Raw genomic sequence first — 432,247 nt, 5'->3', positions numbered from 1 at the left:
AGACCTTGACGGTGAAGGTGGGGTCTGCGTGGCGCAACCTGGCCGCCACCACCTTGGGAGGGAGGCCGGCCCGGAGGGCGAGGGAGGTGTAGGTGTGCCGGAGGCCGTGGGGGGTGATGCGGGAGACCCCGGCCTTTTCCTGCAGGGCGTAGAAGGCCCGCTTGAAGTTGTTGTATTCCATGGGGGTTCCCCGGGTGGAAGGGAACATGAGCCCGTGGTCCTGCCAGTCCGGGGTGGAGGCGCGTTCTTCCTCCAGGCGCTCCCGCCACCAGGCGAGGAGGGCTTGGGTGTCCGGGTCCAGGTAGATGGGGGCCACGCTTCCCGGCGTCTTGGCCGGGCCCAGGGTGCCGTCCCGGCGCAGGGTGTGCCGGACGTGGAGCACGTCCCCCTCCCAGTCCTCCCACCGGAGGGCCAGGGCCTCCCCGGGCCGGAGGCCGGTGGCGAGCATCAGGGCGAAGAGGGGGTAGAGGCGGTGCCCCCGGGCGGCTTCAAGAAACCGGGCCACCTCCTCGGGCTTCCAGGCCTTGGCCGGCCGGACCGCCCCGCCCCGTGGGGGATCCACGGCGTCCATGGGGTTCTGGTCCAGGAGGTCGGCCCGCACGGCGTCCCGGAGGGCGGCCCGCAAAAACTGGTAGATGTGACGGCGGTGGGAAGGAGAGAAGCCGGCGAGTTCGGCGAAGAAGGCGCGGAAGGTGAGGGGGGTCAGGCGGGAGAGGGGCAGGTGAGCGATGGGCTCCACGTGCTTCAGGTACACGTGGTAGTTGCGAAGGGTGGTGGGGCGTAGGTCTCGGGTGGCGGCCCTTTGCTCCACCCAGGAGGCCAGGTAGTCCCCAAGGCGCAGGCCGGCGGGGTCGGGAACCCAGCCCACGCCGGCCTTGGGAAGGAGCTTGGCCAGCTTTTCCGCCACCTCCCGGCGGGTGCGGCCATAGACCCACTTCTTGCGCTGGCGGCCGTCCGGGGTGTACCCGAGGGTCACGAAGCCGGCCCAGCGGCCATCCTTGCGCTGGAAGATGGAGCCTTCTCCCCTGCCTCGTTTACGCTTCATAGGCGGCTTTTGCTCAAAAACCTCTGTCAGTTCCAATCAGAAAGCCAGACCTTCAGCCGGCCATCCGCATCTGGCTTGATGAGGTAGTAAGTGCTGAAGGCTTTGTTGAGCACTTCCTTGGGGGGCCTGTCTTGGCAAACCAGGGTTTGCTGCCACTTCTTGCTGACGTAGACTTCGGCCATGTCGGGCAGGGCTTCCACGGCGGTGATCCGCATGGGTTCAAGCTCTTCGGTCCGAAGCACGCACCCCCGGCTCTGGCGTTCCCGGATGAAGGGGAGAACCTTCCGTTCCAGGAAGTCTGCGAAGGCCCACTCGTAGAGGGGGGCCCAGTCGTTGGTGCTCAAGGCGTAGCGATAGGCTGAGTCGTAGCCCCTCACCACGGCCTCGGGTGAGGAGACCGGGCGTTTGGCCTTTTGGGGCGAAGACCCCTGCGTCAAAAGGAAGAGGAAACCGAGGACTATCAGGATGGCGATGCCCACGTAAAGTGTTTCCTTCCGGGTTTGGGCAAGCCAGTTTTTGAAGTGGATCGCGAGGCCATCCCAAAATCCCGGAGACTTTGGCGCTTCCCAAAGACCGAGCTTGCGCATGGCGGCCTCGGAGGAAGCCGCATGGTAGAGAAGCCTCAACTCCTCGGGTCCCCAGGTCATCACCCCCAGGGCTTCGGCGTTTTCCAAGGCTGGCTTGGTGAACCCCGAGGGGCAGATGAGGATGCCCTTGTGGGCCCTATGGAGGTCTTTGGCCGCATGGGTCAGCCTCACCAGGTTGGCATCTGCGGGCGTGGAAAGGTTTTTGCACTGGATGAGGTAGCGCTTGCCCTGGGGGCTTATGGCTTCCACGTCAAGGCCGTTGTCCGGGGCGTTGGTCTGGCTTGGGCGGGAGGCCTTCCACCCGGGCAGGCGGGCGAAGAGGGCCTGGACCACCACCTCAAGAAGCTCCCCCCTATCCGCCTGGACCAAATAGGCCGGGTCCTCAAGCAGTTTTAGCAGCGGATCGGGCCTCATTTGACTTCGTGGGAAAGACTCCCCTATGAGCCAAGATTCAGTCAAGGTGCCTATTGTTTCTGGGCGTTCCATTCAAGGTAAACGCTCACCATGTTCTGGTTGGAAGGGCACTGGCTCGTGAGGGGGCTGATGGTTTTGCCGATGAAGTAAGTGCCTTGTATCCGACCTTCAAAAGCGATTGAAATGACGGAGTTTCCAGACTGGGAGCTAAATACCATGTTGCCGTTTATGGTGCCGTCCTGTCTTATTTGCGCGGTCACGTCTCCGTAAGCGGCGGGTTGCCCGGGGGTATAAGCTCGGACGGTGCCCGACACATTTGAGCCGCTTTGGTTGAGGGAGAATCTTAACTCCCCTGTGTTTATCGGGTCTTCAGGGCAATCTGCTTTGTTGAGGGGGCGAGTTTTAGCCGTGAGGTCAAGCCACGTGCCGGTGGCGTTTATGGGCGGGTTGGAGCTGCATGCCGCCAGTACCAGGCCGAAGACCACTAAACCCCACCGTATTCCTGATGGTTTCATATCACTTCACCTCCCGGATGCTGATCTTCCGGTAGACCTCCCCAATCACGCGCACCTCCTCGGGTTCCAAAAGCGGGCCTTTCGGGTTGTCCGAAATCAAAATCCAGCGGTTGCCAAGCTTGCGGGCCCGTTTGATGGTGATGCCGTCCCCGATGATCTCCACAGCGTAGACCCGGCCTTCCCGAAGCTCCTTGAGGTTCTGGTCCACCAGGACCAGGTCTCCGTCCCGGAGACCGTCTTCCTCCCCGGTGTCCATGGAGTCCCCTTCCACCTGGATGAGCACGGAGCCCGGGCGTACCAGGGGGCGGGGGACGGGCATGCTCCCGGACTCGGGCCAAGGCCGCCCCGCCACGCCGGAGCCCACCACGGGCACCCAGACCACATCCTCCCGAGGCTCCCCCGAGGGGCGGTAGACCAGGGGCACGTCCAGGCCCGTGGCTTCGGCGAACTCCTCCGGGGTCCAGCGGAGGGCGCTTAGCAGGGCAAGGAACTTTTCCGCCCCAAGATTGAGCGGGTGAACCCGGCCTACCTCGAGGTCGGAGATAGTTTTTTGCGAAAGGATATCGTTCGTGGCGGCTTCTAGGTCTTCTTGAGTGAGGCCAAGCTGCTTGCGGCGGGCCTTTATAGCCTCACCCCATGCTGGTCTTTGGATTGCCCTGGCCCCACCTTTCACCACCACACCACTAAGATAGAGCGTCATATACCACATGTTTACCCTTTGCTCGGTACTGATGCTTGACTAAACATTGAGGCTGAGGTATCCTCCGGGTGAAATGACGAGGCTTTTGACCACTAAGGAGGTCGCCCAGCTCCTTCGGAAAAGCCCTCTCTGGGTACGCCGCCAAATCCGTGCCGGGGCGCTTAGGGCGGTGCGCGTAGGAAGGGAGTACCGGGTCAGGGAGGAAGACCTGGCTCTTTTTTTGGGCTTCAACTCTGATATATCGGTACCGATAGACCAGAGTGGGGAGGCAAAATGACCTCCCTCCTCGCCTTCTACTCCCTCCTCGCCCTCGCCCTCTACGCCCTGCTGGGCGTCTACGTGCGGGCCCGGTACGGCCAGCCCGGGCCCGCCCTAGCCGCCGCCATGGCCTTCCTGGCGGGGCTCATGGTGGCGGTGCTGGTGGTGCTGGCCGTGGGAGGTGCGCGGTGAAGGGGATTCCGAAGTGGCTTTGGAGCTGGGGCTTGGACCTTTTAGGGGGCCTGTTGGCCGGGCTCATCCTGGGCCTGGCCCTTTTGATGGCCCCCGTGCCCGGGAGGTGAACATGCCGAAGCTCATGACGGTTGACGAGGCGGCGAAGTACCTGGGCATCCCGGTTCACCACATCTACCAGGCGGTGCGGGCAAAGCCGGGAAACCCGTTCCACCTGCGGCACGTGCGACTGGGCAAGCGCTTTTACTTCCGGGCGGAGTGGCTGGACGAGTGGACCGAGCGGGTGGCCTCCGAGCCTCCCGCTTCCGTTTTGCGGCTGGAGAGGAGGGCGGAATGACGCTGAGCGAGCAGATCCGGCGGTTGGAGCGGGGCCTGCGGTTGGCCCTTTGGCGCATGGGCGTGGAGCCTGAGGCCACGCGGGCCCGGGAGGCCTGGGAAAGGGCCAGGTGGGCGGCGGCGTTTGAGGAGAGCGCCCCCCAAGGGCGGGCCTACATGGACGCCCTGCGCCTGGTGAACGAGCTGGAACTGTATGAGGCCCTGGCCGGGGTGGAACACGTGCGGGTGCGCCCCGCCCCGGCGGATCGCCCGGGCGAAGCGGCCTTGGCCCGCCTCGAGGCCCTGGGGTACGACGTGCACGTGGAGGACATCTGGGGCCCTCGGGACGGGGAGCGCTGGTGGTGGGCCCGGGCCCGCTACGAGGGGCGGGAGGTGGCCCAGGCCATCGGGGCTACCCGGGAGGAGGCTCTGGAGTGCCTGATGGGGGAGCTGGGACTATGAAGCGGCTGAAGCTTGAGAACCTGCGGCGGATCGCCAGGAGCCACTTTGACGACCTGCGGGTGGAGCGGCTGGAGGGTTCTTTGCGGTGGGAAGCCTCTGGCCGCCACCGCTATTACCAGACCCTTTGGGCGGCCACGGGCCGCACGGAGCGGGAGGCCCTGGAGAACCTCCTTGGGCTTCCCACGGATAAGTCGGATTTTAGCCCTTACAACGCTGTGGAGGAGCTTCTGAACGGGAGGTCGTCATGAACTTGAACCTCCCCCCGGACATGCCGGAGGACATCCGCCGGCAGATAGAAGACCTCGCCCAAAAGAACCCCGGCATGGCCCAGGGGCTCCTGCGCCTCTGGGAGGCGAAGCGGAAGCGGGAGGCGGGCGCTTCTTGGAACGAGACCCCTGCTAAAACGCCCAAGGAGGCCCCCGAGGAGGAGCCCCCTTCCTCGGGGACCCCGGACCGGGCCGGCCTCGAGGCTGCCCCCCCTCAGCGCCCCACCCTGGCCAATACCGACTGGCGGGAGGTGCGCCGCTTTGAGTGGCAGGACCTCCTGGCCAAGGCAGAGCGCACCATAGAGGCCCACGGCTACAAGGAGGTGCTGGGCCCCCTCTTCCCCCTGGTGCGCCTCCTGGTGGCCTACGCCATCTGGGAGGGGGCCCGCCTGGACCCCTCCCGGGAGGCCCACGTCTTCCTCCCCCAGTGGGAGGTGGCCCAGGCCCTGGAGGTCTCCGAGCGCACGGTGGAGCGGTGGCTCCACGACCCCCGCTATGAGAAGTACCGCCGCTACGCCCGCCACTGGATCGCCTGGGAGACCTGGATGACCTCAGGGCGGGCCCTGGAGCAGGAGGGGGCGGTGCGGGGGGGCACCGTGTGGCGGGTCAGGGTGCGCCCCGTCTACCGGGCCATCAAGGTCCTGGCCCCCTACCTCCGCCTCCCCTGGCGGGACCTGGAGGAGGACCGGCGGGAGGGCCGGACGGCCCGGGTGTTGAGTGCCCCCGACTCAATGTCGGGATATAAAGAGGGTCTTCTACTAGGTAAACCCCTAACCCTAAGGATCGTGGTAGGGAAGCCGTTAGCCACCTGGGAAAGCAAAAAAACCCCGTTACCATTAGATCCCGACACTCGCCGGAACTTCCGGGAACTTCTCCGGCTTTCCAGCGTCCCCGGGGGCCGGAACGGCCGCCGGAACTGGGCCCAGCAGGCGGCGTCCGCCATCGCCGCCGCCCTGGGAGACCAGAAGAGCGTGCGCTTCTGGCTCCGGGTGGTCTGGGCCGCCTTAAAGCAGGCCATCTTCGGGGGAGGAGAGGGGGCCATGAGGGTCCTGGCCCGGGTGGTGGGCCTCGCGGCCGAAGCCCGGGCCGATGGCTTCGCCCGGAGCCCTGGGGCCTACGCCCAGGCCCTCCTGCGGCGGGAGGGGTACTGGGACCTGGTGGCCCCCTTCCAGGCCTTCAGAGCGGGGGTGCCCTATGCGGGTTGACAGGGTGCGACTGGATGCGGTGGCGGATATCCTGCGGAACCATCTTCAGGAGGCCTTGGAGCAGCCTGGCCGGCGGGTCCGGTTCGTCCTCCGCACCTCTCCCAGCGATGGGGTGCAGGTCTTCTTGACCCACCGGCCTGATGGCCGGCTGGTCCTCGCCATCCGCCGGCCGGGAGGGAAGGAGGACCCTCGGGAGATCCAGGCCCTGGCCCGGCACATGGGGCTGGAGATACGGGAGGGGCCCATGGAGATGGTGGGCAGGGTACCGAGGCCAAGGGTTGGCCCCAGGAAGTACCTAGTGGCCTTCTGTGAACCTGGAAGGACGGGGTAGGATGGAGGAGGAGGAGAGAATGCAGACCCCCAGCCAGAGAGCCTTTGGACTGGCCCTCCTCCTGGGCATCGTGGCCTATTTCTGGTCCGTCTGGACTCCCAGGGTATCCCAGGCGGTTGAGGCGGAAGAGGCGGGCCCTTCCCCTGTGGTGGACCTCCAGGTGCCTCCCCAGGAGGAGTCCGGGGGCTGTCAGGGCCGCCTGACGGCCCTCTTCCGCTCCGGGGCCGAGGTGGCCTTCCACTACGAGGGGACGGCGGAAGAGGTCAGGGTGACCTGGCCAGGCGGCGAATACCGCGCCCGCACGGCGGACACCTGCACCGGCACGGAGTGCCGCTTCACCCTGCCCCGCCCGGGCATGGCGGACGTGAGAATCGCCCTGGACTCGTGCCCACCGGAGCCCGCCCCTTGACACCTAGAGGCGTGCTATGATGCGGGGGATGGAACTCAAAAAAGGGCGCCCCGGTAGGCGTATCCTGGCCCTCGCCACCCGCAAGCGGAACCCGGTGCCGATTGAGTCTCAGCCGCTGGAAAACCTCCTCTACGCCCTCCTGGGAAGCCCAGTGGCCGCCCGGTCCATCGCCCAGGCCCTGGACGGGGATATCCGCAACTTGCACGGCTGGGACATCCAGGACCTCATGGCCCTGCCCGGGGTGGGGGAGGGGGTGGCGGGCCGCCTCGCGGCCCTAGTGGAACTTGTGCGCAGGCTTGTGAAGCGCTAAGGTTCACTTCGCCCGGGCGGTTCGCCCTGGCGTTCCGGCCCGCCGCTTCGCCCTGGCGGGCCGGGCTTTTTTTGCCCGCCTCTGGACGGCAGGCTGAGGGCATGGCCTATCAGCGGGTGCCCGTGGACCCCAACGCCCCGTTGCAGCCGGGAAAGACCTACGAGATCGTGGCGGCCCACAAAGGGGGGGACGTTTCCCGGGTCACGCGGGCCGATTTGGAGCGGGCCCTGCGGGCCAAGTACGGCCCTGGGGTCCGGGTGTTGGACTGGGGGAAGCGGGGAAGCGATTTGGTCATTCAGCTGAAGGTGGAGGCGGCCCCTTCCTCATCTTCCTCTCTTGGCACCGCTGACCCCTGGGCCGTGCCTCCCGCCTACGGGGGGGCGGGATGCGGGTCCACCAAGTGCCCCCAGCCCATGGGCTACCTGGGCGGGGGGGACATCTACCCGGCCCTCCTGCCCGCCCTGGCCCTCAGCGCCGCCGCGGTGATCGCCGTCCTCTATCTGGTGTGGCGCATCGTGGCCGAGCTGAAGGAGGCGGTGGAGCTGGTGCCGGCCCCGGCCCGGGCGGCCGCCGTGGCGGGCGCGGGGGTGGGCGTGGGGGCCCTCGGGCTGGCCGCCCTGGGTGTGGTGGCCCTGGCCCTTGTTGGTGGAAGGAGAAGGAGGGCGTATGCCTAAGCGGAAGACCAGTAAGACCAAGAGGAAGAAGCGCTCTCGGAGGTAGACCATGCTCCGGCTCAAGCTCCCGGAGGAGGTCATAGGCGAGAAGGCCGTCCTGGAGGAGGAGGGGGAGGCCAGAGAGGTGAAGGCCGTCCCCCTCCAGGGGCCTTTAGACCCCATTCTGGAGGCCGCCGTGGAGTCCCAGCCCCGGGTGGCCGGGCCTAAAGAGGCCTCGCAGGAGGAGCCCGCCAGGCCCGAACCCGAGCCCGAGGAGCCCCCCAGGGGTGCCCCTAAGAAGAGCCCCTTCGGCTTTCTCGCGGCCCTGGGGGCCGGGGCCCTGGTCCTCCTGGGCGTGGCCCTGGCCGGAAAGGGAGGTGCGAGTGCAAACGGTAGTGGAGGAACCCCAGGCGCAAACCCCACCCCCACCGCCCCCGGTGGAGGAAGCGGAAGCGGCCCCGTCATCTGGTAGCTGGGAGCCCCTAGGCGAGGTAGGCGAGGAGGCCCCGGAAGACTTCTCTGAGCTTCCGCCGGCGGAGCCTCCCGTGATCCCCTTCACCGGGGAGGAGATCGCGGGCGGGGCGGCGTTTTTGCTCATGCTCGGGGTGCGGGTCCAGTCGGAGGAGGAAAAGGCCGCGTTTCTGCGGGCTTGGCAGGGGGCCCTCTTCGGCCTCATGCCCCCGGCCCAAGTGCTGGACGTCCTGAAGGTCGGGGAGGCCCTGGCCAAGTACGGCATCGGGAAGAACCGCCTTCCGGGCATGGGGAGCGTGGAGAATCTGCCTCCGTGGCTCCGGATTCTCCTGGGCGGCGGGGTGCTGGCTATAGCGGCGTACGGAGGTGTGCGTGCGGTTATGGATGTACGGGCTAGGGGGGCTATTCCTGCTCCTGCTCCTGGGGAGGAGGTTCATGCCTGAGAACGTCCCCCGCTCTGGCCTTTACTACTGGCCCATCAACCCCAGGAAGGCCAGGCCAGATGTGCGTTACTTGGACCCCGACTACTACCTGGGCGTGAAGAGGCCGGATGGGAGTTGGCTGGTTCCCCCGGGCTACTGGCACACGGGGGTGGACCTGAACGGGCCCGGCGGCGGGGATACGGACTGCGGCCAGCCCGTGCACGCCATGACGGACGGGCGGGTTGTGATCGCCGGCCGCTTCCCCACGTGGGGCGGCGTGGTGGTCCTTTGGCATCCCAGCGCCGGGGTGTGGACCCGCTACGGCCATCTGCGGGACATCCTGGTGCGCCCCGGGGACGTGGTGACGGCGGGCCAGCAGATCGGCACCATCGGCAAGATGACCACAGGGGGCTACTGCCACCTGCACTTTGACGTTTTCGTCAGGGTGCCCCCGGCCTCTGAAGGCGGGTGGCTCTTCTTCCCCAGGGGAGGGGAGGAGGCCAGGCAGAAGGTGCTGGCCTATTGCGTGGATCCGGAAACCTTTTTGGCCAAACAGGCCCAGGCGGGGCGGCTCAAAGAGCCGCCCCTGTGGAGGACATGATGGCTATCCGTTGGCAGAAGATTTGCCGGGTGGTGTACCGGGACGCCAAAGGGCGGTTCATACGCCCCCCCGAGCGCCCCGCCCGGGTGGAGCTGCAGCCCGTGCCCAAGGAGGTGCGGGTGCACAAGGGTGGCGAGGTCGTGGCCATAAAGGAAACGCGAAAAGGGGTACGTGTCCGGTTTGTCCCTGATCGCGAGACCCGCCGGCTCATTCGTGAGGCTAAAGAGAAGAAGGACTACGAGACCCTGCGCCAAATCAGGGACTGGGAACGCGAGGTAACCCGTTTGGCCGCGGAGGACTACCTGCGCGCTAAGCGGGCTGGGGAATGGAGTGCCCGCATGGAGGCTGCTCAGCGTAGCTATAACGCCTCCAAGGGTGGGAAAACCGCCGCGGCCAATAGAAAAAAGGTAGCCCAGATGGCAGAGAAATTGCGGGAGGAAACCACCCCCGCCCTGGTGAGCCGCTACCGCGCCCCTGGGGGAAGCCCCCTGGAAAAGCGGGCCATCGCCATGGTGCTCAAGGAACGGGGGATTGACGTGGCTCAGCAGAAGAAAGGGAGGAAAAAATGACGAACTTCGTAAAGGAGCAGGCTTTCCCCCTGGCCGTTTTCGCTGGGGGGCTCTACTTGGGTTTGGGCCGCATCAAAAACCTGCGGGACGGCCAGGGCTGCCCCAAGTGCGAGACCGCCCAGGCCGTGGTGGCCCTCGCCCTGGCCGCGTGGGCCGGGTGGGAGCTGTGGCAGGCCTACCAGGGCTAGATGGGCGGCAGGCAGACCTTCCGCATCCTCATCGTAGGGAAATCCGGGTCAGGGAAGTCCACCCTGGCCCGGCAGATCGTGCGGGCTATGGAGGGCCGCTTCCGCCGCCTCGTCATCGTCAACCGCAAGACGGAGTTCGGTGATTTGGCAGAGGCCCGTTTCCGCGTGGGGGAGGACGGGGACCCCTGGGCTGTTTTGAAGCGCCACCGCAGGGTCCACTTCCACGTCACCGGCTACGACCCCCGCCCCTTTTTGGATGCCCTGGGCCAGGCCATCATGCGCCTCCAGGACACCCTTCTGCTGCTTGACGAGGCCCACCACTTTTTTCCCCGGGGGCAGGTGCCCAAGGGCCTCTTTGAGGTCCTGACCGGGGGAAGGGAGCACGGGCATTCGGCCATCTTCGTCACCCAGATGCTCCAGGCCGCCACCGGGGGCATAGACCCCGGGGTGCGCCGTCAGGCCTCCCACCTGGTGGCCTTCCGCCTCACGGAACCCCGGGAAGTCCAGGCCCTGGCGGACATGTTCCCCGAGCTGGGGGAGCGGGTCAGGCTCCTCAAGCGCCCCGATGACGGCCTGCCCCCGGAGTACGGGGTGAAGGACCTGGACCGGGACCGGGCGGGCCTGGTCCTCCGGGACCCGAGGGCCCCACAAAGGCGGGTTTTCGTGCCCCTGGACGGCTAAGGGGCACTTCGCCCGGGCGAAGTGCCCGGGCGAAGCGGCCCAAAACTCCCAAGCGCCCCGGCGTATCTCCGGGGCGCTTCGCTCTTTATTCCCCCATCGCCCCCCGCCTACCGTGGGCGGCAGAAGGAGGGCGAATGGCGGATACGGCGGCAATCGCGGCGCAGGACATGCGCAAGCTGGCCTCCACCAGCAACCCCCTGGAGGTGGTGCAGAACCCCATCGTGGTGAGCGTGAGCGTGGGGGTGCTAGGGGCTTATCTGGCGCGGAAGGCGCTCTATACGTCCAGGCGCGACCTCTTTGGCTGGGCGGCGAAGGGCGAGGACGGGCGTGTCCACTACTACGCGGTGGGTCCGGACGGAAAGCCCGACACCAGCAAGGAGGTCCCGAACGCCCGGACCAACAGGGTGTTGCTCAACCTGGGCGGGGTCATCGTGGGCTCACTGCTCATCAACAACAAGCTGACCGAGGACCCCATGGTGGACTACATCGGCTTAGGCGTGGCGGCCGGTTCCTTCGCGAACCTGGTCATGGCGATTTTGGACATTGACTAAGGAGGTAAAGGATGCAGGAGGCTTTTGAGCGGATCAAGCGGCTTCGGCCCGGGGCCCGCCCCATCACCATCCTGAGGAGCGGCCCCGAGTTCCAGGCGTACGGCGGCAGGCAGAAGGTGAAGGTGGGCGAGTTCGTGGTGCCCTCGGGGGCCACTTGGGTCTTTCCCAACCCCGTCCCCGTGGTCCTCAAGCTCTACGATTCCGGCGGCAACCAGCTGCCCCACACCACGGACGTCTTCTTTGCCCGGCGCACCAAGGGCTTTGACTTCCCCGAGTTTTTGGTCAAGGCCCAGTACGCTTCGTACTACGACCTCTCCGAGGCCCAGCAGCGGGACGCCAAGTTCTACCAGAACATCCTGCAGACCGCGAGCCCACTTTACGCCCCTACCCCGCCCCAGGGCATCGTGCTGCGGGAGGGGGACACCCTGGAGATCTACGTGGAGACCGACCCCGGCATCACCGTGAACCTCAACGACTCCCGCACCCGCATTGAGCTGCCCGTGGGCGTGGACAACTCCAACGTGTAGGAGGGACTATGGCGCTCTTGGATAGCCTTCGCAACGCGGTTCGGAGGGGCCTCGGGGTGTTCCAGGACGCCCCTTCCGCCCCCTCCCCCGCGCCTCAGCCGCAGCCCCAGCCGGCGCGGCCCGCTCCGGCGGCGGTCCAGGCCTCGGGGTGGCAGTTCGCCTGGATTGACAACGAGGACTTTGACGCCACCGGCCTGGCCTACCGCCCCAATGAGTATTTCGCCCTGGCCCAGATGCGCACCCCGGACACGGCCCACTTCCGCATTCTGGCGGGAGAGCGGCGCCTGCGCATCTACTTGCGGGGCCTGGCCGCCTTCGCGGGCCAGAATCTGGCCACGGCCCAGGCCCGCACCGTCACCCTGCCCTACCTCATCCCCTCCTTGCAGGGGGCCCCTACCCTGCCCTCCACCTACCACCCAGACGTGGCCGTCTGGGCCAAGGTGGGCGGGGTGTGGCAGCGGTGCCAGATCAATGCCGTCAACTACGCGAGCCAGCAAGTGACCTTCGTGGAGCCCGCCGGCGTGACCGGCACCCAGGACATTGAGGTCTACTACACCCACGCTGACGGGCAGTTCCGCCTCCGGGTGGCCCGGGACGCGGGCGGGGTGGACGACAGCGTGGCCACCGTCTTCAACCAGTCCTTCTCCACCATGCACAGCGTGGACCAGAACAACCTGGAGACCATGCTGGCCTGGCCCCAGCAGGTGGAGCTGGTGCCGGGCACCCGCCTTCTCCTGGAGGTCTTCACCACCCAGGTGCCCATGGTCTGGAACGAGCGGGCCGGCCACTACATCCAGATCGCCGCCATGGGCCGGCGGGTGGAGGTGCTGGACAAGAGCCGCCTTTTGCGCCTGGCTGAGCTGGAGAACCGGGGCGGCCTCTGAGGGGGTGAGCCATGCCGTTCGGCCTCTCCGAATCCTATTCCCCCAGCCTTTCGGGGTACACGCCCCCCTACACCCTCTTGGACTCCGGGGCTTCGGGGTCCTGGGGGTTCAGCCTCTCCAACTCCTACACCCTTCCCCTTACGGGGGGCGTTTCCGGGAGCGCGGGGGACACCCCCCTCTGGGCCCAGATCTTGGGCGGGCTGGGCCAGATTGGGAGCCTCATTGACCCTTACATCTTGACCGAGCAGGAACAGCTGGAGTACCAGCTTCGGCTGGCTCAGGCCCAGGCGGAAGCGGCCAAAGCACAAGCCGCGAGCGTCCAAGCGCAGCCCGTGGTGCCCGTGTGGGTCTGGGTCCTGGTGGGCCTCGGGGTGGTCCTCCTGGTGGTCCTTGCATTGAAGGAGTGAGCATGGACGTTTTTGGCGGACTCATCGGTGGGGTCACCAACCTGCTGGACGACTTCATCTTCACGGATGAGGAGCGCATGGCCTTGGAGGCCCAAAAGGCGGCCGCCCAAGCCCAGATGGAAGCGGCCCGCTTGGCCCAAGAGCGGGCCATGTTGGAGGCCGCCGCCCGAGCCCGCCAGGCCCAGGCCCTCACCGTGGCCGCCGTCACCGTAGGAGCGGCGCTGGTGATGGCCGTGCTGGTTTGGAGGTGGACATGAGCGAGAACACCCTTTTGGGGGTTGCGGCGATAGGAGCGGTGGTCGTGGGAGGACTCATCGCCTGGAGGATGACCGATCCCAACAGGCAGCGTGTGCCGTACGCCCCGGCCCAGCCTGTCGTGCCCCCCTCCTCTCAACCCATTTCTACCCCGACCCCCCAAACCCCCACCATCACCAAGGGGCAGCTTTGCGCGGACCTGAAAGCAAAACTGCAAAAGCTCCAGTCTGCCGCGGACGATGTGAAGAAGAAGATGAACGATCTGGTGGCCAAGGGGTCCAGCGCGGATACGAACTGCTGGAGCTACGCCAAGCGGGAGGCTTGCTTCTGGGAAATCTGCTCCCCTGCCCTGGGCGGGAACTACAACGCCTGCATGGACTACGTGAAGGGGCAGGGGCCCCGGCCGGGAAATCTCTTCAACTACGACGACTCCCGGGCGGTGGACCAGGCGGCCCAGCAGTACGCGGCCCTGAAAGACGAGCTGGAGACCTACCAGGCTCAGATTGAGGGGGTCAAGAAGCAGCTACAGCAGCTGGCCACGGAGGGGGTGGTCTGCTAGTGGAGTGGAAGGACGTCCTGGACATGGGCTTGGGGGCAGTGGCCTTTGCGGCGTTCCTGAAGCTCGTGTTCCGGGATGTGGCCGAGGTGCGGGAGCGTTTGGCCCGGATAGAGGAGAACGGCCGCCGGCAGGCCTATTACCTCTCCCGGGTGGCGAACGCCATGGAGGCCCAGGCTTACCGGCAGGGCCTTCGGGTGAGGGAGGTGAAAGAGGATGGAAAGTAGAGCGCTTTTGCTGGCCCTTTTGGGCTTTGGCGTGGCCGGCTATCTGGCGTATCAGCTGGCCAAGGGGCAGGGGCAGGCTACCGCCGGGCAGACGCCGAAGCAGTCGGAAGCTCCCCCGGCCCAGACGCCGAAGCAGTCGGAAGCTCCCCCGGCCCAGACCGAAACCCCTCCCGTGGTGGTGGGTGACTTCGGCGGCCAGCTGCCCTTTGGGCTGGGCGGTTTGGGGCAGGACGCCCTTTGCCGGGTAGCCCCGAGCCTCTGCGGCTGGTACAACCCGGCCTATGTGGGCAGGCCCGCCCCTCTGCCCGTGGTGCCCCTCTGGTGAGGTGACGGATGCAGGGCGCTTGGATCGTGGCGGTGGCGGTGGCGGCCGGGGCCTACGCGGGCTATGCCCTGGCCCGGCGGGGAGGGGGGCAGTCCCAGGGCGGGCAGCCTTCCCGAAGCTCCCCCCCGTCTGATCGGATCTGCCCGCAGGTGCTGGTCACGTGCCAGGACGGATCTCCTGCTCCCACCCCCTGCGACTGTGAAGGTAGGGGTGGGGTGAAGCGCGTGGGGGTGATGGTGTGAGCGTGCAGGACTTCCTACCTCAGGGGCAGGTCTGGCTCGTCTGGCTCGTCCAAGCTCTCCTCGCGGCCGGGCTCATCGCCCTTCTCTCGGGGCTCATCGTGCGGGTGGTTTCCGCCATCCCCGTGGTGGGGCCCGTCCTCGCGGCGGCGGTGCGGATGCTCTTTGCTAACTACGAGAAATGGCTTTCCGAACGTGTGCCGAAGCTGGCCGAGCAGGCGGTCCTGGCCACGGAGGAGCGCTGGCGGAAGGTGGGCCCCCAGTACGATCCTTCCGCCCGGGCAGAAGCCAAACTCCGGGAGGCCATGGAGGCCCTGCAGCAGATGGCCCCCGGCCTGCCTCGGGACATCGCCCAGCGGCAGATTGAGGCCGCCCTGGCCCGCATCCGGGCTATGGGCATGGAGCAGAAGGCGGGAGGTGGGAGATGACCTTTAGTGACGGCCTTCGCTTTGGCGCCGGCTTCGTGGTGGGTGGGGCCCTGATCTGGGTGGGCCTCCTCCTGGTCCTAGCCCTGGTGGGGGCCCTGGTGGGGAAGAAGGAGTAGCATGCAGGCTCCGTCCTTCTGGCAGTCCTACAAGCAGGGCGTGGGCATCGCCCTCGGGGTGGCCACGGTGTACCTGGTCCTGGTGGCCCTCCTGGGGGCCTTTGTGGTGCGGCCCGCCCTTGAAAACCTGGGCAAGGGCGGCCAGGCTGGGGGGCAAGGAGGTGCAGCGTGCTCAACCTCTTGGGCATAAAGCAAGAAGATTTGGCGGCTTTGCCTGCCCGCCTGCAGGAGGCCATGGGCGAGATGCGGGCAGATATGGCGTGCTTGAAGGACCAGCTGGCCGCCATCCAACGCATCCTTGAATACGAGTTTGGCCGCCCAAGGCGGGACGTGCAGGGCCATGACCCGGCCCGGCTTCCGCTCATCGCTCAGATCGCCCCCGAAATAGGAAGGGTGGCGGTGGTGGACGTGGCGGGGCTCTTGGGAAAGCCCGCCACCCGGGGGCACGTGGTCAACATCGGGGACGCCAAAGCCGCCCTGTGGTTCCGCTACGGCTCCGGGCGGGTGGGGCCCTATGTGCTCATGCCCGCCGCCGCCCTAGACCTCACCTTCCTAGTGGAGGCTTTGGAGGTTTCGGACGTTGGTGAAGGGCCCGTGGCCGTGCAGATCCTGATGCAGTAGGAGGAGGTAATGAGCAAGTACGAGCCCTACCGGCAAAGGTACTTGGACACCCTACGGCGCGAGCGCCTATGCCGCTGAAGACCCAGGTTTACCGCAGAGGCAATACCTACGCGCCGGAGCTTCGCCTGGCCCCCGGCCCCCGAAGCATGGGGGACACGGGGGACGGAAGCTATGCCACCCTCTACGGCTACGCCTGGGCGGGCCTCTTGGACCGCGTGGAGCGGCGCTTCCGCCTCTTCCAGGCCCAGGTGCCCGGGGAGGGGCCCTGGCCCTTGCACGATCCCCGGGGGCCCGAGGTGGCGGTGTGGGTGGAGGTGGAGGTGCCTCCCCTCCCCCACCCGGTGGAGGAGATCCGCCACCTGGCCCTTGCCTTTGATCAAGCTGCCCGGCACGTGGTGGCCTACGAGCGGGAGGGGGAGGTCTGGGTGCGGCAGTGGGATCCCGTGACCCAGGCCTTCGTCCAGCGGGGCCCCTTCCCGGGCGTGGATCCCGTCCTCATCCAGGACGCCACCGTTGGCTACTACCCTCCGGACTCGGACGTGCTCCTCTTCCACCTCTCCCCCGACCGCACGAGCCTGGTCATGCGAGTCCAGCGGGAGCTGTACGCCACGGCCCACACCATCCAGACCTTTGACCAACCTGTGGTGCTGGACCAGGCCGTAGCCTTGCCCTACCAGGTGGAGCTGTTGGGAAGCGCCTTGGACGCCCTGGGGGCCACCGGCTACGCCGTGCGGTCCGAGATATATCCCGTACGGGTTGAGGACGCTCTGGGCCCGGCCAGCCTCTCCGCCCCCACCACGGGCGATTACATCCCCATCGTAGTCACCCTGGACCTCGGGATGGAGGACTTAGGCCAAGCTACCCTTACCGCTCCCGCTACTGGGGACTACATCCCCATCGTGGTCATCGTGGACCTCGGGACGGAGGGCATTGGCTCGGCCACCCTATCGGCACCCGCCACCGGCGACTACATCCCCATCGTGGTCGTTCAGAACCTTGGGACGGAGAACCTTGGCACCGCTACCCTCTCCGCCCCGACCACGGGAACCTACGCCCTGGTAGTGGTGGTCGTGGACTTGAGAGGGGCAAACTACTTCCCCCCTGGCTACGAAGCCCTGGGTTCGGCTACCCTCTCTGCCCCAACCACAGGGAGCTACGAACTCGCCTAAGGAGGAAGCATGGGAAAGATTGTCGTGCCCGGCAAGGAAATCCTGATACCGAGGGTTGTGGTGCGGCCCCTTCTGCCGCCGCCACCGACATTCAGCACCCGCCTGCAACCGCAACACCTGCATTGGCAGGTGGGGCGCTATAAGGAGCGCCTGACCTCTGGCCCGGGCGGGCTCGGGCGGGGGAAGGTTTGGGTCGTTGAGAGGGAAGCCGAACAGCACAACCTCATCCTGAACCAGACCTACGACTCCCTCATGGCCCAGTACGACCTGCTCAGCCTCGCGCGCTACGCCGTTGTGGGTACCGGCTCCACACCTCCGGACCCTACCCAGACTGGGCTTGTCAGCGAGGTAGCTCGGCAAGACTATGGCAGTCTTCTGCCGCATGCATTGGTGTCCGACCACGTTTACGACATCTCCGCAACCATTGAGTTTCCGGAAACCAAAGTCGGCGGCAGAAACCTAACCGAGTGGGGGTTTAGCCCCGTGAGCACGCCGGGAAACAACCTGATGGTCAGAGAGCTTTTCCGCGACGGTAGCAGCAACCCCGTAGTCCTCACCCTGGCTACTGACCAGCGCTTGCGCCTCATTTACAAATACAGGGTTTCCTTCTTCCCCAACACAGCACAGGACGTTTCCATCAACATCAACGGCCTTGGCGTAAAGACCGGGCGGTTTATTTTGGTGCGCGGCAGATACCCAGACTTTTACCACTTACTTCAAATGATGAGTGAGTTCATGACTGGAGTTTCCGTGCAGTTCAGGGTACTGAGCGCATTTCTCCCCCTTAACCCAAGTGATACCAGTTACTACAACGGCACCGAAAACTTCAGCATCAGCTATCAGACTTACACTTCAGGAAGCCGCACAAGAAAAACGCAACCCCTCACCATACCAAACACAGCGGCCAACATTACCTGGGCCACGTTCGGCCTGGGGAAATATGTTGGCCCAGACTACATCACCAACCAAGTCATTGCACGCTTTGTATTTAACTCAGGCCAAGAGTTTACCAAAAGCAACCTGTACAAGATTACCATCGGCGAATGGGTCTTAACCTGGGGGCCGTGATGGTGCCGGTGGGATGGCAAAACCGCACGTTGGTGTTACCTGACCCGACGCCTACCCCGCCCATGGAGGTGGGCGTCTTTCCCCTGGCCCGGCGTGATTTTCGCCACGTGCGCGGGGGTGAGGTAAAGGTCGCGGTGGCCCGGTATGGGGACATCCACGCCTTCGCCTGGTACGTGGGGGGCGGCTGGTTGACGCTGAACCGGGGTAGGAGGCTCAGGACTCGGAGCCATCATGGGGTGGAGGATGGAAGAAAGAAGCAGGGCTAACTGGGGCCTGTGGGCCCTCGGGGCCCTCGGGGCCCTCGGGGTCCTGGCCCTGGCGCGGGCTGGGGCGAGCCCGGCGCGTGGTGGGGGTGGGGGAACCCCTGGTTCTGGAAGCGCCTGCCCCTACCCTCCCCCGGGGCCCCCGCCCTTGGACAAGGACCGGTGGAGCTTGATTGACCGCATTTATGCTCGCATTTCGGAAGTCAACCCCGCCCTGGCCCGGCAGTCCTGCGGGGACTGCGGGGGGCGGAACCTGGCCCAGATCGTGGCCGGGGCCCTGGCCCAGGCGGAAGGGATGGGGGTGCCCCCGGACCTCGTGGTGGCCCTGGCCCGGCGAGAGTCCTCCTTCAACCCCCACGTGGACCGGGTGGCGTACGCCCTCCAGATCAGCAGCAACGGGGCCACCTGCGCCTCGGGGTCCGAGATCGGCCCGCTTCAGGTCAAACCCTGCGCCTTCCGCCAGGTGGGCATGGACCCCACCCTCCTCCTCAACATGCCCATCCCGGCCCGGGTGCAGTACGCCACGGCGGCGGGGATCCGCTATCTGGCGTGGTTGAAGGGGCAGTTTCCCACGTGGTGCGATGTCCTGCACGCCTACAACCGGGGGCCTACCGCTTATAGGCGGGGTAAGCGGAATGACGCCTATGTAGACCAGATCCTGGCCTGGGCGTCCCAATACTCCGAGCTGAGGGTATGAGGCAGCTTCCTTGGGGCATCCTCCTCCCTTAGCGACCGGCTATTAGGTGTCGTGTAGGTGTAAAAGGTCAATCCCCCGGGCCTCGTTACCCGGGGGATTTTCCCTTGCTCATCGTGGTGGGCGATGGTGGACTTGAACCACCGACCTCACGCTTATCAGGCGTGCGCTCTGACCAGCTGAGCTAATCGCCCCCGCACGCAAAAACTAGCTTAACGAGGAGAAGCCTTTCCGTCAAGATACCAGAGGCCTATCCCCACGGCCCCCCTTGACAGTCTTGTTTTGGTCTGGTAGTTTTTTCTTTGCGCTGCCTGAAGGGGCGGCGGGGGATCTTGAAAGCTGGGGTGGAGGATAGGTAGTTGGAGGCCGTGATGAGCGGTCTTTGAGGGTCAAGATGCTAAGGGCCCACGGTGGATGCCTTGGCACCCGAGCCGATGAAGGACGTGGCTACCTGCGATAAGCCAGGGGGAGCCGGTAGCGGGCGTTGATCCCTGGATGTCCGAATGGGGGAACCCGGCCTGTGGGAACACGGGTCACCGCCGATTGGCGGGGGGAACCTGGGGAACTGAAACATCTCAGTACCCAGAGGAGAGGAAAGCGAAAGCGACTCCCTGAGTAGCGGCGAGCGAAAGGGGAAGAGCCTAAACCGTCTGGCTTGTCCGGGCGGGGTAGTGGGGCCCTCGGATACCGAATCCCCGACTCTAGCCGAAGCTGTTGGGAAGCAGCGCCGGAGAAGGTGAAAGCCCTGTAGGCGAAAGGGGAGGGGATAGGTGAGGGTACCCGAGTACCCTGTGGTTCGTGGAGCCATGGGGGAATCTGGGCGGACCACCGCCTAAGGCTAAGTACTCCGGGTGACCGATAGTGGACCAGTACCGTGAGGGAAAGGTGAAAAGAACCCCGGGAGGGGAGTGAAATAGAGCCTGAAACCGTGGGCTTACAAGCAGTCGCGGCCCCTTTGGGGGGTTGCGGCGTGCCTATTGAAGCATGAGCCGGCGACTCACGGTCGTGGGCGAGCTTAAGCCGTTGAGGCGGAGGCGTAGGGAAACCGAGTCCGAAGAGGGCGTTAGTCCGCGGCCGTGGACCCGAAACCGGGTGAGCTAGCCCTGGCCAGGGTGAAGCTGGGGTGAAGCCCAGTGGAGGCCCGAACCGGTGGGGGATGCAAACCCCTCGGATGAGCTGGGGTTAGGAGTGAAAAGCTAACCGAACCCGGAGATAGCTGGTTCTCCCCGAAATGACTTTAGGGTCAGCCTCAGGTGCTGACTGGGGCCTGTAGAGCACTGATAGGGCTAGGGGGCCCACCAGCCTACCAAACCCTGTCAAACTCCGAAGGGTTCCAGGTGGAGCCTGGGAGTGAGGGCGCGAGCGATAACGTCCGTGTCCAAGCGCGGGAACAACCGAGACCGCCAGCTAAGGTCCCGAAGTCTGGGCTAAGTGGGAAAGGATGTGGCGTTGCTGAGACAGCCAGGAGGTTGGCTTAGAAGCAGCCATCCTTTAAAGAGTGCGTAATAGCTCACTGGTCGAGTGACGCTGCGCCGAAAATGATCGGGGCTTAAGCCCAGCGCCGAAGCTGCGGGTCTGAGGGGTGATCCCTCAGGCGGTAGGGGAGCGTTCCCGATGCCGATGAAGGTCGTCCGCGAGGGCGGCTGGAGGTAAGGGAAGTGCGAATGCCGGCATGAGTAACGATAAACAGGGTGAGAATCCCTGTCGCCGTAAGCCCAAGGGTTCCTACGCAATGGTCGTCAGCGTAGGGTTAGGCGGGGCCTAAGGTGAGGCCGAGGGGCGTAGCCGAAGGGCAGCCGGTTAATATTCCGGCCCTTCCCATGGGTGCGATGGGGGGACGCTCTAGGCTAGGGGGACCGGAGCCATGGACGAGCCCGGCCAGAAGCGCAGGGTGGGAGGTAGGCAAATCCGCCTCCCGTGTGCTCTGCGTGGTGGGGAAGCCCGTGAGGGTGACAACCCCCCGAAGCCAGGGAGCCGAGAAAAGCCTCTAAGCACAACCCATGGGAACCCGTACCGGAGACCGACACAGGTGGGCGGGTGCGAGAGCACTCAGGCGCGCGGGATAACCCTCGCCAAGGAACTTTGCAAGTTAGCCCCGTAACTTCGGGAGAAGGGGTGCTCTCTGTTGGCGCCGCGTGCGGCGCCGATGGCGAGCCGCAGTGAACAGGCTCTGGCGACTGTTTACCAAAAACACAGCTCTCTGCGAACTCGTAAGAGGAGGTATAGGGAGCGACGCTTGCCCGGTGCCGGAAGGTCAAGGGGAGGGGTGCAAGCCCTGAACCGAAGCCCCGGTGAACGGCGGCCGTAACTATAACGGTCCTAAGGTAGCGAAATTCCTTGTCGGGTAAGTTCCGACCTGCACGAAAAGCGTAACGACCGGAGCGCTGTCTCGGCGAGGGACCCGGTGAAATTGAACTGGCCGTGAAGATGCGGCCTACCCGTGGCAGGACGAAAAGACCCCGTGGAGCTTTACTGCAGCCTGGTGTTGGCTCTTGGTCGCGTCTGCGTAGGATAGGTGGGAGCCTGTGAAGCCGCCCTTTCGGGGGCGGTGGAGGCGCCGGTGAAATACCACCCTGATGCGGCTGGGGGCCTAACCCAAGGGATTGGGGACAGCGCTTGGCGGGCAGTTTGACTGGGGCGGTCGCCTCCTAAAGGGTAACGGAGGCGCCCAAAGGTTCCCTCAGGCGGGACGGAAATCCGCCGGAGAGCGCAAGGGTAGAAGGGAGCCTGACTGTGAGGCCTGCAAGCCGAGCAGGGGCGAAAGCCGGGCCTAGTGAACCGGTGGTCCCGTGTGGAAGGGCCATCGATCAACGGATAAAAGTTACCCCGGGGATAACAGGCTGATCTCCCCCGAGCGTCCACAGCGGCGGGGAGGTTTGGCACCTCGATGTCGGCTCGTCGCATCCTGGGGCTGAAGAAGGTCCCAAGGGTTGGGCTGTTCGCCCATTAAAGCGGCACGCGAGCTGGGTTCAGAACGTCGTGAGACAGTTCGGTCTCTATCCGCCACGGGCGCAGGAGGCTTGAGGGGGGCTCTTCCTAGTACGAGAGGACCGGAAGGGACGCACCTCTGGTTTCCCAGCTGTCCCTCCAGGGGCATAAGCTGGGTAGCCATGTGCGGGAGGGATAACCGCTGAAAGCATCTAAGCGGGAAACCCGCCCCAAGATGAGGCCTCCCACGGTGTGAAGCCGGTAAGGACCCGGGAAGACGACCCGGTGGATGGGCCGGAGGTGTAAGCGCCGTGAGGCGTTGAGCTGACCGGTCCCAATCGTCCGAGGTCTTGACCCTTTTTGCCCTGATGACCACCCCAGCTTGGATCCCCTGCCGCTCGTGGGCGGCGTGGGATTTTGAAAAGCAAAACACGAGAATCCCCCGTGCCCATAGCGGCGTGGAACCACCCGTTCCCATTCCGAACACGGAAGTGAAACGCGCCAGCGCCGATGGTACTGGGACCGCAGGGTCCTGGGAGAGTAGGTCGGTGCGGGGGATTTTTACTACGCGCCGCGTGTGGCGCGTGCGGGAGTAGCTCAGTTGGTAGAGCACGACCTTGCCAAGGTCGGGGTCGCGGGTTCAAGTCCCGTCTCCCGCTCCACATATATCCCCCAGGCATAAGCCTGGGGGTTTGTTTTTTTATCCCTTGCCCTCCGGCCTAGGGCGTAGTATGGTGGCCCAAAGGGGGAAAGGCATGAAGCTACTGGACAACTACGGGCGCGTTATCAAAGACCTTCGCATCTCCGTCACCCCCCGGTGCAACCTGCACTGCCTTTACTGCCATCCCCTAGGCCTCGAGATGGCCGAACCCCCAGGGACCCTCACGGTGGAGGAAGTGGACCACTTCCTCGAGGCTGCCTCCCTTCTTGGCCTTTCTGCCGTGCGCTTCACGGGCGGGGAACCCTTGGTGCGCAAGGAGCTTCCCCAGATGATCGAACGGGCCCGGAGCAAGGAGGGCATCGAGGACGTGGCCATCACCACCAACGGCCTCCTCTTCGCCAAAAGGGCCAAGGAGCTGGTGCAAGCAGGCCTGAACCGCGTGAACATCTCCTTGGACGCCATCACCCCTGAGGTCTTCACCCGCATCACCCGTGGGGGAAAGGTGGAGCGGGTTTTACAAGCCATAGATACCGCCTTGGAACTGGGGCTTCACCCCGTCAAGCTCAACGCCGTGGTCATCCGGGGGATGAATGAGGAAGAGGTGGTGCCCCTAGCCAGCCTCTCCCTGGACCGCCCCTTGCACATGCGCTACATCGAGTACATGCACCTGGACAACTCCGACCCCGAGGAGTACCGCCGCCGCTTTGTGTCAGGAAAGGAGATCCGGGCGCGGATCGAGGCGGTCTTTGGCCCCTTGGAACCCGTTCCCCATGACCCCACCTCCCCGGCCCGGGTTTTTCGGATCCCCGGGGCCCAGGGCACCCTGGGGTTCATCAACCCCGTAACCGAGCCCTTCTGCTCCAACTGCTCCCGGCTTCGCCTCACCTCCGACAAAAAGCTCCGGCCCTGCCTCCTCACAGACTTGGAGATGGATATTTCCTGGGCCTTCGCCGCAGAGGAGCCGGTGGAGGCCCTGGTGGATGCCATCCTGATCGCCACCAACCGCAAGCCCGCCTTCGGCAACACCCTTCCCACCTTAAGGAAGCGGGTCATGCTGGGGATCGGCGGATAGCCTGGAAGGTGGCCAGGACCACCAGAAACGCCCCAAGGCCCCCCAGAAAGCCTAGCCTTTCCCCCAAGACGGCAAAGGCAAAAAGGGTGGCCCAGACGGGTTCCATGGTGTAAAGGATGGCCGCCTGAGGTGCAGGCACGTACCTCTGCCCCCAGGTCTGAAGCCAGGTGGTGAGGGCCGTGGCCACCACCCCTAGGTAGAGGACGGCACCCCAGGGTATCCCTTCCCACCTCACCCCCTCCCAAAGGGCCCAGGGCAGGGCAAGTAATGCCGTGCCGAAGATCTGAACCGCCGTGAGGGGCAAGGAGGGAAAGGCCTTGGCGTGCACCTCGAGGCGCACGATGTATAGAGCGTAGGTGAACGCGGTGAGGAGGGTCCAGAGATCTCCCGCGTTCAAGGGAGGCTGGCGGGGATCGTAGGAAAGAAACCCCACGCCCAAAAAGGCCAAAAGGGCCGCCAGCCACACGCTCCCAAGCCTCCGGCCCACCAGGCCCAGGATCAAGGGCACCAAGACCACGTTCAGGGCAGTGATAAAGGCGCTACGGCTCGCCGAGGTGTGCATGAGGCCGATGGCCTGGGAGGCATAGCCCAGAAGGAGCCAAAAGGCCAGCTCCATCCCCGGGCCCCACACTCCCCTGGGCAGGCGAAAGGCCCAGGGGAGGAAGAAGAGGCTGGCCAAAAGAAAGCGCAGGAAGACCAGGAGGCTTGGGGCCATCTCCCCTACCGCCCCCTTGACCACCACAAAGGTGGTGCCCCAAAGAAGGGTGAGGAGGTTGAGGGCCAGGAGGCCCAAGGCGTAGCCGCGCATGGCCTAAAGTGTATAGCATGGTGCCCTCTCCCCAGAAAGTGAAGGATGCCCTCCACGAAAGGCTCCTGGGCCACCTGACCCACCCCGATCCCGTTTACCAGGCGCTGCTTCAGGAGTATCCATCCCGAGGTGGAAAGATGCTCCGGGGGCTTTTGGTGGTCTACGCGGGGCTGGCCCATGGTGCTACCCTCGAGGCCAGCCTTTGGGCAGGAACTGCCCTGGAGCTTTTCCAAAACTGGGTGCTCATCCACGATGACATCGAAGATGGCTCCGAGGAGCGCCGGGGAAGGCCCGCCCTGCACCGCCTCTACCCCATGCCCCTGGCCTTGAATGCCGGGGATGCCCTGCACGGGGAGATGTGGGGGCTTTTGATCCGGGGCTTGAACGAAGGCCTCTTTGGACCGGAGGTGCTGGCCGAGTTCCATCAGGTGGTGCACCGCACCGCCTACGGGCAACACCTGGACCTCCTCTGGACTCTCTCCGGCCGCTTGGACCTGACCCCGGAGGATTACCTCCGCATGGTGGCCCATAAGGCCGCCTACTACACCGCCGTGGCTCCCTTGAGGCTTGGAGCCCTGCTTTCCGGGAAAACGCCCCCTGCCCTCTACGAGGAAGCAGGGCTAAAGCTGGGGATAGCCTTCCAGATCATGGACGATGTCCTCAACCTCGAGGGGGACCAGGCCTACGGCAAGGAGCTCGCCGGGGACCTCTACGAGGGCAAGCGCACCCTCATCCTGATCCGCTACCTCCAGGAAGCCCCCAAGGAGGAGCGCATCCGGGCCGAGGCCCTCTTAAGCCTTCCCCGGGAGGCCAAGCCCGAGGTCGAGGTGCGCTGGCTTTGGCAAAACCTCCTGGTCTCCGGAGCCGTGGCCTGGGCCAAGGAGGAGGCCAGGAGACTTGCCCAAGAGGGCCTGGGTGCCCTTATTCCCTACCTGGACACCCTCCCCGGACGGGAGGCCACCTCCCATTTGCAAAACCTCCTCACCGCCCTGGTGGAACGCAGGGCATAATGGGGCCATGCAGGGGGTTAGGTTCAAGGTGATCACCGCCAACGATCCCGATATCTTTCAGGAAAGGCTCAACCGCTTCGTGGAGGAGCTTCCCGAGGATGTGGTCCTGGTGGAGGTGAAGTTCTCCGTGGCCGAGGGGTCGTCTCCCCTCTTCGCCGCCTTGGTGCACTACAAGGAAGTGGAGGCGTGGAAGGAGTAGAGGCCTTTCTCTTTTTCCTGGCCCTAAGGGGAGAAGCCCGGCGGGAGGAGGTGCGGGCCCGCTTCCCCAAGCTGGTGCCCTTGCTCAAGGCCCTGGACCAGGAGGTGGAAGCCCAAGGGGAAACCTTTCGTCTGCGGAAACCCCTCCGCCTCTCCTGGTTCGCCCCCCTTTTCCAGCGGGAATACTCCTCCCTCCTGCCCGAGGAGGAGCGAACCCTGGCCCTGGAAAGGCTCCTCGAGGCGGCCCACCTCTCCGCCCAGGAAGGCGAACCCCTGGCCGAGGCCCAAGGCCTCTTGAGGGTAGCCCGGGCCTTCCAGGAAGGCAGCCAGGCCCTCCTAAGGGGGGCCTACCGGGAGGCCCTCCACCGCTTCGGAGAGGGCCTGGGGCTTCTGGAAAAGGAGGGCCTCCCCTTCCCCGCCACCGCCTTGGCCCTCCTGGCCCTGGCCCAGGAGGGCTTCCGCCCTGGGGGCAAGGGGCGGGAAACCGCCAGGAAGGCCCTGGAAAGGGCCAAGACCCCCTTTGCCCGGGAGGTGGCGGAAAGGCTCCTCGCCCGGGACACAAAGGCCCAGGAGGCGGACGCCTAGAATGGAGGGCATGGAGAGGGGGCTAAAGCGCCTCTACTTGGCCCGGCCCAGGGGGTTTTGCGCCGGGGTGGTGATGGCCATCCAGACGGTGGAGCGCTGGGCGGAGGCCCTGAAACCCCAGGGGGAACTGGTGGTGTACCACGAGATCGTCCACAACCGGGCGGTGGTGGAGCGGCTTAGGGCCAAGGGGGTGCACTTCGTGGAGGACCTTTCCGAGATCGATAGCCTTCGCCGGGAAAGGCCCCTGGCGGGCACCCTGGTCTTTTCCGCCCACGGCCACCCTCCGGCCGTGCGCAGGCAGGCGGCGGAAATGGGCTTCCACATCCTGGACGCCACCTGTCCCCTGGTCACCAAGGTGCACATCGAGGCCAGACGCTATGCCCAGGAAGGGTACTGGATCCTCCTGGTGGGGGATTCCGCCGACCATCAGGAGGTGAAGGGCACCTACGGGGAGGCCCCGGAAAGGACCATCCTGGTGGCGGTGCACACCCACGTGGGCAAGGATCCCCGCCTGGCGGACCCGCACACGGTGGAGGTCCCTGACCCGGAACGGGTGGTGGTCCTCACCCAGACCACCCTGAGCGTGGAGGACACCTTAAAGACCATAGAAATCCTCAAGGCCCGCTTCCCCAAGCTGGTGGTGCCCAGGCGAAAGGACCTTTGCTACGCCACCCAGAACCGTCAGGAGGCGGTGCGGCGCATCGCCCCCCATGTGGACCTCTTCCTGGTGCTCACCAGCCCCCACTCCTCCAACGGGATGCGCCTTTTGGAACTGGCCCAGAGCCTTACCGGCAGAGCCTACCGTTTGGAAAGCGCCAGGGATCTCCAGGAGGAGTGGCTTCAGGGTGCCGAAAGCGCGGGCATCACCTCCGCCGCCAGCACCCCTGAGGACCTGGTGCGGGAACTGGTGGAGCTACTCCGGGCAAAATACCCGGGCCTCGAGGTGATCGAGGAAGGGGAAGAAGAGGACATCGCCTTCCGCGAACCCAGGGTCCTGTCCCCGGAGGAGGTCTTGCAGGGTGTCTGACCACCGCCTGTCCCTGGCCCCCATGGTGGACCGGACGGACCGGCACTTCCGCTACCTGGTCCGCCAGATCAGCCGCAAGGTGCGGCTTTACACGGAGATGACCGTGGACCAGGCGGTGCTCCGGGGAAAAGCCGAAAGGCTCCTTGCCTTCCACCCCGAGGAGCACCCCATCGCCCTGCAGCTTGCGGGCTCGGATCCCAAAAGCCTGGCGGAGGCGGCGCGGATCGGCCAGGCCTGGGGATACGACGAGGTGAACCTAAACCTGGGTTGCCCCTCGGAAAAGGCCCAGGAGGGGAGGTTTGGCGCCTGCCTCCTCCTGGACCCCATAAGGGTGAGGGAGATCCTCAAGGCCATGGTGGAAGCGGTGGGAATCCCCGTCACGGTGAAGCTCCGGCTGGGGGTAGCAGGGGAAAGCTACCCCCTCCTTGCTCGCTGGGTGGAAGCGTATGGGGAAGCCGGGGTGCGGGTCTTCATCGTCCATGCCCGTAGCGCCCTCCTTAACCTCTCCACCCTGAAAAACCGGGAGGTTCCCCCCTTGCGCCACAACTGGGTCCACCGGCTAAAGGCGGACTTTCCCCACCTCACCTTCATTCTGAACGGAGGGGTGCGAACCCTGGAGGAAGCCCTTCCCCACCTGGAGAAGGTGGACGGGGTCATGATGGGCCGGGCGGTCTACGAGGACCCCTTTGTGCTGGAGGAGGCGGACCGGCGGGTGTTCGGCCTGGCGCATAGGCCAAGCCGGTTGGATGTGGCCCGGCGCATGCGGCTCTACCTGGAAGCGGAGGCGCAAAAAGGAACCCCTCCGTGGGCGGTACTAAGGCACATGTTGAACCTCTTTCGGGGGCAGCCTGGGGGGCGGCTTTGGCGACGCCTGCTTTCGGAAGGGCGTTCCCTGGGCGCCTTGGACCAGGCCCTAGGGCTTCTTCAGGAGAAGGTAGGCCAGGAGGGTGAGGAGGAACACCCAGACCCAAAGGGGAAGGCGGCGGTGAAGCGGGCGGCGCTGGGGTTTTCCCGTCAGGGGATCTAGGGAAACAGGCGGGCGCATCTTGAGGCGGGTGGCCTGCTTCATGTGGGCCACCATCCTGTCCAGGTTGCCCTTTCTCTTATAAAGGGCCGCTAGGTTCTCGTGGATCAGGGGGTCCTCCGGGGCCAGTTTCAACGCCCGCTGGTAAAGATCCAAGGCCACCTCCAGCTCCCCCCTTTCCAGGTAAAGGTTGCCCAGGTTGCTGAGGGCCCGGTGGTGATGGGGATCCAGGGCAAGGGCCTTTTGAAAACGGACCTCGGCCTCCTCCCTTCTCCCCTCCCTCACGGCCCTTACCCCCAAGAGCACCTCCCGCTCCGCGGCAAACAGGGGGTCTTCCAGGCGCTCAGGGGCTTCCTCCAGCAGGCTAAGCCCGGCCAAAAGCCTTTCCCTAAGCTCCTCGGGGAAGCCTTCCGCATAGGCTCTGGCCTCCTGGTACTCCTTGCGCCTTAGAAGCCGGAGAAAGTGGAGCAGGGCCTGGGCCTCCGCGTCGCCCGCCAGGGCCTTGGCCTCGAGGTCCGGAAGCATCCCCCCCATATTAGCCCAGGGCCTTTCGGTAGACCTCCAGGTAGGCCCGGGCGGACCTTTCCCAGGAGAAGTCCTTCTCCATGCCCCTTAGGCCCAGGGCCTCAGGCCCCAAGCGGAAAAGGCGCAAGACCCCGTAGAGGAGGCCCTCGGGGTGGTAGGTCTGGAAGAGTACCCCCGTGCGGCCATCCTCTATGGTGTCCTTAAGCCCCCCCACCGCCCGGGCCACGGGCGGGGTGCCGTAGCGCTGGGCGATCATCTGCACCAGGCCGCAGGGTTCAAAGCGGCTCGGCACCAAAAGGGCGTCCGCCCCCGCGTAGGCCAAGCGGGCCAAGGCCTCGTCGTAGGCCTCCACAAAGCGCACGAAGCCGGGATTCTCCTCCTCCACCTGCCTGAGGGCCTGCGCTAGGCCCTCGTCCCCCACCCCCTGGACCAGGAGGTAAAAGCCCAGCTCCTTCAAGCGGGGAACAGCCTTCAGGATAAGGTCCAGGCCCTTTTGCCCGTCCAGCCGGCCCACGTAGGCGAGGAGAGGCCCCTTAAGCCCCGTGCGCTCCCAAAGGGCCTTTTGCGCCAGGGCCTTGCCCCTTACATCCTCCCGGGAGTAGGGGGCGGGAAGGTGGGGGTCCTTGGCCGGGTCAAAGACCTCGAGGTCCAATCCATTCAGGATGCCGAAAAGCTTGCCCGCATGGCGCCTCAGTACCCCATCCAGCCCCATGCCGAATTCCGGGGTCTGGATCTCCTCCGCATACGAGGGGCTCACCGTGGTCACGGCCCGGGCGAAGACAATACCCCCTTTCATCAGGTTCACCTGGCCGTAGAACTCCAGGGCCTCCATGTGGAAAAGACTCCAGGGAAGCCCCGTCCAGTGGAAGAAGAGGGCGGGGTCCACCAGGCCCTGGTGGGCCAGGTTATGGATGGTGTAGACGGCAGGCACCCTGGCGGTAAGGGGCAGGAGGGCAGCGGTCCAGTCGTGGGCGTGGACCAGGTCAAACCCCAGGGCCACCCGGCCCGCCGCCACGGCAAAGCGGAGGTAGCGCTCCACGTCGTCGGGGTAGCCGTAGACCCGGTCCCGTTCAAACCCGGGCACCCCCAGAAGGAGAAACCGCACCCCTCCCTCCCACCGTTCCCCCAGGGGAGCCCTTTCCTCCTGTCCGGCGAAGGCATAGGCCACCTCCCCCACCCTCTGCGCCTCCACAAAGCGGTACCAGGGAAGAAGCACCGTGGCCTCCACCCCCAGGGGCCTTAAGGCCTTGGGCAGGGCCCCCACCACGTCGGCGAGCCCCCCCACCTTCACCAGGGGATAGGCCTCGGGGGCCACCATAAGGACCTTCATGGTCATACTATAATCGACTATAATGGTCTTATGCGCAGGGTGTCGGTAAGCCAGGCCAAGGCCCACCTCTCCAAGCTCCTAAGGGAGGTGCGCTCAGGGGAGGAGATCCTCATCCTAGACCGCGGCAAACCCGTGGCCAGGCTGGTGCCCGCCGCCTTGCCCGAGGGCCTGGAAGAGCTGGTACGCCTGGGAATGGTGCGTCCGGGGAGCGGGGAGGTGCTGGACTTTGCCGAAATGCCCCGGATACCCGGGCTGGTGGAGGCCCTTTTGGAGGAGCGACGGGAGGAAGGATGAGGTTTTGGGACGCCTCGGCTCTTCTTCCCCTTCTGGCCCTCGAGGCCGCCACGGAAAGAGTGCAGAACCTCTATTTGGAAAATCCCTTGGTGGTGGTCTGGTGGGGAACCGAGCTGGAGCTGGTTTCCGCCCTTGCCCGCAAAGCCCGAGAGGGAACCCTAAAGGATGCGCCCCTGGCCAAAGCCCTGGATCGTCTGGAAAGGTTACAAAGGGCGTGGTACGAGGTGTTGCCGGGGGAGGAGGTGCGGAAAACCGCACGCCGCCTCCTCTTCTCCCACCCCTTGCGAACCGGGGATGCCCTTCAGCTGGCCGCAGCCTGGGTGGCCAGCCGGGGCCGGCCCCAGGACCTTCCCTTTGTAACCCTGGATGCGCGCTTGGCAGGAGTGGCCCTTCGGGAAGGGTTTCCCGTCCTCCCCGACCCAGGGGAAGCCTAGGCCGGCCACACCCCTTGGGGAAGCCAAACCGCCCCCTCGAGGTCCCCCAGGTAGAGGTAGGTCCAGGCGAGAAGGGGGCCCTCCTCCGTTTCCACCAGGACCTTAACCCGCCGGTACTCCACCCCCTCCTCCTCCAGCTCGTCCAATAGGGAGAGGGCCTCCTCCGGCAAGAAGAGGACCTCCCCGTAGACCCTTCCCTCCCCGGGAACCATGCCGGGATAAGGGTAAGGACGGCTCGGCCCCTCGGCCAGATGAAAGAGGCGATACCCCTCCACGTACCCGGGCAGGACCCTCACCACCAGCTTTTCCACCAAAGGGTAGTTCCTTTCCCCCCGCTTCAGGGTTCCGTAGACGAAAACCCGCTCCATCACTCGCCCACGAAGCGGTACCCCATCCCCACCACGGTTTCAATGAACCGGGGAGCCTGGGGGTCGTCCTTGAGCTTTTTGCGGAGGAGGCGGATATAGGCGTCCACCACCCGCTCCGAACCCTCAAACTCGGGCCCCCAAACCCTTTCCACAAGCTCCTCCCGGGTGTACACCCTTCCCGGGGTCTGGGCCAGGACGAAGAGGAGGTTGGTTTCGGTGGCGGAAAGCTTCAAGGGCTGACCGTCCAGGTAGGCCTTCCTGGCCTCCAGGTCCAACTCCAGGGGACCGAAATACCGCCTCCCCTCCTTTCCGCTTCGGCGCAGGAGGGCCTTGATGCGGGCCAAAAGCTCCTTGAGGGAAAAGGGCTTGCCCAGATAATCGTCCGCCCCCTCTAATAGCCCCTCCACCCGGCTATCCTCGTCCACCTTACCGGTTAGGAGCAAAACCGGAAGCAAAGGGTCCAGGTCCCGCAAGGATTTGAGGACCTCGAGGCCCTCCAAATCGGGAAGCCCTCGATCCAGGACCACCAGATCCGGCTTGGTCCCTTCCCAGGCCTGCTTCAGGGCCTCCCTCCCCGTGCGGGCCCACACCACCAAAAGCCCCTCCTTTTCCAGGAACCTTTTGACCAGCTCCCCCACCTGGGGATCATCCTCCACCAAGAGAATCCGTGCCATAAATCCTTCCCCAAATACCCTTTAGCGTCCTAAAATCACCACCACCCCAGGGTATTCCCCCTCAGGCAACCGCAGGAGGTGAGCCACCATCTCATCATAAAAGGTCTCGGCCGGGTATGCGGCCAGTCCCTGACCGATGGCGGAAAGAAGCACCAAGCCCGCCGCGTAGCCCGCCTCGAGGAGGGCATACCGGTATCCCCGGAGGCCGAAAAGGGCCTCGCTCCTTTCCGGAACCAGGGTGAAGACCAAAAGGGCCGCCACCTGCTCGAGGCCAAGCCCCAAAAGCGCCTCGGACCAGGAAGCCTCCTCCACCCTGGCGGCGATCTGGAAGAGCTGGTGCTCCTTGGGGAAGTAGTGGTAGACCCCCGGGAAAACCCCTTCCACCCGGCGCACCACCAGGTAGGCCTCCACGGGGTAAGCCTCCCCCGCCGAGGGGAAGCCCCGCCTCCCCGAGCGCTCCGCCAGGGGATAGAGGACCTGGGAGAGATCCTTCAGGGTCAGGGCCGAACCCACCTCGGGCAAGAGGGGCCTGAGCTGGGAAAGAACCCGGAACAAAGGCGGCCCTCCCTCCTCCCGGAAGGGAGGCAGGGCCTGGGTTTCCAGGGGATTGGCGTAAACCTTGGATTTGGGCTTCCGCTTTAGGGGAAGCTCCTCCCCTTGGGCCAGGCGGGAAAGGCGATAGAAAAGCTTACCCGGATGCTTCTCCATGGCTAAAAGCGGTACCCCTTGGGCACCACCACCACCCCTTCCGGGGTAACGGTGAAGCCCCGGGCGCGGTCGGCCTCGAGGTCGTAGCCGATCTCGGTATGGGGAGGGATCTTCACGTCCTTGTCGATGATGGCGTTGCGGATCCTGCAGTAGCGGCCCACCTCCACGTCGTCAAAGAGGACGGAGCGCTCCACCAGGCTGTAGGAGTTCACCCGTACCCGCCGGAAAAGAACCGACTCCCGCACCGTTCCCCCGCTCACGATGACCCCCCCGGCCAGAAGGCTGTTCAGCGCCCGACCTATCCGTTCCCCCGTTTCGTGGACGAACTTGGCGGGGGGACTGAAGAGGTTGGCGGTCCTGAGGGGCCACTCGGGATTGAAGAGGTCGAACTCGGGAACCACCTTCACCAGATCCATGCTGGCCTCAAAGTAGGCGTCCAGGGTGCCCACGTCCCGCCAGTACAGGTTGGGACCTTCCTGGCCGGGGATGGGGTTGCGGTGAAAGTCGTAGGCAAACACCCGGTACCCCTCCTTGAGGGCCCGGGGGATCACGTCCTTGCCGAAGTCGTGGCTGGAAGCGCTCTCCTTGGCATCGGCCTCCAGGAGTTCAAAGAGGGCCTCGGTGCGGAAGATGTAGTTGCCCATGGAGGCCAGGGCCAGGTGGGGCTTGCGGGGAATGGGCTTGGGGTTCTGGGGCTTTTCCTGGAACTCGGTGATGCGCCAATCCTCGTCCACCTGCAAAACCCCAAAGCGCCGGGCCTCCTCCACCGGCACGGGGTAGGCGGCGATGGTGATGTCGGCCCGCTTCTCATAGTGGTACTCCACCATGTGGCGGATGTTCATTTTGAAAATGTGGTCGCCCCCGAAGACGGCCACGGCCATGGGGGCGTGGTTGTGCACCAGGTGCAGGTTCTGGTAGATGGCGTCGGCGGTACCCCGGTACCACACGGGGCCCAGCTCCTCGTAGCGGTACATCTGGGCGGGCACCAGGAGGATGAAGTGGTCCTCCAGGAAAGCCCCGAAGCGCCAGTAGCGCTGGATGTGCTCGGTGAGGGACTGGGCCTTGAACTGGGTGAGCACGTAGATGGAGTAGATGCCCGAGTTCACGAAGTTGTTCAGGACGAAATCAATAATCCGATACTTGGCCCCGAAGGGCACCGCCGGCTTGGCCCGCTTGGCGGTGAGGGGGTAGAGGCGGCTTCCCTGCCCCCCTGCCAGGATCATGCCCAGGACCTCCACCTTAACCATGAAATCCCTCCTTTGTCCGCTAGTTTACCCCAGGCCCCTCAGGGCGTGGGTCCGGGTATAGTGAGCCCGATGCGGGTTAGCGCTCTTGCCTGGTTCACCCCACCCACGGAGCCTGAGCCTGCCCCTCCCTTCTTCGGCCAGGAGCGGGCTTTAAAGGCCCTCGAGGCCGCCTTCCGCCAGGGAGGGCACGGCTATTTGGTGGGGCCAAGCGGCCTTGGTAAAAGAAAACGCCTCCTCGCCTACCTGCAGGACCGCCCCTTCCCCAAGGAGGAGCTGGTCTACCTGCCCCTCGGGGAGGAAGCCTTCCCCCTTCTCCTCCCCGAGGGGCAGGGCCGGGCCCTGGTGGAAGGGGTGGAGGCCCTCCTCGCCGAGTTCACCCCCGCCCTCTTCCGGGAAAAGGGCTTCCTCTACGCTAAAAGCCTGGTGGAGGCCCGCTACGAGAAGGAGGCCGAAGCCCTCCTGAAAGCCCTGGCCCAGGAGGCGGAGGGCTACGGGTTTGCCCTTTTGGAGGGGGAAGAGGGCCTTAGGCTATCGGGAAAGGGTCCCATGCCCCCGGAGCTTTCCGCCAAGCTGGAGGAAACCGTCTTGGCCTACGTGGACGTGCGGCAGCGGGCGGAAGCGGAGGTGGCCGCCTTGAGGCGGGGCTTTGCCGAACGCTTCCTCCTTCCCAAGGCCCAGGAGCTCAAAAGGCGCTTCCCCCAGGCGGGCCGCTACCTGGACTGGATCACGGAAACCCTGTTGCGGGCCGCCGCTTTGGAGGAAGCCCTCAAGCTGGAAAAGCTCCTGCCCCGGCTTCTGGTGGAGGGAGGGGACCGGGTGGTCTATGAGCCCAACCCCAGCCCGGAAAGGCTCTTCGGCCACCTGGAGTACGAGATGCAGGAGGGCCTCCTCTCCACCCACCTGGGGCTTTTGCGCCCCGGGGCCCTGCACCGGGCCACGGGAGGGGTGCTGGTCCTCGAGGCCCACCGGGTGTGGGAGCTGGGAAGCTACACCCTCCTGAAGCGGGCCCTGGCCACGGGAGAGGTGGAACCCCTCTCCCCCCGGCCCGAGGTCAAGGGCCCCCGCCTCAAACCCGCCCCCCTCAAGGCCCAGGTCTTCCTGGTGGGCCCCCCGGAGGTGATCGCCTTCCTGGAGGAGGACGAGGAATTCCTGGAGCTTTTTCCCTTCCGCGTGGAGTTCAGCCCGGAGATCCCCTACACGACGGAGAACGTGGCCTACCTGGGGGGGTTCTTGCAAGCCGAGGGGGTGGCCCTGACCCCTGAGGGTCTCTCCGCCCTGGCAGACGAGGCCCGGCGCTGGACCGGGCACAAGGAACGCCTGGACGCCAGGCTTTACCGCCTTCTGGACCTGGCCCGGGAGGCCTCGGCCCTCAAGCACCCCCTGGACCGGGAGGCGGTGGAAAAAGCCCTCCTGGCAAGGGAGGAGCGGTTCGGCCTGGAGGAGGAACTGTACCTGAAGGACCTCGAGGAGGGGGTGGTGGCCCTCGAGGTCCAGGGTATGCGGGTGGGGGAGATCAACGGCCTGGTGGTGGTGGAAGGCCCCCTGCCCCGGGGACGGCCCGTGCGCATCACCGCCCAGGCGGGCCCCGGGCGCGAAGGCATCCTCTCCATCGACCGGGAGGTGGGCCTGGGGGGGCAGGTGTTCCACAAGGCGGTCCTCACCCTGGCGGGCTACCTGCGGGGAAGCTACGCCAGCCTGGGGGCCCTTTCCGCCACGGTGAGCCTGGTCTTTGAGCAAAGCTACGGGGGCATAGAGGGGGATTCGGCGGGGCTTGCGGAGCTTTTGGCGGTGCTTTCCGCCATCTCTGGCCTTCCCCTAAGGCAGGACCTGGCGGTCACCGGAAGCCTGGACCAGACGGGAAGGGTTTTGGCCGTGGGCCGGGTGGCGGAGAAGGTGGAGGGATTCTTCCGGGTCTGCCAGACCCTGGGGCTCACGGGGAGCCAAGGAGTGGTGCTTCCCAAGGCCAACCTTCCCCACCTGACCCTGCGGAAGGAGGTGGTGGAGGCGGTGGCCAAGGGGCGCTTCCATCTCTATGCGGTGGAGGAGGTGGACCAGGCCATAGAGCTTCTCTTCGGCCGCAAGGCCTACTGGGTCCACGACAAGGTGCGGGAGGTCCTGGGGGAGTTCCGCAAGATGGAAAACGGGGAGGAAAACCCCTCCCCGTAAGGCGGCTTCGGCTAACGCCCGGGTTCCAGAAGCAACACCCTCTCCCGGGCCGGGGCGGCGAAGGCCATGGGCAGGTACTCCCCTCCTGCCCAAAGGGGCAGGAGGTTCCCGTAGCCAGGGGCCAGGAAGTGCCCCGTCTGACCCATAGGGTGGATGAAGAGGGAGGCCTCCGGATGGGCCAGGTCCACGATCTGGCGGTAGCTGGGCCCGTGGGACATGAGAAGGGTTTCGGGGTCAAAGGGGCCCACGTTCACCGTGTACCGGTCCCCGCCAAAGGGAACCCTCCGGTCCGTAAACCGCTTCAAGGGGGTATGGGTAAGGACCGCATGGGGGAAGGTGGCCCGGTGCACCTCGCCCCAGGAGCGTACCCTCAAGGCCTCCTTCCGGTCCAAGGCCCTTTCCAGGGCCAAGGCGGCGAAGTCCAGGCAGGACTCCCGGTACTCGGTGTCCGGCTGGTCGCAGTTTGGATCCCCTTCCCGCATGGCCCGCAGGAGGTAGCGGGGCTCGTCCCAGAACTCCTCCCCCACCTCCCTTTTGGGCAGGCGGGTGAGCTCCGTGTACCACAGGGCGAAGACCAGGGCCTCCTCCGAACTTTTATCCATGGTTCCATCCCAGGCCAAAAGCCTTTCCCGAAAAACCCTGGCCCTTTCGGAGAGGGGGTTTAGGAGCTCCAGCACCGGGCGGAAGTCCCGGAAGAGGAGGGTTTTCTGGTCCTGCTGAATGGCCTTCATGTCCTCGAGGGAAAGCCTTTCCTTGGCCAGGAGAAGCTCCCGGATGCGCTCCGCCCGGTAGGGTTCGGCCCAGTCGTAGGTGAGGGTGTAGGGGAAGCCCTGGGGAGTGACCTTGTTGTTGGCGGTGACCAGGAAGCCCTCCTTGGGGTTCAGCACCTTGGGCCAGTCCTCCGGCTTGCGGTAGCCCTGCCAGTCCCATTCCCCATTCCCCGGCACCGGCACCATGCCCGTGTGCCCTTCCTTACGGATGGGAAACTTTCCGGGAGCGATGTAGCCGATATTGCCGTCCACATCGGCGTAGACGAAGTTCTGGCTGGGAGCGGAGTAGTGACTTAGGGCGGCCACGAACTCCTGCCAGTTCTGCGCCCGGTTGATCCCCAGATAGGCCATGAGGATGTGGTCCTCCTCATCCAAGCTCACCCAGCGAAGGGCCATGGGAACCTGGGGAGGGTTCTCTAAGGCGTCGGTGATCACCGGTCCATAGACCGTTTCCCGTACTCGAAGAACCTCCTCCTTTCCCCCTTTGACCGGGATCCTCTCCTCCCGCACCCGGTAGGGAAGCACCTGGCCCCTGTAGCGGTACCCTTTCCCCTTCACGTCCTCCAGGAGGTAGAGGTCCTGTACATCCGCCCCCACGTTGGTGACCCCCCAGGCGATGCGGTCGTTGCGCCCGATGACGATCCCGGGAACCCCGGGGAGGCTGGCCCCGATAACCCGGTAGCCGGGGGCTTCCAGGGCCATGAGGAACCAGAGGCTGGGAGCCCCCAGGCGCAGGTGGGGGTCGTTGGCCAGGAAGGGCTTTCCCGTGACCGTGCGGCTTCCCGCCACCACCCAGTTGTTGCTGGCCTCCAGGAAACGGGGCGGGGCCATCCTAAGAATGGCGGCCGGGGCTTCCTCCCGCTTCAGGGGAAGCTCCAGGTCCTCCCCTTGCAGGATGGTGGGGGCATCCTCCGGGTAAGGAGGGATGAGCTCCAGAAGCCTTTCCGTACCGATCCCCCGGGCCAGGAGGCGGTGGCGCAGAAGCTCCTCCTCCCAGTTCCCGGAGAGGTCAAAGCTCATCATCTTGACCCAGACCAACACATCCGGCCCCGTCCAGGGCTCGGGGCGGAAGCCCAGGAGGCGAAACTCTGGGGGAAGAGGAGCCCCGCTTTGCAAAAAGGCGTTCACCCCGGCCACATAGGCATCCACCGCCTCTTTCTCCTCAGGGTAAAGCCGCTCGTAGGCGCTCTTTGCCGCCCGGTAAAAGCCCCAGGTGCGCAGGAAGCGGTCCTGGGCCCGGGTGGCCTCCCCCAGCACCTCGGAAAGCCTTCCCTGGCCCACCCGCCGCTGAAACTCCATCTGCCAAAGCCTTTCCTGGGCGTGAACAAAGCCCTGGGCGAAGAGGAGATCCTTTAGGGTCTGGGCCCGGATCCGCACCATCCCCTGGGCATCCCGCCCTACCTCCACGGGTGCGGAAAGCCCCTTCAGAACCATCCGCCCTTCCACCTGGGGGAGAGAGGCCCGCAGGGTGACATAGGCCGCCAGGACCACCCCCAAAGCCGCCAGGATAGCCAGGCCCAAAAGCCAGGCAAAAACCCGTAAGAGGCGTTTCATAGTTGGACCGAGTATACCACTATCATAGGAATCATGAGGCTGGTGTTCGTGGAAAACGGGCCCATTCGCTTGGAAGGCCAGCGCATCGTGGTGCGCATCGGGGAACGGGAGGAGGTTCGGGAAGGAAGGGTTTCCCTTTGCCGCTGCGGGGGATCGGGGAACAAGCCCTTCTGCGACGGCACCCACAAGCGAATCGGCTTCCAGGCCCCGGGAGGGGAGCTGGAGGTGGGGGACTGACCCGCTGGTCAATTTCCGCCTCGAGGGGTAAACTCCGGTAGCCATGGGCGAGATGCGCTACCGGAAACTGGGCAAATGGGGGCTTAAGGTCTCGGAGATCTCCCTGGGGGCCTGGGTCACCTTCGGGGATGTGGTGAAGGACAAGGAAACCGTCCGGGAGATCGTCAGGATCGCCTACGAGGGCGGGGTGAACTTCTTTGACAACGCCGACGTCTACGCCCGGGGGTTGGCGGAGGAGATCATGGGGGAGGTGCTCAGGGAGTTTCCCCGGCACACCCTGGTTCTCTCCACCAAGGCCTACTGGCCCATGTCGGAGGACCCCAACGACCGGGGCCTAAGCCGGAAACACCTCCTGGAGAGCATCACCCAAAGCCTGAAGCGGCTAAAGACCGACTACGTGGACCTCTTCTTCGCCCACCGCTATGACCCCGAGGTGCCCATGGAGGAGATCGTCTACGCCATGCACACCATCGTGGAAAGGGGCTACGCCCTCTACTGGGGTACCTCGGAGTGGCCCGCCGCCAGGATCGCTGAGGCGGTGGCCTTTGCCCGGGAAAACGGCCTCCACCCGCCTGTGGTGGAGCAACCCCAGTACTCCATGCTCTACCGGGAGCGGGTGGAGGGGGAGATCCTCCCCGAGGCCCAGCGCTTCGGCGTGGGCCTGGTGGTCTGGAGCCCCTTGGCCATGGGCATGCTCACCGGGCGGTACGACCAGGGAATTCCCGAGGACAGCCGCTTCGCCCGCTACCCCCAGTTCGCCGAGCGCTTCCTCACGGAGGAAAACCGGAAGAAGGTGCTGAGGCTCAAGGAGGTGGCGGATGAGCTGGGCCTAACCCGCACCCAGCTGGCCCTGGCCTGGGTGCTTAGGCTTCCTGAAATCAGCAGCGCCATCACCGGGGCCACCCGGCCCGAGCAGATCCGAGAAAGCCTGGGGGCCGCTGGGGTGGATCTGCCCAAGGAAGCCCTGGAGCGGATTGAGGCCATCCTGAAAGGCGAGGCGTAAATAGGCCTATTTCGGCGCCGGGGCCAGTCCCAGGTGGAGCAAATACCGGGGTTGGCCCTCTTCCTTTCGTACTGGGGAGAGGGCAGCATAGCGGTGGTAAAGGGCCAAAAGCTCCCGCTGGAAGGCCTTGGCCTCCTTACGGCTTAAGTGGAGGCCTGCGCTCCAGAGGTTCACAAAAGGGGGAAACCCCTCCGCCAGGATGTCGGGCTCGCCTTCTCCCCCAAACTCCAAAAGGCCTTCCCCGTTGAGGAAGACCCGCAACATGGGGCCATAGCCTGGATCGTGGAGGTGCAAGGCTTCTTCCCACTCCTCCTGCCAGGCGTCGGCCCCCTCGAGGGCCCTCAGGATCCTTTCCGGCACCAGCTTGCGGGGGATGCGGAAGTCCGTGTCCACCGCCCGGTACAGACGCACAGGCCGGCCCCGCCTGGGAATCACCCCGGCGGGCTCCAAAAGCCCTGCCTTAAGCAAGAGGCCCACACGGTAATGAGCCTGCTGGAGGGAAAGCCCCTGGGCCAAGGCCAGGTCCTTCACCCTGGCGGGACCCTTCATGAAGGGCTTTAAGCACACCGCCATGCCCGCATCAGCCAGAAGCCGGGCCGCCAGGGGATCGCTCACCAGAAAGGGCATGGCCTAAGTCTACGAAGCCCCTTGCGTTTGGAGTAGAGGAGCCGGGAGATTGAAGGACATGCAAGGTTTTGCCGCCTTCCGTCTCCTCTGGCTGGGCCAGGCCCTGGCCCTGGTGGGCCGGGAGATGACCTGGTTTGCCCTCACCCTCTACGCTTATCAGCAAACCGGCCTGGCCACCACCCTTGCCCTTCTGGGCTTCTACCACTTCCTCCCCCTGATCCTCCTCTCGCCCCTGGCGGGGGCCTTGGTGGACCGCTACCCCAGGAAGTGGGCCATGCTGGCGGCGGACCTGGGAAGCGGCCTGGCCACGGGCCTCCTCCTCCTGGCATTCCTTCTCGGTCAGCTACAGGTATGGCAGCTCTACCTGGTGTCCGCCCTAACCGGGGCGCTGGGTAGCCTCCACTGGCCCGCCCTCTCCGCTGCCCTAAGCGCCATGCTGGAGAAAAAGGACTATGCCCGGGCAAGCGGCATGATGAGCCTGGCGGAGTCCTTGGCCGGGGTAGGGGCACCCATCCTGGCGGCCGCTCTCCTCAAGCCCCTGGGCCTTGGGGGCATCTTCGCCCTGGACCTCCTCGGGGCCGGCACGGCCATCCTCACCCTTCTCCTCCTGCCCATTCCCAACCCTAAGGCCCCGCTCAGGCCCCGATCCTCCCTCTTGGAGGAGGCCCTCTTCGGCTTCCGTTTCATCCTGGCCAAGCCCCCTCTTTTGGGGCTTCAACTCATGTTCTTCGGCATGAACTTCCTCGCCACCCTGGCGGTGACGGTACTACCCGCCATGGTCCTCGCCAAAACCGGCCTTTCCGAAGCGGCCTTGGCCCTGGTGCGCTCCGCCTCCGGCCTGGGCGGCGTGGCCGGAGGCCTCTTCCTCTCCCTCTGGGGTGGCCCAAGAAAGCGGGTGCACGGGGTATTCCTGGGCATGGCCCTCTCCAGCCTGGCCCTGGCCCTCATGGGCGTGGTGGAAGGTCCCCGGGCTTGGGCGGTGCTGGCTTTTTTGGAGAGTTTCTTTATTCCATTGCTGAACGGTTCCAACCAGGCCATCTGGCAAAGCAAGGTGCCCCTCGAGGTGCAGGGGAAGGTCTTCGCCGCCCGGCGGATGATCGCCTGGTTCGCCAATCCCCTGGCCATGCTCCTCTCCGGGCCCTTGGCCGACCGGGTCTTCGCCCCCCGGTACGGCCAGGGAGAGGGCATCGCCCTCATGCTGCTGACCTTCGGCGGCCTGGGGGTGGTGTGGGGGCTTTCCGGATACCTTTTCCCCAAGGTGCGGGAGGCGGAAACCCTTCTCCCCGACGCCAAGCCGGACTAAACTGGCTCCCATGGACACCTTGGAGGCTCTAAAGCGCCTTTTCCCGGGCAAGGTGGACACCTCCCTTTCCGAACGCCGCCGCCACGGGCGGGACGAGGGCTACCCGGAGGAAGGAGAGGTTTTGGCGGTGGTCTACCCGGAAAGCGTGGCGGATGTGCAAAAGGCCCTGCGGTTCGCCAGGGAAGAGGGCCTGGCGGTGATTCCCTTTGGGGCTGGAACCAGCCTCGAGGGGCACCTCTACCCCTTGAAGGAAACCCTGAGCCTGGATTTCAGCCGCATGAACCGGGTCCTCGAGGTGCGCCCGGAGGATTTCCTTTGCGTGGTGGAGCCCGGCCTCACCCGCAAGGCGCTAAACGAAGCCCTAAAGGGCACGGGGCTCTTCTTCCCCGTGGACCCCGGGGCGGACGCCACCCTAGGCGGTATGGCCGCCACCAACGCCAGCGGCACCACCACGGTGCGCTACGGAGGGATGCGGCAGAATGTCCTGGCCCTGCAAGTGGTCTTGGCCAACGGGGAGGTCCTGGAGCTCGGCCGGGGGGTACGCAAAACCAGCGCCGGTTATGACCTGAAAGACCTCTTCATCGGCTCGGAGGGCACCTTGGGGATCATCACCCGCCTCACCTTAAGGCTCCACCCCTTGCCCGAGCACATCCACACCCTGAGGGTCTTCTTCCCCCGGGTGGAGGAGGCCGCGGAGGCCAGCTACCAGGTGATGGCCAGCGGGCTTCCCGTGGCCCGGCTGGAGCTACTGGACGAACTGGCCCTAAGGGCCCTAAACCGCTACCTTCAGGCGGGCTTCCCGGAGCGCCCGGCCCTCTTTCTGGAGTTCCACTCCTCCACCCGGGAGGCCCTGGAGGCGGAAAGCGCCCTGGCCCTGGAGATCATGCGGGAGGCAGGGGCTTTGGAGGTGGAGGCCGCCAAGACCGAAGAGGAGCGCAGGCGCCAGTGGGAAGCCCGACACCAGGCCTACTGGGCCCTGGTGCACCTCTTCCCAGGCCATCGCTTCGTGATCACCGACGTGGCCGTCCCCCTTTCGCGTCTACCGGAGATGGTGCGCCACGCCCAAGGGCTTCTTGAGGAAATGGGCCTTACCGGAAACATCCTGGGCCATGTGGGGGATGGGAACTTCCACACCCTGGTCCCCATCCTGCCCCAGGACTACCCCAAGGCGGAGGCCTACGCCGAGGCCCTGGTGCGAAGGGCCTTGGAGCTGGGAGGCACCTGCACCGCTGAGCACGGGGTAGGCCTGAGGAAGAAGAAGTATCTACCCTTGGAACACGGGGCTGCTCTGGAATGGATGCGAAAACTAAAGGACCTCCTTGACCCCGAGGGGCTCCTGAACCCGGGCAAGGTGCTTGACACACCCCCTTCTTCCCGCTATAGTTAAGGATGGCGACGCGGGGTGGAGCAGCCTGGTAGCTCGTCGGGCTCATAACCCGAAGGTCGCGGGTTCAAATCCCGCCCCCGCAACCAAACGAAACCCCGGGCACACGGGCGCCCGGGGTTTTCCCTTACCCTTAAGGCATGGACTGGGAAACCCGGCAAAACCCCGAGCGCCTGGTCAAAACCTTCCGCTTTGCCAACTTCCAGGAGGCGATGGTCTTCGCCAACAGGGTGGCCGAGTTGGCCGAGGCCAAGGGCCACCACCCCCGCCTCACCGTGGAGTGGGGGCGGGTCACGGTGGAGTGGTGGACCCATAGCGCCGGTGGTATCACCGAGAAAGACCGGGAGATGGCCCGCCTCACCGACCTTCTCCTGGGGTAGCCTGGGAAAGGTATGGAGGCACGCACCTTAGAGCTCGTCTTCCCCGAGCACACCAATCCCCTGGGGGCTGCCTTTGGCGGCTTCGTGCTGGGCCTTATGGACAAGGTGGGTTCCTACGCCGCCGCCCGCAGGGCAAGAAAGCCCGTGGTAACCGTGGCGGTGAGCAGCGTGGAGTTCAAGGTACCCATCCGCACCGGGGACCTCCTGGAGGTGGTGGCCAAGGTGGTGCGGGTGGGGCGCACCTCCTTGACGGTGGAGGTGGAGGTCTATAAGGAGCACTTCGGCCAGGAAGATGGCCGCGTGCTGGCCACCAAGGGGGAACTCACCTACGTGGCGGTGAACGAGAAGGGCCAGCCCGTGCCCGTGGACTAGACCCCATGCCCGAGCTACCGGAGGTGGAAACCACGAGGAGGAAGCTTCTTCCCCTCTTTGTGGGCAAGAGGCTTCTCCAACTGGAACACCGGGATCCCAGGCGCTACCGCCACACGGAACGGGCGGCAGGCCAAAGGGTGGAGGGAATCCGGCGCCGGGGTAAGTTCCTCCTCTTCGCCCTCACGGAAGGGTGGGAGATGGTGGTCCACCTGGGGATGACGGGGGGCTTTCGCCTGGAAAGGAGCCCCCACACCCGGGTGGCCTTCCAGCTGGAGGACCGGGAGGTCTTCTTCCACGACCCCCGGCGCTTTGGCCGCATCTGGGTGGTAAGGAAGGGGGATTACCAGGAGATCCCCCTTCTCCTTCAACTGGGCCCGGAGCCCCTTTCGGAAGATTTCCGGTTCCACGAGTTCTGGCTGGGGCTAAAGGGAAGCCAGAAGCCCCTCAAGGCCCTCCTTCTGGAACAGCGCCTGGCCGCCGGGGTGGGGAACATCTATGCGGACGAAGCCCTTTTTAGAGCCCGCCTCTCCCCTTTCCGCCGGGGACGGGAGCTTACGGAAGCCGAAGCGCAAAGGCTTTTCGCAGCCCTTAAAAAGGTGCTCGCCGAGGCCCTCCTCTTGGGAGGAAGCACCCTTTCCGACCGCACCTACCAGCAGCCCGATGGCCTACAGGGAAGCTTCCAGATGCGCCACGCCGTCTACGGCCGCACAGGGCTTCCCTGCCCGGTTTGCAGCACACCCATCGCCAAAAGGGTGGTGGCAGGTAGAGGCACCCACTTCTGCCCCCGGTGCCAGGGATTCTAGCCCAGCCGCCCTCTTCCCCGGTCCAGGAGATAGAAGGCAAGCCCCGAGAGAAGGGCCAGAAGGGCGGCTATGGCCAAGGCCTCCCGGAAGGGAGCCTCCCCGGGCCGGCCCAGGCGCTCATAGATGGCTAGGGTCAGGGTGGTCCACTCGGGCCGCCAAAGCACCAGGGTGGCTCCAAACTCCCCCAAAATGGCCGCCAAGGCCAGGGCCAGCCCGGATTGCAGGGCGGGAAAGACCAAAGGGATCTCCACCCGCAAAAACGCCCGAAGGGGCGTGGCCCCCAGGACCCGGGCCGCCTCGAGGAGGCTTGGGGAAAGGCTTCTTAAGGCAGGCAGGAGGGCCCGGGCAAGGAGGGGGTAGGCCAAAAGGGCATAGGCGGCAAGCAGAAGGAGCAAGGAGCCCCGGAGGTTTGGGTAAGCCAAAAGGTAGCCGAGGCCCACGGCCACCGGGCTCACCATGAGGGGGAAAAGCCCCAAGAGGTCCATGAGGGGGCTCCGGCGGGCCGCTGCGGCATAAGCCACTCCCAAAGGAAGCGCCAGGGCCAGGGCCAAGAGGGTGAAGCGGAGGCTATTCCCCAACGCCACGGAAAGGGGAGTGAAGTCCTCCGAGGCCCAGGCGGCGGCCAAGGCCCCTAGGTCCAGGCGCAGAAAAAGCCCCCACAAGGGGGCAAAAAGGAGGAGAAAAAGGACGCCTAGGCCCAGGGTATAGGCCCAAGGAGGAGGGGGAAGAAGCCCTCCGGGGGACAGGGGGTAGGGCCGGAGGCGCAGGTAGAGGGCCACGGCGAGGCCCAGGGTGAGGATCTCCAAAAGCATGAGGGCGCTGGCCTCGGGGAAGGCCAGGCGGTAGGCCAAGAGGGTGTAGACCTCCACCTCGAGGGTGGCGTACCGGGGCCCCCCCAGGAGGAGAGGGACCCCGAAGGCGGAAAAGGCGTAGATGAACACCAAAAGCCCTGCAGAACCCAAGGCGGGGAGGAGGAGGGGAAGCCCTACCCTTAGAAAAGCCCTGGGGCTCGAGGCCCCCAGGACCCGAGCCGCCTGCAAGGGGCCTTCCAGGTTCAAGGCCACCGGCAGGAGGATCCTGAGGGCAAGGCCCAGGTTGTAAAAAATGGCGGCCAGAAAAAGGATGGCCTTGGTGCCGTAAAGGTCCACCCCCAAAAGTCCCCTGGGGCCCAGGAGGGCTAAAAACCCCAGGGCCACCACCGGGGTGGGGAGGACGAAGGGCAAGGTGGAAAGAGCCAGGAAAACCCCCCTAAGGGGGAAGCGGCGGCGAAAGAGGAAGGCCAGGGGCAGGGCCAGGGACAGGGTGAAGAGGGCAGAGAGAAGCCCATACTCCAGGCTCCAGAGGTAGCGCTCCCAGTAGTAGGGGTCTGCCAGGGCCCGGGCAAACCCCTCCCCTACCCCCAGGGCCAGGATGCGGAAAAGGGGGTAGAAGAGGGCTAGGCTCAGGAAGAGGAGGACGAAAAAGCCTCCGTAGGCCATCCCCCTAAGCCTAACCCCCAAGCCGCCCGGCGAAAAGCCCAGGGCCTTCCCAGCCTGAGGGAGGCGCTACCGCCTGCCCTGGCGCACCGACTCGGGGCTTTGCCCCTGCAGGACCACCTTGGTCCACTCCTCGATCCAGCGCTCCCGGTTTTGGGCCATGGCCCTGGGGTCCATACGCACGCTCCCAAGGGGCTCAGGCGCGAAGCGGAAGACCTCGGGGAGCCTGGCATCCCGGCGGGCCGGGTACATCCACATCTCCGTGGGAAGGTTCTCCTGGACCGGCTTGGAAAGGAGCCAGTCCACCACCTTCCTGGCCCCCTCCAGGTTCTTGGTCCCCTTCAGGATCCCCACGAACTCCACCTGGAAGAAGGCCAGCTCGGGGAAGAGGTTTCCCGTGGGCGGCTCTTGGTACTTCCCCTCGGAATAGTAGACCTCGGCGGCGGGGCTGGTGGTGTAGGAGACCACCAGGGGCCTATCCCCCTTGTAAAGGGTGAAGTGGGTGTAGTAGGCCTCGCTCCACCCCTTGGCCACCCGCACCCCTCCATCCCTGAGCTTGGCCCAGAAGTCCAGGTAGCCATCCTCGCCGAAGCGGGCCACCGTGGCCATGAGGAAGGCCAGGCCCGGGGAACTGGTGGCGGGGTTTTGCACCACCAGAAGCCTGGCGTACTCGGGCCGAGCGAGGTCGGCGGGGGCCTTGGGCAAGGGACGGTCCTTGAAGTAGGCCCGGTCGTAGTTCAGGCTCACCCAGCCGTAGTCCACGGGAAGGGCGCGGAAGGTAGGGTCCAGAAGCAAGGTGGCCTTAAGGTTCTGGATCTCTGGGCTACGGTAGGGCAAGAGGATATCCGCCTCGAGGGCCCGGGAGAGGAAGGTGTTGTCAAAGCCGTAGATCACGTCGGCGATGGGGGCTCCCTTGGTGAGGATGGCCCGGTTTAGGGTTTCCCCGGCATCCCCCCCTTTAAGGAAGCGGAGCTTCAGGCCGGTTTCCCGCTCAAACCGGGCGATGAGCCCCTTATCCAGGGAAAAGCTGCTGTGGGTGAGGACGGTGATCTCCTGGGCGAAGCCGAAGGCCAGAAGGACCAGCAGGGCAAAGATCCTCAACATAAAACCCCTCCTTGTCACCGGGAGGGGCCTTGGTCACCTTCCCTACGCCGGCATTACCCGGATCAGGTTCCAAGGGTATCTCTCAGCCCCATAAGAGGGCACCCCCGGTGACGCCCTGAGTTTACCACCCTTCCTGGCCCTGGAAGGGCATCCCTCACACCCTCCAGAGAGCCAGCAGGCCCTCGAGGACCTCCCGGAAGGCCTCGCCAAAAGCCTCCGGCTGGTCGATCCAGGGGTAGTGCCCGGCCCCGGGTATCACCCGGATGGGGGCTTTGAGGCGTTCCGCCACCTCCTCGGCATAGGGGTAGCTGGTGCCGTCCTTCTCCCCCACCAGCAGGGCCACCGGCTTGCGGCTTGGGGAGAGGTAAGGAGTGTAGTCCAGCCGCCAGAGACCGTTTTTCCAAAAGGCCAAGGCCGGGGTATCCGGCCCCAGGATGCCCGAGCCCTCCGCCACCCACTCGTACTCCAGGCGGCCATGGGGGGTGGGAAACATGAGGCGGTCGAAGAGGAGCTTGGGCTCCGCCTTCTCCAAGGCCGCCCTCAGGTTCGCCTCGGGGTCGGCCAAAGGCTCAAGCCCCGCCGCCTCCGCAAGCCTTGCGGAAAGCCAGGGGAAGCTCACCCAGGGGGAAAGGAGCACCGCCCCCAGGACCTCCGGGTAGCGGCGGAGGAGCTCCAGGGCCACCAGGGCTCCGAAGCCGTGGGCCAGAAGATGAAACTGCTCCAGCCCCAGGGCCTCGGCCAGGGCCACGGTATCCTCCACCAGGGCATCTATGGTGAAAAGCCTGGGGTCCTGGGGAAGCTCCAGGCTCCGGCCGGAACCCCGCTGGTCGAAGTAGATGACCCTGAACCCTTCCAGGTAGTCCTGAAGCCCTTCCCTCAAGGCGTAGGCGTTTCCCCCAGGCCCTCCGTGGAGGACCAGGAGGGCCGGGGCATGCTCGTCCCCCACGTCCTCCACGTAAAGCTCCGCCTCCCCTACGGGGATGTAGCCGATTTCTTCCCGCATCCCCTATAGACTACCCCATCCTCCAGGGTGAAGGCCCAAACCTTAACCCCGGGCAGGGCCCTGGCCTTGGCCAAGGCTTCCTCCCCGGCGCCGAACACCTCCAAAAGCCAGACCCCTTCCCCCGCAAGAAGCCAGTAGGGATGGGGAAGCTCCCGGGCCAAGCCCAAAAGGGCCTCCTTTTCCTTGCCCTCCACAAAGACTACCCTCATCCCCTCCCCCAAAGGCGGTGGTAGAAGAGGATCTCCGCGCTTTCCTCCAAGGTGGTGAGGAGGCTATAGGCCTCCAGAAGGGCGTCCTCCGGCTTCTCCTTAAGCCCTATGGCAAAGGCCCCGTGGCCCCTTAACAGGCAGGCCCGGTGCCCCTTAAGGCCCTCCGCCACGGCCAAAGCGGCCTCCAGGGTGGCGCTTGTGGTCTTGGGGGCAAGCACGGGAACCTCCTTCAGGTAGTACTGGCCCTCGAGGTCCAGGGGAACAATCCGGTCCAGGTGCAAGGAAAGAGCCACCGCCACCCGGGGATGGGCGTGGACGATGGCCCGGGCCGGGGTCGCCCGGTACACCTCCCGGTGGATCACGCTCTCCACGCTGGCCCCTTCCGGAAAGGGGCCCTCGAGGGGCACCTCCACCAGGTCCTCGGGGGTCAGGCGGGCCTTCTGCACCCCGCTTTTGGTGATGAGAAAGCCCTCCTTGGTGCGCACGGAAAAGTTGCCCGCGGTGGCGGAGATGAGCCTGTGGTGGAAAAGATCCTCCCCCACCTGGCGAAAGGCGGTGTAGATCCGCGCCAGCATGGGCCCATTATGGCGCAAAAGCCCTTCTGGGGGCGGCGCTTAGGAGCCCCCACCCTGGCTATGCCAGGGTGGGGTGGCCCTAGGCTTGCTTCCCAGGCTGCTCGCGGCGGCCAGGGCGGCGGAGGGCAGGCTCCTTCTCCTTGGCCTCCACCGCCTCCTTCCTGGCTTCCTCGATGGCCTTGAGGGTCTTCTTGTCCACCACCTGGGTAAAGCGCACGAAGTCGTTTCCGGTCCCCGCAGGGATCAGGCGGCCCAGGATGACGTTTTCCTTGAGACCGATGAGCTCGTCCTTCTTGCCGGCGATGGCCGCCTCGGTGAGCACATGGGTGGTGTTCTGGAAGCTGGCGGCGGAAAGCCAGCTCTTGGTGGACAGGGCGCTCTTGGTGACCCCCATGAGGAGGGGCTTCCAGGCCACCGGGGTCTTGCCCTCGGCGATGAGCCGCTCGTTCAGGGCCTCCACGTCCCACTTCTCCAGGACCTGGCCCTCCAGCAGGCGGCTATCCCCGGGATCGGTGACCTCCACGTACTTGAGCATCTGCCGCACCACGATCTCGATGTGCTTGTCGTGGAGCTTCACCCCCTGGGCCCGATAGACCTTCTGGATCTCGTCCACCAGGTAGCGCTCCACCGCCTCGGGGCCCTTGGCCTCCAGAAGCTGGTGGGGATCCACGGCCCCGCGGGTCAAAGGCTGGCCCGCCTCCACGTAATCCCCATCCTTCACCACCAGGCGGGCATCCTTGGGGAGCTTGTACTCCTTGGAGAAGCCCTCGGATTCCACGAAGACGGAAAGCTTCTCCTCGGTTTCCTCGATGCGCACCACCCCGTCGATCTCGGAGATCACCGCCTTGGCCTTGGGCCTGCGGGCCTCAAAGAGCTCGATGACCCGGGGCAGACCCTGGGTAATGTCGGTGCCCACCGCCACGCCGCCCGTGTGGAAGGTGCGCATGGTGAGCTGGGTGCCGGGCTCGCCGATGGACTCCGCCGCCACCACCCCCACCGCTTCCCCGATGGACACGGGCCTGGCCATGGAGAGGTCGTAGCCGTAGCACTTCTGGCACACCCCGTAGCGGGTCTGGCAGGTGAGGGGGCTACGCACGGGCACCTCCTTGATCTCCCCGGCCTCCGCCGCCTTGATGATGAGCCCCACGTCCTCGAGGGTCAGGTAGCGCCCTTCCTCCAGGCGCTGGCCCAGAACCTCCACCTCCCGGGCCAGAACGCGGCCATAGAGGCCGGACTCGATATCCGAGCGCTTCCTGAGGCGCAGGGTGCGGGTCACCTCGTCGGGCTGGAAGAGGGGGACGGAGATGAAGTTGGTGGTGCCGCAGTCCGCCTCCCGCACCACGATCTCGTGGGCCACGTCCACCAGCTTCCGGGTGAGGTAGCCCGAGTCCGCGGTCCTGAGGGCGGTGTCCGCCCCACCCTTCCGGGCCCCGTGGCTGGAGATGAAGTACTCCAGCACGGTGAGGCCTTCCCGGAAGGAGGAGCGCACCGGCACCTCGAAGGTCTCCCCCGAGGGCTTTTGCATGAGGCCCCGCATGCCGCAAAGCTGGCGGATCTGCTGGGGGTTACCCCGGGCCCCGGACTGGGCCATCACGTAGAGGGGGTTGAAGGGGTAGTTCTCCTCAAAGTTCTTGAAGACCGCCTGGGTGACCTTCTCCGTGGTTTCGGTCCAGAGCTGGATCACCTGGTCGTAGCGCTCCCGGTCCGTGAGGAAGCCCATCTCGTAGGCCTGCTCGATCTGCCTAAGCTTCTTGTCGGCTTCCTCCAGGTACTTCTGCTTCTCGGGGGGGATGACGGCGTCGTCGATGCCGATGGTGATCCCGCTGGTGGTGGACAGGGTGAAGCCGTAGTACTTGAGGGCGTCCAGAAGCCTTGCGGTCTTCTCGATCCCCAGGCGCAGGAAGGACTGGTAGACCAGGTCCTTCAAGGAGTTCTTCTCCTGGGGCACGTCCATCTGCAGAAGCTCCTGGGCCACCTTCTCATCCCCCACCGCCTCGCCCACGATGCGGGCGAAGAGGACCCGGCCCGGGCTGGTTTCCAGGCGCTTGCCCAGGTAGCGCACCGTCACCACGTCCTGCAGGTCCAGAAGGCCATGGGCCACCGCCAAAAGGGCCTCGTCGGGGCTTGTGAAGACGAACTTCAAGCGGCCCACGCTGGTTTCCTTGCCCGCCACCTTGATGGGAGCGTTCAAGGCCACCTCGCCCCGGTCGTAGGCGGCCAGGGCCTCCTCCACGGTGGCGAACTCCCGGCCCGCCCCCTTCTTCTCCCGGCGCACCTGGGTGATGTAGTAAAGCCCCAGGATGATGTCCCGGCTGGGCTTGGCCAAAGGCTCCCCGGAGGCCGGGGAGAGGAGGTTGTGGGCGGAGAGCATCTGGATGCGGGCCTCCGCCTGGGCGAAGGAGGAGAGGGGCACGTGCACCGCCATCTGGTCCCCGTCGAAGTCGGCGTTGAAGGCCTCGCAGACCAGGGGGTGGAGCTGGATGGACTGGCCTTCCACCAAAACCGGCTGGAAGGCCTGGATGCCCAGGCGGTGGAGGGTGGGGGCGCGGTTTAAGAGGACCACCTTGCCGTGGATGACCTCCTCCAGGGCATCCCACACCTCGTCCTTGATGTCCCGCTGCCTTTCCAGCATCCTGCGGGCCGCCTTCACGTTGGGGGCAATGCCCTTTTCCTCCATCTTCTTGAGGAGGAAGGGCTTGAAGAGCTCCAGGGCCATGCGCTTGGGCAGGCCGCACTGGTGGAGCTTGAGCTGGGGACCCACCACAATGACGCTCCGCCCCGAGTAGTCCACCCGCTTGCCCAAGAGGTTCTGGCGGAAGCGGCCCTGCTTGCCGGAGAGGATGTCGGTGAGGCTCCTAAGAGGCCGTTCGGAGCCCGGGTTGGTGACGGGGGAGCCGCGGCGGCCGTTGTCGATGACCGCATCCACCGCCTCCTGGAGCATGCGCTTCTCGTTGCGGATGATGATCTCCGGGGCCCCCTGGGCCAGGAGCTTCTTCAAGCGGTTGTTGCGGTTGATGAGGCGGCGGTAGAGGTCGTTGAGGTCGCTGGTGGCGAAGCGCCCCCCGTCCACCTGGACCATGGGACGGAGGTCCGGGGGAAGCACGGGCACCGCCTCGAGGATCATCCACTCCGGGCGGTTGCCGGAGTCCAGGAAGGCCCGGACCACCTCGAGGCGCTTCCTGGCCTTGGCCCGCCGGGCCCGGGAGGGGTGCTTCATCTCCTCCAAGAGCTCGGCCTCCAGCTTCTCCAGGTCCAGCTCCTTCAAAAGGGCCTGGATGGCCTCGGCCCCCATGCGGGCGTCGATGTCGTAGGATTCCACCACCCGCACCACGTTCCGGACCAGGTCCACCTCCACCCGGCCGTAGATCTCGCTCTTGACCCTGCCCCCGTCGGCCAGGGCATCCCCCGGGGCCACCCGGTCCCCGGTGGTTACCTCCACGTCCTCCTCAAAGGGGTAGAGGCGGGCCTTCATCACCACGATGCTGGCGGGCTCGTGCAGGTGAACGATGCCCTCGGCCTCGGCGATCACCTCCTCCTCGGGGTCGATGGCCGCCACCACCTTCTCCCCCGCCTGGACGTGGGCTCCTTCCGGCACCACCACGTTCATGTGGGGAGCCACCCCATAGTCCTTGGGCTCCGTCCACTCCAGGAAGAAGGTGAGGTAGACGGTATCCCCTTCCTCCTCCGCCTCCACCTCCTTGGCGGTCATGTGGCGGGGCATGCGCAGAAGACCCCGCCCCTCGGCCAGGGGCTGGCCCTTTTCCACCACCTCCCCGTGGACCACCAAGGGGGTCAACCCCACGGGCAGGAAGTAGCGGGCCACGGCCTCCTCGTCCTTGAGGAGGGTGAGGAGGTGGCCCTCCTCGAGCTCCTTGAGCTCCACCACCCCCTCCTCCTCCGCCCGGAAGAGGTAGGGCTCGGGAAGTTCCCCCAGGATCTCTCCCGGCCTATAGCCCTCCCTCTCCACCCAGGCGGAGAGGGGAAGGCGGAGGCCCGCCCGCTCCCTGCGCAGGTAGTCGATCCGCACCCGCCGGGGGAAGCGGTAAAGGGCCACCCCATCCATACGGCTCACCACCCCGGGAGCCAGCTCCTGCCCCTTCACCACCTCCTCCCCGTCCTTGACCAGGGCATCCACCCCCTGGGGAAGGGGATAGGTCTCTTGCTTGCCGTAGCGGAGCTCCCGGTACTCCTCGTCCGTGAGGAGCTGGCGCTTCTGCACCGGCACCCCATCCAGCACCGCCCCCTTGGGGTCCAGGACGATGTACTTGCTGAAGTAAAGGACCTGCTCCAGCTCGGTGGCGGAGAGGTCCAGGAGGGTGCCGATCTTGGAGGGCACATCCTTCACGAACCAGATGTGGGCCGCCGGGGTGGCCAGCTCGATGTGCCCCATGCGGTAGCGGCGCACGATGCTCTTGGTGACCTCCACCCCGCAGCGCTCGCACACCTTGCCCTCAAAGCGCTGGCGCTTGTACTTGCCGCAGGCGCACTCGTAATCCTTGGTGGGGCCGAAGATGCGCTCGTCGAAAAGCCCATCCCGCTCGGGCTTCAGGGTGCGGTAGTTGATGGTTTCAGGCTTCTCCACCTCCCCGTAGCTCCAGGAGCGGATCTTTTCCGGAGAGGCCAGGGCAATGCGAACCTTGCGAACTTCCTTTTTCATTCCTCCTCCACTTAAGGGCAATCCCGCTTCTGCGGTGCGGCTTACCGCTTGGATGCCAGGCCCTCAAAGATGTCCACGGGGTTATCCCGCTCGTCCAGGGTCTGCACATCCAGGGCCAAGGCCTGAAGCTCCTTTACCAGCACGCGGAAGGACTCGGGCACGCTGGGCTCGGGCACGTCCTCGCCCTTGATGATGGCCTCGTAGGCGGCGTTACGGCCCTCGATGTCGTCGGACTTCAAGGTGAGCATCTCCTGCAGGGTGTGGGCGGCTCCGTAGGCCTCGAGGGCCCACACCTCCATCTCCCCGAAGCGCTGGCCGCCGAACTGGGCCTTACCGCCCAAAGGCTGTTGGGTGATGAGGGAGTAAGGGCCGGTGGAGCGGGCGTGCATCTTGTCCTCCACCATGTGGTAAAGCTTCATGATGAACATCTGCCCCACCACGATGGGGCCCTCGATGGGCTCGCCGGAGCGGCCGTCGTAGAGAACCACCTTGCCCTGGATGAAAAGCTCCCGAAGCTGCTCCTCCGGGCTTTTGCCGGGGCTCACCAAACCCAGCTTCTCCGCCCGGGCCAGGACCTCGAGCTCCCTCTTGTCCACCCCGAAGCCCTCCTCCTTCCGCTTGCCGAAGTAAAGGTCGAAGGCCTCGGCCAAAAGGGCCTTGATCTCGGGCTCCGTGGCCCCGTCAAAGACCGGGGAGATGTAGCGCTGGCCCAGGAAGAAGCCCGCCAGGCCCAGATGGGTTTCCAGGATCTGGCCCAGGTTCATACGGCTCGGCACGCCCAGGGGGTTCAGGATGATGTCCACGGGGGTGCCGTCGGGCAGGTGGGGCATGTCCTCCACGGGAAGGATCTTGGCCACCACCCCCTTGTTCCCGTGGCGGTTGGCCAGCTTGTCCCCCACCTGGAGCTTGCGCTTCTGCGCCACGTAAACCCGCACCACCTCCCGCACCCCGGGCTTCAGCTCCACCCCGGGGTCCCCACGGCGCAGGCGAAGGGTACCCACCACGATGCCCCCCTCGCCCGGGGGCACCCGGAGGGAAGTGTCCTTCACATCCCGGGCCTTATCCCCGAAGATGGAGCGCAGAAGCCTCTCCTCCGGGGAGGGCTCCTGCTCCCCCTTGAAGCTGGTGCGGCCCACCAGGATATCCCCGGGCTTCACCTCGGCCCCGATGCGCACCACCCCCTCCTCGTCCAGGTCCCTCAGGGCCGCCTCGGAGAGGTGGGGGATATCCCGGGTGATCCGCTCCGGACCCAGCTTGGTGTCCCGGGCCTCGATCTCGTAGCGCTCGATGTGGATGGAGGTGTAGAAGTCCCGCTTTAAAAGCTCCTCGCTGATGACGATGGCGTCCTCGAAGTTGTAGCCGTCAAAGGGCATGATGGCCACCAGGACGTTCTGCCCCAGGGCCAGGAAGCCCTCCTCGGAGGCCGGGCCATCCGCCAGGAGGTCCCCCTTCCTCACCCTCTGGCCCACGGTCACCCGGGGGCGCTGGTCCAGGGCGGTACCCTGGTTGGAGCGCACGAAGCGGCGCAGGGTGTACTCCACCAAGCGGCCATCCTCATAGCGCACGGCGATGCGGCGGCCATCCACCGCCACCACCTCCCCGTCCTCCTCGGCGTAGACCGCGGCCAGGGAGTCCCGCACCACCCGCTCCTCGAGGCCCGTCATCACCACCGGGGCCTGGGCCCGGATAAGGGGCACCGCCTGGGTCTGCATGTTGGAACCCATGAGGGCCCGGTTGGCGTCGTCGTGCTCCAGGAAGGGGATGAGGTTGGTGTTCACGGAGAAGACCTGCTTGGGGCTCACGTCCATGAACTCCACCTCCTCCGGGCCCACGATCACCGGCTCACCCCGGCGCCGGGCCACCACCCGGTCGGTGGCGATGCGGTTCCCCTCGAGGGGAGTGTTGGCCTGGGCGATGGTGTACCGGTCCTCCTCGGTAGCGGTCATGTAGACCACCTCGTCGGTGACCACCCCGTTCCTCACCCGGCGGTAGGGGGTGCGGATGAAGCCCAGCCCGTCCACCCGGGCGTAGGCGGCCAGGGAGGTGATGAGGCCGATGTTGGCGCCTTCCGGGGTTTCCACCGGGCAGATGCGGCCATAGTGGGTGCGGTGCACGTCCCGCACGTCAAACCCCGCCCGCTCCCGGGTGAGGCCCCCAGGACCCAAAGCGGAGATGCGCCGCTTGTGGCGCAAGGAGGAAAGGGGGTTGGTTTCGTCCTTGAACTGGGAAAGTTGGCTACGGCTGAAGAACTCCCGGATGGCCGCCTCGAGGGGCCGGTTGTTCACCAGCTTGGCCGGGGTCAGGGTATCGGCGGAGCCCATCACCATCCTCTCCCGCACCCCCCGGGCCAGGCGGCTTAGGCCCACCCGGAACTGGTCGGCCATGAGCTCCCCCACGGTACGGATGCGGCGGTTGCCCAGGTGATCGATGTCGTCCACCTCGTGCCCGGGAACCCCGGCCATGAGGGCGAAGAGGTAGCGCAGGGTGGGCAGGAAGATCTCGTCCTTAAACTCCCCGTCCTCAAAGCGCGCCAGGGTGCGCCCGGAAAGACGCACGCCCAGCTTTTCCTCCGCCTTGTACCGCCCCGCCTCCCCCAGGTCGTACCGCCTTGGGTCGGCCAAAAGGCCAAAGAGGTAGGCCAAGGCCTTGTCCTTCTTGGGAGGGTCGCCGGGACGGAGCAGGGTGAAAAGGCGCACCAGGGCCTCCTCCGGGCGCATGGCAAGCACCGCCTCGTCCAGGAGGCCCCCCAAAAGCTCCCCGTAGGCCCCAAGCTCCCGGTTCAGGGTTTCGGCGTCGTAGCCCAGGACCCTGAGGAGGAGGATGAGGGGGAACTTGCGCTTGTTGACCTTCATGGAGACGGTGCCGTTTTGCTCCATCTCCAGGTCAATCCAGGGTCCCCGCTTGGGCAAGGGGATGATGCTGGCCACAAACCGCCCCGGGCGGGCAGGGTCCGGGGTGAAGTAGACCCCCGGGGAGCGGTGGATCTGGGAAACGATCACCCGGTCGGCCCCGTTGATGATGAAGGAGCCGTCCTCGGTCATGAGGGGGATGTGGCCCAGGAAGACCTCGTCCTCCTTGATGAGGCCCGTGTCCTTGTGGATGAGCTGGAGGCGGGCATAGAGGGGAGCCTGGTAGGTTAGGTCCTTCTCCCGGCACTCGTCCTGGGAAAAAGGGGGCTCCCCGATGCGGTACTCCAGGAAGTCCAGGACCATACCGCCCTTGCCCTTGTCCCCCTCCTCCACGGGGAAGGTCTCCTTGAAGGCCGCCTGGATGCCCACGTCCTCCCGCTTATCCGGGGGAACATCGGCCTGAAGGGCCCTCTTGTAGGATTCCACCTGGATTTCCGTCAAAGGGGGAAGGGGTATAACCTCTCGGATGCGACCGAACCGCTTAATCTCCATGCGTCACCTCAAGGATGGGAAAGCGGGCCGCCCGAGGTAAGCTAACAGGGTTCTTCCGCGGGACCTCGCGCCCCGCGGCGGCTGGCTCTTACCGTGCTCCCTTGGCCCGACCAAAGAGCACAAACCTTAGCTTATAGGGCAATCCCTTAAGCCGTCAAGCCTACCCGACCCTTCTCTTCTTGCCGCTACCGTTCCACCTCCACCTTGATTTTATAGTTTCCCCGCCTGGTTTCGCCAAGTACCTCCACAAGCCTCAGGCTTCCCAAGCCCTCCGCTAAAAGGGTGTCCCCGGGAGCCATCTCCTCCTTGGGGGAGGCCACCTTGCCCCTTAGCCGCACCTTCCCCGCCCTCACCCCTTGGACGAAGTAGCTGCGGGAAACCCCGAAGCCCTTAGCCCCCACGGTATCCACCCGCAAGGAGGGCACCACCAGGGTCCGCACCCGTTCGCTGGTGACCCTTAAGGCCCCCTCCGGGGGTGGGAAAAGGGTGTAGCCCGCCTCCTCCAAGGCCCTCCTTCCCTTGGCGGACACCGCCGCCAGGTAACCCTCGCCCAAGGCCTCCAAATCCCCCATGGCCTCCCCCAGATCCGGGGGCTCCTTCTCCAGGAAGACCACCTCCACCGGGTCGTGGACGGAGGGGACCTCCGGGGGATACAGCACCGCAAGCCTCCTCTCCGCCAGGGGGAACCCCCCGAAAAAGGCCACCTTAAGCCCCTCTCCCCGGGCCTTTTCCTCCAGAAGGGCCTGCTCCTCCGGGTCCAGGAAGCCCGTTTCCACCACCCGTCCCCCCCGGGCCCGCTTCAGGTAGGCCATGAGGTCCGCCACAAGGAAAGATGATACCCTAAGGGAAGTGGAAAGGCTTAAAGAAGCCATCCGCCTTCTGGTGGAGGAACTGGATCCCCTCGGGATCTACCTCTTTGGCTCCGGAGCCCAAGGCCTTTTGACCCCAGAAAGCGACCTGGATCTGGCCATCCTGGGCCCCAAGCCTTACCCTCCGGAGCACCTTTTTGCCCTGCGTGCCCCCTTGAGCCTGCTTGTGGGGCGGGAAGTGGACCTGGTAGACCTTCGCCAGGCCCCCCTTCCCCTACAGGCGCAGGTGGCCGCTTTTGGCGAACCCCTGTATCGAAAGAGCCTCGAGGCGGACCGCTTCCTGGACCTCGCCCTTAAGGCCTACGCCCGCCTCAACGAGGAAAGAGCGGAAATCCTCCGGGATATTCAGAAACGGGGCAAAGTCTATGGATGAGGTCCTCCTACAAAAAGCCGCCACCATCGAGCGTTGTTTAAGGCGCATCGCGGAGGAATACCGCGGGCATGAAGCGGAGTTGGAAACCAACTACTCCCGCCAGGACGCCATCGTTCTCAACCTGCTCCGAGCCTGCGAAGCTGCCATAGACATGGCCATGCATGTGGTGCGGCTTAGGCGCCTGGGTTTACCGCAAACCTCACGGGAAGCCTTTGTTTTGTTGGAAAAAGCCGGGCTGATCTCCCAAGCCTCTCCCAGCGGATGCAGGCCATGGTGGGCTTTCGCAATGTGGCGGTACATGACTACCAAGCCCTTTCCCTCCCCATCCTGCGCCAGATCCTGGAGGAACGGCTTCCCGACTTTCTGGAGTTCAGCGCCATCCTACTCCGCACCCTCCCGGACCACGAAGCTTAAACGGGCGCTGGCCCTCTCCTCCCCCTCCACCAAGGCCCTGACCGCCACCTTGCCCAGGCCCCGGCGGAAGAGGAGGAGCTCCCCCTCCAGGATCAGGGTATCCCCTGGCACCACGGGCTTTTTGAAGCGAGCCTCCTCCACCCCCACCAAAAAGACCAGGCCCCCAGGCTTGAAACCCGGCTGCTTGGCGATGGTGCCCACCGCCGCCTGGGCCATGGCCTCGAGGATCAGCACCCCCGGCATGATGGGGTAACCGGGGAAATGCCCCTGGAAGTGGGGTTCGTTAAAGGTAACGTTCTTCAGGGCCCGGAAGGTTTTCTCGTCGGCGTGAAGGACCCGGTCGATGAGCAAAAAGGGATAGCGATGGGGCAGGAGGGCCAGGATCTCCCCGATCTCCACGGCTCACCTCTTCAGGACATCGTCCGAAGACAGGATGGTGTCCTCCAGCACGTGGAGCATCTCCAAGGCCTTACCCGTGCCCAAGGCCACCGCCTCGATGGGGTTTTCCGCCACCACCACGGGCACCCCCGTGGCCTCCTGCAGGGCCACATCCAGGTTCTTTAGCAGGGCACCACCCCCGGTAAGGAGGATGCCCCTCTCGTAAATATCCGAGGCCAGTTCGGGGGGCGTGGTTTCCAAAACCGCCTTCACCCCCTGGAAGATCTTGTCCAAAGGCTCCTTCAAGGCCTCGGCCACGTCCTCGGCGGGAATCTCCGCCGTGCGGGGAAGGCCGGTGATGAGGTCCCGGCCCCGCACCTCGGCCACCTCCTTCTCCTCCCCGGGAAGGACCTTGGCCCGCCCCAGCTGGATCTTGAGCTCCTCGGCGGTGCGCTCCCCGATGAGGAGGTTGTACTTTTGCCGCACGTAGCGGATGATGGCCTGATCCATCTCGTTGCCAGCGATCCTAAGGCTCTCGGAGCGCACGATGCCCCCCAGGGAGATGACGGCGATGTCCGTGGAGCCTCCCCCGATGTCCACCACCATGCTGCCCGTGGGCTCGGCCACGTTGATCCCCGCCCCGATGGCCGCCGCCAGGGGTTCCTCGATGAGGTAGACCTTGTGGGCCATGGCGGACACCGCCTGCACCACCGCCCGCCGCTCCACGTCCGTGACCCCGGAGGGCACCCCCACCATGACCCGCGGCCGGAAGAAGCGGCTCATGGGGGAGAGCACCTTTTGCAGAAAGAGGAGGAGCATGCGCTCCGTTAAGGCATAGTCGGCGATAACCCCATCCTTAAGGGGCCGTACCGCCACGATGTTCCCCGGGGTGCGCCCCAGCATGCGGTAGGCCTCGGCCCCCACCGCCTTCACTTCCCGCTTCCCCTGCACCACTGCGATCACGGAGGGTTCGCGCAAGACGATTCCCTTCCCCCGCACGTAAATGAGAACGCTCGCCGTCCCCAGGTCAATCCCGATGTCCTCGCCCCTCAGCATAATCGCCCCATTCTACTCAGGAAGAACCCGGTAGCGGACCCTGTGGTCCTCTACCACCGCCACTCCCCCCTCCTTCAAGTACTCCTCCACACCCGCCAGCACCGCGGCAACCCTGGGCCCGGCTACCTCTACCCGCAGGTCCGAAACCCGGAGGAGCACCACCCTTGCCGGAACCTCGCCACCCGAAAAAAGCAAGGCGGCAAAATCCAGGTCCTGGGTGAGGAGGACATACCCGTTCCTTTTGCAGTAGGCAAGGATCTCCTGATCCTTTGCTCGTAAATCACCCAGCTCACTCCAGTGAAAGGCCTCCAGACCCTTCTTCCTTAGGTAAGGAACCCACTTAGGGCTCAAGCACACATCCACCACCACTTTCAAAGGACCACCTCTCGCCCCTCAGCGAGATAGGCGGCGAAATCCAAAGCGGCTTCCAGGTCCTCCCGTTCCAGGTAAGGAAACTCCTGAAGTATTTCCTCGGGCGTCTGGTGCTTGAGGAGTTGCAGGAGCGTGGCCACAGGAAAGCGCATACCCCGGATGCAGGGCCGCCCCCCCATGACCTCCGGGTCCACGGTGATGCGCTCACGCCAGTCCATGTCACTTAGCGTACTCCACCGCCCGGGTCTCCCGCACCACGGTCACCTGCACCTGGCCCGGATAGTTCATCTCCCGCTCGATGCGGTTAGCGATTTCCCGGGCGAGAAGGGTAGCCCTGGCGTCCGTGATCTTGTCGGGCTTGACGATGACCCTCACCTCCCTCCCCGCCTGCACGGCAAAGGCGGTTTCCACCCCGGGGAAGGAAAGGGCGATGCGTTCCAGGGCCTCGAGGCGCTGCAAATACTCCTCCAGGCTCTCCCGCCTGGCCCCGGGCCGGGCGGCGGAAAGGGCATCGGCAGCCGCCACCAAAACCGCATACACGGTCTCGGCGTTCTCCGGGTCGTGGTGGTGGGCGATGCCGTCTATGACCTCCGCGGGTTCCCCAAAGCGGCGGGCCAGGGCGATGCCGATCTCCACGTGGCTTCCCTCCACCTCCCGGTCCACGCTCTTGCCGATGTCATGAAGGAGCCCCGCCCGCCGGGCCAAGGCGGCATCCAGGCCCAGCTCCGCGGCCATGATCCCGCACAGGTGGGCCACCTGCACGGAGTGCTTGAGGACGTTCTGACCGTAGCTGGAGCGGAAGTGGAGCCGGCCGAGAAGCTGGATCAGGCCAGGCTTTAACCCCACCACCCCAGCCTCGAGGGCAGCTTCCTCGCCCCGCTCGTAGATGAAGGTTTTCATCTCCTGCTTGGCCTTCTCCACCACCTCCTCGATCCGGCTGGGATGGATGCGCCCATCCTTGAGGAGTTCCTCCAGGGCCATGCGGGCGATCTCCCGGCGGATGGGGTTGAAGGAGGAAAGGAGCACTGCCTCCGGGGTGTCGTCGATGATCAGGTCCACCCCCGTCAAGGCCTCAAAAGTGCGGATATTCCGCCCCTCCCGTCCGATGATCCTGCCCTTCATGGCATCGGAGGGGATGGGCACCACGGAAACCGCCAGTTGGGCGGCGGTTTCTGAGGCCTGGCGCTGCATGGCCTGGGCCAGGATCTTCTGGGCTTCCTTGCGGGCCTCGAGGCGCGCTCTTTCCAAGGCTGCCCGCACTCTCTGGGCCTTCTCCTCCTCCAGCTCCCGGTCCAGCCTCTCCAGGATGAGGCGCCGGGCTTCCTCCGGGGAGAGGCCTGCCACCTCGTGAAGCCTCCGTTCCACCTCCCGTTCCTTCTCCTGCAGAAGGGCCTCCTGGGCCTTAAGGGCCTCCTCCCGCTTGGAAAGGGCCTCCTCCAGGGCGTCCAGCTTGAGGGCCCGGGCGTCCAAGGCCTCGCCCCTCTTGGATAGCCTTTCGGCCTCCCGCCGGAGCTCCTCCCGCTCCCCCTTAAGGCGCTCCCTCTCCGCCTTAAGCTCCTCCTGCAAGGCCCTAAGCCTCTCCCGCTCGGCCTTAAGCTCCTCCCGCTCGCTCCTCAGGCGCTCTTCCGCCTCCTGCAAGCGCTTTTTGGCCTCGGCCTCCAAGGCTTCCGAACGGCGCTTAAGCTCCGCCTCCAGCTCCTGGCGCAAGGCTTTGGCCCGCTCCTCGGCCTCCTGGCGCAGGGTCCTGGCCTCGGCCCGGGCGGCCTCCAGGATCTCCCTGGCTTCCTTGCGGGCCGCCTCGAGGGCCTCCCTGGCCTCCCCCCTGGCGGCCTCGAGGAGCCTTTTGGCCTCCTCCCCCGTGCGGTCCTCCCCCTTGCGCCGAAGGAACAGGGCCCCCAAGAGGACCAAGACCAGGAGAAGAAGCCCCAGGTCCAAAAGGGTCAGGGTCATCTACTCCTCCCCTTCCTCGCTTCCCGCGAGCACCACCTCGTGGGCCCTCTCCAGCACCTTGGCCCGGATCTCCTCCAGAAGCTCGGGCCGCTCCCGCAGGTAGTCCGCCGCCTTCTCCTTCCCCTGGCCCAGGCGGATCTCCCCGTAGGAGAACCAGCTTCCCGCCTTCTCGATCACGTTGGCCGCCACGGCCACGTTCACCAGGTCCATGACCGGGTCAAGGCCCCTGCCGAAGTAGATCTCCAGCTCCGCCTCGCGGAAGGGTGGGGCCAGCTTGTTCTTCACCACCTTCACCTTGACCTTGATCCCCACCGCCTCATTCCCCACCTTGATGGGCTGGCCGCTTTTGCGCACATCCAGGCGCACGCTGGAGTAGAACTTAAGGGCCCGGCCGCCGGGGGTGGTCTCGGGGTTGCCGTACATCACCCCCACCTTCTCCCGCACCTGGTTGATGAAGATGGCGGCGGTGTTGCTCTTGGAAAGGACCGCGGTGAGCTTGCGCAGGGCCTGGCTCATGAGCCTGGCCTGCAAGCCCACGTGCTGGTCCCCCATCTCCCCCTCGATCTCCGCCTTGGGCACCAAAGCGGCCACCGAGTCCACCACGATGACATCCACCGCCCCCGAGCGGGCGAGAAGCTCCACGATTTCCAGGGCCTGCTCCCCGGTGTCGGGCTGGGAGACCAGGAGGTCCTCCACCTTGACCCCCAGCTTCTGGGCGTATAGGGGGTCCAGGGCGTGCTCCGCATCCACGAAGGCCGCCACACCCCCCTGCTTCTGGGCCTGGGCGATGATGGTGAGGGCCAAGGTGGTCTTCCCCCCGGACTCGGGGCCGTAGATCTCGATCACCCTTCCCCGGGGAATGCCCCCGATCCCCAAGGCCAGATCCAGACCCAAGGAACCCGTGGGGATCACATCCACCTGGAGCTTGGGCATCTCCCCCAGGCGCATGACCGCCCCCTTGCCGAACTCCTTCTCAATGGTCTTGAGAGCGTTTTCCAGCGCTTTCCTCTTGTTCTCGTCCATGGTCACCTCGCAAAGGGAACTTTTCCAAAATGGTATAGACGGGCCCCTTGGGCTTAAGCTCCGAGCGCACCAGGGCGAACTCCGTCACCGGCCACTCCACGCCGAAGATCACCGGGGGCACCCGGGGGGCAGGAGCCTTGCGCCGGGCCAGGGTGATGTGGGGCTTGAAGGGCTTATCCCCGCCTGCCAGAAGCGCCTCCTCCCCCAGGAGTTCCCGCACCCCTTCCCGAAGCCCTTCCGCCAAAGGGGCAAACCCCTCCCCTTCCGCCTTGGCGAACCAGACCCTCGGGGTGCCCTCGTTGGGGAAGTAACCCGTGCCCCGGATGCGGGCGGTGAAGGGAGGATGGAGCCGGCCCAGCCGGTGGCCCAGGGCCAAAAGGTCCTCCAGGTCCTCCTCCGGCCTTTCCCCCAGGAAGAGAAGGGTAAGGTGGAGCTGGTGGGGCACCACCTCCTTCCACCCCTTGTAGCGGGCCACCCGCTCCTGAGCCTCCACCAAGGCCCGCTTCACCTCTTCAGGAAGGAAGATCGCGTAGAAGAGCCTCATGTCAGGAGCAAGGCCAAGGCGGCATAAACGCTTCGGAGCCGCACCACCTCGCGGTCCCCGGGGAAGCGGTAGCGGCGCACCTCCGTCCCCTTAGGCCCCGCCAGGGCCACGAAGACCGTGCCCACGGGCTCGTCCTCCAAGGGGTCCGGTCCCGCCACCCCCGTGGTGGAAAGGGCGTAGGTGGAACCGAAAAGCACCCGGGCAGCCTCCGCCATGGCCTTGGCCGTTTCGGCGGAGACCGTCTTGGCGAGGAGTTCCTCCGGCACACCGAAGCGGGCCTTGGCCCCTACGGAATAGGATACCACGCCCCCCAAATAGAAGCGGCTCGCCCCCGGCACCCGGGTGATCTCCGCCCCCAGAAGCCCCCCGGTGAGGCTTTCCATGGTGGCAAGGGTGGCCCCTTCCAGCTCCAGGCGACGCTTCACCGCCTCGGCCAGGGTGAGGTCCCCCTCGCCCCAGATCTCCTTAAAAAGCCGCTTCCGGATCCTTTCCGTAAGGTCGGCCACCCGATCCTCCCGGCCCCGGATCACCACCTCCACCCCCTGGAGCTTGGGGTAGGTGCCCACCTCCACCTCCGCCTCTCGCTGGAAGAGCTCCCCGAGCCTTTCCACGATCTCCGACTCCCCGATGCCCCAGGTCTTCAGGACCCGCTTGGCGTAGGGGCGGCGGGGTAGGTTCAGCTTGGGCAACACCTCCTCCCACATGGGCCGCCACTCAGGGGGAGGCCCGGGCAGGAGGATCAGGTCTTTCCCCTCCTTCCGCACCCACCAGCCGGGAGCGGTGCCCCTGGGGTTTTTAAGCCAGGTGGCTGAAGGGATCCTCAAGGCCTGCTTGCGGTTGGCCTCGGGCATGCTCCGCCCCCGGGCCCGGAAGATGGCCTCAATCTCCAAAAGCATCTCCTCGTCCAACACCAAGGGCTCCCCCAAGGCCTCGGCCACCGCCTCCCGGGTCACGTCGTCGGGGGTGGGGCCCAGGCCCCCGGAAAGCACCAAAAGCCTCGCCCGCTCCCAGGCCTGGCCCACTTCCCGGGCCAAGGGGAGGGGCTCGTCCACCACCCTGAGGGTCCTTTCCACCTTGAGGGCGTAGGCCTCGAGGCTCCTGGCGATCTCCGCCGTGTTGGTGTCCAGGGTCTCCCCGTAGATGAGCTCCGTGCCTACCCCGATGATCTCCGCCCGCTCCATGCTGCCTCCTCAAAGGGCAGGGGCTCCACCCGAAAGCGCCCCCCACCCCCCTCCACCACCGCCCCTAGGGGCACCTCCTTACGCATCACGGCAAGGCCCAAAACCCCGAAGGGCGTTTCCATCACCCGCTTGGCCTCCCCTACCTTGCGCCCCTCCAGCAGGAGGTCAAAGGGGGCTTCTTGGGCAGGGGAAAGCCCCCTTAGGCCCACCAGGTGATGGTGCACCTCCTTCCCCTCGAGGCGGGCCATGATCTCCTGGCCCACATAACACCCCTTGCCGTAGTCCACCAGGTGGAGAGGCCCCACGCTCTGGGGAAGCTCCCCACGAATATCGGAAAGGAGCGGAAGGCCCTTAAGCAGGGTGTAAAGGGGGTAAACCCCAGCGGGATGGGCCCCCTCCCCGCTTTCCGCCACTTCCTCCCGCCCATCGGCATGGAGGCGCCGGTAAAGGGGAAGTTCCAAAAGCTCCACCTGGTCAAAGACGATGTAGCGCTTCAGCCGGGCCCTTAAGCCCTCCAAGGTGCCCCAGGGAGCCAGAAGAAAGCCTTCCTCGTGCACGAACACCGTGGCCGCCTCCTCTATCTGCCCCCGATGGTTGAGGAACAGGGCCCCCACGGGCCCGGAAAGCCTTCTGAGGTCCCGGGTAGCCTGGCCTTGAAGGAAGGAAAGGGCGTCCGGCCCCCGCACCAGCAAAAGGCCAGGAAAGGCAAAGTACCCCTCGCCCGCCAAAGCCTTTTCCAGGGCCTCCTCCATCCCCTCCATTATTGACCAAAGGGTCAGTTAGGAGAAGAATAACGGACGTGCGCTTTTTCTGGGGCTCCTTCCTGGCGCTTTTCCTCGTGGGGGTGATCGTGGCCCTGCCCGGGGCGGCCCTGCCCGTTTGGCGGGGGCGCTACGGGGTGGGAGAGGAGGTTTCCTGGTTCTTCACCGCCCTTCTCCTGGGCCTCCTCCTGGGGGTGCGCCTGGCCCAGGGGGATAAACGCCACCCCCTTTTTCCCGCCGCCATGGGGCTTGTGGGCTTGGCCCTATGGGGGGTGGCCCTGGCCCCTTCCTTCCCCCTGGTGGTGGCCCTGGCCTTCCTCCTCGGGCTCGGGGAAGGGTTGATGAACGTGCACGGCAACAGCCTGGTGGGGGAGCTTTACCCCAGGAAACGGGTGGAACTCCTGAACCGGGTGAACGTGGCCTTCGGCCTGGGGGCGGTCTTCACCCCCTTCGCCCTTACCCTTTTGCCCTATGGCGCCGTGTTGTTTCTGGCGGGCCTCCTGGCCTGGATAGGGGCCCTTCTCCTCTGGGGAGCCCCTCAGGTAACCCAGGTGCCCAAGGAACAAGGGCGGGGGCTTTGGCCCTTCCTCCTGGCCGTGGCCATCTACACCGGTCTGGAGGGAGCCCTGGCCACCTGGAACCGGGTCTGGCTGGAACACCTCGGCCACCCCACCCCTATGGGAGGGGTGCTTCTCTCCCTGTACTGGCTCTTTCTGGCCCTGGGCCGCCTTTTCCTGGCCAAACCGGTGGCGCAAAAGCCCCTGGCTGCCCTGAGGAGTCTCCTCCTCGGAGTCCTCGCCCTCCTTTTCCTCAACCTCCTGCCCCCCACCGCCCTTCTCTTCCCTTTGGCTGGCTTTCTCCTGGGTCCCCTCTTTTCCACCCTTTTTGCCCTGGTGCAGGCCCGCTTCGGCCACCGGGCTCTGGGGGGTTTGCTTTATGCGGGCGCCACGGGAAGCACCTTGATCCCGGCCCTCTTTGCCCTTCTGCCCACACCTGGCATCCCCTATGGGCTTCTCGGCCTGGCCCTGGGCCTTTTCCTGATGGTTTCCAGCTTGGAACGGAGGGCCGTCCATGCTTAAGGCCCTTCTCTTCGACCTGGACGGCACCTTGGCCGACACCGATCCCCTGCACCTTCTGGCCTGGCGGGAGGTCTTGGCGCCCTATGGCCTCGAGGTGAACGAGGACTTCTACCGAAAGCGCATCTCCGGCCGGCTCAACCCGGATATCGTCAAGGACCTTTTGGGGTTGGATGGAGAGGAAGCCTTAGGGCTCATAGAGGCCAAGGAAGCCCGCTTCCGAGAGTTAGCCCTGAACCTCAAGCCCATGCCCGGCCTTAAGGAGCTTCTGGAAAAGGCCCGGGCCAGGGGCCTCACCTGGGGGGTGGTCACCAACGCTCCCCGGGAGAACACCCGCCATGTGTTGAAGGCCCTGGGCCTGAACCCGCCCCTTCTGGTCCTGGCGGAGGAGGTGGGCCGGGGCAAGCCCGACCCCTTGCCCTACCGGGTGGCCCTAAGGCACCTGGGCCTCACCCCCCGGGAAGCCCTGGCCTTTGAGGACTCCCCTTCCGGGGTGAGGAGCGCCGTGGGGGCGGGGATACCCACCTACGCCCTGCTCACGGGGCACAAGGAGGAAGCCCTCCTCGAGGCGGGGGCTCGAGGAGTCATTGCAACATTTCTCGATTTTTCGCTCCCCTAGCACACTTCCACCGAGTGCAGAATTATCCAAATATCATCCTTCTTGCCCCTAAGAGCACGCTCCGGGTGCAGATAAACCTTGCCAGGCCGAGGACATTTGTAGTATAGCCGGTGGGCTATTGCCCAAGGAGGTGTTCGGAGTATGAGGAAAACCCTGGCCCTTATGGTATCCGGGGCCCTGGCGCTTATTTTGGGTGCTTGCAACACCCAAAATACTAGCGGGGATACCGGCAAGTCTACGGTAACGGTTTCGGTGGCTTTCCCACAACGCCAGGTCTCCGGAAGCGGTCTGACGCCCCAGGGGGTGCCCTGGAGTGCGGCGGAAGCCGACGTAAAGGTCTACAACAACCAAGGGAACCTCGTGAAATCGGCCACCCTAACATGGCAAGATCCCACAGCGAGCTTCATCCTGGAAAATGGCACGTATACCTTTGAGGTTTCCGTTTGGAGCCAGCAATTGGTAAACAATGAGCCCCAGCGCTGGAAGGAAGTCGCCTGGGGCCAGGAAACCCACACCATCACCCAAAACACCAACCTCCCCCTAAAACCCAAGGCCATCCTAGGGAACGCCTGGCTATCCTTCAGCGGAAACGGCATAATCTCGCCCGGGGAAGAGTTGAACCTGCGGCTTTTGGTGGTGGAGCCAGGGGGATATTCTGGTGATTACTTCCCCCTGGACGACTACAACGTCAACTACGAAATCGGCACCTGCACTCAGTCCGACTGCTCGGACTTCACCCCCAGCAACGCGGCTACAATAGAGGCCCAAAGCAAAACCGGGGTGCGCATCAAGGCGGGTCAGGTTCAACAGAACACTACCATCTACGTTAAAGCCGAGGTCTCGGGCCTTGGAAGCGATCATCAGGACACCACCTTGACCCGGTATAGCCCACCCATTCAGATACCGGTGTCTGGCAACGGTGTGGGCATTGAGTTGGACTTTAACCCACCCGGGGTTTGGCTATATAACACTTCCCCCTCTCCCGGAGCCACTGTGCCCGTGGGGCAACCCGTTACTTTCTCCGGCTCCGCTTCCGACGGGGAAACTCAGGTCAAGGATCTAAAGGTTTACGTTAACTCGAAAGAATTCCCGGTTACCCTCTCGCTGCCCCTTCCTGCCAGCTCCATCACCTTCACTTTCACCTTTACCCCTCCCACCCCCGGCCGCTACGACATCGACATCGTGGCCTTTGATGGCGCCGGAAACTCCTACCGCTACTACACCTACGTGCAAGCGCAATAATCTCAGCTAGGTTGGCGGCCTGGGGTAATCCCGGGCCGCCTGCTCATTTCAAGGCGTAACTTTGGAAGGCCCCCTCGTCAAACCGCGCCTCCACCAGGTCCTCGAAGTAAAGCCACCCCTGGCGGAAGGTGGGGAAGTCCAGGAACCCCCCTTCCGCCTTCAGGTGGAAGGCCAGCTCGTTGGGTTCGGTAACCCCCTGTTGGAAGGCCAGAAGCGCCGACTGGTAGGCCCCAAAGGAGCTCTGCGCCTGGCTTCCCACCATGGCCCTTTTGCCCTTTTCCCGGGCTAAGGCCAGCATCTCCAGGGTCCAGGTGACCCCGGTGCGGGCGGGCTTCAGGTTCAGGATGTCAAAGGTGTCCAGAAGAAGCTCCCGGCGGAGGTCCTTGGGGGTCATGGCCGAGTCGTCGGCGATGAGGGGAAGGATTTTCTTCTCCCTTAGCTTCCTCCTGGCCTCCACCTCCTCAACGGGCAGGGGCTCTTCCACGTAGAGGAGGCCCATTTCCTTCCAGGCAAGGAGGTAGCGCTCGGCCTCCTTGGGGGAAAGGGTTTCGTTGGCGTCGGCGTAAAGCTCGGCGTCGGGGAAGGCTTCCTTAAGGCGGCCGATCTTCCGGCCATCCTCCTCCAGGTCCCGGCCCACCTTCACCTTGAAGACCCGCACCCCCGCCTCGTAGGCCATGCGGGCATCTAAAAGCATCTCCTCCTCCGAGGCCATGCCCAGAATATAGGAAACCCGCACCCGGTGCTTGGCCGGCTTCAATACCTGGTAAAGCCCCTCCCCCTCGCTTCTCGCCCAAGCCTCCCAAAGGGCGAGGTCCAGGGCCCCTTTAAGGCCCAGGTTGCAGGGAAAAGACTCCAGGACAGCCCGGATAGCCTCCTGGTCGTCCGCCTCGAGGCCCAAAAGCCGGGGCTTCAGATACTCCAGCCCCGCTCGCACGCTTCCCAGGGTTTCCCCGTAGATGGTGGGGCGGATGGCCACCTCCGCCTGGCCCAGGGAGCCATCGCTGAGCTCCACCTGCAAAAGGGCATGCTCCAGGGCCGCCATCTCCGAGGCCTTACCCCAGCGCAAAGGCGCCCTTAAGGGGATGCGGAAAGGAACCAGCCTGAGGTCGCGGATGGTCGCCATGAGGCCATTTTAGAGGCCAAACTGCCTGAGGAAGCCCCTAACCGCCTCCACCTCCTCCTCGAGGGAAAGCCTCTCCGTGTCCAGGATGAGGGCCCGGGGGTGGTCCTCAAGGAGGCGCAAGGGGCCCAGGGGATTGTAGTTTCTCTTCTCCTCGGCCACGATTTTGAGCTTGGCCAAGACCTCTTCCCAGGGAGCCAGGGCCAGGGCCTCCTCCAGCTCCCCTGGGGAAAGAACCCCTTCCGCCAACGCCCTTAGCTCCGCCCTCTCCTCCGGGCGAAGCTCCACCCGGTCAAAGGCATCCTGGCGGGAAAGTAGCCTTTTGAGCCGCGTGGCCTCCCGGGCGTGAAGGACCACGAAAAGCGCCTTGGGCAGATGCTCCAACGCATAGGCCACCTCCGCCTCCCCCCTAAGCCCGTCGAAGAGAAGGGGGAAGCGGGGCTCCACAAACCCCCGGGCCAGGACCTCCGCCACCCCTCCCGGGAACTCCTCCCGGAAGCGCCGGGTCAGGCGAAAGCGCTCCTCCCGGGGAATGGGGGGGTTGACCCCGTAGCGGGGAAGGACATAGAGGTCCACCAGCTCCCGCCGGTCAGGAAGCCGGGGAAAGCCCAAGGCCTCCACCAAGGTGCTCTTCCCCACCCCGGTGAGGCCCACCAGGATGAGGAGGGGGTGGTCCTTTACGGGGACTAAGTTGGGACGGGGCTCGAGGGAGAAAGGCAATAGCAAGTAAGAAGCCATGGGACCATTATGGCTCAAATAATCTCCAAACTCTGGATCCCTTAGGGTAAGGACCCACGCCCCCTGGATAAAATACCCAGCCTGGTGTAAACTAACCCTAGGGGATCAAAAATCACTCAAAAATCTTTTTCCCCGTTGATCTTTGCATACGGAGGTGGCCCATGTTACCTAAGAGCAAGCGGCCAAAAGCATGGTACTTCCTGTTTGCTGTAGCTTTGGGCACGCTTCTTGCCGCCTGTGGTGGGCAAGGAGGTTCTGGTGGGGGCCAGCCACCCTCGTCCATCACCCTCACCGTGCAGGATTCCCAGAATACTGGCTACACTGTGGCTTTCCAGGTAGGAAATGGAAACTGGACTGCTCAAAGCCCTAACCCCAGCCACACCTACACCCTCAACCTGGGAACCCAAAGCAAATATGGGGTCGCCGTTTACTGCAACCAAAATTCTTCGTTACACATTATCCACGCAACCAATACCGAGCTGGGCAACGCTACGGTGGTATGCAGCTCTCCCGCTGGTGGACCTCCCAGCCTGGTTCCCTACACCCTTAACTTAAACGTGAGCCAGACCGGCGCACAAATTGGGGATATTGTGTTTGTTCAGGGAAGTGGAGTTTCCCACTCCGGTACACCCGTCACCTCGCTTTCCAATGTTCAAGCCAGCATCCAGGCCCCAGAAGGAACCCAGGATATTCTGATCATCGTGGCGCGAGGAGATCCCGACAACCCTTCCAGCCTGCAAATCCTTCACGCAGAGGTCTTGAGGAATGTCAACGTCACGAATGGTGGCTCCAGCAACCATACTTTAGGGGCTCCTTTAGGGACAGGCACCGTCACCATAAGCAATGTCCCATCTGGATTCTCGGGCCTTCCCTTGGTCTTCTACCTCAGCAAGGACAACAAGGGCGCTGGCGTTGTGGGTTGGGGGTCTGGGAACACCTTCACCTATCGGCAGGTTCGGGGCTTCTCCCAAGGGGATCGCTACTTCTTGAACCTAATGTACCAGAACCCTTCCGGCTCCTCCCGGATCCTCTACCTCAAAGGGTCCAGCGGAGGGGACATCGGTGTGACCCTGCCCAACCCCTGGCAGGCGGCTGCCCTTTCGGTAGATGGCAATGCCCACCCCACGGTGTCCGGCTTAAACCGGACCGAGCCCAGCCTCAAGGCATATGGGATTGACTTACAAGGCTCGGAGCTCCATGTGCTAGGGCTTGTAACCAAAGGCTGGTTAGGTTCCAATACCAGCTATGTTGTCCCCAATCTCTCTTCAGTTCTAACCTACACTCCCTTCGCTTCGGGTAGCAGGGTGAGCGCTTCCATCCTGGCTGTCTTCTCCCCCAATGCGCTTGACTTGGGTGCCACAAACCTCGACCCCACGACGTTTACCGCTAACCTTGACTTTGCCTTTATAGGAGCTAACGGATACTACACCGTAGGTGGCGGAAGCATTCAGCTTCCCTAGCAATCCCAAAGCTTACCCTTTGGCCTTCATCCAAGCTCGGGGAGGGGCATTCTTACCAATGCCTTGTACCCAAACCTGGTTAGCCGATTTGGGGAAAACACAGTTAGCCTTGGACAAGGCTTCTGATAGGATAGGTGAGGATATGAAGCGTCTAACCGCCCTTCTCCTGTTGGTCCTCAGCTTCTCCCTAGCCCAGGCCCCTGCCTACCCGGAAAACACCCTGGGGCTAGGGTACGCTCCCGATAAGGGCATCTACCTGCAGGGAAGCGCCCTTTTGCCCCTTAGCCCCTTGGGAATCGACACGGGGCTGGACCTGCAGGCCCTCGTCTCCCAGAACCCTGAGGTCTTCGCCTTCTTCAAGGCCAACCTCTTCCCGGGCCTGGTCCTGGCGGACCTCTACACCTCGGTGGGCCTGGGCCTGGACCTGCGGTATCCCTTTGGGGTGCACCTGGGACCCGTGGTGAGCCTCGAGGTGCCGGGAGGAGCCCTTTCCGCCTACGGGGGGCTAGGCTACCAAAGCGGGTTCCACCTGGCCTGGGGAGCCGGGTTCAGGCTCTACCTGGAACCCCTGGCCCTGGAGGTTTCCGCCTCCGACCGGTATCCCTTCCTGCTGAGCCTTCTCTACCTCTGGTAACCCGTGCGGCGCCTTCCCCTTTTCCTCTTCTCCCTTCCCGCCCTCCTCACCCTGGGGGTGTTCATCCTCTACCCCTTTTTGGATGTGATTCGCTTTTCCACCTGGGACTGGTCGGGGCTTTCCGAGCCCAAGCCGGTGGGGCTCAAAAACTACCGGGATCTTTTCCAAGACCCCGCCTTCTGGGGAAGCCTCTGGGTGACCCTGAAGTTCATGCTCCTGGCCCTGCCCCTTTTCGTGGGGCTTTCCATCGCCCTGGCGGTGGCTTTGGAAGGGGCACCCTACGAGCGCCTTGCCAAAAGCCTTCTCTTCCTGCCCGGGCTCGTCACCCTGGGTGGGGCCACCCTGAGCTGGTACACCCTCTTCACCCCCGAGTACGGGGCCTTAGCCCAGTTCCTGCCCATCCCCCCTTGGGACCGGGAGGGGTTCTGGGCCTTGGTCATGGTGGTCCTCTTCACCCTGTGGCGGCACCTGGGGTATGGGGTCCTGGTGGCCTCGGCCCGGCTTAAGGCCATCCCCAAATCCCTTCTGGAGGCCGCCTATGTGGACGGGGCAGGGCCCTTGGAAGCCTTCCGCTACATAGTTCTTCCCCTCATGCGCCCGGCGGTGGCCTTTTTGGTGGTGGTGGGCACCATCCTCTCCCTGCAGTCCTACTCGGCGGTCTTCCTCCTCACCCGGGGCGGGCCCTACGGGGCCACCCGGGTCTTGGGCTACTACCTCTACGAGTCGGGGTTCGAGAACTTCCGGCTGGGCTACGCCGCCGCGGTCACCGTGGTCATCCTCCTCCTCACCCTCCTCTTCGCCTATGCCCAGCTCAGGCTTCTGCGTCACGGCGAAGAATAGCGGTGCAGGCGGAGGTCCTCGAGGTGGGCCTCGAAGCTGGTGTTGAGGAAAAGCTCCCCCTTGGCGTGGAAGAAGTAGAGGTAAGGGCGCCCCTTGGGGTCGGTGCGCACGGGATTGAGCACGGCAAGGAGGGCCTCCCGCCCCGGGTTGCCGATGGGCCCCGGGGGAAGCCCGGCGTAGCGGTAGGTGTTGTAGGGGGAATCATGGGCGAAGTCCCCCGCCTTCCGGGAAAGCTCGGGAAGCCTCTTGCCCAGGGCGTAGGCCACGGTGGGATCCGCCTGGAGGGGCATGCCCCTTTCCAGTCGGTTCAGGAAAACCCCGGCGATGTAGGGCATCTCCTTTTGGCTTCCCGCCTCCGCCTGGACGATGGAGGCCAGGGTCACCCAGGCGTGGACGGAAAGCCCCCGCTCCTCCAAAAGGCGCCTCACCGGGGGCGTGAGCTCGGCCTCGAAGCGGCCCAGGAGGGCCCGCACCACCTCCTCGGGGGTAACCAGGAGGTCAAAGGTGTAGGTGGCGGGGAAGAGGTAACCCTCCAGGGACCTGCCCTCCACGTACGGGGGGCGCAGGGCACCAGGCTCCTGGACAATCCTTAAAAAACCATCCCCATCCAGGCCCGCCTGGGAAAGCCTTTTGGCGTAGTCCACCGCCCTTTCCCCCTCGGGGAAGGTGAGGGTGACCGTGAGGGGCCTCTCCCCTCCCGTGAGGGCCCTGGCCAGGCGGAAGGCCCCGTCCCCCTCGAGGCGGTAGACCCCAGGGACCAGCTTCTTGGCCCGGCCGGAGAAGCGCAGGTAGGCGGAAAAGAGGTACCCGGAGCGCAAAAGCCCGGCCTCCTCCAGGATCCTGGCCACCTCCTGCCCCGTGGCCCCCCGGGGAATGCGCACCGTGGCCTCTTTTCCCGTGGGGCCCAAAAGCCAGAGGGCGTAGAAGAGGAGAAGGGCGAAGGTGACGAAAAGGGCCACCACCCCCCGCCAGAGCCAGCGCCTAGAGCCTTCCCGCAAGGTAGCCCTCCAAGAGGATCACCGCGCTCATCTCGTCCAACCGGCCCTTCTCCCGGCGGATCCGTTTGGGGGCGTGTCTCAGACGCCTGGCCGCCGCCTGGGTGGTGTAGCGCTCGTCCACAAGCTCCACCTCCACCCCCTTGGCCCTAAGCGCCTCCACCAGGGGAAGGACCCTCTGGGCCTGGGCGCTTCCCTTGAGGTCGGTGCGCAAGGGAAGGCCCACCAGAAGCTTTCCTAACCCCTCCCGGCGCACGAAGTCCAGGAGGGCGGTCACGTCCTCTTCCAGGCTCCTCCGCACCAGATAACCTCGGCCGAAGGCGAAGGGGCTTCCTTCCTCCCCCACCGCCAGGCCGATCCTGGCCTCTCCCACGTCAAGCGCGCCCAGACGCATACTGCACGCTGCGATCCGCCAAGACCACCCCCAGGTAGAGCAGGGCAACCCCCATGGCCCTTCCCGCCTCCTCGAGGCCCACCACCCCAAAGCGGTTTAAGGTGCTGGTGGAGGCCAACACCAAAGCCGCCAGGAAGATGAGGGCCGTGCCCCGGGCCCTAAGGGGGTTCTTTCTCCAGAAGAGGAGGGTGGTGTAAAGGGCCACCCCGGCCAGCAGCACCGTGCCCAGGAGGTTAAAGGGAATGGTCCAAAGCCTGGGCGAGGTGAGGCTCGGCTCGGGGAAGGCTTTGCCCGAGGGGGCATAGGGCGCAGGGAGCTGGGAAAAGTCCAGAGGGGCCGAGACCACCAGATAAAACCCATAGAGGATAAAGGGCAGGAGCACCCAAAGAAGCCCCCGGGCCGCCTTGGGGTTCAAAAGGGCCAGGCTTCCCAGGCCCAAAAAGGTCACCCCGTGCATGGCCCCGGTGAGGTACCAAAGCCGATAGAGGAAGGGGTTCCAGGCACCCAGGAGCTTGGACAGAAACTCGGCGGAAACCGCCAGGGCGAAGAGAAGGAGGCCCAGGGAGTAGAGGGCGTTGTGAAGGGAGGGACGCCCCCGGTACCGCCCAAAGGTGAGGCCGAAAAGGGCCCAGGAAAGGGCCACCGCCACCAGGTTCAGCAACATGGCCATGGGCTCATTTTACCGGGGGAGGGTGTCCCCTGCCAGGCACCCCGGCGAGGCTAGGGGCCTCCCTCAAGGAAGGAGGTCGGGAAGAGCCACCCGGGCCTTTTCCGGGGAAAGCCCTGCCCCCTGGGCCAGGGCTCCCTTCCCACCCCCCCGCCCCCCCGCTCGCTCCGCAAGGGCCCGGAAAAGGGCCCCCGCCTCGAGGCCCCTTTCCTGGGCCTTTGGGGAAAGCTTCAGCACCGCCTGCCCCCCGCTCAGGACCAGGGCCACATCCGCCCCCTTGGCCACCAGATCGTCCGCCGCCTGGCGCAAGGCGGCCATATCCACCCCGGAAAGCTCCAGCACCCCGTAGCGCAAGCCCCCCTTCTCCGAAAGGGCGACCTCCTTCTTAAGCTCCGCCTGCACCAGGCGCGCCTTAAGGCTTTCCACCTCCTTTTCCTTGGCCTTAAGCTCCTGCAAGAGCCTCTCCAGCCGCTCCTCCAGGTTGGCCTCCCCCACGGAAAGCCTCTCGGCCAAAGCCCTCACTCGGTTCAAAGCCCCGCGGGCGAAGCGCACCGCCCATTCCCCGGCCACCGCCTCGAGGCGCCTCACCCCGGCGGAAACCGCCTCCTCCTTCTGGATGAGGAAGGCCCCGATCTCCCCCGTGCGCCGCACGTGGGTGCCCCCGCAAAGCTCCTTGGACTCCACCCCAGGCAGGGGGCTTCCCTCCACCCGCACCACCCGCACCACCTCCCCGTACTTCTCCCCGAAAAGGGCCATGGCCCCTTCCCGCTTGGCCTCCTCCAGGGGCAGGTAGCGCCAGGTGACGGGGAAATCCGCCAGGATCCAGCGGTTCACCAAAAGCTCAATCCGCTCCAGCTCCTCCTGGGTCAGGGGCTCGGGGTGGGTGAAGTCAAAGCGCAGGCGGTCCGGGGCCACCAGGCTCCCCGCCTGGCGCACATGGGGGCCCAAGACCGCCCTCAAAGCGGCGTGGAGGAGGTGGGTGGCGGTGTGGTGGCGCTCCGTGTCCCGGCGGGCAGGGTCCACCACCGCCCGCACCCTTTCCCCCACCCGGAGGGTGCCCTCCTCCACCTTGGCCCGGTGCAGGAAGATCCCCCTTTCCGTCTTGAGGGTGGTCTCCACCCTGGCCCGGCCCGAGGGCCACTCCAGGTGGCCGAAGTCCCCAATCTGTCCCCCCCCTTCCGCGTAGAAGGGAGTCCGGTCCAAGACCACCTGGACCTCGGTCCCGGGGCCCGCCTCCTCCAGGCTTTGGTCCCCCGCCAGAAGGGCCAAGACGGTGCCCTCCGCCTCCAGGGTCCCGTAGCCCAAGAACTCCGTGGCCCCCCGTTCCGCGTAGAGTTCCTCCAGCACCTGGGCGCTCTTCTTGAAGATCTCCCGCTCAAAGGCCATGGCCGCCCGGGAACGCTCCTGCTGCTCCTCCATGGCCCTTTTGAAACCCTCGGTGTCCACCCCGAAGCCCCTTTCCGCGGCGATCTCCACCGTGAGGTCCAGGGGGAAACCGTAGGTGTCGTAGAGGCGGAAGGCCTCCGCCCCCGGAAGCACCTCCCCGGGCCTAAGGCCCGAAAGCAGGGTGTCCAGCCGCTTCAAGCCCCCTTCCAGGGTTTCCAGGAAGCGCTCCTCCTCGAGGCGGATCTGCTTCTCCACCGCGGGAAGGTTCTCCCGCATCTCCGGGTAGAAGTCCCCAAGAAGCTCCGCCACCACCGGGGCCAGGCGGTGGAGGAAGGGTTCCTGCAGGCCCAAAAGGTAACCGTGGCGGAGGGCCCGGCGAAGGAGCCTGCGGATCACGTAGCCCCGGCCGGTGTTGGAGAAGGTCACCCCGTCGGCCAAGGCCGCCACCACCGCCCGGATATGGTCGGCGATGACCCGGTGGCTCACCGAGGCCTTCCCCTCGTAGGGCTTACCGCTAAAGAGGGCCACCCGCTCGATGATGGGGTAGAAGGTGTCCGTGCGGTAGAAGTCCTCCACGTCCTGCAGGATGGCCGCCACCCGGTACAGGCCCATGCCGGTGTCGATGTTCTTCTGGGGCAAGGGCTTGAGGATCCCGGGGCCGGGGATGGGGCCTTGGCGGTCGTACTGGGTGAAGACCAGGTTCCAGATCTCCACGAACCGGTCCCCGCTTCCCGTGTTGGGACCGGTTTCGTCCGGGGTGCCGAAGGCCGGGCCCCGGTCGTAGAAGATCTCCGAGCAAGGGCCCGAGGGCCCGTTGGGCCCGTGGGTGATGGCCCCTCCCGGCCAGTAGTTCTCGTCCTCCCCGAAGCGGCCGATCTTTTCCTCGGGCACCCCCACCAGGTCCCGCCAGATGGCGTAGGCCTCGTCGTCGTCCTCGTAGACCGTGACCCAGAGCCGATCCGGATCCAGGCCCAACCACTTGGGGTCGGTGAGGAACTCCCAGGCCCAGAGGATGGCCTCCTTCTTGAAGTAGTCCCCAAAGGAGAAGTTGCCCAGCATCTCGAAGAAGGTGTTGTGCCGGGCGGTTCTCCCCACGTTCTCGATGTCCCCCACCCTAAGGCACTTCTGGCAGGTGGTGATCCTTCGCCACTCCTTGCCCCCGAAGATGGGCTTGGCCCCCAGGAAGTAGGGCTTTAGGGGAGCCATGCCCGCCGAGGTGAAGAGGAGCGAAGGGTCGTTCTCGGGGATGAGGCTGAAGGAGGGAAGTCGCAGGTGCCCTTTGCCCTCAAAAAAAGACAGGTACTTCTCCCGGATCTCCGCCGTGCGCATGCCTTTGATTATAGGCAGTAAACTTGGACCATGACGGTCCAGATGCGCCGCTACCGGCTTAAGGAAGGCACCAGGGAGGCTTTTCAGAAGGTGTTCTTGGAGGTCATCGTTCCCTTGCGCCAGGCCACGGGTTTCCAGGTCCTGGGGGCCTACTGGATCGGGGAGCGGGAGTTTTTGTGGTTCGTGGGCCACGAGAACTTTCAGGAGGCGGAAAAGGCCTACTACCAGCACCCCGAGCGCAAGAAGGTGGACCCCAGCCAGTTCCTGGAGGAAATAGAAACCCGCTTCGTGGAAAGACTCATCTAGAAAGCCATCCCCGGTGTTTGGCCCTCTCTGGGCCCCGGCACGTCCACTTTCCGCACCAGGAATAAGCTTGAGAAGATGGAAATCCTTTCCATGGTCCTCCGTAACCTCCTGGCCCGCCCCGTGCGCAGCCTCCTCACCCTCCTGGGGGTGCTCATCGCCACCACCAGCATGGTCCTCTTCCTCTCCTTCGGGGAAGGCTTAAGGCGCTCCCTGGCCCAGGAGCTCGCCCGGGTGGGCCCTGCCATCCAGCTGGTCCCCGAGGGCATGGAGGGCCTGGGGTTTTCCGGCTACCCCGAGATCACCCCCGAGGAGTACCGGCGGGCGGTGGCAGCGGGGAAGGAGCTGGGGGTGAGGAGCATCATCCCCACCCTCTTCCTGGCCCGGGGAGGGTTTGACCCCCAAACGAGCTTCTTTTTCCAGGGTCTCCCGCAAGGCGTGGCCCCCGACCTCCTCTACCCCGGGGTGAGGGTCCGGGAAGGCCGGCTTCTTCCCTCGGCCAAGGGAGCCATCGTGGGGGCCAAGGTGGCCAAGCGGAGCCAGCTTTCCCTAGGAAGCCCCCTCAGGCTTTCCCCCCGGGTGGAGCTACGGGTGGAGGGCATCCTGGAGGAAAGCGGGGGGCTTGCCGACAACCTCATCTTCGTTCCGCTAAAGCCCTTGCAGGAGGTCTTGGGCACGCAAAACTACACCGCGCTTCTCGTGGCCCTGAACCCCGGGCAGAAGGCGGAGGAGGTGGCCCGGGCCCTCGAGGCCAGCCTCCCCGGCCTCAAGGCCCAGACCACGGGGGACGTGATGCGCTTTGCGGAAAGGGCCTTGCGCATCAGCGACCTGGTGCGTTTCGGCATCAGCCTGGTGGCCCTGGTGGTGGGAGGGCTTCTGGTGGCCAACACGGTGATGATGTCCGTGTACGAGCGCACCCGGGAGTTCGGGGTCATGCGGGCCCTCGGGGCCAAGCGGGGTTTCATCTTCCGGCTGGTGGTGCTGGAGGCCCTCCTCCTCTCCTCCTTGGGGGGGCTACTGGGTCTGACTTTAGGAAGCGCGGTTTCCCAGGCCATCAACCTCTACACCCTGGAGCAGGTGGGCCTGGCCCTTTCCGCCGTCACCCCCAGGCTTTCCCTTTTCGCCCTTCTGGTGGCCCTGGGGCTTGGGCTTTCCGCGGGGATCCTTCCCGCCTACCATGCCAGCCGGATTCCCGTGGTGGAGGCTTTGGGGAGGGTTTGAGACCGCCTTGGCTTCCCCGGGAGTAAATCCTCTTCCCGTAGGCCCTTCCGGAGAAGCCAGGAGATAGGAAAGGATATGACGAGCGTCCTGCGGGCGGAAAACCTCGGCAAGCGCTACCGGCAAGGGGAGAAGGAAGTGGTGGCCCTGGAAGGGTTTACCTTCGCCTTCCCCCAAGGAAGCACCGCGGTGGTGGGGCCCTCGGGTAGCGGCAAAACCACCCTGCTAAACCTCCTTGCGGGCTTTGACCTGCCCACGGAAGGAGGGGTGTACCTGGGGGAGCTGGCCCTGCACCGGCTGTCCGAGGACCAAAGGGCCGAGGTGCGCCTCCGGCACATGGGCTTCGTCTTCCAGCAGTGGAACCTCATCCCCACCCTCACCGCCTGGGAAAACGTGGCCTTTCCCCTCCTCCTTGCGGGCCTTCCCCCTAAAGCCCGCAAGGAAAGGGCCTTAGGGCTCCTGGAAAGGGTGGGGCTTCTGGAAAGGGCCCACCACCTGCCAAGCCGCCTTTCCGGCGGGGAACAGCAGCGGGTGGCCTTGGCCCGGGCCCTGGCCTTGGACCCCCCCATCCTCTTCGCCGACGAGCCCACCGGCAACCTGGACGCCACCTCCCGGGAGCAGGTGGCATCCCTACTCTTTGAAGCCGGGAAAAAGCGCACCCTGATCCTGGTCACCCACGACCTGGAGCTGGCCGCCCAGGCGGAACGGATCCTCTACCTCAAGGGAGGGCGGCTGGTGCGGCAGGAGGTGCCTGGGCCCCCGCGGTAGCCACCCCCTGCCCTTTCCCCGGGACATCCCGCCCACCCCGCCTGTGGCACAATACCCCCTATGGGCAAGCGGCTGGTGGTGATCGGTGGGGTGGCAGGCGGGGCCTCCGCCGCCGCCAAGGCCAAGCGGGAGAACCCGGACCTGGAGGTGGTGGTCTACGAGAAATCGGGGTGGGTTTCCTACGGGGCCTGCGGCCTGCCTTACGTGCTTTCCGGGGAAATCCCCCGTCTGGAAAAGCTGGTGGCCAGGACCCCGGAGGAGTTCCGGAGGCAGGGGATTCACATCCACATCCACCACGAGGTGGTGGATGTGGACCCGGAGCTCAGGACCCTCACCGTCTTTGACCACCAGGAGCGACGCACCCTCCAGGACCGGTACGACTACCTGGTCCTGGCCACCGGGGCCAGGCCGAGCCTTCCCCCCATCCCGGGCACGGAGCAGGAAGGGGTCTACACCCTAAGGAGCATGGAGGATGGGGAAAGCCTCCTCAAGGCCCTGGAGGGAGCCCAAAGGGCTGCCATCCTGGGAGCCGGGTACATTGGCCTCGAGGTGGCCGAGGCCTTCCGCAAACGGGGCCTCGAGGTGACCCTCCTGGAGCTCAAGGACCGTCCCCTACCCCACTGGGACCAGGAGGTGGGGAACCTCCTTAAGGAGGAGCTGGAGCGGCACGGGGTGGAGGTCTGGACCGGGGTGGAGGTGAAGGCCCTAAGGGGCCAGGGCCGGGTGGAGGCGGTGGAGACCTCGGAAGGCGTGGTGCCTGCCGACCTGGTGCTGGTGGCCACGGGGATCAAGCCCAACACCCTTTTGGCCCAGGCCATGGGGGTAGCCTTAGGCCCCACAGGAGCCATCGCCACCGACGAGAGGATGCATACCAACCTGGAGGGAGTGTATGCCGCCGGGGATGTGGCGGAAAGCTTCCACCAGGTACTCAAGCGCCCCTACTGGCTTCCCCTGGGGGATGTGGCCAACAAGCACGGCCGCACCGCCGGGGCGGTGATCGCCGGCAAAGAAGCCCGCTTTTCCGGAGTGGTGGGCACCGCCATCTTCAAGGCCTTCGGTCTGGCGGTGGCCACCACCGGGCTTTCCCAGGAAGCGGCCTTAAGGGAGGGCTTCCAGGCCAGGAAGGTCTTCATCCAAAGCCGGGACGGGGCCCACTACTACCCGGGAAGCCAGCCCCTCTGGGTGGAACTCATCTACGAGGAGGGCACGGGAAAGCTCCTGGGCGGAGCGGTGGTGGCCCATGGGCACGGGGCCCTGCGCATCGACGCCCTGGCCGTCCTCCTGCACCAGGGGGGCACGGTGGAGGATCTCCTGAGCCTGGACCTGGCCTACGCCCCACCCTACAGCCCCGTCTGGGACCCCCTCCTCATCGCCGCCCAGCAGGTGAAGTGAAGCAGTGTAGTTAAGGGAGGAACACACCGGCAAGGGGTGTTAAGCCCCTTGCCTTACACCCTACACTGTAATCCCTCCTGGCTCCAGACTGGGCTTGGGAGGTGAGGGATGGATCCCTTAAGCGTGCTGACCCCAGAGATGCGGCAGGAGGCGGAGGAGCTTCGGCGGGATTGGGCCACCAACCCCCGGTGGAAGGGAGTGAAGCGGGACTACCGGCCCGAGGACGTGGTCCGGCTTCGCCCCAGCGTGAAGGTGGAGTACACCCTGGCCAAGCGAGGAGCGGAGAAGCTCTGGCAGCTTCTGCACGAGCGACCCTACGTGCACACCTTCGGGGCCTACACCGGGGCCATGGCGGTGGAGATGGCGCGGGCCGGCTTGGAGGCCATCTACCTCTCCGGCTGGCAGGTGGCCGCCGACGCCAACCTGGCCTGGCAGACCTACCCCGACCAGTCCCTCTACCCCTATAACTCCGTGCCTCAGATCGTGAAGCGCATCAACAACGCCCTGATGCGGGCGGATATGATCGAGCGCTCCGAGGGCAAGGTGACCCGGGACTGGTACGTGCCCATCGTGGCCGATGCCGAGGCGGGCTTCGGCGGGGCTTTGAACGTCTTTGAGCTCACCAAGGCCATGATCGAGGCGGGGGCCGCCGGCATCCACTACGAGGACCAGCTGGCCTCCGAGAAGAAGTGCGGCCACCTGGGGGGCAAGGTCCTGGTGCCCACCTCCCAGCACATCCGCACCCTGCAGGCCGCCCGCCTGGCAGCGGACATCATGGGGGTGCCCACGGTGATCATCGCCCGCACGGACGCCGAGGCCGCCACCCTCATCACCAGCGACATCGACGAGCGGGATCGGCCCTTCATCCTGCCCGGGGAGCGCACCCCCGAGGGCTTCTACCGGGTGAAAAACGGCCTCGAGGCGGGAATCGCCCGGGCCCTGGCCTACGCCCCCTACGCCGATGTCATCTGGATGGAAACCTCCAAGCCCGACCTGGAGGAGGCCCGCAAGTTCGCCGAGGCGGTGAAGGAGGAGTTCCCGGATAAGCTCCTCGCCTACAACCTCTCCCCCTCCTTCAACTGGAAGAAGTTCCTGGACGACGAAACCATCGCCAAGTTCAACCGGGAGCTGGGGGAGATGGGGTACAAGTTCCAGTTCATCACCCTGGCGGGCTGGCACACCGTGAACTACTACACCTGGGAGCTGGCCAAGGGCTACAAGGCCCGGGGCATGCCTGCCTTCGTGGAGCTCCAGCAGAAGGAGTTCCTGGCCCAGGCCCAGGGCTTCACCGCCGTGAAGCACCAGCGGGAGGTGGGGGCGGGCTACTTCGACGAGGTGGTCCTGGCCCTCACCCAGGGGGAGGCCTCCACCCTGGCCCTCAAGGGCTCCACCGAGGAGGCCCAGTTCAACGAACCCGTGCACTAGGTTTAGCGGGAAGCCTGCTCTGCCGCCCTCCAGGTTCGGAGGGCGGCAGGTTCCTTTTCCGTGGTAGGCCGAAGGCACACCAAAGCTGATATAGTGTAATCACCATGCCAGAGGCCAATACACCCTGGCTACGCTACCTGGAAGACCTCCGTCCCCACCTTAAGGGCCGGGACCATCGGGGCAAGCGGGGCTCCTTAAGGTGGCTCGAGGCCCTTATGGCCGAGCGGGGCGGGAAGGCGGGGACCGTGCGCAACATCCTCTACAAGGACCTGGGAAGCCCCGAGGAGAAGGAAAGGCTTTACGGGGTCATCGCCGACCTGTACCAAGAGGCGGGCCTCCCACCCCCCCCTCCCCCGGCGGAGCTTTTCCTGGAAAGCGCCCGCAAGACCCTGGGCCGGGACAAGCGCCGCATCTTTCGCCGCTTTCTGAAGGAGCTGGAAGCCGGGGGGAGGCCTCAGATGGTGGTGGTGGGGGGGCCGGCCACAGGCAAGGGAGTCCTCCTGGCGGCCTTGAGCCGCGCCCTATCCGCTTTGCCGGGCAAGGAACCCTTCCTCCTCAACCTGGGAGGGGAGCTGGCCCAGGCCTTGGTCCCCTTGGCCGAGGGCCTGGGAACAGGGGAGGAGGTGCGGGCCCTTCTGGCCCAGCTCTCCCCCACCCAGCCCTACATCCTGCAGGGAGCCTTGGAACACGAGGTGCTGGCCCTTTTGGCCCGGGGCCTAAACCGGGAAGGCCGCCCCCTACTGCTTCGGGCCGAGGCGGAGGGAACCCTAGAAGGCCTTCCCCTGCGGGGTCCAGACGGCACCCAACGGGGGCTTGCCGCCTGGCTGGAACCTTTCCTGAAGGCCCTGACCATCCCCTACGTGGCAGCCCTGAGCGAGCCACCCCCTACCCTGCCCCACCAGCCCCTTTCCCCCCCGAGCCGGGAGGAGGCCAGGCGCTTCGTGCGGGAACGGCTTCCCCATCTGCCCCCGGAAAGGCTGGAGGCCCTGGTGAACCAAGCGGGGCGCAACTTTGGGGAGCTTTCCCGCCTGGTCCTCCTGGAGGCCGCCAAGCACGACCCTAAGACCCCCCTTCAGGACGACCCAGCCCTGAAGCCCTTGCTCCTGGCCCTCTCCGCCTTCAGCCCCGAGGCCGACCCCACCTTTCCCGCAGAGCTTTTAGAGAAAGCTTTGGGCAAGCCTCTGGAACGCCTTTCCCAGGCGGAAAGGGCCCTCTTGGACTGGGTGGGGGAAGGCTTGGTGCGCCCTGCCCTAAGAAGCCTCCTTCCCCAAGAAGCCCCCAGGGAACTCCACCGCCTGGCCCTCTCCTTCTTCCCCAAGGAAAACCTCTTCCGCAAGCTCCACCACGCCTACAAGGCGGGGGACACCCAGATACTTCTGGACCTTCTCCAGGAGGATCCCGCCCGGCTGGCCCTCCTTCCCGGGCTTTGGCAGGAAGCCCAGGCCTGGCCCCGGGAGGACCTCGAGGCCCTGGCCGCGGTGGTGGTGCGCTACCGGGCCGTCTTGGGCCAGTACGCCCACCCCGAGGCGGAGGAAGCCCTCAGGGTGCTCTCGGAGGCCCAAAACCCTTCCTTGCGCACCTGGGCCCGCATCAAGGCAGCCGAGGCCAAGGCGGATGCCGCCCTTTACAAGGAGGCGGAGGAGCTTCTGCCTCCCAAGGAGGACCTCACGCTCCTGGACGATACCGCCCAGGCGGAGGGGCTTTTGGTCATGGCGGCGGTGGAGCGCTGGAAGGGGGATTACGAGAGGGCAGCCCGCTTTGTGGAGGAGGCGCAGGGGCTTCCCGTGGCCCCCTTCCTGCAGGACCGGGTGTACTTGTGGCGGGGCCTGGTGGCCAAGGACCTGGGCCGCTACCCGGAGGCCCTGGAGGCCCTCTCCCGGGTGGGCCATGACCCCCTCCTCCTGGGGAGGGCCCGCTACCAGATGGGGGACCTCCTCATGCGCCTGGGAAGCCTGGAGGCCAAGCCCCGCATGGAGGAGGGCCTGAAGGCCCTGGAGGAGGGTGGTGCCCCCAAGGACGAGGTGGCCCGGGTGCGGGCCCGCTACGCCACCCTCCTTCGGCGCCTGGGCCTGTACGAGGAGGCAGGAAAAGCCATGGAGAAGGCCCTGGCCGAAGCGGAGGACCCCTTCACCCGGGCCCGGGTGGAAAGCGAGGCCGGGATCCTCGAGGCGGCCCGCGGCCGTCCCTTTGCCGCCCTAAGCCTTTTGGTCCCCGCCGAGGCCTACTTCCGCTCCACCGAGGAGAGGCCCAAGGAAGCCCGCTACCGCCATCTGCGCACCCTCTTCCGCCTGGGAGCCACCTACCTCCTCTTGGAGGCAGGGCAACCCTACCGGGCCCCCTTCCTGGGAGGGCTCCACGCCCCCACGGCCCAGCGCCTCCTCGAGGACCTCCTGGAGCAAATCCCCTGGGAGGCCACGGATCGCTACACCGCCTTGCGGCTGGACACCGCAAGCCTCCTGGCCCTCCTCCTTTCCCCCGCCGAGGGAAAGGCCCTCCTAAAGCCCCTTTTGGATGTGGAAAACCCCTACCTCAGGGCCCAGGCCCGCCTGAGCTACGCCGAAACCCTGGTCCGCGAGGGCAACCTGGGGGAGGCCCTGGCCCAGGTGGTGGCCCTCCCTCCCCTGGAGGACCCTGGCCTTTTAGCCCAGGCCCGGGCGGTGGAGGTGCTGGCCCTCTTGGGCCTGGGGGAGAAGGAGGCCGCCTGGCAAAAACTTTCGGAGGTGAGGAGAAGCCCTCTCCCCGAACCCTTCCGCTTCCAGCTGGGCCGGGCTTTGGGCCGCTTCTGCCCCGAGCTGCAAAGGCGCCTTCCCCCCACCCCCCTGGCCCTTCCCGAGGCCCTGGGCTTCCACCTGGCAAATCCCGACTAAATCACTATACTTTAGGGGGTGGAGAGGTTATACTCTTACTGCGAATGGGTCGCAGTAAGAACCCGACCCGGCATCAGGAGGCAGAACGATGAACCAGCTAGAAATCCGCGACCTCTGGGCTTCCATCGACGGCGAAACCATCCTAAAGGGCGTGAACCTGGTGGTCCCCAAGGGCCAGGTGCACGCCCTCATGGGCCCCAACGGGGCCGGGAAGAGCACCCTGGGCAAGATCCTGGCCGGGGACCCCGAGTACACGGTGGAACGGGGGGATATCCTCCTGGACGGGGAAAGCATCCTGGATCTATCCCCGGACGAGCGGGCGAGGAAGGGCCTCTTCCTGGCCTTCCAGTACCCCGTGGAGGTGCCGGGGGTCACCATCGCCAACTTCCTGCGCCTGGCCCTGCAGGCCAAGCTGGGCCGGGAGGTGGGGGTGGCGGAGTTCTGGACCAAGGTAAAGAAGGCCTTGGAGGTCCTGGACTGGGATGAGAGCTACCTCTCCCGCCACCTCAACGAGGGCTTTTCCGGCGGGGAGAAGAAGCGGAACGAAATCCTCCAGCTTCTGGTCCTGGAACCCGCCTACGCCGTCTTGGACGAGACCGACTCCGGGCTGGACATCGACGCCCTCAAGGTGGTGGCCCGGGGGGTGAACGCCATGCGGGGGCCCAACTTCGGCGCCCTGGTCATCACCCACTACCAGCGCCTACTGAACTACATCGTCCCTGACCGGGTGCACGTGATGATGGACGGGCGCATCGTGGCGGAGGGCGGCCCCGAGCTGGCCCTGGAGCTGGAGGCCAAGGGTTACGAGTGGCTCCGGGAAAGGGTGAAGGAGGAAGCATGAGCGAGGCCGATCTGAGGGCACTGGGCGAAGAGTACAAGTACCACTTCGTGGACGAGGTCAAGCCGGTCTTCGTGGCCGAGCGGGGCCTCACCCGGAGGGTGATCGAGGCCATCAGCTACCACAAGGGGGAGCCCGAGTGGATGCTGAAGTTCCGCCTGCGGGCTTTGGAGATCTTCCAGAAGAAGCCCATGCCCACCTGGGGCCCGGACCTCTCGGGCCTGGACCTGGACAACCTGGTCTACTACGTGAAGCCCGCAGAGGTGAGGGACGCCAAGAGCTGGGAGCAGATCCCGGAGGAGATCCGCCGGACCTACGAGCGCCTGGGCATCCCCGAGGCCGAGCGCAAGGTGCTCGCCGGGGTGGGGGCCCAGTACGACTCGGAGATGGTCTACCACCGGGTCAGGGAGGAGCTGGAGCGGCAGGGGGTCATCTTCGTGGCCATCGAGGAGGGGATGAAGAAGTACGAGGACCTCTTCAAGGAGTACTTCGCCAAGGTGGTCCCCCCGGAGGACAACAAGTTCGCCGCCCTGAACTCCGCCGCCTGGTCCGGGGGCTCCTTCGTCTACATCCCCCCCGGGGTGAAGGTGGAGCTTCCCCTGCAGGCCTACTTCCGGGTCAACACCCCCGAGTTCGGCCAGTTTGAGCGCACCCTGATCATCGTGGACGAGGGGGCCGAGGTGCATTACATCGAGGGCTGCACCGCCCCCATGTACTCCACGGAAAGCCTCCACACCGGGGTCATCGAGATCGTGGTGAAGCGGGGGGCCAGGAGCCGCTACACCACCATCCAGAACTGGTCCACCAACATGTACAACCTGGTGACCCAACGGGCCCTGGTCTATGGGGATGCCTTCCATGAGTGGCTGGACGGCAACCTAGGCTCCAAGGTCACCATGAAGTACCCTTCCAGCTACCTCCTGGAACCCGGGGCCCGCACAGAGATCCTCTCCATCGCCTTTGCCAAGACCGGCCAGCACCAGGACACCGGGGCCAAGATCATCCTGGGAGCCCCCCACACCTCGGGCACCATCGTTTCCAAGAGCATCTCCAAGGGGGAGGGCCGGGCCAGCTACCGGGGCCTGGTGAAGGTGCTGGAGGGAGCCAAAGGCGCCAAGGCCAACGTGGAGTGCGACGCCCTTCTCATCGACCCGGAGAGCCGCACCGACACCTACCCCTACATCGAGATCGAGGAGGACACCGCCCACGTGGGCCACGAGGCCACGGTGTCCAAGATCAACGACGAGCAGATCTTCTACCTGCAAAGCCGGGGCCTCAAGGAGGACGAGGCCGCAGCCCTCATCGTGCGGGGCTTCATCGAGCCCATCGCCAAGGAACTGCCGCTAGAGTACGCGGTGGAGCTGAACCGGCTCATCGAGCTGGAGATGGAGGGCTCCGTAGGCTAAGGGCTTCCGTCAAGGGTCTTAACCTTTGCGCTAGGAGGATTCATGCAGGTACTGGACAAAACGCAGGTGGAAGCCATCTCCCGGGCCCTAAAGGAGCCGGGCTGGCTGCTGGAGAAAAGGCTAAAAGCCCTCGAGGCCTTCGCCCGCCTCTCCTATCCCAGCAAGAAGGACGAGGCCTGGCGCTACACGGATCTCTCTGAGGCTCCCCTGGAGCAGGAGGTGGAAACCCCCAAGGGGCTTAGCCTCTCCCGGGATGAACTTCCCGAGCTGGTGAAGCGCCGCCTGGAGAAGACCGATGTTTCGGGCTTTCTGGTCTTCGTGGGCCCGGATCTGGTTTACGCCGAGGTGCCGGAGGAGCTTTCCGCCAAGGGCCTGGTCTTCACCAGCCTGGCCGAGGCCTTGAAGACCCACCCCGGTAAGGTGGAGGCCACCCTCTTCCGGGGGGTCTACGTGGAGGACAAGTTCGCCGCGGAAAACTCCGCCTTCTTCACCCACGGGGCCTTCCTCTACGTACCCGCGGGGCTGGAGGTGGAAAGGCCCCTGGGGGTCTTCAAGGTGCTGGAAGGGGGCAAGGCCTCGGCGGGCCGGAGCCTCATCTTCCTGGAGGACAACGCCAAGGCCGCCTACATCGAGGAGTACCTCTCCTTGGACCTCCCCCCCACCCTGCACCTCTCCGCCACGGAGATGGTCTTGAGGCCTGGAGCCCGGCTGCGCCACGCCCACGTGCAAACCCTGGGCGACGGGGTCTGGCACTTCCACCGGCAAAGGGCCCTGCTGGAGCGGGATGCCGCCTTAAACGACCTGGTGGTCAACCTGGGCGGGCGCTACGCCAGGAGTGAGGTGGCCTCGGAGCTATTGGGCCCGGGAGCGGAAAGCGAGATGCTGGGGCTTTACTTCGGCCACGGCCTCCAGCACTTCGACCACTACACCCTGCAGCACCACGTGGAGCACCATACCCGAAGCGACCTCCTCTACAAGGGAGCGGTGAAGGACGAGGCCCGGGCGGTCTTTTCCGGCCTCATCAAGCTGGAACGGGGGGCCCAGAAGACCGACGCCTACCAGGCCAACCGCAACCTCATCCTCTCCCCCACCGCCCGGGTGGACTCCATCCCCCAGCTGGAGATCGGGGCCAACGACGTGCGTTGCACCCACGGCAGCACCACCGCCCCCGTGGACGAGATGCAACTCTTCTACCTGCAGTCCCGGGGCCTGTCCCGTAGCCTCGCCCAGGAGCTTTTGGTCAAAGCCCACCTGGCGGACGTCCTTAACCGCATTCCTCTAAAGGCCTTAAGGGCCCACCTCGAGGCGGTCATCGAGGAAAAGGTGCGCATCTAAGCCATGTGGACCCCGGTAGCCCGGCTGAGCGAGCTACAAAACGGCCGCCTGGTGGTGAAGCGGCCCGAGCACCGGAAGCCCATCCTCCTCCTCTACACCGGGGAGGAGGTCTTTGCCCTGGAGGACATCTGCACCCACGACGGCGGCCCCCTCCACGAGGGGGATGTGGAAGACGGCCAGATCGTCTGCCCCCGGCACGGGGCCCGCTTCGACCTGAAAACAGGCCGGCAGACCCTTCCCGCCCCCAGGCCCGTCAAGGTCTTCCCCGCCAAGCTGGAGGGGGATACCATCCTTCTGGACCTATAGACGCCCATCCCGTTCGCAAGGCCCCAAGGAGGACTTGGGGCCTTTGTCCTTGACGGCAGGCGGAAGAAGCGCTAGGGTGGGAGTACCCACCCCACCTGGGGTGGGGGGAGGTAAGGGATGCTGAAACTCAAGGTAGAAGGCATGACCTGCAACCACTGCGTGATGGCGGTCAAGAAGGCCCTCATGAAGGTGCCCGGGGTGGAGAAGGCCGAGGTGAGCCTGGAACGGGCCGAGGCCCTGGTGGAGGGCAAGGCGGACCCCGAGGCCTTGATCCGGGCCGTGGAAGAGGAAGGCTACCGGGCCGCCCTGGCGGGCTAAGGAGGCCCTGTGCCCCGCCACCCCCTCCACCTGGACCCCAAGGTGCGGGAAGAGGCCAAAAGGCGCCTCCTCTCCGCCAAGGGCCACCTCGAGGGCATCCTGCGCATGCTGGAGGATCCCCACGTCTACTGCGTGGACGTGCTGAAGCAACTGAAGGCGGTGGAGGGTGCCCTGGACCGGGTGGGGGAGATGGTCCTAAGGGCCCACCTCCGGGACCACGTGGCCACCGCCCACGAGCGGGGGGACGTGGAGGAAATCGTGGAGGAGCTGATGGAGGCCCTCAAGTACCGTTGATCCCACCCGGTCCAGGGCGGGGTAGAGGCCCAAGGGCACACCAGCCCGGGGAAAGCAAAGGGGTTTCCGCTAGGGGGTACGAAGCCATGGCATTGGAAGTGAAGGTAGGGGTAAAGGGCATGACCTGCGCCTCGTGCGTGGTGCGGGTGGAAAGGGCCTTGAAAAGGGCCCCGGGCGTGGAGGAAGCCCGGGTCAACCTCACCACCGAGGAAGCCTTTTTGCGCCTTCAGGAAGGCATAGACCTCAAGGAGGTCCTGAAGCAGGTGGAGGAAGCCGGCTACGAGCCCGTGGTGGCCCGGGTGGAGATCCCCATCCGGGGCATGACCTGCGCCGCCTGCGTGGCCCGGGTGGAAAGGGCCTTGAAGAAGCTACCCGGGGTGCTTTCCGCCCACGTGAACCTGGCCACGGAGAAGGCCTTCGTGGAGTACCTCCCGGACACCGTGACCCTCCCCCGCCTGCGCCAGGCCATCCGGGATGCAGGGTACGAGCCCCTGGAGGTGGCCCAGGAGGAAAAACGGGCCCCCGCTTACCCCTTGGATCTCCTCATCGCCCTGCCCTTTGCCTTCCTCACCCTTCTCCTAGCCATGGGGCCCCTGCTTCTTCCCCTTCCCCACTTCCCTCCGCTTTTGCAGGCCCTCACCGCCCTCCCCGTCCTCTACGCCGGCCGCCGCTTCTTCCGCCAGGCCCTGGCGGAGATCCGGCACCGTTCCCTGGGCATGAGCACCCTGGTGGCCCTGGGGGCAGGAAGCGCCTACCTCTACTCCTTTCTAGTTCTGCTCTTTCCCACCCTTTTCCCGGAGGAGGCCCGCCATCTCTACCTCGAGGCGGGGGCGGTGATCCTGGCCCTGATCCTTTTGGGCAAGCACCTGGAGGAAAAGGCCAAGGGGAAGGCCTCGGAGGCCATCCGCAAGCTCCTGGCCTTGAGGCCCAAGACCGCCCGGGTGGTTCAGGAAGGGGAGGAAAGGGAAATCCCCGCCGAGGCCCTCATCCCCGGGGACCTGGTGCGGGTGCTTCCCGGGGAGCGCATCCCTGCAGATGGGGTGGTGGTGGAGGGCTTCAGCCATGTGGACGAGGCCATGCTCACCGGGGAGCCCATCCCCAAGGCCAAGAAGCCCGGGGATGAGGTGGTGGGGGGAACGGTGAACGGGGAAGGTCCCCTCCTCATCCGGGTAAGCCGGGTGGGGGAGGCCACGGTCCTGGCCCAGATGGCCCGCCTGGTGGAGGAAGCCCAGGCCTACAAGCCCCGGGTGCAGGAGGTGGCGGACCGCATCGCCAGCGTCTTCGTGCCCATCGTGCTCCTCATCGGCCTTATCACCTTCGCCCTCTGGCTCCTTCTGGGGCCCGGCCTCTCCTACGCCTTCGTGGCCCTTCTTTCCGTACTCCTTATCGCCTGCCCCTGCGCCATGGGCCTCGCCACCCCGGCGGCCATCGCCGTGGCCACGGGCAGGGCGGCGGGAATGGGCCTCCTTTTCCGCAAGGGCCAGGCCATCGAAGGCCTCGCCCGGGCGGATACCGTGGTCCTGGACAAAACCGGGACCCTGACCCAAGGGAAGCCCACCCTCACGGAACGCCTGGGGTTTGCCCTAAGCCCTGAGGAAGCCTTGTGCCTCGCCGCCGCCTTGGAGCGGGGAAGCGAACACCCCATCGCCAAGGCGGTTCTGGAGGCAGCCAAGGATCTCAGCCTGCCCGAGGCCGAAGGGGTGCGGGCCCTGCCCGGGGAGGGCATCGAGGGAGTGGTGGAGGGGAGAAGGCTTTACCTGGGGGGTCCAGCCCTCATGGAGCGGCTCAAGGTGGCCCTTCCCCAGGAGGCCCAGGAGCTTTCCCAGAAGGGCTACACTCCCCTTTACCTGGCGGATGGGGAGAGGCTTTTGGCCGCCTTCGGGGTCTTTGACCCCCCCAAGCCCGAGGCACGAAGGGTGGTGGCCGCTTTAAAGGCCCTGGGCCTCAAACCCGTCCTCCTCACCGGGGACCATCCCATCCCGGCCAGGCGGGTGGCCGAGGCCTTGGGCATAGAGGAGGTGCTGGCCGGGGTGCGCCCTGAGGGTAAGGTGGAGGCCATACGGCACCTCCAGGCCCAGGGGCGGAAGGTGATCTTCGTGGGGGACGGCATCAACGACGCCGCCGCCTTGGCCCAGGCCGATGCGGGCATCGCCCTGGCCACGGGCACGGACATCGCGGTGGAAGCCGGGGATGTGATCCTGCTTTCGCCGAGCCTGGAAGGATTGGTGCACGCCATCCTCCTATCCCGGCGCACCCTAAGGACCATTTACCTCAACTTCTTCTGGGCTTATGCCTACAACATCCTCCTCATTCCGGTGGCAGCCGGGGCTCTTTACCCCTTCACCGGGCTTCTTCTGAACCCCATGCTGGCGGCCGGGGCCATGAGCCTCTCCAGCCTCTTCGTGCTCACCAACTCCTTGAGGCTGAGGGGATTCCAACCGAAGAGCTTAACCGGAGCTTAACCGGCTCCGGCTAAGGTGAAACCGGAGGTGATGGGTATGTGGTGGTGCGGCAACTGGGGGTACATGGGTTGGTGGGGGCCCCTTTTCGGGCTTCTCTGGTTCGTCCTCCTGGGCCTCTTCGTCTACTGGCTGGTCCGGAGCCTGGTGCCGGAACGCCGGGACCGGGCCCTGGAGATCCTCAAGGAGCGGTACGCCCGGGGGGAGATCGACAAGGAAACCTTTGAGCGCATGAAGCGCGAGCTCGCATGAGGGTTCTCCTGGTGGACGACGACCCAGCCCTCCTCGAGGTCCTGGGGGCCTACCTGAGGGGGGCTGGGTTTGAGGTGCTGGAGGCAAAGGATGGGGAAAAGGCCCTGGAGCTTTTTCCCCGGGCCGACCTCATCATCCTGGACCTCATGCTGCCCAAGCTGGACGGCTTCAAGGTCCTGGAGGAGGTGCGCCGGGAAAGGCCCGAGCTTCCCATCCTCATGCTGACCGCCAGGGGGGAGGAGGAGGAAAGGGTTAAGGGGCTGGAGCTAGGGGCCGACGACTACGTGGTCAAGCCCTTCAGCCCCAAGGAGGTGGTGGCCCGGGTCAAGGCCCTCCTAAGGCGAGCCGGCCTCAAGGAGGAGCTCTGCTACGGCCCCTTGCGCCTTCTTCCGAAGGAGCGGCAGGCCTACCTGGAGGGCAAGCCCCTTCCCCTTTCCCAGCTGGAGTTTGACCTCCTCCTCACCCTGGCCCAGCACCCGGGCATGGTCTTCACCCGGGAAAGGCTCTTGGAAAAGGTGTGGGGACCGGACTTCCCGGGCATAGACCGGGTGGTGGACGTGCACATCGCTGCTTTGAGAAAAAAGCTCATGGACGATCCGGAAAACCCCCGGTTCATCGAAACGGTACGGGGGGTGGGGTACCGCTTCCGGGAAGGCGATGCGCCTCTTCGCTAAGCTCTTCCTCAGCCACCTTCTGGTGGCCCTCCTGGCCCTGTTCCTCTTCTTCCTCCTGGCGGAGACCCTGGCCCCCTCCTTCTACCGGGGGCATGTGGAGCGCATGTACCACGCCCTATCCATGATGGGCGGGCTCATGATGGGCGAGGCCTTAAGGCGGGACCTCGAGGAAGGCCTCCGCTCCACCCTCACCACCGCCCTCCTCGCCGCCCTTCCCCTCTCCGTGGCCGGGGCCGCCCTCTCCGCCTCCTTCGCCAGCCTGCGCTTCTCCCGCACCGCCAGGCTTCTGGCCGAGGGAAGCCGCCGTATGGCCCAGGGGGAGTACCGGGTGCGCCTTCCCCCCCTGGAACGGGACGAGTTCGGCGAGGTGGCCCTTCACTTCAACCGCCTGGCCGAGGCCCTGGAACGGGTGGAACAAAGCCGGGTGGAGCTCATCGGCACCGTGGCCCACGAGCTCAGGACTCCCCTGTCCGCCCTGCAAGCCTACGCCGAGGCCCTGGCGGACGGGGTCATGGAGCCCGAAAAGGCAGCGGAAAGGATTCAGCAGGAAGTGCGGGCCATGAGCCGGCTGGTCCGGGATCTCTCCCTGGTTTCCCAGGTGGAGTCGGGAGCCGTGGAGCTTCACCCCGGGCCCCTGGATCCCAAAGAACTCCTGGAACAGGCGGCGGAACGCTTCCGCCCCGCCTTCCAGGCCAAGGGAGTGGCCCTGGAGGTGGCGGCCCCCTCCTTTCTTCCCCGGGTCTGGGCCGATGCGGAACGGACCCTCCAGGTGCTCGCCAACCTGCTTTCCAACGCCCTCCGCCATACCCCGGAGGGAGGAAGGGTGAGGCTTGGGGCGGAAAGGACAGGCCAGGCGGTGGTCTTCAGCGTGGAGGACACAGGGCCCGGCATCCCCGAGGAACACCTTCCCCGCATCTTTGAGCGCTTCTACCGCATAGACCCCTCCCGCAGCCGTCAGGATGGGGGAACCGGAGTGGGCCTCACCATCGCCAAGAGCCTGGTAGAAGCCATGGGGGGAAGGATCTGGGTGGAAAGCCAGCTGGGCCGGGGAAGCGTTTTCCGCTTCACCCTGCCCCTTTACACAGGCTTAACGGGCAAGGCTTAGGGTGAGAGCCATGAAGAAGCTTCTGGCGCTTGCCCTAGGCGTGGCTTTAGGCCTGGCCCAGACTCCCTCCCCCGAGGCCCTCAAAGGCCTGAAGCCCGAAGAGGCCCTGGCTCTGGCCAAGCGGTGGCGGGAGGAAGGGCAAAGGGTGGTGAGCTACGTGACCCCCGAGGCCTTCTTCTTCGAGTTCCCGGACGGCCGCAAGGCCCAGGTGGCCCTCAAGGACCGCTTCCTCCTGGCGATAGCCCCCTACGTGAGCCGTACCCATCCCTGCCAGGTCCACTACTTCTCCAGCTGCACGGGGGAACTCCAGGAGGAGGTCTTTGAGGTTCGGGTGCTGGAGGGGGAAAAGGAGGTGCTCAAGACCCAGGTCAGATCGGGGAAGGACGGGTTCTTTGAGCTCTGGTTGCCCCGCAACCGCCGCTACACCCTGGAGATCCGCTGGGGGAACCTGGCAGCCACCAGCTCCGTGACCACCTTCAGCCAAAGCCCCACCTGCCTTACCGGCTTCCGCCTCGCCTCACGGTAGAACGCCATGCGCCCTTTCACCTTTTTTACCCTCTTCCTCGGCCTCGCCCTGGCCCAAACTCCCCTGGGTCCGGTGCCCACGCGGGATGTTCACGCCCTTTTGTGGCACCCCTCGGGAGTCCTGCTCCTGGGCCACCACGACGGCATCGTTGCCTGGAGCAACAGCACCTCCCAGGACCTGGTGCGGCGGCGGGACTGGGACGCCATGAACCTGGCCTGGGGAGGCGAACGCCTGATCGCGGCCGGGCACTGGATCCTTGCGGAAAGCCGGGATCTCAAGCGCTTCCGCGACCTAAGGCCCAAGGGCCTTCCCGCCCTGGACCTCCACGCCTATGCCATCGATCCCAGGAAGCCTGAGGTCCACTACACCCTCGAGGCCACCTACGGCTACTTCCGCAGCCAGGACGGCGGGCAGACCTGGGCAAAGCTTCCCGCCCGGGGCCTGCCCAAAGCGGGGATGGCCTTCTTCCTGGTGGACCAAAAGGGCCGCCTCTGGGCTTCCCTTATGGAAAGGGGGCTCTTCCTGAGCGAGGATGGAGGCGAAAGCTTCCGCCCCATTCCCTCCCCTGACCCCGCCCCGGGACCCCTGGCCCTCTCCCCTTCGGGCACCCTGTACCTGGGAGGAAAGCTCGGCCTCTGGCGGCGGACGGAAGCGGGGTGGCGCAGGATCTGGCAGGGAGCGGTGTTGGCCCTCACCGCCCATCCCCAGGAGGAGGGTTGGCTGGCCTGGGTGGACGAAAGGGGCACCCTCTGGCAGGGGCGCTGAGGGCTATCCCTTCCAGGCCACCCCGGCCACATGGGGGGCCACCAGGGGGAGGGGTAGTTCAAAGGCCTCCGCCTCCACCCGGGCAAACCCCGCCTCCCGAATAAGGGCTAGGGTTTCCCGGTTGGGATGGCAGCCGTCCCCCAAAAAACTCCATAAGGGGCAAAGGAGGTCCTGGAATCGGCGCAGGGAGGAGCCCCGGGGAGCGGCCACGTGTTCCAAAAAGACCAAACGCCCCCCGGGCTTCAACACCCTGAGGATCTCCGCCAAAGCCCCTCTGGGATCCTCCACCGAGCAAAGGACCAAGGTGGCCACCACGGCCTCCACGCTTTCCTCCGGCAGGGGGATGGCCTCCGCCTGGCCTAAAAGAACCTCACCGGAAAGCCCCCTCAGGCTTAGGGCCTGCTTAAGGTGGGGGTGGAAGTAGGGATTGAGCTCGAGGCCAATCCAGTGGACGCCATCCGGCAGATAGGCCAGGTTAACCCCCGTCCCCGGGCCGATCTCCAAAACCTTCCCCGCCAGGCTTCCCAGGAGTTTCTTCCGCCAGGGTTCGCTCAAGCCCACGTGCCCCCGGGAAAGGACGGGAAGGAGGGTGGCGAAAAACCGAGCCCTTAAACCCTTCTTCATCCCCTTGCCTCCCATGCTAGAGGTTCCAGTAAAGCACCGTGTCCAACATCCCCAGGGCCACGAAGACTGCCCCTGCACCCCTTAGAAGATGGCTTCCCACGAGGCGCATTCCCTTGAGGGCCTGGCCCCGGCCCATGCGGGTGAAAAGGAGGAGCAGAAAACCCAGGGGAAAGCCCGTCCCCAGGGCGAAGAGAAGGGGAAAGAGAAACCCAAAGGAAGAAGCCAGGGCCAAAGGGAGTAGAAGCCCGAAGAAAAGCCAGAAGAGGGTAGGGCAGAAGGCCAAGCCGTAAACCCCACCCAAAGCCAAGGGCCCAAGAAGCCCACCCCACGCCCCCACCCGGGCCACCCAGCCCTCCGGTGCCGCCCAGGCCAGGGGCCAGCGCACCACTCCCAAAAGGCCCAGGCCCACCAGGATCATGAAGGGCCCAAGGGCCAGCCGCACCGGGCGGAAGATGGCCCCGGGGTTGTCCAGGGTCCCGCCCAAAACGAAGAGAACCACCCCGGCGAGCACCAGGTAGGTGAAGGCCTTCCCCAGGAGAAAGGCCAGAAACCTGGGCCAGACCCTTCCCTCGAGGGCGGAAGGAGCCAGATAGGCCAGGGCGCTGGCCCCAGTGGTGATCTGGCAGGGGGCAAAGGCCGCCAAGACCCCGAGTAGGAAAGCGGAAAGCCAAGGGACCCCCACTTCCCGCCTCAGGCCATCCACCCAGGGGGCCAGGAGAGCGTACAGGGTGTTGGCCATTCGGTAAAGGCTTCGGGAAACCTCCTCCAGTAGCCCGCTTCCCAAGGCCAACCCCACCAGGCCCAGGACAGCAAGACCAAGCGCCAGGAGCCCTCTTCGCATGTCCATCAGCTTAAGGGCCAAACGTTAAGCGCCGGTAAAACCCCTTTATGCCAGCTTAACAATACCGGCCTAGGGTACAGATGGAGGTGGATCGTGGGCATGATGGGTTGGGGCGGCATGGGTTTCGGGTGGTTCTTCGGGCTTCTCAACATGCTCCTGGTGCTGGCCCTCCTGGGACTTCTCCTGTACCTGGGCCTTCGGGCCTGGGAACGGGGAAGCGGGGAGCCGCGAAAGGATGCGGCCCTGGAGGCCCTGCGCCTCCGGTACGCCAGGGGCGAGCTGGACGAGGAAACCTACAGAAGGTTGCGGAAGGAACTGGAACAGGGAGGTGAAGCATGAAACGCTACGGTTTAACTCTAGGAGTTCTGGCCCTTATGCTTTTAGGTCTTGCCCTCACCCAGGGCATGATGGGGGGTTTTGGTCCGGGGATGATGGGCTACGGCCCGCAGTACGGCCCGGGGATGATGGGCTACGGCATGATGGGCGGCTACGGGATGATGGGCATGATGGCGGTCTACCCTCCGGAGGCCCGGCCCATCCCCCAGAAAGAAGCCAAAGCGCGGATGGAAGCCTACGCCAAGCGCATCTACCCGGGGGCACGCCTTAAGGACTTCATGGCCTTCAGCCAAAACTACTACGCCCAGGTGGTGGACGAGAAGGGGCAGGGGCTTTTTGAGCTCATCGCCGATCGCTACACCGGGGTGGTTTCCCCGGAACCTGGCCCCAACATGATGTGGAACACCCGCTACAGCATGATGGGCGGGCCGGTGCAGACTCCTGTCCGCTTCCCCTTGGCGGAAGCCAGGAAGCTGGCCGAGACCTTCCTGAAAGGCTACCTCCCGGGTGCCCAGGTGATGGAAGCCGGGGCTTTCCCCGGGTACTACACCTTTGACTTCGGGCGCAAGGAGGTGGAGGGCATGCTTTCCGTGAACGCCTACACGGGGGAGGTCTGGGTCCACACCTGGCATGGCTTCTTCCTGGGAGAGTGACCCCGGTAGGGCCCTTGCCCGGGGCAGCTGCCCCGGGCGGGGCCCAGGGCCTTTCCTATACCCCCCAAAACTCCTCAATACAACTTTCACGAAAGGCCTTTTCTCTCAGGTTCCGCTACACTTTAGGTAGGGAGGGTACCATGACGGACTTAAGGAAAACCCTGAAGACCAGCCTGGCCGAGGCCCGTGCCCGCCTGGAAGCCGCCTTGAAGGAGGAAGGTTTCGGCATCCTCACGGAGATCGACGTGGCCGCCACCCTAAAGGCCCGCCTGGGCCTGGAAAGGCCCCCATACCTCATCCTGGGGGCCTGCAACCCGAACCTGGCCGCCAGGGCCCTCGAGGCCGAACCCAATATCGGCCTCCTTCTCCCCTGCAACGCCGTGCTCAGGGAAGGCGGAGAAGGCGTGGAAATCCTCCTCCAAGACCCCAAGGGCATGTTCCAGGTCCTACCTCCGGAAAAGCAGGAGGCCCTGAAACCCGTGGTGGAAGAGGCTAGAAGCCGACTGGAAAAAGCCCTGGCCAAACTCTAGAGGGTTCAAAAGGGACCTTTATACTTCCTTTACAAACCTCCCCTACCCTCTGGAGGTATGAACGCGGATCGCCGAACCCTTTTAAAGCTCACCGCAGGCCTCCTCCTCTCCCCTCTGGCCAGGGGGCAGGCCCCCTTTCCCGAGCCCCCGGTGCTCAAAAGCCGGGACGGCCTCCTGCAGGTGCGGCTGAAGGTTGCCCCTACCCCCCTTTCCCTGGTGGGACGGGAAGCGCGGCTTTGGACCTACGGGGGCAGCTTCCCAGGGCCTACCCTCAGGGTGCGCCCGGGGGATGCCGTGCGCCTCGAGCTGGAAAACCTCCTCCCCGAGTCCACGAACCTGCACTGGCACGGGCTTCCCATCTCCCCTAAGGTGGACGATCCCTTCCTGGAAATCCCGTCCAAGGAAACCTGGAGCTACGCCTTCACCGTTCCCCAGGACCTGGCAGGCACCTTCTGGTACCACCCCCACCTGCACGGGCGGGTGGCCCCCCAGCTCTTCGCCGGACTGGCGGGGGCCATTGTGGTGGAAAGCCCCGTAGACGGGATTCCCGAACTCCGGGAAGCCGAGGAGCACCTTCTGGTCCTCAAGGACCTGGAGCTCGCATCGGGCCGTCCCGCCGCCCACACCCCCATGGACTGGATCAACGGTAAGGAGGGCAACCTTCTTCTGGTCAACGGGGCTTCCCGCCCCACCTTGCGGGCCGGCAAGGCCACCTTGCGCCTCCGCCTCCTGAACGCCAGCAACGCCCGCTTCTACCGGCTCCAGTTGGAAGGGCATCCCCTTTACCTCATCGCCAGCGACGGGGGCTTCCTGGAGGAACCCTATGAGGTCCCCGAACTCCTCCTGGCCCCCGGGGAACGGGCAGAGGTCCTGGTGCGCTTCCAGAAGGAAGGGGCCTTCCGCCTCCTCGCCCTTCCCTACGACCGGGGGGTCCACATGATGGGCGGGATGGAGCACATGGGCCACGGAGGGATGTCCATGGGGACAAGCCCCAGCGGCCCGCAAACCCTCCTCACCCTGGTGGCCCCGCCCCGCCCCAAACCCCTCCCCCTGCCCAAGGCCCTGGCCAAACTGCCCGCCCTCAACCCCAACCAGGCCAGGGTGACCCGGCGCATCACCTTCACGGAGGACATGATGGCCGGGAAGTTCTTCATCAACGGCCAAGCTTTTGATCACCTCCGGGTGGACTTCCAGGGACGGGCGGGGGACCTCGAGGTCTGGGAGGTGGACAACCAAGGGGACATGGACCACCCCTTCCACCTCCACACCCACCCCTTCCAGGTTCTCTCGGTGAACGGCAAGCCCCTTCCTTACCGCGCCCTCAAGGACGTGGTCAACCTGAAGGCCAAGGAGGTGGTGCGCCTTCTGGTTCCCCTTAGGAACCTTCCCGGGAAGACCGTCTTCCACTGCCACATCGTGGAGCACGAGGACCGGGGCATGATGGGGGTGCTGGAGGTGGGCTAATGCATCCCCACCCCCATCCCCATCCTCCCCCCGCCTCCCCCTCCCAGGCCCATGACCGGCATGCGGGCCACACCCCGGAGATGTTCCGGGACCGCTTCCTGGTCTCTCTTCTCCTCACCCTGCCGGTCCTCTACGCCTCCGAGGAGGTGCGGGGCCTCCTCGGCCTTCCCCCCTGGGAGGGAGCCTCCTGGATCCCCCTCCTCCTGGGAACCCTGATCTACCTCTACGGCGGCGGCGTCTTCCTCCAGGGGGCCCTCCGGGAGCTTGGAGGCAGGCGGCCGGGGATGATGACCCTGGTAGCCCTGGGGATCAGCGTGGCCTATATCTACAGCCTGGCCGTGGAACTGGCTCCGCTGACCGAGGGGAAGCCCTTCTGGTGGGAGCTGGCCACCCTGGTGGATGTGATGCTCCTCGGCCACTTCCTGGAGATGAAGGCCATCCTGGGAGCGGGCGAGGCTTTAAAAGCCTTGGCCAAACTGATGCCCCAGACGGCCCACCGCCTGGTTGATGGCCGGGTCGAGGATGTACCCACCACCGCCCTCCGGGAAGGGGACCTCATCCTCATCCGCCCGGGGGAGCAGGTGCCCGCGGACGGCGTGGTGGTGGAAGGAGCCACCAGCATGAACGAGGCCTTCCTCACCGGGGAGTCCCGGCCCGTGGCCAAAGGGGTGGGGGACGAGGTCCTGGCCGGGGCGTTAAACGGGGAGGGAGCCATCCAGGTCCGGGTGACCCGCACCGGAACCTCCACCACCCTGGGGCAGATCATGCGCCTGGTGGAGGAAGCCCAGGCTTCCCGGAGCCGCTTCCAGGACCTGGGCGACCGGGCGGCGGGGTGGCTTTTCTACCTGGCGGTGCTGGGGGGAAGCGCAACCTTCTTCCTTTGGCTTCTAGCCGACGCATCCTTGTCCTTCGCCCTGGAGCGGGCGGTGACCGTGGTGGTCATCGCCTGCCCCCATGCCTTGGGCCTGGCCATACCCTTGGTGGTGGTCAACGCCACGGCCATGGCCGCCCAAAGGGGAATCCTCATCCGAAACCGGGAGGCCTTTGAGCGGGCCACGGGCCTAAGGTATGTGGCCCTGGACAAGACCGGGACCCTCACCGAGGGGCGGTTCGAGGTACGGGGGGTGTATGCAGAGGGCCTCGAGGAAAAGAAGGCCCTGGCCTTGGCCGCGGCCCTCGAGGCCTTCTCCGAACACCCCCTGGCCGAGGCCATCCGCGAGCACGCCAAGGCCCACCTGGGCCCCGAGGCCCTTCTTCCCTCCCCCACCAGGGTGCAGGCCGTGCCGGGCAAAGGGGTGGAGGGGTATCTAGATGGGCAGCTTTACCGGGTGGGCCGGCCGGAGTGGGCCGAGGAACTGGGCCTTTCCCTCTCCCCTTACCTCGCCCAGGCCCTGAGGGAAGTAGAGGCCCGGGGGGAAAGCGCCGTGGCCCTCATGGATGAAACCCGCCTCCTCGCCCTTTTCGCTCTCCGCGACCGCCCGCGCCCTTCGGCCCGGGAGGCCATCCAACGCCTCAAAGCCCTGGGCCTCACCCCCGTCATGGTCACCGGGGACGCCGAGGCGGTGGCGAAAACCCTGGCTGGGGAGCTGGGTATCGCCCTCTACCACGCCCGGGTCCTGCCCCGGGACAAGGCCCGCATCGTGCGGGAGCTGAAGTCCCAAGGTCCTACAGCCTTCGTGGGGGATGGCATCAACGATGCCCCTGCCCTCCTGGAGGCGGACCTTGGGGTAGCCATCGGGGCAGGAACCCATGTGGCCATGGAATCCGCCGATGTGGTGCTGGTCAAGAGCGATCCCCTGGACGTGGTCCGCCTCCTCCACCTGGCCCGGGCCACCCGGAGGAAGATGCTCCAAAACCTCTTCTGGGCCACGGGGTACAACGCCATCGCCCTGCCCCTGGCCGCGGGCGCGGCCTACCCTTTCGGCTTCCTCCTCCCTCCGGCCCTCGGTGCCCTCTTCATGAGCCTCTCCACCGTGGTGGTGGCCTTCAACGCCCTTCTCCTAAGGCGGGCGCGCCTGGGTACCTAGGGCTAAACTGGAGGCATGGACTTCACCAGCCTAAGGGAAGCCTTCCCCTTGATTGCGGGGCGGCCGGATCTGGTCTACCTGGACTCCGCCGCCACCAGCCAGAAGCCCAAGCGGGTCCTGGAGGCTTTGGACCGCTACTACAAGGAGCTCAACGCCAACGTCCACCGCGGGGCTTACCGCCTCTCCGTGGCGGCCACCGAGGCCTACGAGGAGGCCAGGCGCCGGATAGCCCGCTTCCTTGGCGCCGAGGAAAGGGAGATCATCTTCGTGCGCAACACCACCGAGGCCCTGAACCTGGTGGCCTACGCTTGGGGCTTAAGGAACCTTAAGGAGGGCGACGAGATCCTGGTCACGGAAATGGAGCACCACGCAGGGCTTGTGCCCTGGCACCTGGTGGCGGGGCTCAAGGGAGCCCGGATCAAGGCCATCCCCCTCACCGAGGAGGGCCGGCTGGACCTTTCCGCCCTGGACACCCTCCTCACGGAAAGGGTCAAGGTGGTTTCCGTGGTCCACATGTCCAACGTCCTGGGCACCATCAACCCCGTGGCGGAGATCGCCAGGAGGGCCAAGGGGGTAGGGGCCCTGATGGTGGTGGACGGGGCGCAAAGCGCCCCCCACCTGCCCGTGGACGTGAAGGCCCTGGGGGCCGACTTCTTTGCCCTCTCTGGCCACAAGATGCTGGGGCCCACAGGGGCCGGGGTGCTCTTTGGACGGTACGAGGTCCTGGAGGGGATGATGCCCTTCCTGGGAGGAGGGGAGATGATCCGGGAGGTACACGTGGACCGCTCCACCTACGCTCCCCCTCCCCAACGCTTTGAAGCCGGCACTCCCCCCATCGCCGAGGCCATCGCCTTGGGAGAAGCGGCCAGCTACCTGATGGAGATCGGCATGGAGCGGGTCTATGCCCATGACCGGGCCCTTTTGGAATATGCCCTAAAGCGCCTTGCGGAGGTGCCGGACCTCAAGGTGTACGGTCCCAAGGGGGAGGATCGGGGCGGGGTCATCCCCTTCACCTTAGGCCGCCTCCACCCCCATGACCTGGCCACCTTCCTGGACCAGGAGGGGATCGCGGTAAGGGCAGGGCACCACTGCGCCCAACCCCTGCACCGGAAGCTGGGCCTGGCCGCCACGGCCCGGGCGAGCTTCTACCTCTACAACACCTTCGAGGAGGTGGACCGCTTCGTGGAAGCCCTCCTTCGCATCCACACCCGGTACCGGGCCTGGCTATAATGGGGGAATCCATGAGCGTCCTTGACGAGCTTTACCGGGAGATCATCCTCAAGCACTACCAGAGCCCCAAAAACTTCGGGGTCCTGCCCCAGGCCACCAAGACCGCCGGGGGCATGAACCCTTCCTGTGGGGACCAGGTGGAGGTGATGGTGCGGCTGGAAGGGGATACCATCGCCGACATCCGCTTCCAGGGTCAAGGGTGCGCCATCAGCACCGCAAGCGCCTCCATGATGACCGAGCTGGTGAAGGGGAAGAAGGTGGCGGAGGCCCTGGAGCTTTCCAGGAAGTTCCAGGCCATGGTGGTGGAAGGAGCCCCCCCCGATCCGGCCCTTGGGGATCTCCTGGCCCTTCAGGGGGTGGCCAAGCTCCCCGCCCGGGTGAAGTGCGCCACCTTGGCCTGGCACGCCCTCGAGGAGGCCCTGCGGTGAGGCGTTACCCCGCCCACAAGGTGACCCCCTTGCTGGTCCAGTACCCCGACCTCATGGAGGCCTGGAAGGAGGCCGCCAAGGCTGGGCTCCTTAGGGCGGAGAGCCAGGATGGGCGCAACTATGTGGTGGTGGAAGACCCAAGCCTCATCGCCCGGCTCAAGGCCTTGGGCCTCGAGGGGGAGCCGGTGAAGGAGGCCTAGATGCGAGGCGTGGTGTTTCTGCACGCTTTCCCCTACAACCCCCGGATGTGGGAGGAGGAGATGGGCTACTTTCGGGGAAGGCTTCCCGTCCTAGCCCCCCATTACCTGGGGCTATCCCTTTCCCAGGCAGCGGATAAGGTGCTGGGGGAGATGGATGAGGCGGGCCTCGAGGAGGCCGTCTTCGTGGGGCTTTCCATGGGGGGCTACCTCATCTTTGAACTTTGGCGCAAGGCCCCCGAGCGCTTCCTGGGCCTGGTGCTGGCGGATACCCGCGCGGGGGCCGACACCGAGGAGGGCCGGAAGAACCGCTATGCCCTAAGGGAAAGGGTTCTGGCGGAAGGGGTGGGCTTCCTGCCCGAGGCCCTTCTCCCAAACCACCTGGGCAAGACCACGCAGGAGGAGAAGCCCGAGGTGGTGGCAAGGGCCAAAGCCCTCATCCTGGAGGCCAGCCCCGAGGCGGTGGCAGGAAGCCTCCTGGCCCTGGCGGAACGGCCCGACTCCTCCCCCCTTCTTCCCGGGATGCGCCGCCCGGCCCTGGTCCTGGTGGGGGAGGAGGACACCCTAACCCCCCCGGAGGAGGCCAAGCGGATGGCCAGGGCCCTGCCCGACGCCCGCCTGCTCATCCTCCCCGAGGCCGGGCACCTGGCCAACCTGGAAAACCCCAAGGCCTTCCGCACGGCCCTTCTGGGCTTTTTGGCCGAGGTGCTCTAAAGGCGGAAGGCCTCCTCGGCCCGCAACACGAGGTCTAGGCAGGGGATCAAGGCCTCTTCCCCTTCCTCCTCCGCAAAGCCCTCGGGGGTCCTGCGGTAGAGGGTGAAGCGGCGGGCCTCGGGGTCCACCAGAAGGTAGACCTCCAAGGTGTCCAGGGTTTCATAAAGGGCCCGTTTTTCCCGGCGGTCCTGCACCTCGGTGGCGGGCGAAAGAACCTCCACCACGGCGCAAGGAGCCTCCTCGTAGTAAGGGTGGGGAGGCCCGGGTTGGCACACCACCATCACGTCGGGGTAGTAGACGGCTTCATCCCGGATCCGTAGCTTCATGTCGCTCATGTACACCCGGCACCCCCTGGGCCTGGCTGCCTCCAGAAACCGGGCGGCGATGTTGAGGGCCACCCGGTTATGGAGGGCGCTGGCCCCCGCCATGGCGTAAAGGCGCCCCCGCAAGTACTCCCGCTTCACCGGGGACTGGGCCTCCTCCTCCAGGTAGGCTTCCAGAGCTTTAGGAAGCTTGGGGGCTAACATTCCCGATTCCATTCTACGGTTTCTCGCCCAGCCCCGACCTTAGCCAGACCAATAAGGAGGCTTGGGAAAGGGATTCTCCAGGGTCCTAAGGCCAGGCAGGGCGGTCCCAGCCGGCTACTCCGCCTTGGGCTCCCGGGCCATGAGGGCGGAAAGGGCCTTCAAGGGATCCAACCCCTCGTAGACCACCTGGTACACCGCCTCGGCGATGGGAAGCTCAAGCCCGGTTCGCTCCCGCCAGGCCATGAGGGCCTTGACCGCATAAAGCCCCTCCACCACCCCCCGGTCCTCGAGGCGCTCCAAAGCCTCCCCCCGCACCAGCCTCTCCCCCGCCCCCCGGTTCCGGGAGTGGAGGCTATAGGCGGTGGCCAGGAGATCCCCCAGGCCGGAAAGCCCATAAAAGGTAGCCTCCTCTCCCCCCTGGGCGGTACCGAAGCGCACCATCTCCCTAAGGCCCCGAGTGAGGAGGGCCGCCTTGGCGTTATCCCCCAGGCGAAGCCCGTCCACCATCCCCGCCGCCAGGGCCAGGATGTTCTTCAAGGCCCCGCCCAGCTCCACCCCACGCCGGTCCTGGCTGGTGTAGACCCGGAAGGTGGGCCCGGAGAAAAGCTCCTGCACCCTTTTGGCCAGCTCCAAGGGACCCGCCGCCACGCTGGCCGTGGGGAGAAAGCGGGCCACCTCCTCCGCGTGGTTGGGACCGGAAAGGGCGGCCACGGGCCTGCCGGTTAAGGCCTCCACCACCTCGCTGGGGGTGTGAAGCCTCCCCTCCTTGAAGAAAAGCCCCTTGGTGGCGGAAAGGTACCAAGGGGCCCGGGGCAGAGCCCTTAAGGTGTCCTCCAGGGCTTTGGAGGGCAGGGCCACCACGGCCAGCTCCACTCCCTCCAAGGCCTCCTCCGGGTCCGCGGTGGGGTAAAGGTAAGCGGGGAGGGCCACCCCCGGCAGGTAGTCCTTGTTCTCCCGGCTCGCCCTGAGGGCCTCCGCCTGCTCCTTCCTCCTAGCCCAGAGGGCCGTGGGAATCCCCTTGCTGGCCAGAAGGACCGCCAAGGCGGTGCCCCAGGCCCCAGCCCCCAGGATGGCCACCTTCATAGGAGCACGCTCACCTCCCAGGCCTCATACCAGGCCGCCAAAAGCAGGAAAAGAGCCCCCAGGTAGAAGGTGAGGAGCAAGGCCCTAAGCCCCTTCCTATACCCCTCCCCTCCCGCCGTCTTGGCCAGGAGCACAAGCCCCCCGAAGGAGACCAGGATATAGGCCTGAAGCTCCAGGAGAAGGGTGGGGAGGTGAACCAGGAAGGCGGCGCCCAGAAGCGCCGGGGACAGGGCGAAGCCGAAGACCAGATAGCGGAGGGCATTCAAAAGAAAGACAGGAACCCCCAAAAGCAAGGCGGGCAGAAGCCCGGTGAGGAAAAGCCCCTGGCCGAAGTTCCAGTGGAAGATCACCCCGGCCAAGACCAGGATGCCCTTTCCCGTGGCCTCCTCCAAGCCTATGGCCTCGAGGGCCCCGCCGAAAAGGGCCTGCACCGCTCGGGCCATCTCCGGCATCCCATAGGCCAGCAAACTCCCAAGGGCAAAGAGGCCATAGAGGAAGAGGTTGGTGAAAAGGTAAAGCCCCCTATAGGTGCGAAGCAGGGCCAGGGCCTCCAAAAGCCAGGCGCGAAAGGGCGAGGGCTGGAAGAGGAGAAAGCCAAAGAAGAGGGAAAGGAGCAAAAACCCCCAGCCCGAGGCCGGGTTAAGGAGGTACCCGGGAAGGGCAAGCCCCTCGGGGCGGAAGTAGACCCGCTTGGCCTCGCCGCCCTCCAGGACCACCACCACCTCCCCCACCTCCTCCCCCACCGCCGCGGGGAAGAGGACCCGGTTTCCCTCCACCCTGGGGCTATCCAGGTTGAGGGAGAGGCCCCTGGGAGGCGGTGGGAAAAGGGCGTAGCGCTCCAAAAGCTTCGGGGCCTCCTCAGGGGAAGCCCTCAGGACCTCCTCGAGGCGCGGCGAAAGCTTTCCCGCAAGCCAGGCCTCCGCCGCCTGGCGGGCCAACTCCACCACAGAAGAGGCCATGGCCCAGGGAAAAAGAACAAGAAGAAAGGCCAGAGGGCGCATGGCCTCAGACCTCCTCCAAGGGCACACCATCCCGGCACAGGGGGCAGGCTTCGGGAAGGTACTGGGGCACCTCCAGCTTCAGGAGGGCCCGGAAGGGGACACCGAAGTCCGCCTCTCCCCTGCTCCGGTCCACGATGGCCCCCACGCCCACCAGAACCCCTCCCCTGGCCTCCGCCGCCCGAATGGCCTTGCGCACGCTCTCCCCGGTGGTCACCACATCCTCCACCGCCAAAAAACGGTCGCCTGGGTTCACGGTGAGGCCCCTGCGCAGGGTCATGCCTCCCTGGCCATCCTTCTCGGCGAAGAGGGCCCTGGCCCCCAGGGCCTTGGCCACCACGAAGGAGAGCACCACACCCCCCAGGGCCGGGCCGATGACGAAATCCACCTTCTCGTCTTCAAATAGCTTGCCTAAGGCCTCCCCCACCGCCTCCGCATAGAGGGGATGCTGCAGGAGGGCAGCGGATTGCAGGAAGATAGGCGAGTGCAACCCCGAGCGCAGGAGGAAGTGCCCTTCCAGAAGGGCTCCCGTCCTGCGGTAGAGCTCCAGGACATCCATCCCCCCTACTCTACCAAAGCCCTATGGAAGTCCTCCGCCGCCCGTAAGGCTCCCTCCAGATCCGGCCTGCCCCCCGGATAGAAAAGGGCGCGGCTAGCGGTGTTCAAAAGGCCAGGGCCCTTCAAGGGCCTTCCCCCCTGGGCCCCTATGCCGGGGAGGAGGAAGGGAGCATGGGGAGCCTTTTCCCGCACCGTCAAGACCACCTCCGGGTAGGTGGCCCCCACCACCATGCCCACGCGGCTCCACTCCCCTTCCCGGTATCCCTCCCCCTCCCGGGCCAGGGCCTCCGCCAGGTGGAGGTAAAGGGGCCTTCCCTCCACCAGAAGATCCTGCAAAAACCCTGATCCTGGGTTTGAGGTCTTGACCAGGACGAAAACCGCCCCCTGGCTTTCCCGGGCCGCCTGGAAGAAGGGTGTGAGGCTATCCAGGCCCAGGTAGGGGTTCACGGTGAGGGCGCTTCCAGGAAAGCGCAGGAGGTAGGCTCGGGCGTAAGCCTCGGCGGTGGAACCGATATCCCCCCGCTTCCCGTCAAAGATCACGGGCAGGCCCATGACCCGTGCGGCGCTGGCCAGCTCAAAAAGAAGCCCGGGCCCCTCTGGGCCCAGGGCCTCAAAGAAGGCCAGCTGGAACTTGACCGCAGCCAGCCTGGGAGCCAAGGCCTCAAGAAGCTCCACCGTATACCGCTTCAAGTGGGCAACAGGCTCACGCCCGTGAAGCTCGGGCCTGGGATCCACCCCGAGGACCAAAGGAGGGCGGGAAAGCGCCAGGAGAAAGTCCATGCCTTCCACTATAGGCCTTGACAACCCCAGGCCTCCGGGCATAGAGTTGCCAGCGTACCGCAAGGAGGGAGTATGAAGAAACTCATCCTGGCTTTAAGCCTTCTGGTCCTAGCCGCCTGCCAGCAGCAGGCCACGGTGCAACCCCAGGCCCTTAGGGAAGCGGGCCAGACCTACATCGCCATCCTGGAGCCCACGGCCTCGCCCACGCTTCCCGCCCGTTTCTTCGAACGCCTTGCCGCTTTGGAAAGGGCCCACGGCCTCTCCATCCCTGCAGAGGACCGCCTCGAGGCCCTGGGGGCTGTGATTCTCCGCAACCTCACCCCCGCCCAGGCCCAGCGCCTGGCCCAGGACCCCAGGGTCTACGCCCTGACCCCGGACCAGGAGGTGAAGGCCTACGCCCAGACCATCCCCTGGGGGGTGGACCGCATCGGCGCCCCCACCACCACCGCCAAGGGCGCCAACGTCTCCGTGTACGTGGTGGACACCGGCATCAAGGTGGGGCATGAGGACCTCACCAACCTGATGGGGGGGTATGCGGTGGTGAAGTGCCGGGGTAAGTGCCGCACCGCTTACGACGACGACAACGGCCACGGCACCCATGTGGCGGGCACGGTGGCCGCGGTGAACAACAGCGTGGGCGTCTTGGGCGTGGCCCCCGCCGCCGAGCTATGGGCGGTGAAGGTCCTTTCCAACTCCGGATCCGGAAGCATCAGCGGCATCGTCCAGGGCATCAACTGGGTGATCGGCCACAACAACGGGGGCAAACCCAAGGTGATCAACATGAGCCTTGGGGGGAGCGGCACCGACGACCAGGATGGCCAGTACTGTCCCAGCACCCGCTCCACCAACGCCTTCCACAACGTCATCCAGAAGGCGGTGTGCGACTACCAGATCACCGTGGTGGTGGCCGCCGGCAACGAGGGCGACAACGCCGCCAACCACACCCCCGCCGCCTACGACGAGGTCATCACCGTAAGCGCCACCAACAGCCAGGACGACTGGCCCTCCTGGTCCAACTACGGCCCCGACGTGGACCTCGCCGCCCCCGGGGTTTCCATCCTCTCCACCTGGAACTCCTCCACCACCAGCTACAACACCATCAGCGGCACCTCCATGGCCAGCCCCCATGTGGCCGGGGCCGCCGCCTTGGTGCTTTCCCGCTACCCCAGCTACACCCCGGCCCAGGTGAAGCAGGCCCTTCTGCAAAACGCCGAAAGCACCGCCACCTGGCAAAACACCTCGGGGAATCCGCACCCCGAGCCCTTCCTGAACGTGAGGGGATTCTAGCCTCTCCCCGAAAAGCCCCCCGCCCTAGGGCGGGGGGCTGGTTTTGCCTGGGAAAAAAGAAAACCCCCCATAGGGGGTTGCACCGGCTTGGACCACGGGGTCTTGAAAGCGCAGGAACGGGCTTCATGCTCCTTAGAAAGGAGGTGATCCAGCCGCACCTTCCGGTACAGCTACCTTGTTACGACTTCGCCCCAGTCACGAGCCCTACCCTCGGCGCCTGCCCTAAGGCTCCCGGCGACTTCGGGTAGAACCCGCTCCCATGGCGTGACGGGCGGTGTGTACAAGGCCCGGGAACGTATTCACCGCGGCATGGCTGATCCGCGATTACTAGCGATTCCGGCTTCATGGGGTCGGGTTGCAGACCCCAATCCGAACTACGCCCACCTTTTTGCGATTCGCTCCCCATCACTGGGTCGCCTCGCTCTGTAGTGGGCATTGTAGCACGTGTGTCGCCCAGGCCGTAAGGGCCATGATGACCAGACGTCGTCCCCGCCTTCCTCCCGCTTTCGCAGGCAGTCCCCTTAGAGTGCCCGGCTCAACCCGCTGGCAACTAAGGGCAGGGGTTGCGCTCGTTGCGGGACTTAACCCAACATCTCACGACACGAGCTGACGACGGCCATGCAGCACCTGTGCTAGGGCTCCCTCGCGGGCACCCCAGGCTTTCACCTAGGTCCCCTAGCATGTCAAGGCCTGGTAAGGTTCTTCGCGTTGCTTCGAATTAAACCACATGCTCCACCGCTTGTGCGGGCCCCCGTCAATTCCTTTGAGTTTCAGCCTTGCGGCCGTACTCCCCAGGCGGCGCGCTTATCGCGTTGGCTTCGGCCCCCAGGTAAACCCCAAAGACCTAGCGCGCATCGTTTAGGGCGTGGACTACCCGGGTATCTAATCCGGTTTGCTCCCCACGCTCTCGCGCCTCAGCGTCAGAAATGAGCCAGGTGGCTGCCTTCGCCATCGGCGTTCCTCCCGGTATCTGCGCATTTCACCGCTACTCCGGGAATTCCACCACCCTCTCCCACCCTCTAGCCTGAGCGTATCCCACGCTCCTCCACGGTTGAGCCGTGGCCTTTCACATGGGACGCCCCAGGCCGCCTACACGCCCTTTACGCCCAGTAAATCCGGGTAACGCTCGCGCCCTCCGTATTACCGCGGCTGCTGGCACGGAGTTGGCCGGCGCTATTACCTGGGTACCGTCATCCCCCTATCCGGGGCTTTCGTCCCCAGTTCAGGAGTTTACACCCCGAAGGGCTTCCTCCTCCAAGCGGCGTCGCTCCGTCAGACTTCCGTCCATTGCGGAAGATTCCTAACTGCTGCCTCCCGTAGGAGTGGGGCCCGTGTCTCAGTGCCCCTGTGGCCGGCCATCCTCTCAGACCGGCTACCCGTCGTCGCCTTGGTGGGCTCTTACCCCACCAACTAGCTGATGGGACGCGGGCCCATCCGGAAGCGGGCTATCCACCCTTTAGTCCTGCCCCACAGGACAGGACCACATGGCGGATTAGCCTGGGTTTCCCCAGGTTGTCCGCCTCTTCCAGGTAGGTCACCCACGCGTTACTCACCCGTCCGCCGCTGGGCAGGTATAAACCCGCCCCGCTCGACTTGCATGTCTTAGGCACGCCGCCAGCGTTCACCCTGAGCCAGGATCAAACTCTCCAATAAAATTAACGCCCGAAGGCGTTTTGTTTCGTGCGTTGCCCTATTCCTGCGCTTTCAAGATCCCCCGCCGGTCCAACCGGCGCAACATTGAATGTACCAGGCAGGGGCATTTCTGTCAAGATGGGGGCATGCTGGACCTCTTGGTGGTGGTCCCCCATCCCGACGACGAAAGCTTTGGTGCCGGTGGGGCGCTCCTCCTCGCCAAAAGGGCCGGGCTCAGGACGGGCATCCTCACCCTCACCCGAGGGGAGGCGGGGAGAACCCTGGGGCTCTGCCCACCTGAGGAACTGCCCAGGGTGCGGACCCAAGAACTTGAGCGGGCAACGGAGATCCTGGAGGTGGACTTCCTCGAGGTCCTCTCCTTCCCCAACGCCCTACCCCAGGCGGTTCACCTGGAGTACAGGGGCCCTAAAGAGATGACGGAGGGACCCCGCGGCCTGGCCTCGGGGAAAGGCCTCCTCGACCACCCCGAGGCGGAAGCGGCCATCCGGGAAAGGCTTCTTGCCCAAAGGCCCCGCTATGTACTCACCTTTCCCCCTGACGGCATCAACGGCCACCCCGACCACGTGGCCACAAGCCGCTACGCCACCAGGGCGGCGGAGGGCCTGGCCCAGGTGGTGTACTTCGTGCGGCCCGAAGGCCCCTGGCCCGTCACCCACCGCCTACACCTACCCGAATGGGCCCTGGCCCGGAAGCTCAAGGCCCTGGCCCAGCACCGGACCCAGGCCCTGTCCCTGCTGGATTTCATGGAAAGGTATCCGGAAAGGCTCTGGACGGAAACCTTTCACCTCCCCGGAACGGAGGGCACCCAGGAGGGACCATGGTGGTAAAGCCCCTGGACCACACCGCCGACGTGGGGTTCCTCCTGGAGGCGGAAAGCCTCGAGGGCCTCTTCCAGGCCGCCCTGAAAGGGCTTCTCCAGGTGATGTTCCTCTTTCCCCCAGAAGGGGGAAGCCGGCGCAGGCGCCTTTCCCTGGAGGCGGAGGACCTGGAAACCCTCCTGGTCCGCTTCCTGAACGAGCTCATCTACCTGATCCAGACCAAGGGCTTCGTGCCCGGGAAGGCACGGGTACGGGTAAACAAGGAAGCCGGGGGCTACCGCCTCACCGCCACCCTCTGGGGTGAGCCCTTCCAGGAGAGCTTTGGCTTCCAGGGGGAGGTGAAAAGCGCCACCTTCCACGGCCTGCAGGTGAGCCGGGAAAACGGGGCATGGAAAGCCCAGGTGATCCTAGACGTGTAGGGCGGAAAGACCCGCCCGCACCCGGTCCAAAAGCCCTGCCGCCACCAGGCTCCTGGCCCGAAGAAGGGCGTTTTTCACCGCCAAAGCGTCGGCGGAACCGTGGCCGATGAAGACCGCTCCCTCCACCCCCAAAAGGGGCATGGCCCCATACTGGGAAGGATCCACCTTCTCCTTCACCTTCCGCAAAGCCCCCCGGGCCAGGAGGGCCCCCAGCCGGGCCAAGGGACTCGAGGTGAGGGCTTCCTTGATCCAGCCGAGGAGGACCTTGGCCTCTCCCTCCGCCAGCTTCAGGACCACATTCCCGGTAAAGCCGTCGGTGACCACCACCTCCGCGGTGCCCAAGAAGACGTCCCGCCCCTCCACGTTGCCGAAAAACCGCTCTCCCAGGGCATCCTTCAGGAGGGGGTAGGTTTCCAGCACCAGGGCGTTGCCCTTCCCCTCCTCCTCGCCGATGGAAAGAAGGCCTACCTTGGGGTCCTTAAGGCCGCTGGCCTCGGCATAGGCCAGGCCCATGGCGGCGAACTGTACCAAGAAGAAAGGGCGGCAGTCGGCGTTGGCTCCCCCGTCCAGGAGGAAGGTGCGTCCCCTTTGGCTGGGGAACTCCACCAAGAGGGCAGGCCTTTCCACCCCCTTGACCCGCCCCAGGGTGAAGAGGGCTGCGGCCATGGTGGCCCCGGTGTGGCCCATGGACACCACCGCCTGGACCTCGCCCCGCTTTAGAAGGTCCATGGCCACCATGATGGAGCTTTCCCGGCGCTTCCTCACCTCGGTGGCATGCTCCTCCATGGGGATCCAGTCCGGAGCATGATGAATGGGCAAGGAAGTCCCCAGGCGGGCAAGCTCGGCCCGCAGGCGGGCCTCCTCCCCCACCAAAAGGACCTCCACCCCTTCCTTGGCGGCCAGGAAGGCTCCCTGGACCGTAACCCCGGGGGCCCGGTCCCCCCCCATGGCGTCCAGGGCGATCCTAATGCTCATGCGCTGGCAGGGAGGTGCTTCTGGATTTTGGCCTCAAAGTTGCGCTTGGGCTGGGCCCCCACCAGGACCTCCACCGGCTGGCCGTTTTTGAAGAGGATCACCGTGGGGATGCTCATGACCCTAAAGCGCATGGCCGTCTTGGGGTTCTCGTCCACGTCCAGCTTGGCCACCAAGAGCTTCCCCTCGTACTCCCTGGCCAGCTCCTCCAGGATGGGAGCGATCATGCGGCAGGGAGCGCACCACTCCGCCCAGAAGTCCACCAGGACCAGGGGGTGTCCGCCTAAGGTCTGGTCAAAGTTGGCGTCGGTAACCTCTATGGGCTTCGCCATACCCCATCACTTTAAAGCAAAACCCCGGGGGCATACACCCCCGGGGGGAACCCTTTGGGGTTAACGCTTTTTCTTGCCGCCCTTCTTGCCCCCCTTGCCGCCAAAGCCCCCGGTGCCCCGGAGGAAGCTTTTGAGCTTGTTCTCAAACTCGGGGGACTGCTTGGGCAGGCGCCTGGGCCTGGGGGGCGGAGCCCCTTCCGGGGCGGGGGTGAGGTCCTTGATGGAAAGGTCCAGACGCCCCTTGGCGTCCCGGCCCTTCACCATCACCTGGACGATGTCCCCCTCGTTGAGGAAGTCCCGCACGTTCCTCACGAACTCGTGGGCGATCTGGGAGATGTGCACCAGGCCCTGCTCGCCCCCCGGGAGCTCCACAAAGGCGCCAAAATCCGTAACCCGCACCACGCGGCCCTCTACAACGCTTCCAGCTTCTAGCTCCACTTTCCTTCTCCCTTTGCGCGGCTAGGATCCGCGATGCCCCCACTATAGCACAAAGGGCCGCACCCCCTTTCGGTCCAGGGGGGCGAGGAGTTCGGCAAAGGTGCGCCCGAGCACCGGGTGGCGCCCCTCCGGGACGAGGTCGGCCAGGGGCACCAGGACGAAGGCCCGCTGGTGGAGCCTGGGATGGGGCACCTCGAGGCCCACCTCCCTCAGGACCAGGTCCCCGTAGAGCAGGAGGTCCAGGTCTATGGTCCTCGGCCCCCAGCGCTCCTTCCGCTCCCGCCCAAGGCTTTGCTCTATCCCCAGGAGGCCCTCCAGGAAAGCCCGTGGGGAAAGCCCCGTGTCCACCTCCGCCACCAGGTTCAGGTAGGGGGGCTGGGGTGGGCCCACGGGCTCGGTTTCGTACACGGGGGAAAGGCGCAAAAACCGGGTTTCAGGAAGCCGGGAAAGGAGGGAAAGGGCCTGCAAAAGGTAGCCCGCCCGGTCCCCCAGGTTGGAACCCAAGCCCACATAGGCCAGCACCTCCCCAGTCTATCCGTTGACAAGGTGGTCCCGCCCCCCTACCCTGAAGGGGAGATGGCCGCCCGGGGCAAAACCTGATGGGGCCTGGGAAGCCTGGCTTCCCGGGCCCGCCCGGGGGCTTTTCTTTTGGAGGTGAGGATGGTTGGGGTAAACGGGGTAAATGTGGAATGGCGGACCCTTCTGGAAGCGGAGAAGAGCCTGGATACTGGCGTCTACACCAAGCACGACCTCCTTTTGGTACGGGGGCAGGGAGCCCGGGTCTGGGATGCCGAGGGCCACGAGTACATCGACTGCGTGGGGGGCTACGGGGTAGCCAACCTGGGCCATGCCAACCCCGAGGTGGTGGAGGCCATCAAGAAGCAGGCGGAAACCCTCCTCTCCATGCCCCAGACCCTGCCCACCCCCATGCGGGGGGAGTTCTACCGCACCCTGGTAAGCCTCCTTCCCCCCGAGCTCAACCGGGTCTTCCCCACCAACTCCGGCACCGAGGCCAACGAGGCCGCCATCAAGTTCGCCTGGGCCCACACCAAGAGGCGGAAGCTGGTGGCCGCCATGCGGGGCTTCTCCGGGCGCACCCTGGGAAGCCTTTCCGTCACCTGGGAGCCCAAGTACCGGGAACCCTTCATGCCCCTCTTGGGCCCCGTGGAGTTCATCCCCTTTAACGATGTGGAGGCCCTGAGGAAGGCGGTGGACGAGGAGACCGCGGCGGTGATCCTCGAGCCCGTGCAGGGGGAAGGAGGGGTGCGCCCCGCCACCCGGAAGTTTCTGGAGGCTGCCCGGGAGATTACCCGGGAAAAAGGAGCCCTGCTGATCCTGGACGAGATCCAGACCGGCATGGGGCGCACGGGAAGGCGCTTCGCCTTTGAGCACTATGGGGTGGTGCCCGACATCCTCACCCTGGCCAAGGCCCTTGGGGGCGGGGTACCCATCGGGGTAGCGGTGATGCGGGAGGAGGTGGCGAAAAGCATGCCCAAGGGGGGCCACGGCACCACCTTCGGGGGGAATCCCCTGGCCATGGCCGCCGGGGTAGCCGCCCTGCGCTATCTGGAGCGCACCCGGCTATGGGAGAGGGCCGCCGAACTCGGGCCCTGGTTCATGGAAAAGCTGAGGGAGATCCCCTCCCCCAAGATCCGCGAGGTGCGGGGGCTTGGGCTCATGGTGGGCCTCGAGCTCAAGGAAAAGGCTGCCCCCTACATCGAGCGCCTGGAAAAGGAGCACCGGGTGCTGACCCTCCAAGCCGGCCCCACGGTGATCCGCTTCCTTCCCCCTTTGGTCATCGAAAAGGCGGATCTGGAGCGGGTGGTGGAGGCGGTGCGGGCTGTGCTAACCTAACAGGATGAGGCAACGCTACCACATAGAAGTGGAACGGGACGAGGAAGGCTACCTGGTGGCCCATGTCCCGGAGCTTCGGGCCCATACCCAGGCCAGGAGCTTCGCAGAGTTGCTTGAACGCTTGCAGGAGGCCATAGCCGTTTCCTTGGACACGGAAGAAGAGGTTTCCGTGCTGGGGTTTTCCGGCGATCTGGAGATCGAAGCCGCGTGAGCCCCCGCCTAACCCCCATCGCCGGGAAGGAGCTGGTCCGCCTCCTACAGGAAGAAGGCTTCCAGGTGGTGCGCGTGAGGGGGAGCCACGTGCGCCTTAAACACCCAGACGGCCGAGCCACCACGGTGCCGGTACACGCAGGAGAACTCCTTCGCCCGGGAACGCTTCTAGGGATCCTCCGGGACGTGGGATGGAGCAAGGAGGAGTATGAGCGCAAGCGCCTTGGACCCCGTTGAGTTCCTCAAAGGGGCCCTGGAGATCCCCTCCCCTTCAGGGCAGGAGCGCCTGGTGGCGGAGTACCTGGCGGAGGGAATGGAAAAGCTGGGCCTCAAGGCCTTCGTGGACGAGGCGGACAACGCCCGGGGCCAGGTGGGCCATGGCCCCATCCAGGTGGTCCTCCTGGGGCACATCGACACCGTGCCCGGAGTGGTGCCGGTACGCCTGGAGGGCAACAAGCTCTTCGGCCGGGGAGCGGTGGACGCCAAGGGCCCCTTCGTGACCATGATCTTCGCCGCCGCCGGGCTTTCCGAGGAAGCAAGGAAACACCTTACCGTTCACCTGGTGGGGGCCACGGAGGAGGAGGCCCCCAGTTCCAAGGGAGCCCGCTTCGTGGCCCCAAGGCTCAAGCCCCACTACGTCATCATCGGGGAGCCCTCGGGCTGGGAGGGCATCACCCTGGGGTACAAGGGAAGGCTTCTGGTGAAGGCCAGGCGGGAAAAGGACAACTTCCACTCTGCCCACCACGAGCCCAACGCCGCCGAGGAGCTCATCAGCTACTTCGTGGCCATCAAGGCCTGGGCGGAGGCCATGAACGTGGGGCAAAAGGCCTTTGACCAGGTGCAGTACACCCTAAGGGATTTCCGCATCCAGCCTGCAGAGCTCAAGCAGGTGGCGGAGATGTTCTTTGACCTGCGCCTTCCCCCGAGACTCCCCCCGGAGGAGGCCATCCACCACCTCACCGCCTACGCTCCCCCGACCATAGAGCTGGAGTTCTTCGGCCGGGAAGTACCCTACCTGGGTCCCAAGGACACCCCCCTCACCCGGGCCCTCAGGCAAGGAATCCGCAAGGCTGGGGGAAAACCCGTCTTCAAGCTGAAGACCGGGACCAGCGACATGAACGTCCTGGCCCCCCACTGGAAGGTGCCCATGGTGGCCTACGGCCCCGGGGACTCCACCCTGGACCACACCCCTCACGAGCACATAGGGGTGGAAGAGTTCCTGAAAGGGATAGAGGCGCTTAGGGAAGCCCTCGAGGCCCTGGCCAAAGCGCACCCACCGGAGCCAGCCTTGGGCTAAACTGTGGCCGTGGCCGCCTATGGGTTAGGGCTTCTCGCCCTCCTTTTATTCCTTGGCCTATTCCCCCCCACCGCCCCCTGGAGCGAGCGCTTCCTTACCCCCCTGGTGGCCCTGGGAGGAGGGGTTTTCCTTCTTAGGCAACGGCAGGAACCCTGGGGCCTCGGGCTTCTTTTCCTGGGCCTAGGGGACCTGGCCTGGACCCTGGAGGATCTGAAGAGCCTACCCCGGGGTCTGTACCTGGAGTTCCCCTACCTGGTGGGGTATGCCGCCTTAACCTGGGCTCTTCTCAAGATCCCCGGGGAGAAGCCTCGCCTAAGCCTCCTCCTGGTGCCCCTGGCTATTCTGGGCCTGGCTTCTTCTTTGAAGCCGGAACTGGGCATAGACCGGATCTACACCGTGTGGGATGCCCTCCTTCTTCTCCTTCTTCTGCCCAGGCTGGAAACCCTGTTCCGCGAACATCTTCTGGGAGGATGGGCCGTCTGGGGAGTGGGGCTTCTCCTCTTCCTGGTGGCGGACATGGCCTACGCCTTCCTGGAGGCGGAGGGAACCTACCCCACCGGCCACCCTGTCCACCTCCTCTGGACCTTGGGCTACTTCCTCCTCGCCCTCGGGGTGATGGAGGAAGCATCGGGAAAAGCCTCCTTCCCGGGACAGGCCCTGGCCCTGGGAGGGCTTTTCCTGATGCCGGTTCTCCTATTGAACGATCCCACCCCCTGGGGGGTGCGGATCATGGCCCTTTATGGAGGGCTGGTGGGGAGCCTGGGGCTCCTTTACGCCAACCATCTGGAGTGGCGCCGCACGGAGGAGAAGAGGCTACGCTGGACCCGCTTTCTGGAAGAGCTCGCCCGCCTTTCCCCCCGGGTAACCCAGACCTTGAGCCCTGAGGCTGTGCTGGTGGGGGCCCTCGAGGCCACCCGCTACCTCCTGCCCCAGGCCGTGGGCCTGGAGGTGAGGGGAAGGCGGGGCCTGGTGGGGGAGCGCACCCCCCATTCCCTGGCCATCCCCTTAAACGGGGACACCGCCTACCTCTACCTGCAAAGTCCTTTGGAGGAATCCGTGCCCCCCGGCTTCCTCTCCCTCCTGGGGGAGCGGATCAAGCAAGTCCTGCGCCAGGTGGAGTGGGGCACCCTTGCCCTCACGGATCCCCTCACCGGGCTTTTGAACCGCAGGGGCCTCGAGGCGGAGCTTCCCAAGCTCCTGGCCCTGGCCCGGCGCTACCAGGCCCCCATAAGCGTGGTCATGCTGGACATCGACCGCTTCAAGCGGGTGAACGACACCTACGGCCACCCGGTGGGCGACGAAGTCCTGAAGCTCCTGGGCCGAATCCTCCAGGCCAGCGTGCGCCGCGAGGACCTGGCGGTGCGCTACGGGGGGGAGGAGTTCCTCCTCTTCCTCTACGGGGCCGACCGCCTTGCAGCCAAGGAGGTGGTGGAGCGCATCCGCTCCCGCTTCCGCCACCAAAGGGTGGACCCCATCCCCTATCCCCTCACCCTCTCCGCCGGCATCGCCGGGGGGGAGGTTCCGGAAAGCGAGGCCCAGCTGGAGGACTGGGTCCTCAAGGCCGACTACGCCCTCCTTAGGGCCAAGGAAACGGGCCGGGACCGGGTGACCATGGCGTAAAACCCCGTTGCGGCGAGGGCCGCAACGGGGTCCTAAGACCCTAAGCCGCTACTTCTTGGGCATCATCTTGGCCATGAGGGCCTCTAGGGCCTTCATGTCCTCGTTCAGGTGTCCGAAGGCCTTGCCCAGGGCCTTGAGAAGGAGGAAAAGCACCCCCAGGGCCTTCTGCACCTCGGGGTCGGAAAGCTGTTTCAGAATCCCCGCCAGGCCCACCCGGGGTGGATCCCGCATCACCTCGGGGGTAAAGGTCTCCCCCAGGCCCCGTTGCAGGGCCGAGGCCATCATGCCGATGGCGGCGGGCTCTATCCGGGAGAGGATGTCCAGAACATTGGCCCCGTGGGAGAAAAGCCTGAGCACCTGGGGCTCCATGAGCATCCCCAAGCCCTCCCCGAAGTTCTCAGAGAGGTGGCCCAGGAAGGCCAAGGCCCCGGATCGTTCCAGCTTCTCCAGGGTATCCGCCAGCTTCTCCAAGGCCTCCGCCTGATCCAGGAAGCGGGCCAGCAGGGAAACCATCTGGAGGTTCTTGGGCTCCATGAGGAGGCCTAGGTTCTCCGCCAGGGTCTCCCCGGCCCCCACCTGGGCCAGGAGGCCTAGCCCGCTCTTTTCCAGGACCTCCTCTATGCGGGCCAGCCTTTCTTCCACCGTAAGCGTCTTCTCCATGGCCCCTCCTACTCGATCAAGGTGGCGAACCAGAAGCCCTCAAAGAGCATCTTGGTCACCCGCACCCACTTGCCCACGGCCATCACGCCGCAGGAGGGCATCCCCGTGCCCGCCAGAAGCTTTTCAAAGGAGCACTGGGGCAGAAGGGCGTTATCCCCGAAGTCCATGATGCACATGGCCACGGGGTTGAAGGGCTCGCCGATATAGGTTCCCTTGAGATCGGAGGCGATGACCCCGGCCACGTACTCCCCCTGGAAGTGGGCCACCACCCCGGCGGGGGGCAGCATGAGGGAGGGGTTCACCGTGTCCCCGATGACGAAGACGTTGGCGAACCTGGTGGAGCGGAAGGTCATCTTGTTCACCTCGGGGAAGCCCTGGGGCCCCGCCAGGGGGGATTCCCGCACCACCCGGTTGGGGGCGAAAGGAGGCGTGAGGATGAGGAGGTCGTAGGCCAGCTCCCGCCCGTCCTTGGCCCTGACCTTGCCCCCTTCAAAGGAAGCAGGTTCAAACTCCCCGTGGAAGGCGATGCCCTTGGAGCGGAGGATCTCCATGACCTTCCCCGAGATCACCGGGCCCATGCCCGCCAGGGGCAGGGGGTTTAGGTGGAAGACCTCCACCGTGCTTTTATCCCGGATCCCCTTGACCTTGAGGGCGAACTCCACCTGCCCTGCCACCTCATAGGGCGCGGGAGGGCAGGGGTAGTAGGGGGAGGAAACCCCCACCACCACCCGGCCCCCCTTGAAGTTCTTGAGGGCTTCCCTTAGCTTCAAGGCCCCCTCGAGGCTCCAGGGAGCGTGGCCATCCTGGGCGGGAGAGGGCAATGCCTCCGCCCCCAGGGAAACGATCAGGTAGTCGTAGGAAAGCTCCCCGGCGCTGGTCTTCACCCGGTTGTTGGCGGGGTCTAAAGCCTCCACCGTGGCCTGCAGGTAGGTGATGCCCCGCTTTTCCAGGTTGGCCAGGGGCCTGCGCACCTGCTCGGGCTCCCGCATGCCGAAGGCCACCCAGGGATAGGCGGGCATGAACTCGTGGTAGGCGTTCTTGTCCACCAGGGTGACCTCCACCTCCCTCCCCAGGAGCCTTTTCACCTTGTTGGCCGCCACCAGGCCACCCGAGCCGCCTCCCAGAACCAGAACCTTCGTCGCCATCTTCCACCTCCCGGGTACCCTTACCGTGTACCCCTAAGTCCAGGATGCACCCATCCCTTTTGTGAAGGTAGGTGCAAATGCCCCGTCCTCGCACGCAAGGGCATCCCTGGCTTAGAGCATCCTCAGGAGGGGTTCCGCAGGCGCTGGAGGAAGAAGAGGCCAAGGCCCAGGAAGCCCAACACCTCCCCGATCCCCACCCCCCGCCCCAGGGCGGGGAGCACGTACCAGGCCAGGTGCAGAAGGCGGAAGACGGGGATCCAAAGGGCCACGGGCAGGAGATACCGGGCCTTCCGCTTGGGCAGGTTGGTGAGGAGGTAAAGGAAGGGCAGGAAAAACCCCCCCACCGCCCACAAGGCGGCCACCGTGCCCCAAGGGCCCTCCAGGCGCTTCAGGTAGAATTCCACCTCATGGGGCAGGTCCCCTCCCCAGATGATGATCAGGGTGGTGGCCTCCACGTAGATCCAGATGATGGAAAGGGCGAGAAGGAGGTTGGTGTGGTTCTGGGCCTGGCCCATAAGGGCAGGCGTCCCCTTGCGGGCCGCCAGGGCCACGGCCACGGCCAGGGCCAGAACCGTGGCGGAAAGAAGGAGGATGGCCCCGAAGGAGGCGGAGTAAAAGTGAGCCTCGAGGGCCATGAAGAGGTCATAGGTGAGGAAGGTGGCGGCGGCAAAGGCCAAGGGCAGCCCCCAGGCCCCCACCTCCGCCCGGTGCTCCCCGGGTTTCAGCCTCAGGAGGATCCAGGAAAAGAGGGTGAAGAAGAGGACGTAGCGAAGGAGCATGAAGGGGGCGTTCAGGTACCCCGAGCGGTGGGCCAGAATGGGATCCAACGCGGCCCCGGGCCGGGCCCAGGGGAAAAGCTCCGGCAGGAAGAGGAAGAAGGGCAGGCCCAAAAGCCCCATGAGGGGAAGGAGGCGGGCCAGGGGATAAAGGTAAGGCTCCAGGGGAATACCCCAGCGGCTTCTTAAGGCGTTGTGCAGGAGGAGCACCAGAAGCGCCCCCAAGGAAAGGAGAAGGAAGAAGGCGAAGGGAAAGTAAGCGGCCGGAGCCCCAAAGAAAAAGGCTAAAGCGTAAAGAACCAGGCCCAGGAACAGGAAACCCGAACGGCTTGCCTCAATAGACCTCTGCATTGATCACCTCCAGAGGGCAGGCCTCCTCCTGCAGGCACCTCTTGATGTAGCGGGCGATGAGCCAGCGTTCCCTCTCCGGGATGCGGCTTTTGTAGGAGAGCATGCGGCCAAAGCCATTGGTGGCCGCAAAGTAGAAGTAGCCCTCGGGCATGGACTTCACCCCCGGGTCCAGGAAGGAGCGGGGCTTGGGCATCCCCAAGGGGATCACCCGCCCATCCCCTTCCCCGTTCAGCCCGTGGCAGATGGCACAGAAGGAACGGTAGAGGACCTTGCCCCGCAAAAGCTCCCCGTCCGTGAAGGCGTAGGGGTTGTCGGCGAACCCCCCTTCGGGCTTGAGCCCGGTGCGCACCTCCAGGTTCAGGTTCTCCCCGAAGCGCACCCGTTCCGGGGCCACCTGGACCTGGAGGGGTGCTTCCCGAAACGGCTTCACCTTGGGCTGGTTCCACATCCAGCCGCAGGCGGAAAGGAGGGGGAGCAGGAGAAGAAGCCACCTAGTCACGCCGCACCTCCTCCACCTCCGCCCCCAGTTCCCGAAGCAGGGCCCTGGTGCTCTCCAGGTCGAACCGGGGGTCCGTGGCGTAAACGAAGACCCCGTACTCGTCTAGAAGGACCCGCACGTACTCCTTGGCCTTCACCGCGGGATGGGCGGCCAGGGGAAGGCCGTTCATGTAGAGGAGGAAGAGGAAGATCCCCACGGTGATGGTGAGGATGGTGAGCTCAAAGGTCACGGGGATGAAAGCGGGCCAGCCCAAAAGGGGCTTGCCCCCGGCGTTGTGGGGATAGTCCAGGGTGGTGTAGATCTGGAGGAAAAGCCCCAGGCCCACCCCCAAAACCCCCAGGCCGAAGGCGATCCAGGGTATACGCCCATCCCCTCCCAGGACCTCCTCGATCCCCTCCACGGGGTTTGGGGTGAGGGCCTCGAGGTGGCGGTATCCCCTCCCCTTGAGCACCCTTAAGGCCTCTAAAAGCCTTTCCGCCGAGTCAAAGTAGGCCATGAGTCCATACAGCATGGGCCCCTCCTAGTGCTTTCTCAGGCGGTGGAACAGGTGGACCATCTCCGCCACGGCGATGGGGGGGAAGATGCGGATGAAAAGGGAAAGGCCGAAGAGGAAGAAGCCGATGGTCCCGAGGAAGAGGGTCCAGTCCACCCAGGTGGGGTAGTAAAGGTGGAAGTTCCCGGGCAAGAAGTCGTGGGACAGGCTGATGATGACGATCACGAAGCGCTCCAGCCACATGCCCACGTTGGCCAGGATGGAGAAGATCAAAAGCCAGGTGAGGTTCTTGCGGAAGCGGGGGAACCAGAGGGTCTGGAGAAGGACCACGTTGATGAGCATCATGGCCCAGTAGTAGGGGGCGTAGGGGCCGGTCATGCGCCAAAGCTGCTGGGCCCACTCCGCGGGCTCCCCCGCGTACCAGGCGATGAAGATCTCCAGGAGGTAGATGTAGGCCACGCCGAGGCCCGAGGCCAGGGTCACCTTGGCCATCCAGTCCAGGTGGCGGTCGGTGATCACCCCCTCCAGCCGGTACCACTTCCTGAGGGGGATGATCAGGGTAAGGGCCATGGCGAAGCCCGAGTAGATGGCCCCGGAGGCGAAGAAGGGGGGGAAGACTGTGAGGTGCCAGCCCGGCACCAGGCCGTAGGCGAAGTCCATGCTCACCACCGAGTGCACGGAGATCACCACCGGAGTAGCGAGGCCCGCCAGGAGCACATAGACCGCCCTATAGCGCTGCCAGTGGACGGCATTCCCTGTCCAGCCCAGGGAGAGCCAGCCGTACAGCTTCCGCCGCCAGCCCTTGCTCCTCTCCCTGAGGAGGGCCAGGTCCGGGATCAAGCCCAGGTAGAGGAAGAGGGTGGAGATAGTGAGGTAGGTCATGATGGCCAGCACGTCCCAGGAAAGGGGGCTCTTGTACTGGGGCCAGAGGGCCATGTGGGTGGGGTAGGGCATGACCCAGTAGAAGAGCTGGGGCCGGCCCATGTGGATGAGGGGGTAGGTGGCCGCCGCCAGCACGGCAAACAGGGTCATGGCCTCGGTGACCCGGTTCAAGGAGTCCCGCCAGTTCTGGCGCATGAGGACCAGAATGGCGCTAATCAGGGTCCCGGCGTGGCCGATGCCGATCCACCAGACGAAGTGCACGATGTCAAACCCCCAGGCCACAGGCTGGTTGATACCCCAGGTGCCGAGGCCCTTCACGAAGGTGACGAAAAGACCGTAAAGCCAGGCCAGGGTCAAGGCCCCCCCCACGGCCAAGACCACCCTCCAGGGCCTGGGGGCTGGCTTCTCCACCGGCTCCAGAAGCTTTTCCACCAAGGTCTTCTCCGTCCACTCCCCCTGGATCAGGTCGTGGTCGGGATGGGGTTCCTTATGCGCCATGCTTCCCCTCCTTCAGCTTGGGATTGGGGTTTCTCAGGTGGGCCAGGTAGGTGGTGCGGGGCCAGGTGTTGGCCTCCTCCAAAAGGGCGTAGTGCCGTCCCTCCTTCCGGTGGGCCTGGATGGGGTCTTCAGGATCCAAGAGGTCCCCGAAGTGGATGGCCTTCCCCGGGCAGACCTCCTGGCAGGCGGTCTTGATCTCCCCAGTGCGGATCTTCCGCCCCTCCATAGCCGCCTTGGCCCGGGTGCTTTCGATGCGCTGCACGCAGTAGGTGCACTTCTCCATCACCCCGCGGCTCCGCACCGTCACCTCGGGGTTCATGAGGAGGGCCAGGGGGCTTTCCTGGGCCCTGCGGGGGTCCCCCTTGCCCACGAAGGCCTCCCCGTAGGGGAAGAAGTTGAAGCGCCGGGCCTTGTAGGGGCAGTTGGCGGAGCAGTACTTGGTGCCCACGCAGCGGTTGTAGACCATGAGGTTCAGGCCCTCGCTGGAGTGCTCCGTGGCCGCCACCGGGCAGACGGCCTCGCAGGGAGCCTTCTCGCAGTGCTGGCACATCACGGGCTGGTGCACCACCCCCTCCTCGGTGAAGTAGCGGTCGATGCGGATCCAGTGCATCTCCCGCCCCTTGGCCACCTCCTCCTTGCCCACCACGGGGATGTTGTTCTCCACCTGGCAGGCCAGGGTGCAAAGCCCGCACCCCAGGCACCGGCTTAGGTCCACGGTCATGGCCCAGGCGTGTTCCCCTTGGGGCCAGGGGGGGTAGAAGGAGATCCGCTTCTCCTTCTCCGGCTCGGCCTCGAGGGCCTTGGCCTCCTCCATCACCTTCACCGCCTCCACCTCCCCCAGGTACCCGTGGTACTGGGTGGAAACCAGGGGATAGTCCCGGCCCGTGGGGGAAACCTCCATGGGCCAGACCACCCCCTCGGGGTGGAAGAAGTGGGAAAGAGGAGCTACTCCGCTCCCCTTGGGCAGGCCGGGAAGGGGCCAGAGGGTAAGGAGGGCTTCTTTTTCCCCAGCCTTAACCCGTAGGAGGGGCCTTTTGGGATCCGCCCGCCGCTCCCGGGCCTGGATGTCCGCAAGAAGGCCCAGGGCCTCGGCATCCTCCTCGCTTAAGAGCAAGGCCCCGTCCCAGACCAGGCGGCTTAGGGGCCTGGGAAGCTCCTGCAAATAGGGATTGTCCCGGTAGCGCCCGTCGTAAAGGCTGGCGTCGGGGCGCAGGGTAAGCTCCCAAGGAGCCTCCTTCCGCAAAGGAGGAAGGCGGCCTTCCAGGCCGGGGCGCACCTCCACGGGCACCTCCTGGGCCTCCGCCAAGGGCCTTCCCTCCACCAGGGCCCGCTTCTCCTCGGGGGAAAGGGCGGGAAGCTCCTCCCCCAGAAGCCCCGCCAGCACCTCCTCCAGGGTTTTCCCACCCCACAGGGGCTGGATGAGGGCTTGGCTGGGCCAGAGCCGGCCCTCGGCATCCCGGTGCTGGCCCGAGGCCTCGAGGGGATGGGCCAGGGGAAGGCTCCAGGAGGCAGCCTTGTTGGGATACAGGGAAAGCGCTGCGGAGAAGGCCTTGCCCGAGAGGCTGGGCAAGGGACCCTCCGCCGCCCACACCAGGCGCTCGGCCTCCCCGGCCTGCTGGAAGGCTTTAGGCGTGGCCGCCTCCTTCTCCGGAGGCTCCACATAGCGCACCGGGGCCTTAAGGGCCCAGTTGATGGCCATGACCAAGGCCTGAGCCCCCGGGGAGAGCTGGGGCCCGGCCAGGACCACCCCACCCCGTTGCAGGTCCTCCGCCAGGGCAGAAAGGAATCCTCCGTAGTCCGAGGCCGGGCTTCCCTGAACCACCCCCAGGGTCTGGGCCAGGGCCAGGATAAACGCCTCCACCTGGCTAGGCTTTAAGGCCAGGCGGTGGTCAGCCATGCTTCCCAGAAGGCTGGCCCCGCTTTCCACCGCATAGATGCGGTTCATGGGTGGAAGGCGCCTGCGGCTTAAGGCCTCCCACCAGAGGTATCCCGCCGGGTGCTCGTGCGCCTCCACGTCCAGGAGGAGTACGGTTTCCGCCTTCTCCGGGGCGTAGACGGGCCAGGCCCTTTGCCCGAAGGCCGCCTCCGCCCCCAGGTAGATGTTCTCCAGGCTCCAGGCCTCAAATCGGGCTACCCGAAGGTTGGGGAAACGGGCCTGGGCCCTTTCCAAAAGACCCACGAGCCTGGGGGAGGTGGTGCGGGGCAGGACCAAAAGGGTTTCCCCCTCCGCCAAAGCCCGCCGCCAGGCGGCATAAAACCCCTCCCAGTCCGGGGCCTTACCCTGACGGGCCGGATCGTATAGGGCGTAAAGGCCCGCCAGGGGGTAGGGGCTCATGGCCCTCTCCAAAGGCGCCATAAAGAGGGGCCTTTCCTGGTAGACCTTTACCCGCACCGGCTCGGCAAAGCCGGCATGGGCAATGGCGGTGACGAACTCCGCCTCTCCTCCTTCCACCACCCATTCCGGCTGGCGCACGTAGGGTATCCCCTTCCGCCGCACCACCGGGGTACAGGCCGCAAGGGACAAAAGCCCCAAGACCAAGAACCCCCGCCGGGACACGGGGCCAAAGGGAAACTCCTCACGGAAGAGCTCCCGCTCCAAAGCTTCTTCATAACCGCGCCGTTCCCTCATGAAGCCTCCTAGCGGTGACAGGTGTTGCAGCTGGTAAGGGCCTCGGCCGAACGCACCTGGTAGATCTCCTTCAGCTTCTTGCCCAGCCCGGGATCCGGGGTGTAGGCCATGTTGAAGACCTGCTCCCTGGGCCTGAGGTGGGCTTCCGGCTGGCGGTGGCAGTCCAAGCAGAACTTCATGGTGAAGGCCTGGGGCTGGCGGACCACCGCCATCTGGTCCACCCGTCCGTGGCACTCGGCGCACCCCACCCCCTTGGCCACGTGGGCCCCGTGGTTGAAGTAGACGAAGTCCGGCAGGTTGATGACCCGGTTCCAGCGCAAGGGCTCCCCGGTTTCCCAGCTTCGCCGCACCAGCGCCAGGTTAGGGCTATCGGGCTTGATAAAGGTATGGCAGGTCATGCAGGCCTCCGTGGGGGGCAGGCCCGCGTAGGCCGCCCGCTCCACGCTGGAATGGCAGTAGCGGCAGGAAAGCCCCAACCCTCCAGCGTGGAAGGCATGGCTGAAGGGCACGGGCTGCTCCACGGGCTGGGTGCGGTACTCAAAGGCCCCCACCGCCACCCCGGAAAACACCACCACCAGTAGCGCGAACACCCCTAGAACCGTTCCCCAGAAGAAGGTTTTTACCCATCGGTTGCGCCGCCGCATGCCACCTCCGGTCTTAAGGGCCAAGGCTACGGGCAAAGGAGCAAGGGGTCAATCAAGGGGCGTGGGTTTTTTCATAAGCGAATGGGCCCTACCCGTGCCTACCCTTTAGCAAGGTCTTCTCATGGGTACACTAGCGGAAAGGGGAAGGGACAAATGTCCCAAACCCCGGCAAACCTTGACAAGGAGGAGGCTTTTGCTAAACTAAGGCTTGCGCGTAAGGCGCACCCTGCCGGGATGGTGGAACTGGTAGACACGCCATCTTGAGGGGGTGGTGCCCGCAAGGGCGTGCGGGTTCAAGTCCCGCTCCCGGCACCAAAGAGGCCCTGCGGGGCCTTTTTCCTTTATGCGGCTTCTCCTAGAGCGCACCCTCAAGACCCTCGAGGACACCCAGGCCCTGGCCCGGGAAGCCCTGGCCCTTTTCCCCCCGGGGGCCCTGGTGGTCCTGGAGGGCCCCTTGGGTGCGGGCAAGACCACCTTCGTCCGCTTTCTGGCCGAGGCCTTGGGCTTTAAGGGAAGGGTGACCAGCCCCAGCTACACCCTGATCCACACCTACCCCACCCCGGAAGGCCCCTTGGTCCACGCCGACCTCTACCGCCTGAAGGATCAAAGGGCTCTCCTGCCCCAGCTGGAAGCGGCCCGGGAGGAAGCCCGCCTCCTCCTGGCGGAGTGGGGGGACCCCGGGCTCCTCGAGGCCGATTTCCTCCTGCGCCTCAGCCCCCAAGGGGAGGTGCGCCGGGCGGAGCTATGGCAGCTCCACACCCGCCAGGAGGAGGGCATCCAGCAAGGCCTCCCGCCCGGCCCGCCCGGCGAATAGGGCCACCACCTTGCCCTCGGCATCCACCACAAAGGTCCAGGGCTGGCCCAGGACCTTGAAGCGGTTGGCCACCTCGTGGGGCTTGTCCCTGTCCGAGGCCAGCAAGGGAATGAACCGGGGAAAGGCCTTCATGTACTCCAGCACCACCTCCTTGGTGTCCTTGGGCTCCCGGCTGATCACGTAGAAGGGCACCCGGGTTTCCTCCGCCACCCGGTGAAGCCCCGGGAACTCCGCCTTGCACACCGGGCACCAGCTGGCCCAGAAGACGATGACCGCAGGCTTCTTCATGGTGGCGGGGGTGACGAGGTTACCCTTGGAATCCAGAAGGGCGAACTCGGGCATGCGCTGGCCCGGCTGCACCGCAAGGACCACCCCCAAAAGCAAAAGGAACCCCATCCATCGCCTTAGCATGCTTCCATTGTTTACCCTAGCGGGGATGGGTATGTAAACCACCTCACCTTGGCCGCCGCAAGCGCTTAAGGTCGTGGTCGGGCCAGATGCCGTCCGCCACCAGGTGGAGCCACTGGGAAAGGTAGTAGCCCAAAAGGGCGAAGCCCCAGACCTCCCAGGGCCAGGAGGGGAGCTTCAGGGAAAACCCCATCCCCAGGTACCTGGCAAGCCCCTGGGCCAGGTACCCCAGGGCCAAAAGAAGCCCCGCCAGGTAACCCAGGCGGGTCAAGGGCCCCAGCACCCAGGTATGGGAAAGCCCCCGGTGGCGGAAAAGCCAGCCGTAAGGACGCCAGAAAAGGCCCAAAAGGCCCCAGCGGCGCTGGGACCGCGTGCCCTTCTCCGCCAGGTCCAGATCAGGGGAAAGGAGGAAGGTGCCCGCCAGATAGGCCAGGGTGAAGGCTAAGCCCCGGGGGTCCTCCGGGGAGCCCCCGTAGGCCAGGAAGACCACCGCCCCCCCGCCCAGGACCGTCAGGTTAATGGCCTCGTGCACCCGCCCCGAGGGCATAGGGCCATGTTACCGGAGGAAGGGACCCCGCCCTCCTCAAAGGGCGGGCAGGGGGAAGCGCTCCCCCGCCGAGAGGACGTCCACCTTGAGCCCCTTCACCCCCCGGCCCGTGTACTCCGCCCCTCCGGCATCCACCAGGGTCACCCCTCCCATCCAGACCTCTCCCAGGCCCTTTAGGAGGCGAAGAGCGGTGTTCTCCAGAAGGCCTAACCCCACCAGATCGGGGTTGTCGGCCACCAGGCGGGAAAGGGCCAGGAACCGCCCCCGTTCCTCCACCCGGGGAAGGAAGACCAGACCTCTCAAGAGGGCCAGGCCCAAGGCGGCCTTAACCTCCCCCTCCAGGGAGTAAAAGGCGGCCTCGCCCAGAAGGCCCGCCGCCTCCCCCAAGGCCACAACCCCACCCCCCTGGCGGTGGACCTCCAAAAGGGCCTGGAGAAGGAGGCTTCCCCGGATGAGATCCAAAAACTCCGGCAACCCCTCGGCGGCCAGAAGCACCAGGGGGCTCGCCGCCACCGCCTGGGCTATCTCGGGGTCAAAGGCCTCCTCCCGCCGCCTGAGGTAGAGGACCCTTCCCCGCCTCAGGCCCAGGCTCCGGTAAGCGAGCCGCCAGGCCTCCGCCAGGTCCCGCAAAGGATAGGGCACGAGGAAAAGAGCCTCCCCGCGGGCCTCCTCCAGGAGCCTGGCCTCCACCGGGCGCAAGGCCCCCCGAAGGGGATCGGCGGTCAGCAAGGCGAAAAAGCCCTGACGCATACCTGACCTCCTATACCTTTAGGGTAATCCCCTCCTCATGAAAGGAAAAGGGTGGTGTGGTAGACTTAAGGGCGTGGCCGCGATGGTATCCCCCCCGGGGGCGCTCTCCAAGGATAAAAAGAGGGCCATCCTCGAGGCCACCTTGGAAATCCTCCGGGAGATGGGGCTTTCCGGGCTGAAAATGGAGGAGGTGGCCCGGCGGGCGGAGGTGGGTAAGGGTACCATCTACCTCTACTTCCGCGACAAGAAGGACCTCTTGAAAAGCCTGGTGGAGGAACGCACCTGGGCCTTTTACCGGGAGGTGGAGGAGGTGGTGCGCCAAAAGGCGCCCTTTTTTGTGCGCCTCGAAGGCCTCCTGAAGAAGCGCCTGGCCTGGATCGCCGAGTGGCGGGGCCTGTGGGCAGCGGTAGCCCGGGAGGCCATGGAGGACCCAACCCCCTGGCTCAAGGGACTCCACCAGCACTACCTGGACCTCTTGGAGGAGCTGGTGCGAAGCGGCCAGGAAGAAGGGGCCGTGCGCCCCGAGCTTTCCCCCAGGGCCACCGCCCACGTGATCGCGGCCTTGGGGTGCACCCCCCAGCTGGAGGTGGAGGCTTATTTGGAGCACCTCATGGAGGTGTTCCGGAAAGGAGTCGCGCCGTGAAAGAGTTCCGTCCCGGCGACAAGGTGGTCTTGCCCCCTTACGGGGTCGGCGTGGTGGCGGGCATAGCCCAGCGAAGCGTGAGCGGCATCAGCCGGGCCTACTACCAGGTGGACTTTCCCGGTTCCCGCTCCAAGGCCTACGTACCCGTGGAGGCTCCCCAAAGCGTGGGCATGCGCAAGGCCCTTGCCCCGGAGGAGGTGCCGGTCATCCTAGACCTCCTAAAGAACGGGCGCATGCCCCTGCCCAAACAGTGGGCCGCCCGGCACCGCAAGACCAGCGAGATCCTGGCGGACGGGAACCCCTACCGCATCGCCCAGATGGCCGGGCAGCTCAGGGCTTGGGAGCTGGAACGGGGCCTACCGGACCTGGACCGCCAGGCCCTCAGGCGGGCCATCTACCTTTTGGCGGAGGAGGTTTCCCAGACCCTGGAGATCACCGTGCAGGAGGCCAAGCGTCTCTTCGAGGAGGCCTGGGGCGAAGAGCTGAACTAACACCACCCCACCCTGGCCTTGCCAGGGTGGGGGCCTCGGTAACACTCTTTTCACAGCAATAGGCTCCAGGTTTTCTTCTCCATCTCCAGGATGCGGGCCAGGTAATGCTCCAGGACCCCCGCATCCAGCCCCTCCACCTGGCCCTGGGCCATGACCTCCAGGTCGAAGAGCACCGCCTGGAACTCGGGGGCCGACCAGTGCTCGGCAAGCTCCTGCCAGGGTCCATCCCCCTCCACGTGGGCGTTCCAGGCCTCCAGGAAAAGGCGGTTCAAAAAGTAAAAGAATACCAGGCGGTAAGGGTAGGAAAACCCCTCCATCTCCCGGAGCAGGGCGATGTACTCCTGCCGCACCGGGTGAACCGGCTCCCTGGGATCCGCCCCCTGGGAAAGAAGCCAGTCCAGCTCCTCCACCGTGGCCATGAGGGCCTGGACCAAAGGAGCCCGGTGGGGATGGGGAGCCTCCTTAAGAAGCCCCACCTGAAAGCGGTACAGGGCTTCCACAAAGGGGAAATCCTGCTTAAGCCAGAAGCTGAACCGCTCCTCGTCCCAGCGGAGGGGCAAGGACTTGATCTCCTCCAAGGCATCCGGACAACACCCAAAAAGCTCCCTAAATAACCCCATACCCTCCCCCCAGAATCCCTTGCCGGGCATAACCGGCATGCCTTAGGGCTTCCACCGCCTTCTTGGCCTGGGCCTCATCCTCCGCCAGGCCGAAGAAGGCGCTCCCCGAGCCCGACATCAAAACCCCCCTCAAGCCTAAGGCCTTAAGCCGGGCCTTCACCTCCCTCAGCTCCGGATGAAGCCGGAAGGCAGGGCCCTCGAGGCTATTCCAATAGGGTGGCTCCTCCCCTTTCTCCAGGGCCTCGAGGATCTCCGAAACCGGAAGCTCGGGCCCGAAATCGTGGGGCTTCACCTCCGCATACACCCTGGGGGTGGGAAGGCGCAAGCCCAAGGAGAAGACCACCACCGGCAAGGGAGAAAGGGGAAGGGGTCTAAGCCTCTCCCCCACCCCCCGGGCCTCCGCCACCCCCCCTTGGAGGAAGAAGGGCACATCGGCCCCCAGGGAAAGGGCCAAGGAGGATAGGTCCACCTCCGCCGGATAGAGCTCCTTGAGGCCCAGAAGCACCTGGGCGGCATCCGAACTCCCCCCGCCAAGGCCCGCCCCCTCGGGCAGGGCTTTTTCCAGGACGATGCGCACCCCCCCGGGCCAGCCCGCCGCCTCCAGGTAGGCCGCTGCCGCCCGGTAGGCCAGGTTCCTTCGCCCATACCGCCCGCGGAACTCGATCCCCTCGGGGATGGGCTCCAGGAAAAGCCGGTCCCCGAAGGATAGGCTGGCGAAGAGGGTGTGGAGCTCGTGGTAGCCATCCGGCCTCCTCCCCAGGAGGGAGAGGCCCAGGTTCACCTTGGCCACCGCTAGGCGTTCCATACCCTCGCCAGAGCCTCCGCCAGAGGCAGGTCCTCGGGGTAGGTGATCTTGAAGGCGGCCCTCTCCCCCTCCACCAGGGCCACGGGATAGCCCAGGGCCCTCACCAGCTGGGCGTCGTCGGTGGCGGAAAGCCCCCGCTTCCTGGCGTAGGCGTGAGCCTCCCGCAAGAGGGCGGTGAAGAAACCCTGGGGGGTCTGGACCAGGCGCAGGGCCTCCCGGGGCACCACCTCCCCATACCCCTCCCCTTCCGGCCGGATGAGGGTGTCGGGAAGGGGCAGAACCGGCACCGCCGCCCCCGTGGCGCGGGTGGCCTCGAGGACCCGCCCCACCAGCCTCTGGCTCACGAAGGGCCGGGCCACGTCGTGGACCAAGACCAGAGGGAGGCTCGCCGCCTCCAGGAGGCGGGAAACCGACTCCTGCCGGCTTCTGCCCCCCTCCAAAAAGGTGGCGCGAAGCCCCTTGGGGACGGGAGCCCCAGGGGGCAGGGCCACCAGGACCTCCGCCGCCTCCCGGAAGGCATCCACGGCCCACTCCAGGAGGGTCTTCCCCCCCACCCGCAGGAAGGCCTTGGGCCCAAGACCCAGCCGCTCCCCGTTCCCGGCGGCGGGGATCAGGACGGAAACCTCCACGATTCCCATGGTAGCATGAGCCCCATGAGCCTTTGGGAAGCCCTTCTCTTAGGGGTGGTGGAGGGGCTCACGGAGTTCCTGCCCGTCTCCTCCACCGGCCACCTGACCCTCCTCTTCCACCTCCTTGGCCTGCCCATCCAAGAGGATCCCTTCCTCAAGACCTTCCTCATCGCCATCCAGCTTGGGGCCATCCTGGCCATCCTCCTCCTTTACGGAAGGCGCTTCGCCGTGGACCGGGCCCTCTGGCTCAGGATCGGGGCGGCCTTCCTGCCCACCGCGGCCATGGGCTTCCTCCTCTACCCCCTCATCAAGGGGAAAATCCTGGGAAACGACGGCATCGTGGTCTTCTTTCTGTTCTCCGTGGGCCTGGTCCTCCTCCTGGCCGACCGCCTGGCAGAACGGGCCCGCCACGGGGATGTCCTGGAGCTTCCCCTAGCCCGGGTGGCCTTAATCGGGCTCTTCCAGGGCCTGGCGGCCCTCTTCCCCGGCACCAGCCGGAGCGGGGCCACCATCCTGGGAGGCCTCCTCCTGGGCTTGAGGCGCAAGGCAGCGGCGGAGTTCAGCTTCCTCCTGGCCCTTCCCACCATGCTGGCCGCCGTAGGCTACGACCTCCTGAAAAGCGCTCCCGCGGTACCCGAAGGGGGCTGGAACCTTCTTGGGATGGGCTTCCTCGCCGCCTTAGTCACCGCCCTCCTCACCGTGCGCTGGATGCTTTCCTTCGTGGAGCGCCACGGCTTCAGGCCCTTCGCCTATTACCGCATGGCCCTGGCCTTGGTCTACGCCTACTTCTTCCTACGCTAGGGCCAGAACCCTATCCAGGGTTTCCAGGAACTCTTGGTAGGCCTCCCTCCGGGCTCCCTCCCCCATGAGGCCGAGCCGCAAAACCTGCCCCCGGGTGGGCCCGATCCCCCCGGCCACCGCCACCCCCTGGGCGTAAAGGGCCCTGACCAGGCGGTCCGCCTCCACCCCTTCAGGGGGGCGCACCACCAACACCGTGGGCAGGGGGCTGGCCTTGGGGTAAGGGCGGAAACCCCGTTCCCTTAGCTCCCCAAGCAGCCAGGCGTAGACCTCCTTCGCCCTTCGTTCCCGGGCCTCCACCCCCTCCTCCAGGGCCAGGTTGAGGGCCTCCAGCAGGGCGTAGTGCAGGAGGACCGGGGTGGTGTGGTGGTAGCCGCCCCGCTCCCAGTGCTCCGCCACCCGGGCGAGGTCCAGGTACCAGCCCCGCCTGCCGGTGAAGGCCCTGCGGGCCTCGAGGCTCACGGCAATGGGGGCTAGGCCCGGGGGAGCGGAGAGGCACTTCTGGCTGCCCGTGAAGGCGTAGTCCACCCCCATCTCCCGCATGGAGAAGGGAAGCATCCCCAGGGTGGTCACGGCATCCAGGAAGAAAAGGGCCCCGGCCTCCTTGGCCAGGGCCCCGATCTCCCGGGCCGGGTTCAGCACCCCGGTGGAGGTCTCCCCGTGGACCAGGGCCACCATGCGGTAGCGCCCGGCCTTTAGGGCCTTGGCCACCGCTTCCGGGTCCACGGGCTCGCCCGGAGGGAACTCCAAAACCGCGGGTTCCAGGCCGTGCACCTGGGCCATCTCCGCCACCCTCTGGGAGAAGGCCCCGTTCACCAGCACCAGGACCGGGCCCCGGTCCAGGTTGGCGAGGCCGGCCTCCATGCCCAGGCTTCCCGAGCCCGCCAAAGCCGCCAGCAGGGCGCCTTCCCCGGGGTCAAAGAGCCGGGCAAGCCTCTCCTGTATGGCTCGGTTCACCGCCAGCACCTCGGGGTCCAGATGGCCCCGCATGGGACGGAGAAGAACCTTTTGCACGCGCTCGGGGATGGGGGTGGGTCCAGGGGTCAGAAGCAGCATCTTGCCTCCTCTACTCCCGCCGGAAGCGGGCATAAGAAAAGCCCCCGCGGCGATACCGGGGGGGCCCTTCCCGAAGGAAGGGGCCCCCTACCGGATAGCTCGCAGGAGCCTCATTGAGGCCCACTTTAGCCCAAGGCCCCTTTCCTTGTAAAGTGCTACCTGGATGAAGGACTACTACGCCATCCTGGGGGTGGGCCGGGAAGCCACCCAGGAGGAGATCAAGAAAGCCTACCGGAGGCTCGCCCTCCAGTACCACCCCGACCGCAACCCCGGGGACAAGGAGGCGGAGGAGCGCTTCAAGGAGATCAACGAGGCCTACGCCGTTCTCTCCGACCCCGAGAAACGGGCCCAGTACGACCGGGGGCTTTTAGGGGCACCGGAGCTCCGCACCGAGGACCTCTTTGACCTCTTCGCCCAGGTCTTCGGCTTCCGCACGGGGTGCACCGCCCCCAGGGGGGAGGACCTCGAGGCCCAGGTGAAGGTGGACCTGGAAGATCTCCTCAAGGGGAAGGAGGTGGAGGTGGCCTACGCCCGCCTCGTCCCCTGCGAGGCCTGCGGCGGCCAGGGGGGTAGGCGGGTGGTCTGCCCCACCTGCGGGGGAAAAGGGGTGCTGGAAAGCTACCGCCAGGGCCTCTTCGGGGCCTTCGTCACCCGCTCCACCTGCCCCCACTGCAAGGGGCAGGGCCACCTCCTGGCGGAAACCTGCCCCGTCTGCCGGGGCCGGGGCCGGGTGGCGCGGGAGGAACGGGCCCGGGTACGAATCCCCCCGGGCATGGACGAGAACCACCTCCTGCGGGTACCGGGCTACGGAAACCTGGGGCCCGGCGGGCCCGGGGACCTGTACGTGCGCTTGAAGATCCGCCCCCATCCCTACCTGGAGCGGGAAGGGGCGGATCTGGTCTACCGGCTCAAGCTTGGCCTGGCCCAGGCGGCCCTGGGCGCCCGGGTGGAGATCCCGGGGCTTTCGGGCCCCATCCCCTTGGAGGTCCCCCCGGGCACGGGACACGGGGAGGTCTTTGAGCTTCCCGGGGAAGGCCTTCCCTACCCGGGGGAGGCCAGGCGGGGAGCCCTTCGGGTGGTGGTGGAGCTTTCCGTGCCCAAACATCTCAGCCCCAAGGCCAAGGAGCTCCTCAGGGCCTACGCCAAGGAGGTGGGGGAGGAAGTGGCTCCCGAAGGCTTCTTCGAGAGGCTACGGGGGTTCTTCCGCAAGTAGGTCCTTCGTGGTATAGTGAGGCATTCCGGGTCGCTATAGGGTGGCCCCTTGGGTCTAAAGCAACCCCTAAGGCCCCGGATACGAGCCCTTGGGGCTCGGAAGAGAAGGAGCAGTATGCAGAAGGGTCGGGTCAAGTGGTTCAATGCGGAGAAGGGCTACGGCTTCATCGAGCGCGAGGGCGACACGGATGTGTTCGTCCACTTCAGCGCCATCAACGCCAAGGGGTTCCGCACCCTGAACGAGGGCGACATCGTCACCTTTGACGTGGAGCCGGGCAAGAACGGCAAGGGCCCCCAGGCGGTGAACGTCACCGTGGTGGAGCCGGCCCGCAGGTAAAGGGCAACCCGGACCGCCGTGGGGAAGACCCACGGCGGTTTCCTTTTGGGGAAGCTATCACCCCTTTCTCAGACCCCAGCCGGTAGCATGGGAGGGATGCGGACCCTTAACCTGAGCTTACGTCCGGTGCTCCCAGAGGACGCTCCCCTCCTGCACCAGCTCTTCCTGCGAAGCCCCGGGTACTTCGCCCTGATCGGTATGGAACCCCCGGCCCTCGAGGACGTGGCCCGGGACCTGGCCACCCTGGAGAAGGACGAGCGCCGCCGGGCCTTCCTCCTCTTCCTGGAGGAGGAGGCGGTGGGCTACCTGGACTACAAGCTCCGCTACCCCGAGCCTGAGGACGCCACCCTAAGCCTCCTCCTCATCCGGGAAGACCGCCAAGGGCAGGGCCTGGGGCGAAGGGCCCTGGAGCACCTCCTCCAGCACCTGACGGGGGCCGAGCGGCTTTATGCGGTGGTCTACGGCAACAACGCCCGGGCCAAGGCCTTCTTCCAGGCCCAGGGTTTCCGTCACGTGAAGGACGGGGGCCCCACCCTGAGCTGGTACGTGCGGGAGTTAACATAAAGGCCCCATGAGGAACCCCCATGGGGCCAAAAAGCCCTAATCCTTCACTCGGGCCAACCACCTTCGCCATCCATCGTTGGCTCCTTAAGAACGGGAAGATCCAGAACCTTAAGGGTCCCTACGGACTGGACCCGAATCACCTGCGAACTCCATCCACTGGACAGATTAACTTGCGGATCAAGTTGGGGAGCCTGGCCACTAGTTGTTAGTCGCGTAACGTCTACGCCAAAAGCCCAAAGATAGGCTCGGTAGTCACCCGGGGGAAGAGTGATCTGGGCCGCTTGGCTGAACTGTACCTGCGTCTCCGCGGTGTACCAACCAAAGGGCCTTGCAAGGAGGTTGCCATTTTGATCCAAAAGCCAAAGTTCTACCAGGTAAGACTTGGCCCCGGGAACGGGTGACCAAGTAATGGTCGCGGAGTTCTGGGTTGCCTGAACAGTTATGTTCTGGGGTTGGGGAAGGATTGACGTAGCGCTAATAGTTATCTGTCGGCTAAACCCGGAACCCAGACTCGCTGTTATAGTGTAGGTACCTGAGGAAGGAACCAACGAACTCCTAACAAACCTAAACATAGGTCCAAAGAAATCCCTCCTAACAGAAGGCCAGGAAAAGGAAAAGCCATTGGGACCAGTAACAGCAAAGGTAAATCCATCAACAGAAGTAGGTTGAGCCAGGTCTGCCCAAAGTATGGCGAAAAATCCCACGTTCTGGCCTCCATAATTCCAAGTGCCCATGCTCGCATTAATCCTCCTGCTATCCCCACCTCCTTGCCCACCACAACTGGCCAAAAGGAAGGAGAGCAAGCCTGCCAGCCCAAAAGCCAGATAAAACCTCTTCATCATAGTCCAGCCTCCTTGCTTCGGGGGTTATGAAATTTGTTCTTTAAGTGGCCCCCGTTCCACTTTAATCAAAAACATCAAAACACGCAAGTAACCAAAAAGCCCCCGGTTCTCACCGGGGGACAGTGCAAAAGCCTAAAGGTAGACCTAGCCTAGCCCAGCCAGCTTGCGGTTCTTCTCGATGTAGGACTTCCACTGCTCGGGAACATCCTCCTCGGGGAAGATGGCGTTCACCGGGCAGGCGGGTACGCAGGCCCCGCAGTCGATGCACTCCTCGGGGTGGATGTAGAACTGATCCCCCCCGTCGTAGATGCACTCCACGGGGCAGACCTCCACGCAGGACTGGTCCTTTACGCCGATGCAGGGTTCACAGATCACGTGCGGCATCCTTCACCTCCCGAGCTACCGCTCCCCCCTATTTTAGGGCAGAAGGCCCCTTGTCAACCGCCTAGGCCCCCAGGTGCCGGAAGAAGGCCTCCCGGGAGATGGCCCCCACCACCTCCTCCCCCCTGACCACCAGGACCAGGGGCTGCCGCAGGAAGAGGGGGGAAAGCTCGCTCACCGCCACCTCGGCCTCCACGCTGGGCACCTCCTCCAGGGGCAGGATGTGGTCGGAGAGGCCCAGTAGCCCCACCGGCCGCCCCTCGTGCACCAGCAGGGCCAGCCCCCGGCCCTCGTAGGCCTCGAGGGCCTCCACCCGGGGCAGGGGCCTCGCCAGGCGGCGGGCCGGGGTGGGCCAGAGGAGCCCGGCGGTGAGCAGGGTGGTGCAGGGTACCCGCACCGCCTTCTTGGCCACGTAGAGGGCAAAGGTGAAGAAGAAGAGAAACCCCAGCCCCTCCACGAGGCCGGTAAAGTTAAAACTTTCCCACCCTAGCCTGCCCCCACCCCCGAGGAGGGAGTGCAGGAGGTAGGAGAAGAGAAGGCCCAGCACCAAGGCGGCTAGATAAGCGAAAAGCCCGGCCAGGCGGAGTTCCTTCACCGTGCGCATGGGCTTAGCTTACCAGTTCCTCCTCCCGGTCCACGTCCACCCCCACCTCGGGGTAAGGGGTGATGAGGGCCTTGGCCTCCACCCCCAGGATCCTCCTGGCCCTACCCTCCAGCTCGGAGAGGGAAAGCCGGCCCAGAAGGAGCTTGAGGAGGATATCCAGACCGATGAGCCGGGCCAGGGCCAAGGGGCTTTTCCTCAGGGCCACCACCCTTTGGGCTAGGGGCATAGCTTGGTAGAAAAGCTCCTTGTCCAGAAGCACCAGGTTTCCCCCGGTGAACACCCCTTCCCGAAGGCGGGCGTAGGTGCGCCGGGTGTGGGGAAAACGGGCCTCCACCGCCTCCTTGGGCACGATGGGGTAGACGAGGGCAGCCTCCGGGGCCTTTTCCAGCACATAGCGCACCGCCTCCGGGGTGAGGTGGGGAATGTCGGCGGTGGCCACCAGGACCCGCCCCTCCACGTGCTCCAAGGCTGCCTCCAGGTTCCCAAGCAGGCTTCCCCCATCGGGCAGGGTCAGGCGGGGGGAGGGGCTTAGCCCCGGGTTCTCCCCCACGTAGACCACGGAAAGCCCCGCCTCCTTCAAGGCGAAAAGCACCCACTCCGCCATGGGCCTTCCCCGGTAGGGGACCAGGGCCTTGCTCCGCACCCCGTACTTCCCCGCCCAAGCCTCCTCGCCACCCCCTAAGACAATGGCCTCCACATCCCTATGCTAAAGGTTTTGCCGGGACCCCCACCCCGGCATCGCCGGGGTGGGGTGGCATTAAAGGGGCCTAAGGGTAAACCGGAGCACCTGGTTCCCCGTGATGCGCACCGTTTCCACCAGGGTGCGGTACCCGGGGGCCACCAGGGTGAGCTCGTGCTCGCCGAAGGGCGCCTCGAGGCGCAGGTAGCCTCCCTTGGCCACCCCCACCTCCTCCCCATCCAGGAAGATCCGGGCCTCCACGTTCAGGTAAAGCTCCAACACCGCCCGCACCGGCACGAGCTCCACGTAAAGCCTCACGGACTCCCCGGGGCGCACCTCCACCTGGGCCCGGTACTCCCCGTAGCCGGGGGCCAGGACCCGCACCTCATGGAGACCGGCCTCGAGGGTCATCCTTAAAGGCGCCCGGCCCATCAAGCGGCCGTCGATGTAGACCTCGGCCCCCTCGGGCCTGGCCTCCAGGTAAAGCTCCCCCGTGCGGATGGGCCTCAAGGTGGCGGAAACCCGGGTCTCCCGGCCCCGTTCCACCCGCACCGTGGCCCGGTAGGGCTCGTAACCCGGGGCCTTGAGCTCCACCTGGTAGGTTCCCTCTTCCAGCACCAGGCGCAAGGGGGTGCGGCCCCGCAAGGCGCCGTTCACGTACACCTCGGCCCCGGAAGGGCTGGAGGTGACGGCAAGGGTCCCCTGCCTGGCCTCCGGCACCAGCTGGGCGAAGACCTGGACCCTTTCCCCGGGCCTGGGGTTCACCGTGACCCGGTAGGGCTGGTAGCCGGAAAGCCGGAGCTCCACCTCGTGCCGGCCCGGGTTCACCTGGAGGCTAACGGGGGTGCGCCCGGAAAGCCGCCCATCCAGGTAGACCTCGGCGCCGGCGGGCCTCGAGTCCACCACCAGGGTGGCCGTGGCCGGGGTGGGAGGGGGAGCCGTGACCCGGCCCACGAAGTAACGGGCCACGTCAGTGACCCAGTCCTTGTCGGGGATGGGCTCAATCACGATGGAAAGCGCCCGGGCTAAGCCCTCCGCCCCCTGGACCCGCACCTGGTTGCGCTCCACATCCAGGATCTCCCCCAGGGAAAGGGGGCGCTTGCTCGCCACCGCCAGGATGCGGTCCTCACCCTCGGGACCCGTCACCGTGTAGCGGTAGCGGGCCCCTTCCGGGGGAAAGCGCCGGGTTTCCCCGGCCCGGAGGAAGTTGCCCCGTTCGAAGGCGTTGGGCAGGATGGGGTCGATCTTGCCGTCGGCGTTGATGTTGAAAAGGTAGACATAGGCATCCTGGTTCACGTTCACGTAGATGAAGATGGGCTCACCGATCTGGTAAACCGCACCTCCCCGTTTCCCGGGGTCCTTGTCCACCCAGACCTTCACCTGAAGGTCGGTGGGCACGGGATTCACGATGATCCCCTGGGGGCTTATCTGCTGGGCCAACGCCGCCCCCAAACCCAGGATGGCCAAAAGGAGTTTCCGCATAATCCTCACCTCCGCCCTCAGGCTAAAGCTTCCCTGTGAAAATCCTGAGGGAAAAGGGACAAGGCCCCTTAAGACTCGGCGTAGGCCCCAAGGGTGCGGAAGCGGCGGTAACGGTCCTGGTAAAGCTCCTCCGGGGAAAGCCCTTTGAGCTCCTCGAGGGTCTTCAGAAGAGCCTCCTTGATGTTCTGGATGGCCTTAAGGGGGTCCTTGTGGGCCCCGCCCTCGGGCTCGGGGACGATGGCGTCCACCACCTTATGGGCCAGGAGGTCCCTTGCGGTGAGCTTCAAGGCCTCGGCGGCCTTGGGGGCCTCCTTGGCATCCCGCCAGAGGATGGCGGCGCAGGACTCGGGGCTGATCACCGAGTACCAGGCGTTTTCCATGATGAGGACCCGGTTGGCCACCCCGATGGCCAGGGCCCCCCCGCTGCCCCCCTCCCCCAGGATGAGGGCGACGGCGGGCACCTTCAGGCGGCTCATGCGCTGGATGCTCTGGGCGATGACCCAGGCCTGGCCCCGCTCCTCTGCGGAAACCCCCGGGTAGGCCCCCGGGGTATCGATGAAGGAGAGGAAAGGATAGCCGAACCGGTCCGCCAGGTCCATGAGGCGCATAGCCTTGCGGTACCCCTCGGGATGGGGCATGCCGAAGTTGCGGTAGAGGTTTTCCTTGGTGTCCCGCCCCTTCTGGTGGCCCACCACCACCACCTTCTGGCCCTCCAAATAGGCGAGCCCCCCCACGATGGCGGGATCGTCGGCGAAGGCCCGGTCCCCATGGAGCTCCAAAAAGTCCTGGAAGGCCTTCTCCAGGACGTCCAGGGTGGTGGGGCGGCCCGGGGCCCGGGCCAGCTGCACCCTTTGCCAGGCGGTGAGGCTCCCGTAAACCTCCTCCTTGAGCCTGGCCAGGCGTTCCTCCAGGAGGCGGATCTCCGCCTCGAGGTCCACCCCCGTGGTGCGGGCCGTTTCCCTTAGCTCGGCGATGCGCTTTTCCAGCTCCAGGATGGGCTTTTCAAACTCCAACGGCATAGGGAACCCCAGGGTGCAGATGACGAAGGGCCCGGACCAGCTCGGCCTTGAGCTTCCTGCGATCGGTAACCCGGTCCACCATCCCGTGCTTCAGCAAAAACTCCGAGCGCTGGAAGCCCTCGGGAAGCTCCTGACGGATGGTCTGGCGGATGACCCTGGGCCCGGCAAAGCCGATCAGGGCCCCGGGCTCGGCGAAGATCACGTCGGCCAGGGCGGCGAAGCTGGCGGTGACCCCCCCGGTGGTGGGGTCGGTGAGGATGGAAACGTAGGGAAGGCGCCTCTCCCAGAGGCGGTCCAGGCTCATCACCGTCTTGGCCATCTGCATGAGGGAAAGGGCCGCCTCCTGCATCCTGGCCCCGCCCGAGGCCGCCACGATCACCAGGGCCCGGCCCTCCGCCGCCGCCCGTTCCGCCCCCCGGGCGATCTCCTCCCCCACCACGCTCCCCATGGACCCCCCGGCGAAGGCGTAGTCCATGACCAGAAGGACCGCAGGCACCCCGCCGATGGTGCAGGTACCCCCCAGGATGGCGTCCTTGCGGCCAGTCTCCTCCTGGTAGGCCCTAAGCCTTTCCGCATAGGGCTTGGTGTCCACGAAGCCTAAAGGATCCCGGGGCCTAAGCCCGGTGATCTCCTGGAAGGTACCGGGATCCGCCAGCATCTCCACCCTTTCGGAAGCGGGCACCCGGTGGTGGTGGCCGCACTTGGGACAGACGTAGAGGTTTTCCCGGAACTCCTTCTTGTAGAGCTGGGCCCCGCAGGCCTCGCACTTGGTCCAGAGCTCGGGGACGTCCCGGTTCCCCCCGCTGGGCCTTTTTCTTCGGAACAGCCGCTCTAGGGCCACGCTTATGCCTCCTTGGGAGCCTCGAGGGCCTTGGTCTCCCCCGCCAGGCTCTGGCCGATGAAGACCGCTCCCGCCTCCACGTCCAGGGCCTGGGCCCGCACCGTGCCGGTGAAGCGGGCCGTCTTGGAAAGGCTCACCTTGGCCGCCACCAGGTCCGCCTTCACCTCCCCGTGGATCTGGACGCTCCCTGCCTCCACCCTTTCCCCTTCCACCCGGCCCGTACGGCCCACCTCCAGCTCCCCTTCCACGTAGACCGAGCCTTTGACCAGACCGTCGATGCGCACCTGGCCCTTGGCCCTCAGGTCCCCCAGGACCTCGGTGTCGGGCCCCAGGTAGGTGAGGGTCCCCGCCTGCCTTCTCCCCAGCATCCGCCCCATTTTAACGGGAGGCCCAAAGGGGGTCTAGGTAGGGCCTGGGATCCCGGGGGGAACCGTAGCGGTAGACGCTGTAGTGGAGATGGGGGCCGGTGGAGCGGCCCGTGGAGCCCACGTACCCCAGGACCTGCCCCTTCTCCACCTTCTGCCCGGGACGCACCTGGATGCGGGAAAGGTGGCCGTAGAGGCTCTGGTACCCCTCGGCGTGGTCCAGGAGGACGGCGAGGCCATAGGCCCCCATCCAGCCGGCCCGGGCCACCACCCCGCTTCCCGTGGCGTAGACGGGGGCGCCATAAGGGGCGGAGAGGTCCAGGCCGTCGTGGAACTCGTACCCCGGGCCGAAGGGGTTCTTGCGCATGCCAAAGAAGGAGGTGATCCCCTCGTAGCCCCTTAGGGGCAGGCCCCGGGGGAGGCTTCGCTCCACCTCCAGGGTCCTTTCCAGGGCCGGCACCACCTCCTTAAGCTGGTTCTTTAAGTCCAGGACCTCGGCCCGCACCTCCGCCCAGCCCGCCAGGGACTCCTCGGGGGAGGCCGCCACAGCCCCACCCCCCTGGCCCCCTTCCTGGTAGCGCACGGGAAGGGCGTTCAAGGGGGAAAGCCCCGCCCGGCGGCGGAGCTCCTCTATGGCCTTCTTGATCTCCTCAAGCTCCTTTTTGGTGCGCCTGGCCTCCTCCGAAAGGGCGCCGTTTTTGGCCCGCTCCGCCTCGAGGGCCAAGGAAAGCCTCCGGGCCTCCTGGGAAAGGGCCTGGAGGCGAACCTCCAGGGTTCGGGCCTCCCGGCTCTTATGCCAGAGGTAGAGGTTGGCCCCGGTCCAAAGGGTCAGGAGGGCCAAGAAGAGGGCCACGGCCCACCCCGGCAGGGACACCGCCCGGCTCCCCCCGCCGCTTCGGGCGAGGAGAAGGGTATAGCGCAAGGGCCTCCTAGCCTGCCGCTTCATCCGGAAGAGTATACCCTGTACACCCCACCCCACCGCCACCTGCCCCGCGCAACCCTATCTCGGCCTCAGGGCAAAGCATCCAGGACCAGGGGCAGGGGGCTTGCCGAAAGTCCCAGCTGGAAGGCCTCCCTTAAGTGGGCCAGGGCTTCCTCCAGGCCCTTCCCGCGGTGGTAGACCAGGGCCAGAACCTCCCCCCTTTCCACCCGGTCCCCGGGCTTTTTCAGCAGATAGACCCCCACCCCGTGGTCGATGGCCTCCCCCTTCTTCTTACGCCCGCCCCCCAGGGCCAAGACCGCCAGGCCCACCCGGTAGGCATCCACCTCCTGCACCACGCCCTCCTTCTCCGAGGCGAGAGGAAGCTCCTCCCCCAGGGGAAGCAGGGAGAAGTCCTCCACCACCCGGGAGTTTCCCCCCTGGGCCTCGAGGAAGGCCTGGAACCTTTCCAGCGCCTTGCCGCTTTCCCAGGCCCTACGGGCCAGGCCCGGGTCCAGCCCCTCAAGCCTTAAGGCCTCCTCCGCAAGGCGCAGGGCCACCTCCAGGAGGTCTTGCGGTCCCTTCCCCTTCAGGGTCTCTATGGCCTCCCGGACCTCTATGGCGTTCCCCACCGCCCGGCCCAGGGGGGCCTCCATGCTGGTGAGGAGGGCCCTAACCCTTCGCCCCGCCCCCTGGCCGATCCCCACCATAGTCTTGGCGAGAAGCCGGGCTTCCTCCAGGGTCTTCATGAAGGCCCCCTTGCCCACCTTCACGTCCAAGACGATGCTCCTGGCCCCGGCCGCCAGCTTCTTGCTCATGATGGAGCTGGCGATCAAGGGGATGCTCTCCACCGTGGCCGTGACATCCCTTAGGGCGTAGAGCTTACCGTCCAAGGGGGCCAGGTCCGGGCTTTGGGCGGCGATGACCAGGCCGATGCGCTCAGCCCTTTCCAGAAACTCCCCTTCCGTCATCTCCCCCCGCCAGCCCGGCACCGACTCCAGCTTGTCGATGGTCCCCCCGGTGTGGGCCAGGCCCCGGCCCGACATCTTGGCGAAGGTGCACCCCGCCGCCGCCAGGATGGGCCCCACCACCAGGCTCACCTTGTCCCCCACCCCCCCGGAGGAGTGCTTATCCACGGGGTGGGGCAGGTGGGAGAGGTCCAGGACCTTACCGGAATAGGCCATGGTCTCGGTGAGCCAAAGGGTTTCCTCTGGGTCCAGGCCCCTCAGGAAGGCGGCCATGAGCCAGGCGGATACCTGGTAGTCCGCCACCTCTTCCTTCAGGTAGCCCTCGAGGAAAGCCTTCAGGTCCTCCCGCCTGTGCTTCAGGCCCTCCCGCTTCTCGCGGATGAACTGCACCGGGTTCATGCCCCCATGCTACGCTAGGGCTATGGCCCAGCGGTACCGGTTTGGGATCGAGGAGTTCGAGCGCCTCTTCCAGGGGGTCACGGGGGTGGAACTTCTGGACGGGGAGGTGTACCAGATGAGCCCTATCGGTCCGAAGCATGCCGAGGTGGTGGCCCGTTTGGTTACCCGGTTCGCTCAGGCCCTGGGGGATAAAGCCCGCGTCTGGCCGCAAAATCCCGTGCGCCTGCCCCCGGGCTCCGAGCCCCAGCCCGATATCGCCCTCCTCAAGCCCAAGGACTACTGGGAGGCCCTCCCCAGCGCCGAGGACATCCTGCTCCTGGTGGAGGTTTCCGAGTCCAGCCTGGACTACGACCGGAACGTAAAGCTTCCCCTTTATGCCCGCTCGGGAATCCCCGAGGTGTGGATTCTCGACCTCTCAGAAAACCGCCTCCACGTCTTCCGCCATCCCAAGGAAGGCCTCTACACGGAACACCGCATCCTTCTCCCGGGCGAGGAGGCCGAACCCCTCCACTTCCCTGGGGTGCGCATTCCCTGGCTGACCCTAAATGCGTGGTAATCTGGTGACCGATGGGCGAGCGGAAATCCAAAAGGAGGGAGATGGGTCACGGGCAAAGTCCGCACCTTGAAGTGCTCAGCTTGGATCCTCGGGACCGGCCCCTCTATACCCTGCGCGAAGCTGCCCGTTACCTGGGTATTCCCCCAGCCACCCTGCACACCTGGGTGCGCGGGCGAAGCTACGCTACCCATCATGGGAAAAAATGGTCTACCCCGTTGATCGTCCCTCCGCAAGGAGGCTCCCTCCTCTCCTTTCACAATTTGGTGGAAGCCAATGTCCTCGCCGCATTAAGAGAGGAACATCGCATCTCCATGGCCAAAATCCGCCGCATGGTGGAGTATGCCAAGGAACATCTAGGAGTCACCCGCCCGCTCCTGCTTGACCTGAAAACCGGTCTAGGGGATGTTTTCATTAAGGATCCCGAGGGATTGCTGTCTTTAACCCGTTCTGGTCAGCTAGCCCTAGAGGAAATCCTGGAACGCTATTTGGCCAGGGTAGATCGGGATGTCTGGGGAAGGCCTCTTCGCTTCCATCCTCCCGTAGCCGGACAAATACGCAGCGACCGAATCGTATTGGACCCAGAAGTAGCCTTCGGCGCGCCCACTGTGAAAGGCATTCGAACCCGCATCATCGCGCTTCGTTACGATTCCGGCGAAACCCCGGAGTTCCTAGCCGAAGACTACGGCCTTAACGTAGAAGACGTAAAGGAAGCTGTGGTTTTCGAGGGTAGGGCTGCGTGAAACCTACCTATTTTTGCGACCGGAATCTTGGCCGAAAGTTCCCCATGCGACTGCGAGAGCTCGGGCTTACTGTGGAGCTCCACGATGAACACTTCCGGCAAGAAGAGCGAGATGAAGTTTGGATCCCCCATGTAAGCCAACAAGGGTGGGTGATCCTAACTCTGGACGAAAGGATCCGCTTCAACAAGGTAGAAAAGACCATGCTTTTAGTGTATGGAGCTAGGGTGATCCTCCTGCCCAACCCCAGCCAGCGCACGCCGGGCTGGCTTCTTCAAGTTGCTGAAGAATTTGCAAAAGCCCAAGCCCAAGTTGAGCGCTTCATAAACAAAACCCCTCCTCCCTTTGTGGCTCGATTCCAGGTCATTCACAAAGGAGACAGAAAACGCTATGGTCTAAAGCACCTAGGCCCCTAGTACGCCTGCCCCGTGGCCTTGGTGAGGAGGAGCCTGAACTCGTGGGGGCTGGTGGCGGCGGAAAGGGCGTCCTCCAGGGAGATGAGCCCCTGGGTGTAGAGCTCCACCAAATGCTGGTCGAAGGTGTGCATCCCGTGGATGGAACCCTCCATCATGGCCTCCTTGATCTGGGGGGTCTTGTCCTCATCCTTGATGAGCTCCCGCACGTAGGGGGTGGCGATGAGGACCTCGAGGGCCAAAACCCGCCCCTTGCCGTCCGCCCGGGGCAGCAGGCGCTGGGAGAGGATGCCAAGAAGGGACTCCGCCAGGAGGATGCGCACCTGCTGGTGCTCGTGCAGGGGGAAAAACTCGATGATGCGGTTGATGGTCCGCCCGGCGTCCAGGGTGTGCAGGGTGGAAAGCACCAGGTGCCCGGTCTGGGCCGCCATGAGGGCGGCCTCCACCGTTTCCCTGTCCCGCATCTCCCCGATGAGGATCACGTCCGGGTCCTGGCGCATGGCGTACTTGAGGCCCGAGTAGAAGCTATCCGTGTCCAGCCCCACCTCCCGCTGGACCACCAGGCTCTTCTTGTGCTTGTGCAAGAACTCTATGGGGTCTTCTATGGTGATGATGTTCTTGGCGTAGTGCAGGTTGATGTGGTCGATGAGGGCCGCCAGGGTGGTGCTTTTCCCTGAACCCGTGGGCCCGGTGACCAGGATAAGCCCCCGCTCCTTGCCGGCCAGCCCCTCCATCACCTCCCGGGGCAGGCCCAGGGCCTCGAAGCTGGGGATGACCTCGGAAACCACCCGCATCACCAGGCCGAAGCTTCCCCTCTGCCTCAGGAGGTTGCAACGGAAGCGGGCCACTCCGGGGATGGTGTAGGCGAAGTCCAGCTCCTTGCGGTACTCCACCTCCTCCCACTGCTCCGGGGTGAGGAGGGCTTTGGCGATGGCCTCGAGGTCCTTGGGGGTCAGGGGCCGGTTGCCGAAGGGCTTCAGCTTGCCGTCCACCCGGATCACGGGCGGGGCCCCCGCCTGCAGGTGGATGTCCGAGGCCCGGGCCTGGACCATGGCCTTGAACATCTCCAAGAGGCTCTGCCTGCCCTCCTGGGAAGAAGCCTCGCTCATGGGTACACCTCCAGGTTATCGATCAGGCGCACCTCGGGGAAGCGGCCCGCCACAATCCCCCTGGCCCCGGGGACAAAGCGGGAGAGGGGGAGAAGGGTCTCGGGGTGGACGATGGCCAGGTAGTCAGGCTGGAACTGGGGAGCCTCCCTAAGCACTTCCTCCCCCCTCCCCCAGGCCTCGGCCACGCCTTCCCCCCTTAAGGCTGCTTCCCGCATGGCCTGCAGGGCCCGGTAAAGCACCGTGGCCTCCTTGCGCCTTTCCGGGGAAAGGTACACGTTGCGGCTGGAAAGGGCAAGCCCATCCTCCTCCCGCACCGTGGGCACCCCCACCACCTCCAGGGGAAAGCCCACGTCCCGGACCATCTTGCGGATCACCAGAAGCTGCTGGTAATCCTTCTCCCCGAAGTAGGCCCGGTCCGGCCCCACCAGGAGGAAAAGCCTGGCCACCACCGTGGCCACCCCCTGGAAGTGGCCGGGGCGCACCGCCCCCTCCCAAAGAGCCGTGAGGGGACCCTCCACGCTGACCCGTGTGGAGAAGCCCGCCGGGTACATCTCCTCCACGCTAGGGGCGAAGAGAAGATCCACCCCCGCCTCCTCCAAAAGGGCCTGGTCCCGCTTCAGGTCCCTGGGGTAGCGGTGGTAGTCCTCCCCGGGGCCAAACTGCAGGGGGTTCACGAAGATGGAGACCACCACAAAGGGGTTCTCCTTCCGGGCCCTTTCCACCAGGGCCAGGTGCCCCCGGTGGAGGTAGCCCATGGTGGGGACAAACCCCACCCCCTCCCGGGGGAGGGCCTGCCTTAGCTCGGCCACGGTGTGCGCCACCTTCACGGGGCTCAGTATACTTTCCCCGTGGGCAAGAAGAAGCGCGAGGAAAAGCTCAAGAAGAAAGCCCTGAAGGAATGGGAGGAAAGGCGGCCCAAGACCTTTCGGGAAGCCCTTAAATACTTTCCCGGGGTCTTTCTCCGCACCACCTTGGTTATGGTGGCGGCCACCCTCCTCCTCATCGCCGTCGCCGCCTTGGGCTTAGCCTGGGCCCAGACCTTCTGGTTCCAGCTCCTCGTCTACCTGGGGTTTTACCTCCTCTTCCAGCGCTTCATCATGGGGCCTCTGGCCCCACCCCGGATAAAATGAGGGCAGATGGCTGAGCCCGCAGAGATCCGCCGCCCCCTGACCCTCGAGGCCTACCTGGAGGAGGAGGCCCGAAACCCCGTGCGCCACGAGCTGGTCCGGGGCTTCCCCAGGGCCATGGCCGGGGCCAGCCGCCGCCACAACCTCCTGGTGGTGGCCCTGGTGGCGGCCCTTTTCCCCCGGGCCCGGGAAAAGGGGTGCCGGGTCCATGCGGAAACCTTTAAGCTCAAGGTGGCCCCCGACACCGTCTACTACCCCGATCTCATGGTGGTTTGCGGCCCCCCAGGGGAAAACCCCTTTTTGGAGGAACGCCCTTGCCTGGTCCTCGAGGTCCTCTCCCCTTCCACAGAGGCCCAGGACCGCTGGGAGAAGATGCGGGCCTATCTGAGCCTGGAAAGCCTCCAGGCCTATCTCCTCCTGGACCCGGAAAGGAAGGGCCTTGAAGGGTATTTCCGCGAGGGGAAGGGCTTCAGCCTGAAGCGCTACGCCGGCGGCCAGGTGCCCCTGCCCTGTCTGGACATGTCCCTGGACCTAGAAGCCATCTACTCGGCCCTGGACTAGGCCCAGGGTCTGGGTCCTCATATCCTCTCGGCATCCGCCCAGAACCCCTCCAGGTCGTAGTACTCCCGGGCCTCGGGGGTCATGAGGTGGACCACCACCTCCCCGTAGTCCAGGACCACCCAGCGGGGGCTCTGCCCCTCCGTGGGCCTGGGGCGAAGCCCCTCCTCCTCCAGCTTCTCCTGCACGTGGCGCTCCAGGGCCTGGAGATGGGGGGTGCTGGTGGCGCTGGCCAGGACGAAGTAGTCCAGGCTCTCGGACACCGCCCGGAGGTCCAGGGCCACCACCTTTTCCGCTTTCTTTTCCCAAAGGAGATCCTTGATCCTCGCTACCAGCTCCACTGCCTCGAGGGTCTTTACCATCTACTGCTATTGTACCAGGTCCCGCCCGAGCTCCACCACCACCCCGGGAACCGGTCCGTGGGGCGCAAGAAGGGGCAGGTGGAAGAGCTCGGCGAAGTAGCTTCCGGCCTCGAGGTCCTTGGTGTAGACCGCGCTCTGCGCCACCTCCGCCTCCTCCACCTGGGCCTCGATTCCCTCCCGGGCAAGAAGGGCTTGGCCCCAAAGGACCAGGCTCCTTTCCCCCCTCAGGCGCACGGGAACCTGGGGCGGGGAGGAAGGCGGGGCCATCCCCATCCATTGGGCCAGGACCTGGGCCCGGGCTTCCTCGTTCACCAGGAGGAAGGTCCCCCTCCCCTCCCGGGTGGGCAGGGTGGCCACGGAAAGCCTCAGGCCCTGGACCCCGGGCAGATAGGCCAAAACCTCCTCCAGGGAAAGGTCGGTGTCCAGCTCCCGCCAGGCCTCCCTTAGGGCCAGGGCCAAGGCCGGCCAGGTGCGGGGGTTCTGGGCCTTCTTGAGCACCTGGGAAACCACCCCCTTGATGCGGTCCAACCGGGCGTAATCCCCCAGGGCGTCGTGGCGGAAGCGCATGTACCGCACCGCCTCCTCCCCGTTTAGGTGAAGCCTTCCCGCGGGGAAGTCGATGAAAAGCCTCGCCGCCCGGTCGGTGTAGCGCATGGGGCGCTCCAGGTAGACCTCCACCCCCCCCACGGCGTCCACCACCCGGGCCACGCTTTCCAGGGTGAGGATGAGGTGCCTTTCCACCACCAGGCCCGTGGCCTCCGCCACCGCCTGCTTCAAAAGCTCCGCCCCGCCCCGGGCGTAGGCGGCGTTGACCTTGCCCCCCACCACCGGGCTATAGAGGTCCCGGGGAATGGCCAAGGCCCTGGCCTCCCCTCCCCTTAGGCGCACGTAGAAGATGGTGTCCGTGCGGCTTCCCGGGCCGCATGGGGTGTGGTAGCCGCAGTACTCGATGTCCCGGGCCGCCACCACCACCCCCATCTCGGGCAAGGCCCCCGCCCTCCTGGGCCGCACCCCTTCCTCCTCCCCCGGCCGCGGCCAGGAGAGCACCCCCCCGAGGGCGAAAAGGGCCAGGGAAAGGAGGAGGAGGGAAAGCCTAGGGCGCATCCTGCAAGCGGCGGTACACGGCCAGGGTCCTGGGGTGCAGGGGAATGCCCTTGGCGGTGAGGTAGGCCACCTTGTTCCCCACCGCCAGGCGGTAGGCCTCGAGGAGCCTCCCCGAAAGGGCGAGCTCCCGGATCTCCCCGTTCACCCCCCGGCCGGGCTCGGAGATATCGGCGATGTAGAGGGCCATGCCCAGGCCGTTTTGGGGGTCCACCCCGTACACGTGCCCCTCCACCGCCTCCAAAACCTCCTCGTCCCTTACCCCCCAGGCCTCGGCCAGAACCCGGGCCGCCCGGCCGTGGAGGGAAAGGGGATGGGCCCTTTCCACCTCGTTCTCCGGGGAGGCCAGCCTAAGGAGCTCCTCCTCCCCCAGATCCCGGGCGGCGTCGTGGAGAAGCCCCGCCAGGTAAGCCCGCTCCCCGTCCAGGCCGTTTTTAAGGGCGATCTCCCGGGCCAGGGCCGCCACCCTCTGGATGTGCGCCCACCTTTCCGGCCGGACCAAGGCCTTTACCCTCTCCTCCAGCTCAGCGGTAGAGACCGTGCTTTTCAAGGTACACCTCCACGGGCCTGGGCACCCAGAAGCGGATGCTCTCTCCTTCCCGGATCCGCCTCCGGATCTCCGTGCTGGATATCCCCACCTCGGGCACCAGCAAAGGCACCACGGGCACCGGCATCCCCTCCAAGGGGTAGCCGGGCCGGGCCACGGCCACCAGGGTGGCCAGCTCGTGAAGCCGGTGCCCTTCCTTCCAGGTGAGGACATCCCGGTAGGCATCGGCCCCGGTGATGAAGAAGAGCTCATCCTCCGGGAAGAGCCTCCTGGCCTCCCTTAGGGTGTCCACGGTGTAGCTTGGGCCCGGCCGGTCCAGCTCCAGCCTCGAGGCCAAGAACCCCTTCTCCTCCGCCGTGGCCAGGAGGACCATCTCGTAGCGGGCCTCCGCCGGGGCCACCGGGGTCTTGTGGGGGGGGCGGGCCGCCACCACGAAGAGGACCAGGTCCAGCCCCAAGGCCGCCCGGGCCTCCGCCGCCGCCAAAAGGTGCCCCAGGTGGATGGGATCGAAGCTCCCGCCGAAAAGGCCTATGCGCAAGGTTCAACCTCCGTGGTCAAGCCGCCTTTACCCCGGGATGTACTCAAACTCCCGCCCCGCAATCCGCACGATATCCCCCGCCCGCACCCCCTTGGCCTTGAGGGCCGCCTCCACCCCCTGGCGCCGGAAGACCTCCTGCAGGTAGCCCGCCGCCTCGGAGAGATCCCCCTTGAGCCGGCTCAGGTACCGCTCCAGGGCAGGGGAGCGCACCTCGTACACCCCTTCCTCCAGGGGCACCACCTCCACCCCTGCCTCCACGAGAGCCCTGGGGGCCGGCCTGGGAAGCTCGGGGGCCGGGGTAGCCTTCACCAGGCTGAGGAGGGCTTCCTTCAACGCCGCCAAACCCTCCCCTGTGAGGGCGCTCACCGGGAGGACGGGAAGCCCCTCCTGGGCCAGCTCCGCCACCCTCTCCTCCACCTCCTTGGGGGTGAGGAGGTCCACCTTGTTCAAGGCGATGAGGCTAGGCCGCCTGAGGAGAGCGGGGTCGTAGGCCTCTATTTCCTTGCGCAGGGTGCGGAAGGTTTTTAAGGGCTCCTCGGCGGCGTCCAGAACGTAGAGCAACACCCGGGTGCGGGCGATGTGGCGCAAGAACTCCAGGCCCAGGCCCTTCCCCTGGCTTGCCCCCTCGATGATCCCGGGGATGTCCGCCAGGGTGAAGCGCTCCCCCTCCTCTTCCCCCACCTCCACCACCCCCAGGTGGGGGGAGAGGGTGGTGAAGGGGTAGGGGGCGATCTTGGGATGGGCCCGGGTGGTGGCGGCGAGCAGGCTGGACTTGCCGGCGTTGGGGTAGCCCACCAAACCCACATCGGCGATGAGCATGAGCTCGAGGCGAAGCCTCCTCCTCTCCCCCTCCTCCCCCGCCTCGGCGAACCGGGGGGCCTGGCGGGTGGGGGTGACGAAGTGCATGTTCCCCCGGCCTCCCTCCCCCCCCTTGGCCACCAGGAGGACCTGGCCCTCCTCCGTGAGGTCCCCGAGAAGCTCCCCGGTATCCGCATCGAAAACCCGGGTTCCCCGGGGCACCTCTATGTAAAGGTCCTGCCCGGCCCGACCGTGCTGGCCGCTTCCCTTGCCGTGCTCCCCGTCCTCCGCCTTGTAGGTGCGCTTGGAAAGCTCCGAGAGGGAGTCCACGCTTCCCCTGGCCCGGAGGTAGACGCTACCCCCACGCCCCCCATCCCCCCCGTCGGGGCCCCCCTTGGGCACGAACTTCTCCCGGCGGAAAGAGATGGCACCGTCGCCACCCCTGCCGGCGACGACGGTGATTGTCAGGACATCCCGGAACATCCAGACCGCCCCTTGGGCCTACGCCAAGGGACGCACGTGCACGTAGCGGCCTAGCCGCCCCTTATCCTGGAACTCCACCACCCCGTCCACCAGGGCGAAGAGGGTGAAGTCCCGGCCCATGCCCACGTTCTTGCCGGGCTTGAACTGGGTGCCCCGCTGGCGGACCAGGATGTTCCCGGCCCTCACCACCTGGCCCCCATACCGCTTCACCCCAAGGCGCTTGGCCTGAGAGTCCCGGCCGTTTTTGGTGGAACCCAAACCCTTTTTATGTGCCATGGCTCACCCCTGAATCTCCTTGATGAGGATCTCCGTGTAGGGCTGGCGGTGGCCCTTCTTCCTCCGGTACTGCACCTTGGCCTTGAAGCGGGAGATGGTGATCTTCTTGCCCTTGCCGTGAGCGAGCACCTCCGCCACCACCTTGGCCCCCTCCACGAAGGGAACCCCCACCACCGTCTTCTCGCCCCCCAGGAGGAGGACGGGAAGCGTGACCTCGCTTCCGGGCTCGGCCTCGAGCTTCTCCACCCTCAGCTTCAGCCCGGGCTCCACCCGGTATTGCTTGCCACCGGTCTTGACGATCGCGAACATGGCTTCCCCTTCCCAAAGCCCCCGAAGGGGCTACCGGCTTTCTACTATACCCAACCCAACCGCTTACTTCAAGCAACCAGGAAGCTACCCCGCCACCTCGAGCTTGAGGGGCCAACCTGCTCTTCCTCCTTTTGGGGATCCGGGCCTTACGGTAAAAGCCTTACCCCCTGGGTTTCCCCAGGGGGTTCCTGGTGGAGCCGAGGGGATTCGAACCCCTGACCTCCTCAATGCCATTGAGGCGCGCTCCCAACTGCGCCACGGCCCCAGGCAACGCCTATGGTACCGAGGGGGAAGGCTTTTGTCAACGGGTCCAGAGGCCGATCACCAGGGCCAGGGCCACGAAGATGACCCCCAGGAGGATGGTCAGGCGGTAAAGCCCCCCCGTGACCCCGCGGGCGGAAAAGAGGTCCGCGGAAGCCCCCATGAGGTCCCCGGCGCCCTGCTTGGGCTCCTGCACCAGGACCAGGTAGACCAAAAGCCCTGCCACGCCCAGGTAAAGAAGGATGACCAAGGTGTAAAGGAAGTCCATACCCCTACCACTTTAGCGCGGGGCGAAGGGCGTGTCCACCCGGGCGCGGTATAAAGAGGTGTGGAGCTTACCGAGATCCATGCCGCCTACCGGCGCATCCGCCCCTACATCCACCGCACACCCCTCCTCACCTCGAGGCTCTTGGATGAGCTACTAGGCAAGCGCCTCCTCCTCAAGGCCGAGCACCTGCAAAAGACCGGAAGCTTCAAGGCCCGGGGGGCGCTTTCCAAGGCCCTGACCCTGGAAAACCCCAAGGGGCTTCTTGCGGTGAGTAGCGGCAACCACGCCCAGGGGGTGGCCTTCGCCGCCCGGATCCTGGGGGTCAAGGCCCTCATCGTCATGCCCGAGGAGGCAAGCCCCTACAAGAAGGAGGCGGCCCGGGCCTACGGGGCCCAGGTGGTGGACCAGGGGGTCACGGTGGAAAACCGGGAGGAGGTGGCCAGGGCCCTCCTGGAGGAAACCGGCTACGCCTTCATCCACCCCTTTGACGATCCCTTGGTCATGGCCGGCCAAGGCACCGCCGGGCTGGAGCTCATGGCCCAGGCAGAGGAGATGGGCCTTTTCCCGGAGGCCGTCTTGGTCCCGGTGGGCGGAGGGGGGCTCATCGCCGGGGTGGCCACGGCGGTGAAGGCCTTCTCCCCAAGCACCCTGGTCCTGGGGGTGGAGCCCGAAGGGGCGGACGACGCCAGAAGGAGCCTGGAAGAAGGCGAGATCGTGCACCTCTCCCAAGCCCCCAAAACCCGGGCGGACGGGGTAAGGACCCTGGCTTTGGGCCAGCACACCTTCCCCATCCTGAAGAGGAGGGTGGACGCCATCCTCACAGTGAGCGAGGAGGCCATCCTGGAAGCCGAGGGCCTCCTCTTCACCCGCACGAAGCAGGTGGTGGAGCCCACCGGGGCCCTGCCCCTGGCGGCGGTGCTGGAGCATGGGGGAAGGCTCCCTCAGGTCCTGGCCCTCCTCCTTTCGGGGGGAAACCGGGGGTTTGGGGTTTATCCTTGAAAATCCGACATGGCGATGCGGCATTTTCCAGGATGATCCCGCGCCCCTAAGCCCAGCCCCGGCGCAAGGCGGGACTTCTTTCCCTGGAAAGGCGGAGTAAGCTTAGCCCGTGATCGTCAAGGAAGCGCTTCTACCCATAGAGGAAGTGGCCGGCAAGCTGGGCTTAAGCCGGGATAGGCTCTACCTCTACGGCCCCCACATGGCCAAGGTCCTGGGGGAACCCCCTAAGGCCAAAGGAAAGCTGATCCTGGTCACCGCCATCACCCCCACCCCGGCCGGGGAGGGCAAGACCACCACCGCCATCGGCCTAGTGGACGCCCTATGGCGGCTTGGGAAAAGGGCGGCCTTGGCCCTGAGGGAACCCTCCTTGGGCCCGGTTTTTGGGGTGAAGGGCGGGGCCACGGGAGGCGGCCGGGCCCGGGTGGAGCCCCGGCACGAGATCAACCTGCACTTCACCGGGGACTTCCATGCGGTGACCAGCGCGGTCAACCTCCTGAACGCCCTCCTGGACAACCACCTGCACCAGGGGAACGAGCTCGGGATCGACCCCAGGCGCATTGAGCTCAAGAGGGCCATCGACATGAACGACCGGGCCTTAAGGCACATTGTCCTGGGCCTGGGGGGCAAGGCCCACGGGGTGCCCCGGGAGGGAGGGTTTGAGCTCACCGTGGCCAGCGAGGTCATGGCCCTCATGAGCCTGGCCCGGGACTTCAAGGATTTAAAGAAGCGCCTGGGAAGGATCCGGGTGGGCTTCACCTACGGGGGGAAGCCCGTCTACGCCCAGGACCTGGGGGCGGTGGGGGCCATGGCCGCCCTTTTACGGCAGGCCTTCCTCCCCAACCTAGTGCAGACGGCGGAGGGGAACCCCGCCTTCATCCACATGGGACCCTTTGGCAACATCGCCCACGGCACCAACTCCCTGAGGGCAAGCCTCTTCGCCCTGGGCCTGGCGGACTACGTGGTGCAGGAGGCGGGGTTTGCCACGGATCTCGGCATGGAGAAGTTCATGAACGTGGTGGCCCGCACCACGGGCCTGGCCCCCGAGGCGGTGGTGCTGGTGGCCACCATCCGCGCCCTCCGCTACCACGGGGGGCAGGATGCCTATGAGATGCCGGACCCCCAGGCGGTGGCCAGGGGCCTCGCCAACCTGGAAAAGCACGTGGAGAACGTGGAGCTATTCGGCTTCAAGCCGGTGATCGCCTTGAACCGCTTCCCCACGGACGCCGAGGAGGAGATCGCCCTGGTGCGGGAGTTCGCTCGGGAACGGGGCCTGCCCTTCGCCCTGAGCGAGGTCTACGCCAAAGGGGGGGAAGGGGGGTTGGAGCTGGCGGAGAGGGTCCTCGAGGCCCTCTCCCTGCCCCACGCCTACCGGCCCCTCTATCCCCTGGAGATGCCCCTCGAGGACAAGGTGGAAACCATCGCCACCCGCATCTACGGGGCGGAGGGGGTGGAGTGGAGCGAGGAGGCCAAGAAAGCCCTCAAGGCCGCCAAGAAGGAGGGGTGCGAGGCCCTTCCCGTGGTCATGGCCAAGGCGGCCACCTCCCTTTCCGACAACCCCAAGCTCCGGGGAAGGCCCCAAGGCTTTAGGGTGCGGGTCACGGACCTGAGGTGCCGGTTTGGAGCGGGGTTCGTGGTGGTCTACATGGGAGGGATCGAGACCCTTCCCGGCCTGCCCAAGGTACCCCAGGCCCTGGGGATCGACGTGGACGAGGAGGGGAACATCCGGGGGATGGACTACTGAGACCGCCCCACCCTGGCTTCGCCAGGGTGGGGACCCCGGTCTGGAAAGGCAAGGGCCGGGCTAAACCCCGTGCCCGTCCGCCCGCTGCTTCTCCACGGGAAGCCCCGTGGCCCCGTGGAAGGCCTCCACCTCCTCCAGGAAGCGGCGGAAGAGGTAGAGGGCGTCGTGGGGCCCGGGGGCGGCCTCGGGGTGGTACTGCACGGAGAAGACGGGATAGCGGGCGTGGGCCATGCCCTCGAGGGTCCCGTCGTTCAGGTTGATGTGGGTGGGCTTGAACTCCTTCAGGGAGTCGATGTCCACCGCATAGCCGTGGTTCTGGCTGGTGATCTCGATCTTCCCGGTGAGGAGGTTCTTCACCGGGTGGTTGGCCCCCCGGTGGCCGAACTTCATCTTGTAGGTGCGCCCCCCCGCCGCCAGGGCCAGGAGCTGGTGCCCCAGGCAGATGCCGAAGGTGGGAAGTAGCCCCATGAGCTTCCAGATGGTCTCGTGGGCGTAGCGGGGCATGGAGGGGTCCCCGGGGCCGTTGGAGATGAAAAGCCCGTGGGGCTCCAGGGCCATGATCTGGCTCGCCGGGGTCTTTCCCGGCACCACCAGGATCTCGAAGCCCAAAGCCGCCAGGTTCTCCACGATGGCGTGCTTGATGCCGAAGTCCATGACCACGATGCGCCGCCCCGACTTCAGGGTGGGCCAGGCGTAGGGCAAAGGGGTGGAAACCTCGGGGGTCATGTCCCGCCCGTCGATGTCCGTCCAGGCCTTGGCCTCCTGGCGGAGGGCCTCGAGCTCCTCGGGGGTGAAGGCGTGCTGGGGATCCCCGAAAAGGCTGGCGTGGGCGATGGTACCCTTGAGCACCCCTCCTTCGCGGATCTTGCGCACCAGGGCCCGGGTGTCGATCCCCTCGATCCCCACCACCCCGTAGAACTCCATGAACTCCTTAAGGGTCTGCTGGGCCCTGGGGTTGGAGGCGATGCGGCTGAACTCCTTGGCCACAAAGCCCTTCACCCAGGGGCGGTTGGACTGCATGTCGTAGACGTTGACCCCATAGTTGCCCTGGTGGGGGTAGGTCATGACCACGATCTGCCCGTGGTAGCTGGGATCGGTCATGATCTCCTGGTAGCCGGTCTGGGCGGTGTTGAAGACCACCTCCCCCACCGTCTTCCCCCGGGCCCCGAAGGCATAGCCGTGGAAGACGGTGCCGTCCTCCAGGACCAAAACCGCCCGTTCCTTCACTCCAGCCATTCCTCCTCCTCAATCCCGGCTTGTTTTAGGATGCGCCTCAAAAGGTCCACGCTGATCTCACCCCGATGGGGATTGGGCAGGACCAAGCACACGGAACCCCGCACCATGAATTGGTGCCGACCCCCCGTGTAAGGCCCAGCAAATCCCAAAGCCTTAAGCCTCGCCACCAGCTCCCTCCGGGAAACAGGCCTAAGCCGCCTCGCCATGGGGCAGTTCGATGCGGACCTCGCCCAGGGGCGGAGGGGTTTCACCCCGGGAAAGCAGGAAGAGAAGCCAGTCCTCGAGGGCCGCCTGCAGGTTGGCCTCGCATTCCTTTAGGCTTTTGCCCGTGGCCCACACCCCGGGCAGGTCCGGAACCTCCCCATAGTAGGGCTCCTCGTCCTGGATGAGCTCGTAGCGGGCCCGGGCCATGGCCTCCTCCAAGTAGCGGGTCAGGGTCCCCATCCCATCCATTCTAGCCCCCGAAGGCCCTTGGGGAAAGGTGCTTGATGACCGCGATCTCCCGGCAGTTCTCGTAGAAGGGACAGGCGTTGCACTCGCTCCACACCTTGGGGGGCAGGGCCTCCCGGGTGGTGACCTGGTAGCCCAAGGAGCGGAAGAAGCCCACCTGAAGCGTCCAGGCAAAGACCCGGGGCAGGCCCAGGTCCCGGGCCTCCCGTTCCGCCCCCAGGACCAGCCAGCGCCCAAGCCCCTCCCCCTGCCTGTTGGGGTGCACCGCCAGGCCCCTGATCTCCGCCAGATCCCGCCACAGCACGTGCAGGGCCACGGTGCCCACGATGTTCCCGTCCTCGTCCTCGAGGACCTGGAAGTCGCGGATGTTCTCGTAGAGGTGGCTGTGGCTCCTGACCAGCATCAGGCCCTTCTCCGCCCAGTAGCGGATGAGCCAGTAGATGGCGTCCACATCGCTCAGCCTGGCCTTCCTGAGCTCCACCCCCGCCTGGCGCCGCACCTCGGGCAGGGTAACCGTGGAGAGTTCGATTCCCGTCTCAAGCAAGGCCCACCTCCTTCTTGGCCTCCTGGATCCTCTCCCGCACCGCCTCGGGGGCCGTGCCCCCGAAGGAACCCCGCCGATGGATGGCGGATTCCAGCCGGAGAAGCGGCAGGGCATCCTCGGCGAAGAGGGGGTGGTGGGCCCTGAGCTCCTCCAGGGTCAGGTCCTTCAAGGCCCTTCCCTCCTCCACAAGCCTCCGCACCAGGCGCCCCACCACGTGGTGGGCCTCCCGGAAGGGAAGCCCCCTTTCCGCCAGGTAGTCGGCGAGCTCCGTGGCCAAGGCATAGCCCTCCTCCGCCGCCCGCCACATCCTCTCCCGCCGCCACCTGAGCCCGGGAAGAAGGGCGGTGAGGAGCTTAAGGCTATCCCGGTAGGTGGCGAGGGCATCCAGAAGGGGTTCCTTGTCCTCCTGCAGGTCCTTGTTGTAGGCAAGGGGCAGGCCCTTCACCACGGTGGAGAGAGCCACCAGGGCCCCTAAGACCCTTCCCGCCTTGGCCCGGATGAGCTCCAGGATGTCCGGGTTCTTCTTCTGGGGCATGATGGAAGAGCCGGTGGCGAAGGCATCCGGGACCTCCACGAAGGCGAACTCCTCGGTGCTATAGAGGATGAGTTCCTCCGCCATCCGGGAGAGGTTCAGCATGCCGATGTTGAGAGCGGAAAGCACCTCCAGGGCGAAGTCCCGGCTCGCCACCGCATCCAGGGAGTTCCGCATGGGAGCGGAAAAGCCGAGCTCCCGTGCGGTGTAGTGGCGGTCTATGGGGAAGCCCGTCCCCGCCAGGGCCGCAGCCCCCAGGGGGTTTTCGTTAAGGCGCTCCCTGGCGTCCCTCAGCCTTCCCGCATCCCGGAGAAGCATCTCGTAGTAGGCCAAAAACCAGTGGGAAAGCAAGATGGGCTGGGCCCGCTGCAGGTGGGTGTAGCCGGGAAGGACGTAAAGGGGCTCGAGGTGCCGCTCGGCCTCCCGCACCAGAACCCGCCGCAGGTCCAGAAGGAGGGAGAGAAGCTCGTCTATGGCCCCCCGGAGGAAAAGCCGGAGATCGGTGGCCACCTGGTCGTTCCGGCTCCTCGCCGTGTGGAGCTTGCCCCCCGGTGGACCCACGAGTTCGATGAGGCGGGCCTCCAGGTTCATGTGCACGTCCTCAAGCTCCTCCCGCCAAGGGAAGGTGCCCGCCTCGATCTCCCGCTCGATCTGGTCCAGGCCCTCGAGGATGGCCCCTAGCTCCTCCTCGGTGAGAAGGCCCACCCGGTGGAGCATCCGGGCGTGCACCCGGTTCTGCCAGAGGTCCTCCCGCCAAAGGGCCCGGTCAAAGGGAAGGGAAGCGTTAAAGCGGGCCGCCAGCTCGCTTGGGCCCTCGGCGAAGCGGCCCCCCCAGGTCCTATGCGCCATGGCCCTTCCCTTCCCCCTCGTTCCCTGACGGCAAAGCCTCCACCAAGGCCCGTACCCTGAGCCTCAGGGCGTTGATCTTGATGAAGCCCTCGGCGTCCTTCTGGTCGTAGCCCCCGAGCTCGTCGAAGGAAACCAGGTCCTTCTGGTAAAGGCTTTTGGGGGCCTTCCTTCCCACCACGTAGACGTTTCCCTTGTAGAGCTTCAGCCGGGCCACCCCGGTGACCGCCTGGGCCACGTGGTCGAAGTAGGCCTGGAGGGCCTCCCGCTCCGGGGCGTACCAGAAGCCGTAGTAGACGAGCTCGGCGTACTTGGGGGCAAGCTGGTCCCGCTGGTGGAGCACCTCCCGGTCCAGGGTGAGGCTTTCCACCGCCCGGCGGGCATGGTAGAGGAGGGTCCCCCCCGGGGTTTCGTAGACTCCCCGGGACTTCATGCCCACGAAGCGGTTCTCCACCAGGTCCACCCGGCCCACCCCGTGGCGGCCTCCGATCTCGTTGAGCCTTTGCAGCAGGGCTGCCGGGGAGAGCCTTTCCCCGTTCACCGCCACGGGATCCCCCCGCTCAAACTCCACCTCCACGTACTCCGGGGCATCGGGGGCTTCCTCGGGGTCCACGGTCATGCGGAACATCCCCTTGGGGGGTTCGGCCCAGGGGTCCTCGAGGACCCCACCCTCGTAGGAAATATGCAGGAGATTGGCGTCCATGGAATAAGGTTTCTCCTGGGTCACGGGAACGGGGATGCCGTGGGCCTCGGCATAGGCGATCATCTCCTGCCGGCCCTTGAAGCTCCACTCCCGCCAGGGAGCGATCACCCGGATGTCGGGCTTCAAGGCGTAGGCGGTGAGCTCAAAGCGCACCTGGTCGTTGCCCTTGCCCGTGGCCCCGTGGGCGATGGCCTCCGCCCCTTCCTCCTCGGCGATCCTCACCAGGTACTTGGCGATGAGGGGCCGGGCGATAGAGGTGCCGAGGAGGTAGTACCCCTCGTACACCGCACCCGCGCGGAACATGGGGAAGACGAAGTCCCGCACGAACTCTTCCCTCAGGTCCAGGGCGATGGCCTTGGAGGCCCCGGTCCTGAGGGCCTTTTGCCGGGCCTCCTCCACCTCCTCCCCCTGGCCGATGTCCGCGGTGAAGGCGATGACCTCGGCCTTGTAGGTTTCCTTGAGCCACTTGAGGATAATGCTGGTATCCAGCCCACCGGAGTATGCCAGGACGATCTTCATGCCAACCCCTAGTCTACCCCCTCGAGGGGGTATGCATAAGTATACAGGAACCCCTCTGGCTCCGCACCTCCTCCTTGACAGGCCATCCCGGTCCGGGTATGTTTGCCCCGTAAAGAAAGGAGGGATTATGAAAAAACTCGGGTTCTTAGCCATGGGCATAGGCTTGCTGGGCCTTTGGGCCTGTACGCCACCGCCCCAGGGCCTCCAGGGAAATGTCTTCACCAGCCCCAGCGCCGGGGGGCAGCCCGTTCACGGGGCCAGGGTAATCGCACAGGTGGGAAGCCGGAAGGTGGAAACCACCACCGGCTTGGACGGGCACTTCTCCCTGCAAATACCCGGCAACGCCCAGGCTTTCACCCTCACGGTCCTCCCCCCTGCAGGCCAGGGTGTGGCCGCCTTGACCTTCGCGGAGGTCCCTTTAAGCGCCTACCGTTCCCCCTACGGCGCCGCCTCGGAAATGAATATCTACCTTCCCGCACCTCCCTCAAGAATCCTTCCTGGCTATCCCCCACGCACTGGCTACCTCACCGGTACGGTAACCCTGGGAGGCCAGCCGGTAGCCAGCTCCACCCCGCGAACCTTGAACCAACTCTTCGATCCTCCCACACCTTGTGAGGACGGCCTAGTGGTCTTTGGCGGTTTCCGGACCGTCACCACGGATACCAACGGCCAGTACCAGATCCCGGTAGTTTCCACCAACAACCTCTATGCCGCCTCGGGAAGCGTGTGGGCGGGCAATTACACGGGCACCGACACGGGGGACTGCAACACGGCCACCGAATACTACTGGAGCCACTTCCGGTACGTGCCCGATGCCTGGGTGTACCTGAACGGGTCTTCCACGCAACAGGACATGGCCCTCGAGGCCTTTGACCCCCAAGCCAACCCCAGCCGGGTCACCACCCTCCAGGTCACCCACGACCTATCCGGGCTTTCCCAATACAACCCCGATCCCACCAGCCCGGGATGGAACGCCTTCTCGGTAAGTGTTCCCACCTTCAACCACGCCATCCACTCTGACGAGGTGGAGCTCGGCCAGTATTACTATTTTGGGCAGGCCAGCAAAACCCTTCGGGTCTACAAGCTGCCCCCGGGGGCCAGCGCCCAGCAGATCGCGGTAACCAGCATCGCCATCCGCTTCCGAATCGTCGACAACACCCTCGAGGTCCTCGACCTTTCCCAAGCTCAAAACTGGCGGGATGGCACCAACCTGGCCAACCCCCTCACCGTCCATTTCCTGGACACCCCCAAACTGGGGATTGAAGATGGGACCACCCTGGGAGCCACCCCTACCTTGACCTGGAACCCGGTGGCCGGGGCCAAGGTGTACGTGGTATCGGTGTACGACGAGGGCGGCAACCTGGTGTGGGCAGGCTTCACCCCGAACACCTCCCTCGTCGTGCCCTTCCCTCTCGCCACCGGGGCTTCCTACTTCTGGGACGTCTACACCGACGATCAAACCGAGATGCTGGACTACATCGGCATGGACCCTGCGGCCCTCCAGGCACGGCTATACCTGGACACGAAACACCTGGTACGGCTAAAGTCCTTGCGGACCAACCCGGTAAATCGGCAAAGGGGCGAGCTGGCTAAGGCCTATCTGGATAACCTGGGGTACATCCCCCAAGGGGCCTACCAGAAGCTCCTGCAAAACGGCTACCGGAAGTCCGTGAGCGAAATCCGCTCCTTCACCGTTCAGTAAGGAGGATAAAGATGCGGACGAGCAAAAGGCTTCTCCTTCTTTCGCTCCTCCTTGCCGCCTGCAGCCAAGCCCCTCAGGGCCGGGTTCCCGGGGAGCCGGGGCTTATCCAAACCGGGGAAGGGCCTGCGGTGGCGGGAGAGATCCTGGTCAAATACCGCCCCGGCCTCAGCCCCCAAAGCCTCACGCCCCTGGGGGAAAGCCAGAGGCTCGAGGCCCTCTCCGACCCCACCTGGGGTGAGCTGGCCCGAATCAAGGTACCCGTGGGCCAAGAGGAAGCGTACGTGGCCGTTTATGCGTCCAGGCCCGGGGTGGAGTACGCCGAGCCCAACTACTGGGTGGCCAACCCCGCCCGGGAAGTCCTGGGCACCTTAAGTCTGCCTGGGAAACCCCAAGGGCTTCGCACGCAGGCGTACTCAGATAACGTGACCGACCCTTACTTCGTCCAGGTGCCGCCAGGGGATCCCCTGGCGGCCATGGGGGCCGACGGAACCCCGTACCAAAATGTACCCTACCTATGGGGCATCCACCGCATTCGGGCCCCTGAGGTGTGGAACGAGGGCTACCGGGGCCAAGGAGTGGTGGTGGCGGTGGTGGACGAGGGGATGGACCTAAACCACCCTGACCTCGCCGCTAACCTCTGGCAAAACCCCAACCCCAACAGCCTAACCTGCCCTGGGGAGCACGGCTACGATTTCGTGGACGACGATCCCGATCCCTCCGACTCGGGGGGCCACGGCACCCATGTGGCGGGGACCATTGCCGCTCCTGTCAACGGCATCGGTGTGGTAGGGGTAGCCCCCGAGGCCAAGCTCATGGTCCTTCGGGGTCTGGGCTACTTTGGCGGCACCAACTACATGCTGGTGCGGGCCCTGAAGTATGCCGCCGACTGCGGGGCTAAGGTGGTGAATAACTCCTGGGGTTCAGGGGCCCGGAGCAAGGCTTTCCTGGACGTGCTGGAGTATGGAACCAGGAAGGGGGTGGTTTACGTTTTCGCCTCGGGCAACGCCTATCGCACTGGAAACCGGCCCTCTTACCCCGTTTCCTATGGCACCCTGCTCCCCGGGGTCATCGGGGTGGGGGCCACCAGCAACGACAACCGAAGGGCAGGTTTTTCCAGCACGGGGCCGTACGTCACCGTCGCCGCACCCGGAGCGGCCATCCTCTCCACGGTGCCCGTGGCCCAAAACCCGGCCACCCCTTACGCCTTCCTCCAGGGAACCTCCATGGCCTCCCCCCACGTAACCGGGGTGGTGGCCCTCCTCCTCTCCGCCAAACCCACCGCAACCCCCGAGGAAATCCGCTTGGCCCTGGAACAGGGAGCCAACGCCCGGCTCACTGGCCAAGCGGCGAAGCCTGACTACGCCGCAGGCGGCCAGTACGGCTATGGCCTTGTGGATGCCAAGGCTAGTCTGGACACACTCTTAGGCCAGTAGGGGCGGAATAGGCCTCGAGCCAACTAAAGCTCGAGGCCTAACTTCTTTAACTGGGGGAAACCCATGGGGAGAACCTCCCTCTTACCTTGGATCCTGGCCATGGTCTTCTCCGCGACCCTGGCCCAAAAACCGGAAGCCCCTATTCCCAGGCCCCGCCCCCCCGAGGAACCCCTAAGCCCTCCCGTACTGGAAGTGCGGGTGCTCTTTGGGGAAACACCCACACCAGGCATCCTTGTGGTCCTTCAACCCATGGCCCCCAACCGCATGCCCTCTGGCAAAGGGATCCTTCGCCTCACCGACAAGGACGGAACCGCCCGCTTTCCCCTCACCGGGGAGGCCACGGGCTTTCTCATTTCCTTTCACGACCGGGAAAGGGGACTCAGGCTCCAGATGCCCCTGGCCTTTGCCCTCGGCACCTGGAGCCTTGGGCCCTACCGCTTCACCCTCAGCCTCTCCCCGCCCTAAATGTGGATGGCCTTTTCCCAAGCGGCCAGGGCGGCTTCCTTGAGGATCTCGGAGAGGGAAGGGTGGGCGTGGGGGGCCCGGCCCAGGTCCTCCGCGCTGGCCTTGAAGAAGATGGCCAAGGCCGCCTCGGCCAGGATATCCCCCACCCGGGCCCCGATCCCGTGGACCCCCAGGATGCGGTCGGTCTTGGCGTGGGCCAGGACCTTGACGAAGCCCTCCGTCTCCCCCATGGCCCGGGCCCGGCCCGAGGCGGAGTAGGGGAAGCGGCCCACCTTGTAGGGGATCCCCTTCGCCTTGAGCTCCTCCTCCGTGTACCCCACCCCCGCCACCTCGGGGTGGGTGTAGACCACGCTGGGGATGGCCAGGTAGTCCACGTGGCCGTACCCCTTGGCCATGTGCTCCACGGCAGCGATCCCCTCCTCGCTGGCCTTGTGGGCCAGCATGGGCCCCGGCACCACATCCCCGATGGCGTAGATGTGGGGGACGCGGGTCCTGAGGTGCTCGTCCACGGGGATGCGCCCCTTCTCATCGGTGGCAAGGCCTGCCCTCTCCAGGTCCAGGCCCTCGGTGTAGGGCCTGCGGCCCACGGCGAGAAGCACCCTATCGGCGGTGAGGACCTCTCCCCCCTCCAGCTCCACCCGGGCCTCCCGGCCCTCGGGGCGCACCGCCTTCACCTTGACCCCGGTGCGGATCTCAAGCCCCTCCTTCCGGAAGACCTTTTCCGCCGCCCGGGATAGCTCGGCGTCCATGGTGGGGAGGATGCGGTCCAGGTACTCCAGGATGAGGACCTCCGCTCCCAGGCGGTGCCAGACCACCCCGAGCTCCAAGCCGATGACCCCGCCCCCCACCACGATGAGGCGGCCCGGCACCTCCGGGAAAGAAAGGGCCTCGGTGGAGGTCACCACCCGCTTGCCATCCACCTCCGCCCAAGGGGGGATGAGGGGGGCGCTCCCCGTGGCGATGAGGAAGTAGCGGGCGGAAAGCTCCTCCCCGGTTTCCTCCACCAAAACCTTCCGGTCCGAGAGAAAGCGGGCCCTTCCCAGGTGGCGGGCGATGCCGTTTTTCTTGAAGAGGAACTCGATCCCCTGGGTGTTGGCCTGGACCACCTTGTCCTTGTGGGCGAGAAGGGCGGGAAGGTCCACCTCGAGGCCCTGCACCCTAGCCCCGATCAAGCCCTTTTTCACCTCGTAGATGCGCTCGGTGGTTTCCAAAAGGGCCTTGGAGGGAATGCACCCCACCCGCAAGCAAGTGCCCCCCAGGGCCTTTTCCTTCTCCACCACCCCCACCTTCATCCCCAGCTGGGCGGCCCGGATGGCGGCCACGTACCCCCCGGGCCCCGCCCCGATCACCAACAGGTCGTAGGCCTCCACGCTAGACCTCCAGCATCAGGCGCACGGGGTTTTCCACCAGCTCCTTGACCCGCCTCAGGAAGGTCACCGCCTCCCGGCCGTCCACGATGCGGTGGTCGTAGGAAAGGGCCAGGTACATCATGGGCCGGATCACCACCTGCCCCTCCCGGGCCACGGGCCTTTCCTGGATGGCGTGCATGCCCAGGATGCCCACCTGAGGTGGGTTGAGGAGGGGGGTGGAGTTGAGGGAGCCGTACACCCCCCCGTTGGTGATGGTGAAGGTGCCCCCCATGAGCTCCTCGGGCTTCAGCTTCTTGGTGCGGGCCCTTTCGGCGAAATCGGCGATCTGGCGCTCGATCTCGGCGAAGGAAAGCCGGTCGGCATCCCGGATGACCGGCACCACCAGCCCCTCTCCCCCGCCCACGGCCACCCCGATGTCGTAGTAGCGGTGGTAGAGGATGGTGTTGTCCCGGATTTCGGCGTTGAGCTCGGGGATCTCCTTGAGGGCCTGGACCACCGCCTTCACGAAGAAGCTCATGAAGCCCAGCTTCACCCCGTGCTTCTTCTGGAAAGCCTCCCCGAGCTCCTTCCTCAAGGCGATGATGGCGGACATGTCCGCCTCGTTGAAGGTGGTGAGCATGGCGGTGGTCTGCCGCACCATGAGGAGCCTCTCCGCAATGCGGCGGCGCAAGGGGCTCATGGGCACCGCCTCGCTCACCCGCCAGGGGCGGTCGGCCGGGGGTTGGGCGGGAAGCGGTGCGGGCTCCGGCATCCGGGGAGGCACCGCCTGGGGCGGGGCCTGCTTGGCCCTCTCCTCCAGGTGGCGCTCCACGTCCTCCTTGAGGATCCGCCCGCCCAGGCCCGTGCCCACCACCTCCCCTGGGGATACCCCCGCCTCCCGCAAAACCCGTTCCGCGGCGGGCATGGCCAGGGGTTCCTGGGGCTCGGGTGCCTGGGGTACCGCGGCCTCGGGCTCAGGCCGGGGAAGCCCCTCCCCCGAGGCCTTAAGCAGGGCGATGGCCTCCCCCACCCTGGCGGTTTCCCCGGTGCGCTTCAGGATCCGCTCCAGGGTTCCCGCAAAGGGGGCGGGGAGCTCCAGGGTGGCCTTGTCGGTGATGAGCTCCACCAGGGGCTCATCCTGGGCAAAGCTTTCCCCTTCCTTCTTCAGCCAGGCGCCGATCTCCACTTCCACGATGGACTCGCCCACGGAGGGCACTTTCAGTTCCTGCACCGTCTACCTCCTCACTTAAAGGCTTCCTCAAGAAGCGCTTCCTGCTCCTCTCTATGCACCTTGGAGGAACCCACGGCGGGGCTTGGGGACTCCGGCCGGGCCACCACGCTGAAGGGGTGGCCGTAGATCTCCCCGCAGAAGCGGGCGGAGAGGTACCACCAGGCCCCCTGGTTCACCGGCTCCTCCTGGACGTAGATCACCGGGGTCTTCCTGGGGTAGAAGCCCAGGGCCTCCTTGAGCTCGGCCTCGGGGAAGGGGTAGAGGAGTTCCAGCCGGATCAAGGCCACGTCCTCCGCCCCCACCTCCCTCCGCTTTTGCAGGAGGTCGTAGTAGACCTTCCCCGAGGTGAGAAGGACCTTCCTGGCCCCCTTGACCCTTTCCGGGATCACCTTCTGGAAGCGCCCCTGGGCCAGCTCCTCCAGGCTGGAAACCACCTCGGGGTGGCGGAGGAGGCTTTTGGGGGTGAGGACCACGAGGGGCTTGCGGATGGGGCGCTTCACCTGGCGGCGGAGGAGGTGGAAGAACTGGGCGGGGGTGGTGGGGTAGGCCACCTGGAGGTTGTCCTTGGCCCCAAGCTGCAAGAAGCGCTCCAACCGGGCGGAGGAGTGCTCGGGGCCCTGGCCCTCGAGGCCGTGGGGCAGGAGGAGGACCAGGCCGGAAAGCCGGTTCCACTTGGCCTCGGCGCTGGCCAGGAACTGGTCGATGTAGACCTGGGCCACGTTGACGAAGTCCCCAAACTGGGCCTCCCAGAGGACCAAAGCCTCGGGGTAGTCCAGGCTGTACCCGTACTCAAACCCCAGCACCCCGGCCTCAGAGAGGGGGGAGTTGTAGATCTCCACCTCCGCCTGCCCCTCGGCCAGGTGCTGCAAGGGGATATAGGGCCTTCCCGTCTGGTAGTCGTACAGGGCGGCGTGGCGCTGGGTGAAGGTGCCCCTTAGGGCATCCTGCCCCGTGAGGCGCACCCGGTGCCCCTCGGCGGCCAAGGAGGCGAAGGCCAAGGCCTCGCCCGCCGCCCAGTCCAGGGGACGCTTGGCCTCGGCCATCTCCTTTCGGGCCTCGAGGAACCGCTTCAGCTTGGGATGCACCTGGAAGCCCTCGGGCACGGTGCTCAGGCGGAGAAGGAGCTCCTTTAGCGCCTCCAGGGGCACCCCGGTGTCCACCTCGGGCACCAGGTGGTCGGGCCCGCCCACGTACCCCTGCCAGATGCCGGAAAGGCCATGGGGCACCACGGGGCCCGGCTCCGCCTTGACCCGGGCGAACTCGCTCTCCAGGTTCGCCAGGTAGGCTTCCTCCTTGGCTTTAAGCTCCCCCTCCGCCACCACCCCTTCGGCAAGGAGCCTTTCCCCATAGACCTTCCAGGGCTCGGGCTTCTTGGAGATGAGGGCGTACATGGGGGGCTGGGTGAAGGTGGGCTCGTCCGTCTCGTTGTGGCCCCGGCGGCGGTAGCCCACCAGGTCGATGACCACGTCCTTCCCGAAGCGCTGGCGGTACTCCAGGGCCAGGCCCAGCACGAACCAGAGCTCGTCCAGGGCCTCGGCGTTCACGTGGAAGACGGGGGCCCCCACCATCTTGGCGATGTCCGTGGGGTAGCGGCAGGAGGTGTACTCCTCGGGCAGGGTGGTGAAGCCCAGCTGGTTGTTGGCCACCACATGGAGGGTCCCCCCCACCCGGTAGCCGGGAAGCCGGGAGAGGTTAAGGGTTTCCTGGACGATGCCCTCCCCGATGAAGGCCGAGTCCCCGTGGACCAGGATGGCGAGGCCCCTCTTCCGCTCCCGGTCGCCGAAGCGGTCCTGCTTGGCCCGAAGCCTCCCCAGGGTCACGGGGTTCACGAACTCCAGGTGGCTGGGGTTGAAGTTGAGGGAAACGTGCACCTTCCCGTAGGGGGTGGTGAGGTCGTTGGAGAAGCCCAGGTGGTACTTCACATCCCCCGAGTAGCCCTCGGGGAAGATCTCCTCGAACTCGCGGAAGATGCGCTCAAAGGGCTTGCCCACCACGTGGGCCAGGACGTTGAGCCGCCCCCGGTGGGCCATGCCCAGGACCACCTCCCTGACCCCGTGGCGGGCGGCTTCCTCTACCGCTTCCAAGAGAAGGGGGACCAGGCCTTCCAGACCCTCGAGGCTGAAGGTCTTGGCCCCCAGGTACTTGCGTTGCAGGAAGGCTTCAAAGAGGCTCGCCTGCATGAGGCGCTCCAGCATGCGCCGGCGCACCTCCCGGGGAGGCTTGGGCCAGGGGGCCTCGATGCGGGAAAGAAGCCAGGCCCGCTCCTCGGGCTCGGTATGGACCACCTCAAACCCCACCGGGCCCAGGTAAACCTCCTCCAGGCGGCCCAGGAGGTCCCCCAGGGTGGGGGCGCCGAAGAAGGGGGGAAGGGACCTAAAGAGATCCTCCCGGGAAAGGCCGTGGGCCTCCAGGGAAAGCTCCTTGGGCCTAGGCCGCTCCCGCCCCAAGGGGTCGATGCGGGCCGCCAGGTGCCCAAGCTCCCTGTAGGCCTGGACCAGGCGCTCCACCTTGAGGAGGAAGGCCAGGTCCACCGCCTCGGCCAGGGGAGCGGGGGTGGCTCGTCGGCCGTCCTCGAGGGGTTCTCTTCGGGAACCCTCCAGGGCGAGGGCGGAAAAGTAGCGGCGCCACTCCTCCGGCAGGGAGAAGGGATCCTCCAGATAGGCCCGGTAGAGGGCCTCCAGGTAGCCTTGGCTTTCCAACGTGAGCTCCATCCTACCTCCCAAGAAGGGGGCGTATACCCCCTTCATCTACGCTACACCAAAAAGCGGTGTAGGTGCTTTAGGACCTTTACAATAGGGCCATGGTCCTGAAGGAGAAACAGGAAGGCGTCCTTATCCTCACCCTAAACCGGCCGGAAAAGCTGAACGCCATAACCGGTGCCCTGCTGGACGAACTTTACCAGGCCCTAAAGGAAGCCCAGGAGGACCCCGGGGTCCGGGCCCTCCTCCTCACGGGGGCCGGGCGGGCCTTCTGTGCGGGGCAGGACCTGGGGGAGTTCGGGGAGGGCAAGCCCGACTACGAGGCCCACCTCCGCCGCTACAACCGGGTGGTGGAGGCCCTGGCGGGGCTGGAGAAGCCCCTGGTGGTGGCGGTGAACGGGGTGGCGGCAGGAGCGGGGATGAGCCTGGCCCTTTGGGGCGACCTGCGCCTGGCAGCCCAGGAGGCCAGCTTCACCCCCGCCTTCGTGCGCATCGGCCTGGTGCCGGACTCGGGGATGAGCTTTATCCTGCCCCGGCTGGTGGGGTTCGCCAAGGCCCAGGAACTCCTCCTCCTCTCCCCCAGGCTTTCCGCCGAGGAGGCCCAGGCCCTCGGCCTGGTGCACCGGGTGGTGCCGGGGGAAAGGCTTTTGGAGGAGGCCCTGGCTCTGGCCCGGGAGCTGGCCCAGGGGCCTACCCGGGCCTACGCCCTCACCAAGAAGCTCCTTTTGGAAACCTACCGGCTTTCCCTCACGGAAGCCCTGGCCCTCGAGGCCATCCTCCAGGGGGAGGCCGGGCGCACCCAGGACCACGAGGAGGGGGTAAGGGCCTTTAGGGAAAAGCGCCCGCCCAGGTTCGTGGGCCGATGATCCGCTACCTCCGGGGCACGGTCCTGAAGAGGGAGGAAGGGGGGTTTCTCCTTCTGGTGAACGGGGTGGGCTTCCTGGTGCAGGCCCCCCAGACCCTTCTGCAAAGCCTCAAAGAGGGCCAGGAGGTGGCGGTCCACACCCACCTCCAGCTCCGGGAGGAGGGCCTGTTTCTCTATGGCTTTCCCGACGAGGAAAGCCTCCTCCTCTTTGAGCTCCTCCTTTCCGTGAGCGGGGTGGGGCCCAAGGTGGCCCTCTCCCTTCTCTCCGCCCTCACCCCCAGGCTTCTGGCCCAGGCCCTGGCCCAGGGGGACCTGCGCCTCCTCACCGCGGCAAGCGGGGTGGGAAGAAGGCTCGCCGAGCGGATCGCCTTGGAGCTCAAGGGGAAGGTGCCCCCAAGCCTCCTCACCGGGCAAAAGGTGGAAAGCCAGGCGGCGGAGGAGGCCATCCTGGCCCTCACCGCCTTGGGCTTCAAGGAGGGCCAGGCCCGGGGGGTGGTCCTGGACCTCCTGGCCAAGCGCCCCTCGGCCAACGCCCAGGAGCTCATCAAGGAGGCCCTGAAGCGGTTGCGCTAACGCCGCTCCAGGATGGCGATGAGGGCCTCGAGGTCCTCCGCCCCCCTGCCCTGACGGAATGGGTTGAAGGGCTCTCCCTGCAGAAGGGCCTGGAAGGCCCTACCCCCTGGACCCTGCCCACCTTGACGCGGACCCTGGCCTGGGGGCGGACCCTGGCGGTTTTGGCGCTCCCTTTGCAGCTCCAGCCTACGGGTATCCAGCCATTTCAGCTGGGCCGGGGTGAGGATCTTGTCCTCGATCTCCACCAGGATTTTTTCCGCCTCCTTGGGCTTGAGATCGGGAAGGGTTCGTAGCCGCTTGAGGAGGGACAAGAGCCTCTGGGCCTGCGCCTTGGTGAAGGAAAGCCCCCTCTGCCCATCCATCTCCAGGAGGAGACGCACCGTGCTGGAAAGCTCAAAAACCGGCTGGTACGCCTGTAGTCGTTCCCGCACGGCTGGGTCCAAACTTCCCTGGGTCTGGCCCTGAGCCAAGACCAAGCCAAGGAGAAGGAAAAACCCCGTAACCGCCGCGATCTTCTTCCCCATCCTTCACCTCCTACTCGTACCGCAAGGCCTCCACCGGATCCAGCCGGGCCGCCCGCCAGGCAGGGTAGAGGCCAAAGAAAACCCCCACGAAGACCGCAAACAGGAAGGCTATCCCTGCGCTCAAAGGGGAGAACACCGGGCTTACCCCGATGGCCTGGCCCACGAACCGGGCCATGAGAAGGCCTAGCCCTACCCCCAGGACCCCTCCCCCCACGGAAAGGACCACGGACTCCGCCAGGAACTGGGCCAGGATGTCCTTGGGCCGCGCCCCCAGGGCCTTGCGCACCCCGATTTCCCGGGTACGCTCGGTAACCGAAACCAGCATGATGTTCATGATGCCGATGCCTCCCACCAGCAGGCTGATGGCTGCCACTCCCCCCAGGAAAAGGGTTAGGACCAGGGTGGTCTGGTTCACGCTTTGCAAGGCATCCTGCTGGTTGGTGATGGAGAAGTCGTAGGTGCTGGGGTCCACCAGGCCCCGGCGCTCCGCCAGAAACTGGGTCAGGCGCTCCTGGAGTTCCTTCAGGCGATTGCGGTCTGCCCCCTGCACATAGATGGCGTTTACCTTGGGCTCCCCCGCCTCGAGGCGGGCCAGGTGCTGCAGGTAAGTGGAAAGGGGCACGAAAACCTGGTAGTTAACGCTGGCGAAGCCCTGGTCCCCTTTGTCGGGCAGAACCCCGACCACGGTGAAGGGAATCCCCCCGATACGCAGGCGCTGGCCCAGGGGATCCTCACCCCCAAAGAGATCCTGGGCGATGCCGTAACCGATCACCGCCACCCGCCGCCTTAGGTCCACATCCTCCTGGGTAAAAAAGCTTCCCCTTTCCGGCTCAGCGTTGCGCACCCGGGCAAAATCGGGCCAGGTACCCACCACAGTGGCCCTGAGATTACTGGCCCCATACTTGAGCTGGAAGTTCCCCTGAGCCACGGGAGCGATGCCCACCACCTCCCCAGGGAAGGCCTCCTGGATGGCATAGGCGTCGGAAAGGGGAAGGGTGGCGGGCCCGCCAAAGCGCACCAGCCCGCCTCCTGGACCCCTTCCCCCCTGGGCCGGGCCCACGGTGAGGAGGTTGGTACCCAGGCCCTCCAAAAGGGAGGTGATCCTTTGGGTGGTCCCCTGGCCCACCATGGTAAGGGCCACCACCGCCGCCACCCCGATCACCACCCCCAAGGCGGTGAGGGCAGAGCGCAAGGGATTGGCGGCCATGGCCCTCAGGGCGATGCGCACCACCTCTACCAAGGAAAGCCCCACCTTTCCCCGCAAGTTGGCCTCCTTGCCAAGCCCAGCCACCACCCTATCCCCTCCTCTCGTCGGCCACGATCTCCCCATCCCGAACCCGCACGATGCGCCGGGTCTTCTCCGCTACCATGGGCTCGTGGGTGACGATGATGACCGTGGTCCCCTCGCGGTTAAGCTCCTGGAAAAGGGCCATGATCTCCTCGCCTGTGCGGGTGTCCAAGGCCCCGGTGGGCTCGTCGGCTAGAAGAAGAGGGGGATTCAAGGCCAGGGCCCGGGCGATGGCCACCCGCTGGCGCTGGCCCCCGGAAAGCTGGTTGGGAAGGCTTTTCGCCTTGTCCAAAAGCCCCACCCGTTCCAAGAGGGCTAAGGCCCGCCGCCTACGCTCCTGAGGGGGCACGCCCGCATAGGCCAGGGGCACCTCCACGTTTTCCACCGCCGAAAGCCGGGGAAGGAGGAAGAAGGCCTGGAAGACGAAGCCGATGAAGCGGTTCCGCAGGTAAGCCCGCTCCTCCTCGGAAAGGCTGGAGGTAGGCTTCCCCATAAGGAGGTACTCCCCCTCCGTGGGACGGTCCAAAAGGCCAAGGAGGTGAAGCAGGGTGCTCTTGCCGCTTCCCGAGGGCCCCATGATGGAAAGCATTTCTCCTTCCTCCACCCTGAGGTCCACCCCCTTAAGGGCCGGAAAGGCCCCTCCCCCGTTTTGGTAAACCTTCTTTACCCCTCTAAACTCCAAGAGCACCCTCTACCTCCCAAAGCCCGGGAGGGGAACCGGGGAGGGAGATGAGGGAGTACGCGGGGTCTGGGATGCACCCCCAGCCTTGGGCAGAACCACCTGGTCCCCCTCCTTCAACCCCTCGAGCACCGCCACCATCCGGGCATCTTCCGGCCCCAGAACCACCCGCACGGTATCCGTGGAACCATCGGGAAGGAGGACGTTCACGTAGGCCCGCCCCCGCACCCGCTCCACCGCCCGCTTGGGGATCACCAGGAGATTCCGGGCCTCCTCCACCACGATTTCCCCATCGGCGCTCATGCCGGGGCGCAGGCGGGGATCGTAGGGAAGGCGAACGGTCACCTTAAAGACAGGGATGTTGTTCACCACCTGGCCCTGAGGACTGATGGCCTCCACCCGGCCCTGGAAGGTCTCCCCCGGGAGGCCTTCCAGGGTCACGTCCACCCTCTGCCCCACCCGGACCTTGGCGATCTCTGTTTCGTCCACCTCCAGGACCAAGGCGTAGGCGGAGAGGTTGCCCAAAGTGAGGAGCGGGGTGCCTGGGCCCACCTGGGCCCCAGGGTTGGCGGAAACCGAAAGCACCACCCCGGCGAAGGGGGCACGGACCCGGGTCTTCTCCAGGTTGGCCTGGGCCTCCGCCAGGGCCAGGCGGGCCTGAGACAAAGCAGCCTCCTGGGCCCTGAGATCCTCCTGCAGCTGGGCTTGGCGCAGGCGTAAGGCTTCCCGCTGGGCCTCGAGGCTAGCCCGGGCATTTTCCAGGGCCCGCTGAGCATTGGCATAGGCAGTCTCCGCATCCCAAAGGGCCTGGCGGCTCGTCCCACCCGCCTGGTAGAGCAGGCGGGTGGCCTCCAGGTTACGCCGGGCAGTCTCCAGGGAAGCCTGGGCGTTGGCGTAGGCCACCTCGGCGTTTTTCACCCCGGCTTGCAAGGAAGCCAGACTGCTTTCCCCTTGGGCGCGAGCGTTGGCCAGGCTGGCCTCGGCCCTTTGCAGGTCGGCCCGGGCCGATTCCCAAGCCCGGCGGAAGGGATCGGGATCCAGCTCCGCCAACACCTCGCCCGCCTTCACCGCCTTCCCCTCCTCCACCACGGAAAGAAGGATCCCCTGGACCTCGGGACGTACCTCGAGGGTCCTCCAAGGTTGCAGCTGCCCCGATCCTGCCACCACCACCCGCACCTCCCCCCGGGCCACGGTGTAGACCTCGGGAACCTCCTGGGCCCTGGGGGTCCCCTTGGGGCGGAGAAGGAGGTAGCCCCCTACACCCAGAAGGAGCGCCAAGACCAGGAGGGACCAACGCCTCATGGCTCCACCCCCAAGCCCGCGAGGTCCCGCCCCGCCGCCACGCCCAAGGCCGCCAAGGCCCGCCAGTAGGCGTTTTGCGCCTGCAAGAGGGACTGCTGGGCCTGGAGACGGTTCACCTCCTCCTGCTCAAGTTGGAGAAGACTGATGGTGCCCGCCTGGTAGGAGCGGCGGGCCACCCCAAGGGTTTTCTCCTGGTTGGCCAGGGCCTCGCGGGCAGTGAGCACCTGGCCCCAGGCGGCCTGGGCCTGGGCGTAGGTGCTCTCCAGGTTGGCCAGGGCCTGGGCTAGGGTATTTTGAAGGTTCTTGCGAGCGGTTTCCAGCCCAGCCCGGGCCTTCTCCAAGGTGAGGCGGGGAGTGTAGTCGTTATCGGCCAGGCTCACCTGGAGTTCCGCCAGCTCCACCGCCTGCCGGGCCTGGAGGAGGCTGGGAAGACGGTTTTCCAGGCCCTCCTTTAAGGCGTCCAGGGAAGGGCCGAGGGGCTTGGGCTCAGGTAGAAGGGCAAGCCGGGGCTCCTGGGAAAGGGGAAGGCCCAACACCGCCTCCAAAGCCTTTACCAGGGCCAGGCGCTGGCCCTGGGCATTTTGCAGGGCCAACTCCGCCGAGCGCAGATTGGCCTCGGCCTTGGCCACGTCCAGATCGGTGGCGTTTCCCGCCTGCCTCCGGGCGCGGGCCACCGCCAGGTTCCTCTCCGCCAGGGCCCGGTTGGCCTCCAGCACCTTTTCGTTCTCCTGAGCCTCGAGGAGGCTGGTGTAGGCGGTAAGAAGGCTTTGCAGAAGGGTGAGGCGGCTTGCCTGCACTTGGACCTCGGCCAGGGCCAAGGCCTGCCGCGCCTGGGTGAGGGGCAGGACCAGGGTGCTGGGGTCGGCTTCCAAGGCCCTAAGCTCCCCTGCCGCCGCCTCTCGGGAAAGAAGGGCATTTTGGTAGCCGGGATTACGTTCCAAAGCCAGCTTCCACGCCCCCTGCCAGTCCAGGGTGGACTGGGCTAGGGCCAGGGTACCCAAGAACCAAACCGCCAGCACTCGCCTCATTCCTCACCTCCCAAAAGGGCTTCCCCCATGGCGTCCAAGAGGGCGTAGTAGGCCTGCAAAAGGGCAGACACCGCGCCTTCCCAGGTACGCTGCGCCTGGAGGAGGTTAACCTCAGCCTGCGCCACCTCAAGACGGGTTCCCGTTCCCACCTCCAGGCGTTTTTGCGCCGTATCCAGGGAATTTTTAGCGGCCTCCAGGAGTTTGGACGCTACCCCCATCTGCGCCTGGGCCTGCAAAAGGGTTTGGTGTTTTGACCTTAGGTCCAACTCCGCAGCCGAAAGGGCATTTTCCAAAGCCCGCTTGGCCTGCTCCACCGCCTCCTCCTTTTGCCTCAGCCCCAGGTCCTGGGAAGGGCTGTAAAGGGGAAAGCTGGCCTGGGCCTGAAGGGTAAGGCCGCTTTGGGATGCGCCCAGAAGGGCATGCTGAAGAGCGTAGCTTAGCTCGCCCGACTTAAGGTCCAGTCCGAGGCCAAAACCCGTACCCGCTTCGGTTCCGCTCACGTTGACGCTTACCCGGGGCAGGAACCGGTCGCGCCGGGCCTGGGCCAGAAGGTCCTCCGCCTCCTCCAAGGCCAGGCGGGCCTTTTGCACATCGGGCCTCCGCTCCTTGGCCTTTAGAACCTCTTCCAGGGTGGGTAGGACCCGGGGTGGGGAGAGGGGAAGAGGCTCTACCCGGGTGCCCAAGGTGGCCTCAAGGCGGGCGCGGGCCAGGCTCAAAGCCAGTTCCGACCGCAAGGCATCCGCCTGAGCCTGGGCGAGGTTAGCCTGAGCCTCCAGGAGAGCCTGGAAGGTAGCCTGGCCCCGGGCTTGTTGGGCCTCCACGGCCTTGAGCTGGGCCTCTCTAAGTTCCAGGGTCTTCCGGGCCACCCCCAGGTCCAGCCCAGCCAGGTAGGCATCCAGGTATTGGGACAGGGCCTTCTGGAAAAGGGCGTTCTCCTGGGCCTTGAGGTCCTGAAGGCTTTGACGATAAGCTCGCTCGGCGGCCCGCAGGTTATCCTGGGCCGGCCCCCAGGGCAAAAGGGGCAGGCTTCCCCCCACCCCCAGGGAAAGGCTTTCCTGACCCAAGGGGGTGCGGGAGTAGCTGCCCTGGGGAGCAAGGGTAGGGGCAAGCCCTGCCCGGGCTGCCTCCAGGGCAAGCTCCGCCTGGGCCCTCGCCGCCTCCAGGTCGCGAAAACCGGGGCTTTGCCGCACCAAAGCCCGCAGGTCCACCCCTTGGGCCAAGGCAGGAAGCAGCAGGAAGAAGAGCCATGTCTTCCTCATCTCCATCTCCCTGCCAGCCTAAGGGTGGGCGGTTAGCCCAGGGTTAAGGGAAGCCGGAGGGCGGCGATAAGGCCCCGGGGCCTGTTGGGCTTGAGCTCCAGCCGCCCTCCATGGGCCTCGGCCACCTTGGCAGCCACGGAAAGACCAAGGCCCTCCCCAGGCTTCCCGGAGGCCCGGAAGAAGGGCCTGGCCGCCTCCTTCAAGGCTTCTTCAGGCATTCCCGGCCCCTGGTCCTGCACCTCCAGGAAGGCTTCCTCCCCCTCCACCCGCAAGGCCACCTCCACCCCCAGGCCCTCCCCGTGCAGGAGGGCATTCTGCAGAAGGTTCCTCAGGGCCTGGGAAAGAAGCAGGGGATCCCCCTGGAAGGCCAGATGGCCGGGACCCCGGTAGGGCACGCCGAAGGCCTCGGCCTCCTGGCGGGCCAGCTGGGCCAGGTCCAGGGGAATCCGCTCCACCCTTCCCTCCCGGGCCAGGACCAAGAGGGCCTCCACCAGGCGCTTCATGCGGAGAAGCTCCTCCTTGACCGCCTCCTGGGCCTCCTCCCGGGGCAGATACCCTGCCTCCGCCGCCTCCAGCTGGGCCAGGGCAGCGGCCACCGGGGTCCTCAGCTCGTGGGCGGCGTCCCGGGTGAAGCGGCGCTCCCTATCCAAAAAGGCCTGGAGGCGCTCCAGCATGTGGTTGAAGGCCTCCGCCAGGGCCTTGAGCTCCCCTCCCCCTCCGGGGGCCACCCGGTGGGAAAGATCCCCGGAGTCCGCCACCCGCCGGGCCACCTCCGTGAGGCGGGAAAGGGGGGTCAAAGCCGCCTGGGCCACCCTGGACGCCAGGAGCACCGCCAAGAGGGTGAGCAAGGCCCCGCTTCCCCAAAGGGCCAGGCGGAAGCGGGCCAAGGCCCCCGCCGCCCCCGGGTCGTAGCGGGCCACGGTGAGGGTACCCCCCGGCACCTCCAGGACCAGAACCCGCCACCCCTCCCGCCAGCGGGCCCCGGGGGGAAGGTCCGGCCAGTCCGGGAAGTTGGCGCTCTGGTGGGCCTTGTCCCCCTGCACCAGGCGGAAGGCGAACTCCCCCCTTGGGGGCCTCCGGCCCTCCGAGAGGGCGGCCACGTAGAAGAGGAGGGAGCGGTCCAGGTCGGCCTCGAGGAGGCGCTTGAAGGCCAGGTAGCTCAAGGCCCCCTGGAAGAGGAGGGCAAGCCCCACGGAAAGGGCCAGGAAGAGGGCCAAGCGGGCCCTAAGGCTCATGGCCAAGCCGGTACCCCCCGGGGACGGTGCGTATGACCTGCGGATGAAGCTTCTGCCTCAGGTAGTGGATGTACACCTTCACCGCCCCCACCTTTTCCGCATCCCCAAAGACCTTTTCCGCCAGCTCCTCCGGGGGGAAGACCCGGCCCGGATGGAGAAGGAAGACCTCCAGGAGGGCGAACTCCTTAAGGGAGAGGTCCACCCGCTGGCCCCGGTGGTAAACCGCCCGCCCCGCCAGGTCCGCCTCCAGGTCCCCAAGGCGCAGGCGGGCCCCCTTCGCCTCCGCCTGCCGGCGGAAAAGGGCCCGCACCCGGGCGAGAAGCTCCTCCAGGTGGAAGGGCTTCACCAGGTAATCGTCCCCGCCCAGGTCCAGGCCGAAGACCCGGTCCTCGAGGGTATCCCGGGCGGTGAGGAACAGGATGGGCCCCTTGTACCCCGCCTGGCGCACCTCCTGGGCGAAGCGGAAGCCCCCGTCGGGATCCTCGGGCAGGCGCACGTCCAGCACCATGAGGTCGGGCTCCAGCTCCAAGAAGGCATCCCTGGCCTCCTCCAAACCCCTGGCCCAGCGCACCCCGTAGCCCTGGGCCTTAAGGGCTCCCTCCACCGCCCGGCCCAGGCGGGGCTCGTCCTCGAGGAGGAGAACCTGCACGCCTCCAGTATGCCCCCCTGCGGTTAGGCGGGGGTTATGGGCCGGGCTAACCCTCACCTAACCACCCTCCCCTACCCTTTAGGGCATGGGCCGGTACGGGGCCAGATGGGAGGGCATCCTGGGAAGCTTCCTGGAGGTCCAGGTCCTCGCCCCGCCCTGGAGGGTCCGCAGGGTCTTCCCGGCGGTGGTGCAGGAGGTGGTCAGGCTGGAGGGCCTCTTGAGCCGCCACCGGGATAGCGAGCTCACCCGCCTGGTGCGCCAGGGGGGAGGCCGGCCAAGCCCGGAGGTGCGGGAGGTTCTCGCCTGGGCCCTCAGGCTCCAGGAGGCCACGGGCGGGGCCTTCCACCCCGCTCCCCGGCACGGGGGGGAAGCCCTGCGCCTCCACGGGGAGGAGGTGGAGGTCCTGGCTCCCCTGGACCTGGACGGCTTGGCCAAGGGCTACATCGCCGACCGGGCGGCCCAAGCGGCCATCCAAGCGGGGGCCCGGGCCGTCCTGGTGAACCTGGGTGGGGACCTGGCCCGCCGGGGGCCCGGGCAGGCGGAGGTGGAGGTGGAGGACCCCCAGGGCCCCGACAACGCCAAGCCCGCCTGGATCCTTTCCCTGAGGGAAGGGGGCGTGGCCACCAGCGGGCTACGGCATAAGGGGCTCCACCTCCTGGACCCCCGCCGGAAAGCCCCGGCAAGCCCCCCAACAGCCCTCCAGGCCACGGTGATCGCCCCCAGCGCCCTCCTGGCCGATGGCCTCACCAAGGCCCTCTTCCTCCTGGGGAAGGAGGGGTTTTCCGTGCTCAGGGGCTTTGGAGCCGAGGGAATCCTCTTCACCCCGGATGGCCCCGTACCGAGCCCCGGGCTTAGGGGAGGGAAGGATGCTTAAGCGTTATTACAGCCGCAGGAGCTTTTTCCGAAGGGTGCTGGGCGGGGCCCTGGCCCTGGGGTTGGCCCGGGGCCAAGGCAAGGCCTGGCCGCAAGGGATGGAGCTCAGGGTCAGCTTCACCTACGAGGGTGGTGGGTTCCGCTACCGGGCCCCTTACGTGGCCGTGTACGTGGAGGACGAGAAGGGGAACCTGGTCCGCACCCTGGGGCTTTTCCTCATGCCGGGGAAGGGGGAACGGTGGTGGAACGCCCTCCGGCGCTACTTCACCCAGGGGAGCCTCGAGGCCATGCGCACCCTTTCCGGCCCCACCCGTCCCCCAGGGCAGTACACCCTGGCCTGGGATGGCCTGGACGACCGGGGGCGCACCGTGCCCCAGGGGGGCTACTACGTGTGCGTGGAGTACGCCCGGGAGCATGGCCCCTACGAGCTCTTCCGGGAAAGGGTGGAGATCGGGGACAAGCCCTTCCAGAAAACCTACCCCTTGAGGGGGGAGCTTAGGGAGGTGAGCCTTGATTACCGCAGGAAAACCTAGAAGCGGGGCCAGCCCCCTCAGGGCCCGCCTTTACGCCTGGGCCCGGGTCCTTCACCTCTACCTTTCCATGCTGGCCCTGATGGCGGTCCTCTTCTTCGCCCTCACCGGTCTCACCCTGAACCACCCCGAGTGGTTCGGGGAAGGGCGGGTGAGGAAGCTCACCGGAACCCTGCCCGGTGCCCCTTACCTGCAGGGGGAGGCCGTGGACTGGCTGAGGCTTTCCGAGGACCTCCGGGCCCTCGGGCTCAGGGGGCGGGTCTCCGAGTACGGCCAAAGCGGGGCCCAGGCCTGGCTTTCCTTCCGGGCCCCCGGCTACGGGGCCGATGCCCAGGTGGACCTGAAGACGGGGGCGTACACCCTAAGCCTCTCGGAGGCCGGCCTGGTAGCGGCCCTCAACGACCTGCACAAGGGCCGGGATACCCCGGGAGCCTGGAAATGGGCCATAGACCTCTCCGCCCTCTTCCTGGCCCTGGTGAGCCTCACCGGCCTCTTCCTGAGCCTCTTCCTGCGCAAAACCCGGCGTCCGGCCCTCCTCACCCTGCTTCTGGGCCTTCTCCTCTTCGGGGGCCTGGCCCTCTGGGCCTCCCTTTAAAGCTCGTCCAGAAGCTCCCTGGGGGTGCGCCGGGCGGCGAGGTACCCCCCTTCCCGCAGGGCCAGGGGGAAGAGCACCTCCCAGGGCCCCTCGAGGGCCAAAAGCCCCTCCCCCTGGAAGACCCTCGCCCCCTCGGGCGGGCCTCCCTCCAGGCCGAAGGGGAAAAGGGCCAAAAACTCCTCCCCTGGCTCCCCCTCCCCCCGGTCCAGGTAAAGGGCCACGGGCTCCAGAAACCCCATGAGGCGGGTGCGGTGCATCTCCCGCCTCAGGGCCTGGAGGGCTTTGGGGTGCGAGGCCCCCTGCCAGAGGAGGAAGTCGGCCTCGGGGGAAAGCCCCACCAGGCTGTAGACCTGGAGGAAACCCTCCTTTTCCTGCCAGCGGGCCAGGAACTGGGCGAACTCCTCTTTAAGGTGCTCCTGGTGCTCGGCCTCGAGGCGGCGGAACTCCGGCAAAAGCCTATAGAGGCTGAACCCCCAAAGGCGCGGCATGCCTCACCCCACCTCCAGGAAGCGGGCCAGGGCCTCTTGGCTGAGGCGCTTGCCCACGTAGAAGGGCCCGAACTCGCCAAAGCGGGCGGATACCTCGTCAAAGCGCATCTCGTACACGATCTTCTTGAACTGGATGGGGTCCTCGCTGAAGAGGTCCACCCCCCACTCCCAGTCGTCCAGGCCCTGGGCCCCGCTGATCACCTGCAAGACCTTGCCCTGGTACTTCCTTCCCGTTTCCCCGTGGGCCTTCATGAGCTCCGCCCGCTCCTTGGCGGGGAGGAGGTACCAGTTGTCCTGGCCCTGGCGGCGCTTGTTCATGGGGTAGAAGCAGACGTAGCCCGTCTTGGGCACCCTGGGGGTCAGGCGGGGCTTGATGTAGGGGGCCTCGGGATCCAAGAGCCCGGTCTGGCTTCCCAGCTCCACCACCGAGTAAAACCCGTAGGCGGGGCTCAGGTAGCGGGCGAAAAGGCTCTTGTTGAGCCTGGCCTCCACCTCTAAGAGGGCATCCAGGCTCTCCCTCAGGTTCAGGAAGAGGAGGTCGGCCTTGGGGGTGATCACCTGGTACACGCCGAAGGACCCCTTGCCCTCCGCCTCCACCTTCTCCCACTCCTTCAGGATCTCCGAAAGCTCCTCCCAGGCGGCCTGCCGTTCCTCCTTGGGGGCGGAGAACCAGGCGGCATGGTCCAGGCGGCGGAAGTCGTGAAGGATGTGCCAGCCCTCGAGGGTAAAGGTGGGCTCAGGAATGTGACCTCCCATGCCCCCAATATACCCGGGGATATACTCCCACCATGGTGGCCCTACACGTAGCCCTCGCCCTCCTTCTGGCCTGGCTTTTAGGCCTCTACGGAGCCAGAGCCCTGAACGCCCTGGGGCGCCTCACCCCCACGGAACGGGATGACCGCTTCTTCCGGGTCCTCGGCTTCCTCTGGTGGGGGGTGGTGGCCCTCCTGGCCCTGAGCTACCTGGCCCACGCCCTCGCCTGGCCCCTGGAGCCCCTGGCCACCTGGGGGAAGGCCCTCGCCCAGTGGCTGGGAAGCCGGGGCCTGGCCATTCTGGCGGTGCTGGGCCTCACCCTGGTGGCCTACCGCCTCGTGCCCCTCCTCCTCGCCCGGCTTCCCGAGCCCGAAGGGGAGCTCACCCGGGAGGCGGTGCGGCGCAAAACCCTGAGGGCGGTGGCGGATTCCGTGCTGAAGGTGGCCATCCTCACCCTGGGGGGACTCTTCCTCCTTTCCAACCTGGGCTTCAACGTCACCGCCCTCCTGGCGGGGGCCGGGGTGGTGGGCCTGGCCATCAGCTTCGCCGCCCAGAACCTGATCCGGGACTTCATCAACGGGTTTTTCATCCTCCTGGAGGATCAGTACGGGGTGGGGGATATCGTGCTCATCAACGGGGTGGGGGGGCAGGTGGAGCGCTTCAACCTGCGCCTCACCGTCCTCCGGGACCTGGAGGGCCGGGTCCACTTCATCCCCAACTCCGAGGTCCACCAGGTGACGGTTCTCACCCAGGAGTGGAGCCGGGCGGTGGTGGACGTGGGCGTGGCCTACAAGGAGGACCTGGACCGGGTTTTGGCGGTGTTCCAAGATGAGGTGGCCCGCTTCCACCAGGATCCGGAGTGGCAGGACCGGTTCACCGAACCCCCGGAGGTCCTGGGGGTGCAGGACCTGGGAAACAGCGCCGTGGTGATCCGGGTCCTCTTCAGCACCAAGCCCGCCCAGCAGTGGGCCGTGGCCCGGGAGTTCCGCCGCCGCATCAAAAACCGCCTGGACCAGGAGGGGATCGAGATCCCCTACCCCCACCAGAAGCTCTACTTCGGCGAACCCCTTAGGCTGGAGAAGGGAGCGTAAGGATGCCGGACGTCTACGGAACCATCCTGGAGGCCATCCACCCCCACCTGGGCACCAGGGCCGAGGCGGTGCTGGAGGAAGGGCTGAAGCGCCTGGGCAAACGGCCCTCCGAGCTCACCCCGGCGGAGGGGGCTCACCTCCTAAAGGGCCTGGTCTACCGCGAGCTCCAGGCCCGCATGCGCCCGGAGGAGGCCAGGCGGTTGGTGGAGGGGGTCCTGGCCAAGATAGAAGGCCAGGGTGCCAGGCTGGCCAAGCTGGAACAGGGCTTGAAGCGCTTCGGGCTCTATGTGGACTGGCCGGAGGTGGCCCGCCTCCGGGCCCTGGTCAACCGCCTGCGCCAGTTCCCGGACCCTGGGCTTTTGGCAGAGGGGGAAGAGCTTTTAGAGGCCCTGGACGAGAAGATGGAGGAGGCCCTCCTGCGCCAGGCCAAGGACCTGGCCCACCTGGAGGAGGCCCTGGAAAGGGTGCGCCACCTGGGAGGGCCCAAGGTGCGGCGGCTGGAGAGCCTGGTGGAAACCATCCGCCAGGCTCAGAAGGAGGGCATCCTGGCCCAGGCGGAGGTGGAGCGGGCCCGGAGCCTGGCCCTGGAGCTAAGGAAGTTCCTGGAGTCCAGCGCCGTCAAGACCCCCACCCTGCCGGAGATCGTCTTTGAAACCCAGGAGGCTGCCCCGGAAACCCCACCCCAGGCGGAAACGCCCTCTTCCCACCCCACCGACGTCTTCCTCACCGTGGAGGAGGCCTCCGACCTGGAAGGGGAGCTAGTGGTGGATCTCGAGGCCCTTTCCCAGGAGGCCAGCCGGAGAATCCTGGCCCTGGAGGTGGAGGAGGAGAAGCGCAGGCTGGAAGAGCTTTTAAGGCGCTTTGCCCCCCTGGTGGAGCGGGCCACGGTGAGCCCCCTTCTCGCCGAGGTCCAGGCCCTTCTGGATGCGGGCACCCCCGTGGGGGAAAAGCTCCAAGCCCTGGAGGAAGCCTTTCAGGAGGCCGAGAGGAACCTCCGGGCCGAGAAGCGGGCCCGCCTGATCCAGCTTCAGGAGGCCCTGCGCCTCCTTTCCCTGCCCGAGGAAGCCAAGCTCCCCCTACAACGGGCCTTGCAGCTGGCGGAGGAAACCCTGGAGGAGGGAGGCTACCCCGACCTCCTTCCCCTGGAGGAGGAGCTCAGGCGCCTGGAAGAGGAGGCCCGGCGCAAGGCGGAGGAGGAAAAGCGCCTCCTCCAGGAAAAGGAAGCCCTGGTGGAGGAGCTAAAGAAAAAGGGCGAAGCCTTCCGCCCCCTCCTGGAGGAACTGAAGGCGCTCCCCCTAGAAGCCCTTCCCCAAAGGCTTCCCGAGGTGCGGGCCCGGTATGCCGAGCTCCTCAAGGCCCAGGGGGAGGAGGCCGCCCTAAGGGCCAAGCTCGCCGAGGCGGCCAAGGCCCTGGAGGCCCTAAAGCCCGAGGCCCTGGCCCTGGGCCTAAAGGAGAAGGTGGCCGAGGCGGAAGCCCTCTTGGCCCAGGGAAGCCTTCCCGACCTGGGATCTTTACAGAAAAGCCTGGAGGACGCCAAGGCCCAGGCCCGGCAGGAAGCCCTTCTGGAGCTCTCCCGCCTCCAGGCCCTGGCGGAGCGCTTTCGCGGCTTCGGGGGGGAAGGGGTCTTGCGGGCCATCGCCGAGGAAAAGGGCAAGCCCCTCCCCGACCCCACCCCTGTAGCCCGGGCCCTGGAGGCCTTAAAGCGGCGGATGGAGGTGAAGCGGGAGGAGCTCACCACCCGCCTCACCGCCTTCTTCCAGGCTTACGCCCGCCTCGAGGGGTTCCAAAGCGAAACGGGTCGCCGCCTAAAGGCCCTTTTGCCGGTGCTGAGAAGCGCCCAGGAAAAGCTTTCCCGCCTGGGACCCCAAGGCCTCCTCCAGGTGGAAAGAACCCTAAGCCAGGCGGAGGCCCTTCTCCGGGAGCTGGAAAGGGAGCAGGAGGCCGCCAAGGCTGTGCTCCAGGAGATCAGAGGCGAGGAGCTCGAGGCCCTCCTGGGAGTCTTCGACCAGGGAAGGACCCCGGCCCAGGCCAGGGCACCGGAGGCTCCAACCGGGGCACCCTCGCCCAAGGTGCTCGAGGCGGACCTCGCCCCCTTGCGCCTTCCTGGGGTGGAGGTGCTGGGCTACCTGGGGGAGGCCCTCCCCCTGCCCAAGGAACCCCTGGAAGCCCTGGTCCAGGCCCTGGACCAGCTGGATAAAAGCCTGGGCCAGTCCCGGGGGCCGGCGGCCATCCTGCTGGGGGAGAAGGCCTTGGTCTTGGCCCCCCGCAAGGGCCGCACCCTGGTGGCCCTGCTGGGAAAAACCAGCCTATCCGCCTTCCTCCTGGAGCTCACCTCCTAGGGGTGCTACACTGAAAAATGGTGGTATCCGTTTCGGCTCTTTGGGAAAAGCTTGCACCTCTTCTAGACTATCTCCCAGCGGGGGAGCGGGAAAAGGTGCGGGAGGCCTACCTTTTCGCCGAGGAGGCCCACCGGGGCCAGCTCAGGAGAAGCGGGGAGCCCTACATCACCCACCCGGTGGCGGTGGCGGAGATCCTGGCCTCCTTGCGCATGGATGCGGATACCGTGATGGCGGGCCTCCTCCACGACACCCTGGAGGACTGCGGGGTGGCCCCCGAGGAGCTGGAAAGGCGCTTTGGCCCTGCGGTGCGCAGGCTGGTGGAGGGGGAGACCAAGGTCAGCAAGCTCTACAAGCTGGCCAACCTCGAGGGGGAGGAGAAGCGGGCAGAGGACCTCCGCCAGATGTTCATCGCCATGGCAGAGGACGTGCGCATCATCATCGTGAAGCTGGCGGACCGCCTTCACAACCTCCGCACCCTGGAGCACATGCCCCCCGAGAAGCAAAGGCGCATCGCCCAGGAAACCCTGGAGATCTACGCCCCCCTGGCCCACCGCCTGGGGATGGGGCAGCTCAAGTGGGAACTGGAGGACCTTTCCTTCCGCTACCTCCACCCCGAGGCCTACCACGCCCTTCTTTCCCGCATCCAGGAAACCCAGGAGGCCCGGGAACAGATCATCCGAAAGGCCATGGCGGCCCTGGAGGAAGCCCTAAGGAGGGATGAGCTCCTCCAGGCCCAGCTCCAAAGCCTGGAGGTGACGGGCCGCCCCAAGCACCTCTACTCCATCTGGAAGAAAATGGAGCGGGAGGGGAAGGCCCTGGAACAGATCTACGACCTCTTGGCGGTCCGGGTCATCCTGGACCCCAAGCCCGCCCCCACGGAGGAAGGAAGGGCCTTGAGGGAAAAGCAGGTCTGCTACCACGTCCTGGGCCTGGTCCACGCCCTCTGGCAGCCCATCCCCGGGCGGGTTAAGGACTACATCGCCGTGCCCAAGCCCAACGGCTACCAGTCCCTCCACACCACGGTCATCGCCCTGGAGGGGCTTCCCCTGGAGGTGCAGATCCGCACCCGGGAGATGCACCGCATCGCCGAGTACGGGATCGCCGCCCACTGGCTTTACAAGGAGGGCCTCACCGACCCCGAGGAGCTAAAGAGGCGGGTTTCCTGGCTTAAAAGCATCCAGGAGTGGCAGCAGGAGTTTAGCAGCTCCCGGGAGTTCGTGGAGGCGGTGACCCGGGACCTCCTCGGGGGCAGGGTCTTCGTCTTCACCCCCAAGGGGCGGATCATCAACCTGCCCAAGGGGGCTACCCCCGTGGACTTCGCCTACCACATCCACACCGAGGTGGGGCACCACATGGTGGGGGCCAAGGTGAACGGGCGGATCGTCCCCCTCTCCTACGAGCTGCAAAACGGGGAGATCGTGGAGATCCTCACCGCCAAAAACGCCCACCCCTCCAAGGACTGGCTGGAGTTCGCAAAGACCCGGAGCGCTAAGAGCAAGATTCGCCAGTACTTCCGCACCCAGGAGCGCCAGGAAACCTTGGAGAGGGGGCAGAACCTCCTGGAGCGCTACCTGAAGCGCCGGGGCCTCCCCAAACCCAGCGACAGCCAGCTGGAGGAGGCCGCCAGGAAGCTGGGACTCAGCCCTTCCCCCGAGGAGCTCTACCTGGCCCTGGCCCTAAACCGCCTCACCCCCAAGCAGGTGGCGGAGAAGCTCTACCCCAAGGCCCTTCTCAAGCCGGAAAAGCCCAAGGCACCCCCCAGGAACGAGTGGGGGATCCGCCTGGAGCAGGACCTCCAGGCCCCCATCCGCCTGGCCTCCTGCTGCGAGCCCATGAAAGGGGACGCCATCCTGGGCTTCGTCACCCGGGGCCGGGGGGTCACCATCCACCGGGCGGACTGCCCCAACCTGCGCCGCATCCTCCAGGGACCGGAGGCGGACCGGGTCATCGGGGCCTACTGGGAGGGGGTGGGGGGCAAGGTGGCCACCCTCGAGGTCCTGGCCCAGGACCGCGCCGGCCTCCTGAGGGACGTGATGCAGGTGGTGGCCGAGGCGGGGAAGAGCGCCTTGGGCTCGGAAACCCGGATCCTCGGACCCCTGGCCCGCATCCGCCTCCGCCTCACCGTGCAGGACGGGGAGCGGGAGTCCCTGGTCCAGGCCATAAAGGGCGTGAAAAGCGTGCAGGAGGTGCGCTGGGTCTAGGCGGGCCCGGCTAGAGGAGCCTGACCCACACCTCCCGCATCCTCGGCCCGTCGAACTCCGCCAGAAAAACCTGCTGCCAGCGGCCAAGCCTAAGCCTCCCCCCCTCGGCGGGAAGGAGGAGGTGCACCCCGGTGAGGAGGCTTTTCAGGTGGGCGTGGGAGTTCCCCTCTGCATGCCGGTCCTTGGGATGCACCCTGGGGGCCAGCTCCTCCAGGCGGGCCAGAAGGTCGTGGGCCACATCGGGATCCGCCCCCTCCTGCACGGTAAGGCCACAGGTGGTGTGGGGAACGAAGAGGTAGACCAAGCCGGTGTGCCCGGCCAAGACCTCCTCCACCTGGCGGGTGATGTTCACCAAACCTTCCTTGGGGGTGGAAATGCGGATGGCCTTCATCCTTTAAGCATATCGGGCCACGAAGGCAAATCTCTTAAGCAAGGGCTTAAGCGTGGCCCTGCGAGGATGGGGTGGTATCAGGCCATGCGGGTGGCCCGCAGGGTAAAGCTCCTTTCCAGGGTGAAGGAGCGGTCCAAATCGCCGAACTCCCCCTGGGCCCAGGCCCAGAGCCCGGGCATGATGCGCTCGTGCACCTCCTCGGGAACCAGCTGGGTGAAGGAGTAAAGCCTTTCCTCCAGGGCCTCGAGGGCCTGGCGGAGGGTGCGCTCCTCCCGCCACTGGACCACCTGCTTGGTCTTGGGCCTAAGGCCAAGCCGCTTTAGGGCTTCCTCCACCTCTCCTAGCCGCCTTCTGTGCAAGCCCCGCACCACCCCCACGCCCTCCGCCTCCACCAGGAAGCGCCACCTTTCCTGGATTAAGCGCTCCTCCTCCGCCTCCATCTCATCCCAGCCTTCCAGAAGCACCCCTCCCGGCTTCAGTACCCTCAGGGCCTCCGCCAGGGCCTTGGGCCAGTCGGGAAGGAGGTGCCAGAGGTGGACCACGATCACCCCATGCACGCTCTCGTCGGGCAGGGGAATGGCCCGGGCATCGGCCTCTATAAGGCGCACCTTGCGCATAACCCCCGCCGCCTTCTGGCGGAAGACCTCCAGCATGCCGGGATCCTTGTCCAGGGCCAGGTAGCGGTAGCCCCGGGCGATGAGGGGCAGGGCGATGCGCCCGGTACCCACTCCAAGCTCCAGGAGCACCGCCTCCTCCCCCCGCACCCCGAGGGCATTCCCTATGGCGGTGGCGATGCGGCCCGCCACCTCCGGCGGGTAGGCCCGGAGGCGGTCGTAGGCGTAAGCCATGCGCACGGAGGCCTTGGGCATCCTTCTTCTCATTTTACGGGGTATACTTCCCGGCGTGAAAGGACTCATTCTGGCTGCCGGACGGGGCACCCGGCTCCGCCCCCTCACCCACACCCGGCCCAAACCCGTGATCCGGGTGGCGGGAAGGCCCATCCTCCACTACGGCTTGGAAAACCTCCTGCAAGCGGGGATAGAGGAGATCGGGGTGGTGGTTTCCCCGGAAACGGAAAAGGACATCCGGGAGGCCCTTTCGGGCTACCGGGTACGCTACATCCTGCAGGAGGAGCCCCAGGGCCTGGCCCATGCGGTGGCGGTGGCCAGGGACTTCCTGGGCCAAAGCCCCTTCGTCCTCTACCTGGGGGATAACCTCTTCCAGAAGGGGATCGCCCGCTTTCTCCAGGCCTTTACCCCAGGGGTGAGCGCGGTGATCGCCCTGGTGCGGGTGGAAAACCCCAGCCAGTTCGGGGTGGCGGTGCTGGAAGGGGAAAGGATCGTGCGCCTTCTGGAAAAACCCAAGGAGCCGCCCTCAAACCTGGCGGTGGCCGGGGTTTATGTCTTCACCCCGGAGGTGCTGGAGGTCATCGAGGGGCTCAAGCCCTCCGCCCGGGGGGAGTACGAGATCACCGACGCCATCCAGGGCCTCATCGACCGGGGGAAGCAGGTGGTGGGGGTGGAGGTGGAGGGCTGGTGGAAGGACACCGGCCGCCCCCAGGACCTCCTGGACGCCAACCGCCTCATCCTGGAGGAACTGGAACCCCTGGTGGAGGGGGAGGTGGTGGAAAGCCAGCTCACCGGGCGGGTGGTGGTGGAGAAGGGGGCTAGGGTACGGAAAAGCACCGTGATCGGCCCCGCCTTCATCGGGGAGGGAGCGGTGGTGGAAGGAGCCTACATCGGGCCCTTCACCTCCTTAGGGCCCGGGGCCAAGGTGGTGCGCTCGGAGGTGGAGTACTCCATCCTCGAGGACCACGCCATCCTGGAAGACGTGGCCTTACGCCTGCAGGAAAGCATCCTGGGGGTGGGGGCCCAGGTGAAAAACCGCGATGGCCTCCCCCGGGCCCACCGCCTGATCCTGGGGGATCTCTCCCAGGTGGAGCTGGCCTGAAGAGCACCCCCCCCATGGCCCGGCTTCTGGACCTCCTCACCGAGGCCTACCAAAGCGGCGAGGCCCTGGCCCGGCGCCTCAAGATAAGCCGCCAGGCGGTTTCCAAGGAGGCGAAAAGGCTCCTCGCCGAGGGCTTCCCCGTGGAGATGAGCCGGAAGGGCTACCGCATCCGGCCCGGCACCCCCCTTCCCCACCTCTTCCACCCCCCAGGGCGGCTCGGCCGGCCCTACCGCTACCTGGGGCGGGTGGGAAGCACCCAGGATGTCCTAAGGGCCTGGGCGGAGGAAGGAGCTGAGGAGGGAGCCCTGGTCCTGGCCGAGGTGCAGGAAAGGGGCCGCGGCAGGCGGGGAAGGCCCTGGGAAAGCTGCCCGGGGGAAAGCCTCACCTTCTCCCTCCTCCTCCGCCCCACCCTTCCCCTCTCCTCCATGGGCCTCCTTCCCCTTCTCGCCGGCCTGGCCCTTTGGCGGGCGGTGGGGGTGGGGGGGCTCAAGTGGCCCAACGACCTCCTGGCCCCCGATGGCAGGAAGCTGGCCGGGGTCCTTTTGGAGGCCAAGGCCGAGGGGGAGGAGGTGGCCTACGTCCTCCTGGGAGTGGGGGTGAACGTGGACTGGGCCCCCGAGGGCGCCGCCGCCTTGAGGGAGTTCTCTCCCCTTTCCCGGCGGGAGGTGCTTTCGGGCTTCCTCCTCCACCTGGAAAGCCTCCTCCCCCTTCTGGAAAGCCCGGAAACCCTCCTCTCCCTCTACCGGGAGGCCTCCTACACCCTGGGCCGAAGGGTGCGGGTCCAAACCCCTAAGGGGATGGTGGAGGGGGTGGCGGAGGCCATCCTCCCCGACGGCAGCCTCCAGGTGGAGGGGGTCAGGATAGGCGCGGGCGAGGTGGCCCTCGTGTCCCCCCTCCGGACCGGGGAGTCCGACCCTTGAGTATTCTAGGCTTAGATTTCCCAAAGCGTTTGTGCTAGGATAAGGCTAGGTATGTTTGCCCGCATCTTCACCAAGGAAGAGGCCGATGCCCTCTTGCCCGAGATCCAGCGGGTCCTCTCCCAGATGCGGCAGGCCCGGAAGGAGCTCTCCGAGGTGCAGGCCCGGCTTCCCGAGGTCCGCGGGCTGGAACGAAGGGCCCTGGAGGAGGAGGCCCGCTTCCTCCTGGGCTCCTTGGAAGCCGACGCCCGTTACCTGGCCTCCCTGGGCGTCTTCCTCAAGGACCTGGACCGGGGCCTGGTGGACTTCCCCAGCCGGGTGGGCGGAGAGGTGGTCTTCCTCTGCTGGCAGGAAGGCGAACCCGAGGTGGCCCACTACCATCCCCTGGCAGGGGGGTTTGCCGAGCGGCGCCCCTTGCAGGAGGAGGCTAACGGCCTTCTCCCCCAGGCCTCCCGCCCCGGCGAAACTCGGCCAGGCGCCTAAGGTCCTCCCGCACCAGGTCGTCCTGGCCCGCCAAGGACTCCAGGTGGTGTCTTAGCTCGTGGAGAAGGGTTTCCCAGACCTCTTCCTCCCAGTCAAACCCCGGCCCCGCCACCTTTTGGAAGGAACCGTAGTAGAGGGCGATGTGCCGCCCGAGCCCCTCAAATCCCCGGAAGGTGGAAGGAGGGCCGGGGTCCAGATATTCCCCAAGCCGCCACACCCCCTTTAGCCCGGGCTCCGGCTTGGCCTGGGGAAGGACGTGCACCCCCTGAAGCTCCCGCTTGAAGGCCTCGGGGATCTCCGCCCAAACCCTTTCCACCAGCGCCACAAAGGCCTCGTAGGTCATGGCCGATGGTAGGGATGCCCGGCCCTCAGGGTAAGGATCCGGTAGAGCTGCTCCATGAGGACCAGCAGGGCCAGCTCATGTTGCAGGGTAAGGGGGGAAAGGGAAAGGAGGAGGTCGGCCCCCTCACGTACCCCCTCAGGGTACCCCTCGGCACCCCCCACCAAAAAGGCTACCCGTTCCCCCTCCCAGCGCCTCAACTCCTCCAGAAGCCCCTCCGTGGTGAAGAGCTTTCCCCTTTCGTCCAGGACCACCTTGCGGTGGCCTTCCGCCTTGGGCAGGAGGTCCTGGGCTTCCTTGACGAAGTGGACCTCGAGGGGAGCATACTTCCGGATGCGCAGGGCATACTCTTCCACCCCCAGCCGGGCGTAATCCAGCCTGGGTTTGCCCACCGCCACCACCCTAAGGCGCACCTCCCCATCTTAAGGCCAGGGTATACTCAGGGCGAAGGGAAAGTGGGACCTAACCCACCCCGATAAAAGAGCCCCAGGCCCTTACCCAGGGCAGGCTCTACGGGCGCCAAAAGCGCCGGAAAAGGAGGGTTTATGGTAAAGGACACCCACCGGTTTCAGCCCTTCACCCCCGAGCCCATAAGGCTCATCGGGGAGAAGGGGGAGTGGCTAGGGGATTTCCCCTTGGATCTGGACGAGGATAAGCTACGCCGCCTGTACCGGGACATGCTGGCGGCCCGGATGCTGGACGAGCGCTACACCATCCTCATCCGCACCGGCAAGACCAGCTTCATCGCCCCCGCCGCCGGGCACGAGGCCGCCCAGGTGGGCATCGCCCACGCCATTCGAAGGGGCTTTGACTGGGTCTTCCCCTACTACCGCGACCACGGCCTGGCCTTGGCCCTGGGCCTACCGCCCAAGGAGCTTTTCGGCCAGATGCTGGCCACCCAGGCCGACCCCAACAAGGGCCGGCAGATGCCCGAGCACCCGGGGTCCAAGGCCCTCAACTACTTCACCGTGGCCAGCCCCATCGCTTCCCACGTACCCCCCGCCGCCGGGGCGGCCATCAGCATGAAGCTCTTGCGCACGGGCCAGGTGGCGGTCTGCACCTTCGGGGACGGGGCCACCAGCGAGGGGGACTGGTATGCGGGGATCAACCTCGCCGCCGTGCAGGGCGCCCCTGCCGTCTTCATCGCCGAGAACAACTTCTACGCCATCAGCGTGGACTATAGCCGCCAGACCCATAGCCCCACCCTCGCCGACAAAGCCCATGCCTTCGGCATCCCCGGCTATCTGGTGGATGGCATGGACGTCCTGGCCTCCTACTACGTGGTGAAGGAGGCGGTGGAGCGGGCCCGCATGGGAGAGGGCCCGAGCCTGGTGGAGCTCAGGGTCTACCGCTATGGCCCCCACTCCTCTGCGGACGACGACAGCCGCTACCGCCCCAAGGAGGAGGTGGAGGCCTGGCGGAAACGGGACCCCATCCTCCGCTTCCAGCGCTTCCTGGAGGGAAGGGGCCTCTGGAACCTGGAGTGGGAGGAGGACCTGAGGGCGGAGATCCGCGCCGAGCTGGAGCGGGGCCTGAAGGAAGCCGAGGAAGCGGGCACCATACCCCCCGAGTGGATGTTCGACGACGTCCTTGCGGAAAAGCCCTGGCACCTAAAGCGCCAGGAGGCCCTTCTCAAGGAAGAGCTTTAAGGAGGTCCCCATGGCCCTCATGACCATGGTGCAAGCCCTGAACCGGGCCCTGGATGAGGAGATGGCCCTGGACCCCCGGGTGGTGGTCCTGGGAGAGGATGTGGGCAAAAGGGGCGGGGTCTTCCTGGTGACGGAAGGCCTTTTGCAGAAGTACGGCCCCGACCGGGTTATGGACACCCCCCTTTCCGAGGCCGCCATCGTGGGAGCTGCCCTGGGCATGGCCGCCCACGGCTTAAGGCCCGTGGCCGAGATCCAGTTCGCCGACTACATCTTCCCCGGCTTCGACCAGCTGGTGAGCCAGGTGGCCAAGCTCCGCTACCGTTCGGGAGGGCAGTTCACCGCCCCTCTGGTGGTGCGGATGCCCTCCGGGGGCGGGGTCAAGGGGGGGCACCACCATTCCCAAAGCCCCGAGGCCCATTTCGTCCACACCGCCGGGCTCAAGGTGGTGGCGGTTTCCACCCCCTACGACGCCAAGGGCCTTTTAAAGGCAGCCATCCGCGACGAGGACCCCGTGGTCTTCCTGGAGCCCAAAAGGCTTTACCGCTCGGTGAAGGAGGAGGTGCCGGAGGAGGACTATGTCCTGCCCCTGGGCAAGGCCGCCGTCAGGCGGGAGGGGAAGGACCTCACCCTCATCGGCTACGGCACCGTCATGCCCGAGGTGCTCCAGGCAGCGGAGGAGCTGGAGAAGGCAGGGGTTTCCGCCGAGGTTCTGGACCTCCGCACCCTCATGCCCTGGGATTACGAGGCGGTGATGAACTCCGTGGCCAAAACGGGAAGGGCCGTGCTGGTATCCGACGCCCCCCGGCACGCCAGCTTCGTCAGCGAGGTGGCGGCCACCATCGCCGAGGACATCCTGGACATGCTCCTCGCCCCTCCCATCCGGGTGACGGGGTTTGACACCCCGTACCCCTACGCCCAGGACAAGCTGTACCTGCCCACCGTCACCCGCATCCTCAACGCCGCCAAGCGGGCGTTAGACTACTGACTGAAGGGAGGCTTTATGCGGCTAAAGGTGGTCCTGGAAAAGAGCGAGGAGGGAGGGTACACCGTCTACGTGCCTGCCCTTCCTGGTTGTATTAGCGAGGGGGACACCTTGGAAGAAGCTTTGGCCAACATCCGTGAGGCCATCGCCCTCTACCTGGAACCGCTAGAGGAAAAGTTGCCGGAGAACGCTGAGCTGGCCGAGGTAGAGGTTTGAAGGTCCCCTCCTTGTCCTACAAGCGGGTGATCAAGGCTTTAGAAAAGGCAGGCTTTCAGGTGGTGCGCCAACGGGGAAGCCATATCCGGATGGAGAGGCAGCTGGGAGAAAAGCGGATCATCGTCATCGTGCCTGCGCATATCCCCATAAAGCGCTCCACCCTAGCCCACATTCTCAAAAATGCGCAGATCTCCCTCGAGGAATTTTTAGATCTGATCTAGGAGGCCTATGCCCAAGGAAATCCTCATGCCCGAACTGGCGGAAAGCGTGGTGGAAGGCGAGATCCTCAAGTGGCTGGTGGAGGAAGGGGACTACCTCAAGAAGGACCAGCCCTTCGTGGAGGTGATGACCGACAAGGTCACGGTGGAGCTACCCTCCCCCTACGAGGGGGTGCTTTTGAAGAGGCTGGCCAAGGAAGGGGAGGTGGTCAAGGTCCACGCCCCCATCGCCCTCCTGGCGGAGCCCGGGGAGGCCGTGGCTGGAGTAAAGGAGGTAAAGGAGGAGGCTCCGCCCGTGCAAGCGGTGGAGGAGCGCTCCATCGTGGAACCCGGGCTTCCCCCAAAGGAGGAAAAGGAGGATCTCTCCCTCTTCAAACCGGACACCACCCAGGTGGCGGTGAAGAACCCCTTCTTAAGAGGCCAAGCGGAGCGGGCTCCCAGGGAAGGCCAGGCTCCAGGCCGCATCCTGGCGGTGCCCGCCGCCCGGAAGCTGGCCCGGGAGCTGGGGATTCCCCTCGAGGCCATCCCCGGCTCCGGCCCCATGGGCCGCATCCGGGTGGAGGACGTGCGGGCCTATGCCGAACAGCTTAAGGCCCAGGCCGAACCCCCGCCCCCAAGCCCCAGGGAGGCCCCAGCACCCCTTCCCACAGGCTTCCCACTCCCACCCCGCTACACCCCCCCCAAGGGCTACGAGCACCTGGAGGAGCGCATCCCTCTAAGGGGCATCCGCCGCACCATCGCCCAGGGGCTTTGGCAAAGCCACCTCTACACCGTGCGCACCCTGAACGTGGACGAGGCCGACCTCACGGAACTGGTGGCCCTGAGGGAGCGCCTGAAACCCGAGGCCGAACGCCAGGGGGTGAAGCTCACCTACCTCCCCTTCATCTTCAAGGCGGTGGTGCGGGCTTTGAAGAAGTACCCCATGCTGAACTCCAGCCTGGACGAGGAAAGGCAGGAGATCGTCTACAAGCGCTACTACCACCTGGGCCTGGCGGTGGCCACGGAAAGGGGGCTCATCGTGCCCGTGGTGCGGGACGTGGACCGGAAAAACATCCTGGAGCTGGCCCAGGAGATCGCCGAGCTCTCCGCCAAGGCCCGGGAAGGAAGGCTCTCCCCCGAGGAGGTCACGGGTTCCACCTTCACCGTCACCAACATCGGCTCCGTGGGGGCTTTGATGAGCTTCCCCATCATCAACGTACCCGAGGCCGCCATCCTGGGGGTGCACTCCATCCGGAAGCGGCCCTGGGTGATGCCGGATGGCTCCATCCAGGCGAGGGATATCATGTACCTCTCCCTCTCCTTTGACCACCGCCTGGTGGACGGGGCCGAGGCGGCCTCCTTCACCCGGGAGGTGATCCGGCTCCTGGAGAACCCCGACCTGCTCCTTCTGGAAATGTAGGATGGACCCCATGAAGACCTACGACCTCATCGTGATCGGCACCGGACCCGGCGGCTACCACGCCGCCATCCGGGGAGCCCAGCTCGGGCTTAAGGTTCTGGCGGTGGAGGCTGCCGAGGTGGGGGGCGTGTGCCTGAACGTGGGGTGCATCCCCACCAAGGCGCTTTTGCACGCCGCGGAAACCGTACACCACCTCAAGGGGGCCGAGGGCTTTGGCCTGAAGGCCAAGCCCGAACTGGATTTCAACAAGCTCGGCGCCTGGCGGGATGGCGTGGTGAAGAAGCTCACCGGGGGCGTGGCCGGGCTTTTAAAGGGCAACAAGGTGGAGCTTTTGCGGGGCTTCGCTCGCTTCAGGGGACCCAAGGAGATCGAGGTAAACGGCGAGGCCTATGGGGCGAAAAGCCTCATCATCGCCACGGGAAGCGAGCCCATGCCCTTAAAGGGCTTTCCCTTCGGGGAGGACGTGTGGGACTCCACCCGGGCCCTAAGGGTGGAAGAGGGCATCCCCAAGCGCCTTTTGGTGATCGGGGGCGGGGCGGTGGGGCTCGAGCTTGGCCAGATCTACCACCGCCTGGGCTCGGAGGTGACCCTGATCGAATACATGCCGGAGATCCTCCCCGCAGGCGACAGGGAAACCGCCGCCCTCCTGCGCAGGGCCCTGGAGAAGGAAGGCCTTAAGGTACGCACGGGCACCAAGGCGGTGGGTTACGAGAAGAAGCAGGACGGCCTCCACGTGCTCCTCGAGGCCGCCCAGGGAGGCAGCCAGGAGGAGATCGTGGTGGACAAAATCCTGGTGGCGGTGGGCCGCAGGCCCCGCACGGAAGGGCTCGGCCTGGAAAAGGCTGGGGTGAGGGTGGACGAACGGGGCTTCATCCAGGTAAACGCCCGCATGGAAACCTCGGCCCCCGGGGTCTACGCCATCGGGGATGTGGCCAGGCCCCCCCTCCTTGCCCACAAGGCCATGAAGGAGGGCCTGGTGGCCGCCGAAAACGCCGCCGGCAAGAACGCCCTCTTCGACTTCCAGGTGCCCAGCGTGGTCTACACCGGCCCCGAATGGGCCGGGGTGGGGCTCACGGAGGAGGAGGCAAAGAAGGCGGGGTATAAGGTCAAGGTGGGGAAGTTTCCCTTTTCCGCCAGCGGCCGGGCCCTTACCCTGGGTGGGGCGGAGGGCCTGGTGAAGGTGGTGGGGGATGCGGAAACCGACCTCCTCCTCGGGGTCTTCGTGGTGGGCCCTCAGGCGGGGGAGCTCATCGCCGAGGCCACCTTGGCCCTGGAGATGGGGGCCACGGTTTCCGACCTGGGCCTCACCATCCACCCCCACCCCACCCTCTCCGAGGGCCTCATGGAGGCGGCGGAAGCCCTCCACAAACAGGCCATCCACATCCTGAACCGTTGACCCAACCAGGTTCCTTGGGAGTTCCCGGTGGGGCTTCTGCCCCACCGGGCCCTTAAAAGCCCAGGGCCCCGAGGAGCCCGTAAAACCCTGCCCCCAGGAAGACGGCCACGCCCAGGTTCCCGGTGAGCCTAAGCCCCAGATAGGTGCCAAGAAGGGCCAAGGCCGCCCGGACCCACTCGGAAGAAGGAGGCGGGCTAAAGGCGGAGACCAGGAAAAGGGCCACCACCAAGGCGGGCCCTGCCTGGCCCGCCTTCAGGCTTTTTTCCCCCCGCCAGGGCAGAAAGCGGAGGAGAAAGGTGCCCAAAGCCAGAAGGAGAAGGGCCAGGGTCATGCCCTCCTCCCTTTCCAGGGCTCCTTCCAAAGGAGCCCCACCACCCCTGCCAGGAATAGACCCCAGGCCGTCTGGCCCAGGAGGTGAAACCCCAGGGCCACTCCCCCCGCCAGAAGGGCCGCTGGGTTCCGCAGGTGGGGCAGGGCCAGGAGGAGAAAAAGGGCGGGAAGGGCAAAGGCAAGGGCCTCCCCCAGGCGGGGCCAGGCCAGAAGCCCCTTGGCCCCCAAGGCCCCGAGAGCAGTGCCCAGGTTCCAGGAAAGGTACGCTCCCAAACCCAGGCCCAGGAAGTAGCCCCGCCTCTTTTCCGGGGAAAGGCCGGGAAGCGTCCTTAAGGCCAGGGCGAAGACCTCGTCGGTGAGGAAAAAGGCCTCCAGGGGGCCTCCTTTCAAGTAGGGCCTCAGGGCCGGGCCGTAGAAGGCGTGGCGCAGGTTAAGGAGAAGGCCCAGGGAGGCCGCCAAAAGGGGCGGCACCCCCTGGGCCAGAAGCCCCACCAGGGCGAACTGGCTGGCCCCGGCGAAGACCAGAAGGGAGGTGAGCTGGATCCAAAGGTAGCCAAGCCCCGCCTGGGCCCCCAAGGCGCCAAAGGCCACGGCCACGGGGAAGTAGCCCAGGGCGATGGGCCAGGCGGCCCGCAGGCCTTCCCCCATCCCTAGCGGATCTCCGTCCCGCCCCAGCGCTCCAAAAGCTTCAAGGCCTCCACGTGGTCGGCCTCCGGGCCCAGCTCCCTTTTGGCCATCTCGTACACCTCCCGGGTGAGGCGAAGCAGGGGGCTTGGGGCTTTTTCCCCATCCAAAACTCCCATGGCGATCCCCAGGTCCTTCACCAGGAGGCCCAGGGCGAAGGTCTTGGGGAAGGCCCGGGTGACAACCCTTTGGGGAATCAGGTTCTCCGTGGCGTTAGAGCGGCCGCTGGAGGCGTTGATGACCTCGAGGGCCTTCTCCGCGGAAACCCCTTGCCGCACCAAGGCGAGGAGTCCTTCCCCCGCCGCCCAGAGGTTCACCGCCAAGAGGGCGTTGTTGATGGCCTTCACCGCATGCCCCGCCCCCACGGGCCCCACGTGGACCACCTTGGCGGCGTAGGCCAGGTAGGGCTTCACCCTCTCCACTGCCTCCTCGGGCCCCCCCATCATCACCGTGAGGGTACCCTTTTCCGCCCCGACGGTCCCACCGGAGACCGGGGCATCCAGGTAAACCACGCCCTTTTCCCAAAGGCGCTCCGCCAGCTTGCGGCTTCCCTCGGGTTCCCCGCTGGTGGCGTCCACCCAGTAGGTGCCGGGCCTCAGGTGGGGCCAAAGGGCCTCCGCCACCTCCCCCACCTCCTTGGTGGTGGGCAGGCAGGTGAAGATCACCTGGGCCTCCGCCACCCTCTCCAGGGGCACGGCCTTGGAACCGAACTCCTCCTGGTGCTTTAAGGCCTTGGCGAAGGTGCGGTTCCAGACCAGGGTGGGAAACCTCTTGGCCAGATGGCCGGCCATGGGGTAGCCCATGGCCCCAAGACCGAGGAAGGCCAGCTTCTCCATGCTCCCTTTTTACCAGACCTTTACAAGCTTGGCGAGGCCCCGGAAAAGGAGGAGGAAGAGAAGGCCAAAGGCCATGGCTACGCCCAGGAAGACGAAAAACCCCACCCCAAAGCTCCCGCCCAGGACCATCTGCCTAAGCCAAAGCCCCGCGGGGAAGGCAATGGCCCAGGTGAGGAGGAGGTTTTTCCAGGTGGGCTGGCGGTAGGTTCCCAGAAAAGGGGAAAGCAATAGCCACACGAAAAGCACGGGAAGCACGTTCCGAGCGAGGCCCCCCAGGGTGATGGGAAGCCCGTGGGAAAGAAGCCCAGCTCCGGCAAAGAGGAGAAGGGCCAAGAGGTCCAGAAGAAAAAGGGACATGCCAGCGGTGCGGCCTCCGGTCATGGCCTTAGCCTACCAGGTGGAAGGCCCCCTACTTCTTTGAAGCCTCCAGGAAGACCTTATCCGCCCGGTAGGAACTCCGCACCAAAGGCCCGGCGAAGACCTCCCGGAAGCCCAGCTGGTACCCCCAGGCCTCGTAGCGCTTGAAGTCCTCCGGGGGCACGTAGCGCTCCACGGGCAGGTGGGCGGGGGTGGGGCGCAGGTACTGGCCCAGGGTGAGGATATCCACCCCGGCCGCCCTCAGGTCCCGCATGGCCTCGAGGATCTCCTCCTCCGTTTCCCCCAGGCCCAGCATGAGGCTGCTTTTGGTGAGGACCTCGGGCCGATAGCGCTTGGCATGGGCCAGGACCCTAAGGGTCTGGTCGTACCCCGCCCGGGGGTCCCTCACCCTGGGGGTAAGGCGGCGCACGGTCTCCAGGTTCTGGGCGTAGACCTCCGGACCCGCATCCAAAACCGTCTCCACCGCTTTCAGGTCCCCCTGGAAGTCGGGGGTGAGGGCCTCTACCAAGACCCCAGGGGCCTTCTCCTTGATGGCCCGGATGGTGGCGGCGAAGTGGGCCGCCCCGCCATCGGGAAGGTCGTCCCGGTCCACGCTGGTGAGGACCACGTAGCGGATATGGAGCCGGGCAATGGCCTCGGCCACCCTACGGGGCTCCTCCGGGTCCACAATGCCTCTGGGGTTTCCCGTATCCACGGCGCAGAACTTGCAGGCCCGGGTGCAGATGCTTCCCAGGATCATCACCGTAAGAGTGCCGTGGCTCCAGCACTCCCCCACGTTGGGGCAGAGGGCCTCCTGGCAGACGGTGTGGAGCTTGAGCTCGTTCACCGTGGCCTTCAGGGCCTGGTACTTGGCCCCCGTGGGCAGGGTGGCCCTGAGCCAGGCGGGCTTATTCCGGTCCACAGGCTCGGGCCGGGCCTGGGCTAGGCCGTGCTTCACCACCTTGAGCTCCACCACCTCCCCGGTGGGGGCAAGGAGCTCCACGGTTTCAAACTTGGGCTTCACGATGATCCTCCTTTACACGGGGCTCCATTCCGAAAACCTCGGCGAAGGCCCGCACCACTTTGTCCTTCACCTCCGGCATGGGAACCTTGCGGCCCAAAAGCCGCTCCAGGGAGGTAACCCCTTTCCCCTTTAGCCCGCAGGGGATGATGACGGAGAAGTCGTTTAAGTCGGTGTTCACGTTGAGGGCAAAGCCGTGGAAGCTCACCTCCTCCTTCACCGCCACCCCGATGGCGCAGAGCTTGTCCTCCCCCACCCAGACCCCCGCGTACCCCGGGGTGGGGTAGGCCTTCAGACCATAGGAGGCCGCCACCTTGACGATGGCCTCCTCTATCTGCCGAAGGAAGCGGCGCACCTCCCGGCCCACGGGAAAGATGGGGTAGCCCACCAGCTGCCCGGGCCCATGGTAGGTAACGTCCCCACCCCGCTCCACCCAGTAGACCTCAAAGCCGTTTTCCCGGTACCAGCTTTCGGGAAAAAGGAGGTTCTCCCCCGTGGCCTTTCTCCCCAGGGTGATGACCCGGGGATGCTCCAAAAGCAGCAGGGTGGGAGGGCGCTCACCCCGCACCACCTCCTTGTGCACCTTTTTCTGGTACTCCCAGGCTTGGGAGTAGGGCAAAAGGCCCAGGTCCTCCACCAGAAACTCCACGTCCCTAAGCATACGCCAGGGGGAAGCTCCCTTAAAGTATCGGGCCTCACCGGGCCCAGCTTCGCTGGCTTGCGCAAGCATGATTGCCCTGCAAGGTAGCCCTGACCAGCCTCTGACCCCAGGGACCTAGGCTAGGGGCATGGACTTGGAAACCCGGCTGGAGATGCTTTTGGAGCTTGACCCCGAGGCCTTGGACCCTGGGCTGGCGGAGGGGCTCATGAATGAGGTGCTGGCGGTTTTCCGCAAGCACCTTCCCGTACGGAGCCTCGAGGGCATCCTGAAGCGGCAGGAGGGCCACCTGATCCTTCTGGTGAGCCTGGAGCTGGCCTAGGCCAGAAAGCGGGCCAGGAGCCGGTCCCGTAAGGCCTCAGGGAGGCGGCGGAGGAGAAGGGTCTGCCACCCCTTAGGGGCCACCAGGTAGCGGGCCCTGGGCCTTGGGTCTTGGAGGGCCTTAAGCACCACCTCCGCCACCCTCTCGGGGGGCAGGCCCCTTCTGGCGCTGGCCCGGGCCGCCCTGCGGGCCACCTCCAGGTAGCGGCCGTACACCCTTTCCGTACCGGGGGGAGGCGGTTCCAAGTAGGTTTCCGCCCAGCGTTCCGAACGTTCCCAGATGGGGGTGGCCACAGGCCCCGGTTCCATCAAGACCACCCTCACCCCAAAGGGAAGGAGCTCCACCCTCAGGGCATCCGCCAGGGCCTCGAGGGCGAACTTGCTGGCGGCGTAGGGTCCCGCCAGGGGCAGGGCCACCAGGCCGGAAACCGAGCCCATGAGCACCACCCGCCCCCGGCTCTTTCGAAGAAGGGGCAAAAAGGTCCTCACCGTGGCAAAGGCCCCGAGGACGTTCACCTCCAGCACCTGGCGGAAGACGGAAGGGGGAATAAGCTCCAAGGGCCCCGCCACGGCAATTCCCGCATTGGCCACCAGTCCCTCCAACCCCTCCTCCTCCAGAAGCCTCCTGGCCTGCACAAGGCTTTCCTCCTGGGTTACATCCAGAAAAAGGGGCACCACCCCCAGGGCGCGAAGGGCCTTTGCATCCTCGGATTTGCGCACCCCGCCATAGACCCGAAAACCCTTTTCCGCCAGGAACCGGGCCGTGGCCAGGCCGATGCCGCTACCCGCTCCCGTGATGAGCACAGCCCCCATAGGAAAAGCTTAAGGACCCCTGGCTTCCCAGGGGTCCCAAGGCAGCCTGCCGGATCCCCAGGCCCCTACTGGGCCACCACGCCCACCTTCAAGGCGATCGGCACCTCGGGGTGGGGCTTGTAGGTGAGGACGTACTCCCCCAGCTCCTTGATGGGCTTTTCCAGCACCAGGCGCTTGGGATCAATGGTGATGCCGTGCTGGCGCGAAAGGGCCTCGGCGACGTCCTTGGCGGTCACGGAGCCGTAGATTTTGGTCTCCCCCGCCCGCACCGGAATGGTGAGAGTGAGGTTCTCCAGGATCTCCTTAAGCCTCTCCGCCTCCGCCTTCCTCTCCGCCAGGCGCTTGGCCTGGGCGCGGATCTTGGCCTCGAGGGCCTTCAGGTTGCTCTCCGTGGCCAAGACCGCCAGGCCCCGGGGCAGGAGGTAGTTCCTGGCGTAGCCGGGCTTCACGTTCACCACCTGGCCCACATCGCCCAGGTTCTCCAGGGGTTCAAGCAGGATGACCTTCATGTCCACCCCCTATTTGCGCACCAGCTTCTCCGTGAAGGGAAGAAGCCCCAGAATCCTCGCCCGCTTGATGGTGCGGGCCAGGATGCGCTGCTCCTTGGCGGTAAGCCCCGTGCGGCGGCGGGGAAGGATCTTCCCCGTCTCCGACAGGAACCGCTTCAGCACCTCCACGTTGCGGTAATCCTTAAGGTCAAACTCCCCCAGGCTGGCCTTGACCTTGGCCTTCCTGGAAGGGCGCTTCTGCGCCTCCTTCTTGGGTTTAGCGTTCTTCGTGCTCAAAACGGCAAATCCTCCTCCGGCGGGAAGTCTTCCAGTCCTTCGTCGATGTCCACCCCACCCGTCTGGACAGAGCGCTCTGGCTCTTGGGGCCTGCTTCCGCCGGTCCTTTCAGGCCCACGGGTGGGTCGCTCCAACCTGAGGGCTTCCACACGGGTCTGGAAGCGCCTCTCCCCGGTGGAGCTCGTCCAGGAGTCGTTCACCAAACGGCCGATTACCAAAAGCCCCTCGCCCCGCTTGAGTTCCCCGGCCCACTCGGCCAGGTCGCGCCAGGCCTGAACCTCTATGAAGTGGGTCCTCTCCCCGTCCGGCCCCTGGCCCGGGCGGCGCTCGTTGATGGCTAAGCCCAGCCGGACCACCGCCGTCCCCTGGGGAGTGTAGCGCAGATCGGGATCGCGGGTGAGGTTGCCCATGAGGATCACCTGGTTTAGGGCGTGGCGGAGCCTGGGCTGGCCCCGGGCGTCCTCGAGGGTCTCGCGGCCCCGTCCCTCCAAGGGGTCGATGAAATCCGCCCGGATCTGAACCTCGCTCCGCTTCTCCCCTTCCCGCTCCCACTGCCGGTACTCCAGCCGGCCTTCTACAAAAATCAGCTGCCCCCTTTCCAGGATGTCCCCCCACATCTCCGCCTGCCGGCCCAAAAGGCGCACCCGGTGGTACCAGGGCACCTCCCGCTCCTGGCCGGAGGCATCCAAGAGGGCATCCTGGCCCGCCAGGTTCAGGTCCAGAATGGCCATACCCCCCGGGGTGTAGCGCATGTCCGGACGGGCGGTAAGGGTACCGATAAGGAAAACGCGGTTCAGGCCTCTTGCCATGGGAACAGTCTACGCCTTGGTGAGGAGGGGCTCCTGGGTTTTCACCACCATGACCCGGCGCACGTTATCGCGCAGGCGAAGCTCCCGGGCCAGGTCGTTCACCCGGTCTCCGGGCATCTCCACCTGGTACCAGAGGAAGTAGCCCTGGGTGTCCTTGGCGATGGGGTAGGCCAGGCGGCGCATGCCCCATTCCTCCACCTTTTCCACCCGGGCGCCGAAGGCCTCGAGGGCCTTCCCGATGATCTCTTTCTCCAGGGCGAGCTGGCTCTGGTCCAGGTTGGGGCTCAGGATGATGTTCACCTCGTACTTGCGCATCTACACCTCCTCTCCGGGCCCGGCAGGCCGCACGAGCTAAGATTATACCCTTTCGCCTCCCCTAAAAAAAGACCCAGGGGGCCCTAAGGCCCCCATATGGCTCCGCGGGCAGGACTCGAACCTGCGACCAACCGGTTAACAGCCGGCCGCTCTACCTGCTGAGCTACCGCGGACCGACCGCACTAGGCACTATAGCAGGAGGCCCGGGGAAGCGTCAAGAAGAAAACCCCGGGGAGTTTCCCCGGGGTCCGGCCAAGGACCCCTATAGCTTCTTCAGGGCCTGGGTGAGCTGGGTGAGAACGTTTTGCGCATCCCCGTAGAGCATCCGGGTGTTGTCGGCGTAGAAGAGCTCGTTCTCCACCCCGGCGAAGCCCTTGCCCTGGCCCCGCTTGATGACGATGACGTTCTTGGCCTTGTCCACGTCCAGAATGGGCATGCCGTAAAGGGGGCTTCCCGGGCGGCGGGCGGCAGGGTTCACCACGTCGTTGGCCCCGATGACCACCGCCACGTCCACGGTGGGGAACTCGGGGTTGATCTCCTCGAGGTCCTTGAGCTTGTCGTACTCCACCCCGGCCTCCGCCAAAAGCACGTTCATGTGCCCGGGCATCCGCCCCGCCACCGGGTGGATGGCGAACTTCACTTCCACCCCCTTGCTCTCCAAAAGGTCCGCCAGCTCCTTCACCTTGTGCTGGGCCTGGGAGAGGGCCATGCCGTAGCCGGGCACGAAGACCACCTTGCTGGCGTAGGCCAGCATGACGGCGGCGTCCTCCACGTCGATGGGCTTGAGGCTTCCCTTGACCTCCCCCGCCTCCTGCTCCACGCCGAACCCACCCACCAACACGTTCCACACGGAGCGGTTCATGGCCCTGGCCATGAGCACGGTGAGGAGGGTACCCGCAGCCCCCACCAGGGTACCCGCCACCATCAAGGCCGGGTTCCCCACGGCGAAGCCCTCAAAGCCCACGGCCATACCGGTGAAGGCGTTGTAGAAGCTGATGGCCACCGGCATGTCCCCACCCCCAATGGGCAGGGTCATGAGGATACCGAAAAGGAGGGCCAGGAGGAAGAAGAGCACGATGCTCAGGGTGGGGTCGTTCCAGAGCAGGGAAAAGCCCAAAAGCACCGTGATGAGGAGCGCCAGGGCGTTCACCACCTTCTGCCCGGGGAAGAGGATGGGCCGGCTTTTCATGATGCCCTGGAGCTTGGCGAAGGCAATTAGGCTTCCCGTGAAGGCCACGCTCCCGATGAGGCCACCCAGGATGGCCAAGGCCATGAGGCCCGGGTTCTCAAAGGCTCCCTTCAGGAGCTCCACCGCGGCGATGGTGGCGGCCGCACCCCCACCCATGCCGTTGTAGATGGCCACCATCTGGGGCATGTCGGTCATGGCCACCTTGATGGCCGCCCACCAGGCCACCACGGAGCCCACCAGAAGAGCGATGAGCATGAGGCCAAAGTTCTGCATCCCCGGCCAGAAGAAGGTGGCCAGAACCGCTAGGGCCATGCCCCACCCAGCCCAGACGATGCCGCTTTTGGCCGTGGTGGGGTGGGCCATGCGTTTTAAGCCCACGATGAAGAGGATGGCCACCACGAAGTAGGCTGCCTGGATGAGATCCATTACTGACCACCCCCCTTGCCCGGCTTCTTCTCAAACATCTCCAGCATGCGTACCGTAACCGCATACCCCCCGGCGGCGTTGGCCGCCCCCAGGATGACCCCCAGGAAGCCGATGAGCTTCTCCAAACCCGTCTCCGCATGCCCCAGGACCACCATGGCCCCCACCACCACCACCCCGTGGATGAAGTTGGACCCGGACATCAAGGGGGTGTGGAGGATCACCGGCACCCGGGTGATGAGCTCATAACCCAAAAAGGCCGTGAGCACGAAGATGTAAAGGGCAGACCAGAAGCCAAACTCCATCACGCACCTCCCACGAGGGCCTTGGTGGGCCCGTGCAGGATCTCGCCTTCCTTCATGAGAAGCGCCCCCTGGATGATCTCGTCCTCCCACTTGGGGGCGAACTCGCCCTTTTCCATGAGCAGGCTGGAAAGGTTGAAAAGGTTTTTGGCGTACATCTCCGAGGCGTGCACGGAAAGCTCGCTGGGGAGGTTCAAGGGGCCAAAGATCCTCACGCCCTTCACCTCCACCACCTCTCCGGGCTGGGTGAGGACGCAGTTACCCCCGCTTTCCGCCGCCAGGTCCACCACCACCGTGCCCGGCTTCAGGCGCTCCACCATGTCCTCGGTGAGGAGGATGGGGGCCCGACGGCCTGGCACCTGGGCGGTGGTGATGATGGCGTCCATCCCCGCCACGTGTTCCCGCAGGGCCTCGTGCTGGATGCGCTTCTCCTCCTCGGTGAGCTCCCGGGCGTAGCCGCCCTCCCCTTCCGCGCTGATGGGAAGCTCAATGGGCTTGGCCCCCAGGGAGAGGGCCTGCTCCACCGCCGCCTTGCGCACATCGTAGGCAAAGACCTGGGCCCCCAGGCGCTTGGCGGTGGCGATGGCCATAAGCCCCGCCACCCCCACCCCCATGACCATCACCTTGGCGGGGCGGATGGTGCCCGCCGCCGTGGTGAGCATGGGGAAGAAGCGGGGGGATAGCCTTGCGGCGTGGATGGCCGCCAGGTACCCCGCCACCGTGGCCTGGCTGGAGAGGGCATCCATGCTCTGGGCCCGGGTGATGCGGGGGATGAGCTCCATGGCGATCACCGTGGCCTTTTTCGCGGCCAGGGCCTTCACCAGGTCCAGGTTCTTGTGGGCCTGGACAAACCCCACCACGATGGCCCCGGGCTCCAGGGCCCCGATCAGGTCTTCAGGAGGCGGCTGAACAGTGAAAAGCAGGTTGGCATCCTTCAGGAGCTCTCCTCGCTCCACCACCTCTGCCCCAACTTCCTGGTAGGCGGTGTCGGGGTAGTAGGCACCTTCCCCGGCACCCTTCTCTACCCGCACCCTGGCCCCCTGCTTCACCAGGCGGGCCACCACCTCGGGCACCAGGGCCACCCTTCTTTCCCCTGGAGCCCTTTCCTTGGGAACCGCTATGGTCACCATAGGACCTCCTTCCGCGCCAGTATACCAATGGGGCCACGGGCATCTGTCCTTGCCCTCGAGGGTGACCCACTGGTCAGAAGCGAATCCTTATGGAAGAATGCCTCCATGCGGCCCTCCGGGCTCAAGATCGCCTCCGTACTGCTCCTGGGCATCTTCGCCATCAGCTTCGGCAGCATCCTGGTGCGCCTGGCCCTGGCGGCCTCCGGGGACCGGAGCCTAGCCTTCAGCCTGGTGATGAGCGCAGGGCGGATGGGCTTTGCGGCCCTGCTCCTCCTTCCCAGCTGGCGAAGACCTCTGGCCAGCCGAAGGGGGCTTCCCTATGCGGTGGCCGCCGGGGCTTCGCTGGCCCTGCACTTTGCCCTTTGGATCACCTCCCTCTCCTATACCTCTGTGGCGGCCAGCACCGCCTTGGTCACCACCAACCCGGTCTGGGTTACCCTCTTCGGCTGGCTTTTCTTCCGGGAGATTCCCTCCGGCCTGACCTTGCTGGGGATTGGAACAGCCCTTTTGGGAGGGCTTTTGATTGGCCTGGGGGATGCCCAAGGGGGTGGGGGAACCAATCCCCTCCTCGGGGACCTCCTGGCCCTCCTAGGAGCGGTGGCCGCCTCCCTTTACTTCCTCCTGGGGCGGGAAGCCCAGAGACGGGGGCTTTCCATTCTGGAGTACGTGCGGATAGCCTACACCACCGCAGCTTTCCTCCTCCTTCCTCTTCCCTACCTCTTTGGCGGAGGGTACGGGGGTTATCCCTTCGCGGTCTACGGCTACATCCTTCTCATGGCCCTTTTGCCGCAGCTTTTGGGCCATACCAGCTTCAACTGGGCCACCCGGCACATCCCCCCGGTCCTGGTCACCCTGGCCATCCTCTTTGAGCCGGTGGGGGCAAGTCTCCTGGCCTTCCTCCTCTTTGGGGAGCTTCCCGGGGTTCAGGTGCTCCTGGGAGCCCTGGTCCTCCTCATCGGGGTGGGTATGGCCGTAGTGGGGGCACGGCGATGATCTACGTGGCCCTGGCCGCACTCCTTTGGGGCCTGGGCGGGGCCCTGGCCGGGCGGTTCATGGGGGAGATTCCCCCCTCGGTCCTCATCCCCTTGCGCTTTCTCCTGAGCTTCTTTCTCCTTCTCCCCCTGGTGCTCCGGTTTCCCCCGGCCGCCAAGGAGTGGCCCCGGCTCCTCCGGGTGGGGCTCGCCCTCTCCGGGGCCCAGGCTTTCTACTACCTGGCCATCCACGCCACCACCGTGGCCACCGGGATCTTCCTCCAGTACCTGGCCCCTGCCCTCCTCACCCTCTACGCCCTCCTAAGGGGGGAAAGGCTTCCCGGCAAGGCCCTTTTGGGGGTGGCCGTGGCCCTTTTGGGAGCCTACGTGCTGGTGGTGGGGTCCAAGGGTTTCACGGCAAGCCCCCTGGGGGTGGCCTACGGCCTCCTCTCCGCCCTTTCCTTCGCCCTTTACGCTGCCTTCTCCCATGGGCTCAAGACCCCACCCCTGGTGAGCCTGGGGGTGGCCACGGGGGTGGGAAGCCTCCTCTCCCTCCCCATCCTTATGGGCAACCTCCCCCGGGTTTGGACCCTGGACCCAGGGGACTGGGGGGCGGTGGCCTACCTGGTCATCCTGGGCACGGTGGTGCCCTTTAGCCTCTTCCTCTTGGGGGTGCGCACGGTACCCGCCCGGAACGCCACCCTAACCGCCATGCTGGAGCCGGTGGCCGGGGCGATCTTCGCCTGGCCCCTGGCGGGAGAGACCCTGAGCCTCGAGGGCTTTCTGGGCGGCACCCTCATCCTCTTGGGAGTGGCTCTGAACCGGAGGTGATATGGCAGCGCGGGTTTTTCTCCTCTTCACCCTAGGCTACTTCCTCTCCTACTTCTACCGGTCGGCCAATGCGGTGCTGGCCAAGGACCTGTCCCAGGACCTGGGCCTGGGTCCGGCGGAGCTGGGCTTTATGACCAGCCTCTTCTACCTCTCCTTCGCCGCGGTACAGCTCCCCCTGGGAAGCCTCCTGGACCGGTACGGCCCCAGGATCATCACCCCGGCCCTCCTCCTGGTGGCTTCCCTGGGAAGCGTGGTCTTCGGGCTGGCGCAAGGCTTCCCCACCCTGGCCCTGGGCCGGGCCCTGATCGGGGTGGGGATGGCCGCCGCCCTTATGGGCTCCCTAAAAGCCTTTAGCCTCTGGTTCCCCCGGACCTACGCCACCGTTTCCACCCTCCTGGTGGGCGTGGGGGCCACAGGGGGGCTTTTGGCGGCCACCCCCCTGGCCCTCATGAAGGAGGCCATGGGCTGGCGGGGGGTCTTCCTCCTGGGGGCAGGGGTGGTGGTCCTGGTGGCCCTTCTCATCTACCTGGGGGTGCGGAACACCCCCCCTGGGGTTCCCTGGCCCAAGGGTGGGGGAGGCGGAGGGTTAAGGGAAGTCCTGGGCAATTCCAGGCTCCTGCGGGTGGCCTTTTTGGCCCTGGCCTTTGCGGGAAGCTTCCTGGCCTTGCAAACCCTCTGGGCTGGGGCCTACGCCTACGCCTTGGGCCTCGAGGCGGTGAAGGTGGGGAACCTCCTCCTCCTCTACTCGGGGGGTGCGGTCCTGGGCTTTTTGGTATCCGGCTACTTGGCCGACCGCCTAGGCACCGCCAGGGTACTGGTAGGCGCGGCCTTTTTCTTCGCCCTGGGCCTCCTCCTCGCCCTCTTCAAGCTTCTTGCCCTCGCCTACCCCCTCATGGGATTCTTCGGAGCCTTCAACATCCTCACCCTTACCCAGGCCCGGGAACTGGTGCCCCCTCACCTGGTGGGCCGGGGCACCACCTTGGTGAACCTCTTCGGCATTGGGGGCACCTTCCTGTTGCAGTGGGGGGTGGGGGTGGCGGTGGGAACCCTGGGATACGCCTTCGCCTTCGGCAGCCTTCTTGGCCTTCTTCTTCTGGCTCTTTTCCTTTACCGCCCCCTTCTCGGTTTGGGGAAAACCTCAGGGTGAAAACCTCCTGGACCCCCATCCGGTCAGTCCAGGCGTTCTTGTGGAAGCGGATCGGGAAAAGGAGCGGGCGTTCCCAAGGGCTCAAAGGGTGGTACCATTCCTAGGTCCTGAGATATCTTGGAGTATATTCCATTTTCCCCGGCAGGCGGCGAACGAACTTTGTTATATGGCCTCGAGGCCTTGCGGGGACCTTTTGCGATTAGGAGCCGACATCTGACCTGTTAGCCAATGGCCGAGCCTGGGCAAAACTAACACTTTTGGGTTAAACTCCCTCCATGCTAGCCCAGGTGCGCAGCTACACCCTCTTCGGCCTGGACGCGGTTCCCGTCACCGTGGAGGTGGATGTTAGCCCCGGGCTTCCCAGCTACGCCCTGGTGGGGTTGCCGGACAAGGCGGTGGAGGAAAGCCGGGAGCGGGTCAGGGCCGCCCTCAAGAACTCGGGCTTCCCCTACCCCCAGGCCCGGGTGGTGGTGAACCTGGCCCCGGCGGAACTCCGTAAGGAAGGAAGCCACTTCGACCTGCCCATCGCCTTGGGGCTTCTGGCCGCCCAAGGGGTGGTGCCCCTGGAGGGACTCGCGGGCCTGGCGGTGGCCGGGGAGCTAGGCCTGGATGGAACCCTGCGCCCGGTGCCCGGGGCGGTGAACCTGGCTTTGGGGGCCTTGGGCGAAGGGAAAAGCCTCCTCCTGCCCCTGGAAAGCGCCAAGGAGGCCGCCTTGGTGGAGGGGGTGGAGGTCTACGGAGTGGAAAACCTCCTTCAGGCGGTGGCCTACCTGAGGGGAGAAGAGGAGCCCAGGAGGGTGGAACCCGACGATCCCGTGGCCGCCCTGGAGGCTTTGGACCTCCGGGACGTGAAGGGCCAGGCCAAGGCCAAAAGGGCCCTGGAGATCGCCGCCGCCGGTTACCACCACCTCCTCATGGTGGGAAGCCCGGGCTCGGGAAAAACCATGCTGGCTAGGCGCCTTCCCTTTCTGCTTCCCCCTCTGAGCCAGGAGGCCGCCCTCGAGGTAAGCCGCATCCACTCCGCCGCCGGGCAGATCCTTAAGGGTCTGGTGCGCACGCCCCCTTTCCGCGCCCCCCACCACACGGTGAGCTACGCGGGCCTCATCGGGGGCGGGGCCATCCCCAAGCCGGGGGAGGTTTCCCTGGCCCACCGGGGGGTGCTTTTCCTGGACGAGTTCCCCGAGTTTTCCCGGGATGCCCTGGAGGCCCTGCGCCAGCCCCTCGAGGACGGGGTGGTGACCGTCTCCCGGGCCAGGGCCAGCCTCACCTTCCCCGCCCGCTTCCTCCTGGTGGCGGCCATGAACCCCTGCCCTTGCGGCTGGTATGGGGACCCGGAGCGGGCCTGCACCTGCACCCCTGCAAGCCGCCAGCGCTACGTGGGGAAGATCTCCGGACCCCTTCTGGACCGGTTTGACCTGGTGGTGGAGGTGCCCCGCTTAACCCCAGCTGAGCTCGCCCGCGCCCCCGAAGGGGAAGGCACCGAGGCCGTGCGGGAAAGGGTCCTAAGGGCCCGGGAGAGGATGCTCGCCCGGCAGGGCAGGCCCAACGGGGAGCTTGCGGGAAAGGCCCTGAGGGAGCACGTGCGCTTAACCTCGGGGGCGGAAAACCTCCTCCAGGCAGCGGCCAAGCGGATGCTCCTTTCCGCCAGGAGCTACGACCGCCTCCTCCGGGTAGCCCGCACCATCGCCGACCTGCAGGGAGCGGAGAGCGTGGAGGAAAACCACGTGGCCGAGGCCTTGGCCTACCGCAAGACCCTCTAGCCCACCTGGGCAGCAAGCCAGGGAACAAGGGCCTCCGCCGCCTCGAGGTTGGTGGCCAAGGGCACCCCGTGCACGTTGCACACCCGCATGAGGGCCTGCACGTCGGGCTCGTGGGGCTTGGGGGTGAGGGGATCCTGGAAGAAGAGCACGCAAAGCACCTTTCCCTCAGCCACCCTGGACCCGATCTGCATATCCCCTCCCAGGGGACCGGAAAGAACCCGCTCCACCTCAAGGCCGGTGGCCTCCTGGATGCGTTTCCCCGTAGTGCCCGTGGCCAGGAGGGGGAAGCGGGAAAGAAGCTCCCGGTGCCGTTGGCAAAAGGCCACCATATCGTCCTTCTTGGCATCGTGGGCGATGAGGGCTAAGGCCTTCATGGGGCCATTGTATGCTCCTTTCCATGGAAGCCCTCACCCTTAAGGAGGCCCAGAGGCAGGTGGACGCCTGGATCAGCCAGTTCCAGGAAGGCTATTTCCCGCCTCTTCTCATGCTGGCCCGCCTGACGGAGGAGCTAGGGGAGGTGGCCCGAGTCCTGGCCCACCGCCATGGGAAGAAGCCCAAGCCAGGGGAGGAGGAAGGGGATCTGGCCATGGAGCTCGCCGACCTCCTCTTCGTCCTCATCTCCCTGGCCAACCGGGAGGGCATCGACTTGGAGGAAGCCTTCCTCAAGGCCATGGCCAAGTACCGGGACCGGGACGGGGAACGCTGGACCCGGAAAGGAGGCTAGGATGGAGCGCCCCTTCCTGGAAGCCCAGGGCCTGCACAAGCGCTTCGGGACCCTCGAGGCCGTAAAAAACGTCCACCTTACCCTACGACCTGGCGAGATCCTGGCCTTCCTGGGGAAAAACGGCGCGGGCAAAAGCACCACGGTGAAGATGCTTTCGGGCCTCCTCCTTCCCGATGAGGGAGAGGTGCGCCTTTTGGGGAAGAACCCCTTCCGGAAACCCCTCGCTTTGAAGCACCTGGGAGCGGTCCTGGAGGGGAACCGCAACACCTACTGGCGGCTTACTCCCCTGGAAAACCTGGTCTACTTCGGGGTGGCCCGGGGCCTCCGCCTTGCCGCCGCCAGGAAGCGGGCCTTGGAACTCCTGGAGGAGTATGCGCTCCTGGAAAAAGCCCACACGGAGGTGCGCCACCTCTCTCGGGGAATGCAGCAAAAACTGGCCCTCCTCCAGGCCCTGGTCCACGACCCTGAGGTGCTCCTGCTGGACGAGCCCACCCTGGGCCTGGATGTGGAAACCGCCCTGCTGATGCAGCAAAAGATCCGGGCCCTGGCCCGGGCGGGCAAGGCCATCCTCCTCACCACCCACCAGATGGAGGTGGCCCAAGCCCTGGCCGACCGGGTGGCCATCATCCACCGGGGCGAGGTGATCCTGGAGGAAACCAAGGAGCGCCTCCTGGCCCGTTTCTCCGGGGAATACTACGTGTTGGAGCTGGAAAAACCACCTCCCCTCGAGGTGCTCCAGCACCTGCGGGCCTTGGGCATAGAGGGCGAAAACCCTTTTTTCTTCCGCGGCGATGGGGAGGCCATCTGGCGGGTTTTAGAAGCGGTAAAGCCCCTCCCCCTGAAACGGGTGGCCAAGGCCGAGGCGGATCTCCTGGAAGTTTTCCTGAAGGTGGTGAACCATGTTTGACCTGTTCCTGGCGGAGTTTTGGCGGCACCTCCTGGCCCTGCGCCGCTACCCCCTGGAACTTTTGGGTGCGGTGGTCAGCCTAAGCCTCATCTTCTACCTCCTCTTCCTGGGGGCGCGGTTTCTGGCCGGGCCGGGGGTGGAGCTCGAGGGCAGGCTGGAAGCCGTCTTGGTGGGCTACCTGCTTTGGTCCTTCACCCTGCTTTCCTATAGCAGCCTCTCCTTCGGCCTCACCGAGGAGGCCCAGACAGGCACCCTGGAGCAGGTCTTCCTTACCCCCTATGGGCCGATTCCCCTTTTTCTGGTGCGGAACCTCTCCGGACTCCTCATCCAGGGGCTCCTGGTCTTTCTCATCGCCTTGGTGCTCATGGCCCTCACGGGAGCCCGGCTCTCCTTTAATCCCTGGGTGGTTCTCCCCTTCCTGGCCGTTCTCCTGGGGGGGTATGGCCTCGGGTTTGCCATGGGAAGCCTGGCCCTTTTATACAAGCGCATCGGCCAGCTTCTGGGCCTTTCCCAGTTCCTCTTGCTCTTTCTCCTGCAAGCCCCGGGCCAGGGGCTTTTTCTCCTCTTGCCCATGGTCCCCGGGGCCGCCTTAGCCCGGAGCATGCTGGCGGAAGGAGCGCCTCTGGACCCCCTGTTCCTGCTTCTGGCCTTCCTGAACGGCCTCCTCTACCTGGGCCTGGGGCTTTTCCTCTTCAAACTGGCCGTACATCGGGCCAAGAAGCTGGGGCTTTTGCATGGCTATTAGGCTCGTCCTCCTCGCCTTGGGACCCGCCCTGGCCCTGGGCCTGGGGCGGTTCGCCTACGCCCTGGTCCTGCCCCTCATGCAAAACGCCTGGGGGCTTTCCTACGCCCAAGCGGGGATCCTGGGAAGCGCCAACACCCTAGGCTACCTGGTGGGGGCCTTTTTCAGCCACCGCCTCCTGGGCCGGGTGGGCTACCGGAAAGGGTTCTTTCTGGCCCTCCTCCTGCAGGGCCCCATCCTGGCCCTCACGGGGATGGAAAACCTCCCCCTGGTCTTCAGCCTGCGGTTTCTCCAGGGTTTTCTGGGCGCCTTGGTCTTCGTGGGAGGGGCGGCCCTCCTCATGGCCCTGGGCAGCTCCGGGCGAACCCTGGGGATCTACTACGGGGGCGTGGGCCTGGGGCTTCTTCTGGCCCCGTGGCTCCTATGGGGAGCCGCCGAGCCCACGGGGGCCTGGGCCAGGCTGGGCCTGTATAGCCTCCTGCTGGGCCTGCCCACTCTCCTCGCCTGGCCTCTTCTGAAAGAACCCCCACCCCCCGTCCAGGGCGAGGGAAGCCTCTGGCCCATCCTTCCCCTACTCCTGGCCTACGGCCTCTACGGGGCGGGGTACATCGGCTACATGACCTTCGTGGCGGCGGTGGTGGGGGGCTCCCTGGTCCTCTTCGGCCTCCTGGGCCTGGGAGCCCTCCTGACCGGACCCGTCTGGGGGCCCTGGGTGGAGCGGGTAGGGGGGAGAAAAGGGCTTTTCCACGTGCTTCTGGTGCTCTTCCTGGGAAGCCTCCCACCCCTGGCCCTGCACCTTCCCGCCCTCAGCGCCCTCCTCTTCGGCCTTTCCTTCCTGGGGGTGATCACCGCCCTCACCCAGGCCTTCCGCACTCTCCTTCCCCCTTCCGCCTGGCCCCGGGCCATGGGGCTTTCCACGGCAGCCTTCGCCCTGGGGCAGGCGGTGGGGCCTGCCGTGGCCGGGTTCTTCGCGGAGATGGCGGGGCGGGGGGAGGGGGCGCTTTGGGCGGCCAGCATCCTCCTCTTCCTGGCCCTCCTCCCCACCTGGTCCCGCCCTCAGAAACCGTAAAGGGCCCGGTACTTCTCCCCCAGGTAGGCCAAAAAGGGCCGGGCGCTGGGAGGCGTGCCGGTCACCCGCTCCACCAAGGCCTTGGGGCGGAAGCGCCTACCCTCGGCGTGGATATTCTTACGGGTCCAGTCCAAAAAGGCATGGAACTCCCCCCGGCGGAACTGGGCCTCGAGGTCCCCAAGCTCCTCCTGGGCCTTTTGGAAGAACTGGGCGGCGTAGAGGTTGCCCAGGGTGTAGGTGGGGAAGTAGCCGAAAAGCCCCCCGGACCAGTGCACGTCCTGCATCACCCCGTCCTTGTAGTCCCTGGGGGCTACCCCCAGGTAGGCCCGGTACCGCTCCGCCCAGGCCCTGGGGAGGTCCTCCAGGCCAAGCTCCCCCCGGAAGAGGGAAAGCTCCAGCTCCAGGCGCACCAGGATGTGGAGGTTATACGTGACCTCGTCCGCCTCCACCCGGATGAGGGAGGGCTCCACGGCGTTGATGGCCCGGTGGAAGTCCTCCAGGGCCACGTCCCGGAGGCTTGGGAAGTGCTCCTTGGCCCGGGGGAAAAACCGCTCCCAAAAGCCCAGGGAGCGGCCCACCAGGTTCTCCCAGGTGCGGCTTTGCGACTCGTGAACCCCCAGGGAGACGGCCTCCCCCCTTGGGGTCCCCCAGTGCTCCTTGGGCAGGCCCTGCTCGTAGAGGGCATGGCCCATCTCGTGCAGGGTGCCGAAGATGCCGGCGTTGAAGAAGTCCTCGAAGTAGCGGGTGGTGATGCGCACATCCCCGGGCCCGATGGAGATCTCAAAGGGATGGGCAGTGGGGTCCAGGCGGCCCGCCTCGAGGTCGTAGCCGCAGGCGGCGAGAAGCTCGAGGGCAAAGGCCCTCTGGGCCTCCTTGGGATAGGAGCGGTGCAGGATGGCGGTGTCGGGTTTCCGGCCGCTACCCAGGATCCGGTCCAAAAGCTCCTGAAGCCCCTCCCTCAGCTGGGCGAAAAGGGGCAGAAGCTCCCCCGAGCGCATCCCCGGTTCGAACCCGTCCAGAAGGGCATCGTAAACCTCCCCATAGGGCGGGTCCCCGGGAGCCACGGGAAGGCCGTAGAGGATCTCCGCCTTCTCCTTGGTGAGGGCAAACACCCGGCGCAAGTAGGGCAGGAACCCCTGCCAGTCGTCCCTGGGACGGGCTTCCTCCCAGTAGCTTTCCGCCTCGCTTTGCGCCTGGGCCAGCTCCACCGCCAGCCGCTCGGGAATGGCCCGGGTGCGCTCGTAGGCCTGCCGCCACTCCCGGACGTTGACCGCCGCATCGGATAGGGGATCCTGCACCAGGTGGGAGCCCTCCACCGCCGAAAGCCACTCCCCAACCCTGGGGTCGGTGGCCCGCTGGTGGAGGAGGCGGGCCAGGGCGGCCATCTGCCTTGCCCGGTGCTCGTGCCCCTTCTTCGGGATCATGGTGCGCTGGTCCCAAGCCGCCAGGGCCCCCAGGGAGGCCAGGTAGGCGGTTTCCCTCTGGAACTCCAAAAGCTGCTGATAGGCCGCTTCAGGTTTCACGGAAGCATCTTACCCCTCAGGGTGTTAAAGGCCCATGAAACTTCTCCTACTCTCGGCCCTCTCCACAAAGTGAAGGCTTTGCTTATCTATAGCGTCGGTATGTTAAAATACCCTTATGAGACTGGTCCTGACCCTTGGGATGGGGCTTTTGGCCGTGGGGCTCTTCGGTCTTGGCGGGGCCTGGTCCTTGCTGGGGGTGCTTCTCTTCTTCCTCTTCGCCCTTCTTTTTGACGATACCGACCGCCCAGGTGAGCCAGAAAACCTCTCTCCGCAGGCCTAATGCCCCTCCGTGCCCCCAGGCTTCCCCAAGAAGAAGCCTGCGGAAGGGCCTTGCCCGGGCATGAGGGGATCCGCAAAACCCCGTAGGCAGGAATGAAACCCAGGGCCCGTTGTCGGTGGCCCGGGGTTTGGGCCTTAAAATGCCCCCATGTGGCCCTTTTTTGCCCTGCTCCTCGGCCTGGTGGTGGGCTCCTTCCTGAACGTGGTCATCCACCGCCTGCCCAAAGGGGAGTCCATCGTCTTCCCGCCTTCCCGTTGCCCCGCCTGCGGGCATCGCCTGGCCCCTTGGGACCTGGTTCCCGTGTTCTCCTACCTGGCCCTTAGGGGGCGGTGCCGCTATTGCCATAGCCCCATATCCCCCCGCTATCCCCTGGTGGAGGCCCTCACGGGCCTGCTTTTTGCCCTGGCCGCCCTCTTCTACCCTCCCTCGCCCCAGGCTTTCCTCACCTTCGCCTTCCTGGCCCTCCTGGTGGCCCTTTCCTTCATAGACCTGGACACCTTGGAGCTTCCCGATTCCCTCACCTACGGCCTCCTCTTCCTGGGGCTCCTTTCCGCCTACCTCCTTTCCTTCCCCCGCCCCTTTGCCGAGGCCCTGGACGGAGCCTTGATCGCCGCCGGGGTCCTGGGGCTGGTGGCGGGGTACGGAGGGCTTTTCCTGAGGCGCTTCCGCGAGACCAGGGCGGAGGTGCCCGTGGGACCCCACCAGGTGCACATGGCAGCCCTTTTCGGTGCCCTCCTGGGCCCGGGGGTGGGCATGGCCCTGGCCTTCCTCACCTGGGCCCTCTCGGGGCGCACGGGAAAACCCGTGGTGCTTCCTGACCGGATAACCCTTCCCCTCCTGCCCCTGGCCTGGATCCTGGCTCCCTACCTGGGGGCCGACCTCCTCAGCACCTTGAAAGGGTCCTTCCTGGCGGCAGGGGGGTTGGCCCTGGCAGGGGGGCTTTACTGGGCCTTCAAACCCATCCACGAGGTAAACGAGGTAAACAAGGAGGGGGAGGAAACCGATCCCGTGGCCATGGGCTACGGGGATGTGAAGCTTTTGGGGGCGCTGGGAGCCTGGCTTGGGCTTTATAGCCTCCTGGCCCTGTTCCTGGGGGTCTTCGCCGGAGCCCTGGTGGGCCTGGCTTTCCGGCAACGGAAAATCCCCTTCGGCCCCTACCTGGCCTTAGGGGGTGGGGTGACCTTCTTCTTCGGGGAAACCCTGTGGCGGGCGTACCTGGCCTGGCTAGGCCTATAGTGGGGAGGATGGCGGTGGACCTTCTTCCCATCCTGGCCCAAAGGCGAAGCGTGCGCCGCTTTAAGCCGGTGCCCATACCCGAGGAAGACTTAGAGAAGCTCCTCTTCGCCCTGCAAAGAGCCCCCACCGACGCCAGCGCCCAACTTTACAGCGCCATCCGGATCACGGACCCCGGGCTCAGGGACAAGGTGGCCCAGCTTTCCGGTAACCAGGAGCACATCCGCCAGGCAGCGGAGTTCTTCGTTTTCCTGGCGGACGTCCATCGTCTGGAGAGGCTTCTCGCCCACCGAGGGGAAAGGATGGCCTTCTGGCCCAAAACCGCCTTGCACTTCGCCCTCTTGGATGCAGGGCTTGCCGCCAGCTACCTGGCCCTTACCGCCGAGGCCCTGGGCTACGGGGTCTGCTTCATCGGAGGGGTGCTGAACGGGGTGGAGGAGCTCATCAACCTCCTGGAGCTTCCCAGAGGGGTCATCCCCGCGGTGGGCCTGGCGGTGGGCGTTCCGGATGAGGAAGGCCCCCCCAGGCCCCGGCTTCCGAGGAGCCTGGTGGTGCACGAAAACCGGTACCGGCCCTACAGCCCGGAGGACCTCGAGGCCGCCTTCCAGGCCATGGCCTCCTATAGCCGGGTGGGGGACTGGGGAAGGGTCCTGAGGCGGTACTTCGCCCAAGGGGGAACCATGGAGGAAAGGGAAACGCCCTACGGCCAGGCCCTGGCCCGTCAGGGCCTGGATCCCGACCTTCCCCCCGGTACCCCCTTCTACTCCCTGGGTGCCCTGCTGGCGGAGGCCCTGGGAGAAGGCCGGGCCGTTCTTTTCCGCAAGGGGGAGGCCTGACTGGAGCGGGAAACCGAAGCCTTCCGAGGGGAAGGAAGCCCAGGAGAGGCCCTCCTCACTGCCCTAAAGAAGGCCCGGGGGGAGATGAAGGACTGGCCCTGAACCCAGGCGCGGTCTACTTCAAGGCCTCCTGCACCACCCGCCGGGCACCCCGGTAGGCCTTCTGATAGAAGGGAGCCTCGAGGCTCTCGATCACCACCCGGCTCCCGTAGCTGCTGGCGTGGGCAAAGACCCCCCGGCCCAGGTAGAGGCCCACGTGGTCTATATCCTTTCCCCCAAAGCTGAAGAAGACCAGGTCCCCCGGGCGCAGGGACTCGGCGGCGGGAAAAGCCTGAAACTGCTCCCGGGTGGTGCGGGGCAGGGCTATGCCCAGCTCGGCGTAGACCTGGGCTACAAAGGCTGAGCAGTCCACGGAGGTGGGCGAGTTGGCCCCGTACTTGTAGGGCACCCCCAGGTAGCGGAGGACGATTTTGAGAAGCGGGCTTTCCGGGTCGTAATCCTCGCCCACCGCCAGGGGAGATTCCCCCGGGTCACGGGCATGGCCTCCCCCCTGGGACGAGGGAGGGGACTCCGGGGCGGCTTTCCCCCTGGATCCATCCTCCCCCCTGGGGGCCGGGATCCTTAGGGTCTGACCCACCTTAAGCCCCGGCGTGGAAAGCCCGTTGAGGCGCATGAGCTCCTCCACCGTGGTCCCATAGCGGCGCGCCAGGGAGAACAGGGTATCCCCAGGGGCCACCACGTGGATGCGCTCCCCCCCTTGGGGAAGCCTGAGCACCTGCCCCGGCTGGATGAGGAAGGTATCCAGGCCATTGAGGCGCATGAGTTCCTCCACCGTGGTGCCGTAGCGCCGGGCGATGGAGAACAGGGTATCCCCTGGGGCCACGGTGTGCGATAGGGCAGGCCCTTCCAAAGAGCCCCCTTGGGGAGAGCTCACCTGGGCCAGGGTCCAGGGGAAAAGCAAACATAGGACCGCCAGGGCCAACCTGCGGGGCATGGCCCCATTCTACAGGAAGCGCCCCTTGGCCTTTTCCCGGGGGTGTGCTACAATCCCGGAAGGCGGGGGCCGTTAGCTCAACTGGCAGAGCACCGGTCTCCAAAACCGGGGGTTGGAGGTTCGAGTCCTTCACGGCCCGCCATGCCAGCCCAAAGGGCTAGGTTTAAGGCCCCTCGAGGGCCTTTTTTAAATCCTTCCGCCTGCCATGCAGGATTACCAGGTGCTCATCGTTGGGGCGGGCTTTGCGGGGAGCGAGGCCGCCTACCGGTTGGCGCAAAGGGGGGTGCGGGTGGGCCTCCTCACCCAGAGCCTGGACTCGGTGATGATGCCCTTTTTGCCCCCAAAGCCCCCTTTCCCGGAGGGGAGCCTCCTGGCCCAGGTCTACCACCCGGCCGATCCCCGGCTTTGGGCCTTCCACGCCCGGGCCAAGTACCTCCTGGAAAACCAGCCCAACCTGCATCTTTTCCAGGCCACCGCCACGGAGCTCCTCCTCGAGGGGAGAAGGGTGGTGGGGGTGGGCACGTGGGAGGGCCTTCCGGCTAGGGCCTTCCATGTGGTGCTGGCGGTGGGGAGCTTTCTCGGGGCCAGGCTCCGCATGGGCGAGGTGGAGGAGGAGGCAGGCCGGCTCTCCGAGGCCAGCTACCCGGACCTCTTCCTCCACCTCCAGGCCCTGGGCTTCAGCTTCCTGAAACGGGAAAGGGAGGTACCCCAAACCCCGGGAACCCCTGGCTACACCGTCAGCTACCACGCCTTCCATCCGGAGGAATGGGAGGAGACTACCTTCCGTCTAACCAGGCTCGAAGGGCTTTACGCCGTGGGCCTTTGCGTGCGGGAAGGGGAGTATGCCCTCATGAGCCAAGAAGGCCTGCGCCTGGCGGAGCACCTTCTCCATGAGCTTGGGTAGGGGTTTTTCCCCCGGATCCACAAGCTGTTCCCTTCGGGAAGCCGCCCCTTCCCCATCCCAAGGAGCCACGTACACCCCCACCCGTAGCCTGCGGTGGGTGAGGGTGTGGTGCACCTCCCCGGCGAAGCGGGGATCCACCCCAAAGCTTCGCACCCTCCGGGGAAGTTCCTCCTGGGGAAAGAGGGGCACCCCGTAAAGCCCGGCGAAACGCCCTTCCAGCCTCTCCAGGTAAACCCCTTCCCTCCCCCAAAGGACCAGGGCCGCCAGGGCTTCCTCCCGCACTTTTCGCCTCCTGGCCCCTGGGTAACGCCCCGGGTCCACCCGCCCCTGGCACAAAGGGGCGACGGGGCACTCCGAGCAAAGGGGCCTCCGGGGTAGGCACACCGTGGCCCCCAGGTCCATGAGGGCTTGGTTCCACTCCCCCGGGGCTTCCCCTTGGGGCAGAAGGCCTTGGGCCAGGTTTCGAAGCATCCTGGGGGCAGGGTTTTCCAGGGCAAAAACCCGGGAAAGCACCCGCCTCACGTTACCGTCCACCGCCGCTACCCTTTCCCCAAAGGCCAGGGAGGCCACCGCCGCCGCCGTGTACGGACCCAGGCCGGGAAGCTTAAGAAGCTCGGCGTAGCTTCGGGGCAGGGCCTCCACCTCCTGGGCCAGGCGGTGGAGGTGAAGGGCCCGGCGGTAGTAGCCCGCTCCCTGCCAGGCCTTAAGCACCTCCTCCAAGGAAGCCTCCCGCAAGGCCTTCAGGGTAGGAAAGCGGGCAAGGAAGCGGTGGTAGTAGGGGATGGCCTGGACGGTGCGGGTTTGTTGGAGGAGTACCTCGGCCACCAGGATGCGGTAGGGATCCTTCTCCCCCCGCCAGGGCAGGGAGCGGGGGTTTTCCCGGTACCAGGCGAGCAGAGCTTCCTGAAACTTCTCCATGATCAGTAGACCCCGAAAAGCCTTCGGTGCTCCACCATGAGGCAACGATCGGCCACCACGGGAATGCCCGCTTCCTTTAACGCCTCTTCAAAGCCCGGATGGCGGATGCCGGTCTGCAGCCACACCAGGCCCGGCCTCAGGGCCAAGACCTCGGGCAGGTGGCCAAGAAGGGCCTCCGGAGGGCGGAAGACATCCAGGATATCCACGGGCTCGGCAATCTCCTTCAGGCTCGCCACCACCCGCATCCCGAAAAGCTCCTCCCCGGCAAAGCGAGGGTTAACGGGCAGGATGCGGTACCCCTTCTCCCAGAGGTACCGGGGCACGTAGTGGGCGGGGCGGGAAGGATCCTTGTGGGCTCCGAGAACGGCGATGTTCCTGGCCTTTTCCAGATAGGCCTTGAGTTCCAGGTCGGTCATGGCCGGTAGTCCAAGGGCCTCAGGTAAAACTCCCCGATGGCCGTGGAGGAAAGGAGGGCCACGGTAGGAAGGGCCCGCTTCCAGTGGGTGCGGTTTACCCGCTCCTTGACCCGCCCTATCTCCTCCTGGGTGTAGCCCAGGCTCTCTATGTAGGCATCGGGGTAGCCCTTCAGATAATGCTCCAGGATGACATCCGCCCGGAGGTAGCGCACCCCCAGGTCCCCCTCGTCCGTCTGGCCCGGGATGAGATCCGCGGTGGGGACCTTCTCCACCACCGCCTGCGGCACCCCCAGGTGGCGGGCCAAGCCCCAGACCTGGGTCTTGTAAAGGTCCCCCAAGGGGTTCACGGGGGGGGTGTCGTCCCCGTGCCAGGTGAAGTAGCCGAAAAGCCTTTCCGTCTTGTTGCCCGTGCCCAGGGGCAAGGCCTGGTAGGCCTGGGATTTGTCAAAGAGCACCATCATCCGCGCCCGGGCCATGAGGTTGCCCTTGCGGTGGGGGGTGAGGTCCGGGGTCATGGCGGCATAGCCCTCCACCATGGGGGTAATGTCCACCTCCTCCAGGTCCACCCCGAAGGTTTCCGCCACCAGGTAGGCGTGCTCCCGGGAAAGGGGGCTGGAGTCCCGGTGGGGAAGGAAAAGGGCATGGACTTGCTTTCGCCCCAGGGCCCGCACCGCCAGGGCTAAGGTGGTGGCGGAGTCCACCCCTCCGGATACCGCCACGATGGCCTTCTCGTAGCCCCGCCAGGCCAGCTCCTCCCGGATAAAGCGGGTGAGGAAGTCCGCCACCAGGGGCCAGTTGAGCTCCAGGCTTTCCTGGGCTTTGGGCGCCTGAACGATCCTCATCCTCCCCCCTTTCCAAGAACCCTCTCCAGGTCCGGGAGAAGAAGGGGAAGGGCCGCCTCGAGGTCCGAAAGCAGGGGGCTATCGTAGCGCACCGGGGGAATGCGCCCGGGGTCCAGGTCGAAGAGCAAAGCCGCCTCCTCAAAGAGGGGGGCCTCGGCCAGAATCCTCCCTTCGGGCCCCACCGCCAGGCTTCCCCCGCTCATCCCCTTCCCTCCCTCAAACCCCACCAGGCTGGAGAGCACCACGTACACCCCGTGCTCCGCCGCCACCGCCCGGGCCAGGGTTCGCCAGCGCTCCACGTTCTCCGGGCGTTCCCCCTGGAAGCCCCTGGCCGGGCTTGCCGCCGGCACGTAGATGGCCTCCGCCCCATCCAAGGCGGCAATGGCCGCGGTGATGGAGTGCCAGAAGTCCTCGCAGATGAGGATGGCCACCCGGCCGAAACGGGTGTTAAAGGCCTCCACCCGCCTGCCCCGGGCCAGGTAGCGCTCCTCGTCAAAAACCCCATAGGTGGGCAGGAAGACCTTGCGGTGCACGTGAACCACGCGGTGGGGAAGCTCGAGGTAGGCGGCGCTGTTGTAATAGGCCCCCTCATCCCGCTCATAGAAGCCCACCACCACGTCCAAAAGCCCCTCCCACCCCACGGCCCGGTGCACCCCTGAAAGGAGCTCCAAAAGCTCGTGGCGGGTCAGGGCCAGTTCCCGCACCCCTCCCTGCAGGAAATACCCGGTCAGGGCGGCCTCGGGAAGGACCACCACCTCGGGGGCATGGGGACGGAGGGCCTCGAGGCGCTCCGCCAAGCGGGCCAGGTTCTCCTTAACCCTGGCCTTCTCCGGACGAAACTGCAAGACGGCGTGCCGGATCACGGATCTAGCCTACACCCCCATGAACCGTAGCGCTGGGCTCCAGGTAAAGCCTGGGGTCCGCCTCCGGGAAGGGGTTATCCCGCTCCTCCAAGGCCCTAAGCTCCTCGGGGGAAACCCCTCGGAGGAGGTGAAAGAAGGCCTCGGCGTGCCCCTGGTAGCGTTCCTTGGCGTACCCCGCCGCCTGGGCGGTATCGATGAGGAAGGGCCAGTCGGAGGCCTCGAGGAGCAAGAGCTCCCGCATGGCCTGCTGGAGCACCCTGGAGGGCAGGTTGCCGTGGCGCACCGCCTCCCGCATGGCCCCTTCCGCCCGGTACACCGTGCGCCAGTAGTCCCAGGTGGCCTCGTTGAGCCAGACCCTGTGGTCCCCTCCCCGGCCCCAGGAACCCTCGGGCAAGGCGGAGCGCACCGCCTTGCCCTGGGCCGCCTCCTTCGCCGTCACCGCCTGCGCCCCCCTCCTTTGGGCCAGAAGCCTCAGCACCTCCTCCAGCCAGGCCACCCCCTCGTACCACCAGTGGCCGAAGAGCTCGGCGTCGTAGGGGGCCAGGATCACCCCATCCGGGTGCTCCCGGGAAAGCCGCTCCACCAAATCCACGAAGTGAACGGCATGCTCCTTCACCTTGAGAAAGGCCGCCTCGGGATCGTAGGGCGCCTTGGCCGAGAGGTCCGCCTGGCGGTGGGTCACCCGCCAGTGGTGGAGGCCGGAGATGGGGTCCTTGCGGTGGAACTCCCGGTAAAGCCCCTCCCCCGGGTAGCCGTAGTCGGCGCTCCACACCTGCAAGGAGGTCTCCAGGTTGCGGGCCAAAACCCTCAGGCCCGACTCCAGCTCGTGAACGTAGTAGGTGGCCTCAGCGCTTTCCACCGGACCCAAGGAGGCCTCCCCGTAAGGGGAAAGGGGCCTTCCCCCCTGGACCAGGTGGGCGTCCACGAAGGTGTAGCGGATCCCCGCCCGCATGAGAAACTCGTCCACCCCCGGCCTGACCCCTTCCGGAGCCCCCTCCACAGGGGGCTTCCAGGGGCCCCTGGGCCGGTAGGCCATCTCGGGAAGCCAGTAGCCCGTGGGATCCTTGGCGAAGTGGCGGCGGTAGGTGATCACCCCGGTTTTGACCTGGGCCCAAAGGGCCTCGTCGTAGCCCAGAAGCGGGGAGTAGCCGTGGGTGGCGCTGGAGGTGAGAAGCTCCACCTGGCCCCGGTCCTGGGCCCGGCGGAAGGCGGCAAGGAGGTCCCCCCTCAGGTGGTGGAAGTGATCCAGGGTGAGTTCCCAAAAGGCCACCTGGTGGCGGGCGCTGGCCTCGAGGTCCGTCCCCTGGTAACGGAGATAATCCCCCTGGGCCCGCTCCAGCCGGTCCCTGGCATACGCCCAAAAGCCTTCCCTCACCTTGGCGTCAGCCAGCTGCTCCGCCAGAATGGGGGTGATCCCCAAGGTAAAACGGGCCTCCACCCCTTCGGCATAAAGCCGATCCAGGAGCCTGAGAAGCGGCAGATAGGTTTCCGCCATGGCCTCGTAGAGGGTTTCCTCCCCAAAGGGCCACATCCCGTGGGAGCGCACGTAGGGGAGGTGGGCGTGGAGGACCAGGGCAAAGCGTGCCATGGATCTAGCGTACCACGGTGCCTTCCCCGGCCAAGGCCCGCCTTATGGGGTCTTCCATCCGGGCATCGGCGAAAATGACCCGCTTCACTCCCCCCTTCACCGCCTCCACCGCCCCCATCACCTTCCGCTTCATCCGCCCCTGGGCCAGGGAAAGGTACTCGGGGTCCTCCACCCTATCCACGGGGATTTCCCGCACCAGGCTGGCCTCATCGGGGTAGCGGGCCAGAAGGCCCGGCACGTTGGAGAGGTACACCAGGGCCTCCGCCTGGTAGACGGTGGCGAGAAGGGCCGCCACCTGGTCCCCGTCGGTATTGATGGCCTCCCCCTCGTAGCTGATGGCGGGAGGGGTGATAACCGGCAGATACCCCGCCCCCAGGAGGAGGTCCAGAAGGGCCCGGTTCACCCGCTCCACGGTGCCCGTGTAGTCCCCGCGGTGGATCTTGATCTTTCCGTCTTCCACATACTTCACCGCGGTCTTGCGGCGGCCCTCCAGAAGCCTTCCATCCAGCCCGGAAAGCCCCAGGGCATTGGCCCCTTCCCTTTGCAAAAGCTCCACCAGGCGCTTGTTCACCAGGCCGCAGTAAACCATCTCGAAGATCTCCAGGGTCCTGCGGTCGGTGAGGCGGCTCACCTGCCCCCCGGGGTGGGTGAGGAACCGGGGCGGGTGGCCCAGGGCCTCCGCCACCTTGTTGGTTTCGGCGCTTCCCCCGTGGACCAAAAGAAGCCTCACCCCCTCCTTCCACAAGGAGGCGGCATCCCTGGCCACTGCCTCGTAGTTGATGCCCTCGGCACCCCCTACCTTGACCACGATCACGGCAACCCCCCCTTGCACCTACGGGTGCAGTCCCGGGAAATCCAGGCCAAGGGTCTCGGGCCAGCCCATGCGGAGGTTTAGGGATTGCAGGGCATGCCCGGCGGTGCCCTTCACCAGGTTGTCGATGGCGGTCATCACCACCAGCCTCCCCGTGTCCTCCTCCAGCTCAAAGCCGATGTCCGCATAGTTGGTGCCCTGGACGAAGCGGGGGTCGGGATAGCGGTGAATGCCCTTTTTCTGCTTGACGATGCGGATGAAAGGCTCACCCCCATAGGCCTCCCGGTACGCCTGCCAGACATCCCGCTCGCTCCAGCCATCCTGCAAAAAGGCCTGGGCGGTCATGAGGATGCCCCGCACCCGGTCGGTGGCGATGGCGGTGAGGTGCACCTCGGGCTTTCCCGGGAGGTTCTCCACCACCTCGGCGGTGTGGCGGTGGCCCGTGGGCTTGTAGACCCGGATGGAGCCGGCCCGCTCGGGATGGTGGCTGGCAGGGCTGGGCTCGGCCCCCGCCGCCGAGGTGGAGATGAGGAGGGTGACGAAGATGGGTCCGGGCTTCAGCACCCCTCCTTTAAGGAGGGGGTACAGGCCCAGGAGCGTGGCGGTGGCGTTGCACCCGGCCCCCGCCATCCAGTCCGCTTCCTTAAGCCTCTCCCGGTAAAGCTCGGGCAGGGCGTAGACAAAGCGGCCGAGAAGCTCGGGCCTGGGATGCTCCCCGTAGTACTTGCGGTAGAGGTCCAGGTCCTTAAGCCGGAAGTCCGCGGAAAGGTCGATGAGGATGGGGGCTAGATCCGCATAGCGCTCAAACTCCTGGGCGAAGACCCCGTGGGGCAGGGAAAGCACCAGGATGTCGGCGGGCTCCAGTTTCTCCGGGGGGATGAACTTCAGGTTGGTTCTCCCCCTCAGGTTGGGATGGACGAAGGCCACGGGCTCGCCGGCAAAACGCCTCGAGGTCACCTGCTTCACCCCGAGGTGAGGGTGGGAAAGGGCCAAGCGCAAAAACTCCCCCCCCGCATACCCCGAAGCCCCCACGATGGACAAGGTCTTTTTCCCGGCGCTCATGAAGCCGTCCCCCCTTGCTCCCACGTGTACCGGAGGATCTCCCCCGGGATGTCCACCCCCGTGGTGTGCACGGAGTTCTTGAACTCCATGGTGTGGTTCACCTCGTTCACCAAAAGGCCCCGCTCGGACTCAAAGAGGTCGATGGCCACCACCCCGCCCCCCACCGCCTGGGCCGCCCGCACGGAAAGCTCCGCGATCTCCGGGGTTACGGAGCAGTTTTCCGCCTGCCCTCCCCGGGCGGTGTTGGTGATCCAGTGCTGGCTCCTCCGGTAGATGGCGGCGATGGCCCTATCCCCCACCACGAAGACCCGTATGTCCCGCCCCGGCTTCCTCACGTACTCCTGCAGGTAAAGGAGCTGGTGCTGAAACCCCCCCAGAACCTCCTTGTGCTCCAGGATGGCCTCGGCGGCCTCCCGGTCGGTGATCTTGGCGAGAAGCCTTCCCCAGCTCCCGATCACCGGCTTCAGCACCACGGGATAGCCCCATTCCTCCATGAGCTTCAGGGCCTCCTCCGCATCGGTGAGGAGGGCGGTTCTGGGCTGGGGCAGGCCATGGCGCTCCAGGGCCACGCTGGTGGCCCACTTATCCCCGCAGGTTTCCATGACCTCAGGCCGGTTCACCACCGGGATGCCCAAGGCGGTGAGGTAACGGGCCACGGCCAGGCCCCGGGTCTGGCTCACGCAGCGCTCCAGGGCCACCGTGACCTCCTCCAGCTCCTTGGGCCTCTCCCCCAGGACCATGCGCAAGGCGGGAACGTAGACCTTCTTGTAGGGAATGCCCAGGGCCTCAGCCCTTTCAAAGAGCATCTTCTCGTCGGGACGGATGCGGTCGTACAGGATGGCCAGCATGGCGATGGCTCTTCCCCCTTTCAGGAACCCCCGGACCGGGCTGAAGCCCGGCCCGGGGCCTCGAGGCTCCCTACCCTAAGGGGATGGCCTCACTCTCCCCAGTCCTCCGCCTCCTCCGGGGCGGGCTCCAGGCGAAGGGGGTCCAGCCCCACCACCTCCAGCTCCGCGCCGCAGTCCTCGCAAACCAAAAGCTCTCCCAGCTCCGGGTTCTCCAGGGTAAGCTCCGCACCGCATTCAGGGCAAGTGGCTACCATTCCTCGTCCTCCTCTTCGATCTCACTCCAGTCGGGGATGAACCGGAAGCCGCACTCCGGGCACTCCACCTCTTGGCCTTGATCCTCCTCGGATACCTCAAAGGTGTAGCCGCAACGGGGGCAGTCCACGAAGAAGGCCTCGAGGCCCTCCTCCGTCACCTCCACCTCGAGGGGATCCAGGGAGACCACCTCCAAAAAGGCCCCGCAGGCTTCGCACTCCAGCACGTCCCCTACTTCCAGGGTCTCCATGTCCTCGGCCAGCACCACGCTGACCTCGCCGCACACCGGGCAGGTGATCTCCAGGTCCTCCATAAACCCCAGTCTACTCTCCCGGGAAGCGGCCGTGCTTCTTGTAGTAGTCCAAAAGGGAACCCTCCCTCAAAGCCTCCAAGAGGAAGGGCGGCGGGGGACGAAGGGCGAAGTGCTCCCCTCCCCGCACCAGAACCCCCGTTTCCAGATCCAGCTCCACCCTATCCCCGTCCTCTAGCGCATCCACCACCTCCTCCGACTCAAAGGGAATGATCCCCAGGTTCACCAGGTTGCGGAAGAAGATGCGGGCGTAGCTCTTGGCGATGACCACCTGGATGCCCAGCTTGCGCAGGGCCTCCGGGGCGTACTCCCGGCTACTGCCAAGCCCGGCATTCCTTCCGAAAACCAGGATGTCCCCGGGTTTCACCTCCTTGGCGAACTCGGGCCGCAGGTGGGCGAAGGCGAAGGTGTGGAACCGGTCCTCCCCCACCATGAAAGGAGCGTACTTGCCGGGAAGGATGTCATCCGTGTTGATGTGGTCGCCAAACTTCCAAACCCTAGGCATGGGCTTCCTCCTGAGGCAAAGAGGCTAGGTCCTCGGGGGTGGCGATATACCCGGCCACGGCGCTGGCCGCCGCCACACGGGGGCTTGCCAGGTAGATCTCAGCATCGGGAGCCCCCATCCGCCCCCGGAAGTTGCGGTTGCTGGTGGACACGCACACCTCTCCCGGGGCCAAAACCCCCATGTGCCGCCCCATGCAAGGACCGCACCCAGGGGTGCCGATGGTGGCCCCGGCCTCCAGCAGGGTGAGCAGGGTGCCATCCCGGGTGGCCTCCTCCAAAACCTGGGAGCTTGCGGGAATCACCAAAAGGCGCACCCCGGGGGCCACCTTCTTCCCCTTTAACACCTCGGCGGCGGCCCTCAGGTCCTCGATGCGGCCATTGGTGCAGGTGCCGATGAACACCTGGTCCACCCGCTTGCCCCGGACGGCAGCCACCTCCTGCACGTTGTCCACGTAGAAGGGTACGGAAACCCTGGGGGAAAGGGTGGAAAGGTCGATCTCCACCTCCCGGGCATACCGGGCGTCGGGGTCGGGGTAGAGCCAGTCAGGCACCCGGTAGAGGTCCAGGATCTCCCCCGAGGGCACCACCAGCCCCGCCTTGGCCCCAGCCTCCACGGTGAGGTTGGCCAGGGTCATGCGCTCACCCCGGCTCAAGGACTCCGCCCCGTCCAGGAGGTGGATCTCCACCGCCATATAGGTGGCGCCCTCGGCGGTGAGGAGGCGTACCATCTCGAGGGCCGCGTCCTTGGCGGTAACCCCCTTGGGAAGCCTCCCCCGGAAGGTCACCTTGACGCTTTCCGGCACCCTGAACCAGGTGCGGCCGCTGGCAGCGGCCAGGGCGATATCCGTGGCCCCCATGCCCGTGCCGAAGGCCCCCACTGCCCCGTAGGTGGTGGAGTGGGAATCCGACCCCACCACGATCCAGCCCGGCTGGGCCAGGCCCTCCTCGATGAGCACCTGGTGGCACACGCCTCTTCCCACGTCAAAGACCCGGATGCCGTGCTTCCTTCCCCATTCCCGGATCTCCTTCTGGGCCTTGGCCACCTCGAGGTTGGCCGCCGGGGCCACGTGGTCGATGACGATGGAAACCCTTTCCGGGTACCGGGGGGTGGCCTCCAGGTAAGCCAGGCGCTTGAAGAAGCTCCCGGCGATGGAGTCGACCACCATCACCTGGTCCACCTCCACCACCACCAGCTCCCCGGCCCGCACCTCTCTTCCCGCCTTCCTGGAAAGTATCTTTTCCGCCAAGGTCATGCCCATGCCCGCCTCCTATACTGAGGGTATGACCTACACTGCCCTCGTCTACGAAGACCCTGAAACCCCGGGCACCTGGATCGCCGAGTTCCCCGCCATCCCTGAAGCCCATTCCTTTGGCCGGACCCCCGAGGAAGCCTTGGCCCACGCCAAAGAAGCCTTGGAGCTGGTACTGGCCTACCTGAAGGAAACAGGCCGCCCTCTTCCCCCAGACGTCCGCACGGTGCAGGTGGGGATAGATGCCGCCTAGACCCGAGGAAGTGGCCAGAAAGCTTCAGCGCCTGGGGTTTGTGGAGCGCATGGCCAAAGGGGGGCATCGGCTTTACGCCCACCCCGATGGCCGGATAGCCGTGATACCCTTCCACAGCGGAGAGCTTCCCAAGGGCACCTTCAAAAAAATCCTGAAACAGATTGGCCTCACCGAGGAGGAGTTCCAAAACCTTTAGCCTCATGCCGTGATCCACTCCCTCAGGATGCGGTCCAGCTCCTCGAGGGTCAGCTGACCCTTATCCGCCAGGGCCTTGATGTGCTGGGTGATGCGGGCCAGCTCCTCCTCTCCGTAATGAAGGCCAAGCTCCTCCGCCCGCGCCTTGATGGCATGCCGGCCTGTGAGCTTGGAGGCGATGATGAGCTTGCGCTTCACCCCAAAGACCTCCGGCGGATAGGGCTCGTAGGACTCGGGGTTGATGTAGATGGCCTTGAGGTGCATCCCCGCCTTGTGGCTGAAGGCGGTTTCCCCGGTGATGTAGTTGTTGAAGGGAATCTCTATCCCCACCATCCGGGCCACCATGCGGTCCAGCTCGGGAAGCATCTCCAGCTTGTACTTCCGGCGCACGTACTCGGGTTGCAGGGTGTACATGCGGGCCAGAAAACCCCCTAAAGGGGTGATCCCGTTCCGCTCCCCGATGCCCAGGATGGTGGTGTCCACATGGGTGGCTCCCGCCTCTATGGCCTCAAAGGCATTGGCGATGGCGCAGCCCGTGTCGTTGTGCCCGTGGAACTCTATGTCCACGTGGGGGCCCACCACCCGCCTGACCTCCCGCACCAGGGCGAAGACCTGCCTGGGGGTGGCGATGCCCACGGTATCCGCCAGACCCACCCGGTCCACATAGGGGGCGATGGCCTGATAGATCTCCAAAAGGTCGTGCTCATCGGAGCGGAAAGTGTCCTCGGCGGAGAAGCGCACCTCCACGTGGGGAGCCTTCTCGCGAATGTAGCCAATGACCTCCTTAGCCTCCTCGATGATCCGGGGGATATCCCGCCCGTGGGCGGCCCTGAGGTACTTGCTGGTACCGAAAAGGAGGTCTATGCCCTGCACCCCGGTTTCCACCGCCACCTTGGCCGCATCCAGCCGGGTCTGGATGTGGGTCACCACCTTGGCCCTCAGGCCCAAGGAAGCCAGGACCTCCGCATCCTTGCGGGACTGGGGGGAGGCCATGGGGGTAGTGACCTCGATGTACTCCACGCCGAACTCGTCCAGGGCCTTGGCGATCTCGATCTTGTCCTGGGTGGAAAAGTTGGCCCTTTCAAACTGCTCCCCTTCCCTTAAGGTGGAATCGATAATCTTCCATTCCCGCATGCGCTCCTCCCCAAAAAGAAAACCGGCCCGAACTCGGGCCGGGGGATAAGGAACCCTCTGGGGCTACCCTACCCCCCGGCGGCCGAGTTTTTTCTCAAGGGCCAGCATCTTGCCTGTAAGGGTATACGAAACCCTCCTTTTTGTCAACGCCCAAACCGCCTTTCGCGGGCCTGGTAGCTCCTCAGAGCCCTCAAGAAGTCGATCTTCCGGAACTCCGGCCAGAGCACGTCGGCGAAGTAGAACTCCGAGTAGGCCGACTGCCAAAGGAGGAAGCCGGAAAGCCGGATCTCCCCCGAGGTGCGGATGATGAAGTCGGGGTCGGGAAGGCCTGCGGTGTAGAGGTGGCGGGCGATGTCCTCAGGGGTAAGCCCCTCCGCAACCTCCTTGGGGGAAAGGCCCCTTTCCCAAGCCTCCAGAAGAAGCCTTTTCACCGCGTCCACGATCTCCTCCCGCCCCCCGTAACCCAAGGCGATGTTCAGCACCATGCCCTGGTGGTGCTGGGTCTTGGCCTCGAGGCGCTCCAGCGCCCTTAGCACCTCCTCGGAGAATCCCTCCCGCCGCCCGATGAAGCGCACCCTCACCTGGTGCTCCAGGATGCGGTGGTCCTCCGCCATCCTTTCCGCCTCCCGCACGAAAAGGCGCATGAGCTCCTCCACCTCCTCGGGGGGGCGCTTGAAGTTGTCCGTGGAGAAGACCCAGACCGTCACGGTTTTTATGCCCATCTCCAGGCACCATTCCAGGACCTCGTAGGCCTTCTGGACCCCGAACTCGTGCCCCTTCACGGGGGATAACCCCAAGGCTCTGGCGTAGCGGCGGTTCCCATCCAGGATGAGGCCCAGGTGCTTGGGAACCGGGCCTCCTTTCACCTCCTTAAGGAGGCGCTTTTCGTAAAGCCAGTAGAGGGGCCGGGTGAGGGAAAGGAGGCGGCGGACCATACCCTTTCCACCCTAAGGCGGGTGGATGAGAAAGGGAAGGCCCTAGGCCAACTACCGGTAAAGCTCCCGGGCGATGATGTGGCGCTGGATCTCCGAGGTGCCCTCGTAGATCTCCGTCACCTTGGCGTCGCGGTAGTAGCGCTCCACCCGGTAGTCCCGGTGGTAGCCGTAGCCCCCCAGGACCTGCACCGCCTCCCGGGTCACCTCCACCGCCACGCTGCTGGCGAAGAGCTTGGCGGTGCTGGCCTCGAGGGTGAACCGCTCCCCGGAATCCTTTTTCCTGGCGGCCTCCAGCACCAAGGCCCGGGCGGCGGCGATTTTCACGTGCATGTCAGCGATCTTGAAGGCGATGGCCTGGTGTTCCCGGAGCTTCCTGCCGAACTGCTCCCTCTCATCGGCATAGGCCTTGGCGATCTCAAAGGCCCCTCGGGCGATGCCCACCGCCTGGGCCGCCACCCCGACCCTGCCCGAATCCAGACCCGCCAGAGCGTAGGCCAAGCCCCTTCCCTCCTCGCCCAGAAGGTTTTCCTCGGGCACGAAGACCCCCTCGAGGCGAACCTCGGCGGTGTGGGCGGCGTGGAGGCCCATCTTCGCCTCCGGGGGGCCAAAGGAAAGGCCAGGGGTATCCTTCTCCACCAGGAAGGCGCTGATGCCCTTCTCACCCCTGGCCATGACCACGTAGAGGTGGGCCTGGCCTGCGGAGGTGATCCAGCTTTTCAGGCCGTTCAGCACGAAACCCCCGGGCACCCTTCTGGCCTCCGTGCGGATGCTGGCGGCATCGGAACCCGCCTGGGGCTCGGTGAGGCAGAAGGCCCCGATCCACTCCCCCCGGGCCAGGGGCACCAGGTACTTTCTTTTTTGCGCCTCGGTGCCGAAGCGAAGCAGCATGTACTGGGGAAGGCCGCTGGTCACCGAAAGGACCACGGCCACGCTGGGATCGGCGGCGGCGATCTCCTCGAGGGCCAGGGCCCAGGTCACGGAATCCAGGCCCACTCCTCCCCATTCCTCCGGGGTGGTCATGCCCAAAAAGCCCAGCTCCGCCAAAGCCTTCAGCTGGGGCCAGGGGTATTCCCCCGTGCGGTCGTACTCCGGGGCCAGGGGGTAAAGAACCTCCTTGGCCACCTGCCGTACCGTGTCCAGCGCCAGTTTCTGCTCGGAAGTGAGGGTCATCAGGGATATCGTATCACCGCACTTGGGCAAAAAAACGTCATGTATGTGGGAGGCTATGGGCGGGCAAGGATGGGCCATCACCCCTCACCCAGGCGCAAAGCCCTTTTCGACTGTCAGGAGGGGGGCTCACCCCAGCGGGGAGCCCGCTCGGCGCTCAAGCCCAGGTGGTCCAGGATGCGCTGGGTGATGAAGCCCAAAAGGTCCCGGATCTCCTTGGGCCGGTGGTAGAAGCCAGGGCTCGCCGGGAGGATCAAGGCTCCGGCCTCCGTCGCCTGCACCATGGCCCTAAGGGTGGGGAGGGGCAGGGGAGCCTCCCGGGGCACCAGGATCAGGGGGCGCCGTTCCTTCAGGTGCACGTAGGCCGCCCGGGTGAGGAGGGTATCCGCCAGGCCCAGGGCGATCTTGCTAAGGGTGGTGGCGGAACAGGGCACCACCACCATGCCCTGGGTACGGAAGGAACCCGAGGCGATGGGGGCACCGAGGTCGCCGTCCTTGTACACCCGGCTGGCCAAGGGGTAGAGGTCCTTCGGGCTCAGGCCCATCTCCTCCCACAAGACCCGCTTGGCCCCCTGGCTTAAGACCAGGTGCACCTCGGCAAGGCCCTGCAGGCTTTCCAAAAGGTCCAGGGCGTAGGGCATGCCGCTCGCCCCCGTCAAGCCCACCACCACCCGGGGAAGTTCCGCCATGGCTTCCATGCTATCCCCTATTCCGAAGGCTTCCCGTGGTTTCCCATGCAAAAACCCCAGGCCCTTTGGGCCTGGGGGGCACCCCGTGGAAGCGGAGGGTTACTTGAGCTCCACCACCGCGCCCACGGCCTCGAGCTTCTTCTTGATCTCCTCGGCCTCGGCCTTGGGGATGCCCTCCTTGATGGGGCCCCCCTTCTCGGCCAGGTCCTTGGCCTCCTTGAGGCCCAGGCCGGTGATGGCGCGAAGCTCCTTGATGACCTCCAGCTTCTTGGCCCCGGCGTCCTTGAGGATCACGTCAAACTCCGTCTTCTCCTCCACGGGAGCCGCGGCCTGGGCCGCAGCAGGAGCCGCCGCCACCGCCACCGGGGCCGCCGCCGTCACGCCCCAGGTCTCCTTGAGCACGTCGATGAGCTGCTTGAGTTCCAAAACCGTAGCCTGAGAAAGCTCTTCCTTAATGCGTTCGATGTCCAAAGCCATCTTCCACCTCCTATGCCGCCTTCTTCTCCGCGTACGCCTCCAGGATGCCTACCAGCTCGCGGGCCACGCCGCCCAGGACCCCCACCAGCTCCGCCATGGGCGCCTGCAAGACGCCCAAAAGCTCTGCCCTGAGTTCGTCCATGGTGGGAAGCTCCGCCAGGGCCACCACGTCCTTGGCCGAAAGCACCTGGCCCTGCAAAAGCCCGCCCTTGGCCTCAGGGATGCCCTTGGGGTTCTTCTTGGCGAACTCCGAAAGGGCCTTGGCCGCCGCCACCGGGTCCTGGTAAAAGACCACGGCGCTGGGCCCCTGAAGGCCATCCAGCTCGGGCAGGCCCAGCTCTTTAAGGGCGATGCGGATCAGGGTGTTCTTGGCCACGAAGAGCCTGGCCCCCTTCTCCTTCAGGGCCTGACGCAGGGCATGGGTTTCCTTGGCGGAAAGCCCCTGGTAGTTCACCAGGAAGAAGGAGCCATGGGCCCGCTCAAGGTTCTCCTTGAGGGCGGCAAGAAGCTCAACGTTACGCTTATTGGGCACGCCTTCCTCCCTTTGGGGCAGGGGAACCCCAGCCGACTTTTCGGGATTTCTGCGAAACGCTCCCCCTGCAAGCGCCTCGGCGGGATGTTTAAGGCCTGAAGCCCCCCGCTGTCTTTGGCCTGGGCGCCGTAGCGCCCGGGGTGCCATAGAGGAGTTTAAAAGGCAGGGGGCCTGGCGTCAAGCCAGGCCCTAAGAAGGCTGCTCTCAGGAATGCGGGTTGATGCGGATGCTGGGCCCCATGGTGCTGGTCACGTAGACCGAGCGCAGGAAGGTGCCCTTGGCCGCCTCGGGCTTGCTGGCCTCGAGGGCCCGGATGAAGGCCCGGATGTTCTCGGCAATCTTCTCCGGGGGGAAGCTCACCTTGCCCACGGGGGCGTGGATGGCCCCGGTCTTGTCGTTCCGGAACTCGATGCGGCCCGCCTTGATCTCCTTGATGATCTCCCCGATGTTGAAGCCCACGGTGCCCGCCTTGGGGTTGGGCAGAAGCCCCCTCGGGCCCAGAATCCGGCCCAGCTTGGAGCCCACGGCCCCCATCACATCGGGGGTGGCCACCACCGCATCGAAGTCCATCCAGCCATCCAGGATCTTCTGGATGATCTCCTCCCCGCCCACGTAGTCGGCCCCGGCCTCCTCGGCCTCCTTGATCTTCTCCCCCTTGGCGATGGCCAGAACCCGCACCTGCTTGCCCAGGCCGTGGGGAAGGGAAACCGTGCCGCGCACGTTCTGGTCGGACTTGCGGGGATCGATGCCCAGCTTGGCGTGGACCTCCACGGTCTCGTCAAACTTGGCCGTGGCCAGCTCCTTCACCAGCCGGGCGGCCTCGTCGATGGTGTAGATCCGGGTGGGGTCCACCTTTTCCAACAGGGCCCGGTAGCGCTTGCCGTGCTTAGGCATCCTTCACCTCCGGGGCGCCCACCACCTCCACCCCCATGGAGCGGGCCGACCCTGCGATCATGCGGGCGGCGGCCTCGAGGTCGGTGGTGTTCATGTCGGGCATCTTCTGCTTGGCGATCTCCAGAACCTGCTGCCAGGTGATGCGGCCCACCTTCTCCCGGCCGGGCTTATGAGCCCCCTTCTCCAGCCCCGCCGCCTTGCGGATCAGGTAGCTGGCGGGCGGGGTCTTGGTGATGAAGGTGAAGGAGCGGTCGGCGTAGATGGTGATCTCCACGGGGACGATGGCGTCCCCCATGTTGGCGGTGGCCGCATTGAAGGCCTTGACGAACTCCATGATGTTGGCCCCGTGTTGGCCCAGAGCCGGGCCCACCGGGGGTGCCGGCGTGGCCTTGCCAGCCGGCAGCTGAAGCTTCACCACAGCAACGACTTTCTTCATTTTTCCCTCCTAGGCTCCCCCCAAGTTGGGGGTGCAAACGCCTCCTAAGCCTTGACCACCTGGGAGAAGTCCAGCTCCACCGGGGTCTCGCGCCCGAAGATGGTGACCATGACCTTGACCTTGCCCTTTTCCGGGTTGATCTCGGTCACGGTGCCGGTAAAGTCGGCAAAGGGGCCGGAAACCACCCGGACCTGATCCCCTTCCCGGAAGGCCACCTGGGCCTTGGGGGCCTCCTTCTTGCCCAAAAGCCCCGACACCTCCAGGATGTGCCGCACCTCATCCGGGGAAAGGGGTACCGGCTTATGCCCTGCCCCCACGAAGCCGGTGATGCCCGGGGTACCCCGTACCACCTCCCAGGCCTCGTTGGGCTCCTCCTCGTCCCCCAAGTCCATCTGCACAAAAAGGTATCCGGGGAAGAGCTTCTTCTTGACGACCTCCTTCTTGCCCCCCTCGCGGAGTTCCACCACCTCCTCCGTGGGGATGAGCACCTGGAAGATCTTGTCCTCCATGCCGAAGGCCTTAACCCGCTTCTCCAGGTTGGCCTTGGCCTTCTCCTCCTGCCCCACGTAGGTGTGGACCGCGTACCATTCAATGCTCATCGCACAAGCCCTATCAGGAACCGGAAGACGAGATCGTAGAACCCCAAGACCACCATGGCCACCACGGTGAAGACCAGGATGGCCTGGGTACCCTCCACGATCTGCTCCCGCGTGGGCCAGGTAACCCGGGCAAGCTCGGCCCGGGCTTCCTGGAAGTAGCGAACAATCCGGGTAAACATCAGACCTTCACTTCCTTGTGTACCGTGTGCTTATCGCACCAGGGGCAGTACTTCTTCAGCTCCAGCTTGGTGGTGGTGTTGCGCTTGTTCTTCTCGGTGGCGTAGTTGCGGCGCTTACACTCGGTGCACTCCAGGAGGATTTTGATGCGGACTTCGCTGGCCATGGTTCACCTCCTTTCCCCGAGGGGCGGCTAGCCGCCCCCAAGCTTACTCCAGGATCTTGGTGACCACGCCGGCGCCCACGGTCCGCCCACCCTCACGAATGGCAAACCGCAATCCCTCCTCCAGCGCCACCGGCTTGATCAGCTCCACCGTAAACGTCACGTTGTCCCCCGGCATCACCATCTCCACCCCAGAGGGCAACTCCACCACCCCCGTCACATCCGTCGTACGAAAGTAAAACTGCGGACGGTACCCAGAAAAAAACCCCGTGTGCCGCCCACCCTCCTCCTTCTTCAAGATGTACACCGAGGCCTCAAACTTCGTGTGCGGCGTGATGCTCCCGGGCTTCGCCAGCACCTGGCCCCGCTCCACTTCCTCCCGGCTTACACCCCGGAGCAACAAACCCACATTGTCCCCAGCAATCCCCTCCTGCAGCGTCTTACGGTGCATCTCCACACCCGTCACCACCGTCTTCCGCGTCTCAGGAGCCAAACCCACAATCTCCACCTCGTCCCCAACCTTCACCTTCCCCCGCTCAATACGACCCGTGGCCACCGTCCCACGACCCGTGATCGTAAACACGTCCTCCACCGGCATCAAGAACGGCTTGTCCACGTCCCGCACCGGCGTGGGAATGTACTCGTCAATCGCGTCCAACAGCTCCCAAATCTTATCCACCCACTCGTTCTCCCCACGCCTCGTCTGGGGGTTCCTGTGCATCTGCTCCAGCGCCAGCAGCGCGCTCCCACGGATCACCGGAACCTCGTCCCCAGGAAATTCGTACTGGTTCAGGAGGTCCCGCACCTCCATCTCCACCAGGTCCAAAAGTTCCGGGTCGTCCACCATGTCCACCTTGTTCATGAACACCACGATGTACGGCACACCCACCTGGCGAGCCAGCAAAATGTGCTCCCGCGTCTGCGGCATCGGTCCGTCCGCCGCCGACACCACCAGAATCGCCCCGTCCATCTGTGCCGCACCCGTGATCATGTTCTTGATGTAGTCCGCGTGCCCAGGACAGTCCACGTGCGAATAGTGCCGCTTCGCCGTCTCGTATTCCACATGCGCCGTGTTGATGGTAATCCCCCGCGCACGCTCCTCCGGCGCCTTGTCAATCTCCCCGTAGTCCTTCACCTCCACGTTCGGGTTCTCCGCCGCCGCCACAAACGTCAAAGCCGCCGTCAGCGTCGTCTTCCCGTGGTCCACGTGCCCAATCGTCCCCACGTTCACGTGAGGCTTCGTACGGATAAACTCGCCCTTGGCCATGGTTCCTCCTTCTTTCTTGCACGCAAAAGCCGCCCTGGGGGCCTTAAGCCCAGGGCAGACAAAAAGATGGAGCTCGCGGCCGGGCTCGAACCGGCGACCTCACCCTTACCAAGGGTGTGCTCTACCTGCTGAGCTACGCGAGCTCGTGGAGCGGGAGACGGGACTCGAACCCGCGACCCTCGGCTTGGGAAGCCGATGCTCTACCAACTGAGCTACTCCCGCATGAGGGTGTGCTGGGCACACCTTTGGTGGGCAGGGCTGGATTCGAACCAGCGAAGGCGTACGCCAACGGTTTTACAGACCGTCCCCTTTGGCCGCTCGGGCACCTGCCCACGCCCGCTTGGAGCCACCCAGGGGAGTTGAACCCCCAACCCCCCGATTACAAGTCGGGTGCTCTGCCTGTTGAGCTAGGGTGGCAGGACGGGGGATAGGACCCTGTCCGAGGGAATAGGCTAGCACACCCACAGGTGAGTGTCAAGATAAAGGCATGCGCATCGTACCTTTTGGCGCCGCTCGGGAGGTCACGGGAAGCTGCCACCTCCTCTTGGCCGAGGGCAGGCGGGTCCTCCTGGACTGCGGCATGTTCCAGGGGCGCGAGGAAGAGAAGAACCACGCTCCCTTTGGCTTTGACCCCCAGGCGGTGGACGCCGTGGTCCTCACCCACGCCCACCTGGACCACGTGGGCCGTCTGCCCAAGCTTTTCCGGGAGGGGTATAGGGGGCCGGTCTACGCCACCCAGGCCACCTTCTTGTTGATGCAGATCATCCTCCAGGACGCCCTAAAGGTCATGGAAACCCCCTTTTTCGACGAGGAGGATGTGGAGGAAGCCCTCCGCCACGTCCGCCTCCTGGAGTACGGGGAATGGCTCAGGCTAGGGGACCTTACCCTCACCTTCGGCCAGGCGGGGCACCTTCCGGGAAGCGCCTTCGTGGTGGTCCAGGGGGAGGGGAAGACCCTGGTCTATAGCGGGGACCTGGGCAACAGGCAAAAGACCGTCCTCCCCGACCCCTCCCTGCCTCCCAGGGCGGATCTGATCCTCTGCGAGGGCACCTATGGGGACCGGCCCCACCGCTCCTTCGCCGCCACGGTGCAGGAGTTTTTGGAGATCCTAGAACGAACCCTGGGCCAAAGCGGCAAGGTCTTCATCCCCTCCTTTGCCGTGGAGCGCGCCCAGGAAATCCTCTTCCTCCTCTACGAAAACGGCCACCGCCTGCCCGAGGCCCCCGTCTACCTGGACTCCCCCATGGCCGAGCGGGTCCTTGACCTCTATCCCCGGCTGGTGCGCTACTTCAGCGAGGAGGTGCAGGCCTACTTCCTGACGGGGAAGAACCCCTTCCGCCCCCGGGGGCTTCGGGTGGTGGAAAGCGTGGAGGAATCCAAGGCCTTAAACCGCGAGCCCGGCCCCATGGTGATCATCGCGGGAAGCGGCATGCTCACCGGGGGGCGGATCCTCCACCACCTGAAGCACGGCCTTTCCGATCCTAAGAACACTCTGGTCTTCGTGGGCTACCAGCCTCGAGGGGGCCTAGGAGCCGAGATCATCCAAAGGCCCGAGCGCATCCACCTCCTGGGGCAGGAGGTGCCCTTAAAGGCCAGCGTCCACACCCTGGGCGGCTTCTCGGGGCATGCGGGGCAGGACGAGCTTCTGGACTGGCTGGAAGGGCAACCCCGGGTAGCCCTGGTGCACGGGGAGGAGGAGAAGCTAGGGGAGCTTCAGCAGCTTCTTGCCCAGCGGGGCCAGGCAGCCCACCTGGCCACCTTCGGGGAGGCCCTGGGGGTCTAAGGCTGGGGCTTAAAGCCGAGCCTCTCCAAAACCATGCGGGTGGCCGGGCTTTTGTTGAGGGTGTAAAAGTGCACTCCCTCCACCCCGGCCTCTAAAAGCTCCGCCACCTGGCGGGTGGCGTGCTCCACCCCGATCTCCAGGATGGCCTTGGGATCCTCCTGGTACCTTTCCAGCCTGGAAAGAAGGGGCCCGGGGATGCTGGCTCCGCAAACCTCGGTGAAGCGGCGGAGCTGGGTGTAGCTGGTGATGGGCATGATGCCGGGGAGGATGGGGATTTCTATGCCCATCCTCCTGGCCCTTTCCAGGAAACCGAAGTAGTGGGCGTTGTTGAAGAAAAGCTGGGTGATGGCGAAGTCCAGCCCCGCTTCCACCTTGGCCTTGAAATGGCGCAGGTCGGCCTCGAGGCTCTCGCTTTCCGGATGCCCCTCGGGGTAGGCGGCCCCGCCCACGGAGAGCCCCTCCCCGTAGCGGGCGCGAATATGGGCCACCAGCTCGGAAGCGTAACGGAACCCCTCGGGATGGGGTCTAAAGGCCCGTTCCCCTTGGGGAGGATCGCCTCTAAGGGCCAGGATGTTCTTCACCCCCGCCTCCACGAAGCGGTCCAGGACCTCCGCCACCTCCTTCCGGCTTTGCCCGGCCACGGTGAGGTGGGCGAGGGCGTTTAGCTTTAGGCCCAGGATCCGCTTCGCCCAGAGGACGCTCCTTTCCCGGGTGCTCCCCATGGCCCCGTAGGTGATGGAGACGAAGGCGGGCCGGAAAACCTTGAGCTCCTCCATGGTGCGGAAAAGGGCCTCCTCCCCCTCCGGGGTCTTGGGGGGAAAGAACTCAAAGGAGAAAAGGGGCCCTTTGCGCGCCTTAAGGAGGTCCCGTATTTTCATGCGCTAGAGTGTAGCCCCTCCCCTCCCCCTGGTCAAGGTGGCAAAATAAGGGTATGGTAGAGGTTCCGGAAATCCCCAAGGTGGAAGGCCTGGAGCTTCCCGCCAGGGAAACCGCCTTGATCGTGGTGGACATGCAGAACGACTTCGCCCACCCTCAAGGTGCCCTTTTCGTGCCCGATGCCCCCAAAAGCGTCCCGGCCATCCGGCTTCTTCTGGAAAGGGCGCGGCAGGCAGGGGCAAGGGTGGTCTACACCCAGGACTGGCACCGGGAGGACGACCCCGAGTTCCAGATCTGGCCCCGGCATGCGGTGGCGGGCACCTGGGGGGCGGAGATCCTGGAGGACCTCCGCCCCGAGCCGGGGGACCTGATCATCCAGAAGGTGCGCTACGACGCCTTCTACGGCACCCCCCTGGACCACTACCTGCACCTTTGGGGGGTAAAGCACGTGGTGGTGACGGGCACCGTGGCCAACATCTGCGTGCTCCACACCGCAGGCTCCGCCGCCCTTCGCTGGTACCGGGTGATCCTCCCGGAGGACGCCACCAGCGCCCTTACCCCCTTCGACCTCCAGGCGGCCTTGCGCCAGATCACCTTCCTCTACCAGGGCAAGGTGACCCGGGCCGAAGGGGTGCGCTTTGTTTGAGCATCCGGTCCTGGCGGAGTTCTACGGCCGCTTCGGCCCTGCCCCCTTCTTACCCCACGCGGCACCTCGGGAAGAACCCTTCAAGGTGCTGGCGGAAAGCATCGTGGCCCAGCTGCTTTCCGGCAAAGCAGCCACCGCCATCAGCGCCCGGCTCTGGTCCAGGATACGACCCCAACCCGAAACCATCCTCCAGGTACCCCTCGCTCTCCTCCGCCAGGCGGGGCTCTCCCACGCCAAGGCTCAGGCTCTTCGGGACCTGGCCGCCAGGAGCCTGGAAGGGCTTCTGGACGGGTTGGACTCCCTGGAGGACGAAGCGGTCAAGGAGAGGCTTCTCCAGGTACGAGGCATAGGCCCCTGGACGGTGGATATGTTCCTCATGTTCGGCCTGAGGCGGCCCGATGTCTGGCCCGTGGGGGACCTGGGTCTACGCCGGGCAGCCCAGGCGCTCTTCGATGTGGAAGCCCTAGGGCTTCCTGCTTTTGGCGAGCCCTTCCGGCCCTACCGTAGCCACCTGGCTTGGTACCTATGGCGAACCCTGGACTAATCCCCTTGGCCCAGGCGGAAGGCCAGGGGGAGGTTCTCCTCCTGAGGCAGGCCCAGGACCTGGGTTTCCCCGTGGGGGGAACCTGGGTGGTGGGGCTTTGGGAGGAGTTTGCCCGCCTCAACAACCTTGCCGAGCGCATCGCGTGGCTTTTTCAGGGGGTCTTCGGCGTGCGCATAGACGAGGAAAGGTTGCTGCTGGCGGCGGAGGAGGCAAAGCGGGCGGTGCGGGAAAGCTACCTCCTCCCCGAGCGGGCTGAGGCCTTCCTGGGAACCCTCGAGGGCAAGGGACCCTTCCTCGTCCGCCGGGCAGGGGAGGGAACCTACCACCTGGCCCGGAACCCACAGGAGGCCCTTTTCGCCTTGAAGCGGCTTTGGGCTGAAGCCTTCCGGGTGGAAGCCATCCTGGAACGCTACCCCGCCCTTTTTCCCCCAGCCCTGCCCGTTCTGGTGCAGGAGGTGACCACCCTCCCTCCGCTGGAAGGAGGGCTCCTGGAGGATCCCTTCCTCTCCCTGGACCTGTCCCAGGCCCTGGGGCAAAGGGTGGTCGCCTACACCTGGGAGGGAGCCCTTCTTCGGATAGAATCGGTACATGGTGGATAGCCACGTCCACACCCCCCTTTGCGGCCATGCCCAGGGGGCCCCGGGGGAGTACCTGTTTTACACCCGGAAAGCGGGGTTAAAGGGCTTGGTTTTCACCGACCACAGCCCTATGCCCTCCTGGTACGATCCCATGAGCCGCATGCGCCTCGAGGCCTTACCCTTTTACCTCCTGGCCCTGGAGAAAATCCGGGAGGATCACCCGGATCTTTACGTGGGGATCGGCCTCGAGGCCGACTTCCACGAGGGCACGGAGGAGTTCGTGCGGACCCTGCTTAAAGGCTACCCCTTCGACTACGTGATCGGCAGCGTCCACTACCTGGGGGCCTGGCCCCTGGACCATCCCGACCACCAGGAGGAGTACACCTGGCGGGACCTGAAGGAGATTTTCCAGGCCTACTTCCAGGAGGTGGAAAAAGCGGCAAGAAGCGGCCTCTTTCACGCCATCGGCCACCTGGACCTGCCCAAGAAGTTCGGCCACCGCCTTCCGGAGGAAGCCCTCGTGGAGCTGGCCGAACCCGCCCTTAGGGCCATAGCGGAGGAGGGGCTTCTCCTGGACGTGAACACCGCTGGGCTTCGGAACCCGGCCCAGGAGATCTACCCGGCCCCCGCCCTCCTACGGCGGGCCCGGGAGCTCGGGATCGGGGTGGTGCTGGGCTCCGACGCCCACCAGCCCCCCCAGGTGGGGTACGCCTTTAAGGAGGCGGGGGATCTTCTCCTCAACCTCGGATACCAAGAGGCCCATTACTTCCGGGAAGGCAGGGCCCAAGCCTACCCCCTGTCCAGGGCCTCGTAAACCTGGTTTCTCAGTGCGCCCAGGTCCAGGTCATCCCGCCGCCCCGAGGCCTTCTCGTAGGCCCGCACCGCCGCCACCAGCCGGGAAAAGGCCTCGGCGCAGGGATCGGGGGCGGGGGCCTCGTACTCCATAAAGGTGACCCGCTCGTAGTCCTCGGCGTACTCCTCCTCCTCCGCCTTCACGCATTCCCAGTAACGGCGCAAGGCCTCCTCCACATCCAGGCGGGCTTGCTCCAGAGCCGTCATCCTTCCCTCCCTCCTTTCCGGCTTTGGAATCTCAGGCTCGCGGCGGGGATGGGACCCTCCTGAAAGCGCTCCTCCCGCCAGGGGTCGCCCCGGAAGTGGTAGCCCAGCTTTTCCCAAAACCCCAGCTCCAAGTGGTCCAGAAGCTCAATGCCCCGCACCCACTTGGCGCTTTTCCAGGCGTAGAGGTGGGGCACCACCAGGCGCACCGGCCCACCCCGCTCCAAAGGCAAGGGCTTGTCGAAAAGGGTATGGGCGAGGAGGACATCCTCCCGCAGGAGGTCCTCCAGGAAGAGGTTGGTGGCGTAGCCCCCGTAGCTGTGGACCAAGGCGGCCACCGCCTGGGGCTTGGGCTTGGCCCTCAGCAAAAGGTCCCTCACCCGCACCCCCCGCCAGGCCACATCCAGGCGGCTCCAGCGGGTGACGCAGTGGAAGTCCCGCACCACCTCCACCTGGGGCAGGCGAAGGAGCTCCGGGTAGGTGAGGGTAAAGGGCTCCTCCACCAGGCCGAAGAGGGAAAACCGCCACTCCTCGGGGGAAACCCTGGGCTCCTCCCCATAGGTGAGGATGGGAAACCGCTCCGTGACCACCTGGCCCGGGGGAATCCTCTCCATACCTTTAGGCTAGACCAGCCCCCGGGGAAAGAAAGCGCCCTGGATCACCGGCTTCGGTAGCGGATAACCTCCACCTTCTCCAGGGTCACCAGCCCCTCCTTCACCATCCCCTCCAATACGGGCAGAAAGGCCCGGATCTTCTCCTCGGTGTCCACGATCTCGATCATGACGGGCAGGTCCTCGGAGAGCTGGAGCACCTTGGCGGTGTGGATGCGGGAGTGGGCACCGAAGCCCATGAAGCCCTTGAACACCGTGGCCCCGGCCAGGCCCTGGCGCTTGGCCTCGAGGACGATGGCTTCATAGAGGGGCCTCCCCCCATGCCGGTCCGACTCCCCCACGAAGATGCGCAGGAGCTTGGCCTCCCCTTCCAGCTTCATACCCCTAGGCTACCAGGACCCCGCCCAGGCGGTAGCCCAGAAGCACCAGGAAAAGGCCCAGGAAGACGCTGAAAAAGACGTATAAAAAAGCCCTCCACGCCTCGCCGTCCTGGATGAGGGCCAGGGTCTCGTAGCTAAAGGTGGAGAAGGTGGTGAACCCCCCCAACACCCCCACCGCCAGGAAGAGGCGCCCCTCCCCGGACAGGGCCCCCTCCAGGGACAGGCGGATCACCACGCCGATGAGGAAACTGCCCAAAGCGTTGATCAAGAGGGTGCTATAGGGGAAGCTGGGCCCGGTAAGGGCCTGCACCCAGGCCCCAAGCCCGTAGCGCAAGGCGGAGCCCAAGGCCCCGCCCAAGGCCACCAGGAGATACCGCTCCACCCCCAAAGTATATTGGGACCATGGAGCCCAAGACCCTCTCCCCCATCCTCACCGCCAAAGGGGTACGCCTGGCCATCGCCGTGGGCCGCTTCAACGAACGGGTGACCAAACTCCTCCTGGAAGGGGCCCTCGAGGCCTACGCCCGCCTGGGCGGGGACCCCGCCGAGGTTCTCGTGGCCTGGGTGCCGGGTTCCTTTGAGCTACCCCTGGTGGCCAAGCGCCTGGCCCTGCGCCCCGATGTGGATGCGGTGGTGGCCTTAGGGGCCGTGGTGCGGGGGGAAACCCCCCATTTCGAGTACGTGGCCGCCCAGGCTGCTTCTGGCCTCATGCAGGCCATGCTCCAGACGGAAAAACCCATCGTCTTCGGCGTCCTCACCACCAACACCCCGGAGGAAGCCCAGGAAAGGGCCGGAGGTAAGGCGGGGAACAAGGGAGCCGAGGCGGTGTTCACCGCCATCGAGATGGTGCGCCTTCTCGAGGCTATTTCCCGGTGATAAGGGCCCGGGCGTAACGCAGGTGCAGGTAGAGGAAGCAACCCAGGCAGAAGCCGAAGGCCAGGTTAACGAAGGCCAATAGGGCCACCAACAGGGCCAAGGCGTACCCCACCCCCTTGAGCCCGAGAAGGAGGAAGAGGGAGGCAAGCCCCAAAAACACCGCCCCCAAGGTGCGGGCGAAGCGGTGGGGCCTGGGGTCTTCCTCCACCAACCTGGCCGGGATGCCCAGGGCCCGCTTCAGGGCCACCATCAGATCCCAAGGGGTGTGCTGGCTTACCATGAGGAGGAAGAGGAGATAGACCAGAAGGGGTAGGTCCAAAAGCGCCGCCAGGGGGAGAAGAAGGGTGAGGAGAACCTGGTTGAAGCGGAGCTGGTTCCGGTCCGTCTTCATGGGGCTATAGTATACACCTGAGCCTGTGAAGAATAGGGGTAAGGGCACGCTTTGCGGAACCCCAGGGCACAATAGAGGCATGGTTCCCCTCCTCACCACCCCCCTGCCCGTGCCCCATGGCTTCACCACCCGCCTGGGCGGGGTTTCCCAAGGACCCTTTCAGAGCCTGAACCTCTCCGCCGCCACCGGGGACGACCCCGAGCGGGTGGCCGAGAACCAAAGGCGGGTCCTCTCCCGATTCGGCCATCCTCCTGTGGCCGGGCTCAAACAGGTGCACGGCACGGAGATCCACCTGGTGGAAGGCCCCGGGGTTTGGGAGGGGGATGGCCTCCTCACCCGCACCCCTGGCCTCCTCCTCAGGGTGGGGGTGGCGGACTGCTACCCCCTTCTGCTTTACCACCCCGAAGGGGCGGTGGCGGCCCTCCACGCGGGCTGGCGGGGAGTGGTGGGAGGGATCCTCCCCCGGGCCTTGGAGCGGCTGGAAAGCCTGGGCCTGGATCCCAAGGAGGTCCACCTGGCCATCGGCCCCGGCATCGGAGGCCGGTGCTACCAGGTGGGGGAGGAGGTGGCAGAGCGGTTTGCCCAAGCGGGCCTCCATACCTTTACCCCGGACCCTAAAGCCCCGGGCAAGTACCTTCTGGACCTGGAAAGGGCCCTCCTCCTCCAGGCGGAAAGGGCCGGGCTTTCCCGGGAAAGGATCTACCGGGTAGGCCTATGCACCCACTGCGAACCCACCCTCTTCTCCCACCGCCGCGACCAGGGTAAGACGGGGCGGATGTGGGGACTCGTCATGCTCCCCCGTTAAGGGCTCGGTCACCCTGTCATGCCACAATAAGGCTATGCTCTTCCCCCGGGCGGTCCTGCCTTCCCTCCTCCACCTAACCCCGAAGTGGCTCGAGGAACGGGGCCTAAAGGGGGTGATCCTGGACCTGGACAACACCCTCCTGCCCTACGGGGAGGAGGAACCCTTGCCCGAGCATCGGGCCTGGCTGGAGGCCCTAAAGGCCGAGGTTCCCGTCTACCTCCTCTCCAACGCCCTCTCCGACCGCTTCGCCCGGATCCAGGAAAGGCTGGGCCTCCCCGGCCACGCCCCTGCCCTCAAGCCCTGGCTTGGGTTTCAAAGGGCCCTGAAGGTCCTGGGCCTTCCTCCCAAGGAGGTGGCGGTGGTGGGGGACCAGATCTTCACCGACGTCCTTGGAGGCAACCTGGTGGGAGCCTATACCGTTTTAGTACCCCCCTTGCGGGAAAGGGAATTCTTTTACACCCGTTTCATACGGATGCTGGAGACTCCATTCAGAAGGCCACGGGGAGGATTGGGATGAGCGTGCTCACCATCGGGGACAAACGGCTAGGTGCCATCCTATTGGATGCCGGCCTCCTCACCGACGAGGAGCTGCAGATGGCCCTGGAAAAGCACCGGGAGGTAGGGGGTTCCTTGGCCGAGGTCATCGTGGACTCGGGGCTGCTTTCGGAAAGGCGGATCGCCCAGGCCATCGAGGACCACTTCGGCATCCCCCTGGTGGAGCTCCACACCCTAGAGATCCCCCCCAAGGTGAAGGCCCTCCTGCCGGCGGAGAAGGCCAAGGAGCTCCAGGCCATCCCCTTCGCCCTGGACGAGGAGGCAGGGGTGGTGCGGGTGGCCTTCGTGAACCCCCTGGACACCCTGGCCCTCGAGGAGGTGGAGGACCTCACCGGGATGGTGGTGGAACCCTACCAGGCCACCAAGAGCGCCTTCCTCTACGCCCTGGCCAGGAACTACCCCGAGCTCAACCTGCCCCTACCCCCTCCCCCCAGCGGCCCCAGCCGGGAGGAGCTGAAGGTGGGCGAGCTTCTGGTGGAGAAGGGTCTCCTGGACCGGAGTACCCTGGAGGAAGCCCTGGTAGAGCAGGAAAAGACCGGGGATCTCCTGGGCCGCATCCTGGTGCGCAAGGGGCTACCCGAGGAAGTCCTCTACCGGGTTTTGGCGGGGCAGAAGGAAATGGAGTTTCTCCCCTCCACCCAGGACCTATTCCCCGACCCCGCCGCCGCCAGCCTTCTCCTCCGCTCGGATGCCCTGCGCTATAGCGCCGTACCCGTGGGATTCAACAACGGGGAGGTGGAGGTGGTCCTCGCCGATCCCCGGCACAAGGAAGCGGTGGCGGAGCTCCTTGGGCGCCCCGCCCGTTTCCTCCTCACCCTTCCCAAGGAGTGGGAAGCCCTTTTCCACCAGGCCTATCCGGAAAAAAGCCGTCTGGGGGAGGTCCTGGTCCAGGAGGGGCGCCTGAGCCGCGAGGATTTAAGGGAGGCCCTCGAGGTGCAAAGGCGCCTGCCCAAGGCCAAGCCCCTGGGGGAGATCCTGGTGGAGCTGGGCTTGGCCCGGCCCGAGGACGTGGAGGAAGCCTTGAAGAAGCAACGCCAGGGTGGGGGCCGCCTCGAGGACACCTTGGTGGCCTCGGGCAAGCTCAAACCCGAGGCCCTGGCCCAGGCGGTGGCCGCCCAGCTGGGCTATGCCTACATCAACCCCGAGGAGAACCCCCCGGACCCCGGGGCCGCCCTCCTCCTCCCCGAGGACCTGGCCCGGCGGTACGGGGTCTTCCCCCACCGCCTGGAGGGCAAGACCCTGGTCCTCCTCATGAAAGACCCCAGGAACATCCTGGCCCTGGATGACGTACGCCTGGCCCTGAAGCGCAAGGGCCTGGCCTACGAGGTTCAGCCCGCCGTGGCCACGGAGGCCGCCATCACCAAGCTCATCGAGCGCTTCTACGGCAAGGAGGAGCTGGGCGAGATCGCCAAGGAGCTGTCCAAGGGCTACCAGGAGGAGGAGGCCGTCACCCCCGAGCTGGACGAAAGCGCCGCCCAGAAGTTCGTCAAGCAGGTGATCCGGGAGGCCTTCCTGCAGGATGCCTCCGACATCCACATAGAACCCCGGCAGTCGGATGTGCTGGTGCGCCTCCGCATCGACGGCACCCTGCGCCAGTACACCACCCTGCCCAAGGGGGCCCTAAACTCCATCATCAGCGTGGTCAAGATCATGGGCGGCCTCAACATCGCCGAAAGGCGCCTGCCCCAGGACGGGCGGGTGCGCTACCGGGAAGGTTCCATCGACCTGGACCTCCGCCTCTCCACCCTGCCCACGGTCTACGGGGAAAAGGCGGTGATGCGCCTTTTGAAGAAGGCCGCCGACATCCCCGAGATCGAGGGCCTGGGCTTCGCCCCCGGGGTCTTTGAGCGCTTCCAGGAGGTGATCTCCAAGCCCTACGGCATCTTCCTCATCACCGGGCCCACCGGAAGCGGCAAAAGCTTCACCACCTTCTCCATCCTCAAGCGCATCGCCACCCCCGACAAGAACACCCAGACCATCGAGGATCCCGTGGAGTACGAGATCCCCGGCATCAACCAGACCCAGGTGAACCCCCAGGCGGGGCTCACCTTCGCCCGGGCCCTCAGGGCCTTCCTCAGGCAGGACCCGGACATCATCATGGTGGGGGAGATCCGGGACTCGGAAACCGCCAAGATCGCCACCGAGGCCGCCCTCACCGGCCACCTGGTCATCGCCACCCTGCACACCAACGACGCCGCCCAGGCCATCACCCGCCTGGACGAGATGGGGGTGGAGCTTTTCAACATCTCCGCCGCCCTCATCGGGGTTCTCTCCCAGCGCCTGGTGCGGAGGATCTGCGACCACTGCAAGGTGGAGGTGAAGCCCGACCCCGAGGTCCTGCGGCGCCTGGGCCTTTCCCAGGAGGAGATCCAAGGAGCCAAGCTCTACAAGGGCATGGGGTGCGAGCGCTGCGGGGGAACGGGCTATAAGGGGCGTTACGCCATCCACGAGCTTTTGGTGGTGGACGACGAGATCCGCCATGCCATCGTGGCCGGAAAGTCGGCCACCGAGATCAAGGAGATCGCCAGGAAAAAGGGCATGAAAACCCTGCGGGAGGACGGCATCTACAAGGCCTTCCAGGGAATCACCACCCTCGAGGAGGTCCTGGCGCGTACCATTGAGTAAAGGAGTGAACTATGGCCAAAGCACTGGATATCGTGGATCTTCTGACCCTGGCTGTAGAGCGGGGGGCCAGCGACCTGGTGATCACCGTGGGCCTTCCCCCCATGATCAAGGTGGACGGGGAGTTCCACCCCACGGAGTACGAGACCCTCTCCCCCCAGGACACCCGCCGGCTCATGTACGCCCTCATGGATGAGAAGCAGCAGCGGATCTTTGAGGAGGAAAAGGAGCTGGACTTCTCCTTCAGCCTCCCGGGAAAAGGGCGCTACCGGGTGAACGTCTTCCTGCAACGGGGAAGCGTGGGAGGGGTCTTAAGAGTAGTGCCCGCCACCATCAAGAGCTTTGAGGAGCTGGGCCTGCCCAAGAACATCGCCGAGATCGCCCTTTCTCCCAGGGGCCTGGTCCTGGTCACGGGGCCCACCGGGTCGGGGAAGAGCACCACCCTGGCCTCCATGATCGACTACATCAACGAACGCAAGCCCGTGCACATCGTGACCATTGAGGACCCCATAGAGTTCTTCCACAAGCACAAGAAGGCCATCGTCAACCAGCGGGAGATCGGCTCTGATACCCACGGCTTCCACAAGGCGCTTAGAAGCGTTCTCCGCCAGGCCCCGGACGTGATCCTGGTGGGGGAGATGCGGGACTACGAAACCATCGCCGCTGCCATCACCGCTGCGGAAACCGGGCACTTGGTCATGGGTACCCTGCACACCAACTCCGCCCCCGAGACCATCGACCGCATCATCGACGTCTTCCCGGAAAATCAGCAGGAGCAGGTGCGGGTGCAGCTTTCCAACAACCTGGTGGCGGTGCTTACCCAGCAGCTTCTGCCCAAGGCCTTCGGGGGCGGAAGGGTCTTGGCCTACGAGCTCATGATCGCCACCCCTGCGGTAAGGGCTTTGATCCGGGAGGGCAAAAGCCACCAGCTCCGAAGCGTCATCCAGACCGGGGGCCAGTACGGGATGATCACCATGGACGCCTGCCTGGCGGATCTCTACCGGCGCAAGCTGATCACCTACGAGATGGGCTTGAGCCGGGCGGTGGACCCCAAGGAGTTCATGCGCCTGGCTGGGGTGCAGGAGGGGAGCAAGCGCCCTTAAGTACCCAAGGAGCTTGGTAAACTTTAGGCCATGTACGAGGCGGCCATCGGCCTCGAGGTCCACCTGCACTTAAAGACCCGGACCAAGGCCTTCTGCGGGTGCCAGGCCGATTATTTCGGCGCCCCGCCCAACACCCACACCTGCCCCGTGTGCCTGGGGTTACCCGGGGCCCTGCCCGTGCCCAATAAGAAGGCGGTGGAGTTCGGGCTCAGGCTCGCCCTGGCCCTGGGAAGCCGGATTCCGGAGAGGCTGGTCTTCCATCGCAAGAACTACTTCTACCCCGACCTACCCAAGAACTACCAGATCAGCCAGTATGACCTCCCCCTGGGCCAGGGAGGTAGCCTCCCCTTGGGGGAGAGGACCGTGCGCATCAAGCGCCTCCACCTGGAGGAGGATGCCGGGAAAAGTCTCCACCTGGAGGACCGCACCCTTCTGGACCTGAACCGGGCGGGAAGCCCCTTGATCGAGCTCGTCACCGAACCCGACCTCAAAAGCCCCGAGGAGGCCCGGCTTTTCCTGCAACGTATACAGGCTTTGGTCCAGACCCTAGGCATCTCCGAGGCCAGCCCCGAGGAAGGGAAAATGAGGGCCGACGTGAACGTTTCCGTGCGCCGTGCGGGGGAGCCTTTGGGCACCAAGGTGGAGATCAAAAACCTGAACTCCTTTAAGAGCGTGCAACGGGCCCTGGAGTACGAGATCCGCCGCCAAACCGAGATCCTGAGGCGGGGGGAGAGGGTCAAACAGGCCACCATGGGCTTTGAGGAGGGAAGCGGAAAGACCTACCCCATGCGCACCAAGGAGGAGGAGGCGGACTACCGCTACTTCCCCGAGCCCGACATCCCCCCGGTGCCCATTTCCCGGGAGTGGCTCGAGGCCATCCGGCAAGGCCTCCCCGAACTCCCCTGGGAAAAGGAAGGGCGCTACCAGGCCTTGGGGATCAAGGCCCAAGACGCCGAGGTCCTGGCCTACACCCCTTCCCTGGCCCGCTTCCTGGACCAAGCCCTAACCCTGGGCCAAGCCTCCCCCCAGGCCCTGGCCAACTGGCTTCTGGCGGACGTGGCCGGGCTCTTGAACGAGCGGGGGCTTACCTTGGAGCAAACCCGCCTTGCCCCGGAAGGCCTCGCCCGCCTGGTGGCCCTCTTTGAGCGGGGGGAGATCACCAGCCGGGTGGCCAAGGAGCTTCTGCCCGAGGTGCTGGAGGGCAAGGATCCCGAGGCCCTGGTGCGGGAGCGGGGCCTAAGGGTGGTGGCGGACGAGGGAGCCTTGAGGGCCGTGGTGACCGAGGTGATCGCCGCCATGCCCGAGGCGGCAGAAAGCGTGCGCCAGGGGAAGCTCAAAGCCCTGGACGCCCTTTTGGGCCAGGTGATGCGGAGGACCAAGGGCCAGGCCAAGCCCGACTTGGTGCGAAGGCTTCTCCTCGAGGCCCTTGGGGTAGGATGAGGCCGATGCGTTACGAGGAAGCCGGGGTATACATCGAGGCCAAGGCGGAAGCCCTGAAAAGGGCCAAGGAGGCCATCGCCGCCACCTATACCCCCAAGGTGTTACGAGGGCTTGGAGCCTTTGGGGGGCTTTTTGACGCCGGGGGGCTAAAGGAAATGAAGGAGCCCGTCCTGGTGGCCACCACGGACGGGGTGGGCACCAAGACCCTTTTGGCCCTCCAGGCGGGCAATGTGTCCGGGCTGGGCTTTGACCTGGTGAACCACTCCGTGAACGACCTCCTGGCCCAGGGAGCCCTGCCCCTCTTCTTCATGGACTACCTGGCGGCAAGCCGCCTGGAGGAGGAGGTGCTCTCCGCGCTCCTCACCTCCCTGGCCGAGGCCTGCAAGGCCCTGGGCATTCCCCTTTTGGGCGGGGAGACCGCCGAGATGCCCGGGGTCTACCGGGAAGGGGCCTGGGATGCGGTGGGCACCCTGGTGGGCGTGGTGGAGAAGGAGGAGATCCTGGGCCCGGAAAGGGTCCAGGAAGGGGATCTCCTCCTGGCCCTTCCCTCCTCCGGCCCCCACACCAACGGCTACTCCCTGATCCGGAAGGTGGTGGAGGGGCTGGACCTCGAGGCGCCCGTACCCGAGCTTGGGGAAAGCCTAAAAGAAGCCCTCCTCCGCCCCCACCGGGCTTACCTCAAGGAGTTCCTAACGCTTAGGGAAGCTGGGGTGAGGATCCACGCCATCGCCCACATCACCGGGGGCGGCCTCCCGGAAAACCTGCCCCGGGCTCTTCCCGAGGGCCTGGGAGCGGAGATCCGAAAGGGAAGCTGGCCCATTCCCCCCATCTTCCCCTACCTGCAACGCCTGGGAAACATACCGGAGGAGGAGATGTACCGGGTCTTCAACATGGGCCTTGGGCTGATCCTGGTCCTGCCGGAAAAGGAGGCCCAGAGGGCCCAGGACCTGGTGGAAAGCTTCCCGGTGGGACGGGCAGTGGCAGGCTCCGGGGTTCGGCTGGTATGAAAGAGCTCTGGCTCATCCGCCACGGGGAAACCGAGTGGAACGTCAAGAAGCGCTTCCAGGGCCACCTGGATGTACCCCTCTCCCCTGCGGGGATCGGCCAGGCCTTCCGCCTGGCCCAGCGCCTTTCCCGGAGCCAGCTTCCCTTTCACGGGCTTTACGCCTCCGACCTCCGCCGGGCCCGGGAAACCGCCGAGCCCCTGGCGGCGGTGCTGGGCCTTCCCTTGGAAACCACCCCCCTTTTGCGGGAAATCGACGTGGGCGCCCTGGCCGGCCTGAGCCGGGAGGAAGCGGAGGCCCGGTACCCCGAGTTCATCCGGGCTGCCCAAAGGGATCCCTGGCATACCCCCCGCCCTGGTGGGGAAAGCATGGCGGACTTAGCCCGGCGCCTGGAGGCTTTCCTTGAAACGCTCCCGGCCGGCCGGCACCTCCTGGTGACCCATGGGGGCGTGATCCGCGCCGCCTTGAAGATGGCCCTGGACCTCGAGGGCGATGCCTGGCGGCGCTTCCACATCCCCAACACCTCCATCACCCGGATCCTTCTGCCCGAGCGGGAGGTCCTCGCCGTTTCCGATAGCGCCCATTTGGAAACCTGGGCCGACTGGCTTTCCGACGAAAGCGTCAAATGAAAAACCCCCAGGCATAAGCCTGGGGGATATATGTGGAGCGGGAGACGGGACTTGAACCCGCGACCCCGACCTTGGCAAGGTCGTGCTCTACCAACTGAGCTACTCCCGCACGCGCCACACGCGGCGCGTAGTAAAAATCCCCCGCACCGACCTACTCTCCCAGGACCCTGCGGTCCCAGTACCATCGGCGCTGGCGCGTTTCACTTCCGTGTTCGGAATGGGAACGGGTGGTTCCACGCCGCTATGGGCACGGGGGATTCTCGTGTTTTGCTTTTCAAAATCCCACGCCGCCCACGAGCGGCAGGGGATCCAAGCTGGGGTGGTCATCAGGGCAAAAAGGGTCAAGACCTCGGACGATTGGGACCGGTCAGCTCAACGCCTCACGGCGCTTACACCTCCGGCCCATCCACCGGGTCGTCTTCCCGGGTCCTTACCGGCTTCACACCGTGGGAGGCCTCATCTTGGGGCGGGTTTCCCGCTTAGATGCTTTCAGCGGTTATCCCTCCCGCACATGGCTACCCAGCTTATGCCCCTGGAGGGACAGCTGGGAAACCAGAGGTGCGTCCCTTCCGGTCCTCTCGTACTAGGAAGAGCCCCCCTCAAGCCTCCTGCGCCCGTGGCGGATAGAGACCGAACTGTCTCACGACGTTCTGAACCCAGCTCGCGTGCCGCTTTAATGGGCGAACAGCCCAACCCTTGGGACCTTCTTCAGCCCCAGGATGCGACGAGCCGACATCGAGGTGCCAAACCTCCCCGCCGCTGTGGACGCTCGGGGGAGATCAGCCTGTTATCCCCGGGGTAACTTTTATCCGTTGATCGATGGCCCTTCCACACGGGACCACCGGTTCACTAGGCCCGGCTTTCGCCCCTGCTCGGCTTGCAGGCCTCACAGTCAGGCTCCCTTCTACCCTTGCGCTCTCCGGCGGATTTCCGTCCCGCCTGAGGGAACCTTTGGGCGCCTCCGTTACCCTTTAGGAGGCGACCGCCCCAGTCAAACTGCCCGCCAAGCGCTGTCCCCAATCCCTTGGGTTAGGCCCCCAGCCGCATCAGGGTGGTATTTCACCGGCGCCTCCACCGCCCCCGAAAGGGCGGCTTCACAGGCTCCCACCTATCCTACGCAGACGCGACCAAGAGCCAACACCAGGCTGCAGTAAAGCTCCACGGGGTCTTTTCGTCCTGCCACGGGTAGGCCGCATCTTCACGGCCAGTTCAATTTCACCGGGTCCCTCGCCGAGACAGCGCTCCGGTCGTTACGCTTTTCGTGCAGGTCGGAACTTACCCGACAAGGAATTTCGCTACCTTAGGACCGTTATAGTTACGGCCGCCGTTCACCGGGGCTTCGGTTCAGGGCTTGCACCCCTCCCCTTGACCTTCCGGCACCGGGCAAGCGTCGCTCCCTATACCTCCTCTTACGAGTTCGCAGAGAGCTGTGTTTTTGGTAAACAGTCGCCAGAGCCTGTTCACTGCGGCTCGCCATCGGCGCCGCACGCGGCGCCAACAGAGAGCACCCCTTCTCCCGAAGTTACGGGGCTAACTTGCAAAGTTCCTTGGCGAGGGTTATCCCGCGCGCCTGAGTGCTCTCGCACCCGCCCACCTGTGTCGGTCTCCGGTACGGGTTCCCATGGGTTGTGCTTAGAGGCTTTTCTCGGCTCCCTGGCTTCGGGGGGTTGTCACCCTCACGGGCTTCCCCACCACGCAGAGCACACGGGAGGCGGATTTGCCTACCTCCCACCCTGCGCTTCTGGCCGGGCTCGTCCATGGCTCCGGTCCCCCTAGCCTAGAGCGTCCCCCCATCGCACCCATGGGAAGGGCCGGAATATTAACCGGCTGCCCTTCGGCTACGCCCCTCGGCCTCACCTTAGGCCCCGCCTAACCCTACGCTGACGACCATTGCGTAGGAACCCTTGGGCTTACGGCGACAGGGATTCTCACCCTGTTTATCGTTACTCATGCCGGCATTCGCACTTCCCTTACCTCCAGCCGCCCTCGCGGACGACCTTCATCGGCATCGGGAACGCTCCCCTACCGCCTGAGGGATCACCCCTCAGACCCGCAGCTTCGGCGCTGGGCTTAAGCCCCGATCATTTTCGGCGCAGCGTCACTCGACCAGTGAGCTATTACGCACTCTTTAAAGGATGGCTGCTTCTAAGCCAACCTCCTGGCTGTCTCAGCAACGCCACATCCTTTCCCACTTAGCCCAGACTTCGGGACCTTAGCTGGCGGTCTCGGTTGTTCCCGCGCTTGGACACGGACGTTATCGCTCGCGCCCTCACTCCCAGGCTCCACCTGGAACCCTTCGGAGTTTGACAGGGTTTGGTAGGCTGGTGGGCCCCCTAGCCCTATCAGTGCTCTACAGGCCCCAGTCAGCACCTGAGGCTGACCCTAAAGTCATTTCGGGGAGAACCAGCTATCTCCGGGTTCGGTTAGCTTTTCACTCCTAACCCCAGCTCATCCGAGGGGTTTGCATCCCCCACCGGTTCGGGCCTCCACTGGGCTTCACCCCAGCTTCACCCTGGCCAGGGCTAGCTCACCCGGTTTCGGGTCCACGGCCGCGGACTAACGCCCTCTTCGGACTCGGTTTCCCTACGCCTCCGCCTCAACGGCTTAAGCTCGCCCACGACCGTGAGTCGCCGGCTCATGCTTCAATAGGCACGCCGCAACCCCCCAAAGGGGCCGCGACTGCTTGTAAGCCCACGGTTTCAGGCTCTATTTCACTCCCCTCCCGGGGTTCTTTTCACCTTTCCCTCACGGTACTGGTCCACTATCGGTCACCCGGAGTACTTAGCCTTAGGCGGTGGTCCGCCCAGATTCCCCCATGGCTCCACGAACCACAGGGTACTCGGGTACCCTCACCTATCCCCTCCCCTTTCGCCTACAGGGCTTTCACCTTCTCCGGCGCTGCTTCCCAACAGCTTCGGCTAGAGTCGGGGATTCGGTATCCGAGGGCCCCACTACCCCGCCCGGACAAGCCAGACGGTTTAGGCTCTTCCCCTTTCGCTCGCCGCTACTCAGGGAGTCGCTTTCGCTTTCCTCTCCTCTGGGTACTGAGATGTTTCAGTTCCCCAGGTTCCCCCCGCCAATCGGCGGTGACCCGTGTTCCCACAGGCCGGGTTCCCCCATTCGGACATCCAGGGATCAACGCCCGCTACCGGCTCCCCCTGGCTTATCGCAGGTAGCCACGTCCTTCATCGGCTCGGGTGCCAAGGCATCCACCGTGGGCCCTTAGCATCTTGACCCTGCAAGGCCGCTCATCACGGCCTCTAACTACCTATCCTCCACCCCAGCTTTCAAGATCCCCCGCCGCCCCTTCAGGCAGCGCAAAGAAAAAACTACCAGACCAAAACAAGACTGTCAAGGGGGGTGGAGGCTTTTCGGGTAAGCTAAGGCCGTGCGCGGCCTGCTGGTACGGCTTCTCCTCAACACCCTGGCCCTTTGGGTGGTGAGCCTGGTGTACCCGGGGGTTTCCTTCGCCCGGGAGGCAGGGCTTTTGGACTACTTGGTGGCAGGTGCGGTATGGGGGCTGGCCAATGCCCTGCTGCGGCCCATTCTCCTTTTCCTGACCCTGCCCTTAAACCTCATGACCCTGGGGCTCTTCACCCTGGTGGTTAACGGCATCGTGCTTTACCTGGTGGCCGAGGCCACGGCCCTTCAGGTGCCGGGCTTTGGTGAAGCCCTCATTGGGGCCTTGATCCTTTCCCTAGTAAGCCTTCTTCTCAGCTGGCTTTTCCGCGACTAGCGGTTTTCCATCACGTAGCGGGAAAGCTCCTCGATCAGGACCTCCTGCTCGGTGATGATGGCCTTGACCGCATCCCCGATGGAAACCACTCCGACCACCCTGCCTTCCTCCAAGACAGGAAGATGCCGCACCCGGTGCTCGGTCATCAGGCGCATGGCCTCTTCCAAGGTGGTTTCGGGAGTCACCGTGATCACCTCACGGGTCATAACCTCCTCCACCAGGGTGTCCTTGGAAAACCGGCCCAGGAGGACCAGCTTCCGGGCATAGTCCCGCTCGGAGAAGACGCCGAGAAGCCTCTCCCCCTCCATGACCAGGAGGGCCCCAATGTCGTGCTCCGCCAGCTTGCGCAAAGCCTCCAGCACCGTGGCCTGGGGGTGAACGCTATAGACCCCTCCCCCCTTGCGCAACAGGACCTGCCGAACGGTCATAGAACCCCCTTTCCTTTAGGGGTTCATTATACCAGACCGGGCAAGCGCTTATCGCACGGTGAGGACCGGCCCCACCGCATGGCGCACCACGTATTCGGCGGTGCTCCCCAGGACCAGGCGGCGCACCGGCGCTCCCAGGGCCAGAAGATCCGAGGGGGTTTGCAAGGAAACAAGATGCTCTGCGGGGTCGCCCGAGAAGGCCAGGGACTCCACCCGGATCCCCTGGTCCTGCAGGTAGGTCTGCGCCTCGAGGACCCAGGCCCCTGCCTGCACCGGATCGTCGTGCACGCTCACCACCCGCACCCATAGCCCCAGGGGCCTGGCCAGAAGGGCCAGGGTGTGCAAGGCCCGCACCGCACTTTCCGAAGCGTTGTAGCCCAGGATGGCCCCTTCTATCTCCACGTAGTCGGTGGGAGCCACCAGAACCGGGGTGGGCGAGGTTCTTAAAACCCTATCCACGGTGCTTCCCAAACCAACGAAGCTCCCCCCATGGGTTTCTCCGCTCCGGCCCATGACCAGGAGGTCTGCGGTACGGGCGTGGCGCAGGATTACCTCGTGGGGCAACCCGGTTTCCATGAAAACCTCCGCCTGAAGCCCCGCCTCTTCGGCGCTTTTGCGAATGCGCTCCAATAAGGCCTCGCCATGGGCGGAAAGGGCCTTTTCCAGCTCTTCCCGGTAGGCGGGCACGGGCACGGTAAGGGCCCCGAAGTCCATGAGCTCCAACACCCGGATGAGGCGGGAATCCCGGACGTAGAGGGCCACCAACTTGGCGGAAAGCTTGTAGCAAAGCCACTCCGCCAGCACCTCCGCTCCCCGGGCCTGGGGAGAGCCATCTGTGGCCAGAAGGATCCTCATGGATCCATCTTACGGCCCTTAGGCCCAGCCCCAGGTTCCCGTACCCCCTGGGCCAAGGCCCAGGCGGGCAGGATCAAGGCCCCCAGGGCCAGGAGAACCGGCATCACGCCAAAGACCTCGATCAAGTGTCCTATGGGGGCGTAGAAGAGCCCGGCGAAACCCCAGGTGAAGCCCATGAGAAGCCCGGAAACCGTGGCCGTTTGGCCCGGTTCCAGCTCCTGGGCCAAGGCCACAGCCACCGGGATCCCCGCGTTCATCAAGGCCCCGGTCAGGGCCAGAAGGACCAGGTAGGGCGCACCCTCGGGAGGCAGGGAAAGAAGGCCCAGGTACAGGGGAAGCCCGAAGGCCAGGGTCCCCACCAAAACCGCCTTCCGCCCCAGGCGGTCGGAAAGGGTACCCCCAAGGAAGGCGCCCAAGGTGGCGGAGAAGCTATAGGTGGAAAGGCTTAAGGCGATGTACGCATCGGAAAGGCCCCTTTGGGTAAACCAATAGGGTAAGGTGGTGGAAAAGCTCATAAACACCAGGCTCCTTAAGGTGGCCATCCCCCAAAGCCGGGCCACATCCCCGCGAAAGACCCTCAGAAAGTCCCTGAAACCCGCGGGCTTTCCCTGGCGCCGCACGGGGGGCAGGCGCAGGAGAAGCAGGGCCGGCACCAGGGCAAGCGGGGTTAACCACACTAGGCCCCTAAGCCCCCAAGCCCCCACGGCGAACAAGGCCACCACCGGCCCCAGGGAAAGGCCCAGGTACCCAGCGGACCCAAAAAAGGAAAGCCAAAAACCCCTCCGCTCCCTCGGGGCGAACTCCCCCACCAGGCTGGCCCCCGAGGCGTGGAAAAGAGCTGAACCCAAGCCGGCAAGCCCCAGGACCAGAAGCAGTACCTCGAACCGAGGCCATAGGCCCAAGGAACCCATGCCCAAAGCCACCAGCACCGGCCCCAAGGCCGCCAAAAGCCTTCGGTCCAACCGGTCGGCAACGAGGCCGGCCAAGGGCTGGAAAAGGCTACCCGTAAGGGAATACACGGACACCAGAAGCCCCACCGTCCCAAGCCCTACCCCAAAGTGGGCCATCAGCTTGGGCAGAAGGGGCGTGAGGAAGTTGGAAAAGAGGTCGTTGACCGTGTGAAGCCAGGCCAGGAGAAGCGGCAGCACCCTCCCATGCTAAACCCCTTTCTCATGAGGAGTGTGCTACAATCCCTTCGTGCTTGTGGGCTTTCCGGTAGGCGGGGGAAAAAGAAAAATGGCGCGCCCGAGAGGACTCGAACCTCTGACCTTCGGCTCCGGAGGCCGACGCTCTATCCAGCTGAGCTACGGGCGCACTCAGCGGGAAGTATCCTAGCACGCTAAGGAGGAGGCGGTCAAGTGTTCGGTATCAGCAAGAAAGCCATCACCATCCTTTTCGGTCTTCTGGCCTTGGCCTTCGCCGTGGGGGCCATCCTCCTCTTCACCCCCCAGGCAGGGCAGCAGGCGCGGGGCAAACCCGTGCTGTGGGTGAACGGGAAGGCAGTTTACGAGCTGGACCTGCTTAGGCTCCAGGGAAACGATCCCCTTTACGCCGCAAACCCGCAAGGACTTCTCAAGAACCTGGTGGACACCCATTTCCTGGAGCAGGTGATCCTCACCGAGGCCCTCAAACAGGACGCTGCCCGGATCCGGGTGGGTAGTGCCGAGGTGCGCAAGGAGGTGGACCGCATCAAGGAGCAGTTTGGCCTAAAGGACAAGAAGGCCTACGAGCAGTTCCTGAACCAGGTGGGGTACACGGATGCCCAGCTCAGGGGCGAGGTAAAAACCCAGCTCCAGATCCAGAAGCGCCTCGAGCAGATCCGCTCCGCAGCCAAGCCCACCCCGGAAGAGGTGCGGTTTTACTTTGAGGTGCACCAGGAGGACTACAAGGGCGAGCCCCGGGTGAAGGCCCGGCAGATCGTGGTGGACGATGCCAAGCTAGCGGCGGAGCTTCTGGCCAAGGCCCAGGCCGGGGAGGAGTTTGCCGCCTTGGCCAAGCAGCACTCCAAGGTGGGTGCCGAGCAAGGTGGAGCCCTGGGAGCAGCTCCAGGGGAGAGCGAGCCCAAACCCGTGACCAAGGTGGTTTTCCCCGAGAAGGTGGCGGAGGCAGTCTTCGCCAAGAAGGGGCCTGGCCTGATGGGGCCCATAGAGGCAGGGGGCCGGTACTACCTGGTGAAGGTGGAGGAGTACCTGCCCCCCAAGGTGCCCACCTTTGAGGAGGTGAGGGAGCAGGTGGAGAAGGATGCCCAAGGGGCCAAGGGGAACGGGGCCCTCGAGGCCTACCTGGAAGACCTCCGCCGGAAGGCCCAGGTGCGCTTCGCCGAGGAGAGCCCCTATAGCTACAAGAACCCTCCCGTGGCCAAGGTGGGCGACAGGGAAATCCTGCTGAGCGAGGTTCTCCAGCCGGTTTTCTCCAACCAGCAGACCGCATCCCTCATCCAGCAAGGCCTGGGGGAGCTAGCGGTGCAGTTCTTCCTGCCCCAGACCCTGGAAAGCCTGATCGACCGCGAGCTCCTGGTGGAGGCCGCCAAGAAGACCGGCAAGCCCTTCATCGGCTCCAAGGACCAGATCGCCCAGGCCTACCTCCTCTACGAAACCCGTGGCCTCGCCGCCACCGAGGAGGAAGCCCGCAAATTCTACGCGGAAAACCCCGCCCTCTTCACCATCCCGGCCAGCGCCGAGGTGACGGGGGTAGTCTTTAAGGCCGAGGCCAAGGCCAAGGCCTTCCGTGAGGCGGCTTTAAAAGGCGGCGATCTACAGGCCCTGGCCAAGGCCCAGGAGGGCAGCGTCACCGAGTACGGCACCGTGAACCCCAACCAGCTCCCCGCCGTTTTGGACCGCCTGGTCTTCAAGGTGAAGGAAACCTTCCCCACGGGTCCTTTGGGGGAGGTGAGCGAGGTGGTGAAGCTGGAAGACGGCACCTTTGCCGTACTGATCATCAAAGACCGCAAGCCGGAGGTGCTCAAGCCCTTCGCGGAAGTGGTGGAGCAGGCTAAGGAAGGGGTCATCAACCGGAAGCGGCAGCAGCAGGCCCAGGCCCTCATTCAGGAGCTCCGTAAGGCAGCCCAAATAGAAAACCGCCTGAGCCAGGTGCTGGCGGAACTCACCCCCAAAACCCAGGAGCCGGCGAAATCCCCTACACAGGAGGCTCCCAAGGAAGCGCCTTCCAAGCCCTAGGCCGGAAGAAACCCGCAGGGAGGCCCCAGGCGCTTGGGGCCTCCTCGGTTTTTTTAAGATGGAAACATGGACCTCCTCAGGCTCCTCACCCTTTACTACGAAGAGCGCCCCGACCCCCAAAACCCCCTCCAGCGGGTGGCCTTCGGCACCAGCGGCCACCGGGGCACAAGCCTCAAGGGCACCTTTACCGAGGCCCACGTGCTGGCCATCTCCCAGGCCATCGCCGACCTCCGGGCCTCCTTTGGAGCCACCGGACCCCTCTTCCTGGCCAAGGACACCCACGCCCTCTCCGAACCTGCCTGGGCCACGGCCCTTACCGTTCTCGCTGCCAACGGCATAGAGGTGCGCCTCGAGGAGGGCTACACCCCCACCCCCCTGGTTTCCCTGGCCATCCTGGAGCACAACGCCCAGCACCCCGCCAAAGCGGATGGCATCCTCCTCACCCCCAGCCACAACCCCCCCGAGGACGGGGGGCTCAAGTACAACCCCCCTACCGGCGGCCCCGCCGACACCCGCATCACCAAGGCCATTGAGGAAAGGGCCAACGCCCTCCTTGCGGAAGGGCTAAAGGGAGTAAAGCGCCTTCCCCTTCGGGAGGCCCTGAAAAGGGCCAAGCCCTTTGACTACGTGGGGCTTTATGTGGAGAAGATCCGGGAGGCCGTGGACCTCGAGGCCATCCGGGTTTCCGGCCTGCGCCTGGGGGTGGACCCTTTGGGAGGAGCGAGCCTAAGGGTCTGGGAGCGGCTTGCCGAGGCCTACCGGCTCAACCTCGAGGTGGTAAACCCCACCGTAGACCCCACCTTCCGCTTCATGCCCAAGGACCACGACGGCAAGATCCGCATGGACTGCTCAAGCCCCTACGCCATGGCGGGCCTTCTGGCGCTGAAGGACCGCTTTGACCTGGCCATCGGCAACGATCCCGACGCCGACCGCCACGGCATCGTCACCAGGAAGGGCCTCATGAACCCCAACCACTACCTGGCGTCCGCCGTCTTTCACCTCTACACCACCCGCACCTGGCCGGGGGCCAAGGTGGGTAAGACCGCGGTGACCAGCGCCCTTCTGGACCGGGTGGCCACGGCCTTGGGGCGGGAGGTCTACGAAACCCCCGTGGGCTTCAAGTACTTCGTGGACGGGCTCCTGGAAGGCTGGCTGGGATTCGGCGGGGAGGAAAGCGCCGGGGCCAGCTTCCTGCGCTTCGACGGCAGGCCCTTTTCCACCGATAAGGACGGCATCCTCCTGGGGCTTTTGGCGGCGGAGATCCTGGCCAAGCGGGAAAAGGGGCCCGACGAGCTCTACGAGGAACTGGCCGAGCGCCTGGGCCGGCCCCATTACGCCCGCAAGGACCTCCCCATCTCCCCCGAGGCCAAGGCCAGGCTGGCCCGCCTTTCCCCCGAAGATGTAAAGGAAAAGGAGCTGGCAGGGGAGCCCATCCTGGCCATCCTCACCCGGGCTCCCGGAAACGGGGAGCCCCTAGGGGGCCTCAAGGTGGTGACGGAAAACGCCTGGTTCGCCGCCCGCCCGAGCGGTACCGAGGACGTGGCTAAGGTGTACGCGGAAAGCTTCAAGGGGGAAGGGCACCTAAAGGAGGTCCTCGAGGCCGCCCTGGCCCTGGTGGCAAAGACCCTAGGCTGAGTACCTAGCCCTTTACTGCCCCGGCGGTAAGCCCCGCCACGATCCGCTGCTGGAAGATGAGCACCAGCACCACCAGGGGCACGGTGACCACCACGCTGGCCGCCATGATGGAACCCCAGGGGATCTCAAAGGGCGTGGCCCCCCCAAAGCTGGCGATGGCTGGAGGCACCGTCTTCACCTTGTCCCCCACGGTGAAGGTGAGGGCGAAGAGGTACTCGTTCCAGGCGGCGATGAAGGCGAGAAGCCCCGTGGTCACCAGACCCGGGCCCGTAAGGGGAAGCATGATGCGCACCAGGGTCTGCAAGGGCGTGGCCCCATCCACATAGGCCGCCTCCTCCAGCTCCCGGGGCAGACCCTTGAAGTAGCCCACCAGGACCCATACGGTAAACGGCAGGGTGAAAAGAAGGTAGCTGAGGATAAGGCCCAAATGGGTGTTGAAAAGCCCCGCCTGGCGGAGCAGCATAAAAAGCCCCCCTAACACCGAGATCTGGGGGAACATGGTCATGGCCAGCACCAGGTAGAGCACAGCGTTTCTTGGAGGGAAGGGCAACCTGCCCAAAGCGTAGGCGGCCAGCACCCCAAGGACCAGGGAAAGAAGGGTGGCCCCGCCGGCCACCACCACGGAGTTCAGAAGATTGCGGCCAAAGTTCGCCTGGAGAAACACGTTCCTGTAGTGGTCCAGGGTGAAGGGTAGCGGGAGAAAGCTGGGGTTGCTGGCAAAAAGGGCGTCGGAAGGCTTGAAGCTGGAGATCACCGCCCAGCCAAAGGGGAAGACGCTGTACACCACCACGAAGGCCACCAGCAGGTAAAAAAGAAAGCGATTCCCCAAACGAAGCCAGGTCCTCATCGCAAGGCCCCCCTACCCAGGGTGCGCATATAGACCACCACGAAGAGGAAGATAAGGAGCAGAATGGCCACGCTTATGGCCGACCCATAACCCAGGTCCTGGAAGTCGATCAGGGTTTGGCGGTTGTACACGGCCAGGGTACGGGTGGCGGGGTTCACCCCGCTCATGACGAAGATGACGTCAAACACCCTCAAGGCATCCAGGGTGCGGAAGATGAGGGCCACCACCAGGGCGGGGGTGAGGAGGGGGAGGGTAATGGTCCAGAACTGTTGCCACCGGGTGGCCCCGTCGATGCTGGCCGCCTCGTATAGCTCCTCGGGAATCAGCTGGAGGCCGGCCAGCAGGAGAAGGGCCATGAAGGGCGTGGTCTTCCACACGTCCACGGCGATGATGGCGGGCAGGATCAGTTCGGGCCGGGCCAGAAAGGCCACCTTTTGCACCAGGATGCCCAGCTTCACCCCCAGGATGTTGATCACCCCGTAGACATCGTGCAGCATCCACTGCCACATCTTGGCGGAAACCACTGTGGGGATGGCCCAGGGAATGAGGATGGCGGTGCGCACCAACCCCCGGCCCTTGAAGTTGGAATGGATGACCAGGGCGATGGCCAAGCCCAGAAGGGTTTCCAGACTGACGGAGATCAGGGTGAACTTCACCGTGTTCCATAGGGCCTGGCGGAAGTCAGGGTCCTGCAGGAGGTAAAGGTAGTTCTTGAAGCCCACAAACTCCGGGGGCTCCACGAAGGCGATATCCGCCCGGAAGAAGGACCAGTAAAACACCTGGGCCAAAGGGTACCCCGCCACCAGCACCACCACCGAAAGGGTAGGCAGGACCAAGGCCCAGGCCAAGCGGACCTGTCGTTGTGTCAGCATGATGCCTAGAGGATAAACCCCGGGGAGTGGTCCCCCGGGGTGGGAAGAAGGCTAGCGCAGGATGCGGCGCAAGCGGCCCTCGAGGTCCCGCACCGCCATCTCCCCGGTCTTCTGGCCGGTGAGGACGCTGTGCACCTCGGTCCAGATGGCCTCGGACACCTGGTTGTACCTGGCCCCAGCCACATCGGAGGGCCTGGAAACCGCATTCTGGAAGACGGGAAGCAGGTCCCGGAACCAAGGGTTCTTGGCCAGCACATCCCGGTCGGTATAAAGGGCCGGACGGGTGGGCAGGCGGGAAAGCCGGACGGCGTTGTCCTTCTGCACCTCGTAGGAGGCCAGGTACCGCACCAGGTCGGCGGACTCCTTGGGATAGCGGCTGTAGGCGGAAACCATGAGCTGCCAACCCCCCAAGGTGGCGGCGTTGGGGGCATCGGCTCCGCCCTTAGGGAGTACCGTGACCCCGAACTTGCCGCGAATGGGGCTTCCCTCCGCCTGGCCAAGGGCGTACGCGTAGGGCCAGTTGCGCATGAAGAGGCTATTGCCCTGCTGCCAGACGTTCCTCGCCTCCTCCTCGGCATAGCTGGTGACCCCCGAGGGGGCAATGGTGCCCACAAAGCGGCGCACGGTGTTAAGGGCCAGGGCAGCACGGCCGTTGTTGATACTGATGGTGCCATCGGGCTCTACGATGCGCCCGCCCCTATGGGAGTAAATCCATTCCAGAGCATCGCAGGTAAGGCCCTCATAGGCCTTGCCCTGGAAAACGAAACCCCAGAAGTCGCGGTTGCCCCCTTTGCGCTCGCCCTCGATAACCCTCTGGGCCATCTGCTCCAGTTCGGCCCAGGTCCGGGGTGGGTTCTTGAAGCCGTATTTTTCCAGAAGATCTTTGCGGTAGTAGAGGATGCCTGCATCGGTAAAGAAGGGAATGGAGGTAAGCTTTCCGCGGATGGTGTTGTTCTGGACGATGCGGGGGAAGAACTCCTTGAGCTCGTTATCCGAGAAGTACTGTTTAAGGTCGGCCGCATGGGGGGCCACGATGCCCGGCCAGATGACGTCGATCATGTACACGTCCACATCCGGGCTCTTGGCCGCCCAGTACTGCTGGTAGAGGGCCAGGCGGTCGTTGGTGTCCGCAGGGGAGTCGATGTACTCCACCCGGGTGCCCGTCTTCTTGCCCCAGGCCTCTACCATCTCCTTCATCCAACGCCCGCCCTCACCCACCGCGGTGGAATCCCCGGCCACGCGGATGACCGGGCCCGCCTGGGCCCGCACCAAAGCCGGCCCCCAAAGGACGCTGGCCGCCAATCCAACCCCTGCCTTCTTGAGAAACTCCCTACGCCTCATATCAACCTCCGTGGAAGCTTTTCCAGGGGGGATTTTAAACCCCGTTCACCCTCCCTGTCAAGCCCAGAGGGGGCTTGGCCCTTGGTATCCCAAGCAACCCTGCCCAGGCCAAAGTAGACGAGGCCCATATGGATCTAGCGGGTCTCGTAGAGGGCTTCTTCTACTTCGGCATCTGGGCCATCGTGCTAATCGAAACTGGATTTCTCCTGGGATTCTTCCTACTCGGGGGCACTCTCCTCATCACCGTAAGCTTTTGGCAGCAGCTGGAAAGCTGGTCCTATCCCCCATCCTTTTCGCTTTGCTGGCGAGCTCAATTCTCGGAAATAACCTCGGTTACCACCGAGGTCGCTTGCTACGTTCTGGGCTTAAAACCGGAGACGTCCTGACTTCTACGCTAAGGATCAAGCATCCTTCATGCGCCCTTGACCCCTTGCTATCACCTTGGGCCCTTTTGTACCCGTGGCTCGTACTCTAACCCCCTTTTCATCCGGCCCCCTGGAAATACCCTGGCGACGCTTCGCCTTATTGAATCTTGTAAGCAGCGTCCTTTGGACGCAGGGTTTGACCCTAGCAGTCTGGAAGGTGCGAAGGCCAATCCTCAACTTGGATCAGCATGGTCTACACCATCGTGGTCACGGGATCGCTCACCGGGATCATCTCCGGTGGGCTTGAATACCGGCCTCATCGACGCACACAAAGGAAAGACAACCTTCCTCGAGGCCATCCAGGACCTAGGGAAAGGAACTGCTGAAGGATTCTACGCAGGGAAAAAGCTAAGCGAAAGCCACCTTTCTAGGTTTTCCCTGTAAAGAAATGGCCAGGATTGGCTTCCTTACCACTCAGGCCCAGTTGACAGCTTCCTTCTCACCTCATTAGGATAAAGCGGGCTTCTGGCCAGGAGGAAAAACCATGCGAGTGCTTCTTGGGATTTCCAGAGTCATCGACGCCCTGAATGAGCGCGTAGGGCAACTGGTGGTATGGCTGGTCCTACTGGTAACCCTGCTTTCTGCGGCTAATGCCCTTATGCGCTATATCTTCCACTACAGCTCTAATGCCTACCTCGAGGCTCAATGGTACCTCTTCAGCCTCATCTTCCTCTGGGGGGCAGGCTGGACGCTGAAGCATGGGGGACACGTACGGGTAGATGTCCTCTATGCCCGCCTCTCCCACAAAGCCCAGTTATGGATTGACTTTCTGGGCACTCTCGTCTTCCTCCTGCCCATGGTGGCGCTTATTCTCTGGCTTTCTTGGCCCATCGTAACCGAGTCCGTGCATATCCGAGAAATGTCACCCGACGCTGGGGGTTTACCCCGCTGGCCCATCAAGGTAGCCATGGTAATCGGATTCGTCCTTTTAGGCCTTCAGGGGATTTCAGAACTTATCAAGCGGGGCCTGGCCCTAGCGGGCAAGCTTCAACTTGAAGAGGAAAAACCAGAGGAGGTGGTCTGATGCCCTTCGAGTGGATGGCCCCCTTGATGTTCGTCGCCCTGGTGGTGGTTCTGCTTTTAGGCTATCCTGTGGCCTTTTCCCTTGGGGCGGTGGGCCTAGGCTTTGCCTTCTTGGGGATGCAGTATGGTCACCTAAACCTAGGGCTTTTGCAGAACATCCCTCTACGCATCTTTGATACCATGCAAAACCAGCTCCTTCTAGCCGTTCCTTTCTTTACCTTCATGGGGCTGGTTCTGGAACGGAGTGGCTTAGCAGAAGACCTTTTGGACACCATTGGCCAACTCTTTGGTTCCCTTCGTGGGGGGTTGGCCTATGCGGTCATCCTGGTGGGTGCCCTCTTGGCCGCCACCACGGGCATCGTAGCCGCCAGCGTGATCGCCATGGGGCTCATCTCCTTGCCCATTATGCTCCGCTATGGCTACTCTGCGCGGCTCGCCACCGGGGTCATCGCTGCAAGCGGTACCTTGGCCCAGATCATCCCCCCAAGCCTTGTGCTCATCGTCATGGCCGACCAGCTGGGGGTCTCTGTGGGGGATATGTACAAGGCAGCCTTTATTCCTGGTTTTATACTCACAGGACTCTACGTTTCGTACGTTCTTTTCACCACCCTTCTTCGCCCCCAGACTGCCCCTGCCTTGCCTCCGGAAGCCCGACCCCATGCGGGACATGAGCGAGGAGCCATCTTAGGCCTTTTAAGCTATATCATCCTGGCACTGGTGCCTTGGGGACTGAGCCTTATTGGGGTTCACAATACGGCCTATTTGGATATTCTCCTGCTTATCCTGGCCGTGGGAATCAGCGCTTACCTTTACGCCCGCAACCCCCTTTTCGCCAGGGTGTTGCGGGTGATGATCCCCCCCCTGGTGCTCATCTTCCTGGTTCTCGGCACCGTCTTCCTGGGTGTAGCTACCCCCACGGAAGGTGGGGCCATGGGTGCCACGGGGGCTTTGCTCCTCGCAGCTCTTCGTCGCCGGCTAACCCGCGATGTCCTGATCCAAGCCATGCGGGAGACTGCCAAGCTCACCAGCTTTGTGGTCTTCATCCTGGTGGGTTCCCGCACCTTTAGCCTGGTTTTCTACGGGGTAGACGGAGACTTATGGGTGGAACACCTACTTTCCAATTTGCCTGGAGGACAGATTGGATTTTTGATTCTCATAAACCTCTTTGTCTTCTTCTTGGCCTTCTTCCTGGACTACTTTGAGATAGCCTTCATCATTCTCCCTCTTCTAGCTCCAGCCGTTAAGGCCATGGATATTAACCTGGTCTACTTCGGGGTCCTCCTAGGGGTTAACCTGCAAACGTCTTTCATGCACCCCCCTTTTGGTTTCGCCCTCTTCTATCTCCGAAGCGTGGCCCCATCCGTGGTCAAGACCGTGGACATCTACTGGGGTGCGGTACCCTTTATCCTCATCCAGCTTCTGATGGTGGGTATTCTCCTCCTGTTCCCAGGCATAGTCCTTAGGGTTCTGGGAGGGTGAGGTACAGGCCCAAAGCTAAGGGGGCCGGAATACGCCCGGCCCCCTTAGCTTTCACCCCAATTTACTCATATCGCAGGGAAGGCAAAGCTTTCGTAGCCCAGCTCCGCCGTAGCAAACCAGCGGTACTGCTCCTCCCGGAACTTCTTCCAGGCGGTGTAGACCTTCCGGTAAGTGGCGTCCTTAGCAGCCTCCTCCTCGTACCAGTCAAAGGCTGCCTTCTGGGCCGCCTTCATCACGTCAGCAGGCCACTTGCGCAGGCGCACCCCCGCCTTGATGAGCCGCTGGAGGGCAGGGGGGTTCACCTGGTCGTACTTGGCCAGCATGGACAGGTTGGCCTCGGCGGCCGCCACTTCGAGGGCCTGCTGGTATTCCTTGGGGAGCTTCTGCCACTCCTTCAGGTTGACGTAGAAGGAAAGCTGGGGCCCGGGCTCGTGCCAGCCAGGGTAGTAGTAGTACTTGGCCACCTTGTAGAAGCCCAGTTTCTCATCGTCGTAGGGTCCCACCCACTCCGTGGCGTCAATGGTGCCCCGCTCCAAAGCCGGGTAGATGTCCCCACCCGCCAGAACCTGGGGCACCACCCCAAGCCGGCTCATCACCTGGCCGCCAGGGCCGGGAATACGCATCTTGAGCCCCTTGAGGTCCGCCACACTCTTGATCTCCTTGCGGAACCAGCCCCCCATCTGGGCCCCGGTGTTGCCACCTGGGAACTGGATGATGTTGAAATCAGCGAAGATAGGGCGGAAGAGCTCAATACCTCCTCCGTAGTACATCCAGGCATTCTGCTACCGGGCAGTTAGGCCGAAGGGCACGGCGCAGTCAAACGCCAGAACCTGTGCCTTGCCCACGAAGTAGTAGCTGGCGGTGTGACCCATCTCCACCGTGCCCTGTTGCACGGCATCCATCACCTGTAGCCCGGGCACGATCTCCCCTGCCTGGTAAGGGCGGATCTGGAAGCGGCCGCCGGTGAGGGCGGAAACCCGCTCCGCCAACACCTCCGCTGCCCCATAGATGGTGTCCAGGCTCTTGGGGAAGCTAGAAGCCAGCCGCCACCTCACGCTGGGCTGGGCCTGGGCGAACACTGGGCCAAAAGCTGCGCTAGCTGCTACGCCGATACCTGCCTTCTTTAAGAAGTCACGCCGCTTCATTGTCGACCTCCTTAGCGGTCCGGGGGGATTATACCCCACCCGGGGGTGGAAAGCGCAAGTCCCCTTGCAAGTTCTTGCGGTCAGCGGACGTAGAAGTAGGTCTCCACCACCTGGTAACGACGGGCTCCAGCGGCTTCCAGGTACACCCTGAGCCGGGCATCCCAGTCCGTGTATACCCCTTCCAGGCGCAGGCTCCCGGGCTGGCTATCCGTGTAGATGGCCCGCACTCGATGGAGACCTATCGGAGGCGTGAGGGTATAGCGGTAGGCCCCTGGAGGCAGCACGTGGGTACCCCGGCCCAGGTAGAAGCGGTCGAACTCATAGGTGCGTCCATCAGGGTCTATGGCCACCAGGCTAATCCAGCCAGGATCTGCCAGGGTGAGGAGGAAGCGTACCTCCTCACCCACGTAGTACGTGGCCCCCGCTCCCCGGTCTGGTTCAAAGCGCAGGATGCTAGGGGAGAAGTCCAAGCGATAACGCACCGTGACCCCTTCAAGGGTCAGGGTGCAGGCGGAAAGAAGCCCCGCCATTAAAAGCCCCAAAACCCGCATGGCCACCTCCACCCTCAGTTTAGTCCTGAATGGGGCTATTCCTCTTCAGAAAACCTTAAGGGAGCCTGGGCCACCGGGGCAAAGCGCCTGCGGTGCACGGGGGAAGGCCCTAGGGCCAGGAGAGCCTCTTGGTGCTCAGGGGTGCCGTAGCCCTTGTGCCGGGCAAAGCCGTAGCCTGGGTAAAGGCAATCCAACTCCACCATAAGCCGGTCCCGGTGCACCTTGGCCAGGATACTGGCCGCGGCCACGCTAGGGCTATTCTGGTCCGCCTTGGAAGGGGCAAGGAGGGGCAACGAAGTGGTCACCTGGAGGTAGTCGGTGACCAGGGCCTCAGGGGGTGGATCCAGAAGGTTCAAGGCCCTTTGCGCCGCCAACAGGGTGGCCTTCAAAACCCCAAGCCGGTCCACCTCCCCTACCTCCGCCACCCCCAGGGCATGGGCTAAGGCCACCCGCCGCACCTCCTCCGCCAGGCGCTCGCGCTCCTTTGGCCTTAAGAGCTTGGAATCCCGGAAAGGGTAACGCCCAGGAGGCAGGATCACCGCCCCCACCACGATGGGGCCTGCCCAGGCTCCCCGGCCCGCCTCATCCACCCCGGCCACCCTTAAGCCCAAGGACCAGAAGGAGGCCTCGAGGCACCCTTGCGCTTCTTCCATCCCCTGGCATTATGCCCCGTATCCCGAGCTTCTTGACATCCCCAGGTGCTATTTGGAAAAGTTTGGATATGGGCCCCTCCACCTTCCTGAGGCCGGTTGCGGTTACCTTAACTCTAACCCTAGGCCTTGTCCTGGCCCAGGGAATCGCGGTCCAAACTCCCCTCGGCCCCACCCTGGGCCAGATAGAAAAGGGCGCCATCGCCTTCTACGGCCTGCCCTATGCGCAAGCGAGCCGCTTTGAGGCCCCAAGGCCCGTGGCCGCCTGGTCCTCTCAGGTCGGGAAGGAACGGGTGGCCTGTCCTCAAACCCTGGGCACCCCCGCGCGCCTTGGGGGATACCTGCCCCCGCAAAGGGAAGACTGCCTGGTGGTAAACCTTTTCCTCCCCTTGGAACTCCCACCTCCAGAAGGCTTCCCCGTGATGGTTTACCTGCATGGGGGCGGCTTCACCTCAGGAAGCGCCGCCGAGCCCATCTACGCAGGACACCAGCTGGCCCAGGAAGGCGTGGTGGTGGTTTCCGTGGACTACCGCCTGGGCCCCCTGGGGTTTTTGGCCCTCCCTGCCCTAGCCAAGGAGAACCCCAAGGCGGTGGGGAACTATGGGCTTTTGGATCTGGTGGAGGCCCTCCGCTTTGTGCAGGGCTATATCCGCTACTTCGGCGGCAACCCTCAAAACGTTACCCTCTTCGGGGAATCCGCTGGAGGCATGCTGGTCTGCACCCTCCTCGCCACCCCGGAAGCCCAGGGGCTTTTCCACAGGGCCATCCTCCAGTCGGGTGGATGCCACCAGGTGCGCCCCTTGGAAAAGGACTTCCCCTTCGGGGAGCGGTGGGCCAGGAACCTGGGCTGCTCCCCGGAGGACCTGGCCTGCCTCAGGAACCTTCCCCTATCCCGCCTCTTTCCTTCCACGGAACCCAAAGCCCCTCCCGACATCACCTCCTCCGCCCTAGGCTTTCCCAACTCTCCCTTCAAGCCCCACCTGGGGGCCTTGCTTCCGGAAAGCCCCTTGCAAGCCTTGGGCCAAGGAAAGGCCCGGGGTATCCCCCTCCTGGTGGGGGCCAACCTCGAGGAGCTTGCCTTTCCCGGTCTGGCCTGGCTCCTGGGACCCAGGACCTGGGAGGAGTTTAGCGGGAGGCTTGCCGCCCAAGGCATTCCCCCCAAGGAGCGGGAGGCTTTAACGAAGGCCTACCAAAAGCGTTTTTCCGACCCCCAAAAGGCTTGGGGGGAGGCCCAGACGGACCTCCAGCTCCTCTGCCCCTCCCTGAAAGCCGCCAGGCTCCAGGCTCCCTTCGCCCCCACCTACGCCTACCTCTTCACCTTCCGGATCCCAGGCTGGGAGGGACTTGGGGCCTTCCACGGCCTGGAGCTCGCCCCCCTTTTCGGAAACTTCGAGGAAATGCCTTTTCTTCCGCTTTTCCTCAGCGCCGAGGCCCGGGAAAGGGCCGAGGCCCTGGGAAAGCGCATGCGCCGCTACTGGGTGAGCTTCGCCCGGGAAGGGGAGCCCCGGGGCTGGCCCCGCTGGCCCACCTACGAGGAAGGCTACCTCCTCCGGCTGGACGAGCCCCCAGGCCTCCTTCCCGATCCCTACGCGGAACGATGCGGTGCCCTCGAGGCCCTTGGGCTACTATAGGGGCATGAAGGCCCGGGCCACCTGCCCCCTGGACTGCCCCGACGCCTGTAGCCTCCTGCTCACCCTTGAAGAGGGAAGGCTCTCCCGGGTGGAGGGCGACTCCCGCCACCCTGTCACCCAAGGCTTCGCCTGCGCCAAAACCTACCGCTACCCGGAAAGGGTGAGGGAACGCCTCCTTTACCCCATGCGCCGGGTGGGGAACAAGGGAGAAGGCCGCTTCGAAAGGATCTCCTGGGAGGAGGCCCTGGAGGAAATCGCCGAAAGGCTTAGGGCCATCCTGGACACCCACGGGGGGGAGGCCATCCTCCCCTACCACTATGCGGGCACCATGGGCCTTGTGGAAAACCAGCATCCCCTGGCCTTCTTCCGGGCCATAGGGGCGAGCGAGCTAGAGGAAACCATCTGCTCCACCGCGGGAAGCGCCGCCTGGGAGATGACCTACGGTCCCAGGCTTGGCCCCGACCCGGAGGAGGTGCCCGAGGCCCGTTACATCCTCCTTTGGGGCATCAACAGCCTCTCCACCAACAGCCACCTCACCCCCTTTCTCAAGGAGGCGAGAAGGCGGGGGGCCAAGGTGGTCCACATCGACCCCTACGAGAACCCCACCAGCCGATTCGCCGACGAGCACATCAAGCTCCGCCCGGGCACCGACGCCGCCTTGGCCTACGCCCTGGCCCACCTGCTTTTCCGCGAAAACCTGGTGGACTGGGAATACCTCAAGGAGGCCGCCACGGGGTTGGAAGCCTTCCAGGAGGAGGCCCGGAAGTGGTCCCCAGAAAGGGCCGAGGCCCTCACCGGGGTGCCCAAGGAGGCCATAGAGCGGCTGGCCCGAGAACTGGGGGAAGCCAAACGGGTCTTCCTCCGGGTGGGCTACGGGATGACCCGGCACCCGGGCGGGGGGAATGCCCTAAGGGCAGCGATCCTCCTTCCCGCCCTTTTAGGGGCCTGGCGCTACCCGGGATGCGGGGCCCTTCTTTCCACCAGCGGGGCCTTCCCCCTCAACAAGCGCTTCCTGGGGGGAAGGCATCTTCTGGAAGGATCCCACCCCCATGAGGGCTACTTTCGTCCCAACCCCAGGGTACGCCGGATCAACATGAACCAGCTGGCCAGCGCCCTCACCCGGCTTGCCCCCCCCATCCGGGCCCTCTTCGTCTTCAACTCCAATCCCCTGGTGGTGGCCCCGGACACGGGAAGGGTCAAGGAAGGGCTTTTGCGGGAGAACCTCCTCACCGTGGTCCTGGAGCAGGTCCCGACGGAAACCGCCCTCTACGCCGACTACCTCCTCCCCGCCACCTTCTTTTACGAGCACCCCGACCTTTACACCAGCTACGGCCACTACTACCTCTCCTGGAACGAGCCCCTAACTGAGCCCCAAGGAGAGGCCAAGCCCAACACCTGGGTCTTCCGGGAACTGGGGAGGAGGCTTGGCCTAAAGGAACCCACCCTCTACTGGACCGCGGAGGAGGTGGCAGAAAGCCTCCTGGATGTGGACCACCCCTACCTTGCGGGCATCAACCTGAAGAGGCTTAAGGCGGAGGGGTTTGTGAAGCTCAACCTCCCCAAGCCCTTCCTGCCCTTTAGAAAGGGCCCCGTGCGCTTTAGCCCACCCCCTGAGGTCATTCCCACCCAAACCCTCCCCGGCTACCCCTTGATCCTCCTCACCCCCCCGGCCCACCGCTTCCTGAACACCACCTACGGGAACATCCAGGCCCTGGTGGAGGCGGAAGGAGGCGAGCCCAGGCTTCTCATCCACCCCAAGGACGCCGAGGAGCGGGGGATCACCGAGGGCATGCTGGTCTACATCCACTCCCCCCAAGGCAGGGTGGCGCGTAAGGCCAAGGTGACGGAGGCCCCCATGCCGGGGACGGTGGTCCTCGAGGGCACCTGGTGGGAAAAGTGGGCCCCGGACGGCAAGGGCATCAACCATCTCACCGCGGAAACCCTCACCGACTTAGGGGGCGGAAGCACCTTCCACAGCAACCCGGTGGAGGTGGAACCCCTCCGCCTGGCCTGATTTGCGCCTGGGCCAGGGTTTTGCTAGGCTGGTTGGGTGCAGACGGCCAAGCCCCTTAAGCGCGCGGTGGCCCTGGCCGCCTGGAGCGAGGAAGGGCTTCTCTTGGTGAAGCGGCCCGAGGAAGACCCCGAGTTCGGCGGGGCCTGGGGCCTGCCGGCGGTGAGCCTTGGGGAAGGGGAAGGCCCGGAGGAAGGGGCCCTAAGGGTAGGCCGGGAGAAGCTGGGAGCCGGGGTGGAGGTCCTCCGGCCCGTGGCCTTCGGGGTGGAGGAGCGGACCGCGTACACCCTGGAGCTTTGGGTGGTGGAGGCCAGGCTTCTCGCCAGGCCTGAGCTTCCCGAGCCCAAGCCCGGCAAGACCTACTACCGGGCCTACCGCTTTGGCCGGCCCGAGGAGCTTAGGGAAGCCGCCCGGCAAGGCTCCTTATGCAGCCGCCTTTACCTGGCGGTGAAAGGTCTCTGCCCGTGACCATGGAAACCCTGGTTCTGGTCAACCTGTTCCACGAGCTGGCCCTGAAAGGGGAAAACCGCCCCTTTTTCCTGAGGAAGGCCAAGGCCCATGTAAAGGAGGCCCTTAAGGGCACGGCGGCCAGGTTGGAGGCGGAGTGGCCCATGGCCCTCCTCTTCCGCCTGCCCCAGGAAGCCTGGCTCGAGGCCAGGGAACGCCTGAAGGACACCCTGGGGGTGGAGGGCTTCGCCCGGGTCCTGCGCACCCCCCCGGATCTAAAGGCCCTCGAGGCCGCCCTGGAGGAAACCCTTGCGAGGGAACGCTTCGAAAGCTTCCGCATCACCGCCAAGCGCTCCGACAAGACCTTCCCCCTCACCTCTCCCGAGATCGAGCGCCTCCTTGGGGCCTTCGTGAAGGAGAAGACGGGAGCCAGGGTACAGCTCAAGGGAGCAGAAAGGGAGTTGGTGGTGCGCATCCTGCCCAACGCCGCCCTTTTGGAGGTGGAGCGCCACCCGGGACCGGGAGGGCTTCCCCCCGGGGTTTCCGGAAAGGTGGTGGCCCTCCTTTCCGGGGGGATTGACTCCCCCGTGGCCGCCTACCGCCTCATGCGCCGGGGAGCGGAGGTGGTCTTAGTGCACTTCCACCCCTTCCCCCTTCTCTCGGGCCAGAGCCGGGAAAAGGCCAAGGCCATCGCCGAGCGCCTGGCCCGCTTCCAGCACCGCATCACCCTCCACCTGGTTCCCTTCAGCGAGGTGCAGCGGCAGATCATCCTCGAGGCCCCCAAGGCCTACCGGGTGGTCCTCTACCGCCGCTACATGCTCCGCATCGCCGAGGCCATCGCCAAGGAGGAGGGGGCCCTGGCCTTGGCCACCGGGGACAGCCTGGGCCAGGTGGCCTCGCAGACCCTGGAGAACCTCCATGTGGTCAACCAGGCGGCCACCCTTCCCGTCTTCCGGCCCTTGATCGGCTTTGACAAGGTGGAGATCAAGGCGGAGGCGGAGCGCATCGGCACCTACGCCATCTCCATCCTCCCTGACGAGGAGTGCTGCACCCTTTTCGCCCCCAAGCATCCCGTGACCCGGGCCCGGCTTTCCGTGGCCTTGGAAACGGAAAGCCGTTTGGATACGGAAAGGCTCATCGCCTTGGCCCTCGAGAGCCGGGAGGTGGTGCGCTACACCTGGCCGGGGCAAAAACCCCTACCGGAGGCTCAGGAGAAGGCCCCTATAATGGAGCATGGACCTCTTGACGGCTAAAGCCCTCCTGGAAAGGGGCGAAACCACTCCCTTGGCTCTTTTGGAGGAAGCCCTGGAAAGGGCCCGGGCCTTCCAGGACCGCAACGCCTTGGCCTACCTGGACGAGGAGGGAGCCAAGGAGGAAGCCCAGCGGCTTACGGAGGAGCTAAGGCAGGGGTACATCCGCGGACCCCTACACGGCATCCCCCTCACGGTAAAGGACCTCTTCCCGGTCAAGGGCATGCCCACCCGGGCAGGAACCCGGGCCCCCCTCCCTCCCCTTCCCGAGGAGGCCCAGGCGGTAAGGCGCCTGAGGGAAGCCGGAGCCCTCCTCTTCGCCAAAACCAACATGCACGAGGTGGCCCTAGGCATCACCGGGGAAAACCCCTGGACGGGCCCGGTGCGCAACGCCTTAGACGCAAGCCGCCAAGCCGGGGGAAGCAGCAGTGGAAGCGCCGTGGCCGTGGCCTTGGGGATCGGCCTCGCCTCCCTGGGCTCGGACACGGGAGGGTCCATCCGCATCCCTGCCGCCTTCAACGGGGTGGTGGGCTTCAAGCCTTCCTACGGCCGGGTAAGCCTGGAAGGCGCCTTGCCCCTCTCCCGCTCCACCGACCATGCGGGGCCTATCGCCAAGACGGTGCGGGACGCCCACTTCCTCACGGAGATCCTGGCCGGGGAAAGCATCCCCCTCGAGGGCCCGCAAAACCCCACCTTCGGCGTGCCCCTGGACTTCCTGGAGGGCCGTCTGGGGGTGGAGGTGCGCAGGGTTTTCCAGAGGCTTCTAGAGGAACTCCCCTCCTTGAGGGCCGAGGTAAGGGAGGTATCCTTACCCCTACCCGGGGTCTATGAGGTCTACACCCGCCTGGTGCGCTACGAGGCAGCCCGTATCCACGAAAAAGCCTTAAGGGAACATCCGGAAGGCTTCTCTCCCCAGGTGCGGGAGGCCCTTATGGCCGGGCTTTCCCTCACGGAGAAGGATTACCGGGATGCGGTGGCGGAAAGGGAGACCCTGCGCCTCCAGTTGGTGAAGGCCTTAAGGGGGGTGGACGCCCTCCTCCTCCCCGCCCAGCCCCTTCCCGCCCCCCCCTTGGGCACGGAGGAGGTGGAGCTGGAATCGGGGAAGAAGAGCCACCGGGAGGCCTTCATCACCCTCACCCTGCCCTTCAGCCTCCTCGGGGTGCCCACCCTAACCCTCCCCTTCGCCCGGGTGGAGGGGATGCCCGTGGGGCTCCAGGTGGTGGGGCCCTACGCGGAGGATGGCCGGGTGCTGGCCATTGGAGGCTGGCTCGAGGCCCGGCTAAAGTAGCACGTAGAGCAGGCCCAGGGTCAAGAGGGTAAGGGGTAGCCCCAGCCGAAGATGCTCCATGAATCCTATCCTCACCCCCTCCCTTCCCGCCCCCTCGGCCACGATGAGGTTGGCCACGCTGGCCAAGAGGGTCAGGTTCCCCGCCAGGGTGCTTCCCCCAGCCAGAAGAAGCCAGTCCCTGGGCTCTTGCACCAGGGGAGCCAGGAGCAACACCGCAGGCACATTGGAGATGAGAAGGGAAAGGAGGGTGGCGGCCAGAAGAAGCCCCAAAGGCGTGGTGGCCAAGGGCACAAGAAACTCCGCCAGGCCCAGCCTTCGTACCCCCTCGGTGACCATGAAGAGGGCGGCGAACATCACCAGTAGCTCCCAGTCCACCCGCAAGAAGTAGCGCTCGGAGCGTAGACGGCGGGTGAAGAGGAGGATTCCCGCAGCCACCAAGGCTCCCTGGGCCATGGGGTAGCCCAGGAGGAAGGCCAGGAAAAGCCCAAAGGCCACCCAAAGCCCCTTGGCCAACAGGGGGCCGTGCAGGCGGTAGCGCAAGGGGGGGATGGGGGGAAGGGGCTTTAAGGAACGTACCTCGGGGTAGAGGAGGGCCAGGAGAACCACCTGAAGCCCCAGGCCCAGCAGGGCCACGGGCCAGAGGGCCGAAACAAACCCCAGGTAGGAGATGCCGGATAGGCTCGCCACCACGATGTTCTGGGGGTTCCCTGTGGGAGTCATGAGGCTTCCCGTGTTCACCGCCGCCATGAGGGCAAGGAGGTAGGGCACGGGGTTCAGGCCCAGGCTCCGGGTTAGGGAGAGGACCAAGGGGGTAAGGAGGAGGGCCATGGTGTCGTTCAGGAAAAGGGCGGAAAGGAACCCGCTTCCAAAGGTAAGAAGGAGGAGAAGGGCAAAGGGAGTCCTGGCCAGACCCAAAAGCCTCTCCGCCGCAAGGCCAAAGAAGCCCGCATAGCCCAGATGGGCGTTCAGGACCATGATGCCGAAGAGGAAGGTGAGGGTTTGGGCGTCCAGGGCCTGCCAGGCCTCCCGGAGGTCCAAGACCCCGAGGAGCACCAGAAAGCTCGCCCCCACCAGGGCCACCCCCGCCCGGTTCATACGGTAGCCGGGAAGCCCTCCCAGGGCCAGGCCCAGGTAGGTGAGGAGGAGTACCAAGAGGCTAAGCCCCTCCCGTATCTCCTGGGAAAGCTCCATACAGTTTCTCCTCCAGCCGGGCCTTCACACGAGGCCACTCCTCCCGCAGGATGCTGTAGACCACGTCATCGCGGAAACGGCCATCCAAGAGAAGGCGGTTACGCCGCAAGACCCCTTCCCGCACCGCCCCCAAGGACTCCAAGGCCCTTTGGCTTCGCAGGTTTAAGGGGTCCACCTTAAACTGCACCCTTTCCGCGAGGAGCACCTCGAAGGCGTGGTGCAGGAGGAGGTACTTGGCCTCCTTGTTGGCGGGGCTTCCCCAGAAGGGTTTGAAGATGAGGGTACCGATCTCCAGCTTGCGGTTTTGCGGATCCGGGGCGATGACGGAGATCCGCCCGGCCAGCTCCCCTCCCAGGAAAACGGCCCAGTTAACCCGGCCAGGCTCGGAAAGAAGGGCCTCGAGGTGAGCCCTTAGGTCCTCTGGCCCCCTTACCCTATGGCTCATGTGGCGGTAGACCTCGGGGTCGAACTGGGCTTGGAAGCCCGGAAGGTGGGAGAGGGTTAGGGGCTCCAAGCGGACATACCGGCCCTCGAGGCTCTGGGGAAAGGACCACATGCCTCCATTATGGGACAAAACCCCTTTAGCTCCCGTACCAGCCGCAGGCCAAGGGCTTTGGCGATGCGCCCTGGGGTATAATGGCGGCGAAGGGAGGCTTAAAATGAAAAAGTTACTGGCTTTTTGCGCCGTTCTTTTACCCTTAGCCTTGGCCCAAAGCGTCACCATCACCTACTGGCAGTACGAGTTCCGCAGCAAGGTCGAGGCCATCAATGAGCTCATCCGCCGCTTTGAAGCCCAGAATCCCGGCATCAAGGTGGTTCACCAGACCTTCCCCTACGACGCTTTCCAGCAAAAGGTGGCCGCCGCTATCCCCGCGGGGCAGGGGCCGGACGTGGTGAACCTCTACTACGGCTGGGCTCCCACCTGGGTTAAGGCAGGATACTTGGTGCCCCTACCCGATGACTGGATGCGGCGCCTGGACCAGGACTTCGTGGCCATGGCCCAGGCCGCCAAGGTGGGGGGAAAGCTCTACGGGGTTCCCACCGCGGTGCGAAGCCTGGCCCTGTTCTACAACAAGGACCTCTTCCGTCAAGCGGGGATTGCCGGCCCCCCCAAGACCTGGGAGGAGTTCATCGCCGTAGGTCAAAAGCTAACCGTTAAACAGGGAGGGCGCTTCACCCAGATCGGCTACGGCATCGCCCCGGACGGGCAGGATCACCACCTGGTCCGGGAGGCCCTGGTGCGCCAGTTCGGGGGCAGGCCCTATTCCGACGATGGAAAACGAGTCCTCTACCAGGGAGAGGCCGGGCTTAAGGCCCTGAGCTTCTACACCGACTGGGTACGCAAACACGAGATCGGGGTCCCTGGCTTCTTCCCTGGTAACAACGGCTATCGCGATGGGTTCATCGCAGGCAGGATCGCCATGATCATCGACGGATCCTTCGCCATCGGCACCATCCAGCAAGGGGCCCGTTTCAACTGGGGAGTGGCGGAGCTACCCCTAGAGCGACCAGGGGGACGGAAGGCCAACTTCGGCTCCTTCTGGATGCACGGCCTCACCCCATTGGCCACCGGGCCCAAGCGGGAAGCCGCGCTCCGGTTTCTCGCCTTCATCACTTCCGAGGAAACCCAGCGCTACTGGTTGGAAAAAGTGGGGGAGCTTCCCGCCAGCAAAAACCTGATCCGGGATCCCAAGCTCTCCTTACACCCCATCTACGGCCCCTTCGTGCTGAGCCTGGCCTACGCCAAGGCCACCCCCTTTGTGGACGAAGCCGCTCAGCGCAAGGTGATGGTGGACGCCATCAACCGGGTCCTGCTCCAGGGCATGGACCCCGCCCAGTCCCTGAGGCTGGCCGCGGAGGAGGAGCAAAAGATTCTGGATCAGTTCTGGAGGTAGGGTGCGGCTTACCCTGGCCTGGCGGGAAGCCCTATGGGCCTTTGTGTTTTTGGCCATTCCCCTGGCTTTTTTCCTTTACTTCCGCATCCTTCCCGCCTTCCAGGCCCTTTGGCTTTCCCTATACGAGTGGCACGCAGACCCCTCCCAGAGGCGCTTTGTAGGCCTCGAGCACTACGCCCGGCTCCTCGAGGACCCCGTTCTCCGCCGGGCTCTTTTCAACACCCTCCTCTATACCCTTCTGGGGATCCCAAGCCAGATTGCCTTGGGTCTCGTCATTGCCTTGCTTCTCCAGCGGGTACCCTTTGGCCGCGACTTCTTCCGGGCCATCTACTTCGCCCCCTACGTGACCCCGGCGGTGGCCGTGGCCTGGGTGTGGAGTTGGATGCTTTCCCCGCATTTCGGGCTGGTCAACGAGCTTCTGGCCCTTTTGGGAATCCCCCCGCAGCCCTTTTTGCAAAGCCCCAGCCAGGCCCTACCCACCGTGACCTGGGTGGTGGTGTGGCAGAACCTGGGCTTCCAGGTGGTCCTCTTCCTGGCGGGTTTGGAAAGCATCCCCCGGCAGTACTACGAGGCTGCCCGCATAGATGGCGCGGAGGGATGGCGGCTTTTCCGCCACATCACCTGGCCCCTATTGAACCCGGTTCTGGTCTTCTCCGTGGTCATCGGCACCATCGGCTACCTGCAGCTTTTCACCCAGGTGGTGAACCTGAACTTTACGGACCAAGGGGGACCTTTGAACAGCACCCTAACCCTGGCCCTCTACATCTACCAGCTGGCCTTCTTGCGCTTCCAGCTAGGGTATGCCGCAACGGTCACCGTCCTCCTCTTTGCCCTCATCCTCCTGATCACCCTGGTTCAGCTTAAGCTCCTCACCCGGAGGGTGGAGCTATGAAGGCAAAAAACCGCCTTACGGGTTTTCTGGTTCTCCTTTTCCTCCTCCTGGGCGGTAGCGTCATGGTCCTCCCCTTCCTCTGGATGGTGCTCACCTCCTTCAAGCCCTTCCCCGAACTCTTCGAGCTCAGATTCCTTCCCCGGGAGCCCACCCTAGAGAACTACCGGGTGGTCCTCGGGGAAACAGGGTTTATGCGCTGGTTTGGAAACAGCCTCCTGGTGGCCTCCCTCACCACCCTTTCCGTACTGTTCTTCGATAGCCTCGCAGGTTACACCCTGGCCCGGCTCCGATTTCCCGGGAAGAACCTGGTCTTTATCCTCATCCTCTCCACCTTGATGGTCCCCACGGAGATGCTGGTCATCCCCTGGTACGTGATGAGCGCGGAGAAGGGCTGGATCAACACCTACTGGGGGCTCCTCTTTCCCGGTCTCATCACCGCCTTCGGGGTCTTCCTCATGCGGCAGTTCTTCGAAACCCTGCCCCAGGACCTGTTCGACGCCGGAAGGATGGATGGGCTTTCCGAGTTCGGCGTGTTTTGGCGGATTGGCCTGCCCCTGGTGCGCCCGGCCCTAGCCGCCTTAGGGATCTTCACCTTCCTGGGCAACTGGAACGCCTTCCTATGGCCCCTCATCGTGGTCCAAACCCCGGAGATGCGCACCCTTCCCGTGGGCATCGCCCTTTTCTCCGGGGAAGCGGGCACCGCCTGGAACCTGATCATGGCGGCCTCGAGCCTGGCGGTGCTACCGGTTCTTTTGGTCTTTTTCTTCTTCCAGCGGCAGATCATCGAGGGAGTGGTCCTCACCGGGGTGAAGGGATGAGGGAAGAGCTTCAGCAGGTCCTAAACCTCCTCCACCTCCCCCACCGGGGAAGCGCCACCCCCCTCGAGGCCGAGGCCTTTCGCCGCTTGCGCACCTTTTTGGAGGAGCGGGGCCACCGGGTCCAAACCCTTCCTTTCCAGGGGGTCAGAAGCTACGGGTGGGAACTTCTCGGCATCAGCCTCCTCCTTGCCTTGGCTCCCCTTTCCCCTTGGCCACCCCTTCTGGGGGCCTGGGCCTTTTTCCTTTACTTCAACGGGTTTAGGCCTTGGAGCTTCCTTCTAGACCGGCATCCCTCGCAAAACCTCCTCGCCTGGAAGGGGCAAGGGGGAAAGGCCCTTCTCCTTATGGCCCACGTGGACACCGCCAAGACCTTTTTCCTCTACCACCCGCAAAGGGTTCGCCGCTTCCGGGAAAGCTTCCTCCTGAACGCCCTCCTCGCCTTCCTGTCCCCTTTTCTCGCCCTCACCCCCCTCAGGTGGCCCATAGGCCTCTACTTCCTCATCCAGGCCGCCCTCCTCCTCCACCGGGAGCTAAGGGCTCCTTACGTGGAGGGGGGAAACGACAACGGAAGCGGGGTGGCGGTGGCCACGGTCCTTTTCCTGGAAACCGAGCCCCCAGAGGGCTGGCGGCTCGGCCTCGCCCTCACGGGTTGCGAGGAGGTGGGGGCCCTGGGGGCCAAGGTCCTGATCCCGCATCTTCCCCCAGGCACCCTGGTCCTTAACCTGGACAACGTGGGCCGGGGAGAGCTTTTCTATGCGGAAGGAGAAGGCATGCTCCTTTATGTTTCCTACCGTGGAGCGCTCTTGGATGCGGCACGAAAAACCCCGGGAGCCCGTCCCCTCCGCTACCGCCTGGCCTACTTCGACACCCTGCCCCTGGCGCAAAGGGGCTTTCCCTGCCTTTCCCTGATCCGGCTGGAACAGGGGGTGCCCCCCGAGTGGCACTGGCCCACGGATACCTTTGCCCGTTTGGACCAGGGAGCCCTCGAGGACACCCTGCGCTACACCCGCACCCTTTTGCAAAGGGTCTTCCACGGGGTAAGCTCTTGACAAATGTTCCGCGTGGGCATCCTGACCGTATCCGATAAGGGCTCGAGGGGGGAACGGGAGGACACCACCCACCTGGCCATCCGCGAGGCCCTAAAGGAAGGGCCCTTCGAGGTGGCGGCCTACGAGATCGTCCCCGACGAGCCTCCCCTGATCAAGAAGGTCATCCGGCTCTGGGCCGACCGGGAGGGCCTGGACCTCATCCTCACCAATGGGGGCACGGGCCTGGCCCCCCGGGACAAGACCCCCGAGGCCACCCGGGAGCTACTGGACAAGGAGGTGCCGGGCCTTGCCGAGCTCATGCGCCTCAAGGGCCTGGAGAAAACCCCCATGGCCGCCCTTTCCCGGGGCCTCGCGGGGGTAAGGGGAAAAAGCCTCATCCTGAACCTGCCAGGAAGCCCCAAGGGAGCCCGGGAATCCCTGGAGGCGGTGCTTCCCGTCCTGCCCCATGCCCTAAGCCTCATCACCGGCAAGGCCTGGCGGGAGGGGCACCATGAGTAGGGTTCCTGAAGCCTCGGTCTTCCTGGTGGTGGATGAGGCCAAGAGAAAGGCCCGGGAGAAGGGGATCCGCCTCATCGACCTCTCCATCGGCTCCACCGACCTCCTGCCCCCTTCCGAGCCCCTTCAGGCCCTGCGGGAAGCCCTTTCTGACCCCAGCACTTACGGCTACTGCCTGAAAAGCTGCACCCTTTCCTTTTTGGAGGAAGCCTCCCGCTGGTACCAAGGCCGCTACGGGGTACGCCTGGACCCCAGGCGGGAAGCCCTGGCCTTGATCGGCAGCCAGGAGGGCCTGGCCCACCTTCTTCTGGCCCTCACCGAGCCCCAAGACCTCCTCCTCCTGCCCGAGGTGGCCTACCCCAGCTACTTCGGTGCTGCCCGGGTGGCCTCCTTAAGGACCCACCTCATCCCCTTGCGGGAAGACGGCCTGGCGGATCTCTCCCAGGTGCCGGAAAGCATCTGGAAGGAAGCCAAGGTCCTCCTCCTCAACTACCCCAACAACCCCACGGGGGCCCTGGCGGACTGGGGCTACTTTGAGGAGGCCCTGGCCCTGGCGGAAAGGCATGGGCTTTGGCTGGTCCACGACAACCCCTATGTGGACCAGGTCTACCAGGGGGAGGCCCCCTCCCCCCTGGCCCTTCCCGGGGCCAAGGAACGGGTGGTGGAGCTCTTTAGCCTCTCCAAAAGCTACAACCTGGCAGGCTTCCGCCTGGGCTTCGCCCTGGGGAACGAGGAGGCCATAGCCCGGCTGGAAAGGGTGAAGGGAGTCGTGGACTTCAACCAGTATGCCGGAATCCTGCGCATGGGGATCGTCGCCCTCAAGACCCCTAGGGAGGTGACCCGGGGCTTCGCCCAGGTCTACCAAAAGCGGGCCCTGGGAATGGCGGAAGCTCTTAAGGGGGCCCTGGACCTCCTTCCCCCCAAGGCCACCATGTACCTCTGGGGGAAGCTTCCCCAGGGGGTGGATGACCTGGAGTTCACCCTAAGCCTGGTGGAGCGGGGCGTGGCCGTGGCCCCGGGGAGGGGGTTCGGCCCTGGGGGAAGGGGACACGTGCGGATCGCCCTGGTGCAACCCATGGAGATGCTACAAGAAGCCGCCCGCATCCTGCGGGAGGCCCTGGACTGATACCACCCCGGCTTAACCCAGTGGGGTGGTGTTACTGCCACCTTTCCTCCGGGGGAAGCCCCAAAAGGGCCCGCTTCACCTCCCCCACCAGGTAGAGGCTTCCCGCCACCACCACCCGGTTCTCCAGGGTGAAGGCCCTTTCCACGGCCTTTAAGGGTTCTTCCTCCACCAGGGCCCCCGGGAAGAGGGGGAGGAGGGCCCTGGGGTCCTGGCTTCTGGGAGAGGCGTAGCGGGTGAGGACCACCGGCCCTAACCCCTTAAGGGCCTCGGCCATGGCCCGGTGGTCCTTCTCCCGGCTGAAGCCCAGGACCAAGGCGGCAGGCAGAAGCCCGTGGAAGCGAAGGGCTTGCCGCAAGGCCCAGGCTCCTTCCGGGTTGTGGGCCCCATCCAGGAGGAGCTCCTTCCCCCCGGGCCAAGGAAGGCGCTCCAGCCGCCCCGGGTTCTCCGCCCGAAGGAGGCCCTTTTCCACTGCCTCCCAACCCGCCCCAAGGAGCCTTCCCGATACCGCCGCCAGGGCCAGGTTTTCCGCCTGGTGGGGGCCGAGAAGCCGCGTGCGGAAGGTCCTCTCCTCCCCCCGGATCCGCAGGCGGAAGGCCAGGCCCTCCCCCAAAGCCTCCACCCCGAGAAGGGAAAACTCCTCCCCCAAAACCCAAAGGGGGGTGCCCATAGCCCGGGCCCGCTCCAGAAGCTCCTCTAGCCCCTCCCCCCTGGCGGCGGTGAGGGCCGGCACCCCCTTGCGGAAGATCCCCGCCTTCTCCCGGGCCACATCCCTCAGGGTGGGGCCCAGGATCTCCAGGTGGTCGTGGCCGATGTTGGTCACCACGGAAAGCTGGGGCTCCGCGGCGTTGGTGGCGTCAAAGCGCCCCCCCAGCCCCACCTCGAGGACCGCAAACTCCACTCCCTCCCGGGCAAAGTGGAGAAGGGCGAGGGCGGTGGCCACCTCAAAGAAGGTGGCCTCCAGGGCTTCCGCCTGGGGACGGATCTCCTCCAGAAGGGAAAGAACCGCCTCCTGGCCTATGGGCTGGCCCTGGATGGCCACGCGCTCCCGGAAGTCCACCAGGTGGGGGCTGGTGTAAAGCCCCACCCTCAAGCCCGCCTCCTCCAGGATGGCCGCCAGGGCCCGGGCCACGGTCCCCTTACCGTTGGTTCCCCCAACGAGGGCCACAGGGTAAGCCTCCTGGGGATTCCCCAGGCGGGCAAGGAGAACCTGGATGCGCTCCAGCCCCGGCTTCACCCGGCCCTGCCGGGCATAAAGCCAAGCCAAGGGCTCCATCAAGATGGCCCTCCGGGCCGACCTAGCCCTTAAGGGCTGCCTTGCAGGTGGGGCAGAGGCCCTTGTAGGTGACCTCCACCTCCCTTACCTCCAGCTGGGGGTAAGCCTCCTGGACGGGGGTGAGGAGGTCGGGAAGATCCACCTCCAGGTCCACGATGGCCCCGCACCCCTGGCAGACCAGGTGCAGGTGGGGGTGCAGGTTGGCGTCGTAACGGGTGGCCTCCCCCGCCTTGGTGATGGGGATGAGGTAGCCCTCCTCCACCAGGGCCTCGAGGGTGCGGTAGATGGTCCCCAGGCTCACCTTGGGCACCACCTTGCGCACCTCCTGGTAGATCCAGGCGGCATCGGGGTGGTTGTGGGCCCTCTTCACCACCTCCAAAACAGCCTTACGCTGACGGGTCAAGCGCTTAAGCGCCATCTACCCCACTATACCCTAGGCCGGGGGAAAACTCCAGCAAACCTATCGGCTTTGGGCAAGAATCTCCCGCCCTCCCTGCTCCAACACGTCCTGGGCCAGCTCCAACCCCAGCTCCTCGGCCTCGGAGGCGTCGCCCTCGATCTCCGCCCGGATGAAGCTCTTGCCGTCGGGGGTGAGGACCATCCCCTCGAGGAGGAGGGTGCCGTCCTCCGCCACCTGGGCCAAGGCCCCCACCGGGGCCAGGCACCCGGCCCCAAGGCCCTTCAAAAAGGCCCGCTCCGCCCGTACCCGGTCGTGGGAAGGGTGGTGGTGAAGGGCATAGCAGAGCTCCTCCGCCAGATCGTCCCCCTGGCGCACCTCCAGGGCCAAGGCCCCTTGGCCAGGGGCAGGGAGCATCACCTCGGGCTCCAGGAACTGGTCGATGCGGTTGCGCAGATCCAGCCGGATGAGCCCCGCCGCCGCCAGGATGATCCCGTCATACTCCCCATTCCCCAAGGCAGCCAGCCGGGTGTCCACGTTGCCCCTCAGGTCCTTCACCACCAGGTCCGGGCGGTGGGCCAGAAGCTGGGCCTTGCGCCTTATGGAGCTCGTTCCCACCACAGCGCCTTCAGGGAGGTCCTCGAGGCGCTTATACACCTTGCCCAAGAAGGCGTCCCGGGGGTCCTGCCTGCGGGGTATGGCGGCGATCTTGAGCCCCAGGGGTTCCTCCGTGGGCAGGTCCTTCAGGGAGTGCACGGCGATGTCGATTTCCCGGGAAAGAAGTGCCTCCTGAAGCTCTTTAACGAAGATGGCCTGCTCCATGGGGTTCGCCCCCTGGTCCCCCCGGGTCTTGATGGTCTTCACCTTGAACTCCGCCTCGGGCCAGCTTTCCTTAAGACGCTCCACCACAAAGCGGGTCTGGGCCAGGGCCAAGGCGCTGCCCCGGGTTCCCACCACGATGACGCGCATACTTTCCCATACTACACGAGAACCCGGGGCCGGGCACCCCCTATTCCAAGGCCAGGCCTAAAGGATCCTCCAGAAGCTGGGCCAGATGGCGGCAGAAGCGGGCTGCCTCAGCCCCGTCTATAAGCCGGTGGTCGTAGGTGAGGCTGTAGGGCATGATAAGCCGGGGCTGGAAGGCTTCCTTCTCCGGATCCCACACCGGCTTCATCTGGGAACGGGAAACCCCCAAAATGGCCACCTCCGGCCAGTTCACGATGGGGGTGAATCCGGTGCCGCCAATCCCCCCCAGGTTGGAGAGGCTGAAGGTGCCTCCCTGCATCTCCTCCGGGGTGAGCTTCCGCTCCCGGGCCCGTTCGGAAACTTCCTGAAGCTCCTTGGCCAGGCGCAGAACCCCCTTTTGGTCCACATTCCGGATCACCGGCACCAGGAGGCCATGGGGGGTGTCCACCGCCACCCCGATGTGCACGTAATCCTTGTAGATGATCTCTCCCTTTTCCGCATCGATGGAGGCGTTGAACTTGGGGAAGGCCTTCAGGGTCAAGGCCAGGGCCTTGAGGAGGAAGGCGGTGAGGGTGAGCCGAAAGCCCCTTTCCTCCGCCCGCTTGGCGTAGCGCTTTCTTAAGCCCTCCAGCTCGGTGATGTCCGCCTCGTCAAAGTGGGTGACCATGGGCACCTGGGCCCAAGCCTGGGCCATGGCCCTCGAGGTGGCCTTGCGCACCCCGCTCATGGGCTCGGTGCGCACCGGACCCCAGCGGCTGAAATCGGGGAGCCTGGAAGTCGGGAGGGGGCTTATGGCCTCCGCCGGCAGGGAAGGGGGAACTTGGCCCGCGGCCCGCCTCACGTCCTCGGCGGTGATGCGCCCCGCAAGGCCTGTACCCCTCACCTGGCGGATGTCCACCCCGAGCTCCCGGGCCAGGCGCCGCACCGAGGGAGCGGCGGGGATGAGCCGGCCTTCCTCCTGCCCTGCCGGAGCCGGCGAAGGGCTGGGGGCTTTTGAAGGAGGTGCTGCCTGGACCTTCTCCTCCCTGGGTGGGGGGGGCACCTCCTGGGGCGAGGGAACCCCCACCTCCCCAGCCTCCAGCTCCAGGAAGGGTTGCCCGGGACGCACCTCATCCCCCACCTTCACCAGAACCCGCTTCACCACCCCGCCTGCCTCGGCGGGGACCTCCATCACCGCCTTGTCGGTTTCCAGCTCCAAGAGGGGGTCCCCCGGGGCCACCCGGTCCCCCTCCTTCACCAGCACCCCCACCACCGTGGCGGCGCTCACGTTATCGCCCAGTTCGGGAAGCTTCAGCTCCATCTTGCCCTCCAGAATACCCCCTTACCTCCTGTGGGGCGGGGTTTCCCAAAGCTCGAGCCCAAGCTCCTTCCGGGCCTTGGCCAGGGTCTTAGCCGGCACCTTACCCTCCTCGGCCAAAAGGGCAAGGGCCGCGTAGGCGATGTGCCGGGCATCCACCTCAAAGAAGTCCCTTAGGGCCTCCCGGGTATCCGAGCGGCCAAAGCCATCCGTGCCCAGGGCGCAGAAGGGCCGGTCCAGATACCCTCGTATGAGGTTGGGCAAGGCCTTGAGGTAGTCGCTGGCGGCCACCACGGGGCCCTCGTGACCCTCCAAAACCTCGGCCACATAGGGCTTGCGGGCCTTCCCCAAAAGCCTCCGCTCCCTTTCCGCCTCTATGGCATCCACGTAGAGGGCCTTGTAGCTGGTGGCGCTCCACACATCCGCCACCACCCCGTAGCCCTGAAGGAGCTCCTGGGCCTTCACCGCCTGGGGCAGGATGGGCCCCGAGCCCAGAAGCTGCACCCTGGGGCCCTCCCCCTCCCCCGGGCGGAAGAGGTAAAGGCCCTTGAGAATCCCCTCCTTCACCTTCTCCCTGGGCTCGGGCATGGGGGGGTGGGGGTAGTTCTCGTTCTCGATGGTGATGTAATAGAAGACATCCTCCCCCTGGGCGTACATGCGCCTGAGGCCGTCCTCGAGGATCACGGCGAACTCGTAGGCAAAGGCGGGGTCGTAGGCCATGAGGTTGGGGGCGGCCAGGGCGTAGATGTGGCTCTGCCCGTCCTGGTGCTGCAAACCCTCCCCCTCCAGGGTGGTCCGCCCGGCGGTGGCCCCAAGGAGGAAGCCCCGGGTACGCTGGTCGGCCGCCGCCCAGACCAGGTCCCCGATGCGCTGGAGGCCGAACATGGAGTAGGTGATGAGGAAGGGAATGGTGGGGATGCCCCAGTGGGCGTAGGCGGTACCGGCAGCGATGAAGTCCGCCATGGCCCCCGCCTCGGTGATGCCCTCCTCCAGGATCTGGCCCTCCTTGCTCTCCTTGTAGGCGGTGAGGGTGCCGGCGTCCACGGGGATGTAAAGCTGCCCCTGGGGGGAGTAGATGCCCACCTGGGCGATCAGGGCCTCCATGCCGAAGGTGCGGGCCTCGTCGGGCACGATGGGGACGATGAGCTTGCCGATCTTGGGATGCCGGAGGAGCTTAGCCAGGATGCGCACGAAGGCCATGGTGGTGGAGATCTCCCGCCCCCCCGTGCCCTCGTAGAACTCCTGGAAGAACTCCTCCCCCGGCACCTCAAGATAGCCTTCCGGCTGACCTAAGCCCCCGGTAAACCGCACCCGCCGCTCAGGGACAAAGCCCCCCAGGGCCTTCCTGCGCTCCAGGAGGTACCTCACCTCGGGGGAGTCCGGCCCCGGGTGGTAATAGGGAAGCTCGGAAAGCTTCTCCTCCGGGACGGGAATGCCCAAGAAGGCCCGGGCCTCCTTCAGGTCCTCCTCGGTGAGCTTCTTCACCTGGTGGGCCACGTTTTTGGCCATGGCCGTGGGCCCCATGCCGTAGCCCTTGATGGTGCGGGCCAGGATGACCACGGGGCTTCCCCGGTGCTCCACCGCCGCCTTGTAGGCGGCATGGATCTTCACCAGGTCGTGCCCACCCCGGCTTCGGGTGAGCTCATCCAGCTCCTCATCGCTCATGCCCTCGATGAGCCGCTTGAGCTCGGGGGTGTTGAAGAAGCGCTCCCTGAGCTCCTTGGCCCCGAAGGCGGCGTACCGCTGGGACTCCCCGTCCACTAGGGCCTCAAACCGCCTAAGAAGGTGGCCCTCCTTATCCTTGGCCAAAAGCCGGTCCCAGGCGGAGCCCCAGGCGATCTTGATCACCCGCCAGCCCGCACCCCTATAGAGCCTTTCCAGCTCCTGGATGATCTTGGAGTTGCCCCGCACCGGCCCATCCAGGCGCTGCAGGTTGGCGTTCACTACGAAGATGAGGTTATCCAGGTTCTCCCGGGCCGCCAGGTGCAAGGCCCCCACGGTTTCCGGCTCGTCGTGCTCCCCGTCCCCCAAGAAGGCCCAGACCTTGGCGCTGCTCCTGGGCTTCAGGCCCCGGTCCTCCAGGTAGCGCATGAAGCGGGCCTGGTAGATGGCCTGGATGGGGCCAAGGCCCATGGAAACCGTGGGGAACTCCCAGAAATCCGGCATCAACCAGGGATGGGGGTAGCTGGAAAGCCCCCGGCCTCCCGGCACTGGGGGGTGCACCTCCCGGCGGAAGTTCTCCAGGTCCGCCTCGCTTAGCCTTCCCTCCAGAAAGGCCCGGGCGTAGATGCCGGGGGAGGAGTGGCCCTGGAAAAAGACCAGGTCCCGGTCCAACCCCGCCTCGGGCCCGCGGAAGAAGTGGTTGAACCCCACTTCGTAAAGCTCGGCGATGGAGGCGTAGGTGGAGATATGTCCCCCGATCCCCTCCGCCTTCTTGTTGGCGCGGGTGACCATCATGGCCACGTTCCAGCGGAGGATGTTGACGATGCGCCTCTCCAGCTCGAGGTCCCCGGGATAAGGGGGTTCCTGTTCCTTAGGGATGGTGTTCAGGTAGGGAGTGGAGAGGCGGTTTGGAGGGGAGAAGCCCTGTAGATAAAGGAACTCGTCCAGAAGGCGCAAAAGCTCCTCCACCCTGGCGAAGCCTTCCACCCGGAGCACGTACTCCAAGGACTCCCGCCACTCCCGGTTTTCCTCCTCCCTGAACCGGGCCATTTCCTCTGGGGAAAGGGCCTCTAGGGCCTGCTTGAGCACATCCGCATTCACTGCCGTCAACCTCCCCCCTTTTGCGCAAAACTACACTACACCGACTCCTCATCCCAGTCTGGGGCAGATGGAGCCCTTTGTCCAATAGAAAAGCCTGGGTCGTGGTGATAAGCTAACCTTATCATGGACCTGCGCCGCCTGCGGCTTTTCCTTCTTCTGGCCGAGGAGAAGAACTTCCACCGGGCGGCGGAGAAGGCCTACCTCTCCCAGCCCGCCCTTTCCCAGCAGATCCAGGCCCTGGAGCAGGAACTCGGGGTGAAGCTCCTGGAACGCAGGCCCTTCCGCCTCACCCCGGCGGGGGAGGTGCTGGTGCGGGAGGGCCGACAACTTTTGCAGGAGGTGGAGGCCTTAAAGGCCCGGGTGCGGCGGGCCAATCGGGAAGAACTCCGCTTCGGGGTTCCGGAAAACCTCCTTCCCGACCTCATGCCCCTTTTGGACCACCTGCGCCGGGGCTTGGGCCAGCCGGTGGAAATCCTGGAAATGCACACCCCTGAGCAGGTAAAGGCCCTCAAGGAGGGCCAGCTGGACTACGGCCTGGCGGGGCTTCGGGTGGAGGACCCCATCATCGGCCAAGAACCCCTCCTACAGGTGCCCATCGTGGTGGCCCTGCCCGAGGGGCATCCCCTGGCCTCGAGGGAACGGGTTCCCCTCAAGGCCCTCAAGGAGGAACCCTTTCTCCTTCTCCCCAAGGAAACCCTGCCCCCCCTTTACGAGGCCTTCATGGAGGTGTTCCGCCGGGCGGGTTTCACGCCCCGGGTAGCCCGGGAGGTGGCCCGGTTTTCCCAAGCGGTGAGCCTGGTGGCCGCCGGGGTAGGGGTCTACCTCACCCTGGCCCCTTACCGGGTCTTTCCCCATCCCGGGGTGGTGCTCAAGCCCCTGGAGGAGGAGGCCGCCTTACAGGTCTCTCTCATCTACCGCCTCACTCCCCCACCGCCCAGGCTTCTGGAGGTGCGGGAACTCCTCAAAGCCCTGGTCTTCTAGGCCTGCAGGCCAGGGGCATCCGCCTCCCCCCAGGCCAGCTCCACCAGGCCGATAAGCTCCTCCACCGGCAGGCCGTAGTCGCGGGAAAGGCGCGTGATCTCGTGCCCCAGCCTTCTCAGATGGGCCAGCTGGGAGGGGCTGGCCTCCCGCGCCAGGTCCAAAAGCCAGGAAAGAAGGGTTTCCGCTTCCTCATCGGTGAGGCCGTCGGTGAGGGCCTCATCCTCCAGAAAGAGTGCCGCCGGGTCTTCCCTCATCGCCTCCTTAGTATCTCCTCTTGCCGCACAAAACCCAACCTGCGGACCAGGGCCTCGAGGTAAGCGGGATCCTTGGCCGCCTTCACCTCGGCCTCGAGGCGGGCCACCCGGGCCTCCGCCTGGCGCAGGGCTTCCTCCAGCCTGGCCCGCTCCCGGGCGAGCTCATACGCCCTGACCCCCTCCTGCCCCAAAAGGAAAAGGGCATGGGCCAAACCCAGGGCGAAGACCAGGTGCAGGATGCGGTAGATGGGCCGGTCCAAGATGGGTTCATTATACCGCGGACAATCCGTGGCCTTGGACAAGGGTATGGCATAATGGAAGAGCCTGGAACTTTACCTAACCTTGGGGAACACTCCCTGAGAAAAACCCTTCCCAAAAGGGGAGGGAAAGTCTATACCACCTTTTACCCAATTTGGGTGTTGCATTTGCACATGGTCTGTGTATACTGGAATTGAAAGGAAGGAGGAGCTATGCCAAGGATGAGGGAAAAGGAAAACTACCGGGCGCGGCTAAAGGCGGTTGGGCTCAGGCACACCCTGCCCCGCGAGCGGATCCTAAGCTACCTGGATCGCAAGAACGTCCACCCCACCCCCGAGGAGCTCTACAACGGCCTTAAGAAGCGGGGCTACGACATCGGCCTTTCCACCGTATACCTGAACCTCCACGTCCTGCGGGAGCATGGCCTCATCTACGAGTTCCGCGACCCCAAGGGCCTGACCCGCTACGACGGCTACAACGAGCCCCACGTGCACCTGGTCTGCACCTCCTGTGGGAAGGTGGAGGACCTTCTCTTGAAGAACCTGCCGGAGCTGGACCTCTCCCAGGCACAGAAGGCCGCCGCCGAGAAGTCTGGCTGGGCTCTGGAGAACTTCCGGCTGGAGTTCCGGGGGCTTTGCCCCAACTGCCAGGAGTAAGGGTTCGATAGGCTTCCACCCTGCCCGGAGGCAGGGTGGGGCTTTTTAACGTTCGCTCAGCCCTTGGGCCACTTTGAGGACCGTCCTCACCCCAAACCCCGTGCCCCCTTCAGGACCTAAGGCGTGAGCCTTTTTGGCAAAGGCCGGCCCGGCGATATCCAGGTGCACCAACGGCACCGAAACGAACTCCGTCAGGAAAAGGGCCGCGGTGATGGCCCCGCCATTCCGGTCCCCCACGTTCTTAAGATCGGCCACGGGGCTTTTCAGCTTCTCCCGGTAGGCCCTCTCCAGGGGCAGGGGCCAGACCTTCTCCCCCGCCTTCTTCGCCGCCTCCTCCACCCGCTTCCCCCAGGTTTCCTCCGTGGCGAACAGGGCAGCCACCTCCTCCCCCAGGGCCACCACCGCCGAGCCCGTGAGGGTGGAGAGCTCCAGGATCCGCTTGGCCCCCTGGCGTTCCGCATAGGCCAGGGCATCCGCCAGGGTGAGCCTTCCTTCGGCGTCGGTGTTCATCACCTCCACCGTCTTCCCGGAAAGGGTCTTGAGCACATCCCCAAGCCGGTAGGCCCGGCCCGAAACCATGTTCTCGCAGGCGGCGATGTAGCCCCGGATCTCCACGGGAAGGCCCAGGAGGGCGGCGCTCTTCATGGCCCCGAGGACCGCCGCCCCTCCCGCCATGTCCCCCTTCATGGTGGCCATGCCCTCCGTGGGCTTGAGGGAGTAGCCCCCGGAGTCAAAGGTGAGCCCCTTGCCCACCAGGTCCAGCCTCTCCCGGGCGCCTTCGGGAGCGTAGCGCAGGGCGATGAAACGGGGGGGGTTCTCCGACCCCTGGGCCACCGCCAGGAAGGCCCCCATGCCCAAAGCCTGGATGGCCTCCTCGTCCAGAACCTCCGCCTCTACCCCGAAGGCCTTAAGGGAAAGGGCCGCCTCCGCCAGGGCCTCCGGGGTGAGGACGTTGGGAGGCTCGTTCACCAGGTCCCGGGCCCAAAAGACTCCTTCCGCCACCTTCTGGGCCCTCTCCAACTCCTCCGGCCTAGCCCCGGAAAGCTGGATGGCCACGGGCTTTTCCTCCCTGGAGCCCCTGTAGCGGTCAAAGCGGTAAGCCCCCAAGAGAATCCCTTCCGCCAGGGGGTAGGCCTCGAGGGCCTCCACCAGGACCTCGGGGAAGGATAGCTTCCCAAGAGCCTGGGCCAACCTTCCCCCCGTGGCCCGGGGATCCTCGTCCAAGCCGAAGAGGAGGAAATGCCCCTCGAGGGAGGAAAGCAAGAGGTTCTCCCCCGCCTCCCCCTTGAACCCCGCCCCGGCCATGGCCCGCCTTAGAAGCCCTCCTAGCCGGGCGTCCAGGGCCTCCCCTTGGGGGGTAAGCTCCCCCTGCTTAACCCACACCACCTTCAAAGGAGCCTTCCCCTCCGCCAACGTGGCCTCTACAGCATGCAAGGTGATCACGCCTGGAAGATACCACACCCCCGTGGCAGAATGGGAGGGATGCGGCTTCTTTTGCTCGCCAAGCAGGTGGCCCTGGGGGGTTCGGCGGCCCTCGAGGGGGTGATGATGAAGGCTCCCTGGGCCTGGGCCCTGGCGGTGCGCCTTCCCGACGGCCAAATCCACGTGGAGCGCCACGAGGAGCCCGCCCTAAGCCAGCGCTACCCCTGGGCCAAGCTCCCCCTGATTCGGGGGGTGGTGGCCCTCTGGGATGCCCTTTCCATAAGCTATCGGGCCCTGGCCCGCAGCGCCGAGCTGGTGGGGGGCGAAGAGGAAATGCCCAAGGGGGCCCTGTGGGGCACGGTGGCGGTGAGCCTCCTTCTGGGCATCGCCCTCTTCATCGTGCTGCCCGGATTCCTGGCCGGCCTCCTCCTGGATGCCGCCCGCTTCCCCCTCCTCTACAACCTCCTGGCCGGCCTCCTCAAGGTGGGCATCCTGGTGGGCTACCTCCGCTTCATCGGACGCCTGCCGGAGATCAAGCGCTTCTTCATGTACCACGGGGCGGAGCACAAGGCCATCCACGCCTTTGAAAAGGGGCTTCCCCTCACCGTGGAAAACGTCATGGCCCAACCCCGCTTCCACCCCCGGTGCGGCACCACCTTCATCGCCTTCGTCATCGTGGTTTCCATCTTGGTCTACAGCTTTATTCCCGCCCCGGAGGTGCTTTGGTGGCGGCTACTGGCCCGGGTCCTCTTCCTGCCAGTGGTGGCGGCCTTGGCCTTTGAGCTCCTCTACTTCTCCGCCCGGCACAACGATCCCGTTTCCCTGTTCTTGAGGGAGCTTGGCTTCCGCTTCCAGGCCCTCACCGTGGCCGAGCCCACCCCGGAGATGGCGGAGGTGGCCATAAGGAGCACGGAGGCCGCCCTGGGCGAACGGGTGGTGGCATGAGCAAGAAGGTTCTGGTAGCCATGTCCGGGGGCGTGGACTCCTCCGTCTCCGCCTACCTCCTGAAGGAGGCGGGGTACGAGGTGGTGGGGGCCATGATGCGCTTCTGGCCCGAGGAGCCCCCAAGGCCCACCCTGGATATCCCCCACAAGGAGCGGGCCTGGGAAAGCTGCTGCACCCCCGAGGCCGCCTACGAGGCCCGCAGGGTGGCGGAGATCCTGGATATCCCCTTCTATCTCTTGGACTACCGGGAGACCTTTGAGGAGGAGATCATCCAGCCCTTCCTGAAGGACTACGCCCAAGGCCGCACCCCCAACCCCTGTGCCCGCTGCAACACCTTCGTCAAGTTCGGGGCCCTCCTCAAGCAGGCCCGGCGCCTGGGCCTGGACTATGTGGCCACGGGGCACTACGTGCGCCGGGAAGGGGAAAGCCTGCTCCGGGGAATAGACCCCCTGAAGGACCAGAGCTACTTCCTCTGGGGAACCCCCAAGGAGGCCCTTCCCCACCTCCTCTTCCCCGTGGGGGGGATGACCAAAGCTGAGGTGCGGGCCCTGGCGGAAAGGGCCGGGCTTCCCACCGCCAGGAAGCCGGAAAGCCAGAACCTCTGCTTCGTGGCCGGGGACCTGAGGGAGTTCCTGAGGGAAAGGCTCAAGGTCCGCCCCGGTCCCCTGGTGGACGCCCTCACCGGGGAGGTGGTGGGAGAACACCAAGGGGCAAGCCTCTACACCATCGGCCAGCGAAAGGGCCTCGGCCTGTTCAAGCCCCACCTGGAGCGGTACGTGGTGGGCGTGGACCCTCTGGCCAACGTGGTCTACGTGGGGCCAAGGGAGGCTACCCTTTGGCTTGGGCTTGAGGGGGAGGAGGCCAACCTCCTGGCCGAGCTTCCCGAGGAGGTGGAGGTCCAGGTGCGCTACCGCACCCCTCCCGTAAGGGCCAAGGTGGAGTCCTTAAACCCCTTGCGCCTTCGCTTCACCACCCCGGTCTTCGCCGTGACCCCAGGGCAAAGCGCCGTGTTCTACCAGGGGGAGAGGCTTTTGGGGGGCGCGGTGATCCGCCAGGGGCTTTACAACCTGGCGGGCCTCGAGGGGAAGCCCCAGGCAAATGCCTTGACCTTCTCCTGACAAAGGGCTGCCAAAGTACGGGTGGGAGGTTTAGGATGCGACGGCTAACGGCAACGGTTTTGGGAGCATTGGCACTAGCGGCTTCAGCATGGGCGCAAGAAGTGATCACCCTGGTTGGGGCAGGGGCCACCTTCCCCTACCCCCTGATGGCCAAGTACGGGGACGAGTACACCCGGCTCACCGGGGGCAAGGTGCGCATCAACTACCAGTCCATCGGCTCCGGCGGGGGTATCCGGCAGTTCCTGGAGCAGACGGTCCACTTCGGCGCCAGCGACGCCCCCCTGAGCGACCAGGTTATGAAGGATGTACGCACCCGCTTTAAGAGCAACGCCCTTAACATTGGCTATGCCCTCGGGGCTGTGGTCCCCGTGTACAACCTACCCGGAATACGGGAAACCCTTCGGTTCACGGGCCCCGTCCTGGCGGACATCTACCTGGGCAAGATCAAGACCTGGAACGACCCCGCTCTGCAGGGTCTCAACCCTAACGTGAAGCTTCCTCCCCTGCCCATCACCGTGGTGCACCGCTCCGACGGCTCCGGCACCACCTACGTCTGGGTGGACTACCTTTCCAAGGTTTCCCCCGAGTGGGCCAGCAAGGTGGGGCGGGGCACCAGCGTCCAGTGGCCCGTGGGCGTGGGAGGCAAGGGCAACGAGGGCGTGGCCGGGGTGGTCAAACAGACCCCTGGCGCCATCGGCTACGTGGAGGTCACCTACGCCAAGCAGAACAACCTGAGCTACGGGGCGGTGCAGAACAAGTCGGGACGGTTCATCCTGGCGGACCTCCCCAGCATCAAGGCTGCCGCCAACGTGCCCCTTCCCGGGGATATGCGGGTTTCCATCACCGACACCTCCGAGCCAAGCGGCTATCCCATCGCCAGCTTCACCTACCTCCTCCTTTACGAGGACCTCTCCGCCAACAAGGCGGTGAAGAGCGAGGCTGAGGCCCGGGCCCTGGTGGAGTTCGTGAAGTGGATCCTCACCGATGGGCAGAAGTACAACGAGCCCCTCACCTATGGGGCCCTGGCCTCCGTGCCCCAACAGCGGGCCCTGGCCCTCCTTTCCCGGGTCACCTACCAGGGCAAGCCCATCGGCAAAGAGATCACGGGGCGCTAGAACACCTCTGCCCCAGGGGTGGCCTTTTCCCGGGCCACCCCTTATCTTGAAAAGGGGTTGCCCATGAAGCGGCTGTACACCCATTCTGGCGACCGGATCTTTGCCTGGGCTCTCCTTCTCCTGGCCCTGGGCGTGGTGGCCTTGGCCCTGCTCATGGCCTACGAGCTCTACCAAGGGGGAAGCCTGGCCCTGAAGCGCTTCGGGCTTTTGGGGTTTGCCCTGGGTAGGGAGTGGGACCCCGTCATCCAGAAGTCCTTCGGCGCCTGGCCCTACATCTTGGGCACGGTGATCGTGAGCCTCTCGGCTCTTTTGCTCTCCTTTTTCCCCGCCCTGGCCGCGGCCATCTTCGCCGCCGAGTATGCCCCCAGGTGGCTCGCCCAGGTGATCAACTTTCTCCTGGACCTCATGGCCGCGGTACCCAGCGTGGTCTACGGCCTTTGGGGCATCTTCGTTCTGGCCCCATGGATCCGGGACCAGGTGCAGCTTCCCTTTTACATGTGGGCGGCGGAGCATGCGCCCTGGCTGGCTTCCATCTTGGGGGTGCCCACGGGATACGGGTTGATGACCGCCGTGTTGATCTTGGCCTCCATGATCGTCCCCTACACTGCCGCCTTAGCCCGGGATGCCATCGCCCTGGTACCCAAGGAGCATCGGGAGGCCGCCTACGCCTTGGGGGCCACCCGCTGGGAAGTGATGCGCATGGCCATCCTTCCCCTGGCCCGGGGCGGGATCATCGCCGGGGCCTTTTTGGCCCTAGCCCGGGCGGTGGGGGAGACCATGGCGGTCACCATGGTCATTGGCAACTCCCACAAGCTCCCCTACACCCTCTTTGGCGGGGCGGCCACCATGCCCAGCGTGATCGCCAATGAGTTCACCGAGGCCGTGGAGGACCTCCACCTTTCCGCCTTGATCGCCGTGGGCTTCCTTCTCTTCTGGGTTTCCATGGCGGTGAACTTCGCGGCGGCCTACGTCCTCCGGCGCCAGGAGCGCCTGGTCAAAGGGGTGCTGTGATGCTTCCTGCCAGCAGCCTGCGGAGCCTGGAAAAAAACCTGGCCCTTAAAGCCCGCTACCGCAAGGAGCGGTTCATGATGGCCCTGGTGGGCCTGGGTACGGGGCTTGCCTTCCTCATCCTGCTTTTGGTGCTGGCCTACGCCTTAACCCAAGGGGCAGGCGCCCTTAACCTGGATTTCTTCCTTAAGGACATGCGGCCCCCCGGCGAAACCGGAGGGGGGCTCAGGCAAGCCATCGTGGGTACCTTGATCGTGGACGGGCTGGGACTTCTCATCGCCCTGCCCTTTGGTCTGGCCGCCGGAATCCTCCTGGCAGAGTATCCTGACCATCCGGTGAACCCGTACCTCCGCCTCCTCTCCGACACCTTAAACGGCATGCCCGCCATCCTCTTTGGGCTTTTGGCCTTCATCCTCATCGTAAAGCCCATGGGGGGGTTTTCGGGCCTCTCGGGAGCCTTCGCCTTGGGCTTCCTCATGATCCCCATCCTGGCCCGGAGCACCGAGGGCGTCCTCGCCCTGGTGCCCAAGGAGATCCGTGAAGCTGGGCTCGCTCTGGGGCTTCCCCGCTGGCGGGTGATCCTTTCCCTGGTCCTGCCCACAGCCCGGGCCGGGCTCATCACGGGAGTTCTTCTGGCCTTCGCCCGGGCGGCGGGGGAAGCAGCACCCCTCCTCTTCACCGCCTTTGGCAGTCCCCTCTTGGAGCTAAACCCCCTTAAGCCCATGGACACCCTTCCCCTGCGGCTTTTCGCCTTTGCCATCAGCCCCTACGAGGACTGGCACCGCCAGGCCTGGGCTGCGGGGCTGGTGCTCTTTGGGCTCATCACCCTGACGAGCCTGCTGGCCCGCTGGGCCTCGAGGAGGAGGTTCTAGATGCTACCGGAAACCAAGGAAACCGTGGGCACCCACATGGAATCCAAAGGGCTAGTGGTCCGCTACGGAAACCGGGTGGGCGTGGGGGTCGGGGGCGGGGTAAACCTCCCCATCTACCGCCACCGGATCACCGCCCTCATCGGGCCCTCCGGATGCGGCAAGACCACATTTCTAAGGGCCCTAAACCGCATGCATGACCTCACCCCCATCGCCCGGGTGGATGGGGAGGTCCTCCTGGACGGGGAAAACATCTATGCCCCCGGGGTGGACCCGGTTCTGGTGCGGAGGCGGGTGGGGATGGTCTTCCAAAAACCCACGGCCTTCCCCACCATGTCCATCTACGACAACGTGGCGGCGGGGCTTAAGCTGGTGGGCATAAGGGACAAGCGCCGCCTGGACGAGGCGGTGGAAAGGGCCCTGCGGGGCGCTGCCCTGTGGGACGAGGTCAAGGATCGCCTGCGCACCCCGGCGAGCGGCCTTTCCGGAGGACAGCAACAACGCCTCACCATCGCCCGGGCCCTGGCGGTGGAGCCGGAAGTCCTGCTTATGGACGAGCCCACCGCCAGCCTGGATCCCATCTCCACCCAGGCCATAGAGGACCTCCTCCTCTCCCTGAAGGAGCAGGTGACCATCGTCATCGTGACCCACAACATGCAACAGGCCGCCCGGGTTTCCGACTACACCGCCTTCTTCCTCAACGGGGAGATGGTGGAGTTCGGCCCCACCGAGTCCATCTTCACCAAACCGAAGGACCCCCGCACCGAGGCCTACATCACCGGCCGCTTCGGATAAACTCTAGGGCATGTCCCCTGTAGGCCTCCTCTTCCTGACCCTTTTCAACAGCATCCTGGGGCTTTCCATCCTCTTCCCCATCCTGGGGCCTTTGGGCCGGGAGCTTGGGCTCACCGAGGTCCAGGTGGGCCTTTTCTCCACTGGCTACGCCCTCATGCAGTTCCTCCTTTCGCCCTTCTGGGGGAGGCTGAGCGAGAAGGGCAGGAAGCCCATCCTCCTCCTGGGCATCCTGGGCTTTGCCGTGAGTTTCCTCCTCTTTGGCCTCTTTGCCCTCTTGGGCCAAAGGGGTTTGGTCTCCGCGAGCCTCCTCTTCCCCCTCCTCCTCCTGGCCCGGCTTCTTGGCGGGGCCTTCAGCTCCGCCACCCTACCCACCGCCCAAGCCTACGTGGCCGATATCACCGGGCGGGAGAACCGCACCGCGGGCATGGCCCTCTTGGGGGCCGCCTTCGGCCTGGCGGTCATCCTGGGGCCCGCCTTGGGGGCGGGGCTTGCCGCATGGTTTGGCCTCCTGGCCCCGGTGTTCTTCTCCTCCGGCATCGCCTTCCTCAACGCCCTCTTCGTGGCCCTGGTCTTGCCGGAATCCAGGCCCCAGGGATCGCAGGAGGCGGGGCACCTTTCCCCCTGGGATGGACGGGTTTTTCCCCTTCTCCTCCTGGGGTTCTCCCTGAACCTTTCCGGGGTGGCCCTCGAGCAGACCATCGCCTTCTACTTCCAAGACCGCCTCGGGCTTTCGGGGGTGGAAACCGCCAGAAGCGTGGGGCTTGCCCTGGTGCTTTACGGCTTTGTGGCAGTCTTCATCCAGGGTTTCCTGGTTCGGCGCTTCTCCTGGCCGCCTAGGACCCTCCTCCTCCTTGGGCTACCCGTGGGCATCCTGGGCTTTCTCCTTTTGGTGGTGGCCCAAGGCTTTCCCCTTTTGGCCCTGGGCCTAGCCCTGCAGGGGGCGGGGGCGGCCCTGGCGGGGCCGGGGGTTACCGCCGCCCTCTCCCTGGCCGTGGGAGAAGGGGAACAAGGCCTGGTGGCGGGCTTGAGCGCCTCCGCCCAGGCCCTGGGTAGGATGCTCGGGCCTGTTCTGGGTACTGGCCTCTACCGGCTTTCCCATGAGGCCCCCTACCTCCTGGGGGCTACCCTCCTCCTCATGGCCCTCCTCACCCTTCCCTTCCTCTTTCGCCGGGCAAGGATCTAGATGCAACTCCTCGTCTTCCGCCAGAGGAACTTCCGCAACCTGGCCTTCTCGGCCTTCCAACCCCCTCAGGGCCTTTTCGCCCTGGTGGGAGGGAACGCCCAGGGGAAGACCAGCCTACTCCTCGGCATCCACCTGGCCCTTGGAGGCGAGGTCCGGGCCTCCTTGGCCGATCTGATCCGTTTCGGGGAGGAGGAAGCCTGGCTGCAGGCGGAGGTGGAAACCGAGCTGGGTCTATACCGGATCGAGCAACGGCTGAGGCCGGAGGGAAGGGAAATCGTGCTGAACGAGAAGGCGGTGAGCCTAAGGGCCCTACACGAGCTTCCGGGCTCGGTCCTGGTCCTGCCTGAGGACGTGGAGGTGGTGCTGGGAAGCCGGGAGGAGAGGCGGGCCTTTCTGGATCGCCTGATCGGGCGCTTCTCCCGCCGGTACGCCGCCCTCCTTTCCGCTTACGAAAAGGCTCTACGCCAGCGAAACGCCCTTTTGAAGGCCGGGGGGAACGGGCTTTCCGTATGGGATCAGGAGCTGGCCCGCTACGGCACGGAGATCATGGCCTTCCGAAGGCGCTTCTTAAAGCGGTTCTTGCCCATATTCCAATCCGTCCACCGGAGCCTGGCCCCGGGGGAGGTGGGGCTTCTTCTGGAGGAAACTTCCCCGGGGGATCTCGTCGAGGCCCTAAGGGCCCGGAGGGAGGAGGAGCTGGCCCGGGGGCAGACCCTGGTGGGCCCCCACCGCGACGACCTGGTCTTCCTGCTTTCAGGCCGGCCGGTCCACCGCTTCGGAAGCCGGGGGGAAGCCAAAGGGGTGGCCCTGGCCCTGCGCCTGGCCGAGCACCGCCTGCTTTCCGAGCACCATGGGGAAGCCCCCCTTCTCCTGGTGGACGAGTGGAGCGAGGAGCTGGACGAGGGCAAACGGCAGGCGGTTCTGGCCTACACCCGCACCCTACCCCAGGCCATCCTGGCGGGGCTTTGGGCCCCCGAGGGGGTCCCGGTATGCTGGGTGGAAGGAGGGGTGGTCCTATGCTGACCCTCCCGGGAGGGTGGGCATGCCCTGGCGGCTTAAGGAGGTGATCCCCGAGGCCCTCAAGAAGGCCGGGGGGAAGGAAAAGCTGAAGCGGGGTCTGGTGCTGGCCGCCTGGCGGGAGGTGGTGGGCAGGGAGCTTGCCCAGCTCAGCGAGCCCCTGGCCCTCGAGGAGGGTACCCTCACCGTGCGCGTGGCGGACCCCGTCACCGCCCACCAGCTCACCTATAGCCGCCTGGCCCTTTTGCGACGCTACGAGGAGCGGTTTCCAGGGGTGGTGAAGGAGATCCGCTTTGTGGTGGGGCCCCTGGAGAAGGAGCCAGAGGCCCCCAAAACCCCGGAAAACCCCGAGCGCCTCCTATGGGCAAGCCGCCGGGCCCTGGAGCTGGCGGAAAAAGCCCCCCTGGAGCTACGGGAAAAGGTAGCCCGGGCCGCCCTGGCCCTTTTGCAAAAGGATCGGGGCGAGCCCTGCCCCATCTGCGGAAGCCCTAGCCCCAAGCATCCCTGCCCCACCTGCCGCCGCCTTCTGGAAAGCCCCTGGGTGCGCAAGGAGGCGGAGCGCCTCAAGCGGGGCCGGCCCACGGGCCTCGAGGGGGAAGCCCTCTTGGTGGCTCGGCACCTGGCCAGACAATCTCTTCTAAGCGAGATGGAAGCCCTTTACCCCCAGGCCTTACGGGACGAATCCCTTCGTCCCCTTCTCCGGGACCTGGCCCAGCGCTTCCGGACCCTCTTTCCCGGGGAAACCCTCCCCGAGGCAGTGCGGAGCCTCCTCTCCAAGGAAGCCTAAACCCCATCAAATAAGCCCCTAAAGCACCTTCCCCCCTCGCTAGCGTGGGGGAGGTTTTGCGTTACTGTCGTGGTGGGTGGCAGAGGATTTGAACCTCTGACCTCTCGCATGTGAGTGATCCTCCCCTCATCTCACCCCCAGCTAGCTTTGATATTTGACAGATGGTAGTAGGCAGTAGAAAGACATTGATGCCCCGTGAGTGTCCTTCGTAAGTGGCCCAGATATGGGACCGTTCCGGTGGGATAGGGGTAAACAAAGGCCAAGACAAAAGTGCTGTGTGAAACAGAATTTACCGGGCCTCTACCCTTGCCGGACGGCAAGGGGAAGGTTCTACCGAAGGATATTCTGGTCACTTTGCCAGTTAGCCCTTTCGAAGGGGACAACAAACGCTGAATTCGGAGCTAGGGTGCGAGACACCTAGACAGACCTTGGAGCTGGCCCGTAGGGCCTCACACGGAGGAGAAGGCCAAAGTATGGAAGATTGAGGGCACACACCCCTCCTCCACAGCGTCACCTCCTTCGCTGTTTTATGTTTAAGGCGAGGCAGCACGATCTGCCAGAAGAGCCAAGCGATTGGCTTCCAAAGTCCAGGGCTCCCCACGCAGACCGCCGTAGTAGCCTAGCACCTTCAGCCCAGCTTGGGCAAATAGCTCCAACAGTTCAGCAAGCGTGAACACTCGTAGAGAAAGAGTATACTCCTTGCGCTCCGCTCCTTTCAGTACGATCCAGCGCGACTCAATCCGATTGCGCGCGAAATCCATTGCGCTCTCCTCGAGCACGAAAAAGCCGGGATACTCGTGCCAATTGCGCGGGCGAAAGTTCTTGATGAGCCAGTCGCGGTTGATCAACTCTAATAGAAAGCGCCCGCCGGGCTTCAAGCTCTTGTGTACTTCTTTGAGCACCTGCAGATGGTCTTTATCGCGCTCGAAGTACCCGAAGCTTGTGAATACATTAATAACTGCGTCGAACTCATTTTCAAAGGGAATGGCGCGCATGTCGCCGCCGACGAACTCTATCTGCAATCCCTGCTCTTGGGCTTTGGCGCGCGCTTGTTCAAGATACACGTCACAGCTATCTAACCCTACGACGCGAAAGCCTCGCTTGGCTAAGGGGATAGCAAAGCGTCCCGGGCCACAAGCTAAATCTAAAATCTTTGCGCCAGGCTGAAGCCCTAGCAACAATACTAACGAATCACAGCTTTGATCGGCCCGCTGCCAGGCCTCTCCGTGGAACATGATCTGACCCGTTGTCTCGTCGAAGAACTTCTGCCACCATTCTTGCTCCAAGTCCTTGTGCCTCCTTCCGAGCTCATCTTAGAAACTGTTGTAAAAGTCTGGTATCCTTGCAGGGTGAAGACTCTCCGCCCATCTTACCCCAGCGATCTTCGAACCCGAGAAGCTCCCAGGTTTGCCCGGCATCCACGGTTCGATACAGACCCCAGCCGCGCAGGCCACAGGCGGCATAGGCCGTCTTCGAATCCTGCGGGTGCACAGCGATCCCGCGCACGGCATTCCCTTCGATGCCCCGACCGACCAAGGCAAGCTCCTCCCCCCGTGCGTGGAAGACGTACATCCCATCCCCAGTGCCGACATAGAGCAGACACGGATCCTTCATGGTGAGCTCCTCCTTTCGGTGCCAGGCGATTCTAGCACACCGTCCGGTCATGCACAGGAGTCCGTGGAGGGAAAGCAAGCCTGGGCCCAGGTCACCAGGGGCCCACATCCCCCACCATCCACTGCGCCTGCCCTGCCTCGATGGCCTGAAGGACACCCGCCGAGATCTCTTGATGCGTGAGCCAGCGCATGGACCCGCCTGATCTCCGTGCCCCCAGAACCACCTGGTGATACCTCAGGTTGGGGTGCGGCTCGAGTCCCTGGGACAAGCTGTCCGCCAGCTGCTTGGGATCCGTCCGGGCACTTCCCACCACGTGAAAGAAGCGCAAGGGATGGCCCATCCGGGCCAGCACAGCCGCGAGCCGAAGGGCCAGGTGATCCTCATGGATCCAGGCCACCACGAGTTCAGGGGGCTCCGTAGCCCCAATATGACGCTCGATCTCGGCCAGGAACCGGTCCGGGACGTTCCAGTCCAAGGCCAGCATGTGATGGACACAGCCCGTCCTGGCCAGTTCCGCGTCCAGGCTCAACAGTGAACGCTGGGTTCGAGCAACGGAGGTCAGGCGCCCCGAGCGGGAGGCTAAGGCCACCGAGGCTTCCCGCAGCATGCCGGTTCCACCGACAACCAGGGTGTGGGCAAACTCGCGTGAGGTAACCATGTCACGATCCTTCCTCGAGCAGCCGAGGGCATCCATTCCCCGCTTACATTTCGCGGGAAGCGCTCAGCGGTATGGGGCTCGGCTGAGCTTTCCCCCATCCCCGGTGCTTCCCCTAGGGGCTTGCCCCCCTTACCTCCCCACCCTGGGGCTGGATCAGGCGATCCATGGGGTGGCTCTCAGTTGCGGCCAGAGGGGGCAGGTGTACTGAAGCCTTTCCCCATCGGTAAGGGCCAACCCCCAGGCGAGTCCTGGGGGTTGCCTGTGAGGGGGTGTGTCAGAGGTTACCCTCGAACCCTAGCCCTGCATGCTATGCTGTTCGGCGGGAGCGGGAGCTCCCAATAAGTCCTCGGAGGCGAAGAAGCCTGCCCTGCAGTTGGGCGCCTGGGGCAGGTGGAGCCGGTGGCGCAACCGGCCGAGGGTGAACAAAGGTTCTTCCTTCCCTGTAGCCAAACCCTTGCCGGCCAGGTGCCCAGCCTGGCCCTAAGGCTTTTAGGGCGTTCGGAGGCGACGAGCCGTGGGACCCAAGATGGGCGCCAGGGGACACGGGGAGCCAGTGGCGCAACCGGCCGAACGCGAGGGTTGCATCTCACCGCAGCTGTCCGCACCCCCTCTCGGGAATGCCTGCCAGGGGGTGGGTATGGGGCCAAGTGCGTCGGAGCCCCTCACCGGGAAGGAGCCCCTCACCGGGAAGGAGCCCCGGGGACTCCAGGCTGCCCCACACCAGGAGGGGACATGAACCCACCCTCCCTCCCGCCCTCGGTCCTGGAGGCCGTGCTGGAACAGCTGGCCGAAAGCGTGCTCATCACCGATGCCTCCGGTCGCATCCTGTACGTGAACCAGGCCTTTGAGCACCTCACCGGCTATTCGCGGGAGGAAGTGCTGGGGCAGAACCCCCGGTTCCTTAAATCCGGGGCCCACTCGCGGGAGTTCTATCGAATGTTCTGGGAGCAGATCCGGGCCGGGGTTCCTTACCGGGGTCTCTTCATTAACCGCAAGAAGGACGGCACCCTGTTCACGGAGGAGAAGATCGTAACCCCGGTCAGGGATCCCTCGGGGAACATCTCCTATTTCGTGGCCACCAGCCGCGATGTCACCGGGGGAATAGCCTTCCAGACCAGGCTGCGGGAGCTAACCACCCACGACCCGCTGACCCGCCTCCTTAACCACAGGGCCTTCCTGGAAAGGGTGGAAAGGGACCTTGCAACCCCGGTCCGGGGGATGGCCCTGGCCTACCTCGACCTGGACCGCTTCCAGATGGTCAACGACCTTCTGGGCCATCGTGGGGGGGATGCCGTTTTGGCGGAGGTTGGCCGGCGCCTCCTGGCAGCCCTGCCCGAGGCGGTCCTGGGCCGGGTGGGGGGAGACGAGTTCGCTGCCTGGTACCCGACCGAGGATCCCGACGAGGCCAGGGGAAAGGGCAGGACTCTTCTGGAAGCCCTGGCGCTTGAGGTCCCGGTTCAGGGGCAGCCCGTGCGGTTGGAGTGCAGCATGGGCATCGCCCTGTTCCCCCAACACGGCGCCTCCTTCACCGATCTCCTGCGGCGCGCCGATCTGGCCATGCATCGGGCTAAACTCCTCCGCACCTGGGAACCCGAGGTGTTTACCCCCGATCTGGAAGGGCTCACGCCCCAGGCCCTGGCCCTTGAAACCTCCTTCCGTGAGGCCCTGTCCTTGGGACGCGCCCAGCTTGTTTTTCAGAGCTTGCTTGACCTCGGGGACGGGACCTTCCGCAACGCGGAGGTGCTCTTCCGCATCCGTGGATCCGAAGGCCTCTCAAATCCCCTGCCCCATCTGGACCTCTCGCGCCGTTCGGTGAACGAGCCCCTCGACCGCTTCGTCATCGGCCAGGCGCGTGGATTGCAGGAGAAGTACCCTGATCTGACCCTGTGGCTCAACGTGACCCCATGGTCTCTTGGCGACCCCACTTTCCTCACCTTCGTCCACCGGGAGGTGGAGGAGGGGCTGGAGCCGGAAAGGGTGGTCCTGGAGATCAACGAACGGTTGGCGCAGCCGCAGCTGGCCCGGATCGTGCCCGCCCTTTGGAAGTTGCGTGCCCAGGGTTTCCGTCTCGCCCTGGATGACTTCGGATCCGGCCAGCTGTCCCTGGTCCATTTGCAGAGCCTTCCCCTAAACTTCTTGAAGATTTGCCGGGGACTCTTCTGGTCCCACCGGGGCAACGGGCTCCATCCCCCTCCTGTAATCGCCCATATCGTGGCCATGGCCCGCGACCTTGGGCTCGGCGTGGCCCTCGAAGGTGTGGAAACGGAAAGCGACCTGGCTCTGGCCCAAGCCTTAGGGGTGGATCTGGTCCAGGGGTTTTACCTGCATGCGCCGGATAGCGCGCCCAGAGACCCGGGCCAGGTGTCTGATCGACCCGAGATGCCTTAGGGAGTACCCCCATGACCACAGCTTTCTCCTAACCCCTTAGGTGCTACCGGGACCCCAGCCCATGATGGATCGGCATACCCGCCTGCAGGGTGCTCCCCAGAACCCCGGGCCAGTACAACGGTGAAGCCAAGGGAACAGGGGCTAAGGCTTCCAGGAGCTTCCGAAACCATCCCCGCCAACCCGTGACAGGGGGCCTCCGGGGAACCCCGCGCCTCAGAAACCCTTCTCTCCACTCTCAACACCTTCTGCCTTGCCAGGTGGAGAGATCCTTCCGGGTCGGCCTGACTGAGGTCCTGGGGGAGTTTCGGCAGGTGGAAAACGGGGAGGAGAACCCGTCCCCGTAGAATAGGCCCATGGCCAAGAAGCGCGAGTCCCCTTCCAAAAAGCAGATGGAACTGCGACTAAGCGGCCAGGCGTTTGAGATCCCACCCCTATGGGACGCCCTCCTCATCGGCCGTCAAGCTCCCATCGGTCCCGAGGCCGCCAAACGCATGGCCGACAGCATGGCACCGGGGCAGTTCGAGCTCGTCCGCATCCAGGGTGCACCCGTGGAGGCCGTACTGATAAGGAAAACCCTTCTAAAAGTCTTGACCCCGGAGGCCTTACCGGAGCTTCTCCTGGAAGAGCTTGCTCCCCTTATCAGCGAGGACCAGGTGGTGCGGGTCCAGGTGGAGGTTGTACTGCATACGGCGCGCACGGTTCGGCTAGAATAATCCTTAGCCATGGTCCAGGTTAAGGAGGTGATGACCTCTAGCCCTGTAACCATAAGGCCATGGGCCAGCATACGGGAAGCGGCCAACCTCATGGCCCGGCATAGGATCGGAAGCCTTCCGGTTCTCGAGGATGGCACCCTGGTGGGCGTGGTCACCAGCCGGGACCTCAGGGGGGTTCACCCCAACCGGGTGGTCATGGATGTCCTCCAAGGCCCCCCCATCTTCATCTCCCCGAAAGCCAGCCTGCTCGAGGCCCAGGCCTTGATGCAGGAGAAAGGCGTGGAAAGGCTTTTGGTGGTGGAGGAGGGGCGCCTTCTCGGCATCCTTACCAAGCGCGCCCTGGCCTTCGCCCTGGGCCAGGGCTTTGACCCCCTCACGGGCCTGCCCCGGGCCGACTTTCTGCGGAGCCACCTGGAGCGTCTCCTGGACAAGGGAATCGATCCCACCCTGGTCTTCGTGGATCTGGACGATTTCGGCCTCCTCAACAAGCAGCTGGGCCACACCGCAGGCGACCAGGCCCTGAAGGAGGTGGCCAGCCGGCTCTCAGCCTTCGCCCGTAAACACAGGGGAGAAGCCTTCCGGTATGCCGGGGACGAGTTTGCCCTGGTTTTCCCCCGGCCCCGCACCCGGGTTCTCCCTCGCCTTCCCGAGCTCCTGAAGCTTCCCCTTAGGGTGGGGGAAAAGAGGTTGGGCTTGTCCCTGGGGGTGGCCGGGGGGAGGCGGCGCAAGAAGCGGCCGGGAAGCTCCCGGGCCACCGCCGATGACCTCATCCGCCTAGCCAGCCTGGCCTCCACCCTGGCCAAAGGCCGTCCGGAAAAGATGGCCCTGGGGGAGGAGGTAAACCTGCCCAACACCCGGGCTCTAGAAGCAAAACCCTCTCCCGGGTCGGGGCGGTGAAGGCCATAGGTAGGAGGTCCCCGTAGCCGGGGGCCAGGAAGTGCCCCGACTAGCCCCTGGGGGGTAAAGAAGTGGGAACAGTGGGGACGCTTGGGACTTTTGCCGTCCCGGGAGGCACAAAAGTGTACCCACTCGGAGTAGGTACACTCGGGAAAAGTGGGGACACGGTTTTCACCGTCTTGATGGGCATTCCCCCAAAGCGTCCCCGCTGTTACCACTCCCGGGAATAGGACCCCAGTGGATCACCCTGCGCACCAGCAGGTATCCACTTAGAGCCAGGGGAAAGCCCAAGGCCGTGAAGTGGCCCGCCAGAAGCCCGTAGTAGCCGATGCCAAGGCCTAAGGCCCAGAGCAGGCTGAAGAAAGTGCCCCAGCGGAACCGGGTACTGGGGGTGGTCTTCCCGGTGTAGCTGGAGAGGGGTTCCAGCTGGGTGCCCTCAAGGGGGGTACGGATTTCAAGGGCCTCGTACAGGTGTCCCATGTTGCTTTGCCCGAAGGGCAAACACATTTGCGTAAGTAAGAGAAAGGCGGTGTAGGCGAAGATGGCGATGCCGGGAAGTTGGGAAAGGCCGGGGTTCCCCGCCCAGGTGTAGTAGGCCAGGGCCACCAGGCTGAGCCCCAGGGTCCAGCGGATAACAGCGGACCCCACGGGGATGAAGACGGGCACCAGAGCCCAGTGGAGTTCCCGCACACCCCCATGCTAACCCCATTTGCCGTTCGGCAAGGAGCCCAACCGGGATAAGGGGTAGACAGGGGGTAAGAAAAACCGAAACCCCGGGGACTGACCCCGGGGATTTCTCCGTTCCCATCGTGGTGGGCGGCAGAGGATTTGAACCTCTGGCCTCTCGCTTGTAAGGCGAGCGCTCTGACCAGCTGAGCTAGCCGCCCGTGGTGACCCCAGGGGGAATCGAACCCCCGTTTCGGCCTTGAGAGGGCCGCGTCCTGACCGCTAGACGATGGGGCCCCGGCTTGGTGGGCCGTGCAGGATTCGAACCTGCGACCTACCGATTAAAAGTCGGTTGCTCTGCCAGCTGAGCTAACGGCCCAACAGCCTTAGTGATTATAGGGGAAGGATAAAGGCTTGTCCAGGTGAGGGGACCAAAGGGGTAGGACATTTGTCCCTTTCCCCTATGATAGAGTTGGGTGTTAAGCTAAAGGAGGGAACCCCCTATGCAGCGGGCCTTCCTGGTTTTGGCCCTGGTGGCGATGGTGGCGGGTGCCATTGGGCTTGCGCTCCTTCGGCCCTGGTGGTTTACGCCCCTGGCCTCCAACTGGGGTTCCATAGATCAGATCATCCTTCTTTCCCTTCTTCTTACCGGTTTGGCCTACGCTGGCGTCAACCTCTTTTTGGCCTACAGCATCCATCGCTACCACAAGGATCCCGCCCAGTACCTCCCGGAGGAACCGAGGCTGGAGCGGAAGCTAATCTGGCTCACCACCTTGGGAATCGTGGTTCTTCTGGCCCCGGGGCTTTACTTCTACAACCACCTGGTCCACCCCCCAAAGGAAACCTTCACGGTAGAAGTCCTTGCCCAGCAGTGGCTTTGGAGCTACCGTTATCCGGGATCGGACGGGAGACTAGGAAGGACGTCCATCCAGAAAGCTTCTCCCGCCAACCCCTTTGGCTTGGACCTCGAGGATCCCCCCGCCCGGGACGACATCCTGGTCATCGGGGGTCCCTTGCGGCTCCCTTTGGGCGAACCCGTCCTACTCCTCCTCCGGGCCAACGACGTCATCCACAGCTTCTACGTCCCCGAGTTCCGGATCAAGATGGACGTGGTCCCGGGCATGGTAACCCGCATCTGGTTCACCCCCACCGCCCTCGGCCAGTTCCAGGTGGTCTGCGCCGAGTACTGCGGCATAGGTCATGCCCGCATGCTGGGCCAGGTCCTGGTGATGAAGCCTGAAGAGTTCCAGGCCTGGATCAAAGCCCAGCCCAGCGTGGCCCAGTCCCTGGGCCGGTAAGGAGGAGCCATGGAGTTTCCCGGTTACCATGACCACCGCATTGGCCCGGAGCCCCGAAGCTTCTGGAGCCGGTACGTCTTCAGCCAGGATCACAAGGTGATCGCCATACAGTACATCCTGACCGCCCTTCTGGTAGGGGCCATCGGCATGGCCCTCTCCTGGGCTATGCGCCTCGAGCTAGCTTTCCCGGGCGTCCTGGATGCGGGAAGGTACTACCAAGCCATGACCCTACACGGCATGATCATGATCATCTATCTGCTCACCGCCCTGCTCCTTGGAGGGTTCGGCAACTTCCTCATCCCCCTCATGCTGGGGGCACGGGACATGGCCTACCCCTTCGTCAACATGCTGTCCTACTGGGTCTACCTGCTTTCCGTCCTGGTTCTCCTGACCTCCTTCTTCGTGCCGGGAGGGCCCACCGGGGCAGGCTGGACCCTCTACCCACCCCAGGCCATCACGCAGGGCACCCCCGGGTACGACTGGGGGATCGTCCTCATGCTGGTTTCCCTCCTGCTCTTCATCGTGGCCGCCACCATGGGCGGGCTCAACTACGTGACCACCGTGCTTCAGCTCCGCACCAAGGGGATGACCCTGATGCGGATGCCCCTGGCGGTCTGGGGGATCTTCATCGCCTCCATTATGGCCCTCCTCGCCTTCCCCGCCCTCTTTGTGGGCGGGGTGATGCTGCTTTTGGACCGCACCCTGCACACCAGCTTCTTCATGCCCGCGGTGATGCAGTTTGGCCAACACCTACCCTACGAGGGAGGAAGCCCCCTCCTGTGGCAACACCTCTTCTGGTACTTCGGCCATCCCGAGGTCTACATCGTCATCCTCCCCGCCATGGGGCTTATCTCCGAGCTGGTTTCGGTACACGCCCGCAAGCCCATCTTTGGCTACGGAATGATGGTCTTCTCCCTGGTGGCCATCGCCGCCATCTCCTTCATGGTCTGGGCCCACCACATGTACACCAGCGGCATGAACCCCTATTTCGGCTTCTTCTTTGCCACCACCACCCTGATCGTGGCCATTCCCTCGGCCATCAAAACCTACAACTGGCTTCTCACCCTGTGGCGGGGAAAGATCCATCTCACCGTGCCCATGCTCTTCGCCATCGCCTTCCTCAACACCTTCGTGGTGGGAGGGCTTACGGGGCTCTTCCTGGGCAACGTCATCGTGGACTTCCCTCTCCAAGACACCTACTTCGTGGTGGCCCATTTCCACATGGTCATGGGCGTGGCCGCCATCGTGGCCATCTTCGGGGGCATCTACCACTGGTACCCCAAGGCCACGGGTCGGATGCTCAACGAGACCCTGGGGCGAATCCACTTCTGGGCCACCTTCGTGGGCACCTACCTGATCTTCTTCCCCATGCACTTCCTGGGCCTTCTGGGGGTACCGAGGCGGTACAACACCTTTGAAGGGCTTTCCTTCCTGCCCCCCTCCGTGCGCCCCTTGAACGAGTTCATCACCGTGGTGGCCCTCCTGGTGGGCCTAGCCCAGCTCCTTTTTGGCTTCAACCTGGTCTACTCCTACTTCCGCGGCAAGAAGGCCCCAGACAACCCCTGGCGGGCAACCACCCTGGAGTGGCAGGCCCCCACACCCCCACCCCACGGCAACTGGGGGCACGAGCCCCCTCCCGTGGTGTACCGCTGGGCCTACGAGTACAGCCCCCCGGGGGCTAAAGAGGACTTTATCCCGCAAAACGCTCCCCCGGTGGTGGCGGGAGGCAGTGGAGGGGAAGATCATGCCCAAGGTGGAGGACAGGCCTAAGCTTCCTCCAAAAGGGCCTCCGGGCCGCGAGCTCGGCGGAGGAGAGGAACCAGAAGACGCCTTTTCCCTGCCCCCAGGGCAGGTGGGTCTTCTCGTCCTGCTTGCCGCCATCACCAGCCTCTTCGCCGCTTTGGTGAGCGCCTATCTGGTGCGTATGGGCCTTCCCGACTGGCAGGCTCTGCCCAAGCCTCCCCTTCTCTGGCTCAACACCCTTGTGCTCCTTCTGGCCAGCCTAGCCCTGGAACGAGCGGCCCGCCTCGAGGCCTGGCCCCAGGCAAGACCCTGGGCCCTAGGCGGCGGGCTTTTGGGAGCGGGCTTCATCCTGGGCCAGCTCCTGGCCTGGCGGCTCCTTCTGAGCCTGGGCTATGCCCCAGCGGGCAATCCCGCCAGCGCCTTCTTCTACCTGATCACCGCCCTCCACGGCCTGCACCTCCTGGGGGGAGGGCTGGCCCTGGCCTGGGTCTTTGTCCGGGAAGGAAAGGGCCTTCGGCCTTGCGCCTGGTACTGGCACTACCTCTTGGGCGTCTGGCTGGTGCTTTACGCCCTGTTTCTCTGGACCTAAGGAGGGGGAGTATGGAGGAAAAAACCCTACGACTGCCGCACTTCCTAAGGGCGCTAGCCGGGGACTGGGGAAGCGACCTTTCCGCCTTCAAGGTGGTCTGGGCCAAGGCCATGATGTGGATTTTCCTCCTCTCCGACACCTTCATCTTCGGCTGCTTCCTCACGGGCTATGCGGCCGCCCGCCTCTCCGCCACCCTGCCCTGGCCCGACCCCGGCAAGGTCTTCGCCCTCCACATCGGCGAGCGCGAGATTCCCCTCCTCCTCATCGCCATCATGACCGTGATCCTGATCAGCTCCAGCGGCACCATGGCCATCGCCGTGTACCACGCCTATAACCGCAACAAGCCCCGCACTGCCCTTTTCCTAGCCCTGACCGCCCTTTTGGGCCTCAGCTTCGTGAGCATGCAGGCCTACGAGTGGACCCACCTCATCCGGGACCTGGGCTTCCGCCCCTGGGGCAACCCCATGGGGGCTCCCCAGTTTGGCTCCTCCTTCTTCATGCTCACCGGCTTCCACGGCCTCCACGTCACCGCTGGGGTTATCTACCTCACGGCCGTGGCCACAAGGGTCCTGAAAGGGGTTTACGACCGGGCGGGAAGCTACGTGGGGGTGGAGGTGGCGGGGCTTTACTGGCACTTCGTGGATTTGGTCTGGGTTTTCATCTTTGCCTTCTTTTACCTGTTCTAGGAGGCAGCATGAACCACGGCACGGAGATCCATCGAGGGGAACAGCACCAGCCCATCGGCACCTATCTAGCGGTCTGGGGACTCCTCTTTCTCCTCAGCACCCTGTCCTACCTCCTAGACTACTTCAAGGTGGAACCTCTGGGTTTACGGCGCTTCCTCATCACCTCCTTTGCCCTCCTCAAAGCGGGGCTTATCGTGGCCTACTTTATGCACCTGCGCTTTGAGCGGGTGGGCCTGGCTTACGCCATCCTTTTGCCTCCCCTTCTCCTCCTGGCCCTGGTGGCCATTTTGCTCCCCGAGGGGCAGTATGTGGCGACGGTGCGGCATTTCTTCTTTGGCGGCCCTTAGCCTGGCCCTGGCCCACCACACCGAAACCCGCCCCAGCGACCTGGGGCCAAGCTGGTGGGGGATTTTGGTGATGGCCCCGGTTCCCTTCCTCCTGGTGGGGGGTGTGGCTTGGTACCTCTGGCGCCGGCGCTCGAGGCCCAGGAAGCCTTGAGCCCAAAGGCTACCTCAAGCCCCTGAGCCGCTCCAGGAAGGCCAGCCCAAAAGCCTCCTCCTGCACCCTGCGCCTTAGGCCCTCGAGGTCCAATGGCCTCCTCGCCACCGCCTCCAGGGCCACCTTGGGCAGGGGAGCCGCCTCCAACAAGGCGAAAAAGGCCTCGTCGGCCCAAGGGGGGACCCAGGCCCCGCTGCGGCAGAGGAACACCCGCTGGAAGATACCTTCCACCGGCCCCCCAGGATCCTTGACCCTCTCCACAGGAACCACGGGCTCGGGTTCCAGGGAAGGATCGCGCCAGGAAGGGTAGAAAACCCTAAGCCTGGCCCCTTGGCGGGCGTAATAGACCATCCAGTCGTCGCAGGCGGGTTCCTCGCCCAAAGGGCGGTAGCCCGCATCGTGATGGGCATCAAAGAGCATTACCTCCCGCACTCCCTGGCGCACGTCTGGATGGAAGGCCAAGGCGTTGGAATCCGCATAGTAAAGGCGGGCCTCCGGGGCGAAGGCAAAGCGCTCCCAGAATCCCTCCCATCCCCGGGCCTGGGGCAGGGGAAGCCCCCTTAGGAGGAAGGCCAAAGCCCGTTCCTCCCAAACCTCCCCCAGGTAGTAAGGGGTTTCAAAGTGGGCCCAGGCGTAAAGGGGGGCCATAGGGTCCTTAGGGTCTTGGGGCACGGGGAAGAAGAAGTCGAAATCCACCACCAAAAGCCGCATCCCTCTCCATAGATAGCAAAGCCCCCGCCTCTTGGGCGGGGGCCAAGACCAAGAGGATCACCAGACGTAGAAGATGGTCACGATCACCAGCCAGACCGCATCCACCAGGTGCCAGTACATGCTGGCCGCCTCGAGGGTGCCGTGGTGGTGCTGGGTAACCTTGCCCCTAAGGGCCTGGAGGTAGGCCAGGATAAGGCCGAAGCCCCCGATGACCACGTGCAGACCGTGGAGGCCCACAATGGTGAAGAAGGTGGCAGTCCAGAGATTCTCCTGCCAGCTGGAGTGGTGGTGGAACTGGTAGAACTCGTAAGCCTGCACCAGGAAGAAGAGGACCCCCAGGATGATGGTGACGAGCAAGCCAAAGCGGAAGGGGCTGAAGCGGCCACGCCTCAGGTCGTGGTGGGCGAAGTGCACGGTGAAGGAGGAGCTCACCAGGAAGAAGGTGTTGAGGAGGGCAAGCCCGAGAGCGGGCCGCTCCTCCGGGGGCACCGCCGCCCCGGTGAGGCGGAGGTAGAGGTAGCCGGCGATGAGGATGGCGAAGAGGCCCACTTCCGAAACGATGAACCAGGCCATCCCCATCCAGGCGTTGGACTTGCCGGAAAGGGTGTGGTGCTCCACCGGGTGGCTGTACTCGTCCTCGAGGGCCCAGCGGATGAGGCCGTAGACGAAGAGGGCCAGGAAGACCCACATCCACACGTTGGGCACGGACAAGGCCGCCACGGAAACAAAGAAGGCGAAGAGGGTGGCGGCGGAGTAGAAGGGCCAGAAGGAGCTATTGGGCAGGTGGATGTGGCTTGGGTCCTCGGGCTTCAGCTCCACCCCCTTCTTAGCCCAGTCGTACAGAGGCCGCTCAGAGGGGAAGTCCTTGGGCAAGGCCACGTCAAAGTTATGGGCCTTGGGTGGGGAGCTGGTGAGCCACTCCAGGGTGTAGCCGCCCCAGGGGTTATCCGGAGCCTTCCCCCCGGAGCGCAGGCTCTTCCACATGGCGTAGATCCAGACCAGACCCCCAAGGCCCAGGATAAAGGCCCCAATGGTGGAGATGAGATTCAGTTCAGGCCAGCCGGCGATGTCCGCATTGTAGGTGTAGTACCGCCGGGGCATCCCCAGGAAGCCCAGGGCGTACTGGGGCAGGAAGACCGTCAGGTAGCCCACCAGAAAGAGCCAGAAGTGGAGCCGTCCCAGACGCTCGTCGTACATGCGGCCCGTCATCTTGGGCCACCAGTAGTAAAGCCCGGCGAAGGCCCCGAAGCCCGACCCCGCCATCAAGACGTTGTGGAAGTGGGCCACCACGAAGTAGGAGTCCTGGAAGTGGTAGTCCAGGGGCGTCATGGAGAGCATGACCCCGGTGATGCCGCCCAGGAGGAAGTTGAAGATGAAGCCCAGCACCCAAAGGAGGGGGGTCTTCATCTGCAGGTGCCCAGCCCAAAGGGTACCGATCAAGTTGAAAAGCTTCACCCCGGTGGGTACAGCGATGAGGGCGGTAAAGAAGGCGAAGGCGATCTGGAAGATGGTGGACTCCCCCACGGTAAACATGTGGTGGGCCCAGACCATGGTCCCCAGCACCACGATGCCCATCTGAGCCCAGACCATCTGCTTGTAGCCGAAAAGGGGCTTACGGGAAAAGGTGGAGGCCACCTCCGCCAGGATGCCCAGATAGGGCAGGAGCATCACATACACCGTGGGGTGGGAGTAGAACCAGAAGAACTGCTGGAACAGGACCGGGTCTCCACCAACATCAGGATTGAACCAGGAAAGCCCGATCTTCCGCTCCAAAAGCACCAAGAGGGTAGCCGAGGTCAGGCCCGCCAAGCTGAAAAGGTTGAGAACGCTGGCAGCGAAGACGCTCCACACGTACATGGGCATCTTCCACATGCTCATCCCTTGGGCCCTGAGGTTGTAGATGGTGGCGATGAAATTGGCATTACCCAAGAGGCTGGAGAAACCCAGGAGCAGGATGGCGACCATGTAGAAGCTCACCCCGCTACCCGACTGCACGGAAAAGGGGTAGTAGAAGGTCCAGCCCACGCTGGGAGCTCCTCCGGGGAAGAGGTAGCTCATCAGGGCCAGAATGATGGCTCCCAGAAAAGCCCAGTAGCTGAAGGCGTTCACCCGGGGCAGGGCCACGTCCCGGGCCCCCAGCATCAGGGGCACCACGAAGTTCCCGAAGCCGGTGAGCCCGGCCTGGATGATGAAGAAGAAGAGCATGGTAGCCCCATGCAGGGTGAGGATCTGGTTGTACTGCTCCCCCGTGAGCAGGTGGTTGTTGGGCACCGCCAGCTGCGCCCGGATCAGAAGGGAAAATACCCCGGCCAAAGCGAAGGCGAAGAAAGCGGTGGCCGTGTACAAAAGCCCGATCTTCTTATGGTCTACCGTGGTCAGGAGATCCCACAGGATCGCCCAGAAACCTGCTTTTGGCTTGGTCGCGATGGCCATCTGCCCATACCTCCTTAGAACTTAGGCAACGCCTTGAAGTCAAAACCCTGCACCTTGAGTCCATCCAGATAGCGGACCAAAGCGTTCAGATCCCCCTCGGAAAGCTGCGGGAAGCCCGGCATCTTGGTCCCCGGCTTCATGGAGGCGGGATCCTTGATCCAGGTCTTCAGGTGCTCAGGCGTGTAATCCACAATCCCCGCAGCCAGGCTCACCCGATTGCCCACAAATCCCAGCTCCGGCCCGATGACCGCTGGAGGCATCTTAGCCTGCACCGAGTGGCACGCCATGCAGTTCTGCTGGAAGACCTGCTGGCCCTGGGCATCGGCCACAGGAGGCGTGTAGTTCTTGGCTGCCGCCACAAAGCGGTCAAACTCTTCTTTGGGCAGCACGATGGCTCGGAAGAGCATGCGGGAGTGGCTGGGGCCGCAGAGCTCGGCACAGAAGCCGTAGTAGTTGCCCGGTTTTTCCGGTGTAAAGGAGAGAAGAGTCTTTTGTCCCGGAATAGCGTCTCGTTTTCCTGCAAGCCCCGGCACCCAGAAGGAGTGGATCACGTCCTTGGAGGTGATCTCCAGCACCACCGGCACCCCTGCGGGCAGGATGATCTCGTTGGAGGTGCGGAAGCCCAGCTCAGGATAATTGAAGTCCCACCAGAACTGGTAGCCTGTCACCTCCACCTTCAAGGCTCCGGCAGGAAGCTGGTTCACCTGGATGAGGCTCCGGGCCGTCAGGCCGAAGAGAACGAAGATGATCAAGATGGGGATCACCGTCCAGACCACTTCCAACCGGTCATTGCCGTGGAACTGGGGTGGCTCCCCCTCCTGACCGGGTTTGGCCCGGAACTTCCAGGTGATGTAGGCCAGAGCCCCAGCCACCACCCCAAAGATCAGGACGGAGAAGACCAAGACCCAGATGAGGAGGAAGTTGGTCTCCCGGTTGAAGGGGGAGATAGGGTGGGTAATGGCCACCCTATGGCCCTCCTGGGCCAGGGCCAAACCTAAAAGACTGAGCGCCGCTACAACTCTTCTCATCCGCTTCCCTCCCTAAAGCACCCGATCCACCGCCATGGCCACGAACAAGAGGGCCAGGTAGAGCATGGAGTATTTATACAGCGAAACCGCCGTCCTCCGCTCGGGCTGGCGGTAGAGGGCAAGGCTCTTAAGGATAAGCAAAGCATTAAGGGTAAGACTGAAGAAGAAGTAAACGAGGCCGAGTTCCCCCAAAAGGAGGGGCATGAGGGAAATCAAGGCGGTGAGCACGGCATAAAGGGCGATTTGCATCACCGTCACCCTTTCCCCCAACACCACGGGCAGCATGGGCACACCCACGGCCCGGTAGTCGTCCTGGATCATGAGGGCCAAGGCCCAGAAGTGCACCGGGGTCCAGAAGAAGATGAGGGCGAAGAGGTACCAGGCGAAGAGGCTGAGCTCGCCCGTTACCGCCGTCCAGCCCACCAGGGGAGGAAAGGCTCCCGCCGCCCCACCGATGACGATGTTCTGCCAGGTGCGCCGCTTCAGGTAGAGGGTGTAGACCAGCACGTACCAGATAAGGCCCATGAGGGCCAGGGTGGCGGAAAGGAGGTTCGCCCCCCACCAGAGGAGAAGGAAAGCCAGAAGGGCGAGACCAAAGGCGAAGAGAAGTGCATCCCGGCTGGAAATGCGCTGGGTCACGGTGGGGCGCTTGGCGGTGCGGCGCATGCGGGCGTCGATGTCCCGGTCCACCACCATGTTGATGGCGTTGGCCGCTCCCGCCATCATGTAACCTCCCAGGGCCACCACCAGGAAGAGGCCCGTGCCAGGCCAGCCCTTGGCAGCGATGAGCATGGCCAAAAGGGTGGTGAAGAGAAGGAGGCTGATCACCCGGGGTTTGGTGAGGGCCAAGTAGTCCTTCCAGGTGGCTCCCCCGGTGCCCCGGTGCGCCGCCTCGGTACCCTCCCCCAGCTCCACCCGCCTAGCCCCCTGGGCCAACGCCGCCGCCGAAAGCAGGATGAAAAGAAGCCACACGGCGTAGGCCAAAAGAAGGTGCAGGATCTGCATCCAGACCGGGGCCTTAAGCCACACGTTCACCAGGCCTACAAGAAGCTGCACCCCATAGAGGTACGCGAGGGCATGGGCGAAGCGGCGGGTATGGGAGGAAGGCCTCAGATGGGCCACCAGGTAGCCAGCAAAAACCACATAAAGCCCCACGCTCACAGCGATGAGGGGGTGTAGCACCCTGAGGCGCACCAGGAAGTGCTCGCCCGGGGTCAGGGAGCGCTCCAGGGCCTCGAGGGTGTTCCGCACGGGGAAAAGAAGGTCGCCCAAAGCGGTCACCGCCCCGCTCATCCCCAGGAAGAGCAAGGCAAGAAGTCCCAGGAGCAGGGCCGCCCCCACCGCACCCTGCCCCCTAAGGCGCAAGGGAGCCCCTCCAGAGGCCCACCAGGCGGTGAGGACCAGGGAGGCCAGGAGGAAATAGGTGTTGGCCAGGTGCACCATCTGCACCACGGCCCTGGCAGCGCTCACGTTATGGGCTGTCCAGCCAAACAGGACCAGGGAGGCCCCCACCAGGCTCTCGGTGATCATGAAGAGAAAGGCCACCCCGGAACTCAGCCGCGCCGGGTGGCCCTTGGAGAAGAGGCGGAAGGCGAGAAGGGCCAAAAAAAGCACGGAAAGAAAGGCGAGACCCGAGGTAGCCCGGTGGGTGAACTCGATGAGGGTCTCCACCTGCGGGCTTCTGGGGATGATCTCCCCGTTGCAGGTGGGCCAGTGGGAGCCGCACCCCGCCCCCGACCCGGTGGCCCGCACGTAAGCCCCCCAGAGGGCCACCAGGATGTTCCACACCAAGACTCCCCAGGCGTAACGGCTAAACCAAGCTTGGCTCATAGGGCACCCGTCCCCCAGACGGTAGTGCTTACCATTCTGCCAGAAGACCTCGTCCAGGGGTGAAGTACATTTGTCCCTTCCATTACCTGCCACCTAGGAGACTAATACCCCCTGGCCCTACTTGGCAAGGGGCTGGGCAGAAGGCCCAGCCCCACATAAGGATAAGGGCTACCCCACCTTTGGCCCTGCCCGGCGTATGGTTTCCCCCACCCCGTCCGCATATCTCTGGAAATTTTCCTGGAACAGGGCGGCTAACTTCCTGGCCTGCCGATCGTAGGCCTCCTTGTCCTCCCAGGTTTCCCGCGGGTCTAAAAGCTCCTTGGGCACCCCAGGGACCTCCAGGGGGACCTCAAAGCCAAAGACGGGATCCTGGCGGTAAGGGACCCCTTCGAGGGCCCCGCTTAGCGCCGCCTGCAAAAGGGCCCGGGTCACGGGCAGGGGAAAACGCCGGCCCACCCCGTAAGGCCCCCCGGTCCAGCCGGTATTCACCAGGTACACCCTGGGGCCATGTTTCTTGATCTTCTCCCCCAGCATCCGGGCATAGACCCCGGGATGGAGGGGCAAAAAAGGCGCCCCGAAACAGGCGGAGAAGGTGGCCTTAGGCTCGGTGACACCCCTTTCCGTGCCCGCCACCCGGGCGGTGTAGCCGGAGAGGAAGTAGTACATAGCCTGTTCCGGAGAAAGGCGGGCGATGGGGGGCAGGACCCCGTAGGCATCGGCGGAGAGGAAGAAGATGGCCCTGGGATGGCCCGCCATGCCCGAGTCCACCACATTTTCCAGGTGGGCAAGAGGGTAAGAGGCCCGGGTGTTCTCGGTCTTGGTGTCGTCATCCCACTCCACCCGGCGGCTTTCCGGGTTGACCACCACGTTCTCCAGAATGGCCTCAAATTGATTAGAAGCTTTATAGATGAGGGGTTCGTGCTCCGGGGAGAGGCGGATGACCTTGGCGTAGCATCCCCCTTCAAAGTTGAAGACCCCCTCCTCGCTCCAGCCGTGCTCGTCGTCGCCGATCAGAGGCCTCTCCGGGTCGGTGGAAAGGGTGGTCTTGCCCGTCCCGGAAAGACCGAAGAAGATGGCCACATCCCCCTCCTTCCCCACGTTGGCCGAGGCGTGCATGGGGAAAACCCCCCGCTTGGGCATGAGGTAGTTCATCACGGTGAAGATGCTCTTCTTGATCTCCCCCGCGTACCTGGTACCCACGATGAGGACGAGCTTTCTCTGGAAGCTGATGCCCACGAACACCTCGCTCCGGGTTCCATCCCGCTCGGGGTCGGCCAGGAAGTAAGGGGCGTGGATCACGGTGAAGCCGGGAGCGAAGGGCTCCACCTCGTCGTCCTCGGGGAAACGGCGCGGGAGGATGAACATGTTGCGGGCAAAAAGGGCGTGCCAGGGGCTTTCCGTCACCACCCGAACCGCCAGACGGTGGCGTTTATCAGCTCCCGCATACAGGTCCTGAACGTAGAGGTCGCGCTCAGAAAGGTAAGCGGCCACCCTTTCCAAAAGGGCTTGGAAGGCCTCCGGGGCGAAGGGCTGGTTCACCTCACCCCACCAGATCTCCTCCTCTATCCCCGGCTCCCGCACCACGAACTTGTCGCGGGGGCTTCTCCCGGTGTAGGGGGTGGTGTCCACCACCAAGGACCCCTTGTGGGCCAGAATCCCCTCGCCCCGGGCCAGGGTGTGCTCCACCAGGATGGGAGAAACCGTGTTCCAGAAAACCTGTTTCCTCGGTTTGATGCCCAAAGGCTCCAGTCGGTCCATAGAGACCCCCTTATGCCTAGGGCATCATACACTATACACTTATTTCCACGCTTCCAAGGTTAGGAGCTATACCCGGGACGCCCAAGAAGGGCAAAGGTCAAGCGCTTGCCCAGCTCCACCCCGGGCTGGTCAAAGGCGTTCACCCTCCAGAGCTCCCCCAGGAAGGCGGTTTGCCACATGAGGTGCTGCAAGAGCCAGCCCACGGCGTAGGGGGAAACCTCCGAGAGGTAGAGGGTATAGACCCTCTGTCCCGCTTCCGCCAAGGCCCGGTAGGTGGCCTCGGCCTCGGCCTTCAAGAGCTGGAACAAGCCCTTGCCGAAGAGGTAACCTGCCTCCCCCTCGAGGCCTTCCACCTGGGGCAGGAGGAGGTCCTCCGTGGCCCTTTCCGGCACCACCAGAACGATGAACTTGTCCAGGGGGCCTTCCCGGAAGAGCTGCACCTGGGCGTGCTGGTCCTGGGGACCCAAAGCGGGCACGGCGGTGGTGCCCACCCGGTTGCCCTCCCCATCCCGCTTGCCCAAGGACTCGTCGTGGAGCTGGACAAACCAGGCGGGAAGGTATTTCAGCCTCTCCGAGTACACCATAAAGACCGTGATGGGCAGGTGGCGGTGGAGGTGCTGGAGGAAGGCGGTTTTCAGGGGGAGGTTTTCCTCCAGCGGGGCCAGGGCCAGCTCGTTCGCCTTCCTCGCCCCCATGAGGAGGGCCTCCAGGTCCATCCCGGCAAAGGCCAAGGGAAGGAGCCCCACCGGGGAGAGCACGGAGAAGCGCCCTCCCACGTTTTCGGGAATGGAAAAGGCCTCGAGGCCCTCCTTTTCCGCCAAGGCCCTTAGCGCCCCCTGCCTGGGGTCGGTGGTGAGAACCAGATGCCGCCGCCAGTCCTCCCCCAGGTTCTCCCGAAGCCAGTTCAGAAACACCAGAAGGGCGGCCAGGGTTTCCGCGGTGGCCCCCGACTTGGAAACCGTGTTCACCAGGGTCTTCCGGGGGTCTAGGCCCCGAAGGAGCCGAAGCACGGGCTCCGGCTCCACGTGGTCCACATAGTGGAAGCGCACGCCGCTTTCGTTGAAGGCACTCTCCAGGGCCTTAGGCCCCAAGGCGCTTCCCCCGATGCCCAGAAGGACGAAGTCCTCCACCCAAGGGTTAGCCTCCCGGTAGCGGCGGATCCGCCTCAGGGTTTCCGTGTCCTCGGGGAGGTCCATCCAGCCCAGCATGCTTTGGAGATCCTTCCGCTTGGCCAAAAGAGCCTCCCGGGCTTGAAGAAGGAGGGGCCCGTGCTCCTTAAAAGCCTGGGGGAAATCCGGGAGGAAGCGGGTATCCAGGCGCAGCATACCCCCATGCTACCCGGATGTAGGCTAAAGGCATGGGCTACGTGCCCCCACCCACGCCCCAGCACGGCCTCGAGGAGGGTCCCATCCTCCTCAAGGACGGGCGCACCGCCTTCCTGAGGCGGGCAGGCCCCAAGGACCTTCCCCTTTTCGTGGAGTTCCTGAGGCGGCTATCCCCGGAGTCCTTGCGCATGCGCTTCTTCTCCCCCATCTCCCCGGAAAAGGCGGCGGAGCTTCTCCTTTCCGCCAAACCGGAAGAGGAAAAGGTGATCCTCATGGTCCTGGCGGGAGACCCCCCCAGGATGGTGGCCACGGGGGAGTACGTGCGCCTGAAGGGGGAGGGCACCGCCGAGGTGGCCTTTCTGGTGGACGATGCCTTCCAGGGCAAGGGCCTGGGCACCCTCCTTCTGGAGCGCCTGGCCTTGATCGCCGCCAAGCGGGGGGTAAGGCGGTTTCAGGCCTTCGTCCTGGCGGAGAACCAGAAAATGCTCAACGTCTTCATGGAAAGCGGCTTCCAGGTACGGGCCCACCGGGATAGCGGGGAGGTGGAGGTGGAGTTTGAGATCCTCCTGGAGGAGAAGGCGGCGGAGCGGTTTGAGTGGCGGGAAAAGGTTTCCACCCTTGCGAGCCTTCACCCCTTCTTCTTTCCCCGGGGCGTGGCGGTGGTGGGAGCAAGCCGCGACCCGGAAAGCATCGGCTACCGGGCCCTGGAAAACCTCATCTTTGGCCGCTTCCAAGGCCCCGTCTACCCGGTGAACGAGGCCATCGGCAAGGAAGGAGGTACGGTGGGGCCCCTTCTCGCCTACCCCAGGGTGGAGAGCATCCCCAGCCCCGTGGACCTGGCGGTGATCGCCGTGCCCAAGGAGCGGGTTTGGGAGGCCCTCGAGGCCTCGGGAAGGCGAGGGGTGCGAGCCAGCGTGGTCCTCACCACCGGCTTCCAGGACCAAGAGGCCAAAGAGCTAGCCGACAAGGCCAGGCGCCTGGGGATGCGCCTTCTGGGCCCGGGTTCTTTGGGCCTGGTCCACACCCACCCCGAGGTGCGCCTGGCGGCGGGCCTGGCCCCCCTCCCCAGGCCCGGGCCCCTGGCCATCTCCAGCCAGTCCGGCACCCTGGGCCGGGCGGTGATGGCCTACGCGGAGGGCATGGGACTCGGCATTTCCTCCTTCGTTTCCTTGGGGGCCAAGGCGGACATCTCCTCCAACGACCTTTTGCAGTTCTGGGAGGAGGATGAGCGAACCCGGGTGATCCTCCTTTACCTGGAGAGCTTTGGCAACCCCCGGCGCTTCTCCCGCCTAGCCCGCAGGATTGGCAAGAAAAAGCCCATCCTGGCGGTGCATCCCTCCCGGGATCCCTTAGTGCGCACCCTCTTCGCCCAGGCCGGGGTGATCCGGGCCAACAGCCTGGAGGAAGCCTTTGACGTGGCCGCCCTTCTGGCCCTGGGGCGCCTTCCGGAAAACAACCGGGTGCGCCTCATCTCCAACGCCTCCGGTCCCTCCAACCTGGCCCTCGAGGCTCTAAGGGAAGGAGGGCTTTCCGTGGAGCACGTGGACCTGGGCTCCACCGCCAAGGCGGAGGAGTTCGCCCGCGCCCTGGAAGAAGCCCTGGAAGGCGAAGCGGGAAGCGTGTTTCTCCTCTTCGTGCCCATGAGCTTTACCAGCGAGGAGGAGTTCCTGGCTCTTTTAGAGAAGGCAGAAGGGAACAAGCTCCTTTTGGCCTGCGTGATGGGCTCCCCTGGGGTGCGGGCCCGGGTTATGGGCCAGGTGGCCCTCTACCGCTTCCCCGAATCCGCGGCCATCGCCTTGAGCCGGGCCTGGGCCTACAAGGCCTGGCGGGAAGAGCCCCTCCACTTCCCCGACTTCCCCGACCTGCGCCTGGAGGAGGCGAGGAAGCTTCTAGAAGGGAAAAAGACCCTGAGCCAGGCGGAGGGGGCCGCCCTCTTGGAGTGCTTCGGCCTGCCTTTGGGGAAGGGAGAAGGGCTTTCCCTCAGGCTCACCGCCAAGCCCCACCCCCTCTTCGGCCCCGTCCTCACCCTGGTCCTGCCCACCCCCCTGGGGGACCAGGTGCTGGGCCAGCGGCTTTCCCCCCTCACCCAGAAGGACGCCCAGGAGCTGGTGAGGTCCTTAAGCCACGGGCAAAGCCTGGATCTTTCGGGTCCTCTCGACCCTGCCCCCTACCAGGAAATCGTCCTCAGGCTTTCCCGGCTTCTGGAGGAACTGCCCCAGGTGGAAGAGGTTTCCCTGGAGCTTTCCGGACCCCGGATCGCCCGCTTTGAAGTGCGCCTCCTGGGAAACCCCGAACCGAGGAACCGCCATGCGCATTCAAAGCCCCGCTAACCCCAAGGTGAAGGCCTTGGCCGCCCTGAAGGAACGAAAGGAGCGGGAAAGGGCGGGCCTTTTCCTGGTGGAAGGCCGGCGGGAGGTGGAAAGGGCCCTAAGGGCTGGCCTCCACTTAGAAACCCTCCTCCTCGGCCCCAAGGCCACCCCGGAGGACCAGGCCCTGGCGGGATCGGCCCCCACCCTGGAGCTTTCCCAGGAGGCGATGGAGCGGGTTTCCGTAAGGGAAAACCCGCCTCCCGTCATCGGGGTCTTCCGCCTGCCCCACAAAGCCCTAAAGGAGGCCCGGCTCCCGCAAAACCCCCTGGTCCTGGTCCTTCTGGGCCTGGAAAAACCCGGCAACCTGGGGGCTATCCTGCGCTCGGCGGATGGGGCGGGGGTGGATCTGATCCTGGTGGCGGAAGGGGTGGACCTCTATAGCCCCCAGGTGATCCGGAACTCCACGGGGGTGGTCTTCTCCCTGCCCGTCTTCCCCGTGGCCGAGGAGGAAGCCGCCCGCTTCCTGGAGGAAAGGGGGCTTTTTTTGGTGGCCGCCACCCCCAGGGGGGAAAAGGTTTACTGGGAAGAGAACTACCAAAGGGGGGTGGCCTTCCTCCTGGGAACCGAGGACGAAGGCCTTCCCGAGGCCTGGCTGGCCCGGGCGGGGGTGAGGGTGCGCATCCCCATGCGGGGAGTGGCGGATAGCCTCAACGTTTCCGTGAGCGCCGCCCTCCTCCTCTACGAGGCCCTGCGCCAAAGGGGCGGAGGATGAGGTTTCCCCTCACCCCCTTGCTGGCCCTTGGGCTTTTTCTTTCCCTGCCCGTGTGGGCGCTCCCTTCGGCCCTGGGGATCCTCCTCCTCCACCTGGGCAAGCGGTTCTACCCCGGTGCCTTCCTATGGGGAGCCTTCCTTCCCGGCCTCCTCCATGCCTTCACCCTCCCTTTCCCCACCTGGCTCCAGGGGTGGGCCCTGACCTCTGGGCTTCTCCTCCTTTACGGCTTTTTCCTGGCCGCCAAGGCTAGGCCCCTTTCCAGCCTCTTCCTCCTCCCCGTGGCCCTTGGGCTCGGGCCATGGGGCCTCTTCCTCCTGGGCCTCCTGCACGGAGTCAACCTTCTGGAGGAGGCCCATGTGCGGGCCCAGGAACGGGGGGAACGGTTTTGGACTCCCCCTTCCACCCTATGGATCCCAGGGATTCTGGGCCTCCTGCTGGCAGGCCTGGCCTTTCTTCCCCTCCGCCTTCCCTCCCTTCCCCTACCCGCCCTGACTCCCCCTAGCCTTCAGGCTTCCCCGGAAGCAAAATCCCAGCCCGGAGAGGAAGCAGCCTACCAGGCTCCCGAGGAGGGGTTTTCCCCCTGGGTGGCCTTCCTCAACCGGGCCTTGGCCCATGCCCAGCCCCTGGCCCTACTCCTTCTCCTCTTGGCTTTTCTGCCCCTTTTGGCCCGGGGGGAAAGGCTTCCCTACCGGGGGCTTCACCTCTTGCCCCTCTTGCTGGCCCTTTTGGCCGGGGGCCTTTTCCTCCTCTACCTGGGCACCCTGGGGGGTGGGGAAAGCGCATGGGGAACCAGCCCCTCAGCCCCCATGCCCACCCCTTCCCAGGAGAGCGGCCTAAAAGAGGCCGTACCGGGACCCGAGCGGTTAGGCGAGGTGGGCATAGCCCTGGCGGGGCTTTCCGCCCTCTTCACCCTGGGGCTTCTCTCCCTTCTGGCCTTCCTGGTTTGGCGCCACCGGGACCGGGAAGAGCAGGAGGCCGCCCAGGGTATACCGGCCAGGAGCTCCAAGCGCTTCCAAGAAACCCTTCCCCAAGACCGTGTGCGGCGGGCCTATTTCCAGGCCCTGAAGGCCCTAAAGGCCCTAGGCCTTCCCCGCATGGCCTCCGAGGGGCCCCTGGAGTACCTGGAGAGGGTTTCCCTCCCCCTTCCCGGGTTGAGAGAACCCTTGGAGGGGCTCACCCGGCTTTACCTGCCCGTGCGCTACGGGGGAAGGACCGGGGAGGAGGAAGCGGAAAGGGCGGAAGCCCTCTTGGGGGATATCCTTAGGCTATGTTCCTCGCCCGCATCCAAAGGGCCCTCTCGGGCCGGGTCCTCCTGAGGGAGGAAACCCTAAGGCTTTCCCTGGCCACCCTGCTCTCCGGGGGACACCTTCTTCTGGAGGACGTACCCGGCACGGGGAAGACCACCTTCGCCAAGGCCTTGGCCCGGGTCCTGGGCCTTTCCTTTAGCCGCATCCAGATGACCCCCGACCTCCTGCCCCAGGACCTCACCGGCGTCTACCTCTACCGGGAAGGAAGCCTCCTTTGGCAGAAGGGACCCGTCTTCGCCCAGGTGCTCTTGGTGGACGAGCTCAACCGGGCCACCCCCAGGACCCAGTCCGCCCTCCTCGAGGCCATGGGGGAAGGCCATGTGACCCTGGAGGGGAAGACCCACCCTTTGCCCGAGCCCTTCTTCGTCCTGGCCACGCAAAACCCCGTGGAGGAGGAGGGCACCTACCCCCTGCCCGTGGCCCAGCGGGACCGGTTCACCGCCCGGCTATTCCTGGGCTACCCCGACGAAAAGGCCCTCCTCCAGGCCCTGAAGGAGAGGGAACCCCTGGAGGGCCTGGAGGCGGTCACCCAAGGGGAGGAGATCCTGGCCCTTCGCCAGGAGGTGCGCCGGGTGCGGGTGGCCGAGGAGGTGCTGGACTACCTCCTGGCCTTGGCGGGCTGGCTCAGGAGCCGGGAGGAGGTGCGGCTTGGCCCCTCCCCCAGGGCCCTTTTGCAGGTGGAGCGCCTGGCCCAGGCCCTGGCCCTCTTGCAGGGACGGACCTTCACCGTGCCCGAGGACATCAAGGAGGCCTTCCGGGCCGCCATCCCCCACCGCCTTCTCCTACGGCTGGAGGCGGAGCTTTCCGGAGCCAGCCCGGAAGGGCTGGTGGCGGAAGCCCTCAAGGCGGTTCCCGCCCCGGTGGAAAGGGCCTAGGGAAGGACGTCATGGAAGGGGTTTTGGGCCTTCTATCCCTCCTTCTCCTCCTCGCCCTTTGGCGGGCACCCCGGTTGGCCCGGATCCGGGTGCAAACCCCGGACCTGGCTCCAGGCTTCCCCGGGCAGGCGCGGCTTGGGCAGGTGGCGGTGGAGGTCTGGGCTCCCCTTCCCCTTTTCTTCCGCCTGGAAAACCTCCCCTCGGCCCCCTTGGGCTTGGAACCCCGGGGCCTTTCCGGGATGGCCTGGGGGAAGATCCGGTTGGCCCTACCTCTTTCCTGCCGCTACCGCCGGCGGGGAGAGCATCCCCTCCGCCTTACTCTCCGCTTCACTAACCCCCTGGGCCTGGGGGAGAGGCTTCTCAGCCTGGAGGCGGGGAGGGTCTTGGTCTACCCCGCCTTGCGGCCCCTGCCGCCCTTTGAGCCCGCCCCCAGCTTCTTCCTGGAGGGCAAAACCGAGCCCTTCGGCCTTCCCGATCCCCTCGAGGCCAAGGGCCTCCGCCCCTACCAGCCCGGGGATTCCCTGCGCCTTCTGGCCAAGCCGGCAAGCCTCCGCCAGGGCCGCCCCATCGTGCGGGAAGTGGAAAAAAGCCTCCTGGGAAGCCTCTTCCTTCACCTGGATACCCAAAGCCTCCACCCCGCCTACCTGGACCATGGGGCAAGCCTCGCCGCCTGGCTCCTTCTCCTGGCGGAGAAAAGCGGGGTTCCCTATGGCCTTTCCGCAGGAGAGGTCCTGCCTTTGGGACGGGGAAGGGGCCACCTGGTGAGGGCCCTCTCGCTTCTGGCCCGCCTAGAGTCCACCCAAACCCCCGCCCTCCCGCCCAAGGCCCCTCCCGGAAGCACCTACTTCCTCATCACCCAGGCGGCGGAACAAGCCTTCCTCAAGGCGGCCTTAAGGGGAAGCGCCCAAGCCCGGCAGGGAGTGCTCCTCCTCCTCCCCGAGGGTTATTTCCTTTACCCAGGGGAAAAGGGCCGGCTGGCCTTGGGCAAGACCCCGGGCCTGGAGCGGGCCCTGGCTATGCGGGGCCTTCTCCTAGCCCATGGCCTCGAGCTGAAGGTGGTGCGGGGCCACCAGCCCCTCACCTTATAAAACCCCCCTCAACCCCCTTGACAGGAACACATGGGGGCAAAATAATAACCCTTGGTTTGACACTCTCGCCCTTTGAGCGTCAAAGGAGGGAGTGAATATGGCTGCGGAGGTGAAGACGGTGATCAAGCCCCTAGGCGACAGGGTTGTGGTGAAGCGGATTGAGGAGGAGCCCAAGACTAAGGGCGGCATCGTGCTCCCCGACACCGCCAAGGAGAAGCCCCAGAAGGGCAAGGTGATCGCGGTGGGCTCGGGCCGCATCCTGGACAACGGGCAGAAGGTGCCCCTCGAGGTCAAGGAGGGGGACATCGTGGTCTTCGCCAAGTACGGCGGCACCGAGATCGAGATCGACGGCGAGGAGTACGTGATCCTCTCCGAGCGCGACCTTTTGGCGGTTCTGCAGTAAGGGAGGTGAGGTATGGCGAAGATCCTGGTGTTTGACGAAGCAGCCCGCCGGGCCTTGGAGCGCGGCGTGAACGCGGTAGCCGATGCGGTGAAGGTAACCCTGGGCCCCCGGGGCCGGAACGTGGTCCTGGAGAAGAAGTTCGGCTCCCCCACCATCACCAAGGATGGGGTGACGGTGGCCAAGGAGATCGAGCTGGAGAACCACCTGGAGAACATCGGGGCCCAGCTCCTCAAGGAGGTGGCCTCCAAGACCAACGACGTGGCCGGTGACGGTACCACCACCGCCACCGTCTTGGCCCAGGCCATCGTGCGGGAGGGCCTGAAGAACGTGGCCGCCGGCGCTAACCCCCTGGCCCTCAAGCGGGGCATCGAGAAGGCGGTGGAGGCGGCGGTGGAGAAGATTCGCTCCCTGGCCATCCCCGTGGAGGACCGCAAGGCCATCGAGGAGGTGGCCACCATCTCCGCCAACGACCCTGACGTGGGCAAGCTGATCGCCGACGCCATGGAGAAGGTGGGGAAGGAGGGGATCATCACCGTCGAGGAGTCCAAGAGCCTGGAGACCGAGCTGAAGTTCGTGGAGGGGTACCAGTTTGACAAGGGGTACATCTCCCCCTACTTCATCACCAACCCCGACGCCATGGAGGCGGTCCTCGAGGACGCCTTCATCCTCATCGTGGAGAAGAAGGTCTCCAACGTGCGCGAACTCCTCCCCATCCTGGAGCAGGTGGCCCAGACGGGTAAGCCCCTCCTCCTGATCGCCGAGGACGTGGAGGGCGAGGCCCTGGCCACCCTGGTGGTCAACAAGCTCCGGGGCACCCTGAACGTGGCTGCGGTGAAAGCTCCCGGCTTCGGTGACCGCCGCAAGGAGATGCTCAAGGACATCGCCGCCGTCACCGGTGGTACCGTCATCTCCGAGGAGCTTGGCTTCAAGCTGGAAAACGCCACCCTCTCCATGCTGGGCCGGGCCGAGCGGGTGAAGATCACCAAGGACGAGACCACCATCGTGGGCGGCAAGGGCAAGAAGGAGGACATCGAGGCCCGCATCAACGGCATCAAGAAGGAGCTGGAGACCACGGACAGCGAGTACGCCAAGGAGAAGCTCCAGGAGCGCCTGGCCAAGCTGGCGGGGGGCGTGGCGGTGATCCGGGTGGGGGCCGCCACCGAAACCGAGCTCAAGGAGAAGAAGCACCGCTTTGAGGACGCCCTGAACGCCACCCGGGCCGCGGTGGAGGAGGGCATTGTCCCGGGCGGTGGTGTGGCGCTTCTCAGGGCCATCAGCGCCGTGGACGAGCTCCTTAAGAAGCTAGAGGGGGACGAGGCCACCGGGGCCAAGATCGTGCGTCGGGCCCTGGAGGAGCCTGCCCGTCAGATCGCCGAGAACGCCGGCTACGAGGGCTCCGTGGTGGTCCAGAAGATCCTCTCCGAGACCAAGAACCTCCGCCTGGGCTTCAACGCCGCCACCGGGGAGTACGTGGACATGGTGGAGGCGGGCATCGTGGACCCCGCCAAGGTAACCCGCTCCGCCCTGCAGAACGCCGCCTCCATCGGCTCCCTCATCCTCACCACCGAGGCGGTGGTGGCCGAGAAGCCCGAGAAGAAGGAGACCACACCCGCTCCCACGGGCGGCGACATGGACTTCTAAAGCCACCCCAACCTGGCTTCGCCAGGTTGGGGCCCCGGCAAAGGAGGCTGGGCCTAGGCCCAGCCTCCTTTCTTTGTCTAAAAGGGCACCACTTCCTCCTTGGGCCCTCCTCCACCGTTCCCCTGGAGGAAGGCCTCCCGATCCGGGATCAAGTAGGCGCGGAAGCCCTCGGCCTCGAGGGCCTCCAGCGCCCCTTCCCCCACCCGGGTCTCCCGCAAGGAGAGGATGGCCTCCCCGAAGGGCCCCTGCACCCTGAGGTAAAGGGGGAGGGTTCCAGGGTATTCGTCCAAAAGGCTCTTGAGGAGGGCCACGCCCGCCTCGTCCAACAGGGCGTGGTCCACCTCCACCTCCAGGGCCTTGGGGGACTCGGCCACCTCCTCGTAGGTCCAGGCAGCCTGGGCCATGATCCTAAGCCCCCCTTCCTCCCGCTCCACCTCCGCCAGGACCAGGAGGGGGGTGTCCTCCTTGAGCTTGGGGGAAACCCCCTCGTAAGCCCGGCCGAAAACCACCACCTCGAGGGCCCCCGTCTCGTCGGAAAGGGTAAAACGGGCCATCATGCCCCCGCTGCGGGTGGGCTTGCGCGCCACCTCCTCCACCATGCCCGAAAGGAGCACCTTGGGCCTTGGGGGAAGGCCTCGGATGAAGTCGGAAAGCTCCTCCAGGGTGCAGCTCGCCACCTCCCTCAGACCCGCGTAGCGCAGCACCGGGTGGCCGGAAACGTAGATACCCAAGGCCTCCTTCTCGTAGCGGAGCCGGGTGATCTCGTCCAAGGGCGGAACCTCCGCCAGGGAAGGCTCCTCCACCTCGGCGAACAGGCCCATCATGCCGGATCGCTCCCGCTCCCGGCTTTCCGCCGCCCACCGGAGGAGGGGGTCCAAGGAAGCCAGCAACCGGGCCCTGTCCCCAAAGGCGTCAAAGGCACCCGCCTTGATGAGGGACTCCAGGGTGCGCTTGTTCACCACCTTCTCGTCCAGGCGCTTGAGGAAGTCCCCCAGGCTCTTAAAGGGCCCGCGCCGCTCCCTTTCCGCCAGGATGGCCTGGGCTGCCCCTTCCCCCACGTTCTTCACCGCGGAGAGGCCAAAGAGGATCTCCTCCCCCACCACCTTGAAGTCAAAGCCCGAGCGGTTGATGTCGGGGGGAAGGACCTCTATGCCCATGGCCCGGGCGTCGCGGATGTACTCCGCCACCTTGTCGGAATCGTGCCGCTCCACGGTGAGGAGGGCGGCCATGAACTCCACCGGGTAGTGGGCCTTCACGTAGGCGGTCTGGTAGGAAAGGAGGCTGTAGGCGGCTGCATGAGACTTATTAAAGCCGTAGTTGGCGAAGGCCTCCAGCATGTCAAAAAGCCGGTTGGCCTCCTCCTCGGGCACGCCCCGTTCCCTGGCCCCCCGCACGAAGCGCTCCCGGTGTTTTTGCATCTCCTCCACCTTCTTCTTGCCCATGGCCCGCCTCAAAAGGTCGGCCTCCCCCAGGGAGTAGCCCGCCACCTGGGAGGCGATCTGCATGATCTGCTCCTGGTAGACGGGGATGCCGTAGGTTTCCTCCAGGATGGGCCTCAGGTACTTCTCCGCATGGGGGAATTCCACGTAGCTCACGGGCTCCTGGCCATGGTGGCGGCGGATGTAGGTGGGGATGTGCTCCATGGGCCCCGGGCGGTAGAGGGAAACCAAGGCGATAATGTCCTCGAGGCGCCTGGGCTTTAGCCCCCGCACCGTGGCGGTCATCCCTCCCGATTCCAGCTGGAAAACCCCCTTGGTCTCTCCCCGGGCAAGGAGGGCGAAGGTCTTGGGGTCGTCCAAAGGCAAGCGGTCGTAGTCCAGCTCCACCCCCTTGGACTCCTTCACGATCTTCTTGGCCTCGTCCAGGAAGGTGAGGGTGCGCAGGCCCAGGAAGTCCATCTTCAAAAGCCCCAGGGCCTCCACCGCTCCCATGTCGTACTGGGTCACAGGCCGCCCCTCCTGGTCCCGCATGAGGGGCACCAGGTTCGTGAGGGGCTCGGCGGCGATCACCACCCCGGCGGCGTGCACGGAAGCATGGCGGTTCAGGCCCTCGAGGCGCATGGCCACCTCGATCACCTCCCGCACCCGGGGGTCTTTTTCCATCTCCGCCTTTAGCTCCGGCACTAGCTCTATGGCCTCGGCCAGGGGCTTGGGCTTGCCGAACTGCACGGGGATCAGCTTGGCCAGCTCCTCCGCCTTCTTGTGGGGGATGCCGTAGACCCGGGCCACATCCTTGAGGGCTGCCTTGGAGGCCAGGCTACCGAAGGTGCCGATCTGGGCCACCTTGTCCTCCCCGTAGCGCCCGCGCACGTACTGGATCACCCGGTCCCGCTCCCGGTCGGAGAAGTCCGTGTCGATATCGGGCATGGAAACCCGCTCGGGGTTCAGGAAGCGCTCAAAGAGAAGGCCGAAGCGCAGGGGGTCGATGTTGGTGATGCCCACGGCGTAGGCCACCAGGCTCCCGGCGGCGCTTCCCCGGCCTGGTCCCACGGATACCCCATTCCGCCTGGCCCAGTTAATGTAGTCCTGGACGATGAGGAAGTAGCCGGGAAAGCCCATCCGCTCGATCACGGAAAGCTCGTAGAGGGCCCGGTGCAAGATGGCCTCCGCCGTCCATTCCCTCACCCCCTCCAACGGGGGTAGCTTGGGCAGAAGGGCTTCCCAGGCCTTCCCTTCCACCTGGGCCAGGGCTTCCGCCAGGGCTTCCCCGTCCCCGTGGGGCGGCATTTTCCCCAGAAGGCGGAAGACCTCCCGGTAAAACCCCTCGGTGATGCGGTCCGGATACCGGGAAAGAAGCCCTCTGAAAGTGAGCTCCCTAAGGTACTGGGCCTCGGTCCTGCCCTCGGGAAGGGGAAAGCGAGGGATGCGGTAGACCATCTTGTCCCCGATGGGAAGGTCCACGTCGCACATGCGGGCGATCTCCACCGTGTTGTCAAAGGGTTCGTCGCCCCACTCCTCCTCCGGGAGCATGGCCCGCATCTCCTCTGGGGTCTTCACGTAAAACTCGTCGCAGGGGAAACGCCAGCGCTCGGGGTCATCCAGGGTGCTCTTGGACTGGATGGCGAGAAGCACCTCGTGGGCCCGGGCGTCCTCCTTACGCACGTAGTGGCCGTCGTTGGTGGCCACCATCCCCAGGCCGTACTTCCGGGCGAACTCCCTCAGGACCTGGTTAACCTTCCTTTGCTCAGGCAGGCCGTGGTTCTGGATCTCTATGAAAAAGCGGTCACCGAAGATGGAGAGGTACTCGTTCAGCCGGACCTCCGCCAGGTCCAGGCGGTCCTGCAGGATGAACTGGGGGATCTCCGCCCCCAGGCACCCCGAAAGGGCGATAAGACCCTCGGCATGCTCCCGTAGAATCTCCCGGTCAATACGGGGTTTTTCGTAAAAACCCTCCAGGTATGCCCGGCTTGCCAGGCGCACCAGGTTCTGGTAGCCCTTGAAGTCCTTGGCAAGAAGGGTGAGATGAAAGTACCCCCCGTCCAGGCCCTTCCCCCTTTTGCGGTCAAAGCGGCTTTCCGAGGCCACGTAAGCCTCGTAGCCGATGATGGGCTTGATCCCCATGGCGGTGGCCTTCTTGTAGAACTCCACCGCCCCGAAGAGGTTGCCGTGGTCGGTCATGGCCAGGGCAGGGTCCTCGGGGGAAACCGTCTTCACCCACTCAAGAAGGTCAGAAAGCTTCGCCGCCCCGTCCAGGAGGGAGAACTGGGTGTGCTGGTGCAGGTGGGCGAACTTAAGGCGGCCCATAGGGTCCAGTCTAGCAAGGGCCTTGCCTCCCTTAGTTAGGTACTTGGGTATACTGATTAATGCAATGATTGAGGACACTAGCACCCCCATCTCCGCCACCGAGGCCCGGGTTCACTTTGGGGAGGTCCTCCAACGCGTGGCCCAGGGAGAAACCCTGGTGGTGGAACGGGGAGGAAGAGCCGTAGCGGTCATCCTGTCCGTGGAAGAATACGAGCGGCTCCGGAAAGCGCCTAAGCAACAAGAGATCCTCGATGCGCTTTGGAGGCTGGGCCAGGAGATCCGAAGCCACCTACAAGGACCCATCTCTTCCCCAGAGGAAGTCATACGGGCGATGCGGGAGGAACGCACCCTTGAACTGGGCGGTTCTTGACGCAAGCTTCCTCATGCGAGTTCTTCTGGCAGGCATCCTTGGCGACAGAAGGGCCCATGAAGCTTTTCTTGGTTTGGGTAGCAAGGAGGTGGTCGCCCCCACCCTCCTGCCTTACGAGGTGGCCAATGCCCTTCACCGCTACGTTCTGGGTGGGGTCTTGTCAGGGCCCCAAGCGGAAGCCTTTCTGCGAGGAGCCTTGGGCCTGAACATCCGCCTGATGGGAGACAAAGGCCTTCATCTAAGAGCCTTGGCCTTATCCCAAGCCCTGGGTTTAAAAGCTGTGTACGACGCCCATTACCTGGCCCTGGCGGAGAAGCTTCAGGCTGAATTCTGGACAGCAGACGGAAAGCTATCCCGAAAGGTTACGGAAGCTCAAGCTCAAGGCTTGCTGGAAGGCATTACCGTGCGCTATTTAGAACCCCATGACCCTGGGCCAACTTAGGGAAGAAGTCTGGAACACCTTAGCCCGCTACGACCTGGCCCTTCACCCCACGCCTCCCCACGGCCACCACCCCAACTTTCTGGGAGCCAAAAAGGCAGCGGGGCTCCTCCTCCGCACCCCGGAGTTTCAAAGGGCCAGGCTCATCCTGGCGGGCATGGATGCAGTGCTGAAACCCTTGCGGGAAGAGGCCCTGAAGGCAGGAAAGGCCCTAATTCTCCCCCACCCCGACCGGCCAGGGGAGTTCGTGCTCCTTAAGGACCTGGACCCAAGGAAGCTCAAGCGGGTGCGGGAGGCCTACCGCTACGGGGTGAAGGTGGACCTAAAGGGGCAGCCCATAGACCTGGTCCTCATCGGGGCCGTGGCCGTGGATGAGGAAGGGGGCTGGGTGGGGAAGGGCTATGGCTTTCCCCAGGCCTGGCTTGCCGTGGAGGCCCCCTTCGCCACCCTGGCCCACGCCCTCATGGTCTACCCCAAGCTTCCTGTGGAGCCGGAACGCCGGGTAGACCTTATCGCCACCCCGGCGCGGCTCATCCGACCTTAAAGGGCGAACTCCTTAAGGAGCCCCTCGAGGTCCAGGGGTTCCTGTTGCCCTAAGGCAGGGTAGACCTCAGGGTAGCGGGGCAGATAGGCCTTAAGGCGCTCCTCAAAGGTGGGGACCTCCGCCTTCCAGAAGACCCCTATGGGGATTCGCTCCCCCCACTCCGCCGCTTTTTCCTGGAACTGGGCCATCTTACGATCCAGCTCCTCCGGGGGCAGGCCTTCGGGAACATGGGGGTCGTATCCCTCATCCTGGAGCTTATAGAGCCTGGGGGCGAACCACTCCTTGGTGTGCAAGTCGTTGTAGGTGGGGCAGGGCTGGAGGACGTGCAGAAAAGCCAGGCCCTTATGGCTAAGGCTCTCCTTGATGAGCTCCTTGAGGCCCTTCACGTCGTAGGCGTAGCCCCGGGCGATCCAGGTGTAGCCCGAGGCGAAAGCCAGAAGCAGGGGGTTGATGCGCCCCTGGGGGTTGGGCTTGGGAAGGCTTTTGGTCTTCTCCCCTAGGCCCAGGGTGGGCCCCGCCTGTCCCTTGGTGAGGCCGTAGACCTCGTTGTCATAGAGGATGTAGAGCATGTCCACGTTGCGGCGGCCTGCGGCCACGAAGTGCCCGGCCCCGATCCCAAGGCCATCCCCGTCCCCACCCACCGCTACCACGGTGAGGTGGGGGTTGGCCAGCTTGGCTCCCTGGGCCACGGGAAGGACGCGGCCGTGGAGGGTGTGGATCCCGTAGACATTCAGGTAGTGAGGGGTCTTGGCGGAGCAACCGATTCCCGAGAAAACCGCCGTCTGGACAGGATCCCGCTTCAGCTCGAAAAGGGCCATCTGCAACGCGGAGAGGATGCCATAGTCCCCGCAGCCCGGGCACCAGTCCGGTTGCTTTTCCGCCTTGTAATCGGCAAGTTTGAGTTCCAGCATGGTTAAACTCCTTTCCTGAGCACCAGGCGCTCCGGGGCCCTGCCCGCAAGCACCTGCTCCAAGGCCTCCACCGCCTCATCCAGGGTGATGGGGCGGCCGTTGTACTTCACAATGCGGTGATGGACCCGCCTTAAGGTTTCCTGCTGCACCAGGTCCGCAAGCTGCCCCGAGTAGTTGTGTTCCACCGTGACCAGCTTTTTCCCCTCCAGAAGTGCACCAATCTCCGGGAAGGGCCAAAGGAGCCTGAGGTGCAGGTAGCCCACCCCAGGCAGGCGGTCCAGGGCTTCCAGGAGGGTACCCTTCACCGTGCCCCAACCCAGGACCAGGACTTCGCCATCCCTGTAGAGGGTGTACTGGTCCTCGAGGGGAATCTCCTTACGGGCGGCTTCCAGCTTGCGCATGCGCTTTTCCATCTGGTATTCCCTGAGGACGATGTCCTCGGTGATGTGGCCCTCGAGGTCGTGCTCGTCCGAGGTCATCCAGTAAAAGCCCCCCGGGGTGCCAAGGGGGATAAAGGGGGAGATGCCGTCCTCCGAGGGAGCGTAGCGCTCATAGGGGCCAAACCCCTCTTTTCTGGGGGTGAGGCGTTTTTCCCCATCCAGGGAGAGTACCCTCAAGGCCTCCTTGGGAAGGCTTTGCGCCATGGAGGCCAGGAACTTGTCCACCAGATGCACCACCACCGTCTGGTAGCGCCAGGCCCAGGCTAGGGCCTTCTGGGCATCCAGGAAGGCATCCTGAATGTCCCCAGAGGCCAGGACGATCCTGGGGTACTCCCCGTGCCCGCCCCGGATGGCGAACATCAAGTCGCCCTGCTCGGTGCGGGTGGGAAGGCCGGTGCTCGGGCCACCCCGCTGGTAGAGGGTCACCACCAAGGGCGCCTCGATCATGCCGGCAAAGCCCATGCCCTCGGCCATGAGGCTGAAGCCTGGCCCGCTGGTGGCGGTGGCGGCCCTGGCCCCGGTGAGGGCCGCCCCAATGGCCATGGTCACCGCGGCGATCTCGTCCTCCGTCTGGACCACGGCCACGTCGGCTCCGGTAAAAGCCGTGTGGGCCTCGAGGTAGGTGGACTCGTCCGTGGCCGGGCTTATGGGGTAGTAGGTCTGGAAGCGAAGCCCGCCAGCCAGCTTGCCCAAGGCCGCCGCCTGGGCCCCGGTGAGGTAGACCCGGCCCGGCTCGTACCCGTTTAGGTGAAGCTGGAAGGAAAGCCTGGGCACCTCCTCCCGGTATACCGCCTCAGCCACCTTCTGGTTTAGCTCCAACACCTTGCCCCTAAACTGCAGGGCCAGGGCCTCCAGCAAGGGTTCCAGGGGGAAGCCCAGGAAGTGGAGGCTCGCCGCCACGGCGATGGTGTTCAGGGTGCGCCGGGCTTGAAGGGAAGGAACACCCAGCTCCGCCCCGATCCGGTCCGCCACCTCCTCAAAGGGGTAGGGCAGGGGCTGGATCCCCGACTCCACGTAGGCGGCAAGGAGATCCTTCAGGCTGGGGTCCAGCTTGCCGAAGCGTTCCGAAAGGGCCTCCGCCACCCGGTGGTCCAGCATGGGGAGCTTGTGCACCGTGAGCTCCAAGACCCGGGGATCGTAAAGGATGACCCCTCCAGACCGAATCTCGTCCAGGTGCCGGGCCAGGGTCTCCCCGTCCAGGGCCACCAGCATGTCCACCTTTCCTCGGAAGGCCGCCACGGGTTTTCGCGAGAGGCGCACATCCAAGTAGGAGTGCCGCCCCATGATGTTGGAGTGGTACTCCCGCTTGGTGGCCACCCACCAGCCCCCCTTGGCCACCGCCCGGGCGAACAGGGTGGCCGCCGTCTCTATCCCGCCCCCTTGGGGGCCGCCCACACGCCAGGTGAAGTCTTCCATAAGCCCTCCTTCGCTCCTTGATACCCTACTCCTTAAGGGTCCAGCTTGGCTAGGGGCATTTGCCCAAAAGGGGGTTATTCCTCCTGATCCGCCTGGTGAAGCCGCTTTCCCCAGAGGCTTTGCGGGCGGTGGTGCTCCAGGACCAAAGCCCGCACCTCGGGGTCCTGAATGCGCTCCGCAGCGTACAGGGGGTGGTGGCGGCGCACCTGGAAGGCCCCAAAGATCCCCCTCTGCAAGGGATAAGGGGGTACGGGGAGGGCGTAAAGCCCAGTAAGGATGCGTTCCAAGGGACGGTAGGGCCTCAGGGCCTTTCCCGCATCGTGAAGAAGGGCAGCCCGGATGGCGAAGGCAGGGGCCTCAGGGTAGTACCTCAGGAGCCGGCGGGCCACCCGCACCGCATGGGCCCGGTCCCTGGGGTCCATGGAAAGGTAAAGGGTGCGCTCCTCCCCCCGCAGAAAGGCCAGGGCGAAGGCATCGTCCGGCTCCTCCCCTCGAGGAAAAAAAGCCTGAAAGAGGCGCCTAAGCCTCTTCGGCACCTTCCCAAACCCTCGTCCTAAGCCCGGGCTCCTGCGACCTAGCAAGGGGCTAGATGAACTTCTTCAGCATGGTGGCGATCTCCTCGGGCTTTTTGGGGTCCACCTTGCCCTCGGAAACCTCGGCGGCGCAGATGTTGAGGAACTCCTCCAGGATCAAGGTGGCCGCCGCCTCCATGGCCTTTTTGGTGGCGGTCATCTGGGTGAGCACCTCGTCGCAGGGACGCCCCTCCGCCACCATCTTCTGCAAACCCCTCACCTGGCCTTCGATACGCCGTAGCCGCTTAAGGATGTTTTCTACGGTCTCTTGCCCCAGCTCGGTGGTCTTGGTCATGGGGGCATTATATACCAGTACCCCCTATGTCGTCTTCACTCAGCGGTTCCTCGGCCTCGGGAAGCCTGGGCCTGCGCACCCATAGAAGCCGCGCCCCCAAGAGCCGGGTGATCTCCGCTAGGCGCTGGCTGGGATCCTCAGGAGGCCTGATGGGGTCCTCCACCGGGGCGTCTTGGCCAAAGGGGTCCGCCTCCCCTCGCCAAGGAGCCTCTGCGGAAGGTGGCCTTTCGGCTGGCTCGGGCAAGGCATCCCACGGCTCCTCCTCCCCTTCAAGAAAACCCCTGGCCTCCTGGACACTCCCTTCGGGCAGGGCCAGGGAAGCGGGCTCGGAGGCCTTGGGCTCTTCCGAACGCCCACGTTTTTCCCCGGGCAAAGGAAGGTTCCGGGAAGGGGGCCTAGGGTCTAGGCTTTTTTTTTCCAGGAGAAAGGCCACCTCCTCCACCCCGAAGTGGGCCCGCACCAGGGGGAGAAGGGTAGCCCTTTGCTCCTCAGCCCGCTTGTGGTGGAAGGCCTTGCTCTCGGGGAAGCGAAGCATCAAGCGCCCTTCTTCCAGGTCCGGCCGGGCCTCCCTGAGGAAGGCCCTCAGGGTGGGTTTCAGGGCCTCGAGGAACGCCCGCCACCTCCCGGCCAGGTCCCTTGGCATCTCCCCGGAAAGGCCTGCTTCCCTGGCGCCTGGCGGCACCAGGGGCTTGGTGGGATGGAACTCGGGCAGGTCTTCCTGGGAAGCCTCTTGCTTACGCAAATGGGCTGGCTCTTCAGGCAAAGCCGCCTCGGCCCGCACCGCTTCCCCGGAGAGAGGGCTGGCCTTGGGCTGAACCTCCCCCTTGCCCGGCTGGAACAAGGAGGCCGCCGGGAAAACCCTGGCCGCCTGCAACAGGGCTGCCTCCAGGGCCAGGAGGTCCGAGCGCTTGGCAAGGCGCTCCATGGCCTCGTCCAAGGCGGCGAGGGCTCCCAGCAAGGCTTCGGGAGGAGCCTCGAGGCTCTCCCCCGGCAGGCCGTGGGCGGCATAGAGGGCCTCCCGGAGCACCTCCATGAGCCCTCCCACCAGGCTCCTTGGGGCGAAACCCTTGGCGTAAAGCCCCCTGGCCTCCGAGAGCACTTCCTTGAGGTCCCCCCGGGCCAGGCCCTGGGCCAGGCGGGAAAGAGCTTCTCTTGGCGGAAGGCCCAAGGCCTCCTCCACCTGCTTTCGGGTCAAGGGACCTTCCAGGAGAAGCAGGCGGTCCAAAAGGCTTTCCGCATCCCTAAGCGCCCCGTCCGAAAGCCTTGCCACCAGGAGAAGGGCGTCTTCCTCCGCCTCCCTCCCCATCTCCTTGAGGATGCGCTGGAGCTTAAAGGCGATCTCCTCCTCCGTGAGGCGGCGGAAGCGGTAGTGCTGGGTGCGGGAAAGGATGGTGGGGGGCATCCTCTCGGGCTCGGTGGTGGCGAAGATGAAGAGCACGTGGGGCGGGGGCTCCTCTAGGGTCTTGAGGAGGGCGTTGAAGGCGCTTTTGGAGAGCATGTGGGCCTCGTCCAGGATGAAGACCTTCCTGGGGGCGGAAAGGGGGGCGAGGAGGATCCTCTCCCTAAGCTCCCGCACGTCCTCCACCGAGTTGTTGCTGGCGGCGTCGATCTCCACCACATCGGGGTGGGCTCCCTTCTGCACCGCCTGGCAGTGGGCGCAAACCCCGCAAGGGCGCTCCACCCCCTGGCACCCCACGGCCATGGCCAGAAGCCGGGCGGTGGTGGTCTTCCCCACCCCCCGCGGACCGGAAAAGAGGTAGGCCTGGGCGAGGCGTCCTTCCCGGATGGCCCGCACCAGGGGCTCCTTCACGTGCTCCTGGCCCACCAGCTCCTCAAAGGTGAGGGGGCGGACCCGGCGGTAAAGGGCGCTCACAAGGGCTAGTATAGGGCTTGGTGCGGAGCTTTCTCTCCCTCCACGTGGAGGCCCCCCTGGAAAGGGTGCTGGCCTGGGCTCAGGGCAAGACCCTGGGGGCCGGGGTCTACCTGGTTCCGGATCCTCCCTGGGTGAGCCTCTACCACGAGGCCCTCGAGGCCCAGGAGGACCCCGAGGCCATACGGGCCTTCCTGGAGGAGCTTTCCCAACTGGGGAAGGCCCTGGCCTTCCTGGTCCTGGCCGAGGAGGAGCTTCTTTTTCTTCTGGCTGAGGGGGGAAAAGTCCAGGCGGAGCTGGCCCAGGGAACGGAGCTAGGGGAAAGGCTTATGGCCCCTTCGGAGCTGAAACCCCTGCTCGAGAAGGCCAGCCGCATGCCCCCCGTAAACGCAGTCCAGGCCCTGGCGGCCCATTTCGGCCTCCACCCCGACCACGCCGCCTTGGGCTTTTTGGACCTCCTGGAGGCCGAGGAGGAAGGGGACCTGCCCGAGGAGGTGATCTACCTTGAGTGAACCCTTGCTGGTGAAGGTGGGGGGAAGCCTAAGGGGTGCCGAAACCCTGCTGGACGAGCTCGCCAGCTACCCCGGCCCCCTGGTTCTGGTGCACGGGGGTGGGCCGGAGATCGGGGCCTGGCTTACCCGCCTGGGTCTGGAAAGCCGCTTTGAGGGAGGCCTGCGGGTAACGCCTCCTGAGCACATGGAGGTGGTGGAGATGAGCCTCTGCCTCACGGGGAAGCGCCTGGCGGAGGGACTTTCCCGAAGAGGGAGAAGGACCCTTTCCCTTTCCGGTCGGGATGCCCTGTGCCTAAGGGGGAAGGCCCTCCCCCACCTGGGCCGGGTGGGGGAAGTGGTGGGGGTAGAAGTGGGCTTGCTCCTGGACCTCCTGGAAAAGGGCTACACGCCCCTCCTCGCCCCCATCGCCCTGGACGAGGAAGGCCCCTTGAACGTGAACGCCGACACCGCCGCCGGGGCGGTGGCCGGGGCCTTGGGGTGGCCCGCCCTCTTCCTCACGGATGTGCCCGGGGTCTTAAGGGATCCCAAGGATCCCACCACCCGCTTCCCCCACCTCACGCCGAAGGAAGTGGACGACCTGAAGGCCCAGGGGATCCTCCAGGGGGGCATGATCCCCAAGGTGGAAGCTGCTTTAAGCGCCCTTAGGGCAGGCGCCCCCTGGGCCGCCATCGCCCAGGGGGAAAGGGGCGTAGTGGCCGGGGTCTTGCAGGGGGAGAGGGGAACCCGGTTCACCCTTTAGCCAGAAGCTCCAAAAAGGCCAGGACGAACCCGGGCAGGTCCTTGGGCCCCTGGGCGGTGACCAGGTTTCCATCCACCACCACCCCAGTTTCCTGGTAAAGCCCCCCGGCGTTCTCCAGGTCGTCCCGGATGGAGGAAAACCCCGTGACCCGCCTGCCCCGCACCAGCCCGGCGCTGATGAGAACCCAGCCCGCATGGCAGATGGCCCCGAGGGGCCTTCCCTCCTCCGCCACCCGGCGCACCAGGGCCAGCACCTCAGGGCTTCTTCTCAGGTAATCGGGGGCGAAGCCTCCGGGAATGAGGAGGCCCGCCAGCTCCGGCGCCTCCCGGGCGCTTACCTCCGCCTTCCAGGAAAAACCGGACTTGGCCCTGTACTCCCGGGCCTCAGGACCGATGACCACCGGGATATACCCTACCTCCTGCACCCGGTAATAGGGGTACAGGAACTCCCGCTCGTCAAAAAGGTCCGCCAGAAGAATCCCCACTCGCCTCACGCCACACCTCCAGGAACTCCTTAAGGATATTCCCCGTCACCCCCCAGATGTCCACCCCCCGCCAGGGAAAGTGCCAGACGGTGCGGCCATGGCGCACCTCGCTCCAGGGATTCACCTGGAGAAGCTCCCCTAAAGGGGCCAGGAAGACCTCGGCCACCTCGAGGGGATTGGGCCTTAGGGGAGGAAGATCCTCCCGGAAGACCACCACCGGCTGGACCAGGAAACCCTGGGGGGAAAGCACCGGGGCAAGGTACCCCAGGGGCTCCACCCCCAAAAGACCCACCTCCTCCGCGGCCTCCCGCAGGGCTGCCTCCAAGGGGGTTTCCCCTGGCTCCACCACCCCTCCCGGGAAGCTGATCTGCCCGGCGTGGGTAGGGAGGTGGGGGCTCCTTAGGGTGAAAAGGAGGCTTTCCCCAAGAAGGGGCACGGCCACCGCCGCCAGGCGAAAGCCCTCGGGGAGGGCTAGTCCTCCTGGCAGGCTCTCTGGGAGCGCCTTCTTAAGGCGGTCTCGGGGTCCAGGCCCCTCTTGGCGAAAAGCCCCACCAGGTTCCAAAGCGCCTCCTCGAGGTCCCCTTTCTCCAGGGCCGCCCTCAGGCCCTCCTCGCTTCCCGGATCCACGCCCTTTCGCTGGAGTTCGTAGGCCCGAAGCAGGGTGGGAAGGTGCTTGGGTAGCCCACAGGGCTCCTCCTTTTTCCCCTCCTCCGCCTTCAGCTCCTCCCAGCGGGCCTTCACCTCCTCCGGGGTCTTGGCCGTGCCCTCCCCGAACACATGGGGGTGGCGGCGGATGAGCTTTTCCACGATGCTTCTTTCCACGTCCTCGTAGGAGAACCGTCCCTCCTCCTCGGCGATGACGCTGTGAAAGGCCACCTGCAAAAGCACATCCCCAAGCTCCTCCGCCATCTCCTGGGAATCCCCCTTCAAAAGGGCATCCGCCGCCTCGCTGGCCTCCTCCAAAAGGTACGGGATGAGGCTTTCATGGGTCTGGGCCCGGTCCCAGGGGCAGCCCCCAGGGCCCCTGAGGCGGCGCATCACCTCAAGAAGCCGCTCCATGCCCCCCATTCTCCCTCAAGAGGAAGCCCCCTGCCAGGGAAAGGCCCACCAAGAGCAGGGAAAGGGGGTCCACCGGGGCCCGCTCCAGCACCCACCCCCCGGGCCCCGGGGCGGGTAGACCCGTGGTGCGGGTGAGGAGGAAAAGCCCCACCATCACTCCCACCAGGTACCGCCCCAGGCGCCGCCAGCCCGGGCCTATGGATACCTCCAGAAGGGGCAGGAGGAGCAGGGAGAGGCCGTAGCCCAGCTCGAGGGCCAACAGGCCCATGAAGAGAAGGGCGTACCAGAACCCCGGGGTCTGGAAGGCCAGGGCGGGGTTTTGCACCAGGAAAAGCTCCCCGCATAGCCCCCCGCCCAAGGGGGTCTTCCCGAAGCCAAGAAGCTGGAGGAAAAAGGGAAGGATGAGCAAAAAGGCCGCCATACGGAGGCGCATGCCCTATGCTACCGGTCCCGACGGGCAAAGACCAGGGAGCCCAGCAGGGCCAGGGCAAGCCCCGAGAAGGCCAGGTAAAAGAAGCCCAGCCAAGGCCCCACCTCCCCAAGCCGCTCCACCACCAGGTACCCCATGGGCCCGGTGAGCACCGGGGCCTTCAAGCTGGCCAGAAGCCCCACCCGATGGATCTCCTGGGGGTTGAGAAGCAGGGCCAGGGCGAGGAGGCCCTCCAGGGGATAGTCCTTAAGGCGCACCGCCAGGGCCACCACCAGGGGTCCATAAAGGATGTTCAAGAGGCCGAAAAGGCCAAACCCCAGGCCCAGGGCCCGCTTTTCCTCCAGGGTCAAGGCGGAAAGCAGGGCGGCAAGGCCCACCCAGAAGGCCAGGAGGCCAAGGCCGGAAAGCAAAAGCCATAAGGCGGCCTTCCCGGAAAGCCCCAAGAACCCCGCCCCCAGGAGAAGGCCGGGCATGAGGGGAAGCCCTAGCCCCAGGAAGATCCCCAGGACCCCCTGGCCGAAGCCCCGGAAGGCCCCCACGGGAAGCCCGAGGAGGAAGGCCCACTCCTCCCTCGAGGCCAAAAGGGGCACCGCCAGGGCCAGGACCAAGGGGGGAAGGAGAAGGAGAAGCCCCGAGTAAAGCCCCACCAGCCCCACCCCCTCTCCCCGGCCCAGGAAGCCCAGGGCCAGGAGGAAGGGAAGGAGGAACAGGCCGAAGGTCCAGGGGTTGCGGGTGATCTCCCTGAAGAAAAGGGGGCTCATGGAGCCTTGGAAGGGGAAAGGATGTCGGCGGGCACCCAGGGGCGCTTCGCCCCTTCCTTAAGCGCCTGGGCCCAGGTGAGGATCCGTCCACCCCCCCGCTCGGGCCGCTCCTTAAGGTGCCCCTCCAAAGCCTCCCGGCTGGCGAAAGCCAGAAGCCCCGAGCCCATGGGGGTGCGGATCCTGGGATGGTGGTAGAGCACCGCCCCTTCCGCCGGGATCCACCTGGGGGCCGTGCGGGTGCTGGCCGCAAAATCCGCCAGGTACACCTCCTTGGCCGTAAGGCTAGGTCCGCCCCAGCCGTTAAGCTGATCCAGAAGGCAAGCCGGGTCATCGTAGAAGAAGGCCTTCCCCTGGGGATTCACTGCCTGGGCCGCATGCCGGGCGTCCAGAATGGTCATGAAGCAGTAGGGACAGGCCTCCACCCCTACCCTCAGGGCCCGGGGAGCCGCCAGGGCCTGGAGAAGGAAGGGCAGGGAAAGGATAAAGATCCGCCGATGCATAGGTCCTCAAGCCAGTCTACGCCCTCGAGGAACCCTCCAAGCCCCCACCAGGCTAATGGCCATGGCTCCCCTCGCCCTCTCCACCCAAAAGCCCTGCATGCTGGGCCAGAAGGGCCACCAGGTTCATCTCCGGCAAGGGAGCCAGGTCCCAAAGGGTCTGGAAGCTGTAGAAGCGCTGGCGACCGTGCTGGGCCCGGTTCCTCTCGGCGAACTCCTGGGCTGCCCTGGCGCTGGCGAAGGCCAGGAGCCTGGCGTTCATAACCACCATCATCCTCTCCCCCCAGTAGTAGGTGGCCTGGCGGGCGGGGACGAGGCGCACCGACTCCTGGGGCCTCCCCGGGTCGTAGGCTCCCCGGTCGGTGACGTAGAAAGTAGCCCCCTCCCCATCCTTAAGCCCATGCACCCAGGCGTAGTTCACCATGCAGGCGATGCTCTCAAAGTGCAGGGCCTCCACCGCTTGCTTGGGATTATGGGGAGCGGGCGTAGGCCTGTAAAAGGCGATCTGGCTATAGGTCTGCTCAAAGAAGCCCTTGGGGAAGGTGCGGCCCCGCCACTGCCCTTCCGGGGTCTTGATGGGCATGCCACAGAAGGCACAGGCCCCCTCGTCCCAGGGAATGGGCTTAGGGGAAACCCGCATCCCCAAAGCAGGAGCCGGGGCCTCCATGCCATGCCCCATGGGCTGGGCAAGGGCCGACCCCGCCACCACCAGTCCACCCAAAGCCTTCAGCACCTCACGCCGGTTCCTCATACAGCACCTCCATCAGCCAGGAAAGACGCTCCCCCCTTGGGCCCAAAACCCCTCTTGGGGAGCCATCCTCCAGGATGCTTCCCCCCTTCAAGAGCAAAAGCCGGTCCGCCCGCTGGGCTTCCTCCACGTGGTGGAGAGCCACCAGGACCACGCCCTCCTTCTTCCCCTCCACCCAGGCCCAAAACCGCTCCCGTCCCCTGGGGTCCAAGGCGGCGGTAGGCTCATCCAGAAGCCAGATGGGAGGGTCGCCCATGAGGCTTGCCGCCAGGGCCAGGCGCTGGCGCTGCCCCCCGGAAAGCTCTCCCACCCGTTTCCCCAGGAACCCCTCCAGCCCCATGCGCTCCAGGGCTTCCTCGAGGGCCTCCCGGCCCAGCCCCCTCACCCGCCTCGCTCCCTCCAGGACCTCGAGGGCCCTGAGATGGGGGAATAGCCTGGGGGTCTGGGGCAGGTAGGCCCTTAGGGGAAGGGCCCTGGGATCCCGGGGGGCATGGGAGAAAAGCGCCGCCTTGCCTCCATCCGGCTTGAGCCGCCCCGCCAAAAGGGCCAAAAGGGTGCTCTTCCCCGCCCCGTTGGGGCCCAAGAGCCCCACCACACCCCCGGCCACCTGCAGGGTAACTCCCCTAAGCCTTCCCTTCTTGCTCAGGTTCTCCGCCACCACCACAACACACCTCCAAGAAGGCCGAGGATGATCCAGAGGCCCTGGAAAACCACCGCCTTGGGCAAGGAAGCCGCCCGGGCATCGGCCAAGGCCACGAGCCTCAGGCCCGGCACCTGGACCTCCGCTGCCTCCCAAAGGACAATCCCCGGGGAGAGGGCGAAAAGGGAAAGCTCCGGCTGCCGGGCCAGGAGAAGGGCGAAGCTCCCGGTGGGCAGGTGGGGAACAGGAAGGCCAGAAGCCCGGTCGTACAGGTTCCCCACCACCCGGGCCTTGGCCTCGGGATCGTCCACCGCAAGGTCGTAGAGGTTTCCCTGGAAGGCGTTTTTCTCTACCCAAGCCGAGTTCCCTCCCCGCTCCCGGGTGATGCGCAAGGCAGTACCGTTTTCCCGGAAGCCGTTGCCCCCCACCCTCACCCCCTGGGCGTCCATGAGGACCAGGCCCAGGGTGTTTTCCGCAAAGAGGTTTTCCCGAACCTCCGTTTCCCGCTCGTCCTGGACCAGAAGCCCGTAGCCCACCGGGCTTTTGTGCCCGTAAAGCCGGTTTTCCCGCACCAGGTTCTGCGCCCCATGCATCACCGCATTGCCCACGCCGTTATTCCGGGATAGGTTGCCCTCTATGCCCACCTGCCAGGAGAACATCACGTGGAAACCATAGCGGCCGTTCCTCTCCAGAAGATTGCCCCTAATCCTCATCCCCGGGCTGTACTCCACGTAGATCCCATCCATGAAGCCCTGGAGATGGCTTCCCTCCACCCGGGCCCTGGGGCTGGAGTAGACCAAAACCCCCGGGGAACCCTCGAGGCCCCGGGCCTTAAGCCCCCGGATGGTGGCCCCCGGGGAATCCTCCACCCGCACTGCAGCAGGGGCCTCCTCCACCCTCACATCCTCCAGCAGGCATCCCTCGCACCCCGAGAGGTAAAAGGCGGCGTCCGGCTCAAAGAAATCCCCCTCGGGCCCCGCCCCCACCACCCTTAGCCCCCGCACCTTGATCCCTGGGGCGAGGAGGCTCAGGGTATGCCCCTTGTTCCCTCGCAGGACTGCCCCCTGCCCCTCCACCACCAGGTTCGGGGTGGAAAGCACCAATGGACCCCTTACCTCCCCTTCCAGGCGAAGCACCGGAGCAGCCAACCCTGGAAGGGCCAGGAAGCCCAGGATAAGAACGGGCCGCATCGCCCCTAGGGTAGAAGGGAAGGGCGGGACATCTGTACTCCTCACCCTTGGGGAGTACATATGTCCTTCCCCTCCTGGTAGCCTGGAGGGGTGAGGTGGCTTTTCCTGTTGCTGGGTAGCGTGGCCTTGGCCCAGGCTGTGGCCACCCCGGGCTGGGTCCGCCTGGTGCCCCCGGTGGTGAAGGATACCGCCGCCTACCTGACCCTGGAAAACCGGGGCAGGCTTCCCTTGCGCCTGGTGGGAGCCGAAACGGATGTGGCCGAGCGGGTTTCCTTCCACCAGGACCATAGGGAACACCAAGGAGGCCAGGTGGTCCTGGGCATGCGCCCCCTTCCCTACCTGGACATTCCCCCGGGAGGCCGGGTGGAGTTCCGCCCGGGTAAGTACCACCTCATGCTGGAAGGGCTTAAGCGCCCCCTGAAAGCAGGGGAGAAGGTGGCTTTGGTCCTGAGGTTCCAAGACGGCAGCAGGCTCAAGGTGATCCTGCCGGTGGAGATGCGATGAAAGGGAAACTCCTCTTGCCCGTACTCCTGGTCCTCGCCCTGGTGGGGGTGGCCTACCTCCTCCTGCCCAAGGGCTCCCACGCCTTCTACGGCACCCGGCTTCTGAATCCCAAGCCCGTGGACTTCACCCTCGAGGGGCCCCAGGGCCCGGTCCAGCTTTCCCAGCTTAAGGACAAGCTGGTCCTCATCTTCTTCGGCTACGTCCACTGCCCCGACGTCTGCCCCACCACCATGCTGGCCCTGAAGCGGGCCTACGAGAAGCTCTCCCCCAAGGAGCAGGAAAGGGTGCAGGTGATCTTCATCAGCGTGGACCCCGAGCGGGATACCCCACAGATCTCCGACCAGTACGCCAAGGGCTTCCACCCCAGCTTCCTGGGCCTCACGGGAAGCCCGGAAACCATCCAGGAGGTGGCTCGGACCTTCGGGGTCTACTACCAGAAGACCCAGTACCGGGGCCCGGGGGAGTACCTGGTGGACCACACCGCCACCACCTTTGCGGTGAAGGAGGGCAACCTGGTCCTCCTCTTCAGCCCGGACAAGGTGGAGGAAACGGAGAAAGTCGTGGGGGACCTCCGGGCCCTGTTGTAATATGGAGGATTTCCTCAGGGATTTGTTGCAAAGGGTTTCCGGGAAGAGCCGTTCCGCCACCGCAGAGGTGGAAAAGCGCCTTCAGGAGCTGAAGGAGAAGCTGGACCAGGATAAGGACGGCAAGCCCGACCTGGTGGAAAAGGCTCTTCAGGAGGCCAAGGCCCGCCTGGCGGAGCTGGACCAGGACAAGGACGGCGTCCCCGACAAGCTGAAAGAGCTTTCGGAAAAAGCGGCCCAGGCCGCCGAAGCCGCCAAGGCCAAGGCGGAGGAAGCCGCCCGCCTCCTCAAGGAACGCCTGGGCAAGAGGGATTCCCAAGCCTAAGGAAGGAATCAGCCCAGGGCCACATCCAGGGCCATCATGAGGGCAAAGCCCGTCATCACCCCGAAGGTGGAGATATCCCCGTTGCCCTCCGCCTGGCTTTCCGGGATGACCTCTTCCACGATCACGAAGACCATGGCCCCTGCCGCCAGGGCCATGAGGTAGGGCAACAGGTAGAGCATCTGCGTGACCAAAAGGACTCCCAGAAGGGCTCCTAAGGGCTCCACGATGGCGGAAAGCTGCCCGTAAAACCAAGCCTTCCCCGCCCCGATGCCCGCCCGCCTTAGAGGCCAGGCCACCGCCAGGCCCTCGGGCATGTTTTGCAGGCCAATGCCCACCGCCAGGGCGATGGCCCCGCCCAGGGTGGCCGTCCCCGTGGGGTCAAGACCTGCGGCTCCAAAGGCTACCCCCACCGCCAGGCCCTCGGGGAAGTTGTGGAGGGTGATGGCCAGGATCAGCAAGGTGGTGCGCCGCCACAGGGTGCGGATCCCTTCCTCCTGGGCTCCTGGAACCAGGTGAACATGGGGAAGAAACCGGTCCATCAGACGCAAAAGGGCTCCTCCCAGGAGAAAGCCCACCACGGCGGGCACCCAGGGAACCATGCCCTGGGATGCGGCCATCTCCATGCCGGGAAGGAGGAGGGAGAAGACGCTGGCCGCCAGCATGACCCCTGCGGCAAAGCCCAGCATCCCATCCAGGAGCTTGCGGCTGGGCTCTTGCGCCAGGAACACGCTGGCCGCCCCCACCGCGGTAAGCCCCCAGGTGAAGAGCCCCCCTAAGAGGGCGTAGAGGAAAACCGGGGTTTCCATGCCCCCCAGTTTAGGTATACCTAAACCCAAAGGCAAGCCCGGGTTGGAGTATCCTGAGGTAAGGTATGCTGGATAAGCTTGCGCGCCTAGAAGAGGAATACCGGGAGCTGGAAGCGCTCCTTGCCGATCCCGAGGTCCTAAAGGACCAGAAGCGCTACCAGGCCCTCTCCCGGCGCTATGCGGAGATGGGGGAGGTGATCGCCCTCATCCGGGAGTACCGGAAGGTCCTCGAGGACCTGGAAGGCGTGGAGGGCCTCCTGGAAGACCCCGAGCTCAAGGAAGTGGCCAGGGCGGAAAAGGAAGCCCTCCTTTCCCGGAGGGCGGAGCTGGAAAAGGCCTTGGAACGCCACCTCCTGCCCAAGGACCCCATGGACGAGAGGGACGCCATCGTGGAAATCCGCGCCGGCACCGGGGGCGAGGAGGCCGCCCTTTTCGCCCGGGACCTCCTGGAGATGTACCTGCGCTTCGCCGAGGAGATGGGGTTTGAGACCGAGATCCTGGACTCCCACCCCACGGACCTGGGAGGCTTCTCCAAGGTGGTCTTCGAGGTGCGGGGGCCCGGGGCCTACGGCACCTTCAAGTACGAAAGCGGGGTCCACCGGGTGCAGCGGGTACCGGCCACGGAAACCCAGGGGCGGATCCACACCTCCACGGCCACGGTGGCGGTGCTGCCCAAGGCGGAGGAGTCCGACTTCCAGCTCAACATGGACGAGATCCGCATCGACGTGATGCGGGCCTCGGGGCCTGGGGGCCAGGGGGTGAACACCACGGACAGCGCGGTGCGGGTGGTGCACCTGCCCACGGGCATCATGGTCACCTGCCAGGACTCCCGCAGCCAGATCAAGAACCGGGAAAGGGCCCTGATGATCCTGAGAAGCCGCCTTCTGGAGATGAAGCGAGCGGAGGAGGCGGAGAAGCTCCGAAAGACCCGCCTGGCCCAGATCGGCACCGGGGAGCGCTCCGAGAAGATCCGCACCTACAACTTCCCCCAGTCCCGGGTCACGGACCACCGCATCGGCTTTACCACCCATGACCTCGAGGGCATCCTCTCGGGGCACCTCCAGCCCCTCCTGGAAGCCCTCAAACGGGCCGACCAGGAACGGCAGCTGGAGGCCTTGACGGAAGCGTGATGCGCCGCGAGATCCTGGTGGTGGCGGCCATCCTGTTGGACCGCCAGGGCCGGGTCCTCCTGGTGGGGAACGACTGGGGCAGGCGGGGCATGGTGCGCTACACCCTTCCTGGGGGCACCGTGGAACCCGGGGAAACCGTTCTGGAAGCCCTGGTGCGGGAGGTGCGGGAGGAAACCGGCCTGAAGGTGAAGGCCATTGAGCACCTGGCCTACGCTATCCAGGTGGAGGACCGCCGCAAGAACGAGCGCACCCTGGCCATGGCCTTCAGGGCCAGCTACGAGGGGCTTTTGAACCCCAGGGACCCCGACGGCCACATCGTGGAAGCCCGCTTCTTCACCCCAGAGGAGGTGGCGGTCAAACTTTCCGGCCACCGCCCCCTCCTGGAACCCCTGCTGGACTACCTTGGGGGGGAGCGGGGCCGGTTTTACGCCTACACCGGCTGGAGCCAGCCGGGAACACGGGTCTAACGCCACCCCACCCTGGCTTCGTCAGGGCAGGGGCCCAGGTGAATCCCTCACCTAGGCCATCTGGGCCACGATGGAGCGGGAAGGGGTATAACCCAGGATTAAGGACCCAGTTTCCGCTTCAGGTAGGCGGTGAGCTCCTCTATGGCCTTCCTCAAGGCCCGCTGCTCCTCCGCCAGGGCCTCGAGGGGGTCCTTGGCTCCCTCCGGCGCGGAAAGGGTCTTGAAGAGGAGGGTGGGGTTGCCGCACCGGGGGCAGACGAGGCCCGCGGGGCGGACCGAGGGAGCGTAGAAGACCCGGGTGTGGCACCGGGGGCACAGGAGGTACTTGACCCCCGGGGCCTCCCCCTTGCGCACCGCCTCCTCCAGCTCCAGGGCCTCCTCCCGGGGAAAGCCCAAGAAGAAATCCTCACCCACTTGAACGGAGGCTGGGTCCTCCCGGGTAGGTTTCAGCTCCCCCTGTCCCCCCTCGGGGGTTTCCCAGGAAAACCCGTTCCAGCGAAAGTGGCGAAGGTGTTTTCTCCCTTCCAGATCCTCAATCTCCACGATGAGCTGAAGGACGGGATCCTTGGGATAGTAGTACAGACGCACCGCCTGCACCCCGGAAAGGCCCTTGCTGCGGGGCAGGGTATAGGCCAAAGGACCCTCCCCCTTGGCGGGGTAGCCCACCAAGCGCTCCAGGTCGTAGAGGGTGAGGCCGGGGCGCTCCATATCCCCGAATAGGAGGCTTTCCACGTAGCGGAAGGCAGCCGCCAGATCGGAGCCTTGCCCCTGACCGAAGCCGGGGTTCATAAGACCAGTCTATCCCAAAAAACAGTACGGAGAAACCCAGCCCCTACGGGACTAGCCACCTCGCTTTCCTTCAAGGGCACTCCATAATGTAAGGGGATATGGCGTTGCTCTTCACCCCCTTGGAACTCGGCGGCCTTCGGCTGAAAAACCGCCTGGCCATGTCCCCCATGTGCCAGTACTCTGCCACCTTGGAGGGAGAGGTAACCGACTGGCACCTCCTCCACTACCCCACGCGGGCCCTCGGAGGCGTGGGGCTCATCCTGGTGGAGGCCACCGCCGTAGAACCTTTGGGCCGTATCAGCCCCTATGACCTTGGCATCTGGTCGGAGGATCACCTTCCGGGCCTGAGGGAGCTAGCCCGGAGGATCCGGGAAGCAGGAGCGGTGCCGGGGATCCAGCTGGCCCACGCCGGGCGCAAGGCGGGAACCGCTAGGCCCTGGGAAGGAGGGAAGCCCTTGGGCTGGCGGGTGGTGGGGCCAAGCCCCATTCCCTTTGACGAGGGCTACCCCGTACCCGAACCCCTGGACGAAGCGGGGATGGAGCGCATCCTCCAGGCCTTTGTGGAAGGAGCCAGACGGGCCCTTAGGGCAGGCTTTCAGGTGATCGAGCTCCACATGGCCCATGGCTACCTCCTTTCCTCCTTCCTCTCCCCCCTTTCCAACCAGCGCACCGACGCCTACGGGGGAAGCCTGGAAAACCGCATGCGCTTTCCCCTCCAGGTAGCCCAGGCGGTGCGGGAAGTGGTGCCCAGGGAGCTTCCCCTTTTCGTGCGGGTCTCCGCCACGGACTGGGGGGAAGGGGGATGGAGCCTCGAGGACACCCTGGCCTTCGCCCGGAGGCTTAAGGAGCTGGGGGTAGACCTTTTGGACTGCTCTTCGGGCGGGGTGGTGCCCAGGGTGCGGATCCCCTTGGCCCCGGGCTTTCAGGTGCCCTTCGCTGACGCCGTGCGCAAGAGGGTGGGCCTGCGAACGGGAGCCGTGGGCCTCATCACCACCCCCGAACAGGCGGAAACCCTTTTGCAGGCGGGGAGCGCCGATCTGGTGCTTCTGGGCCGGGTTCTCCTCAGGGACCCCTACTTCCCCTTAAGGGCCGCCAAGGCCTTGGGCGTGGCCCCGGAGGTGCCCCCCCAGTACCAAAGGGGGTTTTAGCGCCACCCCAACCTGGCCCTGCCAGGTTGGGGATTCCGGCCAGTCCCTAACGCGGCAGCCCAAACCGCTTAGGGACACGGTGGGCTAGGGGAAAAGGGCGGGGTGGTGAAGGAGCCAGTGCACCTCCCGCCTCAGGGTCTCGGCAAAGCGGGGGCTTCTTTCGGGCAGGGCCTGCCACTCGGCCAGGGTATAGACCAAGGCCTCCGCAGGCACGGGAAGCTCCTCCAGGGGCAGGGTTAGGGCCCGTTGCCAGGAAGGAAGAGAAGAGGACTCCACCACTAAAAGGAGATCTAGGTCGCTTCCCACCCCGTAGTCGCCCCGGGCGTAGGAACCGAAGTAGCCCAGGGCCAGGAGGCCGGGGATGGGGTGGCGGACCATCCAGGCCTGAAGGGCACCTTCCACTTCCTCCCGGCTAGGCCATCTGAGCACGGCAGAACTCAAGGATTTCACGGGCATAGCGCACCGCCTCCTGGCTTTGCAAGGGGCCATAGTGCTCCGCAGAAGGCCCCTCGGGAAAAGCATTGGGGTATCGGGTGGGTATGTAGAGCCCATCCAGGTAGCGGGCTTTTTCCACCAGGTCTTGAGGAACCTCCAAGGGTAACTCCTTGAGAAGCCGGGCCACCACATGCCCCCAAGCCTCCTGGTCCAGGTGGAGGTGGAGGGCTTTCACCGCCTTCTCTGCGGCCTGCTGGGCGGCAAAACAGGCCCACTCGTGCCGGCCTGCCTTCCGGGCGATCTCAGCCATCTCCAGGTCCCTTTCCGCCTGGAGAAGCCAGTCCTTAGCCCGATTCACCCCTCCAGTTTACCGTAGACTGTTCCCCATGAAGGCCGTACGGGTGCATCAGACAGGCGGGCCCGAGGTCCTGGCCCTCGAGGACCTCCCCATCCCCGAGCCAGGGCCAGGGGAGGTTTTGGTGAAGCTGTTGGCCATCGGGGTCAACTACATCGACACCTACAAGCGCAAGGGCCTTTACCCCATGCCCCTTCCCTTCACCTTAGGGGAGGAAGGAGCCGGGGTGGTGGAGAAGGTGGGGGAAGGCGTGGTGGGGGTACGCCCTGGGGACCGGGTGGCCTTCGCCAACGTTCAGGGCGCCTACGCCCAGTACCAGGTGGTGCCAGCGGAGAGGCTCGTACCCGTGCCCGCAGGGTTGGATCCCAAGCTGGCGGCAGCGAGCCTCCTGCAGGGCATGACCGTCCACTACCTTCTGAAGAGCACCTACCCCGTCCGCCCTGGGGATCAGGTCCTGGTCCATGCGGGGGCCGGGGGGGTGGGGCTTCTCCTCATCCAGTGGGCCAAGCGGCTGGGGGCCACGGTCTACGCCACCGCCAGCACCGAGGAGAAGCGGGCCCTTTGCCTCGAGGCGGGGGCGGACTACGCCCTGCCCTACGAGGGCTTCGCCCAGGCGGTGAAGGCCCTTTCCGGAGGCGGGGTGGACGTGGTCTATGACGGGGTGGGGCAGAGCACCTTTGAGGGAAGCCTCGAGGCCTTAAGGCCCAGGGGCTATCTGGTCCTCTTCGGCCAGTCCTCGGGGCCCGTGCCCCCATTTGACCCCCAGGTCCTGAACCGGAAAGGAAGCCTCTTCCTTACCCGCCCCACCCTGCACCATTACACCGCCACCCGCAAAGAACTCCTCTTTCGGGCGGGGGAGGTCTTTGAGGCCATCCGGGAAGGGTGGCTACGGGTGCGCATCGGGGCGGAGTTCCCCTTGGAAAAGGCCAGGGAGGCCCACGAGGCCCTAGAGGGGCGGAAGACCACGGGCAAGGTCCTCCTCATCCCCTAGGTACCGGGCCTTCCAGGACCTGAGCCCCCTTTCCGGAAGGTAGGCTCCCCGCACGGTGCAGGCCAGGGCGGATAGGGCGATGGCGCCCTCCAGGATCTCCTTTAGGTCCGGCAAAGACAGGCGGGGAAGGTTCCCTTTACCGTAGCCCTTTCGGAGAAGAAGGGCCAGGAGCCCTGCGGTGAAGGCATCCCCTGCCCCCACGGTATCCTTCACCCTCACCGCCTTTCCGGGAAGGCGCACCGCCTCCTCCCCAAGAAAGGCCACCGCCCCTTCCCGGCCCAGGGTGAGGACCTTTAGGGGTACACCTAGAGCCTTCACCGCCCCCACGGGGTCTTCAGGGAAAAGAAGCCTGGCGTCTTCCAGGGAAAGCTTCAGCAGGTCTATCCGGTCCAGGTAGGCTCTTATCCGTTTCCTTTCCTTGGGGGTAGGGGAACGCCGGAGGTTGGGGTCGTAGGAAACCAAGGCTCCCTCCTCCTCCGCTTCCTGCAAAAGGAGGCTCAAGCCTTCCTCCACGCGATCCTCGAGGGCCAGGAGGGAGCCGAAGTGGAACACCCTGGCTCCCCGGAGGCTTTCGGGCCCTGGGCGGTAGGGCAGGTGGAAAGGGCGGTGGAAGCTATACTCCCCATTTCCCTCCGCATCCAGGCGCACCAGGGCCAGGGGCATGGGGGCGGGATGGCGAAAAAGCCTAAGCTCGAGGCCCCGCCTTTTCATCTCCTCCTCGCTCCAGGTGGAAACCCAGTCCTCCCCCACCTCGGAAAGGAAACACACGGGAAACCCCAACCGGGCCAGGGTGGTGGCGGTGTTGAGCGCCGAGCCCCCAAGGACCCCCCTAAGGCGCAAGGGGTCTTGGCTTTCCTGAATGAGGTCCACCAGGACCTCCCCCAAAAGGGCCAGCATGGCTCCATTATGCCTGTCACTTTCTTTACATTCCTCCGGGGTTTGGATGGTATAATTCGCCCGAACCTGGGCAGTGGTCTGTGGTCTTCCTGGCAATGGGTGTCTTTCCCTTTGGCCCAAAAGGAGGTAAAGGATGCTCGGTGGATATGCCCATAAGCTCGCCCGTATTAACCTCTCGACAGGCCAGGTGGAGTACTTCGTCCCCGATCCCAAGGACCTGGAGATGTATGTGGGCGGAAGGGGTCTAGGGGTCAAGTACGTGTTTGAAAACGGGCCCAAAGTAGACCCCTTTGGCCCCGATAACCTCCTCTGCATCATGAATGGCCCCCTTTCCGGCACTCGGGCCAAGATGTCGGGGCGCCTGGCGGTGGTCACCAAAAGCCCCCTCACGGGCACGGTCACGGATAGCCACATGGGGGGCTGGACCGCGGCCAAGCTGAAGTGGGCGGGGTTTGATGGACTCCTCATCAAGGGAGCCTCGGATAAACCCGTTTACCTGCTGGTGAAGGATGGGGAGGTCACCATCCACGATGCCTCGGACCTATGGGGCAAGACCACCCATGAAACCCACCGCATCCTGCGGGAACGCCACGGGGAGGATGCCGACGTGATGGCCATAGGTCCCGCCGGGGAGAACCTGGTCCGCTTCGCCAACTGGATCAACAACGACGAGCGCGCTGCCGGCCGAGGGGGCACCGGGGCGGTGGCGGGGAGCAAGAAGCTCAAGGCCATCGTGGTGGTGGGCAAGCAGGAGAACATGCCCCAGCCCAAGGACCCCGAGCTCTGGCGGGAGGCCGACCGCCAGGCCTCGGCCACCATCAACGACCCCAAGAACGTGACCGCCCCCAAGAAGGGTGGGCTTTCCCTCTACGGCACCAACGTGCTCATGAACATCACCAACGTGATGGGGGCCCTGCCCACCTTCAACGCCCAGCACACCTGCATTGAAGGGGTGGAAACCATCTCCGGGGAGTACATCCGCGAGCACCGCCTCATCAAGGACAACACCTGCCACGCCTGCCCTGTGGCCTGCAAGAAGATGGTGGAGGTCCACATCAACGGCAAGGCCATCCGCTTCGAATCCTACGAGTACGAGTCCGCCTGGGCCTTGGGGGCCCACTCCGGCCACACCGACACCGACTGGACCGGGTACGCCATCTACCTCTGCAACGCCTACGGCATGGACACCATCGAGACGGGTAACGCCATCGCCGTCCTCATGGAGGCCACGGAGAAGGGCTACTACCAGGGCCCTGACGGGATCCGCTTTGGGGACAAGGAGGGCGAGGCCCGCACCATCGAGGCCATCGCCTACCGCCGGGGAGTGGGGAACGGCCTGGCGGAAGGCCCGGCCCGCTTTGCCAAGGCCATCGGCCACCCCGAGCTTTCCCTCGAGGTCAAGGGCCAGTCCATCCCCGCCTACGACCCCCGGGGCCTCAAGGGCATGGGCATCGCCTACGCCACCTCCAACCGGGGGGCCTGCCACCTCCGGGCCTACACCCCCGCCTCGGAGATCCTGGGCGTTCCCTACAAGACCGACCCCTTGGCCTGGGAGGGGAAGGGCAAGCTCACCAAGCTCTTCCAGGACCTCTCCGCCTTCACCGACTCCTTGGACCTTTGCAAGTTCAGCCAGTTCGCCGAGGGTCCCGAGGAGTACGCCAAGCAGCTTGCCGCCTACTGGGGCCGGCCCGTGACCCCCGAGGAGATCCTCCTCATCGGGGAACGCATCTACAACCTGGAGCGCTACTACAACAACCTGGCGGGCTGGGCGGAAGGCTCCGACTACCTGCCCGAGCGCTTCCTCAAGGAACCCTCCGACTGCGCAGGCTCCAAGGGCCAGCTCACGGAGCTGGACCTGATGTTGCAGGAATACTACCAGGAGCGGGGTTGGGATAAGGGGGTGGTGCCCCCGGCCAAGCTCCAGGCCTTGGGCATTCTGTCCGCCGCCGCGGACGACTAGGGAGCACCCCCAGGAGACCCGGGCCCTCGCCCCCGGGTCTCCTTTACACTTTTCCTATGCCTAAGGTGAACCTGTACGCCACCTTCCGGGACCTGGTGGGCAAGGGCCAGGTCCAGGTGGAGGGAAGGACGGTTGGGGAGGTTTTGGACGCCCTGATTAAGGCCTACCCGGCCCTGAGGGAGGAGCTCTTTGAAGGCGAGGACCTAGCCGAGCGGGTCTCGGTTTTCCTGGAGGGCCGGGACGTGCGCTACCTAAACGGGCTTGCCACCCCCCTGACGGAGGAAGCCACCTTGGACCTCTTCCCCCCGGTGGCGGGCGGAACCTTTGCCCAGCGCTTCGGGGCTTTGCCCACCTGGCTCTTGGAGAGATACCTCAGCGAATGGGGCGGGAGGAAGTTGGAGGAAGGAGTCTACGCCCTCCCCGGGGCCCGGGTGCGCTTCGCCGAGGCGGAACCCTTAAGGGTGGGAAGCCTTTCCCTCCCCCAGATCGAGGTGGCGGTGGAAGGGGAGGCGGCGGAGGCCTGGTTCGGCCGCATCCGCCTGGCGGCAGCCCGGGGGGGCGGTTAAGGAAGCAACCGCCCCTCCAAAAAGGCCTGGCTCCTTGAGTCCTTTGGGCTTTGGAAAAACCGGTCCACAGGAGCCTCCTCCACCACCTGGCCCTGGAAGAGGAAGACCACCCTATGGGCCAGCCTGCGCACCTGGAAGAGGTCGTGGGTGGCCAGGACCACCCCCTGGCCTCCCCTGGCCGCCTCCTGGAGCAAGGCCTCCACCTTCAGGGTGTTGGCGGGGTCCAGGCTGGCGGTGGGCTCGTCCAGTAGCAGGGCCGCAGGCTCCACCAGAAGCGTCCTGGCCAGGGCCAGGCGCACCGCCTCCCCCCCGGAGAGGAGATGGGCAGGCTGACGGGCCTTGCCCTCCAAACCCACCCGTTTCAGGAGCCCGGCAGCCCGGGCCAGGGCCTGGCGCCGGGGCACCCCCCGGAGCAACAGGCCAAAGGCAGCGTTTTCCAGGACGCTACGCCGAAGAAGGGGTGGGGTCTGGGGCAGGTAGGCCCGGAACTTCCCCTCCACCTGGCCCTCCTCCGGGGACAGGAGGCCGGCAAGGAGGCGGAGAAGAGAGGTCTTGCCGCTTCCCGAAGGCCCCAGCACCGCCAGGATCTCCCCGGGGTGCACCTCGAGGTGGGGAACCTCGAGGCGAAAATCCCCGTAGCGGTGGACCAACCCCTGGGCCCTCAAAACCGGACTCATTCCCGCTCCAGGATAACCAGCAGGGCGGTGACCAAGAGGGCCACCCCCAGGAGAATAAATCCCAAGGCCAAGGCGCTTTCCAGTTCCCCCTTTCGGGTTTCCACCACGATGGCCGTGGTGAGGACCCGGGTGTGGTGGCGGATATCCCCGCCCACCAAGGTGGCCGCCCCCACCTCGCTGATGGCCCCGCCGAAGCCAGCGGCCAAGGCAGCGGCCAGGGTGCGGCGGCTTTCCCAGAACAGGGTGGGAAGCACCTGGCCCTCCTTGCCCCCCAGACTCCTCACCAAAAGCCGCACCTCCTCCACCCTACCCCTGGCCCCCGAAAGCACGAAGGCGGCGATGAGGGGAAAGGCCAAGACCGCCTCCGCCAGCACCATGGCATAGGGAGTATAGAGGAGGCCCAAGGATCCCAAAGGTCCCGAGCGGGAAAGGAGGAGGTAGAAGAAAAGCCCCACCACCACGGAAGGGAGGGCAAGGCCGGCGTAGAGGAGAATCCGCCCGAAAATCCCCCCACCCCCCTTCAAGGCCAGCCAAAGCCCCAAGGGCACGGCAGGAAAAGCCGCCAGCAAGGTGGCAAGCCCCGCCACCCAGAGGCTGCGCAAGGAGATCTCCAAAAGCTCAGCGGCCTCCACCCCTGGGGATGATACACCGCCCCCTCAAGGCCTTAAAGAGCGGGGTCCCCTCCACCCGCAAACCCTCCACCAACCGGGCCGCCCCCTCCGTGACCAGGAAGCGGCGCAGGGCCTCCGCCTCACTGACCTTCGCCCCCTGAGGCACCAGGTAGTAGGTGTACTGGTTCAGGAGAAGGGGATCCTCCCGTTGATAAAGGGCCTCCAGGCCCCGTTTGCGGCCCACGGTGAGGTAGGTGGCCAGGTCGGAGAGGGTATAGGCTCCCTTCTCCGCCGCCAGAACCAGCGTCTGGCCCATGCCCGCCCCCGACTCCAGGTACCAGCCTCCTTGGGGGGTTAGGCCTGCCTTCCGCCAGAGCTCCAGCTCCTTCAGGTGGGTGCCCGAGCGATCCCCCCGGGACACGAAGGGAGCCTGGGCCCGGGCAATCCGCCGCAAGGCCTCCAGGACATCCCCCGCCTCCCGGATCCGGGCAGGATCCCTTTTTGGCCCCACCAGAAGGAAGCTATTCTGGGCCAGGCAGAAGGGCTGGGCAATGATACCCCGCTTCAAGGCTTCCCCCTCGAGGTCCGGGGCATGGACCAAGACCGCATCCACATCCTTACGCTCGGCCAGCCGCAAGGCCTGCCCCGTGCCCACGGCCAAAACCTCCACCCGAACCCCCGTGGCCCTCTCAAAGGCTGGCAAAAGCCGGTCCAAAAGCCCCGAGTCGTAGACGCTGGTGGTGGTGGCCAGCCTAAGCCCCAGGGCTGGAACCGAAGCCAGGGCCAGCAGCAAGGGCGCCAGGACAAAGCGCATGACCCCAGTTTAGCCTTAAGGCGTGGAAGCCTTGGGTGAGGCCTGGCATCTTTTTCTAGAGGGCCAATACTTTGAAGCCCACGAGGTCCTAGAGGAAGCCTGGCGGGAGGCGCAAGGAGAGAAGCGGCGCTTTTTGCAGGGGCTCATCCTCCTGGCGGCGGCCCTGCACCAGGCCAAGAACGGGCGGGAGGGCCTGAGGAACCTGAAAAAGGCGGAAGGGAAACTCCTGGGCTTCCCCTCCCCCCACCTCGGCCTGGACTGGCGGCCCCTTCTTGAGGAAGCCCGGCGTAGACTTGGGGCGTGAACGCTTGGGTCTACGCCTACCGCGGCCAAGAGGTGGAAAACCGGCACCGGGTTTCCCTGGCCATCCACGGGCCGGAAGGCCTACTGGCCTATGCGGGAAACCCTGGGTTATGGGCCTACATGCGCTCCTCGGCCAAGCCTTTCCAGGCCCTGGCCCTCTTCCTCACGGGAGCCGTGGAGCGGTTTGGCATCACGGAGGAGGAAGTGGCCCTGGCCACCGCCAGCCACGACGGCACCCCCCGCCATGTGGCGGTGGCTTCCGGCTTCTTGACCAAGCTGGGCCTCGGCCCCGAGGCCCTGGTCTGTGGGGTCCACCCCCCCTCCTCCAGGGAAGCCCGGAAGGCCCTGGAGGAAGCCGGGCAAAGCCCCACGCCCCTCCACCACAACTGCTCGGGGAAGCACGCGGGCATGCTGGCCGCAAGCCTGGCCCTGGGGGCAAGCCCTGAAGGCTACGAGAACCCCGACCACCCGGTCCAGGTCCTGAACCGAAAGACCCTGAGGGAGCTTTCCGGGGTGGAGCCCCTCCTGGCCATCGACGGGTGTAGCGTCCCCACCTTTTCCCTACCTCTTTCCCGGGCTGCCCGGGCCTTTTACCTCCTGGCGATGCCGGAAAGGGCCCTCGAGGCGTACCGGGAACCCCTTCGCAAGGTGCAGCAGATCATGCGCCGCCACCCCGAGCTGGTGGCAGGACCCGGGAGCATCGACACCCTCCTGATGGAGCACCTGCCGGTGGTGGCCAAGCGGGGAGCCGACGGCTACTACGGCCTGGCCCTTCTGGAAAGCCCGCGCGGGCCCCTGGGGATCGCCTTGAAGGTGGAGGACGGCTCGGCCCAGGCCCGGGAGGTGGCGGTGGTGGCCCTCCTCCGGCTCCTGGGCTTGGATCCCGGGCCCACCCCCTGGGACCAGCCCGAACGCAGGAACTACCGGGGGCTCCAGGTGGGCTATCTGAAGGCCCACCTGGAACTCACCTGGGTCTAGGCCGTCCCCTGCTCCTTAGCCAGCCCGCAGGCCCAGGATCAACCCACCCACGAAGCTAGCCCCGAAGGGCAGGTTGTAGGTGAGGGTGGTGAGGAGCCTCTCCCACAGGCTCTGCAAACCCGGTTGCCGGAGGAGGGGCTCCACATCCCTTTGGATGCGGGTCCAGTCCACCTGGATATAGCCCGCCTGGGCCAAAAGCTGCACGGCCACGAAGAGGAGGCCGAGGGCCACGGCCAGAAGGCGGCCCACCTTCTTCAGGGCATAGCCCACCGCATACCCCGCCAGGCCGCCAAAGGTCACCTGCCCCAGGTAAGGGCTTAGGTCGGGTAGCTCCACGCCCTCCACCCTAGCGGAACACAGGGGGCGAAGGCAACTACTTTAGGCCTAGTAGTTCCGCTTCCTTCCTCATGGCCTCGAGGACAAAGGCCATGTGCTCGTCCAGGGAAAGGCCCAGGTCCTCAGCCCCCGTCCGGATCTCCTCCCGGTTCACCCCCCTGGCGAAGGCCTTGTCCTTAAACTTTTTCTTCAAGCTGGAAAGCTCCAGGCCCAGGATGGAGCGGTCCGGGCGCACATAGACCGCGGCGGTGATCAAGCCCGTAAGCTCGTCCACCGCGAAGAGGGCCTTGGCCATCAGGGTCCTGCGGGGTACCCCGGTGTAAGAGGCGTGGCCCAGGATGGCTTCCAAGACCTCCCCCGGGTAGCCCAGGCGCCTCAGCTCCTCCACCCCCCGGTAGGGATGCTCCTCAGGGTACTTCTCGTAGTCCATGTCGTGCAGGACCCCGGCCATGGCCCAAAGCTCCTCGTCCTCCCCGAAGCGGCGGGCATAGGCCCGCATGGCCACCTCCACCGCCCGCATGTGCCGTCTCAGGGACTCGCTTTCCGTCCAAGCTTCCATGAGGGCTAGAGCTTCCGCAAAGCTCGGCATGCCCTAAAGTATAGCCATGCGCCTAGGTTATGGGGAGGATAGCCACCGCCTTATAGAAGGGAAACCCCTCTATCTCTGCGGCCTCTTGATTCCAAGCCCCCACGGGGCCCTGGCCCACTCGGATGGGGACGCTCCCCTGCACGCCCTCACCGACGCCTTGCTCTCCGCCTTTGGCCTTGGGGATATCGGCCTCCTTTTCCCCGACACCGACCCCAAGTGGCGAGGAGCCCGCAGCGAGGTCTTTCTAAAGGAAGCCCTCCGCCTTGTCGAGGAAAGGGGGGGAAGGCTGATCCAGGTAAGCCTGGCCATCATCCTGGACCAGCCCAAGCTTTCCCCCTACCGGCAGGGCCTTCTGGAAAATCTCTCCCGGCTTCTTGGCCTGCCCCTGGACCGCATCGGCCTCACCTTCAAGACCTCGGAGGGCCTGGCGGTAGCGCACGTGCAGGCTCGAGCCATGGTGCTTTTGGATGGTTGAGGTCCTGGTCTGGCTCGGCACCCTGGTCTTCGCCGCCACCGGGGCCTTGAAGGGGGTAGAGAAGGGATTTGACCTCCTGGGGGTCCTGGTGCTGGCCACGGTAACCGCGGTGGGGGGCGGGTCCATCCGCGACGTCCTGGTAGGCACCCTTCCCCCAACGGCCCTGCACAACGAACCCCTCTTGTGGAGCGTGGTCCTCACGGGGCTTCTTGTCTTCCGCTTCCACCCCAGGGTACAAGCCATGGAACGGCTCATCTACTACCTGGATACCCTGGGCCTAGGCCTCTTCGCTGCCTTGGGAGCGGAGCGGGGCCTGGCCTCGGGGCTTGGCCCCTTCGGCGTAGCCCTGGCGGGCACCCTCTCAGGGGTGGGGGGAGGCGTGCTACGGGACGTGCTCTCCGGAGAGGTGCCGGGCATCCTCTACCGGGCAGGGGACCTGTACGCCTCCGCTGCTCTGGTGGGAGCGCTTGTGGTCTACGCCCTCTACGGCACCCATCCGGAAGGGGCCCTTTTCGCTGGGACCCTGGCCACCGTGCTCCTGCGGATCTTCGGAAGGCGGCTTGGTCTTAGGCTCCCCACTCCAAGGTAAAACGAGGCCGGGTGTGCCCGGCCCCTGAACTCCTTGGGTCTACCTCAGCTTGGCAAGCTCCTGCCGGGCCCTCTCCTGGTCGTAGCGGTCGGCGGCGGTTTTGGCGGGAAGGGAAAGGGCGGTTTCCAGCTGTTTTCTAGCCTCCTCCTTCTTGCCCCAGGCGGCAAGGACCTTGGCGTACTCCACCCGGTGGATGATCCCATCCGGCTCCAGCTCTATGGCCTTTTGCATGAGGGGCTCCACCCTGGAGCCATCCGCCCCCTGGGTGGCCGCCACCAGCCAACCCTTCTGCACCAGCTCAAAGTGCCAGAGGGCCAGGGCCACCATGGCCCCGGCATGGTCGGGCTTGAGCTTCAAGGTCTTCTCCAGGTCGCCTCGGATCCTGGGGGCCAAGCCCTCCGCCAGGGCCTCGAGGATCCCCTTGAACTGGGAAAGCCGCCCCAGGGCCCGGGCCCGCTCAAAGTAGCCCTCGGGGTAATCCGGAGCCTTGGCGATGGCCTGGGAGGCAGCCTTCTCCGCCTTTTCAAACCAGGTGCGCTTCTCCTCGGGCTTGGCCTGGTAAAGGGCGTAAAAGCTGGCTCCCTTGGCCGCCAGGGCTAGGGCCTCGGGGGTGCCCAGTTTCAAGCCCAGCTCGTAGGCTTCTTGAAACCGCCCGGCATCCACCAGGGCCGACACCTGGGGGGCCTGGGCCAGGCCAGCAACCCAAACTATCGCGGCAAGTACGGTTATCCAGCGCTTCATGGGTTTCACCCGCGGGGGATTATACCCGGTACAAGAGAGGGAGGGCGTAAACTGGAAGGCATGAGGCTTATTGGGGGATTGCTGGTTCTCCTGGGCCTACACTTCCTCTCTTCCGCTTTGGCCCAGGGAGCCGAAGAGTATTTCGCCCGTTGCCAGCGCCTATACCAAAGAGGGGCACTGGAAAGCGCCCAGGCCACCTGCGAGCTGGCCCTCACCAGCGATCCGGAGCACCGGCCAAGCCTCCTCCTTCTCGCCCGCATCCACCTGGAAAGGGGGGACCTCGCGCAGGCGGAAAGCTACCTGGGACGCCTGGGGGATGAGCCGGAGGCCCAGCTCCTTCGCGCCCGGCTACTTTTGCAAAAGGGCCAGGCCGCCGAGGTGCTAAGGCTTTCCCTCCCCCCGGGGCCCGAGGCCAACCTCCTCCAGGCCATGGCCCTCGAGGCCCTCCGCCAGTACGAGGAAGCCTTGAGGCTGGCCCAAGGCCTGCCCTCCACCCCCGAGGCGCGCCTTTTGCTTTCCCGGCTCCATCTGGCCCTGGGAAGGCCCCAGGAGGGTCTGGCCTTTCTGGGCTCCACCCTTGTGGAAAGGCTGGAGCGAGGCCGCCTCCTCTTCCTCTCGGGGAAGCCCGAGGAGGCCATCCCTATTCTGGAAGGGCTCTTGCCGGAACTTTCGGCCCAGCCCGGGCTGCAAGGCCAGGCCCTTTCCCTCCTGGCCCTGGCCTACCTGGGGCAGGGGCAGCTTGCCCAGGGACAGGCGGCCTTGAAGCAGCTTTCTGCCCTGGAAAACCTCCCGGCCCGCTTCCTGGCCCAGGCCTGGCCCTGGCTTCTCGTCTTCCTGGCCTTTTTGCTCCTGGTCCTCCTGGGGGAAAGCCGCATAGAGCCCTTGCGCACCCTCGAGGTGGTGGAGGATCCCCTGCCGGGGCCGGGAAGCCTTTACCTGACCCTCCTGGGCACCCTCCTCCTGGCCCTCCTCCTGGCCGCCTTCCTGGGCAAAACCCTTTTCGCCAACGCCCTGGCCCTCATCACCCCTTACCAGAAAGACTCGATCCTCCCCAGCTTTTACCTCTTCTATGGCCTTCTCCTCTTTGCAAGCCTCCTTCTCCAAAGGCCCTTCCGCAAGCGCCTTCCTGCCCTTTTGGGCCCCTGGTCCAGCTGGATCGAGGGGTTTTGGGTGGGGCCGGCCTTGGTCTTCCTCCTTTTCCTCTACGGGTGGATCCGGGAGCCCTTGGGGCTAGGCACCCTCCCCTTAAACCTCCTCACCTTTTTGGGCCTAGCCCTCATGGAGCCCTTCTTCCGGGGCCTGGTCCCCCTGGTCCTTAAGGAACGGTACCGGGACCTTTCCCCCTACCTGACGGCCTTGCTTTTTGCGGTGGCCGTGCCCGGGCCCACCTTCCTTCTCCTCCTCCTGGGGGCAGGCCTCCTCTGGGCCAAGGAGCGGGCAGAGGGCACCCTGGGCCTGGGCTTGGGCTGGGTGGTGGCGGGGGTGATCCTGGCCCTTTTCCCCGCCGCCTGGCTCCGGAGCTTCTGATGCCGCCCTATCCTGGCTTTGCCAGGGTGGGGATCCAGGTAAAACCCCGTAGGCTAAGGGCAGGATGCGCCCCGTCTTCTTTCTCTCCGATTTTGGCCTCGAGGACCCCTACGTGGGCGTGGTCAAGGCGGTGCTCCGGGACAAAGCCCCCGGGGTACCCGTCCTGGACCTGGCCCACGCCCTACCCCCCCAGGACCTGCGCCGGGCTGCCTACGCCCTTTTTGAGGCCCTCCCCTACCTGCCGGAACAGGCGGTGGTCCTGGCGGTGGTGGACCCTGGGGTGGGCACCAAGAGGCGGGCCATCGCCGCCCTAGGAAGGCGCCATTACGTGGGGCCTGACAACGGCCTCTTCACCCTGGCCTGGCTTCTGGACCCACCCATCCAAGCCCACGAGATCACCTGCATCTCTCCCCCAAGCCCCAAGGGCATCCTCCCCCTGCCGGACTGGGCCCTGGGGGGCCACACCTTCCACGGCCGCGACCTCTTCGCCCCCGCCGCAGCCCACCTGGCCTTAGGGCTGGCTCCGGAGGAGCTTGGACCGGAGGTGCCCGCCCAGGACCTCATACGCCTGCCCCTCACCCTCACCCCAGGCCCAGAAGGGGAAATCCTCACCTTTGACCGCTTCGGCAACGCCATCACCACCCTCCTCGAGGCTCCCTTGGAGGGCGTGGTGGAGGTGGCGGGGAAACGCATCCCCATCCGCCAAACCTTCGGCCAGGTGGAAGCGGGGGAGGCCGTGGCCTACCTGGGAAGCGCAGGCCTCTTGGAGATCGCCCTCAACCAGGGAAACGCCAAGGAAGCCCTGGGGCTAAGGGAGGGGATGCCCGTGGTCATACTTCCGCCACCCAGCGGGCCACCTCCTCCAACAGATCTGCCGCCGTGAAATCCAGGCTCACGGGGGTGATGGAGATGTACCCGTGGCGCACCGCGTGAAGGTCGGTTCCCTCCTCCTCCTCCCCCACGGGGGTGCCGGCGATCCAGTAGTAGGGCCTCCCCTCGGGGTCCAGGCGCTCTACCACGGTGTCCTCCCAGTGGTGGGTGGAAAGCCGGGTAACCATGACCCCTTTGGGCACCCCCGCCGGGAAGTTCACGTTGAGGAGAACCCCCTTGGGAAGCCCCCTTCGCATCACCAGGCGGGCGATCCTTACCGCCCACTCCGCCGCCAGGGTGAAGTTGAGCTCCTCCCCCGAGGTATCCAGGCTGAAGGCGATGGAGGGAATGCCCAAGGAAGTACCCTCCAAAGCCGCAGCCACCGTGCCCGAGTGGGTGAGGTCCAAGCCCAGGTTGACCCCGATGTTGATGCCGGAGACCACCAGGTCGGGCCGGCCCAAAAGGTGAACGCCCAGCACCACGCAGTCCGCAGGGGTGCCGTCCACCCGGTAGGCGGGGATCTCCCCGAAGCCCGCGCTGGCGGTGTGCTTGAACCGCAGGGGCCGCCTCACGGTGATCCCGTGGCCCACCGCGGACTGTTCCACATCCGGGGCCACCACATAAACCTCCCCCAAAGCCCGCATGGCCAGGCCCAGGGCCTTGATCCCGGGGGAGAAGATGCCGTCGTCGTTGGAAACCAGGATGCGCATGGCTTAAGCCTAAAACAAAAAGGCCCCCGAAGGGGCCTTTGGGCGGAAAGATCCTTTAGAGGCGGCGGACCTTCTTGGCCTGGGGGCCCTTGCCGCCCCGGCCGGCCTCCACCTCAAACTCCACCCGGTCACCCTCGTTCAGGGTGCGAAACCCCTCGGCCTCGATGGCCGTGAAGTGCACAAACACATCCGGACCCTCTTCCTGCTGGATGAACCCGTAGCCTTTTTCCGCGTTAAACCACTTGACGGTACCCTTCTTCATGCTTCTCCTTCATCCCGAAAACCCACCTGGCTTTCCAGGGACTCTTCACTATCCCACGGATTACCCAAAAAGTCAAGCCCCAAAGCGCAAGGGGCCTTGGGGCCTGAGGGAGGCTTTGGGCTCAGTGGTGGTGCCCGCCCTCGTGCACGTGGCCGTGAAGGATCTCCTCGGGGGTGGCCTCCCGGACCTTCACCACCTCCACCTCGAAGTCCAGGTCCCTGCCCGCCAGGGGGTGGTTGAAGTCAATGGTCACCTCTTCCCCCTGGACCTCCACCACGGTGAGGGGCATGGGGTTCCCCTCCATGTCCTGGGCGTAGAACTGGGCCCCGGGCACCACCTCCGCGTCCTCGGGGAAGGCGGAGAGGGGCACCACCTGGACCCCCTCGGGGTCGCGGGGTCCATAGGCCTTGTCCGCAGGCACACGGGCCTGGAAGACCTCCCCCTCCTCGCGGCCTTCCAGCTCCTCCTCGAGGCCCCGGATCAGGTTGCCGTGCCCGTGCAAATAGGAAAGCTCCCCCTGGTCCAAGACCTCCCCCTCCACCTGGAGGGTGTAGCGGATGGTTACCACCTTGTCTTGTTCAACCTTCATGGTCACCCTTTCGCAAGCCAGGCTTGCTCCCCTTAGCCTAGCAGACCCGCCCCTTGGAGGAAAGGTGGAAGGAGCTTTCCCCGTATCCAAGCTCCTTCCCCTTCCCTTACAGGCCCTATAGTAGGGGTATGCGGGTGGAAACGATCATCGGCAAAACCCCGGTGGTGCGCCTTTTCAAGGTGGTGGAGCCCGACATGGCCGAGGTGTGGGTGAAGCTGGAGGGCCTCAACCCCGGCGGGTCCATCAAGGACCGGCCCGCCTGGTACATGATCAGGGATGCCGAGGAAAGAGGCCTCCTCCGCCCCGGCTCCGGCCAGGTCATCGTGGAGCCCACCAGCGGCAACACCGGGATCGGCCTGGCCATGATCGCCGCAAGCCGCGGCTACCGCCTCATCCTCACCATGCCCGCCCAGATGTCCGAGGAGAGGAAGCGGGTGCTGAAGGCCTTCGGCGCCGAGCTGGTCCTCACTGACCCGGCGAGGCGGATGCTGGCCGCAAGGGAGGAGGCCTTGCGCCTTAAGGAGGAGCTTGGGGCCTTCATGCCCGACCAGTTCGCCAACCCCGCCAACGTGCGGGCCCACTACGAGACCACCGGGCCGGAACTCTTTGAGGCCCTAGAGGGGCGGATCGACGCCTTCGTCTACGGCTCGGGCACCGGGGGGACCATCACCGGGGTGGGGCGGTACCTGAAGGAAAGGATCCCCGGGGTGAAGGTGATCGCCGTGGAGCCCGCCCGCTCCAACGTCCTCTCCGGGGGCAAGATGGGCCAGCACCAGTTCCAGGGCATGGGACCCGGCTTCATCCCCGAGAACCTGGACCTCTCCCTTCTGGATGGGGTCATCCAGGTGTGGGAGGAGGATGCCTTCCCCCTGGCCCGGCGGCTGGCCAAGGAGGAAGGGCTTTTCCTGGGGATGAGCTCGGGAGGGATCCTGTGGGCAGCCCTGCAGGTGGCCCGGGAACTGGGCCCCGGCAAGAGGGTGGCCTGCATCAGCCCGGATGGCGGCTGGAAGTACCTCACCACCCCCCTCTACGCCGAACCCTAGCGCCGCACCACCTGAGCGTCCTTGGGGTAGCGCTTGAGATCCTGGGGGCGTAAGGAGGCTTTCTTGAACTCCACCACCCGCAGGTCGGCCATCACCTTCCCCGCCTCGTCCCGGAACACGAAGCGCACGGGCCTGGGATCGTTCTTCAGGATGTAAAGCTCCAGGGTGGCGAAGCCCTGGCCCTCCTGCGCCCGGCCCACCAGCTTCCAGGCCACCCCCTCCGGCAGGCGCTCCTCCCCCACCAGGCGAAGGCTCACCCGTTCGGAAAGCCCCTTCAGGTCCCCAAGGCCCTGGGGGCTAAACCCCAGGCCCTGCACCTGGGCCTTTTCCTTGGGGCTCACGATGAGCTGGTTGGTGAGGTAAAGGTAGTTCCAGACCTCCTTTTCCGTGATCAGGGTGAAGTTGCCCTCCAGAGAGCCCGGTTTCTGAAACTCTATGCGGAAGAGGTTTTCCTTGGGAATGGCCAGCACCCGGGCTTTAAGCTCCTCCTGCCCTCCGGGTCCCTGGATCTGGCCCTGCACCACCGCCTGCCAGGGGTCCTGCAGGTTCCTCTCCACCCGGTCCAGGACCTCGGAGACGCTTTGCGCCAGAGCCAGACCCAGGGCCAGGAGCAAAATACCCCAGGGTTTTTCCATAAATCGCCTCCTCATGGCCACCTCCAGGCGTACCGGACCCAGGCGTAGGGAGCCTCCCTGTACCCTCCCTCGAGGCCCAGGTCCCCAAGCCACACCCCGAGGCTACCCGCAAAGGGATAGGAAAGGGTGAGGAAAAGGCTAGCCTCCCCTAAGTAAAGCCCCGCCTCGAGGCGATTTAACCCCCCTAAGCGCAGGGCGAGGTCCAGTACCTCCATCCCCTCCCCCACCTCGCCCTTCCAGCCCAAAACCAGGTAGGGCAGGCCGGAAAAACCCGCCCCCAGGGTATAGGTGGCCTCCTCCCTCAGGGCGTAGCTCACCTCGGCCCGCAAGACCTCTCCCCTTTCCAAGAGCAGGCCCACCACCTCCTTAGGCACCAGGCGGTAGCGCAGGGAAAGCCGGCCGAACACCCCTTCCTCGGGGAACAGGGGGAAAACCCCCTTGGGGCGGTAGCCGAGCCGCGCCGCCAGGGCCAGGGGGCCGGCACCCCCTTCGGCAAAGGCCATCCCCCCAAGCCCCCCCACCCCCACCTCGGCTTGCAGGCCATAGGCCAGGTACCCCAGGGGCCCGAGGGCAAGGCTGGAGGAAAACCCCAAGGCCCCCCAGCTTTCCTGCCCCACCTGGAGCTTCCCGTAGACCTCCCCCGGCTCCAGGGTGAAGCCCCCCTCGAGGGTGGAGGCTAAGCTTCCCGAAACTCCATAAACCCCGGCCTCGAGGCGCCCCTGGGCCAGGGCCAAGCCCAAAACCACCCACCCCGCCCACCAGATCCTTTTCATGCCACCACCTGCCTTTGGAAGCGCACGGAGGCCAGGAAGAGGACCAGGGCGGAAAAGAGGAGAACCCCGGTGAGGATCCGCACCAAGGTGGTCTTCCCCGCCCCGTTGGGCCCCAGGAGGCCGAAGACCTCTCCAGGGCGCACCTCGAGGCTCACCCGATCCAAGGCCCTGACGCTACCGAAGCTCCGACTGACCTCCTCTGCCTGCACCATGTCTACCCTCCAGGTATCCCCGCAGATAGGCCTCCGGGTCCAGGGGGAGGTGCACCCCCAAAGCCTCCCCCAGAAGGAAGCGGGCCATCAAGGGTCCCACAAAGGCCAAGGCCATCTCCTCGGGAGGCTCATCGGACCGGAGAAGGCCCCTCCGCTGCTGGGCCCGGAAGAAGCCCACCACCCTTTCCAGGACGCCCAGGATGCCTTTCGGAGGTCCTGCGCCCCTTAGCCCCGGGTGGCGGAGAAGCTCGGCAAGCAGCTTGGGCAGAAGGGCCTGGTGGGCCTTTAGGAGGTCCAGGTAGGCCTCTAAAAGCTGCCTCAAGCCCTCCTCCAAGGGAGCCTCCTCCGCGGGGAGGCGTTCCAGAAACCCCGCCGGGATAAAGTGGGAAAGGGCCGCCCGCAAAAGGGCCTCCTTGCTGCCGAAACGCCGGAAGAGGGTTACCTCGTTCACCCCGGCCCGCCGGGCGATCTCCTTGGTGGTGGCCCCCCGGTACCCCCGCTCAGCCAAAAGCTCCAGGGCCGCCAAAAGCAGCCCGCGATCCGGATCCTTGCCCCAGCCCTGGTCCTCCGGCCCTGCAAGTAAGCGCATACTTACAGCGCAAGCCTACCCCCTTTCTCCCCCAGGGTCAAGGGTGGGTGTGGCATACTCAACCTAGGAGGAAAAACCATGACCCTACTGGACCGCCTAAGCCGTCTCATCCGGGCCAACCTGAGCGACCTGCTGCGCCGGGCCGAGGACCCCGAGAAGATCATCAACCAGGCCCTGGAGGACATGAAAGAAGCCCTAAGGGAGGCCCGGGAGCAGGTGGCGGCTGCCATGGCTGAGGGCAAGCGCCTGGAACGGGAGGTGGAAAGCCACCTGCAAGAGGCCACCCTCTGGGAGGAGAAGGCCAAGGAGGCCCTGAAGGCAGGCCGGGAAGACCTGGCCAAGGAGGCCTTGAGGCGGAGGAAGCGGGCCCTGGACCTGGCCGAGGGCTTCAAGCAGCAGGCGGAGGAGCAGAAGGCCCTTGTGAACCGCCTCATGACCCAGCTCAAGGCCCTCGAGGCCAAGATCGACGAGGCCGAGGCCAGGAAGAAGCTCCTTCTCGCCCGCAAGAAGGGGGTGGAGGCCGCCGAGGCAGTGCGGCGGATGGAATCCAAGCTGGACGCCCACCCGGCCCTCGAGGCCTTTGAGGAGATGGAGGCCCGCATCCTCTCCATGGAGGACCGGCACGAGGCCCTGAAGGAGCTGGATGGCCAGGACTTGGAAAAGGAGCTCGCCGCCCTCTCCGCGGAAAAGGATCTGGAGGAGGAGCTTTCCCGCCTCAAGAAGGAGCTTGGCCAGTCCTAATCCGGGCATCCCTCCTTGCGGGCAGTGTAGGCCGGCCCACGGGGGCTTAAGGGGTAAACTCCGTATCATGAGGCGGTACCTTATGGCCCTCGCCCTCCTTCTGGCCGCCTGTGCCCCCCAGGCCACCCAGGCCCCCGAGGCCCGGCCCCTTCTTAAGGAAACCGCCTTTTATCCCGCCACCACGGGCCTGGAGTGGGTCTATGTGCCCGAGGGGGAGGCCCTTTCCTCCCCCCCCTACCGGGTGCGGGTGGAGGGCCCGGCCCTTTACGAGGGGCTGGAGGCGGTGCGCTTCCGAAGCTTCGGCCGGGGGGAGGACAGGGTCTACTACCGGCAGGTGGGGGCCTTTGGCGTGCGGCTTTTGGGCTTCCAGGACCCCTCCGCCCGGGTGGTCTTCACCCCCCCCATTCTGGAGTACCCCCCGGAGGCCCTCCTAGCCGTGGGCTACCGCTGGGGGGGCAGAGTGACGGTGCGGGTGGAGCTCCTCACCCCTGGGGGACGGGAGCCCCTAGCCCAGGGGGGCCTGAGCTATACCATGGAGGTGCTGGAGGAGCGGGAGGTGCGCCTGCCCGCCGGGGTCTTCCAGGTGTACCGCATCCGACAGGTCTACCAGGACGAGCGCGGCCAGGATGCCCGGGAAGTCTGGTTTTCCCCCAGGGTGGGGGAGGTGCGCACCCGGGAAGGCCGCGTTCTGGTGGAGAAGAACTTCTAGCTAGGGGGGAAAGATGGTACTGGACAAGGTGAATAGCCCGGACGACCTGAAGGGCCTGACCCTCGAGGAGCTCCAGGCCTTGGCCGAGGAAATCCGGAGCGAGATCATCCGGGTCACGGCGCAAAACGGGGGCCACCTGGCAAGCTCCCTGGGGGCAGTGGAGCTCGTCCTAGCCCTGCACAGGGTCTTCCAGTCCCCTAAAGACCGCATCCTCTTCGACGTGGGCCACCAGGCCTACGCCCACAAGCTCATCACCGGGCGCAAGGACCGTTTCCACACCCTGAGGCAGGAAGGGGGGCTTTCCGGCTTCACCAAGGTTTCCGAGTCGGAGCACGACGCCATCACCGCTGGCCACGCCAGCACCTCCTTGGCCCATGCCCTGGGCATGGCCATCGCCCGGGACCTGGCGAAGGAGGACTACCACGTGGTGGCGGTCATAGGGGATGGGGCCCTCACCGGGGGAATGGCTCTGGCCGCCCTCAACAAGATCGGGGAGCTGGGCAAGAGGATGCTCATCATCCTGAACGACAACGAGATGAGCATCTCGGAAAACGTGGGGGCCCTCAACAAGTACTTCAAAGAGCTTCAGATAAGAAAGTGGGTCCAGGACGCCGAGAAGCTGGGCCGGAGCATCCTGGAACACATCTCCCCCAAGCTCTTCGGCCTGGTGGACCGGGCCAAGGAAGCGGCCAAGCTCATCCTCCACCAGGAGAATCCCTTCTACGCCTGGGGGATCCGCTACATCGGCCCCGTGGACGGCCACGACCTCAAAGGGCTCATCCACATCCTGGAGCACCTCAAGGAGTTGGACGGCCCTACCCTGCTCCACGTGGTCACCAGGAAGGGTAAGGGCTACAAGGTGGCCGAGGCCGACCCCATCTACTGGCACGGGCCCTCGGGCTTTGACCCCCTCAGGCCGGAGAAGGTTTCCAAGGGCTACACCTGGAGCCAGGCCTTTGGGGACGCCGTCACGGAGCTGGCCTATCTGGAACCCCGCCTCTTCGTCCTCACCCCGGCCATGCGGGAGGGCTCGGGCCTGGTGCGCTACTCCGTGGAGCACCCCGACCGCTACCTGGACGTGGGGATCTGCGAGGATGTGGCGGTGACCACGGCGGCAGGCATGGCCCTACGGGGCCTTAAGCCCATCGTGGCCATTTATTCCACCTTTTTGCAACGGGCCTACGACCAGGTGATCCACGACGTGGCCATAGAGGCCTTGCCCGTGATCTTCGCCATAGACCGGGCGGGGGTGGTGGGGGCCGACGGAGCCACCCACCACGGGGTTTTTGACATCGCCTACCTGCGCACCATCCCCAACCTGCAGATCGCTGCCCCCAAGGACGCCTTGGAGCTAAGGGCCATGCTGAAGAAGGCCTTAGAGATCGGGGGGCCCATCGCCATCCGCTACCCCCGGGACAACGTGGAACGGGCCCCGGAGGGCGCCTGGCCCGAGATCCCCTGGGGCCGGTGGGAGGTGCTCAAGGAGGGCACCGAGGCCTACATCCTGGCCTTCGGAAAGACCTTGAAGTACGCCCTCGAGGCCGCCTCGGATGACCCCAGGATCGGGGTGGTGAACGCCCGGTTCCTCAAGCCCCTGGACCGGGAGATGCTAAGGGCGCTTGCCCGCTACCGGCTCCTCACCGTGGAGGACCACCAGCGGATGGGGGGGTTTGGGAGCGCGGTCCTCGAGGCCCTAAACGAGATGGGCTTGAAGCCTCAGGTGAAGGTCCTGGGCCTGCCCGACCGCTTCCTGGAGCACGGCTCCATCCCCAGCCTCCACCGCCAGGCTGGGATCGACGCCGAGGGCATCCGGAAGGCCCTGGCGGAAATGGGCGTCCCTTCCACCTATGAGAGGGCTTGAGGCCCTCCCCTTCGCCGCCAACCTTTACAGGGTTCCCGTAGCGGAAGGGTACTTCCTGGTGGACGCCGGGCTTCCCTGGGAGGCGGGAAAGCTTCTAAGGCTCCTCCGAGAACCCCCCAGGCTCCTCTTCCTCACCCACCACCACACGGACCATAGCGGCGGAGCCCGGGCCCTTTGGGAACGGTTTGGCCTTCCCATCCTGGCCCATCCCAAGGAGTGGCCCTACCTGACCAAGGAAAGGCCCCGCCCTCCTCTACCCATACCCCTCCTGGGCCCCTGGCTCGCCAACCTGGCCCCGCCCCTCCCCCGGGAGGCCTTGAGGCCGGCGGAGGAAGGGGAGGTGGTCTGGGGATGGCGGGTGGTGGAGCTTCCCGGCCACACCCTGGGGCAGGTGGGGCTTTTCCGGGAAGGTCTCCTGATCGCCGGGGATGCCTTAAGGGGCAAGGGCCTTCCCCCCAGGTTCGTCAACGAGGACCATGCCTTAGCCAAGAAAACAGTGCGCAAGATCCTGGACCTGGGAGCAGAAACCGTCTACCTGGGCCACGGAGGGCCCCTCTCCCGCCAGGAGGTGGAGGCCTTGGCCCTTAAACTGGGGGTATGAGAAAAGTCCAAGCGGGCCTCCTAGCCCTCCTCTGGAGCCTGGGCGCCTTGGCCTGGGCCCAGGAGGTGGTGGTCTACCCCGGTTTCGCTGAGGTCAAGGAACCCGTGCTCCTTCCCCCCTCCGCCTGGGTCTATTTGGCCGGGGAGAAGCTTTCCCGCATGGCCCCGGGATCCTTAAGGCTCCTTGGGGTGGAGGAAAAGGAGCGCATCTACCAGGGAACGGCGGTCCTTTTCCGCTACCAGGGGGAGGGGCCCGCCATCCTGCGCTACCTTTACACCGGGCTTTCCGGGGAGGTCTTTTACACCCTGGAGGAGGGAAGGCTCACCCTCTGGGCCCGGCTCCGGCTGGAGGGAGGGCCCCTGGAAGCCAGAAAGCTCACCCTGCTCGCCGGGGAAGCCCCCCTTCTCGGGGTGGCCGAGGCCAAGGGGATACCCATGCGGGCTCTGGCCGAGGCTCCTTCAGGGGAAAGCCCCTTTGGCCTCTTCCGCTACCCCCTGCCCCCGGGCCGGCTGGAGCCCGGCACCACGGAGATTCCCGTCCTCAAGGCCCAGGTAAGCCCAACCCGGCTTCTTCGCTACCAAGGACCCTTCCGCACGGACAGGTTTCTGGCCCTGGAGCGGGGCTACCGCTTTAAGGCACCCTTCCCCCTGGCCCCGGGGAGCCTCGAGGTGGTGGAGGAAGGCTTCTTCCTGGGCCAGGCCCTGCTTCCCGCCACCCCCGAGGGAGAGGTGGCCGAGGTGTGGCTGGGGCGGGACCTCGAGGGCCGGCTGGAACGGACGGTGAGCCTGCTCCAGCAAAGCGAAAAGGAGGCCACCTACCGCGTGGAAACCCGCTTCAAAAACCCCTACCCCTACCCCATCGCCCTTCTCCTTTCGGAAACCTTCCCCCAGCCCTTCCGCCTGGACTTCCCCGAAGCCACCCACCTGCCCCAGGGCTACCGCCTGGAGGTCCCCCTTAAACCCGGGGAGGCCCTTACCCTGGTCTACCGCCTCACCCTTCCCCGCTAGGGACATCTGCCCCCACCCCCAGGCGGCATCCTGGAGGCATGAAGCCCGACCTTCACCGCTTCCCCCTCCTGGTGGCCTGGGAGATGACCCGGGCCTGCCTGCTCGCCTGCCAGCACTGCCGGGCCTCGGCGGTGCCGGACCCCTTACCCGGGGAGCTCACCACCGAGGAAGGCTTGAGGCTCTTGGAGGAGCTCGCCACCTACACCCCCAAGCCCATCCTCCTGCCCACGGGGGGCGATCCCCTGGCCCGGCCCGACCTCTTCCTCCTTTTGGAGGAGGCCAAACGCCTGGGCCTTAAGGTGGGGATCACCCCCGCCGTCACCCCCAGGCTCACCCGGGAGGTGGTGGAGCGCTTCAAGGAGCTTTCCGTGCACCAGATGGCCATCTCCCTGGACGGGGCGAGCCCCGAAAGCCACGATGGCTTCCGCGGAGTCCCGGGCACCTTCGCCCTGGCCCTACAGGCCCTGGAATGGGCCCGGGAGGTGGGCCTCATAACCCAGGTGAACACCACCGTGACCCGAAAGACCAAGGGGGAGCTCACCGGCATCGCCGAGATCCTGGCGGCCAAAGGGGTGGCCACCTGGGAGGTCTTCTTCCTGGTACCCGTGGGCCGGGGAGCGCTTTTAGAGCAACTTTCCCCCGAGGAATACGAGGAGGTGATGCACCTCCTTTACGATCTTTCCCGCCGCTATCCCTTCAAGGTGCGCACCACGGAAGGCCCCATGTTCCGCCGGGTGGCCCTGGAGCGCCGCAAGAAGGAAGGAGGGGAGGACGGGGCCCTGGTGGGGGAAGGCCGGGGGGTGCACCTCTCCGACGGCTTCGGCTTCGTCTTCGTTTCCTCCACCGGGGAGGTGTATCCTTCGGGGTTTCTTCCCCTCTCCGCCGGCAATGTGCGGGAGAAGCCCCTTCTGGAGATCTACCGGAATAGCCCCCTTTTCCTCGAGCTCCGCAACAAGGCCCTTCTCAAGGGCAAGTGCGGGGTCTGCGAGTACCGGGAGCTTTGCGGGGGAAGCCGGGCCCGGGCCTGGGCGGAAACCGGGGACCACCTGGCCGCCGACCCCCGCTGCGCCTACATCCCTAAGGGCCTAGGACAAATGCCCCTGGCCTAAGGGGAGGGAGGTTCCCCATAATGGAGCCATGAAGCGCCTCTTCCCCGCCTTGCTCTTCCTGGGCCTTCTGGCCCTTGGGCAAAGCCCTGGGGCCAAGCTCTACTCCGCCAACTGCCAAAGCTGCCACCAGGCCACGGGCCAGGGAGTCCCTGGAGCCTTCCCGTCCCTCACCCACCTGGACAAGGTGGTCCAGGCCAAGGGGGGCCGGGAGTACCTGATCCGGGTGGTCCTCTACGGCCTCCAGGGAAGCCTTACGGTGGAGGGCAAGACCTATAGCGGGGTCATGCCCCCCTTCCGCCAGCTCAAGGACCAGGAGGTGGCCGACCTCCTGAACCACGTCCTCACCACCTTCGCCAAGTCCAAGGCCAAGCCCATAAGCGCCGAGGAGGTGAAGGCGCAAAGGGCCAGGGCCCGCTCTCCCCAGGAGGTCCTCAAGTCCCGTCCCCCGGTCAAGTAGACCGGTGTACTCCCTCCCCCCGGGGCCTTTAGGCCCCGGGCACCTTTTCCTTAACCCCTGGCGGGGGATAATGGTCTTGCCGTGGAGCCTGGGTTCCACCTTCTCTACGCAAGGCGCCTGGCCTGGCGCCACCGGCTCCTCTTGGCCATTCCCTTGGCGCTTCTGGGCTTTCTCCACCCCTTCTTCGCCCTGGCCTCCCTCCTACCCTTTTTGCTTCCCGCCCGGCTTTGGGAAGGGCGGGCGCTACGGGAGATCGCCCGGGCCAGTCTGGCCTATCCCACCGCCTTGGCCTACGGGGAGGAACGGCTTTGGCAGGAGGCCCGCAAGGTGGAGATCCCTCTTCCCCCCTTCCCCCTGGGCCTTTTCGCCCTCTACCTAGTCCTGCTGGCCTTGGCCCTGGGCTCGTGGACGAAGCTTCCTCCCAGGGAAGCAAGCCCCTTCTGGTCCCCTCCCAACGCCGGGCGCCCCGCAATCCCCCAAACCCCCTCGGAAAGGGAGAAGCCGGCCGAAGCACCCGGGGCCTCACCTGGGAAAACCACGCCGACCCCAGATTCCCCAGAGGCCCCCAGGAGCCCGCAAGGGAAGGAACCAGGCCAGGGCCACCCCGCCCCAACCCCCCAAGAGGGAAAGGCTCCAAAGCCTAGCCCCCAGGGATCTTCCCCCGGGGGTTCCCCCCAGGCCCCGGGGCAGGGCACCCGGGCGCCAAGCAGGGGGGAAGGAAAGCCAGAAGCCACCCAGGAGGTCCCAGGTCAGGAACCGGGCCAGCCTCAGGGAGCAGGCACCCCCACCCCAGGTGCCTCAGGACCCTCCCCAACGCTGGAGGCTCCCGCCTCCTTGCCCCTCCCGGAGCCCACCGGTCCCGGGCAGGAACTCCTCGGGCCCGGCCGGGAAGGAAAGGGCCAGGACCTACCCTCCCCCTGGCGGGAGGGAAGCCCTCCAGAGGAGGTGCGCCGGGGGGTGGAGGTCTACTTGGAGCGCACTCCCCTCTCCCCTGAGGCCAAGGAGCTTCTAAGGCGCTACTTTAGCGGGCCCTGACCTTTTCTAAAGCCTCGGCCACGCTCACCGGACCCACCTCCAGCCGCTCCGCCATGGGGAAAGCTCCCATGGAACCCCCGTGGCCGAAGCGGGCCCCCACCCGCAGGTCCACATCCTTGAGTAGCTCCCGCATGAGCTCGTGCTTCCTCCCGCCCTCCATGGCGGCGTAGGGGTTTTCCCGCACCTCGAGGAGGCTCACCTTTCCTCCCCCTTCCACCTCGTAGATGGCGAAGCGGGGTGCGTGCCCGAAGGGGCCCGGGTAGACCTTTTGGTCGTCGTTTTTGGATAGGGCGACGGCGATGCGCATAGCCCTAGGATACACCCCGGAGGTATCAAGGGTCAGGGGTGCGCCGCCACTCCCCGCTCTTCCCCCCGGCCTTGTGCAAAAGCTGCACCCTCGAGATCACCAGGCCCTTGGAGGCTGCCTTCAGCATGTCGTACACGGTGAGGGCCGCCACGGCGCAGGCGGTTAGGGCCTCCATCTCCACCCCGGTTTCCGCCTTGGTGCGCACCGTGGCCTCGATGCGCACCCGCCTGGCCTCCCTTTCCAGCTCCACCCTTACCTCCACCCCGGTGAGAGGCAGAGGGTGGCAAAGGGGAATGAGCTCAGAGGTCTTCTTGGCCCCCATGATGCCCGCAAGCTGGGCCACCGTGAGGGGATCCCCCTTCCCCACACCCCCCTTTTCCAGGGCAGCCAGGGCCTCTTCCGTGAGCTCCACATAGGCCTCGGCGGTGGCGGTGCGGAAGGTGGCGGACTTTCCCGTCACGTCCACCATGTGGGGCCTGCCATCCTTAAAGTGGGTGAGGTCCATGCCTCCAGTCTAGGGCCTGGGCAGGGCTACCCACCAAAACCCATCCCGCTCACAAAGCGCCGGATGGGGTTCCCCAGGAAACAAAGAGCAAGACCGGTAGCTGCAGCCCGATGAAGGGGATCCCGCCCAGGTAGATATCCGTGGTCTTCACCTCCTTGGGGGCCACGTTCCGCAGGTAGAAGAGGGCGAAGCCAAAGGGCGGGGTGAGGAAGGAGGTCTGCAGGTTCACCCCCACCAGGAGGCCAAACCAAGGTCAATGTGAGGTCGCGTCCAGAAGGGATTTTCCCCTGGTTCCTTTCCATCCCAAGCTCTTAACGGGCCCGGCGGATCGGGGCTACCAGGAAGGCCCCCAGGAGAAAGAAGGTCCCCGCCAGTAGGAAGAGAACCAGATAACCCAGACCCTCTCCCCGGGCGTTCAGAAGGTCCAAAGGCCGCCCGAAGGCCCCCGCCAGCACCTGGGGCACCACGATGGCGGTCTGCCATAAGCCCATGTCGGTGGCGTGGGCCTTGGGATCCCTCAGCACATCCGCCACCAAAGCCCAGTCCACCGCCAGGTAGACCCCGTAGAAAAGGCCAAAGAAAAGGGCCAGGAACAGCATGGCGTCATACCGGGGGAAAAGCAGGATGAAGGGCATGAGCAACCCGAGGCCCGCCCCCGAAAGGTAGATCAGGGGCTTTCGGCCCAGCCGGTCCGAGGCCTTCCCTGCGGGAACGCTGGCCAAGGCCGCCCCCAAGGAGATGAGGAGGCCCAAAAGGGCCACCGCCTGGAAGGGCTCTTTGGCAAGGGTCCGCCCGAGGGCCTGGAAAACCCGCACCACATCGGCCAGGTAGTACTGCAGGTAGGTCTGGGCCAGGTAAAAGCCCAGCATCACCAAAAAGCGGGTCAGGTAGACCAAAAGGAAATCACCGTCCCGCCAGGGCCCCGCCATGGCGGTGAGGAAGGGACGGGGATGGACCCCTGAAGACCGGTCGAGGGTAACCCGGAGGCTAAGCCCGGCCCCCAGAAGGTTCAAAAAGGCCGCCAGATAGGCCTGGAAGGCCAAAGGGAAAAGAAACCCCACCGCACCCCCCAGGATCTGGCCGGAAACCTGCAACACCCCCATGTACCCCGAGGCAGTGCCCCTTTCCTTTCGGGGCACCAGGTCAGGGATGAGGGCGGAGTAGGGCCCGGTGGCCAGGTCGTCCGCCACCTGCAGGAGGAGGTAGGCCACCAGGAGCCATAGGTAGCTTGGGGCATGCGCCAAAAGGAGAAGGGCTATGGCGGTAAGGAGGCTACCCGCGAGGAGGAAGGGCTTTCTTCTGCCCAGGCGGTCGGAGAAGTAGCCCATGATGGGGGGTCCAAGAATGGCCATCACCGCCCCCAGGCCGAAGAGGAAGCCGAGGCGGCTAGCCTTCTCCTCGGGAGGGGAAAGCTCCGCCACCTTGGCGGGCAGGATCACCAGAAGGACCAGGAACCACTTGAAGCTGGTGGCGAACCAGTAGGCGGAAAGAGATAGGTACCAGCCGGGCCCGTGGCGCATGGGCCTTACCTTACCAGACCGTGGCCTCGGGAACCACCAGGAGGGGCAAGGAGCTCCGGTGGGAAAGCACCTCCACCATGCGCCCAAGCCGGTGGCGCCAGGTGCTCTTGGCCTTGGAACCCAGGACCAGGAGGTCCGCCTTCCGGGCCTTGGCCAAGCGCAAAAGGTCCAGCTCCTCTTCCCCCTTGGATACCTCCACCACCCCAGTGGCCTTGAGGAGGGTTTCCAGATGGGCTTTGGCCCGGGCCAGAACATCCGCTAGCCCCAAGGTCTCAGGATCCAGATAGGTGGGGAAGCAACACCCTCCCTGGCCGCTCACCAGGTGCAGGCCGAAGACCTCAGCCCCCAAGGCCCTTCCCCAAGCCTCCGCCACCCGGAAGGCGCTCAGGCTTGCCGGGCTATCGTCCAACCCCACGGCAATGCGGCGCACCCCCCTCAGGGTCCTCGGGAGCAGCAGAACCGGAACCTCTCCTCGGTGCAGGAGGTAGCGGGCGAGCCCACCCCGGGCCAGGACCTCGAGGGCATCCGTGCCTCGCTGTCCCAAAAGGACCAGGCGGCTTCGCAAGGCCTCCCCAGCCACCACCTGGGCAGGGAAACCCCGGAGCACCCGGGCCCTGAGCCCGGTATCCGCCAGGGTTTTTTGCACCTCCTTCTCCACCCGCCTAAGGGTTTCCTCCAGCCCCGGCCTAAGATGGGGAAAGCGGCGGCCAAGGGCCTCAAAGTAGGGGGTGGGCACCACGTGGAGAAGCTCCGCCGGGATGCCAAGCCCCTCCTGAAGGAAGCGGGCGCTTTCCACCACCGACTCCAAGCCCTCCCCCAGGTCCACCGCAGCCAACAGGCGCATGCTTCACCCCCTGGCCCCAATATAATCCTTGCGTGCTCTGGCTTCGCGACCGCACCCTGGACCTCTCCCGCCCCCGGATCATGGGGATCCTCAACCTCACCCCCGATTCCTTTTCCGATGGCGGCCTCTACCTGGACCCGGAAAGGGCCCTGGAAAGGGCCAAGACCCTGGTGGCCGAGGGCGCGGATCTTCTGGACCTGGGGGCCGAATCCACCCGCCCCGGGGCCGAGCCCGTGTCCGTGGAGGAGGAAAAGAAGCGGCTTCTTCCCGCCCTCGAGGCCATCCTGGAACTGGGGGTGCCGGTGAGCGTGGACACCCGCAAGCCCGAGGTGGCGGCGGAGGCCCTGAAGCTGGGAGCGCACCTCATCAACGACGTGACGGGTCTTAGGGATGAGCGCATGGTGGCCCTCTGCGCCCGATATGGGGTGGCGGCGGTGGTCATGCACATGCCCGTGCCCGACCCCCAGGCCATGATGGCCCACGCCCGCTACGGGGACGTGGTGGCCGAGGTGAAGGCCTTTCTAAGGGCCCAGGCGGAAAGCGCCCTGAGGGCCGGGGTGCCCCAGGTGGTCCTGGACCCGGGGTTCGGCTTCGGGAAACTTCTGGAACACAACCTGGCCCTCCTTAAACGCCTGGAAGAGATCGTGGCCCTGGGCCACCCCGTTTTGGTGGGGCTTTCCCGGAAGCGGTCCATCGGGGAGCTCACGGGGGTGGAGGAACCCGCAAAAAGGGTCATCGGCTCCGTGGCCGCCCACCTTTTCGCCGTCACGAAGGGGGCCAGGATCCTTCGCGTCCACGACGTGGCCGCCCACCGGGAGGCCCTTGCGGTGTGGAACGCCCTCTGGGGATAGATATGGGGGAGATCGCCCTTTTGGGTCTGGAGTTCTACGGTCGCCACGGGGTGAGGCCCGAGGAAGGCCGACTTGGAGCCCGGTTTGTGGTGGACCTCTGGCTTAAGGTGCCCTTTGAGGGCAGGGGGGACCGGCTGGAGGAAACCGTGGACTACGCCGCCGTCTACGCCCTGGTGGAGGAGGTGGTGCGCCACCGCCGCTTCTACCTGATCGAGGCCCTGGCCGACCACCTGGCGGAAGCCCTCCTGCAGGCTTTTCCTCGCCTCGAGGGAGTACGGGTGCGGGTGCACAAGCCCCACGCCCCCATCCCCGGGGTCTTCCGCGACGTGTACGCGGAAACGGAGAAACTGCGCTCCTAGAGCCCATTTCGGCCACTCATCTTGCGCTCATGGGAAAACCGTGGTAGGATAGCCCCGCCCAAAAGGGCTACGTGAAGAAGGCCTATTCCTTCCCCCACTGCTCCCTAGGGAGCGGTGGGCTATAAACTTTCTCACCCCCTTGGGCTAAACTGAAGGAGCCCGGAAAGGGGCGGGTCTATTATGGAAAGGGTAGCGATATTCATTGACGGCTCCAACCTGTACAAGGGGTTGGTGCAGCACCTGGGGCCGGATTATCGGCTTAACTTCGTGGAGTTTATCAGCCTTCTCACCGCCGGGCGCAGGCTTTTGCGCGCCTACTACTACAACGCCCCCCTCCCTCCGGAAGACCCCGCCGCCAAGGCCCACCAGAGCTTCCTCAACTACCTGAAGCGGGTGCCCTATGTGGCCGTGCGCCTGGGAAGGCTGGAAAGGCGGGCGGATGGCTTTGTGGAAAAGGGGGTGGATATCCAGATCGCCATAGACATCCTGCGCCTGGCCTATGCCGACGCCTATGACGTGGCGGTGCTGGTCTCCGGGGATGGGGACTTCGCCGAGGTGGTCAAGGTGGTCCAGGACATGGGCAAGCAGGTGGAAAACACCACCTTTCACGCCCTTTCCTCCCACCGCCTGGCCCAGCAGGCGGACCGCTTTTATCCCCTGGACGACTTCCCCTGGGAGCGCCTCCGGGCGCAGAGCCTGCCCCAGGCCCCCGAAAGCGGCGAGTAGGCCCCGGCCTAGAGGAGTTCTTCGGGACGGAAGAAAAGGGCGATCTCCCGGCTTGCGTCCTCGAGGCTCGCCGAACCGTGGATCACGTTCTCGTCGATGGTGGTGGCGAAATCCCCCCGGATGGTGCCGGGAAGGGCATCCTTGGGGTGGGTGGCCCCCATCATCTTCCGCACCTCGGCCACCACGTTCGGCCCCTCCAGCACCATGGCCACCACCGGGCCCGAGGTGATGAAGCTCACCAGGCCGGGGAAGAAGGGTTTCTCCCGGTGCTCGGCGTAATGCCTTTCCGCAAGCTCCTGGGTGATCCGTAAAAGCTTAAGCCCCACGATACGAAAACCCTTCCGCTCAAAGCGGGCAAGGATCTCCCCTACCAGACCCCTTCGCACGCCGTCGGGCTTCACCATGACAAAGGTGCGCTCCATACCCCTAGGAGTTTAGCAGGTCTAGGGCCTTTTGAAGTAACCCAGCAGGATGTAGGCCACCACCACCACCCAAAGGAGCACCAAAAGGGCATCCCGCCAGTTCAGGCGAACCCGGGGACGCTTGGGCTCCAGGACCTGGGTGGGCAGTTCCTCAGGCTCCTCCCCAAGCTTCAGGCGCACCGGGGCTCCTTTTGCTGCCTCGAGGGGCAGGGCATAGGGGCGACCCCCCTGGGGAAGCTCCTCGGGCACCCGCACCACGATGGCGCTCACGTTATCGGGCCCCCCCCACTCGTTGGCCAAGGCCACCAGGCGCCTGGCCGCCTCCTCCGGGGGAAAGCTCTTCAGAACTTCCCCCAGGGTGCGGTCCTCCAACACCCCGGAAAGGCCATCGCTGCAAAGCAAAAACACATCCCCGGGCTCCAGCTTAAGCCCCATGAGGTCCACCCGGGCCTGGGGGAAGGAGCCCAGGGCGTTGGTGATCACGTTGCGCCAGCGGTGGGTCTTGGCCTCCTCGGGGCTTAAGAGCCCCTGGCGCACCCTTTCCGCCACCCAGGAGTGATCCTCGGTGAGGAGGGTAAGCTCCCCTTTTCTGAGAAGGTAGGCCCTCGAGTCCCCCACATGGGCGATCAAGGCATAGGGCAGATCCAACAGGAGGCAGGTGGCGGTGGTGCCCATACCCCGGTTCTCGGGGCGTTGCGCCTCCTGGTAAATGCGCTCGTTGGCCTTTTCAAAGGCTTGAAGGAGGGCCCTCGGGCTTGGGTCTACATTGCGCAGGTTCTCCAGGATCATCTCCACGGCCAGCCTGGCCGCCACCTCTCCTGTGCGATGCCCCCCCATCCCATCCGCCACCACGAAGACCCCTCCCCACGGGGTAAGGGCATGCCCCACGGCGTCCTCGTTTTTGGGCCGCTTGAGGCCGGGGTGGGTTTCCAAGGCGAAGGCCAGGCCGGACACGGGGGGATTTTACCGCCTTTTGCCCGTGGACAACAGGAGGTAGCCGCGCTATGCTGAAGAAAAAGGAGGTAGGTATGGCACGGGGCTGGCTCCTCTTTGTGGGTGCGCTCCTGGGTCTATTGGGAGCTTGTGCCCCCAGGCTGGTCCTCGAACCCCAAGTACCCCTGCCCCAGGTAGAGGTGGGGAAGGGTCAGATCACTCCCCAATGGGTTCTCCCTGGAAACCCCTTGCCCCATGTGGATGACTTCGAGTCCTATCCGCTGGGCGCAGTCCTAACCACGATAGCCCCCAAGCGGTATGGTCTGCTTGGGAAAGAAGCCCGCTTCACCATCACGGAAGCCCTGAACCCTCAGAACGCGGTAACCCGAGCCGTCCGCCTGGCGCGTTTTGATGGCGCCTTTCTCACAACGGGTGCCGGGGATTGGACCAACTACCGGGTCCGCATGGACGTCAAGTCCCTGGGAAATCCCTATTGGGGCTCTGCTGGCCTTTTTCTCCGGGTGTTTCTGGATCCTGCGGGAACCCGCGCCTTGGAGTTCTATTTCGGCCTGGAGGGCATAGAGCTCACCAAGGTCCTCGGGGAACAGCGACAGGTGGTGGCAAAAAGGCCGGAACTGAGGGAAGCAGGGCGAGGATTCATCATGGACAAGATGTGGCATCGCCTTGAGGTCACTGCCCGGAACACGGGGGAGGTTCGGTTCAGCATGGACGGAGGAGAACTCCTCTTCTGGCAAGACCCTGACTTCCGCCAAGGGGGGTTGGGACTCGGCGTTCACGATCCCGATCTGGTCTTTTACCTGGATAACCTGGAGGTTACCCCCCTCTCCGAACCCTCCAAGGCCCCTTAAGCCTGCATAGCCTTGACGCATACCGCATACCGCGGTAACTTGAGGATAAGCCCGGGCCCGAAAGCCCGGCCTTTTGCTTTAGGAGGGCGCCATGCGCTTTGAGAGAATCGCCCCCTACACCTACCGCATCCCCCGCCAGGGGAAGATGCGGGTGGATGCGATTTTCTTCGCCTCGGAGGAGATTTTGAAGGACCTCGAGGGGGAAAACTACGCTTCCCTGCAGCAGCTCATGAACGTGGCCACCCTGCCGGGGATCGTGGAACCCGCTCTGGCCATGCCCGACATCCACTGGGGCTACGGCTTCCCCATCGGGGGGGTGGCGGCCTTCGACCCCGAGGAAGGAGGGGTGGTGAGCCCGGGAGGCGTGGGGTTTGATATCAACTGCCTGCCTGCCGGCACCCGTGTACTCTTTCATGACCGCTACACCCGCCCCATAGAGGAGGTAGCGAGGGAAAAAGAACCCCTCCTCACCGTGTGGCGGCTTGAAGAAAAACCTGAGGCAGGCAAAGCCTTCCTCCTCCTCTCCCGAGAAGCGGAAACCCTGGTGCGCCTCCGCACCGAGGGAGGGTTCATCCTGGAGGCCACCCCCGATCATCCCGTCTACACCCCCTCGGGGATGCATCCCATAGGTACCCTAAAAAGGGGAGACCAGGTGGCCGTCCACCCCTTCCAGGGCTTTCCCCACGAACCCCCTCCGTCCCTGACCCTTCTCAGCGAGGAAAGGGCCCAAGCCCTAGGACTTGCCCTGGGGTTTCCCCGGGCGGCAGACGTGCTGAAAGAGAAGGGGCTCCTTCCCCTACAGGCGGACCACCCTCACTTGCCAGCTATCCTCCGCCTTTTGGGCTACGCCTTGGGGGATGGCACCCTTTACCGGTCCCGGGGCAGGGGGTACCTGGTGCTCTATGGGGACGAAGAAGGACTCCTGGAAGCCAAGGAGGACCTTAAGCGTCTGGGCTTCCAGGCTGGGGGCCCTTACGTTCGGGTACGAAACCACAGCTTCCGAGGACGAACCTTTACCTACCGAGAGGCTAGCCTTAAGGCCTCCTCCCGGGCTTTGTTCCTCCTTCTCCACGCCTTAGGCCTTCCCGAGGGCCCCAAGGCGCAAACGGCTTTTACCTTACCTCATTGGCTCTTCTCCCTTCCCGCTTGGCTTAAAGCCAACTTTTTAGCAGGACTATTCGGAGCGGAGCTCTCTGCTCCGAAGTGGGTAAGCGGACATGGGTACAACCTCGCCTCTCCTGTGCTCTCCCAGTCCAAGCGGAAAAGCCTTTTGGGGATTGGCCGAACCTTCATGGAAGATCTGGCCCGCTTAATGGAAGGCTTGGGCCTGGAAGTCCAGTCCCTACGTGAGGAACTGGATTGGGAAGAACCCGCTGATCCTTCCCACCGCTTCAAACTGATCCTCCGGAGTACACCGGAAAACCTCAGCCTCCTTTACGAGAGGGTGGGCTATGCCTACGCTCCCCAAAAAGCCTGGCTAGCCCAGGTGGCCGCTTTCTACTTGCGCCTGAAAAAGGCCCACTTAGAAGCTCGGGAAACCCAGGCCGAGGAGGTCTTGGCCCTGCGGCAGGCAGGCCTGGGACCAAAACGCATCGCCGCCACCCTAGGCCTCCCTCGGCGCTTTGTGGAGCGTACCCTTTACGAGAAGCGAGGTGGATTTCGCCCCTGGGGATTTCCCACCTTCCCTGAGTTCCTCCAAAGGGCCGGCCCCATGTTTTTTGACAGGGTGGTGGCTATGGAAACCGTTCCCCACGGGGGAAGGGTTTACGACCTCTCCATGGCTCATGAGGGACACAACTTTGTGGCCGAAGGGTTTGTGGTTTCCAACTGCGGGGTACGCCTTTTGGCCTCCCACCTCACCCTGGAGGACCTCCTCCCCCGCCAACGGGAGCTGGCCGATACCCTCTACCGCCTGATCCCCTCGGGGGTGGGAAGCGAGCGCAAGGACGTGCGCTTCAGCAAGAAGGAGCTTAAGGAGATCCTCAAGGAGGGGGCTGGCTGGCTCATCCGTAGGGGCTTCGGCTACCCGGAGGACCTCCACTTCATCGAGTCGGAGGGCCGCCTCCCCTGGGCCAACCCCGACAAGGTTTCGGACAGGGCCTTTGAACGGGGAGCTCCCCAGATCGGCACCCTGGGAAGCGGGAACCATTTCCTCGAGGTCCAGTACGTGGACCAGATCTACGATGAGGAAGCCGCCGAAGCCTTCGGCCTCTTTCCCAACCAGATCACCGTCCTTATTCACACGGGAAGCCGGGGCCTCGGCCACCAGGTCTGCCAGGACTATGTGGAAAGATTTCTAAAGGTGGCCCCCCGCTATGGCATAGAGCTAGTGGACAAGCAGCTGGCGGCAGCCCCCATCAAGAGCCCGGAGGGCCAGGACTACCTTCAGGCCATGGCCGCCGCCGCCAACTTCGCCTTCGCCAACCGGCAGCTGATCGCCCACTTCGTGCGGGAGGCCTTCGAGGTGGTGGGCTTCCCACCCAGGGAGCACGGTCTCAGGGTCCTCTACGACCTGGCCCACAACAACGCCAAGTTTGAGGAGCACGGGGGAAAGAGGGTCCTGGTGCACCGCAAAGGAGCCACCCGGGCCTTCGGCCCCGGAAACCCCGAAATCCCCCTGGAGTACCAGCATGTGGGCCAGCCCGTCCTGGTGCCCGGGGACATGGGCCGCTACTCTTATGTGCTTTCGGGAACGGAAAAGGCCATGGCGGTATCCTTCGGCTCCAGCTGCCACGGGGCTGGACGCAAGATGAGCCGCCACCAGGCCAAGCGGGTGGCCCGGGAGCGGAACCTGATCAAGGAGCTGGCGGAAAGGGGCATCCTGGTGCGGGCGGCCACCAAGGCCACCGTGGACGAGGAGATGCCCGAGGCCTACAAGGATGTTTCCGTGGTGGTGGAGGCGGTCCAGGGAGCGGGGATCGGCAAGAAGGTAGCCCGCTTAAGGCCCCTCATCGTGGTGAAGGGATAAACTGTGACGACTCCCCGTTCTGAAGAACGGGGCTTCTCGGTTTCAGGAAGGGATAAGACCCCTTCCCGTCCCCGAAGGCTCCGTCCGAGCCCTGGCCAGAATGTTGATGGCAGCGGCCACGTCCCGGTGCTGGCGGGTACCGCACTGGGGGCAGGTGTGCTCCCGCACCCACAACGGCTTCTTCTCCCGATGACCGCAAACGGGACAATCCTGGCTCGTGTACCTGGGGTCTACCCCTATCACCTGCCTACCAGCCTCCGCCGCTTTGTAGGCAAGGATTTGCAGAAACTGGGCCCAACCCGCATCCATTACTCCCCTGGCAACATAGGAACGGGCCAGGCCAGCGATGTTCAGGTCTTCATGGACGATGGTGCCATATTCGTTCACCAACCTCCTGGCGAGTTTGTGGTGAAAGTCTTTGCGCTGGTTGGCTATCCTGCGGTGGAGCTTGGCTAGTCGGTTCTTAACCTGCCGATAGCGATGACTACCCTTTCTCTTTCTGGAGAACTCCCTCTGAACCTTGGCAAGCTTTTCCTGCGCCTTCTGGAAGTACCGGGGAGCCTCTACCGTTTCCCCATCCGAGGTGATGAGGAAGTGGGGGTTGGTGCCCAGGTCTATGCCTACGGCCCGGTCGGTTGGAGGAAGAGGCTTGGGTTCAACTTCACAGGTGAAGACGATGTACCAATGGTCCCCTTTCCGCTTCACGGTGGCGGGTTTTATCCTGCCCTCAAGGGGTCGGTGTAGCTTGACCTTTACGGAGCCTATCCCGTGGAGAAAAACCCGCCTTCCGTCCTTTTGGAGTTTGACTCCGGTAACTCCGGCCTGGGGGAAGGTAAAGGAATCATAGCGTCCCCTCCCTTTGAAGCGGGGGTATCCGGCTTTCCCTTTCTCCTTAAGCCTGCGGAAGAAGCCCTGGAAGGCCTTGTCTACCCGCTCAATAACGTTCTGGAGAACCTGGGAATGAATGCCTTTGTACTCCGGCAACTCAGCCCGTATCTCTGGCAACCACCTCTTTTGCTCGTAGAACCCCACCGTCTTGCCCGCCTTCCTGTAGGCATCCCTGCGCTCTTGCAGGGCAGCGCTGTACAACTGGCGGCAGAGTTCAAGGGTGTTCTCCAGGTCTCGAGCCTGGGGCTGGGTGGGGTACAGGCGGTACTTGAACGCCTTCCTAGTCATCGTCCACTTGAGCATAGGATAGCCTATCCGCCCCCAACTATGCTATGTCCGCCGCTTTGGGACCCCTACCCCAAATGAACCGCCGGCGGATGTGGGGGAGTCCATGTATCCCCGGTTTAAAAACTGGGGGATTGTAGCTCCCCCACACCCCCTCTTTTCTCTAAGCACTTTCTCACCGCTATCTGCTCCCATGGAGGGATGAGGCTCCTAGCCCTCCTCCTTTTCTTCTCCTGCTCCCTGGCCCAGACCCTGCTTCCCGCCAGCACCTTTGGCCTTTCCTTTCGGGAGGAGGCCGGGGCCTGGATTTACGAGGGGGAGGGGGTGCGCTTCGTCTACGTGCCGGGGGTGGGCTGGGCGGAACCTTTGGAACCCGCTCTTCCCCCACCCGACGGGGAAAGAATGTCCCTCGAGGCCCTGAAGGCCTTGGGCTACTTCCGCACCCCGGAGGCCGGGGTACGCCACGGCACCCAGGGACGGGCCCTCCGCCTGGTGCTGGACCTCCCCGGGCCCGAACCTGCACCCAAGCCTCCCTCGGAGGGCCAGGCTCCAGGAAGCCTTTCCCTCCTTCTCCCCTACCTGGCCCCGGGTATGACCCAGGTTCCCTGGCCCAAGGGCATGGAGGCCCGGGTGCGCCTTTTGCCAGGGGGCACAGAGCTCACCCTGAGCTTTCCGGGAAAGCTCCTTCGCTACCGCCTCTTTCCCCTGAAGGACCCCGAGCGCCTGGTCCTGGATCTCTATGTCCTCGAGGCCGAGGTGGAGGAACCCCTGGCCCCAGGAGTCCGCTACCGGGAAATCTGGGCCTTTACCCCAGAGCCCCTTAGGCTCTACCTGGTGGAGGCAGAACGGGGAACACTCATCCCCGTGGGCCGGCCTGGGATGAGGGCTCTGCCCAAGGACCTTGCCCCAAACGCCCTGGCGGTGCTGAACGGGGGGTACTTTGACCCCAAAACCGCTACCCCCATCGGCCTTTGGGTCCAGGACGGGGTTACGGTTTCCTACCCCAGCGGCCGCACAGCCCTCTTATGGGATAGTTTCAGCTTCTTCCTGGGGGTTCCCCGGTTTGAGGCAACGATCCAAGGTCCTTCCGGAGAGCGGGTGCGGGTGGGCATCAACGCCTCCCGGGCCCGCTACACCGCCCACACGGTCCCGGGACCCGTGGGCAAGGAGGGGGAGGAGGTGGCCTTGGTGATGGGAAACCGGGTACAGGCCATCCTCCCCGCCCCCCAGGAACTTCCTCCTGGGGCCTGGGCCCTTACCTTTCCCAAAGGAGCCCTTCCCTTTCCCCTAAAGCCCGGGGACACCCTAAGCCTCTACGGGCGCCTGGACCCCCCTTTCCGCTACGCTCTGGAAGCAGGCCCCCTTTTGGTCCAGGAAGGCCAGTACGCCTTTGACCCCAGCCGGGAGAACTTCCGCGACCCAAGGCCCCTCCAGGCCATAGCCCCCCAGGCGGCCGTGGCCTGGACCCGGGAAGGGAAGCTTTGGCTTTTGGTTTCCGAGCCCACTACCCCTGGGGTCCTAGCCCGCGCCCTCCTCTCCCTGGGGGCCTGGAACGCCCTAAGGATGGACGGAGGGGGCTCAGCCCAGCTTTGGGTCAAGGATAAGCTGAGAAGTCCCTACCAAGGCTCCCCAAGGCCGGTGGTGAGCGCCTTAGCCCTTTACGCCCCCTGAGGACGCCTCTTCCTTCAGGAAACAGGGAAATATACGCCTGCAGAAGGGCTTTACCGGGGCCCCCACCCTAGCAGAGCCAGGATGGGGTGGCGTTAGCTCACCCGCTCCACCCGGATGAGGTTGGTGGTCCCTCGCACCCCAAAGGGCACTCCGGCGGCGATCACCACCCTCTCCCCCACCTGGGCCAGCCCGCAGGCCTTGGCCTTCTCCAGGGCGATGCGCACCATGTCATCGGTATCCTGGGGGTCGGGGGCCAGATAGGGCAGAACACCCCAGACCAAGGCCAGCTGCCGCTCCACCTCGGGGTTCGGGGTGAGGGCCAGGATGGGCACCTTGGGCCGCGTGCGGGCGATGCGCCTAGCCGAGCTTCCCGTGGCGGTAAAGACCACAATGGCCTTGGCCTCCACCGCCTCCACAATGTCGTCCGCCGCCTGGGCGATGGCATCCTGGGTGGTGGGGGTAGGGGCCGGGCGGAGGACGTTGAGCTTTTGCAAGAACTCGGGGGAGGACTCCACCACCCGGGCGATCCTGGCCATGGTAGCCACCGCCTCCACCGGGTAGGCCCCGGCGGCGGTTTCCGCGGAGAGCATCACGGCGTCCGTGCCGTCAAAGATGGCGTTGGCCACGTCGGAGGCCTCCGCCCGGGTGGGGCTTGGGTTCTGCACCATGGACTCCAGCATCTGGGTGGCGGTGATCACCGGCTTGCCGGCGGCGATGGCCCTGAGGATAAGGCGCTTTTGCATGATGGGCACCTCCTCTAGAGGCATCTCCACCCCCAGGTCCCCCCGGGCCACCATGATGCCGTCGGCTTCTTCCAGGATCTCCTCAAAGCGGTAGACGGCGGAAGGCTTCTCTATCTTGGCCATGAGCCGAGCCCGGGAACCATGCCGGGCCAGGTAGTGCCGGGCCAGGAGCAGGTCATCCCGGGTGCGCACGAAGGACACCGCCACCCAGTCCACCCCGAGCTCCGTCCCCAGGGCCAGGTCCTGGATGTCCTTTTCCGAGAGGGCGGGGATGGAGAGATCCGAGCCAGGAACGTTGATCCCCTTGCTGTCGGAAAGCACCCCCCCCAGCTCCACCACGGTGTGGATCTCGTCCCCCTGGATCCTCTCCACCCGAAGGCGCAGGCGGCCGTCGTCCAAGAGGAGCACCTGCCCGGGAGCCACGTCCTCGGGAAGCCCCTTGTAGGTGATGGAAACCCGGGTCTCGTCCCCCTCCACGGGAGCCCGGGTGAGGATGAAGGGCTGGCCCACCTTAAGCTCCACCCGGCCCTCCTTGAACCGGCCGATGCGGATCTTGGGGCCCTGGAGGTCCTGGAGGATGGCCAGGGTTTTGCCCAGTTCCTTCTCCACCTCCCGCACCCAGGCCACCCGTTTCCGGTGCTCCTCATGGGTGCCGTGGCTGAAGTTCAGGCGAAAGACATCCGCCCCCGCCTCCGCCAGGGCCCGGATGGCTTCCTTGGAGTCCGAAGCGGGCCCCAGGGTGGCCACGATCTTGGTGCGCTTAAAAGGCCTCATATCCTAGAAAGCGCGCCGCACGCCCCAGCTCCTCCTCAATGCGCAGGAGCTGGTTGTACTTGGAAAGGCGATCCGAACGGGAGAGGGAACCCGTTTTGATCTGACCAGCGTTCACCGCCACCGCAAGGTCGGCGATGAAGCTGTCCTCGGTTTCCCCGGAACGGTGGCTGATCACCGCCCGGTAGCCGGAGCGCTGGGCCAGGCGGATGGCCTCGAGGGTCTCGGAAAGGGTGCCGATCTGGTTCACCTTCACCAGGATGGCGTTGGCCACACCCAGCTCGATCCCTTGGCGAAGCCTGTCCGGGTTGGTGACGAAAAGGTCATCCCCCACCAGCTGGACCCTGCCACCCAGGCGCTCGGTGAGCAGCCGCCAACCTTCCCAGTCGTCCTCCGCTAGGCCGTCCTCAATGGAGCGGATGGGGTATTTCTCCACCCACGTGGCCCAGAACTCCACCATCTCCTCCGAGGAAAGCACCCGTCCTTCCCCTTCCAGGTGATATTTCCCATCCCGGTAAAGCTCGCTGGCCGCGGGATCCAGGGCCAGGGAAACCTCCTGCCCCGGGGTGTATCCCGCCCGCTCGATGGCCAAAAGAAGAAGCTCTATGGCCTCCTCGTTGCTCCTTAGGTCCGGGGCGAAGCCTCCCTCGTCCCCCACGTTGGTGCTGTACCCTCTCTCCTTCAACACCCCCTTAAGGGTGTGGAAGATCTCGGCCCCCACCCGCAAGGCCTCGGAAAAGCTTTCCACCCCCGCGGGCACCAGCATGAACTCCTGGAAATCCACCCGGTTGTCCGCGTGCTTTCCCCCGTTGATCACGTTCATAAGGGGAACCGGCAAAGTAACCGCCTGAACTCCTCCCAAATAACGGTATAAGGGCAGACCCAAAGCCTCCGCCGCCGCCCGGGCCGTGGCCAGGGAAACCGCCAGGATGGCATTGGCCCCCAGGTTGGACTTGTTGGAGGTGCCGTCCAGCTCCAGCATGGCCCGGTCTACCCCCTCCTGGTCCAGGGCATCCCGGCCGATGAGTTCGGGGGCGATGCGTTCCTGGATGCCCTCCACCGCCCGGCGCACCCCCTTCCCCAGGTAACGCCTGCCCCCATCCCGTAGCTCCAAGGCCTCATGGGTGCCGGTGGAGGCTCCAGAGGGCACCATGGCCCTGCCCCTGGCACCTCCTTCCAGCTCCACCTCGGCCTCCACCGTGGGAAAGCCCCTAGAGTCTAAAACCTCCCTGGCTTTCACGTTCACGATCGTGGTCATGGACTCCTCCCCTAAGCGTTTCTGGAAGCGCTTCCCGCCCCCCGGAGCCAAGTTTACACCCGCAGGGGTACCACCACCGCCTGGTACCCCTCCGCCGCCTCCACTGGGGAAGCCCCCCCTGGGCGCACCAGGCTAGGGCTGGTGGGCCCGGAGAGCAGCAACACCGCCAGGCCGGAAAGGGGGGAAAGGGCCTCCAAAAGATAGCGGGCGTTGTAGGCCACCGCCAGGGGCATGCCCTCGAGGTGCACGGGAACCTCCTCCTGCCCCTTGCCGTAATCCCCCTCAGCGGAGAGCAACACCCGCCCCTCCTCAAAAAGAAGATCCACCCGATGGTTTTGCCGGTCAGAAAGGACGCTCACCCGGCGCAGGGCCTCGCGGAAGGCCTCCACCTCGAAGGCCGCCTTCAGGGGGAACTCCTTGGGGATCACCCGCTCATAATCCGGGAACTCCCCCTCCATAAGCCGGACAGCCGTGCGCAGCTGCCCCTTGCCGGTGGCGGCAGGGCCTTGCGAACCGCTGGTGGCCAGGCCCAGAACCCCCGGGCCCAGGGCCAGGGCTACCTCCCCTTCACCCATGCCCTTCAGAACCCTCACCATCTCGTCCACACTCCGGGCAGGCACCACCACCTTCTTGGCAAAGGGTTGGGGCTTGGCAAGCCTGTATAGGGCCAGGCGGTACCCGTCGGAGGCCACGGAGCGAAGCCCTCCCTCGGAAAACTCCAGCTGGACGCCCCGGAAAATCGCCCGGTACTCCTCGTTACTGGCCGCATAGCGCACGTGGGAGAGTGCCTTGAGAAGCTCCTCCACCGGCAAAAGGGTCTGGAGGGGATAGGGCTCCGCGGGGCCTTCCAGGCTGGGGAAGAAAAGCTCTGGGTAGCCTTCGTCGGGGGCAAGGCTCAGCCGGGTGCTGAAGGAACCCGAGGAGAGGGAAAGCTCCGCACCGAAGTCCAGCTCCACCTGATCCCCGGGAAGGCTGCGCACCAGCTGGAAGAAAGGCTGTGCAGGAACCAAAAAACGCCCTTCTCCCTCCGTGGGAAGCTCCAGGCGCACTTCCAGGTCCACCTCGCCATTGGTTCCGAACAACATCAGGGCGTCTGGCGTAAGGGCTAAGCCTAAGTAGGTGAAAAGGGGATTGGAGCTTCGCGTGGGAATGACCCGTTCCAGCAAGGCCACGTGTTCGGTAAGCAGGGTTTTTGGAACTTTCACCTTCATCGGGTTTGCCTCCTCTCTACTGCTACTATGGGTTTCTTAAAGATCTTAAAGAGATAGTAGTCGTAGTAATAGGGGCTGTGGATATGTGGATAAGGGGTAGAAAATGACGTGTGGGAGCGGAAAGGGCTTGTGGAAAACCCTTGTGGATAACTGGCCTCAGGTTGTGGATAAGCTGTGGATAACTGGCCAGTTATCCACAGGTCCTGAAGGGAGGTCGATTTTCCACAGCTTGTCCACAAGGTTATCCACAGAAAAACCGGGGTTATCCACAGGGTTATCCACAGGTTATCCACAGGGGTCATGTCAGGGCCTCTTTCAGGCTGCGGAGTAACTTCTGCACCTCGCGGTCGCTTTCCGAAAGCTCCTGAACCTTTTGGATGGCATAGAGGACGGTGGTATGGTCCCGCCCCCCGAAGAGCTGGCCGATTTCCGGGAGGGACGAGCGGGTGAGTTCCCGCACCAGGAACATGGCGATCTGGCGGGGTAAAACCACCTCCTTGCGCCGGCCACCCCCCACCAGATCCTCCGGGCGCAGGGCAAAGTACTCCGCCACCTTGCGCACGATCTCGTGGGGATCCACCTCCACTTCCTTGGAGGCGAAGATGTCGGAAAGCGCCTTGGCGGCCACGGCGCGGGTGAGTTCCACCCCGTTTAGGGAAGCGTAGGCGATGGTGCGCATCAGGGCACCCTCCAGCTCGCGGATGTTGGAGGTCACTTGCCGGGCTATGTACTCCAGCACCTCCTCGCTGATCCTGAGACCCCGTTGCTCGGCGTTCATCTTGAGGATGGCGATGCGGGTTTCCAGGTCAGGGGGCTGGATGTCGGTGATGAGGCCCCATTCGAACCGGCTTCTTAAGCGGGCCTCGAGGGTCAGGATATCCTTGGGGGGCCGGTCGGAGGAGAGGATGATCTGCTTGTGGGCCTCGTATAGGGCGTTGAAGGTGTGGAAGAACTCCTCCTGGGTGCGCTCCTTGCCGGCGATGAACTGGATGTCGTCCACCAAGAGAAGGTCCACGGAGCGGTACCGTTCGCGGAACTCCGTCATGCGGTCCTCGCGGATAGCGTTGATGAGCTCGTTGGTGAAGGTTTCCGTGGACACGTACTCGATCTTAAGGTGGGGAAAACGCTTGGCCACGGAGTGTCCCACGGCGTGCATGAGGTGGGTCTTGCCCAGGCCCACGCCCCCATAGATGAAAAGGGGATTGTAGGCTCTTCCTGGGGACTCGGCCACCGCCACCGCCGCCGCATGGGCCATGGAGTTGTTGGGCCCCACCACGAAGTTTTCAAAGGTGTACTTGGGGTTGAGGTTGGGCTTGGCAGCTTCGGAAGGGGTAGGGGTGTGGAAGATATCCTCCTGTACGGCCACGCTGGGGACCACCTTGAGCTCAAACCGGGGAGGCTGGGCCCCCAGGAGGCCCAGGGCTTCCTGGATCAGCTCGGCGTAGTGGCGCTTGATCCAGTCCAGGGCGAAGGAGGTGGGCACCGCCAGCTGGAGTACCCCATCCTGGATGCCCAAGGGGCGGATGCGCTCGAACCAGGTGTGGAACTCCACCTCGGTGATGTTGCGGCGGATGTGTTCCAGGATGTGTTGCCAGACGGCCTCGTGGGTCAAGGCTACCCCCCGCGTTTCCGGAGGAACATTCTACGCCAAGGCCTTGGGTAAAGTGGAGGGTGGGATGCGTTACGACGTGGTGGTGGTGGGAGGTGGGCATGCAGGGCTGGAGGCGGCCTGGGCGGCCGCGGCCCTCGGGGTCCGGGTGGCCCTGGTCACCATAAACCCCGAGCGCATAGGCATGATGCCCTGCAACCCGGCGGTGGGCGGGCCCGGCAAAAGCCAGCTCGTGGCGGAGCTCACCGCCCTGGGGGGGCTTATGGGCCGGGCGGCGGACGCCACCGCCATCCACACCCGGGTGCTGAACCGCTCCAAGGGACCGGCGGTGCAAAGCCTGAGGGTCCAGGTGGACCGGGATCTCTACGCCCTTAGGGCCCAGGAAATCCTGGCGGAAAGGCCGGTCGAGGTGATCCGGGGGGAGGTGGCGAGCCTCTTTGTGGAGGGGGGAAGGCTTCTTGGAGTGCGCACCGTGGATGGCCGGGAGATTCCCGCCAAGGCGGTGGTGGTGGCGGGGGGAACCTTCCTGGGGGGGGTGGTCTGGTACGGAAGGCGTTCCCGGCCGGCGGGACGGCAGGGGGAGCCGCCAGCCCGGTTTCTTTCCCGGAGCCTCGAGGCCGTCGGCCACACCCTGCGCCGGTTCAAGACGGGGACCCCACCCCGGATCCGGGCGGATTCCGTGGACTTCTCGGAGCTCTTGGTGGTGCCCCCGGAGGTACCCCCGGGAAGCTTCACGGGAAGCCCGGGACCCCATGCGGCCAAGCTTCCCACGTGGCAGACCCGGACCACATCCCGCACCCACCGCCTGATCCTGGAGAACCTGCACCTGTCTCCCCTTTATGCCGGGGATATCGTGGGCATCGGTCCCCGCTACTGCCCCTCCATTGAGGACAAGGTGGTGCGCTTTTCCGACAAGGATAGCCACCTCCTCTTCGTGGAGCCCGACGGGCTTGCCACCAGCGAGGTGTACCTGCAGGGGTTCTCCTCCAGCCTGCCGCCGGAGCTCCAGGAGGAGATGGTGAAAAGCCTGCCGGGGTTTGGGCGGGCGGTGATCCAGCGCTACGCTTACGCGGTGGAGTACGACAGCCTGGATCCCACGGAGCTTACCCGGGGGCTCCAGTCCCGCTTCCTCCCTGGGTTGTTCGCTGCCGGGCAGGTGAACGGCACCTCGGGGTACGAAGAGGCCGCGGCCCAGGGCCTCCTGGCGGGGCTGAACGCTGCCCGGTATGCCCTGGGCCTCTCAGAGGTGCATCTCCCCCGGGAAAGCGGCTATATCGGGGTGATGGTGGACGACCTGGTGGGCCGGGGCACGGACGAGCCCTACCGGATGATGACCTCGAGGGTGGAGCTCCGCCTCCTCTGCCGGGCGGACAATGCGGACGAGCGCCTGGTGCCCTTGGCGGTGGAGTGGGGCCTTAGGCCCAGGGAGGATCTGGAAGCGGTGAGGGAAAAGTACCGCCGGGTGGAGGCGGAGCTAAGGCGCCTCGAGGCCTTGCGGGTGGATGGGGTGAGCGGCCTGGTGTGGCTGAGGCGTCCGGAAAACACCTACGGGGCCTTGGCGGAACGCTTTCCCCCACCTGTTCCTTTGAGCCCCGAGGAGGCCTACCAGGTGGAGGTGCGGGCCAAGTACGCGGGGTACATCGAGCGGCAGGAGCGGCTGCGGGAAAAACTGAGGGACCTGGAGGGCTTTCGCATACCCGAGGGTTTGGAGTTCCCCCGGGTCCCGGGCCTTTCCCGGGAGGCCGTGGAAAAGCTTTCCCGGGTGAGGCCCCGGACCGTGGCGGAGGCTGCCCGGATCCCTGGGATACGGGACTCGGACCTCACGGCCCTCTTGGTGCACCTCAGGGTGCTTTCCCGGTGAGAGGGGGATGTTTCCCGTGAAACATTGGGGGTGGAGGTGGGTCTAAGCCCAAAGGGCGTTCAGCTTCTTCTGGAGGGTGGAAAGGCCTTGGGGCTGGACCTCGAGGCCCACCTTTCCACCTTCTCCCGCCTTTACGACCTCCTTATGGAGGCCAACCGGCGCACCAACCTCACGGCCTTGCGCACGGAGGAGGAGGTGGTGGTCAAGCATTTCCTGGACTCCCTCACCCTCCTCACCTTGCCCCTCTTTCAGGGGCCATGGCGGGTGCTGGACCTGGGCACGGGGGCGGGGTTTCCCGGGCTTCCCCTGAAGATCGTGCGCCCGGAGCTGGAGGTCACCCTCCTGGACGCCACCAAGAAGAAGGTGGCCTTCGTGGCCCAGGCGGTGGAGGCCCTTGAGCTGAAGGGGGCCTACCCCCTCTGGGGCCGGGCGGAGGAGCTGGCCCATAGGCCCGAGCACCGGGAGGCCTACCACCGGGTGGTGGCCCGGGCGGTGGCTCCCCTTTGCGTATTGGTGGAGCTGGGCCTGCCCTTCGTGGCCCTGGGGGGGTATATGGTGGCCCAGAAGGGTCCGAGGGTGGCGGAGGAGGTGGCCCCCTTGCCCAGGGCCCTAGCCCTCCTGGGAGGCGGCTTGGTTACCGTCCACTCCTTGGTTCTTCCCGTGGCCCAGGAGGAACGGAACCTGGTGGTGGTGCCGAAGGAGGCCTCTACCCCGGCCAGGTATCCCCGGCGACCGGGGGTGCCCGAGAAAAATCCTTTATGCTAGGGTCCAAGGTGTTGCGGCGGATTGCCCTGGTGAACCAGAAGGGGGGGGTGGGCAAGACCACCACCGCCATCAACCTGGCCGCCTACCTGGCCCGCATGGGGAAGAGGGTCCTCTTGGTGGACCTGGACCCTCAGATGAACGCCACCAGTGGCCTTGGGCTCCGGCCCGAGCGCGGGGTGTACCAGGTGTTGCAGGGGGAACCCCTGGAGGGCTTGGTGCAGCCCGTGGACGGTTTCCATTTGTTGCCGGCCACCCCGGAGCTGGTGGGGGCCACGGTGGAGCTTCTGGAAAGACCCCTGGCCTTGAGGGAGGCCTTACGGGACGAGGGGTACGATATCACCCTCTTGGACGTGCCCCCCAGCCTCTCCGCCCTCACCCTGAGCGCCCTGGCGGCGGCGCACGGGGTGGTGGTCCCGGTGCAGGCGGAGTACTACGCCCTGGAGGGGGTGGCGGGGTTGCTCTCCACCCTGGACGAGGTGCGCACCCGGCTGAACCCGCGCCTTAGGCTTCTCGGCATCCTCATCACCATGTACGACGGCCGGACCCTTTTGTCCCAGCAGGTGGAGGCCCAGCTTCGGGCCCACTTCGGGGAGAAGGTGTTCTGGACGGTGGTGCCCCGGAACGTGCGGCTGGCGGAGGCCCCGAGCTTTGGCAGGACCATCGCCCAGCATGCCCCCACCTCGCCGGGGGCCCACGCCTACCGCCGTCTGGCCGAGGAGGTGATCGCCCGTGTCCAAGAAGGCTAGCGGTTTAGGGAGGGGCCTCGAGGCCCTCCTGCCCAAGGGCGGCGGAGGGGTGGTCCGGCTTCCCTTGTCCGCCATCCGGCCCAACCCCCACCAGCCCCGCCGGAGGTTCTCCCAGGAGGGTCTGGAGGAGCTTGCGGCTTCCATCCGGGAGAAAGGCCTGCTTCAACCCCTGGTGGTGCGTCCCAAGGGGGAGGGGTACGAATTGGTGGCCGGGGAGAGGCGCCTTAGGGCCGCGGAGATGGCGGGCCTGAAGGAGGTTCCCGCCCTCATCCGCGACCTCACGGACCAGGAGGCCATGGAGGTGGCCCTGGTGGAGAACCTCCAGCGGGAGGACCTCACCCCGTTGGAGGAGGCCCGGGGTTACCAGGCCCTCTTGGGTCTGGGCCTCACCCAGGAGGAGGTGGCCAAGCGGGTGGGTAAGGCCCGCTCCACGGTGGCCAACGCCCTGAGGCTTTTGCAGCTTCCCGAGGAGGTTTTGGAGGCCTTGGAAGAGGGGCTCATCAGCGCGGGCCACGCCCGGGCCCTTTTGATGCTGGAGCCTGAGGACCGGCTTTGGGGCCTGAGGGAGATCCTCGAAAAAGGGCTTTCCGTGCGCCAGGCGGAGGCCTTGCGGGAGCGTTTGGTGCGGGAACGGGAGCGCAAAACCCAGGAACCCTCTCCCCTTTCCCTGGAGCTTTCCCGGCACCTGGGCCTGCCGGTGAGGGTGGTGGGGGGAAGGCGGGGGAAGGTGGTCATCCACTACCGCTCCCTGGAGGAGCTGGAGTCCCTTTTAGAGCGGCTGGGTTACCAGGCGTAGCCAAAAAGGACCCGCACCGCGCCGTTTTGGTCGGTGCGGTAGACCCTTACCCCATGCTGGTCCAGGCGCTCCAAGACCTCGGGGTGGGGGTGGCCGTGGGGGTTCCTTCCCACGCCTATCAAGGCCGCCTGGGGCCGGATGCGTTCCAGGAGGCCCTCGTCCGTGCCCGTGCGGGAGCCGTGGTGGCTAACCTTAACCACCGCCACCTGCGGGGGAGTTAGCCGTTCCTCCACCTCCCCGGGCACGTCCGCCAGGAGAAGGGCCTTGGGCCCGGCGAAGTCCAGGAGGAGGACCAGACCGCTTTGGTTGTCATCTGCTTGCGGGCCAGGAGGCCAGAGGACCTCGAGGCTCCCTTTTCCCACGCGAAGGCGGGTGCCGGTTCCGGGGAAGAGGATGGGCACCTTCCGGCTTTGCAGGGCCTGGACCAGGGGGTGCTCCTTTGGGAAGGCGGGGGAGAGGAGGGCGAGGCCGATGGGAACCTCCTCGGCCACCTTGAGGAGGCCCCCGTGGTGGTCAGCATCGGGGTGGGTGGCCACCAGGACCTCGAGGGCCTCCACCCCCAGGGCCCTTAGGGCCCGCACCACCTTTTCCCCCTGCTCGGGCCGGCCCCCGTCCACCAGCACCTCGGCCCCACCCAGCCGGGCCAGCAGGGCATCCCCCTGGCCCACGTCCAGGGCGAAGAGGTCCAGGGGCTTGGGCCAGGAGGCGAGGAGGCTGACCAGAAGGGGAAGGCTGGCAAGGAGGAGGGCTTTCCGCCAGGGGAGAAGCCAGTGCAAGGCCAGGGCCAAGGGGAAAAGCCCAAGGTAGTAGAGGGCGAAGCCCAAAGGGGAGATTTCCCCCCAGCTTAAGAGTGGGCCACGGCTTGCGGCCTGGGCCAGGAGAAGGAGGGCCTTGGCCAAAGGTTCCAGAAGGGGTGCCAGAAGACCCCCAAGGAAGAGCTTGAGGAATCCCAGGGGTACCAGGAGGGAGGCCAGGGGTAGGGCCAGGAGGTTGCTAAGGGGGGAGAGGAGGGGTAGGAAGCCGAAGCGGTGAAGGAGAAGGGGAACCAGGGGGACCTGGGCGGCCAGGCTGGTGAGAAGGGCTCCGGCCAGGTACCCCCGTGCTCCCTGGGGTCGGGGGAGGGCGGGCAGGAGGAGGGCGATCCCCGCAACCGCCAGGTAGGAGAGCTGGAGGGAAAGGCTTAGCAGGCTTGCGGGCCACCACAGGAGCTGGAGAAAGAGGGCGAGGCCCAGGGCCTGGAGCACCCCGGCGGCTCCAAGGCCGAGGAAGAGGCCCAGGAGGGATAACCCGGCCATGAGGCTGGCCCGCACCAAGGAGGGGCTTGGCCCCGCCAGCCAGAGGTAAAAGGGTAGAGCGAGGAGGGCCAGGAGGTAGCGCCATCGGCCCAAAGGGGTGAGAAGGAAAACCAGGCTTGCCACCAGAAAGCCCACGTGGAGGCCCGAGAGGGCCAGAAGATGGGCGAGCCCTGCCTTTTGGAACTGGGTATAGGTGTCCTCCAGTTCCCTTTTATCCCCCAGGACCAGCCCTTCCAGGACCTCGAGGGCAGGGGGCGAGAGTCCCTGCGCCAGGCGGGCACGGAAGGGAGCCCGAGGGTCGGGAAGCGGAGCCAGGGGTTCCGCCCGTTCCACGTGAAACACCCCTCTTATCCCCCGGGAGAGGAGCCAGGTGCGCTGGTCAAAGCCCCCGGGATTGCGCTTGCCCTGGGGTGGAACCAGGTACCCCCGCAGCCGGTAGCGGCCATCCTCCAGGCCTGGGTAGTGCTGCACCCAGAGCCTGTGCCCCTGCCAGAGGATGGTGCCTTGGTGGAGGGTGAAGACACCCTCGAGGCGGATGCCGTAAGGAGGTTCCGTTACGGGAAAGAGGAGGCCCCGGAGGAGGACAAAAACGAGCCCGAGGGCGAAGGGAAGCCGGAGGAGGGGGAGGAGTAAGGGCGCCAGGAGAAGGACCCAGGGATGGAAAAGCCCCCAGGCTCCCAGGAGCCCGCCTAGACCCAGGTCCACCCCTGGACCCCAGGTCGAAAGGGGAGGCTTGGGGAAGACTGCCCTAGGGTCGGACATAGGGCCTGAGCCGTTCCAGGGTGGCGGGGCCGATGCCCTTGACCCTCAGGAGGTCCTCCACCCGGGCGTAGGGTCTTCCCTCCACGATCCTCTGGGCCAGCACGGGGCCGACCCCAGGGAGGCTCATGAGCTCCTCGAGGCTGGCCTGGTTCAAGCTGATGGGCTCAGGGGCTGGGGGCTCAAAGCTGGCCTCCGCCAGGGTTTCCACCCGCACCGGCTGGGGTTTCGGGACCAGCTTGGGCCAGAGGCTGGAAAGACCCAGGAGGGCTACCGCGAGGAGGTAGAGGAAGACCACTCCGTCAAGGCCAGACCAAGCCCGCCTAGGAGAACTCCGGCCAGGACCCAAGGATCCACCCCTGGGTTCAGGGCCACGAAGGCCACGGTGTAGGCCAGGGTGAGGAGGGAGAGGACCTTTAAGGGGAGGGCCAAAGGGTTCCTCCCCCCCTGGGCCTTGGGCGTGGGGGCTGGGGGAGGGGACTCCGGCTCCGGGGCCAGCTCCACCGAGTCCCGCTTGGGAGGAGGTTCCTCCTCCCACACCGGGGCCTTCGGGGGCTCGGGAGGAGGGGGTGGGGGAGGGGTTTCCTGGGTCAGGGGGGCCTTAGGGCCGGGGGCTGGAGCCGAGGTGGCCTTGCGGGCCCGGGCCACGTGGGGTTTCAACCCCTCCAGAAAGGCCTTGAGCTCCTCCAGGGGGAAGGCCCTCAGGGGGAGGACCAGGGAATCCCCTTCTCCTTGCACCAGGAGGGTGCCGGCTTCTCCCTTACCCACCCGGCGGATCCTGGCCAGCTCTAGGCGCTTTACCCCAGCGTCGTCCACGAAGACCAGGTGGGCCTCGGTGACGGCCAGAAAGCCACCCGGCCCTTCCAGCTTGGCCAGGGCTTCCTCGCCCAGGCGGGAAAACGCCGCTTCATACTTGCCCATGGCCCCATTGTATACTTCCCCTCGTGCCCTTGCGCTTGGGACACCGCGGCGCCCCTCGCCTGGCGGAAGGCGAGGCCCAGGTTTATGTGGAAAATACCCTGGAGGCTTTCCGGCAGGCCTTGGAGGCTGGGCTGGATGGATTTGAGCTGGACGTGCACCTCACGCGGGATGGGGTGCTGGTGGTGCACCATGACTTCACCCTGGGAGGCGTCCCTATTAGCGGGGTTTCTTCTAGGGAGCTCCCGGCTTATGTGCCCACCCTCGAGGAGGTGCTGAGGACCTTCCCCGAAGCCTGGATCAACGTGGAGCTGAAAAGCCTTCCTCCGGAAACCGACGGCCGGGAGGAGGCCTTGGCCAGGCTCCTGGCCCGCTACCCCTCGGATAGGATCTGGGTGAGCTCCTTTGATCCCTTGGCCCTGGTGCGCCTTAAACGGCTTGGGGTGGGGCCCCTGGGCCTTCTTTATGAACACGAGGAGGCGGAGGCCCTGGCCCCCTGCCTGGGGGTGGAATGGGTGCATCCCGAGGCCTCTTTGCTCAGCGAGGCCAAGGTGAGGGAGCTAAGGACCCGCTACCGGGTACTGGTCTGGACGGTGAACCGCCGCCAGCAAGCCCAGGAACTGGCCGCCTGGGGGGTGGATGCCCTGGTCACCGATTTCCCGGGGGTCCTCGTATAATGGGGGGGCTATGGCGAACCTGAAGAGCCTTCCCGTGGGTAAGGGTGCCCCCGAGGTGGTGAACATGGTCATCGAGGTGCCCAGGGGTTCCGGAAACAAGTACGAGTACGATCCGGATCTTGGGGTTATCAAGCTGGACCGGGTCCTTCCCGGAGCCCAGTTCTATCCCGGGGACTACGGGTTCATTCCCTCCACCCTGGCCGAGGATGGGGATCCCCTGGACGGCCTGGTTCTCTCCACCTACCCCCTTTTGCCCGGGGTGGTGGTGGAGGTGCGGGTGGTGGGCCTTCTGCTCATGGAGGACGAGAAGGGCGGGGACGCCAAGGTCATCGGGGTGGTGGCGGAGGACCAGCGCCTGGACCACATTCGGGACATTGGCGATGTGCCCGAGGGGGTTAAGCAGGAGATCCAGCACTTCTTTGAAACCTACAAGGCCCTCGAGGCCAAGAAGGGCAAGTGGGTGAAGGTCACGGGCTGGCGGGACCGGCAGGCGGCCTTGGAGGAGGTGAGGGCCTGCATCGCCCGCTACGGGGCCCGTTGAGGCCAATCCTCTGGGAAAGGGCGGGGCCTGGCCGAAGGGCCAGGCCCTTTTTAAGCGGCTTACAATGGGGTTGGAGGAGGCTTATGGTCTGCCCGGCATGCGGGGAAACCCTGGAGCTGGAGGGGTACAAGGCGGGGGACCTCCTGGACTGCGAGGCCTGCGGGGCGGTCTTGCGCCTGCTTTCCGACGGCACCCTGGAGCTGGTGGAGGCCCCCCCCGAGGAGGAAGGGGAGGCCCTTTGGGGGCTTACCGCCTATGGGGAAGGGGAGGAGGCGGTTCTGGTTTTTTCCGACGGCACCTTGGAGGAGGAGGTGCGGACCCTCAAGGCCGACCTCCTGGAAGCCCTTCGCCGCCTGGAGGAGGGGGTGGGGGAGGAACCCCCCAAGGAGGCCGAGGACGAACCCAACCTGGAGCCCGACTACCTGACGGCCCATGTGGAAACCGACCAGGGCCCCATGGCCCTGCGCCGCATCCTTTTCCCGGGAAGCCCGGACCTTTTGGAGTTCACCCTGCCCTCGGGCTCGGTGTACCAGTTCACCTTCCGCGAGGTCCAGGAGCTTCTAAAGCCCATCCTCCTCTAAGGTGCGCCTGGTCCTGGTACCCACCCCCATCGGCAACCTGGAGGACATCACCCTAAGGGCCCTGAGGGTGCTCAAGGAGGTGGAGGTGGTGGCCTGTGAGGACACCCGGCGTACCGGGCTTCTCCTCCGCCACTACGGCATCGCTACCCCCACCCTGCGTTTGGACCAGCACACGATGGGGAGGGCCAGAGAACTCCTTTCCCCTTACGCTTACGTGGCCTACGCTACCGACGCCGGCACCCCGGGCATCTCCGATCCCGGGGCGGAGCTGGTGCGGCTGGCGTTAGAATGGGGCTGGCGGGTGGAAGCGCTTCCGGGTCCCACCGCCCTCATCCCCGCCCTGGTGGCTTCGGGCCTGCCCACCCACCGCTTCACCTTTGAGGGGTTTCTGCCCAAAGGGGGCAAGGAGCGCAAGGAACGGCTTTGGGCCCTGGCCCGGGAAGGGAGGACCGCGGTGCTGTACGAAAGCCCCCATCGCCTGCAAAAAACCCTGGAGGACCTCATGGGGATCTACGGTCCCGGGCATCCCGTGGCCGTGGCCCGGGAGATCAGCAAGGTGCACGAGGAGATCTTCCGGGGGACCCTGGAGGAGGCCTGGAGGCAGTTTCAAAACCCGAGGGGCGAGTTCGTTTTGGTGCTGGGACCCAAGGAGGCGCCACCCGTGGAGGCCAAGCGGGTCTTGGAGGAGCTAAAAGCCCATGGCCTTAAGGGTAAGGCGCTTTTCCGGGCCCTTCTGCAGAGGGGGGTTCCCAGGAACGAGGCCTATCGCCTCGCTTTGGAAGGGGAGAAGGAGCCTTTTGAGGAGGGGGAATGAAGCGCATAGGGGTCTTTACTTCCGGCGGCGATGCCCCGGGGATGAATGCGGCCATTAGGGCGGTGGTGCGCCAGGCCTATGCCTTAGGCCTCGAGGTGATCGGCATCCGCCGGGGCTATGCGGGCATGATCCAGGGGGAGATGGTGCCCTTGGGGGTGCGGGATGTGGCCAACATCCTTCAGCGGGGAGGAACCATCCTCCTCACCGCAAGAAGCCAGGAGTTCCTCACGGAAGAGGGCCGGGCCAAGGCAGCGGAGAAGCTCAAAGCGGCGGGCATCGAGGGCCTGGTGGCCATCGGAGGGGATGGAACCTTTCGCGGGGCCATGCGCCTTTTGGAGGAGCATAAAATCCCCGTGGTGGGGGTGCCCGGCACCATCGACAACGACCTTTACGGCACCGATTACACCGTTGGCTTTGACACCGCGGTGAACACGGCCCTCGAGGCCATAGACCGCATCCGGGACACCGCGGCCAGCCACGAGCGGGTCTTCTTCATCGAGGTCATGGGGCGGGACTCCGGGTTCATCGCCTTGGATGTGGGGCTGGCTGGGGGGGCGGAGGTGATCGCCGTGCCCGAGGAACCCGTGGACCCCAGGGCCATCGCCGAGGGGCTTCTGGAATCCCTGCGCCGGGGCAAGTCCAGCTCCATCGTGGTGGTGGCGGAAGGGGCCTATCCCGGAGGGGCGGCGGGGCTTCTTGCCGCCATCAGGGAGCACGTGCCGGTGGAGGCCCGGGTCACGGTCCTGGGCCATATACAGCGGGGAGGAAGCCCCACCGCCAAGGACCGCATCCTGGCGAGCCGCTTGGGGGCGGCGGCGGTGGAGGCCCTGGCCGGGGGGACCAGCGGGGTCATGGTGGGGGAGGTGGAGGGGGAGGTGGAGCTCACCCCCCTCAAGGAGGCGGTGGAGCGTAAGAAGGACATCAACCGCACCCTTCTGGCCCTATCGCGGGTTCTGGCCCTCTAGATAGCCTTACGGCTGACCTAGATAGCCTTACGGCCGATCTAGGCCCAGGGCCCGCCTGAGCCAGGGGGAGGTCCAGGCCAGACGGAAGGCCTCCCGGGCGAAGGGGCTCTGGCTCACCCCGTCGTAGACCGGGGTGGGAAGGTTCAGGGAGGGGTAGCGGAGGCTCCCGGCGACGGTTTTTTCCCAGGGATAGCCAGTCCAGACGGCCAGGGCCACGAAGAGGCCCAAAAGGAACCCTCCCAGGGAGCCCAGGAGGACCTCGAGGCCCTGGGAAAGGGAGGGAAGGGGGAGGCTTTTGGCCAGAAGCCCCAGGAGAAGCCCTAGGCCCAGACCCCACCAGGGGCCGGCAAACCCCACCTGGGCCAGGAGGAGGTAGAGCACCACCCCGAGCCCGGCGAAGGCTCCCTGGAGGCCGCTCCGGTAGCCCCAGGCCAGGGCCACGGCCAAGCCTAGCAGGGCCAGGAGATCCACCCAGGTGAGCATGCCTCTAGTTTACCGCCTAGCCCCGGATATCCCAGCCCCGGCTCCTCAAAGCCGTCAGGAGGCGGGCCATGGCCTCCTCCACCTCCTCGTCCTTGAGGGTGCGCTCGGGGTGGCGGAAGCGCAGGTGGAAGGCCAGGCTCTTCTCCCCTTCCCTAAGGGGTGGGCCCTGGTAGAGGTCAAATAGCCGTAGGCTTTCCAGGTAGGGTCCCGCTGCCTGGCGAAGGAGGGCCTCCACCTCCCCGTAGGGCGTGGCCTCGGGAACCACCACCGCCAGGTCCCTGAGGGCTAAGGGGTAGCGGGAGGGGTCCTGGAAGCGGAAGGGCTTTTCGGGAAGGGGGAGGTGGAGCTCAAAGATATAGACCGGGGGAAGCTCGAGGGCCTTGAGGATCTCCGGGTGCACCTGGCCCAGGAATCCCTTTTCCTCCCCGGCCACCCTTACCTTCCCCGAAACGCCGGGGTGGAGGAAGGGGTAGGGATGGGCCTCCACCCTCAGGTCCAGGCCCAGCCGGTTCAAAAAGGCCTCCAGAAGTCCCTTGAGGAGGGGGTAGCCGGAAAGCTTCTCCCCATGGGGAAGTCCCAGGCCTTCCCCGAAGAGGAGGCCTGCCAGACGGGTTTCCTCCCTCACCCAAGCCCCCTCTCGCCCGAAGACCCTGCCCACCTCGAAGAGGAGGGCTCTTTCCGGACGGTCCAGGGCCAGGTTTTCCTTGAGGAGCCTGAGGAGGCCAGGGAAGAGGTGGGTCCTCAGGGCAGCCTTTTCCGGACTCAAGGGGTTTTTGAGGCGCCAAGGGGGCGGGGGCAGGCGAAAGAGGGAAGCCTCCTCGGGGTCCATGAAGCTATAGGTGTAAACCTCCTGGAAGCCAAGGCCCGAAAGGAGTTCCCGCAGGCGGCGCTCCCTTTGGTAGGGCCTCTCCACCCCCCGGTTGTCGGGGGCGGGGAAGAAGGCGGGAAGGTCCAGGGGAATGGTCTCGTAGCCCTGGATTCGGGCGATTTCCTCCACCAGGTCCTCTTCCAGCTCGAGGTCCAGGCGGCGGCTGGGGGGTGTGACCCGGTAGGGACCTTCCCCCTCTACCCGGCAGCCCAGGCGCCTTAGGATGGCAAGCTGTACCTCCTCCGGGTACTGGGTGCCGAGGAGCTGGTTGGCGTACGCAGGGCGGAAGGGAATGGGCTTGGGTGCCTGGGGGGTTCCTTCCTCCAGGATGGTCTCCGCCACCCGGGCCCCTGCCAGGGTCTGAAGGAGGCCTAGGGCCCTTTGGGCTGCGGGTACCTGGCCCAAGGGGTCCACCCCTCGCTCGAAGCGGTAGCTGGCCTCGGTGCGGAGGCCATGCCGCCTGGCGGTTTTGCGGATGGAAACGGGGTCAAACTGGGCCACCTCCAGGGCGATGGCCCGGGTGTCCTCCTGCACCTCGCTTTCGGCGCCCCCCATGACCCCGGCAAGGCCGATGGGGAAACTTTCCTCTCCCCGGTAGCCCGCGATCACCAGGTCCTCGAGGTGGAGTTCCCTTTCCACGCCATCCAGGGTGACCAGCTTTTCCCCGGGTTTGGCCCGGCGCACCAGGATACCCTCCCCCACGAAGCGGAGGTCAAAGGCGTGCATGGGCTGGGCCCGTTCCAGCATCACGTAGTTGGTGATGTCCACCACGTTGCTTATGGGCCTCATCCCGCAGGCGAAAAGGATGCGTTGGAGCCAAAGAGGGCTCGGCCCCACCTGGAGGCCAAAGGCGTAGGAAAGGGTGAAGTGAGGGGCCCCGCGAGGGTCTTCCACCCTGAGGCCAAAGGGTAGGGGTACCTTCTCCGTTTCCAGCCGCACCTCGGGCAGAATCAGGCTGTAGCCCAGGGCGTGGAGGTCAAAGGCCAGGCCCAGGATCCCCAGGGCATCCGGGCGGTTGGGGGTGACCTCGATGTCCAGCACCTCCTCCTCCGGCCAGGCCTCGGCCAGGGGGGTGCCGGGAGGAAGGGTATCGGGGGGGAACTCCAGAAGCCCACCGCCGTATTCCCCTACCCCGAGTTCCTTGGGCGACAGGGCCATGCCGTGGGAGACCACCCCCTGGATGGTTCTTTCCCCGATGGCTAGGCCTCTTACCTCCGTGCCGGGAAGGGCCAGGGCCACCCCGATTCCCGCCCGGGCGTTTCCCGCTCCCGAGACTACCTCCACCACCTTTCCCGCATCCAGGACCAGGCGCTTCAGGCTGGTGCCGGGGATGGGGTGGGCCTCGAGGACCCGGGCGAAGACCACGCCGCCGGGTATCTGGAAGATCCTTTCCATGCGGTCGGTCTCAAAGCCGAGACCGGCGAGCCGCTCCTCCAGGACCTCGGGGCTTTCCAACTCGGGCACGTAGCTTTTTAGCCAGGAAAAAGGCACCCTCATAGAATCCCCCGGAACTGCTCCAGGAACTTAAGCCTTCCCCCGAAGAAGTAGCGGATGTCGGGGATGTTGTAGCGGAGCATGGCCAGGCGTTCGATTCCGAGCCCAAAGGCGAAGCCTGTGACCCCCTGGTAAGCGGGGGGAAGGCCCAGGGCTTTTCGGTACTCGTCCACCGCCTGGAAGACCTTGGGGTGGACCATCCCGGCCCCTCCCAGCTCTAGCCATTTCCTTCCCTCGGGCCACCAGATGGCGAACTGGGCCCCGGGTTCCACGAAGGGGAAGTACACGGGCTGGAAGCGCACCCGGGACTCTGGGCCGTAAAGGGCCTGGGCCAGCTCGTAGATGGCTCCCTTCAGATGGGCCATGGTGATCCCTTCCCCCACCACCAGGCCTTCCAGCTGGTGGAAGACCGCCTCGTGGGTGGCGTCCGTCTGCTCAAAGCGGAAAACCCGCCCCGGCACCACGATGCGGAAGGGAGGGGTGTGGGCCACCATGTAGCGCACCTGCATGGGGGAGGTGTGGGTGCGAAGAAGGAGCCTGCCCCCCACCTCTTCTCCCAAGGGGCCGGGAAGGCTATGCTCCTCCCCTTCCAGCCAGAAGGTGTCCCACATGTCCCGGGCCGGGTGGTGCTCGGGGATGTTCAGGGCGTCAAAGTTGAAGAACTCGCTTTCCACCTCGGGACCTTCCACCGCCTGGTAGCCCAGGGAGCGGAAGATCTCCACCAGCTCCCGCTCCATAAGGGTGATGGGGTGGAGTCCCCCGGTGAAAACCTCCACCCCTGGTAGGGAAACATCCTGGCGCTCCCTTTCCAGGGCCCTTCTCAGCTCTTCTTCCACCAGGGCTTTTTCCCGCTCCTCCAGGGCCCGTTCGATGGCCTCCTTGAGGGCGTTTAGGGCCTGGCCCTTCGCTTTCCTTTCCTCGAGGGGAAGGCTGGCAAGGGCCTTCATCTCCTGGGTGAGGAGGCCCTTTTTGCCCAGGTAGCGGGCCTTCAGGGTTTTTAAGGCCTCGAGGTCCCGGGCTTCTCGGATGGCGGCTAGGGCTTCTTGCTCGAGCTCCCGCATCTTTAAGAGAATACCTTGCCCCGTCCCGGGCGTGGGGAGGATGGGGCAAGGAGATGGCGGCACCTCCTTACGCTCCTTCCCCGGACAGGTCGAGGAGTCCGTTTCCACCCGCTTAGTCCAAGCGGAAACCAAAATCCCTAACTAAAGCGCCTCGGCGAGTTTCCGGAAGGCCTCTGGAGGCTCCGGGGCCCTGCCCCCATCCGCCCAGGAGAAGCGAAGGTCCCTGAGAGGACCTTCGCCCAGCCCCATCCCCTGGGGGAAGAGGGGCCGCAGGTCCAGGGGTCTGGCCTCCTCCCCGCCGAAGGCCTCTTGGAAGCGGGCCACCTCCTTCTCGTGGCCGAACTGAAAGGCGTAAAGCCACCACTTCCCTCCCTCCTGGAGGGCGAAGAGGAAGCGGGGATGGGGGGTAAGCTCGGGAAACTCTCCGGTGAAGGGCTTCCTTAAAAAGACGGAGGCCTGCCCCGGCCTCAAGCGGAAGATCACCTCGAGGGCCTTTCCTAACAGGCCAAAACTCCCCACAAAGGGCCGCACCAGGTCGTAGCCCTGCACGTTCTTCACCACCACCCCCCCGGCCCGCACCACCCTTCCCCTGGGGGTCTTAAAGGTCAAGCCCAGGACCTCCGCCGGGAAGAAGAAGGTCTGGCCAAAGCCCCCCCGTTCCAAAAGCCCCCCCACCCCACCGGGGAGCTCCACCGGGGGGAAAGGAGGGTAGAGCCGGGTGCCGGAAAGCCTTTCGTACACGGAAAGGAGCCCGGCCTCCCCGGGGGCCACCAGGTACTGGTCGGCGGCATGGAGCTCCATGGGGTTATGGTAGCGCGGGTAGGAGGGTTCCGGGACAAAAGGGCCTACCTGACGGGGGCCAGGAGGAGGTTGAGAAGGGCCAGGGCCACGCCCACCGCCACCGCCAGGGGGAAGCTATGGAGGAAGAAGGGATAAAGAAGCCCGGCCAGGGTGCCCCCCAGGTAGAAGGCGGCCACATAGGTGCCGCTTACCCCCGCTCCCCTCTTTCCGGCAGCTCCTGAGGCCAGGCTTTGGGCGGTGAAGAGGGCGGCCATGAGGAGCACGAATCCCAGAACCAGGCCTGGGGGTGGCAGGAGCAAAAGCCCGAGGGCGAGGAGGACTAGGGAGAAGGCCAGGCGAAAGGTGGCCACCGCCCCGAACCGGCGGGCCAGAAGCCCCGAAAGGGCGCTTCCTGGGATGCCGAAGAGGTAGGCCAGGTACACGAGCCCCACCTCGCCTGGGCGGAAGCCCAGCTCCAGAAGGCGGTAGGGGAGGAGGTTGGCCAGGAAGAGGTTCAGGAAAAGGAGGATGAAACCCGCCAGGTACAAGGGAAAGGCGGAAAGGTCGTATTGCGGTCTACCCAGGGCGGGAAGCCCTGCAGGAGCCCGGATGAGAAGAAGACCCAGGAGAAAAGCGGGCAGGGAAAGGAGGAAGAGGGCCTCCCTCACCCCGACGACCTCGGCCAAAACCCCTGCCAGCACCCGGCCCATGCCCCCGCCCAGAACATTCCCCGCCATGTATACCCCGGCCATCTCCCAGGCCTTTTGGGGGAAGAGAAGGGGAATGAGGACGATGGCCAAGGTGGGCACGAGGGCAGCCCCAACCCCCTGGAGGATGCGGCAAAGGGTCCAGAGGAGAAGGCTTGGGCTAAAGGCCCCGAGCACCCCCCCTAGGCCCACCAAGAGAAGGCCCCCGCCCAACAGGGTGCCTGCCGGCAGGCCCAGGCGGGGTACCCAGGGGGAAAGGAGCACCAGAAGCAAAAGGGGCAGGCCCATGCCTGGACCCGCAGCCCCCGGAGGGGCAGCGAAGAGCTTTTCCAAAAGGGGAAGCAAGGGCACCACCGCGTAGAGGGCGCTGTAAAGGGCTACCCCAGAGAGCACCACCGCCCACCGCATCCCCCTTATCCTATGGGCAGCATGCGCCTTCTTCAGGTGGCCTTACCCCTGCCCCTTCCCCCCATGACCTACCTGCCTCCCCTGGGCCAGGAGGGGGTAGATGGGGAAGAAGCCCTGGGGAAACGGGTGGCGGTGCCCTGGCGGGGGGAGGTACGGGTGGGGGTGGTGGTGGGGGAAGGGGGCAGGCCGAGCCATGCCTTGCGGCACGCCATCGCCTATGTGGACTCGAGGCCCTATTTGCGCCCGGAGGAGATCCTGTTTCTGGAGGAAGCCGCCCGCTACCTCTTTGCTCCCTTGGGCCAGGTGCTTGCCGATTTCCTGCCCCCTTTTCCCGAACTAAGGCACCGGGTGCGCCTCTACCCGGGGGCGGACCCAGCCCTTCTGCCCAGGGGGTTGGAGGGTCTTGTCACCTGGCAGGAGGCTAAGGGGTTTGACCCTAAGCTTTTGGATTACCTGCGGGAGGCTGGGGTCTTGCAGGAGGAGGTGGCCTTTAAGGAGGGGAGAAAGGTTCTCGTCCCCCTGGAGAAGCGGCATCCTGACCCTCTTCTGGACGCCGTTTTGCAGGTCCTTTGGACCCTGGGCCAAGCGGAGAGTTTGGCAGCCTTGGCCCGGGCTGCTGGGGTAGGGGTGGGCCGGGTGAAGAGGCTTCTCGCCGAGGGGTACATCGGCAACGGGACTCCCAGGGAGCCTTCCCCTGCGGGCGAGCCCCTAAAGCCCCTCTTCCTTCCGGAAAGGCCCGAAAGGCTGAACGGGGGAAGGCTTGGGGAGAGGATGCGTTTCCTGGCGGGTCTGGTGGCCAAGGGAAGCCACCTGGTGCTTTTTCCCGAGGTAAGCCTTTTGGAACGCTTCCTCTGCCACTTCCCCCAGGCCAAGCCGTACCATGGGGGCCTTTCCCGGGAAGCGCGGGAGGCCCTTTTTCGGCAGCCTGGGGGCCTGATTTTCGCCACCTATGGCGGGCTTCTTCTCCCCTTCACCCCGGATTCCCTGGTGGTGGTGGAAGAGGGAAGCGAAAGCTACAAGCTCCCCTCGGGGACCCGGGCCTTTGTGCCTCCCTTGGCGGAGCTCAGGGCGAAGCTTTTGGGAGTGCCCCTCACCTACCTTTCCCTGGTGCCCGCGGTGGAGGTCTTGGAAAAGCCCGGCCTGGCCTTCCCCGTACCCAAGCCGAGGGTTCTCCTGTTGGACTTGAGGAAGGAGAAGGGGTATCCCCTGGTGGGGAGGGCCTGGGCCCTTTTGAAGCAAGTGGAGGAGAAGGGGCGGCAGGCCCTGGTCCTTTCTCCCCGCTTGGGCTATAGCGCCCTCCTCCTCTGCGCCGACTGCGGGTACAAGCCCACCTGCCCCAACTGCGCCCTTCCCTTGCGCTACCACAAGGGGGGCAGGGGGGAGCTGGTCTGCCACCAGTGCGGCCACCGCGAGCCTCCCCCGGTCCTGTGCCCGGAGTGCGGTTCCCCCCTCCTCGAGCCCAAGGGGCCAGGGCTGGAATGGCTGCAGGAAGAACTAAGGGGGCGCCTTTCCCTACCCGTGTACCGCTACTCCAAGGAGGGGAAGGACGACCTGGGCCCCCTGCTCGAGGGGGAGCCAGGGGTGGTGGTGGGCACCACCGCGTTTCTCCGGGGCCCGGTGCTCCCCGAGCTGGCCTTGGTCCTCCTGCCCTATGCCGATGGCTTCCTCTACGATTCCGATTTCCGCGCCGCCGAGCGGTACCATCGCCTGCTTTGGGCCCTCACCGAGCTGAGGCCGGGGAGAAGGCCCCTTCTGGTCCTGCAGACCTACACCCCCGACCACCCTGTCCACCAGGCGCTTTTGGAGGGAAGCGTGGAGGTCTTTCCCTGGAGGGAAAAGGCCCTGCGGGAGGCCCTGGATTACCCTCCCAAGGTGCGGATGGTGAAGCTGGAGGTGGCCCACCGCAAGGAGGAGCGGGCCCTCGAGGAGGCCTATGGCCTCCTTTCCGCCCTGAAGGGGGTGGCCCGGGAAGGGGAGGTGCTGGGCCCGGCCCCTGCCCCGGTGCCCCGGGTCAAGGGGATGTACGTCTTCCACCTTCTCCTGAAGGGAAGCACGGAGCGGCTTAGGGAGCTTCTTTCCCGCCTGGACCGCCGTCGCTTTAAGCTGGATCCCGATCCCCACCGCTTTGTGGGGCTTTTGGAGGATTAGCATGGGTCACGCCGCGGCGTACCTCAAGACCCGCGCCTGGATAGAGGTGGACCTTAAGGCCCTCGAGGCCAACTGGCTCCTCCTTAAGGCCAAGGCCAGGGGAGAGGTCATCCCGGTCCTCAAGGCCGAAGCCTATGGGCATGGAGCCTTACCCCTGGCCCGCTTCCTCTTCCAAAAGGGGGCCAGGCGGGTGGCGGTGGCCACGGTGAGCGAGGGAAGGACCCTGCGGGAAGGCGGGGTGGAGGGGGAGATCCTCCTGTTGGGAAGCCTCCATCCCCTGGAGGCGGAGGAGGTGTTGCGCCTTAACCTGCTGCCCACCCTCTCCACCCTCGAGGCAGCCCAGGCCCTGGCGGGTAGGGCCTGGGCCCTGGGCCTGACCCCCAGGGCCCACCTCAAGGTGGACACGGGGATGAACCGGGTGGGCTTTCCCTGGGAGAAGGCTAAGGATGCCCTCCTGGCGGTGGAGGCCTTGGGGATAAGGGTGGAGGGAGTCTACACCCACCTGGCCACCGCCGGGGAGGACGAGGCTTTCGTGGAGGTGCAGAGAAGCCGCTTCCAAAGGGTGCGGGAGGCTTTGGGGGAAGGCTACTTCTACCACCTGGAAAACTCCTACGGGCTTCTGCTGCACGGGGGGGAGAACGTGCGGGTGGGTCTCGCCCTCTATGGCCTCATCCCAGGTTTCGGTCTAAAGCCCATCCTCCGCCTTCTCGCCCGGCCCACCCTGGTGAAGCAGCTGGAGCCGGGGGATCGGGTGGGCTACGGAGGGGAGTACGTGGCCCGGGGTGGGGAGTGGCTTTTGACCTTGCCCGTGGGCTATGCCGACGGTCTTCCCCGGGGGGCGGTGCGCTTCGCGAAGGGTCCGGAAGGAGGCCTTTACCCGGTGGCGGGCCGCATCTCCATGGACCAGACCACGGTCCTTTCCCCGGGGCCTTTGCCCCTGGAGGCGGTCTTGGAGGTGCTCTCCCCGGATTTCGGCCCCACCGGGCTTTGCGCCTGGGCCGAGGCCCGGGGGACCATCCCTTACGAGGTGGCGGTGCACCTTTCCCGGAGGCTTCCTCGGGTTTACCGCTATGGCGAGGAGGTGTGGGAGGTTCTAAACTAGACGGGTGCAAGCGGTGCGCCTGTTCCAGGGCTACCTCTGGTACCCCAGGGAGCTTGCTCTGGACCTGAAAACCCTGCTTCCCCAGGAGGTGGAGGGAGCCAGGCTTCTCCTGGACGAGGTGCCGCCCCCCGCGCCCTTCTTTGAGGACGGTACCCCCACCCACACCCAGCGTTTTTACCAGGTTACCCTTCTTCTCCTCACCGAGGAACCTGCCGAGGCCTTGAAGCCCCTGACGGAAACCCTGGCCCCCATGCTTCGGGGGATGCTGGAGGGGCTTCCCAAGGAGGTGGGCTGGCTTCTTCTGGAGGATTTGCGCCCCCTCTAGGGCTTGCGGAGGAGGAAGGCCAGGAGGAGGGAGGCCCCGCCCAGGGCAAAGGCCAGGAGGCTTTCCCTTTTGAGGGCGAATCCCTTGGGCCTTAAGGGCTTCAGGATGCCGGTTTGGTAGGCCTTTACTTGGTCCAAGGGTGCCTCCGCCAAAAGGTCCACCACCGGGGGGCTTCCCGGGGGGGCCCCCAGGGTCCAGGGGCCTCCTTCCGGGCCTGTGGGGCGCAGGTACCAGGAAGCGAAGGGGTCGAAGAGGCCCACGGCCCCGTAGTAGCCGTAAGGCCCGGGGGAAATCCCGGTGTCCACCACCACCCATTCCCCTTCCCGCCACACCCTTGCGGGCGTCCTTTCCCCGGTGGGGGTGCGCTTTTCCCCGCCGAATCCCGTGAGGATATAGGCCACCTCCCAGCCTTGGCCAGGAGGGGTGGAAAGCCCAGGAAGCAAGGCTTCCTCCCCTCCTTCCCCGGTGTCCAACCAGAGGACCACCGTGGCCAGGCTGAAGCCCAAGGGGCCCTCGAGGGGATTCGGGTAGCGGCTCAGGCGCACCTTCAGGACCAGCTTCCCTTCCCGTTCTTCCCCTGCCAGGGCCAGGAGGTCGGCATAGCCCTCCCCCGCCTCCTGGAACAGGGCTGCCCGGGGATAGAGGTAGGCCAGGCCTTGGTCGTCGCCCACGGGGTCCTGGAAGAGAAACAGCACGCCCATCTTTATACCAGGGCCACGAGGGCCCTCACCACCCTTTCCGGATCGTGCTGGGCCAAGGGACCCTCCTCCCGGAAATCCCCCGTGATCACCCTCACCCCGTCCGCGGCGAAGGGCCTCGGGTCAAAGGCCACGGGAAAACGCCCTTCTGCCGCATACCGCCTTTGGACTTCCTCCGGGATGGGGGCGGTGTGCACCAGGACCACCTCGGGCCTCCTGCCGAGATGGTAGGCGATGGCCTTGTAGTGGTCGTAAGCGGTGTAGCCATCGGTTTCCCCTGGCTCGGTCATGAGGTTCACCACGTAGACCAGGGGAGCCCTGGCCTTGGCCATGGCCTCCAGGAGGGGCTTGGGCAGGAAGCTGGGGATGACGCTGGTGTAGAGGCTTCCCGGGCCCAGGACCAGGAGGTCCGCCTGGCGGATGGCCCTGAGGGCTTCCTCCATGACCCGCTGGGGTTCGGGTTCCAGGAAGACCTCCTGGATCCGTCCCCTTTTTTCCCGGATGGCCACCTCGCCCACCACCTCCGAACCATCGCGGAAGCGGGCCTTAAGCCGCACGGCCTCGGGGGTGGCGGGAAAGACCTGGCCCCTAAGCTGCAGGATGGCGTTGGCCTCGAGGATGGCCTGGGCGAAGTTCCTGGCCTCCTGGTTCAGGGTCAAGAGGAAGAGGTTGCCGAAGGTGTGGCCCTTAAACTCCCCTTCCTGGAAGCGGTGGTGCAGGAGCTTGGGAAGGGCGGGGTGGTCGGAAAGCGCCGCCAGGCAGTCCACCAGATCCCCCACCGCCGGCAGGCCGAAAGCTAGCCGGAGCTGGCCCGTGGAGCCCCCATCGTCGGTCACGGCCACGAGGGCGGTGGTGTTGGCCGTGTGCTCCTTTAGGCCCCTGAGCACCCGGGAAAGCCCGGTCCCACCGCCAAAGGCCACCACCTTGGGACCCTGCTCCAACCTCCTGCGCACGTAGACCCTTTCCGGCACCGCCTCGGGCTCGGTGAAGGCGGAGAGCATGCTCCGGTTCATGCTCCTTACCCCTCCCACCAAGAGGGTGAGGCCCAGGAGGACAAGGCCCAGGGCCCAGGGTTCCGGGGGTGGAGGAGGGAGGAAGCGGGCAAGCCCAAAGGCCATGAGGCCTACCCCCAGGCCCGCCAAGGCGGCGTAGCGCTTGACCCGCATCCCCGGGTAGAGCCAGCGAAGCGGGGGAAAGCGCCGGGCAAGCCCTTTGGCTACCCGGTACAATCCCTGGTACTTACTCCTCCTTGTCCACATCCCGGTGGCTCACCTCCACCCGGAACCGGCTGGAGAGCTCCTCGGCAAGCCGCTCGGCCACGGCCACGCTCCGGTGCCTTCCCCCGGTGCACCCCACGGCCACGGTGTAAAAGGCCCTGCCTTCCTTCTGGGCTCCCTCCGCCGCCAGCCCCACCACCGCCAGCAGGGCCCGGTAGTAGGGCTCGTACTCTTCCCGGAACACGTAGGCCTGCACCTCGAGGTCAAGCCCCGTCTTGGGCTTGAGGGCGGGATCGTAGTGAGGGTTGGGCAGGGGGCGCACGTCCAGGACCAGATCCGCCTCCTGGGGCGGGCCCCACTTGAAGCCAAAGGAGATGAGGCGCAAAAGAAAGCCCGCCTCCTCCCCCAGAAAGCGCACCAGGGCGTCCTTGAGGGCCCTTGGGGAAAGCTCCGAGGTATCCAGGACCAGGTGGGCCCTGGCCCTTAGGGGCCCCAGGATGCGGCGTTCCTCCCCGATCTCCCGCATGAGGTTCCCCGCTCCCAGGGGGTGGACCCTCCGGGTCAGGTTGTAGCGGCGCAGGAGGACCTCGGGGCGGGCCTCGAGGTAGACCACGGTGGGCTTGAGCTGGTCCAATACCCTTTCCAGATCCCCGAAGAAGGCCAGGGCCCGGGCGTCCAGCACCACCCCGGCCCGCTCCACCCCCCTTCGGCTCAGTTCCTGCAAAAGGGCTTCCCACAGGCTTGGGGGGAGGTTGTCCACCATGAAGTAGCCTAGGTCCTCCAGATATCCCTTGGCCGTGGTCTTGCCCGCTCCGGAAAGCCCCGAAAGCACCAGAAACCGCATCCCCTTGACTATACCCGCCTCCTCAGCCAGAGGTTGAAAAGGGAAAGGAGGAAAAGCCCAGGAAGCCCCACCACCCCGATGAGGAGGTCGTGGGTGCGCTCCACCAGAAGGAGGGAAAGGCCCGCTATGGCGTTCAGGGTTCCGTGGAAGAGGGCTGCCGCCAGCACCGAGCCTGCCTTTTCCCGGACCCAGAGGAGCCCGGGGGTCAGGGCCAAGGTGAAAAGGATCATCATGGGAACGCCGAGGAGAGGTTCTCTGGGATAGTTATGGCCGGCCAGGATAAGGGGAGCATGCCACAGGCCCCACCAGAAGCCGATTTCCAGGCTGGCGGGCCAGAAGCCCCGCACCTTTAGTTTTTCCCACAGGTACCCCCGCCACAAAAGTTCCTCTCCCAAAGCGGCCAGGAGGTTTACCGTGGCTCCCGCCACCAGGGCGGAGAGGATGAGGACCAGGGGGAAAAGCGCAGAGAGGGTTTCCGGGATCGCCTGGGCTGCTTCCTGGGGCGCGGTTTGCCGGAGGGCTTCCCATCCTTTCCAGGCACCGAAGGGAAGGCTTAAGGGAATGGAAAGCAGGGTGAGGGCCACGGGGAAGAGCCAGGCGAAAAGCCAGTAGCGGTTGGGCCGTAGGGCAAGGGGGAGGCGCACTCCCTCCTTGCGGGCGAAGGAAAGGGCCACCAGGCCGGGAATCCACATGTAGAGGAAGCCAAAGGCCAGATAGGCAGGGCTACCCACCCGCCCGCCCTGCAGGTAAAAGGCCAGGAAGGCCACCCAGGAAAGGCCCAGGGTCCAGTAAAGGGCCCTCATGCCACCTCCTTCCACTTCAGCAGGGGAAGGGGGTCTTCCGGGTTGAGAAGAAGCCCGGAGCCGTTTTTGAGCACCAGGAGCACTCCCTCCCCCCGCCTGGCTCCCACGAGGGCTTCCACGGATAGTCCCTCCAGCCGGAGCCGCTTGCGGTGGTAGCCGGGCATGGAGAC

At 65.4% G+C, this 432,247-nt stretch carries 473 protein-coding genes, 17 tRNA genes, 5 rRNA genes, 8 pseudogenes and 2 riboswitches (2 of these 505 running past the window's edge); of the genes and pseudogenes, 251 read left to right on the top strand and 252 right to left on the bottom strand.

Features of this window, described 5'->3' with window-relative positions:
• From KQ693_RS04945 to KQ693_RS04935, 3 genes are all read right to left on the bottom strand, one after another.
• On the bottom strand, positions 1–1,045 hold the 5' portion of the coding sequence (locus KQ693_RS04945) for a tyrosine-type recombinase/integrase (RefSeq protein WP_267262104.1). Its footprint begins 143 nt before the window's first position; the window shows 1,045 of its 1,188 coding nt (coding positions 1–1,045); its start codon is at positions 1,043–1,045; its stop codon lies beyond the left edge, outside the window.
• Positions 1,046–1,071: 26 nt separating this feature from the next.
• Positions 1,072–2,046, bottom strand: coding sequence for a restriction endonuclease (locus tag KQ693_RS04940; RefSeq protein ID WP_267262103.1), 975 nt, complete (start codon positions 2,044–2,046; stop codon positions 1,072–1,074).
• A 516-nt stretch (positions 2,047–2,562) separates the two neighbouring features.
• Positions 2,563–3,240 (bottom strand): LexA family transcriptional regulator, encoded by a 678-nt coding sequence (locus KQ693_RS04935; RefSeq protein ID WP_267262102.1) that lies wholly within the window; start codon positions 3,238–3,240, stop codon positions 2,563–2,565.
• Between the two features lie 94 nt (positions 3,241–3,334).
• On the opposite strand from KQ693_RS04935, the gene KQ693_RS04930 reads away from it, so the two are divergent.
• The 32 genes from KQ693_RS04930 to KQ693_RS04775 all read left to right on the top strand — a co-directional run bounded on the left by KQ693_RS04930 (position 3,335) and on the right by KQ693_RS04775 (position 18,927).
• Positions 3,335–3,538, top strand: a complete 204-nt coding sequence (locus tag KQ693_RS04930) for a helix-turn-helix domain-containing protein (protein ID WP_267262101.1) — start codon at positions 3,335–3,337, stop codon at positions 3,536–3,538.
• Complete coding sequence (locus KQ693_RS04925) at positions 3,535–3,711, top strand: hypothetical protein (RefSeq protein ID WP_267262100.1); 177 nt, start codon at positions 3,535–3,537, stop codon at positions 3,709–3,711. The genes KQ693_RS04930 and KQ693_RS04925 overlap by 4 nt, the downstream gene beginning before the upstream one ends.
• A 112-nt stretch (positions 3,712–3,823) precedes the next feature.
• Positions 3,824–4,048: a helix-turn-helix domain-containing protein gene (locus tag KQ693_RS04920; protein WP_135343946.1), complete on the top strand. Its 225-nt coding sequence runs from the start codon at positions 3,824–3,826 to the stop codon at positions 4,046–4,048.
• Positions 4,045–4,488: a hypothetical protein gene (locus KQ693_RS04915; protein WP_267262099.1), complete on the top strand. Its 444-nt coding sequence runs from the start codon at positions 4,045–4,047 to the stop codon at positions 4,486–4,488. Before KQ693_RS04920 ends, KQ693_RS04915 begins: the two co-directional genes overlap by 4 nt.
• Positions 4,485–4,736, top strand: coding sequence for a hypothetical protein (locus tag KQ693_RS04910; RefSeq protein ID WP_267262098.1), 252 nt, complete (start codon positions 4,485–4,487; stop codon positions 4,734–4,736). The genes KQ693_RS04915 and KQ693_RS04910 overlap by 4 nt, the downstream gene beginning before the upstream one ends.
• Entirely contained in the window at positions 4,733–5,959 is a 1,227-nt protein-coding gene (locus KQ693_RS04905; RefSeq protein ID WP_267262097.1) for a hypothetical protein, read from the top strand. The genes KQ693_RS04910 and KQ693_RS04905 overlap by 4 nt, the downstream gene beginning before the upstream one ends.
• Positions 5,949–6,290 (top strand): hypothetical protein, encoded by a 342-nt coding sequence (locus tag KQ693_RS04900; protein ID WP_267262096.1) that lies wholly within the window; start codon positions 5,949–5,951, stop codon positions 6,288–6,290. The genes KQ693_RS04905 and KQ693_RS04900 overlap by 11 nt, the downstream gene beginning before the upstream one ends.
• Before the next feature lie 19 nt (positions 6,291–6,309).
• Positions 6,310–6,699 (top strand): hypothetical protein, encoded by a 390-nt coding sequence (locus KQ693_RS04895; protein WP_039459781.1) that lies wholly within the window; start codon positions 6,310–6,312, stop codon positions 6,697–6,699.
• A gap of 28 nt (positions 6,700–6,727) precedes the next feature.
• Positions 6,728–7,009, top strand: coding sequence for a hypothetical protein (locus KQ693_RS04890; protein WP_038034987.1), 282 nt, complete (start codon positions 6,728–6,730; stop codon positions 7,007–7,009).
• A 101-nt stretch (positions 7,010–7,110) separates the two neighbouring features.
• Complete coding sequence (locus KQ693_RS04885; RefSeq protein ID WP_039459766.1) at positions 7,111–7,683, top strand: hypothetical protein; 573 nt, start codon at positions 7,111–7,113, stop codon at positions 7,681–7,683.
• A gap of 49 nt (positions 7,684–7,732) precedes the next feature.
• Positions 7,733–8,134, top strand: a complete 402-nt coding sequence (locus KQ693_RS04880) for a hypothetical protein (protein WP_039459768.1) — start codon at positions 7,733–7,735, stop codon at positions 8,132–8,134.
• Entirely contained in the window at positions 8,046–8,576 is a 531-nt protein-coding gene (locus KQ693_RS04875; RefSeq protein WP_267262095.1) for a hypothetical protein, read from the top strand. Before KQ693_RS04880 ends, KQ693_RS04875 begins: the two co-directional genes overlap by 89 nt.
• A complete protein-coding gene (locus KQ693_RS04870; RefSeq protein WP_267262094.1) occupies positions 8,569–9,156 on the top strand; it encodes a M23 family metallopeptidase in 588 nt (195 codons plus the stop codon). The genes KQ693_RS04875 and KQ693_RS04870 overlap by 8 nt, the downstream gene beginning before the upstream one ends.
• Positions 9,153–9,725: a hypothetical protein gene (locus KQ693_RS04865; RefSeq protein ID WP_267262093.1), complete on the top strand. Its 573-nt coding sequence runs from the start codon at positions 9,153–9,155 to the stop codon at positions 9,723–9,725. The genes KQ693_RS04870 and KQ693_RS04865 overlap by 4 nt, the downstream gene beginning before the upstream one ends.
• A complete protein-coding gene (locus KQ693_RS04860) occupies positions 9,722–9,913 on the top strand; it encodes a hypothetical protein (protein ID WP_267262092.1) in 192 nt (63 codons plus the stop codon). The genes KQ693_RS04865 and KQ693_RS04860 overlap by 4 nt, the downstream gene beginning before the upstream one ends.
• Positions 9,914–10,594 carry an AAA family ATPase gene (locus KQ693_RS04855; protein WP_008630953.1) on the top strand — a complete coding sequence of 227 codons (681 nt, stop codon included), beginning with the start codon at positions 9,914–9,916 and terminating at the stop codon, positions 10,592–10,594.
• A 167-nt stretch (positions 10,595–10,761) separates the two neighbouring features.
• A complete protein-coding gene (locus tag KQ693_RS04850) occupies positions 10,762–11,145 on the top strand; it encodes a hypothetical protein (protein ID WP_238529934.1) in 384 nt (127 codons plus the stop codon).
• Positions 11,146–11,156: 11 nt separating this feature from the next.
• Complete coding sequence (locus KQ693_RS04845; protein ID WP_267262091.1) at positions 11,157–11,672, top strand: hypothetical protein; 516 nt, start codon at positions 11,157–11,159, stop codon at positions 11,670–11,672.
• An 8-nt stretch (positions 11,673–11,680) separates the two neighbouring features.
• The gene (locus KQ693_RS04840; protein ID WP_267262090.1) at positions 11,681–12,556 is read left to right on the top strand and encodes a hypothetical protein; all 876 of its coding nucleotides are present in this window, start codon (positions 11,681–11,683) and stop codon (positions 12,554–12,556) included.
• 11 nt (positions 12,557–12,567) lie between these two features.
• Positions 12,568–12,963 carry a hypothetical protein gene (locus tag KQ693_RS04835; protein WP_267262089.1) on the top strand — a complete coding sequence of 132 codons (396 nt, stop codon included), beginning with the start codon at positions 12,568–12,570 and terminating at the stop codon, positions 12,961–12,963.
• Positions 12,964–12,965: 2 nt separating this feature from the next.
• Positions 12,966–13,220: a hypothetical protein gene (locus tag KQ693_RS04830; protein ID WP_038035056.1), complete on the top strand. Its 255-nt coding sequence runs from the start codon at positions 12,966–12,968 to the stop codon at positions 13,218–13,220.
• The gene (locus KQ693_RS04825; protein WP_267262088.1) at positions 13,217–13,777 is read left to right on the top strand and encodes a hypothetical protein; all 561 of its coding nucleotides are present in this window, start codon (positions 13,217–13,219) and stop codon (positions 13,775–13,777) included. The genes KQ693_RS04830 and KQ693_RS04825 overlap by 4 nt, the downstream gene beginning before the upstream one ends.
• On the top strand, positions 13,777–14,001 hold the full coding sequence (locus tag KQ693_RS04820) for a hypothetical protein (RefSeq protein ID WP_126164491.1): 225 nt from the start codon (positions 13,777–13,779) through the stop codon (positions 13,999–14,001). The genes KQ693_RS04825 and KQ693_RS04820 overlap by 1 nt, the downstream gene beginning before the upstream one ends.
• Complete coding sequence (locus KQ693_RS04815; RefSeq protein WP_267262087.1) at positions 13,991–14,326, top strand: hypothetical protein; 336 nt, start codon at positions 13,991–13,993, stop codon at positions 14,324–14,326. Before KQ693_RS04820 ends, KQ693_RS04815 begins: the two co-directional genes overlap by 11 nt.
• Positions 14,327–14,334: 8 nt before the next feature.
• Entirely contained in the window at positions 14,335–14,568 is a 234-nt protein-coding gene (locus KQ693_RS04810) for a hypothetical protein (RefSeq protein WP_124105057.1), read from the top strand.
• A complete protein-coding gene (locus KQ693_RS04805; RefSeq protein ID WP_246584441.1) occupies positions 14,565–14,993 on the top strand; it encodes a hypothetical protein in 429 nt (142 codons plus the stop codon). Before KQ693_RS04810 ends, KQ693_RS04805 begins: the two co-directional genes overlap by 4 nt.
• 117 nt (positions 14,994–15,110) lie before the next feature.
• Positions 15,111–15,299 (top strand): hypothetical protein, encoded by a 189-nt coding sequence (locus KQ693_RS04800; RefSeq protein WP_008630937.1) that lies wholly within the window; start codon positions 15,111–15,113, stop codon positions 15,297–15,299.
• Positions 15,278–15,730 (top strand): hypothetical protein, encoded by a 453-nt coding sequence (locus KQ693_RS04795; RefSeq protein WP_008630936.1) that lies wholly within the window; start codon positions 15,278–15,280, stop codon positions 15,728–15,730. The genes KQ693_RS04800 and KQ693_RS04795 overlap by 22 nt, the downstream gene beginning before the upstream one ends.
• A 68-nt stretch (positions 15,731–15,798) precedes the next feature.
• Positions 15,799–16,899 carry a hypothetical protein gene (locus KQ693_RS04790; RefSeq protein WP_267262086.1) on the top strand — a complete coding sequence of 367 codons (1,101 nt, stop codon included), beginning with the start codon at positions 15,799–15,801 and terminating at the stop codon, positions 16,897–16,899.
• 9 nt (positions 16,900–16,908) lie between these two features.
• Entirely contained in the window at positions 16,909–17,967 is a 1,059-nt protein-coding gene (locus tag KQ693_RS04785) for a hypothetical protein (protein ID WP_267262085.1), read from the top strand.
• Positions 17,943–18,233 (top strand): hypothetical protein, encoded by a 291-nt coding sequence (locus KQ693_RS04780; protein ID WP_126164496.1) that lies wholly within the window; start codon positions 17,943–17,945, stop codon positions 18,231–18,233. Before KQ693_RS04785 ends, KQ693_RS04780 begins: the two co-directional genes overlap by 25 nt.
• Positions 18,211–18,927: a transglycosylase SLT domain-containing protein gene (locus KQ693_RS04775; protein WP_267262084.1), complete on the top strand. Its 717-nt coding sequence runs from the start codon at positions 18,211–18,213 to the stop codon at positions 18,925–18,927. Before KQ693_RS04780 ends, KQ693_RS04775 begins: the two co-directional genes overlap by 23 nt.
• 114 nt (positions 18,928–19,041) lie before the next feature.
• On the opposite strand, the gene KQ693_RS04770 is transcribed toward KQ693_RS04775, so the two are convergent.
• Positions 19,042–19,118: transfer RNA gene (locus KQ693_RS04770), tRNA-Ile, on the bottom strand.
• 193 nt (positions 19,119–19,311) lie between these two features.
• Here KQ693_RS04770 and KQ693_RS04765 point away from each other — a divergent pair.
• The 4 genes from KQ693_RS04765 (at position 19,312) to moaA (ending at position 23,585) form a co-directional block, all read left to right on the top strand.
• A 23S ribosomal RNA gene (locus tag KQ693_RS04765) occupies positions 19,312–22,210 on the top strand.
• An 82-nt stretch (positions 22,211–22,292) separates the two neighbouring features.
• A 5S ribosomal RNA gene (gene rrf / locus KQ693_RS04760) occupies positions 22,293–22,409 on the top strand.
• Between the two features lie 29 nt (positions 22,410–22,438).
• Positions 22,439–22,514: transfer RNA gene (locus KQ693_RS04755), tRNA-Gly, on the top strand.
• 93 nt (positions 22,515–22,607) lie between these two features.
• Positions 22,608–23,585, top strand: a complete 978-nt coding sequence (moaA, locus tag KQ693_RS04750; RefSeq protein ID WP_267262083.1) for a GTP 3',8-cyclase MoaA — start codon at positions 22,608–22,610, stop codon at positions 23,583–23,585.
• Here the strand turns inward: moaA and KQ693_RS04745 are convergent.
• Positions 23,563–24,393 (bottom strand): DMT family transporter, encoded by an 831-nt coding sequence (locus KQ693_RS04745; RefSeq protein WP_267262082.1) that lies wholly within the window; start codon positions 24,391–24,393, stop codon positions 23,563–23,565. The two genes, moaA and KQ693_RS04745, sit on opposite strands and share 23 nt — an antisense overlap.
• A gap of 17 nt (positions 24,394–24,410) precedes the next feature.
• On the opposite strand from KQ693_RS04745, the gene KQ693_RS04740 reads away from it, so the two are divergent.
• Genes KQ693_RS04740 through dusA form a run of 5 tightly spaced genes read left to right on the top strand, consistent with a single transcriptional unit; the run spans position 24,411 to position 28,240 of the window.
• Positions 24,411–25,403, top strand: a complete 993-nt coding sequence (locus KQ693_RS04740; protein WP_267262081.1) for a polyprenyl synthetase family protein — start codon at positions 24,411–24,413, stop codon at positions 25,401–25,403.
• 7 nt (positions 25,404–25,410) lie between these two features.
• A complete protein-coding gene (locus KQ693_RS04735; RefSeq protein ID WP_015716379.1) occupies positions 25,411–25,602 on the top strand; it encodes a hypothetical protein in 192 nt (63 codons plus the stop codon).
• A complete protein-coding gene (locus KQ693_RS04730) occupies positions 25,590–26,186 on the top strand; it encodes a hypothetical protein (RefSeq protein WP_267262080.1) in 597 nt (198 codons plus the stop codon). Before KQ693_RS04735 ends, KQ693_RS04730 begins: the two co-directional genes overlap by 13 nt.
• A gap of 1 nt (position 26,187) precedes the next feature.
• On the top strand, positions 26,188–27,213 hold the full coding sequence (ispH, locus tag KQ693_RS04725; RefSeq protein ID WP_267262079.1) for a 4-hydroxy-3-methylbut-2-enyl diphosphate reductase: 1,026 nt from the start codon (positions 26,188–26,190) through the stop codon (positions 27,211–27,213).
• Complete coding sequence (dusA, locus tag KQ693_RS04720; RefSeq protein ID WP_267262078.1) at positions 27,206–28,240, top strand: tRNA dihydrouridine(20/20a) synthase DusA; 1,035 nt, start codon at positions 27,206–27,208, stop codon at positions 28,238–28,240. The genes ispH and dusA overlap by 8 nt, the downstream gene beginning before the upstream one ends.
• Here the strand turns inward: dusA and KQ693_RS04715 are convergent.
• On the bottom strand, positions 28,127–28,762 hold the full coding sequence (locus tag KQ693_RS04715; RefSeq protein WP_267262077.1) for a tetratricopeptide repeat protein: 636 nt from the start codon (positions 28,760–28,762) through the stop codon (positions 28,127–28,129). The two genes, dusA and KQ693_RS04715, sit on opposite strands and share 114 nt — an antisense overlap.
• A gap of 10 nt (positions 28,763–28,772) precedes the next feature.
• The gene (locus KQ693_RS04710; protein WP_267262076.1) at positions 28,773–30,092 is read right to left on the bottom strand and encodes a glycogen synthase; all 1,320 of its coding nucleotides are present in this window, start codon (positions 30,090–30,092) and stop codon (positions 28,773–28,775) included.
• A gap of 30 nt (positions 30,093–30,122) precedes the next feature.
• Here KQ693_RS04710 and KQ693_RS04705 point away from each other — a divergent pair, with 30 nt between their 5' ends.
• Both KQ693_RS04705 and KQ693_RS04700 read left to right on the top strand, forming a co-directional pair.
• Entirely contained in the window at positions 30,123–30,386 is a 264-nt protein-coding gene (locus KQ693_RS04705) for a type II toxin-antitoxin system Phd/YefM family antitoxin (protein WP_028494082.1), read from the top strand.
• The gene (locus KQ693_RS04700; RefSeq protein ID WP_267262075.1) at positions 30,383–30,820 is read left to right on the top strand and encodes a type II toxin-antitoxin system VapC family toxin; all 438 of its coding nucleotides are present in this window, start codon (positions 30,383–30,385) and stop codon (positions 30,818–30,820) included. The genes KQ693_RS04705 and KQ693_RS04700 overlap by 4 nt, the downstream gene beginning before the upstream one ends.
• Here the strand turns inward: KQ693_RS04700 and KQ693_RS04695 are convergent.
• The 4 genes from KQ693_RS04695 to glgC are packed head-to-tail and all read right to left on the bottom strand — an operon-like array spanning position 30,817 to position 33,817.
• Positions 30,817–31,188 (bottom strand): gamma-glutamylcyclotransferase family protein, encoded by a 372-nt coding sequence (locus tag KQ693_RS04695; RefSeq protein WP_267262074.1) that lies wholly within the window; start codon positions 31,186–31,188, stop codon positions 30,817–30,819. The two genes, KQ693_RS04700 and KQ693_RS04695, sit on opposite strands and share 4 nt — an antisense overlap.
• A complete protein-coding gene (locus KQ693_RS04690) occupies positions 31,188–31,862 on the bottom strand; it encodes a response regulator transcription factor (protein ID WP_219759818.1) in 675 nt (224 codons plus the stop codon). Before KQ693_RS04690 ends, KQ693_RS04695 begins: the two co-directional genes overlap by 1 nt.
• A gap of 21 nt (positions 31,863–31,883) precedes the next feature.
• A complete protein-coding gene (locus tag KQ693_RS04685; protein WP_038031932.1) occupies positions 31,884–32,570 on the bottom strand; it encodes a SagB/ThcOx family dehydrogenase in 687 nt (228 codons plus the stop codon).
• 2 nt (positions 32,571–32,572) lie between these two features.
• Complete coding sequence (gene glgC, locus KQ693_RS04680; RefSeq protein ID WP_019551322.1) at positions 32,573–33,817, bottom strand: glucose-1-phosphate adenylyltransferase; 1,245 nt, start codon at positions 33,815–33,817, stop codon at positions 32,573–32,575.
• Between the two features lie 69 nt (positions 33,818–33,886).
• Between glgC and KQ693_RS04675 the strand changes: the two genes are divergently transcribed.
• Positions 33,887–35,983, top strand: coding sequence for an AAA family ATPase (locus KQ693_RS04675; protein WP_267262073.1), 2,097 nt, complete (start codon positions 33,887–33,889; stop codon positions 35,981–35,983).
• Positions 35,984–35,994: 11 nt separating this feature from the next.
• Here KQ693_RS04675 and KQ693_RS04670 read toward each other — a convergent pair whose 3' ends face one another.
• Positions 35,995–38,307, bottom strand: coding sequence for a penicillin acylase family protein (locus KQ693_RS04670; RefSeq protein ID WP_267262072.1), 2,313 nt, complete (start codon positions 38,305–38,307; stop codon positions 35,995–35,997).
• 33 nt (positions 38,308–38,340) lie between these two features.
• On the opposite strand from KQ693_RS04670, the gene KQ693_RS04665 reads away from it, so the two are divergent.
• The gene (locus KQ693_RS04665; protein WP_267262071.1) at positions 38,341–38,544 is read left to right on the top strand and encodes a CDGSH iron-sulfur domain-containing protein; all 204 of its coding nucleotides are present in this window, start codon (positions 38,341–38,343) and stop codon (positions 38,542–38,544) included.
• 43 nt (positions 38,545–38,587) lie between these two features.
• The gene (locus KQ693_RS04660) at positions 38,588–39,547 is read left to right on the top strand and encodes an aldo/keto reductase family protein (protein ID WP_267262070.1); all 960 of its coding nucleotides are present in this window, start codon (positions 38,588–38,590) and stop codon (positions 39,545–39,547) included.
• A 6-nt stretch (positions 39,548–39,553) separates the two neighbouring features.
• On the opposite strand, the gene KQ693_RS04655 is transcribed toward KQ693_RS04660, so the two are convergent.
• Entirely contained in the window at positions 39,554–40,174 is a 621-nt protein-coding gene (locus KQ693_RS04655) for a helix-turn-helix domain-containing protein (protein ID WP_267262069.1), read from the bottom strand.
• Between the two features lie 58 nt (positions 40,175–40,232).
• Here KQ693_RS04655 and KQ693_RS04650 point away from each other — a divergent pair, with 58 nt between their 5' ends.
• The 6 genes from KQ693_RS04650 (at position 40,233) to KQ693_RS04625 (ending at position 44,416) form a co-directional block, all read left to right on the top strand.
• Positions 40,233–41,477, top strand: a complete 1,245-nt coding sequence (locus KQ693_RS04650; RefSeq protein WP_267262068.1) for an MFS transporter — start codon at positions 40,233–40,235, stop codon at positions 41,475–41,477.
• A 10-nt stretch (positions 41,478–41,487) separates the two neighbouring features.
• Complete coding sequence (locus KQ693_RS04645) at positions 41,488–42,864, top strand: FAD-binding oxidoreductase (RefSeq protein WP_267262067.1); 1,377 nt, start codon at positions 41,488–41,490, stop codon at positions 42,862–42,864.
• Positions 42,865–42,873: 9 nt separating this feature from the next.
• Positions 42,874–42,950, top strand: a tRNA-Met gene (locus KQ693_RS04640).
• Between the two features lie 51 nt (positions 42,951–43,001).
• Positions 43,002–43,241: a 4a-hydroxytetrahydrobiopterin dehydratase gene (locus KQ693_RS04635; protein WP_015716352.1), complete on the top strand. Its 240-nt coding sequence runs from the start codon at positions 43,002–43,004 to the stop codon at positions 43,239–43,241.
• 12 nt (positions 43,242–43,253) lie between these two features.
• Positions 43,254–43,613, top strand: a complete 360-nt coding sequence (locus KQ693_RS04630) for an acyl-CoA thioesterase (RefSeq protein ID WP_028494065.1) — start codon at positions 43,254–43,256, stop codon at positions 43,611–43,613.
• Positions 43,614–43,618: 5 nt separating this feature from the next.
• The gene (locus tag KQ693_RS04625; RefSeq protein WP_267262066.1) at positions 43,619–44,416 is read left to right on the top strand and encodes a DNA-formamidopyrimidine glycosylase; all 798 of its coding nucleotides are present in this window, start codon (positions 43,619–43,621) and stop codon (positions 44,414–44,416) included.
• Here KQ693_RS04625 and KQ693_RS04620 read toward each other — a convergent pair.
• The 8 genes from KQ693_RS04620 to KQ693_RS04585 all read right to left on the bottom strand — a co-directional run bounded on the left by KQ693_RS04620 (position 44,413) and on the right by KQ693_RS04585 (position 57,664).
• The gene (locus KQ693_RS04620) at positions 44,413–45,894 is read right to left on the bottom strand and encodes an ABC transporter permease (protein WP_267262065.1); all 1,482 of its coding nucleotides are present in this window, start codon (positions 45,892–45,894) and stop codon (positions 44,413–44,415) included. The genes KQ693_RS04625 and KQ693_RS04620 overlap by 4 nt on opposite strands.
• Positions 45,895–45,960: 66 nt before the next feature.
• A complete protein-coding gene (locus KQ693_RS04615; protein WP_267262064.1) occupies positions 45,961–46,995 on the bottom strand; it encodes a thiamine ABC transporter substrate-binding protein in 1,035 nt (344 codons plus the stop codon).
• A 21-nt stretch (positions 46,996–47,016) separates the two neighbouring features.
• A riboswitch (TPP riboswitch) is annotated at positions 47,017–47,111 on the bottom strand.
• A gap of 38 nt (positions 47,112–47,149) precedes the next feature.
• The gene (locus KQ693_RS04610; protein WP_267262063.1) at positions 47,150–47,998 is read right to left on the bottom strand and encodes an alpha/beta fold hydrolase; all 849 of its coding nucleotides are present in this window, start codon (positions 47,996–47,998) and stop codon (positions 47,150–47,152) included.
• A complete protein-coding gene (locus tag KQ693_RS04605; RefSeq protein WP_105318201.1) occupies positions 47,968–48,207 on the bottom strand; it encodes a hypothetical protein in 240 nt (79 codons plus the stop codon). The genes KQ693_RS04610 and KQ693_RS04605 overlap by 31 nt, the downstream gene beginning before the upstream one ends.
• Positions 48,204–48,782, bottom strand: coding sequence for a fuculose-1-phosphate aldolase (locus tag KQ693_RS04600; protein WP_267262062.1), 579 nt, complete (start codon positions 48,780–48,782; stop codon positions 48,204–48,206). Before KQ693_RS04600 ends, KQ693_RS04605 begins: the two co-directional genes overlap by 4 nt.
• A gap of 79 nt (positions 48,783–48,861) precedes the next feature.
• Entirely contained in the window at positions 48,862–53,439 is a 4,578-nt protein-coding gene (gene rpoC, locus KQ693_RS04595) for a DNA-directed RNA polymerase subunit beta' (RefSeq protein WP_267262061.1), read from the bottom strand.
• A 41-nt stretch (positions 53,440–53,480) separates the two neighbouring features.
• Complete coding sequence (rpoB, locus tag KQ693_RS04590) at positions 53,481–56,840, bottom strand: DNA-directed RNA polymerase subunit beta (protein WP_267262060.1); 3,360 nt, start codon at positions 56,838–56,840, stop codon at positions 53,481–53,483.
• A gap of 185 nt (positions 56,841–57,025) precedes the next feature.
• On the bottom strand, positions 57,026–57,664 hold the full coding sequence (locus KQ693_RS04585; protein ID WP_267262059.1) for an RNA-binding protein: 639 nt from the start codon (positions 57,662–57,664) through the stop codon (positions 57,026–57,028).
• Positions 57,665–57,689: 25 nt separating this feature from the next.
• Here KQ693_RS04585 and mntA point away from each other — a divergent pair, with 25 nt between their 5' ends.
• Positions 57,690–58,082, top strand: coding sequence for a type VII toxin-antitoxin system MntA family adenylyltransferase antitoxin (gene mntA / locus KQ693_RS04580; protein WP_267262058.1), 393 nt, complete (start codon positions 57,690–57,692; stop codon positions 58,080–58,082).
• Positions 58,075–58,496: pseudogene (gene hepT / locus KQ693_RS12950) on the top strand (type VII toxin-antitoxin system HepT family RNase toxin). The gene mntA and the pseudogene hepT overlap by 8 nt, the downstream one beginning before the upstream one ends.
• Here the strand turns inward: hepT and fabZ are convergent.
• From fabZ to KQ693_RS04530, 9 genes are read right to left on the bottom strand one after another with little or no spacing between them, the layout of a single operon-like run.
• Positions 58,464–58,895: a 3-hydroxyacyl-ACP dehydratase FabZ gene (fabZ, locus tag KQ693_RS04570; RefSeq protein ID WP_028494044.1), complete on the bottom strand. Its 432-nt coding sequence runs from the start codon at positions 58,893–58,895 to the stop codon at positions 58,464–58,466. The pseudogene hepT and the gene fabZ overlap by 33 nt on opposite strands.
• Before the next feature lie 3 nt (positions 58,896–58,898).
• The gene (mreB, locus tag KQ693_RS04565; RefSeq protein WP_015716339.1) at positions 58,899–59,930 is read right to left on the bottom strand and encodes a rod shape-determining protein; all 1,032 of its coding nucleotides are present in this window, start codon (positions 59,928–59,930) and stop codon (positions 58,899–58,901) included.
• Between the two features lie 12 nt (positions 59,931–59,942).
• Positions 59,943–60,287: a DUF5615 family PIN-like protein gene (locus KQ693_RS04560; protein ID WP_234944457.1), complete on the bottom strand. Its 345-nt coding sequence runs from the start codon at positions 60,285–60,287 to the stop codon at positions 59,943–59,945.
• A gap of 14 nt (positions 60,288–60,301) precedes the next feature.
• On the bottom strand, positions 60,302–60,520 hold the full coding sequence (locus KQ693_RS04555) for a DUF433 domain-containing protein (RefSeq protein WP_028494041.1): 219 nt from the start codon (positions 60,518–60,520) through the stop codon (positions 60,302–60,304).
• A gap of 1 nt (position 60,521) precedes the next feature.
• Positions 60,522–62,246 (bottom strand): ribonuclease Y, encoded by a 1,725-nt coding sequence (rny, locus tag KQ693_RS04550; protein ID WP_267262354.1) that lies wholly within the window; start codon positions 62,244–62,246, stop codon positions 60,522–60,524.
• A 6-nt stretch (positions 62,247–62,252) separates the two neighbouring features.
• Positions 62,253–63,275 carry a recombinase RecA gene (gene recA, locus KQ693_RS04545; RefSeq protein WP_015716335.1) on the bottom strand — a complete coding sequence of 341 codons (1,023 nt, stop codon included), beginning with the start codon at positions 63,273–63,275 and terminating at the stop codon, positions 62,253–62,255.
• Positions 63,226–63,819: an RNA 2',3'-cyclic phosphodiesterase gene (thpR, locus tag KQ693_RS04540; RefSeq protein ID WP_267262057.1), complete on the bottom strand. Its 594-nt coding sequence runs from the start codon at positions 63,817–63,819 to the stop codon at positions 63,226–63,228. Before thpR ends, recA begins: the two co-directional genes overlap by 50 nt.
• The gene (locus KQ693_RS04535) at positions 63,816–65,000 is read right to left on the bottom strand and encodes a CinA family nicotinamide mononucleotide deamidase-related protein (protein WP_267262056.1); all 1,185 of its coding nucleotides are present in this window, start codon (positions 64,998–65,000) and stop codon (positions 63,816–63,818) included. Before KQ693_RS04535 ends, thpR begins: the two co-directional genes overlap by 4 nt.
• Complete coding sequence (locus KQ693_RS04530; RefSeq protein ID WP_267262055.1) at positions 64,973–65,752, bottom strand: YgfZ family protein; 780 nt, start codon at positions 65,750–65,752, stop codon at positions 64,973–64,975. Before KQ693_RS04530 ends, KQ693_RS04535 begins: the two co-directional genes overlap by 28 nt.
• A gap of 38 nt (positions 65,753–65,790) precedes the next feature.
• Here KQ693_RS04530 and KQ693_RS04525 point away from each other — a divergent pair, with 38 nt between their 5' ends.
• The 3 genes from KQ693_RS04525 (at position 65,791) to KQ693_RS04515 (ending at position 68,698) form a co-directional block, all read left to right on the top strand.
• Positions 65,791–66,840, top strand: a complete 1,050-nt coding sequence (locus KQ693_RS04525; protein WP_267262353.1) for an MFS transporter — start codon at positions 65,791–65,793, stop codon at positions 66,838–66,840.
• The gene (locus KQ693_RS04520; protein WP_267262054.1) at positions 66,833–67,456 is read left to right on the top strand and encodes an HAD family hydrolase; all 624 of its coding nucleotides are present in this window, start codon (positions 66,833–66,835) and stop codon (positions 67,454–67,456) included. The genes KQ693_RS04525 and KQ693_RS04520 overlap by 8 nt, the downstream gene beginning before the upstream one ends.
• Positions 67,457–67,618: 162 nt before the next feature.
• Complete coding sequence (locus KQ693_RS04515) at positions 67,619–68,698, top strand: Ig-like domain-containing protein (protein ID WP_267262053.1); 1,080 nt, start codon at positions 67,619–67,621, stop codon at positions 68,696–68,698.
• Positions 68,699–68,741: 43 nt separating this feature from the next.
• On the opposite strand, the gene KQ693_RS04510 is transcribed toward KQ693_RS04515, so the two are convergent.
• Both KQ693_RS04510 and KQ693_RS04505 read right to left on the bottom strand, forming a co-directional pair.
• A complete protein-coding gene (locus KQ693_RS04510; protein WP_267262052.1) occupies positions 68,742–69,821 on the bottom strand; it encodes an enolase C-terminal domain-like protein in 1,080 nt (359 codons plus the stop codon).
• Between the two features lie 9 nt (positions 69,822–69,830).
• Entirely contained in the window at positions 69,831–70,556 is a 726-nt protein-coding gene (locus tag KQ693_RS04505; protein ID WP_267262051.1) for a DEAD/DEAH box helicase family protein, read from the bottom strand.
• Between the two features lie 161 nt (positions 70,557–70,717).
• Here KQ693_RS04505 and KQ693_RS04500 point away from each other — a divergent pair, with 161 nt between their 5' ends.
• From KQ693_RS04500 to KQ693_RS04490, 3 genes are all read left to right on the top strand, one after another.
• Positions 70,718–72,016, top strand: a complete 1,299-nt coding sequence (locus KQ693_RS04500) for a hypothetical protein (protein WP_267262050.1) — start codon at positions 70,718–70,720, stop codon at positions 72,014–72,016.
• Between the two features lie 142 nt (positions 72,017–72,158).
• Entirely contained in the window at positions 72,159–72,650 is a 492-nt protein-coding gene (locus KQ693_RS04495) for a bioflim formation protein (protein WP_267262049.1), read from the top strand.
• Positions 72,651–72,653: 3 nt separating this feature from the next.
• Positions 72,654–73,490: a carbohydrate ABC transporter permease gene (locus KQ693_RS04490; RefSeq protein ID WP_028494029.1), complete on the top strand. Its 837-nt coding sequence runs from the start codon at positions 72,654–72,656 to the stop codon at positions 73,488–73,490.
• Here the strand turns inward: KQ693_RS04490 and mltG are convergent.
• The 4 genes from mltG to alaS form a co-directional block, all read right to left on the bottom strand.
• Positions 73,475–74,488: an endolytic transglycosylase MltG gene (gene mltG, locus KQ693_RS04485; RefSeq protein WP_028494028.1), complete on the bottom strand. Its 1,014-nt coding sequence runs from the start codon at positions 74,486–74,488 to the stop codon at positions 73,475–73,477. The two genes, KQ693_RS04490 and mltG, sit on opposite strands and share 16 nt — an antisense overlap.
• Positions 74,472–74,879: a Holliday junction resolvase RuvX gene (ruvX, locus tag KQ693_RS04480; protein WP_267262048.1), complete on the bottom strand. Its 408-nt coding sequence runs from the start codon at positions 74,877–74,879 to the stop codon at positions 74,472–74,474. Before ruvX ends, mltG begins: the two co-directional genes overlap by 17 nt.
• Complete coding sequence (locus KQ693_RS04475) at positions 74,860–75,543, bottom strand: hypothetical protein (protein WP_267262352.1); 684 nt, start codon at positions 75,541–75,543, stop codon at positions 74,860–74,862. Before KQ693_RS04475 ends, ruvX begins: the two co-directional genes overlap by 20 nt.
• 69 nt (positions 75,544–75,612) lie before the next feature.
• Positions 75,613–78,261, bottom strand: coding sequence for an alanine--tRNA ligase (alaS, locus tag KQ693_RS04470; RefSeq protein ID WP_267262047.1), 2,649 nt, complete (start codon positions 78,259–78,261; stop codon positions 75,613–75,615).
• Between the two features lie 30 nt (positions 78,262–78,291).
• Here alaS and KQ693_RS04465 point away from each other — a divergent pair, with 30 nt between their 5' ends.
• From KQ693_RS04465 to KQ693_RS04380, 18 genes are all read left to right on the top strand, one after another.
• Entirely contained in the window at positions 78,292–78,567 is a 276-nt protein-coding gene (locus KQ693_RS04465) for an NIPSNAP family protein (RefSeq protein WP_015716318.1), read from the top strand.
• 75 nt (positions 78,568–78,642) lie between these two features.
• Positions 78,643–79,785, top strand: coding sequence for an ABC transporter permease (locus KQ693_RS04460; protein WP_267262046.1), 1,143 nt, complete (start codon positions 78,643–78,645; stop codon positions 79,783–79,785).
• 75 nt (positions 79,786–79,860) lie between these two features.
• A complete protein-coding gene (locus tag KQ693_RS04455; protein ID WP_267262045.1) occupies positions 79,861–80,550 on the top strand; it encodes an ABC transporter ATP-binding protein in 690 nt (229 codons plus the stop codon).
• A 60-nt stretch (positions 80,551–80,610) separates the two neighbouring features.
• Complete coding sequence (locus KQ693_RS04450; RefSeq protein WP_267262044.1) at positions 80,611–81,942, top strand: FAD-dependent oxidoreductase; 1,332 nt, start codon at positions 80,611–80,613, stop codon at positions 81,940–81,942.
• 108 nt (positions 81,943–82,050) lie between these two features.
• On the top strand, positions 82,051–83,367 hold the full coding sequence (gene aceA / locus KQ693_RS04445; protein ID WP_267262043.1) for an isocitrate lyase: 1,317 nt from the start codon (positions 82,051–82,053) through the stop codon (positions 83,365–83,367).
• A gap of 104 nt (positions 83,368–83,471) precedes the next feature.
• Entirely contained in the window at positions 83,472–86,234 is a 2,763-nt protein-coding gene (locus tag KQ693_RS04440; RefSeq protein ID WP_267262042.1) for a hypothetical protein, read from the top strand.
• Between the two features lie 88 nt (positions 86,235–86,322).
• Positions 86,323–87,075 carry a Fe-S cluster assembly ATPase SufC gene (gene sufC, locus KQ693_RS04435; protein ID WP_019551345.1) on the top strand — a complete coding sequence of 251 codons (753 nt, stop codon included), beginning with the start codon at positions 86,323–86,325 and terminating at the stop codon, positions 87,073–87,075.
• Entirely contained in the window at positions 87,072–88,478 is a 1,407-nt protein-coding gene (gene sufB / locus KQ693_RS04430) for a Fe-S cluster assembly protein SufB (RefSeq protein WP_038028764.1), read from the top strand. Before sufC ends, sufB begins: the two co-directional genes overlap by 4 nt.
• A gap of 42 nt (positions 88,479–88,520) precedes the next feature.
• Positions 88,521–89,813: a Fe-S cluster assembly protein SufD gene (gene sufD / locus KQ693_RS04425; RefSeq protein ID WP_267262041.1), complete on the top strand. Its 1,293-nt coding sequence runs from the start codon at positions 88,521–88,523 to the stop codon at positions 89,811–89,813.
• A gap of 3 nt (positions 89,814–89,816) precedes the next feature.
• Positions 89,817–90,119, top strand: coding sequence for a Rieske (2Fe-2S) protein (locus tag KQ693_RS04420; protein WP_267262040.1), 303 nt, complete (start codon positions 89,817–89,819; stop codon positions 90,117–90,119).
• Between the two features lie 117 nt (positions 90,120–90,236).
• Positions 90,237–90,437, top strand: coding sequence for a CopZ family metallochaperone (locus KQ693_RS04415; protein ID WP_015716308.1), 201 nt, complete (start codon positions 90,237–90,239; stop codon positions 90,435–90,437).
• Between the two features lie 9 nt (positions 90,438–90,446).
• Positions 90,447–90,731, top strand: a complete 285-nt coding sequence (locus tag KQ693_RS04410) for a metal-sensitive transcriptional regulator (RefSeq protein ID WP_015716307.1) — start codon at positions 90,447–90,449, stop codon at positions 90,729–90,731.
• Positions 90,732–90,817: 86 nt separating this feature from the next.
• Positions 90,818–93,193, top strand: coding sequence for a heavy metal translocating P-type ATPase (locus KQ693_RS04405; protein WP_267262039.1), 2,376 nt, complete (start codon positions 90,818–90,820; stop codon positions 93,191–93,193).
• 36 nt (positions 93,194–93,229) lie between these two features.
• Positions 93,230–93,442, top strand: a complete 213-nt coding sequence (locus tag KQ693_RS04400) for an SHOCT domain-containing protein (RefSeq protein WP_014510815.1) — start codon at positions 93,230–93,232, stop codon at positions 93,440–93,442.
• Complete coding sequence (locus KQ693_RS04395; protein ID WP_015716304.1) at positions 93,439–94,116, top strand: response regulator transcription factor; 678 nt, start codon at positions 93,439–93,441, stop codon at positions 94,114–94,116. The genes KQ693_RS04400 and KQ693_RS04395 overlap by 4 nt, the downstream gene beginning before the upstream one ends.
• Positions 94,100–95,221 (top strand): sensor histidine kinase, encoded by a 1,122-nt coding sequence (locus tag KQ693_RS04390; protein WP_015716303.1) that lies wholly within the window; start codon positions 94,100–94,102, stop codon positions 95,219–95,221. Before KQ693_RS04395 ends, KQ693_RS04390 begins: the two co-directional genes overlap by 17 nt.
• Positions 95,222–95,231: 10 nt before the next feature.
• Positions 95,232–95,747, top strand: coding sequence for a CueP family metal-binding protein (locus KQ693_RS04385; protein ID WP_015716302.1), 516 nt, complete (start codon positions 95,232–95,234; stop codon positions 95,745–95,747).
• Positions 95,748–95,753: 6 nt separating this feature from the next.
• The gene (locus KQ693_RS04380) at positions 95,754–96,512 is read left to right on the top strand and encodes a WD40/YVTN/BNR-like repeat-containing protein (protein ID WP_015716301.1); all 759 of its coding nucleotides are present in this window, start codon (positions 95,754–95,756) and stop codon (positions 96,510–96,512) included.
• A 3-nt stretch (positions 96,513–96,515) separates the two neighbouring features.
• Here the strand turns inward: KQ693_RS04380 and KQ693_RS04375 are convergent, their stop codons facing one another.
• Both KQ693_RS04375 and KQ693_RS04370 read right to left on the bottom strand, forming a co-directional pair.
• Entirely contained in the window at positions 96,516–97,136 is a 621-nt protein-coding gene (locus KQ693_RS04375; RefSeq protein WP_015716300.1) for a class I SAM-dependent methyltransferase, read from the bottom strand.
• A gap of 16 nt (positions 97,137–97,152) precedes the next feature.
• Complete coding sequence (locus KQ693_RS04370; protein WP_323808514.1) at positions 97,153–97,983, bottom strand: urease accessory protein UreH domain-containing protein; 831 nt, start codon at positions 97,981–97,983, stop codon at positions 97,153–97,155.
• Positions 97,984–98,076: 93 nt separating this feature from the next.
• Here KQ693_RS04370 and KQ693_RS04365 point away from each other — a divergent pair, with 93 nt between their 5' ends.
• The 9 genes from KQ693_RS04365 (at position 98,077) to KQ693_RS04325 (ending at position 105,556) form a co-directional block, all read left to right on the top strand.
• Complete coding sequence (locus KQ693_RS04365; protein ID WP_234506588.1) at positions 98,077–98,316, top strand: SHOCT domain-containing protein; 240 nt, start codon at positions 98,077–98,079, stop codon at positions 98,314–98,316.
• A complete protein-coding gene (locus tag KQ693_RS04360; RefSeq protein WP_038071332.1) occupies positions 98,313–98,966 on the top strand; it encodes a hypothetical protein in 654 nt (217 codons plus the stop codon). The genes KQ693_RS04365 and KQ693_RS04360 overlap by 4 nt, the downstream gene beginning before the upstream one ends.
• Positions 98,967–99,106: 140 nt before the next feature.
• Positions 99,107–99,496: a DUF302 domain-containing protein gene (locus KQ693_RS04355; RefSeq protein WP_267262037.1), complete on the top strand. Its 390-nt coding sequence runs from the start codon at positions 99,107–99,109 to the stop codon at positions 99,494–99,496.
• Positions 99,497–99,553: 57 nt separating this feature from the next.
• Positions 99,554–100,960 (top strand): multicopper oxidase family protein, encoded by a 1,407-nt coding sequence (locus KQ693_RS04350; RefSeq protein WP_267262036.1) that lies wholly within the window; start codon positions 99,554–99,556, stop codon positions 100,958–100,960.
• A complete protein-coding gene (locus KQ693_RS04345) occupies positions 100,960–102,987 on the top strand; it encodes a heavy metal translocating P-type ATPase (protein WP_267262035.1) in 2,028 nt (675 codons plus the stop codon). The genes KQ693_RS04350 and KQ693_RS04345 overlap by 1 nt, the downstream gene beginning before the upstream one ends.
• A 15-nt stretch (positions 102,988–103,002) precedes the next feature.
• Entirely contained in the window at positions 103,003–104,217 is a 1,215-nt protein-coding gene (locus KQ693_RS04340) for an aminotransferase class V-fold PLP-dependent enzyme (RefSeq protein ID WP_267262034.1), read from the top strand.
• Positions 104,218–104,228: 11 nt separating this feature from the next.
• A complete protein-coding gene (sufU, locus tag KQ693_RS04335; protein WP_015716292.1) occupies positions 104,229–104,645 on the top strand; it encodes a Fe-S cluster assembly sulfur transfer protein SufU in 417 nt (138 codons plus the stop codon).
• Entirely contained in the window at positions 104,642–104,845 is a 204-nt protein-coding gene (locus KQ693_RS04330) for a hypothetical protein (RefSeq protein WP_015716291.1), read from the top strand. Before sufU ends, KQ693_RS04330 begins: the two co-directional genes overlap by 4 nt.
• Positions 104,846–105,556: an alpha/beta fold hydrolase gene (locus KQ693_RS04325; RefSeq protein WP_267262033.1), complete on the top strand. Its 711-nt coding sequence runs from the start codon at positions 104,846–104,848 to the stop codon at positions 105,554–105,556. It begins immediately after the preceding gene.
• Here KQ693_RS04325 and KQ693_RS04320 read toward each other — a convergent pair.
• The 5 genes from KQ693_RS04320 to pyrF all read right to left on the bottom strand — a co-directional run bounded on the left by KQ693_RS04320 (position 105,553) and on the right by pyrF (position 109,502).
• Positions 105,553–106,083: a Uma2 family endonuclease gene (locus tag KQ693_RS04320; RefSeq protein WP_416376367.1), complete on the bottom strand. Its 531-nt coding sequence runs from the start codon at positions 106,081–106,083 to the stop codon at positions 105,553–105,555. The two genes, KQ693_RS04325 and KQ693_RS04320, sit on opposite strands and share 4 nt — an antisense overlap.
• Before the next feature lie 114 nt (positions 106,084–106,197).
• Entirely contained in the window at positions 106,198–107,166 is a 969-nt protein-coding gene (locus KQ693_RS04315; RefSeq protein WP_267262031.1) for an NAD(P)H-dependent glycerol-3-phosphate dehydrogenase, read from the bottom strand.
• Positions 107,163–108,167, bottom strand: a complete 1,005-nt coding sequence (locus tag KQ693_RS04310; protein ID WP_267262030.1) for a hypothetical protein — start codon at positions 108,165–108,167, stop codon at positions 107,163–107,165. The genes KQ693_RS04315 and KQ693_RS04310 overlap by 4 nt, the downstream gene beginning before the upstream one ends.
• Positions 108,168–108,171: 4 nt before the next feature.
• Positions 108,172–108,723, bottom strand: a complete 552-nt coding sequence (gene pyrE / locus KQ693_RS04305; RefSeq protein ID WP_015716286.1) for an orotate phosphoribosyltransferase — start codon at positions 108,721–108,723, stop codon at positions 108,172–108,174.
• 5 nt (positions 108,724–108,728) lie between these two features.
• Complete coding sequence (gene pyrF / locus KQ693_RS04300; protein ID WP_267262029.1) at positions 108,729–109,502, bottom strand: orotidine-5'-phosphate decarboxylase; 774 nt, start codon at positions 109,500–109,502, stop codon at positions 108,729–108,731.
• 72 nt (positions 109,503–109,574) lie between these two features.
• Between pyrF and KQ693_RS04295 the strand changes: the two genes are divergently transcribed.
• Complete coding sequence (locus KQ693_RS04295) at positions 109,575–110,789, top strand: S8 family peptidase (RefSeq protein ID WP_219760520.1); 1,215 nt, start codon at positions 109,575–109,577, stop codon at positions 110,787–110,789.
• Between the two features lie 136 nt (positions 110,790–110,925).
• Here the strand turns inward: KQ693_RS04295 and KQ693_RS04290 are convergent.
• Positions 110,926–112,442: ribosomal RNA gene (locus KQ693_RS04290) — 16S ribosomal RNA — on the bottom strand.
• 125 nt (positions 112,443–112,567) lie between these two features.
• Between KQ693_RS04290 and KQ693_RS04285 the strand changes: the two genes are divergently transcribed.
• Positions 112,568–113,269 carry a PIG-L deacetylase family protein gene (locus KQ693_RS04285; RefSeq protein WP_267262028.1) on the top strand — a complete coding sequence of 234 codons (702 nt, stop codon included), beginning with the start codon at positions 112,568–112,570 and terminating at the stop codon, positions 113,267–113,269.
• The gene (locus KQ693_RS04280) at positions 113,260–113,679 is read left to right on the top strand and encodes an archease (RefSeq protein WP_267262027.1); all 420 of its coding nucleotides are present in this window, start codon (positions 113,260–113,262) and stop codon (positions 113,677–113,679) included. The genes KQ693_RS04285 and KQ693_RS04280 overlap by 10 nt, the downstream gene beginning before the upstream one ends.
• Here the strand turns inward: KQ693_RS04280 and plsX are convergent.
• Genes plsX through folK form a run of 4 tightly spaced genes read right to left on the bottom strand, consistent with a single transcriptional unit; the run spans position 113,668 to position 115,943 of the window.
• Positions 113,668–114,648 (bottom strand): phosphate acyltransferase PlsX, encoded by a 981-nt coding sequence (gene plsX, locus KQ693_RS04275; protein ID WP_156919439.1) that lies wholly within the window; start codon positions 114,646–114,648, stop codon positions 113,668–113,670. The genes KQ693_RS04280 and plsX overlap by 12 nt on opposite strands.
• Before the next feature lie 2 nt (positions 114,649–114,650).
• Positions 114,651–114,983: a thioredoxin gene (gene trxA, locus KQ693_RS04270; protein WP_038031047.1), complete on the bottom strand. Its 333-nt coding sequence runs from the start codon at positions 114,981–114,983 to the stop codon at positions 114,651–114,653.
• 60 nt (positions 114,984–115,043) lie between these two features.
• Positions 115,044–115,421, bottom strand: a complete 378-nt coding sequence (locus KQ693_RS04265; RefSeq protein WP_015716279.1) for an RNA-binding protein S1 — start codon at positions 115,419–115,421, stop codon at positions 115,044–115,046.
• A gap of 42 nt (positions 115,422–115,463) precedes the next feature.
• Complete coding sequence (folK, locus tag KQ693_RS04260; RefSeq protein WP_019551695.1) at positions 115,464–115,943, bottom strand: 2-amino-4-hydroxy-6-hydroxymethyldihydropteridine diphosphokinase; 480 nt, start codon at positions 115,941–115,943, stop codon at positions 115,464–115,466.
• A 138-nt stretch (positions 115,944–116,081) separates the two neighbouring features.
• On the opposite strand from folK, the gene lysJ reads away from it, so the two are divergent.
• From lysJ to KQ693_RS04235, 5 genes are read left to right on the top strand one after another with little or no spacing between them, the layout of a single operon-like run.
• On the top strand, positions 116,082–117,275 hold the full coding sequence (lysJ, locus tag KQ693_RS04255) for a [LysW]-aminoadipate semialdehyde transaminase LysJ (RefSeq protein WP_267262026.1): 1,194 nt from the start codon (positions 116,082–116,084) through the stop codon (positions 117,273–117,275).
• A gap of 4 nt (positions 117,276–117,279) precedes the next feature.
• Entirely contained in the window at positions 117,280–117,486 is a 207-nt protein-coding gene (locus KQ693_RS04250) for a type II toxin-antitoxin system HicB family antitoxin (protein WP_015716276.1), read from the top strand.
• Complete coding sequence (locus KQ693_RS04245; protein WP_267262025.1) at positions 117,483–117,722, top strand: type II toxin-antitoxin system HicA family toxin; 240 nt, start codon at positions 117,483–117,485, stop codon at positions 117,720–117,722. Before KQ693_RS04250 ends, KQ693_RS04245 begins: the two co-directional genes overlap by 4 nt.
• Complete coding sequence (locus tag KQ693_RS04240; RefSeq protein WP_126169702.1) at positions 117,694–118,782, top strand: [LysW]-lysine hydrolase; 1,089 nt, start codon at positions 117,694–117,696, stop codon at positions 118,780–118,782. The genes KQ693_RS04245 and KQ693_RS04240 overlap by 29 nt, the downstream gene beginning before the upstream one ends.
• A gap of 9 nt (positions 118,783–118,791) precedes the next feature.
• Entirely contained in the window at positions 118,792–120,402 is a 1,611-nt protein-coding gene (locus KQ693_RS04235) for a GGDEF domain-containing protein (protein WP_267262024.1), read from the top strand.
• Between the two features lie 48 nt (positions 120,403–120,450).
• Here the strand turns inward: KQ693_RS04235 and KQ693_RS04230 are convergent, their stop codons facing one another.
• The 8 genes from KQ693_RS04230 to KQ693_RS04195 all read right to left on the bottom strand — a co-directional run bounded on the left by KQ693_RS04230 (position 120,451) and on the right by KQ693_RS04195 (position 128,979).
• Positions 120,451–121,062: a helical membrane plugin domain-containing protein gene (locus KQ693_RS04230; RefSeq protein ID WP_267262023.1), complete on the bottom strand. Its 612-nt coding sequence runs from the start codon at positions 121,060–121,062 to the stop codon at positions 120,451–120,453.
• An 8-nt stretch (positions 121,063–121,070) separates the two neighbouring features.
• Positions 121,071–122,207: an NAD(P)/FAD-dependent oxidoreductase gene (locus KQ693_RS04225; RefSeq protein ID WP_267262022.1), complete on the bottom strand. Its 1,137-nt coding sequence runs from the start codon at positions 122,205–122,207 to the stop codon at positions 121,071–121,073.
• Positions 122,208–122,329: 122 nt separating this feature from the next.
• Complete coding sequence (locus KQ693_RS04220) at positions 122,330–123,334, bottom strand: hypothetical protein (protein WP_267262021.1); 1,005 nt, start codon at positions 123,332–123,334, stop codon at positions 122,330–122,332.
• Positions 123,318–123,833 carry a c-type cytochrome gene (locus tag KQ693_RS04215; protein ID WP_219759281.1) on the bottom strand — a complete coding sequence of 172 codons (516 nt, stop codon included), beginning with the start codon at positions 123,831–123,833 and terminating at the stop codon, positions 123,318–123,320. The genes KQ693_RS04220 and KQ693_RS04215 overlap by 17 nt, the downstream gene beginning before the upstream one ends.
• Positions 123,826–124,344, bottom strand: a complete 519-nt coding sequence (locus KQ693_RS04210) for a DUF3341 domain-containing protein (RefSeq protein ID WP_219759280.1) — start codon at positions 124,342–124,344, stop codon at positions 123,826–123,828. Before KQ693_RS04210 ends, KQ693_RS04215 begins: the two co-directional genes overlap by 8 nt.
• 9 nt (positions 124,345–124,353) lie before the next feature.
• On the bottom strand, positions 124,354–125,706 hold the full coding sequence (gene nrfD, locus KQ693_RS04205; RefSeq protein ID WP_267262020.1) for an NrfD/PsrC family molybdoenzyme membrane anchor subunit: 1,353 nt from the start codon (positions 125,704–125,706) through the stop codon (positions 124,354–124,356).
• Positions 125,696–128,335, bottom strand: a complete 2,640-nt coding sequence (locus KQ693_RS04200; protein ID WP_267262019.1) for a 4Fe-4S dicluster domain-containing protein — start codon at positions 128,333–128,335, stop codon at positions 125,696–125,698. The genes nrfD and KQ693_RS04200 overlap by 11 nt, the downstream gene beginning before the upstream one ends.
• Positions 128,336–128,343: 8 nt before the next feature.
• The gene (locus tag KQ693_RS04195) at positions 128,344–128,979 is read right to left on the bottom strand and encodes an ammonia-forming cytochrome c nitrite reductase subunit c552 (RefSeq protein WP_219759277.1); all 636 of its coding nucleotides are present in this window, start codon (positions 128,977–128,979) and stop codon (positions 128,344–128,346) included.
• 228 nt (positions 128,980–129,207) lie between these two features.
• On the opposite strand from KQ693_RS04195, the gene KQ693_RS04190 reads away from it, so the two are divergent.
• Together KQ693_RS04190 and tsaE are read left to right on the top strand one after the other, a co-directional pair.
• Positions 129,208–129,294 (top strand) — tRNA-Leu (locus tag KQ693_RS04190).
• Between the two features lie 28 nt (positions 129,295–129,322).
• On the top strand, positions 129,323–129,793 hold the full coding sequence (gene tsaE / locus KQ693_RS04185; RefSeq protein WP_219759276.1) for a tRNA (adenosine(37)-N6)-threonylcarbamoyltransferase complex ATPase subunit type 1 TsaE: 471 nt from the start codon (positions 129,323–129,325) through the stop codon (positions 129,791–129,793).
• On the opposite strand, the gene KQ693_RS04180 is transcribed toward tsaE, so the two are convergent.
• From KQ693_RS04180 to KQ693_RS04170, 3 genes are read right to left on the bottom strand one after another with little or no spacing between them, the layout of a single operon-like run.
• Positions 129,722–130,189 (bottom strand): TlpA family protein disulfide reductase, encoded by a 468-nt coding sequence (locus tag KQ693_RS04180; RefSeq protein ID WP_416376366.1) that lies wholly within the window; start codon positions 130,187–130,189, stop codon positions 129,722–129,724. The genes tsaE and KQ693_RS04180 overlap by 72 nt on opposite strands.
• 58 nt (positions 130,190–130,247) lie before the next feature.
• A complete protein-coding gene (locus KQ693_RS04175) occupies positions 130,248–130,748 on the bottom strand; it encodes a metal-binding protein (RefSeq protein ID WP_267262017.1) in 501 nt (166 codons plus the stop codon).
• 36 nt (positions 130,749–130,784) lie between these two features.
• A complete protein-coding gene (locus tag KQ693_RS04170; RefSeq protein WP_015716262.1) occupies positions 130,785–131,498 on the bottom strand; it encodes a type 1 glutamine amidotransferase family protein in 714 nt (237 codons plus the stop codon).
• Positions 131,499–131,571: 73 nt separating this feature from the next.
• On the opposite strand from KQ693_RS04170, the gene KQ693_RS04165 reads away from it, so the two are divergent.
• Both KQ693_RS04165 and KQ693_RS04160 read left to right on the top strand, forming a co-directional pair.
• Complete coding sequence (locus tag KQ693_RS04165) at positions 131,572–132,141, top strand: TetR/AcrR family transcriptional regulator (protein ID WP_219759272.1); 570 nt, start codon at positions 131,572–131,574, stop codon at positions 132,139–132,141.
• The gene (locus KQ693_RS04160) at positions 132,138–132,632 is read left to right on the top strand and encodes a CarD family transcriptional regulator (RefSeq protein ID WP_015716260.1); all 495 of its coding nucleotides are present in this window, start codon (positions 132,138–132,140) and stop codon (positions 132,630–132,632) included. The genes KQ693_RS04165 and KQ693_RS04160 overlap by 4 nt, the downstream gene beginning before the upstream one ends.
• Positions 132,633–132,682: 50 nt before the next feature.
• Here the strand turns inward: KQ693_RS04160 and KQ693_RS04155 are convergent, their stop codons facing one another.
• From KQ693_RS04155 to ispD, 3 genes are read right to left on the bottom strand one after another with little or no spacing between them, the layout of a single operon-like run.
• Positions 132,683–133,252, bottom strand: coding sequence for a hypothetical protein (locus KQ693_RS04155; RefSeq protein ID WP_219759271.1), 570 nt, complete (start codon positions 133,250–133,252; stop codon positions 132,683–132,685).
• Positions 133,239–134,057, bottom strand: coding sequence for a 4-(cytidine 5'-diphospho)-2-C-methyl-D-erythritol kinase (gene ispE, locus KQ693_RS04150; RefSeq protein ID WP_267262016.1), 819 nt, complete (start codon positions 134,055–134,057; stop codon positions 133,239–133,241). Before ispE ends, KQ693_RS04155 begins: the two co-directional genes overlap by 14 nt.
• A complete protein-coding gene (gene ispD, locus KQ693_RS04145; RefSeq protein ID WP_267262015.1) occupies positions 134,045–134,695 on the bottom strand; it encodes a 2-C-methyl-D-erythritol 4-phosphate cytidylyltransferase in 651 nt (216 codons plus the stop codon). The genes ispE and ispD overlap by 13 nt, the downstream gene beginning before the upstream one ends.
• Before the next feature lie 15 nt (positions 134,696–134,710).
• Between ispD and KQ693_RS04140 the strand changes: the two genes are divergently transcribed.
• A complete protein-coding gene (locus KQ693_RS04140) occupies positions 134,711–135,487 on the top strand; it encodes an undecaprenyl-diphosphate phosphatase (RefSeq protein WP_475353407.1) in 777 nt (258 codons plus the stop codon).
• Here the strand turns inward: KQ693_RS04140 and KQ693_RS04135 are convergent.
• Entirely contained in the window at positions 135,479–136,540 is a 1,062-nt protein-coding gene (locus KQ693_RS04135) for an aminotransferase class V-fold PLP-dependent enzyme (protein WP_267262013.1), read from the bottom strand. The two genes, KQ693_RS04140 and KQ693_RS04135, sit on opposite strands and share 9 nt — an antisense overlap.
• A 163-nt stretch (positions 136,541–136,703) precedes the next feature.
• Here KQ693_RS04135 and KQ693_RS04130 point away from each other — a divergent pair, with 163 nt between their 5' ends.
• From KQ693_RS04130 to KQ693_RS04120, 3 genes are all read left to right on the top strand, one after another.
• Positions 136,704–137,753: a J domain-containing protein gene (locus tag KQ693_RS04130; protein WP_267262012.1), complete on the top strand. Its 1,050-nt coding sequence runs from the start codon at positions 136,704–136,706 to the stop codon at positions 137,751–137,753.
• A gap of 114 nt (positions 137,754–137,867) precedes the next feature.
• Positions 137,868–138,089: a cold-shock protein gene (locus tag KQ693_RS04125; protein WP_014516375.1), complete on the top strand. Its 222-nt coding sequence runs from the start codon at positions 137,868–137,870 to the stop codon at positions 138,087–138,089.
• A gap of 87 nt (positions 138,090–138,176) precedes the next feature.
• Positions 138,177–138,653, top strand: coding sequence for a GNAT family N-acetyltransferase (locus tag KQ693_RS04120; protein ID WP_267262011.1), 477 nt, complete (start codon positions 138,177–138,179; stop codon positions 138,651–138,653).
• Between the two features lie 986 nt (positions 138,654–139,639).
• On the opposite strand, the gene KQ693_RS04115 is transcribed toward KQ693_RS04120, so the two are convergent.
• From KQ693_RS04115 to KQ693_RS04075, 9 genes are all read right to left on the bottom strand, one after another.
• Positions 139,640–139,879, bottom strand: coding sequence for a ferredoxin (locus KQ693_RS04115; RefSeq protein WP_015716251.1), 240 nt, complete (start codon positions 139,877–139,879; stop codon positions 139,640–139,642).
• Positions 139,880–139,940: 61 nt separating this feature from the next.
• Positions 139,941–140,480: a CBS domain-containing protein gene (locus KQ693_RS04110; protein WP_267262010.1), complete on the bottom strand. Its 540-nt coding sequence runs from the start codon at positions 140,478–140,480 to the stop codon at positions 139,941–139,943.
• Between the two features lie 4 nt (positions 140,481–140,484).
• A complete protein-coding gene (locus KQ693_RS04105; protein ID WP_267262009.1) occupies positions 140,485–141,177 on the bottom strand; it encodes an NTP transferase domain-containing protein in 693 nt (230 codons plus the stop codon).
• A 60-nt stretch (positions 141,178–141,237) separates the two neighbouring features.
• A complete protein-coding gene (locus KQ693_RS04100) occupies positions 141,238–142,641 on the bottom strand; it encodes a PEGA domain-containing protein (protein ID WP_267262008.1) in 1,404 nt (467 codons plus the stop codon).
• 68 nt (positions 142,642–142,709) lie between these two features.
• Entirely contained in the window at positions 142,710–143,660 is a 951-nt protein-coding gene (locus KQ693_RS04095) for an acetyl-CoA carboxylase carboxyltransferase subunit alpha (RefSeq protein ID WP_267262007.1), read from the bottom strand.
• Entirely contained in the window at positions 143,644–144,501 is an 858-nt protein-coding gene (accD, locus tag KQ693_RS04090; RefSeq protein ID WP_267262006.1) for an acetyl-CoA carboxylase, carboxyltransferase subunit beta, read from the bottom strand. Before accD ends, KQ693_RS04095 begins: the two co-directional genes overlap by 17 nt.
• A gap of 2 nt (positions 144,502–144,503) precedes the next feature.
• Entirely contained in the window at positions 144,504–144,869 is a 366-nt protein-coding gene (locus KQ693_RS04085) for a bactofilin family protein (RefSeq protein ID WP_267262005.1), read from the bottom strand.
• Between the two features lie 10 nt (positions 144,870–144,879).
• A complete protein-coding gene (locus tag KQ693_RS04080) occupies positions 144,880–145,812 on the bottom strand; it encodes a M23 family metallopeptidase (protein WP_267262004.1) in 933 nt (310 codons plus the stop codon).
• A 65-nt stretch (positions 145,813–145,877) separates the two neighbouring features.
• Positions 145,878–147,152, bottom strand: a complete 1,275-nt coding sequence (locus tag KQ693_RS04075; RefSeq protein ID WP_267262003.1) for a thymidine phosphorylase — start codon at positions 147,150–147,152, stop codon at positions 145,878–145,880.
• Positions 147,153–147,174: 22 nt separating this feature from the next.
• Between KQ693_RS04075 and KQ693_RS04070 the strand changes: the two genes are divergently transcribed.
• The 3 genes from KQ693_RS04070 to KQ693_RS04060 are packed head-to-tail and all read left to right on the top strand — an operon-like array spanning position 147,175 to position 148,861.
• A complete protein-coding gene (locus KQ693_RS04070; RefSeq protein WP_267262002.1) occupies positions 147,175–147,708 on the top strand; it encodes a Uma2 family endonuclease in 534 nt (177 codons plus the stop codon).
• Positions 147,709–147,719: 11 nt separating this feature from the next.
• Positions 147,720–148,448, top strand: a complete 729-nt coding sequence (locus tag KQ693_RS12910; protein WP_323808513.1) for a DUF433 domain-containing protein — start codon at positions 147,720–147,722, stop codon at positions 148,446–148,448.
• 44 nt (positions 148,449–148,492) lie between these two features.
• A complete protein-coding gene (locus KQ693_RS04060; protein WP_267262000.1) occupies positions 148,493–148,861 on the top strand; it encodes a PIN-like domain-containing protein in 369 nt (122 codons plus the stop codon).
• On the opposite strand, the gene KQ693_RS04055 is transcribed toward KQ693_RS04060, so the two are convergent.
• A complete protein-coding gene (locus KQ693_RS04055; RefSeq protein WP_267261999.1) occupies positions 148,858–149,967 on the bottom strand; it encodes a type IV pilus twitching motility protein PilT in 1,110 nt (369 codons plus the stop codon). The genes KQ693_RS04060 and KQ693_RS04055 overlap by 4 nt on opposite strands.
• Positions 149,964–150,794, bottom strand: a complete 831-nt coding sequence (gene panC / locus KQ693_RS04050; protein ID WP_267261998.1) for a pantoate--beta-alanine ligase — start codon at positions 150,792–150,794, stop codon at positions 149,964–149,966. The genes KQ693_RS04055 and panC overlap by 4 nt, the downstream gene beginning before the upstream one ends.
• A 21-nt stretch (positions 150,795–150,815) precedes the next feature.
• Between panC and KQ693_RS04045 the strand changes: the two genes are divergently transcribed.
• Both KQ693_RS04045 and KQ693_RS04040 read left to right on the top strand, forming a co-directional pair.
• Positions 150,816–151,097, top strand: coding sequence for a hypothetical protein (locus KQ693_RS04045; RefSeq protein ID WP_267261997.1), 282 nt, complete (start codon positions 150,816–150,818; stop codon positions 151,095–151,097).
• 6 nt (positions 151,098–151,103) lie between these two features.
• Positions 151,104–151,655, top strand: a complete 552-nt coding sequence (locus KQ693_RS04040) for a Uma2 family endonuclease (protein WP_267261996.1) — start codon at positions 151,104–151,106, stop codon at positions 151,653–151,655.
• Between the two features lie 17 nt (positions 151,656–151,672).
• Here KQ693_RS04040 and rsfS read toward each other — a convergent pair whose 3' ends face one another.
• From rsfS to secG, 9 genes are all read right to left on the bottom strand, one after another.
• A complete protein-coding gene (gene rsfS / locus KQ693_RS04035; RefSeq protein WP_105318048.1) occupies positions 151,673–152,014 on the bottom strand; it encodes a ribosome silencing factor in 342 nt (113 codons plus the stop codon).
• A gap of 6 nt (positions 152,015–152,020) precedes the next feature.
• Positions 152,021–153,118 (bottom strand): LCP family protein, encoded by a 1,098-nt coding sequence (locus KQ693_RS04030; RefSeq protein WP_267261995.1) that lies wholly within the window; start codon positions 153,116–153,118, stop codon positions 152,021–152,023.
• A complete protein-coding gene (gene yqeK, locus KQ693_RS04025; protein ID WP_267261994.1) occupies positions 153,108–153,665 on the bottom strand; it encodes a bis(5'-nucleosyl)-tetraphosphatase (symmetrical) YqeK in 558 nt (185 codons plus the stop codon). Before yqeK ends, KQ693_RS04030 begins: the two co-directional genes overlap by 11 nt.
• Positions 153,640–154,200 (bottom strand): nicotinate-nucleotide adenylyltransferase, encoded by a 561-nt coding sequence (nadD, locus tag KQ693_RS04020; RefSeq protein WP_267261993.1) that lies wholly within the window; start codon positions 154,198–154,200, stop codon positions 153,640–153,642. The genes yqeK and nadD overlap by 26 nt, the downstream gene beginning before the upstream one ends.
• Positions 154,201–154,227: 27 nt before the next feature.
• Entirely contained in the window at positions 154,228–155,481 is a 1,254-nt protein-coding gene (gene obgE / locus KQ693_RS04015) for a GTPase ObgE (protein WP_267261992.1), read from the bottom strand.
• An 18-nt stretch (positions 155,482–155,499) separates the two neighbouring features.
• The gene (rpmA, locus tag KQ693_RS04010; RefSeq protein ID WP_015716231.1) at positions 155,500–155,757 is read right to left on the bottom strand and encodes a 50S ribosomal protein L27; all 258 of its coding nucleotides are present in this window, start codon (positions 155,755–155,757) and stop codon (positions 155,500–155,502) included.
• Between the two features lie 3 nt (positions 155,758–155,760).
• On the bottom strand, positions 155,761–156,066 hold the full coding sequence (gene rplU / locus KQ693_RS04005; protein WP_267261991.1) for a 50S ribosomal protein L21: 306 nt from the start codon (positions 156,064–156,066) through the stop codon (positions 155,761–155,763).
• A gap of 189 nt (positions 156,067–156,255) precedes the next feature.
• A tRNA-Ala gene (locus KQ693_RS04000) sits at positions 156,256–156,331 on the bottom strand.
• Positions 156,332–156,367: 36 nt separating this feature from the next.
• Entirely contained in the window at positions 156,368–156,595 is a 228-nt protein-coding gene (gene secG, locus KQ693_RS03995) for a preprotein translocase subunit SecG (RefSeq protein ID WP_015716208.1), read from the bottom strand.
• A 60-nt stretch (positions 156,596–156,655) separates the two neighbouring features.
• Here secG and KQ693_RS03990 point away from each other — a divergent pair, with 60 nt between their 5' ends.
• Both KQ693_RS03990 and KQ693_RS03985 read left to right on the top strand, forming a co-directional pair.
• A complete protein-coding gene (locus KQ693_RS03990) occupies positions 156,656–157,594 on the top strand; it encodes a threonine/serine dehydratase family protein (protein ID WP_267261990.1) in 939 nt (312 codons plus the stop codon).
• Positions 157,595–157,703: 109 nt separating this feature from the next.
• A complete protein-coding gene (locus tag KQ693_RS03985) occupies positions 157,704–159,335 on the top strand; it encodes a formate--tetrahydrofolate ligase (protein WP_267261989.1) in 1,632 nt (543 codons plus the stop codon).
• A 60-nt stretch (positions 159,336–159,395) separates the two neighbouring features.
• On the opposite strand, the gene carA is transcribed toward KQ693_RS03985, so the two are convergent.
• The 6 genes from carA to KQ693_RS03955 are packed head-to-tail and all read right to left on the bottom strand — an operon-like array spanning position 159,396 to position 164,165.
• Positions 159,396–160,571, bottom strand: coding sequence for a glutamine-hydrolyzing carbamoyl-phosphate synthase small subunit (gene carA, locus KQ693_RS03980; RefSeq protein WP_267261988.1), 1,176 nt, complete (start codon positions 160,569–160,571; stop codon positions 159,396–159,398).
• Positions 160,559–160,777 (bottom strand): type II toxin-antitoxin system HicA family toxin, encoded by a 219-nt coding sequence (locus tag KQ693_RS03975; protein ID WP_267261987.1) that lies wholly within the window; start codon positions 160,775–160,777, stop codon positions 160,559–160,561. Before KQ693_RS03975 ends, carA begins: the two co-directional genes overlap by 13 nt.
• A complete protein-coding gene (locus KQ693_RS03970; protein ID WP_323808512.1) occupies positions 160,761–161,024 on the bottom strand; it encodes a type II toxin-antitoxin system HicB family antitoxin in 264 nt (87 codons plus the stop codon). Before KQ693_RS03970 ends, KQ693_RS03975 begins: the two co-directional genes overlap by 17 nt.
• Position 161,025: 1 nt before the next feature.
• Positions 161,026–161,565 (bottom strand): N-acetyltransferase, encoded by a 540-nt coding sequence (locus KQ693_RS03965; RefSeq protein ID WP_267261985.1) that lies wholly within the window; start codon positions 161,563–161,565, stop codon positions 161,026–161,028.
• Positions 161,558–162,946: an argininosuccinate lyase gene (gene argH, locus KQ693_RS03960; RefSeq protein WP_267261984.1), complete on the bottom strand. Its 1,389-nt coding sequence runs from the start codon at positions 162,944–162,946 to the stop codon at positions 161,558–161,560. The genes KQ693_RS03965 and argH overlap by 8 nt, the downstream gene beginning before the upstream one ends.
• The gene (locus KQ693_RS03955; protein WP_267261983.1) at positions 162,936–164,165 is read right to left on the bottom strand and encodes an argininosuccinate synthase; all 1,230 of its coding nucleotides are present in this window, start codon (positions 164,163–164,165) and stop codon (positions 162,936–162,938) included. Before KQ693_RS03955 ends, argH begins: the two co-directional genes overlap by 11 nt.
• Positions 164,166–164,292: 127 nt before the next feature.
• Here KQ693_RS03955 and KQ693_RS03950 point away from each other — a divergent pair, with 127 nt between their 5' ends.
• From KQ693_RS03950 to KQ693_RS03940, 3 genes are all read left to right on the top strand, one after another.
• Positions 164,293–165,867, top strand: coding sequence for a hypothetical protein (locus tag KQ693_RS03950; protein ID WP_267261982.1), 1,575 nt, complete (start codon positions 164,293–164,295; stop codon positions 165,865–165,867).
• An 11-nt stretch (positions 165,868–165,878) separates the two neighbouring features.
• Positions 165,879–167,300, top strand: a complete 1,422-nt coding sequence (locus tag KQ693_RS03945; protein WP_267261981.1) for a S8 family peptidase — start codon at positions 165,879–165,881, stop codon at positions 167,298–167,300.
• Positions 167,301–167,399: 99 nt separating this feature from the next.
• A complete protein-coding gene (locus KQ693_RS03940) occupies positions 167,400–167,765 on the top strand; it encodes a hypothetical protein (protein ID WP_267261980.1) in 366 nt (121 codons plus the stop codon).
• Here the strand turns inward: KQ693_RS03940 and lpdA (KQ693_RS03935) are convergent.
• From lpdA (KQ693_RS03935) to KQ693_RS03925, 3 genes are read right to left on the bottom strand one after another with little or no spacing between them, the layout of a single operon-like run.
• Positions 167,762–169,135, bottom strand: a complete 1,374-nt coding sequence (lpdA, locus tag KQ693_RS03935; RefSeq protein WP_267261979.1) for a dihydrolipoyl dehydrogenase — start codon at positions 169,133–169,135, stop codon at positions 167,762–167,764. The genes KQ693_RS03940 and lpdA (KQ693_RS03935) overlap by 4 nt on opposite strands.
• Position 169,136: 1 nt before the next feature.
• Entirely contained in the window at positions 169,137–170,345 is a 1,209-nt protein-coding gene (gene odhB, locus KQ693_RS03930) for a 2-oxoglutarate dehydrogenase complex dihydrolipoyllysine-residue succinyltransferase (RefSeq protein ID WP_267261978.1), read from the bottom strand.
• 11 nt (positions 170,346–170,356) lie between these two features.
• Positions 170,357–173,056, bottom strand: coding sequence for a 2-oxoglutarate dehydrogenase E1 component (locus tag KQ693_RS03925; RefSeq protein WP_267261977.1), 2,700 nt, complete (start codon positions 173,054–173,056; stop codon positions 170,357–170,359).
• A gap of 89 nt (positions 173,057–173,145) precedes the next feature.
• Between KQ693_RS03925 and KQ693_RS03920 the strand changes: the two genes are divergently transcribed.
• Complete coding sequence (locus KQ693_RS03920; protein ID WP_267261976.1) at positions 173,146–173,910, top strand: enoyl-CoA hydratase-related protein; 765 nt, start codon at positions 173,146–173,148, stop codon at positions 173,908–173,910.
• Positions 173,907–174,482 carry a Holliday junction branch migration protein RuvA gene (gene ruvA, locus KQ693_RS03915; protein WP_267261975.1) on the top strand — a complete coding sequence of 192 codons (576 nt, stop codon included), beginning with the start codon at positions 173,907–173,909 and terminating at the stop codon, positions 174,480–174,482. Before KQ693_RS03920 ends, ruvA begins: the two co-directional genes overlap by 4 nt.
• Here ruvA and KQ693_RS03910 read toward each other — a convergent pair.
• Genes KQ693_RS03910 through KQ693_RS03875 form a run of 8 tightly spaced genes read right to left on the bottom strand, consistent with a single transcriptional unit; the run spans position 174,479 to position 182,446 of the window.
• Positions 174,479–175,006, bottom strand: coding sequence for a hypothetical protein (locus KQ693_RS03910; RefSeq protein ID WP_267261974.1), 528 nt, complete (start codon positions 175,004–175,006; stop codon positions 174,479–174,481). The two genes, ruvA and KQ693_RS03910, sit on opposite strands and share 4 nt — an antisense overlap.
• A 10-nt stretch (positions 175,007–175,016) precedes the next feature.
• Positions 175,017–176,300, bottom strand: coding sequence for an ABC transporter permease (locus tag KQ693_RS03905; RefSeq protein WP_267261973.1), 1,284 nt, complete (start codon positions 176,298–176,300; stop codon positions 175,017–175,019).
• Between the two features lies 1 nt (position 176,301).
• Complete coding sequence (locus KQ693_RS03900; RefSeq protein ID WP_038071148.1) at positions 176,302–176,982, bottom strand: ABC transporter ATP-binding protein; 681 nt, start codon at positions 176,980–176,982, stop codon at positions 176,302–176,304.
• A 3-nt stretch (positions 176,983–176,985) separates the two neighbouring features.
• A complete protein-coding gene (locus tag KQ693_RS03895) occupies positions 176,986–178,275 on the bottom strand; it encodes an efflux RND transporter periplasmic adaptor subunit (RefSeq protein WP_267261972.1) in 1,290 nt (429 codons plus the stop codon).
• Positions 178,272–179,303: a TolC family protein gene (locus KQ693_RS03890; RefSeq protein ID WP_219759220.1), complete on the bottom strand. Its 1,032-nt coding sequence runs from the start codon at positions 179,301–179,303 to the stop codon at positions 178,272–178,274. The genes KQ693_RS03895 and KQ693_RS03890 overlap by 4 nt, the downstream gene beginning before the upstream one ends.
• Positions 179,300–180,562 carry a TolC family protein gene (locus KQ693_RS03885; protein WP_267261971.1) on the bottom strand — a complete coding sequence of 421 codons (1,263 nt, stop codon included), beginning with the start codon at positions 180,560–180,562 and terminating at the stop codon, positions 179,300–179,302. Before KQ693_RS03885 ends, KQ693_RS03890 begins: the two co-directional genes overlap by 4 nt.
• Positions 180,563–180,594: 32 nt before the next feature.
• On the bottom strand, positions 180,595–181,797 hold the full coding sequence (locus KQ693_RS03880; RefSeq protein ID WP_267261970.1) for a sensor histidine kinase: 1,203 nt from the start codon (positions 181,795–181,797) through the stop codon (positions 180,595–180,597).
• Positions 181,787–182,446 (bottom strand): response regulator transcription factor, encoded by a 660-nt coding sequence (locus KQ693_RS03875; RefSeq protein WP_219759217.1) that lies wholly within the window; start codon positions 182,444–182,446, stop codon positions 181,787–181,789. The genes KQ693_RS03880 and KQ693_RS03875 overlap by 11 nt, the downstream gene beginning before the upstream one ends.
• Before the next feature lie 85 nt (positions 182,447–182,531).
• Here KQ693_RS03875 and KQ693_RS03870 point away from each other — a divergent pair, with 85 nt between their 5' ends.
• The 3 genes from KQ693_RS03870 to KQ693_RS03860 are packed head-to-tail and all read left to right on the top strand — an operon-like array spanning position 182,532 to position 184,444.
• Positions 182,532–183,320 carry an FAD:protein FMN transferase gene (locus KQ693_RS03870; RefSeq protein ID WP_219759216.1) on the top strand — a complete coding sequence of 263 codons (789 nt, stop codon included), beginning with the start codon at positions 182,532–182,534 and terminating at the stop codon, positions 183,318–183,320.
• Entirely contained in the window at positions 183,313–183,852 is a 540-nt protein-coding gene (locus tag KQ693_RS03865) for a DUF2271 domain-containing protein (RefSeq protein ID WP_219759215.1), read from the top strand. Before KQ693_RS03870 ends, KQ693_RS03865 begins: the two co-directional genes overlap by 8 nt.
• Complete coding sequence (locus tag KQ693_RS03860; protein WP_219759214.1) at positions 183,830–184,444, top strand: PepSY-associated TM helix domain-containing protein; 615 nt, start codon at positions 183,830–183,832, stop codon at positions 184,442–184,444. The genes KQ693_RS03865 and KQ693_RS03860 overlap by 23 nt, the downstream gene beginning before the upstream one ends.
• Here KQ693_RS03860 and KQ693_RS03855 read toward each other — a convergent pair.
• Both KQ693_RS03855 and hemQ read right to left on the bottom strand, forming a co-directional pair.
• Positions 184,441–184,932: a chlorite dismutase family protein gene (locus tag KQ693_RS03855; RefSeq protein WP_219759213.1), complete on the bottom strand. Its 492-nt coding sequence runs from the start codon at positions 184,930–184,932 to the stop codon at positions 184,441–184,443. The two genes, KQ693_RS03860 and KQ693_RS03855, sit on opposite strands and share 4 nt — an antisense overlap.
• Before the next feature lie 3 nt (positions 184,933–184,935).
• Positions 184,936–185,688: a hydrogen peroxide-dependent heme synthase gene (gene hemQ, locus KQ693_RS03850; RefSeq protein WP_267261969.1), complete on the bottom strand. Its 753-nt coding sequence runs from the start codon at positions 185,686–185,688 to the stop codon at positions 184,936–184,938.
• A 32-nt stretch (positions 185,689–185,720) separates the two neighbouring features.
• Here hemQ and KQ693_RS03845 point away from each other — a divergent pair, with 32 nt between their 5' ends.
• The 3 genes from KQ693_RS03845 to KQ693_RS03835 are packed head-to-tail and all read left to right on the top strand — an operon-like array spanning position 185,721 to position 191,316.
• Positions 185,721–186,776 carry a mechanosensitive ion channel family protein gene (locus KQ693_RS03845; protein WP_267261968.1) on the top strand — a complete coding sequence of 352 codons (1,056 nt, stop codon included), beginning with the start codon at positions 185,721–185,723 and terminating at the stop codon, positions 186,774–186,776.
• A gap of 2 nt (positions 186,777–186,778) precedes the next feature.
• Positions 186,779–189,115, top strand: coding sequence for a coiled-coil domain-containing protein (locus KQ693_RS03840; RefSeq protein ID WP_267261967.1), 2,337 nt, complete (start codon positions 186,779–186,781; stop codon positions 189,113–189,115).
• Positions 189,116–189,132: 17 nt separating this feature from the next.
• Positions 189,133–191,316 carry a RelA/SpoT family protein gene (locus KQ693_RS03835; RefSeq protein WP_219759209.1) on the top strand — a complete coding sequence of 728 codons (2,184 nt, stop codon included), beginning with the start codon at positions 189,133–189,135 and terminating at the stop codon, positions 191,314–191,316.
• A gap of 10 nt (positions 191,317–191,326) precedes the next feature.
• Here the strand turns inward: KQ693_RS03835 and KQ693_RS03830 are convergent, their stop codons facing one another.
• Complete coding sequence (locus KQ693_RS03830; RefSeq protein WP_015716171.1) at positions 191,327–191,707, bottom strand: secondary thiamine-phosphate synthase enzyme YjbQ; 381 nt, start codon at positions 191,705–191,707, stop codon at positions 191,327–191,329.
• Positions 191,708–191,784: 77 nt separating this feature from the next.
• Positions 191,785–192,576: a class I SAM-dependent methyltransferase gene (locus tag KQ693_RS03825; protein WP_038071121.1), complete on the bottom strand. Its 792-nt coding sequence runs from the start codon at positions 192,574–192,576 to the stop codon at positions 191,785–191,787.
• 34 nt (positions 192,577–192,610) lie between these two features.
• Between KQ693_RS03825 and KQ693_RS03820 the strand changes: the two genes are divergently transcribed.
• From KQ693_RS03820 to KQ693_RS03810, 3 genes are read left to right on the top strand one after another with little or no spacing between them, the layout of a single operon-like run.
• On the top strand, positions 192,611–193,657 hold the full coding sequence (locus tag KQ693_RS03820) for a glucose-1-phosphate thymidylyltransferase (RefSeq protein ID WP_267261966.1): 1,047 nt from the start codon (positions 192,611–192,613) through the stop codon (positions 193,655–193,657).
• A 14-nt stretch (positions 193,658–193,671) separates the two neighbouring features.
• Positions 193,672–194,577, top strand: coding sequence for a biotin--[acetyl-CoA-carboxylase] ligase (locus KQ693_RS03815; protein WP_267261965.1), 906 nt, complete (start codon positions 193,672–193,674; stop codon positions 194,575–194,577).
• A gap of 51 nt (positions 194,578–194,628) precedes the next feature.
• A complete protein-coding gene (locus KQ693_RS03810; RefSeq protein ID WP_267261964.1) occupies positions 194,629–195,057 on the top strand; it encodes a DUF2203 domain-containing protein in 429 nt (142 codons plus the stop codon).
• Here the strand turns inward: KQ693_RS03810 and KQ693_RS03805 are convergent.
• Together KQ693_RS03805 and KQ693_RS03800 are read right to left on the bottom strand one after the other, a co-directional pair.
• Positions 195,002–195,400, bottom strand: a complete 399-nt coding sequence (locus KQ693_RS03805) for a metallopeptidase family protein (RefSeq protein ID WP_267261963.1) — start codon at positions 195,398–195,400, stop codon at positions 195,002–195,004. The two genes, KQ693_RS03810 and KQ693_RS03805, sit on opposite strands and share 56 nt — an antisense overlap.
• The gene (locus KQ693_RS03800; protein ID WP_267261962.1) at positions 195,397–195,810 is read right to left on the bottom strand and encodes a 23S rRNA (pseudouridine(1915)-N(3))-methyltransferase RlmH; all 414 of its coding nucleotides are present in this window, start codon (positions 195,808–195,810) and stop codon (positions 195,397–195,399) included. The genes KQ693_RS03805 and KQ693_RS03800 overlap by 4 nt, the downstream gene beginning before the upstream one ends.
• A 132-nt stretch (positions 195,811–195,942) precedes the next feature.
• Between KQ693_RS03800 and KQ693_RS03795 the strand changes: the two genes are divergently transcribed.
• From KQ693_RS03795 to lpdA (KQ693_RS03770), 6 genes are read left to right on the top strand one after another with little or no spacing between them, the layout of a single operon-like run.
• Entirely contained in the window at positions 195,943–197,046 is a 1,104-nt protein-coding gene (locus KQ693_RS03795) for a thiamine pyrophosphate-dependent dehydrogenase E1 component subunit alpha (RefSeq protein WP_267261961.1), read from the top strand.
• Between the two features lie 10 nt (positions 197,047–197,056).
• Positions 197,057–198,031, top strand: coding sequence for an alpha-ketoacid dehydrogenase subunit beta (locus KQ693_RS03790; RefSeq protein WP_219759202.1), 975 nt, complete (start codon positions 197,057–197,059; stop codon positions 198,029–198,031).
• 15 nt (positions 198,032–198,046) lie between these two features.
• A complete protein-coding gene (locus KQ693_RS03785) occupies positions 198,047–198,244 on the top strand; it encodes a type II toxin-antitoxin system HicB family antitoxin (RefSeq protein ID WP_018111076.1) in 198 nt (65 codons plus the stop codon).
• The gene (locus tag KQ693_RS03780) at positions 198,241–198,465 is read left to right on the top strand and encodes a type II toxin-antitoxin system HicA family toxin (RefSeq protein WP_267261960.1); all 225 of its coding nucleotides are present in this window, start codon (positions 198,241–198,243) and stop codon (positions 198,463–198,465) included. The genes KQ693_RS03785 and KQ693_RS03780 overlap by 4 nt, the downstream gene beginning before the upstream one ends.
• A 7-nt stretch (positions 198,466–198,472) precedes the next feature.
• Entirely contained in the window at positions 198,473–199,861 is a 1,389-nt protein-coding gene (locus KQ693_RS03775; RefSeq protein WP_267261959.1) for a dihydrolipoamide acetyltransferase family protein, read from the top strand.
• Positions 199,862–199,871: 10 nt separating this feature from the next.
• Positions 199,872–201,257, top strand: a complete 1,386-nt coding sequence (lpdA, locus tag KQ693_RS03770) for a dihydrolipoyl dehydrogenase (protein WP_267261958.1) — start codon at positions 199,872–199,874, stop codon at positions 201,255–201,257.
• A 52-nt stretch (positions 201,258–201,309) separates the two neighbouring features.
• On the opposite strand, the gene KQ693_RS03765 is transcribed toward lpdA (KQ693_RS03770), so the two are convergent.
• The 6 genes from KQ693_RS03765 to lipB are packed head-to-tail and all read right to left on the bottom strand — an operon-like array spanning position 201,310 to position 205,134.
• Positions 201,310–201,588, bottom strand: coding sequence for a branched-chain amino acid transport (locus KQ693_RS03765; RefSeq protein ID WP_267261957.1), 279 nt, complete (start codon positions 201,586–201,588; stop codon positions 201,310–201,312).
• Positions 201,585–202,235, bottom strand: coding sequence for an AzlC family ABC transporter permease (locus tag KQ693_RS03760; protein WP_267261956.1), 651 nt, complete (start codon positions 202,233–202,235; stop codon positions 201,585–201,587). Before KQ693_RS03760 ends, KQ693_RS03765 begins: the two co-directional genes overlap by 4 nt.
• Positions 202,236–202,237: 2 nt before the next feature.
• The gene (locus KQ693_RS03755) at positions 202,238–203,107 is read right to left on the bottom strand and encodes an NAD(P)-dependent oxidoreductase (protein WP_267261955.1); all 870 of its coding nucleotides are present in this window, start codon (positions 203,105–203,107) and stop codon (positions 202,238–202,240) included.
• A 9-nt stretch (positions 203,108–203,116) separates the two neighbouring features.
• Positions 203,117–203,488: a DUF3054 domain-containing protein gene (locus KQ693_RS03750; RefSeq protein WP_267261954.1), complete on the bottom strand. Its 372-nt coding sequence runs from the start codon at positions 203,486–203,488 to the stop codon at positions 203,117–203,119.
• Between the two features lie 28 nt (positions 203,489–203,516).
• Positions 203,517–204,488 carry a lipoyl synthase gene (gene lipA, locus KQ693_RS03745; protein WP_267261953.1) on the bottom strand — a complete coding sequence of 324 codons (972 nt, stop codon included), beginning with the start codon at positions 204,486–204,488 and terminating at the stop codon, positions 203,517–203,519.
• Entirely contained in the window at positions 204,472–205,134 is a 663-nt protein-coding gene (gene lipB, locus KQ693_RS03740) for a lipoyl(octanoyl) transferase LipB (protein WP_267262351.1), read from the bottom strand. Before lipB ends, lipA begins: the two co-directional genes overlap by 17 nt.
• Positions 205,135–205,273: 139 nt before the next feature.
• Here lipB and KQ693_RS03735 point away from each other — a divergent pair, with 139 nt between their 5' ends.
• A complete protein-coding gene (locus KQ693_RS03735) occupies positions 205,274–205,465 on the top strand; it encodes a hypothetical protein (protein ID WP_267261952.1) in 192 nt (63 codons plus the stop codon).
• Here KQ693_RS03735 and KQ693_RS03730 read toward each other — a convergent pair.
• From KQ693_RS03730 to KQ693_RS03690, 9 genes are all read right to left on the bottom strand, one after another.
• Entirely contained in the window at positions 205,462–206,277 is an 816-nt protein-coding gene (locus tag KQ693_RS03730) for an SDR family NAD(P)-dependent oxidoreductase (RefSeq protein WP_219759193.1), read from the bottom strand. The two genes, KQ693_RS03735 and KQ693_RS03730, sit on opposite strands and share 4 nt — an antisense overlap.
• A 65-nt stretch (positions 206,278–206,342) precedes the next feature.
• Positions 206,343–206,786, bottom strand: a complete 444-nt coding sequence (gene rplI / locus KQ693_RS03725; RefSeq protein WP_219759192.1) for a 50S ribosomal protein L9 — start codon at positions 206,784–206,786, stop codon at positions 206,343–206,345.
• A gap of 9 nt (positions 206,787–206,795) precedes the next feature.
• On the bottom strand, positions 206,796–207,062 hold the full coding sequence (gene rpsR / locus KQ693_RS03720) for a 30S ribosomal protein S18 (RefSeq protein WP_015716149.1): 267 nt from the start codon (positions 207,060–207,062) through the stop codon (positions 206,796–206,798).
• Positions 207,059–207,871, bottom strand: coding sequence for a single-stranded DNA-binding protein (locus tag KQ693_RS03715; protein ID WP_219759191.1), 813 nt, complete (start codon positions 207,869–207,871; stop codon positions 207,059–207,061). Before KQ693_RS03715 ends, rpsR begins: the two co-directional genes overlap by 4 nt.
• Before the next feature lie 9 nt (positions 207,872–207,880).
• The gene (gene rpsF, locus KQ693_RS03710) at positions 207,881–208,186 is read right to left on the bottom strand and encodes a 30S ribosomal protein S6 (RefSeq protein WP_219759190.1); all 306 of its coding nucleotides are present in this window, start codon (positions 208,184–208,186) and stop codon (positions 207,881–207,883) included.
• Positions 208,187–208,283: 97 nt separating this feature from the next.
• Positions 208,284–208,359: transfer RNA gene (locus KQ693_RS03705), tRNA-Asn, on the bottom strand.
• Positions 208,360–208,448: 89 nt separating this feature from the next.
• Complete coding sequence (locus tag KQ693_RS03700; protein ID WP_267261951.1) at positions 208,449–209,801, bottom strand: NAD(P)(+) transhydrogenase (Re/Si-specific) subunit beta; 1,353 nt, start codon at positions 209,799–209,801, stop codon at positions 208,449–208,451.
• Positions 209,801–210,103 carry a proton-translocating transhydrogenase family protein gene (locus KQ693_RS03695; RefSeq protein WP_008630585.1) on the bottom strand — a complete coding sequence of 101 codons (303 nt, stop codon included), beginning with the start codon at positions 210,101–210,103 and terminating at the stop codon, positions 209,801–209,803. Before KQ693_RS03695 ends, KQ693_RS03700 begins: the two co-directional genes overlap by 1 nt.
• Positions 210,103–211,230: an NAD(P) transhydrogenase subunit alpha gene (locus KQ693_RS03690; protein ID WP_015716145.1), complete on the bottom strand. Its 1,128-nt coding sequence runs from the start codon at positions 211,228–211,230 to the stop codon at positions 210,103–210,105. The genes KQ693_RS03695 and KQ693_RS03690 overlap by 1 nt, the downstream gene beginning before the upstream one ends.
• 105 nt (positions 211,231–211,335) lie before the next feature.
• Here KQ693_RS03690 and KQ693_RS03685 point away from each other — a divergent pair, with 105 nt between their 5' ends.
• The 4 genes from KQ693_RS03685 to KQ693_RS03670 all read left to right on the top strand — a co-directional run bounded on the left by KQ693_RS03685 (position 211,336) and on the right by KQ693_RS03670 (position 215,939).
• Positions 211,336–212,223 (top strand): DMT family transporter, encoded by an 888-nt coding sequence (locus KQ693_RS03685; protein ID WP_267261949.1) that lies wholly within the window; start codon positions 211,336–211,338, stop codon positions 212,221–212,223.
• A complete protein-coding gene (locus KQ693_RS03680; protein WP_267261948.1) occupies positions 212,220–213,032 on the top strand; it encodes an EamA family transporter in 813 nt (270 codons plus the stop codon). Before KQ693_RS03685 ends, KQ693_RS03680 begins: the two co-directional genes overlap by 4 nt.
• 1 nt (position 213,033) lies before the next feature.
• Positions 213,034–214,179, top strand: coding sequence for an MFS transporter (locus KQ693_RS03675; RefSeq protein WP_219760350.1), 1,146 nt, complete (start codon positions 213,034–213,036; stop codon positions 214,177–214,179).
• Between the two features lie 275 nt (positions 214,180–214,454).
• Entirely contained in the window at positions 214,455–215,939 is a 1,485-nt protein-coding gene (locus tag KQ693_RS03670; RefSeq protein WP_219760351.1) for a YifB family Mg chelatase-like AAA ATPase, read from the top strand.
• On the opposite strand, the gene mgsA is transcribed toward KQ693_RS03670, so the two are convergent.
• Positions 215,936–216,313 (bottom strand): methylglyoxal synthase, encoded by a 378-nt coding sequence (gene mgsA, locus KQ693_RS03665; RefSeq protein ID WP_028494730.1) that lies wholly within the window; start codon positions 216,311–216,313, stop codon positions 215,936–215,938. The genes KQ693_RS03670 and mgsA overlap by 4 nt on opposite strands.
• Positions 216,314–216,336: 23 nt before the next feature.
• Between mgsA and KQ693_RS03660 the strand changes: the two genes are divergently transcribed.
• From KQ693_RS03660 to KQ693_RS03645, 4 genes are read left to right on the top strand one after another with little or no spacing between them, the layout of a single operon-like run.
• Positions 216,337–216,663 (top strand): nucleotide pyrophosphohydrolase, encoded by a 327-nt coding sequence (locus tag KQ693_RS03660; RefSeq protein WP_219760375.1) that lies wholly within the window; start codon positions 216,337–216,339, stop codon positions 216,661–216,663.
• A 1-nt stretch (position 216,664) separates the two neighbouring features.
• A complete protein-coding gene (locus tag KQ693_RS03655) occupies positions 216,665–217,570 on the top strand; it encodes an ABC transporter ATP-binding protein (protein WP_219760352.1) in 906 nt (301 codons plus the stop codon).
• On the top strand, positions 217,563–218,315 hold the full coding sequence (locus tag KQ693_RS03650) for an ABC transporter permease (RefSeq protein WP_267261947.1): 753 nt from the start codon (positions 217,563–217,565) through the stop codon (positions 218,313–218,315). Before KQ693_RS03655 ends, KQ693_RS03650 begins: the two co-directional genes overlap by 8 nt.
• Complete coding sequence (locus tag KQ693_RS03645) at positions 218,305–219,381, top strand: YbfB/YjiJ family MFS transporter (protein ID WP_219760354.1); 1,077 nt, start codon at positions 218,305–218,307, stop codon at positions 219,379–219,381. Before KQ693_RS03650 ends, KQ693_RS03645 begins: the two co-directional genes overlap by 11 nt.
• Here the strand turns inward: KQ693_RS03645 and KQ693_RS03640 are convergent.
• The gene (locus tag KQ693_RS03640) at positions 219,369–220,904 is read right to left on the bottom strand and encodes a carboxypeptidase M32 (RefSeq protein ID WP_267261946.1); all 1,536 of its coding nucleotides are present in this window, start codon (positions 220,902–220,904) and stop codon (positions 219,369–219,371) included. The two genes, KQ693_RS03645 and KQ693_RS03640, sit on opposite strands and share 13 nt — an antisense overlap.
• 115 nt (positions 220,905–221,019) lie before the next feature.
• On the opposite strand from KQ693_RS03640, the gene KQ693_RS03635 reads away from it, so the two are divergent.
• The 3 genes and pseudogenes from KQ693_RS03635 to KQ693_RS03625 all read left to right on the top strand — a co-directional run bounded on the left by KQ693_RS03635 (position 221,020) and on the right by KQ693_RS03625 (position 223,355).
• Positions 221,020–221,184 (top strand): hypothetical protein, encoded by a 165-nt coding sequence (locus KQ693_RS03635; protein WP_158305225.1) that lies wholly within the window; start codon positions 221,020–221,022, stop codon positions 221,182–221,184.
• A 147-nt stretch (positions 221,185–221,331) separates the two neighbouring features.
• Complete coding sequence (locus KQ693_RS03630) at positions 221,332–222,420, top strand: prepilin peptidase (RefSeq protein WP_267261945.1); 1,089 nt, start codon at positions 221,332–221,334, stop codon at positions 222,418–222,420.
• 8 nt (positions 222,421–222,428) lie between these two features.
• Positions 222,429–223,355, top strand: a pseudogene (locus KQ693_RS03625) (nitroreductase family protein).
• A gap of 13 nt (positions 223,356–223,368) precedes the next feature.
• Here the strand turns inward: KQ693_RS03625 and KQ693_RS03620 are convergent.
• The gene (locus KQ693_RS03620) at positions 223,369–224,247 is read right to left on the bottom strand and encodes a C40 family peptidase (protein WP_267261944.1); all 879 of its coding nucleotides are present in this window, start codon (positions 224,245–224,247) and stop codon (positions 223,369–223,371) included.
• Between the two features lie 66 nt (positions 224,248–224,313).
• On the opposite strand from KQ693_RS03620, the gene KQ693_RS03615 reads away from it, so the two are divergent.
• Positions 224,314–224,389, top strand: a tRNA-Trp gene (locus KQ693_RS03615).
• Between the two features lie 63 nt (positions 224,390–224,452).
• On the top strand, positions 224,453–225,151 hold the full coding sequence (locus KQ693_RS03610; protein ID WP_267261943.1) for an FAD-dependent oxidoreductase: 699 nt from the start codon (positions 224,453–224,455) through the stop codon (positions 225,149–225,151).
• On the opposite strand, the gene KQ693_RS03605 is transcribed toward KQ693_RS03610, so the two are convergent.
• The 12 genes from KQ693_RS03605 to KQ693_RS03550 all read right to left on the bottom strand — a co-directional run bounded on the left by KQ693_RS03605 (position 225,035) and on the right by KQ693_RS03550 (position 234,824).
• Positions 225,035–226,069, bottom strand: a complete 1,035-nt coding sequence (locus KQ693_RS03605) for an A/G-specific adenine glycosylase (protein WP_267261942.1) — start codon at positions 226,067–226,069, stop codon at positions 225,035–225,037. The genes KQ693_RS03610 and KQ693_RS03605 overlap by 117 nt on opposite strands.
• A gap of 2 nt (positions 226,070–226,071) precedes the next feature.
• Positions 226,072–226,485 (bottom strand): CoA-binding protein, encoded by a 414-nt coding sequence (locus KQ693_RS03600; RefSeq protein ID WP_267261941.1) that lies wholly within the window; start codon positions 226,483–226,485, stop codon positions 226,072–226,074.
• Positions 226,482–227,327: an NAD+ synthase gene (locus KQ693_RS03595; RefSeq protein ID WP_015716127.1), complete on the bottom strand. Its 846-nt coding sequence runs from the start codon at positions 227,325–227,327 to the stop codon at positions 226,482–226,484. Before KQ693_RS03595 ends, KQ693_RS03600 begins: the two co-directional genes overlap by 4 nt.
• Complete coding sequence (locus KQ693_RS03590; RefSeq protein WP_015716126.1) at positions 227,324–228,190, bottom strand: nitrilase-related carbon-nitrogen hydrolase; 867 nt, start codon at positions 228,188–228,190, stop codon at positions 227,324–227,326. The genes KQ693_RS03595 and KQ693_RS03590 overlap by 4 nt, the downstream gene beginning before the upstream one ends.
• 4 nt (positions 228,191–228,194) lie before the next feature.
• A complete protein-coding gene (locus tag KQ693_RS03585) occupies positions 228,195–229,778 on the bottom strand; it encodes a 1,4-alpha-glucan branching protein (protein WP_267261940.1) in 1,584 nt (527 codons plus the stop codon).
• Positions 229,779–229,782: 4 nt separating this feature from the next.
• Positions 229,783–230,592 (bottom strand): [LysW]-aminoadipate kinase, encoded by an 810-nt coding sequence (locus KQ693_RS03580; protein WP_267261939.1) that lies wholly within the window; start codon positions 230,590–230,592, stop codon positions 229,783–229,785.
• Positions 230,593–230,610: 18 nt separating this feature from the next.
• Positions 230,611–231,651, bottom strand: coding sequence for an N-acetyl-gamma-glutamyl-phosphate reductase (gene argC, locus KQ693_RS03575; protein WP_267261938.1), 1,041 nt, complete (start codon positions 231,649–231,651; stop codon positions 230,611–230,613).
• A complete protein-coding gene (gene lysX, locus KQ693_RS03570) occupies positions 231,648–232,499 on the bottom strand; it encodes a lysine biosynthesis protein LysX (RefSeq protein ID WP_267261937.1) in 852 nt (283 codons plus the stop codon). The genes argC and lysX overlap by 4 nt, the downstream gene beginning before the upstream one ends.
• An 89-nt stretch (positions 232,500–232,588) precedes the next feature.
• Positions 232,589–232,753, bottom strand: coding sequence for a lysine biosynthesis protein LysW (gene lysW, locus KQ693_RS03565; RefSeq protein ID WP_038040644.1), 165 nt, complete (start codon positions 232,751–232,753; stop codon positions 232,589–232,591).
• Positions 232,747–233,064: a paraquat-inducible protein A gene (locus KQ693_RS03560; protein WP_038071028.1), complete on the bottom strand. Its 318-nt coding sequence runs from the start codon at positions 233,062–233,064 to the stop codon at positions 232,747–232,749. Before KQ693_RS03560 ends, lysW begins: the two co-directional genes overlap by 7 nt.
• 10 nt (positions 233,065–233,074) lie before the next feature.
• The gene (locus KQ693_RS03555; RefSeq protein ID WP_219760367.1) at positions 233,075–233,566 is read right to left on the bottom strand and encodes a LeuD/DmdB family oxidoreductase small subunit; all 492 of its coding nucleotides are present in this window, start codon (positions 233,564–233,566) and stop codon (positions 233,075–233,077) included.
• Complete coding sequence (locus KQ693_RS03550) at positions 233,559–234,824, bottom strand: 3-isopropylmalate dehydratase large subunit (RefSeq protein ID WP_267261936.1); 1,266 nt, start codon at positions 234,822–234,824, stop codon at positions 233,559–233,561. Before KQ693_RS03550 ends, KQ693_RS03555 begins: the two co-directional genes overlap by 8 nt.
• Positions 234,825–234,846: 22 nt before the next feature.
• On the opposite strand from KQ693_RS03550, the gene KQ693_RS03545 reads away from it, so the two are divergent.
• Positions 234,847–235,068, top strand: a complete 222-nt coding sequence (locus tag KQ693_RS03545; RefSeq protein ID WP_015716117.1) for a type II toxin-antitoxin system HicB family antitoxin — start codon at positions 234,847–234,849, stop codon at positions 235,066–235,068.
• A complete protein-coding gene (locus KQ693_RS03540) occupies positions 235,058–235,264 on the top strand; it encodes a type II toxin-antitoxin system HicA family toxin (RefSeq protein ID WP_267261935.1) in 207 nt (68 codons plus the stop codon). The genes KQ693_RS03545 and KQ693_RS03540 overlap by 11 nt, the downstream gene beginning before the upstream one ends.
• Before the next feature lie 2 nt (positions 235,265–235,266).
• On the opposite strand, the gene lysS is transcribed toward KQ693_RS03540, so the two are convergent.
• From lysS to KQ693_RS03460, 16 genes are all read right to left on the bottom strand, one after another.
• Positions 235,267–236,397, bottom strand: a complete 1,131-nt coding sequence (gene lysS / locus KQ693_RS03535) for a homocitrate synthase (RefSeq protein WP_038071019.1) — start codon at positions 236,395–236,397, stop codon at positions 235,267–235,269.
• A 143-nt stretch (positions 236,398–236,540) separates the two neighbouring features.
• Entirely contained in the window at positions 236,541–237,332 is a 792-nt protein-coding gene (locus KQ693_RS03530) for an isoprenyl transferase (protein ID WP_267261934.1), read from the bottom strand.
• 51 nt (positions 237,333–237,383) lie between these two features.
• Complete coding sequence (locus KQ693_RS03525) at positions 237,384–238,502, bottom strand: acyl-CoA dehydrogenase family protein (protein ID WP_126213535.1); 1,119 nt, start codon at positions 238,500–238,502, stop codon at positions 237,384–237,386.
• Between the two features lie 113 nt (positions 238,503–238,615).
• Positions 238,616–239,197: a UbiX family flavin prenyltransferase gene (locus KQ693_RS03520; RefSeq protein WP_015716112.1), complete on the bottom strand. Its 582-nt coding sequence runs from the start codon at positions 239,195–239,197 to the stop codon at positions 238,616–238,618.
• A gap of 90 nt (positions 239,198–239,287) precedes the next feature.
• Complete coding sequence (rplL, locus tag KQ693_RS03515; RefSeq protein WP_015716111.1) at positions 239,288–239,665, bottom strand: 50S ribosomal protein L7/L12; 378 nt, start codon at positions 239,663–239,665, stop codon at positions 239,288–239,290.
• A gap of 10 nt (positions 239,666–239,675) precedes the next feature.
• Entirely contained in the window at positions 239,676–240,197 is a 522-nt protein-coding gene (gene rplJ, locus KQ693_RS03510) for a 50S ribosomal protein L10 (protein ID WP_015716110.1), read from the bottom strand.
• 204 nt (positions 240,198–240,401) lie between these two features.
• Complete coding sequence (gene rplA / locus KQ693_RS03505) at positions 240,402–241,091, bottom strand: 50S ribosomal protein L1 (RefSeq protein WP_267261933.1); 690 nt, start codon at positions 241,089–241,091, stop codon at positions 240,402–240,404.
• Positions 241,084–241,527 carry a 50S ribosomal protein L11 gene (gene rplK / locus KQ693_RS03500; protein ID WP_015716108.1) on the bottom strand — a complete coding sequence of 148 codons (444 nt, stop codon included), beginning with the start codon at positions 241,525–241,527 and terminating at the stop codon, positions 241,084–241,086. Before rplK ends, rplA begins: the two co-directional genes overlap by 8 nt.
• Positions 241,528–241,571: 44 nt before the next feature.
• Entirely contained in the window at positions 241,572–242,126 is a 555-nt protein-coding gene (gene nusG, locus KQ693_RS03495; RefSeq protein ID WP_038029241.1) for a transcription termination/antitermination protein NusG, read from the bottom strand.
• On the bottom strand, positions 242,123–242,305 hold the full coding sequence (gene secE, locus KQ693_RS03490; RefSeq protein ID WP_219760374.1) for a preprotein translocase subunit SecE: 183 nt from the start codon (positions 242,303–242,305) through the stop codon (positions 242,123–242,125). Before secE ends, nusG begins: the two co-directional genes overlap by 4 nt.
• Positions 242,305–242,469 carry a 50S ribosomal protein L33 gene (rpmG, locus tag KQ693_RS03485; protein WP_015716105.1) on the bottom strand — a complete coding sequence of 55 codons (165 nt, stop codon included), beginning with the start codon at positions 242,467–242,469 and terminating at the stop codon, positions 242,305–242,307. Before rpmG ends, secE begins: the two co-directional genes overlap by 1 nt.
• A 43-nt stretch (positions 242,470–242,512) precedes the next feature.
• Positions 242,513–243,733, bottom strand: a complete 1,221-nt coding sequence (tuf, locus tag KQ693_RS03480; RefSeq protein ID WP_219760594.1) for an elongation factor Tu — start codon at positions 243,731–243,733, stop codon at positions 242,513–242,515.
• A 67-nt stretch (positions 243,734–243,800) separates the two neighbouring features.
• Positions 243,801–243,876, bottom strand: a tRNA-Thr gene (locus tag KQ693_RS03475).
• A gap of 3 nt (positions 243,877–243,879) precedes the next feature.
• A tRNA-Gly gene (locus KQ693_RS03470) sits at positions 243,880–243,955 on the bottom strand.
• A 24-nt stretch (positions 243,956–243,979) separates the two neighbouring features.
• Positions 243,980–244,065, bottom strand: a tRNA-Tyr gene (locus KQ693_RS03465).
• A 9-nt stretch (positions 244,066–244,074) separates the two neighbouring features.
• A tRNA-Thr gene (locus KQ693_RS03460) sits at positions 244,075–244,150 on the bottom strand.
• A gap of 70 nt (positions 244,151–244,220) precedes the next feature.
• Between KQ693_RS03460 and KQ693_RS03455 the strand changes: the two genes are divergently transcribed.
• On the top strand, positions 244,221–245,516 hold the full coding sequence (locus KQ693_RS03455) for an MBL fold metallo-hydrolase (RefSeq protein WP_219760541.1): 1,296 nt from the start codon (positions 244,221–244,223) through the stop codon (positions 245,514–245,516).
• Here KQ693_RS03455 and metF read toward each other — a convergent pair.
• On the bottom strand, positions 245,513–246,394 hold the full coding sequence (metF, locus tag KQ693_RS03450) for a methylenetetrahydrofolate reductase [NAD(P)H] (protein WP_267261932.1): 882 nt from the start codon (positions 246,392–246,394) through the stop codon (positions 245,513–245,515). The genes KQ693_RS03455 and metF overlap by 4 nt on opposite strands.
• A gap of 53 nt (positions 246,395–246,447) precedes the next feature.
• Here metF and KQ693_RS03445 point away from each other — a divergent pair, with 53 nt between their 5' ends.
• Genes KQ693_RS03445 through KQ693_RS03430 form a run of 4 tightly spaced genes read left to right on the top strand, consistent with a single transcriptional unit; the run spans position 246,448 to position 248,974 of the window.
• The gene (locus tag KQ693_RS03445; RefSeq protein WP_267261931.1) at positions 246,448–247,038 is read left to right on the top strand and encodes a nicotinamidase; all 591 of its coding nucleotides are present in this window, start codon (positions 246,448–246,450) and stop codon (positions 247,036–247,038) included.
• The gene (locus tag KQ693_RS03440; RefSeq protein WP_267261930.1) at positions 247,031–247,582 is read left to right on the top strand and encodes a DNA-3-methyladenine glycosylase family protein; all 552 of its coding nucleotides are present in this window, start codon (positions 247,031–247,033) and stop codon (positions 247,580–247,582) included. The genes KQ693_RS03445 and KQ693_RS03440 overlap by 8 nt, the downstream gene beginning before the upstream one ends.
• On the top strand, positions 247,564–248,181 hold the full coding sequence (locus KQ693_RS03435; RefSeq protein ID WP_267261929.1) for a hypothetical protein: 618 nt from the start codon (positions 247,564–247,566) through the stop codon (positions 248,179–248,181). Before KQ693_RS03440 ends, KQ693_RS03435 begins: the two co-directional genes overlap by 19 nt.
• Positions 248,171–248,974 (top strand): histidinol-phosphatase HisJ family protein, encoded by an 804-nt coding sequence (locus KQ693_RS03430; RefSeq protein ID WP_267261928.1) that lies wholly within the window; start codon positions 248,171–248,173, stop codon positions 248,972–248,974. Before KQ693_RS03435 ends, KQ693_RS03430 begins: the two co-directional genes overlap by 11 nt.
• On the opposite strand, the gene KQ693_RS03425 is transcribed toward KQ693_RS03430, so the two are convergent.
• Genes KQ693_RS03425 through crcB form a run of 4 tightly spaced genes read right to left on the bottom strand, consistent with a single transcriptional unit; the run spans position 248,950 to position 250,589 of the window.
• Entirely contained in the window at positions 248,950–249,219 is a 270-nt protein-coding gene (locus KQ693_RS03425; protein ID WP_015716097.1) for a hypothetical protein, read from the bottom strand. The two genes, KQ693_RS03430 and KQ693_RS03425, sit on opposite strands and share 25 nt — an antisense overlap.
• Positions 249,216–249,830 (bottom strand): sulfite oxidase-like oxidoreductase, encoded by a 615-nt coding sequence (locus KQ693_RS03420; RefSeq protein ID WP_267261927.1) that lies wholly within the window; start codon positions 249,828–249,830, stop codon positions 249,216–249,218. The genes KQ693_RS03425 and KQ693_RS03420 overlap by 4 nt, the downstream gene beginning before the upstream one ends.
• A 44-nt stretch (positions 249,831–249,874) precedes the next feature.
• The gene (locus KQ693_RS03415; RefSeq protein WP_015716095.1) at positions 249,875–250,207 is read right to left on the bottom strand and encodes a DUF190 domain-containing protein; all 333 of its coding nucleotides are present in this window, start codon (positions 250,205–250,207) and stop codon (positions 249,875–249,877) included.
• A gap of 4 nt (positions 250,208–250,211) precedes the next feature.
• A complete protein-coding gene (crcB, locus tag KQ693_RS03410) occupies positions 250,212–250,589 on the bottom strand; it encodes a fluoride efflux transporter CrcB (RefSeq protein WP_038071939.1) in 378 nt (125 codons plus the stop codon).
• Positions 250,590–250,609: 20 nt separating this feature from the next.
• Here crcB and ribH point away from each other — a divergent pair, with 20 nt between their 5' ends.
• On the top strand, positions 250,610–251,083 hold the full coding sequence (gene ribH / locus KQ693_RS03405) for a 6,7-dimethyl-8-ribityllumazine synthase (protein WP_267261926.1): 474 nt from the start codon (positions 250,610–250,612) through the stop codon (positions 251,081–251,083).
• On the opposite strand, the gene KQ693_RS03400 is transcribed toward ribH, so the two are convergent.
• Positions 251,070–251,474, bottom strand: coding sequence for a DUF4395 family protein (locus KQ693_RS03400; protein WP_219760535.1), 405 nt, complete (start codon positions 251,472–251,474; stop codon positions 251,070–251,072). The genes ribH and KQ693_RS03400 overlap by 14 nt on opposite strands.
• Positions 251,475–251,553: 79 nt before the next feature.
• Between KQ693_RS03400 and pgeF the strand changes: the two genes are divergently transcribed.
• Genes pgeF through KQ693_RS03365 form a run of 7 tightly spaced genes read left to right on the top strand, consistent with a single transcriptional unit; the run spans position 251,554 to position 259,632 of the window.
• Entirely contained in the window at positions 251,554–252,279 is a 726-nt protein-coding gene (gene pgeF, locus KQ693_RS03395; RefSeq protein ID WP_219760534.1) for a peptidoglycan editing factor PgeF, read from the top strand.
• 34 nt (positions 252,280–252,313) lie between these two features.
• Entirely contained in the window at positions 252,314–252,796 is a 483-nt protein-coding gene (locus KQ693_RS03390; RefSeq protein ID WP_267261925.1) for a YqeG family HAD IIIA-type phosphatase, read from the top strand.
• A complete protein-coding gene (pilB, locus tag KQ693_RS03385) occupies positions 252,793–255,459 on the top strand; it encodes a type IV pilus assembly ATPase PilB (RefSeq protein WP_219760532.1) in 2,667 nt (888 codons plus the stop codon). Before KQ693_RS03390 ends, pilB begins: the two co-directional genes overlap by 4 nt.
• Before the next feature lie 11 nt (positions 255,460–255,470).
• Positions 255,471–256,559 (top strand): type IV pilus twitching motility protein PilT, encoded by a 1,089-nt coding sequence (locus KQ693_RS03380; RefSeq protein WP_219760531.1) that lies wholly within the window; start codon positions 255,471–255,473, stop codon positions 256,557–256,559.
• Positions 256,560–256,589: 30 nt separating this feature from the next.
• Positions 256,590–257,999: an Asp-tRNA(Asn)/Glu-tRNA(Gln) amidotransferase subunit GatB gene (gene gatB, locus KQ693_RS03375; RefSeq protein ID WP_267261924.1), complete on the top strand. Its 1,410-nt coding sequence runs from the start codon at positions 256,590–256,592 to the stop codon at positions 257,997–257,999.
• A 5-nt stretch (positions 258,000–258,004) separates the two neighbouring features.
• Positions 258,005–259,006: a phosphoribosylformylglycinamidine cyclo-ligase gene (purM, locus tag KQ693_RS03370; protein WP_267262350.1), complete on the top strand. Its 1,002-nt coding sequence runs from the start codon at positions 258,005–258,007 to the stop codon at positions 259,004–259,006.
• Complete coding sequence (locus KQ693_RS03365; protein ID WP_015716085.1) at positions 259,003–259,632, top strand: histidine phosphatase family protein; 630 nt, start codon at positions 259,003–259,005, stop codon at positions 259,630–259,632. Before purM ends, KQ693_RS03365 begins: the two co-directional genes overlap by 4 nt.
• Before the next feature lie 33 nt (positions 259,633–259,665).
• Here KQ693_RS03365 and KQ693_RS03360 read toward each other — a convergent pair.
• From KQ693_RS03360 to KQ693_RS03350, 3 genes are all read right to left on the bottom strand, one after another.
• Positions 259,666–259,741 (bottom strand) — tRNA-Gly (locus KQ693_RS03360).
• Positions 259,742–259,770: 29 nt separating this feature from the next.
• Positions 259,771–259,887, bottom strand: a 5S ribosomal RNA gene (rrf, locus tag KQ693_RS03355).
• Positions 259,888–259,969: 82 nt separating this feature from the next.
• A 23S ribosomal RNA gene (locus KQ693_RS03350) occupies positions 259,970–262,868 on the bottom strand.
• Positions 262,869–263,020: 152 nt separating this feature from the next.
• Here KQ693_RS03350 and KQ693_RS03345 point away from each other — a divergent pair.
• Entirely contained in the window at positions 263,021–263,368 is a 348-nt protein-coding gene (locus tag KQ693_RS03345) for a phage holin family protein (protein ID WP_219760299.1), read from the top strand.
• Here KQ693_RS03345 and KQ693_RS03340 read toward each other — a convergent pair.
• From KQ693_RS03340 to KQ693_RS03325, 4 genes are all read right to left on the bottom strand, one after another.
• Positions 263,365–263,796, bottom strand: coding sequence for a CBS domain-containing protein (locus tag KQ693_RS03340; protein ID WP_219760298.1), 432 nt, complete (start codon positions 263,794–263,796; stop codon positions 263,365–263,367). The two genes, KQ693_RS03345 and KQ693_RS03340, sit on opposite strands and share 4 nt — an antisense overlap.
• Before the next feature lie 48 nt (positions 263,797–263,844).
• A complete protein-coding gene (locus tag KQ693_RS03335; RefSeq protein WP_267261923.1) occupies positions 263,845–264,651 on the bottom strand; it encodes a universal stress protein in 807 nt (268 codons plus the stop codon).
• Positions 264,648–265,799: an MFS transporter gene (locus KQ693_RS03330; protein ID WP_267261922.1), complete on the bottom strand. Its 1,152-nt coding sequence runs from the start codon at positions 265,797–265,799 to the stop codon at positions 264,648–264,650. The genes KQ693_RS03335 and KQ693_RS03330 overlap by 4 nt, the downstream gene beginning before the upstream one ends.
• Positions 265,800–265,888: 89 nt before the next feature.
• Positions 265,889–265,965: transfer RNA gene (locus tag KQ693_RS03325), tRNA-Arg, on the bottom strand.
• 44 nt (positions 265,966–266,009) lie between these two features.
• Here KQ693_RS03325 and KQ693_RS03320 point away from each other — a divergent pair.
• Positions 266,010–267,827, top strand: a complete 1,818-nt coding sequence (locus tag KQ693_RS03320; RefSeq protein ID WP_267261921.1) for a peptidylprolyl isomerase — start codon at positions 266,010–266,012, stop codon at positions 267,825–267,827.
• 66 nt (positions 267,828–267,893) lie between these two features.
• Positions 267,894–269,462, top strand: a complete 1,569-nt coding sequence (locus tag KQ693_RS03315; protein WP_267261920.1) for a phosphoglucomutase — start codon at positions 267,894–267,896, stop codon at positions 269,460–269,462.
• Positions 269,463–269,466: 4 nt separating this feature from the next.
• Here KQ693_RS03315 and KQ693_RS03310 read toward each other — a convergent pair whose 3' ends face one another.
• The 3 genes from KQ693_RS03310 to KQ693_RS03300 are packed head-to-tail and all read right to left on the bottom strand — an operon-like array spanning position 269,467 to position 272,522.
• Positions 269,467–270,309 carry a carbohydrate ABC transporter permease gene (locus KQ693_RS03310; RefSeq protein WP_267261919.1) on the bottom strand — a complete coding sequence of 281 codons (843 nt, stop codon included), beginning with the start codon at positions 270,307–270,309 and terminating at the stop codon, positions 269,467–269,469.
• The gene (locus KQ693_RS03305) at positions 270,306–271,181 is read right to left on the bottom strand and encodes a carbohydrate ABC transporter permease (RefSeq protein ID WP_219760291.1); all 876 of its coding nucleotides are present in this window, start codon (positions 271,179–271,181) and stop codon (positions 270,306–270,308) included. Before KQ693_RS03305 ends, KQ693_RS03310 begins: the two co-directional genes overlap by 4 nt.
• 51 nt (positions 271,182–271,232) lie before the next feature.
• Positions 271,233–272,522, bottom strand: a complete 1,290-nt coding sequence (locus KQ693_RS03300; RefSeq protein ID WP_267261918.1) for an ABC transporter substrate-binding protein — start codon at positions 272,520–272,522, stop codon at positions 271,233–271,235.
• Positions 272,523–273,431: 909 nt separating this feature from the next.
• Between KQ693_RS03300 and KQ693_RS03295 the strand changes: the two genes are divergently transcribed.
• Together KQ693_RS03295 and KQ693_RS03290 are read left to right on the top strand one after the other, a co-directional pair.
• Positions 273,432–273,971, top strand: coding sequence for a TRAP transporter small permease subunit (locus KQ693_RS03295; protein ID WP_219760288.1), 540 nt, complete (start codon positions 273,432–273,434; stop codon positions 273,969–273,971).
• Positions 273,971–275,449 carry a TRAP transporter large permease gene (locus tag KQ693_RS03290; protein ID WP_267261917.1) on the top strand — a complete coding sequence of 493 codons (1,479 nt, stop codon included), beginning with the start codon at positions 273,971–273,973 and terminating at the stop codon, positions 275,447–275,449. The genes KQ693_RS03295 and KQ693_RS03290 overlap by 1 nt, the downstream gene beginning before the upstream one ends.
• Positions 275,450–275,514: 65 nt before the next feature.
• On the opposite strand, the pseudogene KQ693_RS03285 reads toward KQ693_RS03290, so the two are convergent.
• The 3 genes and pseudogenes from KQ693_RS03285 to KQ693_RS03275 form a co-directional block, all read right to left on the bottom strand.
• Positions 275,515–276,594: pseudogene (locus tag KQ693_RS03285) on the bottom strand (TRAP transporter substrate-binding protein).
• Between the two features lie 80 nt (positions 276,595–276,674).
• Positions 276,675–277,145 (bottom strand): DUF4384 domain-containing protein, encoded by a 471-nt coding sequence (locus KQ693_RS03280; protein WP_219760303.1) that lies wholly within the window; start codon positions 277,143–277,145, stop codon positions 276,675–276,677.
• Between the two features lie 35 nt (positions 277,146–277,180).
• Positions 277,181–277,798, bottom strand: coding sequence for a ribonuclease HII (locus tag KQ693_RS03275; RefSeq protein ID WP_267261916.1), 618 nt, complete (start codon positions 277,796–277,798; stop codon positions 277,181–277,183).
• A 68-nt stretch (positions 277,799–277,866) separates the two neighbouring features.
• Here KQ693_RS03275 and KQ693_RS03270 point away from each other — a divergent pair, with 68 nt between their 5' ends.
• Genes KQ693_RS03270 through KQ693_RS03250 form a run of 5 tightly spaced genes read left to right on the top strand, consistent with a single transcriptional unit; the run spans position 277,867 to position 284,422 of the window.
• Positions 277,867–279,426: a carboxylesterase/lipase family protein gene (locus KQ693_RS03270; RefSeq protein WP_267261915.1), complete on the top strand. Its 1,560-nt coding sequence runs from the start codon at positions 277,867–277,869 to the stop codon at positions 279,424–279,426.
• A gap of 4 nt (positions 279,427–279,430) precedes the next feature.
• Complete coding sequence (locus KQ693_RS03265; RefSeq protein WP_267261914.1) at positions 279,431–281,440, top strand: molybdopterin oxidoreductase family protein; 2,010 nt, start codon at positions 279,431–279,433, stop codon at positions 281,438–281,440.
• Positions 281,441–281,476: 36 nt separating this feature from the next.
• The gene (locus KQ693_RS03260; RefSeq protein ID WP_219760278.1) at positions 281,477–281,905 is read left to right on the top strand and encodes an NUDIX domain-containing protein; all 429 of its coding nucleotides are present in this window, start codon (positions 281,477–281,479) and stop codon (positions 281,903–281,905) included.
• A gap of 2 nt (positions 281,906–281,907) precedes the next feature.
• Positions 281,908–283,137: a tRNA uracil 4-sulfurtransferase ThiI gene (gene thiI, locus KQ693_RS03255; protein WP_219760302.1), complete on the top strand. Its 1,230-nt coding sequence runs from the start codon at positions 281,908–281,910 to the stop codon at positions 283,135–283,137.
• Positions 283,118–284,422 (top strand): amidase, encoded by a 1,305-nt coding sequence (locus KQ693_RS03250; RefSeq protein ID WP_267261913.1) that lies wholly within the window; start codon positions 283,118–283,120, stop codon positions 284,420–284,422. Before thiI ends, KQ693_RS03250 begins: the two co-directional genes overlap by 20 nt.
• Here the strand turns inward: KQ693_RS03250 and KQ693_RS03245 are convergent.
• Both KQ693_RS03245 and KQ693_RS03240 read right to left on the bottom strand, forming a co-directional pair.
• On the bottom strand, positions 284,414–285,613 hold the full coding sequence (locus tag KQ693_RS03245; RefSeq protein ID WP_267261912.1) for an SLC13 family permease: 1,200 nt from the start codon (positions 285,611–285,613) through the stop codon (positions 284,414–284,416). The genes KQ693_RS03250 and KQ693_RS03245 overlap by 9 nt on opposite strands.
• On the bottom strand, positions 285,579–286,169 hold the full coding sequence (locus KQ693_RS03240) for a GNAT family N-acetyltransferase (RefSeq protein WP_267261911.1): 591 nt from the start codon (positions 286,167–286,169) through the stop codon (positions 285,579–285,581). Before KQ693_RS03240 ends, KQ693_RS03245 begins: the two co-directional genes overlap by 35 nt.
• Before the next feature lie 103 nt (positions 286,170–286,272).
• Between KQ693_RS03240 and KQ693_RS03235 the strand changes: the two genes are divergently transcribed.
• From KQ693_RS03235 to KQ693_RS03210, 6 genes are read left to right on the top strand one after another with little or no spacing between them, the layout of a single operon-like run.
• Positions 286,273–287,508: an extracellular solute-binding protein gene (locus KQ693_RS03235; RefSeq protein WP_267261910.1), complete on the top strand. Its 1,236-nt coding sequence runs from the start codon at positions 286,273–286,275 to the stop codon at positions 287,506–287,508.
• Position 287,509: 1 nt separating this feature from the next.
• Positions 287,510–288,400: a carbohydrate ABC transporter permease gene (locus KQ693_RS03230; protein ID WP_028494560.1), complete on the top strand. Its 891-nt coding sequence runs from the start codon at positions 287,510–287,512 to the stop codon at positions 288,398–288,400.
• A complete protein-coding gene (locus tag KQ693_RS03225) occupies positions 288,397–289,218 on the top strand; it encodes a carbohydrate ABC transporter permease (RefSeq protein WP_219760269.1) in 822 nt (273 codons plus the stop codon). Before KQ693_RS03230 ends, KQ693_RS03225 begins: the two co-directional genes overlap by 4 nt.
• Positions 289,215–290,267, top strand: a complete 1,053-nt coding sequence (locus KQ693_RS03220) for a M28 family peptidase (RefSeq protein ID WP_267261909.1) — start codon at positions 289,215–289,217, stop codon at positions 290,265–290,267. The genes KQ693_RS03225 and KQ693_RS03220 overlap by 4 nt, the downstream gene beginning before the upstream one ends.
• Before the next feature lie 3 nt (positions 290,268–290,270).
• The gene (locus tag KQ693_RS03215) at positions 290,271–290,765 is read left to right on the top strand and encodes a MogA/MoaB family molybdenum cofactor biosynthesis protein (protein ID WP_015716064.1); all 495 of its coding nucleotides are present in this window, start codon (positions 290,271–290,273) and stop codon (positions 290,763–290,765) included.
• Entirely contained in the window at positions 290,758–291,888 is a 1,131-nt protein-coding gene (locus tag KQ693_RS03210) for an aminotransferase class I/II-fold pyridoxal phosphate-dependent enzyme (protein ID WP_219760266.1), read from the top strand. Before KQ693_RS03215 ends, KQ693_RS03210 begins: the two co-directional genes overlap by 8 nt.
• A 31-nt stretch (positions 291,889–291,919) precedes the next feature.
• On the opposite strand, the gene KQ693_RS03205 is transcribed toward KQ693_RS03210, so the two are convergent.
• Genes KQ693_RS03205 through aceE form a run of 5 tightly spaced genes read right to left on the bottom strand, consistent with a single transcriptional unit; the run spans position 291,920 to position 298,533 of the window.
• The gene (locus KQ693_RS03205; protein WP_267261908.1) at positions 291,920–293,161 is read right to left on the bottom strand and encodes a bifunctional folylpolyglutamate synthase/dihydrofolate synthase; all 1,242 of its coding nucleotides are present in this window, start codon (positions 293,159–293,161) and stop codon (positions 291,920–291,922) included.
• 22 nt (positions 293,162–293,183) lie between these two features.
• On the bottom strand, positions 293,184–293,579 hold the full coding sequence (gene perR, locus KQ693_RS03200; protein ID WP_015716061.1) for a manganese-dependent transcriptional regulator PerR: 396 nt from the start codon (positions 293,577–293,579) through the stop codon (positions 293,184–293,186).
• A 42-nt stretch (positions 293,580–293,621) separates the two neighbouring features.
• Positions 293,622–294,527, bottom strand: coding sequence for a hydroxymethylbilane synthase (gene hemC / locus KQ693_RS03195; protein WP_267261907.1), 906 nt, complete (start codon positions 294,525–294,527; stop codon positions 293,622–293,624).
• Between the two features lie 40 nt (positions 294,528–294,567).
• Positions 294,568–295,824, bottom strand: a complete 1,257-nt coding sequence (locus KQ693_RS03190) for a 2-oxo acid dehydrogenase subunit E2 (RefSeq protein WP_267261906.1) — start codon at positions 295,822–295,824, stop codon at positions 294,568–294,570.
• Positions 295,825–295,845: 21 nt separating this feature from the next.
• The gene (gene aceE, locus KQ693_RS03185; RefSeq protein ID WP_267262349.1) at positions 295,846–298,533 is read right to left on the bottom strand and encodes a pyruvate dehydrogenase (acetyl-transferring), homodimeric type; all 2,688 of its coding nucleotides are present in this window, start codon (positions 298,531–298,533) and stop codon (positions 295,846–295,848) included.
• Between the two features lie 174 nt (positions 298,534–298,707).
• On the opposite strand from aceE, the gene KQ693_RS03180 reads away from it, so the two are divergent.
• Positions 298,708–299,565, top strand: a complete 858-nt coding sequence (locus KQ693_RS03180; RefSeq protein ID WP_267261905.1) for a LysR family transcriptional regulator — start codon at positions 298,708–298,710, stop codon at positions 299,563–299,565.
• Here KQ693_RS03180 and KQ693_RS03175 read toward each other — a convergent pair.
• Positions 299,562–299,819, bottom strand: a complete 258-nt coding sequence (locus KQ693_RS03175; RefSeq protein WP_015716056.1) for a hypothetical protein — start codon at positions 299,817–299,819, stop codon at positions 299,562–299,564. The genes KQ693_RS03180 and KQ693_RS03175 overlap by 4 nt on opposite strands.
• Positions 299,816–300,079 (bottom strand): FtsB family cell division protein, encoded by a 264-nt coding sequence (locus KQ693_RS03170; protein ID WP_219760258.1) that lies wholly within the window; start codon positions 300,077–300,079, stop codon positions 299,816–299,818. Before KQ693_RS03170 ends, KQ693_RS03175 begins: the two co-directional genes overlap by 4 nt.
• 210 nt (positions 300,080–300,289) lie before the next feature.
• On the opposite strand from KQ693_RS03170, the gene KQ693_RS03165 reads away from it, so the two are divergent.
• Complete coding sequence (locus KQ693_RS03165; RefSeq protein WP_015716054.1) at positions 300,290–300,733, top strand: Fur family transcriptional regulator; 444 nt, start codon at positions 300,290–300,292, stop codon at positions 300,731–300,733.
• A gap of 45 nt (positions 300,734–300,778) precedes the next feature.
• Here the strand turns inward: KQ693_RS03165 and KQ693_RS03160 are convergent, their stop codons facing one another.
• Complete coding sequence (locus KQ693_RS03160; RefSeq protein WP_267261904.1) at positions 300,779–302,176, bottom strand: leucyl aminopeptidase; 1,398 nt, start codon at positions 302,174–302,176, stop codon at positions 300,779–300,781.
• Between the two features lie 39 nt (positions 302,177–302,215).
• Here KQ693_RS03160 and KQ693_RS03155 point away from each other — a divergent pair, with 39 nt between their 5' ends.
• The 9 genes from KQ693_RS03155 (at position 302,216) to KQ693_RS03115 (ending at position 310,992) form a co-directional block, all read left to right on the top strand.
• The gene (locus KQ693_RS03155) at positions 302,216–303,100 is read left to right on the top strand and encodes a DUF1385 domain-containing protein (RefSeq protein ID WP_219760255.1); all 885 of its coding nucleotides are present in this window, start codon (positions 302,216–302,218) and stop codon (positions 303,098–303,100) included.
• On the top strand, positions 303,097–304,218 hold the full coding sequence (gene mnmA, locus KQ693_RS03150) for a tRNA 2-thiouridine(34) synthase MnmA (protein WP_219760254.1): 1,122 nt from the start codon (positions 303,097–303,099) through the stop codon (positions 304,216–304,218). Before KQ693_RS03155 ends, mnmA begins: the two co-directional genes overlap by 4 nt.
• A 101-nt stretch (positions 304,219–304,319) precedes the next feature.
• Entirely contained in the window at positions 304,320–305,333 is a 1,014-nt protein-coding gene (pstS, locus tag KQ693_RS03145) for a phosphate ABC transporter substrate-binding protein PstS (protein WP_267261903.1), read from the top strand.
• 63 nt (positions 305,334–305,396) lie between these two features.
• Entirely contained in the window at positions 305,397–306,344 is a 948-nt protein-coding gene (pstC, locus tag KQ693_RS03140) for a phosphate ABC transporter permease subunit PstC (protein WP_246584429.1), read from the top strand.
• The gene (pstA, locus tag KQ693_RS03135) at positions 306,344–307,213 is read left to right on the top strand and encodes a phosphate ABC transporter permease PstA (RefSeq protein WP_219760249.1); all 870 of its coding nucleotides are present in this window, start codon (positions 306,344–306,346) and stop codon (positions 307,211–307,213) included. Before pstC ends, pstA begins: the two co-directional genes overlap by 1 nt.
• Positions 307,214–308,005: a phosphate ABC transporter ATP-binding protein PstB gene (gene pstB / locus KQ693_RS03130; protein WP_267261902.1), complete on the top strand. Its 792-nt coding sequence runs from the start codon at positions 307,214–307,216 to the stop codon at positions 308,003–308,005.
• Between the two features lie 10 nt (positions 308,006–308,015).
• Entirely contained in the window at positions 308,016–309,188 is a 1,173-nt protein-coding gene (locus KQ693_RS03125; RefSeq protein WP_219760248.1) for an MFS transporter, read from the top strand.
• A complete protein-coding gene (gene recF / locus KQ693_RS03120; RefSeq protein ID WP_267261901.1) occupies positions 309,189–310,211 on the top strand; it encodes a DNA replication/repair protein RecF in 1,023 nt (340 codons plus the stop codon). It begins immediately after the preceding gene.
• A 19-nt stretch (positions 310,212–310,230) separates the two neighbouring features.
• Positions 310,231–310,992 carry a DciA family protein gene (locus tag KQ693_RS03115; RefSeq protein ID WP_267261900.1) on the top strand — a complete coding sequence of 254 codons (762 nt, stop codon included), beginning with the start codon at positions 310,231–310,233 and terminating at the stop codon, positions 310,990–310,992.
• A 70-nt stretch (positions 310,993–311,062) separates the two neighbouring features.
• On the opposite strand, the gene KQ693_RS03110 is transcribed toward KQ693_RS03115, so the two are convergent.
• The 3 genes from KQ693_RS03110 to KQ693_RS03100 all read right to left on the bottom strand — a co-directional run bounded on the left by KQ693_RS03110 (position 311,063) and on the right by KQ693_RS03100 (position 313,135).
• A tRNA-OTHER gene (locus KQ693_RS03110) sits at positions 311,063–311,129 on the bottom strand.
• Positions 311,130–311,525: 396 nt separating this feature from the next.
• Positions 311,526–312,278: a class I SAM-dependent methyltransferase gene (locus KQ693_RS03105; protein WP_219760243.1), complete on the bottom strand. Its 753-nt coding sequence runs from the start codon at positions 312,276–312,278 to the stop codon at positions 311,526–311,528.
• A 419-nt stretch (positions 312,279–312,697) separates the two neighbouring features.
• A complete protein-coding gene (locus tag KQ693_RS03100; RefSeq protein ID WP_267261899.1) occupies positions 312,698–313,135 on the bottom strand; it encodes a Rossmann-fold NAD(P)-binding domain-containing protein in 438 nt (145 codons plus the stop codon).
• Positions 313,136–313,603: 468 nt separating this feature from the next.
• Positions 313,604–313,687, top strand: a riboswitch (cyclic di-GMP riboswitch).
• Between the two features lie 309 nt (positions 313,688–313,996).
• Here KQ693_RS03100 and KQ693_RS03095 point away from each other — a divergent pair.
• From KQ693_RS03095 to KQ693_RS03080, 3 genes are all read left to right on the top strand, one after another.
• Positions 313,997–315,652, top strand: coding sequence for a putative bifunctional diguanylate cyclase/phosphodiesterase (locus tag KQ693_RS03095; RefSeq protein WP_267261898.1), 1,656 nt, complete (start codon positions 313,997–313,999; stop codon positions 315,650–315,652).
• A 353-nt stretch (positions 315,653–316,005) separates the two neighbouring features.
• Complete coding sequence (locus KQ693_RS03090; RefSeq protein ID WP_267261897.1) at positions 316,006–316,365, top strand: hypothetical protein; 360 nt, start codon at positions 316,006–316,008, stop codon at positions 316,363–316,365.
• A gap of 9 nt (positions 316,366–316,374) precedes the next feature.
• Positions 316,375–317,262, top strand: coding sequence for a CBS domain-containing protein (locus KQ693_RS03080; protein WP_323808509.1), 888 nt, complete (start codon positions 316,375–316,377; stop codon positions 317,260–317,262).
• 171 nt (positions 317,263–317,433) lie between these two features.
• Here the strand turns inward: KQ693_RS03080 and KQ693_RS03075 are convergent, their stop codons facing one another.
• The 4 genes from KQ693_RS03075 to KQ693_RS03060 all read right to left on the bottom strand — a co-directional run bounded on the left by KQ693_RS03075 (position 317,434) and on the right by KQ693_RS03060 (position 318,307).
• Positions 317,434–317,952, bottom strand: coding sequence for a hypothetical protein (locus KQ693_RS03075; protein ID WP_267261896.1), 519 nt, complete (start codon positions 317,950–317,952; stop codon positions 317,434–317,436).
• Positions 317,953–318,072: 120 nt separating this feature from the next.
• Positions 318,073–318,149, bottom strand: a tRNA-Val gene (locus KQ693_RS03070).
• Position 318,150: 1 nt separating this feature from the next.
• Positions 318,151–318,225: transfer RNA gene (locus KQ693_RS03065), tRNA-Glu, on the bottom strand.
• A gap of 6 nt (positions 318,226–318,231) precedes the next feature.
• Positions 318,232–318,307 (bottom strand) — tRNA-Lys (locus KQ693_RS03060).
• 124 nt (positions 318,308–318,431) lie between these two features.
• Here KQ693_RS03060 and KQ693_RS03055 point away from each other — a divergent pair.
• The 6 genes from KQ693_RS03055 to KQ693_RS03030 are packed head-to-tail and all read left to right on the top strand — an operon-like array spanning position 318,432 to position 322,742.
• Positions 318,432–319,226 (top strand): cytochrome c oxidase subunit II, encoded by a 795-nt coding sequence (locus tag KQ693_RS03055; RefSeq protein ID WP_267261895.1) that lies wholly within the window; start codon positions 318,432–318,434, stop codon positions 319,224–319,226.
• Between the two features lie 9 nt (positions 319,227–319,235).
• Positions 319,236–320,996: a cytochrome c oxidase subunit I gene (locus tag KQ693_RS03050; RefSeq protein ID WP_267261894.1), complete on the top strand. Its 1,761-nt coding sequence runs from the start codon at positions 319,236–319,238 to the stop codon at positions 320,994–320,996.
• Positions 320,971–321,558, top strand: a complete 588-nt coding sequence (locus tag KQ693_RS03045) for a cytochrome c oxidase subunit 3 family protein (RefSeq protein ID WP_267261893.1) — start codon at positions 320,971–320,973, stop codon at positions 321,556–321,558. Before KQ693_RS03050 ends, KQ693_RS03045 begins: the two co-directional genes overlap by 26 nt.
• Before the next feature lie 11 nt (positions 321,559–321,569).
• Positions 321,570–322,244 carry a cytochrome c oxidase subunit 3 gene (locus KQ693_RS03040; RefSeq protein WP_219758986.1) on the top strand — a complete coding sequence of 225 codons (675 nt, stop codon included), beginning with the start codon at positions 321,570–321,572 and terminating at the stop codon, positions 322,242–322,244.
• A gap of 8 nt (positions 322,245–322,252) precedes the next feature.
• A complete protein-coding gene (locus tag KQ693_RS03035) occupies positions 322,253–322,591 on the top strand; it encodes a cytochrome C oxidase subunit IV family protein (protein ID WP_219758985.1) in 339 nt (112 codons plus the stop codon).
• The gene (locus KQ693_RS03030) at positions 322,578–322,742 is read left to right on the top strand and encodes a hypothetical protein (RefSeq protein ID WP_219758984.1); all 165 of its coding nucleotides are present in this window, start codon (positions 322,578–322,580) and stop codon (positions 322,740–322,742) included. The genes KQ693_RS03035 and KQ693_RS03030 overlap by 14 nt, the downstream gene beginning before the upstream one ends.
• 9 nt (positions 322,743–322,751) lie before the next feature.
• On the opposite strand, the gene KQ693_RS03025 is transcribed toward KQ693_RS03030, so the two are convergent.
• The 6 genes from KQ693_RS03025 to pgi form a co-directional block, all read right to left on the bottom strand.
• A complete protein-coding gene (locus tag KQ693_RS03025) occupies positions 322,752–323,453 on the bottom strand; it encodes a hypothetical protein (protein WP_219758983.1) in 702 nt (233 codons plus the stop codon).
• A gap of 57 nt (positions 323,454–323,510) precedes the next feature.
• On the bottom strand, positions 323,511–325,886 hold the full coding sequence (gene ctaD, locus KQ693_RS03020; protein ID WP_219758982.1) for a cytochrome c oxidase subunit I: 2,376 nt from the start codon (positions 325,884–325,886) through the stop codon (positions 323,511–323,513).
• A 14-nt stretch (positions 325,887–325,900) separates the two neighbouring features.
• Positions 325,901–326,914, bottom strand: coding sequence for a cytochrome c oxidase subunit II (gene coxB, locus KQ693_RS03015; RefSeq protein ID WP_219758981.1), 1,014 nt, complete (start codon positions 326,912–326,914; stop codon positions 325,901–325,903).
• Between the two features lie 12 nt (positions 326,915–326,926).
• Positions 326,927–328,744: a heme o synthase gene (locus tag KQ693_RS03010; protein ID WP_219758980.1), complete on the bottom strand. Its 1,818-nt coding sequence runs from the start codon at positions 328,742–328,744 to the stop codon at positions 326,927–326,929.
• A gap of 168 nt (positions 328,745–328,912) precedes the next feature.
• Positions 328,913–330,502: a phosphoenolpyruvate carboxykinase (ATP) gene (pckA, locus tag KQ693_RS03005; protein WP_267261892.1), complete on the bottom strand. Its 1,590-nt coding sequence runs from the start codon at positions 330,500–330,502 to the stop codon at positions 328,913–328,915.
• A 59-nt stretch (positions 330,503–330,561) separates the two neighbouring features.
• The gene (gene pgi, locus KQ693_RS03000) at positions 330,562–331,827 is read right to left on the bottom strand and encodes a glucose-6-phosphate isomerase (protein ID WP_267261891.1); all 1,266 of its coding nucleotides are present in this window, start codon (positions 331,825–331,827) and stop codon (positions 330,562–330,564) included.
• 32 nt (positions 331,828–331,859) lie between these two features.
• Here pgi and KQ693_RS02995 point away from each other — a divergent pair, with 32 nt between their 5' ends.
• The 7 genes from KQ693_RS02995 (at position 331,860) to groL (ending at position 340,222) form a co-directional block, all read left to right on the top strand.
• On the top strand, positions 331,860–334,157 hold the full coding sequence (locus KQ693_RS02995; protein WP_267261890.1) for a GNAT family N-acetyltransferase: 2,298 nt from the start codon (positions 331,860–331,862) through the stop codon (positions 334,155–334,157).
• Positions 334,135–334,908 (top strand): TrmH family RNA methyltransferase, encoded by a 774-nt coding sequence (locus KQ693_RS02990; protein WP_267261889.1) that lies wholly within the window; start codon positions 334,135–334,137, stop codon positions 334,906–334,908. Before KQ693_RS02995 ends, KQ693_RS02990 begins: the two co-directional genes overlap by 23 nt.
• Positions 334,905–336,224, top strand: a complete 1,320-nt coding sequence (locus tag KQ693_RS02985; RefSeq protein WP_267261888.1) for a DUF4129 domain-containing protein — start codon at positions 334,905–334,907, stop codon at positions 336,222–336,224. Before KQ693_RS02990 ends, KQ693_RS02985 begins: the two co-directional genes overlap by 4 nt.
• A complete protein-coding gene (locus tag KQ693_RS02980) occupies positions 336,176–337,090 on the top strand; it encodes an AAA family ATPase (protein ID WP_219758975.1) in 915 nt (304 codons plus the stop codon). Before KQ693_RS02985 ends, KQ693_RS02980 begins: the two co-directional genes overlap by 49 nt.
• Before the next feature lie 11 nt (positions 337,091–337,101).
• Positions 337,102–338,178 (top strand): DUF58 domain-containing protein, encoded by a 1,077-nt coding sequence (locus tag KQ693_RS02975; protein ID WP_219758974.1) that lies wholly within the window; start codon positions 337,102–337,104, stop codon positions 338,176–338,178.
• A 97-nt stretch (positions 338,179–338,275) separates the two neighbouring features.
• Positions 338,276–338,581, top strand: a complete 306-nt coding sequence (gene groES / locus KQ693_RS02970; RefSeq protein WP_015716023.1) for a co-chaperone GroES — start codon at positions 338,276–338,278, stop codon at positions 338,579–338,581.
• A 12-nt stretch (positions 338,582–338,593) separates the two neighbouring features.
• The gene (gene groL / locus KQ693_RS02965; protein WP_219758973.1) at positions 338,594–340,222 is read left to right on the top strand and encodes a chaperonin GroEL; all 1,629 of its coding nucleotides are present in this window, start codon (positions 338,594–338,596) and stop codon (positions 340,220–340,222) included.
• Between the two features lie 77 nt (positions 340,223–340,299).
• On the opposite strand, the gene dnaE is transcribed toward groL, so the two are convergent.
• Positions 340,300–343,965, bottom strand: coding sequence for a DNA polymerase III subunit alpha (gene dnaE, locus KQ693_RS02960; protein ID WP_267261887.1), 3,666 nt, complete (start codon positions 343,963–343,965; stop codon positions 340,300–340,302).
• Positions 343,966–344,029: 64 nt separating this feature from the next.
• Here dnaE and KQ693_RS02955 point away from each other — a divergent pair, with 64 nt between their 5' ends.
• The 3 genes from KQ693_RS02955 to KQ693_RS02945 are packed head-to-tail and all read left to right on the top strand — an operon-like array spanning position 344,030 to position 345,318.
• Positions 344,030–344,335 carry a type II toxin-antitoxin system Phd/YefM family antitoxin gene (locus KQ693_RS02955; protein ID WP_015716019.1) on the top strand — a complete coding sequence of 102 codons (306 nt, stop codon included), beginning with the start codon at positions 344,030–344,032 and terminating at the stop codon, positions 344,333–344,335.
• Positions 344,217–344,777, top strand: a complete 561-nt coding sequence (locus tag KQ693_RS02950; RefSeq protein WP_323808508.1) for a type II toxin-antitoxin system VapC family toxin — start codon at positions 344,217–344,219, stop codon at positions 344,775–344,777. Before KQ693_RS02955 ends, KQ693_RS02950 begins: the two co-directional genes overlap by 119 nt.
• Positions 344,758–345,318, top strand: a complete 561-nt coding sequence (locus tag KQ693_RS02945; protein WP_015716017.1) for a 5-formyltetrahydrofolate cyclo-ligase — start codon at positions 344,758–344,760, stop codon at positions 345,316–345,318. Before KQ693_RS02950 ends, KQ693_RS02945 begins: the two co-directional genes overlap by 20 nt.
• On the opposite strand, the gene KQ693_RS02940 is transcribed toward KQ693_RS02945, so the two are convergent.
• From KQ693_RS02940 to dnaX, 5 genes are all read right to left on the bottom strand, one after another.
• Positions 345,315–346,229: a 2-oxoacid:ferredoxin oxidoreductase subunit beta gene (locus KQ693_RS02940; protein ID WP_267261885.1), complete on the bottom strand. Its 915-nt coding sequence runs from the start codon at positions 346,227–346,229 to the stop codon at positions 345,315–345,317. The genes KQ693_RS02945 and KQ693_RS02940 overlap by 4 nt on opposite strands.
• Positions 346,230–346,231: 2 nt before the next feature.
• The gene (locus tag KQ693_RS02935; protein WP_267261884.1) at positions 346,232–348,085 is read right to left on the bottom strand and encodes a 2-oxoacid:acceptor oxidoreductase subunit alpha; all 1,854 of its coding nucleotides are present in this window, start codon (positions 348,083–348,085) and stop codon (positions 346,232–346,234) included.
• Between the two features lie 74 nt (positions 348,086–348,159).
• Positions 348,160–348,621 carry an HD domain-containing protein gene (locus tag KQ693_RS02930; RefSeq protein WP_267261883.1) on the bottom strand — a complete coding sequence of 154 codons (462 nt, stop codon included), beginning with the start codon at positions 348,619–348,621 and terminating at the stop codon, positions 348,160–348,162.
• A 49-nt stretch (positions 348,622–348,670) separates the two neighbouring features.
• Complete coding sequence (locus tag KQ693_RS02925) at positions 348,671–348,952, bottom strand: metal-sensitive transcriptional regulator (RefSeq protein ID WP_015716013.1); 282 nt, start codon at positions 348,950–348,952, stop codon at positions 348,671–348,673.
• Positions 348,953–348,959: 7 nt separating this feature from the next.
• Positions 348,960–350,825, bottom strand: coding sequence for a DNA polymerase III subunit gamma/tau (dnaX, locus tag KQ693_RS02920; protein ID WP_267261882.1), 1,866 nt, complete (start codon positions 350,823–350,825; stop codon positions 348,960–348,962).
• Positions 350,826–350,842: 17 nt separating this feature from the next.
• Here dnaX and KQ693_RS02915 point away from each other — a divergent pair, with 17 nt between their 5' ends.
• Entirely contained in the window at positions 350,843–351,334 is a 492-nt protein-coding gene (locus KQ693_RS02915; RefSeq protein ID WP_267261881.1) for a hypothetical protein, read from the top strand.
• Positions 351,327–352,073 (top strand): acetylglutamate kinase, encoded by a 747-nt coding sequence (gene argB / locus KQ693_RS02910; RefSeq protein WP_267261880.1) that lies wholly within the window; start codon positions 351,327–351,329, stop codon positions 352,071–352,073. The genes KQ693_RS02915 and argB overlap by 8 nt, the downstream gene beginning before the upstream one ends.
• Here the strand turns inward: argB and KQ693_RS02905 are convergent.
• Genes KQ693_RS02905 through KQ693_RS02865 form a run of 9 tightly spaced genes read right to left on the bottom strand, consistent with a single transcriptional unit; the run spans position 352,063 to position 357,882 of the window.
• Positions 352,063–352,566 carry a type 1 glutamine amidotransferase domain-containing protein gene (locus tag KQ693_RS02905; RefSeq protein WP_267261879.1) on the bottom strand — a complete coding sequence of 168 codons (504 nt, stop codon included), beginning with the start codon at positions 352,564–352,566 and terminating at the stop codon, positions 352,063–352,065. The two genes, argB and KQ693_RS02905, sit on opposite strands and share 11 nt — an antisense overlap.
• Positions 352,529–352,999 carry an NUDIX hydrolase gene (locus tag KQ693_RS02900; protein ID WP_267261878.1) on the bottom strand — a complete coding sequence of 157 codons (471 nt, stop codon included), beginning with the start codon at positions 352,997–352,999 and terminating at the stop codon, positions 352,529–352,531. Before KQ693_RS02900 ends, KQ693_RS02905 begins: the two co-directional genes overlap by 38 nt.
• Positions 353,000–353,028: 29 nt before the next feature.
• Complete coding sequence (locus KQ693_RS02895; protein ID WP_219758963.1) at positions 353,029–353,625, bottom strand: MazG family protein; 597 nt, start codon at positions 353,623–353,625, stop codon at positions 353,029–353,031.
• On the bottom strand, positions 353,600–354,049 hold the full coding sequence (locus tag KQ693_RS02890) for a hypothetical protein (RefSeq protein WP_267261877.1): 450 nt from the start codon (positions 354,047–354,049) through the stop codon (positions 353,600–353,602). The genes KQ693_RS02895 and KQ693_RS02890 overlap by 26 nt, the downstream gene beginning before the upstream one ends.
• An 8-nt stretch (positions 354,050–354,057) precedes the next feature.
• Positions 354,058–354,807, bottom strand: coding sequence for a hypothetical protein (locus tag KQ693_RS02885; RefSeq protein WP_267261876.1), 750 nt, complete (start codon positions 354,805–354,807; stop codon positions 354,058–354,060).
• On the bottom strand, positions 354,804–355,307 hold the full coding sequence (locus KQ693_RS02880; RefSeq protein WP_267261875.1) for a nitrous oxide reductase accessory protein NosL: 504 nt from the start codon (positions 355,305–355,307) through the stop codon (positions 354,804–354,806). Before KQ693_RS02880 ends, KQ693_RS02885 begins: the two co-directional genes overlap by 4 nt.
• 52 nt (positions 355,308–355,359) lie before the next feature.
• Positions 355,360–356,055 carry a nitrous oxide reductase accessory protein NosL gene (locus KQ693_RS02875; RefSeq protein ID WP_267261874.1) on the bottom strand — a complete coding sequence of 232 codons (696 nt, stop codon included), beginning with the start codon at positions 356,053–356,055 and terminating at the stop codon, positions 355,360–355,362.
• Positions 356,039–356,716 (bottom strand): ABC transporter ATP-binding protein, encoded by a 678-nt coding sequence (locus KQ693_RS02870; RefSeq protein ID WP_323808507.1) that lies wholly within the window; start codon positions 356,714–356,716, stop codon positions 356,039–356,041. Before KQ693_RS02870 ends, KQ693_RS02875 begins: the two co-directional genes overlap by 17 nt.
• Entirely contained in the window at positions 356,695–357,882 is a 1,188-nt protein-coding gene (locus KQ693_RS02865; RefSeq protein ID WP_267261873.1) for a NosD domain-containing protein, read from the bottom strand. Before KQ693_RS02865 ends, KQ693_RS02870 begins: the two co-directional genes overlap by 22 nt.
• Before the next feature lie 90 nt (positions 357,883–357,972).
• Here KQ693_RS02865 and KQ693_RS02860 point away from each other — a divergent pair, with 90 nt between their 5' ends.
• From KQ693_RS02860 to KQ693_RS02850, 3 genes are read left to right on the top strand one after another with little or no spacing between them, the layout of a single operon-like run.
• Entirely contained in the window at positions 357,973–358,386 is a 414-nt protein-coding gene (locus KQ693_RS02860) for a copper chaperone PCu(A)C (RefSeq protein WP_267261872.1), read from the top strand.
• Positions 358,383–358,973 carry an SCO family protein gene (locus KQ693_RS02855; protein WP_267261871.1) on the top strand — a complete coding sequence of 197 codons (591 nt, stop codon included), beginning with the start codon at positions 358,383–358,385 and terminating at the stop codon, positions 358,971–358,973. The genes KQ693_RS02860 and KQ693_RS02855 overlap by 4 nt, the downstream gene beginning before the upstream one ends.
• 1 nt (position 358,974) lies before the next feature.
• Complete coding sequence (locus tag KQ693_RS02850; RefSeq protein ID WP_267261870.1) at positions 358,975–359,295, top strand: dolichyl-phosphate-mannose-protein mannosyltransferase; 321 nt, start codon at positions 358,975–358,977, stop codon at positions 359,293–359,295.
• An 8-nt stretch (positions 359,296–359,303) separates the two neighbouring features.
• Here KQ693_RS02850 and KQ693_RS02845 read toward each other — a convergent pair whose 3' ends face one another.
• Entirely contained in the window at positions 359,304–360,101 is a 798-nt protein-coding gene (locus KQ693_RS02845; RefSeq protein ID WP_267261869.1) for a ZIP family metal transporter, read from the bottom strand.
• 65 nt (positions 360,102–360,166) lie between these two features.
• Here KQ693_RS02845 and prfA point away from each other — a divergent pair, with 65 nt between their 5' ends.
• A complete protein-coding gene (gene prfA / locus KQ693_RS02840) occupies positions 360,167–361,231 on the top strand; it encodes a peptide chain release factor 1 (protein ID WP_219758961.1) in 1,065 nt (354 codons plus the stop codon).
• On the top strand, positions 361,231–361,698 hold the full coding sequence (locus KQ693_RS02835) for an NUDIX hydrolase (protein WP_015715940.1): 468 nt from the start codon (positions 361,231–361,233) through the stop codon (positions 361,696–361,698). Before prfA ends, KQ693_RS02835 begins: the two co-directional genes overlap by 1 nt.
• 98 nt (positions 361,699–361,796) lie before the next feature.
• On the opposite strand, the gene KQ693_RS02830 is transcribed toward KQ693_RS02835, so the two are convergent.
• Entirely contained in the window at positions 361,797–362,486 is a 690-nt protein-coding gene (locus KQ693_RS02830) for a hypothetical protein (RefSeq protein ID WP_267261868.1), read from the bottom strand.
• A gap of 98 nt (positions 362,487–362,584) precedes the next feature.
• On the opposite strand from KQ693_RS02830, the gene KQ693_RS02825 reads away from it, so the two are divergent.
• Positions 362,585–363,634 carry an NADH:flavin oxidoreductase/NADH oxidase gene (locus KQ693_RS02825; RefSeq protein WP_219758959.1) on the top strand — a complete coding sequence of 350 codons (1,050 nt, stop codon included), beginning with the start codon at positions 362,585–362,587 and terminating at the stop codon, positions 363,632–363,634.
• Positions 363,635–363,718: 84 nt separating this feature from the next.
• Here KQ693_RS02825 and KQ693_RS02820 read toward each other — a convergent pair whose 3' ends face one another.
• A complete protein-coding gene (locus KQ693_RS02820; protein WP_267261867.1) occupies positions 363,719–364,090 on the bottom strand; it encodes a nucleotidyltransferase domain-containing protein in 372 nt (123 codons plus the stop codon).
• On the bottom strand, positions 364,047–364,427 hold the full coding sequence (locus KQ693_RS02815; protein ID WP_267261866.1) for a HEPN domain-containing protein: 381 nt from the start codon (positions 364,425–364,427) through the stop codon (positions 364,047–364,049). The genes KQ693_RS02820 and KQ693_RS02815 overlap by 44 nt, the downstream gene beginning before the upstream one ends.
• 28 nt (positions 364,428–364,455) lie before the next feature.
• Between KQ693_RS02815 and KQ693_RS02810 the strand changes: the two genes are divergently transcribed.
• Complete coding sequence (locus KQ693_RS02810; protein WP_028493609.1) at positions 364,456–365,415, top strand: quinone oxidoreductase family protein; 960 nt, start codon at positions 364,456–364,458, stop codon at positions 365,413–365,415.
• Here KQ693_RS02810 and KQ693_RS02805 read toward each other — a convergent pair.
• Positions 365,371–366,312: a carbohydrate kinase family protein gene (locus tag KQ693_RS02805; RefSeq protein WP_267261865.1), complete on the bottom strand. Its 942-nt coding sequence runs from the start codon at positions 366,310–366,312 to the stop codon at positions 365,371–365,373. The two genes, KQ693_RS02810 and KQ693_RS02805, sit on opposite strands and share 45 nt — an antisense overlap.
• A 133-nt stretch (positions 366,313–366,445) precedes the next feature.
• Here KQ693_RS02805 and KQ693_RS02800 point away from each other — a divergent pair, with 133 nt between their 5' ends.
• Both KQ693_RS02800 and KQ693_RS02795 read left to right on the top strand, forming a co-directional pair.
• Positions 366,446–368,272 carry an aldehyde ferredoxin oxidoreductase family protein gene (locus tag KQ693_RS02800; RefSeq protein ID WP_267261864.1) on the top strand — a complete coding sequence of 609 codons (1,827 nt, stop codon included), beginning with the start codon at positions 366,446–366,448 and terminating at the stop codon, positions 368,270–368,272.
• Between the two features lie 56 nt (positions 368,273–368,328).
• Positions 368,329–368,838 carry a ubiquitin-like small modifier protein 1 gene (locus tag KQ693_RS02795; RefSeq protein WP_219758955.1) on the top strand — a complete coding sequence of 170 codons (510 nt, stop codon included), beginning with the start codon at positions 368,329–368,331 and terminating at the stop codon, positions 368,836–368,838.
• Here the strand turns inward: KQ693_RS02795 and KQ693_RS02790 are convergent.
• From KQ693_RS02790 to KQ693_RS02780, 3 genes are read right to left on the bottom strand one after another with little or no spacing between them, the layout of a single operon-like run.
• Positions 368,835–369,515, bottom strand: coding sequence for an ATP-binding cassette domain-containing protein (locus KQ693_RS02790; RefSeq protein WP_267261863.1), 681 nt, complete (start codon positions 369,513–369,515; stop codon positions 368,835–368,837). The genes KQ693_RS02795 and KQ693_RS02790 overlap by 4 nt on opposite strands.
• On the bottom strand, positions 369,512–370,147 hold the full coding sequence (locus KQ693_RS02785) for an ABC transporter permease (RefSeq protein WP_019551397.1): 636 nt from the start codon (positions 370,145–370,147) through the stop codon (positions 369,512–369,514). Before KQ693_RS02785 ends, KQ693_RS02790 begins: the two co-directional genes overlap by 4 nt.
• Positions 370,134–370,940 carry an ABC transporter substrate-binding protein gene (locus KQ693_RS02780; RefSeq protein WP_267261862.1) on the bottom strand — a complete coding sequence of 269 codons (807 nt, stop codon included), beginning with the start codon at positions 370,938–370,940 and terminating at the stop codon, positions 370,134–370,136. The genes KQ693_RS02785 and KQ693_RS02780 overlap by 14 nt, the downstream gene beginning before the upstream one ends.
• A gap of 22 nt (positions 370,941–370,962) precedes the next feature.
• On the opposite strand from KQ693_RS02780, the gene KQ693_RS02775 reads away from it, so the two are divergent.
• Both KQ693_RS02775 and KQ693_RS02770 read left to right on the top strand, forming a co-directional pair.
• Positions 370,963–371,244, top strand: a complete 282-nt coding sequence (locus KQ693_RS02775) for a DUF309 domain-containing protein (RefSeq protein WP_267261861.1) — start codon at positions 370,963–370,965, stop codon at positions 371,242–371,244.
• Positions 371,241–372,221 carry an asparaginase gene (locus KQ693_RS02770; protein WP_267261860.1) on the top strand — a complete coding sequence of 327 codons (981 nt, stop codon included), beginning with the start codon at positions 371,241–371,243 and terminating at the stop codon, positions 372,219–372,221. The genes KQ693_RS02775 and KQ693_RS02770 overlap by 4 nt, the downstream gene beginning before the upstream one ends.
• 15 nt (positions 372,222–372,236) lie before the next feature.
• Here KQ693_RS02770 and KQ693_RS02765 read toward each other — a convergent pair whose 3' ends face one another.
• On the bottom strand, positions 372,237–372,557 hold the full coding sequence (locus KQ693_RS02765; protein WP_219758949.1) for an FUN14 domain-containing protein: 321 nt from the start codon (positions 372,555–372,557) through the stop codon (positions 372,237–372,239).
• Between the two features lie 37 nt (positions 372,558–372,594).
• Complete coding sequence (locus tag KQ693_RS02760) at positions 372,595–373,146, bottom strand: HD domain-containing protein (protein ID WP_219758948.1); 552 nt, start codon at positions 373,144–373,146, stop codon at positions 372,595–372,597.
• 16 nt (positions 373,147–373,162) lie between these two features.
• Between KQ693_RS02760 and ispF the strand changes: the two genes are divergently transcribed.
• Together ispF and KQ693_RS02750 are read left to right on the top strand one after the other, a co-directional pair.
• The gene (gene ispF / locus KQ693_RS02755; RefSeq protein ID WP_219758947.1) at positions 373,163–373,621 is read left to right on the top strand and encodes a 2-C-methyl-D-erythritol 2,4-cyclodiphosphate synthase; all 459 of its coding nucleotides are present in this window, start codon (positions 373,163–373,165) and stop codon (positions 373,619–373,621) included.
• Positions 373,614–374,210: a trimeric intracellular cation channel family protein gene (locus tag KQ693_RS02750; RefSeq protein ID WP_267261859.1), complete on the top strand. Its 597-nt coding sequence runs from the start codon at positions 373,614–373,616 to the stop codon at positions 374,208–374,210. Before ispF ends, KQ693_RS02750 begins: the two co-directional genes overlap by 8 nt.
• A gap of 39 nt (positions 374,211–374,249) precedes the next feature.
• On the opposite strand, the gene KQ693_RS02745 is transcribed toward KQ693_RS02750, so the two are convergent.
• Entirely contained in the window at positions 374,250–374,951 is a 702-nt protein-coding gene (locus KQ693_RS02745; protein ID WP_267262346.1) for a tetratricopeptide repeat protein, read from the bottom strand.
• Between the two features lie 60 nt (positions 374,952–375,011).
• Here KQ693_RS02745 and KQ693_RS02740 point away from each other — a divergent pair, with 60 nt between their 5' ends.
• Entirely contained in the window at positions 375,012–376,478 is a 1,467-nt protein-coding gene (locus KQ693_RS02740; RefSeq protein ID WP_267261858.1) for a tetratricopeptide repeat protein, read from the top strand.
• Between the two features lie 64 nt (positions 376,479–376,542).
• Complete coding sequence (locus tag KQ693_RS02735; RefSeq protein ID WP_267261857.1) at positions 376,543–377,361, top strand: SAM hydrolase/SAM-dependent halogenase family protein; 819 nt, start codon at positions 376,543–376,545, stop codon at positions 377,359–377,361.
• Here the strand turns inward: KQ693_RS02735 and surE are convergent.
• The 3 genes from surE to KQ693_RS02720 all read right to left on the bottom strand — a co-directional run bounded on the left by surE (position 377,309) and on the right by KQ693_RS02720 (position 378,909).
• A complete protein-coding gene (surE, locus tag KQ693_RS02730; protein ID WP_267261856.1) occupies positions 377,309–378,058 on the bottom strand; it encodes a 5'/3'-nucleotidase SurE in 750 nt (249 codons plus the stop codon). The genes KQ693_RS02735 and surE overlap by 53 nt on opposite strands.
• A 55-nt stretch (positions 378,059–378,113) precedes the next feature.
• On the bottom strand, positions 378,114–378,320 hold the full coding sequence (locus KQ693_RS02725) for a cold-shock protein (RefSeq protein ID WP_015715977.1): 207 nt from the start codon (positions 378,318–378,320) through the stop codon (positions 378,114–378,116).
• 121 nt (positions 378,321–378,441) lie between these two features.
• Positions 378,442–378,909, bottom strand: coding sequence for an FKBP-type peptidyl-prolyl cis-trans isomerase (locus KQ693_RS02720; protein WP_267261855.1), 468 nt, complete (start codon positions 378,907–378,909; stop codon positions 378,442–378,444).
• Positions 378,910–379,037: 128 nt separating this feature from the next.
• On the opposite strand from KQ693_RS02720, the gene cysK reads away from it, so the two are divergent.
• Positions 379,038–379,952 carry a cysteine synthase A gene (cysK, locus tag KQ693_RS02715; RefSeq protein WP_267261854.1) on the top strand — a complete coding sequence of 305 codons (915 nt, stop codon included), beginning with the start codon at positions 379,038–379,040 and terminating at the stop codon, positions 379,950–379,952.
• On the opposite strand, the gene KQ693_RS02710 is transcribed toward cysK, so the two are convergent.
• The 4 genes and pseudogenes from KQ693_RS02710 to KQ693_RS02695 form a co-directional block, all read right to left on the bottom strand.
• Positions 379,949–380,587 carry an outer membrane lipoprotein carrier protein LolA gene (locus KQ693_RS02710; RefSeq protein ID WP_219758942.1) on the bottom strand — a complete coding sequence of 213 codons (639 nt, stop codon included), beginning with the start codon at positions 380,585–380,587 and terminating at the stop codon, positions 379,949–379,951. The genes cysK and KQ693_RS02710 overlap by 4 nt on opposite strands.
• A gap of 11 nt (positions 380,588–380,598) precedes the next feature.
• The gene (locus KQ693_RS02705) at positions 380,599–381,360 is read right to left on the bottom strand and encodes a hypothetical protein (protein WP_267261853.1); all 762 of its coding nucleotides are present in this window, start codon (positions 381,358–381,360) and stop codon (positions 380,599–380,601) included.
• Between the two features lie 59 nt (positions 381,361–381,419).
• A pseudogene (locus tag KQ693_RS02700) lies at positions 381,420–381,572 on the bottom strand (ATP-binding cassette domain-containing protein); the annotation flags it as partial.
• On the bottom strand, positions 381,535–382,161 hold the full coding sequence (locus tag KQ693_RS02695) for a TetR/AcrR family transcriptional regulator (protein WP_267261852.1): 627 nt from the start codon (positions 382,159–382,161) through the stop codon (positions 381,535–381,537). The pseudogene KQ693_RS02700 and the gene KQ693_RS02695, both read right to left, overlap by 38 nt.
• A 78-nt stretch (positions 382,162–382,239) precedes the next feature.
• Here KQ693_RS02695 and KQ693_RS02690 point away from each other — a divergent pair, with 78 nt between their 5' ends.
• From KQ693_RS02690 to KQ693_RS02655, 8 genes are all read left to right on the top strand, one after another.
• Positions 382,240–382,902 (top strand): PspA/IM30 family protein, encoded by a 663-nt coding sequence (locus KQ693_RS02690; protein WP_038070820.1) that lies wholly within the window; start codon positions 382,240–382,242, stop codon positions 382,900–382,902.
• A 67-nt stretch (positions 382,903–382,969) separates the two neighbouring features.
• The gene (locus KQ693_RS02685) at positions 382,970–383,611 is read left to right on the top strand and encodes a hypothetical protein (protein ID WP_267261851.1); all 642 of its coding nucleotides are present in this window, start codon (positions 382,970–382,972) and stop codon (positions 383,609–383,611) included.
• A 13-nt stretch (positions 383,612–383,624) separates the two neighbouring features.
• Entirely contained in the window at positions 383,625–385,472 is a 1,848-nt protein-coding gene (gene dxs, locus KQ693_RS02680) for a 1-deoxy-D-xylulose-5-phosphate synthase (RefSeq protein ID WP_267261850.1), read from the top strand.
• Positions 385,459–386,073, top strand: coding sequence for an MBL fold metallo-hydrolase (locus KQ693_RS02675; protein WP_267261849.1), 615 nt, complete (start codon positions 385,459–385,461; stop codon positions 386,071–386,073). The genes dxs and KQ693_RS02675 overlap by 14 nt, the downstream gene beginning before the upstream one ends.
• Positions 386,070–387,080 (top strand): hypothetical protein, encoded by a 1,011-nt coding sequence (locus KQ693_RS02670; RefSeq protein ID WP_267261848.1) that lies wholly within the window; start codon positions 386,070–386,072, stop codon positions 387,078–387,080. Before KQ693_RS02675 ends, KQ693_RS02670 begins: the two co-directional genes overlap by 4 nt.
• Before the next feature lie 38 nt (positions 387,081–387,118).
• Positions 387,119–388,189, top strand: a complete 1,071-nt coding sequence (locus KQ693_RS02665; protein WP_267261847.1) for a TIGR04053 family radical SAM/SPASM domain-containing protein — start codon at positions 387,119–387,121, stop codon at positions 388,187–388,189.
• Positions 388,190–388,217: 28 nt separating this feature from the next.
• A complete protein-coding gene (locus KQ693_RS02660) occupies positions 388,218–388,646 on the top strand; it encodes a c-type cytochrome (protein WP_267261846.1) in 429 nt (142 codons plus the stop codon).
• Between the two features lie 81 nt (positions 388,647–388,727).
• Positions 388,728–389,681, top strand: coding sequence for a hypothetical protein (locus KQ693_RS02655; protein ID WP_267261845.1), 954 nt, complete (start codon positions 388,728–388,730; stop codon positions 389,679–389,681).
• Here KQ693_RS02655 and KQ693_RS02650 read toward each other — a convergent pair.
• The 5 genes and pseudogenes from KQ693_RS02650 to KQ693_RS02630 all read right to left on the bottom strand — a co-directional run bounded on the left by KQ693_RS02650 (position 389,668) and on the right by KQ693_RS02630 (position 392,857).
• Positions 389,668–389,988: a NifB/NifX family molybdenum-iron cluster-binding protein gene (locus KQ693_RS02650; RefSeq protein ID WP_219758930.1), complete on the bottom strand. Its 321-nt coding sequence runs from the start codon at positions 389,986–389,988 to the stop codon at positions 389,668–389,670. The genes KQ693_RS02655 and KQ693_RS02650 overlap by 14 nt on opposite strands.
• Positions 389,989–390,013: 25 nt before the next feature.
• A complete protein-coding gene (moaC, locus tag KQ693_RS02645) occupies positions 390,014–390,493 on the bottom strand; it encodes a cyclic pyranopterin monophosphate synthase MoaC (protein ID WP_267261844.1) in 480 nt (159 codons plus the stop codon).
• Between the two features lie 26 nt (positions 390,494–390,519).
• Positions 390,520–390,743: pseudogene (locus KQ693_RS02640) on the bottom strand (TRAP transporter large permease subunit); the annotation flags it as partial.
• A 61-nt stretch (positions 390,744–390,804) separates the two neighbouring features.
• A complete protein-coding gene (locus KQ693_RS02635) occupies positions 390,805–392,013 on the bottom strand; it encodes an MFS transporter (protein WP_267261843.1) in 1,209 nt (402 codons plus the stop codon).
• A gap of 10 nt (positions 392,014–392,023) precedes the next feature.
• The gene (locus KQ693_RS02630; RefSeq protein WP_267261842.1) at positions 392,024–392,857 is read right to left on the bottom strand and encodes a universal stress protein; all 834 of its coding nucleotides are present in this window, start codon (positions 392,855–392,857) and stop codon (positions 392,024–392,026) included.
• 32 nt (positions 392,858–392,889) lie between these two features.
• On the opposite strand from KQ693_RS02630, the gene folP reads away from it, so the two are divergent.
• From folP to KQ693_RS02615, 3 genes are all read left to right on the top strand, one after another.
• Positions 392,890–393,708 (top strand): dihydropteroate synthase, encoded by an 819-nt coding sequence (gene folP, locus KQ693_RS02625; protein ID WP_267261841.1) that lies wholly within the window; start codon positions 392,890–392,892, stop codon positions 393,706–393,708.
• Positions 393,709–393,710: 2 nt separating this feature from the next.
• Positions 393,711–394,067, top strand: coding sequence for a dihydroneopterin aldolase (gene folB, locus KQ693_RS02620; RefSeq protein WP_105316731.1), 357 nt, complete (start codon positions 393,711–393,713; stop codon positions 394,065–394,067).
• Between the two features lie 180 nt (positions 394,068–394,247).
• A complete protein-coding gene (locus tag KQ693_RS02615) occupies positions 394,248–394,793 on the top strand; it encodes a LabA-like NYN domain-containing protein (RefSeq protein ID WP_015715952.1) in 546 nt (181 codons plus the stop codon).
• Between the two features lie 8 nt (positions 394,794–394,801).
• Here KQ693_RS02615 and ndk read toward each other — a convergent pair whose 3' ends face one another.
• On the bottom strand, positions 394,802–395,215 hold the full coding sequence (ndk, locus tag KQ693_RS02610; protein WP_219758925.1) for a nucleoside-diphosphate kinase: 414 nt from the start codon (positions 395,213–395,215) through the stop codon (positions 394,802–394,804).
• Positions 395,216–395,236: 21 nt separating this feature from the next.
• Complete coding sequence (locus tag KQ693_RS02605; RefSeq protein ID WP_219758924.1) at positions 395,237–396,169, bottom strand: PP2C family protein-serine/threonine phosphatase; 933 nt, start codon at positions 396,167–396,169, stop codon at positions 395,237–395,239.
• Between the two features lie 74 nt (positions 396,170–396,243).
• Between KQ693_RS02605 and KQ693_RS02600 the strand changes: the two genes are divergently transcribed.
• From KQ693_RS02600 to rtcB, 4 genes and pseudogenes are all read left to right on the top strand, one after another.
• The gene (locus KQ693_RS02600; protein WP_267261840.1) at positions 396,244–397,017 is read left to right on the top strand and encodes a hypothetical protein; all 774 of its coding nucleotides are present in this window, start codon (positions 396,244–396,246) and stop codon (positions 397,015–397,017) included.
• Positions 397,018–397,108: 91 nt separating this feature from the next.
• Positions 397,109–397,426: pseudogene (locus tag KQ693_RS12905) on the top strand (RtcB family protein); the annotation flags it as partial.
• Positions 397,403–398,818 (top strand): annotated as a pseudogene (locus tag KQ693_RS12945) (RtcB family protein); the annotation flags it as partial. The pseudogenes KQ693_RS12905 and KQ693_RS12945, both read left to right, overlap by 24 nt.
• 6 nt (positions 398,819–398,824) lie before the next feature.
• A pseudogene (rtcB, locus tag KQ693_RS12900) lies at positions 398,825–399,985 on the top strand (RNA ligase RtcB); the annotation flags it as partial.
• A 42-nt stretch (positions 399,986–400,027) separates the two neighbouring features.
• Here rtcB and KQ693_RS02590 read toward each other — a convergent pair.
• Positions 400,028–401,176 carry an RNA-guided endonuclease InsQ/TnpB family protein gene (locus tag KQ693_RS02590; RefSeq protein WP_267261838.1) on the bottom strand — a complete coding sequence of 383 codons (1,149 nt, stop codon included), beginning with the start codon at positions 401,174–401,176 and terminating at the stop codon, positions 400,028–400,030.
• A gap of 183 nt (positions 401,177–401,359) precedes the next feature.
• Here KQ693_RS02590 and KQ693_RS02585 point away from each other — a divergent pair, with 183 nt between their 5' ends.
• Positions 401,360–402,829, top strand: coding sequence for a phosphodiester glycosidase family protein (locus tag KQ693_RS02585; RefSeq protein ID WP_267261837.1), 1,470 nt, complete (start codon positions 401,360–401,362; stop codon positions 402,827–402,829).
• A 92-nt stretch (positions 402,830–402,921) separates the two neighbouring features.
• On the opposite strand, the gene pyk is transcribed toward KQ693_RS02585, so the two are convergent.
• The 4 genes from pyk to dnaA form a co-directional block, all read right to left on the bottom strand.
• A complete protein-coding gene (gene pyk, locus KQ693_RS02580; protein ID WP_267261836.1) occupies positions 402,922–404,346 on the bottom strand; it encodes a pyruvate kinase in 1,425 nt (474 codons plus the stop codon).
• Positions 404,333–405,601: a phosphopyruvate hydratase gene (gene eno, locus KQ693_RS02575; protein WP_267261835.1), complete on the bottom strand. Its 1,269-nt coding sequence runs from the start codon at positions 405,599–405,601 to the stop codon at positions 404,333–404,335. The genes pyk and eno overlap by 14 nt, the downstream gene beginning before the upstream one ends.
• A 53-nt stretch (positions 405,602–405,654) precedes the next feature.
• On the bottom strand, positions 405,655–406,812 hold the full coding sequence (dnaN, locus tag KQ693_RS02570) for a DNA polymerase III subunit beta (RefSeq protein ID WP_267261834.1): 1,158 nt from the start codon (positions 406,810–406,812) through the stop codon (positions 405,655–405,657).
• Positions 406,813–407,110: 298 nt separating this feature from the next.
• On the bottom strand, positions 407,111–408,424 hold the full coding sequence (dnaA, locus tag KQ693_RS02565; RefSeq protein ID WP_054392165.1) for a chromosomal replication initiator protein DnaA: 1,314 nt from the start codon (positions 408,422–408,424) through the stop codon (positions 407,111–407,113).
• 64 nt (positions 408,425–408,488) lie between these two features.
• Here dnaA and mnmG point away from each other — a divergent pair, with 64 nt between their 5' ends.
• From mnmG to KQ693_RS02545, 4 genes are read left to right on the top strand one after another with little or no spacing between them, the layout of a single operon-like run.
• On the top strand, positions 408,489–410,282 hold the full coding sequence (gene mnmG, locus KQ693_RS02560) for a tRNA uridine-5-carboxymethylaminomethyl(34) synthesis enzyme MnmG (protein ID WP_267261833.1): 1,794 nt from the start codon (positions 408,489–408,491) through the stop codon (positions 410,280–410,282).
• 36 nt (positions 410,283–410,318) lie between these two features.
• Positions 410,319–411,047 carry a 16S rRNA (guanine(527)-N(7))-methyltransferase RsmG gene (gene rsmG / locus KQ693_RS02555; protein WP_267262345.1) on the top strand — a complete coding sequence of 243 codons (729 nt, stop codon included), beginning with the start codon at positions 410,319–410,321 and terminating at the stop codon, positions 411,045–411,047.
• A complete protein-coding gene (gene soj / locus KQ693_RS02550; protein WP_323808505.1) occupies positions 411,041–411,793 on the top strand; it encodes a chromosome-partitioning ATPase Soj in 753 nt (250 codons plus the stop codon). The genes rsmG and soj overlap by 7 nt, the downstream gene beginning before the upstream one ends.
• On the top strand, positions 411,777–412,589 hold the full coding sequence (locus KQ693_RS02545) for a ParB/RepB/Spo0J family partition protein (RefSeq protein ID WP_267261832.1): 813 nt from the start codon (positions 411,777–411,779) through the stop codon (positions 412,587–412,589). The genes soj and KQ693_RS02545 overlap by 17 nt, the downstream gene beginning before the upstream one ends.
• Here the strand turns inward: KQ693_RS02545 and KQ693_RS02540 are convergent.
• Genes KQ693_RS02540 through KQ693_RS02530 form a run of 3 tightly spaced genes read right to left on the bottom strand, consistent with a single transcriptional unit; the run spans position 412,577 to position 415,564 of the window.
• Positions 412,577–414,646: a DNA internalization-related competence protein ComEC/Rec2 gene (locus KQ693_RS02540; protein WP_267261831.1), complete on the bottom strand. Its 2,070-nt coding sequence runs from the start codon at positions 414,644–414,646 to the stop codon at positions 412,577–412,579. The two genes, KQ693_RS02545 and KQ693_RS02540, sit on opposite strands and share 13 nt — an antisense overlap.
• Complete coding sequence (locus KQ693_RS02535) at positions 414,633–414,941, bottom strand: ComEA family DNA-binding protein (RefSeq protein WP_267261830.1); 309 nt, start codon at positions 414,939–414,941, stop codon at positions 414,633–414,635. The genes KQ693_RS02540 and KQ693_RS02535 overlap by 14 nt, the downstream gene beginning before the upstream one ends.
• Positions 414,914–415,564, bottom strand: coding sequence for a YcxB family protein (locus KQ693_RS02530; RefSeq protein ID WP_267261829.1), 651 nt, complete (start codon positions 415,562–415,564; stop codon positions 414,914–414,916). Before KQ693_RS02530 ends, KQ693_RS02535 begins: the two co-directional genes overlap by 28 nt.
• Before the next feature lie 23 nt (positions 415,565–415,587).
• Between KQ693_RS02530 and KQ693_RS02525 the strand changes: the two genes are divergently transcribed.
• The 5 genes from KQ693_RS02525 to pfkA all read left to right on the top strand — a co-directional run bounded on the left by KQ693_RS02525 (position 415,588) and on the right by pfkA (position 419,139).
• Positions 415,588–416,238 (top strand): glycerophosphodiester phosphodiesterase, encoded by a 651-nt coding sequence (locus tag KQ693_RS02525; RefSeq protein WP_038031654.1) that lies wholly within the window; start codon positions 415,588–415,590, stop codon positions 416,236–416,238.
• 10 nt (positions 416,239–416,248) lie between these two features.
• The gene (locus tag KQ693_RS02520) at positions 416,249–416,779 is read left to right on the top strand and encodes an inorganic diphosphatase (RefSeq protein ID WP_219758912.1); all 531 of its coding nucleotides are present in this window, start codon (positions 416,249–416,251) and stop codon (positions 416,777–416,779) included.
• Between the two features lie 83 nt (positions 416,780–416,862).
• Entirely contained in the window at positions 416,863–417,360 is a 498-nt protein-coding gene (locus KQ693_RS02515) for a hypothetical protein (RefSeq protein WP_038031652.1), read from the top strand.
• Position 417,361: 1 nt separating this feature from the next.
• Positions 417,362–418,174, top strand: a complete 813-nt coding sequence (gene rsmI / locus KQ693_RS02510; RefSeq protein WP_267261828.1) for a 16S rRNA (cytidine(1402)-2'-O)-methyltransferase — start codon at positions 417,362–417,364, stop codon at positions 418,172–418,174.
• Positions 418,171–419,139, top strand: a complete 969-nt coding sequence (gene pfkA, locus KQ693_RS02505) for a 6-phosphofructokinase (protein WP_267261827.1) — start codon at positions 418,171–418,173, stop codon at positions 419,137–419,139. The genes rsmI and pfkA overlap by 4 nt, the downstream gene beginning before the upstream one ends.
• 27 nt (positions 419,140–419,166) lie before the next feature.
• Here pfkA and KQ693_RS02500 read toward each other — a convergent pair whose 3' ends face one another.
• From KQ693_RS02500 to KQ693_RS02480, 5 genes are all read right to left on the bottom strand, one after another.
• Positions 419,167–419,622 (bottom strand): hypothetical protein, encoded by a 456-nt coding sequence (locus tag KQ693_RS02500; RefSeq protein WP_267261826.1) that lies wholly within the window; start codon positions 419,620–419,622, stop codon positions 419,167–419,169.
• 16 nt (positions 419,623–419,638) lie between these two features.
• Positions 419,639–421,987, bottom strand: a complete 2,349-nt coding sequence (gene pheT / locus KQ693_RS02495; protein ID WP_267261825.1) for a phenylalanine--tRNA ligase subunit beta — start codon at positions 421,985–421,987, stop codon at positions 419,639–419,641.
• The gene (gene pheS / locus KQ693_RS02490) at positions 421,984–423,045 is read right to left on the bottom strand and encodes a phenylalanine--tRNA ligase subunit alpha (RefSeq protein ID WP_267261824.1); all 1,062 of its coding nucleotides are present in this window, start codon (positions 423,043–423,045) and stop codon (positions 421,984–421,986) included. The genes pheT and pheS overlap by 4 nt, the downstream gene beginning before the upstream one ends.
• 141 nt (positions 423,046–423,186) lie before the next feature.
• Positions 423,187–423,846 carry a DUF5639 domain-containing protein gene (locus KQ693_RS02485; protein WP_267261823.1) on the bottom strand — a complete coding sequence of 220 codons (660 nt, stop codon included), beginning with the start codon at positions 423,844–423,846 and terminating at the stop codon, positions 423,187–423,189.
• 44 nt (positions 423,847–423,890) lie between these two features.
• Positions 423,891–424,940, bottom strand: a complete 1,050-nt coding sequence (locus KQ693_RS02480; protein WP_267261822.1) for an MFS transporter — start codon at positions 424,938–424,940, stop codon at positions 423,891–423,893.
• A gap of 21 nt (positions 424,941–424,961) precedes the next feature.
• On the opposite strand from KQ693_RS02480, the gene KQ693_RS02475 reads away from it, so the two are divergent.
• Genes KQ693_RS02475 through KQ693_RS02465 form a run of 3 tightly spaced genes read left to right on the top strand, consistent with a single transcriptional unit; the run spans position 424,962 to position 428,515 of the window.
• Positions 424,962–427,088 (top strand): primosomal protein N' family DNA-binding protein, encoded by a 2,127-nt coding sequence (locus KQ693_RS02475; protein ID WP_267261821.1) that lies wholly within the window; start codon positions 424,962–424,964, stop codon positions 427,086–427,088.
• Between the two features lies 1 nt (position 427,089).
• A complete protein-coding gene (alr, locus tag KQ693_RS02470) occupies positions 427,090–428,190 on the top strand; it encodes an alanine racemase (RefSeq protein ID WP_267261820.1) in 1,101 nt (366 codons plus the stop codon).
• A gap of 4 nt (positions 428,191–428,194) precedes the next feature.
• Positions 428,195–428,515: a DUF3208 domain-containing protein gene (locus KQ693_RS02465; RefSeq protein WP_267261819.1), complete on the top strand. Its 321-nt coding sequence runs from the start codon at positions 428,195–428,197 to the stop codon at positions 428,513–428,515.
• Here the strand turns inward: KQ693_RS02465 and KQ693_RS02460 are convergent.
• The 5 genes from KQ693_RS02460 to KQ693_RS02440 form a co-directional block, all read right to left on the bottom strand.
• Complete coding sequence (locus KQ693_RS02460; protein ID WP_416376365.1) at positions 428,512–429,210, bottom strand: glucodextranase DOMON-like domain-containing protein; 699 nt, start codon at positions 429,208–429,210, stop codon at positions 428,512–428,514. The genes KQ693_RS02465 and KQ693_RS02460 overlap by 4 nt on opposite strands.
• 8 nt (positions 429,211–429,218) lie before the next feature.
• A complete protein-coding gene (locus KQ693_RS02455; protein ID WP_416376372.1) occupies positions 429,219–430,379 on the bottom strand; it encodes a gluconeogenesis factor YvcK family protein in 1,161 nt (386 codons plus the stop codon).
• Positions 430,380–430,452: 73 nt separating this feature from the next.
• Entirely contained in the window at positions 430,453–431,274 is an 822-nt protein-coding gene (gene rapZ, locus KQ693_RS02450) for an RNase adapter RapZ (RefSeq protein WP_219758900.1), read from the bottom strand.
• A gap of 8 nt (positions 431,275–431,282) precedes the next feature.
• Positions 431,283–432,077 carry a CPBP family glutamic-type intramembrane protease gene (locus KQ693_RS02445; protein WP_239725918.1) on the bottom strand — a complete coding sequence of 265 codons (795 nt, stop codon included), beginning with the start codon at positions 432,075–432,077 and terminating at the stop codon, positions 431,283–431,285.
• Positions 432,074–432,247 carry the 3' portion of a hypothetical protein gene (locus KQ693_RS02440; protein WP_267261816.1) on the bottom strand. It continues 339 nt past the right edge of the window, so the window shows 174 of its 513 coding nt (coding positions 340–513); the start codon falls outside the window, past its right edge; the stop codon is at positions 432,074–432,076. Before KQ693_RS02440 ends, KQ693_RS02445 begins: the two co-directional genes overlap by 4 nt.

It is taken from the genome of Thermus brevis (assembly GCF_026427635.1).
GTDB classification, from domain to species: Bacteria; Deinococcota; Deinococci; order Deinococcales; family Thermaceae; genus Thermus; species Thermus antranikianii.
This window is presented reverse-complemented; position numbering and strand designations above follow the sequence as displayed.

Coding starts and splice junctions, on each gene's coding strand:
- KQ693_RS04940 (WP_267262103.1), bottom strand. CDS start 2,046: ATGAGGCCCGATCCGCTGCTAAAACTGCTTGAGGACCCGGCCTATTTG.
- KQ693_RS04930 (WP_267262101.1), top strand. CDS start 3,335: ATGACGAGGCTTTTGACCACTAAGGAGGTCGCCCAGCTCCTTCGGAAA.
- KQ693_RS04925 (WP_267262100.1), top strand. CDS start 3,535: ATGACCTCCCTCCTCGCCTTCTACTCCCTCCTCGCCCTCGCCCTCTAC.
- KQ693_RS04920 (WP_135343946.1), top strand. CDS start 3,824: ATGCCGAAGCTCATGACGGTTGACGAGGCGGCGAAGTACCTGGGCATC.
- KQ693_RS04915 (WP_267262099.1), top strand. CDS start 4,045: ATGACGCTGAGCGAGCAGATCCGGCGGTTGGAGCGGGGCCTGCGGTTG.
- KQ693_RS04910 (WP_267262098.1), top strand. CDS start 4,485: ATGAAGCGGCTGAAGCTTGAGAACCTGCGGCGGATCGCCAGGAGCCAC.
- KQ693_RS04905 (WP_267262097.1), top strand. CDS start 4,733: ATGAACTTGAACCTCCCCCCGGACATGCCGGAGGACATCCGCCGGCAG.
- KQ693_RS04900 (WP_267262096.1), top strand. CDS start 5,949: ATGCGGGTTGACAGGGTGCGACTGGATGCGGTGGCGGATATCCTGCGG.
- KQ693_RS04895 (WP_039459781.1), top strand. CDS start 6,310: ATGCAGACCCCCAGCCAGAGAGCCTTTGGACTGGCCCTCCTCCTGGGC.
- KQ693_RS04890 (WP_038034987.1), top strand. CDS start 6,728: ATGGAACTCAAAAAAGGGCGCCCCGGTAGGCGTATCCTGGCCCTCGCC.
- KQ693_RS04885 (WP_039459766.1), top strand. CDS start 7,111: ATGGCCTATCAGCGGGTGCCCGTGGACCCCAACGCCCCGTTGCAGCCG.
- KQ693_RS04880 (WP_039459768.1), top strand. CDS start 7,733: ATGCTCCGGCTCAAGCTCCCGGAGGAGGTCATAGGCGAGAAGGCCGTC.
- KQ693_RS04870 (WP_267262094.1), top strand. CDS start 8,569: ATGCCTGAGAACGTCCCCCGCTCTGGCCTTTACTACTGGCCCATCAAC.
- KQ693_RS04865 (WP_267262093.1), top strand. CDS start 9,153: ATGATGGCTATCCGTTGGCAGAAGATTTGCCGGGTGGTGTACCGGGAC.
- KQ693_RS04860 (WP_267262092.1), top strand. CDS start 9,722: ATGACGAACTTCGTAAAGGAGCAGGCTTTCCCCCTGGCCGTTTTCGCT.
- KQ693_RS04855 (WP_008630953.1), top strand. CDS start 9,914: ATGGGCGGCAGGCAGACCTTCCGCATCCTCATCGTAGGGAAATCCGGG.
- KQ693_RS04850 (WP_238529934.1), top strand. CDS start 10,762: ATGCGCAAGCTGGCCTCCACCAGCAACCCCCTGGAGGTGGTGCAGAAC.
- KQ693_RS04845 (WP_267262091.1), top strand. CDS start 11,157: ATGCAGGAGGCTTTTGAGCGGATCAAGCGGCTTCGGCCCGGGGCCCGC.
- KQ693_RS04840 (WP_267262090.1), top strand. CDS start 11,681: ATGGCGCTCTTGGATAGCCTTCGCAACGCGGTTCGGAGGGGCCTCGGG.
- KQ693_RS04835 (WP_267262089.1), top strand. CDS start 12,568: ATGCCGTTCGGCCTCTCCGAATCCTATTCCCCCAGCCTTTCGGGGTAC.
- KQ693_RS04830 (WP_038035056.1), top strand. CDS start 12,966: ATGGACGTTTTTGGCGGACTCATCGGTGGGGTCACCAACCTGCTGGAC.
- KQ693_RS04825 (WP_267262088.1), top strand. CDS start 13,217: ATGAGCGAGAACACCCTTTTGGGGGTTGCGGCGATAGGAGCGGTGGTC.
- KQ693_RS04815 (WP_267262087.1), top strand. CDS start 13,991: ATGGAAAGTAGAGCGCTTTTGCTGGCCCTTTTGGGCTTTGGCGTGGCC.
- KQ693_RS04810 (WP_124105057.1), top strand. CDS start 14,335: ATGCAGGGCGCTTGGATCGTGGCGGTGGCGGTGGCGGCCGGGGCCTAC.
- KQ693_RS04800 (WP_008630937.1), top strand. CDS start 15,111: ATGCAGGCTCCGTCCTTCTGGCAGTCCTACAAGCAGGGCGTGGGCATC.
- KQ693_RS04790 (WP_267262086.1), top strand. CDS start 15,799: ATGCCGCTGAAGACCCAGGTTTACCGCAGAGGCAATACCTACGCGCCG.
- KQ693_RS04785 (WP_267262085.1), top strand. CDS start 16,909: ATGGGAAAGATTGTCGTGCCCGGCAAGGAAATCCTGATACCGAGGGTT.
- KQ693_RS04780 (WP_126164496.1), top strand. CDS start 17,943: ATGGGTCTTAACCTGGGGGCCGTGATGGTGCCGGTGGGATGGCAAAAC.
- KQ693_RS04775 (WP_267262084.1), top strand. CDS start 18,211: ATGGAAGAAAGAAGCAGGGCTAACTGGGGCCTGTGGGCCCTCGGGGCC.
- moaA (WP_267262083.1), top strand. CDS start 22,608: ATGAAGCTACTGGACAACTACGGGCGCGTTATCAAAGACCTTCGCATC.
- KQ693_RS04745 (WP_267262082.1), bottom strand. CDS start 24,393: ATGCGCGGCTACGCCTTGGGCCTCCTGGCCCTCAACCTCCTCACCCTT.
- KQ693_RS04740 (WP_267262081.1), top strand. CDS start 24,411: ATGGTGCCCTCTCCCCAGAAAGTGAAGGATGCCCTCCACGAAAGGCTC.
- KQ693_RS04735 (WP_015716379.1), top strand. CDS start 25,411: ATGCAGGGGGTTAGGTTCAAGGTGATCACCGCCAACGATCCCGATATC.
- ispH (WP_267262079.1), top strand. CDS start 26,188: ATGGAGGGCATGGAGAGGGGGCTAAAGCGCCTCTACTTGGCCCGGCCC.
- KQ693_RS04715 (WP_267262077.1), bottom strand. CDS start 28,762: ATGCTTCCGGACCTCGAGGCCAAGGCCCTGGCGGGCGACGCGGAGGCC.
- KQ693_RS04710 (WP_267262076.1), bottom strand. CDS start 30,092: ATGAAGGTCCTTATGGTGGCCCCCGAGGCCTATCCCCTGGTGAAGGTG.
- KQ693_RS04705 (WP_028494082.1), top strand. CDS start 30,123: ATGCGCAGGGTGTCGGTAAGCCAGGCCAAGGCCCACCTCTCCAAGCTC.
- KQ693_RS04700 (WP_267262075.1), top strand. CDS start 30,383: ATGAGGTTTTGGGACGCCTCGGCTCTTCTTCCCCTTCTGGCCCTCGAG.
- KQ693_RS04695 (WP_267262074.1), bottom strand. CDS start 31,188: ATGGAGCGGGTTTTCGTCTACGGAACCCTGAAGCGGGGGGAAAGGAAC.
- KQ693_RS04690 (WP_219759818.1), bottom strand. CDS start 31,862: ATGGCACGGATTCTCTTGGTGGAGGATGATCCCCAGGTGGGGGAGCTG.
- KQ693_RS04685 (WP_038031932.1), bottom strand. CDS start 32,570: ATGGAGAAGCATCCGGGTAAGCTTTTCTATCGCCTTTCCCGCCTGGCC.
- glgC (WP_019551322.1), bottom strand. CDS start 33,817: ATGGTTAAGGTGGAGGTCCTGGGCATGATCCTGGCAGGGGGGCAGGGA.
- KQ693_RS04675 (WP_267262073.1), top strand. CDS start 33,887: ATGCGGGTTAGCGCTCTTGCCTGGTTCACCCCACCCACGGAGCCTGAG.
- KQ693_RS04670 (WP_267262072.1), bottom strand. CDS start 38,307: ATGAAACGCCTCTTACGGGTTTTTGCCTGGCTTTTGGGCCTGGCTATC.
- KQ693_RS04665 (WP_267262071.1), top strand. CDS start 38,341: ATGAGGCTGGTGTTCGTGGAAAACGGGCCCATTCGCTTGGAAGGCCAG.
- KQ693_RS04660 (WP_267262070.1), top strand. CDS start 38,588: ATGGGCGAGATGCGCTACCGGAAACTGGGCAAATGGGGGCTTAAGGTC.
- KQ693_RS04655 (WP_267262069.1), bottom strand. CDS start 40,174: ATGCCCTTTCTGGTGAGCGATCCCCTGGCGGCCCGGCTTCTGGCTGAT.
- KQ693_RS04650 (WP_267262068.1), top strand. CDS start 40,233: ATGCAAGGTTTTGCCGCCTTCCGTCTCCTCTGGCTGGGCCAGGCCCTG.
- KQ693_RS04645 (WP_267262067.1), top strand. CDS start 41,488: ATGGACACCTTGGAGGCTCTAAAGCGCCTTTTCCCGGGCAAGGTGGAC.
- KQ693_RS04635 (WP_015716352.1), top strand. CDS start 43,002: ATGGACTGGGAAACCCGGCAAAACCCCGAGCGCCTGGTCAAAACCTTC.
- KQ693_RS04630 (WP_028494065.1), top strand. CDS start 43,254: ATGGAGGCACGCACCTTAGAGCTCGTCTTCCCCGAGCACACCAATCCC.
- KQ693_RS04625 (WP_267262066.1), top strand. CDS start 43,619: ATGCCCGAGCTACCGGAGGTGGAAACCACGAGGAGGAAGCTTCTTCCC.
- KQ693_RS04620 (WP_267262065.1), bottom strand. CDS start 45,894: ATGGCCTACGGAGGCTTTTTCGTCCTCCTCTTCCTGAGCCTAGCCCTC.
- KQ693_RS04615 (WP_267262064.1), bottom strand. CDS start 46,995: ATGTTGAGGATCTTTGCCCTGCTGGTCCTTCTGGCCTTCGGCTTCGCC.
- KQ693_RS04610 (WP_267262063.1), bottom strand. CDS start 47,998: ATGCGGGAAGAAATCGGCTACATCCCCGTAGGGGAGGCGGAGCTTTAC.
- KQ693_RS04605 (WP_105318201.1), bottom strand. CDS start 48,207: ATGAGGGTAGTCTTTGTGGAGGGCAAGGAAAAGGAGGCCCTTTTGGGC.
- KQ693_RS04600 (WP_267262062.1), bottom strand. CDS start 48,782: ATGCTGGCGCGGATCTACACCGCCTTTCGCCAGGTGGGGGAGGATCTT.
- rpoC (WP_267262061.1), bottom strand. CDS start 53,439: ATGAAAAAGGAAGTTCGCAAGGTTCGCATTGCCCTGGCCTCTCCGGAA.
- rpoB (WP_267262060.1), bottom strand. CDS start 56,840: ATGGAGATTAAGCGGTTCGGTCGCATCCGAGAGGTTATACCCCTTCCC.
- mreB (WP_015716339.1), bottom strand. CDS start 59,930: ATGCTGAGGGGCGAGGACATCGGGATTGACCTGGGGACGGCGAGCGTT.
- KQ693_RS04555 (WP_028494041.1), bottom strand. CDS start 60,520: ATGGACTGGCGTGAGCGCATCACCGTGGACCCGGAGGTCATGGGGGGG.
- recA (WP_015716335.1), bottom strand. CDS start 63,275: ATGGACGAGAACAAGAGGAAAGCGCTGGAAAACGCTCTCAAGACCATT.
- thpR (WP_267262057.1), bottom strand. CDS start 63,819: ATGAGGCTCTTCTACGCGATCTTCCTTCCTGAAGAGGTGAAGCGGGCC.
- KQ693_RS04535 (WP_267262056.1), bottom strand. CDS start 65,000: ATGGAGCGGGCGGAGATCATCGGGGTAGGCACGGAGCTCATCTACGGG.
- KQ693_RS04530 (WP_267262055.1), bottom strand. CDS start 65,752: ATGGAGGAGGCCCTGGAAAAGGCTTTGGCGGGCGAGGGGTACTTTGCC.
- KQ693_RS04520 (WP_267262054.1), top strand. CDS start 66,833: ATGCTTAAGGCCCTTCTCTTCGACCTGGACGGCACCTTGGCCGACACC.
- KQ693_RS04515 (WP_267262053.1), top strand. CDS start 67,619: ATGGTATCCGGGGCCCTGGCGCTTATTTTGGGTGCTTGCAACACCCAA.
- KQ693_RS04510 (WP_267262052.1), bottom strand. CDS start 69,821: ATGGCGACCATCCGCGACCTCAGGCTGGTTCCTTTCCGCATCCCCTTA.
- KQ693_RS04505 (WP_267262051.1), bottom strand. CDS start 70,556: ATGGCTTCTTACTTGCTATTGCCTTTCTCCCTCGAGCCCCGTCCCAAC.
- KQ693_RS04500 (WP_267262050.1), top strand. CDS start 70,718: ATGTTACCTAAGAGCAAGCGGCCAAAAGCATGGTACTTCCTGTTTGCT.
- KQ693_RS04495 (WP_267262049.1), top strand. CDS start 72,159: ATGAAGCGTCTAACCGCCCTTCTCCTGTTGGTCCTCAGCTTCTCCCTA.
- ruvX (WP_267262048.1), bottom strand. CDS start 74,879: ATGCGTCTGGGCGCGCTTGACGTGGGAGAGGCCAGGATCGGCCTGGCG.
- KQ693_RS04475 (WP_267262352.1), bottom strand. CDS start 75,543: ATGTTGCTGAACCTGGTGGCGGTGGCCCTTTCCTGGGCCCTTTTCGGC.
- alaS (WP_267262047.1), bottom strand. CDS start 78,261: ATGCGCACGGCGGAGATCCGGGAGAAGTACCTGTCTTTTTTTGAGGGC.
- KQ693_RS04465 (WP_015716318.1), top strand. CDS start 78,292: ATGACGGTCCAGATGCGCCGCTACCGGCTTAAGGAAGGCACCAGGGAG.
- KQ693_RS04460 (WP_267262046.1), top strand. CDS start 78,643: ATGGAAATCCTTTCCATGGTCCTCCGTAACCTCCTGGCCCGCCCCGTG.
- KQ693_RS04455 (WP_267262045.1), top strand. CDS start 79,861: ATGACGAGCGTCCTGCGGGCGGAAAACCTCGGCAAGCGCTACCGGCAA.
- KQ693_RS04450 (WP_267262044.1), top strand. CDS start 80,611: ATGGGCAAGCGGCTGGTGGTGATCGGTGGGGTGGCAGGCGGGGCCTCC.
- aceA (WP_267262043.1), top strand. CDS start 82,051: ATGGATCCCTTAAGCGTGCTGACCCCAGAGATGCGGCAGGAGGCGGAG.
- KQ693_RS04440 (WP_267262042.1), top strand. CDS start 83,472: ATGCCAGAGGCCAATACACCCTGGCTACGCTACCTGGAAGACCTCCGT.
- sufC (WP_019551345.1), top strand. CDS start 86,323: ATGAACCAGCTAGAAATCCGCGACCTCTGGGCTTCCATCGACGGCGAA.
- sufB (WP_038028764.1), top strand. CDS start 87,072: ATGAGCGAGGCCGATCTGAGGGCACTGGGCGAAGAGTACAAGTACCAC.
- sufD (WP_267262041.1), top strand. CDS start 88,521: ATGCAGGTACTGGACAAAACGCAGGTGGAAGCCATCTCCCGGGCCCTA.
- KQ693_RS04420 (WP_267262040.1), top strand. CDS start 89,817: ATGTGGACCCCGGTAGCCCGGCTGAGCGAGCTACAAAACGGCCGCCTG.
- KQ693_RS04415 (WP_015716308.1), top strand. CDS start 90,237: ATGCTGAAACTCAAGGTAGAAGGCATGACCTGCAACCACTGCGTGATG.
- KQ693_RS04405 (WP_267262039.1), top strand. CDS start 90,818: ATGGCATTGGAAGTGAAGGTAGGGGTAAAGGGCATGACCTGCGCCTCG.
- KQ693_RS04400 (WP_014510815.1), top strand. CDS start 93,230: ATGTGGTGGTGCGGCAACTGGGGGTACATGGGTTGGTGGGGGCCCCTT.
- KQ693_RS04395 (WP_015716304.1), top strand. CDS start 93,439: ATGAGGGTTCTCCTGGTGGACGACGACCCAGCCCTCCTCGAGGTCCTG.
- KQ693_RS04390 (WP_015716303.1), top strand. CDS start 94,100: ATGCGCCTCTTCGCTAAGCTCTTCCTCAGCCACCTTCTGGTGGCCCTC.
- KQ693_RS04385 (WP_015716302.1), top strand. CDS start 95,232: ATGAAGAAGCTTCTGGCGCTTGCCCTAGGCGTGGCTTTAGGCCTGGCC.
- KQ693_RS04380 (WP_015716301.1), top strand. CDS start 95,754: ATGCGCCCTTTCACCTTTTTTACCCTCTTCCTCGGCCTCGCCCTGGCC.
- KQ693_RS04375 (WP_015716300.1), bottom strand. CDS start 97,136: ATGAAGAAGGGTTTAAGGGCTCGGTTTTTCGCCACCCTCCTTCCCGTC.
- KQ693_RS04370 (WP_323808514.1), bottom strand. CDS start 97,983: ATGGACATGCGAAGAGGGCTCCTGGCGCTTGGTCTTGCTGTCCTGGGC.
- KQ693_RS04365 (WP_234506588.1), top strand. CDS start 98,077: ATGATGGGTTGGGGCGGCATGGGTTTCGGGTGGTTCTTCGGGCTTCTC.
- KQ693_RS04360 (WP_038071332.1), top strand. CDS start 98,313: ATGAAACGCTACGGTTTAACTCTAGGAGTTCTGGCCCTTATGCTTTTA.
- KQ693_RS04355 (WP_267262037.1), top strand. CDS start 99,107: ATGACGGACTTAAGGAAAACCCTGAAGACCAGCCTGGCCGAGGCCCGT.
- KQ693_RS04350 (WP_267262036.1), top strand. CDS start 99,554: ATGAACGCGGATCGCCGAACCCTTTTAAAGCTCACCGCAGGCCTCCTC.
- KQ693_RS04345 (WP_267262035.1), top strand. CDS start 100,960: ATGCATCCCCACCCCCATCCCCATCCTCCCCCCGCCTCCCCCTCCCAG.
- KQ693_RS04340 (WP_267262034.1), top strand. CDS start 103,003: ATGGACTTCACCAGCCTAAGGGAAGCCTTCCCCTTGATTGCGGGGCGG.
- sufU (WP_015716292.1), top strand. CDS start 104,229: ATGAGCGTCCTTGACGAGCTTTACCGGGAGATCATCCTCAAGCACTAC.
- KQ693_RS04325 (WP_267262033.1), top strand. CDS start 104,846: ATGCGAGGCGTGGTGTTTCTGCACGCTTTCCCCTACAACCCCCGGATG.
- KQ693_RS04320 (WP_416376367.1), bottom strand. CDS start 106,083: ATGTTAGCCCCCAAGCTTCCTAAAGCTCTGGAAGCCTACCTGGAGGAG.
- KQ693_RS04315 (WP_267262031.1), bottom strand. CDS start 107,166: ATGAAGGTGGCCATCCTGGGGGCTGGGGCCTGGGGCACCGCCTTGGCG.
- KQ693_RS04310 (WP_267262030.1), bottom strand. CDS start 108,167: ATGCGCCCTCTGGCCTTTCTTCTTGTTCTTTTTCCCTGGGCCATGGCC.
- pyrE (WP_015716286.1), bottom strand. CDS start 108,723: ATGGATGTCCTGGAGCTCTACCGCAGGACGGGAGCCCTTCTGGAAGGG.
- pyrF (WP_267262029.1), bottom strand. CDS start 109,502: ATGGACTTTCTCCTGGCGCTTTCCCGCCCTCCTTTGGTCCTCGGGGTG.
- KQ693_RS04295 (WP_219760520.1), top strand. CDS start 109,575: ATGAAGAAACTCATCCTGGCTTTAAGCCTTCTGGTCCTAGCCGCCTGC.
- KQ693_RS04285 (WP_267262028.1), top strand. CDS start 112,568: ATGCTGGACCTCTTGGTGGTGGTCCCCCATCCCGACGACGAAAGCTTT.
- KQ693_RS04280 (WP_267262027.1), top strand. CDS start 113,260: ATGGTGGTAAAGCCCCTGGACCACACCGCCGACGTGGGGTTCCTCCTG.
- trxA (WP_038031047.1), bottom strand. CDS start 114,983: ATGGCGAAGCCCATAGAGGTTACCGACGCCAACTTTGACCAGACCTTA.
- lysJ (WP_267262026.1), top strand. CDS start 116,082: ATGGTTGGGGTAAACGGGGTAAATGTGGAATGGCGGACCCTTCTGGAA.
- KQ693_RS04250 (WP_015716276.1), top strand. CDS start 117,280: ATGAGGCAACGCTACCACATAGAAGTGGAACGGGACGAGGAAGGCTAC.
- KQ693_RS04240 (WP_126169702.1), top strand. CDS start 117,694: ATGAGCGCAAGCGCCTTGGACCCCGTTGAGTTCCTCAAAGGGGCCCTG.
- KQ693_RS04230 (WP_267262023.1), bottom strand. CDS start 121,062: ATGGAGAAGACGCTTACGGTGGAAGAAAGGCTGGCCCGCATAGAGGAG.
- KQ693_RS04225 (WP_267262022.1), bottom strand. CDS start 122,207: ATGGCGACGAAGGTTCTGGTTCTGGGAGGCGGCTCGGGTGGCCTGGTG.
- KQ693_RS04220 (WP_267262021.1), bottom strand. CDS start 123,334: ATGCAGAGGTCTATTGAGGCAAGCCGTTCGGGTTTCCTGTTCCTGGGC.
- KQ693_RS04210 (WP_219759280.1), bottom strand. CDS start 124,344: ATGCTGTATGGACTCATGGCCTACTTTGACTCGGCGGAAAGGCTTTTA.
- nrfD (WP_267262020.1), bottom strand. CDS start 125,706: ATGGCGCATAAGGAACCCCATCCCGACCACGACCTGATCCAGGGGGAG.
- KQ693_RS04200 (WP_267262019.1), bottom strand. CDS start 128,335: ATGAGGGAACGGCGCGGTTATGAAGAAGCTTTGGAGCGGGAGCTCTTC.
- KQ693_RS04195 (WP_219759277.1), bottom strand. CDS start 128,979: ATGCGGCGGCGCAACCGATGGGTAAAAACCTTCTTCTGGGGAACGGTT.
- tsaE (WP_219759276.1), top strand. CDS start 129,323: ATGCGGCTTCTCCTAGAGCGCACCCTCAAGACCCTCGAGGACACCCAG.
- KQ693_RS04180 (WP_416376366.1), bottom strand. CDS start 130,189: ATGGGGTTCCTTTTGCTTTTGGGGGTGGTCCTTGCGGTGCAGCCGGGC.
- KQ693_RS04175 (WP_267262017.1), bottom strand. CDS start 130,748: ATGCCCTCGGGGCGGGTGCACGAGGCCATTAACCTGACGGTCCTGGGC.
- KQ693_RS04170 (WP_015716262.1), bottom strand. CDS start 131,498: ATGCGTCAGGGCTTTTTCGCCTTGCTGACCGCCGATCCCCTTCGGGGG.
- KQ693_RS04155 (WP_219759271.1), bottom strand. CDS start 133,252: ATGGGGTTATTTAGGGAGCTTTTTGGGTGTTGTCCGGATGCCTTGGAG.
- ispE (WP_267262016.1), bottom strand. CDS start 134,057: ATGGAACGCCTAGCGGTGGCCAAGGTGAACCTGGGCCTCTCCCTCCTG.
- ispD (WP_267262015.1), bottom strand. CDS start 134,695: ATGGGAATCGTGGAGGTTTCCGTCCTGATCCCCGCCGCCGGGAACGGG.
- KQ693_RS04140 (WP_475353407.1), top strand. CDS start 134,711: ATGAGCCTTTGGGAAGCCCTTCTCTTAGGGGTGGTGGAGGGGCTCACG.
- KQ693_RS04135 (WP_267262013.1), bottom strand. CDS start 136,540: ATGCTGCTTCTGACCCCTGGACCCACCCCCATCCCCGAGCGCGTGCAA.
- KQ693_RS04130 (WP_267262012.1), top strand. CDS start 136,704: ATGAAGGACTACTACGCCATCCTGGGGGTGGGCCGGGAAGCCACCCAG.
- KQ693_RS04125 (WP_014516375.1), top strand. CDS start 137,868: ATGCAGAAGGGTCGGGTCAAGTGGTTCAATGCGGAGAAGGGCTACGGC.
- KQ693_RS04120 (WP_267262011.1), top strand. CDS start 138,177: ATGGGAGGGATGCGGACCCTTAACCTGAGCTTACGTCCGGTGCTCCCA.
- KQ693_RS04115 (WP_015716251.1), bottom strand. CDS start 139,879: ATGCCGCACGTGATCTGTGAACCCTGCATCGGCGTAAAGGACCAGTCC.
- KQ693_RS04110 (WP_267262010.1), bottom strand. CDS start 140,480: ATGCGCACGGTGAAGGAACTCCGCCTGGCCGGGCTTTTCGCTTATCTA.
- KQ693_RS04100 (WP_267262008.1), bottom strand. CDS start 142,641: ATGCGGAAACTCCTTTTGGCCATCCTGGGTTTGGGGGCGGCGTTGGCC.
- KQ693_RS04095 (WP_267262007.1), bottom strand. CDS start 143,660: ATGCCGTTGGAGTTTGAAAAGCCCATCCTGGAGCTGGAAAAGCGCATC.
- KQ693_RS04085 (WP_267262005.1), bottom strand. CDS start 144,869: ATGCTGGGGAGAAGGCAGGCGGGGACCCTCACCTACCTGGGGCCCGAC.
- KQ693_RS04080 (WP_267262004.1), bottom strand. CDS start 145,812: ATGAAGCGGCAGGCTAGGAGGCCCTTGCGCTATACCCTTCTCCTCGCC.
- KQ693_RS04075 (WP_267262003.1), bottom strand. CDS start 147,152: ATGAACCCGGTGCAGTTCATCCGCGAGAAGCGGGAGGGCCTGAAGCAC.
- KQ693_RS04070 (WP_267262002.1), top strand. CDS start 147,175: ATGGCCCAGCGGTACCGGTTTGGGATCGAGGAGTTCGAGCGCCTCTTC.
- KQ693_RS12910 (WP_323808513.1), top strand. CDS start 147,720: ATGGGCGAGCGGAAATCCAAAAGGAGGGAGATGGGTCACGGGCAAAGT.
- KQ693_RS04060 (WP_267262000.1), top strand. CDS start 148,493: ATGCGACTGCGAGAGCTCGGGCTTACTGTGGAGCTCCACGATGAACAC.
- KQ693_RS04055 (WP_267261999.1), bottom strand. CDS start 149,967: ATGAGCGAGGCTTCTTCCCAGGAGGGCAGGCAGAGCCTCTTGGAGATG.
- KQ693_RS04040 (WP_267261996.1), top strand. CDS start 151,104: ATGGCTGAGCCCGCAGAGATCCGCCGCCCCCTGACCCTCGAGGCCTAC.
- rsfS (WP_105318048.1), bottom strand. CDS start 152,014: ATGGTAAAGACCCTCGAGGCAGTGGAGCTGGTAGCGAGGATCAAGGAT.
- KQ693_RS04030 (WP_267261995.1), bottom strand. CDS start 153,118: ATGCGCCCTAGGCTTTCCCTCCTCCTCCTTTCCCTGGCCCTTTTCGCC.
- obgE (WP_267261992.1), bottom strand. CDS start 155,481: ATGTTCCGGGATGTCCTGACAATCACCGTCGTCGCCGGCAGGGGTGGC.
- rpmA (WP_015716231.1), bottom strand. CDS start 155,757: ATGGCACATAAAAAGGGTTTGGGTTCCACCAAAAACGGCCGGGACTCT.
- rplU (WP_267261991.1), bottom strand. CDS start 156,066: ATGTTCGCGATCGTCAAGACCGGTGGCAAGCAATACCGGGTGGAGCCC.
- secG (WP_015716208.1), bottom strand. CDS start 156,595: ATGGACTTCCTTTACACCTTGGTCATCCTTCTTTACCTGGGCGTGGCA.
- carA (WP_267261988.1), bottom strand. CDS start 160,571: ATGGCTGGAGTGAAGGAACGGGCGGTTTTGGTCCTGGAGGACGGCACC.
- KQ693_RS03975 (WP_267261987.1), bottom strand. CDS start 160,777: ATGGCGAGGCGGCTTAGGCCTGTTTCCCGGAGGGAGCTGGTGGCGAGG.
- KQ693_RS03970 (WP_323808512.1), bottom strand. CDS start 161,024: ATGGATGGGATGGGGACCCTGACCCGCTACTTGGAGGAGGCCATGGCC.
- argH (WP_267261984.1), bottom strand. CDS start 162,946: ATGGCGCATAGGACCTGGGGGGGCCGCTTCGCCGAGGGCCCAAGCGAG.
- KQ693_RS03955 (WP_267261983.1), bottom strand. CDS start 164,165: ATGAAGATCGTCCTGGCATACTCCGGTGGGCTGGATACCAGCATTATC.
- KQ693_RS03950 (WP_267261982.1), top strand. CDS start 164,293: ATGAAAAAACTCGGGTTCTTAGCCATGGGCATAGGCTTGCTGGGCCTT.
- KQ693_RS03945 (WP_267261981.1), top strand. CDS start 165,879: ATGCGGACGAGCAAAAGGCTTCTCCTTCTTTCGCTCCTCCTTGCCGCC.
- KQ693_RS03940 (WP_267261980.1), top strand. CDS start 167,400: ATGGTCTTCTCCGCGACCCTGGCCCAAAAACCGGAAGCCCCTATTCCC.
- KQ693_RS03925 (WP_267261977.1), bottom strand. CDS start 173,056: ATGGAGCTCACGTTGGAAAGCCAAGGCTACCTGGAGGCCCTCTACCGG.
- KQ693_RS03920 (WP_267261976.1), top strand. CDS start 173,146: ATGGTCCTGAAGGAGAAACAGGAAGGCGTCCTTATCCTCACCCTAAAC.
- ruvA (WP_267261975.1), top strand. CDS start 173,907: ATGATCCGCTACCTCCGGGGCACGGTCCTGAAGAGGGAGGAAGGGGGG.
- KQ693_RS03910 (WP_267261974.1), bottom strand. CDS start 175,006: ATGGGGAAGAAGATCGCGGCGGTTACGGGGTTTTTCCTTCTCCTTGGC.
- KQ693_RS03895 (WP_267261972.1), bottom strand. CDS start 178,275: ATGAGGCGTTGGTCCCTCCTGGTCTTGGCGCTCCTTCTGGGTGTAGGG.
- KQ693_RS03890 (WP_219759220.1), bottom strand. CDS start 179,303: ATGAGGCGAGTGCTGGCGGTTTGGTTCTTGGGTACCCTGGCCCTAGCC.
- KQ693_RS03885 (WP_267261971.1), bottom strand. CDS start 180,562: ATGAGGAAGACATGGCTCTTCTTCCTGCTGCTTCCTGCCTTGGCCCAA.
- KQ693_RS03880 (WP_267261970.1), bottom strand. CDS start 181,797: ATGAGCCTTAGGGCCCGCTTGGCCCTCTTCCTGGCCCTTTCCGTGGGG.
- KQ693_RS03870 (WP_219759216.1), top strand. CDS start 182,532: ATGGGCCGGTACGGGGCCAGATGGGAGGGCATCCTGGGAAGCTTCCTG.
- KQ693_RS03865 (WP_219759215.1), top strand. CDS start 183,313: ATGCTTAAGCGTTATTACAGCCGCAGGAGCTTTTTCCGAAGGGTGCTG.
- KQ693_RS03855 (WP_219759213.1), bottom strand. CDS start 184,932: ATGCCGCGCCTTTGGGGGTTCAGCCTCTATAGGCTTTTGCCGGAGTTC.
- hemQ (WP_267261969.1), bottom strand. CDS start 185,688: ATGGGAGGTCACATTCCTGAGCCCACCTTTACCCTCGAGGGCTGGCAC.
- KQ693_RS03845 (WP_267261968.1), top strand. CDS start 185,721: ATGGTGGCCCTACACGTAGCCCTCGCCCTCCTTCTGGCCTGGCTTTTA.
- KQ693_RS03840 (WP_267261967.1), top strand. CDS start 186,779: ATGCCGGACGTCTACGGAACCATCCTGGAGGCCATCCACCCCCACCTG.
- KQ693_RS03835 (WP_219759209.1), top strand. CDS start 189,133: ATGGTGGTATCCGTTTCGGCTCTTTGGGAAAAGCTTGCACCTCTTCTA.
- KQ693_RS03830 (WP_015716171.1), bottom strand. CDS start 191,707: ATGAAGGCCATCCGCATTTCCACCCCCAAGGAAGGTTTGGTGAACATC.
- KQ693_RS03825 (WP_038071121.1), bottom strand. CDS start 192,576: ATGCCCAAGGCCTCCGTGCGCATGGCTTACGCCTACGACCGCCTCCGG.
- KQ693_RS03815 (WP_267261965.1), top strand. CDS start 193,672: ATGGCCCGGCTTCTGGACCTCCTCACCGAGGCCTACCAAAGCGGCGAG.
- KQ693_RS03810 (WP_267261964.1), top strand. CDS start 194,629: ATGTTTGCCCGCATCTTCACCAAGGAAGAGGCCGATGCCCTCTTGCCC.
- KQ693_RS03805 (WP_267261963.1), bottom strand. CDS start 195,400: ATGACCTACGAGGCCTTTGTGGCGCTGGTGGAAAGGGTTTGGGCGGAG.
- KQ693_RS03795 (WP_267261961.1), top strand. CDS start 195,943: ATGGTAAAGGACACCCACCGGTTTCAGCCCTTCACCCCCGAGCCCATA.
- KQ693_RS03790 (WP_219759202.1), top strand. CDS start 197,057: ATGGCCCTCATGACCATGGTGCAAGCCCTGAACCGGGCCCTGGATGAG.
- KQ693_RS03785 (WP_018111076.1), top strand. CDS start 198,047: ATGCGGCTAAAGGTGGTCCTGGAAAAGAGCGAGGAGGGAGGGTACACC.
- KQ693_RS03775 (WP_267261959.1), top strand. CDS start 198,473: ATGCCCAAGGAAATCCTCATGCCCGAACTGGCGGAAAGCGTGGTGGAA.
- lpdA (WP_267261958.1), top strand. CDS start 199,872: ATGAAGACCTACGACCTCATCGTGATCGGCACCGGACCCGGCGGCTAC.
- KQ693_RS03765 (WP_267261957.1), bottom strand. CDS start 201,588: ATGACCCTGGCCCTTCTCCTTCTGGCTTTGGGCACCTTTCTCCTCCGC.
- KQ693_RS03760 (WP_267261956.1), bottom strand. CDS start 202,235: ATGGGGGAAGGCCTGCGGGCCGCCTGGCCCATCGCCCTGGGCTACTTC.
- KQ693_RS03755 (WP_267261955.1), bottom strand. CDS start 203,107: ATGGAGAAGCTGGCCTTCCTCGGTCTTGGGGCCATGGGCTACCCCATG.
- KQ693_RS03750 (WP_267261954.1), bottom strand. CDS start 203,488: ATGACCGGAGGCCGCACCGCTGGCATGTCCCTTTTTCTTCTGGACCTC.
- KQ693_RS03735 (WP_267261952.1), top strand. CDS start 205,274: ATGGACTTGGAAACCCGGCTGGAGATGCTTTTGGAGCTTGACCCCGAG.
- KQ693_RS03730 (WP_219759193.1), bottom strand. CDS start 206,277: ATGGGGGCTGTGCTCATCACGGGAGCGGGTAGCGGCATCGGCCTGGCC.
- rplI (WP_219759192.1), bottom strand. CDS start 206,786: ATGAAGGTCATCCTGCTTGAACCCCTGGAGAACCTGGGCGATGTGGGC.
- KQ693_RS03715 (WP_219759191.1), bottom strand. CDS start 207,871: ATGGCAAGAGGCCTGAACCGCGTTTTCCTTATCGGTACCCTTACCGCC.
- rpsF (WP_219759190.1), bottom strand. CDS start 208,186: ATGCGCAAGTACGAGGTGAACATCATCCTGAGCCCCAACCTGGACCAG.
- KQ693_RS03700 (WP_267261951.1), bottom strand. CDS start 209,801: ATGGATCTCATCCAGGCAGCCTACTTCGTGGTGGCCATCCTCTTCATC.
- KQ693_RS03695 (WP_008630585.1), bottom strand. CDS start 210,103: ATGGAGTTTGGCTTCTGGTCTGCCCTTTACATCTTCGTGCTCACGGCC.
- KQ693_RS03690 (WP_015716145.1), bottom strand. CDS start 211,230: ATGGTGACCATAGCGGTTCCCAAGGAAAGGGCTCCAGGGGAAAGAAGG.
- KQ693_RS03685 (WP_267261949.1), top strand. CDS start 211,336: ATGCGGCCCTCCGGGCTCAAGATCGCCTCCGTACTGCTCCTGGGCATC.
- KQ693_RS03680 (WP_267261948.1), top strand. CDS start 212,220: ATGATCTACGTGGCCCTGGCCGCACTCCTTTGGGGCCTGGGCGGGGCC.
- KQ693_RS03675 (WP_219760350.1), top strand. CDS start 213,034: ATGGCAGCGCGGGTTTTTCTCCTCTTCACCCTAGGCTACTTCCTCTCC.
- KQ693_RS03670 (WP_219760351.1), top strand. CDS start 214,455: ATGCTAGCCCAGGTGCGCAGCTACACCCTCTTCGGCCTGGACGCGGTT.
- mgsA (WP_028494730.1), bottom strand. CDS start 216,313: ATGAAGGCCTTAGCCCTCATCGCCCACGATGCCAAGAAGGACGATATG.
- KQ693_RS03660 (WP_219760375.1), top strand. CDS start 216,337: ATGGAAGCCCTCACCCTTAAGGAGGCCCAGAGGCAGGTGGACGCCTGG.
- KQ693_RS03655 (WP_219760352.1), top strand. CDS start 216,665: ATGGAGCGCCCCTTCCTGGAAGCCCAGGGCCTGCACAAGCGCTTCGGG.
- KQ693_RS03650 (WP_267261947.1), top strand. CDS start 217,563: ATGTTTGACCTGTTCCTGGCGGAGTTTTGGCGGCACCTCCTGGCCCTG.
- KQ693_RS03645 (WP_219760354.1), top strand. CDS start 218,305: ATGGCTATTAGGCTCGTCCTCCTCGCCTTGGGACCCGCCCTGGCCCTG.
- KQ693_RS03635 (WP_158305225.1), top strand. CDS start 221,020: ATGAGACTGGTCCTGACCCTTGGGATGGGGCTTTTGGCCGTGGGGCTC.
- KQ693_RS03630 (WP_267261945.1), top strand. CDS start 221,332: ATGTGGCCCTTTTTTGCCCTGCTCCTCGGCCTGGTGGTGGGCTCCTTC.
- KQ693_RS03620 (WP_267261944.1), bottom strand. CDS start 224,247: ATGCCCCGCAGGTTGGCCCTGGCGGTCCTATGTTTGCTTTTCCCCTGG.
- KQ693_RS03610 (WP_267261943.1), top strand. CDS start 224,453: ATGCAGGATTACCAGGTGCTCATCGTTGGGGCGGGCTTTGCGGGGAGC.
- KQ693_RS03605 (WP_267261942.1), bottom strand. CDS start 226,069: ATGGAGAAGTTTCAGGAAGCTCTGCTCGCCTGGTACCGGGAAAACCCC.
- KQ693_RS03600 (WP_267261941.1), bottom strand. CDS start 226,485: ATGACCGACCTGGAACTCAAGGCCTATCTGGAAAAGGCCAGGAACATC.
- KQ693_RS03595 (WP_015716127.1), bottom strand. CDS start 227,327: ATGAGGATCGTTCAGGCGCCCAAAGCCCAGGAAAGCCTGGAGCTCAAC.
- KQ693_RS03585 (WP_267261940.1), bottom strand. CDS start 229,778: ATGGCACGCTTTGCCCTGGTCCTCCACGCCCACCTCCCCTACGTGCGC.
- argC (WP_267261938.1), bottom strand. CDS start 231,651: ATGAGCGCCGGGAAAAAGACCTTGTCCATCGTGGGGGCTTCGGGGTAT.
- lysX (WP_267261937.1), bottom strand. CDS start 232,499: ATGCTGGCCATCCTGTACGACCGCATCCGTCCCGACGAGAAGATGCTC.
- lysW (WP_038040644.1), bottom strand. CDS start 232,753: ATGGTAGCCACTTGCCCTGAATGCGGTGCGGAGCTTACCCTGGAGAAC.
- KQ693_RS03560 (WP_038071028.1), bottom strand. CDS start 233,064: ATGGAGGACCTGGAGATCACCTGCCCGGTGTGCGGCGAGGTCAGCGTG.
- KQ693_RS03555 (WP_219760367.1), bottom strand. CDS start 233,566: ATGCCTAGGGTTTGGAAGTTTGGCGACCACATCAACACGGATGACATC.
- KQ693_RS03550 (WP_267261936.1), bottom strand. CDS start 234,824: ATGGGCATGACCTTGGCGGAAAAGATACTTTCCAGGAAGGCGGGAAGA.
- KQ693_RS03545 (WP_015716117.1), top strand. CDS start 234,847: ATGACCTACACTGCCCTCGTCTACGAAGACCCTGAAACCCCGGGCACC.
- KQ693_RS03540 (WP_267261935.1), top strand. CDS start 235,058: ATGCCGCCTAGACCCGAGGAAGTGGCCAGAAAGCTTCAGCGCCTGGGG.
- lysS (WP_038071019.1), bottom strand. CDS start 236,397: ATGCGGGAATGGAAGATTATCGATTCCACCTTAAGGGAAGGGGAGCAG.
- KQ693_RS03530 (WP_267261934.1), bottom strand. CDS start 237,332: ATGGTCCGCCGCCTCCTTTCCCTCACCCGGCCCCTCTACTGGCTTTAC.
- KQ693_RS03525 (WP_126213535.1), bottom strand. CDS start 238,502: ATGACCCTCACTTCCGAGCAGAAACTGGCGCTGGACACGGTACGGCAG.
- KQ693_RS03520 (WP_015716112.1), bottom strand. CDS start 239,197: ATGGAAGCCATGGCGGAACTTCCCCGGGTGGTGGTGGGCTTGACGGGG.
- rplL (WP_015716111.1), bottom strand. CDS start 239,665: ATGGCTTTGGACATCGAACGCATTAAGGAAGAGCTTTCTCAGGCTACG.
- rplA (WP_267261933.1), bottom strand. CDS start 241,091: ATGCCTAAGCACGGCAAGCGCTACCGGGCCCTGTTGGAAAAGGTGGAC.
- rplK (WP_015716108.1), bottom strand. CDS start 241,527: ATGAAGAAAGTCGTTGCTGTGGTGAAGCTTCAGCTGCCGGCTGGCAAG.
- nusG (WP_038029241.1), bottom strand. CDS start 242,126: ATGAGCATTGAATGGTACGCGGTCCACACCTACGTGGGGCAGGAGGAG.
- secE (WP_219760374.1), bottom strand. CDS start 242,305: ATGTTTACCCGGATTGTTCGCTACTTCCAGGAAGCCCGGGCCGAGCTT.
- rpmG (WP_015716105.1), bottom strand. CDS start 242,469: ATGGCCAGCGAAGTCCGCATCAAAATCCTCCTGGAGTGCACCGAGTGT.
- tuf (WP_219760594.1), bottom strand. CDS start 243,733: ATGGCCAAGGGCGAGTTTATCCGTACGAAGCCTCACGTGAACGTGGGG.
- KQ693_RS03455 (WP_219760541.1), top strand. CDS start 244,221: ATGCGCATCGTACCTTTTGGCGCCGCTCGGGAGGTCACGGGAAGCTGC.
- metF (WP_267261932.1), bottom strand. CDS start 246,394: ATGAAAATACGGGACCTCCTTAAGGCGCGCAAAGGGCCCCTTTTCTCC.
- KQ693_RS03445 (WP_267261931.1), top strand. CDS start 246,448: ATGGTAGAGGTTCCGGAAATCCCCAAGGTGGAAGGCCTGGAGCTTCCC.
- KQ693_RS03435 (WP_267261929.1), top strand. CDS start 247,564: ATGGCGAACCCTGGACTAATCCCCTTGGCCCAGGCGGAAGGCCAGGGG.
- KQ693_RS03430 (WP_267261928.1), top strand. CDS start 248,171: ATGGTGGATAGCCACGTCCACACCCCCCTTTGCGGCCATGCCCAGGGG.
- KQ693_RS03425 (WP_015716097.1), bottom strand. CDS start 249,219: ATGACGGCTCTGGAGCAAGCCCGCCTGGATGTGGAGGAGGCCTTGCGC.
- KQ693_RS03420 (WP_267261927.1), bottom strand. CDS start 249,830: ATGGAGAGGATTCCCCCGGGCCAGGTGGTCACGGAGCGGTTTCCCATC.
- KQ693_RS03415 (WP_015716095.1), bottom strand. CDS start 250,207: ATGAAGCTGGAAGGGGAGGCCAAGCTCCTGCGCATCTTCGTGGGGGAG.
- ribH (WP_267261926.1), top strand. CDS start 250,610: ATGGAGCCCAAGACCCTCTCCCCCATCCTCACCGCCAAAGGGGTACGC.
- KQ693_RS03400 (WP_219760535.1), bottom strand. CDS start 251,474: ATGAAGACGGACCGGAACCAGCTCCGCTTCAACCAGGTTCTCCTCACC.
- pgeF (WP_219760534.1), top strand. CDS start 251,554: ATGGTTCCCCTCCTCACCACCCCCCTGCCCGTGCCCCATGGCTTCACC.
- KQ693_RS03390 (WP_267261925.1), top strand. CDS start 252,314: ATGCTCTTCCCCCGGGCGGTCCTGCCTTCCCTCCTCCACCTAACCCCG.
- pilB (WP_219760532.1), top strand. CDS start 252,793: ATGAGCGTGCTCACCATCGGGGACAAACGGCTAGGTGCCATCCTATTG.
- KQ693_RS03380 (WP_219760531.1), top strand. CDS start 255,471: ATGGCCAAAGCACTGGATATCGTGGATCTTCTGACCCTGGCTGTAGAG.
- gatB (WP_267261924.1), top strand. CDS start 256,590: ATGTACGAGGCGGCCATCGGCCTCGAGGTCCACCTGCACTTAAAGACC.
- purM (WP_267262350.1), top strand. CDS start 258,005: ATGCGTTACGAGGAAGCCGGGGTATACATCGAGGCCAAGGCGGAAGCC.
- KQ693_RS03365 (WP_015716085.1), top strand. CDS start 259,003: ATGAAAGAGCTCTGGCTCATCCGCCACGGGGAAACCGAGTGGAACGTC.
- KQ693_RS03340 (WP_219760298.1), bottom strand. CDS start 263,796: ATGACCGTTCGGCAGGTCCTGTTGCGCAAGGGGGGAGGGGTCTATAGC.
- KQ693_RS03335 (WP_267261923.1), bottom strand. CDS start 264,651: ATGAGGATCCTTCTGGCCACAGATGGCTCTCCCCAGGCCCGGGGAGCG.
- KQ693_RS03315 (WP_267261920.1), top strand. CDS start 267,894: ATGGACCTCCTCAGGCTCCTCACCCTTTACTACGAAGAGCGCCCCGAC.
- KQ693_RS03310 (WP_267261919.1), bottom strand. CDS start 270,309: ATGAGGACCTGGCTTCGTTTGGGGAATCGCTTTCTTTTTTACCTGCTG.
- KQ693_RS03305 (WP_219760291.1), bottom strand. CDS start 271,181: ATGCTGACACAACGACAGGTCCGCTTGGCCTGGGCCTTGGTCCTGCCT.
- KQ693_RS03300 (WP_267261918.1), bottom strand. CDS start 272,522: ATGAGGCGTAGGGAGTTTCTCAAGAAGGCAGGGGTTGGATTGGCGGCC.
- KQ693_RS03295 (WP_219760288.1), top strand. CDS start 273,432: ATGCGAGTGCTTCTTGGGATTTCCAGAGTCATCGACGCCCTGAATGAG.
- KQ693_RS03290 (WP_267261917.1), top strand. CDS start 273,971: ATGCCCTTCGAGTGGATGGCCCCCTTGATGTTCGTCGCCCTGGTGGTG.
- KQ693_RS03280 (WP_219760303.1), bottom strand. CDS start 277,145: ATGCGGGTTTTGGGGCTTTTAATGGCGGGGCTTCTTTCCGCCTGCACC.
- KQ693_RS03275 (WP_267261916.1), bottom strand. CDS start 277,798: ATGGAAGAAGCGCAAGGGTGCCTCGAGGCCTCCTTCTGGTCCTTGGGC.
- KQ693_RS03270 (WP_267261915.1), top strand. CDS start 277,867: ATGGGCCCCTCCACCTTCCTGAGGCCGGTTGCGGTTACCTTAACTCTA.
- KQ693_RS03265 (WP_267261914.1), top strand. CDS start 279,431: ATGAAGGCCCGGGCCACCTGCCCCCTGGACTGCCCCGACGCCTGTAGC.
- thiI (WP_219760302.1), top strand. CDS start 281,908: ATGGAAACCCTGGTTCTGGTCAACCTGTTCCACGAGCTGGCCCTGAAA.
- KQ693_RS03250 (WP_267261913.1), top strand. CDS start 283,118: ATGGACCTCTTGACGGCTAAAGCCCTCCTGGAAAGGGGCGAAACCACT.
- KQ693_RS03245 (WP_267261912.1), bottom strand. CDS start 285,613: ATGGAGCTTTCCCAGGAGATACGGGAGGGGCTTAGCCTCTTGGTACTC.
- KQ693_RS03240 (WP_267261911.1), bottom strand. CDS start 286,169: ATGTGGTCCTTTCCCCAGAGCCTCGAGGGCCGGTATGTCCGCTTGGAG.
- KQ693_RS03235 (WP_267261910.1), top strand. CDS start 286,273: ATGAAAAAGTTACTGGCTTTTTGCGCCGTTCTTTTACCCTTAGCCTTG.
- KQ693_RS03225 (WP_219760269.1), top strand. CDS start 288,397: ATGAAGGCAAAAAACCGCCTTACGGGTTTTCTGGTTCTCCTTTTCCTC.
- KQ693_RS03220 (WP_267261909.1), top strand. CDS start 289,215: ATGAGGGAAGAGCTTCAGCAGGTCCTAAACCTCCTCCACCTCCCCCAC.
- KQ693_RS03215 (WP_015716064.1), top strand. CDS start 290,271: ATGTTCCGCGTGGGCATCCTGACCGTATCCGATAAGGGCTCGAGGGGG.
- KQ693_RS03210 (WP_219760266.1), top strand. CDS start 290,758: ATGAGTAGGGTTCCTGAAGCCTCGGTCTTCCTGGTGGTGGATGAGGCC.
- KQ693_RS03205 (WP_267261908.1), bottom strand. CDS start 293,161: ATGGAGCCCTTGGCTTGGCTTTATGCCCGGCAGGGCCGGGTGAAGCCG.
- perR (WP_015716061.1), bottom strand. CDS start 293,579: ATGGCGCTTAAGCGCTTGACCCGTCAGCGTAAGGCTGTTTTGGAGGTG.
- hemC (WP_267261907.1), bottom strand. CDS start 294,527: ATGCGCGTCATCGTGGTGGGAACCCGGGGCAGCGCCTTGGCCCTGGCC.
- KQ693_RS03190 (WP_267261906.1), bottom strand. CDS start 295,824: ATGGAGCTGAAGCTTCCCGAACTGGGCGATAACGTGAGCGCCGCCACG.
- aceE (WP_267262349.1), bottom strand. CDS start 298,533: ATGGCCCGGTTCAGGGAGGAGGAAAACCGGGAGTGGCGGGAGTCCTTG.
- KQ693_RS03180 (WP_267261905.1), top strand. CDS start 298,708: ATGGACCTGCGCCGCCTGCGGCTTTTCCTTCTTCTGGCCGAGGAGAAG.
- KQ693_RS03175 (WP_015716056.1), bottom strand. CDS start 299,819: ATGAGGGAAGACCCGGCGGCACTCTTTCTGGAGGATGAGGCCCTCACC.
- KQ693_RS03165 (WP_015716054.1), top strand. CDS start 300,290: ATGCCAAGGATGAGGGAAAAGGAAAACTACCGGGCGCGGCTAAAGGCG.
- KQ693_RS03155 (WP_219760255.1), top strand. CDS start 302,216: ATGCGGCTTCTTTTGCTCGCCAAGCAGGTGGCCCTGGGGGGTTCGGCG.
- mnmA (WP_219760254.1), top strand. CDS start 303,097: ATGAGCAAGAAGGTTCTGGTAGCCATGTCCGGGGGCGTGGACTCCTCC.
- pstC (WP_246584429.1), top strand. CDS start 305,397: ATGAAGCGGCTGTACACCCATTCTGGCGACCGGATCTTTGCCTGGGCT.
- pstA (WP_219760249.1), top strand. CDS start 306,344: ATGCTTCCTGCCAGCAGCCTGCGGAGCCTGGAAAAAAACCTGGCCCTT.
- pstB (WP_267261902.1), top strand. CDS start 307,214: ATGCTACCGGAAACCAAGGAAACCGTGGGCACCCACATGGAATCCAAA.
- KQ693_RS03125 (WP_219760248.1), top strand. CDS start 308,016: ATGTCCCCTGTAGGCCTCCTCTTCCTGACCCTTTTCAACAGCATCCTG.
- recF (WP_267261901.1), top strand. CDS start 309,189: ATGCAACTCCTCGTCTTCCGCCAGAGGAACTTCCGCAACCTGGCCTTC.
- KQ693_RS03115 (WP_267261900.1), top strand. CDS start 310,231: ATGCCCTGGCGGCTTAAGGAGGTGATCCCCGAGGCCCTCAAGAAGGCC.
- KQ693_RS03095 (WP_267261898.1), top strand. CDS start 313,997: ATGAACCCACCCTCCCTCCCGCCCTCGGTCCTGGAGGCCGTGCTGGAA.
- KQ693_RS03090 (WP_267261897.1), top strand. CDS start 316,006: ATGGCCAAGAAGCGCGAGTCCCCTTCCAAAAAGCAGATGGAACTGCGA.
- KQ693_RS03080 (WP_323808509.1), top strand. CDS start 316,375: ATGGTCCAGGTTAAGGAGGTGATGACCTCTAGCCCTGTAACCATAAGG.
- KQ693_RS03055 (WP_267261895.1), top strand. CDS start 318,432: ATGCAGCGGGCCTTCCTGGTTTTGGCCCTGGTGGCGATGGTGGCGGGT.
- KQ693_RS03050 (WP_267261894.1), top strand. CDS start 319,236: ATGGAGTTTCCCGGTTACCATGACCACCGCATTGGCCCGGAGCCCCGA.
- KQ693_RS03045 (WP_267261893.1), top strand. CDS start 320,971: ATGCCCAAGGTGGAGGACAGGCCTAAGCTTCCTCCAAAAGGGCCTCCG.
- KQ693_RS03040 (WP_219758986.1), top strand. CDS start 321,570: ATGGAGGAAAAAACCCTACGACTGCCGCACTTCCTAAGGGCGCTAGCC.
- KQ693_RS03035 (WP_219758985.1), top strand. CDS start 322,253: ATGAACCACGGCACGGAGATCCATCGAGGGGAACAGCACCAGCCCATC.
- KQ693_RS03025 (WP_219758983.1), bottom strand. CDS start 323,453: ATGCGGCTTTTGGTGGTGGATTTCGACTTCTTCTTCCCCGTGCCCCAA.
- ctaD (WP_219758982.1), bottom strand. CDS start 325,886: ATGGCCATCGCGACCAAGCCAAAAGCAGGTTTCTGGGCGATCCTGTGG.
- coxB (WP_219758981.1), bottom strand. CDS start 326,914: ATGAGAAGAGTTGTAGCGGCGCTCAGTCTTTTAGGTTTGGCCCTGGCC.
- KQ693_RS03010 (WP_219758980.1), bottom strand. CDS start 328,744: ATGAGCCAAGCTTGGTTTAGCCGTTACGCCTGGGGAGTCTTGGTGTGG.
- pckA (WP_267261892.1), bottom strand. CDS start 330,502: ATGGACCGACTGGAGCCTTTGGGCATCAAACCGAGGAAACAGGTTTTC.
- pgi (WP_267261891.1), bottom strand. CDS start 331,827: ATGCTGCGCCTGGATACCCGCTTCCTCCCGGATTTCCCCCAGGCTTTT.
- KQ693_RS02995 (WP_267261890.1), top strand. CDS start 331,860: ATGGGCTACGTGCCCCCACCCACGCCCCAGCACGGCCTCGAGGAGGGT.
- KQ693_RS02990 (WP_267261889.1), top strand. CDS start 334,135: ATGCGCATTCAAAGCCCCGCTAACCCCAAGGTGAAGGCCTTGGCCGCC.
- KQ693_RS02985 (WP_267261888.1), top strand. CDS start 334,905: ATGAGGTTTCCCCTCACCCCCTTGCTGGCCCTTGGGCTTTTTCTTTCC.
- KQ693_RS02980 (WP_219758975.1), top strand. CDS start 336,176: ATGTTCCTCGCCCGCATCCAAAGGGCCCTCTCGGGCCGGGTCCTCCTG.
- KQ693_RS02975 (WP_219758974.1), top strand. CDS start 337,102: ATGGAAGGGGTTTTGGGCCTTCTATCCCTCCTTCTCCTCCTCGCCCTT.
- groES (WP_015716023.1), top strand. CDS start 338,276: ATGGCTGCGGAGGTGAAGACGGTGATCAAGCCCCTAGGCGACAGGGTT.
- groL (WP_219758973.1), top strand. CDS start 338,594: ATGGCGAAGATCCTGGTGTTTGACGAAGCAGCCCGCCGGGCCTTGGAG.
- dnaE (WP_267261887.1), bottom strand. CDS start 343,965: ATGGGCCGCCTTAAGTTCGCCCACCTGCACCAGCACACCCAGTTCTCC.
- KQ693_RS02955 (WP_015716019.1), top strand. CDS start 344,030: ATGATTGAGGACACTAGCACCCCCATCTCCGCCACCGAGGCCCGGGTT.
- KQ693_RS02950 (WP_323808508.1), top strand. CDS start 344,217: ATGCGCTTTGGAGGCTGGGCCAGGAGATCCGAAGCCACCTACAAGGAC.
- KQ693_RS02945 (WP_015716017.1), top strand. CDS start 344,758: ATGACCCTGGGCCAACTTAGGGAAGAAGTCTGGAACACCTTAGCCCGC.
- KQ693_RS02940 (WP_267261885.1), bottom strand. CDS start 346,229: ATGCTGGAACTCAAACTTGCCGATTACAAGGCGGAAAAGCAACCGGAC.
- KQ693_RS02935 (WP_267261884.1), bottom strand. CDS start 348,085: ATGGAAGACTTCACCTGGCGTGTGGGCGGCCCCCAAGGGGGCGGGATA.
- KQ693_RS02925 (WP_015716013.1), bottom strand. CDS start 348,952: ATGACCAAGACCACCGAGCTGGGGCAAGAGACCGTAGAAAACATCCTT.
- KQ693_RS02895 (WP_219758963.1), bottom strand. CDS start 353,625: ATGGGGGGCATGGAGCGGCTTCTTGAGGTGATGCGCCGCCTCAGGGGC.
- KQ693_RS02890 (WP_267261877.1), bottom strand. CDS start 354,049: ATGCGCCTCCGTATGGCGGCCTTTTTGCTCATCCTTCCCTTTTTCCTC.
- KQ693_RS02885 (WP_267261876.1), bottom strand. CDS start 354,807: ATGAGCCCCCTTTTCTTCAGGGAGATCACCCGCAACCCCTGGACCTTC.
- KQ693_RS02880 (WP_267261875.1), bottom strand. CDS start 355,307: ATGCATCGGCGGATCTTTATCCTTTCCCTGCCCTTCCTTCTCCAGGCC.
- KQ693_RS02875 (WP_267261874.1), bottom strand. CDS start 356,055: ATGAGGAACCGGCGTGAGGTGCTGAAGGCTTTGGGTGGACTGGTGGTG.
- KQ693_RS02865 (WP_267261873.1), bottom strand. CDS start 357,882: ATGCGGCCCGTTCTTATCCTGGGCTTCCTGGCCCTTCCAGGGTTGGCT.
- KQ693_RS02855 (WP_267261871.1), top strand. CDS start 358,383: ATGAAAGGGAAACTCCTCTTGCCCGTACTCCTGGTCCTCGCCCTGGTG.
- KQ693_RS02850 (WP_267261870.1), top strand. CDS start 358,975: ATGGAGGATTTCCTCAGGGATTTGTTGCAAAGGGTTTCCGGGAAGAGC.
- KQ693_RS02845 (WP_267261869.1), bottom strand. CDS start 360,101: ATGGAAACCCCGGTTTTCCTCTACGCCCTCTTAGGGGGGCTCTTCACC.
- prfA (WP_219758961.1), top strand. CDS start 360,167: ATGCTGGATAAGCTTGCGCGCCTAGAAGAGGAATACCGGGAGCTGGAA.
- KQ693_RS02835 (WP_015715940.1), top strand. CDS start 361,231: ATGCGCCGCGAGATCCTGGTGGTGGCGGCCATCCTGTTGGACCGCCAG.
- KQ693_RS02830 (WP_267261868.1), bottom strand. CDS start 362,486: ATGAACCCCGGCTTCGGTCAGGGGCAAGGCTCCGATCTGGCGGCTGCC.
- KQ693_RS02825 (WP_219758959.1), top strand. CDS start 362,585: ATGGCGTTGCTCTTCACCCCCTTGGAACTCGGCGGCCTTCGGCTGAAA.
- KQ693_RS02820 (WP_267261867.1), bottom strand. CDS start 364,090: ATGCCCGTGAAATCCTTGAGTTCTGCCGTGCTCAGATGGCCTAGCCGG.
- KQ693_RS02810 (WP_028493609.1), top strand. CDS start 364,456: ATGAAGGCCGTACGGGTGCATCAGACAGGCGGGCCCGAGGTCCTGGCC.
- KQ693_RS02805 (WP_267261865.1), bottom strand. CDS start 366,312: ATGCTGGCCCTTTTGGGGGAGGTCCTGGTGGACCTCATTCAGGAAAGC.
- KQ693_RS02800 (WP_267261864.1), top strand. CDS start 366,446: ATGCTCGGTGGATATGCCCATAAGCTCGCCCGTATTAACCTCTCGACA.
- KQ693_RS02795 (WP_219758955.1), top strand. CDS start 368,329: ATGCCTAAGGTGAACCTGTACGCCACCTTCCGGGACCTGGTGGGCAAG.
- KQ693_RS02790 (WP_267261863.1), bottom strand. CDS start 369,515: ATGAGTCCGGTTTTGAGGGCCCAGGGGTTGGTCCACCGCTACGGGGAT.
- KQ693_RS02780 (WP_267261862.1), bottom strand. CDS start 370,940: ATGCGCTTTGTCCTGGCGCCCTTGCTGCTGGCCCTGGCTTCGGTTCCA.
- KQ693_RS02760 (WP_219758948.1), bottom strand. CDS start 373,146: ATGCCGAGCTTTGCGGAAGCTCTAGCCCTCATGGAAGCTTGGACGGAA.
- ispF (WP_219758947.1), top strand. CDS start 373,163: ATGCGCCTAGGTTATGGGGAGGATAGCCACCGCCTTATAGAAGGGAAA.
- KQ693_RS02750 (WP_267261859.1), top strand. CDS start 373,614: ATGGTTGAGGTCCTGGTCTGGCTCGGCACCCTGGTCTTCGCCGCCACC.
- KQ693_RS02745 (WP_267262346.1), bottom strand. CDS start 374,951: ATGAAGCGCTGGATAACCGTACTTGCCGCGATAGTTTGGGTTGCTGGC.
- KQ693_RS02740 (WP_267261858.1), top strand. CDS start 375,012: ATGAGGCTTATTGGGGGATTGCTGGTTCTCCTGGGCCTACACTTCCTC.
- KQ693_RS02735 (WP_267261857.1), top strand. CDS start 376,543: ATGCGCCCCGTCTTCTTTCTCTCCGATTTTGGCCTCGAGGACCCCTAC.
- surE (WP_267261856.1), bottom strand. CDS start 378,058: ATGCGCATCCTGGTTTCCAACGACGACGGCATCTTCTCCCCCGGGATC.
- KQ693_RS02725 (WP_015715977.1), bottom strand. CDS start 378,320: ATGAAGAAGGGTACCGTCAAGTGGTTTAACGCGGAAAAAGGCTACGGG.
- KQ693_RS02720 (WP_267261855.1), bottom strand. CDS start 378,909: ATGAAGGTTGAACAAGACAAGGTGGTAACCATCCGCTACACCCTCCAG.
- cysK (WP_267261854.1), top strand. CDS start 379,038: ATGCGGGTGGAAACGATCATCGGCAAAACCCCGGTGGTGCGCCTTTTC.
- KQ693_RS02710 (WP_219758942.1), bottom strand. CDS start 380,587: ATGGAAAAACCCTGGGGTATTTTGCTCCTGGCCCTGGGTCTGGCTCTG.
- KQ693_RS02705 (WP_267261853.1), bottom strand. CDS start 381,360: ATGAAAAGGATCTGGTGGGCGGGGTGGGTGGTTTTGGGCTTGGCCCTG.
- KQ693_RS02695 (WP_267261852.1), bottom strand. CDS start 382,161: ATGCGCTTACTTGCAGGGCCGGAGGACCAGGGCTGGGGCAAGGATCCG.
- KQ693_RS02690 (WP_038070820.1), top strand. CDS start 382,240: ATGACCCTACTGGACCGCCTAAGCCGTCTCATCCGGGCCAACCTGAGC.
- KQ693_RS02685 (WP_267261851.1), top strand. CDS start 382,970: ATGAGGCGGTACCTTATGGCCCTCGCCCTCCTTCTGGCCGCCTGTGCC.
- dxs (WP_267261850.1), top strand. CDS start 383,625: ATGGTACTGGACAAGGTGAATAGCCCGGACGACCTGAAGGGCCTGACC.
- KQ693_RS02675 (WP_267261849.1), top strand. CDS start 385,459: ATGAGAGGGCTTGAGGCCCTCCCCTTCGCCGCCAACCTTTACAGGGTT.
- KQ693_RS02670 (WP_267261848.1), top strand. CDS start 386,070: ATGAGAAAAGTCCAAGCGGGCCTCCTAGCCCTCCTCTGGAGCCTGGGC.
- KQ693_RS02665 (WP_267261847.1), top strand. CDS start 387,119: ATGAAGCCCGACCTTCACCGCTTCCCCCTCCTGGTGGCCTGGGAGATG.
- KQ693_RS02660 (WP_267261846.1), top strand. CDS start 388,218: ATGAAGCGCCTCTTCCCCGCCTTGCTCTTCCTGGGCCTTCTGGCCCTT.
- KQ693_RS02650 (WP_219758930.1), bottom strand. CDS start 389,988: ATGCGCATCGCCGTCGCCCTATCCAAAAACGACGACCAAAAGGTCTAC.
- moaC (WP_267261844.1), bottom strand. CDS start 390,493: ATGGACCTCACCCACTTTAAGGATGGCAGGCCCCACATGGTGGACGTG.
- KQ693_RS02635 (WP_267261843.1), bottom strand. CDS start 392,013: ATGCGCCACGGGCCCGGCTGGTACCTATCTCTTTCCGCCTACTGGTTC.
- KQ693_RS02630 (WP_267261842.1), bottom strand. CDS start 392,857: ATGCGCCTGTTGGCTGCGGTGGACCTGGGGGAGGGCTTGGAGTCGGTG.
- folB (WP_105316731.1), top strand. CDS start 393,711: ATGGGGGAGATCGCCCTTTTGGGTCTGGAGTTCTACGGTCGCCACGGG.
- KQ693_RS02615 (WP_015715952.1), top strand. CDS start 394,248: ATGGAAAGGGTAGCGATATTCATTGACGGCTCCAACCTGTACAAGGGG.
- ndk (WP_219758925.1), bottom strand. CDS start 395,215: ATGGAGCGCACCTTTGTCATGGTGAAGCCCGACGGCGTGCGAAGGGGT.
- KQ693_RS02600 (WP_267261840.1), top strand. CDS start 396,244: ATGGCACGGGGCTGGCTCCTCTTTGTGGGTGCGCTCCTGGGTCTATTG.
- KQ693_RS02590 (WP_267261838.1), bottom strand. CDS start 401,176: ATGCTCAAGTGGACGATGACTAGGAAGGCGTTCAAGTACCGCCTGTAC.
- KQ693_RS02585 (WP_267261837.1), top strand. CDS start 401,360: ATGAGGCTCCTAGCCCTCCTCCTTTTCTTCTCCTGCTCCCTGGCCCAG.
- pyk (WP_267261836.1), bottom strand. CDS start 404,346: ATGAGGCCTTTTAAGCGCACCAAGATCGTGGCCACCCTGGGGCCCGCT.
- eno (WP_267261835.1), bottom strand. CDS start 405,601: ATGACCACGATCGTGAACGTGAAAGCCAGGGAGGTTTTAGACTCTAGG.
- dnaN (WP_267261834.1), bottom strand. CDS start 406,812: ATGAAGGTGAAAGTTCCAAAAACCCTGCTTACCGAACACGTGGCCTTG.
- mnmG (WP_267261833.1), top strand. CDS start 408,489: ATGCGTTACGACGTGGTGGTGGTGGGAGGTGGGCATGCAGGGCTGGAG.
- soj (WP_323808505.1), top strand. CDS start 411,041: ATGCTAGGGTCCAAGGTGTTGCGGCGGATTGCCCTGGTGAACCAGAAG.
- KQ693_RS02540 (WP_267261831.1), bottom strand. CDS start 414,646: ATGTCCGACCCTAGGGCAGTCTTCCCCAAGCCTCCCCTTTCGACCTGG.
- KQ693_RS02530 (WP_267261829.1), bottom strand. CDS start 415,564: ATGGGCAAGTATGAAGCGGCGTTTTCCCGCCTGGGCGAGGAAGCCCTG.
- KQ693_RS02520 (WP_219758912.1), top strand. CDS start 416,249: ATGGCGAACCTGAAGAGCCTTCCCGTGGGTAAGGGTGCCCCCGAGGTG.
- KQ693_RS02515 (WP_038031652.1), top strand. CDS start 416,863: ATGGTCTGCCCGGCATGCGGGGAAACCCTGGAGCTGGAGGGGTACAAG.
- pfkA (WP_267261827.1), top strand. CDS start 418,171: ATGAAGCGCATAGGGGTCTTTACTTCCGGCGGCGATGCCCCGGGGATG.
- KQ693_RS02500 (WP_267261826.1), bottom strand. CDS start 419,622: ATGCTCACCTGGGTGGATCTCCTGGCCCTGCTAGGCTTGGCCGTGGCC.
- pheT (WP_267261825.1), bottom strand. CDS start 421,987: ATGAGGGTGCCTTTTTCCTGGCTAAAAAGCTACGTGCCCGAGTTGGAA.
- pheS (WP_267261824.1), bottom strand. CDS start 423,045: ATGCGGGAGCTCGAGCAAGAAGCCCTAGCCGCCATCCGAGAAGCCCGG.
- KQ693_RS02485 (WP_267261823.1), bottom strand. CDS start 423,846: ATGGAGCTCCATGCCGCCGACCAGTACCTGGTGGCCCCCGGGGAGGCC.
- KQ693_RS02480 (WP_267261822.1), bottom strand. CDS start 424,940: ATGCGGTGGGCGGTGGTGCTCTCTGGGGTAGCCCTTTACAGCGCCCTC.
- KQ693_RS02475 (WP_267261821.1), top strand. CDS start 424,962: ATGCGCCTTCTTCAGGTGGCCTTACCCCTGCCCCTTCCCCCCATGACC.
- alr (WP_267261820.1), top strand. CDS start 427,090: ATGGGTCACGCCGCGGCGTACCTCAAGACCCGCGCCTGGATAGAGGTG.
- KQ693_RS02455 (WP_416376372.1), bottom strand. CDS start 430,379: ATGCGGGTCAAGCGCTACGCCGCCTTGGCGGGCCTGGGGGTAGGCCTC.
- rapZ (WP_219758900.1), bottom strand. CDS start 431,274: ATGCGGTTTCTGGTGCTTTCGGGGCTTTCCGGAGCGGGCAAGACCACG.
- KQ693_RS02445 (WP_239725918.1), bottom strand. CDS start 432,077: ATGAGGGCCCTTTACTGGACCCTGGGCCTTTCCTGGGTGGCCTTCCTG.